The sequence below is a fragment of the Aurantimonas litoralis genome, assembly GCF_026153195.1.
GTDB lineage: Bacteria > Pseudomonadota > Alphaproteobacteria > Rhizobiales > Rhizobiaceae > Aurantimonas > Aurantimonas coralicida.
This window is the reverse complement of record NZ_JAPFBM010000003.1, coordinates 167939-505579: the sequence shown is the minus strand read 5'-3', so window position 1 is coordinate 505579 and position 337641 is coordinate 167939. Positions and strand designations below refer to the sequence as shown.

Sequence of the window (337641 nt, the reverse complement as noted above, 5' to 3'; positions counted from 1 at the left end):
CCGACACGAAGCTCCAGGCAAACAATCCGCCGCCCACGCTTCTCTTTCTTCTCAATCTTCAGTTTTCAAAGAGCACGCCGATCAGATCGGCGGTGGGACATCCGGACAAGTCCGGTCATACCCTGAGGAGGGTCGCTGCAAAGCGGCTCTCGATAGATGATGACGATGGCGGCGCAAAACCGAACCGGTCAGAACAATTTGCCCCGAACCAGTTCTCGGCGGACCGTCCGGCCCGCCCCGGCGCCACCGCCGTCGTCGATGAACGCGATATAGGCCACCCCATCCGGACCTGTCAACGACCACAGTCGCAAAAACTTCGCAAAGTTCGATCGGATCGGCCGCGGGCCTCGGCAAGTCCGGACTAAGTCTTTGTTCGGACTGCGTGTTTGGGAGATGCGGAAATCTCGCATGGTCGATGCCGACGGTGGCGGTCCTGCAAATCGGGCACTGGCCCGTCGGTCCGAACCCCTGCCTCAAAGGGGTGAGCAGCGTTCCGCGGAGCATATGGGTGCCCCACAAACTCTGATCAGAGTTCGGCCATCGGGTTCGGCGGTCTGATGGGTGCGTCACCGCAGGGGGCCGAATGGAATCGGACTGCGTCGCTCGGGAATTTGCCTCCCAGCATGCCGGACGAGCGGATTGGGGAGGCCATGGCACTCCCCCATTCAATCACGCGATTGCGCGGTAGCGCGGGGATGGGGTGTGTGCGGCGATGGCGCCGGGGGTGACGCCTGCGCCGGGGCGGCGAGGCACACGCGGCGGCAGCGGTCCGGGACGCGAAAAGTGAGCCCGCGACCGTTTGTGCAGCGGCAGCGGTTTGGCATGGGTCCTCGGGTCAAGCCCGAGGATGACACCTGAGTTGGGTGATGCAGATCCCCGTCATCCGCTGCACCGAGCCGCAATCGGTCCGACTATGGGCGCCACATTGTCCTCCGAGACAAGCGCTCACCCATCCACCGCGCGTCATCCTCGGGCTTGACCCGAGGCCCCATGCCTCGACCGCGCCAGCATCCTCTCCGCTGCAGAAGGCACACGGGCCGGACCGCGCGCCGAGATGGTCCGCGCAACGGCGGCGCCCCCCACCCGCACCACGCCCGCTAGGCGCCGCCGTGCCTCGCGAACCGGCGTTCTGCCATCCCGCCGACGTGCCTCCAATCGACGACAGCCCGGCCCCGCGACGCCAACGCCTTCGCACGCCCTTCTCCGGCATCGCGCCGTCTCGGGTACATGGATTCGCGCGCGTACGCGTAAGCGGCGGAAGATCGATCGAAGGACGGGCGATGACTTGAGACAGGCCGGCGGGCCCTGTATGCCCTATGGATCATGTCACCCGCGGCAGCTCGCCGGGGGATATGGTCGATATTTCGCCACCTTGTGCGCCGAAGGCGGAAGCGGGGATATCCAGAGGCGACGACGAGAGGGATGGTGCGCTTGCCGCAACACACGCCGGCATTCGGGGACGAGCCGCCGCTGATCAGCGACCGAAGGCGCAAGCCCGACCGTCGCCAGGTCTCGGCGCGCTGGCTGGCCGGCACGCTTCTCACCGGCCTGACCTCGACGGCGCTGATGGGCATCGCCCTGTCGGCAGCCCTCGACGGCCATCGCGGCGCCGCCCGGCCCGCCGGTCTCGCCGCCGCCTTCGCCCCCAGCGAGGATCTCAACGAAAAGGGCGAGCGCGTCGTTGCCACCGCCCTCCCCGTCGCCCGCAGCCGGCAGGTCGTCGAATTGTCGACCATGACCCGCGAGGGCGACCGCGAGGTCATCCGCACCCTGCCCTTCGGCTATGTCAACATGCTGCTCGGCGCCCGCCACCAGACCAGCATCGACTATCCGGCCTTCGATCCGCTCAACATCTTCGCCGACCCGGACGCCGACGAACCGGAATCCGGCGACGAAGGCCAGGCCGCGCAGCTCTACGGTGCGCGGGTCGAGGCCGAGGTGCGGCTGAAGGTCGAGCCCTTCGACTTCGATCCCGACAGCTACGAGCGCGTCGACGACATCGGCACCAGCGAGGCCGAGCGCCTGGTGCGGCAGGTCTCGCCGTCGCTCGCCTATGCGCCGGTGCAGGTCGCCTCGCTCAACACGGTCGATCCGCTGCGCTTCAACCTGACCAGCGACGCCGCCGAATACGAGCCGGGATCGGCCTTCCGCGTGATCGAGGAGAACGTCTCCCTCGCGCCGTCCGACACCGGCAGCGACCGGCCGGAATTCCACGAAGAGGTCATCCCGCTGCGCGAAGCCGCCAAGATCGCCGCCGTGCTCGATGCCAATGGCTATGACGAGAGCAAGAGCGGCAAGGCGGTCGAGGCGCTCGCGGCGCGGCTGGAAGCCGATGCCCTGAAGCCCGGCGATGCCCTGCGCGTCGGCGTCGAGACGATCGGCGAGGCCGCGACGGTGGTCCGCCTCTCTGCCTATCGCGGCACCCGCCACCTGGGCACCGTCGCCGAAACCGAGGACGGCCCGTTCGAGCCGGCGCAGGCCCCCGAAATGGGCGGCTCCGTCGCCGCCGCCTTCGACAGCAGCGAAAGCGAGGCGCCGCTGCGCGCCAAGATGCCGACCGTCTATGACGGGCTCTACCAGGCCGCGCTCGCCTATGGCCTCAACGACCGCCTCTGCCAGCAGCTGGTGCAGATGCTGGCCACCGAGGTCGATCTGCAGTCCCGCCTCAGCCCGACCGACCGCATCGCCGTCTTCTACTCCATGGAGGAAGGCAAGGAGGAGGCGACCGACGAATCCGAGATGCTGTTCGTCGATGTCCGCTTCGGCGAGACCTCCCGGCGCTTCTACCGCTTCCGGCCGAAAGACGCCGAAAGCGCCGACTATTTCGACGCCGACGGGCGCAGCGCCAAGCAGTTCCTGTTGCGCAAACCCGTCCCCAGGGGCCGCTTCAGCTCGGCCTTCTCGACCGGCCGCAAGCATCCCGTGCTCGGCTATGTCCGCCCGCACTGGGGCGTCGACTGGGCCGCCCCGGGCGGCACGCCGATCCTGGCGTCCGGCGACGGCGTCGTGAAGAAGGCCGGCTGGGTCAGCGGCTACGGACGGCAGACCATCGTGCGCCACGCCAATGGCTACGAGACCTCCTATTCGCACCAGAGCGGCATCGCCAAGGGCGTCAAGGTCGGCTCGCGCGTGCGCCAGGGCCAGGTGATCGGCTATGTCGGCTCGACCGGCCTGTCGACCGGCAACCACCTGCATTACGAACTCGCGGTGAACGGCCAGAAGGTCGACCCGATGCGCATCAAGCTGCCGTCGGGCCGGGTGCTGGAGGGCGAGGAACTCGCGACCTTCCAGCGCGAGCGCGACCGGATCGACGAATTGCTGCGCGAGCGGGTGGAAACGCCATTGCTGGCGGCCCGCTAGGCAGCGTTCGCGCGATCAGACTCGTGCTGCGGACAGGCCGCCGACCGAAGCCGGACGACGGCGAGGTGCCGGATTATTCGAAGGCGTTGAGGGAGCGGACGAACCGGCTTTCCTCGACCATCCGCCAGCGCAGGCTTTCGGACAGCGGGACGATCTCGTTCGGACGGCCCATGTCGCCGACATCGGCGCGGATATGGGCGTCGAGCAGGGACATCGACCGGTCCAGCCGTTCCGCCGATTTCATGGCCTGGCCAGCACGCTGCGAGCGCTTTGCGATCTTCAGTCCGAACATGTCGCCACCCCTTCGGCGGATCATCATCAATCCATGGGATGTGCGATAGTCGCGCTGGCATTTCCAGCGATAAGATCTAAACTGATCGGTGAGTTGCACTCATCGGTCCCGCGCATGTCCCGGCACAGCCAGCTTCCCCTGATCGAAACCGATCTCGCGCGCACCTTCGTCGCCATCTGCGACACGGGGAGTTTTTCGCGCGCCGCCGACCGCGTCGCCCGCACGCCCTCGGCGGTCAGCCTGCAGATGAAGAAGCTCGAAGAGATATTGCGCCGCGAATTGTTCGTGCGCGAGGGCCGCACCGTGCGCCTGACCAGCGATGGCGAGGCGTTCCTGGGCTACGCCCGCCGCCTGATGGATCTCAACGAAGAGACCGTGTCGCGCTTCCTGACGCAGGGCATCGAGGGGCGCGTCGTTTTCGGCGCCCCCGACGACATCGGCTATATCGCCGTGCCGCAGATCCTCAAGCGCTTCGCCTCGACCCATCCGCAGGTCGAGGTCGATGTGAAGCTGCGTTCGAGCGATGATCTGCGCCGGCTCTGCGATGCCGGCGAACTAGACCTGGCGGTGCTGGCCTGCGGCGAATACGGCCAGCGCAAGGTCACCATCGTGCACACGGAAAATCTCGTCTGGGCCGGCCTGAAGCACGGCGGCGCCATTTCCCGCGAGCCGCTTCCGCTGGCGCTCGCCAGCCGCGGCTGTGCCTGGCGGGCCATCGCGCTCGATGCGCTCGATGCCGCCAATGTGCGCTATCGCATCGCCTATTCCAGCGGTCATTCCCAAGGCCAGATCGCCGCGGTCCTGGCCGACCTCGCCATCGCGCCCCTGCCGGAAAGCCATGTCACGGCGCCGCTGCAGAAGCTCGGCGCGGCGGAAGGTCTGCCGCCCTTGCGGCAATACGAGGTGGCGCTGATGAAGCGGCGCGGCTGCAGCGCCGTCGCCGAGGCGCTGGCCGAGCATGTCGTGGCGAGTTTCGCCGACCTGCAGCCGACCCCGACGCTCGCCTTCGCCTGACCGCGTTCCGGCTACCGAAGAGCTTTCGGCCCCGTCCGCGGCACGGCCCGCGCGACCTCACTTGCAATAGGTCGCCCCGTTGCGACGGGCGGCAATGTCGAGATGGAAATGGGTCGCGTGGTCGGCGTCGGTGCCCGGCCCCAGCACCGTCTTGAACGGCCCGCAGGCGCCCTCGCGAATCTGGCGCTGGAACGCCTGCTCGGGCGAGCCGTCCGCCTGCTTTTCGACGCCCAGCCGGCGCCCGCTGGCAAAGCCGAAATCGGCGACGTCCACGGCGCTGCCGCGGGCATGTTCGGAAATGCGGCTGCCGGATGAGCGGCTGCGGCAGACATAGGTGGAGGCATGGCGAAACGCGGTGACCGCATCGCCGGGAAACTGCGCCTTTGCCGCGGGCAACACGCTGCTCGCCACCCAGATGTCCAGCGCCAGCGCCGAGCGGCAAAGAAGCTGCGTCGGCTGGGCGATCGTCACGCCCGACGACAGCCGGTCGAGATCGACCGGGCGCAGGACACCGCAATCGCCTTCGCTGATGCTGTCGCCCACTGTGAAGGTGACGCCGCGCCGGGTGAGTTCGTCCTCGCAGATCCTGGCGTCGGCGATGGCGGCGGCCGCCGCGACGGCGGCTTCCGGGGTAATGGCCGGGTCCCGGTCGCGCAGCTCCGCCGGCGTCGCCCGGTCGCTCTGTTCGGTGGGCGTGTCTGCTGCGGGCGATGCGGCCTGGCGACCGGCGGGACGCCGCTCCGGCAACGGAATCGCGGTGACAGGACGCTCGGCGGCTTCGTCGCCGGACAGCGGCGCGTTGGCGGTATCGTCGGCCGCCTCGGACGAAGCGCCGGTCCCCGCGTCTGGCAAGCCATCGTCGGAGCGTTGTGCAGTCGCGGGGGCAGCGGTCATCAGCAGCACAGCGACCAGGGCCGGCGCGACCAGGCAACGCCGTGGCAACGGGAAGAGACGGCTCTGGAAGTTCCCGGTCCTTGGCATGACGCGTCGCCTTCGATTTGCCGCCGACGCGATGCCGCGGCACCGTTGCTGGCCTGACGCCCGCAGCTAGTGGCACGGGCGACGCCCGCCAGTATCCGTAGGGGAAGCGCGTCGCCCCCCGCGTCCCGTCTGCAGCGGTCCCGGCGCGCGCCGCGCATCGCGCCTCTTGCGCCGCAGAGCGGGTTCGCGACACTGTGCGCCGCAAAGGCCGGGGCCTCATCGGGCCGAGGCGGCGAGAGGAACAGGATGAGCGTTCTCGTGACCGGCGGCGCCGGCTATATCGGCAGCCACATGACTCTCGGGCTCCTTGCCCGGGGTGAAGAGGTCGTGGTCGTGGACGATCTGAGCACCGGCTTCGACTGGGCCATCCCCGAAGGCGTGACATTCGCGAAGGGCGACATCGGCGATGCCGTCTTCCTCGAGGCGGTGTTTGCGGAGCACAGGCCGGAGACGGTGCTGCATCTCGCCGGCTCGCTTCTCGTCGAGGAATCGGTGGCCGATCCGCTGGGCTACTACGCCAACAACACGGTCGCCTCGCATCTCCTCATCGCGACGGCCGTCCGCCACGGCGTCCCGCATTTCGTTTTCTCCTCCAGCGCGGCCGTCTACGGCATGCCGGGCAGCGAGCCGGTGCGCGAAACCGCCGAACTGCGGCCGGTCTCGCCCTATGGGCGGTCCAAGCTGATGACCGAGATGATGCTGGAGGATGTCGCCCGTGCCCATCCGATGCGCTACGCCGCCCTGCGCTATTTCAACGTCGCCGGCGCCGATCCCGAGGGCCGCGCCGGGGAGTCCACCCATTCGTCGACGCATCTGGTGAAGGTCGCCTGCGAGACCGCCTTCGGCCTGCGCGATCACGTCAGCATCTTCGGCAGCGACTACCCGACGCCGGACGGCACGGCAGTGCGAGACTACATCCACGTGACCGACCTTGCGGCCGCCCATCTCGACGCCATCGCCTATCTGCGCCGGGGCGGCGAGAGCCTGGTCAGCAATGTCGGCTATGGCCGCGGCTTTTCGGTTCGCGAAGTGCTGGAGACCGTGCGCCGGGTGCACGGCCAGGATTTCGATATCCGCTCGGCCGGGCGCCGGGCGGGCGATCCGGCGATGATCGTCGCCGACGGCAGCACCGCCCGCGAGACGCTGGGCTGGACACCGAAATACGACGATCTGCCCACCATCGTCGCGCATGCCCTGCGCTGGGAGGACCGGCTGCGCTTTCGCAATCATCGCTAGGGCGACGTGAGCATGCGGGGCCGCAACCGATGGCGGGCCGCTCCTCTGACCCGCAGCCGGATATTGCGGAAATGCCGTCGTCATGGCGCAACCTTCGCCCGGCGATCTTGTTGCGGACAGTTGGATGCGAAGGACGAAACCGGGCATGGGTCCGTGAATGGTTGAGATGAGTTGCACCGACCCCGAGATTCCGCAGGCCATGCCCATCGCGCCCGTGCCCGCCGGGCCGTCGGAGTGGCAGATCTTCCATTACAACGAAACGATCTGGCCGGCGGTGCTGGAGCTGTGCGACGGCGCCCGCACGAGCCTTGCGATCGAGCAGTACATCTTCGCAGCGGACACGATCGGCACCCGGCTGATGGATGTCCTGACCAAGGCCGCCCGGCGCGGCGTCCATGTCCGCCTGCTCGTCGATGCCTTCGGCAGCGCCGAGCAGGCCCGGAGCCCGGCGGGCGCCGCGTTCCGGCAGGCCGGCGGTGAACTCGTCCGCTACAATCCGCTGAGCCGGCTTCTGCGCAATCCGATCAGCGGCATGCACCGCCTGCACCGCAAGTCGGTCATCGCCGACGGGCGGCGGATGATGGCCGGCGGCGCCTGCTATTCCGACCGCATGGCCGACTGGCGCGACACGATGGTGCGCATCGAGGGCCCCATCGTGCCGGCAGCCCTCGCCGCCTTCGAGACCGCCTGGGCCTATGCCAACGGCATCTCGGCCCGCCGGAGCCGCAGCCAGTCTGCCGAAGCGACCTGCGGCGCCGGCCACTGGAATTACCTGACCAGTGATCCGGTGCGGCCGGCCCGCCAGCAAATCTACCAGGCATTGCTGAGCCGGCTGCGCGACGCCGAAACGTCCATCGACCTGGCGACGCCCTATCTGTTCCCGGACCGGAAGATCTGGTCGGCGCTGACCGGCGCACGGCAGCGCGGCGTGCGCGTTCGCCTGCTGCTGCCGGCCGTCAGCGACCATCCGGCGATCGATCTCGTCTCACAGCGTTTCGCCGCCGCGCTCGCGCGCCGCGGGGTCGAGGTCCACGGCTACCTGCCGGGCATGATGCACGCCAAGCTGGCGATCATCGACGACTGGAGCATGGTCAGCAGCTTCAATCTCGACATGCTGAGCATCGGCCTGAATGTCGAGAACGGCCTCGCCACGACGTCGCCGGCCTTCCGCGCGGTCCTCGCCGATCAGTATGCGTGCGACATCGCCACGTCCCGCCGCTTCTGATCGCCGTCGGCGCCCATCAGCGACAGGTCGGCCCAGACCGGCAGATGGTCCGAGGCGAGCCGCGCCCGCTCCGAGCTGTGCACGGCCGCCGCATCCACATGGATGTCGAGGCTGGTGATGATCCGGTCGAAGGAGACGAAGGGCATCTGCGAGTGGAAGCTGAGACCCGGCGCGATGACGTGATGGTCCTCGGCGAAATGGGCCAGGCACCCGCCCTCGGTGTTCCACTGGTTGAGATCGCCCATCATCACCGTCGGCAGCGGTTCTTCCAGACTCGCCAACTGGTCGAGCACCGCCCGGGCCTGCCGCTTGCGCCACAGCCCGACAAGGCCGAGATGCATGCCGACGACCCGGATCTTCAGATCGCCGATCTGCAGATCCGCCAGCGCCGCGCCGCGCGGCTCCAGCGCCGGCAGCACCAGCCGCTTGCGGCGCAGCAATTCGACGTCCTTGCGCACCAGGATCGTATTGCCGTGCCAGCCGAGGCTGCCCGGCCGCACGCCGAAGCGGATCGGCCGGAAATGCGTCATCTCCGCGATCAGGCTCGGCGACAGGGACGACAGCCGGTCGCCGAGCCGGCGGTCGACCTCCTGCAGCGCGACGATATCGGCATCGAGTTCGGTGAGGACGTCGAGAATCTGCTTCGGCCGCCGGCGCCAGTCGGTGCCGACGCTCTTGCGGATATTGTAGGACGCGACACGAAACATGAGACCTCGTTCCCAAGCCGGAGCCGGGATCATTGCCCCTGTCCGCGCTCTCCGCAATGACCGCTCCTCAAGGAACGCGCCGGGATGCGGGATCATCCGGCCGCGGCAACGCCGCTGTCACGACCGTGAAAATGAACCAGCGGCGCGTTCGATCCATCGGCGGCGTAGCTTCCTGCCCGGCGCGAGGCGAACGCGCCTCACGCAGCGAGAGGCAGGATCACCAGTTCGAAGGTCACGCAGACCGGATTGTCGCCATGGACGAGCCGGCCCTCGAAGATCGTGCCGTCCATCGCCACCACGCTGACGTCGAGTTGCGGCTCGGACGTGCCGGCCCCGATCCGGCCGTCGCGGATCAGCAACTCCGACGCATAGGAATCCATCGCCGGGCCGTTCACAAAGCGCCCGCCGTTGAGGCTGCCGATGCCGCAGAGGCGCGCGTCGGTGATCCCGCGTTCCGCGCAGATCGCCGCGATGGCGGTGCCGACGTCCTGGTTGGGCCGCAGGGTGACGGCCAGCGCATGCGGACCGTTGCCAGGACCGGATCCAGACACGCCGGCGCGTGGCATCGTTTCTGCGGCGAACAGGGTGAAATTGGTCTCGTCGTCGTGCCGCGCGACAAAGCTGGCACCGACGAGTCCTGTGCCGCGGACATGCAGCGGCGCGGCCGTGCGGGTGTCGAGCGGCAGCATGTGCCCCATCGCCCGGTCGCCGGCCGGATCGGTCCAGATGCCGTGGCAGTGCAGGAAGGGTTCGCCGTCGCGCCAGCCGACGATGGCGCCGGCCGCCTCGACGGTGACGATGCCTTCCGGCGCGAAGGTCTCGCTGTACCAAGCCGCGTGGCTCGGGCCCGGCGAGCCTGCGGGCATCACGTAGCGAAACGGCGCGAAGCGACCGCCGGACAAATCGACCCAGGCGCCGTCGCAGCCTGCTGCCGCGAGACCCGCGGCGATCCCGGCATTGACGATCTCGCCGGCCGGCACGGTGAAGTCGAGCGGCACCGCGCGCGCCGGCGCGACGCAGGATCGCTCTCCCGCCTCCGGGCCCGGATGAACGATCCGCCGGGGCGCGGTCACGACAATTCCGTTCGCGAAGAGATCGACGGGCGGAGGACTGGCCCGGTGCTCACGCCGCGCGCTCGCCATCCAGCAGCCCGCGGTCTTCCAGTGCTTGGCGCACCAGCTTCTTGGTGATCTTCCCATAGGCCGATTTCGGCATTTCGTCGACGAAGACGAAGCGCTTGGGCAGCTTGTAGCGCGACATCTTCCCGTCGAGGAAAGCCCCGAGCTCGGCTTCGCCGACGCTTTCGCCGGCGACAGTCACGCAGACCGCGATGCCGACCTCGCCCCAGACCGGATCGGGCACGCCGAGGACCGCGACCTCGCTGATCTTCGGATGGGTGAGGATCTTCTCCTCGATCTCGCGCGGATAGACGTTGGAGCCGCCGGAAATGTACATGTCCGAGGCGCGGCCGGTGATCGACAGATAGCCCTCGGCATCGAGATGGCCGAGATCGCCAGTGCGGAACCACCCGTTGCGAAACGCCTTCGCATTGGCGTCCGGGTCGTCGTAATAGCCCGCAAAGACCGCCGGGCCGGTGACGCAGATCTCGCCGGTCTCGTTCGGTCCGAGTTCGGTGCCCGCCTCGTCCTGGATGGAGATCGCCATGCCGGTGCGCTCGTAGCCGCAGCTGCCGATGCGCGCCGCCGCGTCGTCGGCCGAATGCTCATGGGCCGGCAGGACGGTGATGTTGCCGGTCACCTCGCCCAGCCCGAAATACTGCACGATCACCGGGCCGAGCGTCTCCAGCGCCCGCTTCTGGTCGGCGCGGTACATGGGCGCGCCGGCATAGATCACGTGGCGCAGCGAGGAATGGTCGTATTCGGCCGCCGCCGGATGCTCGACCAGCATCTTCAGGATGGTCGGCACGGTGAACATGTTCGTCACGCGCCATTCCTGGACGAGGCGCCAGGCGGCGGCGATGTCGAAGCGCTCGGTCGGCATCAGGATGGTCTTCGCCCCCGCCGCGACCTGCGTCAGCTGATGGACGCCCGCGCCATGCGACAGCGGCGCGACCACCAGCGAGGCGTCGCGCGGCCCGGTGCCGGGCATCAGGTCGCAGAGATGGTTGGTCGCCACGAAGGACATCTGGCCGTGGGTCAGCACCGCCGCCTTCGGCCGGCCCGTGGTGCCCGAGGTGAAGAAGAACCAGCAGGGATCGTCGCGATCGACCGAAGCATTCGCCACCGCGACCCCGCGATGGGCGGCTACCAGCGTGTCGTAATCCTCGCCGAATGCGGCTGCACCAATGGCGACGCCGAAGCCGAGATCGGGACAGGCCGCCCGGCAGGCTTCGGCATGATCGGGAAAGGCGGCGTTGCAGATCATCCCCGTCGCGCCGCTGGCCCTGGCGAGATAGGCGACCTCGTCCGGCGTCTGGCGGAAATTCGTCGGCACCCAGACCGCGCCGAGGCGGAAGCAGGCGAACATGGATTCGAACATCTGGTTGCAGTTCTGCGACTGCACCAGGATCCGGTCGCCCTTGGACACGCCGTAGCGATCGCGCAGCGCCGCCGCCATCGCCGAGGCCCGCGCGTCGATCTCGGCCCAGCTCCATTCCGCCTCACCCCAGACGAGGCCGACCTCGCCGCCGAGGCGGCGGGCGGCCCGCGTCAGGAAATGCGCGAGATTGGCGACCCGCGTCGATTGCGGCGCGACGCCGCCCTTCGGGTCGCCCGTCAGGACGCCTGTCGTCACTTGGCGCGCTCCAGGATGGAGACGTAATTGGCGACCGCCGCGCCGCCCATGTTGAAGACGCCGGCCATCTTGGCCTCCGGCACCTGCATGTCGCCGGCCTCGCCCATCAGCTGCATCGCCGCCATCACATGCATCGAGACGCCGGTGGCACCGATCGGATGGCCCTTCGATTTCAGCCCGCCGGACGGGTTCACCGGCAGCCGGCCGTCCTTGGCCGACACGCCGTCGCGGATCACCCGGTAGCCCTGGCCGGGCTCGGCGAGGCCCATCGCCTCGTATTCGATCATCTCGGCGATGGTGAAGCAGTCATGGGTCTCGACGAAGTCGAGATCGTCCAGGGACACGCCGCCATCCTCCAGTGCCCGGGACCAGGCCCGGCGCGCGCCGGCGAACTCGGTCACGTCGCGGCGGCTGAGCGCCAGGACGTCGTTCATGTGACGGCGCGAGCGGAAGGCGATCGCCCGCTCGAGGCCGGCCGCCGTTTCCTCGTCGGCCAGAACGATCGCGGCCGCGCCGTCGGAGATCAGCGAACAGTCGGTGCGCCGCAGCGGCGCGGCGACATAGGGGTTCTTGTCGGAGATGGTGTTGCAGAACTCGAAGCCGAAATCCTTGCGCATGTGAGCGTAGGGATTGGCCATGCCGTTCTTGTGGTTCTTGGCGGCGATCATCGCCAGTTCCTCGGAGCGGTCGCCGTATTTCTGGAAATATTGCTGGGCGATCCGCCCGAACAGGCCGGCGAACCCGCCCTCGACCTCGGCCTCCTCCTCGCGGTAGCTCGCCCCCAGCAGGATGTCGCCGGTCTGGACGGTCGGGATCGCCGTCATCTTCTCGGCGCCGACCACCAGCGCGATCCGCCCGCGGCCGGATTCGATGAAGTCGATGGCGCTGTAGAGCGCCGCCGAGCCGGTGGCGCAGGCGTTTTCCATCCGCACCGCCGGCACCATGCCGAGCCCCTCATGGGCCATCCCGACGAGGGCGCCCTGGAAGTCCTGCTTGGAGAAACCGTTGTTCATGACGCCGACGAAGACGCCGTCGACGCTCTCGGCGCCGATCCCGGCATGCTCCAGCGCCGGGGCGACGACCTCGCCCATCAGCGCCTGGGTCGTCGGCGCCTCGGACTTGCCGAAATGGCTGTGCGACCAGCCGACCATCTGTGCCTTGCTCATTGCCTGATCCTTTCGAGTTCGAACTGCGCCGCAGCCTGCCCGCTTGCGGGGCCGCCGGGTGCGGCGCGCTTGTCCGCCGGTGGCGTCGTCTGCGGTCTCGTGTTGTCCTGTCGCGGGCCGTCGGGCGCGAACATCTGGCGCAACCGAGCTTCGACGGCCTTGACCTCGTGGTCGATGAGGGAGGCCAGCTCGCCTTGCCGGGTCTCGCCCATGCGGCTGTCGATCGCCGAGAGGCTGAGCGCGCCGGCGACCCGGCCGTCGGGATAATGCACCACCTTCGCGATGGCCCAGGAGTTCGGCAGCACCAGACCCGGATTGACGGCGAAGCCGCGCGCGCGGGTCAGCGCCACATGCTGGCGGATGATCTCCGGCGAATAGAGCGGATAGCCCGCCGCCATGATCTCACGATTGGCGGCCAGCACCCGCTCGATCTCCGCGTCCGGCAGCGTCGCCAGGATCGCCAGCGATCCGCCGCCGACGCCGAGCGGATGCCGGTCCCCGACCTCCAGCGCATGGGTGCGGATCGGATAGGCGCCCTCCTCGCGGTGCAGGCAGACCGCGAAGGCATCGCGCCGCACCGACAGGAAACTCGTGTCGCCGCTGCGGGCCGACAGGGCGATGAGGCTTTCCATCGCGACATCGAGCAGGCCGTAGCGGCGCGAGGCCAGAACGCCGAGGACGAACGCCTCCTCGCCGAGATGGTAGCGCCGGCTGACCGGTTCCTGCTCGACGAGACGCGAGCGCATCAGCGCCAGGAGAAGCCGCCGCGCGGTGGCGCGGTTGAGACCGCTTTCCTCGACCACGGTGGACAGCGACACGCCGCCGGCGTGCCGGCTGATCAGCGACAGGAGCGCCAGCGCCCGGTCGACGCTCTGGGCTCCGCCGATCTCGCGTGCGACGGGTTGATCTCCACCCAATCGCGCCTCCCCGATGTCCACATTATGGATGCCGTTTCTCACGGCACATTGTCGAGCAAAGGATATCCGGTTGCAAGCGGTCCGGCATGCTGGCAATGTTTGCCCCGCTTACAAGGTCGATAGTCCACCATGTGGATGCTCGGGAGGTTGAGCCGGCCTTTGACTTCATTCGATCGGGGAGGACCGACCTTGAAATTCGCCAGATTCGTGGCCGCAACGGCCATCGCCACCACGCTTGCCGCCCTGCAGCTGACGCCGGCCTTCGCCGAGACGCTGCGCCTGTCGCACAACACCAACGACACCACGACCTGGCAGAAGGGCGCCGAGAAGTTCAACGAGCTGCTCCAGGAAAAGAGCGGCGGCGAACTCGACATCCGCATCTTCCCGAACGCCCAGCTCACCGGCGGCGACCAGATGAAGCAGGCCGAGATGGTCGGCCGCGGCGCCCTCGACTTCGTCGTCACCTCGGCGATCAACGTCACCCCGCTGGTGCCCGAGATGGCGGTGTTCTCGCTGCCCTATCTCTACACCGACTATGACGACGTCGACGCCACCACGTCGGGCGCCCCCGGCGACCGCATGGAAGAGATCATGGCCGGCCACGGCATCGTGGTCCTCGCCTGGGGCGAGAACGGCTTCCGCGAGGTGACCAACAACGTCCATCCGATCAAGACGCCGGACGACCTCAAGGGCCTGAAGATGCGCGTCGCCGGCCCGATGTATATCGACGTCATGAACGCGCTGGGCGCCAATCCGCAGCAGATGCAGTGGACCGAGACCTTCTCGGCCCTGCAGCAGGGCGTCGTCGACGGCCAGGAGAACCCGATCGGCGCGGTGATCATTCCGCAGCGGGTCTACGAGGTGCAGAAGTACATCACCCCCTGGCACTATTCCTACGATCCGATCTTCGTCGGCGTCAGCCAGAAGCTCTGGGACAGCTGGGATGCCGAGCGCCAGGAGATGGTCCGCGCCGCCGCCGAGGAGGCGATGGCCTACCAGAAGAAGATCACCCGCGAGGACACCGCCTCGGGTATCGAGTTCCTGAAGGAAAAGGGCATGGAGGTCTACGAGGCGAACGCCGAGGAGATCGACGCTTTCCGCCAGGCGACCAAGTCGGCCTACGACACCTGGGCCGCCAAGGTCGGCCCGGAGCTGGTGGCGCTGTTCGAGGACACCGTCGCGAACTCCGGCGGCGACGCCGCCAAGCCCGCGAACTGATCGCCTGAAGGGCGGCGTTCTCCGGATCGCCGCCCGTCCCACCCTGCCGGCCAGCTGGATATGTCGATGCGCGCAGTTCTGGAGGATGCGGAGAAGATCGTCTGCGCGGTGATCTTCCTGGTGATGACCGGGATCGGCTTTCTCAACGTGGTCGTGCGCTACCTGACCAGCTATTCCTTCGCCGCCACCCAGGAAATCCTCCTCAACGGATTTCTTCTGCTGACCATCTTCGGGGCCGCCATCGCCGCCCGCCGCGGCGAGCATCTGGCCGTCACCCTGTTTGCCGACCTCCTGCCGCCGGCCGGCCGCCGCGTCGGCCTGTGGCTCTCCACCAGCCTCTCGGTCTTCCTGCTCTGCCTGTCGGCCTGGTACTGCTATGGCCTCGTCGCGCATCAATATGCCAGCGGCGTCACCTCGCCCGGCCTGCAGGTCCCGGCCTGGTACTACACGCTCGGACTGCCGCTGGGCTTCCTGCTGATCGCCCTGCGCCTCGTCCAGCACACGCTGGGCTTCGACCGCGCCCTGCGCGCCGGGGACGAGCGGCATGCCTGATCTCGATCCGGGCACCCAGATGGTGCTCCTGTTCTTCGTCCTTCTGTTCCTGCGCGTGCCGGTGGCCTTCGCGCTCGGCCTGTCCTCGCTCTACGCCATGTGGGCAATCGGCTTCGGCCTCGATCTCGTCGGCGATCTCCTGGCCAGCGGCATCTCGAAATTCTCGCTGCTGGCGATCCCCTTCTTCATCCTCGCCGGCACGCTGATGGGCACGGTCGGCATCGCCGAGCGGATGATCCGCTTCTTCCGCGTGCTGGTCGGCGCGCTGCCGGGCGGCATGGGCATCGTCGGCACAGTGGTCTGCCTGTTCTGGGGCGCCGTCAGCGGCTCCGGCCCCGCCTCGGTCGCCGCCATCGGTCCGCTGATCATCAAGGGCATGGCCGAGGACGGCTATCCGCGGCCCTTCGCGGCGGCGCTGGTGTGCACCGGCGCGGCCCTGTCGATCGTCATTCCGCCCTCGATCGGCCTCGTGATCTACGGCGTCATCGCCGAAACCTCGATCGCCGAACTCTTCATCGCAGCGATCGTCCCGGGCATGGTCATGGGCGCGCTGATGCTGCTGACCCTGCCCTTCGCCGACCGCGCCCGCACGGCCGCCCGGTCCGGCGCCGGCCTCGCGTCACTCGTCCCGCCGCCCTATGCCGACCGTCCCTATGGCGAGCGGCTGGCGCGCTCCTTCGTCGACGCCTTCTGGGGCCTGCTGACCCCGGTGGTCATTCTCGGCGGCATCTATGCCGGCATCTTCACCCCGACCGAGGCGGCGATCGTCGCCACGGTCTATGCGCTTCTCGTCGGCCTGTTCGTCTATCGCACCCTGACCTGGCGCACGCTCTACGCGGCGCTCGTCGAGGCCAGTTCCTCCTCGGCCGTGGTCATGCTGGTCGTCGCCTTCGCCAGCCTGTTCGGCTGGGTGGTCACGGTGGACGACCTCGTCGGCAAGTATTCCTCGGTGCTTTTGGGCCTCAGCGACAACCAGTGGGTGATCCTCTTCGTCATCATGGCGGTGGTGCTGGTTGCCGGCATGTTCATGGATGCCATCACCATCATGTTCATCACCCTGCCGATCTTCCTGCCGGTGGTGCGCGAGCTCGGCTGGGACCCGGTGTGGTTCGGCGTCCTCCTGATGGTCAATCTGGCGATCGGCCTGTTCACGCCGCCCGTCGGCATCAATCTCTTCGTCGCCGCCAACATCACCCGCCTGTCGCTGGAAAAGATCGCCATGGGCGCGATCCCCTTCCTGTTGACCAGCCTCGTCGGCCTTGCCCTCGTCGCCGCCTTCCCCGGCCTGTCGCGGATTCTCACGGCCTTCATGGGCTGAGCGCCGGGCAACGTGGGAACGGCGCGGCTGCCGATGACGGGCGCAGCGAAGATCGCTATCGTCGCGCGCGACGGTGCCCGCCTCCCAGCCGGCGCCCCTGAAGAGGAGCTTACCCTTGGCCGAGACCAACGCCCTGCACACGACGCCGCTCGACGCCCTGCATGTGGCGCTCGGCGCCCGGATGGTGCCCTTCGCCGGCTATTCCATGCCGGTGCAATATTCCGCCGGCGTCATGAAGGAACATCTCCACACCCGCACCGCCGCCGGCCTGTTCGACGTCTCGCATATGGGCCAGGTGGCGATCCGGCCGAAATCCGGCGATCTTGCCGACGCCGCGCTGGCCCTCGAAACGCTGGTGCCCGTCGATGTCGCCGGTCTGAAGGAAGGCCGCCAGCGCTATGCGGTCTTCACCGGTTCCGACGGTGGCATTCTCGACGATCTGATGATCGCCAATCGCGGCGACCATCTCTTCCTGGTGGTCAACGCCGCCTGCAAGGAGCAGGACATCGCCCATCTGCGCGCCGGGCTTGAGGATACATGCGAGGTCGAGGCCCTGACCGACCGCGCGCTTCTGGCCCTGCAGGGACCCGCTGCCGAGGCCGCGCTTGCCACGCTGAACCCGGCCGTCGCCGAGATGCGCTTCATGGACGTGCGGGCGCTCGACCTCCTCGGCACCGCCTGCATCGTCTCGCGCTCCGGCTATACCGGCGAGGACGGCTACGAGATCTCGGTTCCCGCCGACGCCGCCGAGAAGCTGGCGAAAGCGCTGCTGGCGCTGGAGACGGTGGAGCCGATCGGCCTTGGCGCCCGCGACTCGCTACGCCTGGAAGCCGGGCTCTGCCTCTATGGCAACGACATCGACACCACGACGACCCCGGTAGAGGGCGCGCTGGAATGGTCGATGCAGAAGATCCGCAAGGCCGGCGGCGACCGCGAGGGCGGTTTTCCCGGTGCCGATGTCATCCTGAAGCAGCTCGCCGAGGGTGCGACCCGGCGCCGCGTCGGCCTGTTGCCGGAGGGTCGCGCCCCCGTGCGCGGCGGCACCAGCCTGTTCGCCGAGGCCGAGGGCGGCGCCCCGGTCGGCGCCGTCACCTCCGGTGGTTTCGGTCCGACACTGGAGGCGCCGGTCGCCATGGGTTACGTTCCGGCCGAACTGGCCGGATCGGGCACCCGGCTTTTTGCGGAAGTCCGTGGCAAGCGGCTGGCCGTGACCGTCACCCCCCTGCCCTTCGTCACACCCGGCTACAAGCGCCGCTGAAGCGAGAGGACGTTTACATGTTGAAGTTCACCGAGGAACACGAGTGGCTGCAGATCGACGGCGACATCGCAACGGTCGGCATCACGGAACACGCCACCACCCAGCTCGGCGACCTCGTCTTCGTCGAATTGCCGGCGGTCGGCGCCAGCTTCGCCAAGGGTGACGACGCCGCCGTGGTGGAATCGGTCAAGGCGGCCTCCGAGATCTACGCGCCCCTCGACGGCGAGATCACCGAGGTCAACCAAGCGATCGCCGACGACCCCTCCATCGTCAACAACGACCCGCAGGAGGCCGGCTGGTTCTTCAAGATGAAGCTGTCCGATCCCTCCGCCGCCGAGGCGCTCATGGACGAGGCCGCCTACAAGGCGATGGTCGGGTAAGGACTGAACAGCATGGGCACCGAATTCACCGACTACGATCCGTATGACTTCGCCAATAGGCGCCATATCGGCCCGTCTCCCGCCGAGATGGACGAAATGCTCGCCCTGCTCGGCGTCGACAGCCTGGATGCGCTGATCGACCAGACCGTCCCGGCCTCGATCCGGCAGGCCGAGCCCCTGGACTGGGGCACGCCGATGACCGAGCGCCAGGCCCTCGACGCGCTGCGCGAGACCGCCGACATGAACGTCAAGCTCGTCTCGCTGATCGGCCAGGGCTATTACGGCACGATCACGCCGCCGGTCATCCAGCGCAACATCCTGGAGAACCCGGCCTGGTACACGGCCTATACGCCCTACCAGCCGGAGATCAGCCAGGGCCGGCTCGAGGCCCTGCTGAACTTCCAGACGATGATCTGCGACCTCACCGGCCTCGACATCGCCAGCAGCTCGCTGCTGGACGAGGCAACGGCGGCCGCCGAGGCGATGGCCATGGCCCACCGGGTCTCCAAGTCGAAGCGCGACGTCTTCTTCGTCGACGCCGACTGCCATCCCCAGACCATCGGCGTGATCCGCACCCGTGCCGAGCCGCTCGGACTGTCGGTGGTGGTCGGCGACCCGATGACGGATCTCGTCCCCTCCGACGTCTTCGGCGCCATCGTCCAGTATCCGGGCACCTACGGCCACGTCCACGACTTCACCGCGACCTTCTCCGCGCTCCATGCCGAGAACGCGCTCGCCATCGTCGCCGCGGATCCGCTGGCCCTGGCCCTCCTCAAGACGCCCGGCGACATGGGCGCCGACATCGCCGTCGGCTCCATGCAGCGCTTCGGCGTGCCGATGGGCTATGGCGGCCCGCATGCCGCCTACATGGCGGTCAAGGACGCCCACAAGCGCGCCATGCCCGGCCGCATCGTCGGCGTGTCGGTGGATTCGCGCGGCAACCGCGCCTACCGTCTGGCCCTGCAGACCCGCGAGCAGCACATCCGCCGCGAGAAGGCGACGTCGAACATCTGCACCGCCCAGGTGCTGCTCGCCGTCATGGCCTCCATGTACGGCGTCTTCCACGGCCCGACCGGCATCAAGGCGATCGCGCAGCGCGTGCATCAGCGCGCCGCACTCCTCGCCACCGGCCTGGAGAAACTCGGCTACACCATCGAGCCGGACGCCTTCTTCGATACGATGACTGTCGAGGTCGGGCGGCTGCAGCGGGTGATCCTCGACGCGGCGGTGGCCGGCGGCGTGAATTTGCGCAAGATCGGCGACGACCGCATTGGCATCAGCATTGACGAGCGCACCCGCCCGGGCAATCTGGAGGCGGTCTGGCGGGCCTTCGGCGGCGATTTCGCAGCCGATGATTTCGAGATGGGCTACCGGCTGCCGGACGGCATGCTGCGCACCAGCGACTACATGACCCATCCGGTCTTCCACATGAACCGGGCCGAGAGCGAGATGACCCGCTACATGCGCCGGCTCTCCGACCGGGATCTGGCGCTGGACCGCTCGATGATCCCGCTTGGCTCCTGCACGATGAAGCTCAATGCCACGGCGGAGATGCTGCCCATCACCTGGCCGGAATTCGCCGAGCTGCACCCCTTCGTGCCGCAGGACCAGGCGCTCGGCTACAAGGCGCTGATCGACGACCTGTCGGCCAAGCTCTGCGTCATCACCGGCTTCGACGCCGTGTCGATGCAGCCCAATTCCGGCGCGCAGGGCGAATATGCCGGGCTCCTGACCATCCGCGCCTATCACCACGGGCGCGGCGACACCCACCGCGACATCTGCCTGATCCCGACCTCGGCCCACGGCACCAATCCGGCCTCGGCGCAGATGGCCGGCATGAAGGTCGTGCCGGTGCGCTCGGCCGAGAACGGCGACATCGACGTCGAGGATTTCCGCGCCAAGGCGGAGAAGCATGCGGACAATCTCGCCGCCTGCATGATCACCTATCCCTCGACCCACGGCGTGTTCGAGGCGAGCGTCGCCGAGCTGTGCGACATCGTCCACGCCCATGGCGGCCAGGTCTATCTCGACGGTGCCAACATGAACGCCCTGGTCGGCCTCGCCCGACCCGGCGACATCGGCGCCGACGTCTGCCATCTCAACCTGCACAAGACCTTCTGCATTCCCCATGGCGGCGGCGGCCCGGGCATGGGGCCGATCGCAGTCAAGTCGCATCTGGCGCCGCACCTGCCGGGCCATCCGCAGACCGGCGGCGAGGCCGGCCCGGTCTCGGCGGCGCCCTTCGGCTCGCCCTCGATCCTGCCGATCTCCTGGAGCTACTGCCTGATGATGGGCGGCGCCGGCCTCACCCAGGCGACCAAGGTGGCGATCCTCAACGCCAACTACATCGCCCGCCGCCTGCAGGACGCCTATCCGGTGCTCTACAAGGCGAAGAACGGCCGGGTCGCGCATGAGTGCATCATCGACACCCGCATCCTGCAGGACAGCGCCGGGGTCACCGTCGACGACGTCGCCAAGCGGCTGGTCGATTGCGGTTTCCACGCCCCGACCATGAGCTGGCCGGTGTCCGGCACGCTGATGATCGAGCCGACCGAATCCGAGCCCAAGGCCGAACTCGACCGCTTCTGCGACGCCATGCTGGCGATCCGCGAGGAAGCGCGGGCCATCGAGGAAGGCCGGATCGACCGCGACAACAACCCGCTGAAGAACGCCCCGCACACGGTGGAGGATCTGGTCGGCGACTGGGATCGTCCCTACAGCCGCGAGCAGGCCTGCTTCCCGCCCGGAGCCTTCCGGGTCGACAAGTACTGGGCGCCGGTCAACCGGGTCGACAATGTCTATGGCGACCGCAACCTCGTCTGCTCCTGCCCGCCCATGGAGGCCTACCAGGAAGCCGCCGAATAGCGCGGGAGCGGCCGGCACAAGGGCGTAACGTATACATTGACATGGCGCGTTGCGGCACCGATAGTCGCAGCCGGAGTTGAGGCGTCGCCGCAAGGCGGCGCTTCGAGAAGGGGAGACGGGGCAGACATCCTGCCTCTGGCGGGCAGCCATCCGGTACTGCCGCGCAACTGATCTGGGAGGATCCATGTACAGACGCACCTTGATGACCCTCGCCGCGGCCCTGATGGGCACGACGCTGCTCGGCGCCGGCGCGGCGACCGCGCAGGAATATCCGGACCGGCCGATCCAGATGATCGTGCCGTGGGGCGCCGGCGGCGGCACCGATGCGGTGGGTCGCATCTTCGCCTCGCTGCTGCAGGAAGAGCTGGGCGTTCCGGTCAATGTGGTGAACCGCACCGGCGGTTCGGGCGTCGTCGGCCACAGCGCCATCGCCAATGCCGAGCCCGATGGCTACACGCTGGGCATCATGACGATCGAGATCGACATGATGCACTGGCAGGGCCTGACCGAGCTGACCTATGAGGACTTCGACATCCTCGCCATGGTCAATGCCGATCCGGGCGGCGTCATGGTCTCGGCCGATTCCGAGTATGATTCCCTCGAGAAGCTGCTTGCGGCGCTCAAGTCGGAGCCGAAGGGCACCTTCAAGGGCTCCGGCACCGGCCAGGGCGGCATCTGGCATCTCGGCCTCGCCGGCTGGCTGCTGTCGGAAGAGCTGGCACCCGATCAGGTGACCTGGGTTCCGAGCCAGGGCGCGGCACCGGGCATCACCGACATGGTCGCAGGCGGCGTGGACATCGTGCCGTCGTCGCTGGCCGAAGGCCGCTCGATGATCGACGCCGAGCGCGTGCGTCCGCTGGCCACCATGGCCGCCGAACGCCAGGAAGCCTTCCCGGACGTACCGACCCTGAAGGAAGCCACCGGCTCGGACTGGACCCTCGCGGTCTGGCGCACGGTCGTCGGCCCCGACGGCCTGCCGGACGACGTCAAGTCCAAGCTGACGGCGGCCATCGAGAAGGCCTACAACAGCGACGAGTACCAGACCTTCATGAATGACCGCGGCTTCGGCATGCGCTGGGCCGCCGGCGAGGAAGCGACGAAGATCGTCGCCGACGACGACGCCAGCCTCGGCGAAGTCATGAAGAAAGCCGGTCTGGCCAAGTAACGGGACGACAGCGGCGGCGCCTTCGGGCGTCGCCGTTGCTTTTCGGGCACCCGCGACCGGCAGATGCGTCTGCGCCGATGGGTTGCCATCCACCGCAGCCGTCCCGTCGCACCGCTCCGCATGCTGCCCTCTGCCCTGCCCTTCGCGGCGGGAGACGCTCTTCGAACCGGCGCCAGGCGCCGTCCGATTTCCCGAACGGCCCTGAGGCGAGGATGTCACCGCGTCCATGAAACTGAACGATCTTTCCCTCGGAATTCTCGCGCTTCTGTGCGGCGGCGGGATCTACCTCTCCGCGCTGCAGTTCTCGCCCATTCCGGGGCAGGCCTACGGGGCCGAGACCATGCCCACCACCATCGCCCTCGTCGCGATGGGCCTCGGCCTGTTCATGATCGGCAAGGCGGTGATCGCCGGGACCGACCAGCCGGCTTTCGCGCTGGCCGAATGGGCCCGTTCGCCGGTCTCGCTGATCGGCCTGTCGGTCGCGCTGGGCCTCATCCTCTTCTACATCCTGTTTTCCAAGGCGCTCGGCTTCGTGCCCACCGCCTTCGTGGTGATCCTCACTTTGATGCTCACCCTGCGCACCCGGCCGGTGACCGCGATCGTCGTGTCGCTCCTGGCGACCATCGTCATTCAGCAGGCCTTCGGCCGCCTGCTGCTCGTTCCGCTTCCGCGCAGCGCCCTCGGATTTCTCTGGTAGTCGATCATGTCCGTTATCGTGGAAGCCCTCGGGCTCGTCTTCCAGCCCTATGTCCTCCTGGTCATCCTGGGGTCCGCCTGCTTCGGCATGTTCGTCGGCGCCATTCCCGGCCTGACCGCGACCATGGCGACGGCGCTCCTGGTGCCGATCACCTTCTTCATGGATCCGGTGCCCGCCATCGCGGCAATCGTCACCGCGACGGCCATGGCGATCTTCGCCGGTGACATTCCCGGCGCCATGCTGCGCATGCCCGGTACGCCCGCCAGCGCCGCCTATGTGGAGGACGCCTACCGCATGACGCGGTCCGGCCGGTCCGAAGAAGCCCTCGGCGCGGCCCTGGTGTTCTCCTCGATCGGCGGCATCTTCGGCACCATCGTCCTCGTGACCGCCTCGCCGGCGCTTGCCGAAGTGGCGCTGAAATTCTCCTCCTTCGAGTATTTCTGGCTGGTTGTGCTGGGCCTGTCCTGCGCGATCTTCGTGTCGCCGGGCTCGGTGACCCGCGGCATCATCTCGCTGCTGATCGGCCTGTTCGCGGCCACCGTCGGCATCGACAATCCGGCCGGCGAGCCGCGCTACACCTTCGGCAATGTCGAGCTTCTGGCCGGCGTCCAGTTCATTCCCGCCATGATCGGCCTCTTCGCCGTCTCCGAGGTACTGCGCTCGGTCGTGGCGCGGGTCGCCCGGCCGGCCATCGCCCGGTCCAGCGGCGACGGCGTCTTCCTCAGCCAGTGGAAGAACTTCAAGCGCTATCCGGTCCAGGTGTTTCGTGGCAGCGCGTTCGGCACGGCCATCGGCGCGCTTCCGGGCGCCGGCGCCGACATCGCGGCATGGATCTCCTATGCCGTCAGCAAGCGCTTCTCCAAGACGCCGGAGAAGTTCGGCACCGGCCATGTGGAAGGCCTCGTGGAGTCCGGCGCATCCAACAACGGCGCCGTCAGCGGCGCCTGGATTCCCGCGCTGGTCTTCGGCATTCCCGGCGATTCCATCACCGCGATCGTCATCGGCGTCCTCTACATCAAGGGCATCAACCCGGGACCGACGGTGTTCATCAACGACCCGCAGCTCATCTACGCGGTGTTCATCGTCTTTTTCCTCGCCAACATCATCATGCTGCCGCTCGGCTGGGTGGCGATCAAGTCGGCCGGCACCATCCTGTCGATCCCCGAACGGGTCCTGATGCCGATCATCCTGATGTTCTGCATCGTCGGCTCCTTCGCCATCAACAACTCGATTTTCGGCGTCATCCTGATGCTGATCTTCGGCATCCTCGGCTTCCTGATGGACGAGAACGACATCCCGATCGCCCCGGCGATCCTCGGTCTCGTCCTCGGGCCGATGCTGGAGCAGAACTTCATCACCTCGATGATCAAGGCCGACGGCAGCTTCCTGGCCTTCTTCGAGCGGCCCATCGCCGCCGGGCTCGGCCTGTTCACCATCGCGATCTGGTGCCTGCCGCTGATCATGATGATGCTCATGCGACGCAAAAAGGGATCCGCGCGACCGGAACCAGCGGCCGGCGACTGACCCGCTGCCGGTCCAGGCTGGCGGCACGAAGACCCTTCATCATAAGACTTGCGTAACAATGCCGGCGGTGAATTCAGAGGATTCATCGCCGGCAAACGACTTTACGTGCAGTGCAGCAGAAGCTATGAGAACGATCGTTCGCTCTCAGATCCGGATGCTGCTCTTGCCTGCGACCACGCCCCTGCCCGACGGCCCCGCGATGACGGCCCAGGACCAGCGCCGCGTTCAGGTGCTGGCTGCGGCGCGGGCCTGCTTCGCCCGGGCCGGCTTTCATGGCGCGTCGATGCAGCAGATCTGCGCCGAAGCGAAGATGAGCCCCGGGGCGCTCTACCGTTATTTTCCGTCCAAGGACGCGATCATCGAGGCGATCGCCGAGGAAGAGCGGGGCAACGCCGCCAATTGCATGGCGCTGCTCGGCGCCCCCGGCAGCATCTTCGACCGCATCGTCGCCGTGGCGATGGAGTATCTGCGCCAGACGCTGGATCCCGACACCGGCGGGCTGATGGTCGAGATCTGCTCGGAAAGCATCCGCAACACCACCATCGGCAAGCGTTTCCACGAGATCGAGCTGGAGGTGCGCCGGGCCTTTCGCGAAGCCCTGCAGCAGGCCCATGACCGCGGGGAGATCGCCGCCGACATCGATCTGGGCGTCGTCCTCACCGTGCTCCTGTCGGTCGGCGACGGTCTGGTGATGCGGCTGCAGATCGAACAGGACTTCGACATCGAAACCATCGAGCCGTATCTGCGGCGCATCGTCGAGGGCCTTCTGGCCCCCCGGCCACCCGCCAGCGCTTGAATTCCGCGCCGCCCTGCGGCGCTCACCTGACCCGACATGGTCGGCGACGGACGTTCCATCAGGCGGGCCCGGCCCGCAAGAGATCGAGGCCTGCCATGTCCCTGCGTCCCCTCGCCCTTCTTCTGGCAGCCGCCGTCTCGGCCTTGCCGGCCAGCGCCATGGCCCAGGATGCGCCGGCCGCGACCGCCGCGCTGCAGGCGCCCAGCGTCTCCGTCGTCGAGGCGAAGCGGCGCGAGATCGTCTCCACCGTCACCGTCACCGGCACGTTGCGGCCGCGCGAGACCGTCGTCGTCGGCAGCGACGTCGAAGGCCTGCGGATCGAGGCCCTGCTGGCGGACGAGGGAGACATCGTTTCAGCCGGCGATGTCCTCGCCCGGCTCGACACCGACATGATCGAGATCGGCCTCGCCCGCAGCCAGTCCCAAACCGCCCGCGCCGATGCCGCGATCGCCCAGGCAAAGAGCCGCATCGCCGAAGCCGAGTCCATTGCGACCGAGGCGCAGTCCGCCCTTGCCCGCACGAGGCCGCTGGCCAAGAAGGGCATTGTCGGACAGGACGTCCTCGACCAGCGCATTTCGGCCGCCGCCTCCGCCGACGCCGCGCTCGCCAGCGCCCGCCAGGGCGTCGCCGTCGCAGAGGCCGACCGGGCGCTGACCCTTGCCGAGCGGCGCGAACTGGAACTGCGCAAGGCAAAGGCCGAGATCAAGGCCCCCACGGATGGTCTGATCCTGTCGCGGGCCGCCCGCCTCGGCAGCGTCGTTTCGGGGGCCAGCGGCGGCCTGTTCGAGATCGCCCGCGACGGCCAGATCGAGCTGGACGCCGAGGTCGGCGAGACCGTGCTGCGCCGCCTGGCCGAAGGGCAGGCGGTGACGGTCACCCTGGCCGGCGGCGGCGAACCGGTCACCGGCGAAATCCGCCTCGTTTCGCCCATGGTGGATGCGACGACGCGGCTCGGCCGCATCCGCGTCGCTTTGCCCGCCTCGTCCGAGCTTCGCACCGGCAGCTTTGCCCGCGGCGTGGTCGAGACGGACCGCTCCACCGGCGTCGTCGTTCCGCGCACCGCGATCATTGCCGATGCCGACACGGCCGTGGTGCAGGTGGTGCGCGACGGCACCATCGAGACCCGCGAGGTCACGCTGGGCATCACCACCGGCAGCGACGCCGAGATCCTCGAAGGGCTGAAGGCCGGCGACCAGGTCGTGGCGCTGGCCGGCACCTTCGTGCGCGACGGCGACGCGGTGACGGCCGTCGCCCTGAAGAGCGCGGAGGGCGAAGGATGAACTGGAACTTCTCCGCCTGGGCGATCCGCAACCCGGTCCCGCCGATCCTCCTGTTCTTCGTGCTGGTGGCGCTGGGCATCTCCAGCTTCATCAGCCTGCCGATCACGCGCTTTCCCAATATCGACGTGCCGGTCGTCGCCGTCACCATCACCGAATCCGGCGCCGCGCCGTCGGAGCTGGAGACCCAGGTCACCAAGAAGGTCGAGGATGCCATCGCCGGCATTTCCGGCGTCAAGCATGTCACCTCCACCATCACCGACGGCTCCTCGGTGACGGCCGCCGAATTCCGGCTGGAGATCGACACCGACCGCGCCACCAACGACGTCAAGGACGCGGTGGCCAAGATCCGCTCCGATCTGCCGCTGACGATCGACGAACCGGTCATCCAGCGCATCGAGGTCGAGAACCAGTCGATCGTCACCTATGCGGCGGCCTCGCCCGGCAAGACGCCGGAGCAATTGTCCTGGTTCGTCGACGACGTGGTCATCCGCGCCTTGCAGGGCCTCAACGGCGTCGGCCGGGTCGAGCGCATGGGCGGCGTCGAGCGCGAGATCCAGGTGCGGCTCGATCCCGACCGGCTGGCCGCCCTCGGCGTGACCGCCGGCGAGGTCAACCGGCAGCTGCGCTCAACCAATGTCGACCTGTCGGGCGGTCGCGGCGAATTCGGCGGCCAGGAACAGGCGATCCGGACCCTCTCCTCCGCCGACACGGTGCAGGGGCTCGCCGAGACGCGCATCTATCTGCGCGGCGGCCGGCAGGTGCGCCTCGCCGAACTCGGCGAGGTCGTCGACAATTGGGAAAAGCCGCGCTCCTTCGCCCGGCTCGACGGCCGGCCGGTCGTCGCCTTCTCGATCTACCGCTCCAAGGGCGCCAGCGACACGACCGTCGCCGACCGCGCCGCCGAGGCCGTGGCCAAGCTCGCCGCGGCCAACCCGGACGTCACCTTCTCCAAGATCGACGACAGCGTCACCTACACCTACGGCAATTTCGAATCTGCCATGGAGACCCTCGCCGAGGGCGCGCTCCTGGCGGTTATCGTGGTGCTGCTCTTCCTGCGCGACTGGCGCGCCACCGCTGTCGCGGCAATCACCCTGCCGCTTGCCGCCATCCCGACCTTCTGGGCGATGGATTTGATGGGCTTCTCGCTCAATCTGGTCAGCCTGCTCGCCATCACGCTGGTCACCGGCATTCTCGTCGACGACGCCATCGTCGAGATCGAGAACATCGAGCGCCATATCGGCATGGGCAAGAAGCCCTACCGCGCCGCCATGGAAGCAGCCGACGAGATCGGCCTCGCCGTCATCGCCATCACCATGACGATCATCGCCGTGTTCTCGCCTGTGAGCTTCATGGGCGGCATCGCCGGCCAGTACTTCAAGCAGTTCGGCCTGACGGTCGCGGTGGCGGTGTTCTTCTCGCTGCTCGTCGCCCGGCTCATCACCCCGATGCTCGCGGCCTATTTCTTCCATGCCCATGCGGTGGGCGGCCCGAGCTTCGGGCGGCTGCTGCGCCGCCGGCTGATGCTGCTGGCACCGCTGGCGGGCCTCGCCATCGGCATGCTCTTCGCCATCGCCTTCCTGCCTTCGGCCGGACCGGACAATCCGGTGGCCGGAGCGCTCGGCCCCTATGCCGCCATGGTGCCGGCGCTGAGCTTCGACCAGGCGACGGAGCTGTCGCTCTTCGTCATGGCCGGCGCAGTGGGTTTGGCGATCCTTCTCGCCTATCTCGGCATGCCGCACCCGACCGAGCAGAGCGACGGCCTGTTGATGCGGGCCTATACGCGCTTCCTGCGCGTGACCGTGCGCTGGCGCTGGATCACGCTGGCGGTCGGCATCGGCCTCTTCGCCCTGTCGATCGATGCGGTGAAATATCTGCCCACCGGCTTCATCCCCAAGGAAGACGCCTCGCGCATAGTCGTGTCGCTGGAACTGCCGCCCGGCTCGACGCTGGAAACCACCCGCGCCGTCACCGACGACGCCGTCGCCTCGATCCGCGAACTGCCGGAGGTGCGCAGCGTCCTGGTGATCGGCGGCGCCAGCCCGACCGGCACGCTGGAAGTGCGCCGCGCCGCGCTGACCATCAACCTGACGCGCAAGTTCGAGCGCACCCGCAGCCAGGCCCAGCTCGAGCCGATCATCGACGCCAAGCTGGCGGCGATCCCCGACATCCGCTCCTATTACGTCAACGACCGCGGCGAACGCGAACTTTCCGTCGGCATCCTGGGCGACGACGGCGCGAAGGTGTCCGCCGCCGCGGCCGATCTCGAAGCCCAGATGCGGCGCGATCCGATCTTCGCCAACCCGTCTGCCATGGCGTCCTTCGCCCGGCCCGAGATCCGCATCGTGCCGCGGCTCGACAAGGCCGCCGATCTCGCCATCGCGCCCGACGCGATCTCCGAGACGGTGCGCGTCGCCACCATCGGCGACGTCGGCGCCAATCTCGCCAAGTTCAATGTCGGCACGCGACAGGTGCCGATCCGGGTGGAACTGCGCGAAAGCGCCCGCCAGGACCTGTCGACCATCCGCAACCTGCGGGTGACCACCGGCACCGGCGCCTCGGTGCCGCTCGACAGCGTCGCCGATATCGGCTTCGGCCAGGGCCCCTCGACCATCGACCGCTACGACCGCGAGCGGCTGGTGAAGGTCGGCACCTCGATGGCGCCAGGCTTCGAGATCGGCCAGGGCAGCGAGAAGATCATGTCGCTGCCGGCGGTGAAGGACCTGCCGCCCGGCGTGCGCATCCAGGAAGTCGGCGACGCCGAAATCCAGGGCGAGGTCTTCGCCGGCTTCGCCTCGGCCATGAGCGCCGGCATCATGATGGTGCTGGTCGTGCTGATCCTGCTGTTCGGCAGCGTCTTCCTGCCGCTGACCATCCTCGCCTCGCTGCCGTTGTCGGTCGGCGGCGTGGTCGGCGCCCTGCTCATCACCCACACGGCGATCTCCATGCCGGTGGTCATCGGCATCCTGATGCTGATGGGCATCGTCACCAAGAACTCGATCATGCTGGTGGATTTCGCCGTCGAGCAGGAAAAGCACGGCATGCCCCAGACCGAGGCGATCATCGACGCCGGCCGCAAGCGGGCCCGGCCGATCATCATGACCACGCTGGCGATGGCGGCGGGCATGGTGCCGGCGGCCATGGCGACGGGCGAAGGCGGCGAGTTCCGGGCGCCCATGGCGATCGCGGTGATCGGCGGCCTGCTGGTGTCCACCGTCCTGTCGCTGATCTTCATCCCGTCGGTCTATACGTTGATGGACGATCTCAGCCACATGGTCGGGCGGCTGTTCCGCTGGCTGGTGCGGCCGAACGCCAGCGACGACGGCGACGCGACCGGCGAGCATCCGGTCGCCCCCGCGCGTGCTGCCGAAACGGACGCGGCAGAGGATCACCCCGACGCGCCGTCCTGGCGCCGGGTGACGGAATTCCCCCAGCGCGCCAAGGACGAACTGCCGGCACCGAAGATGCAGCCCGCCGCCGAATAGTCCCGGCGGCGGCAGGCGGTCGGTATCAGCCGGCCTTGCCGTCCGATCCGGTGAGGCCGAATTCGGCGAAGATTTTGTCGGTGTCCTCGCCGAGCGCCGGCACGCGGCCGAACTCCGGCAGCTTTCCGTCGACGAGGAAGCCCGGCGCCAGCATCGTCACCGGCCCGGTCGGCGTCTCCACCGTCACCGTCCGGTTCTGGGCATGGTGCTTGACGTCCTCCATGGTCGACAGGCGTCCATAGGCGATCTTCGCCGCTTCCAGCTTCTCGGCCATGGCGTCGCGGTCGAAGCGCGAGAACACCTCCTGGATGATCGCCTCCAGCGCCGGCCGGTTGGCAACCCGCGCATTGTTCGATGCGAAGCGCTCGTCGGTGGCAAGATCCGGCAGCTCCAGCGCCTTGGCGCAGAGATTGGCCCATTCCCGCTCATTCTGGATCGAGAACAGGATCGCTCGCTTGTCGGCGCATTCGAAGACGCCGTAGGGCGCGATGGTCGGATGCGAGAGGCCGTTGCGCGGCGGTGTCTTGCCGCCATAGACATATTGCAGATACGGCACGTTCATCCAGTCCGACAAGGCATGGAACAGCGACAGCGAGATGTGTCGGCCCTTGCCGGTGCGCTCGCGCACGAACAGCGCCTGCATGATCGACGACAGCGCCGTCATGCCGGCGGCGATGTCGCAGACCGAGACGCCGACGCGGGCCGGGCCTTCCGCATTGCCGGTTACCGAGGACAGGCCGGTCTCGGCCTGCACCAGCAGGTCGTAGGCCTTCAGATGCGCGAAGGGGCCGTCGTCGCCATAGCCGGAGATCGCGCAGGTGATCAGCCGGGGAAAGCGCTCCCGCAGTTCCGCCATGTCGAAGCCCAGCCGCGAGATGACGCCGGGGGCAAGGTTCTGGATGAACACGTCGGCCTCGCCGATCAGCACCGCCAGGCGCTCCCGGTCGGCCGGGTCCTTCAGGTCCAGCCGGACCGATTCCTTGCCCCGGTTCAGCCAGACGAAATAGGCGCTCTCGCCATGGACGAAACTGTCGTAGCCGCGGGCGAAATCGCCCTCCGGCCGCTCGATCTTCAGGACCCGCGCCCCGGCATCGGCCAGCCGCCCCGACACGTAGGGGGCGGCAACCGCCTGCTCGACGGAGACGACCAGGATGCCGGCAAGATCATCGTTCATGGGGCTCTCCGCAGGTTTCGAGCAGCAGACACGATGCGCTCGGATCAGGACGCGGGCCGCCTGGCGCGACCGTTCCCACGGCGGTGACATCGTAAGGCAGGAAATGCAATAACCGGCCGCCCCGCCATCGCCGCGACGCGACGCGGCCATAAGCGCCGGGTATGGGCGGGGACCGGCCGGGAGAGAACCGACATGCACGCAGCGCCGATTGCCGAAGCCGACTTCATCCGGTCCGTCGCCGACGCGCTGCAATACATCTCGGTCTATCATCCGCCGGACTTCGTCGCCCATCTCGCCCAGGCCTATGAGCGCGAGGAAAGCCCGACCGCGCGCAACGCCATGGCGCAGATCCTGGTCAATTCCCGCATGTCGGCGCTCGGCAAGCGGCCGATGTGCCAGGACACCGGCACCGTCAACGTCTTCGTCAAGATCGGCATGCAGGCCCGCATCGACAGTAGCCGCCCGCTGGCCGAACTCGTCGACGAGGCGGTGGCCCGCGCCTACACCGACCCGGCCAATCCGCTGCGCGCCTCGATCGTCGCCGATCCGATCTTCGAGCGCCGCAACACCGGCAACAACGCGCCGGCCGTCACCCATGTCGAGATGGTCGCCGGGGACAGCGTGAAGGTGACCGTCGCGGCCAAGGGCGGCGGCTCGGAGAACAAGGCGCGCTTCGCCGCGCTCAATCCCGGCGCCTCGATCGTCGACTGGGTACTGGAAACGGTCGAAGGGCTCGGGGCCGGCTGGTGCCCGCCGGGTCTTCTCGGCATCGGTGTCGGCGGCACGGCTGAAAAGGCGATGATCCTCGCCAAGGAATCGCTGCTCGCACCGATCGACATGACCGACCTTCTCGTCCGCGGGCCCGCCTCGAAGCTCGAGGAGCTGCGGATCGAAATCTATGAAGCCGTGAACGCCCTCGGCATCGGCGCCCAGGGCCTCGGCGGCCTGACCACGGTGCTCGACGTCAAGATCGCCACCCATCCGACCCATGCCGCCTCAAAGCCGGTCGGGCTGATCCCGCAATGCGTCGCCGACCGGCATATGAGCTTCGTCCTCGACGGGTCCGGGCCGGCGACCTTTGTCCCGCCGTCCATCGATCTGTGGCCGCAGATCGCGCTGGCCGGCGCTGGGGAGAGCCGACGCGTCGATCTCGACCGGATCACCCCGCAGGAGGTGGCAAGCTGGAAGGCCGGGGAGACGCTGCTCCTGTCGGGCCGGCTCCTGACCGGCCGCGACGCCGCCCACAAGCGCATGGCGGCGATGCTCGATCGCGGCGAGCCGCTGCCCGTCGATCTGAAGGGTCGAGCGATCTATTATGTCGGCCCGGTCGATCCGATCGGCGACGAGGTGGTCGGCCCGGCCGGCCCCACCACTTCCACACGTATGGACCCGTTCACGGACCAGATCCTCGCCGCGACGGGTCTTCTGGTGATGATCGGCAAGGCCGAGCGCGGTCCCGCCGCCATCGACGCCATCCGCCGGCACGGCGCCGCCTATCTGATTGCCGTCGGCGGCGCGGCCTATCTGGTGTCCAAGGCCATCCGCTCGTCCCGGCTCGTCGCCTTCGAGGATCTCGGCATGGAGGCGATCCGCGAATTCACCGTCGAGGACATGCCGGTCACCGTCGCGATCGACGCGACCGGCACCTCGGTCCACACAACGGGCCCGGCCGAATGGCGCCGCCCGCAGATCCGCGTCGGCGGTGCGCCGGTCTCCGCCTGATCCGCGCGCTCGCGTTCACGCAATGGCGATTGCAGCCCTGGCCGAACTGGCGATAACGTCGCGCGGACAGGGATGAGGGAGACCGCCGCATGAGTGACGCACCGACCGACGAGCCGCGCTGGAAGCACGACGGCGTGCGCGTCATCAAGGGCGACCGGCTGGATTCCAACACGGCGCAGACGCCGGGCATGTTCCGCCAGGCGGCGATCAACCATGCCCGCGTCGGCGCGCAGAAGATCTGGGCCGGCACGGTGACCATCGAGCCCGACGCCAAGACCGGCGTCCATCACCACGGCGCGCTGGAAAGCGTCATCTTCGTCCTGCGCGGCAAGGCGCGGATGCGCTGGGGCGAGCGGCTGGAATATGTCGCCGAGGCCGAGGCGGGCGACTTCATCTTCGTGCCGCCCTATGTGCCGCACCAAGAGATCAACGCCGATCCCGACGCGCCGCTCGAATGCGTCCTGGTGCGCTCAGACAACGAGGCGGTGGTGGTCAACATCACCGATGTCGAGCCGGTCGAGCGCCCCGAGGAAGTCTATTGGGTCGATCCGATCCACAGCCATCCCGACGCCGACAGTAACGCGTCTTGAGCCGGTGCCGCGGATCGGCGACAAGCGCGATCAGATGACGGCTGGCCTGGCCACTGACCGGCAGCCCACGCCCCGCAGAGGAGACCCCACCGATGGCCGACACTGACGAGACGACGCCGGCCGACGTCCTGGTCTTCGGCTCGCTGAATGTCGATCTCGTCTGCCGGGTGGCGAGCATCGCCCGGCCCGGCGAGACCGTGCTGGCGCCACGCTACGAGCAGTTGTTCGGCGGCAAGGGCGCCAACCAGGCGGTCGCGGCATCGCGCATGATCGGCGGCGGCAACAGGGTCGCCATGGTCGGCGCGGTGGGCGACGATGTTCTTGGCCAGGCGGTGGCCGACAATCTGCGCGGCGAGGGCATCGATGTCGGCGGGCTGCAGACCGCGCCCGAGCGCACCGGCTGCGCCTTCATCTCGATCGACGCGGCGGGCGAGAACGCCATCACCGTCGCCAGCGGCGCCAATGGCTGCGTGACCGCCGGGCCGCTGGCGCCCGGCCGGCTCGGCCCGCAGAGCATCCTCGTCCTGCAGATGGAGATCCCGCTGGCCGAATGCGTCGCGGCTGCAAGGGCCGCGCGGGATGCCGGCGCCCGCACGGTGGTCAACCTCGCCCCCGTGCCGCCGGATCTCGACGAGGCAGGCATGCTGCAGCTGATGGAACTGGCCGACGTGCTGGTCGTCAACGAGAGCGAATTGCGTTCGGCCGCCACGATCTGCGCGGTCGAGAGCGGCAACGCCTCCGAGCGTGCGCGCACCCTGTCCGAACGCCTGGACCTCGCCGTCATCGCGACCCGCGGATCGCGCGGGCTGATCATCGCCGACCGGAACCGGCCGGTGCGCTCCATCCCGGCGATGAGCGTCGAGATTGTGGACACCACCGGCGCCGGCGACACCTTCGTCGGCGTCTTCGCCGTGGGCCTGTCCGAAGGGCGCGCGCCGGACGATGCCGCCGAACGCGCCGCGGTCGCCGCCTCCCTCGCCTGCCGCAAGCTTGGCGCCCAGTCGGCCATGCCGACAGCGGCGGAGGTCGAGCGCGCACTGGCGGAGCTCAAGCCATAAGACCGCACCGGCCACGCCAGATGCCCTGTTACGGTAGCTTCGGGCTGAGCAACGCCCCACGTGCCGGCTGCGCGATCCGTCGCTTCGCGTGGCGTTGGCTTGCGCAGAGCGCGACATTGCTGACCGCACTGACTCTCGCGGTTTCTCCCTCCATGGCGGCCTCGACGCGGGTGGCTGTGGCCGCCAACTTCACCGAGGCCGCGCAGGAGATTGCCGCCGCCTTCACGGCCGCGACCGGCGACAAAGCCGAACTCAGTTTCGGCTCGACCGGCACGCTCTACACCCAGATCTCGCAGGGTGCGCCCTATGAGGTGTTCCTGGCCGCCGATGCCGAGCGGCCGGCGAAAGCCATCGCCGAAGGCCTCGCCGTCGCCGGCAGCCGCTTCACCTACGCCACCGGGCGCCTCGTCCTCTTCAGCAGCGAGCCGTCCCGCGTCACCGGCAAGGCAACGCTGACCGAGGGCGCCTTCGACCGGCTGGCCATCGCCAACCCCGCCACCGCTCCCTATGGCGCGGCGGCCGTGGCGGTGCTGCAGGCGCTCGGGGTTTACGAGGCGGTTCGGCCAAAGCTCGTGCAGGGCACCAGCATCGCCCAGGCCTACCAGTTCGTCGCGACCGGCAATGCCGAGCTCGGGCTCGTCGCGCTGGCGCAGGTCGCCGGCAAGCCGGGCGGTTCGCACTGGCAGGTTCCGGCAGAACTGCACACCGCGATCGACCAGGATGCCGTACTCCTCGAAACCGGGCGCGACAGCGCCGCGGCCAAGGCCTTTCTGGACTTCCTGAAGAGCCCGGAAGCGGCCGCCATCATCCGCCGCTACGGCTACGAGACCGGAGCCTGACGGCCGATGTTCGATGGCGGCGACATCTGGCCCCCGATCCTCCTGACCATCCAGCTCGCCGCGGCGACGACGCTGATCCTGCTCGTCCTCGGCACGCCGCTGGCCTGGTGGCTGGCGCGCTCGACGGCGCGGTGGAAGGAGATCGTCGGCACCCTCGTCGCCCTGCCGCTGGTGCTGCCGCCGACCGTCCTCGGCTTCTATCTGCTGATCGCGCTGGGGCCGGAGGGCCTCGGCGGCCTTCTCGGGCTGCGCACCCTCGCCTTCAGCTTCGAGGGGCTGGTGATCGGATCGGTGATCTATTCCATGCCCTTCGTCGTCCAGCCGATCCGCAACGCCTTCGAGGCGATCGGCGACCGGCCGCTGGAGGTCGCGGCCACCCTCAGGGCCTCGCCCCTTGATCGTTTCAGGACCATCGCCCTGCCCCTGGCGCTGCCCGGCTTTCTCACCGGCGCGGTGCTGGGCTTTGCCCATACGGTCGGCGAGTTCGGCGTCGTCCTGATGATCGGCGGCAGCATTCCGGGCGAGACCAAGGTGCTGTCGGTGGCGATCTACGACTATGTCGAGACCCTGCGCTGGGCCGAGGCCCATGTCCTCGCCGGCGGCATGCTGGTCTTCTCCTTCCTCGTCATCCTGGCGATGACCCTGTTCGGCCGCCGCATCGGCCAGCCCCAGCCGTGAGCGCCGAGGCCGAAACCGGGTCGGCCGGCCTCACCGTTGCTCTCGCGGGCCGTCTCGGCGCCTTTGCGCTCGACATCGCCTTCGCGGCGCCGGCGACCGGCGTGACGGCGCTGTTCGGGCCCTCCGGCTCCGGCAAGACCTCGGTGCTGCGCGGCGTTGCCGGGCTGGCTGCCTTTGACGGCCACGTCACCGTCGGCGACGAGATCTGGCAGGACGCCGCGAGCTTTCGCCCGCCCCACCGGCGGGCCGTCGGCTATGTCTTCCAGGAAGCCAGCCTGTTTCCGCATCTGACCGTGGCGAAGAACCTCGTCTATGGCGCCCGCCGCAGCCCCGGCGGCGTCGATGCCGCCCATCACGCCGAGATCGTCGAGTTCCTCGGGCTCGGACCGCTGCTCGACCGCGCGCCGGCCGGTCTGTCGGGCGGCGAACGCCAGCGGGTCGCGCTCGGCCGCGCCATCCTCTCCCGGCCGAAGCTCCTCCTCATGGACGAGCCGCTTTCGGCCCTCGACCGCTTCGCCAAGGACGAGATCCTTCCCTATTTCGAGGCGCTGCAGGCCGATCTCGCCATCCCCGTCCTCTATGTCAGCCACGACATCGCCGAGGTGGAACGGCTGGCCGACCGGATCGTGGTGATCGAAAAGGGCCGGGTCCGGGCCGCCGGCGCGCTCAATGCGGCGCTCACCGATTCCGGCCTCGGCTTCGTGCGCGATCCCCACGCCGCCGCGGTGCTGCCGGCCCGCGTCGTCGCCCACCACGCCGAAGACGCCCTCACCGAACTCGACCTCGGCGGCCAGCCGGTCTTCGTCGACGGCAGCGGCCCGCACGATGTCGGCGCGGCGCGGCGCCTGCGGATCGAGGCCCGCGACGTCAGCCTGTCGCGGGAGATCCCGACCCTGTCGACCATCTCCAACACGCTGAAGGTGCGCATCCTTGCGATCGAGCCGGCCAATGCCGCCGATTATTCGGTCTTCCTGGCGCTGGAGGGGGCCGAACAGCTGAGCTTCGTCGCCAAGGTGACCCGCCGCTCGGCGCGCCGCCTGTCGCTGGCGCCCGGCGACCGCGTCTTTGCCCAGATCAAGTCCGTCTCTCTCGCCACCGCCCGGGCGATCGGCGGCTGACGTCGCGCCGGCCGGTCGAACTTCTGAAAGTCACCGACCTGACCTAGGGTAGGGTCCCGAGCCGGAGGTCGAGCCAGAATGACTATGCAGGACAGGATCGCATCCCACCCCCTCGCCTATCCGGTCGCCTCGCGGCTGATGCACTGGGCCGTCGCGGTTCTCGTCCTGGCGGTATGGCCGCTCGGCGCGGTGATCAGCGTGGTCAAGGACGACGCCAAGACCGGCTTCTACTTCTTCCACGAATCGCTCGGCTTCCTGATCCTTTGGCTGATGCTGGCGCGAATGGCCCTGCGGCTGCTCTACCCGCCGCCGCCGCATCCGCCGATGCCGGTCTGGCAGGCGCGCATCGCCAACCTCGTCCACGGTCTTCTCTATGTCGTCCTGATCGTCCAGCCGATCGTCGGCTTCCTTGCCACCAACGCCTTCGGCTTTCCGCTCGACTGGTTCGGCCTCGGCACGGTCTGGAGCCCGGTCGGCAAGTCCGACGATCTGGCCCCGATCCTGATGCAGGTGCACGAAATCCTGGCCTGGTCGATCCTCGCTTTGTTCGTGCTGCATATGGGCGGCGTCCTGCACCACCACATCCTGCGCCGCGACGCGACCTTGCATCGGATGATCTGACAGGCGAGGCCTGCGCTAGCGCGGCAGCGCCAGTACGTCGAGATGGCCGACGCGGCAGGTGCCGCGCCCGGCATTTTCCATCCGCATCTGTCGCCAGTCGGCAAGGTCCGGCGTCGCGATCGCGCCGGTTTCCGCCACCGCATCCGCCATGCCGGCATCGAAGAGCCGCCGCAGCGAAGCCTCATCCGCGCCGAGACGCCATGGCGCGGACGCCGTGCGCACGGCGTATCCACGTGCGGTAAATGCATCGGCGAGGGCGGGTCCCGCATCGGGCCCGAGCGCCGTGCCCAGCCCCTTGTCGCCGCGCTGGTGGCCGTTGAACGCCGCCACCACCGTCGCGTCGAGGCGATGTTCCTCGCTCCAGGCAACGCTGCCGTCATAGCTGAGCGCGGCATAGAGCCCGGCCCCTTCGGCGACGAGCCGGTCGGCCAGCCGCTCGACGAAATCGCGCGAGGCGAGATCGAACAGGGCGGACGCCGTGACCAGCCGGACGCAGGAGAGATCGAGGGCATCGAGATCGGTCAGATCGGCCTGTACGGTCTCGACATTCTGCGTCGCAGCAAGCCGTCGCGCGGCCTCGGCGAGGAGCGCGGCATCATTGTCCACCAGCCGCCAGCGCAGGCGTGGCGCGTGGGGCGACACGGCGCGCAGGGTCGAGCCGGTGCCGCAGCCGAGATCGACGGCGAGCGGGGCGTCGCCCGCACCCTCCAGCCAGGCGACCGCGCCCTGCAGCAGGCCCGTGTCCCGCGCCGCCCCGTCGGCGGGCTCGCGAAGATCGAGCCAGTTGGTGTCGAAGCCGCTCATGCCATGGCCCTCGCCAGAATCCCTGAAAGTGTCTCGGCGCTCTCGCGCCACGACGGCAGCGCCCGTCCCGCCGCACAGGCCGCGTCGCCCATTGCGCGGCGCCGCTCCGGCCGGCTCAAGAGCAGGCGCAGCGCGTCGGCGATGCCGGCGACATCGCCCGGCGGCACCAGCATGCCGGCCGTCTCCGGCACGACCTCGGGCACCGCCCCGCCCGCACAGCCGACAATCGGCAGGCCGTGCGCCAGCGCCTCGGCGAACACCATGCCGTATCCCTCGTAGCGGCTGGCCAGGGCGAAGATGTCGGCCGCGGCATACTCACGGTCGATCGCGTCGCTTGCGCCGCACAGGGTGATGCGGTCGCCAAGCACCAGCTCGGCGATCTGTGCCCTCAAGGCCTCGGCCGTCGCCCGATCGGCAGTCTCGTCGCCGACGATCCGGCAGTGCCAGTCGAGATCGCGGATGCGGGCCAGCGCGTCCACCAGGGTCGCATGGTCCTTGCGGGCAATCAGGCTGCCGACAGACAGGATCATCGGAACGTCGCCGCTCCCTCGCGCCCGCGCGGCCGCCTCGGTGCCGGGCACCACGACGGCGAGCCGGTCGTCGGCGACGGCGAAGTTGGCGACGAGTTCCCGCGCCGTCGTCGGGCTGGTCGTCACCACCTCCCGCGCAAAACCGAGGGTGCGCCGCTCGCTCGCCGCCAGTGCCGCGGCCGTTGCGGCATCGAGCCCGGTTTCCAGCGCCAGCGGATGATGAACCAGCGCCACGAGACGCAGGCGTTCGGCCTCGGCCGCGGCGATCTCCGGCATCGCCCCGAAGGCCAGCCCGTCGACCAGCACCAGCGCCCCGTCCGGCAGTCCGGCCAGCCGGCGCGCCGTCCCGGCAAGGGCCGCGGCGTCCGGCTGCGGAAAGCCGTCCGGCAGCGGCAGATGCTCGACCTGCCAGCCAAGTGCGCCGAGTTCGGCGATCATCCGGCGGTCATAGCCATAGCCGCCGCTGCGGGTCTCCAGAGCGCCGGGAATCGCGAAATACAGCGTTCCGATCAAAGATCGGCCTCGTACCAGGCGCGCGCCACGTGGGATTCGTGGAGCTGGATCTTCAGGCGCTTCACCCGGGCTCCGCCGTCGCCGAGTTCCCCGGCGGCGATCTTCGCGGCAATCGCATCGAACAGATGCTTGGCCAGGAATTCCGTGGTCGTCACCTTGCCGGCGAAGATCTCGAGTTCGTCGAGGTTCTGGTAGTTCAACGGCTTGACGACGCCGGCGAGGATCTCGGTCGCCAGGCCGATATCGATGGCAAGGCCATCCTCGTCGAGGCTGTCGGTGAAGAATGCCGCGTCGACGACGAAGGTCGCGCCGTGCATCCCCTGCGCCGGCCCGAAGACCGGACGCGGCAGGCTGTGGGCGATCATCATGTGGTCGCGAACTTCGACGGCGAACATGGGCAGGTCCTTTCGGGAAGCGGTCGGATGGAAAATCAGTCGTAGCGGATGCGGTGGCACAGTGTCGCCGGGTCGGCGAGGATGCCGCCATAGCGCTCGGGCAGCTCAGTGAAGCGCGTTTCGCCGGAGACGAGCGCGTCGAGACGCGGGTCCGCGAGCAGCGAAAGGGCCGTGGCCATCCGGCGACCGAGGCTCCAGCGCGCCCGGCGATCGGGCGGCACATGGCCGACCTGCGAAGCGACGATCTGCAGGCGGCGACTGTGGAACGCCCCGCCCAGAGGCACGCTGACCGGACGGTCGCCATACCAGCTCAGCTCGACGATACGCGCCTCGAAGCCCGCCGCTTCGATCGCGGTCGCAAGCCCTGCCGAGCTGGCCGAGGCGTGGACGACCACGTCGCAATCGGCCGGCGCCTGCCCCGGAGAGGCGAAGCGACAGCCGAGCGTCTGCGCGGTGGCGGCGCGCTCGGGGTTCAGATCGATAAGGCAGGTGTCGGTGCCGGGAATGCGAGCAGCCAGCCAAGCGACCAGCAGGCCGACGAGGCCGCCGCCGACGATGGCGACCCGGTCGCCGGGCGCGATCCGCGCGTCCCAGACCACGTTGAGCGCGGTTTCCATGTTGGCGGCGAGCACCGCCCGTGCCGCCGGCACATCGTCCGGAACCGGAACGGCCATCGCGGCGGGCGCCTGGAACCGGTCCTGATGCGGGTGCAGGCAGAAGACCGTCTGGCCGAGCCGTTCGGGCGGGCCGGCAACGATCTCGCCGACGGTCGAATAGCCGTATTTCACCGGAAACGGAAAATCCCCCGCCTGGAGAGGCGCGCGCATCCGCTCATGCTCGCTCTCCGGCACGCGTCCCGCCGCCACCAGCGCCTCGGTGCCGCGGCTGATCGCCCCGAACCGGCTGGCGATCTCGACCGAGCCGGCGGCAAGCGGGCCGAGGTCTTCCACGCGCAAATCCGGTCGATCCGGCCCTTCGAGCCAGAGAGCGCGACATATGGTCGTCATGGGCACAGTCGCCTTTCGATCGATCGTGGCTCGCCGGAAGCAGCAATGCCGGCGTCCGCCGCGCTGCGCACACCGGCCTCGGCACGCGAGGTCGTCGCGCAAGTGGCTGAATTCAAAGCCGAGGCCGCGCAGCGTCGGCAGGACTGGTGAATGTGGAGAGAGGAACTAAATCCCCATGTGGTCCGGTCAACAGGACTGCGACGGCTCGGCCGTTTCGCAAGGGGTGACGATCTATCCCATATCGGGCGCTGGGGATTTTCCCCATCGACCCGACATAGGGTGCCAGCGATCGGGTTCCGGTCGAAGCAACGCGAACGGTCCGCGAAGGGGCCAGAACGGGCGGGTAGGATGACCATCCACACCAACGCGTCAGCAGCGGAACCGGCACAGGTGTCGCTGGCGTCCTTCGGTCCCGATGCGGCAATCCGCTGCGAGCGCGCCGCGGCGGAACTGCGCTTCGGGCGGCCGATCCGGATTGTCGGCGAAGACGGCCAGGCACTGGTCGCGCTGACGCTCGACACGGCGACGCCCACCGGCTTCCGCGACCTCTCCGACATCTCGGGCGACCATCTGCAGCTCTATCTGACGCCGCAGCGCGCCAGCGTCCTTGGCATCGACGCCCCGGATGGCGCCATGATCGGCATCGACGGCATGGACTTCGACACTGCCTGCCATCTGGGCTATCTGCGCGGCGCTGTTCCGCCCGAAGGCTGGCAACCGGCCAGCCCCCTGGCCGGCGAGGCTGCCGGCGTCGCCCGTCTGGCGCTGCTGCTGCCGGCCATCGTCTGTGCGTCGATCGCCGCCGACGATCCGATCTTCGCCGACTGTGCGACCATCGGGGTCGGCGACATCGCCGTGGCGCTCGCCGCGACGTCGCGCCGCTTCGAGGTGGTGGCCGAGACGGCCGTACCGCTGGCGGGAATCAAGGAGGCACGCTTCGTCGTGTTCCGCGGCGGCTTTGCCCAGCGCGACCAGATCGCCATCGTGGTCGGCCAGCCGGACCGCGCCTTTCCGGTCCCGGTGCGGGTCCATTCCTCCTGCATCACCGGCGACCTCTTCGGGTCGCTGAAATGCGATTGCGGCGACCAGCTGCGCAACGGCCTGAAGACGCTGGAAGCGCGCGGCGGCGGCGTGCTGCTGTATCTCGACCAGGAAGGACGCGGCACCGGCATCGCATCCAAGATGCGCGCCTACGGCCTGCAGGCCGAAGGCCTCGACACGATCGACGCCGATGCGGAGCTGGGCTTCGGGGCCGACGAACGCCGCTACGAGACCGCCGCCGCCATGCTCGACGGCCTCGACATCAAGCGCATCGACCTTCTGACCAACAACCCGCTCAAGGTGGCCTATCTGAAGGCCTGCGGGATCGACGTGGTCGACCGCACCCCGGTCACGGGGACGGTGACGGTCGAGAACCGCCGCTATCTGCGCACCAAGGCCGAACGCGGCGGCCATCTCCTCGCCGTCGACCGCCTGTTCGGCGGCTGACCGCGGGTCGAGCGCGCCATTTCAAGCGGGATCGAGGAAGCAGTAGACGTCGCCGGAATTCGCCGCTTCCGGCAGGCGCGACAGATGCGCGGCCATCGCCTCGGCGGTGTCACCCGCCGGCGTTTCCCAGGCATGGCTCTCGCCGATCGACAGGCGAAACCGGCGATAGCCCAGCGCGCTCGCCCGGGACAGCGCGGCCAGTGCAACGTCCTGCTGCAAGGTCGTAAACTCGAAGGAGAGGATCGGCACCGGGGCGCTCAGCCCGGCAAGCACCCGGTCCTCCAGTCCCTCCACATCGATCTTGATGAAGGCCGGCCGGCCATAGGCCGCAATCAGAGCGTCGAGCGTCACCGCTTGCACGGTGACCGCCCCGTCCCAGACCTGATCGCGCCAGCCCGTCCCGCTTGCCGCGGCCGCGATCAGCGCGTCAGACCCCGTGGTAACCGTTGGATTGGCGCTGTTCACATGCAGCCGGATCTCGCCCGGCGCATCGGAAACAGCTGCCTGCACGATGTCGATGCGGCGGCGCCAGCCGAAGGCCAGCCGCAGCAGCGCGGCGAGCCGTGGCTGGGGCTCGACCGCCACCACCCGCGCGCCCAGACCGTGCAGGACACGGGTCCGGTCACCAACATGGGCGCCGATGTCGAAGACCAGGTCGCCCGGCCGGACCAGACCGCCATAGAAGGCTGCAAGGCTGCGCAGATGCCGGCGGTCGCCGTGATAGATGGCAAGGCTGCGCAGGATGCCCGACCAGCCCCGGAAGCTGCCGACGCTCCGTGCGCCCATCAGCGGCGGCCGATGTCCGCATCGATCCGGATCGGCACCGGCGCGGCATAGGTGTTGCGGACGGCCTCGCCGGCTACGGGACGCCGCCAGCGCCGCGCCGTCGCCGGCACCAGATCCTTCAGCACCATCGGCAGGGCCGATTCCTCCGGCACGGCAAACAGGCCGGCCCGCGATAGGACGCGGCCGAGGACCGGCATGGCGGTGACCACGGTGAAGGGGATCGCCACGAGGAGGCCGGCAACGAAAGGCAGCGACCAGACCAGCGCAAGCGGCGCGGCGGCGAACAGCGTGACCGCCATCACGCCGCCGAACAGGGTCTGCGGCCACATCGCCCGGATCGCCGACCCCCATCCGACGCCCATCACGTCGCGGTTCTGGCCGCTCCAGGTCACCGAGCGCCCGAAGGGCAGCCCGGCCAGGAAGATCGTCACATAGACCGCGACGACCGGCGCCATCAGCATGGACATCAGGATCTCGGCAAGGGTCGAGACGGCGAAGCGCAGCGGTCCGCCATAGGAGCGCACGGCGCCGCGGGTCAGCACCACGTCGAGCGCGCCGGCCAGCTTGGGCGAGATGCTCAAAAAGAAGATCACCGCGAACAGCCCCAGACCCAGTTCCACGTAGCGGGCGTCGAAGGTCCCGGTCACGGCCTTGGCACAGGCCGCGATGGTCATCGCGAGCCAGGCCGGCGGCGCCATGTACATCAGGATCGCCTGCAGGATCTGGAAGCGGCTGAGCGGCGCAAGGCCGGGGGTGAACAGGAACCGCCAGTACTGCATGTTGCCCTGGCACCAGCGCAAATCCCGCTTGGCGAAGTCTGGCAGGGTTGGCGGGTTGGTCTCGTAGCTGCGGGTCTCGACCGGGATCACCCGGACCTCGTAGCCGGCGCGCCGCATGTAAGCCGCCTCGAGTTGGTCGTGGCTGAGCACCGGACCGCCGAGCGGCGGGCGTCCGGGCAGATCCGGCAGCCTGCAATGGGCCCGGAAGGCTGCCGTGCGGATGACGGCATTGTGCCCCCAATAGGGTCCGCAATCGGCGTTCCACCAGGCGGCGCCCATGGTGAAGGAGCGCATGCCGTGGCGCATGCCGAACTGGAAGATCCGCGCAAAACCGCTGTTCGCCGGCATGCCGACGACGAGGCTCTGCAGGATGCCGAGCCGCGGCTGCCGTTCCATCGCCGCCACCATGCGCACCATGACGTCGCCGGCCATGACGCTGTCGGAATCGAGCGGCAGGAAATAGTCGTACTCGGCCCCCTCGTCGGCGAGGAACGCGGCGATGTTGCCCGCCTTGTAGCCGGCATTGTCGCGGCGGCGGCGATAGACCGGCTCGCGGCCGGGCTCGAGGACGGCCGTAAAGCGCTCGAAAGCTGCCTCTTCGCGCAGCCCGATCTCGGCGTCGTCGGTGTCGCTGAGGATGAAGAAGTGGAAATGATCGTCAAGGCCCGTCTTGGCGAGGCTGCGGCGCATGGCCTCCAGCCGCTCGAAGCTCGGCTCCGGCGCCTCGTTGCGCAAGGTCATGACGATGGCGGTGCGGCTGGTCAGCCGCGCCGGCCGTCCCGCGGGCCCGGCCTCGAAGAACGGATAGACGCTGGCCGCCGGGTCGGCGGGCCCATGCAGCAGGACGAGACCGATCACCGCGTTCCAGAAGCCCAGCACCGTCCAGGGCGTCGCCAGCGCGAAACCGGCGAGGATGACGGCTTCGAGGGCGTCGATCCCGTCGCCGGACAGGATCAGCGTCACGCCCGCGGCGAGCCCGACGATCGTCGCCAGATTCAGCGCGGCGACGAACCAGCGACGCACTGCAACCGGCCAGCCGGCTGTCTCGATGGCCGGCAGCGCCGCTTCCGGCGCCGGCACGCGGTCGGTCTCGACCATCTCGCGGATGTCGCCGCCGCCTTGGGGTTCGCGCAGCACGTCTCGCACCTCGAATGACGATGAATGTCTCGGCCAACGGCCTTGCGGGCCACGCGCCGCCAGAAGCGTCCGCATGAAGGGCGGAAAACGCGACCGTTCGATGACCGTTGCATCACGAAACCGCGTCCGATCGCCTCAGGCCAAGGCGATCTAGGCAGCTATCGCTGCGCTGCCGCCGTGGTCGCCGGCGAGAAGGCGGGGCGGTCGGCGTCGGGATACCAGTACCGCGCTGCCGGCTTGTCGCGCTCGATCAGCACGAAATTGTTGGCGAAGACCCGGTAGGGATGGCTCCATTCGCCATCCGGCCATTGCACGCGGATCTCCGCCCGTTCGGCCGTGCCAAGCCCCAGATGCACGAAGCCGGAAGTGCCCGAGGCGTGGCCTCCGCCGACCTGGATCGTCCGGTTGAGCGAGACCGTGCCGATCTTCACCGACAGCTTGGCGCCGAGCGCCGCGCGGTTGCCGCTCTTCTGGCTGAGCGCGACCTGTAGGAAATTGCCCAAGGGCCGCGTGCCGAAATCGCTCTTTCCGCCGAGATTGCGGAACAGGCTGGCCGGCCCGCCGCGATTGACCACCAGAATGTCCTCGGCGCCGTCGAGATTGAAGTCGGTCAGCAGGGCGCCGCGCCCCTTGGTCGGCAGGGCCAGTCCCGCCGCCTCGCCGCGCTCGGTGAAGCGGCCGTCGAAGCCGCCCATCAGGAGATTGTCCGGATCGTAGGCGGCGAAATCCGGCATCGCCTCGACATTGCCCTTTGCGATGAAGAGATCGAGCGCCGTGTCGTTGTTGAAATCGGCAAAGCCCGCATGCCAGCCGGTCGAGGGCCGGCCCTGATCGCCGGTATAGGGCCGGTGCGCCGTCGCCCGCCGCTCGAAGGCCTCGTCGCGATAGGTCGGCGCGTCCTCGAACTCCCGGTCGAGAAATTGCAGCTTGGTGTCGCCCATCGAGGTCAGGGCATATTCGGGATAGCCGTCGCCATCCACATCGCCCTCGGCGATGCCCATGCCCCAGATGGTCAGATGCTGCCAGCCATCGGCCTTGCGATAGGGCCGCGGCGCCTGGCCCGGCTCGACCCGCCAGAGCTGCTCCTCGCCGCCACGGTAATATTGCCGGTCATTGGTGATCCGCAGCGACGGCTGGCCGGAGCGGTTCCAGTCGGTGAACAGCATCGACAGGGCGCAGAAACCGGGACTGAGCGCAGTCGGCTCGGAATAGTCCGGCTGCCCGTCGGCCCCTTCGCGGGGACGCAGCAGCACATTGTCGGCGCAGGTGCCCCAGGGCGAGCCCGGCGCGGCGCGGTCGACGTAATTGCCGAAGGCCAGGGTCGGATAGGTCGCCCCCGGCTCGACGATCGCCGAAAAGGCCGTCGTCCAGGCCCGTCCACCATCGAAACTCCAGTCGAAATTCGCCTTCTCGAAGCGGCATTCCGGCCCGCCTTTCAGAAGCAGGTTCGCGCCGACGCGCAACAGCACCAGATCCTCGTGACCGTCCTGATCGATATCCAGCGGATAGGCGCCGGTCACATTGGCAAGGTCCTTCGGGTCGATGTCCTGCGCCAGTTTCTCGAAGGCCAGCGGCCCGCCCGCCTGCGAGCGGTTGGCGTAGAAACCCGCCTCGCCCTTGCCGCCCGCCAGAAACAGGTCGGGAAAGCGGTCGCCATTGCAGTCGAAGGCCGCACCGCCTCCGCCGACGAAGAACTCCCACGGCCCGCCATAGCTGTGCGCAATGCCCGCCGCCTTGGCCTCCTCCTGGAAAAGCGGCGTGTCGCCGGCAAACGGCAAAGGCGCGTCCGCGGGCCCCGCGGCTTGGGCTAGGCCCGCCGAGGCCAGCAGCACAAGGGCGGCCCCCATGATGCCGAAGCTGCCGCCGCGAGCCGGGTTCCGGAGAGCGGTCATGGCGTGATCCTCAATGTCTTCAGCCAGGCGATCAGCGCCGAGCGGTCGGCCTCGGCCAGATCGCCATAGCCCGCTGCGCTGGCGCTCGCCGCGCCGCCATGGGCGCGGATCACCTCGTCCAGCGTGGTCATGTCGCCGCGATGGCCGTAGGGCGCCGTGTCGGCCAGCCCCCAGAGCTCGGCGGTCATGAACACGTCGCGCTCGACGAAGCGCTGGGCCAGCGTCTCGTTGCCGAGATCGGCGGTGCGGGTGTCGGCAATGCGGTGGCGCTTCAGATCGCCGAACAGCGGCACCAGTACCCGCCCCTCGGCGTCGCGCGGCAGGTGCCCGGCCCACTCGGTCAGGGCGAGGTCGTAGACGGCCGGCGTCTCGACATCGCCGGTGCGCAGCGTCCCGGCGGTGTCGACCGGACCGGGATCGGCGAAGGCGAGGCTGTCCAGCGGCAGCGACGGGCGATGGCAGCTCGTGCAGCTGAGTTCCGAGAAGACGTCGCGCCCCCGTGCGGCGGCCTTGCGCCACGCAGCATCCTGTGGCGCGATCTCGCGCGGCGCCGGCAATGTCGCCTGCCAGGCGACCAGGGCCGAGACCTCGCCTGCGCCGAGCTCGTCATCGTGCCCGTCGCCGTCGAAATCCGCCGTGCCGGTCCAGCGCGTGCCCCAGCGCTCGTCGGGCTGCATGCCGTGATGCTGGTTGAGCGCATTGACGGTGAACTGGCGCAGCGAGGTCATCACCCCCTTCTGGGTGAAGGGCCGCACCACCAGATCGTCGTCGACGCCGTCGAGTTCGCCGAGATCCACCGATCCGTCGGGCAGCGCGGTGATCCGTCCGAAATCGACGCCCTTCGAGGTCAGCCTCCGGCGGACTTCCCTGCCGCTCGCGCGGGCCTCCTTCAGCGCCTCGGCCCGCGCCGCCGTCAGATCGACGGTCATTTCGCGCGCCAAGAGCTCGATCAGCCCCGCGCCGAACAGATGGTTGGTGCCGCGCTCGTTGGAAAATTGCGGATCGAGGGTATCGAACTCGGCGCTCTCGAAGCCTTCCGACACGAAGGCGTTGGCGACGAAGCCACCGGCGCCGCCGGCGACCGGTTCGTTGTGGCAGGACGAGCAGGCATTGGCGTCGGGTCCGGCGAGGCGCTGGAAGGCGTGCTCGGACGGGCGCCGGCTGCGGGTCGGCACGATCGCCTGGGTCGCATTGGGGCGCCCTGCCCCATCGAGAATGGTGAAGCGCGCTGCAAACAGTGCGCGGCCCTGTTCGGTCAGCTCCGCGAGGGCCTTCGCGGACAGGGGCCCGGCCAGCCTCGCGGGGGCGATCCGCTGGCGAATGGTGCGCTCGCTCCAGGCCGGCTCCTCCGCCATCGCCGGTGCGAGCGGTCCGCCCAGCGAGCCGAGGAGGCATATCGCGAGGATCGCAGGACGATGTCGCATCAGGCCGCCTCCCTCGTCTCGGCGCCGCCGGCCCCGGCGAACTCCCCATCCACGGCCGCCAGTGCCTTGGCAGCGGCGGCCTCGAACACCAGCTCGTCCACATCCTCGACCCGCGAGAAGGGCGTGTCGACGCCGACGCCGTCGATGGCGCTGTCGCCGATGCCGGCGCGGATCGGCGGCTCCAGAAGGTCCATGGCGTGGGCCCCGGCGCCGGTGACCACGATCGGCAGCGGGTCGATCAGGGTGAACATGCGTCCGAGACTGTAGCCGATCGCCGTGCCCGCCTCCTCGAAGGCCGCCAGCGCGGCGGCATCGCCGGAGCGGGCGAGCGCCGCCAGCCGGTGCATGTCCTCGTCGGAAATCCGCCGTGTCGGGATTTCGTCGGTCCGCCCGAAAGCACGGCGCCAGATCGCATAGTCGCCGGCATAGGCTTCCACACAGCCGCGATTGCCGCAGCGGCAGAGCGCGCCGCCGGGAATGTGGTTGATATGGCCGAACTCCACCGCCGAGGAGCGTTGGCCCTGAAACGTGCTGCCCCCGAGCCGCAAGCCCATGCCGACACCGAAGCCGATGAACAGGGTGGCAAAGTCGCGCCCGACGAAATCGGGCTTCCAGCGGAATGCCTCGGGCATCAGGGAACAGTCGTTGAAGACGCCGACCTCGGCCCCGGTCAGCGTCGACAGCGGGCCGGCGATTTCGAGATTGCGCGCCTTCAGCGTCGGCGACCACAGGATGCGCCGGGCATTGCTGTCGGTCTTGCCCTGCACCGCCAGAACGATCTGCCGGAGCGGTGGCGCACCGGGGCATGCCGTCCCCGCCTCGCGCAGGAGGTCCACCAGCAGCGTCACCAGCCCGTTCTGGTCGAGATCGGCGATGTCGCGTTCGCAGGAGGCCGCACCGAGGGTCGCCCCGCGATAGTCGCACAGCCGCACCGACAATTCGCCGACGGCGATCTTGGCGGTGGCGACGGTGGCCGCCGTGCCCTGCAGGCCGAGGCTCTTGCCGGGCCGGCCGCGGCGCGAGGCGCGTTCGTCCTCGTCGACCTCGACGATGAGGTCGGCGCGCAGCATGCCGGTGGTGATCGCCGATGCCGCCGACACCGACAGGCCGGTGGCCGCGCTGATCGCCTTGCGGGTGGCGATCCCGGTGCGTCTGAGATGGTCGATGACCGCGCGGCGATTGTGTACGCGCACGGCATCCGCATCGGTCTTGGCGAGCATGATCCCTGGTTCCTCCCCCGGCCTAGGACGGCCGCCCTCCTCGGCGGATAGCCATAGCCCTATTGTCATGTTGACACGCCTGAAAATTGCTGTCACGATTTTTTCCGAGGCTTGGAAAAAGTCTCGACGGCCGGGATGTGGGCCGGGGACCGGAAAGCGGGCGCCATGGCGCCGGGAGGAAAATCATGAAGTTTCTGAAGCTCGCGCTGGCTGGCGCGGTGTTCTCGATGGCTGCCGCCGGATCGGCCGCCGCGCAGGACGGCAAGACCGTCGGCGTGTCCTGGTCCAACTTCCAGGAAGAGCGCTGGAAGACCGACGAGGCGGCCATCAAGGAGGCCCTCGAGGCCGCCGGCGCCACCTACATTTCGGCGGACGCCCAGTCGTCGGCCTCCAAGCAGCTCACCGACGTGGAATCGCTGATCTCGCAGGGCGCCGACGCGCTGATCATCCTGGCGCAGGATTCCGCCGCCATCGGCCCGGCCGTGCAGGCCGCCGTCAACAACGGCATCCCGGTGGTCGGCTATGACCGCCTGATCGAGAACCCGGACGCCTTCTACCTGACCTTCGACAACAAGGAAGTCGGCCGCATCCAGGCACGCGAAGTCCAGAAGGCCCAGCCGGAAGGCAATTATGCCTTCATCAAGGGCTCCTCGGCCGATCCGAACGCCGACTTCCTGTTCTCGGGCCAGATGGAAGTGCTCCAGGAAGCCATCGATTCCGGCAAGATCAAGAATGTCGGCGAGGCCTATACGGACGGCTGGCTGCCCGCCAACGCCCAGCAGAACATGGAACAGATCCTGACCGCCAACAACAACGAGGTCGACGCGGTCGTCGCCTCGAATGACGGCACCGCGGGCGGCGCCGTGGCGGCTCTGGAGTCCCAGGGTCTGGCCGGTTCCGTGCCGGTCTCCGGCCAGGATGCCGACTTCGCTGCGCTCAACCGCATCGCCCGCGGCACGCAGACTGTCTCGGTCTGGAAGGATTCCCGCGAGCTGGGCAAGCGCGCGGCCGAGATCGCCATCGATCTCGCCGACGGCACGGCCATGAACGAGGTCGAGGGCGTCGAATCCTGGTCCGGTGGCCCGAACGGCACCGAGATGCAGGCGATCTTCCTGAAGCCGGTGGCGATCACCAAGGACAATCTGGACACCATCATCGACGCCGGCTGGGTGTCGAAGGACGTGGTCTGCCAGGGCGTCGACGCCGGTTCGGTTCCGGCCTGCGACTAAGCCAGACGACAGGACGGCCGCTCCCCAACAGGGGGCGGCCTTTCACCCTCACGGCCTGCTCGAACGCCCGGTCCTCGGCCCGGCGCTTCCCCCACGGCCGGATCGGGTGCAACATTCCAACAGGACAGCGCTGAACGCCTTGCCCCGGGCCCTTTCGCCCGGCACCGCACCAGCGTGATTGCGCCAGGGAGGCGAGCATGAGCCAGTCGGCATCCGAACCCAGTGTCGGCGCCCGCGCGTCGACGGGAGGCGGCCTGTCCCGATTTGTCCGGGCCACCGAGGTCGACACCCGCATGCTGGGCATGGTCGGCGCGCTTCTGGTGATCTGGCTGGTCTTCCACGTCCTGTCCGGCGGCATCTTCCTGACCCCGCGCAATCTGTGGAACCTGACGGTCCAGACCTCGTCCATCGCGGTCATGGCAACCGGCATGGTGCTGGTCATCGTCACCCGCAACATCGACCTGTCGGTCGGCTCGATCCTCGGCTTCACCGGCATGGCCATGGCCGCGCTGCAGGCCAACATCCTGCCCGGCATGCTCGGCTTCGACAGCCCCTTCACCTGGCTTCTCACCCTTGCCGCCGGCATCCTCGTCGGTGTCGTGATCGGCGGTCTGCAGGGTTACATCATCGCCTTCATGGGCGTGCCGGCCTTCATCGTCACGCTGGGCGGCCTGCTGATCTGGCGCGGCGGCGCCTGGTGGCTGACCTCGGGTCGCACCGTCGCCCCGCTCGACGACACCTTCCGGCTGATGGGCGGCGGCGCCACCGGCTCGCTCGGCGAGACCTGGACGTGGATCCTCGCCATCCTCGCCTGCATCGCCGTCGTTGCCTCGCTGGTCTTCGCCCGCAAGCGCCGGGTGCGCTTCGGCTTCCCGCAGCGACCTGTCTGGGCGGAGGTGACCATCGCCGCCGTCACCACCATCATCATCCTGGGCGCCGCTCTGGTCCTCAACGCCTATGAATGGCCGTCCGCCATCGCCCGCCGCTACGCCGAGGCCGCCGGCATCGAGGTGCCGGAAGGCGGCCTGCATATCGGTTACGGCGTCGCCGTGCCGGTGCTGATCGCCATCGTCGTCGGCATCGTCATGACCTTCGTCACCCAGCGCACCCGCTTCGGCCGCTACGTCTTCGCCATCGGCGGCAATCCGGAGGCCGCCGAGCTTGCCGGCATCAACACCCGCTGGGTGGTGATGAAGGTGTTCATGCTGATGGGCGGCCTCGCCGCCCTCGGCGCGGCGATCTCCACCGCCCGCCTCAACGCCGCCACCAACGCGCTGGGCACGCTCGACGAGCTCTACGTCATCGCCGCCGCGGTCATCGGCGGCACGTCGCTCGCCGGCGGCGCCGGCACCATCATCGGCGCCATGCTCGGCGCGCTGGTCATGCAGTCGCTGCAGTCGGGCATGGTGCTTCTGGGCGTGGATTCGCCGCTGCAGTCGATCGTCGTCGGCGTGGTCCTGATCATCGCCGTGTGGATCGACACCGTCTACCGCAGGAGGGCCGCATGAGCGCCACCGAGCAGTCCATCCACGACCACGGCGCCGGTCACAGCGACCCCGTCGACCGCAGCGGTCCGCCGCTGGTCGACATGCGCGACATCTCGATCGCCTTCGGTGGCATCCATGCCGTCGACGGCGCGACCATCGATCTCTATCCCGGCGAAGTGGTCGCGGTGCTCGGCCATAACGGCGCCGGCAAGTCGACGCTGATCAAGATCCTGTCGGGCGCCTACAAGCGCGATTCCGGCGAGATCCATGTGCGCGGCGAGCCGGCGGCGATCGCCAATCCCCGCGATGCCAAGGCCTATGGCATCGAGACGATCTACCAGACGCTGGCGCTGGCCGACAATGTCGACGCCGCCGCCAACCTCTTCCTCGGGCGCGAGATGCTGACCCCCTGGGGCACGCTCGACGACGGCGCCATGGAGGCCGAGGCCCGCAAGGTGATGGGCCGGCTGAACCCGAACTTCCAGCGCTTCAAGGAGCCGGTGAAGGCGCTCTCCGGCGGTCAGCGCCAGTCGGTGGCCATCGCCCGGGCGATCCTGTTCAACGCCAAGATCCTGATCATGGACGAGCCCACCGCGGCGCTCGGGCCGCAGGAGACCGCGCAGGTCGGCGAACTGATCAAGGAGCTGAAGAAGGACGGGATCGGCATCTTCCTGATCAGCCACGACATCCACGACGTCTTCGACCTCGCCGACCGGGTGGTGGTGATGAAGAATGGCCAGATCGTCGGCGGCGCACGGACCGAGAACGTCACCAAGGACGAGGTCCTCGGCATGATCATCCTCGGCAAGTGCCCGCCCGGCGCAACGCCCGGCCCCGGCGCGATGCGCGAATAGCAGGTCGTTTGATCGGGCGCGGGAGCTTCTCGCGCCCGAATGCATCCCGCTTCAGTCCGCCATGGCGGCGCGCAGCGCCGGATAGAGCCGGCGATAGAACAGATAGGCATCGTCGAAGGCCCGACCGTGGGCGTTGTCCGGCCGCAAACGCCGGGCGATCGGCGGCTCGGTCATCACCGCTTTCGGATCGTCGCCGGTCGCCGCGCAGAGGCCGAGCCGGGCCGCCCCGAAGGCGGCGCCGAAATCGCCCGCCTCGGGCAGTGCGATCTCCGTGTCCAGCACATTCGCCAGCAATTGCAGCCAGTAGGCCGAGCGCGAACCGGCGCCTACGGCGATCAGCCGCTGCGGACGCGCCGCTTCGCCGCCGGCCTCCAGGCAATCGCGCATGGAAAAGGCGACACCCTCCAGCACGGCGCGCGTCATCGCCTCGCGGCCGGTATCGGCCTCCAGCCCGGCGAAGACGCCGCGGATTTCGGAATCATTGTGCGGCGTGCGCTCGCCCGACAGATACGGCAGGAAGGTCAGCCGGCCGGGCGCCTGCACCGTCTCGCCCAGGGCGCCCGTCAGCGCCGCCGGCTCCTCCTTCAGGAGCTTCGACAGCCACTCCACCGAGCCGGCCGCCGACAAGGTCACGCCCATCTGGTGCCAGAGGCCGGGAATGGCGTGGCAGAAGGTGTGCAGCGCCGTCTCCGGCGCGGGCTCGTAGCCGGCCGAGGCGGTGAACAGCACGCCCGAGGTGCCCAGCGACAGGAAGCCGGTGCCGGGTTCGGCAACGCCGACGCCGCAGGCCGAGGCGGCATTGTCGCCGCCGCCACCGGCGACGACCGTTCCCTCCTTCATGCCGAAGCGCACGGCGAGTTCGGGGCGCAGGCTGCCGGAAACTGCCGTGCCCTCGACCAGCCGCGGCATGTGGTCGATCGCCAGCCCGGTCTTTTCCAGCATCCGCGCCGACCAGTCGCGCGCACCGGTGTCAAGCCAGGCGGTGCCGGCGGCATCCGACATCTCCGACACCGCCTCGCCGGTCAGCCACAGCCGCAGATAGTCCTTCGGCAGCAGCACCCGGCGCAGCCGGGCGAAGACCTCCGGCTCGTTACGCGCGACCCAGACGATCTTCGGCGCGGTGAAGCCCGGAAACACGATATTGCCGGTGATCGCCCGCGATTCCTCGTCGTCGAGTTCGGCGGCCTCCTCGTGGCTGCGGGTGTCGTTCCACAGGATGCAGGGCCGCAGGACCGCGTCATCTGCGCCCAGCAGCGTCGCCCCGTGCATGTGACCCGACAGGCCGATGCCGGCCACCGCCGCGAGTTCGGCGCCATGGGTATCGGACAACTCGCCCAGCGCGGTCTCGCAGGCCGCGATCCAGCTCTGGGGGTCCTGCTCCGACCAGCCGAATTGCGGCCGCTCGACGCTGAGCGGCACCGAAGCGGACGCGATGACGCGCTGGTCGTCGCCGATCAGCAGTGCCTTCAGCGAGGAGGTGCCGAGATCGAGGCCGAGATAATTGCTCATGTCACGTCCTTCACTGGCCGCAGGTTCATGCGGATTCGTCGAGCTTGCGCCGGGCCGCCGCGGCAAGGAAGCCCGACCGGGTCAGACCATGCCGCGCGGCATAGGCATCGATTTCCGCCAGTTCGTCGGCAGCGATGGTCACATTGACCCGGACCGAGCGCGGGGCGCGACGCGGCGCCGACACGAGGATCGCGACGCCCTCGCGGTTGCCGCAATCAGCCATGACGGTTTCCAGCGACGAGGGAACGGGCAGCGCGCCTCCGTCCTCCAGCAACCCTTCGATATGAAGCACCAGGGCGTCCTGCGCCATCGTGCGGGCGTCGTCGAGCGTCCGCCCCGCCGTCACGCAGCCCGGAAAGTCGGGGAAGGACACGCCGAAATCGCTGTCCCCCTCCTTGTGGATGATCGCGATGTAATCGGTCATCTGGTTTTCCTCAGCACGAGTCCGGCCTGCTTCTCGATGCTTCGCAGGGTGCCGCTCGGCAGGTCCCGCTTCGGGTGGGGCAGCGTGACGAGGCCGGACTTTGTCGGATGCTTCAATTGCATATGGCTGCCCCGCCGACGGACCTCGCGCCATCCGTCGGCAAGAAGGGCAGCGAGGATGTCACGACTATCCATGTGTATGAATACACATCATTGCCCGACATCCTCAAGCCGTCAGACGTAGCGATTGACGACGCCTTCGAGATATTCCTGCCGGCCCGAGCGGGGCTGCGGGTCGAGGTCGAGCGCCCGTGCGGCGACCTGTTCCAGGCTGCGCTCGCCGGCAAGCACCGCCTTGCCCTCGCTGCCGTCCCAGCCGGCATAGCGGTCGCCGACAGGCTTGGTCAGCGCGCCGTCGGCCAGCATCTTCTCGGCCGCGAGCAGCCCACGGGCGCAGGCGTCCATCGAGGCGACATGGGCGATCAGCAGGTCGTCCGGGTCGATCGACTGGCGCCGGATCTTGGCGTCGAAATTGAGCCCGCCCGTGGTGAAGCCGCCATGCTGCAGCATCTCGTGGAAGACCAGCGCCAGTTCCTTCACATCCATGGCGAACTGGTCGGTGTCCCAGCCCAGGAGGTCGTCGCCGCGATTGACGTCGAGCGAGCCGAACAGGTCGTTGGCATAGGCGTAGCGGACCTCGTGGTCGAAGGAATGACCGGCGAGGATGGCGTGGTTCTGCTCGATGTTGAGCTTCACCTCGCCGAGGAGATCGTATTTCTGCAGGAAGGCGAAGACCGCTGCCGCGTCGAAATCATACTGGTGCTTGGTCGGCTCCTTCGGCTTCGGCTCGATCAGGATCGGACCCTCGAAGCCGATCTTGTGCTTGTAGTCGACGAGCATGGCGAAGAACCGGCCGAGCTGGTCGAGTTCGCGCTTCATGTCGGTGTTGAGCAGGGTCTCGTAGCCTTCGCGCCCGCCCCAGCAGACATAGTTCGCCCCGCCGAGGCGATGGGTGGCGTCGAGCGCCGCCTTCACCTGCCCGGCCGCATAGGCAAAGACGTCGGGATCGGGATTGGTCGCCGCGCCGGCCATGTAGCGCCGGTTGGAGAAGAGATTGGCCGTACCCCAGAGGAGGCGCACCTTCTGGCTCTCCATCTTCTGGGCGAAGATGTCGGTGATCGCCTTCAGATTGTCGTTGGATTCCTGCAGCGACGCGCCCTCGGGCGCCACGTCCACGTCGTGGAAGCTGAAGAACGGCACGTCCAGTAGCCGGAACATCTCGAAGGCCACATCGGCCTTCTGGCGGGCCAGCGCCAGCGGATCGTCGCCATGCATCCAGGGCCGCAGGAAGGTCTCGCCACCGAACGGGTCGCCGCCCGGCCAGGTGAAGGAATGCCAGTAGCAGGCGGCAAAGCGCAGATGGTCTTCCATCCGCTTGCCCATCACCTGCCGGTCCTTGTCGTAGAAGCGGAAGGCGAGCGGGTCGGTGGATTGTTCGCCGGCAAAGGCGACCGGCGTCGAGAGATCGAAGAAGGAGGTGTTGGACATGGGACAGCTTCCTGAAGGTCGGGCTTTGCGCCCACGGGAATGGCGGCGGTGTCAGGTGCGAGAGGAAGGCGACGGCCCGGAAGAACGCGGCGACAACCGCCCGAACGCCCGGCTTTCGCCGAGCGAATGGCGCGCCGCGTACGCGGCTTCTCCCGTCATCATGGCATCCTCCCGGATCGGCGCGGAGCAGTCGAGCGAGCCCCCACGCCGCGTCTTCCCGCACAGTATCGCGCAGGCTCGCCGCGTTTTGAAGTACGCACCTCAAAAATTCGCGGCGGGCGGGTTTTCGAAGGTCGGACCGGGCCGTTGACGATCCTCTGAGACAATCGTGAGCGGCAAGCGGTCGCGTCGTCGCAACCTCCGTGCTCTCCTCGGGTTGCACCTCGACATGCCCAGCCCGGAGGATCCCATGCCGCACTCGTTCGACCGCCGGACCATCCTGACCGGCGCCGCCGCCACCGGCCTTGCCGCGACGCTCGGCCTGCCCCGCGCCGTTGCGCAGCCGGCGGCAGGTGCGGGGTCCGGCGCCCTCACGACGAAGACCGTCCCGTCCAGCGGCGTCGCCATTCCGGTCGTCGGGCTCGGCACATGGATCACCTTCAATGTCGGTGACAATGCCGAAGCGCTGGCCGAGCGAACGGCCGTCATGCAGGCCTTCTTCGAGGCCGGCGGCGGCATGATCGATTCCTCGCCCATGTACGGTTCGTCCCAGGCAACCATCGGCCATGGCCTCAGCCAGCTCGGTATTCCCGACACCCTGTTTGCCGCAGACAAGGTCTGGACGGGTTCCCCCTCCGACGGCCCTGCGCAGATCGCCGAGACCGAGCGCCTGTGGGGCGTTCCGCGCCTCGCCCTCATGCAGGTGCACAATCTCGTCGGCTGGGAGGGGCATCTCGACACGCTGGCCGAGATGAAGGCGGAGGGGCGCATCGGCCATATCGGCATCACCACCTCCCATGGCCGCCGCCACGCGGAGGTCGCGGCGATCATGGAAAGCCGGCCGATCGACTTCGTCCAGCTCACCTACAATCTGGCCGACCGGGAGCCCGAAGAGCGGCTGCTGCCGCTGGCCGCCGAACGCGGCATCGCGGTGATCGCCAACCGGCCGTTTCGGCGCGGGGCGCTGATCGATGCCGTCGCGGGCCAGCCGCTGCCGGCCGTCGCCGGCGAGATCGGTGCGGAAACCTGGCCGCAATTCCTGTTGAAATACATCGTCTCGCATCCGGCGCTGACCGTCGCGATCCCGGCAACCCGCCGCGTCGACCATCTACGCGAGAACATGGCCGCCGCGACCGGGCCGATGCCCGATGCGGCGCAGCGCCGGCAGATGGCGCTCGCCTTCGACAATCTCTAAGACCGCTCCCATGCTGGCCGATCTGTCCACCTACAGCCTGCAGGACTTCCTGCTGTTCGACGCGACGATCTACCGGGATCTCTTCGCCCAGATCAACGCGCGTGCCTGGCCGATACCGGTTGTCGGCATAGCGGCAGCGCTGGCCTGCCTCGGGCTCGCGGCCGCACGGCATCGCTGGGCTTCACCGGCCAGCGCGCTCCTGCTTGCGGCGGCCTTTGCGGCGTCCGCCTGGCTGTTCTTCTTCGACGTCTATGCGACGATCAACTGGGCCGCGATCTATCCGGGCTGGGCCTTCGTTGCCGAGGCCGGCCTGCTTCTCGTGGCGTCGGTCGTCCTTGGCCGGTCAGCGCAGCCGCGCGTCACCCTTTCATCGCCCCGGCTCCTGGCGGGAACGGCCTTTGCTCTCCACGGCCTCTTCGTCCATCCGCTGGCCGGCTGGCTGTTCGGCCGTGCAGCAGACGGCCTCGAATGGTTCGCCCTGGCTCCGGACCCCACCGCCCTCGTTGCCATCGGCCTTCTCGCCGTCACCGTCCCGCATCGGCGGCTGGCCCTGCCACTCGCCGCGCTGCCACTGCTGTGGCTTGCGGCAAGCGCCATGACACTGTGGCTCCTCGAAACGCCGGGCGAGGCGCTGCTCCTGGCCGCTGCGACGATCGTCGGAATGGTCGTCCTGCTGCTGCCGGCGCGCCGTCCGCGCGACAACGCCGTCACCGATCCCCTTCCGGCGATCAGGCCAGCCGAGGCCGCAGCCATCCCGTGCGGCCTTGCGGCGACCTTCTTGCCCACCAGCCCGCATGAGCCCCGCACCCGGCGCCCTGCGCCAGGCCCCATGGCCGCCCGCGTCCGCGTCCGCGCCGAAAGGCGAATGTCCCTTCCCCTCACCCGCCGTTAGGTTACCCTCCTGCGACGCCGTGCCTGTCGTCAGGCGCGGCGGGGAGATCGCGGAATCCGGAGCGGCGGCAGCGCACCGGATCGGTACGAGGCGCAACGGGGAGGAACGACCATGGCCAGCCGCTATCACGAGGTCTACGACGCCAGCCGAAGCGACCCGGAGAAATTCTGGCTCGACGCGGCCGGCAAGCTGGTCTGGACGAAGAAGCCGACCCGCGCCCTCGACCCCGATGCCGGCGTCTATGGCCGCTGGTTTCCCGACGGCGAATGCAACACCTGTTTCAACGCCATCGACCGTCACGTCGAGGCCGGACGCGGCGACCAGGTCGCGATCATCCACGATTCCCCCGTCACCGGCGGCAAGCGCCGGCTGACCTATGGCGAATTGCTGGTCGAGGTGAAGGCGCTGGCCGCCAATCTCACCGATCTCGGTGTCGGCCGGGGCGACCGGGTGATCATCTACATGCCGATGGTGCCGGAAACCATGATCGGCATGCTGGCCTGCGCCCGCATCGGCGCCATCCATTCGGTGGTGTTCGGCGGCTTTGCCGCCCGCGAACTGGCCGCGCGCATCGACGACGCGGCGCCCAAGCTGATCCTCTCGGCCTCCTGCGGCATCGAGCCGACCCGCAAGGTCGAATACAAGCCGCTCCTCGACAAGGCGATCGAACTGGCCACCCACAAGCCGGCCGCCACCATCGTGCTGCGCCGTCCCGAGCTCGATTGCGACCTGATCGAGGGCCGCGACCACGACTGGGACGAACTGCGCCACAATGCGATGGCCGCCATCGCCGCCGGGCGCGAGGTGCCCTGCGCGTCCATGAAGGCCACCGACCCGCTCTACATCCTCTATACCTCCGGCACGACCGGCAAGCCGAAGGGCGTCGTGCGCGACACCGGCGGCCACATGGTGGTGCTGCACTGGTCGATGCAGGCGATCTTCGGCACCGACCAGGGCGAAGTGTTCTTCTGCGCCTCCGACGTCGGCTGGGTCGTCGGCCATTCCTACATCGTCTACGCGCCGCTGCTGCGCGGCTGCACCACCGTCCTGTTCGAGGGCAAGCCCATCGGCACGCCCGATGCCGGCACCTTCTGGCGCGTGGCCGCCGAACACGGGGTCAAGGTGCTGTTCACCGCCCCGACGGCGATCCGCGGCATCCGCAAGGAGGACCCCGACGGCAAGCTGCCGGGCGACTACGATCTGTCGCAATTCGAGGCGCTGTTTCTGGCCGGCGAGCGTGCCGATCCCGAAACCCTGATCTGGGCGGAAAACGCCCTGCAGCGGCCCGTCATCGACCATTGGTGGCAGACCGAATCCGGCTGGCCGATTGCCGCCAATCCGCTCGGGCTCGGCCTCCTGCCGATCAAGCGCGGCAGCCCCGGCGTCGCCATGCCCGGCTTCGACGTGCAGGTGCTGAATGCCATGGGCGAACAGGCGCCGCCCAACGAGATGGGCGCCATCGCCATCAAGCTGCCGCTGCCGCCGGGCGCCCTGCCGACCCTCTGGAACGCCGACGACCGTTTTCGGGACGCCTATCTGACGGCCTTTCCCGGCTATTACTCCACCTCCGACGCCGGCTTCATCGACGAGGAGGGCTATGTCTACGTCATGGGCCGCACCGACGACGTCATCAATGTCGCCGGCCACCGCCTGTCGACGGGCGAGATGGAGGAGGCCGTGGCCGGCCACCCGGCGGTGGCCGAATGCGCCGTCATCGGCATGCGCGACGCGCTGAAGGGCGAGCTGCCCTGTGGCTTCGTCGTCCTGAAGAACACCAGCCAGCTGGATCGCGGTCAGATCGAGGCGGAACTGATCACGCTGGTGCGCGAACGCATCGGGCCGGTCGCCGCCTTCAAGCGCGTGCTCGTGGTCGACAAGCTGCCCAAGACCCGCTCCGGCAAGGTCCTGCGGCGGACCATGAAGGCGATCGTCGACCGGGACGATTACGAGACCCCCGCGACGATCGAGGACGCGACCGCCCTCGACGACATCCGCCGCGCCGTCTCGGGCGACTGAGCCGCGCCGGTCAGTCGGTGCGGATACGCCCCTCGACGGTGACGTCGCCGTCTTCGCCGAGGGCGATCACCACGATCTCCCCGGAGGCCGGGTAGATACCGGTCAGCGCGGTGATGTTGACCTGATGGCTGACCAGCGCCGCCTTCCGGCCGGCGGCGTCGAGCTCCGCGAGCCGCGCTTTCAAGGCATCGGTCTGCGCCGCGCCCTTGCCGCGATCGGCGAAGAAGGAGTTCAGCTCCGGCGCGGCCATGACCGGACCGAAACCGAGGAGCTCGGCGGTCTCCGTAGAGCGGCACCATTGGCTCGCCAGAACCGTGTCGATGGCGACGCCGGCCTCGCGCAGCCGGTCGCCGATGCGCCGCGCCTGCGCCCGCCCCTCGTCGGACAGATTGCGCTGGGTCGAACAGTCGCCGAGCGTGAAACCGGCCGGATCGCCCGTGCCGGGCGCGATGGCATGGCGCATGAGGATGTGGGTGTCCGCGGCCTTCGCCACATCGAAGCCCTCCTGTGCCGACGCACTCCCGGCGGCGCCCAGAAGAAGGAGTAGGGAGACAAGGCAGGCGGTCACGGCATTTCGCATGGCGGGCAGCGCTCCGGTCTGTTGGGGGAGCCGCGGAATTTCGGGCATCGGGCCGGATCCGACAGGGCGCAGCGCCCCACGATCGCGTGAGGGGGACGTCATGCCGCAGCGACCGCCATGGACGAGCGAGCGCCATTTCTGTGCCACCCGGCAGTTTCTCTTGTCGCCAATTCCGGCTAGAAGCCGCCCGCGACGCATCAGCACGGGGTCCGGAGACCGCCCATGAACCATTCCGATCCGCAGCCGGACACCGGCGAGACCCAGGCCCGCCTCCTCGCCGAGGCGCTGCCGTTCATGCAGGCCTACGAGAACAAGACCGTCGTGGTGAAATATGGCGGCCACGCCATGGGCAATGCCGATCTCGGCCAGGCCTTCGCCCGCGACATAGCCCTGCTCAAGCAGTCCGGCGTCAATCCGATCGTCGTGCATGGCGGCGGCCCGCAGATCGGCCGCATGCTGTCCCAGATGGGCATCGAATCGCGCTTCGAGGGTGGGCTCAGGGTCACCGACGAGGAGACGGTGAAGATCGTCGAGATGGTCCTCGCCGGTTCGATCAACAAGGAGATCGTCGCGCTGATCAACGCCGAGGGCGAATGGGCGATCGGCCTGTGCGGCAAGGACGGCAACATGGTCTTCGCCGAGAAGGCCCGCAAGACGGTCGTCGATCCCGATTCCAACATCGAGCGGGTGCTCGATCTCGGCTTCGTCGGCGAACCGGTCGAGGTCGACCGCACCCTCCTCGACCTCCTCGCCCGCTCCGAGATGATCCCGGTGATCGCCCCGGTCGCGCCAGGCCGCGACGGCGCCACCTACAACATCAATGCCGATACCTTCGCGGGCGCCATCGCCGGCGCGCTCGAGGCTTCGCGCCTCCTGTTCCTGACCGACGTGCCCGGCGTTCTCGACAAGTCCGGCGAACTGATCAAGGAGCTCTCCGTCGCCGAGGCCCGCACCCTGATCCGCGACGGCACGATCTCCGGCGGCATGATCCCCAAGGTCGAGACCTGCATCGAGGCGATCGAGAATGGCGTCGAGGGCGTCGTGATCCTCAACGGCAAGAAGCGCCACGCGGTGCTGCTGGAACTCCTGACCGAGCACGGCGCCGGTACGCTGATCGTCCCCTAGGCGCTGCGGCGGCGCATGGCCCCGCCGCCAGCGCCCGCCTCGCGCGGCCAGCGTTCGCGGATCATCCGCGGCAGGATGCTCGCCGCCGTGACCGCGGCGATGCCGGCCGCGCCGAGGAACATCGCTTCCGGGCCGAAGGCGCTCGAGGCGAAACCGGCGACGAGCGGACCGACGACGCTGCCCACGGCGACCGCCAGCAGGGCCTCGGTGAAGCTCAGCGACGGCATGGAGGGAAACAGTTCCTCAGACCAGAACGCCATCACCGCGCTCATCATCATCACATAGGCGCCCTGCAGCCCGGCCGAGACGACCACGCCGGTCCAGGAATTCGGAGCCAGCGCGATCAGCGCCAGCGCGGCGGCCGCGGCAACATGCAGGAGCCGCAGGAGCCAGGGCAGCCCGATCAGCGTCTTGAGCCGCCCCGTCGTCAGGCCGACCAGCCCGAAGATGCCATAGGACAGGAAGACGATGGCCGGGGCGGCGCCTTCCGGAATGCCGGGCAGTCCGCCGGCCTGCTGGATCCGGTCGGCGGCGAAGGAGATGTAGATCGTCGTGGTGATGCCGAAGGACAGGGCGATCCACAGGAGCGGCCGCGCCGGTTCCGCGATCAGCGATTTCCAGCTTCCTTTCCCAGGAGGGCCGGGATCGCCGGCCAGCTCGCGCAGCGCCCCGATATTGCCGGCCAGCGCCAGTGCCGCCACGACCGCGAACCCGGCCCATCCGTAGCGCCACGACAATTCGCCATAGCTGACCATCAGGGCCGTCGCGCCGGCAGCCGCGACGCCGAGACTGGTTCCGGTGCTGACCATGGAGAGCGTCGCCGGGCGCCGGGCCTCGTCGACCAGCCGATGGACGGCGTTGTTGAACGGCGCCCAGGAGAAGCCGGCGCTGGAGGTGGCGAGGAACACGCCGACGGCCAGCACCCACGCGTTCGGCGCCGTTGCCACGATCCCCATGCCGACCAATGCCGCGAACAGGCCGGACACCACCGGCATGCGCGGCCCGGATCGCGCTGTCATCGCGTAGCTGATCAGCAGCCCCAGGAAGAAGCCGAAGAAGCCGATCCCCGAGATCACGCCGGCCATCCCGGTCGACAGGGAGAAGGTCGACTTGAACTCCGCCAGGAACAGGCCGAACCCCATGCGGGCAGGCCCGAAGGTGATGGCGGTCGCCGCGAAGCCTGCCGCGGAAAGCTTGATGAATGGCGTCATGACCTCGCTCCGATCCGGCGAGGAAAAGATCGTGGCCCCGTCACGGTTCCCTTGCGGCCGCCCCGGTTTGTTTCGCCCCGACTTGAACTGCCGCGGCGCTGGCCCTGCCTGAACGCGGTGTTAGGTCGTCGCGCCCAACAGCGTGACGATGCCGGCGACGATCAACAGGCAACCCGCCAACTCGAGCCGGGCGATCTTCTCGCGGAACCAGAACACCGACGAGGCGAAGGTGAAGATCAGTTCGATCTGGCCGAGCGCACGGACATAGGCGACCTTTTCCAGCGTCATGGCAGTGAACCAGCAGGCCGAGGCCGAGACGCCGACGAGCCCGACCAGCAGCGCCGGCCGCCATGCCCTGGCGACGGCGACGAGTTCGGCCCGGTCCTTCAGCGCCATCCAGACGAGCATCACGGCGGTCTGGATGCCGGTCGCCCAGACCAGCGTCGTGGCGGCCCGGGCGAGCACGCCGCCGTCCTCCAGCGACAGCGACGCGCCACGGAAGCAGACGGCCGAGATGCCGAAGAAGGCGCCCGAGGCGATGCCGATCCCCGCCTCGCGCGAGAAGAGCGCCCGGCGCAGGCTGGCGCCGCCCTTGCGCCCGGCGATCGAGATGAGGCCGACGCCGAAGGCGCCCGCCAGGATCGCACCGAAGGCGAGCCAGGAGATCGTCTCGCCGAGGATGATCAGGCCGAAAATCGCCGCCTGCACCGGCTCGGTCTTGGAATAGGCCGTGCCGACCATGAAATTGCGGAAGCCGAACAGATAGACCAGCAGGAAGGTCGCGAGGATCTGGGCGATGCCGCCCGCCGCCACGGCGACGAGAAAGGTCGCGTTCACCCCCGGCAGGGTGGCGCCTCCGACGAGGTCGAGCGCCACGATGTAAAGCACGGCGAAGGGAAAGCCGAAGCCGAAGCGCGCGAAGGTCGCGCCGGTCGAGCCCATCCGGCCCTTCAGCTGTCGCTGCAGCGACGAGCGGAGGTTTTGCAGGAAGGCGGCGGTGATGGTAATCGGAATCCAGAGCGGCACGGGCGATCCGTCAGTTTGTCTTACCGCCCTCGCTCCCCTATTCGGCGACGCTTGGCAAGGCGCCCGACGCTCGAACCTTCCGGACCCCATGACCGCTCACTCGCCGATCCGCCAGACCGCCGATGCCCGCCCGCAGGATTTCGCCCATGTGACGGAGTGGGTCTTCGATCTCGACAACACCCTGTATCCGCGCCACACGAACCTGTTCTCGCAGATCGACCAGCGGATGACGGCCTTCGTCTCGGATTTCCTGACGCTGCCGAAGGACGAGGCGCGGGTGGTGCAGAAGGATTTCTACCGGCGCTACGGCACGACCCTGCGCGGCCTGATGCAGGAGCATGACGTCGATCCCGACGCCTTCCTGCAGTATGTCCATGACATCGACTATTCCTGGCTCGCCCCCGACACCGCCCTGGGCGACGAGATCCGCGCATTGCCGGGTCGCAAGTTCATCTTCACCAATGGCGATCGCGGCCATGCCGAGCGCGCCGCACGCCAGCTCGGCATTCTCGACCATTTCGAGGATATCTTCGACCTCGTCGCGGCCGGGCTGGTGCCCAAGCCCGCCTCCCAGACCTACGACAAGTTCCTTGGCCTGCACCGGGTCGATGCGGAGCGCGCCGTGATGTTCGAGGATCTGGCGCGCAATCTGGAAGTGCCCAAGGCGCTGGGCATGCGCACGGTGCTGATCGTGCCGCGCAATCTGGAAGAGAGCTTCGGCGACGTCTGGGAACACGAAGGCCGCGACGGCGAGCATATCGACTTCGTCACCGACGACCTGACGACCTTCCTGCGCTCCATCCGCTAGGCGCGATGCAAGAAGGGCGACCGGATGAGATCCGATCGCCCTGTCTGCTCGTCGCGCGTCGTGGGTGTCAGTCGCCGAGAAGCGACCGGTTCGGGCGCGCCAGCCCTGCCTGCCCGTCGGTCGCCACATCCGCCATCAGGTCGGATTCGGCTTTCCCGCTCTTGGGGCCCTTCTGGTTGGCCTCGAAGATCGCTTCCATCTGTTCGGTGCCGTTGGGCGCCGTGCCGCCCTTCGCCTGCTCGCGCTCGGCCTTGCTCTGCGGATCGAGATCGCTGCGCTCCGCCGGGTGCTTCTCGCCGTCCTTGGCCATGTGCTGCGGCGTGTCGCGATCCTGCTGGTCGCGCATCATCTGAGAGTCCGTGTCGGTCTTCGTCATTGCAATCTCCTGTCCCGGGTCACGGCGCGTCGCGCCGGTGATCTTGCGGAAGCAACGCCGCGTCCGCGACGCGGGTTCCGGAACGGACGATCAGCACGCACCAATGCAAAATGCCGCCGCCGGCAGAGAACCGGCGACGGCATTCTTCATGGATTGCGCGGGAAAGGCCGCGAATTCAGCGACCGACGCAGATGATCGGCAGGACCGAATCCTTGACCGCCGCGGTGGCGTCGGGGACGCTTTCCAGCGGCAGCGAGGCGTCGGCGGTCTCGTAGGCGACGGCGTTGCGGTCGAGGAAGGCGACGGCCGCATCAGGGCGGACGGCGAAATTGATCGACTGCGGGATGTCGCCCGTCGCATCGGCGACCGCCACCGCATTCAGCTTGGCGGTGACCACGCCGACGACACGCCCTGCCAGATCGACGAGGGGGCCGCCGGAATTGCCCGGCTGCACCGGCGCCGAGATCTGCAGATAGCGCTCGTCATTGGCCAGACCCAGGAGCGACGAGACGTTGCCGCGGGTCACGTTGAGGGAATCGGCCAGGATCGAACGCAGCGGGTAGCCGAGCGCCAGGACGTCCTCGCCCAGACGCGGCTTCGTCACGGACATCGCCAGCGGTTCGCCGACCACACCGTCGACCTTGACCAGGGCCAGATCGTTGTCGGTGTCGAGGATCGTCTTCGTGGCGACCTGTTGCTCGCCGACGAGCACGCTGGTGCAGGCCCGCACCACATGGGCGTTGGTCAGGAGCCAGCCATCGCTCGAGACGACGAAGCCGCTGCCGGCCATGTCGAATTCCGGCTTCTGGGAAACCGGGGCCGGCGCGGTCTTGGCGGGTGCCGGGGACGGCATCTCGAAGAGGTTCGGCTGCTTCGGATCGACCGAGGCCATCGCATAGCGCGATTCGAAGGCACCGTTGGTGTGGCTGCGGGCCAGCAGCGCCGAGAAGGCGTTCGGCTCGCGCGAAGCAACCAGCGGCGCATGCGGCTCGCCGGCGAAAGGCTCGAACAGATTGCCGGCCACGGCCACATAGGGCCGCATCACCTTGGCCCGGTCCTTGGCGTAGGACACAGAGAAGCCGCGCAGATCGCCGCCCTTTGCCGAGAAGCGCATGACATAGTGATGATCGCCGGCATTGCCGTCGAGGGTGAACCACTCGCCACCGAACTCGGCATTGGCGACGCTGCGGTCGGGGGTCGGCGTGCTGAGCACGTCGAACAGGCCGCGCAGGGTCTGGCCGGTGCCGGCGATGCGGACGGTCTCGATCTCGACTGTCTTGTCGGCGGCGCGCCACAGATGGCCGACATCCGTCGGACCCAGGTCCTCAACGAGACGCATCGGCAGCGGCACGCGCTGGCCGGTGACCGCATCGTCGATCAGCGCCATGCCGGTTGCCGCTTCGGCGCCGTCGGACTTCTGGATCAGGAGACGCAGCATCGCCTCGTCGATGACGCCGTCCGCGACCATGCCGTGCCGGGCCTGGAAATCGCGGATGGCGCGCAGCGAGGACGCCGCGATGTGGCCGTCGAAGGCACCGGCGTAGTCACCGGTCCAGGACAGGCGGATCTGCAGGCCCTTGCGGAAATCGAGATCGGTCTGGTCGTTGTAGGCGACGGCCAGTTGCGAGCCCTGCGCGCCGAAAGACGGCGTCGCCATGGGCATGGCGCCCAGAGCCAGTACCGTCATCAAAACCCGCGCCGAGCGCCGCATGTCATCCCCCATCATCAACCGGTGACAGACAAGCAACGTAGGATGCGCGAAATCGATCCACGAGTCCTTTACTTTTTCTTAATATGGTTGCGAATGCAATTCTTCCTGCTACTGACGAAAGTTCCGCCAGTAGACATCCGGCCTATTGCTGTCGGCTTCAGATCGCGGTCAGCCGGCGCCCGGTGCCGTACGTGTCACCGGCCCGGAGGCCGTTCCGTCATCGCCGAGTTCGGCCGCCTCGATCCGCTCGCCGCGCCGCATCAGCTTGTCGGTCGACACCAGGATCTGGTCGATGTCGCGGCCCGCCTGGCCGAAATGCGTGCGCAGCGCCGACACCCGCGCGTCGAGCCGGACGAGATCCTCGCCCAGAAGCCGGACCTCCTTCTGGATGCGCCCCGCCTCGGCCCGCATCCGGGCATCCTTGAGGATCGCCTGCACCACCTGGATCGACAGGAGCAGCAGCGATGGCGAGACGATCACCACCCGCGCCCGGTAGGCCTTCTGGACGATGTCCTCGAAACGCTCGTGCAGTTCGGCGAAGACCGCTTCGGACGGCACGAACAGGAAGGCCGTGTCCTGGGTCTCGCCGGGGATCAGGTATTTGTCGGCGATGGCGCGCACATGCACGTCCATGTCGCGGCGCATCCGGCTGGCGGCGAAGGTCCGCGCCTCGTCGCTCTCGGCCTCGCGCAGGGCCGTGAAGGCCTCCAGCGGAAACTTGGCGTCGATCGCCAGCGACGGCGCGCCGTTCGGCATGCGGATCAGGCAGTCCGGCCGCTTGCCGTTCGAAAGGGTCGCCTGGAAGGAATAGGCGGCCGACGGCAGCGCGTCGGCAACGATCGCCTGCATCCGCCCCTCGCCGAAGGCGCCACGGCTCTGCTTGTTGGACAGGATGTCCTGCAGCCGCACGACCTCGCCGGCAAGCCCGCGGATCTCGCCCTGCGCCCGGTCGATCACCGCCAGCCGTTCGGTCAGGGCGGTCAGCGAGGCGCTGGTCGCCGTGCCGGTCTCGCGGATCGACTGGCCGACGCGGGTGGAGAGCCCGTCGAGCCGCTCGGCCAGCGTCCGGGTCAGGTCCGCCTGCCGCGAGCCGATGATCTCGGCCATGGTCTGCATGCGGCCGGTGATCTCGGCCTGGGAGCGCAGCACTGCGTCGAGCCGCTCCGATGCTTCGCTGTCGCTGCGGTCGGCATGATCGCCCGCCTCCCGCGCGGCACGGCTCGCCCGCCGCCACAGGATGAAGAACAGGGCTGCCAACCCCGCCAGCAACGCTTCGGCCAGCGTCAGCGGATGATCGCCGAGAAAGATGACGGGAGCCGAGAAGGCTGCGGCGAAGGCGGCGCTGTCCATGACCGAACTCTAGCGGGCGACCCTTAACGAATCGGGACCAAAACGCGAACATAGACCATCCCGCCACGCCTGACGACGGCGGGGCCATCATCCGGACCGGCGGAAAGCCGGCCGTGGCCTTCATCCGAGATTGACCGGCTTCGTGCCAGCCATTACCTGAACGCCATGACGATCAAGCCCCTCATCATCCTGCCAGACCCGGTTCTGCGCCAGACCTCCAAGCCTGTCGAAACGGTCGACGACCAGGTGCGTCGCCTCGCCGACGACATGCTGGAGACCATGTACGACGCCCCCGGCATCGGCCTTGCAGCCATCCAGATCGGCGAGCCGCTGCGCATGATGGTGATCGACGTCTCCAAGGAAGAGGAGGAGAACGCGCCGCGCATCTTCCTCAATCCGGAGATCCTGACGACCTCGGATACCGTGAGCGTCTACGAGGAAGGCTGCCTGTCGATTCCGGACTATTACGCCGAGGTCGAACGGCCGGCCGAGGTCACGGTGCGCTATCTCGGCCTCGACGGGAAGATGCACGAGGAGACCGCCGACGGCATCCTGGCGACCTGTGTGCAGCACGAGCTCGACCATCTGAACGGCGTCCTGTTCATCGATCATATCTCCAAGCTGAAGCGCGACATGGTGGTGAAGAAGTTCACCAAGGCCGCCCGCAGGACCGCCTGAGCGACGCGGAGGGGACCATGGCGCTGCGCGTCGTCTTCATGGGAACGCCGGCCTTCTCGGTGCCGACGCTCGCCGCCCTGGCGGCGGCCGGCCACGACATCGCCGCCGTCTACACCCAGCCGCCGCGCAAGGCCGGCCGCCGCGGCCTGACGCTGACGCCGTCGCCGGTTCAGCTCGAGGCCGAACGGCTCAGTCTGCCGGTGCGCGCGCCGCTGAACTTCAAGGACCCGGCCGATCGCGAGGCCTTCGCCGCCCTCGACTGCGACGTCGCCGTGGTGGTCGCCTACGGGCTGCTCCTGCCCCAGGCCGTGCTCGACATGCCCCGCCAGGGCTGCCTCAACGGCCACGGCTCGCTGTTGCCGCGCTGGCGCGGTGCGGCGCCGATCCAGCGCGCCATCGAGGCGGGCGATGCCGAAACCGGCATGATGGTCATGCGGATGGAAGCCGGCCTCGACACCGGCCCGGTCGCGCTGACCGCCGAAACCCCGATCGCCGCGACCGACACGACCGCCGAGCTGCACGACCGGCTGGCGGAAATCTGCGCGACACTGATGGTCGAGGCGCTGGAGAAGCTCGAAGCGGGCACCCTGACCTTCGAGGACCAGGATTCGATCGCCGCCCGCACCGGCCGTGCTCCGGTCTATGCCGCCAAGATCGACAAGGCCGAGGCGGCGCTCGACTTCGCCGGCGACGCGTCCGGCATTGCCCGCAGGATCAACGCCTTTTCGCCCTTCCCCGGCGCCTGGACGATGATGAGCTTCGGCGGCGCCCCCGAACGGGTGAAGTTTCTGCGCGCGACGGCCGAGCCCGGCGACGGCGCGCCCGGCACGCTTCTCGACGACCAGCTGCTGATCGCCTGCGGGGAAGGCGCGATCCGAATCATCGAACTGCAGCGGGCCGGCGGACGCCGCATGAGCGCCGAAGAGCTTCTCAAGGGAACGCCGGTTCCGGCGGGCGGCCGCGCCGGCGCGGCCTGATGCCTCGTTTCAAGCTGACCATCGAATATGACGGCACGCCCTATTGCGGCTGGCAGCGTCAGAAGACCGACTTGTCCGCGCAGGAGGTGATCGAGACGGCGGTGGCAGGTTTCACCGGCGAAGCCGCGACCCTCTTCGCGGCCGGACGCACCGATGCCGGCGTCCATGCGAGCGGCCAGGTCGCCCATGTCGATCTGCAGCGCGACTGGGAGCCGGACACGGTGCGCGACGCGCTCAATGCGCATCTGCGTGACGCGCCCATCGCGATCCTGTCGGCCGAGCGGGTGGCCGACGATTTCGACGCCCGCTTCTCGGCCCGCAAGCGCTTCTATCTCTACCGCATCTTCAACCGACGGGCGCCGACGGCGCTGCTGATCGGGCGGGTCTGGTGGGTGTCGAAGCCGCTCGATGTCGATGCCATGCACGCGGCGGCCCAGCGCCTCGTCGGCACCCATGATTTCGATACCTTCCGCTCCGCCCATTGCCAGGCGAAGAACCCGATCCGCACGCTGGAGCAGCTGGATGTCGTCCGCGGCCCGGGCGAGGAAATCCACATCCACGCCATGGCGCAGTCCTTCCTGCACAACCAGATCCGCTCCTTTGCCGGATCGCTGAAGCTGGTCGGCGAAGGCCGCTGGAGCGAGGCGGACCTCGTTGCCGCGCTGGAAGCCCGCGACCGCAAGCGCTGCGGCCCGGTGGCCCCGCCGGACGGGCTGTATCTGACCCGAGTGGAATACGGCACCGCGCCCAAGCGCACCCTGCCGCCCTATCCGGGCTGAATGCGCGTCAGATCAGCCGGATGCCGGTCAAATCCATCACCGCGCCATAGCTGATCAGCGAGATGACGATCATGCCAATGGTGATGATCGCCGCCCCGACCATGTCCTTGCCGGTGGCCATGTAGATCAGCCGCACCGTCAGCGCGATGGAGGCGATGGTCACCAAGAGGCCGAGCGCCGACAGGCCATTGCCGGGCCCGAAGGCGAGCATCAGCAGCCAGTAGGGCGCAAACACCCAGGCCAGCAGCGCCCCGCCCCAGTTGGTCGCCACCACCAGCGGCACGATCTTGCGCGAATAGCCGACGCGCTTGGCGACCAGCATCAGGATCAGGATCGGCAGTGTCCAGGCGAGGAAGTCCGCCAGCGCATGGGCGCCATAGACCGGCACCGCGCCGTAGCCGGCCGACGTTCCGGTGCGCGGCGCCGAGGTCTCGAACTCGATCCAGGACAGGGCCACGGGCGGCAGCGCCACGAGCATGGCCGAAAACGACTGCCAGAAGCCGTCCGCCGACAGGTCGAGGCGCTTCAGCCCTTCGGCGCGCCCGGCCATCAACAGGGCGACGCCGGAAAAGAAGTTCAGGACGTGGTCGAGACTCGGCACCAGATCAGGCGTGGGCGGCAAACCAGCGGGCGATGAAGGTTTCATAGATCCTCGTCAGCGTCTCGAGATCTTCGACGGGCACCCGTTCATTGGACATGTGCATGGTCTTGCCGACAAGCCCGAATTCCACAACCGGGCAAAAGTCCTTGATGAACCGGGCATCCGACGTGCCGCCGGAGGTCGACAATTGCGGCTGGCGGCCGGTGACCGCCTCCACCGCGCCGGACAGCGCCTGCGTCAACGCGTCATCCCGCGTCAGGAAGGATTCCGAGGGCCGTGCCCGCCAGACGATCTCGACATCGGCGGCGTTGCGGCCTTCCCGGAACCGGCCCGAAGCGGCCGCCGCCTCGATGCGCCGGGTCAGCTCGGCCTTCAGGCTGTCCGGCGTCCAGCGGTCGCTGAACCGCACGTTGAAGGACAGGCGCGCCCGTGCGGGAATGACATTGACCGACCCGTTGCCCGTGTCGATGGAGGTGATCTCCAGATTGGAGGCCGGAAATTCCGCCGACCCCGCGTCGAGCGGTTCGTCCATCAGCGCCTCGGCAATGGCCGTGAGGGAGCGCAGCGGACTGTCGGCGAGGTGCGGATAGGCGACGTGGCCCTGAACGCCGGTGACCCGCACTTCGGCCGACAGCGAACCGCGCCGGCCGATCTTGATCATGTCGCCCATGGCCACCGGATTGGTCGGCTCGCCGACGACGCAGGCGTCGAAGACTTCGCCACGCGCTCTCGCCCAGTCGAGGAGCTTTACCGTGCCATTGACCGCCGGGCCTTCCTCGTCGCCGGTGATCAGCAGCGAGACCTGCCCGGCCGGGCGCCCGGACCGCTCCACATGGCGGGCATAGGCGGCGACGAAGGCGGCAATGCCGCCCTTCATGTCGACGGCGCCCCGGCCATAGAGTTCGCCATCGACGATCGCCGCGGAGAACGGCCCCTCGCGCCAGTCGCTCTCGTCGCCCGGCGGCACCACGTCCGTGTGTCCGGCAAAGACCAGATGCGGCCCGGCCGCTCCGGCGCGGGCGAAGAGATTCTCGACGTCGGGCGTGTCGATGTCGGAAAATACCGGGCGCTCGACGGCAAAGCCCAGCGGCGCCAGCATCTCTTCCAGCGCGGCAAGCGCCCCGCCTTCGGCGGGCGTCACGGAGGGGCAGCGGATCAGCCGCGTCAGGATCGCGACCGGATCGGTCGCATCATCGCTGCGGGCGGCGGAAACGGGCGGGGAAACAGTGTCGGTCATGGCCCACCGGGATAGATCAGATGATGCCGCAACGCCACCAGCGGCAGCCGTCTTCCCCGATCCGGCTCCGTGCCACGTTTCCGCCGCCTTCGGGACGGACAGGCAGCACAGGGGACATTGCGCGAGGGAACTTCCATGACACTGCCGAGGACCGCCATTGCCGGCTCTGCGTGCGTCACACGGGCCGCATTGTTCGGCATGATCGCGTCGCTGGCGGCCCTTGCCGGCTGCATTGCCGACGGCCCGGGCGGATCGCCCATGGGGATTGCCGTCGCCGGCAAGGAAACGGCAGATGTGGCCGAGGATGCAGAGGCACCGGCGGAAGCCGATGTCGCCGTCGCCGCCAGGGAGGCGAAGGCCGCGGCCGAGACCGGCACCATCTCCGGCAGCGCCTCGCTCGACCGGCTGATCGAACGCCATGCCGCCGAGGCCGGCGTTCCCGCCCCCCTCGCCTATGCAGTCGTGCGGGTGGAAAGCCGCTACAATCCCAAGGCGCGCGGCAACGGGGTCTACGGCCTCAGCCAGATCAAGCCGGCCACGGCCCGGTCGCTGGGCTTTTCCGGCCCGACCAGCGCTCTCCTCGATGCCGACACCAACCTCACCTACGGCATGAAATATCTGAAGGGCGCCTGGGAAAAGGGCGGCCACGACGTCTGCCAGGCCTCGATGAAATACAAGGGCGGCCACCGCGCCACCCGCATGAGCGCCTCGGCCCAGCGCTATTGCTCCGCCGTCAAGGCGCATATGGCCGAAGTGTCGAAGCGCCGCCGGACACCTGGAACGGTCGCCGAGCCAGAAGCCGAACCGGGCCTGGTGGGCACGCTCGTCGCCGCCGTGACACCTGCACTCGAAAAGCCCGCCGCGACGCCGGCCAAGGCCGCACGGCCTGCCGCAGCCGCGCCGACAAAGGCCACCGAGGTCGCGACCGCTGCGCCGACCGAAGAACCGGCCGCAGCGCCACGCGGCGACACGCCCGTGGTCGCAGCCGCCTATGTCGCGGCACCGAAGCCTGCGGCGATCCCGCGGCCCGTTGCCCGCACCGAAGCAGGCGAGACGGCCCCGTCAGCGCCCCAGCCTGCGGCGGCACCGGCCCCTGAAAACGGCAAGGGCGGCCGCCTTGCCTCGCGCCCGGCCAGCGCACCCGCCGAGCCCGATTCTCTCGCCGCCCGCATGGCCGGCACCGACGATCCGGCGACGGAACTGCGCGGTAGCGGAGCGGACTGAGCGTCCGCTTCGGCGAGAGCCGGTCGGCTGGCCGCTAGTCCGCCCTGTCGGAGACCACCAGCATCGGCCCCAGCCGGTCGCGGCGATAGTCGATGCCGCCGTCCGGATAGGACAGGCTCGACACCTTGCCGTCGAAGAACAGCGCGTCGCGGCAGCCGAGCCGGTCGCGGAAGAAGACGGCGAAATCCCAGAAATTGACCGGGCTGCGCGACAGGACGAGACGCACGGTCCGCCCATCCGCGCTGGCGCAGACGCCGTTGCGCACATGCCGGCTGTCGGAACCGTCGATGAAGCGCGGATGCAGCTTGCCGTCGATGAGCAGCATCGGCCCGGACTGGGTCGCGAGCGTCGGCTGGCGAGGTGCGGCGAGATAGGCGTCGGTGGACATGACCGCGGCGCGGCCATCCTCAATGAAGAACACGCCATTCGGCTGCATCGAGTAATTGCCGCTGCCGGTGCCGCGCACCAGCGGGCTGACCTCGACGCCGTCCTGCACCGCAAGGCCGACCGGGCGGCGGTCCTCGTGATACATGCCGGCATTCATGATCAGGCGGACGCGGCCGTCGACGCTCGCCGCGGCGCGCTCGAAGGTCCGGTAGGGCGCGTTGCTCGCGTCGACGGCCCGCAGCGCCAGATCGGTGCGATCCAGCGGCACGTCGCAGACCAGATACTCCACCCCCGCCGCAACTTCGCTGCGGCAGAGGCCGTCATGGCCGGCCGGTAGCGAGGGCACGCTTTGCAGCCAGCCGAACAGGCCGCTCGCCGCGATCAGCGAGAGAGGCCAGAAGGTTCGCAGTCGCGCCATCGCGGATCGGCCTTGGGGCAAGGGTCGCGGCTTGGGGCCGCGACGCCGGCTCAGTTGCGCAGGAGCTCGTTGATCGAGGTCTTGGAGCGGGTGCGCTCGTCGACGCGCTTGACGATGACGGCGCAGTAGAGGCTCGGCCCCGGCTCGCCATTGCCCATCGGCTTGCCTGGCATCGAGCCCGCGACGACCACCGAATAGGGCGGCACTTCGCCATAGGAGATCGTGCCGGTGGTGCGGTCGACGATCTTGGTCGACTGGCCGAGGAAGACGCCCATGCCGAGCACCGAGCCTTCGCGCACGATGCAGCCCTCGACGACCTCGGAGCGGGCGCCGATGAAGCAGCCGTCCTCGATGATCGTCGGGCCGGCCTGCATCGGCTCCAGCACGCCGCCGATGCCGACGCCGCCCGACAGATGCACGTTCTTGCCGATCTGCGCGCAGGAGCCGACCGTCGCCCAGGTGTCGACCATCGTGCCCTCGTCGACGAAGGCGCCGAGATTGACGAAGGACGGCATCAGGACGACGCCCTTGCCGATATGGGCCGAGCGGCGCACCACCGCGTTCGGCACGGCGCGGAAGCCCATCTCGCGGAAGCGGTCGGCGTTCCAGCCCTCGAACTTCGACGGGACCTTGTCCCACCAGGTCGCCCCGCCCGGGCCGCCTTCGATGACGGTCATGTCGTTGAGGCGGAAGGAGAGCAGCACCGCCTTCTTCAGCCACTGGTGAACGGTCCAGCTGCCGTCGGCCTCGCGGCTGGCGACACGCGCCTCGCCGCGGTCGAGCATGTCCAGCGACGCCTCGACGGCATCGCGGACTTCGCCGGTCGTCGATGCCGAGATCGAGTCCCGGTCCTCGAAGGCCCGTTCAATGGTGGTTTCGAGGGCGGCGCGATCCGGCGCGGTCATCGGCGAACTCCTGCAGAATGGGGAAAATGCGGGCGCTGCGCACCCTGACCAAGTCGGCGCGGACCCTAGTTGAAGGCCCTGAGGCGGTCAATCGACGGCCCATGCAGGCGACGAGGCAGACACGATGAACGAAACACCCCGCAACCAGAACGGCTGGGATCCCTTTCCGAGCTCGCGGCGGGACAAGGAAGAGACGGCAGTACAGGTCGATACCCCGCAGACCCGCTCCCCCACCTATGCGCTGGCCTATGCCGACGACGACTTCCTGACCCGCGAAGAGACCCGCGGCATCCGGCTTCAACTCGAGCTGATGAAACCCGAACTGGCGCTGAACGAGGCGGGCATCCTGTCCACCGTCGTGCTGTTCGGCGGCGCCCGCATTCCCGAGCCGGGCACCGAGGCCTGGGCGGCGCGCAACGAGACCCAGCGCCGCAACCTCGAGGCCAATTCGAAATTTTACGAGGAAGCCCGCCGCTTCGCCGCCATCGCCTCGCAGCATTCGGCCAACAGCCATGGCGGCAAGGAATATGTCATTGTCACCGGCGGCGGCCCGGGCGTCATGGAAGCCGGCAATCGCGGTGCGGCCGATGTCGACGCCCTGTCGATCTCGCTCAACATCACCCTGCCCCACGAGCAGGCACCGAACCGCTTCGCCACGCCGGAACTGTGCTTCAACTTCCACTATTTCGCTGTCCGCAAGATGCACTTCCTGCTGCGGGCGAAGGCGATGGCGATCTTCCCCGGCGGCTTCGGCACCATGGACGAATTGTTCGAGGCGCTGACGCTGATCCAGACCCGGCGGATGCAGCGCATTCCGGTGCTTCTGTTCGGGGAGAGCTTCTGGCGCCGCGTGATCGACCTGGAGGCCCTCGCTGAGGAAGGCACGATCGCGCCGGAAGACCTCGATCTCGTGACCTATGTGGACACGGCCGAGGACGGCTGGGCGGCGATCCGGAAATTCTACGATTTCTGAGGGTACAGCGGCGGGACGTCCCACATCGCCGCACCGCCCCCTGGCGCCCGTCGTCTTATGGGGTGGACCCGTGGATCCACGCCTCTGCGCCTTAGCGACCATTCCGTCGGAGATCAGCGACGCGTCAACGGGTACGGTATGGGTCCTCGGGTCAAGCCCGAGGATGACGACCTTGCTTGATGGAGTGGTCTTCCGCTGAGATTGGGCTCGAAGCCCCGGCAGGCGGAACCTGCGGTGGTCGGACTTACTGGTCCGCCTGCCCCATCCGGGCGCGAAGCGCCTCGCAGGGGTCGGCAATGTCGTTGCGCGGCGTGAAGATCGTGTAGTCGTAGGGCGCCGGCGCATCGCTGGTGAGGCCGTAATCGGCGGCCTCGGCCTCGCCGTCGCTGACCTCGACCATCTGCACCGCGACCATGGCCGCGTCCGGATCGCGTTCCGCGAGGATGTTCGGCACGCCGCGATCCTTGCGGACATGGCCGGAGCCGGCGATCAGCACGGCGCTGCCGCTCTCTTTCGCCGCATCGACCAGCGCGTCGGCCAGTGCACCGTCACGGGCCCGCTGGACCGTCGCCATGGCGCCGATGGCGCCCTCGGGCATCAGCCCGCAATGGGCGGTCCTGATGGTTTCGGCCAGCGCGTCGGCCTGTTCCGCCGGCACTTCGAGGCGCAGCGACAGGCGTTCGATCTCGGCTTCGCTCAGGGCATCGAGACCGTTTTCGCCGATCGCACGGATCGTCTGGCGGTCGAGATCGCCGGCACGAAGCGTCAGGCCCTCGGCGACGGCCGCCTCGAAGACCGGCTGGTAGATCGAGAAGGCCGGCCAACCGCGTTCGGACCATTGCAGATGCTCGGAGAGCGACGCGACGTCGCGGTCACCGGTCTCGGCAAACTCTTCCAGAACGTCGGCAAAGCTTTCCGGGATCATCTCGAAGACCACGGTCGGCTCGTTGCCCAGCTTGGCCAGCCCGCCGATGATGTCGGCCTGCAGCTGGTGATGATCCGGATTGTCGTGGATTTCGCCGAGAAGCAGATAGCGGGCACCGCTGGCGGCCCCCATCAGCGTGTCGCGGCTGGAGCGCGCGCCGCGCGCATCGAAGACTTCGCCGACCAGCGGATTGTCGCGGAAATGCTCCGACTGCCAGGCGGTCGCCATCGTCGGCAGGTCGGCGGTCGAAGCACTTGTCGAGCTGCCGGTCGTCGCCGCCACCTTCAGCGACAGCGTGCGCGAACTGCCGGCCTGCGCGAGTTCGGCGAGCTTGGCCGACGCGGATGTCGCGGCGGGCTTCGATACCGCCGGCTCGGCCAGTTCCCGAACATCCGGCGTGCCGTCACCATCGGCGTCGAACGGTTCGACGGTCGCGACCGCGATTTCGGAAAAGGCGTTGTCGGCCGGGCGGACGAGGGAAACGTCGAGGGACAGATCGGACTTCGGCGCGACGAACTCGGCGACATCGGTGCCGGCGTCCATCTGCGGCATGACGAGGTCGGCCGTCTTGCCGACGGCGTAACCGAGCCCCGCAAGGAGCATGATGCTGGAAGGTATCCAGATCCGTCGTTTCAATCGGTTTCCCCAAAAACGATTGCAAAGCCCGGAGCGCGAATCGTGCGATCCGATCCGCAATCTATTGGGCTCAGGATGTGGCGAAACTATTGCAGCGACGGACGAAGGTCACGCAAGTCCTGTCAGGGGTGCAGGTTCGGGCAAGGGCCAGTCACGGGCCGGATGGTTAGGGCGGACGGTTCGAAGACCTGCTTCGAACCGTCCGCGTCGCCTCCCCAGGCAACTCCCGCCGCTTGGCAGGCGATCGTGCCGCCTGCTCTCCTCGGGTTCCGTCATCTTCGGTACAAGCCACGTCCCGCCGGCGAAAGGTCGTGACCGCAACAGGGGAAAGGTTTTGGCAGGGATCGTGTACGAGAGGTTAAATCAACTGTGGATAGCATCACAGCGCGCCGGCCAGCGCCCTTGTCGGCCAGCACGTCTCGCCCATTCCGGCCTTGAGCTGAAACGCCCCGATCGAGCGCCGCGTCTTGAAGCCGGCAAGCCCGTCCGCCCCGCCGACATCGTAGCCGCGCGCCTCCAGCTTCTGCTGCATGCGTGCGACGTCGCCCCGCGTCAGCCGGTCGGTGGCCTTCCAGTCTCCCGCCAGCGGTCCCGCCCCGAGCATCCGGTCGGCGACATGACCGACGAACAGGGCGTAGAGGTCGGAGTTGTTATAGGCCTTGATGACGTAGAAATTCGGGGTGGCGATGAAGGCGGGGCCGAAGCGGCCGGCCGGCATCATCAGGTGGCCTCGTGCCGCCAGTTCGTGACCCGGAAACGGCCGGCCCGAGACGCGCGTCACGCCGGCGGCGACGAATTCCGAGATCGGACGACCGAGATCCGGCCCCTCATTGGCGCAGAGACAGTGGCCGGTACCCGCGCCTCGAAGCCCCAGTCGCGGCCCGGCTGCCAGCCGGCCTGCTGCAGGTAATGGGCGATCGAGGCCAGGGTGTCGGGCACCGAGTTCCAGATGTCCTTCCGCCCGTCGCCGTCGAAATCCACGGCCAGCGCCAGGAATTTCGACGGCATGAATTGCGGCTGGCCGAGCGCGCCGGCCCAGGACGACTTCATCTCCGAGGTCTTCAGATGGCCGTCGGCGACGATCTGCAGGGCGGCGAGCAGTTCCTCGCGAAACATCGCCTTGCGGCGTGACAGATAGGCCTTGGTCCCCAGCACCTCGAAGGCGTCATGGGGGATCTTCGCCGCGCCGAAGGCCGATTCCCGCCCCCAGATGGCGACGATGATCGGGGCCGGCACGCCGTAGCGCGCCTCGATCCGGTCGAGAACGGCGCGGTATTTCGCGATCAGGGCGCGCCCCTGACGGGCATTGCCGGCCACCGCGCCTTCCGACAGATAGGCTGCACCGCTCTTGAACTCGGCCTGGAAGTTCGTCTCCGCAACGGTCGCCTTCGCGCCGGGAAGCTGCAGGTCGGGCAGCTTCAGATTGGGCGACACGCCTCTGAAGGCCGCGTCGAACACCGGACGCGGCACCCCGCGCGCTCTGGCAGCGGGCCAGATGTCGGCCTCGAGGAAATTGCGGAAACCGGCCGTCAGGTTCTGCGCGCTGGCCGGCGCGAACGTCGCGGCACACAGGAGAATGACGGCGATGAGGAAACGAAGCGATAGCTGCATCGCCTGAGGGTAGCCGGCTCTGCGAAGCGCGCCAAGACTGGCTGCGATGGATGGACGACGGGCGGCCGCCCGGCCTAGCCTTCGTGCCGCCAAACCGATGAAACGGACGCGGAGGATGCGGCATGGAGCAATATACCGGCGGCTGCCTGTGCGGTGACGTGCGCTTCGTGGCGACGGGCCGGCCCGATCGTGTCGGCCTTTGCCATTGCCTCGACTGCCGCAAGCATCACGGCGCCCTGTTCTACGCCGCTGCGATCTTCTGCCACGACGCCGTGACGGTCACCGGCGAAACGCGCGCCTATGCGGGGCGGCATTTCTGCCAGCGCTGCGGCGCGTCCGTCTTCGCCTGCACCGGCGACGAGACCGAAGTGCATCTCGGAGCGCTGGATGCGCCGGACCAGCTGACGCCCACCTATGAATGCTGGACGATCCGCCGCGAAGCCTGGCTGCCGCCCTTCCCGGTCGCAGCACGATACGCCCGCGATCGCGACGCCGCGGATGGCGACGAGCCGTAGATCACCGGTGCGAGCAGCCGGCGCCCTCAGAGCCCGGTGCGCGAGCGCATGGCGGCCGAGAGCGTGCCTTCGTCGAGATAGTCCAGCTCGCCGCCAACCGGGACACCGTGGGCGAGACGCGTGACCCGCACCTCGAAGCCTTCGAGCTGGTCCATCAGGTAATGCGCCGTCGTCTGGCCCTCGACCGTGGCGTTCACGGCCAGGATCAGCTCCTTCACCCCGCCCTTATGGACGCGTTCGACGAGCTGCCGGATGGTGAGGTCGTCGGGCCCGATCCCGTCGAGCGGCGACAGGACGCCGCCGAGCACGTGATAGGCCGCGTTCAGCGCCTTGGCCCGCTCCAGCGCCCAGAGGTCCGAGACGTCTTCCACGACGATCACGATCGACTGGTCGCGCGAGCCGTCGGTGCAGATCGTGCAGGGATCGAAGGTGTCGATATTGCCGCAGACCGAGCAGATCGTCACCTTGTCCAGCGCTTCGCCCATGGCAGCCGACAGCGGCGCCAGAAGCTGCTCGCGCCGCTTGACGAGATGAAGCGCCGCGCGGCGCGCCGAACGGGGACCGAGGCCGGGAAGCTTGGCGAGCAGCTGGATCAGCCGCTCGATCTCCGGGCCTGCAATGGGTTTGGCCATGAGGGTCTAGATGCCGCCGGGACGCCTCAGAACGGCAGGCTCATGCCGGGGGGCAGCTGCAGGCCGGCGGTCAGTTCCTGGGTCTTTTCCTGAATGGCCGCATCGAGCTTGCCCTTGGCGTCGTTATGGGCCGCCATGACGAGATCCTCGACGATGTCCTTCTCGTCTTCCTTCAGGAGCGACGGATCGATCGCGATGCCCTGCATCTCGCCCTTGCCGGTCAGCGTGACCGACACGACGCCGCCGCCGGCCTGGCCGGTCACGGTGATGGAAGCGATCTCTTCCTGGAGGCCGGCCATCTTGGCCTGCATCTCCTTGGCCTGCTTCATCATGCCCATCAGGTCTTTCATCGCGATCTCCTAGATGTCGTCGTCGTCGGACAGCTCCGACGGATCGACCAGAATGTCGTCCTCGACCACGTCCGAAACAAGCGCTGCCTCGTCGGCCGCCGCCTCGGCGTCGCCGCGCAGCCGCACATCGACGACCTTGGCGCCGGGAAACGAGGCGAGGATCGCCGCGACTTCCGGGTCGGATTCGGCGTCGAGCAGCAGCGTGTTGCGGCGCGCGGTCGCGACCTCGTCGAGGGTCGGCTTCGCCTCGCCGTTGGAAATGGTCACCACCCAGCGGCGCCCGGTCCAGTCGTGCAGCTTGCGGGTGAGATCGGTGATCAGCGTGCGCGGCGCCTCCGGCGTCAGCGCGACCTCGAGCCGTCCCGGCACCAGCTTCACCAGCCGCAGATAGCGCCGGATCGACACGGTCATCAGCGAATCGCGCTTGGATTCGGAGAGCGCGACGAGCTGTTCCAGCGTGGCGATCTCGACCTCCGGCCGGGCCTCTTCGACCGCCGGACGGATCTGCGGCCGCGAGCTCTGCCCGCCGCCCATGCGAGCACTCATCATCCCGGAGGATCGCTGGCCGCCCGCCGGTGCGGTGGAGCCTTGTGCCGACGGGGCGGCGATGGCCTGCGTCGGCGCAGGAGCCGAACCGCCGGAGTCGGACGCTCCCACACCGTTGCCGCCGCCATGCCCGTGCCCGGTCGCGCCGTTGCCGCCGGCCGGTGTCGGGGCCGGGGCCGGCAGATTGCCGAGCTCGCCGCTGCGGATCAGCCGCACCAGATCGTCGGGCGACGGCAGGTCGGCGGCATGGGCAATGCGGATCAGCGCCATTTCGGCGGCCTGTCGCGGCGCATTGGCGTTGCGCGTTTCCTCCAGCGCCTTCAGCAGCATCTGCCAGACCTGGCCGAGAGTGCGGATCGACAGGCTCTTGGAAAATTCCAGGCCGCGCTCGGCCTCCATCGGCGACAGCGCCGCGTCCTCTGCCGCATCGGGCACGAAGCGCAGGGTCGTAACGAGATGGGTGAAATCGGCAAGGTCGGCGAGAACCACCGCCGGATCGGCGCCGACGACATACTGGTCGCGCAGTTCCTTCAGCGCCGCCGCGGCGTCGCCCTTCATCAGATATTCGAAGAGATCGATGATCCGGACCCGGTCGGCGAGGCCCAGCATGTCGCGCACTGCCTGCGCGGTCACTGCGCCCGCCCCGTGGGCGATCGCCTGGTCGGTCAGGGACAGGGCGTCGCGCACAGAGCCCTCGGCGGCGCGGGCGATCAGCCGCAGCGCGTCCTCGTCGACCTCGACATGCTCGGCGGCCGCGATCTTCGTCAGATGCGCCATCAGCGTCGCCGATTCGACGCGCCGCAGGTCGAAGCGCTGGCAGCGCGACAGGACGGTGACCGGCACCTTGCGGATCTCGGTCGTCGCGAAGACGAACTTCACGTGCTCCGGCGGCTCCTCCAGCGTCTTCAGCAGGCCGTTGAAGGCCTGCGTCGACAGCATGTGGACCTCGTCGATGATGTAGACCTTGTAGCGCGCCGAAACCGGGCGGTAGCGCACCTGCGCGATGATCTCGCGCACGTCGTCGATGCCGGTATGGGAGGCCGCGTCCATCTCGACCACGTCGACATGCCGGCCTTCCATGATCGCCTGGCAGTGGATGCCCGGCTCGCCCATGTGGATCGTCGGCTGGTCGATCTCGTCGGTCTGGTAGTTCAGCGCCCGCGCCAGGATGCGGGCCGTGGTGGTCTTGCCGACACCGCGCACGCCGGTCAGCATCCAGGCCTGGGCGATGCGGCCGGTCTCGAAGGCGTTGGTCAGGGTGCGGACCATCGGCTCCTGGCCGATCAGATCGTCGAAGGAGCGCGGGCGATACTTGCGCGCCAGCACCCGATAGGGCGCGGCGTCGCCGGCCTCGGATGAAATCGCAGTGCCGCTTTCGATATCGCTCATCGCGCCCTGGGTCCGGAAATTCGCGTCGCGGGATGGCGGTCGCCTGCCACCTGTCGGCCGGCGCGGCGGCCCCGTGACCGATGCCGCGCTCGCGTCCGGTTCTGAAGCGAATGGGCGGGGGACGCAAGTCCTGCGTGGCCGATGGACACCCGTCGTGATTTCGCCTTGCATGGCGCCGATAGGCCAAGGGAAGATCGCGCAGGACGCGGCGGGTTCAGTCACGAACGGTCGCGCAAACGGAGCGGAACGATGGCACTGACGCAGTATCAGGAGCGGCGCAGGCTGGCGCTGTTCGTCCTGTTGATCGGCGCCTTCCTGGCGCTGCTCTTCGTCGGCTCGGCCTGGACCGAAGACGTCCACGAGACCATCGAGGTCGCCGGCCTCGCCCTCATCGTCGTCGGCATCGCCGGCCGGATCTGGTGCACGCTCTATATCGGCGGCCGCAAGGCTTCGGAAATCGTCGCCAGCGGGCCGTATTCGATCTCGCGCAATCCGCTCTACGTCTTTTCCAGCATCGCGGCGGGGGGCGCCGGCGCGGCCACCGGCAGCCTGCTGCTCGGCGCGATCTTCATGCTCGGCTGCGCCGTGGCCTTCCGGGTCGTGATCCTGCGCGAGGAGCGCTATCTGCGCGACGCCTTCGGGGCCGATTTCGACAGCTACGTCGCCCGCGTCCCGCGCTTCCTGCCCAATCCGGCGCTTTACCAGGACATCCGCTGCGTCACCGTCGACACAAGGCTGGTCTATCGCACGCTCACGGACGGGCTGGTGTTCTTCCTCGCCCTGCCGTTCTTCGAGACGGTCGAGCTCCTGCAGGGCAGCGGCTATCTGCCGGTGCTGCTGCGCCTCTACTGAGAAACGCAACGCGTCACGGGCGCGGCCTGAAGGCGGCACGCTCGCGCGCGGTCATGTCCTGATAAAGGGGAATGGGTGGGAGGCTGGCACGATGACCCGTGCCGGAGCTCGTTGGGGCTGCTTCCTTCCGGACCTGACCCGGTTGGCGAGTGGCGCGTCCACCACCAACCTCCCGCGCTCCATATCTGCGATCGCTGCCCTAATTGCAACCCGGGCACCCCAGATCGAGGACAGGAATTGATGCCAGCCTTCCAACTCGACCCCTGTCTTGTCAGGGACACAACGTCGATCAGCCGGCTCGGCCTCTGCGACCTGCGCCTGATGAATGACAGCCGCTGGCCGTGGCTCATCCTCGTGCCGCAGCGCAATGCCATTACCGAGTTTCACGAGCTGACGCCGCTCGACCAGACCATGCTGACCTTCGAGATGGGCCTAGTCTCCAAGGCCCTGCAGACGGCGGTGAAGGCCGACAAGATGAATATCGGCGCCCTCGGCAATATCGTGCCGATGTTCCACCTGCATGTGGTGGCACGGCGCAAGGGCGATCCCAACTGGCCGGGCCCGATTTGGGGACATGGCACCCCGGTGCCGTATGATGCCGCCGAGGCAGCGCGATTCGCCGACGAGATGCGGCGCGCCATCCTGCCGGCCTGACCCTGCGGACAAGCGAGAGGACGACCCTTGAAGGATAACAACCAGCGCGCCGCGATCGCCGATCTGGCGGAGGTGAGCGCCCGCACCGGCTTTGCCGGCAACACGCTGTGGCGCGACGGCGAACGGCGCAGCGACGACAGTCTCGCCGAGGCGCTGGGCCATGAAGGGGCACGGATCTTCCTGGCGACGCCGGGTGGCCGATGGCTGTACCGCACCGGTGGTCCGGCCCTCGATGTCGGCTTCGCCCGCGCCGACGCCGAGACGCTCGGAGCGGATTTTGCCACCTGCATCCTCCTCGGCTTCGAGCCGGACGGCCGCCCGGTGCTGGCAGCCAGCGCCCCGACGGTGACGCTGCCGGCCGAAGGGCTGGAGGACAACGATCTGCGCTCGCTCGCCATGCGGGCGAGTTTCGACCCCGACACCGAGGGCCAGCTCGGCCAGGCCGCCCATCTTCTCGGCTGGCATGCGCGCAACGGTTTCTGCGCCCGCTGCGGCGGGGAGACCCGGTCCGAAGCGGCCGGCTATCGCCGCCGCTGCACGCGCTGCGACGACGTGGTCTTCCCGCGCACCGATCCGGTGACGATCATGCTCGTCCATGACGGCAACGGCCGCTGCGTGCTGGGGCGGCAGCCGCATTTCCCGGAGAATTTCTGGTCCTGCCCCGCGGGCTTCGTGGAGGCCGGCGAGACGGTCGAGGCGGCGGTACGCCGCGAGACGCTGGAGGAATCGGGGCTGGCCGTCGCCTCCGTGCGCTATCTGGCGTCGCAGCCCTGGCCGTTCCCCGGCAGCCTGATGATCGGCTGCATCGCACGGGCCAGCACCTTCGAGATCGATTTCGACAGCGACGAACTGGAAGCCTGCCGCTGGTTCGACCGTGCGGAAGTGCAGGCGATGCTGGCCGAGGCCCATCCGGAGGGCCTCGCCCTGCCCCGCCGCTTCGCCATCGCCCATCATCTGATCAAGGCGTTCGCCGACGGCGAGGTCTGACGCGGCGCGGCCGGCCCTGGCGGGCTATTCGCCGGCCGGGCGGTCCGTGCCGGCGTTCAGCCGATCGGGCGCCGCCTCGTAGACACCGAGGATCGTCACCTTGCGGGTGAAGAAGGCCAGTTCCTCCAGCGCCAGCCGCACCGAATCGTCGTTCGGATGGCCTTCGACATCGGCATAGAACTGCGTGGCGATGAACTGGCCGCCGAGCTGGTAGCTCTCCAGCTTGGTCATGTTGACGCCATTGGTCGCGAACCCGCCCATCGCCTTGTAAAGCGCCGCCGGCAGGTTGCGCACCTCGAAGACGAAGGTGGTGACCGTGTTGCGACCGACCGGGGCCCACAAATCCGTCGGCTGGGCGCCGGGCCGCGACAGGACGACGAAGCGTGTGACGTTATTGGCCGAATCCTCGACGTCGCGCTCGATGATGTCGAGCCCGTAATGCGAGGCCGCCAGCTCCGGGGCGAGTGCCGCGCGGCTGCGGTCGCCGGCCTGCGAGACCTCCCGCGCAGCGCCCGCCGTGTCGCCGGCCACGACCGGCTTCCAGCCGTTGCCGCGGATGTAGCGGCGGCACTGGCCAAGCGCGTGGATGTGGCTCTGCACGGTGCGGATCTCGTCGCGGGCGACGCCCGGCAGCACCATCAGCTGGAAATGGATCGGCATGAAATATTCGCCGACGATCTGCAGGCCGGAATCGGGCATCAGATGGTGGATGTCGGCCACCCGGCCGGCCAGCGTGTTCTCGATCGGGATCATCGCCAGCGCCGCCTCGCCGGACCGCACCGCATCGAAGGCGTCGTCGAAGGACGGGCACGGCATCGGCTCGTGATCGGGCCGCACCGCCTGGCAGGCCATGTCGGAATTGGCACCGGGCTCGCCCTGGAAGGCGATCTTGGGTCGGATGTCGCTCATGGCTCGACCCCGTACATGATTCGCGCCCGTTCCAGGTCGGCGGGACCGTCGACGCCCAGCGGTACGGTGTCGATGATCTCGGCGTCGATGCGCATGCCGTCTTCCAGCGCCCGCAGTTGCTCCAGCTTCTCGCGATTCTCCAGCGTCGAGGGGCCGAGCGTCACGAAACGTTCAAGGCTCGCCCGCCGATAAGCGTAGAGGCCGACATGGTGGAACAGCGGCCCTTCGCCCCAGGGGGCCGTGGCGCGGGTGAAGTAGAGCGCCCGCAATCGCGACGGGCCGTTGGGCGAGCCGACGATCTTCACCACGTTGGGATTGGTCTTCTCCTCGGCGTCGGTGATCGCGACGCCGAGCGTCGCGATGTCGCAGCGCGGATCCTCGAAGGGGGCCAGCACCTGGCGGATCGCCTCGGGCTCGATGGTCGGCAGATCGCCCTGCACATTGACGATGGTCTCGACCGCCCCGTCGGGGTCAAGCCCCTGCAGCGCCTCGAAGATCCGGTCCGAGCCCGACTGGTGCTCGACCGAGGTCATCACCGCCTCGTAGCCCGCCGAGACCACCGCATCGAGGATCTCTTGCGAATCCGTGGCGATCACGACGCGGCCGATATCGGCCGCCGTGGCGCGCTCGGCGACGCGCACGATCATCGGCCGTCCGGCGATGTCGGCAAGGGCCTTCTGGGGCAGGCGCGTGGAGGCCAGCCGTGCGGGAATGAGAACGAGGATCGACATGAGCGTGCGAGGAACCGGAAATTGAAGCCGCAAAACGCTTGTCTGTAGCGGCGCGGGATGACAAAAGGCGCGGTGGAACCGCCTCTTACAGATATTGCCTTGAAACCGCAAAAGACCTAGGTTCCGCGCGTTTTTGTCAGACAGAAAGCGGCGGCGCCTGGTGCCCCTGCTTGCAGAGGGAGCCCTCCCGCCCATGAATTCGTTCGAGGCCAACAAGATCTTCGGAGCCGTGCTCGGGACCATCTTCGTCCTGTTCGGCGGCAGTCTGCTGGCGGAAGCGCTGTTCCATGCCGAAGCGCCGGAGCAGCCGGGCTACGTGATCGTGGCCGCCGAGCCGGGTGAAGGCGGCGATGCCGCGCCCGCCGCCGCGGAAGATCCGCCGGTCGCCGCGCTGCTGCAGACCGCCGACGTCGAGGCCGGCGCCTCGCAGTTCAAGAAGTGCGCCGCCTGCCACAGCATCGAGAAGGGCGGCCCGAACAAGGTCGGCCCGCATCTGTGGGACGCCGTCATGCGGCCGATCGCGTCGGTCCCCGACTTCGGCTACTCGACCGCCATGCAGGAATTTTCCGAGGGCGGCGAGGTCAAGTGGGACTATGAGCACCTCTACGGCTTCCTGAAGAACCCCAAGGGCTACATCCCCGGCACCGCCATGGGCTTCGCCGGCCTGAAGAAGCCGGAAGACCGCGCAAACCTGATCGCCTACATGCGCGAGCAGGCCGACAGCCCGGCGCCCCTGCCGGAAGCCCCGGCCGAGGCACCGGCTGAAGAGGCCGCTGCCGAAGAGACGACCGACGCCGCCACGACGACGCAGGGCGATCCGGCCGCAGGCGGCGAATCCGCGGCCCAGGCCGGCGGCACGGCCGATGCCGAGCCGGCACCCCAGCCGGGCGCCGAACAGGCTCCGACCATGAGCGAGGAAGAGCGCCCGACGCCGCCTGCCGCCGACGCGCCGCAGGATGCCGGCGCAGCGCAGGCCGAGGACCAGCAGGGCGCCGGAACCGGCACCGAGGCGGCTCCGGGCGCCGAGGAGAACGTTCCGGGCGAAGAGAACGCCGCGGACGAGGAAGCCGCAGCAGCACCGGCCGAAGGTGCGGCTGGCGAGACCCAGGTCGCCGCGGCCGAGCCGGCCGCCGTGTCCGGCGACCCGGAAGCCGGCAAGAAGGTCTTCCGCAAGTGCCAGGCCTGCCACGCCGTCGGCGAAGGCGCGAAGAACAAGGTCGGCCCCGAGCTGAACGGCATCGTCGGCGAGGCCATCGCCGCGGTCGAGGGCTACAGCTTCTCGCCGGCGCTGGTCGCCTATGCCGAGGAGCACCCGACCTGGAACGTCGAGGATCTGTCCGCTTGGCTGGCCGATCCGCGCGGTCTGGTGAAGGGCACCAAGATGGTCTTCCCCGGCCTGAAGAAGCCCGAGGATGTCGCCAACGTCATCGCCTATCTCGCCACCTTCGACGAGAACGGCGCGACCACCGGCAACTGAGCCGGCACGGCACCGACATCGAGAAACATCTGCAAAGCCCCGGCCCCTCGCCGGGGCTTTGTTCGTTTCGGCCTGCCGTTTGTCCCGTCAGCCGCTGGCCGAAGCCCTGTCCGGCCTCGATTACGCTTTCGTCACGTGACTTTACCCGCTCCCCTTCCCTAGATTGGGTCAAGACCCGATCGCGGGACCATCGCCCGCTCATTGCATGGAGGCCGCCCTTGTCGTTGCCGAACCGTCTCGTCCGTCTTGCCGTCGCGAGCAGCCTCGCCTTCGGCGTCATCGGCGCTCCGGCCCTTGCGCAGGACAATGCGACCAGCCAGCCGGACCAGCAGGTGGAAACCGGAACGGCAGAGGCCGAGAACGCGGCGGCCGCCGCCCCGAAGGCCGAGGGCGCCGGGGAATGGCATGAATCCTCATCGCTGATCGAGGGGTCGAAATATCCAGACGATTTCGCCCATTACGACTACGTCAATCCCGATGCGCCCAAGGGCGGCACGCTGAACCAGATCGCCATCGGCTCCTTCGACAGCTTCAACCCCTTCATCGTGCGTGGCACGCCGGCGGCGGGCCTTGCCACCTTCGGCGGCGGCCTCCTCTACGACACGCTGATGGACCAGTCGCCGGACGAGCCGGGCACGGCCCATGCGCTGATCGCCGAAGCCGTCCGCTACCCGGCGGACTTCTCCTCGGTGACCTACCGCCTCAACCCGGAGGCGCGCTGGCACGACGGCGAGCCGGTGACAGTCGAGGACGTGATCTGGAGCTTCGAGACGCTGACCGATCTGCACCCGCAATGGTCGGCCTATTACAAGAACATCGTGTCAGCAGAGAAGTCCGGCGACGGCGAGGTGACCTTCACCTTCGACCAGACCGGCAACCGCGAACTGCCCAACATCGTCGGCGACCTGACCATCCTGCCGAAGCACTGGTGGGAGGGCACCGACGCCAGCGGCAACAAGCGCGACATCACCCAGCCCACCTCCGAGGTGCCGCTGGGCTCCGGCCCCTACCGCATCAAGTCCTACGACATCGGCCAGTCCATTACCTGGGAGCGCGTCGCCGACTATTGGGGCATCGACAACCCGACCCGGGTCGGCCGCTACAATTACGGCGAGATCCGCTACGTCTATCTGCGCGACACCAACGCCGCCTGGGAAGCGTTCAAGAAGGGCGGCCTCGACGACTGGCGGCTGGAGAACATGTCGCGGCGCTGGGCCGAGGGCTACGACTTCCCCGCCGTGAAGGACGGCCGCGTCATCCGCAAGACCATCGACAGCGGCCAGGTCCAGTCGATGCAGGCCTATGTACTGAACAACCGGCTGGAGAAGTTCCAGGACCGGCGGGTGCGCAAGGCGCTGACGCTGGCCTACAATTTCGAGGAGATGAACCGCACGCTGTTCTTCGGCCTCTACGAGCGCATGCACTCCTATTTCGAGAACAGCGAACTGGCCGCCAAGGGGCTGCCGGACGAGCGCGAGCTCGCCTATCTGGAGCCGCTGCGCGGCCAGATCCCCGACGAGGTCTTCACCGAGGAGTTCGCGCTGCCGGCCTATAACGATCCCGGCGCGGCCCGAAACTATCTGCGCGAGGCGCTCGGCCTCCTGAAGGAAGCCGGCTACGAGCTGCGCGGCACGACGCTCGTGAACGCGCAGACCGGCGAGCCCTTCACCATCGAGTTCCTCGGCAACGATCCGATGGACAACCGCACCCTCGAGCCCTTCGCCCGCCAGCTCCAGCGTCTCGGCATCCAGACCGAGGTGCGGATCGTCGACACCAACCAGTATATCGAGCGCATGAACGGCTTCGAGTTCGAGGTGGTCGGGCTGCGCTATCCGGGCCAGTCGCTCTCCCCCGGCAACGAGCAGCGCGACTTCTGGAGCACCACCGCCGCCGACGCCCCGGGCAGCCGCAACTATTCCGGCATCAAGAACCCGGCGATCGACCAGCTCATCGACGACATCGTCTATGCGCCGGACCGCGAGAGCCTCGTCGCCGCCACGCGGGCCCTCGATCGCGTGCTGCTGTGGGAGTATTACGTCGTCCCGCAATGGTACAAGTCGGAAGACTGGCTGGCCTATTGGGACAAGCTGCAGATGCCGGAAAAAGGCCCGGCCTATAACGGCATCGATCCCTTCTCCTGGTGGACGAAGTCTGCCGAGGCCGAGAAGGCTGCAGCGAACTGATGGCGACGGCGCTCGGTCATTTCACCCGCCGCCATTTCGGTCAGATGATCCTGGGTGCCGGCATGGCGGCGATCCTGCCGGGGCGGCCCTTCGCACAGGTGGCGACGGATCAGCCGCTGCACGGCCTGTCGGCCTTCGGCGAACTGAAATATCCGCCGGATTTCGACCATTTCGACTATGCGACGCCCGACGCGCCGGCAGGCGGCCAGATGAACCTGGCCGTCGCCTACTGGGCGCTCAACCAGTCGCCCATGACCTTCGACACGCTGAACAGCTTCGTCCTGCAGGGCAACGCCCCGCCGCGCATCGAGAAGCTCTACGATTCCCTCGTCGTCGCCGCGATGGACGAGCCCGACGCGATCTATTGCGCCCTCGCCGAAACCGTCACCCTCTCGGCCGACCGCAACAGCTTCACCTTCCAGCTGCGGCCGCAGGCGCGGTTCTCCACCGGCGATCCGGTGACAGCCGACGACGTGGTCTTCTCCTACGAGACCTTGAAGGAGTTCGGCCATCCGAGCCTGCAGGTGGCGCTCCGCAACGTCGCCGAGGCCGTGGCCGAGGACGCGGCCACCGTCCGCATCACCTTCTCCGGTGCCCAGAGCTACCAGGATGCCCTCGACGCCCTCGGCATGCCGATCCTGCCGCGCGCCTTCTTTGCCGACCGGGACTTCGCCACCGTCAGTACCGAGGCGATCCCCGGCAGCGGCGCCTATGCCATCGGGCGCTACGAGTTCGGCCGCTACATCGAATATATCAAGCGCCCTGATTATTGGGCGAAAGACCTGAATTTTGCCCGCGGCCTCGGCCATTTTGACACGCTGCGGATCGATTTCTTTCGCGATCGCCAGCCGGCGCTGGAAGCCTTCAAGAAGGGATTGATCACCTTTCGTGAGGAATTCACCACCAAGGACTGGGCGACCGAATACGACTTCCCGGCAGTCCAGCGCGGCGAGGTGATCAAGCGGGAATTTGCCGCCGAGAAGCGTCCCCGCTTCCAGTGCTGGGCGCTCAACCAGCGGCGCGAACGTTTCGCCGATGCGCGGGTCCGGCGCGCGATCAACATGTGCTTCGACTTCGAATGGACCAACGCCAACCTCCTGTTCGGCCAGCGCGTCCATTCCGATTCGCCGTTTCAGGGTTCCGAATTCGTCGCCACCGGCAAGCCGTCCGAAGCCGAGCTTGCTCTGCTGGAACCTCTGCGCGGTACCGTCCCCGAAGAGGTGTTCGGCGAGGTCTGGGTGCAGCCGGTCAGTGACGGCTCGGGCCGCGACCGCCGGCTGCTGCGCGAGGCCTCGCAACTCTTCGCCGAGGCCGGCTGGCGCCGCGATGGCAACCGTCTGGTCAACGCCGCCGGCGAGCCGTTCCGGCTGGAATATCTGACCTATGGCCAGGAGCAGAAGCGGGTCTACGCCAAATTCGTCGACACGCTGCGCACCCTGGGCGTCGACGCCACCATGCGGCTCGTCGATCCCGCCCAGTATCAGGAGCGGATCAACCGCTACGATTTCGACATGGTGTTGGCCGCCTTCAGCCTTGGCGCCACGCCGACGCGCGAGGGCCTGTCGCTGTTCTTCGGCAGCGACGCGGTCGACCGTCCGGGCGCCTACAATTATCCCGGCATGGCCAGCGAGGCCGTCGACACGCTGATCGGCCACGCCGCCCGCGCAACCAGCCGTGCGGAACTGGTGACGGCGCTCCTCGCCCTCGACCGGGTGTTGCGCTGGCGGCTCGACTGGCTGCCCAACATCACGGCCGACGGCCATCGCGCCGCCTTCTGGGATATTTTCGGCTTTCGCGAGGACAAGCCGGACTATTCGTGGCCCGTCGAGACTCTATGGTGGTACGAAGCGGAGAAGGCCAAGGCGCTGGGCCGCGGCTGATCCGCGGCCGGGCACCACGCTGAAAACGGGACGGGTCGCGGCCGCGCTTTTGCGATCGCGCCACGCCCGCGTTATCACCGCAATCGGCCGGTAATGCCGGCTGCCGGTTCGCCGGCGCAATCTGCATCTCGGAGACGATCACCCGCCCATGGGCTCCTATATCCTCCGCCGCATCCTGCTGATGATCCCGACGCTCGTCGGCATCATGGCCATCTCGTTCCTGGTGATCCAGTTCGCGCCGGGCGGGCCGATCGAACAGGTCATCGCCAGCCTGCAGGGCGAAGCCGGCGGCGCCATGGACCGGGTGTCCGGTGGCGGCGGCGATTTCGGCTCGGGCTCGAGCGGCGGCAGCGACAATTCCGGCTATCGCGGCGCGCAGGGGCTCGACCCGGCCTTCATCGAGCGGCTCGAAAAGCAGTTCGGCTTCGACAAGCCGCCGCTGGAGCGCTTCGGCATGATGCTGTGGAATTATGTCCGCTTCGATTTCGGCGACAGCTATTTCCGCTCGGTCTCCGTCTGGGACCTGATCCTCGAAAAGATGCCGGTGTCGATCTCGCTCGGCCTGTGGATCACGCTCCTGTCCTATCTGATCTCGATCCCGCTCGGCATCCGCAAGGCGCTGACCGACGGCTCGCGCTTCGACGTGTGGACCTCCGGCGTCGTCATCGTCGCCTATGCGATCCCCGGCTTCCTCTTCGCCATCATTCTCATCGTGCTGTTTGCCGGCGGGTCCTTCTATGACTGGTTCCCGCTGCGCGGCCTGCTGTCGGACGGGGTGCGCGGCGACTGGTGCGCGGTCTGGTCGCCGGCCGGCGATCTCGGCCGCTGCGTGACGCAGACCATCCCGGACTATTTCTGGCACCTGACGCTGCCGCTGATCGCCCTGTCGCTGTCGGCCTTCGCCACGACGACGCTCCTGACCAAGAACTCCTTCCTCGACGAGATCCGCAAGCAATACGTCACGACGGCCCGCGCCAAGGGGCTGTCGGAGCGGCGGGTGCTCTACGGCCACGTCTTCCGCAACGCCATGCTGATCATCGTCGCCGGCTTCCCCGGCGCCTTCATCTCCGCCTTCTTCGCTGGCTCGCTGCTGATCGAGACGATCTTCTCGCTCGACGGGCTCGGCCTGCTCGGCTTCGAATCCATCTACCAGCGGGACTATCCGGTCGTGTTCGGCACCCTCTACATCTTCTCCCTGCTCGGCCTCGTGACGACCCTTCTCTCCGACCTCACCTATACCTGGATCGATCCGCGGATCGATTTCGAGAAGCGGGAGGTGTGACGATGGACGACGCACAGAAGGACCGCCTCGCCGCCGAAAAACGCGATTCGGCACTGCCCGACGAGCGCGCCGCCGACATTGCGCGCGAGCAGACCGCCGGCATCGCCCAGATGGCGCCGGAATCGGAGACGACGAAGCGGCCGCGCCTGTCGCCCCTGAACCGCCGCCGCTGGCAGAACTTCACCGCCAACCGGCGGGGCTTCTGGTCGCTGTGGATCTTCCTGGTCCTGTTCGTGATTACCGGGCTGGCCGAACTCGTCGCCAACGACCGGCCGCTGCTGGTCGAGTACAAGGGCGAGTTCTACTACCCCATCGTCGTCGACTATCCCGAGGAGGTCTTCGGCGGCTTCCTGCCGGTGACGAACTATCGCGACCCCTTCGTGCAGGACGAGATCGACGCCAATGGCTGGGCGATCTGGCCGCCGATCCGCTATTCCTACCAGACCGTCAACAACGCCATTCCGACGCCGGCGCCCTCCGCCCCCTCCTGGACCTTCACCAAGGAGGAGCGTTGCCAGCGCTATCCGCTCGGCGCCGAGGACCCGAACTGCACCTTCGGCAACATGAACTGGCTGGGCACCGACGACCAGGCCCGCGACGTCGCCGCGCGGCTGATCTACGGCTTCCGCATCTCGGTGATGTTCGGCCTGATCCTGACGGCGGCCTCGGCGGTGATCGGCGTTGCCGCCGGCGCGGTGCAGGGCTATTTCGGCGGCTGGCTCGATCTCCTGTTCCAGCGCTTCATCGAGATCTGGTCGTCGATCCCGGTCCTCTACCTGCTGCTGATCATCGCCGCGATCCTGCCTCCCGGCTTCTGGGTGCTGCTCGGCATCATGCTGCTGTTCTCCTGGGTCGCCTTCGTCGGCGTGGTGCGGGCCGAGTTCCTGCGCGCCCGCAACTTCGAATATGTCAACGCGGCCCGCGCCCTCGGCGTCGGCGACTGGACGATCATGACCCGCCACCTCCTGCCGAACGCGATGGTGGCGACGCTGACCTTCCTGCCCTTCATCCTGAACGGCTCGATCACCACCCTCACCTCGCTCGACTTCCTCGGTTTCGGGCTGCCGCCCGGCTCGCCGTCGCTCGGCGAACTGCTGGCCCAGGGCAAGAACAATCTGCAGGCGCCCTGGCTGGGCTTCTCGGGCTTCTTCGTGATCTCGCTGATGCTGTCGCTGCTGGTCTTCGTCGGCGAGGCGGTGCGCGACGCCTTCGACCCCCGCAAGAGCTTCGGGTGATGCGGGGATCGCAGGGTGCATGGCGTTCCGCCGGTGGAGGCCGCCGGGGCGGCTCCAGCCGCCGGCCGGGGCCTCGCGCATGAGCGATCATTCCCATCATCACCACGGCAGCCACGACCATGCGCACGGCTTTGCCGGCCATGCCGGGGGCGCCAACGAGACGCGGATCGCCATCGCGGCGGTGGCGACCGGCGCCTTCATGGTCGCCGAGGTGATCGGCGGTCTCGTCTCCGGCTCGCTCGCGCTCCTTGCCGATGCCGGGCACATGCTGACCGACTTCGCCGCCCTGGCACTCGGCTGGTTCGCCTTCCGGCTGGCCCGCAAGCCCAGCGATGCGCGCCGCACCTTCGGCTATGACCGCTTCCAGGTACTGGTCGCCTTCGTCAACGGCCTCGCCCTGTTCCTGATCGCCGCATTCATCATCTACGAGGCGTGGTACCGGCTGCAGGCGCCGAGCCCGATCCTCGGCGGCACCATGATGGCGGTCGCGGTCGCCGGCCTCGCGGTCAATATCGGCGTCTTCCTCGTCCTGCACGGCGCCGACCGCGACAATCTCAACATCCGTGGCACGGTGCTGCATGTTCTCGGCGACCTTCTCGGCTCGGTCGCCGCGATCCTCGCCGCGATCGTCATCCTGTGGACCGGATGGACGCCGATCGACCCGATCCTGTCGGTGCTGGTTTCGGTGATCATCCTCGTTTCGGCCTGGCGGCTGGTGCGCGACGCCGGCCATGTGCTGCTCGAAGGCGCGCCCGGCGACGTCGACATCGCTGAGATCGCGCCGCATCTGGTTGCCGCGGTGCCCGGCCTGCGCGAGGTCCATCACGTCCACGCCTGGTCGATCACGCCGGAACGCACGATGGCCACTTTACACGCCTGCATCGCGGAAGAGGCCGACGGCACCGCCGTCGTGCGCACGATCAAGGCCGAACTGCGCCAGCGCTTCGCCATCCACCATGCGACTGTCGAGATCGAGCGCGGCATCTGCGCCGACGACGGCCGCGACCATCATGGCGAAGCACCGGCCGCCGCCCCATGTCACATGCCCGCCCGAGGGGCGGCCGCCACGTCCCCGCGATGACGCCGGAACAAGGATTTCAACGCTTGAGCCCGACCGCCAAAATCGCCCAGCCCCCCGCACCGCAGGACACGCTGCTGTCCGTCGAGAATCTGTCGGTCGCCTTCACCCAGGGCGGCAAGACGCAGCTCGCCGTCGACAACGTCTCCTTCTCCATCGGCCGGGGCGAAACCGTCGCGCTGGTCGGTGAATCCGGCTCCGGCAAGTCGGTCTCAGCGCTGTCGATCCTGAAGCTGCTGCCCTATCCGGCGGCCAGCCATCCCGGCGAGGGCCGGGTGATGTTCGACGGACAGAACCTGATCGACGACGACGAGCGCGACCTGCGCAAGGTCCGCGGCAACCGCATCTCGATGATCTTCCAGGAGCCGATGTCGTCGCTCAATCCGCTGCACACGATCGAGCGGCAGATCGGCGAGGTCCTGAAGCTGCATCGCGGCATGCGCGACAAGCAGGCGCAGGAGCGCACGCTGGAGCTGATGCGGCAGGTCGGCATCCGCGATCCGGAGAAGCGGCTCGACGCCTATCCGCACCAGCTTTCCGGCGGCCAGCGCCAGCGCGTGATGATCGCCATGGCGCTCGCCAACGAGCCGGACTTGCTGATCGCCGACGAGCCCACCACCGCCCTCGACGTGACGGTGCAGGCGCAGATCCTCGAACTTCTGAAGGTCATGCAGACCCGCCAGAACATGGGGATGCTGTTCATCACCCACGATCTCGGCATCGTGCGCGCCATCGCCGACCGGGTCTGCGTGATGTACCGGGGCAAGATCGTCGAGGAAGGCCCCACCAAGCGCATCTTCGAGGCGCCCGAGCACCATTACACCAGGCATCTCCTCGCCGCCGAGCCCAAGGGCCAGCCGCCGGCGGCCAACGCCAATTCCCCGGCGGTCGTCGAAGCGAAAGACGTGAAGGTCTGGTTCCCGATCAAGACCGGCTTCTTCCGGCGCACCACCGACCATGTGAAGGCCGTGGACGGCATCGACCTCACCGTGCGCGCCGGCCAGACCGTCGGCGTCGTCGGCGAATCCGGCTCCGGCAAGACCACGCTGGGCCTGGCGCTCACCCGGATGATCGGCTCGACCGGCGAGATCCGCTTCGACGGCGAACGCATCGACGAACGCTCCTTCAAGGCGATGAAGCCGTTGCGCGAGCGCATGCAGATCGTCTTCCAGGACCCGTTCGGCTCGCTCTCGCCGCGCATGCCCATCGCCGACATCGTCGCCGAGGGGCTGGAGATCCATGAGCGCAAACTGTCGGCCAGCGAGCGCGACGCCCGCGTCGTCACCGCGCTGAACGAGGTCGGCATCGACCCGGCCACCCGCTTCCGCTTCCCGCACGAATTTTCCGGCGGCCAGCGCCAGCGCGTGGCGATCGCACGGGCCATGGTCCTCAATCCGCGCTTCGTCATGCTCGACGAGCCGACCTCGGCCCTCGACATGAGCGTGCAGGCCCAGGTGGTCGACCTGCTGCGCGATCTCCAGAAGAAGCACAATCTGGCCTATCTGTTCATCAGCCACGATCTGCGCGTCGTACGGGCGCTGGCCAACGAGGTCATCGTCATGCGCAATGGCCGCGTGGTGGAGCGGGGACCGTCCGACGAGATCTTCGACAACCCGAAGACCGATTACACCAAGGCGCTGATGGCGGCCGCCTTCGACATCAAGGCCGCACCGACGGGAATTGTATCGCAATGAGTACAGGTCACTACCGCGACAGGCTCGACGACCAGCCGATCGAGACGGAACTCGTCAGCGACGAGCTGCTGCATGGCGGCTTCCGCGACTTCAAGGTGGCGACCCTGCGCCATGCCCGTCTCGATGGCGAAGGGATGGTTGGCCCGGTGCGGCGCGAATATCTACACACCGGCTCGGTGGTCGTCGTCATCCCCTACGACCCGGTGCTGGATTCCATCGTCGTCATCCGCCAGTTCCGCCTGGCCGCCGCGCTGAAGACCGAATGCGGCGCGGCGCTCGAACTGCCGGCCGGTATGGTCGATGTGGGCGAAAGCATCGAGGCCGCCGCCCGGCGTGAGCTGACCGAGGAGACCGGCCTCGTCCCGCAGGCCGTCGAGGACTGCTTCCGGATGCTGGCCGCGCCCGGCCTCACCGACGAGCACGCGACGATCTTCCTGGCACTGGTCGACGCGTCGAACCTTGCGACCTCGGCCGGCAATGCCGAGGAGGACGAGGACATCCGGCCAATCCTCGCCAGGGTCGACGATCTCGTTGCCGCCGTCGACGACCGGCGGGTCGAGAACGGCTATCTCATCGCCTGTGCCCACTGGTTCGCGCGGCTCGGCCGCTCGCGGGCCCAGGCGCTGCTCGGAACGCTCGACGGCCCGGAGGACTGATCCATGACCATTCTCCTCTCCGTCACCGGCTTCGACCCGAAGCGCTGGCGCGCCGCGCTGGAAGCCGCCGATAGCGGGCGCGACATCGTTCTGGAGCCGGCCCATTCGACTGACCCCGCCATCGAATATGCCGTGGTGTGGAAGCAGCCGCCGGGTCTTCTGGAAGGCCTGCCGAACCTCAAGGCGATCTTCTCGCTCGGTGCGGGCGTCGATCACATCTTCGCCGACAAGGCCCTGCCCGACGTGCCGGTGGTCCGCATCGTCGCCGACGATCTCACCGCGCGGATGAGCGAATATGTCGTCTGGCGGGTGCTCGATCATTTCCGCCGCGGGCGCGCCTATCGCACCCAGCAGGCCCAGACGATCTGGCACGAGCGCCTGCAGCCGGCCGCAAGAGAGATCACCGTCGGCATCATGGGCTTCGGTGAACTGGGCCGCGACGCGGCCGGCAAGCTGCAGGCCCTCGGCTTCAACATCGCCGGCTGGAGCCGCACCGCCAAATCGGCCGAAGGCGTCGAGACCTTCGCCGGCGAGGACGGGCTGGATGGCTTCCTGGCGGTCTCGGACATCCTCGTCGTGCTGCTGCCGCTGACCGCCGAAACCCGCGGCATTATCGACGCCGGGTTCCTGTCGCGCCTGAAGCGCCGCACGCCGCTCGGCGGTCCGGCGCTGATCAATGCCGGGCGCGGCGGCCTGCAGAACGAGGCCGCGATCCTCGATGCGCTGGAGCAGGACACACTGATGGAAGCCTCGCTCGACGTCTTCAATGTCGAGCCGCTGCCGGCCGATCATCCGCTCTGGCGCCATCCGCGGGTCTTCGTCACGCCCCATGCGGCGGCGGTTTCCGACCCGGATGCGCTGGCCCCCGCCGTCATGCGCCAGATCGCGGCCCATGAGCGCGGCGAGCCGCTGCGCGGCGTCGTCGACCGCACCGCCGGCTACTGACCGGCAGCCGGGCGCAAACAGAAACGCCGGGCAAGGGAAAGCCCCTGCCCGGCGTTCGACTGCGCAACGGGGCGGCCCGAGCCGCCCGGTGACAAGGCTCAGAACTCTTCCCAGCCCTCGCTCTGCGGCGCGGTGTTGCGTGCAGCCGCAGCACCGCCGCGACCGGTCTGGCGCATCTGAACGACGGGCGCCTTGGGAGCCGCCGGGCGCGACCGCGACGGGCGTGCCTGCCGGCCGGTCTCCGCGCGGGTGCGGAAGCGGCCGGTGAGCTGATCCAGCGCATCGGCGTCCTTGGCCAGCGTCTGGCTGGCCGCCGTCGCCTCTTCCACCATCGCGGCGTTCTGCTGGGTCACCTTGTCCATCTGGTCGGCGGCACCCGAGACTTCGCGCAGGCTGGTCGCCTGTTCACGGGCGCTCGACGCAATGGTCGAGATGACCTCCGCCATGGCGCTGACTTCGGTGACGATCTCTTCCAGCGACTTGCCGGACGCCGTGACCAGTTCGACACCGGTGCCGACCTGCTCGCGGGACGTCGCGATCAGCGTCTTGATCTCCTTGGCAGCTTCCGCCGAGCGCTGGGCGAGGCCGCGCACTTCCTGGGCGACGACCGCAAAGCCCTTGCCCGCCTCGCCGGCCCGTGCCGCCTCGACGCCAGCATTCAGGGCCAGGAGATTGGTCTGGAAGGCGATCTCGTCGATGACGGAGATGATCGAATTGATCTTTTCCGAAGACTGCTCGATCTGGCCCATGGCCGCGACCGCCTTGCCGACCACCTCGCCGCCCTTCTGCGCCTTGCCCCGCGCGTCGGAGGCGACGCGCTGTGCCTTGCCGGCGCTCTCTGCCGTATCGTTGACCGCCTGCGTCACCACGCTGAGCGCCGCGACCGTCTGTTCGAGGCTGGCCGCCTGCTGCTCGGTGCGATGCGCCAGGTCGTTCGACGCGGTGGTGATTTCGCCCAGCCCCATGCGGATCGAACCGACCGCATTGACGACGCCCCCGACGGTCTCCTCCAGCGTGGCGACGGACTGGTTGTAGAGGTCGCAGATCTCCTCGAAGCCCGCCATGCGGGCCCGGTCGAGGCGGGCCGTGAGGTCACCCTCAGACAGCGCCCGGAAGGCCGGCGCGATGCCGGCGATGAACGCCTGGCGCGCCGTCTCCGCCGCATCGATCTCGGCGCTGCGGCGCTGTTCCAGGCCCAGACGCTCGGCTTCCTGGCGCTCGGCGATCATCGCACGCTTCTGCTCCTCCGAACGGCGGAACGACAGGAGGGCCTTCACCATGTCGCCGATCTCGTCCTTGCGGTCGCCGTCGGGCACGCGGGCGGTCATATCGCCGGCGGCGAAGTCGCGCATGGCGGCGGCGGTGACCGAGATCGGCGTGGCGATCGACCGGCCGACGACGAGGACGGTGGCCGCGATGATCAGCGTCAGCAAGGCCGCCAGGGCCAGAACGATCTTGAGGGCCAGGGACGAGGCGGCGGCACTGGCCGCCTCGGCGTCGACGCGCGTCGCCGCCACGCCCGACAGGATCGTCTGGAACAGCGGCTCGACCTCGGCGAAGACCGCGCTCAGTTCCTGACGCAGCGCCGCTTCAGCCGCCATCGCCTCGGCATAGCCGGCAAAATTGCCGGTGTAGATTGCAAGGTCGGCCAGCACCGCATTGCGCGTCTGCACCGAACCGAAGGCGGCCGGGCCGACGCTCGCCAGGTCGCTGGCCTGGGCGTTCAGCCGCTCGACATATTTGAGGTCGCCGCGAAGGATGAAATCCTTCTCGTGCCGGCGCAGCATCAGCATCATCACCTGCAGCGAGGGATTGCCCACCTCGCTCAGTTCGGCTTCGAGATCGTGGACCGCGGTCCGCAGCGCGCCCTGCAGGCCGGAATTCTCGTCGAGGCCGAGCGAGCGATTGACCGCCGCCGCCTGCTCGAACAGCTCGCCATAGCGGGTGAAACTGCGGCGCATGGCCTCCGCTTCGCCGGCCAGTCGGCTCAGACCGCCCGCCTGCAACCGGTCGGACAGGTTCTGGAACGCGTCCGCGAGACGGGCGCGGACGGCGGCGTGCTTGGCGATATCGGCCTCGGTCCGGCGCAGGAAGAAGTCCTTCTCGGCGCGCCGCGCCTGCAGGAAGTCCACCTCGATGCGCTGCGTCACCCGTTCGGCGTCCCGCGCGCTGTCGATCACCGCCGCATAATCCGACCGGATGCTCTGGTCGGTGACGAAAATGGCAGCGAGAGCCAGCATGCCGGCAATACTGACCACCGCGATCGCGGCGATACGGGTAGAAATCTTCAGGTCCGAAAGCTGCACGGCAGGGCATGTCCTATGGCATCAAAGGCGTTCGGGGAGGGCGAACGCGGCAATCCATGCGTCTAGGCTGCGCTGCTTAACAACGCCTTAACCATCCGGGTTTTCAGCGCTTCGTAAGCCGGCCAAACCATTGCAATTCCTGACGTCCTGCGGCCGCGGCGTGCCATGCCTCGCCGCGGCGCAGCCGGGTGCGGATCAGCCGTGGACCGCAGCGGCGGGCCGCAATCGCCTGACGCTGGTGACCGCAATGCCCCGCTCCTCGAAGCGCGCCATGGTCTCCATCAGCGGCTCGATCGCCGTCAGCATGTGATGCGCGTTGGCGTGCAGAAGCCGGGCGCCGTCGAGCATGATCCCGACATGCCCCTTCCAGAAGACCAGATCGCCGCGCTGCAGTGCCTCGACGCCGGCAACCCGCGTGCCGAGCGCGCGCTCCTGCATGTCGGTGTCGCGCGGGGCGTCGATCCCGGCCATCTGGCAGGCGATCTGGACGAGGCCCGAACAGTCGATGCCCGACGCGCTCTTGCCGCCCCACAGATAGGGCACGCCGAGGAAGCGCTCGGCGATGGCGACATAGTCGTCAGCGATGTCGGCGACCGGCTCCAGATGCTGGAGGACGACCGCTCCCGCCGGCTCGATCCGGGCATAGGCGGCGTTGTGGTCCTGCCCAGCACCGACCACCGCCAGGGCGGCGCCCATCGGCAGGTCGTGGAGCGGCGGCAGCTTGATGTCGTAGCCGGGAAAGACCAGCGTACGCGGGACGCAGACCCGGTGCGTCGGGGCGGCGCCGGGCCGGCCGAGCGCCGCGCTCGGCACATAGCCGACATAGCCGTCGTTCCGGAGCTGGACCCAGGCCCACCCTTCGTCGTCCTCGTCGAAGACGGTGACGGCCTCGCCGAACAGTGCCTCGGTATCGAGCGGGGCATTGCCGGCCGGATGCCGCCGGACCGGCGCCAGGGCGGCGATGATCCGGCGCGGGACCCCGTCGACGAAGCGATCGGCCGTGACCTGCCCCTCGAGCCGGCGGTCGGCGAGATCGGGGCGCACGGCGTTGAGGCGGGGATCGGGGGAGCCGGTCATGAACGCGTCTGCCTTGCTGTGCGAAACGAAGAAGATGCAACCGGCCCGCATAAGCCGATCGCCTGCGGTGCCAAGCCGTCAGCGCCGCGGAAAGCGTGCCTTCAGCACCCGGAAGAGCGCACGGGTGGCATGGGCCTCGCCGCCGACGGGGCCGATCGGGCTCGCCTTGGCGCGCCAGCCATAGACATCGAAATGCGACCAGCTTTCGGCCTTTTCGACGAAGCCCTGCAGAAACAGTGCGGCCGTCACCGCACCGGCGAAGCCGTCGCTGGTGACATTGTTGATGTCGGCGACCCGTGACGAGAGGTTGGCGGCATAGGGCGCCCAGAGCGGCATCCGCCAGACCGGGTCGGCCACCGCCATACTCGCCGCGGCGAGATCCCCGGCAAAGCCGTCATCGTCGGTGAAGAAGGGCGGCAGGTCGGGCCCGAGCGCCACGCGGGCCGCACCGGTCAAGGTCGCCATGTCGATCAGGAGCTGCGGCGCCTCCTCGTCGGCCAGCGCCAGGGCGTCGGCGAGCACCAGCCGGCCCTCGGCATCGGTGTTGCCGATCTCCACCGTCTTGCCCTTGCGGCTGTGCAGGATGTCGCCGGGACGGAAGGCGTTGGCCGAGATCGCGTTCTCCACCGCCGGGATCAGCACCCGCAGATGCAGATCGAGCCCACAGGCCATGATCATGTGGGCAAGGCCCAGCACGTTGGCGGCGCCGCCCATGTCCTTCTTCATCAGGAGCATGCCCGAGGCCGGCTTGATGTCGAGCCCGCCGGTGTCGAAGCAGACGCCCTTGCCGACGAGGGTCACCTTCGGGGCGCCCGCCCGCCCCCAGCGCATGTCGATCAGGCGCGGCGCCGAGGCGCTGGCCCGGCCGACGGCGTGGATCATCGGGAAATTCTCTTCAAGCAGCACGTCACCCTCGATCGTCGTCACGGCCGCGCCGAACGCATCGGCCAGCGCCCGGGCCGCCGCTTCCAGTTCGGCCGGTCCCATGTCGCTGGTCGGGGTGTTGATGAGGTCGCGGGTCAGCGACACGCCGGCCGCCAGCGCCTGCGCCTCGGCGGCATCGACGTTGCTGGGCGGTGCGAAGCGGATGTCGGCCGCCGCGTCCTCGTCCTTGCGTCCGGTGCGGTAGCGTTCGAAGCGGTAGCCGCCGAGAAGCACGGCCAGTGTCGCCAGCGATCCGTCGAGATCGGCGCCCTCGGCAAGCTGCCAGTCGCCCGCCGGCAGATGGGTCGCCAGCGCACCGGCCACGAGCGCCCGGCGCGCGGCCGCGCCCTCCCCCGTTCCGGCGGCCTTGCCGAGGCCGAGAATGGCGCCGGCAGTCGCCCCCTCGGCATCGGGCACCAGCAGCACCTGGCCGGCGCCGGCCTCGAACCGCGTCGCCTTGGCCCAGCGCCGCGCCGCCTCCGGCAGGTCGTCGAGCCCGTCACGGGTCGCCGTCCAGACAGGCAGGGCGGTTGCGGCATTGTCGCTGGCAAGGGTGATCGGCATGGGGCGTGTCCTGAGGTTTGCGTTCTGGGACCGGCATTAACCGGTCATTAGGGTTAACGAAATACTCTCACCGTCGAAGGCCATCTCGTTTTCGATGCGGCCGACATGCAGGCGGAACAGGAGCAGATCATGGTCGGGCGCGGAACTAGTTCGGGACGCCGTGCGAAACAGGGGCTGCTCCTGGGCGCATGCCTCGCCCTGATGGTAACCCAGGGCTGCGGCTCCGTGTCCAACGAGACCACCGGTTCGATCCAGCGCCCCGCGCAGCAGGGCCGCACGGTGGCCCAGATGAACACCACCGAATTGCAGTCGGCCGTGCGCACCTATGGCGCCGCCTATGACCGCGACCCCAAGAACAAGCCCACCGGCCTCTCCTATGCCGCCGCCCTGCAGATGGCCGGACGCAACGACCAGTCGCTGGCGGTGATGCAGCAGATGGCGATCGCCCATCCGGAAGATCGCGACGTCCTCGCGGCCTACGGCAAGGCGCTGGCCGCCGCCGGCGACCTGCCCAAGGCGCTGGAGACCATTCGCCGCGCCCAGACCCCGGACTATCCCGACTGGCGGCTCTATTCCGCCGAGGGTGCCATTCTCGACCAGATGGGCCAGCAGGTTCCGGCGCGCACGCTCTATCGCAAGGCACTGGACATGCAGCCGAACGAGCCGACGATCTTGTCCAATCTCGGCATGTCCTACCTTCTCGGCAACGATCTGAAGTCGGCCGAATCCTATCTGCGCTCCGCCGCCTCCCAGCCCGGCAGCGACAGCCGCGTGCGCCAGAACCTGGCGCTGGTCGTCGGCCTGCAGGGCCGCTTCGACGAGGCCGAGAAGATCGCCAGCAGCGAACTGCCGCCGGCCGAGGCGGAAGCCAATGTCGCCTTCCTCAAGGCGATGCTCGCCCAGCAGAACACCTGGGCGATGCTGAAGGACAAGGACAAGGCCGAGAACTGATCGGCCCGACCGCCTCACGCTGACGGTTCCAAGACATGAAAAGGGCGCATCCTCGGGGGGGCGCCCTTTTTGCATTGACGGCTGCTGCGTCCCCACCTCAAGCTTGTCCGCCGCGAACAGGGAAGCCGGACAGCCGTGGCCGAGCTTCATGTGTCCGGGCGTTGCGCCGTCCCTTCGCTATAAGGCTCTGAGATCGTCCCCCGCGGGGTCATGAAGGTCCTGTCGGCACCCTGCGAGGCGGGCTCCACGGCGCGGCCCGACACGGTCCGGCAGGCACCGGGCGCCCTGCTGGCGGTCTCGTTACTGGACGGCCATGACCTTGATGATCGCCGGGCCGATGATGACGGCGAACAGCACCGGCAGGAAGAACACGATCATCGGCACGGTGAGCTTCGGCGGCAGCGCGGCGGCCTTCTTCTCGGCGAGGTTCATCCGCTGGTCGCGGTTTTCCTGCGACAGCGTCCGCAGCGCGGTGCCCAGCGGCGTGCCGTAGCGCTCGGCCTGGACCAGCGCCGTACAGACCGTGCGCACGCCGTCGAGGCCGGTCCGGGTGGCCAGGTTGTCATAGGCCACCTTGCGGTCCGGCAGATAGGACAGCTCGGCGCAGACCAGCACCAGCTCCTCGGCCAGCGGGATCGACTGGATGCCGATCTCCTCGGCGACCCGGCGGAAGGCCGCCTCGATCGAATTGCCCGATTCCACGCAGATCAGCAGCAGATCCAGGGCATCCGGCCAGGCCCGGCTGATCGACAGCCGGCGCTTGGTGGCGCGGTTCTTCACGAAGAAGATCGGCGCGACAAAGCCGACATAGGCGACGCCGAGGCAGATCGCGATGCGCATCATCGTCGGGTGCGTGTCGAGGAGGCCGAGGCCGAAGACGTAGAACAGTGCCAGGGCGAACATCAGGAGCGGCAGGACGGCGCGCGCGAACAGGAACAGGGTCAGCGGTCGCTGGCCGCGATAGCCGGCATTGCGCAGGCTCGTCACGGTCTTGTCGTCGGCCAGCGCCGTGCGCAGGTTGAGCCGCTCGACGACGAGGCTGGCGACGCCCTTGCTGTCCTGCTGGCGCAGGCCCGAGCGACCGCGCTCGTTCTCGGCCGCCATGCGCGCCCGCTCGCGCGCCCGCATCTCGTCGCGCTCCAGCGCCACCGCCTTCATCCGGCTCTTCAGCTGGTTGCCGGCGAGCATCGGCATGGCGATGGCGATGAAGGTGGTGAACACCGCGATCGCCATGACCACGCTGGCGGCGACCGCCGGGGACACTCCGATGAGCGCGAACATATCCATACTCGTCTGCACCTTCCGCTTCGGCTGCGCCTTCTGAGCGGCGCCGGTCGGCCCTTAGAAATCGAAGCTGATCATCTTCTTCATTACGAAGACGCCGGTCGCCATCCACAGTCCCGAGATCGCCAGGATCAGATGGCCGGTGCCGGAGGTGAAGAGGACCGAGATGTAATCGGGCGTCGTGATGTAGACGAGGCTGGCGACGACCACCGGCAGCGCGCCGATGATGCCGCCGGAGGCCTTGGCTTCCATCGACATCGCCTGCACCTTGGCGCGCATCTTCTTGCGGTCGCGCAGCACGTTCGACAGGTTGCCGAGCGCTTCCGACAGATTGCCGCCGGCCTGCGACTGGATGGCGATGACGATGGCGAAGAAGTTCGCCTCGGGCGTCGGAATGTTGCGATAGAGCTTCTCGACCGCCTCGGAGATCGGCACGCCCATCTGCTGGCTCTCGATGATCTTGCGGAACTCGCTGCGCACCGGCTCCAGCGTCTCGCCGGAGACGATCCTGAGCGTGTCGTTCAGCGGCAGGCCGGATTTCACGCCGCGCACGATCAGATCGATGGCGTTGGGAAACTCCTCGCCGAATTTCTGGAAGCGCTTCTTGCGCGCCCGCGACAAAAGAAAGCGCGGCAGGCCGAGCCCGCCGACGACGACCGCACCGAGCAGCAGCAGCAACGGCGCGCCGAAGATCGCCGCCACGAACAGGCTGACGAAGCCCATGGCGATGCTGAGCAGCACGAACTGCTTGACGCTCATCGTCCAGCCGGCCTGTTCGAGCTGGCGCTGCAGGGTCAGCTTGCCGGTATGCTTGTCGCGCTCCTTCTGGCGCGACTCCAGCTCCTTCAGCGATGACTGAATCGTCTTGCGGCGCTTGTCCTGCTCCTTCAGCCGGTCGCGGGCGACCTTCAGCGAACGCCGCTCGGTGTCGTCGCGCGTATATTGCGCACGCCGGTTCTCCACCTTGCGTTCCTTGGCGATCCGCGGCTGCAGAAAGGCGAAGGCAAGCGCGCCGGCGGCGATCGTCGAGAACAGAATGAACAGGATGACGCCGGCCGGGCTCATTACAGCATCCCCGCCGGCTCGTCGGCGCCCGACGCGTCGAGGGCGGCGGCGAGGCGCTGCTCCTCGTTGTAGTAGCGCGCCCGGTCCCAGAAGGCCGGCCGGCCGATGCCGGTGGAGCGGTGCCGGCCGATGATCCGGCCCTGGGCGTCCTCGCCCGTCATGTCGTAGACGAACAGATCCTGCGTGGTGATCACGTCGCCCTCCATGCCGAGCACTTCGGTGATGTGGGTGATCCGGCGCGACCCGTCGCGCAGGCGCGCGGCCTGGACGATCACGTCGATGGAGCCGACGATGATCTCCTTGACGGTGCGCGAGGGCAGCGAGAAGCCGCCCATGGCGATCATCGATTCCATGCGGTTCAGGCACTCGCGCGGCGAGTTGGCGTGGATCGTGCCCATCGAGCCGTCATGGCCGGTGTTCATCGCCTGCAGGAGGTCGAAGACCTCCGGTCCGCGCACTTCGCCGACGATGATGCGTTCGGGCCGCATGCGCAGGCAGTTCTTGACCAGATCGCGCATGGTGATCTCGCCCTCGCCCTCGATGTTGGGCGGGCGGGTTTCCAGGCGCACGACATGGGGCTGCTGGAGCTGCAGCTCGGCCGAATCCTCGCAGGTGATGATCCGCTCGTCGGTGTCGATATAGCGGGTCAGGCAGTTCAGAAGCGTCGTCTTGCCCGAGCCGGTACCGCCGGAGATGACCACGTTGCAGCGGACCCGGCCGATGATCTGCAGGATCTGCGCGCCCTCCGGCGAGATCGCGCCGAACTGGACGAGCTGGTCGAGGGTGAGCTTGTCCTTCTTGAACTTACGAATGGTCAGCGTGGTGCCGTCGATGGACAGCGGCGGCGCGATGACGTTGACGCGGCTGCCGTCGGGCAGGCGCGCGTCGCAGATCGGCGAGGTCTCGTCGACGCGCCGGCCGACCTGGCTGACGATGCGCTGGCAGATATTCAGGAGCTGCTGGTTGTCGCGGAAGCGGACATTGGTCTCAAGCACCTTGCCGGCGACTTCGATGAAGGTCTGGCGGGCGCCGTTGACCATGATGTCGGCGATGTCGTCGCGCGCCAGCAACGGCTCCAGCGGCCCGTAGCCGAGGACGTCGTTGCAGATGTCGCTGAGCATGTCCTCCTGTTCGGAGATCGACATGGCGAAGCTCTTGATCGCGACGATGTCGTTGACGATGTCGCGGATTTCCTCGCGCGCGCTCTCGGCGTCGAGGCGGGCGAGCTGCGACAGGTCGATCGTGTCGATCAGCGCCGCGAAGACCTCGGCCTTGCGGGCGTAATAGCTGTCCGGCCGCACGGCCGCGGAATTGTCGCTCGCGGCGGCGGCTTCCCGCGGCGCCGCTGCCGCCGGCGGCGGCGTGACGGACGCCCGCGACACGGGCTCGCGCGGCTTGGGCGCCGGGACCGGCGCGGCCGACGGCTTCGGCAGGGTCGAGGTCAGACCCATGCCGGGATTGCTGCGAGGCTCGTTTCCGCGTTTGCCGAACATGCTGCCGCTACTCCCTGGTTGCTTTGCCGCTGTGGCGCAGCCGCTGGAGAAGGCCCTGCTTCTTCGGCTTCTTGGCCGTGCCGCGTCCGGTCAGGACGTGGGCGACGTGCTCGAAGGCCTCCACGGCCGGATGCTTGCCGTCGAGTTCGGCGAGCATCTGCCCGTTATTGGCCGCATTGCCGAAGGCCTGCGGGTCGAAATTGATCTGGGCGATCGGCTCGAGGCCGAGCGGATCGGCGAATTCCTCGGGCGAGATTTCCGGACGCCGCGGGATCGCCAGCTGGTTGAGGATCAGATGCGGCACCGGATCGTTGGGCCGCAGCTTTGCCAGCATGTCGACGAGGTTCTTGGCGTTGCGCAGATTGGCCAGATCCGGCGTCGCGGTGATGACGATCTGGTCGGCCGAGGCGAGAACGCTGCGGGTCCAGTCATTCCACACATGCGGAATGTCGAGCGCCACCACCGGCGCGCCGCGCTGGGCGGTCTCGATCAGCGCCGAGAAGGCCTCGGTCGAGAAGTCGTAAGTGCGGTCGAGCAGCGACGGCGCGGCCAGCAGCGACAGATGCTCGGCGCATTTCGACAGCAGCCGGTCGAGCATGGTGTCGTCCATGCGCTCGGCCGAGAACACCGCCTCGGCGATGCCCTGGGCCGGGTCCTGGTCGAAATTGATGTTGGCGGTGCCGAAGGGCAGATCGAGATCGGCGATCACCACGTCGCTGGAAAACAGCTTGGAGATCGACCAGGCCAGATTGTGGGCGATCGTCGAGGAGCCGACGCCGCCCTTGGCGCCGACAAAGGCGATCGAGCGGCCGAGCGGCTCGGAATCGGGCGCGGTGAACAACGAGCCGATGATGGTCATGATGTCGGCGATCGAGACCGGCGCGACGAGATATTCCGACACGCCGCGATGCATCAGGTCGCGATAGAGCGCCACGTCGTTGTAGTGACCGATGATGATCACCTTGGAGCCCGGGTCGCAGACCTCCGACAGGGATTCCAGCTCGCCGATGAGCTCGAGCGGCGGCAGCTTGGATTCCAGGATGACGAGGTTGGGCGTCGGCGCGCCGGAGAAATGCTCCACCGCGGCGCGGATGCCGCCGAGATTGACCCGCATGTGGGTCTTGGCCATGCGCCGGTCCGCCCCGGCATTCTCGATCGGCCGGGCCACGGCCTCGCTCTCGCAGAAGGCCTGGATGGAGATGCGGGGGATCGGCCGGACGTTCTCCAGACCGGCCGGATCGTCGAAGCTGGTGTCCGGCGCAGCGCGCGAAGCGGTAGACATGGTTTCCGCGGCTCCCATCAGTATTCGATTTCGCTGGAACCGGCCGCCGTCGTCGTCGGCTCGCCGCGCCGGTAATTGTCGAGCACCGTGGTGCGTCGGCCGGCATCGATGGAATCGACGCCGCGCGGCGACAGCAGATCACGCGGATCGGCAATCTGGGCGGCAAGGTTCTGCTGACTGGCGCAGCCGAAATTGAAGTAGTTCTTGTTCTCGGACGTGTCCGTCATGTCGTCGGGCCAGCGCCCGCACGGACCGGTCTTGGCGACCAGCGTCGCATAGGTCAGCCGGATCGGCGTCGGCCCTTCGGCGCCCACCGCCGAATAGGGCTGCACGAAGATCCGGTCGCGAGAGATGTAGCGGCCACGCAGCGCCTCGACGATCTCGTGCGAGACCCGGTCGGCGGCATACTGGTTGGCCGAGCCGGTCGGCAGCATCACCTGGATGGAATCGGCGCCCGAAGCCCGGAACCGGTCGCCGAAATGCTCGACGCGGCCGCGATTGGCGTAGGACAGGCGGGCGTCGGACATCACGATCGGAATGTCGATGGCTTCCTGGTCCTCCGACACGACGATCGGATGCCGGGTACGGTAGTCGTCGGGGATCGAGCCGACCTCGACATTGTGGACGTTGGCGCAACCGCCGGCGATCAGCATCGCGGCCAGCGGCAACAGGGCGGCCATGGACGTCCGGGGACGGCGGCGGCCGATGATCTGCGAACGGTCTTGCACCTGCGATCTCCCAGAACCGGTCATTTGTAGATGAAGCCGACGACGCCGTGATACCGGCCGGGTGGCAGCTTGGTTTCCATGTGGCCGTAGACGCGATTGACGCGGCCGAGGAAGTTGGCGGCACCGTCGCTGGACAGGGCGAAACCGTCGTCCGGGCGGGCCAGCGCCTGGCGCGGAACCGGGCGCACCAGATAGGGCGTGACGATGATCACCAGCTCGGTCTCGTAGCGCTGGAAGTCGCGCGAGCGGAACAGCGTGCCCAGCACCGGGATCTTCGACAGGCCGGGAAAGCCCGACATGACCTGGCGGGATTCGTCGCGCACGAGACCGGCGATGACCAGCGAGCCGCCCGACGGCAGCTCCACCGTCGTATCGGCCAGACGCTTGCGGATGCCGATGACGGCAGAACCCGACGCGGTCGAGCCACGGCCAAGATTGAACGGCGATTCGAAGGTCGGTTCGGAGACGCTGGTGCGCACCTTCAGGCTGATGCGGCCGGGCGACAGGACGACCGGCGTGAAGTCCAGGCCGATGCCGTACTCGACCAGCCGGCTGTCCAGCGTGACGACCTCGCCTTCGACCTCGGTGTCGACGATGCGGCCCGCATCGTCGCGGATGTTGGTGCGCTTTTCAGGCGTTATGGTGCGGCCGTCCGGGATGGAGAATTCGCCGCCGACCTTGAAGCTCGCCTTCTCGCCGCTGATCGCCGTCAGGCTGGGCTCGGCCAGGGTCCGCATGACGCCCGCCTGGTTCAGCGCCCGCAGCTGCGACTGGACGGTGTCGCCGCCCGAACTGTTGGTGATGCGGCCGAAGGTGTTGGACAGCGGATTGCCGAGACCGAACAGATTGTCGGTGGCGGCCGAATAGGCGACGCCGTCGATCGAGCCGCTGGCGATGGAATCGATGCCGAGCTGCTTGACCACCGAGCGCTGGACCTCGGCGACGGTGACCTTCAGCGTCACCTGGTCCTCGCCCTGGATCTGCAGGAGATTGACGATCTGGCTCTGGCGCCGGTCTTCCTGGGCAAAGCCGACATCACCATCACCGCCGCCGGCGCCGCCCGAGGCGGTCGCCTGCTGGATGTACTGGCCCGTGGTGCCCTCGCCGCCGGTCACAAACAGCCGCGCCAGACGCTCGACCTTGGCGGCGTCCTGGGGCGTCTGCACGGTGCCGTTCAGGACGACGTTGTCGTTCAGCATCTCGACCTGGACCACCGAGGACGGGACATATTTGCGGATCGTCGCCTCGAGCCCGTTGATGTCGCGCTCGATCTTCAGGTCGATGGACGCGATCTGGCGATTCTGCCGGTCGAAGACGACGATGTTGGTCTGGCCGATCTGCTTGCCGAAGATATAGATGCGCCGGGCGTCACGCGTGACCGCGTCGGCCACCGCGGGGTTCGCGACGAGGATGTCGTGGGCGTCGGCCTCGAGCACGATGACCTTGGTCTTGTTCAGACCGAGATTGATGGACTGGGAGCCCTGGCGGACGTTGACGACGGTCTGCTCGGCCTGGGCCGGCAGGGTCGTTGCCAGCGGCGCGAGTGCCGTGGACGCCGCGGCCATGACGACCACCAGTTTGCGAAGCCGGGCGCGTAGCATGTCGGATCCTCTCCAATCGTTCATCGGGTTGCCCGTCATTCCTTGGTGGTGATTTCGGAGGACTGGCCGTAGCGCACGACCCGGATCTTGCCGTTCCGGGCGTTCTCCTGAGCGAGAAGGAAGGCCGCATAGCCGGGCGAACCAGGCACGGAATCAGCGAGCGAGCGCAGCGACAGCACCAGACGGTCGGCGATCTGCTGGGCAGCGGTGAGGGCTTCGGCCTGGTCGGGATCGACTTCCAGCGTCGCGGTCGATCCGACCACGACCTTCTCGCCGTCCTTCTCCTGGATGGTCTGGTCGATGGCCAGGACCCGCAGATTGCGCAGGACGGTCTCGGTCAGGACCTGGTCGCCACGGTTCTCCGAGCTGGACACCCGGCGGGTCATGATGACGTCGACATGGTCGTTCGGCAGGACGAAGCCGCCGGCCGAGGTTTCGGCCGCGATCTGGACGGCGACCGCCCGCTTGCCGGCCGGCAACACGGCGGACATGAAGCCCTGGTCCGAGCGGATCAGCTTGGATTCGCGCACCGGTTCGCCGGCGAAGAAGGACTGGCGGGCCAGCGAGCCCTTGAGCGTCTCGATGGCGTCGGGCCGGTCGGATTTGCGGATCAGCGTCGGTCCGATGCCGTCCTCGGGCCAACTCTGCCAGTCGAGCGCCTCGTCCACCGCCTCGCCCATCGACAGGTCGCGGGACGTGACCAGCACTTCGGCCAACTTGATCGGCGGCTCGGCCGGCGCCGCGGTGATGATCACCGGTTCGGCCTTTTCGGGCTGCAGGTTCAAGGCGACGAATGCCGCACCCATGGCTGCGACCAATGCGACCGCCACAACTGCCATGCGGGCTAGATTCATCGGGCTACTCCTCGCAAACGAGGCCGCGACCATGCGGCTGTTCACGACGGTTATCGCCGACAAACCCTCAATGTATGGTTAACGAAACCTCTCCCGCCCGATCGGCAGGCCTCAGAACGGGGCGCTGCGGGCCGCGATGTCGATCCAGACACTGCCGGAATAGACGGTCAGGCCAGCAAGGCCGAGGGCAATTCCATAGGGAATGCCGGTCTCGCGCTCGAGCAGGCGATCGATGAAGGCGACTCCGGTTACGGGCTGCAGAAAGGCCCGGATGGTCAGGAGCCCGATCGTCAGGAGCCCGCCATAGATGCTGGCGAAGAGGATGTATTCGAGGAGCATGGGGGTGGGCCCGAACCACACTGCGGTGGCGGCCAGGAGCTTGGCGTCGCCGCCGCCCATCCAGCCCGCGGCGAACATGCCGAAGCAGACGGTCAGGCAGACGAGGCCGATGCCGAGATGGGCACCGATCGCACCGGGCGCCATGCCGGCCGCATAGGCGACGACGGGAAAGGCCAGGGCGAGAAGGATGGAGACGCGGTTGGCGATGGTCATCGTCACCAGATCCGACGCGGCCGCGCAGAGCATGGCGAAGGGGAAGATGACGAGGAGCGCAAGGGCCGTCACACGCCTACTCCAGTATCCAGGACCGGGCGAAGCATCTGCTCCGTCCCGGTCCTGATGATCTTGAAATCACGCGGCATCTCCACGCGATGCGTCGCAATTAGTTGATCGTGGAAGGCGTGGAGCCGAGCATCGTGCCGATGTTGGTGAAGGAGGTGGTCAGGCCGCCGGTCACGAACGGGAAAGCGGCGATCAGGGCGACAGCCATGATGGCGGCGATCAGGCCGTATTCGATGGCGGTCGCGCCGGACTCATCCTTGGCGAAGCGAGCGAAAAGCTTGGACATTGGGAACTCCTTGATATCCAGATACCCGTTTGAAGCAGTATCCCCGTCGACTGCCTTGTCGATCGGATTGAGCCATGTCTAAGGGTGGCCGGTTGCGATCGTCTTAAGCGGCGTGGTTTATTTTCCCTTCGCCTCTTGCGTCGAATTTTCATCTTTGCTTCACGACCGGGCTTAATCCTGCGTTTACCAAGACCGTTCTACCTAGAGTGAGGACTCCAGCAGCAGAACGGGATGAGCCACATGACCAGCACACTGCGCGCCGCACTGGCTGCGATCGCCGTTCTCGCCGCATGCGGGAATGCCGCCGCCTTCGACAGCCGCGATGTCCTGCCAGTCGAGGTGGATCACGCCCGGATCGTCCAGATCGACAACCCGGCCGCCACGGTGATCGTCGGCAATCCGGCGATCGTCGACGTGGAGGTGCTGTCCTCGAACCGCCTGGTCCTCACGGGCCGCAGCTACGGCATCACCAATCTCGTCATCCTCGACGCCAATGGCGACATCGTCATGGACCAGCAGGTCGCGGTGCAGAGCTTCGAGGACAACACGGTGCGGGTCTACCGCCAGGCCAGCCGCGTCACCTATGCCTGCGCCCCCAAATGCGAGCCGACCGTGACCATCGGCGACAATGTCGACAGCTTCGGCGAGGCCGCGCAGCAATATGCCCAGCGCCAGGGCATGGCGATGGATGCCGCCAAGCAGTAATCCTGCGCCCGCTCCTCGCGCGGAGCCACCCCACCTACCCTGTGAAACCGGCCCGGTCCGCCTATCTGCCTGACCACACGCCGCGTCGGCCCTGGCTGGCCGCCGGCGCCTGACAGGCCGGGACTCCGGTCGCGGCAAGGAGAGAATGTTGGCGCGCGCTGTTCTGATCGTTCTCGATTCCTTCGGGATCGGCCATGCAAGGGACGCCGAAGCTTTCGGCGACGCGGGAGCCGACACCTTCGGCCATATCCTCGAACGCGCCGAAGCCGGCGAGGCCGACCGTGCCGGCCTCAGACAGGGCCCGCTCTCCCTGCCCAACATGCGCCGGCTTGGCCTCTTCCATGCCGCGGGACTCGACGGCAAGGGATCGCCCGCGGGCCTCTGGGGCTCGGCCGGCGAAGTCTCCCATGGCAAGGACACCCCGTCCGGACATTGGGAAATCGCCGGCGTACCGGTGACCTTCGACTGGGGCTATTTCCCCCACACCGTGCCGACCTTCCCCGCCTCCCTGATCGCGCAGATCGGCGACGACGCCGACATTCCCGGCATTCTCGGCGACTGCCATGCCTCGGGCACCACGATCATCGCCGAACTCGGCGAGGAGAGCATCGCGTCCGGCAAGCCGATCTTCTACACCTCCTCCGACAGCGTCCTGCAGATCGCCGCCCACGAGACCCATTTCGGCCTGGAGCGGCTCTACGCGCTCTGCGCGGTCGCGCGGCGGCACGTCGATCCCTTGAATATCGGCCGGGTCATCGCGCGGCCCTTCACCGGCGAGACCGCGGCGACCTTCCGCCGGACCGCCAACCGCCGCGACTATTCGGTGCCGCCGCCCGAGCCCACCATCCTCGACCGCGCCGTCGCCGCCGGCCGCCGGGTCATCGCGATCGGCAAGATCGGCGACATCTTCGCCCATCAGGGCATCTCCAAGGTGCGCAAGGGCGACGGCAACATGGCGCTGTTCGACGCCATGCTGGGAGCGGTGGACGACGCGAGCGACGGCGACATCGTCTTCGCCAATTTCGTCGATTTCGACATGCTCTACGGCCACCGGCGCGATGTCGCCGGCTATGCGGCGGCGCTGGAATCTTTCGACGCCCGCCTGCCCGAGCTCGAAGCGCGCCTGCGGCCGGGCGATCTCGCCATCATCACCGCCGATCACGGCTGCGACCCGACCTTCCGCGGCACCGACCACACCCGCGAGAACGTGCCCGTGCTCGGCTTCGGGCCGGGCATCGCCGCCCGCGCCATCGGCCATCGCGAGACCTTCGCCGATATCGGCGAGAGCGTCGCCGCGCATCTGGGCCTGCCGAAAGGCCGCCACGGAACGAGCTTCCTGTGAAGGCCGACGCCGCCACGGCCCTCGCCCGCGCAAGGTCCGGCGGCGCCGTCCCCATGGCCGAACTCCATTGCCACATCGAGGGCGCGGCCCGCCCGGCACTGGTGCTGGAACTGGCGGAACGCCACGGCATCGATATCGGCGGTATCGTTCGCGACGGCGCCTATGTCTGGCACGACTTTACCAGCTTCCTCGCAGCCTATGATCGCGCCTCGCTGGTGTTCCGCGACGCGGCCGACTATGCCCGCCTCGCCGAGGACCATCTGACCGGCCTTGCGCGCGCCGGCGCGGTCTACGCCGAATTCTTCATCTCACCCGACCACGCGGCATCGGCCGGCGTGCCCGGCGAAGCCTATCTGGGCGGTCTCGCCGAAGGTGTCCGCCGCGCCAAGACCGCGACCGGCATCGAGGCGCGGATGATCGCTATCGGCGTCCGCCATCTCGGCGCGGACCGTGTCGAGGCCGCCGCACGCTTTGCCGCGACCCATGCGGTGCGCGAACCGCTTCTGACCGGCTTCGGCCTTGCCGGCGACGAGCGGATCGGCACGCCCCGGGACTTCGCCCCTGCCTTCGACATCGCCCGCGACGCCGGGCTCGGCCTGACCGCCCATGCCGGCGAATTCGAAGGCGCCGAGAATGTCCGCGAGACGGTCGAGATCCTTCGAACGAGCCGCATCGGCCATGGCGTGCGCGCGGTCGAGGCGCCGGACGTGGTGCGGATGCTGGCGGACAAGGGCATCATCCTCGAAGTCTGCCCCCACTCCAACCTCGCCCTCGGCGTCTATCCGGACGCGGCGTCGCATCCGCTGCGGCCGCTGATGGAGGCCGGCTGCCGGGTCACGCTGAACTCCGACGATCCGCCCTTTTTCGCCACCGATCTTGCGGCCGAATACGCCTTTGCCGCGTCTGCCGGCTTCGGGCCGGGCGACCGCCTCGGCTTCACCCGCAACGCCATCGAGGCCGCCTTCGTCGACGAAGCGACCCGGCAGCGTCTACTCCAGCAACTCGTTGTCTCGGCGATCGCCCTTGGCGCGCCGTCATCGTCCGGTTAAGCAGAAGCCAAATCAGCCAGAAAGCGAGGCCCCATGGACGGCGTCACCGTGATCGACCACCCGCTGGTCCAGCACAAGCTCACCATCATGCGCAACAAGGAGACCTCGACGGCGAGTTTCCGGCGGCTTTTGCGCGAGATCTCGACGCTCCTCTGCTACGAGGTCACGCGCAATCTCGACCTGACGACGATCCGGATCGAGACGCCGATGGAGGCGATGGATTCGCCCGTGCTGGAAGGCAAGAAGCTGGTCTTCGCCTCGATCCTGCGGGCCGGCAACGGCCTTCTGGAGGGCATGCTCGACCTCGTGCCGGCCGCCCGCGTCGCCCATATCGGGCTCTACCGCGACCACGAGACGCTGCAGCCGGTCGAATATTACTTCAAGGCGCCAGAGGATCTGGAAAACCGCCTCGTCATCGTCGTCGACCCGATGCTGGCTACGGCGAACTCGGCCATCGCGGCGATCGAGAAGCTGAAGGAGCGCGGCGCGAAGAACATCCGCTTCCTCTGCCTGCTGGCGGCCCCGGAAGGCATCGAGCGGTTCCGCACGGCCCATCCGGACGTCCCGGTCTTCACCGCCTCGATCGACCGGCATCTCAACGACAAGGGTTACATCGTGCCCGGCCTCGGCGACGCCGGCGACCGGATGTACGGCACCAAATAGCCGCCATGGCAGGCCGGTCTTAACCGATCGGCAACCGCGCCGGGCGATGGCCGCCCGGCATCGCCGGCTCTTCGCCTCCGGTTAACCCGGCCGCGCCCACACTGTCCGACCTAAGTCGCAACGGGTCGGACCGCCGGATGCAGAACTTCGTCATCATCCTTGCCGTGACCTCGCTGGTCGCGCTCGCCGTGCCCTCGGCCTTCGAGCACTACCGCGCCGGCATGCTGTCCGGCCAGGTGGAGACCGTCGAACGCGCCCCCGAGGTCATCGACGCGGCGGTGGAACGTCCCGCCAGCCTGTCCGGCCGCGTCGCGCGGCTCGCCGCCGATGCCAGCGGCCATTTCCGGACCGACACGCGGATGAACGGCCGCTCCGTGCCGGTCCTCGTGGACACCGGCGCAACCTACGTTTCCATCAACGACACCACCGCCCGCCGCCTCGGCGTCGCCCCGCAGCTCGATGAATATCGCTACACGGTGCAGACGGCGAATGGCGAGACCACGGCCGCCCTCGTCACGGTCGCGCGGATGCAGCTCGGCCCGATCGAACTGCGCGACGTCGACACGCTCGTCACCCGCGACGGCACCCTCCCCGTCGCCCTTCTCGGCATGAGCTTTCTCGGCCGCCTGTCGAAATTCGAGATCGCGAGCGATCAGCTGACGCTGAAGCAATAGGATGGGTCCGAGACGCTCAGCCGATGCGGTCGATGACCGCGGGCCGTGAGCCGCCTAGCCCCGCATCGCCGAAGCTGTAGGCTGCCCGGACCATCGCCGCTGCCGCCTCCGCCGCCGTGTTGTCTCGCGCATGGACCATCGCGATCGGATCGCCCTCGCCCAGCACCGTGCCGATCGGTGCGAGCTCCGTCAGGCCGACAGAATGGTCGACCGCATCCTGCGGCCGCGTGCGCCCACCGCCGAGTCCGACGACGCAAAGGCCGAGCTGCCGCGCATCGACGGCCGTGACGTTTCCCTGCCCCTTCGCCGCAATCGGTCGAACGACCGGCGCCCTGGGCAGATACGCATCCATCCGCTCGACGAAATCGACGGGTCCGCCGAGCGCGGCCACCATCCGGCCGAAGATCTCCGCGGCGCGCCCGTCATCGAGGGCGGCGCGGGCCTCGGCCTCTCCGGCGACGAGATCCGGCGCAAGCCCGGCCAGCACCAGCATCTCCGCCGCCAGCGCCAGCGTCACCTCTTCCAGAGCCGCGTCGCGGTGCTCGCCGGTCAGGAAGTGGACGGCGTTGCGCACTTCCACCGCGTTGCCGGCGGCCGATGCCAGCGCCTGGTCCATGCGGGTCATCAGCGCCGTGGTCTTCAGCCCCGCCCCGTTGGCGACATCGACGAGGCTCGCCGCCAGCGCTCTGGCGTCCGCCTCGCTGGCCATGAAGGCGCCGGAGCCGCATTTGACGTCGAGCACCAGGCCTTCGAGCCCGCCCGCCAGCTTCTTCGACAGGATCGAGGCGGTGATCAGCGGGATCGATTCCACCGTCGCCGTGACATCTCGCACACCGTAGAAACGCTTGTCCGCCGGGGCGAGTTGGCCGGTCTGGCCGATGATCGCGCAGCCGACCTCGCGCACGGTCCGCCGGAACGTCGCATTGTCGGGCATCACCGAATAGCCGGGGATCGATTCCATCTTGTCCAGCGTGCCGCCGGTATGGCCGAGACCGCGGCCCGAGATCATCGGCACGGCCGCGCCGCAGGCGGCAGCGATCGGCGCCAGCATCAGCGAGACATTGTCGCCGATGCCGCCGGTCGAATGCTTGTCGACGACCGGACGGCCGAGATCGGACCAGTCGAGCGTCTCGCCGCTGTCGCGCATCGCCTCCGTCAGCGCGACGGTCTCGTCCCGCGCCATGCTCCGGAAGAAGACGGCCATGGCGAAGGCCGCGACCTGCCCCTCGGTGACGCTGCCGTCGTCGAAGCCGGCGATGAAGGCCTTGATATCGGCCGGATCGAGGGTCTCCCCGTCGCGCTTGGCGCGGATGAACTCCTGCGGCAGGACCGCCATCAGTAGCCGGCCGCCCCGCCGGCCCGCGGCTTGCCGCCCGCCACGGCGAGAAGATCGCCGAGAACGCTGGACGCGCCGAGACGGAAGCGCTCCGGCGTCGCCCAGCCGGGGCCGCAGATCGCCTCGGCGAGTTCGAGATAGCCGCTGGCGTCCTCGAAAGTCTTGATGCCGCCGGCCGGCTTGAAACCGACGTCGCTGCCGGAATCGGCGATCGCGCCGAGCAGCAGCCGGGCGGAGACGGGCGTCGCGTTCTCCGCCACCTTGCCGGTCGAGGTCTTCAGGAAGTCGGCCCCGCCATCGAGCGCCGCCTGGCAGGCCATGCGGATCGCGTCCGGGTCTCCGATCTCGCCGGTCTCCAGGATCGTCTTCAGCCGCGCCGTGCGGCAGGCCGCCTTCACCTGGCGCACCTGGTTCTCGACGAAATCCGGATCGCCCGGAATCTTCCGATAGGCGATCACCAGATCGATCTCCTCGGCACCGTCGGCGACCGCCACGCGGGTCTCGGCGAGGGTGGCGTCCAGATCATCGCCGCCGGCGGGGAAATTCACCACCGTCGCGATGCGGATGGCCGGCGCCAGCTTTTCGCGCGCAAAGGCGACGAATTGCGGCCAGATGCAGATCGCCGCGACCGGCCCTTCCGGCGTCGCCGCCCGGTCGCATAGCGCCGCGACATCGGCCTCGGTGCAGTCGTCGTTGAGATTGGTCAGGTCGAGGCAGGCGATCAGTTGCCGTGCGCGGGCCTGCATGTCGGCATCAGTCATCGAAGCCTCCGTTCTCCAGCATGGCGCCGAGAATCCGCGCCAGCCGTGCGCCACCCTTCGGCGCCATGTCCTTGGTCTCCGCATGGGAGAGTTCGGCGCCGGTCATGCCGGCCCCGTAATTGGTGATCGCCGAGGCGGCGACGACCCTGAGGCCGAAGAACCGCGCCAGGATGGTTTCGGGCACCGTCGACATGCCGACCGCGTCGGCGCCCAGCGTGCGCGCCATGCGGATCTCGGCGGGCGTCTCGAAGGACGGGCCGGAGAACCACATGTAGACGCCGCCGAACAGCGTCTCGCCGGCCGTCTCCGCCGCGGCGGCCAGACGCTCACGCAGCTCGGCATCATAGGCCGCCGTCATGCCGACGAAGCGGGCGTCGGAGGCTTCGCCGATCAGCGGGTTAAGGCCGGAATAATTGATGTGATCCTCGATCATCATCACCGAGCCCGGCGGCATGTCCTCGCGCACCGAGCCGGCCGAATTGGTCAGGAGCAGCCGCTCGATTCCGAGGTCGGCCATCGCCGCGATCACCGGGCGCATCACCGCCGCATCGCCGGCCTCGTAATAATGGACGCGGCCGGACAGGACGAGAATGTCGCGTCCGCCGAGCCGGCCGACGACGATCTCGCCGGCATGGCCCGTCACCGCGCTCACCGGAAAGCCGGGGATCTCGGCGAAGGGGATCCGGATCGCATCCGCGATCGCATCGACCAGCAGCCCCAGTCCCGAGCCCAGCACCATCGCGGCGACCGGGCGGCGGTCGCCCAGCCGGTAGCGCAGATAGTCGGCCGCCGCGCTCATGCGAGGCTCTCGGTGTCGAAGGCGCGGGGCAGGAGTTCGCCCATGGTCACGGTTTCGCGGACGCCGCCCTCGGCGTCGCACAGATGCACCTTCGTCGCCGCATCGGCGAATTCGGCGATACGCTGCCGGCAGCCGCCGCAGGGCGTGCACAGCGGCAGCTTCTCGGCGACCACCGCGACTTCGGCAATCCGCCCGCCGCCATCCATCACCAGATGGCCGATCGCCGTCGTCTCGGCGCACCAGCCTTCGGGAAAGCTGACGATCTCGACATTGCAGCCGGAGAAGATGCGTCCGTCCGTGGTGCGCAGGGCTGCGCCGACCGGGAATTTCGAATAGGGCGCGTGGGCGCGCCGCATCGCGGACTTCGCCAGCGCGAAGAGATCGTCCGCCATTTCTATCTTTCTTTCACATAGGGAACGCCGCCGGCCTTGGGCGGAGTGGCCTTGCCGACGAAGCCGGCCAGCAGGATCACGGTCAGGATGTAGGGCAGCGCCTGCACGAACTGCACCGAGATCTCGCCGATCAGCGGAATCTCGACGCCCTGGACGCGGATCGAGATGGCGTCGAGAAAACCGAAGAGCAGGCAGGCCAGCATTACCGGCAGCGGCTTCCAGTTGGCGAAGATCAGCGCCGCCAGCGCGATGTAGCCCTTGCCGGCGGTCATGTCGCGGGTGAAGCCCGCCGCCTGGGCGACCGCGAGATAGGTTCCCGCAAAGCCGGTGAGGATGCCGCAGATGATCACCGCGCGGTAGCGCAGCCAGGTCACCGAGATGCCGGCCGTGTCGACCGCCGCCGGGTTCTCGCCGACGGCCCGCAGGCGCAGGCCGAACCGGGTGCGGAACATCACCCACCAGGTCAGCGGCACCATCAGGAAGGCGACATAGACGAGGATCGCGTGGCCGGAGAGGATGTCGGCATAGATCGGGCCGATCACCGGCACGTCGGCGATGGCGGCCGCCCCCGGTAGCTCGATGGCGCCGAAGCGGCTGTCGCCGGACAGGCTCGGCGTGCGCCCGCCCTGGGCGAACCAGGCCTGGCCGAGGATGATGGTCAGGCCCGCCGCGATGAAGTTGATGGCGACGCCCGAGACGATCTGGTTGCCGCGATAGGTGATCGAGGCAAGGCCGTGGATCAGCGAGAAGCCGGTTGCGGCGAGAACGCCGACCAGCAGCCCGAGCAGCGCCGAGCCCCAGACCGCCGCGGCCGAGGCCGAGGCGAAGGCGGCGATCAGCATCTTGCCTTCCAGCGAGATGTCGAAAATGCCGGAGCGTTCGGAATAGAGGCCCGCCAGCGCCGCGAAGAGCAGCGGCGTGGACAGCCGGATGGTCGAATCGATGACGTTGATCCAGGCGCCGGCATCCATCAGCGGGACTCCTCGACATCGGCGCCCGCCGGCTCCGCGGTGCGGAACCGCACCCATTGATAGGCCGCGCCGACGCCGGGCCGGAACATGTTCTCCATGGCCCCGGCAAACAGGATGACGAGGCCCTGAATGATGACGATCATGTCGCGCGAGATCGCCGGCATGTCGAAGGCGAGTTCCGCCCCGCCCTGGTAGAGGACGCCGAACAGGATGGCGGCGGGGATGATGCCGGCCGGATGGCCGCGCCCCATCAGCGCGACGGCGATGCCGACGAAGCCGGCGCCGCCGGGAAAGTCGATCAGCAGCCGGTACTGGTCGCCCATCACCGGGTTCAGTGCCATCATGCCGGCGAGCCCGCCGGACACCATCATGGTCACGACGATCAGCCGCGTATGCGACATGCCGGCATAGCGCGCGGCACGCGGCGAGAAGCCCAGCGTGCGGATCTCGTAGCCGAGCCGCGTGCGCCAGATCAGCACCCAGACGAAGAAGGCTGCGGCGAGCGCCACGAACAGCGAGACGTTGAGCGGGGCGCCGCCGAGATTGAAGCCGAACAGCGCGAAGAGCTCCTTCAGCTTCGGCAGCTGCCCGCCCGCCTCGAAGGTGCCGGTGCCGGGCGACATGGTGCCGGCGGGCTTCAGCGCGCCGACGAGGAGATAGACCATCACCGCGGCGGCGATGAAGTTGAACATGATCGTGGTGATGACGATATGGCTGCCACGTTTGGCCTGCAGGATCGCCGGGATGAAGGCCCAGGCCGCGCCGAAGGCGCAGGACAGGGCGACGGCCAGCGGCAGGTTCAGCCACCAGGGCAGGATGCCGCCCAGCGTCAGCGCAACCGCGGCGATGCCGAGGCCGCCGATATAGGCCTGCCCCTCCCCGCCGATATTGAACAGCCCGCCATGGAAGGCGACCGCCACGGCAAGGCCGGTGAAGATGAAGCTGGTGGCGTAATAGAGGGTGAAGCCGATGCCCTCGCCATAGCCGAAGGCGCCACGGATCATCAGCGCCGCGGCCTCGACCGGGCTTTCGCCGACGACGAGGACGACGAGACCGGCGACGGCGAAGGCCACGACGAGATTGATCAGCGGGATCAGACCGTAGTCGATCAGCGGCGGAAGCTTGGCGTAGGGGCGGCTCATGCGGCGGTCACTCGTCGCTCGCGAGAAGGTCGAGATGACCGTCGTCGGACAGCTTGAAGAACGGATTATGGGCATATTCCCACAGATGCCCGTCGAGATCGCGGAAATTGCCGGAGAACCCGCCCCAGAAAACCTTGGCCGGCGGCTTCACCGGCAGGGCACCGGCGGCGAGTGCCCGATCATAGGCCTCGGAGACCGCGTCCACGGAGGGGAAATTCACCGCGAGCGCCACCGATCCGGAGCCCACCGGCAATTCGCCCTCGCCGCCATCGGCGATCATCTCGTCGCGGTTCCACAGGCCGAGAACGATCGACGCGCCGACCATGAAGGCGGTCGATTCGACGCTCTGCGGCGCCTTCGTCCAGCCCAGCGCCTCGTAGAAGGCCACGGCCCGCGCGACATCTGCAACGCCGAGCGTGACGAGGGAGATGCGCGCCGCGCTCATTCCGCCGCCTCCTGGCCCTCGATTCCCGCCATCAGCAGGCCGAGCTCGCCTTCGTTGGCGTCCGGGCTGCGCTCGCCGACGATGCGGCCGGCGAACATGACGAGGATGCGATCCGACAGGGCACGGATCTCGTCGAGCTCGACCGAGACGAGCAGGATCGCCTTGCCGGCGTCGCGCATCTCGATGATGCGCCGGTGGATGAACTCGATCGCACCGACATCGACGCCGCGGGTCGGCTGGCCGATCAGCAGCACGTCCGGATCGCGCTCCATCTCGCGGGCCAGCACGATCTTCTGCTGGTTGCCGCCGGAGAAGTTCGAGGTCTTCAGCCGGCAGTCCGGCGGACGGATGTCATAGGCCTTGATCTTGGCCTCGGCGTCGCGGCGCATGGCGTCGCGGTCGAGCAGCGGCCCCTTGGCGAAGCGCGGATCGCCCTGGTAGCCGAGAATGGCGTTCTCGTTTTCCTCGAAGGGCAGGACGAGACCCATATGGTGGCGATCCTCCGGCACATGGGCGCAGCCCATGCGGCGGATCTCGGCCGGATCGACCTCCTGCGACGGGTCGATGTCGCGCCCCAGCATGGCGATGCGGCCGCTCTCGGCCCGGCGGATGCCGGCCAGCGCCTCCAGGAGTTCCGACTGGCCGTTGCCGGCAACACCGGCGATGCCGACGATCTCGCCGGCCTTCACGTCGAAGGAGACGTCCTCGACCATGACGACGCCGCGCCGGTCGCGCACCGTCAGGCCCGTGACGCTCAGCTTCACGTCGCGCGGCGCGGCCGGCGCCTTGTCGACGGTCAGGAGCACGCGGCGACCGACCATCAGCTCGGCAAGTTCGGCGACATCGGTGTCGGCGGTGCGGCGCGTCGCCACCATCTCGCCCTGCCGCATCACCGAGACATTGTCGGTGATCGCCATGATCTCGCGCAGCTTGTGGGTGATCAGGATGATCGTCTTGCCCTCGTCGCGCAGCTGCCGCAGCACCGCGAAGAGATGGTCCGCCTCGGCCGGGGTCAGGACGCCGGTCGGCTCGTCGAGGATCAGGATGTCGGCGCCGCGATACAGCGCCTTGAGGATCTCGACCCGCTGCTGGCGGCCCACGGGAAGCTCCTCGACGATGGCGTCGGGATCGACGTCGAGCGAATGGTCGCGCTCCAGCCGCTTCAGCTCGGCCCGCACCCTGGCGATGCCGGAAAACAGCAGCGGCGACTGCTCGGCGCCGAGCATGACGTTCTCGACCACGGTGAAGTTCTCGACCAGCATGAAATGCTGGTGGACCATGCCGATCCCGGCCGAGATGGCGGCGTTCGGATCGGAGATGTCCACCGTCTTGCCGCCGACTTTGATCGTGCCGGAATCGGCCTGGTAGAAGCCGTAGATGATCGACATCAGCGTCGACTTGCCGGCGCCGTTCTCGCCGATGATGCCGTGGATCGTGCCACGTTCCACCGCCAGATTGATGCGCTTGTTGGCCCGCACCACGCCGAAGCTCTTGTCGATGTCGATCAGTTCGATCGCCGGATCGGGCATGCAGATTCTCTGGCCTGTCGTCGTTCGCCGGAGCTTAGAGAGCGGGGGCCGTGAATGCCAGTCCATAAGCGGCCCGCACCGCATCGCCGGATCGGGCGTTGCGTTGGCGGCACGCATACGGGATGAGTCGGCAAACGCGGACGACGGACGAGAGCGGCGATGCCGGACGACAGACAACAGGACAGACCGGGGCCGGCACGGCGCGAGGCCTACCGGGCCTTCGTGCCGTTGACGACGCGCTGGTCGGACAACGACATCTATGGCCACATGAACAATGTCGTGCACTACGCCCTGTTCGACAGCGCGGTGAATGGCTGGCTGATCGCCAACGGTCTCCTGGACATCCATCGCGGCGACCGGATCGGGCTCGTGGTGGAGACCGGCTGCCGCTACTTTGCCGAACTCGCCTTCCCCGACCCGGTCACGGCCGGCATAAGGGTGGGCCGGCTGGGCACCTCATCGGTGCGCTACGAGGTCGGGCTGTTTCGCGGCGAGGCCGACACCGCGGCGGCGGAAGGGTTCTTCGTCCATGTCTATGTCGACCGTCACACCCGCCGCCCGGCCCCGCTGGGCGACCGGCTGCGCAACAGGCTTCTGGAGCTGACCCTATGAGCGAGACCGACGACGGCAACGAGAAGCGGATCGAGGATCTGGAGATCATGGCGGCCCACCAGGCCCAGATGATCGAGGATCTGTCGGAGGAATTGCAGCGGGCTTCCGCGGCGATCGAACGGATGCAGCGCAGCCTGCGCTCGCTGGGCGACCGCTTCGAAGCGCTGGAGGACGTGGCGATGCCGCGGCCGGAAAACACCAAGCCGCCGCACTACTAGGCGACGCCGCGCCGAGAGAATCGCACGGTCGATTCGCGCGATCCGCCCAACCTGAGCGGCCAATTTGGCGGCTGGCCGACAGCATGCAAACGGCCGCACAAAAAAATTTCGCAACGTAAGACTAGATTTTCAGCCACGTCGCGTGTACTGACCCACGTCAGTACACGCGCCGATGAAGTCGCTGATGGCCGTTCTACTTTTTCGGCTCGAAGTCGATCAAAGCAACTTGCGCAAACGCTTCGCCCTTCATACGAATAAGGGCGAGGCCGCAAAAGCGGTCTCGCCCTTGCTGCTTAAGGTCGCGAAACGGCGTTCGCTAGCTTGAGCAGCCGCTGTATGTGCTTGGTCTCAACAGCTATAGCGCTACAGCGTTCGAGAAACCTTTTCAATACCGCCGATTGAAGGGACACTCCATGCGCAGTAAGAGCCCACCTCTATCAGCCGAGCTTGCCGCAGAGATTAAGCTCCTCTGGAAGAGTACCGATCTGAACCAAGCCCAAATTGGAGCCCGCTTAGGAGGACTCAATCAAGGGCGGATCTCCGAAGTGATAAACGGGCATCGGTTTGCTGATGTTCCGGCGGCGGAGGAACAGCGCTTTGGCTCGTAAGACAACTACCTACAAACCAGGCCAAGTAGCTCCGCGTTCTGGGCAGTACGAACTCGAAGGACCGAGAGGCGGAAAGACCTCAGTTGAGCGGACCGTAGTTAAGGGGGAACCTTTGCCTCCTTCCGAAAAATCGGGGCAAAGATACCGGCTGGTTGATCCGACGAAACATCGGAGATGACATATATGCCGGGCGGGAAACCGCCCGGCATTGCCTAGTCACGGCAGCCGGGCGATCCGCTCGGTCAGAAGCGCGAAATAGGCATCGGCATCGCCCGAACGCACCCAATGGGCGTTCTGCGGCCGACCGGTGACGCCCCAGTAGTCGCAGACGGTCATGCCGCGGGTCAGAAGACTGCCGGTCTCGACCTCCACATTGACCGGCCGCGCCGTGAAGATGTCGGGGCGTAAGACGAAGGCGGTGACGCAGGGATCGTGCAGCGGTGCGCCCTCCCAGCCGTATTTCTCCAAGTCGAAGCGCTCGGAAAAGTTCAGCATCGCCGCGACCGCAGCGCCCGAGCGATTGCCCAGATCGCCGAAGCCGGCGATCCGGGCGCGCGTCGAGCGCATGAAATGGGTCACGTCGAGGGGCAGGACGGTGATCGCCGCGCCGCTGGCAAAGACGATCGCGGCGGCCTCGGGATCGACATAGATGTTGAACTCGGCCGCCGGCGTGATGTTGCCCCCCTCGAAGCAGCCGCCGCCCATCAGGACGATGTCCTTCAACCGCGCTGCAATGTCCGGCGCCTTGGTGAAGGCGACGCCGAGATTGGTCAGCGGCCCGAGCGCCATCAGCCGGATCGTCCCGGCCGGATGGGCGCGGATCGTCTCGATCAGGAAATCGACGCCATGGCCCTCGCGCGCCGTAAGCGTCGGCTCCGGCAGGTCCGGCCCGTCGAGGCCGGTCTGGCCATGCACATGCTCGGCGGTGACCAGCGGGCGCAGCATCGGCCGCTTGCAGCCGGCATGGACCGGGATCTCCGGCCGGCCGCCCAGCTCCAGCAGCTTCAGCGCGTTCTTCGTGGTCAGCGACAGCGGAATGTTGCCGGCCACGGTGACGATGCCGAGAATGTCGAGCTCCTCCGGCGAGGCGAGCGCCGTCAGAATCGCGACGGCGTCGTCCTGGCCGGGATCGGTGTCGAAGATCACTTTCTGGGTCATCGTGCCTGTCCTTCGCCGTTGTCCGCGGCCCGCCGATAGCACCGCACGCCGGACGGCGAAAGCGTGCAGGTACCGGGCCCCGTTACGAAAAAGGCGCCCCGCGAACGGGACGCCTTTCGATCACGCCGCGACGAAGCGCGGGATCAGTAGGGGCAGCTGGAATCGGTGCTGTAGTCGTGCACCTCGATCTTGCCGTCGATGATGTCCTGCCGCGCCTGGTCGACGGCGGCCTTCATCTCCTCGGTAATCAGATCGGCATTGTGCTCGTCGAGGGCATAGGCGACGCCGTCATTCTCAAGGCCGAGGGTCACGATACCGGGCTTCCACTCGCCCTTCGCCGCGTCCTCGAAGGTCGTGTAGACCGCCGTGTCGACGCGCTTGACCATCGAGGTCAGGACGTGGCCGGGAAACAGCATGTTCTGGTTGGAATCGACGCCGATGCCGTATTTGCCCGCATCGGCCGCGGCCTGCAGCACACCGATGCCGGTGCCGCCAGCCGCGTGGAAGACGACGTCCGCGCCCTGGTCCATCTGCGACTTGGTCAGTTCGCCGCCGCGCACCGGATCGTTCCAGGCCGCGCCGGTCGTGCCGGTCATGTTCTCCAGGACCTTGGCGTCCGCCTTCACCGACTTGACGCCGCCGGCATAGCCGCAGGCGAATTTCGAGATCAGCGGAATATCCATGCCACCGACGAAGCCGACCGTGCCGGTCTCCGACTTCATCGCCGCCAGGATGCCGACGAGGTAGGAGCCTTCCTCTTCCTTGAAGAGGATCGACTGGACGTTCGGCGCGTCGACGACCGCGTCGATGATGGCGAACTGGGTGTCGGGATATTCCTTGGCGACCGCTTCCAGCGCCGCGGCCTGGCTGAAGCCGACCGAGATGATCGGGTTTGCGCCGTCACGGGCGAAGCGGCGCAGCGCCTGCTCGCGCTGGGCGTCGTTGGTGATCTCGAACTCGCGATATTCGGTGCCGCTGTCGGCCTTGTACTTCTCGGCGCCGTTATAGGCGGCCTCGTTGAAGGATTTGTCGAATTTACCGCCGAGGTCGTAGAGCAGCGCCGGGGCGAAATCGGCGGCCGAGGCCGAGGAAGCCGAAAGGAGCGTGGCGGCCAGAAGTCCGGCCAGGAACTGTTTCATGTGATCCGATCCCTGTTGCAATGGGCTGGTGGCGACAGGCCCTAGAGACCCGTCTGGCTCGCGGCGCCGGCACAGCCCCGCGTCTGTCCCGAAGACTGGCATGGCCGCCGCCGGAAATCACGCGGAATCAGATCACTTGGTGTACGCCCACCACCCCGGGCGGATCGCCCTTCACCGCCACACGCGCCCACCCCGCTCAAATCCCCGGCGTCATCCTCGGGCTCGACCCGAGGACCATGCCAAAACGCCAGAACCGCCGCTCCGGCGACGAACTGGCTTCAGGGCAGCGCTTCGATGGCCGGAGCGCGCCCGCACCCCCGCCCTATCCTGCCGTCAGCGCTATTGCGCCGCTTCCGCCCCGAGGCCCACCGGGCAGGACACGCCGGTGCCGCCGACGCCGCAATAGCCGCTCGGATTCTTCGCCAGATATTGCTGGTGATAGCCCTCGGCATAGTAGAACTCGCCGGCCGGGCGAATCTCGGTGGTGATCGTCCCCTTGTGCCCCGCGGCCGTCAGCGCCTCCTGATAGGCGGCCTTCGACGCCTCGGCGGCGGCCCGCTGATCGTCCGAGGTCAGGTAGATCCCCGAGCGGTACTGGGTGCCCATGTCGTTGCCCTGGCGCATGCCCTGGGTCGGGTCGTGGCCCTCCCAGAAGGTCTTGAGCAGCGTCTCGTAGCTGATCCTTGCCGGATCGAAGACCACCAGCACGACCTCGTTGTGACCGGTCTGGCCGGTGCAGACCTCCTGGTAGGTCGGGTTCGGCGTCGTGCCGGCCGCATAGCCTGCAGCCGTCACCACCACGCCCGGCAACTGCCAGAACTTGCGCTCGACACCCCAGAAGCAGCCCATCCCGAAGATCGCCGTCTCCAGCCCGTCGGCGAACGGGCCCTTCAGCGCTTCACCGTTGACGAAATGGGTCTCGGCCGTCTCGATCGGCGCATCGCGGCCCGGCAGCGCGTCCTCGGCGCCCGGCAGCTTCATCTTCTTGGAAAACATGTCGAGAATATACATCGTCTGCTCCTAACTGTCGTTTCTGGCGGTCCGGTCAGCGCAGCGAAGGCCGGCGCCGGGACCATGGCTTGCGGCCGAGGACGAGGAAGACGAGGCCGGCAACGCCCGCCGTGATCGCCACGGACCAGCGGCCGATCTCGTGGGTCGCGGTGGCGAGCGTCGCGCTGTCGGTCGCCGGCGGCAGGCTGCTGCCGATAAGGGCTAGCGCCTCGGCGACGGTCAGAAGCCGCGCCGTTTCGGCCGCCAGGCTGCGGGCGATGTCGCCGACGGCGAACACCACGCAGACGCAGAGGAACAGCGTTCCGAACAGGCGCAGCAGCAATCGCATCGTCTCTCCCTCGCGTCGTTCCATGGCCCGCTTCGCGCTTCCGGCGGCCCGGCCCCGTCATCTCGCCCCGTCATGCCGACGGCCTGCGGCGAAGCAGCCATGACGGCGAGACTAGCACATTCGAATGGCCCACCGAGGATAGGTGGGGGCACTGCCGCGCCGGCACAATCGCCGCTGGCAGAAGGCCGCATCACGGTTTGGCGAAATCGGCTCTTGAACCGCGAAGCGTTCTGGCTATAGTCCGCGCCGTTCGAGAGGGCCGCGAACGCACTGATTTGGTGCGCTCCGGCCCGGTCGCCTTTCAGGCGTCACAGACGGCCAGACCGCCCGTTTGTAGCCTCGAACATCTGGTGAGGTGGCCGAGTGGTTGAAGGCGCACGCCTGGAACGCGTGTATACGGGAAACCGTATCGAGGGTTCGAATCCCTCTCTCACCGCCATTAAACGCCCGCCCGCGGCGTCGGCGACAAACCTCTGACAAATTTCGATATTCTGGAAACTGCGGCGTCGCAAAGCGTTCCGCACCATCATCCTGCGTCCTGTTCGCGCCTAGCGCGCCGGAACCTGGTGGCCGAACGCCTGCGCGGAGCCTCCATCGAATCCGTCGGATCGCAGCGGGTTTCGGGCCTTCTCGAACCGGAGCGGAAGGCTGCGGCGGGAGGCTTCCTGGATGATGCCGAGCTCGATGGCGGTTTCGTCGAGCGGGTCCTGCAGGGAATATGCTGCCAGGATGCTGGCCTTGATCTCGCCGAAGACGAGCGATCCTGCATCATGTGCGCGTTCCACCGCTTCGCCGATGGCCTCCCTCAACGACATCTGCATCGCCCGCTCCGATTCGATCTTCTCGATCGTCTCAGTCTGGCCGGTCCGGGCGAGCCGCTCGCTTAACTGGTATAAGCAGACCTTATTGTTTCGGCCCGGGGGCGCTGTTTGAAAGCCCCTCGATGACAGCGCGCTTCATGCCACGCAGGCAGCGGCGCTCATTCGTCCGTTTCCCTTGCTTCGGCGACCGCAAGTTCCAGCCCTTCGATGAGGATGAACACCAGGCTAGACAGCAATCCCGCGACGAACCAGCTCATCGCGCCCGATAGCCAGTGGCCGATCAGAGTGGTGACGCCCAGCGCCAGGCCGACGGAGACAAAGTTCATCATGCGGCCGAACAGCCGGGTGCTGGTGGATTCATCGTCCGGCTGGTGCTGCAGGAACAGGAGAGCCAGCCATTCGGCCACCATGAAGGCCAGAACGGTGCCGGCGGCCCCGGCGAATATCCGCACCGCCGAAGCGGGGGCGACGAGGTTCAGCAGCGCGAAAGAGCCCGTGATGGTCGTCGAGAAGGCGAAGGCCGACGAATTGTCCATCACGCTCAACCTGAGGTTCTTCAGGATCAGGCTCGATCGGCGCATCGCCTCCCCCAGTGCCTTGCAGTCGGCGATCGGCGAAACCGGCGCCCACCCGAGCCACGGCGCCACGGTCTCCGCCGGGGCCGCTGAAACACGGAAGCTCGCCGATTGGCCGGACGGTCCCCCGCCGCGTCGTGGAACGGCCGTTCGCCTATGCCTTGCCGAGCGGTATCGAAATCTCACATTCCATCTTGTGCCGATCAAGCCGGATCGTCGTGTGGGCGTCGATCTGGTAGCCGAGGGTGCGCTTCAGGAGTTCGAAGCCGAAGCCGTCGCGGATCGTCTCCGGCAGCGGATCGCGCAAACCCGTCTCGGCCCATTCGAAGTCCAGCCACCGCGTTCCGTCCCGATCGTCGAGCCGCCATGTGACGCGCACCGATCCGTCGGGCGTCATCAGCGGACCGTATTTGATGGCGTTCTGGGTCAGTTCGTGGACGGCGAGGGCCAGCGGTTCGGCGATGCGCGCCGGCAAACGGATCGGCGGCCCGTCGATGTGGACATTCTCGCCTTCGCGCAGTGCTCCGGCCAGGATTTCCTCGGCAACGATCTCGACCAGCGCGACGTCGCCGGCCGCACTGCGGGCGACATAGGTCTGGATACGGCCCAGTGCGTCGAGCCGCCCTTCCAGATGGCCCGCGAAATCGGTGACGCTGGCGCTCGTTTCGCCGGTGCGCCGTACGATCGACCGGATGTTCGCCAGATTGTTGCGGACGCGGTGCTGCAGTTCCGCCAGAAGCCGGCGCTGCTCGTTCCTCAGATTCTGCAGATCGTCGACATCGGTCGCGGTGACCAGCCACACCGGCGCGTCGGTATTGTCCGGATCGGGAACGGGAAGCGCAGACCCCATAATCTTGAACCACCGGTAGCTGCCGGTTCGCGCCTCGAGGATCCGAATATGGGCAGCGCGGCCCGGCTCGTCCGCAGGCACGCTGGCTGCGAGCGCGGTCTCGCGGTCCTCGGGATGAACTGCCTCGAGCCAGACGCGCCGGCGGTTCTCCGCCGGATCGAGGCCCGTGTAGCTCACCCATTGCGGGCTCGCCCAGGACCATCGTCCATCCGCGGCAAAGCCCCACAGGAGCGCCGGAACCGCCTCCACGATCGTCGACAGCCAGGCCTCCCTCGCCTCCCGGGAGCGCGATTGCGAACGGTCCGGCCCGGCCATCAAGCTGTCCTTTCGCGTGCGGATCCGGCCCCGCTTGCGGCCGTCATGGGGACGAAGAGAGCTCGCCCGGGCGACACCAATCATTCGTTCCCCGGCGGATCGCGTTCCGGGCCATGGCCTATCCGGGTCTTCAAATCTGTCTCCCGGCTCCACGAAACTCTCCCCGCAAACAGAAGCAAAGCGTCGATCGCGTAAGATGCCCTTCGGGCCTTTGCATCCTCGCGGCAGCCTTGCCCGATCATTGCGTTTTCCAGACACCCAACCGCCTCCGCTCCCGTTCGGTTCAGACGATTGTCGGCATTTTCTGCGCACGGCTAGGTATTTGCCGCCAGATGGCTGCCTTCCTGACCGAGGTGCAGATAGTTCGGATTGAACATGGCGGCCTGCTGCAGACCCGGCAGATCGAGAATGCGCAGGCGGGAATCGTGCAGGTGGATGAGGTTGGACCTGCGCAGATCCTGCAGCACGCGGTTGACGCTGACGGGTGTCAGGCCGGTCGCCTCGCCGAGCTCGCTCTGGGTCAGCGGAAACAGGCAGGCGCCATCGGTGACGAGCCCGACGCAATCGAGCCGCGTGTAGAGTTCGCAGATCAGATGGGCGATGCGCTCGCGCGCGTCGCGCTGGCCGACATTCATCGTCCATTCCCGCTGGACCGCCGCCGTGACCAGCGTGTCCCACCACAGCGCCTGCATCACGCGGGGGCTTCGGGCGATGGCGCGTTCGAAGGCATCGCGCGAGATCTCCAGCACCGTGACCGATGTCAGCGCCGCGATCGAATGGTCCATGTATTTGAGGATGAAGATGTTCAGGTCGCAGATGTCGCCGGGAACGAAGATCGACATGATCTGCCGCTTGCCGTTCTCCAAATCCTTGTAGCGGCAGGCCCATCCGTCGAGGAACAGATTGACGACCTCCGGCTTGTCGCCCTCGTTGATGATCGTTTCGCGGGCCCGGTAGAGGCGCTGCCGATGCTGTGCGAGCGCCTCGAGAGCGTCCCGATCGTCCGATGCCAGCCGCGTGAAATGCTCGAGCTTGCGGATCAGCTTGTGGGGCATTGCACTCCAGTCCGGACGATCGCCTGTCGAAGAGAATCCTCCTCGAAAGATCATGCCCGCGAGGGGGCCGCAGCGATCGACGCCGCTCAGCCCAATAACCTATCACTTCGCTGGATGGTGGCCTCAACTTTCTCTGTAAAGCACTGTTTCCGTAGGCATGACCCAAGCGGACCGATCCGCCTGCGGGCGCCGGCCGCTGCGCGCCGAAAGGCTACCGCCCCTGGCCGAACAGCTCGCGCATCAGCCTGGCGGCGTCGGTCGGCTTCTCGTAGAGCGGGACCTTGCTGTAGGATTGCGGAATGGCCCAGCGTTCATAGCCGCTAGAGAAGACATAGGGGACCTTGCGCGCGCCGAGGGCGTCGGCAAGCAGGAAGATCATCTCGCCGCGCAGATTGATGTCGAGAATCGCCGCGCTGACCTCCGTCTCGGTTTCCAGGCAACGCATGGCGCCGTTCACATCGGCAAAGGGCCCCAGCACCTCGGCGCCGGACGATCGCAGGCTGCGGCTCATGTCTTCCGCAAGAAAGTACTCGTCCTCGACGAGAAGCACGCGTTTGCCGGAAAGGTCGAGCCGGCGATCACTCTGCCTGTTCGCCACCATATTCATGGTTCGCTCCTCTCGTTACCGCCTTGCGATATCCGCCTGACCGGTAGGTCGATCGTGCATTCGACGCCATCGTCGGTCAGGCGATAGGTCGTACGCGCATCAAGCTGGAAAGGCAGCGCCTTCTCGATGAGTTCCCGGCCGAAGCCGCCGGCCGACATCGGACTCTTGCGTTCCAGGCTCATCTCCACGCCGGTTTCGATCCATTCGAGATGCAGGAATTCCACGCCGTTCGCGTCCGTCTGCCGGCGCCACGATACCGCCAGCCGGCCGTTCCCCACCAGCGCACCGTATTTGGTCGCATTCGTGGTCAGTTCATGGATCGCCAGTGCGAAGGTCTGGAGCGTCGCGGAGCGCAGCTCGACATCCGCCGGCCCGTCCAGCACCACCCGGTCGCCCAGCGTGTCCGGATCGCCGCCCTGGGCGGCCAGCTCGGCGTGGACGAGTTCCAGGAAGGTCACGCGCTGGCCGCTTTCCAGTCGCGACAACATGCCGTTGACCCGCGACAGGGCGTCGAGACGGGTGTGATATTTCGCCAGGAAGGACTGGGTGGATTCTGCCCCTTCGGCGGTCTTTTCGGCCAGCGAGCGGACCACGCCGAGAAGGTTGCGGGTGCGGTGCTGCAATTCGGCGACGAGAACCCGCTGGCGCTCCTGGAAATCCTTGCTCTCTGTAATGTCGCTGGCGATGCCGAACCATTCGGTCAGCGCGCCGGACCCGTCGAAGATCGGGACGGCCCGCGCCAGCGCCCAGGCGCCGGTGCCATCGGCGCGCCGGGTCCGGTATTCGATCTCGAAGGGGGCCTGACGGGCGACGGCCGCGGTGACCGTCTCCTCGACCTGCTGACGGTCTTCGGGCTGGATGAAGCGCGCGAACCAGTTGTCGCCGCCGCTGTCGTCATCGCCAAGGCCCGCCTCGCCGGACAGCTCGCGCATGCGCGACCAGTCCGAGTTCATCCGGTACATCACCTGCGCACTGGCCTGGACGAGCGCCCGCAGCCGGCGTTCCGACTCGGCCAACCGGCGCTCCATCTCGAGGCGCTCGGTGATGTCGACGAAGGTCATCACCGTGCCGTCGATCCGGTCCTCGATGGTGCGATAGGGGCGCACCCGCATCATGTACCAGCGTCCGTTGCGGCTGCAGACCTCGCTTTCCAGCGGCGCCAGATCGCGCAGCACCTTCTTCACCTCCCGCTCGATGCCGTCATGCTCGAGCTGATGGGTGAAGTCGGTGATCTGCCGGCCGACATCACTCTCGGCGATGTTGAACAATGCCGCGACCGGCGGCGTGAACATCTTGATGCGCAGCTGGGCGTCGAGGAAGAGCGTGCCGATCTCGGTCGCCGTGGTCAGGTTCTGCAGGTCGCTGTGCGCCGAGGAAATGCTCTGCAGCTTGACCTTCAGCTCGGCATTGACCGTCTGCAGTTCCTCGTTGATCGACTGCAGCTCCTCCTTGGAGGTTTCCAGTTCCTCGGAGGTGGACCGGTACTCCTCGTTGATGGATTGCAGTTCCTCGTTCGCCGCCCGCAGATCCTGGATCGAGGCCTCGTGCTCGTGGCGGCTGGCGACCAGGGCCTCCTGCGCGGCCTTCAGCTCGGCATGGAGGCGGCGCATCTCGCCGGGCTCGGCGAGGGCTTCGGGATCCGGGCCCTCGTCGATCTCGGCCGGCCCCCCGTCATTGAACAGGACCAGCGTCTGCACCGGCGCGGCCGACCCGTGGGTCACGGGGATCACGGACAGGGTGATCCTGCGGATCGCCCCTTCCATGTCCACCGCCACCGGATGGGTCACCGTCGGCAGCTTCTGATCGAACGCCTTGCCGAGCGCCATCTTCAGGTCGAGGCGCAGTTCCGGCCGCACGACCGCCGAGAGCCGGCTGGTGAACGGACCGGACGAGTGCAGGATGAACCGGCCTGCCGTCGGCGACATGTGCAGGATGTTGTAGCCGGCATCGACCAGCACGCTGGGCGGCGCGAAGCGTTCGAGGGCCGAAGCGTGGGTATCGGTCGGCGTCGCCGCCCGTCCGTCGCGCGCGGCCTGCGGCTCGGCGGCCTGCGCGTAGCCCGTGGCGCGATGGTCGGCGACCAGTTGCGGCAGTTCCGGCTGCATTCCGGGCGCCTTGGGCAGGCTGCGATAGATCCGCGCGTCCCGCTCGACGGTGGCGAACAGGTCCGGGCTGGAATCCGCGGTCTCGGCCGAGCCGAGGAACAGGTAGCGGTTGCCCCGCAGCCCGTAATGAAAGATCGAGCAGATCTGCTTCTGCAGCGAGCGCTCCAGATAGATCAGCAGGTTGCGGCAGGCGACGAGATCCAGCCGCAGGAAGGGCGGATCGCGCAGCACACTGTGCGACGCGAACAGGACGCAGTCGCGGACCTCCTGGTTGACGCGGTAATGGGTGCCGTCGTCGTGGAAGTAGCGGGCGAGGCGCTCGTCGCTGACATCGGCACGGATCGAATGGGGGTAGCGGCCCTGCCGGCCCGTCGCCAGGGCGCCCTCGTCGAGATCGCTGGCGAAGATCTGGATCGGCACCTGCACCTTGCGCCGCTCCGCTTCCTCCAGCATCAGGATGGCCAGGCTGTAGGCCTCCTCGCCGGTGGCGCAGCCGGCGACCCAGGCGCGGATGCCCTCTTCCTCCAGATTGTCGAAGATCGGCGCGATCGCGCAGCGCGCGAGCGAGGCGAAGGCGTCATTGTCCCGGAAGAACATGGTCACCGAGATCAGGAGGTCGCCGAACAGGTCCTGCGCCTCTTCCGGCGTGCTCTTCAGATAGTCGGCATATTCGGCGATGCTGGTGATGCGGTTGACCTGCATGCGGCGCAGCACGCGGCGCATCACCGTCGCGCGCTTGTAGCTGGAGAAATCGTGTCCGGTCCGGGCCCGCAGGAAGGTGGTGATGCGCCGCAAATCGTTGGCCGCGCCGCCCTCGTCGAGCGAGCGAACCGCCTCCTTGCTGCGCGCGACCTCGCCGATCCGCTCCACCAGCCGGGCGATGGGGCCGACGAAATCCGCCGCGCCGGTGGCGATGGCGCTGTGCGGCATCGACGGAAAGCCCGCCTCGGCCGGCTCCTGCACGAAGACGACGCCGCCCGCTTCCTTGATCGAGCGAATGCCGATCGCGCCGTCCGAGCCGGCCCCGGTCATGACCACCGCCAGACCATCGCCGCGCCCGGCCGCGATGGAGCGGAAGAACATGTCGATCGGCGCGCGATGCCCTCTGGGTTCGGTAAAGGGACGGGCGGCGATCGAATCCCCTTCGATGACCAGTTCGCGATCGGGCGAGATCACATAGACGCAGTCTGGCTTCAGGGCGGGCCCGTCATGGACCTCGTGGACCGGCATGGAGGTGCAGGCCGCCAGGATCTCGCTGAGAGCGCTCGGATGGTCGGGCGCCAGATGGACGATGACCACATAGGCCAGTCCGAGATCGTCGGGAATCTGCCGGAAGAAGCTGCGGAGCGCCGAGACGCCACCTGCGGACGCGCCGATGGCGCAGACCGGCGTGAAGCGTTCCATATTGGCGCCTGGACCAGCGCTCCCGTCGGACATGAAGCCTCATCGAATCTGCGTCATTCCCCCTTGGATATACGCCACGGTTGCACATTTGACAGCGCGACCCCGCCGGGACCGGCGTCGATCATGTGGCTGGCTTACGTTAGCGCGCGGATAGGGTCGCGAACGCAGCGCCTCGCCTGCATGGCGCTGCGGCATGACGGCCTGTTCCTGACCTTGGGTGAGTAGGCGCCTCTCGAAGTCGTGAGGAACCCGTCGCGCCGCGACCCGTTCGGCCAAAAAGCCCGCTGTAGGCGAGCCTACCGCATGACGTCCGGCCGATGCCCTGCAGGCAACAGGCGGGAGAGGCGACGAGCCAACACCGGCGGGACAAGGTGCCGCCCGTTTGCTGGTGAGGTTCGAACGGCGGCCGCATCGTCCGGTCCGTGCCCCGCAGGCCGATCAAGGAGAAGCCAGACCGATGTCCTATGTGCGATTTGGACTGATGATCCTCACCTCGACCGTGGTGATGTTCATCCTGATGTATCTCAACACCTACGCCCTGGAGCACGTCTTCTTCTCGGAGACGCGCACCTACATGGCGATCCTGATGGGCGCCACCATGGCCGTCATCATGCTGGCCTACATGCTGGGAATGTATGCCAACAAGGCGCTGAACATCGCGATCTTCGCGGGCGCCATCGTCGTCTTCGCGCTCTCCCTGTGGCTCGTGCGCAGCCAGGTCACTGTCTCCGGGTCGAGCTACATGCAGGCGATGATCCCGCACCATTCCATCGCCATCATGACCTCGGAGCGGGCGCAGATCAGCGATCCGCGGGTGCGGAAGATGGCGGACGAGATCATCGAGGCGCAGCGGCGCGAGATCGCCGAGATGCGCTACCTCATCGCCGAGGTGTCGGACGGCAACACGGTGGATTCCATCTATCAGGACCCGCCGGCCGAGGTCGGCACGGTGGAGGACGCCCTCGGCCAGGCCCTGGTCTCGACGCTCGACCCCTCCCCGATGCCGAAGGCCGAGGCAGACGAGATCCTTGCAGCCGGATCGCGCTGCGTCTTCCACCGCAGCCGCGAGACCGATCCCATCTTCTGGGCCGCGCAGGACGGCGCCGACGGAGCCATGAAGCTGAACGGCATCCTCGTGCCGCTGGAAGCGCAGGACCGGACGGAGACCGGCGTCGTCTACGGCGCGCCGGGCGTATCCGTCGCCGTCCGTCCCCTGGGGGAGGAGGCCGACTGGCGCTCCGATGCCGAACTGGTCTTCACCCTCGATCAGGGCCTGACGATCGGCTATCGCGGCTTCTACGGTTGTGACACCGCCTGAACGGGCAGCATCGCCGTGGTCCGCCATCATCGATCCTGCCAGGATCGCCCGGACCGCCGCCGCCCCTGTTCATAGGCAAAGCCGGCGAGCCAGATGGCATGGTCGGCGGTGCTGGTGCCGGCGAAGCGCGCATTAGGGCCCTCTTCCCGGCAGGCGCGGCGGCCCTCGGCCCACACGGCCCGTTCGCGTTCCGCCTCGCGCATGCTCGCCGCGAGGGCGCCGACCGACTGATCGACCGCACTCATCCGCGGGTCAGAGGGCCACGATCGTGCCGGCCCCGTCGTCCTTCAGACGCTCGACGGCCTCCCGCGATCCCGGTTCCATGGCCACGCCGAGCCGTCCGCCTTCGGCGATGATGAAGCGGGCGAGATCGTCGACCCGCTCCTCGTCGGTGATGCCGTTGGCCGCGGCGATGCGCCTCGCGGTCTGGCGGACGATCATCAGCGAGCCCGTGGCTGCTGCGCGTGCGACGGCTTCCACCGCCTGTTTCTGGGTCTGATCCATCGAATGTCTCCACGTTTTCTTCGTTCTGGCGAAGCCGCGGAAACGTGTCCCTAAAGTATGATAGCGCCCCACCGGCGCCGCTTGGTCCCTCGGGTCACAAGGCGCCGCCAGGGGCGCATGGAAATTTCCGTTGCCTGACAACGAAGCGCGTTCGGCTGGGCAATTCGCGACTTATGTGCCGCCACGTGATCGCCGCCGGCCGGACAGCGCTCCCGGAGCAATGCTCATCCCGTTCCCGGCGGAATATGCACGACTATATCCGTCGGTTGACGCTTCCCTCACGAACACGCGAGACGGAATGAGGCAGGACACGACCGAGGCCCCCACCATGTACGGACATGACGCGGCAGACGCGCCGGCACCCTGCGCCCTGTTGCAGGCGGGGCGGAACTGCCGAAGCGTCTCGCGTGCCGAGACGGCCACCGTGCTCGTCGATGGCGCGCGATATTTCGCGCGTCTGGACGAATGTCTCGAAGGGGCCCGGCACTCGATCGTCATCGTCGGATGGGACTTCGACGCCAGTGTCCGCCTGCGCCCCGATGCGGATGGCAGCGGCACGACACTCGGCGACCGTCTGCGCTCGCTGGTCGAGGCACATGAGACGCTCGAGATCCACATCCTGATCTGGAGCTTCGCGGTCGCGCATGCCCCCAGCCATGGCATGTCGCTGCTCTTCGGCGGCGACTGGCAGGATCATCCGCGGATCCATCTGAAGCTCGACCGCACGAACCGCTTCTACGCGTCCCATCACCAGAAGATCGTCCTCGTCGACGGGGTGCGCGCCTTCGTCGGCGGGATCGACCTGACCGTCGGCCGCTGGGATACGCAGGAGCATCGCCCCGCCGACAGAAGACGGGTCGAGGCCGACGGATCGAAGGCGCGGCCGGTGCATGACTGCCAGGTCGCCCTGACGGGCCAAGTCGTTGGCGACCTCCTGGCCATTGCGGCCGAGCGCTGGCAGCGGGCTACCGACGAGGCGCCGCGATTTGCCGGCCCGGCCACAGGACCGGTCGCCCGGCAACCCGAACGATCCCCCGATTTTCGGCATGTGCCGGCGGGCATCGCCGTCACCGATCCGGGCGGCGGCTGGCGCGGGCCACCGCCCGTGCGCCACGCAGCCTGGCTGACGGTCGACGCGCTGCGCAGCGCAGGGCGGACGATCTATATCGAGAACCAGTATTTCGCCGGCGCGCTTGCCCGCACCATCCTGCCCGAACTGCTCGAAGCCCCGGACGGCCCGGAGATCGTGGTCGTCACCACGCGCAGCATGAACGGCTTCGTCGAGCAGCTCTCGGAAGGCACGAACCGGGACCGGCTCCTGCGCCATCTGAAGCGGTTCGACCGCCACGACAGGCTGCGGGTATTCCACCCGATGCAGGGCCCGGTCTCCGACCCCGACGAGATCTTCATCCATTCGAAGATCCTCGTCGCCGACGACGGCTTCCTTCGGGTCGGGTCGACGAATTTCAACAACCGCTCCGTCGGCGTCGACACCGAATGCGACCTCGGCCTCGTCGCCGATACGCCGGAGCATCGGGCCGCGATCCGCTCAATCATGGCCCGGCTGGTCGGCGAACATCTCGGCGCCGATCCGGCGACGGTGCTGGAGACGCTTGCAGAGACCGGTTCGCTGATCCGCACCATCGACCGGCTGAACGGCGGCGACCGGCGCCTCGTCGGCTTTCCCGCCCTCGCCTCCTCAGGCCCGCGGCGGCCGCAACTCGGCACGCGTCTGCTCGATCCGATCGCCCCCTTCGGCACGGCGGCCTGGTGGCGCGGCCGCTTCAGCTGCTCCTGACCGAGGCGTCGGACGACGTCTTCGAGCGCCAGACGGTTTCGGTGACGGCCAGAACCAGGCCGCCGATGGCGAGCGGCACGAGGAAATAGGTAAAGCGGAAGACCAGCACCGCCGTCAGCAGGCCGCGACCGGACAGGAGCGTCACCACGACGGCTTCGAAGACACCGAGCCCGCCCGGCACGTGGGTCAGCATGACGCCGGCATTGGCGAGGACATAGACCGTGGCCGCCGACAGATACGGCACCTCGGCGATCCCGAGCAGCGCCTGGTGGAGGCAGGCCGCGACCAGGGCGAAATTGGTGGCGCCGAGCGCGACCTGCCCCAGCGCCAGGCGCAGGCTCGGCATTTCCAGAACGAAGGAGCGGAATGTCAGGGGACGGCGCAGGAAGGCGGCGAGAAGCAGATAGATGACGACCCCCAGCGCCGCGACGGCGCCGATGGCCAGGACCATGCCCTGGCCGAGACCCGTCACCTCCGCCGCGAGCCCCGGGCGCAGAAGGACGGCCAGTGCGCCGAGGGTGGCGAGGCCGACGGTCACCGTGAGCCCGGAAAACAGGATCAGCTTGGCCACGTCACCGGTCGACAGGCCCCAGCGCCGGTAGAAGCGGTAGCGGATGGCGCCGCTGCTCAGGCCGGCAAAGCCGATGGAATGGCCGAGCGACAGCGACACGAAGGAGGCCAGCGCCACCTTGGGATAGGCCAGCCGGTGGCCGACATAGCGGGTGCCGAGAAGGTCGAACAGCGTGAGCGTCGCGTAGCTTCCCGCCGCGAACATGCCGGACAGGGCCAGATGGTCGAGGGGAAACGCCCGCAGCGCCTGCATCAGTTCGGCCAGGCTGTAGTCCCGCAGCGTCCGCCAGATCAGATAGCCGGCCAGCGCCACGAAGCTGGCGATGCCGATGCGCCAGAGCCAGGTCAGCCATCGACCCTTCGCATCCGCATCCATGTTCGTCTCCGATCGCAAGAAGTCAGTGGCCGGCGAAGCCGGGCGCCGGCCTTGGCCCCGCGCCGCCGCCGAAGGCTGTCAGAAAATCGCCGCCCATCCGGCAGACGGGTGGCGACGCGGCGGCGCGCCCCACGCAGGCACGCACGCCGGCAGCTGAAATGCGGCGGACCGCACGATCATGCCCTACAGGGTCTCTTCGACCGCACCGGCGGGCGGTCCTCCGACCTCGACCCGGACCTGGGTGGGATCGAAGGCGATATGGTCGCGCACGGCGCTCAGTTCGTCGACCGGGTCCGTATAGGCCCAGGCCGCATCCTGGCCGGCGCGGTTCATCGCCGAGATCGTCCAGAACTGCGCCTGCCCCTTGGCTTCGGGCACGCCGCCGCGGTCGCTGTCGACGAAGAACGCCGTGTGAACGCGATCCCTAGGGATATAATAGATCGGCTCGGCACCCTCCTCGCGCACCAGAAGCGCATGGTCGGTGCTGGCGATGATGTCGTCGTGGAAATAGACCGTCACCGGCTTGCGGATGTGGTCGATGGCGTAACGGCCGGTCTGCAGGGTTCGGGCATCGGACATGACATTCTCCTTTCCTTCACATGTGAACCGCCGCGAGGCGGACGGCGCCGCGCCTCACGCGGCGGGGTTCAGTTCCACTTTCACCCAGCCCTTGTTCTGGGCGTCGAAGGTTTCATAGGCAGCGATGACGTCGGTCATCGGTTCCATCTGGGACAGGATATGTTCGGGCTTCAGCCCGCCGCGCCGCACCAGCTCCACCAGTTCCTGGACGTATTTCTTGTGGTTGGCGTTCCCCATCCGCATGGTGATGTTCTTGTTCATCGCCGTGCCGATCGGAAAGGCGTTGTGGCTCTGGGGATAGACGCCGATGATCGCCAGGGTTCCGGCCTTGGCCAGCGCCTCGGTCGCCCATTCGAGGGACAGCGATGGCGCGTCCCCGGCGGCAAAATGCGCCGCATTGGTGTCGGCGCCCGCCTCGGCCAGCCGTTCGACCTGTTCGGCATATTGCGCGGCGCGCTTTTCCAGAACCCGCATCGGCCCCTTGGTGGGCATGAAGGCATCGACCCCGACGACGTCGATCGCCCGGTCCGGACCGATGCCACCGGTGAGTTCGCGGATCGCCTCGATCGGGTTCTCTTCCTCGAAATTGATCGTCTCGGCGCCCAGTTCGCGCGCCTTGTCCAGCCGGTCCGGCAGGCGGTCGACGGCGATCACCCGCTGGGCGCCCTTGTGCCAAGCCCCCAATATGCTGAACAGGCCGACCGGGCCGCAGCCCATCACCAGCACCGTCTTGCCGCGGCCGGCCTCGATATCGGCGATGTCGGCGCCGAACCAGCCGGTGGAGGCGATGTCGGACAGGCAGATCGCCTGATGGTCGGTGATCTCCGGATGCAGCGGCACGAGATTGACGTTGGCATGGGGAATGCGGGCATATTCCGCCTGCAACCCGTCGAAGGGGCCGGTCGGCTGCGGGCCGCCATAGAAGGCCGTCCCGGCCAGATGCCCGTTCGGATTGGCGTCGTCGCACTGGGCGGTATAGCCGTCGCGGCAGTAGGAGCAGTGGCCGCAGGCGATGGTCGACGGGATCACCACCCGCTGGCCGGGACGCAGGTTGCGGACACTGCTGCCCACCTCCTCGATCACGCCGACACCCTCGTGCCCCATGACCGTGCCCTCGACCATCCCGGGCATCGACCCGCGGATCATGTGCAGGTCGGTGCCGCAGATGGCGCTCGACGTGATCCGCACGATGGCGTCGGTGGGGTTCTTGATGGTCGGATCGGGGACCGTGTCCAGGCGAATGTCGCGGATACCGTGAAAAACGACAGCTCTCATTTTGCTGGATCCTCGTAGCTATGCGTGGTGGCTCGCTTCGATGGAGCAAGCAACAGCGACAGCAGACGCGGCGGACTGTGCCACTGCATTGAAGATCAACTCAGACGGCCGGACCTTGATCCGTGGCTGTTTTGGTGGCCGGCTGCCGACCGCCGGTCGGTCCGCGTCGCCCTGCGCCAGCGTTCCCGGTCGCGTCGTTTGGCGTCGATGTCCGGTGTCTTACAGGAGACGGCATCGCCGGGCGCTCGCGGCGTGCGCCGACACACGAAGCGCATGCCTTCCCTTTCGTAAGCTCATGCGATGCGACATGCTGGGCTGGAGGCAGCCCTGATCCCGTTCCGGGTCGTCCGCTGCCGGGCCGACAAATGATCGACCGGTAGAACGGCCGCACCGGCGCGGCCCTGCGCGCGGCTCGGTGACGGCGATGCCGTTCCGGCTCGACCCTGTACGGGCAAAGCAAAGACTAGCGTGGCAATCCGAGGGGCTTCGCTCGTGCGGCGCGGATTTTCCTACGGCCCGCCGCTTGCCGGCTCCGTCGACGACGGCCGGGACCGCGGCCTTGTCGGCATCTTCGCCTGCGCCCGCATCAACGAACAGCTCTACACGATCATTCGCTGGATGCAGGAAACCGGCTTCAGCGATCGCTTCTATGATGTGAAACAGGGCTGGCGGCGCCAGGACAGCATGTTCGGACTACGGGACAAGCCGAAGGCATTCGCCTCGGCCCATATCCCCCTGACCGACGGCACGGCGCTGGACCTGCCCTTGCGGGATTTCATCCGTTACAAGGGGTTGTCGCTGTTCTTTGCCCGAGCCTCGCGAGCCTGAAGATCCTCGCCGGCGACGATCCCGGTCCGGCATAAGCGGCTTGGCCCGCAGGGCTGGCAACGCGTAGGTTCCCCCGCCCCGAACGGCCGCGCCGGACCATGGCAGCCGGAAATCTGACCTTTCCGTCAGACAATCGCGCATCTGCCCTGCTCTGGTAACCGTTTTTTCGTTCCCGGCTGGGATGTTAGCGGTCCCCAGGAGGCTTCATGGCGACTGCGCATCATATTCTCGTCGTTGACGACGACCCCATCTTCCTCGCAGTGGCCGAGAGCGTTGTACTGTCCCTGGGTGACCATACGGTGACGACGGCCTGCGACGGCGTCGAGGGACTGGCGGCGCTGCGGGCGGCACGCCATCCGATCGACGTCATCGTCCTCGACCTGAACATGCCGAAGATGGACGGTCTCGCCTATCTGCGCAGCCTCGGCGAGCAGGGCTATGGCGGTGCCGTGTTGCTGTCGAGCGGCGAATCCGAGGCCATTCTCGATGCGGCCCGCCGCATGGGCGAGATGCTCGGCGTGCGCATCTGCGGCTCCATGAAGAAGCCGATCCGGACAGCCGATTTCGTTGCGCTCCTGGAGGCCTGCGAAGCCTGCCCGCAACAGCAGAGATCCACCAGGAGGCCGGCCAGCGCCGCCGCGTCCACCACCGCGCGCGGAACGCTGCTGCCCTATTACCAGCCCCAGGTGGACCTCGTGTCGCTGGAAGTGACCGGCCTCGAGGCACTGATCCGGCTCGACACCGTCGGCGGCGAGATCCTCGGGCCGCAGGCGGTCTTCCATCCCGGCCTCAGCGAGGCCGACCTTCCGCCCCTGACCATCGAGATCGCAACGCGGGTCATGGACGATATCGCCGCATGGCGGGCCAAGGGCTTCGCGCGCCGCGTCTCGATCAATCTCGATGCGCGGATCATCGAGGTGCCCCATGTCATGCCGGCGCTGTTCGGCCTGGCGGCCGAGCGCGACCTCGACCCGTCCGGCATCACCTTCGAACTCACCGAAACCGCCCTGCCCAGCTCGATGACCGACATGATCGAGATCCTGACGCGGGCGCGCATGGCAGGCTTCGGCGTCTCGATCGACGATTACGGCACCGGCAGTGCCAATTTCGCGCTGCTGCGCCTGTGTCCGTTCAGCGAGCTGAAGGTCGACCGCTCCATCGTCCAGGCCTGCGTCCACGACCGCATCTCGCGGCGCTTCCTGGAGAACACGGCGACCACGGCAAAGGATCTCGGCATGGCGGTGGTGGCCGAGGGGGTCGAGACGACCGAGGAACTCGCCATCGTCCGCGAGGCCGGCATCCGCATCGTCCAGGGCTATCTCTACAGCAAGCCCCTGCCGGCCGCCGACGCCTTCGTCCTCACCGACATCGCGCATGCCGCGCGCCGGTTCGGCTCGGCCTGACCCGGTGGCCGGGCCACAAACGGATTTTGATTCCGCGCCGGCCCGTCCGGCCGTGACGGCGCCGCGGTCACGGTGGCGCAGAACCCTGCGGGCAGGATAGGCTCATGCCCGCATCACGACAGGCCCCCGCCCCGCGGGTCCGACTCTGGCGCTCCCTCGGGTTCCGCCTGTCGCTGGTGGTCGTGCTGGCGGTCATGGTCGGCGTCACCAGCACCGTCGGCTTCTTCGTCTACCAGGACTTCCGCCAGACGGTTACCGCCGAAGAGAACCGCCTGAAGAGCTCGGCCGCCGCTTTCGCCGCCGCCGCCTCCAACGCCATCGCCGAGAACGACCGCCGCGGCACGCTGGAGGTCCTGCGCGGGATCCGTGACCTGGCCCATGTGCGCTACGCCAGCGCAGCCGATTCCGAGGGCCGGACGGTGGCCGAGATCGGAACCTCGGAAGCCCTTGTCAGCACCGATCGCAGTCTCGGCGACGGGACACTGACGTCGGTGTTCTTCGCGGATACGATCACCGGGGCCGCCCCCGTCCGCAAGGGCGGCATCGTCGTCGGCACGATCGCCATTCATGCCGACATCGCCTGGCTGCGTGGCCTGTATCTCCACAATCTCCTGATCTCGCTCCTGGTCGGCGCCTCCGTCCTGGCGGTGACCGTGCTGGTTGCCTGGATGCGGATCGCTAGGATCATCGATCCGCTGCGTGCCCTGGCCGGCGAGTTCGCCGATATCGGCGCGCGTTCGGATCTGTCGAAGCGACTGCAGGTGACCTCGAACGACGAGGTCGGCGTTCTCTCCGGGGCCTTCAACGACATGTTCGCCCGCATCGACGAACGCGACCGGCTGCTGCAGCGCCACCGCGAAACGCTGGAGGACACCGTCGCCCTGCGCACCGCCGAAATGCGCAGCGCCAGGGACGAGGCCGAGCGGGCCAATGCCGCGAAGTCGGAATTCCTCGCCACGGTCAGCCACGAGATCCGCACCCCGATGAACGGCATGCTGGTCATGGCGGAGATGCTGTCGGCGGCGCCGATCCCGGGCCGCTATCTGCGCCACGCCGAGATCATCCTGCGCTCCGGGCGCGGGCTCCTGAACATCCTCAACGACATTCTGGACATGTCCAAGATCGAGGCCGGCCGCCTCGATCTTGAAGAAATCCCGCTGTCGGTCGACACCCTGGTCGAGGATGTCGCCAGCCTGTTTGCCGAAAAGGCCCGCGAGAAATCCCTGTCCATCGCCACGATGATCGATGCCGACGTGCCGGCCGAGGTGATCGGCGATCCGGTCCGCATTTCCCAGGTGCTGACGAACCTCGTCAACAACGCCCTGAAATTCACCGAGACCGGCGGCGTCACCATCGCGGTCGAGTGCCTTGCGCCCAGGGACGCCGGCGGGCCGCCGATGCTGGGCTTCACCATCCGCGACACCGGCATCGGCATTCCCGCCGACAAGCTGGGCAAGCTGTTCGGCCGCTTCACCCAGGCCGACCAGACGATCACCCGGAAGTTCGGCGGAACCGGCCTGGGTCTCGCGATCTCCAAGCAACTGGTGGAAGCCATGGGCGGCACCGTGCGGGTGACCAGCGAGGAAGGCGTCGGCTCCTGCTTCGGCTTCGAGGTCGCGCTGGAGATCCACCGCCCCGCCCCGCGGCCGCAGAGCCTTTCGGGCCGCACGATCCGGCTTCTCGATGCCGACCCGATCACCGCCGAAGCGACCGCCGGCTTGCTCACCCGGCGCGGCGCCACGGTTCTGCGCGGCGACGAAACCGGCCCCGCCCCGGCGCTGATCCTGGCGCGCGAGACGCATCTGGCCCGTCTGGCGTCCGGCTCGACCGCGCATCCGCCGATCGTTGTCCTGCGCGCCAGCGACGCCCGCGTCGCGGAGGGCGAGAGCGCCGACATCGCGGTCGCCGGCGCCATGGCGCTGCCGCTCCGCCGCAGCGAGATCGAGCATCTGGCGCAGGCGCTCGCGACCGGCGATTTCGCGGCCCTGCGCGACGACACCCCGGCCATGGAGACCGCGGCGGAACTGCCCGACATGTCCGGCCTGCGCGTCCTCGCGGTGGACGACGTCGCGGTCAATCGCGAGGTGCTGAAGGAAGCCCTGGCCACGCTCGGCGTCACCGCGGCGCTGGCCGACAGCGGCGAGACCGCCGTGGCGATGACCGAGCGCGACGCCTACGACATCATCTTCATGGACTGCTCCATGCCCGGCATGGACGGCTTCACCGCGACGCGCCACATCCGCGAGGGCGAGCGGCATGCCGGCCGCCAGCCCGCGACCATCGTCGCGCTGACCGCCCACAAGGACCCGGGCAGCGCCGGCGAGTGGCAGAGCGCGGGCATGAACGCCTATCTCACCAAGCCCTTCACGATCCCGCAGATCTCGCGCGTCCTCGGCGACTTTGCCGGCACCCGCCCGGCGAACGACCGGCCCGGGTCAAAGCCGGAGGGTCCGTCCACCGACGCCCCGTCGCCGGCCCCTGCGAGCGGCCCCCTCCTCGATCCGGCAACCTTGGACATGCTGGCATCGCTGGTCGCACGCAGCGGCCCGGCGGTTCTGCAGAAGATCGTCGGCCTGTTCGCGGCCAACGCACCGAAGGCGCTCGCCGACCTTCGGGAGGCCGTCGCAGCCGGCAGCGACGAGACGGCCCGGCTGGCCCACGCGCTGAAATCCATGTGCAACAGCGCCGGTGCCGCCCGTGCGGCCGGGCTCTGCGGCGCTGTCGAGGCGGCAGCCCAGGCGGGTGAGCCGATCGCGCCCGGCATGCTCGACGAGATCGCGGCCACGCTGGCCGGCAGCCACGACGCCCTCGCGGCACTCGCGACCGCGCCGGACGCCGATGCAGCCGAGCAGTCGGCATGAAGGCGGTCCGGGACACCACCACCCGGACCACGCCTCGGACACGCGAAAGCTCAAATGCGAAACGCCGGATTCACCTCGTCCTAAAGGCTTGTGAGCTAAGAAAAATTCGTCATCTCACCACGACCGGCACCCTGACAGAGGAGGCATGACATGACGCACCGTCTGAATGCCTTCGCAGCCTCGACCAGTGGCAATGTCGCCGCCATCGTGGCCTTGCTCACACCGCTTCTGATTTTCATCATGGGCAGCGTCGTCAATCTCTCGACCGCTCAATCCGCCCATTCCCGCCTGCAGAGCGCCGCCGACAGCGCAGCCCTGGCGGCCGCGCGCGAACTCTACATGGCCAACAGCCGGCCGGAGGTGCTGAAGAGCGTCGCCTATTCCTTCGCCATGACCAATCTCGGCAACCAGGCCGAAGGCGTCTCGATCGAGGTCAAGATCGGCGGCCGATCGGATGCGACGGCTGCGGAATCCGCCATTTCCACCGAGGTCACGGTCACGCTCAGCAAGGATTTCGGCAAGTCGCTGCCCATGCCCGACCTGACCGGCGTGATCGGCGAACTCACGGCCAGCGCCACGGCACGGATTGCCGGCGGCGGCCGCATCTGTGCGATCGCGCTGACCAAGGAGGGCAAGAAGGCCATCGACATCTCGGGCAATGCCCAGGTCCAGGCAGCCGATTGCGCGGTCTATTCCAACTCGATCGATCCCAGCGGCCTGTCTGTCACCAAGGTGGCGAAGCTCTCGAGCGAACTCGCCTGCTCCTCCGGCGGCTATGACGGGATCGAGTCGAACTACGAACCTTTGCCGCTGACCGATTGCCCGGCCGTCAGCGATCCCCTGACCTCGCGCATTCCGCCGGTCCCGACGAAATGCGATCACAAGAACCAGAATATCTCGAACAACAACCAGATCCTGTGGCCCGGCACCTATTGCGGCAATCTCCAGGTCAGCGGGTCGAAGATCACCCTGCGGCCCGGCACCTACATCTTCTGGGACGCCAAGGTGAAGCTCCACAAGGGGACCGAGATCACCGGCGACGATGTCAGCCTCGTCTTCATCGGCAAGAACTCCAGCCTCGATCTGAAGAACGATTCGTCGATTTCCCTGTCGGCAGCAAAGGACGGGCCGATGGCCGGCATCCTGATCTACGCCGACAGCGAGAAGGACAGCGGCCGCAGCTTCAAGATCGAAAGCGCCAACGCCCGGCGCATGATCGGCACGATCTACCTGCCCAATGACGAGCTCACCATCGGCGGCGACAAGAATGCCGACGGCAAATGCGACATCACCGCCGCCGACGATCCGGCCGAGACGGGCTCGCCCGGCTGCAAGTCCAATGTCGGCGAGTTCTCGGACTGGACGGCCCTCGTCGCGGACAAGATCACCATCACCTCGGGCGTGAAACTGGTCCTCAACGCCAATTACGCCGATTCCGACGTGCCGGTGCCGGCCGGCGTCGGCCCGGTCGGCGGCAATATCGCGCTCAGCAAGTAAGCACCCGCCACGACAGGAGCCTGTCTCAGGCGTCCGCGAACGCGCCGGGATTGCGGCGCCAGACCGAATAGTTGAGGCACGCGGCCAGCCCGGCCCAGGCGAGGTACGGCACCAGCAGCCAGGCCGCGATCGCATCGATCGGCGCGAACAGCGCGATGTTCACGGCGATCACGCCGGCCATCGCCACGACGTCGGCAAAGGCGAGACCCGGCCGGTGCAGGCCGAAGAACAGGCCCGACCAGGCGGCGTTGAGGACGAGCTGCAGGCCGTAGACTGCGAAGGGCAGCGCCACCAGGCCGGCGGTCTCGTAGACCCGCCAGCCGGCCACCGCGATCATCAGATAGAGAATTGTCCAGACGATCGGAAAGGCGAGGTTCGGCGGTGTCCAGCCCGGCTTCTCGAGGCGGGCGTACCAGGGCCCCGGCTTGAACACCACGCCGCTGATCGCGACGACCGCGACAATGGCGATGAAGACGAGAAGGCTGGCGATCGCCGCAAGGCTCATGATGATCTCCCGATCGGAATGGATCGTGGCGCCGTCCGCAGGGGCGGACGCTCACCGGATATAGGGTGGCGCGGATCACGAAAATCCGCGACGGATTGTCTAGAGAAACGGGCTCCGCCAGATCCAGATCGCCACCGCGGCAAGCACCGCGATGGGCACGCAGATCTGCAACGGCCGCAGCCGCTCGACCGGCAGCGGCCCGTCGTCGTTGGGTGCTGCGGCCCGGTCGAGGATTGCGAGACTGGCAAAGCCGGCGATCTGCAGAAGCGCCGCGACCAGCGGAAACGCCCAGATGGTCGCCACGAGGCTGGCGACGCCGGCAAGAAACAGCCCGAGCATGGCGACGATCTCGGCAATCGCCGCACTGCCCGTCTGGCTGAGGCTCGCCCCGCGCCGGACGCCGGCGATGAACAGCAGCACCGATGCGCCCCAGAACAGGGTGAGATTCAGCGCCAGGAAGGACTGGGCCTCCGGCGCGAACCAAAGCGCCAGCGCGCCGGCGATCAGCGGCAGCATCGCCCCATAGGCGAACAGCCGGTCGATCTGGGGCGACCCGGCCGGCTCCCCTCTCCTGCTTGTGCGGTTGTCCATGTCGGCCCTTCCCGTTGCGGGGGCCAAACGGCAACGACCCCGCCGGGTTCCGGCGGGGTCGTGGACGCGCGGTGTTCGGATCGCCGCTTGCGGGCGACGTGCCGCCTAGTTGCGGATCATCTTCGGCAGCCAGAGTGAGACTTCCGGGAACACCGTCAGGATGACCAGCGTCAGCACCAGCGGCACGTAGAGCGGCATCATCTTGATCAGGATCTGCCGCATTGACACCCGCGTGATGTCGCTGAGCAGGAACAGCGCCAGCCCCATCGGCGGGGTCAGGAGGCCCAGCATCAGGTTGAAGATCGTCACGATGCCCAGATGCACCGGATCGACGCCCGCCATGTGCAGCGGCTGGGCGATGATCGGCACGACCAGCAGCGTCGCCGTGGTCGAATCCAGGAACATGCCGACGATCAGCAGCAGCACGTTGACCACCAGGAGCAGCATCAGCGGGTCGGTGCTGACAGTCAGCAGCCAGCGCGCCGCCATCTGCGGGATCTGCTCGATCGCCAGGATCCAGCCGAAGATCGATGCCGCGGCGACGATGATCAGGATCGCCGAGCTGCTCTTCACCGTCTCATAGGCCGAACTGAGCAGATGCTCCACGGTGAGCGTGCGATAGACGAGACCGCTGATCAGGAGCACGTAGACCACCGTGACCGCCGCCGCTTCCGTCGGCGTGAAATAGCCGAGCAACATGCCGGCGACGAGCAGCACCGGGGTCATCAGGGCCGGCAGCGCCGGGACGAAATCGGCGCCGAGCTGGCGCAGGGTCGGCCAGCGGTCCGAGCGCGGGAAGTCGTTGCGATAGGCGAGGATCGCCACGGTGATCATCAAAAGGATCACGCACATGATGGCCGGGATGATGCCGGCGAGCAGCAGCTGCACGATCGAGACGCTGGTCACCGAGCCGTAGATGATCAGCGGGATCGACGGCGGGAAGATCGGCCCGACCACCGCCGACGCGCCGGTGAGCGCGCCGGCGAAGCCGCGGTCGAAGCCGCGCTCGGCCATCGCCTTGACCTCGATCTTGCCGAGGCCGCCGACATCGGCGAGCGCCGCGCCGCTCATGCCCGAAAAGATCAGGCTGGAGACGACATTGACCTGGCCGAGCCCGCCCGGCACCCGGCCGACCAGCGTGTCGGCGAACTTGAAGATGCGCTCGGTGATGCCGGCCTGGTTCATCAGATTGCCGACGAAGATGAAGATCGGCACCGCCACCAGCGGGAAGGAATCCAGCGCGTAGCTCATCCGCTGGCCGATCAGCTCGATCGGGATGTTGCCGAGAAGGACGTACAGCACCGACGGGATCAGGATGGCCAGCACCACCGGCCAGCCCAGAAGGAAGGACAGCGCGAAGCCGCCCAGGATTGCGAAACTGCTCATCGAATAGGCCTCGTGCGGGCGCGTGGCCCTAGATGTGCACCACGTCTTCGCTCGGCTGTTCCTGCGCGAAGGTCACGTAGAGGGGGTCATGGCGCCAGGCCTTCAGGGTCTGCAGCGCGCATTCGACGGCTGCCAGCGTCAGACCGAGGAAGCCGGACGCGAAGAAGATCCAGTAGGGAATGTTCAGCGTCGGCGTCGCATTGTCGAGATTGCGCAGCGTGGCGATGGCGACCGAGGTTGCGGCCACCGCGAAGGCGAGGCCGCCGGTAGCCGGGATCGCGACCCGCAGCACCCGGCGCAGCCGCTCGGGCAGGGCCGACAGCACCTCCTCCATGCGGATCGAGGCTCCGGACGAGACGACATAGGGCAGCGTCACGAACACCACGCAGATCAGCATGAACCGCGCCAGTTCCTCGGCGCCCATGAAGGGTCGCGAGAAGAACTGCCGCAGCACCACCTGCAGCACCGGCAGGCCGATCATCACCGCCAGAAGCAGCACCGAAACGGCGCGGAATACCCGCCGGACCGGTTCGAGAACGCGGTCGGCCGTGCCCACCCGGGCATCGGCATGGGTGACGTCGAGATAGTCGTCGGAATTGAGATCGCTCATGGCACAATCCACGGCAGGGAACCCCCGCCGGCAGGCGGCAGGGGTTCGCGGGTTGTCGATCGTGGCCTACTGGATGGCGCGGATGCGCTCCATGTACGGACCCCAGCTCGGGAAGTCCTTGGCGACCTGTGCGTCGACGCCGGCGCGGAAGGCTTCGATGTCGAGGCCGTCGGCTTCGGTGATGAAGGTCATGCCCTTGTCGGTGAGTTCGCCGACGAGGTCCTTCTCGGCCGTCATCGCCTGCTCGAGCGTTTCGTCGGCCAGCGTGTCGAGGGTTTCCAGGATCGCGGTCTGGTCCTTCTCGTCGATCGACTGCCAGACATCCTCGTTGATGAAGACCGGCAGCACGTTCTGCATGTGGCCGGTAAGCATGACGTGGGTCTGCACCTCGTAGAGGCCGTTGGCGTTGATCATGGTGAGCGGGTTTTCCTGACCGACGACCATGCCGGTCATCAGCGCGGTCGGCAGCTCGCTGACCTCGACCGGGGTCGGGATGGCGCCGAAGCCGGAGACCATGGTCGTCCAGAGCTGCAGCGGCACGCCGCGGAAGGGCTTGCCCTCGAGATCGGCCGGTGTCCTCACCGCCTGGTTGGCGGTCATCTGCCGGGCGCCGCGGAACAGCCGGCCGATGATGCGCATGCCGCCCTTCTCGACGAGCTGCTCGTTGAATTCCTGCATGACGTCGGAGGTCTGCGGATCGGTGGCGGCCAGAGCATGGGCGCCATCGCGATAGACGAAGGGTGCCGAGAACACCGCGATGTCGTCGACGAGCTGCGCCAGCGAGGCGAATTCATGGTGCCCCATGGAGATCGAGCCGCTGCGCACGCCGTCGATCAGTTCCTGCACGCCGCCGAGCTGCGAATTCGGGAAGACGGTGACGGTGACACGCTCCTCCGTCGCCTCCGGAATCCGCTCCTTCGCGCGTTCCGCATACCAATGCTGGATGTCACCTTCCGAGCCCACATGGGCGTAACGCAGATCCACGGCCTGTGCGCCGGCGGTGGCGCCAGCAAGCGAGAACCCACAGGCAGCAAGCCCCAGAGCGAGTTTCTTGATCAATGACACGTCGTTTCCTCCCGAATTGACGATTGTCCCCCGTCCGTTTGCCAAAGGCTCCTCCAACGGACTAGAGAATTCTGGCATACCAAATTACATTTGCCTAGCCCGGTGCGGAGGACGATCGGGCCGGCAGGTTTTCGCGCCGCGTCGAGAGGGCAAGGCGCACATGGGAGGACGGAACATGACGACGATCGGATTCATCGGCCTGGGCCTGATGGGCAGCGGCTTCACCAAGCGGCTGCGCCAACTGGACTATCGCGTGATCGGCCACGACCGCGAGGCGGAGAAGGTTTCGGCCGCCGCCGCCTGGGGCGTCGAGCCGGCCGGCTCGCTGGCAGCTCTCTGCGCCGAGGCCGACATCATCGCGCTGTGCCTGACCACCAGCGACGCGGTGGCGTCCGTGGTCACCGGCGCGGACGGCCTCGTCGCTTCGCGCAAGCTGTCGGGCCGGACCGTGGTCGACTTCTCGACCACCGAGATGGCGGTGACGCACCAGGTCGCCGCGGCGATCGAAGCGGTCGGCGGCCGGTTCGTCGATGCCCCGGTCTCCGGTGGGCCGAGTGCCGCAGAGACCGGCAATCTGGCGATCATGTTCGGCGGCTCCGAGCAGGCGGCGGAGGCGGTCACGCCGATGCTCGAGCAGCTTGGCCGCGCCACCCATATGGGCGCCATCGGCACCGGCCAGGCGACCAAGCTGGTCAACCAGGTGCTGTGCCTGACCAATTACTGCGTCGCCGCCGAAGCGCTGCGCCTGGCGCAGGCCTATGGCGTCGACGCCGCCAAGATCCCGCACGCGCTGGAGCCGGGCCTCGGCAATTCGGCCGTCCTGCAGGCGATCTATCCGCGCATGGTGGAGGAGGATTTCGCGCCGCGCGGCTATGCCCGCCAGATCCTGAAGGATTTCGAGATGCTGCATTCGGCCACCAAGGCCCAGCATCTTGCCTTGCCGATGAGCGCCCAGGCCATGACGATGTTCCGCATGCTGGTCGCGCAGGGTGATGGCGAGCTTGACGGCTCGGCCGTCGTCAAGCTCCTTCCGAAGGTCGGTCGCAAGGCCTGACGCCTCGCGGCGCCGGCGGCGCATCGGGGGTCCCGACCTTCGAGCGCCGGCGGCCCTGCTCTTCGCCAGCCTCACGGGAGACCGCCATGGACGCGCCCCTTCTCGACGACCTCGCCATCGTCGATGCCCACCACCATCTGTGGACGATCAGCGAGAACTACCTGCCCTGGCTGTGCGATGCGCCGCCGATCCCGTTTCGCTATGGCGACTACGGCGCCATCCGGCGCGACTACATGCCCGACGACTATCGCCGCGACACCGCCGGGCTGACCATCACCGGCAGCGTCTATATCGAGACCGAATGGGACCCGCGCGACCCGGTCGGCGAGACCGCCTGGATCCACGGCGTCGCCGAGGCGAACGGCTTTCCCGATGCCGTGGTCTGCCAGGCCTGGCTCGACGCCGATGACGTCGGCGACGTTCTGGCCCGCCAGAGCGCCTATGCCCGCGTGCGCGGCGTCCGTCACAAGCCGAAAGCCGCCGGTGCTCCGGGCGCGGTGGTGCGCGATGCACCCGGATCGATGGGCGCCACGGCCTGGCGACGCGGCTTTTCGCTGCTGGAACCGCAGGGCCTGTCCTTCGACCTGCAGACGCCCTGGTGGCATCTGGAGGAAGCCGCCGATCTGGCGGCGGCCTTCCCGCATACGCAGATCATCCTCAACCACACCGGCCTGCCCTCCGACCGCAGCCGCGAAGGCCTCGACGCCTGGGCGGCGGCGATGAGACGTTTCGCCGAAGCGCCGAATATCGCCGTGAAGATTTCCGGCCTCGGCGTGCCGGGCACGCCCTGGACCGCCGAGAGCAACCGCGAGATCGTGCTGACGACCATCGAGACCTTCGGCGTTGCGCGCTGCATGTTCGCCAGCAACTTCCCGGTCGACAGCCTCGTCGCCTCCTACCGCACGATCTTCGAGGGCTTCTCGCAGATCACGGCGGATTTCTCCCGCGACGAGCGCGCCGCCCTGTTCGCCGACAACGCCCGGCGGCTCTACCGCTTCGCCTGACCGCGCGCCCGGCGACGAACCGTGTCGCGAAGGCCTCGCAAAGACCGCCGGAAAGGGTTGCGCAGGCCACGCCCGATGTGATCCCTACCGGCCATCGCCGACGCGCATTCGCGCCGGCCCCCGCCGCCAACAGGAAGCCCGCCATGACACTGTCCGACTATCTTCCCGCCGACCATGGCGACGCCGTCCTCGTCGGCCGCATCCACGATCCCGAAGTCTCAGGCCCGACCGTCGCGGTCCTGAAGGGCGACCGTTTCGTCGATGTCTCGGCCATCGCCGCGACCATGTCCGAGCTTCTCGAGACCAACGATCCGGTCGCCCGCCTCGCCAGCGCGAGCGGCGGCAAGAGCTGGTCGGCCGAAGAGATCCTGTCGGCCTCGCCCTCGGATTCGACCCGCCCGCATCTGCTCGCGCCCTGCGACCTGCAGGCGGTGAAGGCCTGCGGCGTCACCTTTGCGCGTTCCATGGTCGAGCGGGTGATCGAGGAACGCGCCAAGGGCGATTTCGCCCGCGCCAAGGCGATCCGCGAGGAGATTGCCGCGGTCATCGGCGGTGCCCTCTCCGACATCAAGGCCGGTTCACCCGAGGCGAGCCACGCCAAGGAAGTCCTGCAGAAGGGCGGCTACTGGTCGCAATATCTCGAAGTCGGCATCGGCCCGGATGCCGAAGTCTTCACCAAGGCGCCGGTCCTGTCCTCGGTCGGCCATGCCGCCGAGATCGGCATCCTGCCCTCCTCGGCCTGGAACAACCCGGAGCCGGAAGTGGTGCTGGCCGCCAATTCGCGCGGCGAGGTCGTCGGTGCGACGCTGGGCAACGACGTCAATCTGCGCGACGTGGAAGGCCGCAGCGCGCTGCTCCTCGGCAAGGCCAAGGACAACAACGCCTCCTCGTCCATCGGACCGCTGATCCGGCTGTTCGACGACCGCTTCACCATGGACGACGTGCGCGCCGCCGAGCTCGACCTGACGGTCACCGGCACCGACGGCTACGTCCTGGAAGGGCGCAGCTCGATGCGCGAGATCAGCCGCGATCCGCTGGATCTCGTCGCCCAGACCTGCAGCCGCCATCACCAGTATCCCGACGGCTTCATGCTGTTCCTGGGCACGCTCTTCGCCCCGGTCGAGGATCGCGACGTCGCCGGCCAGGGCTTCACTCACAAGCTGGGCGACAAGGTCGAGATCGCCAGCCCGCGCCTCGGCCGGCTGGTCAACACGGTGACCCACACCGACAAGGCGCCCGAGTGGACCTTCGGCATCACGGAGCTGATGCGCAATCTGGCCGCCCGCGGCCTCATCGGCACCCAGCGCGGCTGACGATGCCTAGCGGCCGGTCCGGGCGACCCCGGGCCGGCGCGGTGTCGGGCTAGCTGGTCCTGATCAGCCCCGCCCCCCCCGCGGCCCGGCTATTTCGCCTTGGCGAAGTCGCCGGCTGCCTGCATCAGGTCGAAGGCCTTCAGGACGTGGGTTTCCAGGAGTTTCTCGATCGCCGCCTCGTCGCGCGCTTCCAGCGCGTCGAGGATCGCCTCGTGCTCCTTGATCGCCGCCTCCCAGCGGTTGGTCTTCAGATTGCACTCATAGCGGATGCGATAGAGCTGGGCGTTCACCACCCTGTGGTGCTCGGCCAGCACCGGGTTCATGGCGCAGCGCACCAGCGCCTGGTGGATCTGCTGGTTGCGGTCGAAATAGCCAATGCGATCACCGCGCAGATAGGACGCCAGCATCTCGTGATGCAGCGCCCGTAACTCCCGCAATTCCTCAGGCGTCGCATTGCGGCATGCCAGCTTGCCGGCAAAAGCCTCCAGCCCGCCGAGAAATTCCAGGAGATGTCGGACGTCGTTGGCGCCAAGCACCGCTACGGTGGCGCCGCGCCGCGGATGCAGCTTCACCAGCCCTTCCGAGGCGAGGATCTTCAGCGCCTCGCGCAGCGGCGTGCGCGACACCTGCAGGATTTCCGACAGGGCCCGCTCGCGCACCGGCTCGCCCGGCAGAAGCTGGCTTTCCAGGATCATTTCGCGAATGCGATTGGCGACGAGGGCGGGTTTCAGATCCTGCGACGGGGTCGCATCGACCCGGCGGGGAAACGCGGTCACCACCGCGGATTGCGTTTTGGTCATCGTCGCTCTGTTGCCGTTTGTCCGCCTGCGCCGCGTTCCCGCGGCTCGACCCCATCCGTGAATGCCCGATTGCCGGGGTCGGCCCCGTGCATTTGCCACCCAGCATAGCACGGTTCGCGGCGTTCACGTCGCCGCAGGCCGCGTTCCATACCAAAGTGGCAGACCGGATGGCACGCGAAGACGGTCCAGATGCGATTTTTTCAGGGGTACTAGCATCCGGGTCACGCCATCCCGCGCCCGATCGTCGTCGCACCAGCACCATTGTATGCCAGTCATGACCGTCGCATCGAGGTTTCGTGCATCACCTGCCGGCGATAAAGCCCGTTGACCTCCCGTTGCGCCATATTGCATACCAGATGCGGTGGGAGCGGCGGCGCCGGCCTGACGACAGGCACGACCGCCCGGCATCAGGGGGGAAAGCATGGACAATACGGCACCGGACGACCGCGCGGCGACGCAGGCGGCCCCGCGGCCCTTGCCGCTGGCAGGACTGCGGGTTCTCGATCTCAGCCAGGTGATGGCCGGACCGTTCGGCTGCATGCTGCTCGGCGACATGGGCGCCGACGTCATCAAGGTCGAGCCGCCGGCCGGCGGCGACCAGACCCGCCGCTCCATGGGCTTCCGCATGAAAGGCGAGGACAGCCCCGGCTTCCTGGCGCTGAACCGCAACAAGCGCAGCGTCACCATCAACCTGAAGACCGAGGCCGGGCGCGAGCTCTTCTACGCGCTGGTCGAGACCGCCGACATCGTCGTCGAGAACAGCCGGCCCGGCGTCGCCAAGCGGCTGGGCATCGACTACGAAACCCTGTCGAAGCGCAATCCGCGGCTGGTCTATGCCAGCATCTCCGGCTTCGGCCAGACCGGCCCGTGGTCGCAGCGCCCGGGCTTCGACCTGATCGCCCAGGCGATGTCCGGCGTCATCAGCGCGATGGGCATTCCCGGCGGCGAACCGATCAAGTCGGGCGTGCCGATCGGCGATCTGGGCGCCGGCCTCCTCGCCGTCTACGGCATCTTGAGCGCCATCATCGGTCGCCAGGCGACGGGCCGCGGGCAATATGTCGATGCCTCGCTCTTCGAGGCCGCGCTCGGTCTGTCGGTCTGGGAGAGCACCGAATTGTGGGCCACCGGCCGCTCGCCGCAGCCGCTGGGCACGGCCAACCGCATGAGCGCGCCCTACCAGGCCTTCGCCGCCGCCGACGGCCATTTCGTCGTCGGCGCCGCCAACCAGAAGATCTGGCTGACTTTCTGCCAGGTCATCGACCGCATGGACCTGACGGAAGACCCGCGCTTCCGCGACAACCGCGACCGGCTGCAGAACCTGCCGGCGCTGGTCGCCGAACTGAATGCGGTCTTCAAGACCGCGACCGTCGATCACTGGGTCGATGCCTTCATCGCCGCCGGCGTGCCGGCCGGGCCGATCAACGATTATGCGCAGGTGATGGCGAGCGACCATGTCGCGGCGCGCAACATGGTCATGAAGGTTCAACATCCGGTGGAAGGCGAGATCAACACGCTCGGCTTCCCGGTCAAGCTGTCCGGTACGCCGCAGGAAGTGCGCTATCCGCCGCCGCTGCTCGGCCAGCACACCCGTGACCTCGTCGACGAACTCGGCCTGTCAGAGCGCTACGACGAGCTGGCCGGCGGCGGAGCCTTCTCACAATGAGTGCCAACGACGCCGACGGCGCCGTCACGCTGGAGCGGCGCGGCGCGGTCGCCCATGTCACCTTCGACCGCCCGGCCGCTCGCAACGCCATGACGCGGCAGATGTACGGGCAGCTCCACGCCATCTGCGACGAGCTGCAGGCCGATGCGGCGCTGCGGGCCGTGGTCTTGCGCGGCGCCGGCGGCAAGGCCTTCGTCGCCGGCTCGGACGTGCGCATCTTCTCCGGCTTCGAAACTGGTGAGGACGGCATCGCCTATGAGCGCGAGATGGAGGAACACACGCTGGCGCTGGCCCGCATCCCCGTCCCGACCATCGCGGCGATCGACGGCTGGACCGTGGGCGGCGGGCTGAATCTCGCTGCCGCCTGCGATCTGCGCATCGCCACCGCCGGATCGCGCTTCGGCGTGCCCATCGCCAGGACCGTCGGCAATTGCCTGTCCATGGCGAACTATGCCCGGTTGGTCGCCGGCTTCGGCGCCGCCCGGGCCAAGCGCATGCTGCTCCTCGGCGAAATCCTCGATGCCGACGAAGCGCGCACCTGCGGCTTCCTCGCCGAGATCGTCGAGAAGGACGCGCTCGACGCCGCCGTCGCCCGCCTCTGCGACACCATCCTCGCCAACGCGCCGGTGACATTGCGGGTCAGCAAGGCCGCCATTGCGCGCCTCGCCGAGGATCCGGGCGCCGACGGCGACGATCTCATCGCGTCATGCTACGGCAGCCGTGACTTCAAGGCCGGGGTCGCCGGCTTCCTGAGCGGCGAGCCGCCGGCCTGGGAAGGCCGCTAGGCATCGGCCGGGACCAGCGAGGACCATCCATGACCGCATCCATCGCCGAGACGCATGCGAAGCCCGCCCCGGACGCCATTCTGGCCGAACTGCTTGCCGAATTCGGGCCGAAGACGGTGCTGTCGGACCCGGCCGACATGCAACGCTATTGCCGCGACTGGCATGGCGACGTCGAGGGCAGTGCCCTTGCCGTGCTGCGCCCTGCCGATACCGGGGAGGTCTCGCGGCTGGTGCGCGCCTGCGCGGCGGCCGGTCTGGCCATCGTGCCCCAGGGCGGCAATACCGGGCTGGTGCTGGGCGGCCTGCCGACCGACGCTGCCGGCCATGTCGTCCTGACGCTGGAGCGCATGAACCGCATCCGCACCATTGCCGCCGAGGATTTCTCCGCCGTGGTCGATGCCGGCTGCATCCTCGCCGCGATCAACGCGACGCTGGCCGAACAGGACCTGCTCTTCCCGCTGTCGCTGGCCGCCGAGGGCTCCTGCCAGATCGGCGGCAACATCGCCACCAATGCCGGCGGCATCAATGTCCTGCGCTACGGCATGACCCGCGAGATGATCCTCGGCCTGGAGGTGGTGCTGCCCGACGGCACGATCTGGAACGGCCTCTCCACCCTGCGCAAGAACAACAGCGGCGTCGACCTGAAGCAGCTCTTCATCGGCGCCGAGGGCTCGCTCGGCATCATCACCGCCGCGGCCCTGCGCCTCGTGCCGAAGCCAACGCGCAGCGAGACCGCCTTTCTGGCGCTGCGCTCCCTCGACGACGTCATGGCGCTCTATGCGCTGGCCCGGCGCGAATGCTGCGACCTGCTGTCGGCCTTCGAACTGGTGCCGCCCGAAGGCCTGACCTTCGCAAAGGAGGCGGATGCCGACTTCGTGCCGCCGCAGATCGCCGACGCTCCGGCCTATGCGCTGATCGACGTCGCCGCCACCGGCCCGATCGATCTGCGCGCCATGGTCGAGGCCTTCCTCGAAACCGCCATGACGCGGGATCTAGTGATCGACGGCGTGCTCGCCGCCTCCGAACGCCAGGCCGCCGGCCTGTGGCAGATCCGCGAGGGGATGATCGAGGGACAGGCGCTGCGTGGCCCGCATCTGCGCACCGACCTGTCGGTCTCGCCGTCGCAGGTCGCCGGCTTCATTACGCAATCCATCGAAGAGCTCGGCCGCAAACTGCCGGACTGCCTGCCCGTCGCCTACGGCCATGTCGGCGACGGCAACATCCACCTCAACGTCATTCCGCCGCGCGGCCTCGAACGCGAGGCGCGCGAGGCTATGCTCTACGAGGCGAAGACCATCCTCAACGCCGTGGTCGATCGCCATGGCGGCGGCATCAGCGCCGAACATGGCATCGGACGCCTGAAGCGCGGAGACTTCGAAGCGCGGCGCTCGCCGGTGCACGAGACCCTGCTGCGCGGGCTGAAGCAGCTGCTCGACCCGGCGGATCTGATGAATCCCGGCTGCCAGCTCACCTCGCCGCGCGACGGCGCGGATGTCAGAAGCCTCGGCTAGACCGGACAAAGCGGCTCGGCGGCCGCGCGATCAGCGATCGTTCTTCGCCCGCCATTCCTTGAAGCGGGCCTGGTGCTCGTCCTTGGTGCAGGGATAGAGGCCGATGATCGTCTCGCCCTCGCGCACCCGCTCGATGACGAAATCCTCGTAAGCCGTCATTTCCACCGCCTCGTCGGCGACCTCGTCGGCGATGTCCGCCGGAATGACGATCACGCAGTCGTCGTCGCCGACAATGACGTCACCCGGAAATACCGGCGAGTCGCCGCAGCCGATCGGGCCGTTGATCTCGATCGCCTCGTGCAGCGTCAGATTGGTCGGGCTCGACGGGCGCGTGTGATAGGCCGGCATGTCGAGGCCGCCGATCGTCGCCGCGTCGCGAAAGCCGCCGTCGGTCACGATGCCGGCGGCGCCGCGCACCATCAGCCGGGTGATCAGGATGTCGCCGGCGCTGGCCGCCCGCGGGTCCTTGCGGCTGTCGATGACCATGACATGGCCGGACGGGCAGGCCTCGATCGCGGCACGCTGCGGATGGTCGGGCTTGCGGAATTCGACGAGCTGGTTGCGGTCCTCGCGGGCCGGCATGTAGCGCAGGGTGAAGGCCGGGCCGACCATGTTGCGGCCCTTCGGCGCCACCGGATGCACCTCCTGGATCACCTGGCTGCGCAGCCCGCGCTTGTAGAGCGCCGTGGCGAGCGTCGCCACCGAGACGCCCATCAGTTTCTGCCGTGTCGCTTCGTTCATCGCCAAGGTCTCGCTCCAATGCGTCGGTCGGGCGCCGGGAACGGCGCCGGCTGGATCAGATCAGGCCGTTCGCCGTCAGGAAACCTGTCATGCGGGCCTGCTGCGCTTCGGTCAACGGCCAGGCCGAGGGCGGCCGGGTCGGCCCGCAATCGTCGCCCATTGCCGCGAGCGCCGCCTTCACGCCGGTGACGTTCGTGCCGTTCAGTTCCTCGGCCCGGATCTCCTCGAAGGCGCGCATGCCGGCGATGAGGTCGCGGGCGGTCGCATAGTCGGAGGCTTCCAGCGCCGCATGGATCGCCATGGAGCGTTCCGGCCAGACATTGATCAGCCCCGAGGTGAAGCCCCGCGCGCCGACGGCGTAGAAGGCCGGCGCCCAGACTTCCGCGAGGCCGCCGACCCAGGTGATCGACGGGTCGCAGGCGGCGATCGCCTCGGCGAGCTTCATCGGGTTGGGCGTTGCCCATTTCACGCCCTTGACGCCCGGCAGCGCGCACAGCGCGGCGATGCCCTTCGTGCCGATCGCGTCGTTGCGCAGATACAGCATCACCGGCAGGCCGCCGGAGGCATCGATGATGGCGCGGACATAGTCGACGGTGCCGCGCGGCGCGACGAACGGGTCCGGCGGTTGGTGGATCATCAGCGCGGTCGCGCCGGCCTCGGCCGACGCACGGGCCAGGCGGCAGGCATCGCGGATGCCGCGTCCGACGCCGGCGAGCAGCGGCGCACGTCCGTCCACCAGGGCGGCGACCTCTTGCACCATGGTCACCGCTTCGTCGGTGGTCAGGGCGTAGAACTCGCCGGTATTGCCGTTGACCACCGGCATGTGGACGCCCGCTGCCAGCGCCCGGTCGAGGATCGGCGCCAGCTTTGCCGGCGCGACGTCACCCGCCGCGTCATAGGGCGTGACCAGAATGCCGGAGATGCCCGCAAGGGCCGTGTCGAGATCGTGGCGCATTGCGGCCCTCTAGAAGATGTCGGGTTCGGGAACCGCCGGGCCGAAGCCCCGCTCGAGATAGTCGAAGTCGCAGCCCTTGTCGGCCTGGGTGACGTGGCGCGAGAACATCCAGCCATAGCCGCGGCCATAGCGGGGCTCGGGCGGCGTCCATGCGGTGCGGCGCGCTTCCAGCTCGGCCTCCTCCACCAGCATGTCGAGCCGCCGGTTCGGCAGGTCGAGCCGCACGATGTCACCGGTCTTCAGGAGCGCCAGCGGACCGCCGACGAAAGATTCCGGCGCCACATGCAGGACGCAGGCGCCGTAGGAGGTGCCCGACATGCGCGCGTCGGAAATCCGCAGCATGTCGCGATGGCCCTGCTTGATCAGCGCCTTGGGGATCGGCAGCATGCCCCATTCCGGCATGCCCGGCCCGCCCTGCGGCCCGGCATTGCGCAGCACCAGCACATGGTCGGGCGTCACGTCGAGGTTTTCGTCGTCGATCGCCTTCTTCATCTCCGGATAGGAATCGAAGACCAGCGCCGGCCCCTCATGCACATGGAAGCGCGGGTCGCAGGCCGCCGGCTTGATCACTGCCCCGTCCGGGCAGAGATTGCCGCGCAGCAGCGCCAGCGAGCCCTCGTGATAGACCGGGTTGGAGAGCGGCCGGATGACGTCGTCATTATAGACGACCGCGCCTTCCAGGCATGCGCCCAGCGTCTGGCCGGTGACGGTCAGGCAGGACGTGTCGAGCCGTTCCTCGAGCTGCTTCATCAGCGCGCGCAGGCCGCCCGCATAGAAGAAGTCCTCCATCAGATAGTCCTTGCCCGAGGGGCGGACATTGGCGATCAGCGGCGTCGTGCGGCCCAGCTCGTCGAGATCGTCCAGCGTCAGCTCGACCCCGGCGCGGCGCGCCATGGCGATGATGTGGACGACGGCATTGGTCGAGCAGCCGGTGGCCATGGCGACGATGGCGGCATTGCGCACCGCCGCCTCGGTGACGATCCGGTCCGGCGTCAGATCCTCCCAGACCATGTCGACGATCCGCCGGCCGCAGGCCGACGCCATGCGCTGGTGGCCGGAATCGGCCGCCGGGATCGACGACGCGCCCGGCAGGGTCAGCCCCATCGCGTCGGCGATCGCCGTCATGGTCGAGGCGGTGCCCATGGTCATGCAGGTGCCCACCGAACGGGCGATGCCGCCCTGGATGCCCAGCCATTCCTCGTCGGTGATGTTGCCGGCCCGGCGCTCGTCCCAGTATTTCCAGGCATCCGATCCCGAGCCGAGGATCTTGCCGGCATAATGGCCGCGCAACATCGGCCCCGCCGGCAGGTAGATCATCGGCACGCCGGCCGTCAGCGCCCCCATGACGAGGCCCGGCGTGGTCTTGTCGCAGCCGCCCATCAGCACCACGCCGTCGAGCGGGTGCGAGCGGATCATCTCCTCCGTCTCCATCGCCAGCATGTTGCGGTAGAGCATGGATGTCGGCTTGGTGAAGCTCTCGTCCACCGACAGCGAAGGCAGCTCGACTGCGAAGCCGCCGGCCTGGGCCACGCCGCGCTTCACGTCCTGCGCGCGCTCGCGAAAATGGCCGTGGCAGGAATTGAGCTCCGACCAGGTGTTGAGGACGCCGATGATCGGCTTGTCGCGAAAATCCTCTTCCGCATAGCCGAGCTGCATCATCCGCGAGCGATGGCCGAAGCTGCGCAGATCGTCGGGCGCGAACCAGCGCGCGCTGCGCAGCGTGTCCGGCGTCTTCCGGCGGGTTTCGGCCATGGTTTCCTCGTCCTCGGCAGCAGATTTCGGCGGCATGTATGCGCTTACATCGCCAGGCTGTCAACGAAACGGGCAGCGCAGCAGCGCGAACGATCCCAAGATGGAAAATGCGTCCGAATACGTATACATGGGGTTGCGCTGAAGCTCGGCGGATGCGGGCGCAAAGGCCCCGTCCGCAGCGAGCCAGCCGGGCTCGCGGAACCGGCAGGCGACCCGTGTCGGGACGAGAGGTGGAGACGAGGCGATTGACGGACGATCAGGCTCCACCGCCGAAAGGCGCGCCTCCCGCAGGCGGTCCGGTCACCATGGCGACGATCGGACGGCTCGCCGGCGTCTCGCAGGTCACCGTCTCCCGAGCCCTCAGCGATCCGTCCAAGGTCTCGCCGGCCACGCTGGAGAAGATCCGCGAGGCCATCGCGGTGACCGGCTTCGTCCCCAACGCCCTGGCCGGTGCCCTCGCCTCGCGGCGTAGCCGGCTGATCACCGCCCTGGTGCCGTCGATCACCAACATCGTCTACGCCGCGATGATCAAGGCCTTCAGCGAGCGGATCCGCGCCCATGGCTACCAGATCCTGCTGTCGGAGACCGGGCTCGATCCGGCCGACGAGGAAGTGCTGATCGAGACGCATCTGTCGCGCCGGCCGGACGCCATGCTCCTGACCGGCATTCATCACACGCCGCGGGCCCGCAGGATGCTGCTGGGCGCCGGCATTCCGGTGGTGGAGGTCTGGGATATCACCGACTCGCCCATCGATCTGTGCGTCGGCTTCTCCCATGCCGAGGCCGGGCGCGCGGCGGCCGACTATGCCATCGCAGGCGGCTACGTCCGGGCCGGCACGGTGTCGGCCGACGACGAGCGGGCGGCACGTCGCAAGGCGGCCTTCGTCGCGCGCTTCGCCCCTGCCGCGGAGACGCCGATCGAGACGGTCGATTTCGACGGCCCGGCCAGCCTGGAACGGGGCCGGCAGGGCCTTGCCGAACTCATCGACGCCCATGGTTTCGCCGGCGGGGTGGTCTTCTGCAGCTCCGATCTCCTGGCCCATGGCGTGCTGATCGAAGCCAGGGCCCGCGGGCTTGCCGTCCCGGCGGACATCGCCGTGATCGGCTTCGGCGATCAGGATTTTGCCGCCCATGTCGAGCCGGCGCTGACCACCGTGCGGGTCGACCGCCCGGCCTTCGGCCGGGCCGCGGCGGAAGCGATCCTCGCCCGTTTCGACGGCACCGGCCCGCAGGCAGCCGTCACCGATCTCGGATTCCGGATCGTGGCGCGTACATCCGCCTAGCCTGAAGAACCAACGGTTGCGCGGCGGCCGCTGGTAGAAACCGCGCGGCAGACGTCCAGCAGACAGTGCGGGCCGATAAGGAACGATTCACCGAACGTGAACTGTCATGAGGTCATGACAAACTGTTTACCCGGTCTTATGAGTTCGTCCTGCACAAAGTCGCAAATGCAACTGTCAGGGTAATGAATTGTCCGGTTTTCGCGACCCTCGCGCCATGATGCGGATCAGCCATTATTCGATGGTGGGTTGGCTTCTCGCCATCATCGGCCTGTCCGTCCTGGGCCTCACCGGCGCCGGCAGCGAGGATCTCTGGCATACCCGGATTCTCGCAGCGACGACTGCGGTCGCCGTCATCGCCCTGTTCTGGGCGTGCCGGCAGCATCGCCTCGAGACCGAGCTGGTTCGCCAGAAGGACGCCACGGACCGCCAGAATGCGCTGATCCACGAGCGCGACGGCGTCACCCGGACACTGACCCGCCGGGTCTTCATCACCCGCTGCGGAGCACAGCTCAAGATCGCGCCCGCATCCGGCGGCTACGCGCTGCTCCTCGTCGACATGGATTATCTCAAGCAGATCAACGACGCCTACGGACACGACATGGGCGATGCCGCCCTGCGTCATCTGGCGACGGTCGCCCGACGCATCTTCCCCCGCAGCCTCATCGGCCGGGTCGGCGGCGACGAATTTGCGGTTCTGACCGAATGTGCCTCGCCCGAGGCGGCGACCCGGCTGGCCGAGAGCTTCCTGATCGCGCTCGACCACACCGCCTATCATGCCGGCCGGCCGCTGAACCTCTCGGCCTCGATCGGCATCGCCTTCGGCCCGGGCGACACCGCCCTGTTCGACGAGCTGATGCAATATGCCGACCTCGCGCTCTACCAGAGCAAGCGGAACGGCCGTGCCCAGGCGACCCTGTTCGAAAACGAGATGCTTCGGGACCAGAAGCACACACGCTATATCGAGCGCGAGCTGCGCGCCGCGATCCTCCTGAACGAGCTGGAACTCGCCTATCAGCCGATCGTCACCGCCGAGGGCAAGCTGCATGGCTGCGAGGCGCTGGTGCGCTGGCGCCATCCATCGCGCGGCATCATTCCGCCGGTGGACTTCATCCCCATTGCCGAACAATCGCTGCTCATCGACCTGCTCGGCGAATGGGTGTTCCGCCGCGCCTGCCGGGATGGGGTGGAAGCCGACTCCCTCTCTATTGGCGTCAATTTCTCCGCCAGCCAGCTCAAGCGCGACGACGTCGTGACGATGGTCGAACGCGTGCTTGCGGAAACCGGCATGCCGGCAAAGCGCATCGTCATCGAAATCACCGAATCCGTCGCCATGAACGCCAATGACGGCGTCATTCGCCGTCTCGCCGCGCTGCGCGCCCTCGGCCTGCGCATTTCGCTCGATGATTTCGGCACCGGCTACAGCGGCTTTTCGTACCTCCGCGCCTTCCCGATCGATTCGATCAAGATCGACCGCAGCTTCGTGGTCAAGCTGGGGGACAGCGAGGCCGACAATGTCCTCATCACCGCCCTTGCCAGCGTCGCCAACGCCATGGGGCTCGCCATCGTCGCGGAAGGCGTGGAGACCGCCGAACAGATGCTGCTGGCCAGCACCGCCGGCTGCAAGCTCTTGCAGGGCTACTACTTCGCCCGGCCGCAGCCATGGTCCGATATCCAGGCGATGCTGGCCCGCGGCGGCCCCGTCAGAATCCGGGCGACCGAGGCGGCCTGACCGGGCGATCCCGCGTCGGGCGCCCGGTCAGGTCGGCCGCGGCGGCGTGCCGGCGTCGTCAGCTCCGCAGATATTTGACGAGGGCAAAGACTCCCAGCACCAGGACGGCGAGCACCAGCACCGCGCCGATCCCCATGCCGCCCATCATCCAGCCCATCGGCCCGGAATCCATCATCATCTCATTGTCCTGCATCATGATCGCAATCCTTGTGTCCGGTTGTGACGCAGATCAGGTGCCGGGCTGGATGTTGCAAGGGAGCGCCCATCTAGAAGGGATGCCGATCCGGTAAGGATCGGCGCCGACCAGGGAGCGTTCAGCCATGACCAGCCGGGTTCCACCGATCATCGTCTTCGACGTCAACGAGACGCTGCTCGACATCACCACGCTGGAGCCGTTGTTCGAGCGGGTCTTCGGCGATGCGGCGGTGATGCGCGAATGGTTCGCCCAGCTCGTTCTCTATTCCCAGACGCTGACCCTCTCGAGTCGCTACACGCCCTTCGGCGAGATCGCCGCGGGCGTCATCCGCATGGTCGGGGAGACCCGGAATGTCGCCGTCGGCGATGACGATGTCGCCGAACTGCGGCAGCGGATCGGCAGCATGCCGGCCCATCCCGACGTCACCCCGGCGCTGGCGAAGCTGCGCGACGCCGGCTTTCGCCTCGTCACCCTGACCAATTCGCCGCCCTCGTCCGCGCCGACCCCGCTGGACAAGGCCGGCATCGCAGAGTTCTTCGAGGCATCTCACAGCGTCGACAGCGTCGGCCGGTTCAAGCCGGCTCCCGAGACCTATCGCCTCGTCGCCGAGGCCCACGGCGTTGCCACCGGCGATCTCTGTCTCGTCGCCTGCCATGTCTGGGATACGATCGGCGCACAGGCCGCCGGCTGTCACGGTGCGCTCGTCACCCGGCCCGGCAACGCCGTGCTGCATGCGCCCGAAACACCAAGGCCCGACATCGTCGCCGCCGATCTCGGCGGGATCGCGGACGCCATCATCCAGCGCTTCGCACCCAACGGCTGAAGTTTAAAGGCTGAAGGCCCAGGGCCGCGCGCTGGCTGTCGCCGCAAGCCCATATCGCCCTGCCCCGCGGCAGGATCAGGCGCGCGCGCCGAGCACCTGCACCAGGAACCGTGTCGTGCGCTCGAAATGCGCCGCCACCAGATCGCTCGCCCGGTCGGCATCGCGCTCCAGAACCGCCGCGGCGATCTGCCGGTGTTCCTCGGCCAGATCGCGCTCGTGGCGCTTCAGATCGACCGAGGCCCGGCGGTAGCGCTCGCACTGGTCGTGCAGGAGGCTGCGCACATGCAGCAGCCATTTCGACCCGCAGGCCGACACCGTGGCGTAGTGGAAGTCCCGGTTGGCAGTCTCCCATTCCGACAGGGTTTCGTGATCGTCGGACATGATCCGGTCGTCCAGCTTGCCGAGCCGGTAGGCCGCCGCGACGACGCCCGATTCCCACATCGCGTCGCCCTTCTCGATCGCCATGCGCAGCATCTGCAGTTCGATGGCGGTGCGGGCGGTATTCAGATCCTCGAATTCGTCGGCGTCGAGCGGCGCGACCGCGAAGCCGCGATTGCCGGTGGCGATGACCAGCCCGTCGGCTGCCAGCCGCTGCAGCGCCTCGCGCAGCGGCGTCGGTCCGACTTCGTAGATCCGGCTCAGCCGCTCGATCCGCAGCCGCTCCGTCGGCGCCCGAACCCCGGCGATGATGTCGGTTCGTAGCTGCCGGTAGGCCGCGTCGGTCAGCGTCATGCCGGTGTCGGGTTTCAGGGGGCGCGTCGACACGTCCAGATCCATGAGTGTGGCAGCCTTTCCTTCGCTGGCGCCCCGCATGCCGGCTCCGCGCCGACTTGGCAATCCGCGGGGCTCCCGGCACAACGCCGCTTGACCCGTCACTTTCCATATGTTTGCATGTTTTATCGATAAAACAAGGAAGCATCGCGGAAATGAAGCTGCTGACATTCGAACGGGACGGTGTTCCGGGCGCCGGCCTGCTGGATGGGAACGAGATCGTGGTCTGCGAGACCGGCGCGGCGGCCCGCCTTGCGGTGCGGCGCATCGCCGAGGGCGACGCGGAGCTGCTGGATGCGTGGAAGACCAAGGCGGCCAATGGCGCCGAGCGCCTGGCGCAATCCGACGTGACCATTCTCGCGCCGCTGCCCGAGACGCGCCGCGACATCTTCTGCGTCGGCAAGAACTACCGCGAGCATGCTTCCGAATTTCACAACAGCGGCTTCGATTCCGGCGGCAAGCAGGCCATCCCGGTCGCGCCCGTCATCTTCACCAAGTCGCTGTCGGCGATCATCGGACCCGGCGCGACCATCGAGGCCGGCCTCGATCGCACCCGCACCGTCGATTACGAGGGCGAGCTCGGCGTGGTCATCGGCAAGCGCGCCTTCGGCGTCACCAAGGCCGACGCCATGGACTACGTCTTCGGCTATGTCGTCATCAACGACGTCACCTCGCGCGAGCTGCAGCGCCATCACAGCCAGTGGGTGATCGGCAAGGGCATCGACACCTTCGCGCCGATGGGCCCGGTGCTGGTCACCGCCGACGAGGTGCCGGACGTCACCAGGCTCACCGTGACCACCACGGTCAACGGCGAGACCCGCCAGAAGGCAAGCGTCGCCGATCTGATCTTCGACATTCCGACGCTGATCGAGACGATGACGACCACCATGACGCTGCTGCCGGGCGACATCATCGCCACCGGCACGCCCGCCGGCGTCGGCATCGGCTTCGACCCGCCGCGCTATCTCGCCGACGGCGACCGCGTGGCGGTCACCATCGACGGGCTCGGGACCTTGGAGAATCCCGTCCGCCAGTAACGACAACAATGGGGAGGAAGACAGGATGACACTCAGGACAATCGCCTGCACGCTCGCGGCAGGGCTCGCCGTCGCATCGCTCGCAACCGGCGCCGTGGCGCAGGACAAGACCAGCATCGCCTGGGGCGGCTCCAATCCGGGCGGCGTCATGTACTACATGGTCGGCGTCGCCGGCACCGAGCTCGGCAAGGACCTGCCGGACGTCAACATCACCCAGGTGACCACCGGCGGCTCCACCGAGAACGCCAAGCGGCTGATCAAGGGCGAGCTCGACATGGGCATCGTCTATGGCAGCCACGTCTTCATGGCGCAGGAGCCGACCGGCCCGTTCAAGGACGGGGAGAAGGGCGACATGCTGCGCGGCGTCGCCATGGCCTATGAGGGCCCGACCTATTTCGTCACCCTTGCCGACAGCGGCCTGTCGTCGATCGCCGATCTCGCCGGCAAGAAGGTGGCGCTCGGGCCGCCGGGATCGGGCACGGTCTTCAACTGCTCCAACATCCTGACGGCGCTCGGCATCCTCGATCAGGTCGAGCCGCAGATGATGACCTTCGCTGACGCCGGCCGGGCCCTGGGCAACGGCCAGATCGACGCCTTCTGCCAGTCGTCTTCGCCGGCCGCAGCCGTTACAGAACTCGCCGAAACGCGCGACGTGGTGGTGCTGCCCTATGAGGAGGACCAGCTCGCCAAGATCAGCGAGACCTATCCCTTCTACCATACGGGCACGATGCCGGAGACCACCTACAAGGGCGTTCCGGCCACCGACATGCCCTACACCACCGTCTACTGGGTCGCCCATGAGAGCGTGCCGGAGGACGTGGTCAAGCGGATGGTGGCCTCGGCCTACGACCGGCAGGACGCGCTGGCCAACGGCCACAAGGCCTGGGCCCAGATGAAGCCCGACGTCGAGAACTTCGAGGCGCTCGGCGCCCCGATGCATCCCGGCGCCGCCGCCTATTACGCCGAAAGCGGCGCGGCGAAGTAGCCACCCGCTGCAGACAACGCATTGCTGACGCCCCCGTTTTCCGGCTGACCGGAAGGCGGGGGCCTTTCAACCACGAAAAGACGAGACGATGGTGGACGCATCCTGGCTGTTGCGCGTCGATGGCGCACGCCGGTCCCTGACCGGTTTCTACGCCCTCGCCTTCAATCTGGTGGCGCTGGGCTTCACCGGCTTCTACCTCTACACCTCCGGCTTCGGCCTCGTCTCGACCCAGACCAATCGCGGCATCTATCTGATGCTGACCTCGGTGCTGGTGTTCCTGCTCTATCCGGCGCGCGCCGGCTCGCCGTCCCATCGTCCGAGCATCGTCGACCTCGTTCTCGTCGCCGCCACCGTCGCCAGCGTCTGGTACTGGATCGACCAGTATGTCAGCTACGCGATGTTCCGCGTCTCCTCGCCCAACACCGCCGATCTGGTGATGGGCGCCATCGCCATCGGCGTGATGCTGGAGACCAGCCGCCGGGCACTCGGTCCGATCATCTCGATCATCGCCATCGTCTTTCTCGGCCAGCTCTATTTCGGCGAATATCTGCCCGGTCGCCTCGCCAATCCCGGCATGTCGGTCGAGCGCATCCTGGAATTCACCTATTCTACGCAGGAAGCGCTGTTCGGCGTCGTCACCGCGACCTTCGCCACCTTCGTCTTCCCCTTCATGATCTTCGGCGCCTTTCTCGAGCGCTCGGGCGCCGGCGCCTTCTTCATGGATCTCGGCACGGCGCTGGCCGGCCGCTGGCGCGGTGGTCCGGCCAAGATCGCGGTGATGACCTCGGCACTGTTCGGCTCGATCTCCGGCTCCTCCGTCGCCAATGTCGTGACCACCGGCGCCTTCACCATTCCGCTGATGAAGCGCACCGGCTTCCGCAACCATGATGCCGGCGCCATCGAGGCGATCTCCTCCACCGGCGGCCAGTTCATGCCCCCGGTCATGGGCGCCGGCGTCTTCATTCTCGCGACGCTGACCGAGACCAGCTACCTGACCATCGCCCTGATGAACGTCATCCCGGCCGTGGTGTTCTTCGTCTTCCTCCTGTCCATGGTCGATCTGGAAGCCGTCCGCCTCGACCTGAAGGGCCTGCCGGCGGAAGAGATCCCCAGTCTGCGCTCGGTGCTGGCCAAGGGCTGGCAGTTCTTCGTGCCGCTGATCGCGGTGATCGGCCTGCTGTTCTCCGGCTATTCGGCCGATTTCTGCGCCTTCTGGGGCACAGTCTCGGCCGCCGCCCTGTCCTGGCTGCGCCGCGACACCCGTATGGGCCCCACCGCCATCGCCCAGGCCATGGTCGGCGGCGCCCGCAGCAATGCGGCGGCGGGCGCCGCCATCGGCACGCTCGGCATCATCATCGGCGGCATCGTCCTGGCCGGCCTGGGGCTGAAATTCTCCGCCGTCCTGATCGACTTTTCCGGTGGCAATCTGTTCGTCGCGCTCTGTCTCGTGACCGTCGTCTCGATCATCATCGGCATGGGGTCGAGCACCACCGGCTCCTACATCATCCTGTCGGTGGTCGCCGCGCCCGCCCTGATCAATCTCGGCGTTCCCGTGGTGGCGGCGCATCTGGCGGTGTTCTACGCAGCGTGCCTCTCCAACATCACGCCGCCGGTCTGCGTCGCCGCCTTCGCCGGTGCCGCCATCGCCGACGCGCCGCCGATGAAGACCGGTTTCGCAGCCCTCAAATTCGGCGCCACGCTGGTGCTGATGCCGTTCAGCTTCGTCTATGTCCCGCAGCTGCTCCTTGAAGGCACGCCGCTCGACATCGCCTACACGACGGCGCTCTACGCCCTTGGCTGCGTGCTCTTCGCCATCGCGCTTCAGGGCACCGAGCCGGTCGGCGGCGTGGTCACGCCGCTGCGCCGCGGGCTCTTCCTCGTTGCCGGCGGCCTCTTGATGTTCCCGACCAACATCTGGATCGACATGGCCGGCCTTGCACTGCTCGTCGTCGCCGCTGCCCCGACGGCCATCGCGCGCCGCAACCGGATCGCGGCCGGCTGACGGCGGCGCGGCGCCAGCCTCGCCGGGCGTCGTCCAGCGCCTGGCATGCCAGCTTGCGACCGGCCGGGTCTCGCGGCCGGACCCTTCCGCCCTGCGACAATCTGGCCTAGACCGACCGCGGGGGAATTCATTTCGGGAGGGGATTCATGAACCTGCATGCAGTTTTCGCACGGAGCGAGGAACGCGAAATCCGGGCCGGGCTGGTCGGTGCCGGCGAGTTCGGCGCCACCTTCGTGGCGCAGTCGCGGCATATTCCGGGGCTCGTCGTCCCGGCCATCTGCGACCGCGACATGGACCGTGCGCGCCGCTCGCTGCTGGCGGCAGGCGTCGCGGAGGAGGCCATCGTGCTCTGCGACACGCGCGCCGCCGCACTCGCCGCCATCGAAGCCGGCCGGACGGCGGTCGTCGACGATGCCCTGCTTCTGGCCGCACTGCCGCTCGACGTGGTGGTCGAGGCGACCGGCCATCCCGAAGGCGCCGCCGCAACGGCCGCCGCCGCCATCGACAATGGCCGCCACAGCGTCATCGCCACCAAGGAAGCCGAGATCATCGTCGGTCCGATCCTTGCCCGGCGCGCGGCCTCGGCCGGCGTGGTCCACACGCCGGTGGACGGCGACCAGCCCAGCCTGCTGATCGGCCTGATCGGCTGGGCGCGGCTTCTCGGCCTGAAGATCGTCGCCGCCGGCAAGGCCAGCGAATCCGACTTCGTCTGGAACCCGGCCGACGATACCGTCACCGCCTGGGGCCGGTCGGTTGCGGCGCCGCATTTTCGCGATCTCTTCGCGACCGGCGATCCGACCGCCGCGATCGCGCCCCGCGAACTGGCGGAATTTGCCCGCACCACCGTGCCCGATCTCTGCGAGATGGGCATCGTCGCCAATCACACCGATCTCGATCCGGACGTGGCGGAACTGCATGCCCCCATCGCCCGCACGGTGGAACTGCCGCATCTCCTGCGGCCCCGCGCCGCCGGTGGCCTTCTCGGCCGCTCCGGCGTCGTGGACATGTTCAACTGCCTGCGCCGGCCCGACGAGCTCAGCTTTGCCGGCGGCGTCTTCGTCATCGTCGAGGCGCCCGATGCGGCGACCGGCCGGCTGCTCGCCGGCAAGGGCATTCCGGCGAGCCCTGACGGCCGCCATCTCCTGATCCATAACCCGGTGCATCTTCTCGGCGTCGAGGCGCCAATGTCGGTGTTGTCGGCGGCCCGGCTCGGCAGCTCGACCGGCGGCACCGAGGTGAGGCCCCGCTACGACCTCGTCGCGCGTGCCCGGCGCGATCTCGCCGCCGGCGAGACGCTGGCCATCGGCGCGCGCCACCAGATCGAACCGCTGGATCACCTGCTGATGCCGGCCCGGCCGCTCGGGGCCGGCGCGCCCGCGCCCTATTATCTGATGGACGGGCGCACCCTTCGCGCCCCGGTCGCGGCCGGCGAGATCGTCACTTGCGACGCCGTCGCCTTCGATACGGAAAGCACGCTGCACCGGCTGCGCAGCGAGCAGGACGACGTCTTCTTCGCCAACCGCTGACGTCGCAAGGGGGGGCGACCGCGACCGGTCGTCCGCTCCCATGCTCCGCGCTTGCCGAATGGCGAAGATGGGAAGAACCAACTCCGATCCGGCGTCCCCGCGCCAATCCATTCCTTGATTGAAGCCCCGCGAATACCGAGTTTCCGGTCAATGCGCGACAGGCGCCTCCCAATCCAGGAATGACCCCATGAAGCTCACGCTCGCAACGCTTACCGCCGCCCTTCTCCTCGGCACCGCCGCCCATGCCGGCAGCCTCGAGGACATCAAGTCCGCCGGCACCCTGCGGATCGGCACCGAGGGCACCTATGCCCCCTTCACCTATCACGATGCCTCCGGCGCCCTCGTCGGCTTCGATGTCGAGATCGGCCGCGAGATCGCCGAGCGACTCGGCGTCGAGGTCGAGTTCGTCGAGGGCAAGTGGGACGGCCTGATCGCCGGCCTCGCCTCCGACCGCTACGACGCGGTGATCAACCAGGTCGGCATCACCGAGGAGCGGCAGGCCCGCTTCGACTTCTCCAAGCCGTACATCGTCTCCAAGGCGGTCCTCATCGTAAAGGACGACAATGAGGACATCGCCAGCTTCGCCGATCTCGACGGCAAGCGGGCGGCCCAGTCGCTGACCTCCAATTACGGCCGCATCGCCGAGGAAGCCGGCGCCAGCCTCGTCGGCACGGAAGGCTTCGACCAGTCGATCCAGCTCGTCCTCACCGGCCGCGCCGACGCGACGATCAACGACAACCTTTCCTATCTCGACTTCAAGAAGCAGAAGCCCGACGCGCCGGTGAAGATCGTCGCCTCGGAGGCCGAGGCCGCCGCTTCCGGCGTGGTCGTTCAGAAGGGCAATCCCGAGCTCGTCGCCGAGATCGACAAGGCGCTCGACGCGATCCGCGCCGACGGCACCTACGAGACCATCTCGCAGAAATATTTCGGCGCCGACGTCTCGCGCTGATCTTCGACGGCGGCGGCGGGATGCCCGCCGCTGCCGCTGCCCTACATCGTCGCCGAAGGGTGAGGTTCCGGCCGAGCACCGGAACCGGGGTACCCGCGCCCGCTTGCTGCGACAGGATCGGACCGTCCCTTGCCCCCCACCTTGCAATTGATGCTCGACTCGCTCTGGCCGCTGGTCCGGGCGGGTCTCGTCTTCACCGTGCCCCTGGCGATCCTGTCCTTCGCCTTCGGCCTGTCGCTCGGCTTCGTCACCGCCGTGGTGCGGCTGTTCGGGCCGAAGCCGCTGGCCGCCATCGCCCGCTTCTATGTCTGGTTCATCCGCGGCACGCCGCTGCTCGTCCAGCTCTTCGTCATCTTCTACGGCCTGCCCAGCGTCGGCATCCTGATCGACGCCTTTCCGGCGGCGCTGATCGGCTTCACCCTCAGCGTCGGCGCTTATACGTCGGAGATCATCCGCGCGGCCCTGTCCTCCATCAGCAAGGGCCAGTGGGAAGCCGCCTATGCGATCGGCATGACCCGGAACCAGGCGATGAAGCGCACCATCGTGCCCCAGGCGGTGCGCGTCGCCGTGCCGCCGCTGTCGAATTCCTTCATCTCGCTGGTCAAGGACACCTCGCTGGCCGCGGCGATCACCGTGCCGGAGCTGTTCCAGCAGGCCCAGCGCATCGTCGCCACGACCTACGAGCCGCTCATCCTCTATGTCGAGGCGGCGCTGCTCTATCTCGTCCTGTCCTCGGTCCTCTCCGCCCTGCAGAGCCGGCTGGAGGCGCGCTTCGGGCGTCAGGGCGGCTATCTGGAGTCCGGCGCATGATCCGCCTGTCCGGCATCGCCAAGAGTTTCGGCGACAACACCGTCCTGGACGGGGTGGATCTGACCATTGCCGAGGGCCGCGTCACCGCCCTGATCGGCCCGTCCGGCAGCGGCAAGAGCACGCTGCTGCGCACCGCCAACCTTCTGGAAATGCCCGAAGCCGGCACGCTGGAGATCGGCGATGCAAGGGTTGCCTTCGCGCCGGGCCAGCGCCCGTCGCAGGCCGAGATCCTGGCGCTGCGCCGCAGGACCGGCATGGTCTTCCAGAACTTCCAGCTGTTTCCGCATCGCTCGGTCGCCGACAATGTAACCGAAGGGCTCACCACCGTCTGGAAATGGCCGGCCGCCAAAGCGCGAAGCCATGCGATGACGCTTCTGGAAAAGGTCGGCATGGCCCACAAGGCCGATGCCTGGCCGGCGACCCTGTCGGGTGGTCAGCAGCAGCGCGTGGCCATCGCGCGGGCCATCGCCGCCTCGCCGACGCTGCTTCTGTGCGACGAGCCGACCTCGGCCCTCGATCCCGAACTCGCCATCGAGGTCGTCGACGTGCTGCGGACCCTCGCCGAGGAGGGCATGACCATGCTGATGGCCACCCACGATCTGCGGCTGGCCGCCCAGATCGCCGATCATGTCGCCTTTCTCGACGGCGGCCAGATCGTGGAGGAGGGACCGCCGGAAACGATCTTCCGCACCCCCAGCGATCCGAGGACGACCCGCTTCGTCGGCACGCTGCTGGGCGCCGCCGGCGGACACTGACCGCCCGCCGCAAACGCTGCCCGCCTGGCCCGCCTCAGCGGTCGAAGGCGACAGCGACGAAGCGGCCGGTCCGGGCGCGGTAGCCGACGCCAAAGCCCGCCGCGAAGGCGCGCTCGACGGCGTCGGCGACCAGCGCCGGCGGCGTCGCCGCATCGTCGAAATCGAGGAAATGGTGGAGGAACACGATCCGCCCGCCCGGCGCGACGGCCGCCCGCAAGCGGGCGAGCATCACCTGCAGATCGTTCGGCGCGAGATAATAGAGCAGTTCCGACACGACGATCAGGTCGAACGGCCCGCGAGGCATCCCGCCCGGCAGCACGGCCTCGGCGAAACGGATGCGCGGCGTCGCCCGGTTGCGGTCCCGCGCGATGGCGAGCGCCGTCGGCGAGCCGTCCAGCGCCAGGAGCCGCAGGCATTTGCGACCAAGCACCGCGCTGTTCTCGCCATTGGCGCAGGCCAGTTCCAGCCCGCGGCCATAGATCCGCGTGCCCACCGCCTCCATCAGGATACGGCGCTTGAACCGCTCGAAGGGCGAGGCGGCATAGCCCCAGGGATCGGGATCGGCGGCGAACATCGCCTCGAACCCTTCCAGATCAATCGGCTTCGCCATCCTGCCAGTAACTTTCGATCGGGCCCGTCAGCCGGGCAATGGTGGCCGCGTCGAGCATGAACCCGTCCGGGTCGTCGTCGATCAGCGCCGTGGTCTGGGACAGATGCGCGGCCACTGCCGCCCGCTTGGTCTCGACGACATCGGCGATGTCGAAGGAGACCCGGTGCATTTCCCCGGGGCGCGGATGATCCTCCGGCGCGCCGAGTTCGTCGAGCCAGATCGCATATTCCATCCGCGCCGGCGCCAGGCCCGCCTGCTCCAGCGCCTGGGTGACCAGATGCCAGGCGGCGCGATGGTCCGAATGCGGATCGCGCCGCCAGGGCAGCAGCACCAGATCGGGCGCGGTGTCGGCAAGGATCTCGACGACCCGGGCGCGGGCCGCGTCCCAGCCGGGCGAGCCTTCCGGCGGCAGATCGGCGTCGGGCAGGCCGAGAAAGCTGCGCGGCATGGTGCCGAGACCGAGAATGGCGAGCGCGTCCTCGGCCTCGCGGTGACGCTTGACAGCCAGCGCTGCCCGCGGCCATGTCGCCGAATTGCGATGCGACGCCCCGCCATCGGTGATGAACAGCGTATGGAACTGCCGGCCGTCCTTGGCGAGGATGGCCGCCAACCCGCCGCATCCAAGGGACTCGTCGTCGGCATGGGGCGCGACGATGAGGATGCTGCGGGCGGTCAGCGTGCGCGGATCGCGCGCCTCGCTCATGCGCCCTCTCCCGGCAGCCAGTCGCCGGCGGCGATCGCGTCGCCCAGATTGCGCAGCGCGCCATCCGGATTGGGCTGGCGCAGATAGGTGCGCAGGTCGCGGACGAGGCGCTCCAGCGGATGCGGCCGGTTGAAGCCGGCGGCGCCGACGGCCCGCTCCGCCTCTTCCAACACCGCTAGTGCCGCGGCCTCGACGGCCGAACGCACGGCATTGGCCGTCGCCACGAGGCGCCTGGCCTTTCCGGCATCGTCCGGATCGGCAGCGGCCGCGCTCCACGCCTCCGCGCCGCGCGCCAGCCAGCCATGGGCGGCCTCGACATGCAGGCCCATGCGGGCGAGCCGCTGTGCCTGATAGGGATCGCCGGCCCGGTCGGTGCGCAGCAGATGATCCCGCGCCACGTCGAAGACGGCGTGCAGGCCGCCGGTCTGCACGGCGGCAAAGCGGATCGCCCCGCCGCTGAACCAGGGCTCGCGCGTATAGTCGCCCGGCTGGCCCAGACGGTGGGCGTCCTCGATCTTCAGTCCGGTGAAGTCGACGACGTGGCTGCCGGAGCCGCGCATGCCCATCGGGTCCCACCACGACCGGTCGACCGGCGCATCGGCCAGCGGCATCAGCAGCATCTTCCGGCCCGCCTCGTCCGGCACCGTCACGATCGCGCGGGTCAGCCCGTCGACACCGGAGGCAAAGTTCTTGGCGCCGACAAGAACGCCGTCATTCTCGGTCAGCGGCTTGCCCGGCGCGTCGGTGTTCCAGACACCCAACCATGCGCCCTCGGCCGCCGCATTGCGGACGGCCGCGTTCTGGGCCTCGCTGCCATAGGCGCGGATCAGCAAGAGCGCGTTGACGTGCCCCTCATAGATGCGGCCGACGCCGAGATCGCCGCGCCCCACCTCGGCCAGAAGATGCAGAAGATCCCCGATGGCGGCGGGTTCCAGCGGCGGATCGGCGGCCAGCGACGAGCCCGACAGCAGCGCGAAACCCGCATGGGGGAACTCGGCCTCCGTCTCGTAGCTGCGCGGCAGCGCCACCAATGCGCGTCGCAGCGACGCCGCCTCGTCCTGTGGCCGGAGCTTATGCAGCATGTTCTCTCGCCTCATCCTCGCCGATCAACGCTCTCAATTCCGCAATCGCATCCAGCACCGGCACCGTGCCGGGGGCATCGGGCTCGTCCGGCGCATGGCGCTCGACCAGGAGGTGCGGCGGCAGGACCCGGCCGTCGCCATCATGGAGCTCGGCGGGCTTCAGCCCGAGCCGCGTGGCGATGGCCGCGAGCCCGTCCGGTTCGACATGGGCCGCATCGCGCAGCAGGCTGCGGCGGATGGCCCGCGCCAGAACGCGCTGCGGGGCCTCCACCAGATGCGGCCGCCCGGCTTCCGCCTCGGCCACCCATTGGGCCAGCGTATCGGCCATGCCGCCGGCCGCCCGGCCATGGGTGCGCGCCGACACCTCGACCCGCACCGCCGGGTCGTGGCGCAGCCTGAAGCCGGCCTGCCGGACGCGGGCGACGAAGGCGAGATCCTCGCGGAAGGACGCGGCCGGCAGGCCGGCAACGGCCTCATAGACGCTGGCCCGCACGGCAAGGCTCGCCCCGGTATGGTCGCGATGGCGCGGCCAGGGATCGTGAGCCAGCGGATCGACATGGCAGGCGAGCCGGTCGCACAATTCCGCATAGAGAAGGTAATTCCTGGCGCGCGCCGCAAAGGCCGGCCCGAGCAAGGCCTCTTCGCGCCGGTCGCCGATGATCAGTCCGCCGACCAGATCGGCACCGCGTTCGATCGCCGCAAGATTGGCCGCGATCCAGTCGGGTGCCGGCACCGCGTCGGCATCGGTGGTCAGCAGGATCGTGCGGCCGGTATCCGGCGACAGGGTGCAGGCGAGGTCCATGCCCAGCCGGCGCGCCGCACCGACATGGGCGAAGGGCGCCGGAAACAGGCACTCGACCAGATGCAGCCGCAGCATGGTGCCGGCCGCAGCCGCCTCCGCTGCCGCGCGCGACCGGTCGTCGGTGTTGTTGAGAACGATGACGACGTCGAGCTGCCGGCCGGTGCCGGCAAGCCAGGACTGTTCGGCAAGCGCGCGCAGAAGCGCCGGCAGGCGCTCCTCCTCGTTGCGGGCGGGAACCGCCACGATCGGCCGATAATCGAGGCCGCCTGACGGGGCGCGCAGGGCGCCCCGTCGAATGGTCGAACCGTCAGACCGCATTGACGTTCGGTTCGCGCTGCCAGTGGCGCAGCTTGCGGCACTGGACGATGAAGCCCTTCGCGTCCTCGGCACTGGCGAGTTTCACGCAGCCCTCGTCGAGATCACCGGCAACGCCGGCCTTCTCGAACAGCGGCATCGCCTCGGCCGAATAGGCAATGAACTTGCAATGGGCGAAGGCGTCGGTGACGAAGTCGCGGGCCGTCGCCTCCTTGGTCAGGGTGGACGCGCCGTCCGCGGAGGCGAGCACGGCCACCGCATCGTAGAGCAGCGATGGACCGCCATCGACCTTCTGCTTGGCCTCGATCCAGCTGCCGTCGCTGGCCTCGACGCCGCCGACCATCGGGGCGACGATTTCCATCATCGCGCCTTCCGCCTCGATGGCGGATTTCAGGCCGGACAGCAGCGCGGCATCGACACCGTCGGTGACGAGCACGCCGACCTTGCGGCCCTTGAAACTCTCCGGACCGTTGAGGATGATCGACAGCTTCGGCGAGGTCTTCAGATCCATGCGTGTCGGCATGGCGGCCTCGGCCGGAGCCGGCATCTCCTTCAGCCGCAGGCTCTTGGCGACCGTCTTGGCCAGATCCTCGTCGACATTGAGGAGATGCGAGACGATGCGCGCGCGGATCGCCACCGTCTCGACCTTGGACAGCTCGAAGGCGAAGGCGTCAGCGATGTGCTGCTGCTCGGTCTGGGTCTGCGACAGGTAGAACTGCCGTGCCTGGCTATAATGGTCGGCGAAGGTCTCCGAGCGGATGCGGCGCTTCTGGCCGACTTCCTCGGCGGGGAAGCTCTGATACATGCCCCGCGGTGCCTCGCGCGGGCCACCGGCCGCACCGCCCCAGGAGTTCGGCTCGTAATTGGCGCGCCCCTTCGGGTTGCGCATCGACATGTGGCCATCCTGCTGGAAGTGCCGGACCTCGGTGCGCGGCGCATTCACCGGGATATGGGTGAAGTTCGGGCCGCCGAGACGCTTCAGCTGGGTGTCCAGATAGGAGAAATTGCGGCCCTGCAGCAGCGGGTCGTTGGTGAAGTCGATGCCCGGCACGATGTTGCCCGTCTGGAACGCCACCTGCTCGGTCTCCTGGAAGAAATTGTCGACGACGCGGTTCAGCGTCATCTTGCCGACGACGCGGATCGGCACTTCCTCCTCGGGGATGATCTTGGTGGCGTCGAGGATGTCGAAGTCGAAGCGGTCGGCGAACTCGTCGTCGAAGATCTGCAGGCCGAGCTCCCACTCCGGATAGTCGCCCATCTGGATCGCGTCCCACAGGTCGCGGCGATGGAAGTCCGGATCGGCGCCGTTCAGCTTCAGCGCCTCGTTCCACACGACGGACTGCAGGCCCTGCTTGGGCTTCCAGTGGAACTTGACGTAGGTCGACTTGCCCTCGGCATTGATCATCCGGAAGGTGTGGACGCCGAAGCCTTCCATGAAGCGGAAGGACCGCGGGATGGTGCGGTCGGACATGATCCACATCGCCATGTGCATGGCTTCCGGCGTCAGCGACATGAAGTCCCAGAAATTGTCATGCGCCGTCTGGGCCTGCGGGAAGCCACGATCCGGCTCCTGCTTGGCGGCATGGATCAGGTCGGGGAACTTGATCGCGTCCTGGATGAAGAACACCGGGATGTTGTTGCCGACGAGGTCCCAGTTGCCTTCCTTGGTGTAGAAGCGGCAGGCGAAGCCGCGCACGTCGCGGGCAAGGTCGGCCGAGCCCTTGTTGCCGGCCACGGTCGAGAAGCGGACGAACATCTCGGTCTGTTCGCCGGCCCGCTGGAACATGTCCGCACGGGTGATGTCGGACAGGGATTCATAGGTCTCGAAGACGCCATGGACGCCGAAGCCGCGCGCATGGACGACGCGCTCGGGAATGCGCTCGTGGTCGAAGTGGAAGATCTTCTCGCGGAACGCCTGGTCCTCGATCAGCGTCGGGCCCCGCGGACCGACCTTCAGGGTGTTCTGATCGTCGCCGATCGGGGCGCCGCCCTGGGTCGTCATCTGGGGAACGTCGCCGCCGGCGACCTGGTGCAGCTCGCCGCCCTCGCCGCGATAGTCCTGCGTCGTACCGGCGTTCAGCGGCTTATCCGCGTTCGATTGCTGAGTCATGTCTGCTCCGGGTGAAGGGATGTTCACTCGGATAAGACTCGTAGCCCCCTAAAGGATGCGCCCGGATGTCGGAAAATTCGGCAGCCGCGACCACACTGGCGCGCGCATCGGCGCGCCGCCTGCCCCTGATCGGCCTCCCGGAGCGTTGCCGCTACTCCTTCACGGCCCCGGTCATCGACGAGACGTAGTAATCGACGAAGAAGGAGTAAAGGATCACCACCGGCAGCGAGCCCAGCAGCGCGCCGGACATCAGCGCTCCCCATTCGTAGATGTCGCCGCGCACGAGTTCGGTCAGGACGCCGACCGGCACCGTCTTGTTCTCCGAGGAGGAGATGAAGGTGAGCGCGTAGATGAACTCGTTCCAGGACAGGGTGAAGGCGAAGATGCCGGCCGAGATCAGCCCCGGCACGGCCAGCGGCAGCACCACCTTGGTCAGGATCTGCCAGCGCGTCGCCCCGTCGACCAGCGCCGATTCCTCCAGCTCGAAGGGGATGGTGCGGAAATAGCCCATCAGCAGCCATGTGCAGAACGGGATCAGGAAGGTCGGATAGGTCAGGATCAGCGCGAACATGGAATCGAAGATACCGACCTGGAAGACGATGAAGGCCAGCGGAATGAACAGGATCGACGGCGGCACCAGATAGGCGAGGAAGATCATCAGGCCGGTCACCCGCGCCCCCGTGAAGCGGATCCGCTCGATCGCATAGGCGGCGAAGACCGAGGCGGCCAGCGCCAGGAAGGTCGAGCAGACGGCGACCACCATCGTATTCCACAGCCAGCCCGGATAGGAGGTCTCGAACAGCAGATACTTGATGTGCTCCAGCGTCGGCCCGACCACCCAGAACGGGCTGTAGGTCTGGTAATCCGTGAGCTGGTTGTCCGGCTTCACCGCCGTGATCACCATCCAGTAGAACGGGAACAGCAGGACGAAGACGAAGACGAACAGCGGCAGGTAGAGCGTCAGGATCCGCCGCGGCAGCGTGTCGAACTGGCTGAGGCCGGAGGCTTCGGCCCGGTCATTCGCCGCCTTTGCGGCCGCCGATTGCTTGCTCATCGGATCGTTCCTCCCAGCATCTGAACGCCCATCATTCGCCGCCTCCCTGCTGCCATCTGCGCCGCTGCAGGCCGAAGAAGGAGAACAGGATCGCGGCGAGAAGGAACGGGATCATCGCCACCGCGATGGCCGCGCCCTCGCCGAGCTGGCCGCCGGGGATCGCCCGCTGGAACGACAGGGTCGCCATCAGGTGGGTGGCGTTGACCGGCCCGCCGCGGGTCAGGACGTAGATCAGCTGGAAATCGGTGAAGGTGAACAGCACCGAAAAGGTCATCACCACGGCGATGATCGGCGTCAGCAGCGGCAGGGTGATCTTGGTGAAGCGCTGCCAGGAGGTCGCGCCGTCCAGCGCCGCCGCCTCGTTCAGCGACTGCGGGATGGTCTGCAGGCCGGCGAGCAGCGAGATCGCCACGAAGGGAATGCCGCGCCACACATTGGCGGCGATCACCGAGGCCCGCGCATTGGTCGGGTCGCCCAGGAAGTTGATCGGCGCGTCGATCCAGCCCCATTTCATCAGGACGAAGGAGATGATCGAGAACTGGCTGTCGAAGATCCACCAGAAGGCCAGCGCCGACAGGACGGTCGGCACGACCCAGGGCAGAAGGATGATGGCGCGGAAGAAGTTCTTGAACGGCAGATGCTCGTTGAGGATCAGCGCCAGCCACAGGCCGAGCCCGAATTTCAGCACCGAGGCGACCGTCGTGTAGAGCATGGTGTTGTAGACCGACAGCCAGAACACCGGATCGTCGAACAGCCAGGCATAGTTTTCCAGGCCGATGAAGATGCCGGTCCGGCCGATGGTCGTGTCGGTGAAGCTCAGCCAGATGCCGAGACCGAGCGGATAGGTCAGAAAGCACAAGAGAAACGCCGCCGCCGGCAGCATGAACAACAGGCCGAGCCCGCCGCGGCTCTGCACGAACCGGCGGAATGCCGAGGGCCTGGCGGTCGCCTCTATGCTGGACATCGTCGATCGTCTCCGTTGCCGAAAGGGCGCGCGGCCGAAGCCGCCGCCGACAGGCGCCCGGGCAGCAACGCCCGCGCGCCCGCGTCTTGTGGCACCGGCCCTTCAGGCCGGTGCCGGCATCCTCAGCGGTAGTAGCGGGCGATGCGCCGCTCGGCGTTGGCGATGGCCTCGTCCGCGGTGCGCTGACCGGTCACCGCCTCGGCGAACATGTCGACGAGCACGTAATCGGCCATGACGGCGGCCGACGAGGGTCCGAGCGGCCCGGCAAAGCCGTTCGGCCGCAGGCTGGCCGAGGCCTTGGAATAGGGCTCGTGGATCGGGTTCGAGGTCCACACCGGATTGTCGGCATAGGCCTTGAGCGACTGGCAGCAATAGGCGCTGGCGCCCTCGATCCAGGCGTTCATCTGCTCCGGCTGGAACATGAACTCGATATAGGCCTTGGCCGCTTCCGGATACTTTGTGTGCTGGAAGATGTTGAGCGTCGAGGTCTGGTGCAGCTCCGCCGGCTGGCCGACCGGGCCGACCGGCATGGTGGTGGTGCGGATGTCCTCGGCGATCTCGGCCATCTCCGGGTCCTTGGTGGCCGCGTAATAGAGCGACACGCCATTCGCCGTCAGCGAGATCTGGCCGGCCAGGAAGGCGCGGTTGTTGTTGATGTCGAGCCAGCTCTCGGTGCCGGGGATGAAGGTGGCATAGAGCGCCTTGGCATATTCGATCGCCGCCCGGGTCTCGGGGCTGTCGATCGCCGGCTTGCCGGCCTCGTCGACGGTCTTGCCGCCATGGCTCCACAGCAGCCAGTGGGCGTAGTTGTTGCCGTCGCCCACCGCCTTGCCGTGCGGGAAGCCGGCCGGCGTGCCGTTGGCCTGCATCGCCTTGCACAGTTCCAGGAAGCCCGCCGTGTCGGTCGGGAATTCCTCGAAGCCTGCCGCCTTCATGTGGCTGTCGCGATAGCAGATGGCGTTGCCGATGGCGCAGAGCGGCACGGCGATGAACTTGTCGCCCTGCTTGGCGTAGCCTTCCAGGCCCTCGTACCAGCCGCCATGCTGCTCGCCGAGCGAGGTCGCAAGGTCGGTCACGTCGACGAGCTTGTCGGGATACTGGAACGGGTCGTCGAACCAGCTCATCACCATGTCGGGGCCCGAGCCGACATTGGCGGCCACGGCGGCTTTCGGGCGCACGTCCTCCCAGCTTTCCTGGTCGATCTGCACCTCGACGCCGGTCGCCTCGGTGAAGGCCTTGGTGTTGGCGTTCCAGGCTTCCTCCTCGCCGGCGACGAAGGGCACCCAGCGCAGAAGCCGCAGCGAGGCGCCTTCCTCCGGCTTGAATTTCGGCGCGGCCGCCTGGGCCAGCGCACCGCGCATGCCGAACGGCCCGATGAAGGCCGCGCTGGCGGCGAGGCCGGCCGTGCCGGCCAGAAGCGTCCTGCGATTGATGGTCATCGTGATCTCCTCCACTTGCGCGGGAGCGTGCGATTCTGTGCCCCGAAGTGACGGCGCTCCCGCTGCCGTCACGGCCGTCCTCCCTTGCCAGCCGGGCCCTCCAACCCGACCGGCCGCCCGAAGCCTTGCCGGCTTCAGGCCGAAACGCGTGCGCCCGTCGCCGCGTCGAACAGATGCACCGCCTCCGCGTCGATCGAGACCGGCAGCTCGTCGCCCGGCCCCGCCGAAATCCGCTCGCGGAACACGCACATCACGTCGCTGTCGCCCAGCTTGGCGATGACGTGGGTCTCCGAGCCCGTCGGCTCGACCACCTCGACCCGCAGCGGAATGTCGCCGCCGAGGCGGAAGGATTCCGGCCTGACGCCATAGATCGTCTCGCGACCCGGCTCGGCCTTGCCCGGCCGCGCGATCGGCAGCCGGTGGCCGTGGCCGGTGACGAAGGTCGCGCGGTCGTTCGGATCGACGGCGCCGGTCATCATGTTCATGGCGGGCGAGCCGATGAAGCCGGCCACGAAGAGATTGTCCGGCCGGTCGTAGAGCTCCAGCGGGCTGCCCACCTGCTCGACGATGCCGTCATGCATGACGACGATCTTGTCGGCCATGGTCATCGCCTCGATCTGGTCATGGGTGACGTAGACCGTGGTCGTCTGCAGCCGCTGGTGCAGGTTCTTCATCTCCGAGCGCATCGAGACGCGCAGCTTGGCGTCGAGATTGGACAGCGGCTCGTCGAACAGGAAGACCTGCGGCTCGCGCACGATCGCCCGCCCCATGGCGACGCGCTGGCGCTGGCCGCCCGACAGCTGCCGCGGATAGCGGTCGAGCAGATTGGTCAGGCCGAGGATCTCGGCCGCCGGGCGGACCCGCTCGGCGATCTCCGCCTTGGAGGCCTTCTTCAGCATCAGCGAGAAGCCCATGTTCTCGGCGACCGTGATGTGCGGATAGAGCGCGTAGTTCTGGAAGACCATCGCGATGTCGCGATCCTTGGGCGGCAGCGCGTTGACCACCCGGTCGCCGATCAGGATCTCGCCGGAGGTGATGTGCTCGAGACCGGCCAGCATCCGCAACAGGGTCGACTTGCCGCAACCGGACGGACCGACCAGAACGACGAACTGGCCTTCCTCGATATCAATGGATACGCCGTGCAGCACTTCGACCGGGCCAAACGCCTTGCGCACGTCCCGAAATGTCACAGATGCCATTGAAGCCCCACCCTCGCAGCAATTTCAGGCGGTATACTGTATTCGCAGGCTCCCCTGCGCAATGGCTGCCGGGCGCCGAACGCCGAAATCTTGTGCTGCACCGCAAGGTAACCGCGACCGTTACAGCGCGATTGCGGGCTTTTCGTATACGTTACGCTGGCCCGCCCTGCCGCTTCGCGTTACGCTTCGGTGCCGGCCGTTCCCCGCAACAGCAACACGGTCGTCCGGAGGGTCGGCATGCCGGTCGACGGGGAGGAACCCATGACCATTCATCGACGCGCATTGCTCACCGGCGGCGCGGCGCTCGGCGCCGCTCTCGCCATGCCGCATGTCGTACGGGCGCAGTCGCTCGCGCCGCAGCCCTCACGCTATCCCGACGACGCCTGGGAGGTGCTCGATCCCCGCTTCTCGCAATACATGATCGGCAACACCCCGCTGCAGCGCCAGTGGAGCGGCGCCCTGTGGGCCGAGGGGCCGGCCTGGAACGGCGTCGGCCGCTACGCCGTCTTCAGCGACATTCCCAACAATCGCCAGATGCGCTGGGACGAGGTCACCGGCGCGGTGACGCCGCTGCGCAACCACTCCAATCATTCCAACGGCAACACCTTCGACTTCGAAGGCCGGCAGATCAGCTGCGAACACTCGACCGCCCGCGTCGTGCGCTACGGTCACCAGGGCCCGGCCGAGGTGCTGGCCGAGACCTTCGAGGGCAAGCAGCTCAACGCGCCCAACGACGCGGTGGTCCACCCGGACGACGGCGGCATCATCTTCACCGATCCGGGCTATGGCAGCCACTGGTACTATGAAGGCACCGTGCGCGAGCTCGAACTGCCGACCAGCATCTACCATATCGACGCCGCGAGCGGCGCGCTGACCCGGCTGAGCGACGAGATCTTCAAGCCGAACGGCCTGTGCTTCTCGCCGGACTACCGCACGCTCTACGTCGCCGATTCTGCCGCAACGCATCATCCGGAGCCGGCCCGGATCATCGCCTGGAATGTCGAGGACAACGGCCGCCGGCTGACCGGCCGGCGCGAGTTCGCGACGCTCGAAAGCGGTTTCCACGACGGTCTGCGCGCCGATGTCGACGGCAATGTCTGGGCGGCGACGGGCTTTGCCGGCGAGGGTCAGGACGGCGTGCATGTCTACGCCCCGGACGGCACGAAGATCGGCCAGATCAAGACCCCCGAGGGCTGCGCCAACCTCACCTTTGTCGGCGAGCACCGGAACCGGCTGCTGATGACGGCGAGCCAGTCGATCTACTCGATCTACACCGCCGCCCAGGGCGCCCATATCGCCTGATCGGCGACAGCGACGCGGCGGCAGCGCGATCCATCGCTGCCGCCCGTCCCGCCGGCCATACCGCGCCGACACTGCATTGCCTTATAATGATGCAATCATAAGTCGTGTATATATTTTAGCCATGAAGCGCGACTTCTGCGCGCGGTTCTGCTGCACCTCCTCCGCGGAGCGCGGTCGAAAACCGGTGAAATCCGCCCTGCAGAAAGCGCAGGGCAGCCATGCAGGCAATCGCGACCCAGCGATTCCAGCGACTTGAACAGCCCCGCGCGTCGGGCAGCCCCGCCCGGGCGGCCCCACCGCCCCATCTGGCACACTCCATGCTGCGTCTGTCGCAATGCAGCATGAGGAGCCGATATGGGCGACAGACAGACGCAACTGGAAATCCGCGGCCTCGCCAAGACCTTCGCCACGCGCAGTGGCACGGTCCCGGTCGTCCGCGACCTGACCTTCGACATCTACGAACGGGACTTCGTCTCGATCATCGGCCCGTCGGGCTGCGGCAAGACGACGATCTTCAACATGATCGCCGGACTGCTCGAGGCCGATGGCGGCGTCATGCGCTATCGCGGCCAGCCGGTGGACGGCCTGCGCGGTCGCATCGGCTACATGATGCAGAAGGACCTTCTCTTTCCCTGGCGCACCGTCCTGCAGAACGCCCTGCTGGGCCTGGAAATGCGCAATGTCGACCGGCAGGAAGCCCGCGAGAAGGCCCTCGACTACCTCAACACCTTCGGTCTCAGCGGCTTCGAGAACGCCTATCCGAGCACCCTTTCGGGCGGCCAGCGCCAGCGCGTCGCGCTGATCCGCACCCTCGTCATGGACCCCGACATCCTGCTCCTCGACGAGCCGTTTTCGGCGCTGGATTACCAGACCCGTCTGCATCTGGAGGGCGTCCTCGTCGACGCGGTCGAGAAGTCCGGCAAGACGGTCATCCTGATCACCCACGACGTCGACGAGGCGGTCGCCCTGTCCAAGCGCGTCGTCGTCCTGTCCGGGCGTCCGTCCAAGGTGAAGGCCATCCACGAGATCGACATCGCCAGCCACTCCCCCGTGGAGTCCCGCAGCGATCCGCACTTCGCCCAGTACTTCCACCTGCTCTGCAACGAGCTCGATATCCAGACGCACTGAGGGCACCGAATGAGCATCACCACCACACGCAATCCTGCCGCGACCGGGGCCATGCCCCGTCGCCGCATCGACTGGCAGATCGCCAGTGACGGACTGGGCGGCGGCATCGCCCGGTCAGGGCTGCAGCTTCTCGCCGTGCTGAGCTTCTTCGCCTTGTGGGAACTTGGCGTGCGCTACGGCGGCGTCTCCGGCTTCCTGTTCGGCCAGCCGTCGGGGATCTTCGTCAATTTCGCCCGCTTCATCATGGACGGCTCGCTCTTCGTCGATGCCGGCTACACCACGCTGGAAGCGGTCGTGGGCTTCATCCTCGGCACCACCATCGGCACGTCGCTCGGACTGTCGCTGTGGTATTCGGTCGGCGTCGCCAGGCTCGTCGAGCCCTTCGTCATCGCGCTCAACAGCGTGCCGAAGATCGCCCTCGCACCGCTGATCATCCTGTGGTTCGGGACCGGCTACACCTCGAAGATCGCGCTGGTCATCGCCATGACCGCCATCGTGGCGCTGATCACCGCCTACCAGGCGGCCCGCGATTCCGACAAGGACCTGCAGCGCCTGCTCACTTCCATGGGCGCCGACAAGCACCGCATCTTCTTCAAGGCGGTGGTGCCATCCTCGCTGCCGGCGGTGATCGCCACCTTCCGCATCAATATCGGCTTCGCCCTCGTCGGCGCCGTCGTCGGGGAGTTCATCTCCTCCCAGCACGGGCTCGGCCACCTCGTCTTCACGGCGTCGAATCTCTACGACCTCAACACCGTCTGGGTCGGGCTGTTCTCGCTGATGCTCTTGGGCTTCGCCCTCTACCACATCGTCAATTTCATCGAGCGGCGCGTGCTGCCGTGGAAGCAGGACCAGTCCACGCGACAGGTCGCAGCCTGAGGCTTGCGCCTCCCATCACCAGCAGGGGTACCAACAATGAAGAAGTTTCTCGCCGTCGCGGCCACCGCCGCCCTCACCGCCTTTGCCAGCCCGGCGCTGGCCCAGGACAAGACCGAGGTGACGATCTCCCAGGCCTTCCAGTCGCTGCTCTACCTGCCGCTCTACGTCGCCATGGACAAGGGCATGTTCGAGGCCGAGGGCCTGACCGTCATCAAGGAAAGCGCCGGCTCCGGCCCGACGGCGCTCAACTCGGTCATCTCCGGCAGCGCCGACTTCTCGCTGCACGGTCCCGAATGGACCGCCATCGCCTTCGAGAAGGGCGCCCCGGTCAAGACCATCGCCAATGTCGTCAACGGCGCCGCCGTCTGGATCCTCGCCGACGAGGATTTCGACTACAAGGGTCCCGAGAGCTTCACCGACCAGACCGTGGTCGCCGGCATGATGCCGACCACCTCGACCTCGCTGTTCCTCAAGATGCTCGGCGAGAACGACGTGTCCGAGGACAGCGTGACCCTCACCCAGGTGCAGATCGGCGCCGAGCCGGCCCCCTTCATCGGCGGCCAGGCGCCGCTGGCGGTGATGTATGAGCCCGGCGTCGACCAGGCCGTCGCCGAGGGCAAGAAGGTCATCGTCTCCTTCCCGAAGGAATACGGCCCCTACGCCTTCTCCACCATCATGACCCGCACCGACATCGACACCGACAAGGCCCAGAGCTTCGTCAACGGCCTCGAAAAGGCACTGGCGATGATCCAGGCCTCGCCCGAAGATGCGGTCGCGGTCGCCCAGAAGGAGTTCCCGAACCTCGACGCCAAGGTGGTCGAGGCCGCCGTCAAGCGGATGATCACCGACGGCGTGTATGCTCCCAGCGTCGACATCACCGACGAGGCGATGACCACCAGCCTCGGCGTCCAGATCGCCCTCGGCAATCTCGACTCCCAGCCGGACTTCGCCAATTTCATCGACCGGCAGTTCATCGACAAGGCGATCGTCGACTGAGCGAGCGCATCATCGATGCCGCGGGGCGCCCAGCGTCCCGCGGCGAGGCATTCGAGGGGGATCTGACCATGGCAAACATCACCGCCACCGCGGCCGGCATCGGCGCTGCGGGCGACACGACGCTCGGCCCCGTCGGGGTCGCCTATGAAATGGCCGTCAGCAGCAATCCGGCCCTGCGCGCCTTCGCCCATCTGCCGGACACCGCGCCGGCCGCCGGCACCAGCGGCCCGCTTGCCGGCCTCGCCGTCGGCGTCAAGGACATCATCGACACGGCCGACATGCCCACCGGCTACGGTTCGCGCATCGACCCGGCGCATGTTCCGGCCGCGGACGCCTGGATCGTCGCGCGCATCCGCGAGCTTGGCGGCACGGTCCTCGGCAAGACGGTCACGACGGAGTTCGCCTGGCGCAGCCCCGGCGCGACGGTCAATCCGCACAATTCGCGCCACACGCCCGGCGGTTCGTCGAGCGGCTCGGCCGCCGCCGTTGCCGCCGGCATCGTGCCTCTGGCGCTCGGCACCCAGACCATCGGCTCGGTGATCCGCCCCGCCGCCTATTGCGGCGTCGTCGGCTACAAGCCGAGCTATGGGTCGATCCCGCGCACCGGCGTCCATCCGCTGTCCTGGTCGCTCGACCATGTCGGCCTGTTCGCCTGCGACGTCGCCACCATCGCCAGGGCCTATGGGCTGTTCGTCGCCGCCGACCCGTCCGATCCGCATGGCGACCTGCCGGCCGGTACCGCACCGGAGCCCGGCAGCGCGACTGTCGCCGCCGAACGGCCGCGGATCGCCGTCATCGAGCCGCCCGCCTGGGACCGCGTTGATCCGCATCAGCGCGCCCTGCGCGACCGGGCGGCCGCAGCGCTGACCGCCGCCGGCGCAACGCTCGAGCCGGTGGCGCTGGACGCGCTCTACGCCCAGACCCTCGACGACATCATGACCGTTCTGCGGGTCGAGGGCCGGCATATCTACGAGGAGCGCGTCGAGCGCTTCCCGGATCGCACCAGCGATCATCTGAAGGCGCTGGTCGCGGACGGCGCCGGCATTTCCGCCAAGGCCTATGTCGCCGCGCTGGAGAACCAGAAGCATCTGCGACGCGCGATGGCTGATCACTTCGCCGGCTACGACGCGATCCTCACCGTGCCGGCGACCGGCGAAGCGCCGGAGGGGCTCGACAACACCGGCGATCCGGCGCTCTGCGCGCCCTGGACCTTCATCGGCGCCCCGGCGATCAGCCTGCCCGCCGGCTTCGGACCCAACGGCCTGCCGCTCGGCATCCAGCTCGTCGCCCCCTGGAGCCAGGACCGGCAACTCCTGAGCGTCGCCGCCTTCGCCGAGGCGACCCTGGCGACGATGGGCTGATCAAGGCTCCAGACGGCCGTCTCCGCTTTGAGGCGGCCGTCCGGGTCAGGCGATCAAGCGTCCTTCTTGCGGAACGTCGTGCAGGCGGTGGGCATCATCTCGTCGCCATGGCCGGTCTCGACCAGCCAGTCCAGCGCGCCGCGTACGCCTTCGGCGACCTTGCGGGACGTGCCCGTCTCCTCGACGAGCTGGCTGTAATAGGTCAGGTCCTTGCGCGCGTTCGCATTGGAAAAGCGCATCGGGGTGACGTCGCCGTCGAGGATGTAGGGGGCGGTGCGGTCGAGACCGGCGCCATAGCCGCCGCCGCGCCGCAGGCAGTCCACCAGCACCTCCGGCGCGATGTCGTTCTCGGCGGCGCAGGCCGCCGCCTCGGCGATCAGCGTCACGCTGCCCAGCGAGACGAAATTGTGCAGCAGCTTCAGCGTCTGGCCCCGGCCGATGCCGCCCGCATGGAAGCGGTTTTCCGAGAACGCCTCGAACAGCGGGGTCAGCGCCGCGACCGTCGCCGCGTCACCACCGATCAACAGGTTGAGCCGTCCATCCTCGGCCTCCTTCGGCGTGCGGGTCATGGCCGCGTCGACGAAGTCGCAGCCGACCGCCTTCACCGCTTCGGCGGCCTTCATGGTGGCGCTGGGAATGCCGGTCGAGCAGTCGACGACGATGGTGCCCGGCCGCAGCGCAGCGGTGACGCTGTCCGGCCCCAGCAGCAGCGCCTCGATCTGCGGGCTGCCGGTGACGCACAGGATCAGGACGTCGCATGCCGCCGCCAGCGCCGACGCGTCATCGAAGCGCTTTGCCCCATCCGCGTCGAGATCGTCACTCGGCTGGTTGCCGGGATGGTCGAGATAGGCGAGCGGCCAACCCTTCTTCTGGATGTTGCGGGCGATGCCGTGGCCCATCATCCCGACGCCGATCACGCCGACCGTCTGCTTCGTCATGCACTTGTCCTCTTGTGAGAAAGGGTCAGGCCATCGCCCGCAGGATGGCGTCGGTCATCTCGCTGCAGCGCGCGCGTCCGCCGAGATCGGTGGGCACGAAGTCGCCCGCCTCCAGCGTCCGGTCAACCGCCGCCTCGACGCGTCCCGCCGCCGTGGCGAGCGCGGCGTCGTCGTGCTTGTCCGCCAGCCAGCGCAGCATCATCGCGCCCGACAGGATCGCCGCCACCGGGCTTGCCAGATCCTGGCCGGCAATGTCCGGCGCCGAACCGTGGGCGCCCTGGAACAGGCCGTGGCTGTCGCCGATCTCGCCCGAGGGCGAGATGCCCATGCCGCCGACGGTGGCGGCGCCGAGATCGGAGATGATGTCGCCGAACATGTTCTCGGCGACGATCACGTCGTAGAAATCCGGGCGTTTCAGCAGATGCACGGTGATCGCATCGGCATAGGCGTAGTCGATCTCGACATCGGGATAGTCGCCATGCACTTCATCGCAGATACTGCGGAAGAAAGCGTAGCTGCGCAGGATGTTGGCCTTGTCGCAGACCGTGACGCGGCGCTTGCCGTCGCGCAGCGCGCCCTTGCGCTGGCGGGCCAGCTCGAAGGCGAAGCGGGCGACCCGCTCGGTGCCCTTGCGGGTGATGACGAGGCTGTCGGAGGCCATCTCGCCGCGCAGCACCACGCCGGCGCCGCGGCTGGCGTAAAGCCCCTCGGTGTTCTCGCGCACGATGACATAGTCGATGCCGCCGCCCTCATAGGCGCGCAGCGGCGACGCGACACCCGTCAGGAGCTTGATCGGCCGCACATTGGCGTAGAGATCGAGCGCGAAGCGCAGCTTCAGATGCAGTTCGTTGCCGACCTCGGTGCCGTCCGGATAGACGACGCCCGGCAGGCCGGCGGCGCCGTGCAGGATCGCGTGATGCGTCCGGCAGGCCTCGGCGGTCTCGGCGGGCAGCACCTCGCCGGTCGCCACATGCGAGCCGGCGCCGCCTTCCAGCATGACGAAGTCGAGAACGCCTGCGCCGCAGGCCTCCGTCAGCACCCGCATGGCGCCCTGCGTCACCTCGGGGCCGATCCCGTCGCCCTCGATGGTCGCGATGCGGTACGGCGTCACTGCACTCATGCGGAAGTCCCTGGTCTGGCTGAAAGGATTGCGCCGGCCGGCCGGCTCACAGATGCGCCGCCGGCCACAGCGAGATCGCCGGCACGAAGGTGATCAGGAGAAGCGCGCCAAACACCACGAGCACCGGCACGATCAGCGAGCGGAACATGCTCTGCACCGGGATGCGGGCCACGGCGGCGGCGGCGAAGAGGTTCACGCCGAGCGGTGGCGTCACCATGCCGAGCGCCAGATTGACGATGACGATGATGCCGAAATGGACCGGATCGACGCCGAAGCCGATGGCGATGGGCGTCAGGATCGGCGCCAGGACGAGGATCGCCGCCGAGGTCTCCACGAACATGCCGACCAGGAGCAGCAGCACGTTGACAAAGAGCAGGAAGCCCACCGCCCCGCCGAAGGTCGCTTCCGCCCAGCTGCCGATGACATTGGGCAGGCCCGACAGGCTGACGAGGAAGGAGAACAGCCCCGCGGTGGCGATGATCAGCATGATCGCGCCGGTCGCCACGGCCGATGCTCGGAAGATCCGCGGCAGGTCGGAGAAGCTCATTTCCCGGTAGACGAACAGGCCGACGACCAGCGCATAGACCGCCGAGACCGCCGCCGCCTCGGTCGGCGTGAAGATGCCGCCATAGATGCCGCCGAGAATGATCACCGGCAGCATCAGCGCCCAGAAGGCGTCGACGGTGCTCTTGACGATGGGCAGCGCGTCGTCGCCGTCTTCCTTGCCGATGCCCTTCAGCCGGCACCAGACCTGGGTCATCACGATGAGCGCGCCGGCGATGAGCACGCCCGGCCCGATGCCGGCGATGAACAGCTTGGTCACCGAGGTCTCGGTGGAGACACCGAAGATGATCATCGGCACCGAGGGCGGAATGATCACGCCGAGTTCGGCCGAGGTCGCCTGGATCGTCGCGGCCATGGGCAGTGGATATTTGTGCCGCGCCATCGCCGGCACCAGGATCGCGCCGATGGCGAAGGCCGTGGCGACGGACGAGCCGGAGATCGCGGCGAAGATCATGCAGGTGACGACGCAGGTCGAGGCCAGCCCGCCCTGCACGCCGCCCACCAGCGACTTGGCGAAATCCACCAGCCGGCGCGAGACGCCGCCATGGGTCATCAGATTGCCGGCCAGGATGAAGAACGGCACCGCCAGCAGCGGGAAGCTGTCGATGGAGGTGAAGATCTTCTGCGGCACCACCAGCAGCGGCAGCGGCGAGAAGAAGGCGACCCCGACGATCGCGGCGAGACCGATGGCGACGGCGACCGGGATCGACAGCGAGAAGAAGACCAGAAGGGCGGCGACGAGGGCGGCGTTCATTCGAAGGACTCCCGGTCGCGCTGGACGTCATGCTCGGCCCGCGACGGCTCGATCGGGCGCAGGAATTCGAGGATCGCGCCCGGGATCGCCAGCACCGCGCCGACCGGGATCGCGGCATAGAGCCAGGAGATCGGGATGTTGAGCATCGCCACCTGCTGGGTCGAGACGCGGATCGTCATCAGGACGCCGAACCAGGTCAACACCCCGAGAAAGGCGAGGATGCCAAGAAGCACAATGAAGGAGACGCTGCGCTGCATGCGGTCGGGCAGAACGCTGCGCACGAATTCCAAGGGGATCATCGCGCTCAGCCGGAAGCCGGCGCCGGCGACGAGAAACACCATCCAGATCACCACGCCGCGGGCCAGCACCTCCGACCACGCCGCGGCATCGCCGAGAACGAAACGCGTCACCACCTGCCAGAACACCAGCGCCGTCGCCAGCGCCAGCAGCAGGGCGGAGAGATTATGAGTGAGAACGGTCAGCTTCTCGGCGGCGGTCAGGACGGCCTTGCGCATGGACGGCACCTTCGAGAGCTGGAGGGCGAGACGCGCGGCCTCCAGCGAAGCCGCGCGCGGGCGGTGGCCGCGAACCGCAGCCGGGCACCGCGAGGCCGGACGGTCCGGCCTCGCGATTCGTCGGATGGCTTACTTCTGGGCGTCGCGGATCCGCTGGATCATGGCCTCGCCATATTCCTTGCCGTAGCGGTCATAGGTCGGCTGGACGGCATCCTGGAACGCCTTCTTGTCGACATCCTCGATCACTTCCATGCCGTTCTCGCGCATGGTGGCGACACCGTTCTTCTCGGTCTCGGCAACGACCGCGCGGGTCGCCTCGACGCCGGCCTTGGCGGCTTCGCGGATCCAGCCCTGCTCTTCCTCGGAGAGCTGGTCCCAGTGGATCTTCGACATGGTGATGACCGCCGGCGAATAGACGTGGCCGGTCAGCGTCACGTATTTCTGCATGTCCCACATGTTGTTGGAGACGATGATCGGGATCGGGTTCTCCTGGCCGTCGATCGTGCCCTGCTGCAGCGAGGTCAGCACCTCGGTCCAACTCATCGGGGTCGGCGATGCGCCGAGTTCCTTGAAGGCGTCGATATGGACCTGGTTTTCCATGGTCCGCAGCTTCAGGCCGGCCACGTCCGCGGGCGTCTGCACCGGCTTCACCGAATTGGTGATGTGGCGGAAGCCGTTCTCCGACCAGGCAAGGCCGATCATGCCCTTGTCCTCGAACTTGGCCAAGAGCTCGTCGCCGATCTCGCCGTCGAGGATCTCGTGGGCGCTGGCGTAGTCGTTGAACAGGAACGGGAAGTCGAGGGCATAGATTTCCGGCACGAAGCTGCCGACCGGACCGGTCGAGGTCATCGCCAGCTCGATCGTGCCGATCTGCTCGCCTTCCAGGAGCTCGCGCTCGCCGCCCAGCGAACCGCCGGCCTTGACGTTGATGGTGATCTCGCCTTCGGAGAGCTCGTTCATCTTCTCGGCAAAGGCCTTGGCGCCCTGGCCGTAGTGGCCGTCCGGTGGCGTCACGATGGCGAAGTTCATTTCCTTGGCCGAAAGCGACGTCGCGGTCAGGGCGCTGGTCGCCAGAAGGGCGCCGGCGAGAATGCCTCTCAGGGTCATGCGTATTCCTCCCATTCGGTTCGGACCGTCTTGGTTGAAATTGCCCGCATCCTCCTGCGTCGGCAACCTCAAATCCGATGATGTTTACACCAGATATCCGATACGATATCCGTATGAGACTGAATGGCATTGGTCAAGGACGGGCTGTGGCCGACCGCAACACCGCCTTTCGCGGAGATCGCATGGGGGACTGGACCGCATCCGCGGACGACCTGATCGTGCAGGGTCCGTCGCTCGGCGACGCGGTCTACGAGCGACTGGTCGACGACCTGATCGGCCTGAAGATCCCGCCCGGCGAACGCCTCTCCGTCGACAAGCTGGCCCGCCGCTTCGGCGTTTCCCAGACCCCGACCCGCGCCGCCCTGATCCGGCTGGAAGCCGAGGGTCTCGTCGTCAAGAAGCACCTGACCGGCTACTCGGTCGCGCCGCTGCCCTCCGTCGCCCGGCTGGAGAGCATCTTCGAGATGCGCGCCCTGGTCGAGCCGCGCAGCGCCGCGCGCGCCGCCGAACATGCCACCCCCGGTCAGCTTGCCGTGCTGAAGGAGATCGCCGCCGAGATGCAGGCGTTGTCGCGCGATGATATCGACGCCCATTGCGCCCGGCTCGTGGTTCTCGACAGCCGGTTCCACACCGCCATCGCCGAGGCCTGCGGCAACGACCTCATTGCCGAGACGCTGGGCCGGCTGTTCACCCAGATGCACATCTTCCGGCTGCGCTATCACGCCAATGTCGGCCACGCCGTCATCGAGGAGCATGTCGGGATCCTCGAGGCGATCATCGACCGCGACCCGCCGCGGGCCGAAGCCGCCATGCTCGCCCACCTCGAAGCCGCCCGCGAGCGGCTCGAACCGCACGTCCGACACGCCGTCTGAACGACACCGGCCGCCGGCGGATCGTCCCGGCGTGCCCACCGCGCCGCATGCGCGGACATTTTCCTGGGAGGAACATCACATGACAATCCAGTCCGGTCTCTGGTTCGATCCGACGAAGCTCTTGATCGGCGGCGAATGGCGCTCCGGCGCCGGCGGCCGGACCATTGCCGTCGAAAACCCCTCGACCGGCGAGAACATCGGCCAGATCGCGGAGGGGACGGCCGCCGATGTCGAGGCCGCCGTCGCGGCGGCGGAAGCGGCCCTCGACGGCGAATGGGGCGCCATGACCGCCACCGAGCGCGGCCGCATCCTGGTCCGCCTGTCCCGCCTCGTCACCGAGCGCGCCGAGACGTTGGCCCATCTGGAATCGAGCGATGTCGGCAAGCCCCTCGGCCAGGCCCGCAACGACGCCGTGGCGCTCGCCCGCTATTTCGAGTTCTACGGCGGCGCCGCCGACAAGATCACCGGCGAGACCATCCCCTATCAGCAAGGCACGACGGTCCTGACCCTGCGCGAGCCGCACGGCGTGACCGCCCACATCATTCCCTGGAACTACCCCATGCAGATCATGGGGCGCTCGGTCGGCGCGGCGCTCGCCATGGGCAATGCCTGCGTCCTGAAGCCGGCCGAGGACGCCTCGCTCAGCGCGCTTGCCGTCGCGGCCCTGGCCGAGGAAGCCGGCCTGCCCGCCGGTGTCCTCAACATCGTCACCGGCTATGGCCACGAGGTCGGCGCGGCGCTGTCGGCGCATCCGCGCGTCCACCACGTCTCCTTCACCGGCTCGGTCGGCACCGGCCGGCGCATCCAGGCCGCCGCCAGCGAGAACGTCATCCCGGTGACGCTGGAGCTCGGGGGCAAGTCGCCGCACATCGTCTTCGACGATTGCGATCTCGACGCGGCTCTGCCGACCCTCGTCGGCGCCTGCGTCCAGGCCGCCGGCCAGACCTGCTCGGCCGCCTCGCGCGTGCTCGTGCAGCGCGGTATCTATGACGAGGTGAAGCGCCGCATGGCTGCGGTCTATGCCGGGCTCGTCGTCGGCCCCGCATCCGCCGACCACGATCTCGGGCCGCTGGTCTCGGGCAAGCAGAAGGCGATCGTCGCGGGCTACATCGCGCAGGGTAAGGCCGAGCTCACCATTGCCGGTGAAGGCACGATCCACGCCGATGCCCCGGCCGACGGCCACTACGTCGCGCCGATCCTCTTCGCCGACGTCGATCCCGACCACAGGCTCGCCCAGGAAGAGATCTTCGGCCCGGTGCAGGTGCTGATCCCGTTCGAGGACGAGGCCGACGCCATCCGCATCGCCAACGGCACCGATTACGGCCTCGTCGCGGGCGTCTGGACCGAAAACGGCGCCCGCCAGATGCGGCTCGCCCGCAAGCTGCATGTCGGGCAGGTCTTCATCAACAATTACGGCGCCGGCGGCGGCGTCGAACTGCCCTTCGGCGGCGTCGGCAAGTCCGGCCACGGCCGCGAGAAGGGCTTCGAGGCCCTCTACGGCTTCTCCCGCCTGAAGACCATCTCGATCAAGCACGGCTAGGCCAAGAGAAGGACGGTATCGCAGGGCGCATGACGCGCCCCGCGATACCGCTTCCCCCCTCGAACCTGTCCCCTGACCCGTCTGCCGTCAGTGGCTGATCATCCACGGCCGCTTGGCGGGAAAGGTCTTGGCGCCGGTCGGCATGGTCAGCGTCGCACCGGCTTTCGCCCGGCTGCCGGGGGCCGCGCAGCAGGAACAGCCGGCGCCGTGCTTCTTGCCGCCCGAGCGCGGCGCGTTGGCGCTGCGTTCGTTGGTGGCGAAGGCCGTGCGGCGACCGGCATCCATGGTCGACAACCGCGGCGCCGAGAGGATGACCCGGCGGGCGCTGTCGCCGCAGGACGGGCAATCGCAGGGCTCGCCAGCCTGCGCCATGGGGCGCAGGCTGGTGAAGGTGCCGCAATCGGCACAATCATAGTCGTAGAAGGGCATCGCCTTACAGGTCCTGCGCGATGGGCATGTCGATCGAACCGTCGAGGAACTTCGTCGGCCCGTCATTGCCCGGCATGATGTCGAACTCGAAGATGTCCGTCGGCAGCCACAGGGTCGCGCAGGCATTCGGCACGTCGACGACGCCCGAGATGTGACCCTGGACCGGCGCGGTGCCGAGGATCGAATAGGCCTGCGCACCGGAATAGCCGAACTTCTTCAGATATTCGATGGCGTTGAGGCAGGCCTGGCGATAGGCGATGTGGACGTCGAGGTAGTGCTGCTTGCCGGCCTCGTCGACGGAGATGCCCTCGAAGATGAGATAGTCGTCATATTTCGGCGTGATCGGCGAGGGCCGGAAGATCGGGTTCTTGACCCCGTATTTCTTCATGCCGCCCTTGATCAGGCTGACCTTGATGTGCAGCCAGCCGGCCATCTCGATGGCGCCGCAGAAGGTGATCTCGCCGTCGCCCTGGCTGAAGTGGAGATCGCCCATGGAAAGCCCCGCCCCGTCGACATAGACCGGGAAATAGACCTTCGAGCCGCGCGACAGATCCTTGATGTCGCAATTGCCGCCATGCTCGCGCGGCGGCACGGTGCGCGCGCCCTCGGCCGCCGCCTTGGCCTTCGCCTCGCCCGTCAGCTTGCCCATATGGGCCGACTGGGTGTTCGGCAGGGCCGCCAGGGTCGGCACCCGGTCCGGGTCGGTGTCGAACAGCGCCTTCTCGCGGGTGTTCCAGTCGTCCAGCATCGCCCGGTCCGGCAGGCAGCCGATCAGGCCCGGATGGATGAGGCCGGCATAGCGCACGCCCGGCACGTGGCGCGACTTGGTGAACATGCCCTCGAAATCCCAGATCGACTTCTGGGCCAGCGGGTAGTGCTCGGTCAGGAAGCCGCCGCCATTCTGCTTGGAGAAGAAGCCGTTGAAGCCCCACAGGCTCTCCTCGAAGGCGCCGATATCGAGGATGTCGACGACGAGAAGATCGCCGGGCTCGGCGCCCTTCACCCCGATCGGGCCGGACAGGTAGTGCACCTGCTCGAGCTCGACATCGCGCACGTCGGAAGCGTCGTCGTCGTTCTTGATCTGGCCGCCGGTCCAGTCATGGGTCTCGACCTTGAAGTCGTCGCCCGGATTGACCCAGCAGGCCATCGGGATGTCGGGATGCCAGCGATTGTGGACCATCTCGTTGTCATGCGGCGACTGGGTCAAATCGACCTTGATCAGGGTGTCGGTCATGCCGTTGCGCTCCTTCGTTTCGGCTTCGGGAATGGTTGCCGGTCAGACCGACAGATATTTCGCGATGCGCGCCTCGTCGGCGCCATCCACCGGCTCGTCATGGACAAGGTCGCCGTTCTCCAGCACCAGCACCCGGTCGGCGATGTCGAGGGCGAAGGACAGCACCTGTTCGGAGACGACGATGGACAGGCCCTTCTCGTCGCGGATGCGCTTCAGCGTGCGGCCCATTTCGCGGATGATCGAGGGCTGGATGCCTTCGGTCGGCTCGTCGAGGAGGAGGACCTTGGGCCGCGAGGCGAGCGCGCGGGCGATCGCCAGCTGCTGCTGCTGGCCGCCCGACAGATTGCCGCCGCGCCGCCCCTTCATTTCCAGCAGCACCGGAAACAGCTCGTAGATGTCCTCCGGCACCTGGCTTTCGCCGGTCACCGTCAGGCCGGTCTCGATGTTCTCGCGCACCGTCATGGTGGAAAAGATCATACGCCCTTGCGGAACGTAGCCAAGACCGCCCTTCACCCGCTGGTGGCTCTTCGCGCCCGACATGTCGGCACCGTCCACCATCACGGCGCCGGAGGACTGGGGCACGATCCCCATCAGCGACTTCATCAGCGTCGTCTTGCCCATGCCGTTGCGGCCCATGACAGCGACGATCTCGCCGGGCGCCACGTCGAAGGTCAGGCCGTGCAGCACCTCGCTCGAGCCATAGGCGACATGCAGGTCGGAAATGTTCAGCATCGGCGTGTTCCTCAGTGCCCGAGATAGACTTCGACGACCTTGGGATCGGCCTTCACATGGGCCATGTCGCCCTCGGAGATGACCTTGCCCTGGTGCAGCACGGTGACCCGCGTCGCGATGTCCTCGGCGAACTTCATGTCGTGCTCGATGACGATCACCGAGCGGCCCTTGATGATGCGGTTGAGGAGTTCGGCGGTCTTGACCCGCTCCGACACGCTCATCCCGGCGACGGGCTCGTCGAGCATCAGGAGTTCGGGGTCCTGGATCAGCAGCATGCCGATCTCCAGCCACTGCTTCTGGCCGTGGCTGAGGAACTCGGCGCGATCGTCCAGATGGTCGGCGAGGAAGATCATCTCGGCGATCTCCTCCACACGGTCCCGCACCTCCGCGTCGCGCTTGAACGCCAGCGCCCCGAACACCGTGCGTCCCCGCGGGAAGGAGATCTCCAGATTCTCGAAGACCGTCAGGTCGTCGTAGATCGACGGGTTCTGGAATTTCCGCCCGACGCCGGCATGGACGATCTGATGCTCCTTCATCTTCGTCAGCTCCTGGCCGCGAAAGCGGATCGAGCCGGAGGACGCCTTGGTGCGCCCGCAGATCAGGTCGAGGGCCGTCGTCTTGCCGGCGCCGTTCGGGCCGATGATGACGCGGATCTCGTCGGGATCGACGTAGAAGGAGAGATCGTCCACCGCCTTGAAGCCATCGAAGGAGACGGTGAGACCTTCCACGGCCAGGAGAAATTCTTTGGGTGTCGTCATGGCGTGGGTCCTTATTCGGCGGCGGCGGGAGCGACCGCTGCGTCGGGCGCCCGGCGGTCGGCGAGCGGCGCGGGCGAGCGGCGCAGGAACCGGTCGATCAGCGGCCGCACATGGCTGGTGAAGATGCCGGCCAGGCCGTTCGGGAAGGCCATGACGACGACGATGAACAGGGCGCCCATGGCGAAGAGCCACAGCTCCGGGAAGCTCTCGGAGAAGGAAGTCTTGGCCCAGTTGACCAGAAGCGTGCCGTAGACCGCGCCGATCAGCGACAGGCGACCGCCGACGGCGCAGAAGATCACCATCTCGATCGAGGGCACGATGCCGACGAAGGTCGGCGACATGAAGCCCACCTGCAGGGTGAACATCGCCCCGCCGACACCGGCAAGCGCCGCGGCAAAGCAGAACACGAAGGTCTTGAAGGCGGCGACGTCGTAGCCGGAGAAGCGGACCCGATCCTCTTTGTCGCGCAGCGCGACGAGGATGCGGCCGAGCTTGGAATTGCGCACGAGCATCGACAGGCCGATGGCACCGAGCAGCAGGAGCGCATTGACGAAATAGAGGATCGTCTTGGCGTCGTCGGTGCGGATGTCCCAGCCAAGCAGGGTGCGCAGGTCGGTGATGCCGTTGACGCCGCCCGTATAGCCCTGCTGGCCGATGATAAGGATGGTCAGGATCGCGGCGATGGCCTGGGTGATGATGGCGAAATAGACGCCGCCGACCCGCCGGGTGAACATCGCGAAGCCGATGACGAAGGCCAGGATCGCCGGCACCAGCACCACCGCCAGAAGGGTGAAGCCGAAGGAGTGGAACGGCTCCCAGAAGAAGGGCAGCTCGGTCAGCTGGTTCCAGTCCATGAAGTCCGGAATGCCCGGGGTCGACTGGATCGCCGTCGCCTCCGGCGTCGAGGCCTCCAGCTTCAGGAACATGGCCATGCAGTAGCCGCCGAGGCCGAAGAAGATGCCCTGCCCGAGGCTGAGAATGCCGGCCGAGCCCCAGCACAGGACGAGGCCCACGGCGACGAAGGCGTAGGTCAGGTACTTGCCGACGAGGTTGAGGCGGAAGGCGTCGGTCATCGCCGGGATCACGACGATCAGGAGGGCTGCAAGGAGGAGGAAGCCGATCGCCTCGTATCGGCCGTTGGAAGACAGGAACTTCGTCATAGTTTGATCCTCACCGGCGGACTTTGAGGGTGAACAGGCCCTGCGGTCGCAGCATCAGGATGCCGACGACGGTCAGGAGGGTCAGCACCTTGGCCATCGAACCGGACAGGAAGAATTCCATGGTCGACTGGGCCTGGGAGATGGTGAAGGCCGAGGCGATGGTGCCCAGAAGGCTTGCCGCGCCGCCGAAGACGACGACCAGGAAGGTGTCGACGATGTAAAGCTGGCCGGCGCTCGGCCCTGTCGAGCCGATCATGGTGAAGGCGCTGCCGGCGACGCCGGCGATGCCGCAGCCCAGTCCGAAGGTCATCCGGTCGACCTTTTCGGTGTCGATGCCGACGGCGCCCGCCATGGTGCGGTTCTGGACGACGGCGCGGGTCTGGGCGCCGAGCCGCGAGCGGAACATGACGAGATAGACGCCGAGCGTGATGAGCAGCGTGATCGCCATGACGATGAGCCCGTTGATCGGGATCTCGATGATGTCGGTCAGAGGCAGCGAGCCCATCATCCATCTCGGCAGGGTGACGCCCACCTCGCGCGCGCCGAAGATGGTGCGGTAGGTCTGCTGCAGGATCAGCGACAGGCCCCAGGTGGCCAGCAGCGTGTCGAGCGGGCGCTTGTAGAGAAAGCGGATCAGGCTCATCTCGACCGCGACGCCGAGGGCCCCGGAGGCGAAGAACGCCAGCACCACCGCCACGAAGAAGGAGATCGGCACCAGCGCCGGCAGGAACGCTTCGAAGAAGCCTGCGACCAGATAGGTCACATAGGCGCCCAGGATCATGAACTCGCCATGGGCCATGTTGATGACGCCCATCTGGCCGAAGATGATCGCGAGGCCGAGGGCCATGAGCACCAGGACCGAGAACAGCACCAGCCCGGCAAAGCCCTGCATGGCGAAGATCGATCCGAGTTCGCTCCAGGAATAGTCGGCAAACATCCGGGGCTCCTTGTTGGGCGGAAAGGGCTCGGCGCACGGGTCGCGGCAGGCGGAACGTGGCGCGGGCGGGAAGACGGCTGGGTCGGGCAAGGGCCGGCGGATCGGCCGATCGGCGGACCGTCCGCAAGGGACGGCCCGCCGGAGCGTTGCGGCTTACTGGTAGCCTTCCGGGAACGGATCGGGCTCCATCAGCTCCTCGGTCTCGTAGACCACCTCGTACTGGCCGTCGGCCTGGGCGTGGCCGATGCGCGTCTTGGACCAGAGATGATGGTTCTCGTGGATGCGCACATAGCCTTCCGGCGCGGTGGTCAGCTCGATGCCCGGAGACGCCTCGCGCACCGCGTCGATGTCGAAGCTGCCGGCCTTCTCGACCGCGGCCTTCCACAGCCAGGGGCCGAGATAGGCGGCCTGGGTCACGTCGCCGATGACGATGTCCTCGCCCCACATGTTCTTGAAGTCGGCGACGAACTTCTGGTTGTTCTCGTTCGGCAGGCTCTCGAAATACTTCATCGCGGCGTAGGCGCCCTCGATGTTCTCGCCGCCGATGCCGCGGATCTCGTCCTCGGTCACCGAGATCGTCAGGAGGACCGGATCCTCCTTGGTCATGTCGATGCCGGCGGCCTTGAGCTGCTTGTAGAAGGCGACGTTGGAGCCGCCGACGACGATGGCGTAGATGACGTCCGGCTTCTTCAGCTTGATCTTGTTGATGACCGAGTTGAACTGGGTGTGGCCGAGCGGATAATAATCCTCGCCGACCACTTCCAGGCCGAGCTTCTCGATGTGCTTGCGCGCGATCTTGTTGGAGGTGCGCGGCCAGATGTAATCCGAGCCGAGCAGGTAGAAGCTCTTGGCGTCCTTGTTCTTCACCACCCAGTCGATGCCCGACAGGATCTGCTGGGTCGCTTCCTGACCCGTGTAGATCACATTGGGCGACTCCTCGAGACCCTCGTAGAAGGTCGGATAGTAGAGCATGCCGTTATACTGCTCGAAGACGGGCAGAACCGCCTTGCGCGATGCCGAGGTCCAGCAGCCGAACACCGCCGCGACCTTGTCCTCGACGAGCAGCTTCTTGGCCTTCTCGGCGAAGGTCGGCCAGTCGGAGGCACCGTCTTCCTGGGTGTATTCGATCTTGCGGCCGAGGACGCCGCCCATGGCGTTGATCTGCTCGATGGCGAGCTTCTCGGCCTGGACGGAGCCGGTCTCTGAGATCGCCATGGTACCGGTGACCGAATGCAGGATGCCCACCTTCACGGTGTCCTCGGTGACCGCGAGGCCGGTGGTGTTCACCTCCTCGGTCGGCGGCGTCTGGGCGAAGGCGGCGCCCGCACCGGTCACGGCAAGCGTCAACGCCGCCGCGGTCCCCAGCAGAAGCTGGCGTCGCAGCCTGGAGCGCAGGCCGTCACCTCTGGTCGCGTCTGTCATCTGAAACCCCGTCTTTGGATGAATGAGCCCGGCGGTCCGGACTGACCACTCGGTTGACAGGGCGATCATCGCGACGAATGCTGCAGAGCAACAATACGCAGATTGACGTATTCCGGTGCTGACCGTCAGGCCCCATCATCCCGCCATGCGGACGGGCCTTTGCGACAGGACGGGCGGCAGATCCCTGCGTGCGGAAACGGGGACCGCGGGCCGGCGGTCGCTGTCATCCATCGACCACGCCACACGGCGCGGCGACAATGTGAGGACGCGAATGCAGGACGGCAGTCTGTGCCTCTCCCGGGACGCGGCGTGAACGACCCGCGCAGCGCGCCCCAGCGCATCCTCCGGGTGCGCCGCAGCTACAACCAGTTCGTCGCCGACGAGACGCTGGAAGACTACGCCCTCCGCTTCACCGCCAAGAGCGCCCGACGCTTCACGCCGATGCAGATCGCCATGACGGCGCTGGGCGGCATATCGTTCCTCGCGCTGGAAGCCATCGGCGGCACGGTGACGCTGAGCTACGGCGTCGCCAACGCCCTGCCCGCCATCGCCTGCGTCGCCATCCTGATCTTCCTGGCCGGCCTGCCGATCTCGTTCTACGCGGCCAAATATGGCGTCGACATCGACCTCCTGACCCGCGGTGCCGGCTTCGGCTATCTTGGCTCGACGGTGACCTCGCTGATCTATGCGAGCTTCACCTTCATCTTCCTCGCCATCGAGGCGGCGATCATGGCGATGGCGCTGAAGATGACCATCGGCCTGCCGCTATGGGCCGGCTACATCGTCTGCGCCGTCGCCGTCATCCCCATCGTGACCCACGGCATCGCCCTGATCAGTCGCTTCCAGACGATCACCCAGCCGATCTGGGTGCTGCTCAACGTCGCTCCCTTCGTCGCCCTCGCGCTGGCCGGCGGCCTGCCCGACGCCGAATGGGCGGCCTATACCGGCACCCGCGGCGACGGCAGCTTCGACATCCTGCTGTTCGGCGGCGCGACGGCGATCCTCTTCGCCCTGACCGCACAGCTCGGCGAACAGGTCGACTTCCTGCGCTTCATGCCGCGGCGCCGGGCCGGCCGGAGCGCCGCGTGGTGGACCGCGCTGATCGCCGGCGGCCCCGGCTGGATCATCGTCGGCACGCTGAAGATCCTCGCCGGGTCGATGCTGGCGGTCTTCGTGGTCGGGCAGGGCCTGTCGATCGCCGAGGCCCATCATCCCACCGTGATGTATCTGACCGCCTATGAGGCGATCATCCCGGACGCGACCGCGGCGCTGTGGATCACCGGCCTGTTCGTCGTCATCGCCCAGATGAAGATCAACGTCACCAACGCCTATGCCGGCTCGATCGCCTGGTCGAACTTCTTCTCCCGGCTTACCCACAGCCATCCGGGCCGCGTCGTCTGGGTGATCTTCAACGTCGCCATCGCCGTGCTGTTGATGGAGATGGGCATCCTGCAGGCGCTGGAGGAGATCCTGGCGCTCTACGCGATCCTCGCCGTCGCCTGGGTCGCGCCCCTCGTCGCCGATCTCGTCGTCAACAAGCCGCTCGGCCTGTCGCCGGCCCATATCGAGTTCAAGCGGGCGCATCTCTACGACATCAACCCGGTCGGCTTCGGCGCCATGGGCACCGGCATCATCCTCGGCGCCCTTGCCCATGTGGGCCTGTTCGGCGAGCTCCTGGCCGCCCTGTCGGTGTTCGTGACGCTGATAGCCGCCTTCGTCGCGGCTCCGGCCATCGCCTATGCCACCGACGGCCGCTATTATCTGGCCCGCAGGGCGCGCGACGACTGGGCCGGTCTGCCGACGCTGGCCTGCTGCATCTGCGAGCACGAATTCGAACGCGAGGACATGGCCTCCTGTCCGGCCTATGCCGGGCCGATCTGCTCGCTCTGCTGCACGCTAGACGCGCGCTGCAACGACCTGTGCAAGACCGGCAGCCGGGCCCGCGAACAGATCGTCGACGGGCTGGCGCGCAACGTCTCCACCCGCCTTGCCGCCTTCGCCGATTCCGCCCGCGGCCATTATCTGGCGATCTTCCTGACCCTGATCGGCTTCAGCGCCGCCGCCCTGTCGCTGATCTACCTGCAGGCGACCCTGACCCGCTCGGCCGATCCGTCCACCGCGGCCATGGTGCTGGCGCAGGTCTTCGTCATCCTGATCATCTTCATCGGCATTGCCTCCTGGGTCTTCGTCCTCGCCCACGAAAGCCGCCGCGTCGCGCTCGAGGAAACCCGGCACCAGACCGGGCTTCTGACCCGAGAGATCGAGGCGCATCGCATCACCGACGCCGAGCTGCAGCGGGCCAAGGAAAAGGCCGAGGCGGCGAGCCTCGCCAAGACGCGCTTCGTCGTCGGCATGAGCCACGAATTGCGCACGCCGCTCAATTCGCTGCTCGGCTTTGCCCAGATCCTCGACAAGGATACCGCCATCCCCGAAAAGCGCCGCGAGGGCGTGAAGGTGATCCGCCGCAGCGGCGAGCATCTGGCCGGGCTGATCGACGGCCTGCTCGACATTTCCCGCATCGAGGCCGGCAAGCTGGAGATCTACCGCGACGAATTCGCCCTCGGCCCGCTCCTGTCGCAGATCGTCGAGATGTTCCGGCTGCAGGCCGGCAATGCCGGCATCGGCTTCGTCTACAGGGTCGAGGGGGCCCTGCCGGACATCGTGCGCGGCGACGCCAAGCGCACCCGGCAGATCCTGATCAATCTCCTGTCGAATGCCATCAAGTTCACTCGCGAGGGCCAGGTGACCCTGACGGTGCGCTATCGCAGCCAGATCGCCGAATTCGCCATTTCCGACACCGGACCGGGGATCGCCGAGGAACATGTCGAGCGCGTCTTCGAGCCCTTCGAGCGCATCGAGGACGGCGCCGCGCGGCCGGTGCCCGGCATGGGGCTCGGGCTCACCATCACCAAGCTGCTCGCCGAGATCCTGGGCGGCGACGTCCGCCTGGCCTCGACGCTCGGGGTCGGCAGCACCTTCACGGTCCGCCTGATGCTGGCGACCGTCGTCGCCCCCGTCGGGGTCGTGGCCCAGCGCCGGGAGGTCACCGGCTATCGCGGCGAACGCCGGACCGTGCTGGTCGTCGACGACGAGCCGGTGCATCGGCAGCTGGTCGAGGAAATCCTGACACCGATCGGCTTCACCGTCCTCACGGCGGATGGCGGCGAGACCGGCCTGCGCATGGCCCGTCTCGCCGAGCCCGACCTCGTCATTCTCGATGTCAGCATGCCCGGCCAGAGCGGCTGGGAGGTTGCCGAGCGCATCGCCGCGGACGGGATCGCGAGCCGGATCGTCATGCTGTCGGCCGACGCCCGGCCCCAGTCGATCACCGGACCGATCGCAGACTGGGTGTCCAAGCCGCTGGTGATCGACACCCTGCTCGACACCATCGCCCGCACGCTGGGTCTCGAATGGCTGCATGACGACGAACCGGCAGGCGACGCGCCGGTCGCCCCGGCCCCTGTGTCCGGCGCAAGCGATGGCCGCGACGACCTCGGTGCCCTTGCGGAGATCGACCGCAGCGACCTGCAGGCGCTGGTGGAGATCGGCCATGTGCGGGGGATCAACGCCAAGCTGGACGAGATCGCCCGCCGCGACCCGGGCGCCGCGGCCGGCGTCGCGCAACTCCGCCTCGCCGTCGAGCGCATGGATTTCGATGCCGTCGAAACGCTTCTGGCGGGAGGCGGGCGATGAACGCGGAGCGCGGCGGCCACCGCACCACCGTCCTCGTGGTCGACGATTCGCCCGACACGATCAGCCTGTTGCGCACGGCGCTGGAGGACGAGGGCATGACCGTGCTCGTGGCCGCCAGCGGGTCGCGGGCACTCGCCATCGCCCGCCGGGCGATCCCCGACATCATCCTCATGGATGCCGTCATGCCCGGCACCGACGGGTTCGAGACCACCCGCCAGATCAAGGCCGACAGCCGCCTGGCCGACATTCCGGTGATCTTCATGACCGGGCTCAGCGAGACCGAGCACGTGCTGGAGGCCTTCGAGGCCGGCGGGGTCGACTACGTCACCAAGCCCGTCATCATCGAGCAGGTCTTCGCCCGCATGCGCGTCCACCAGGCGAATGCCCGCAAGACCCGCTCGGCCCGGCTCGCCCTCGACAGCGCCGGCCGCCATCTCTTCGCCATCGACGCGTCGGGCGAGGTTCTCTGGACGACGCCCTGGGCCCGGCGCCACATTCTGGAAGCCGCCGAGGGGCCGATCCCCGCAAGCGTCCTGAAGACCATTCTCGCCAGCCTGCGCGAAGGCCGCGCGACCGCAACGGAGATCGGCACCGGCCTGAGCTTCGCCTTCCTCGGCGAGGGAGGGGATGGCGAATTCCTGCTGCGGGTCTCGCAGATCGCCAGCGACGCGACGCTGATCGCGTCCCTCAATGCGAAATTGCCGATCTCGCCGCGCGAGGCCGAGGTGCTGCTGTGGCTGTCGCGCGGCAAGTCGAACCAGGATATCGCCGACATTCTCAAATTGAGCGTGCGGACGGTGAACAAGCATCTGGAGACGGTTTTCCGCAAGCTCGGCGTCGAGAACCGCTCGGCCGCCACCGCGATCGCCATGGAGCAGATCCGCGAATTCGTCTGATCGCCGGCCGGCAAGAGCGGCCGGTACCGCAGGCACCCCCTTCCTTCACCCGTTCCCAGGCGAGATTCCGGCAGGTCCTGCATCCGGCGCGGTCCGTGCGGGAACTTCTGCGCTCGCAACTCCTTGGCCAAGAGGCAACGGCAAGGTGGCGCGCGGGACGCCGCAGGAAGGACGATGGAGCATGAGCAACGCCGCAGCGAACGACAGTAACCCGTCGGCCGTCCTCTACCGGATGGTCATGGACGAGCATGTCTGCCCCTACGGGCTGAAGTCGAAGGACCTTCTCGAGCGCGAAGGGTTCGCGGTCGACGACAACTGGCTGACCACCCGCGAGGAGACCGACGCCTTCAAGGCGAAGCATGGCGTCGAGACGACGCCGCAAGCCTTCATCGGCGGCGATCGCGTCGGCGGCTACACCGATCTGCGCGAACATTTCGGCAAGTCGGTCCAGTCGGAGGACGAGACCACCTACCAGCCGGTGATCGCCATCTTCTCGGTCGCCTTCCTGATGGCGCTGGCGGTCTCCTTCGCCGCCTATGAGACGATCTTCACCTTGCGGGCGATCGAGTGGTTCTTCGCCATCTCCATGTGCCTGCTCGGCATCCAGAAGCTGCAGGACGTCGAGAGCTTCTCGACCATGTTCCTGAACTACGACCTCCTGGCCAAGCGATGGGTGCGCTACGGCAAGATCTACCCGTTCGGCGAGACGCTGGCCGGCCTGCTGATGATCGCCGGCACCCTCACTTGGCTGTCGGCGCCGATCGCGCTGATCATCGGGACGATCGGCGCCGTCTCGGTCTCCTATGCGGTCTATGTGCAGAAGCGCGAACTCAACTGCGCCTGCGTCGGCGGCGGCTCGAACGTGCCTTTGGGCTTCGTGTCGCTGACCGAGAACCTCGTCATGATCGGCATGGGCCTGTGGATGCCCCTTCGCATGGTGCTGTGGGGCTGACATCTAGGGCACTGCCATCCGGGGGCGGCAAGGCCGGAACCTCGCCGCCCGGGATCTGATCGTTCAGGCGGCTTTGCTCACCATTGTTCCTGCGCGGCGCGCAGCATCAGCGTGTCGTAGCTGTAGTCGGAGATCCGCCACCACTGGTAGGTCCGGTCGCGATATTCCATCTGGTGGTCGAGCAGCTTCTTGAAGGCCGGGCTCTTCTCGCCGAGTTCCGCATAGACTTCCCTCGCCGCCGCGTAGCTCTTCTGCAGGACGTCCTGCGGGAAGGCGCGTAGCTGCGTGCCCTCGGACAGCAGACGGGCAAGGGCGATCGGGTTCTGGACGTCGTATTTCGCCGTCATCTCGGTGCCGGCGGCCATCGCCGCGGTCCGCACGATCGACTGGTAGCTGGCCGGCAGCGCCTTCCACTTCTCCAGATTGATGAAGAAGCTGAGCGACGCGGCGCCCTCCCAGAAGCCCGGGAAGTAATAGAAGGGCGCGATCTTCGACAGGCCAAGATTCTGGTCGTCCTGCGGGCCGACGAATTCGGCGGCGTCGATCGTGCCGCGCTCCAGCGAGGGATAGATGTCGCCCGCCGCGATCTGCGTCGGCACGAGGCCGAGCCGCTGCAGGACGTTTCCGGCGAGGCCGCCGATCCGCATCTTCAGCCCCTTCAGATCCTCGGCGCTGTTGATCTCCTTGCGGAACCAGCCGCCCATCTGGGTGCCGGTGTTGCCGCCGGGGAAATGGATCAGATCGTAGGTTGCGCAGAACTCGTTGAAGAGGTCGTTTCCGCCGCCCTCGTAGAACCAGCCATTCTGCTGGCGGGCATTCGGTCCGAACGGAATGCAGGTGCCGAAGGCGAAGGCCGGGTCTTGGCCGATATAGAAATAGGAGCCGGTCTGGCCCATCTCGACGGTGCCGCGCTGGACGCCGTCGACGATGCTCAGCGGCGGAATGATCTCGCCGGCGGCAAAGACCTGGATCTGGAAGCGACCGTCCGTCGCCTCGGTCACGGCCTTGGCAAAGGAATCGGCCGCGCCGTAGATCGTGTTCAGCGATTTCGGATAGCTCGATTGCAGGCGCCAGATCACCTCCGGCTGCGACTGCGCCAGCGCCGGTGCGGCCAGCGTACTGCCGACGGCGCCCAGTCCGGCCGTCGCCATGAAGTTTCTGCGGTCCATTACTCTTCCCCCGTTTCGGTGGCCCGGATGGGTCCGGGCGCCTCCCCGGCGCGTGCACTTGGCGCTGCGCCGCATGTTCACATCGCCGTCGTCAGGCCCCCGTCCACCACGAGGACATGCCCCGTGACGTAGGATGCTGCGGGCGAGGCGAGGAACACCGCCGCGCCGGCGATCTCCCGCGGCTGTCCCCAGCGCCCGACCAGCGACCGGCCGGCGAAATGCTCCGCGGCCTTCGGATCGGCGATCAGATCGGCATTGGCTTCCGTCGCGAAACCGCCCGGCGCGATGGCGTTGCCGGTGATGCCGTGCCGGCCGTATTCGGCCGCCAGCGCCCGCACCAGACCGGTGAGCCCGTGTTTGGAGGCCGTATAGACCGCGTCGTTGGCGCGGGCGACATGGCCGGCGATCGACGTCATCATGATCAGCCGGCCATGGCCCTGCGGCACCATCAGCGCCGCCGCCTCGCGGGCAAGGACGATGCCGGCGGTCAGATTGGTGTCGATGAGCGCGCGGATGTCGGCATCGGAAAACTGCGCCAGCGGCTTCCGGTCGCGGGCCCCGGCATTGTGCAGGAGAATGTCGAGCCGGCCGGCCTCTTCGCGGATTCGGCGCAGCGCCGCGCGCGTCGCATCGGGATCGGTGAAATCGAAATCGGCGATAACCGGCTCATGCGCGGTGCCCCGGATGCTGCCGGCTGCAGCTTCCAGGCGCGACCGGTGGCGGCCGGCCAGAACGACCCGGGCCCCCGCCTCGGCCATGGCCCGCGCGACCTCCAGCCCGAGCCCGCGGCTTGCGCCGGTGACCAGCGCCACCTGCCCGTCGAGCGAAAACAGGCCCGGCACAAGGCTTGATCCGGCTTGCAGCGTCACGCGATCGGCCATGGCACGGCATGTCCGACTGTCGCCCCGTTCGTCATCGATCCCCCCGAACCGCCGCCGCATGCGCCGCCGGTCATGGCGCGCGTCGTGCCCCGCAGCGCAGCGCATACGATACGATTCGTCCCGGACTGTCATGCGGTATTACGACAGCACTTGGAGGCGGAGGACATGCGCGCCATCCGCAAATGACGGCAAAGTTTCCGGGCCTGGCGAAGATCGCACTGGTTTGTGCGCCGCACTCTGTGATTACCTTCCCGAGGCGCCGGTTCATCGGTGCTTTGCCGCATCGGGAGAGTGCGGCTGATCACCGTCTGGGAGGACAACATGACGAGGCTTCTCAAAGCTGCCGTATCGGCAGCCACCATCATGCTTGCGACCGGCGCCCATGCCGAGACCGCCGACAAGCGCATTGCCCTGTCCAACAATTACGCCGGCAATTCCTGGCGCCAGGCCATGCTGGAAAGCTGGAAGACCGTGACCGACAAGGCCGTGGCCGACGGCATCGTCGCCGAAGCGGACGCCTTCACCACCGCCGAGAACCAGGCCACCGAGCAGGCCGCGCAGATCCAGAACATGATCCTGCAGGGCTACGACGCCATCGTCATCAATGCGGCGTCGCCGACCGCGCTCAACGGCGCCATCAAGGAAGCCTGCGATGCCGGCATCACCGTCGTGTCCTTCGACGGCATCGTGGAGGAGCCCTGTGCCTGGCGGATCGCCGTCGACTTCAAGCAGATGGGCGCCGACCAGATCGAATATCTGAAGGGCCGCCTGCCCGACGGCGGCAATCTGCTCGAGATCCGCGGACTGGCCGGCGTCTTCGTCGACGACGCCATCTCGTCCGGCATCCATGCCGGCGTCGAGGCCAATCCGCAGTTCAAGATCGTCGGCTCGGTGCATGGCGACTGGGCCCAGGACGTGGCGCAGAAGGCCGTCGCCGGCGTGCTGCCGTCCCTGCCGGAAGTGGTCGGCGTCGCGACCCAGGGCGGTGACGGCTACGGCGCGGCCCAGGCCTTCGAGGCCGCTGGCCGGCCGACGCCGATTATCGTCATGGGCAACCGCCAGGACGAGCTGACCTGGTGGGCCGAGCAGCGCGATGCCAATGGCTACGAGACCATGTCGGTCTCGATCGCGCCGGGCGTGTCCACCCTCGCCTTCTGGGTTGCCCAGCAGATCCTCGACGGCAAGGAGGTGCCGAAGGATCTCACCGTGCCGTTCCTGCGGATCGACCAGGACGGGCTCGACGAGGCCCTGAAGACGACGCCCGAGGGCGGCGTCGCCAATGTCGAGTACACGCTGGAAGACGCCCAGGGCGTGATCGCCGGCACCAACTGAGTTCGAACCCGATGACGACAGGCAGTGACGCTCCGGGGGCAGCCGGCCCCCGGGGAAACATTCTGGTCGCGCTGGAGAACGCGCGCAAATCCTTCGGGCCTGTCCGGGCTCTCGATACGGTCGACCTGACGGTGACCGGCGGCGAATGCCTCGCCCTCGTCGGCCATAACGGCGCCGGCAAGTCGACCCTGGTCAATCTGATCAACGGCAATCTGGAGCCGAGCGACGGCGCGGTCCGATACGGCCTGGCCGACGGCACCGACGGTTCGGGCCAGATCGCGCGGCGCCGGGCCGGCGTGCGCGCCGTGCATCAGGAGCTGTCGCTCTGCCCCAATCTGACCGTCGCCGAGAATGTCCGCATTTCCCAGCGCGACCTCACCGGTCGCGGCTGGCGCGGCCGGGCGGCGCAACGCGTCATGGCGGCGCTCGACGAGATCTTTGCCGGCCACCGCATTCAGCCCGAGGCGATCGTCGGCGACCTGACGCTGACCGAGCGCCAGATGGTCGAGGTGGCGATCGGCTTTGCCGACGGCGCCGAACCGGCGCGGCTCGTCATTCTGGATGAACCGACCTCCTCGCTGGACGGCTCGATCGCCGGGCAGCTCCTCGGTCATGTCCGCCGCTTCTGCGCCGGGGGCGGCTCGGTGATCTTCATCTCCCACATGCTGGGCGAGGTCTTCGACGTGGCGACCCGGATCGCCGTGATGAAGGACGGCCGCGTCATCGCCGATCGCGAGGCCGGGCACTTCACCCGGCAATCGCTGGTCTCGGCGATGGGCCATGTCGCCTCCGAAAAAGCCGCGCAGCGTGTACGGCCGCAGGGCGACGACATCCTGTCCACAGCCGAAGGGCTGAAGGCGCGGCGCGGCGAGATCGTCGGCCTCGCCGGGCTGGCCGGCCACGGCCAGGCCGAAGCGCTGGCGGCCTTCTACCTGTCGCAGACCTCGAACTGGCGGGCCCGGGCGCCGCAGGCGGTCTTCGTCGCCGGCGACCGCGGCCGCGACGGCATCTTCCCGCTGTGGTCGATCCTGCGCAATGCCACGCTGGCCGCCCTGCCGCGACTGACGTGCCGGGGCATGGTCGACCGCGACGGCGAACGGACCCTCGCCGAGGACTGGCGCGAGAAGATCGGCATTCGCACCGACGACATCGACAACCCGATCCTGTCCCTGTCCGGCGGCAACCAGCAGAAGGTGCTGTTCGCCCGGGCGCTGGCGACCGAGGCCCCGATCGTCGTCATGGACGACCCGATGCGCGGCGTCGACATCGGCACCAAGACCCAGGTCTACGAGATGATCCGCCACGAGGCCGACGCCGGCCGCACCTTCCTCTGGTATTCGACCGAGATCGACGAGACGTGCCTGTGCGACCGCGTCTTCGTCTATCGCAACGGTGCCATCGCCTCCGAGCTGACCGGCGCGGCGATCACCGAGGAGCAGATCCTGTCGAACAGCTTCGAGATGCAGGGTCAGGCCGCATGAAGCCGAATCTGCGCATTCTCCTGCCGGTGCTCTCGCTGGCGCTCCTGCTCGGCGCGGTCTTCGTCATCCAGCCCCGCACCATGAGCTATCTCGGGCTGAACCTGCTGTTCAACCTGGCGGTCCCCATCGCGCTCGCCACCGTCGCCCAGATGATCATCATCATGGTCAACGACATCGACCTGTCGGTCGGCACCTTCGTCAGCTTCGTCGCCTGCGTCACCGCCACCTGGCTGAACGACGCGCCGCTGATCGGCGCCGCGATCCTGGCGGCCTCGGTTCTCGCCTATGCCGGGCTGGGCGCGCTGATCCAGGCCCGCGGCCTGCCGGCCATCGTCGTCACCCTCGGCATGTCCTTCGTCTGGGCCGGGCTGGCGCTGATGATCCTGCCCTCGCCGGGCGGTGCCTCGCCGGGCTGGCTACGCTGGCTGATGACGGCCAAGCCACCGATCGCGCCGATGGCGATCGTCGCCAGCGTGCTGATTGCCGGGCTCGCCCATCTCCTGATCATGCGCTCCTCCTTCGGCACCGTGCTGCGCGGCTTCGGCGGCAACGAGCGGACGCTGGCCCGGGCTGGCTGGTCGCTGATCCGCCTGCGCGCCAGCGCCTATGCCCTATCGGCAATCTTCGGCATCCTGTCGGGCATGACCCTCGTTGGCCTGTCGACCGCCGCCGACGCCAATATCGCGCTGCGCTACACGCTGCTGTCGATCGCTGGCGTGATTCTGGGCGGCGGCGAGTTCACGGGCGGCCGCATCTCGCCGGTCGGCGCGGTGATCGGCGCCCTGACGCTGGCCCTGGCCGGCAGCTTCCTGTCCTTCATCCGCCTGTCGCCCGACTGGCAGATCGGCGCCCAGGGGTTCATCCTGATCATCGTGCTCGCGGCGCGGCTGCTCCTGTCGGTCCGGCGGCGCAACCGGGGCGTGGCGGCATGATCGCGACGCTCTTCTCGCGCGCCTGGATCTGGGCCTTCGTCGCGGCGGGCATCACCTTCGCCTTCACCGCCGCCATCGGGCAGACCGCCGGCGGCACCGGCCTTCTGGTCGCGGCGCTGACCTTCTCGGCCTTTTCGGTCATTGTCGGTCTCGGCCAGATGTTCGTCATCACGCTGGGCCCGGGCAATGTCGACCTGTCGATCCCGGCGACCATGACGCTCGCCGGCACCGTGTCGCTGAAATATATGGGCGGCGCGGCCGGGGCCGATGTCGCGCTTGTCGGGCTCCTGGTGGCGCTGGGCATCGGCCTTGGTGCCGGCATCGCCAATTTCGCGCTGATCAAGCTCCTGCGCATCCCGCCGATCATCGCGACCCTCGCCTCGTCCTTCGTCTATCTGTCACTGGCGATCTGGTCGAACCGCGGCATCCGCATCAAGCCGCCCGAGGCGCTGTCCGATTTCGCCATCGGTCGCAGTCTCGGCGTGCCCAACGTCGCCTGGCTGGCGCTCGTCATCGCCGTCATTGCCTGGGTGGCGCTCAATCGCGCCGCCTATGGGCGCAACCTGTCCGCCACCGGCCAGAACCCGCGCGCAGCGCGGCTCGCCGGCGTGCCCGTCGATGCGGTGCGGGCCATCACCTACGTTCTTTGCGCGGGGCTCGCAGGGCTCACCGGCTTCCTGCTGTCGTGCTTTTCCGGCGGCGCCGCGCTCAACATGGGCACGGAATATCTCCTGACCTCGATCGCCGTCGTGGTCATCGGCGGCTCCTCCATCGGCGGCGGCCGCTCCAACGTCCCCGGCATCTGGGCCGGCGCGCTGTTCCTGTTCCTCATCGTCTCGATGCTGAATTCCTACGGCCTCGGCGCCGGCGTCCGCCTCCTGATGACCGGCCTCATCATCATCGCCATCGTCGCCGCCGGCAGCCGGCCGGTCAGGGGCTGAGGCCTGGTAACATCTGGCACGCCTGGATCTCCGCCGGTCAAATGTCCCGGCGGGCGCGTACGGCCGGCTGCTCCGACCCGCCTGACGCCATCCCTCCGTCGCCGCTGTTCCCCTCGTCGCGGAAGAGACGATGGGCGAGACGGGGCGCCCCGTCCCACGATGGCGGCCCTTGCGGATGACCTCGACCTGATCCGCAGAGGGCGCCGCACCAGCAATCGCTTGCAGACGACACCAGCCGTATAATACCCCTGCATACAGACGAATACGAATGCGGGAATTCGCGAGGGGAGTGGGACCATGCCGGAGACGGAACGGATCATTCAGGTGGAGGCGCTGACCGGCGTCGCGGCGGCCATTCTCGCCGCAAACGGCCTGCCGGCGGAGGATGCGCGCTATTGCGCCGAATGTCTGGTCGAGGCGGATCTGCGCGGCGTGTCCTCCCATGGCGTCGCCCGCCTGCCGGTCTACGCCCGCCGCCTGAAGGAGGGCGTCCTCAACCCCGCCCCGAAGCTCACCGTGACCGAGCGCATGCCTGTCGCCGCGCATGTTGACGGCGACAACGGCATCGGCTTCGTCGTGGCGCGCAAGGCGATGGACGTCGCCATCGAGAAGGCCGCGATCTACGGCGTTGGCTTGGCCGCCGCCTCCCGCTCCAACCATTACGGCATGTCGTCGCTCTACGTGAACCGGGCGCTCGAGGCCGGACTGGCCTCCTTCGTCTTCACCAATGCGGCGCCGACCATGCCCGTGTGGGGCGGGCGCGACCCGTTTCTCGGCACCAATCCGCTGGCGATGGGCGCGCCGGGCCCCACTCCCTTCGTCCTCGACATGGCAACCTCGGTCGCCGCCAAGGGCAAGGTGCGCCGCGCGCTCGCAAAGGGCGAGGCGATCCCCGAGGGCTGGGCGCTGGATGGCGAGGGCCGGCCGACCACCGATCCCGCCGCCGCACTCGAGGGCGTGGTGCTGCCGCTGGGCGGTCCGAAGGGCTCGGGCGTCGCGGTGATGATCGACGTCCTGGCCGGCATCATGTCGGGCGCCGCCTCCGGCGACGGCGTGGTCAACCAGAATAACGACTTCACCCGCGGCCAGGATGTCGGCCATTTCTTCCTGGCGATGCGGCCGGATCTGTTCATGCCGCCAGACGCCTATGCCGAGCGCGCACGCGATTACGCGGAGCGGCTGAAGGGCGGCAGGAAAGCCGCCGGCTTCGAAGAGATTCTCTTGCCGGGCGAGCCGGAAGCCCGCCGCGCCGAACAGGCCCGCCTGACGGGCCTGTCCCTCTCCGCCCAGGACATCGCCGCGATCGATGCGGCGGCGAAGGATGCCGGCGTTCCGGGCCTTGGCTGAATGGGCCGCCCGCCGGCCCCGGTGTCGGGGCGGGGGCCGGAATTCAGGCCCGGTCGACAGAAGCGATCCGGGCCTTTTCGATCAGGCCTGTTCCGTCTCGGCCAATGGCGCCATGGTGAATTTGGCGGCGATGGCGTTGAGGTCGGCGACGACATTGTCCGGCAGGTCGATGCCCTCGGCGCTGTTGCTGCGCGCCCGCTCCATCTCGACTTCTCCCGGCATCTTGATCTCGGAGAAGCCTTCGGCGGTGGCGCTGTCCTTCAGTTCGAGGACGAGGTCGCGCACCCGCGCCGCATAGCCGCTCGACGCATGAATGCGCGAGACGTCGATCAGCAGCATGAAATGGCCGATATCCTGCGGCGTCTCGAAATCGCTGTAGAGATTGCCGAGCGAGCCGGCGAAGCGGCCGCCCGACAGGACGCCGCACAGCACCTCGACCATGATCGCAAGGGCCGAGCCCTTCGGGCCGGACAGCGGCAGGACGACGCCGCGTTCGGCCGCACGACCGTCGCAGGTCGGCTTGCCGTCGGCATCGAGCGCCCAGCCTTCCGGGATCGCCTCGCCGCGCTTGGCTGCCTCGACCACCTTGCCGCGCGCGACCACCGAGGTCGCCATGTCCATCATGATCGGCGTGCCGCCGTCCACCGGCGTGCCGAAGGTCACCGGATTGGTGCCGATCACCGCCTGCCGTCCGCCGAAGACCGCCATGGAGGGCGGCGCATTGGTCATCGCCAGCGCGATGCAGCCGGCAGCCACCGCCTTCTCGACATAGAAGGAACCGGAGCCGTTGTGGTTGCTGCGGGCGACGGCCGCCACGCAGACGCCCTGCTCCTTCGCCGTGGCGATGGCCGCCTCGACGGCGGCGTCGCTGACCACCGGCCCGGGTCCGTTGTCGCCATCGACCTGCAGGAAGGCCGGCGCCGGCCGCTCGAAGCGGATGTCGGGCCGGGCGTTGACGGCGCCGGCGGCGATGCGTTCGGCATAGATCGGAATGCGCGTCAGCCCGTGCGAGCCATGGCCGCGCAGATCGGCATGGATCAGGACGTCGGTGACCAGCGCCGCATGATCCGGGCTCAGTCCGCTCGCCTCGAAGAGCGCGTTGGAGAACGGCCGGAGCGTCGCAAGGGAAAAGCGGGTCATCGGGTCGGCCTTTCGTCGTCGGTGCCGTTCATCTGATCGTAGAGGAGCCCCAGAGCGGCGCTATCGAGCTTGGCAAAGCCGCTGTTGCAGGCCGCGACCAGGAGCTGGTGGGCAAGGCCCGTCGCCGGCTGGGCGCGCCGGTAATGGGCGCCGACGGCCGCGGCGATGCCGAGGTCCTTGCGCATCAGCTCGGCCCGGAAGCCGGGCTCCAGATTGCCCTCGATGTAGCGCAGGGCATGGGCTTCGAGGACGCCGCTGCGGGCCGCGCCGGAGGACAGCACCTCGCGCATCACCTTCGGGTCGACACCCGCCGCGCGGGCGAGCGCCACCGCCTCGAAGGCGCCCATCATGTTCACAGCGACCATCAGCTGGTTGCAGGTCTTGACCGCCTGTCCGGCGCCGAGCGGGCCGACATGGTGGATGTTGGTGCCCATGGCGTCGAGAACCGGCCGCGCGCGCGCGACATCGGCGTCACTGCCGCCGCACATGATCGTCAGCTTGCCCTCTTCGGCGCCCTTGCGACCGCCGCTGACCGGCGCATCGACCAGCGCCGCGCCGACATCCGCCAGGACGGCCGCCATCTCCTCGGCCTCGAAGGGCGCGATGGTGGAGCAGTCGACGAGCAGCCCGCCCTCCCACGACGCCGAGGCGAGGCCGTTGTCGCCGGACAGCGTCTGGCGCAAAGCCGCCGCATCCGGCACGCAGGTGACGATCAGTGTCGTGCGGCCTGCGATCGCGGCCGGCGTGTCGACGATCTCGGCCCCGAGCGCCCGGAAGGCGTCGGCCTTCTCCGCCGATGAGGTCGTCGCCACCAGCTGGAAGCCGGCCTTCAGGATGTTCTTCGCCATGCCGGCGCCCATCACGCCGAGCCCGATGAATCCGATGGTGTCCGTCATGGTGTCTGTGTCCTTTCGACTGGCTGCGCCCTGCCCTGCCGCCGGCTGCGGTGGGCGGCGAGGACGAACAGGGCGAGCGCCGCCACGCCGAGGGTCAGCGAGACGGGATTGGTCAGGAACGGCTCGAACGATCCCTGGGACCGGGTGAGCGCCTGCCGCAGGGCCTGCTCGAAGGGCGGCGTGATGATGAAGGTGATGAGCAGCGGCGCGACGGGGATGTCGGTCCGGTTGAAGATGAAGCCGAGCACGCCCGCGCCCAGCATCACGTAGATGTCCATGACGTTGTTGCGGGTGACGTAGCTGCCGGCGACGCACACCAGCGCGACGCAGGGCATCAGGTAGATCTTCGGGATGCGCAGCGTCATCGCCAGCGGCCGCACGGCGAAATAGCCGATCGCGACCATCAGCAGCGTGGCGAACAGAAGCGCGAAATAGATCGTGTAGACGATGTCCGGCGAAGTGATGAAGATCAGCGGTCCGGGCGTCACCCCCTGCAGGACGAGCGCGCCGAGCAGGATCGCGGTGACCGCGTCGCCTGGCACGCCCAGCGCCAGGGTCGGGATGAAGGTCGCGCCGACGACGGCATTGTTGGCGCTTTCCGAGACGGCGACGCCGCGCGGGTCACCCTTGCCGAAGGCGTTGTCCCTGTTGAGCGACCGCTTGGCGTCGGCATAGGACATGAACGACGCGATCGTCGCGCCGATGCCGGGCATGATGCCGATGGCCGAGCCGATCGCCGAGGCGCGGGTCATCGGCATGAGCATGCCCTTGATCTCGCTCCAGCGCAGGCGATTGGCCGCGAGGTCCTCGTCGCCGAGATCGAACTTGCGTTCGCCCTGGGAGAAGCGGCGTGTGGCTTCCTCTATGATTTCCGCGACGGCGAACAGGCCGACCAGCAGCGGCACATAGGTCAGCCCGTCCATCAGCGCCGTCGAGCCGAAGGTGAAGCGCGGCGTGCCGACCATCGGATCGGTGCCGACGGTGGCCAGCAGCATGCCGATCGCGCCGGACAGAAGCCCCTTCATCAGCGAGTTGCCGGACAGGATGCCGATGATCAGGAAGGTGAAGAACAGCAGCGAGGCGATCTCGACCGGCCCGAAGCGCAGGGCGAAATTCGCCAGTTGCGGGGCCAGCAGCACTAGCAGGACGATGCTGAAGATCGAGCCGAAGGCGGACGCGACCAGCGAGATCCGCAGCGCCTTGGTCGCCAGTCCCTGCTGGGCCATGGGATAGCCGTCGAAGATGGTCGCCGCGGATGCCGGGGTGCCCGGCGCATTGAGCAGGATCGCCGAGATCGAGCCGCCGAAGATGCCGGCGCCGTAAAGGCCGATCAGCGTCACCAGCGCCTGGTCCGTGGGCATGAAGATGGTCAGCGGCACGGCCAGCGCCACCGCGATATTGACCGAGAGGCCGGGAATGGCGCCGATGATCAAGCCCACCGCCACCGAGACGAACAGGGTGAGCAGGGTGACCGGCTCCATCAAGCCCCAGAAGGCCTGCAACAACGGGTCCATTGATACCCCTTCGGGTGGTTAGAACCACGCCCCGGACGGCAGCGGGATCAGGAAGAGCTTGCGCAGCACCTGGTCCACCAGCACCGGAACGGCGAGCGTCAGGATCAGGGCGATGAGCCCGCTGGCGGGGCGGTAGACGAGGAACACCGCCACCATGAACAGAACCGAGGCGGCCAGGAAGCCGATCGACGGCATGGCGAGGGCGTAGACCACCAGCATGACGGTGAAGACGAGGCCGGCGCCGAGCCCGCGGCCGAAGCGGCGGTCGCCGTCGCCCGCGGCCGGGCCGCTGGTGGCGAAGACGCCGACGCTCAGAAGCAGCGTCACCGCCCCGGCGAAGTTCGGCAGGGCCGTCGGCCCCACCGAATAGAAATCGCCGGTGCCCATCGCCGCGGCGCTGGCTCCGACTTCCGGGACGAGGATCGCCAGGAAGTAGACCGAGGCCAGGCCGCAGACGATGGCGACAACCCGCGTGGCTGTCATTGCGCGGTCTTCGGCGTGTCGCCCATGGCGTTGGCGATGGAATCCGACATGTCGCGCATCGCCTTTTCGAAATCGGCGCCGCTGAGATAGCCCGGGGTGATGTTGCCGCGCTCGGCCAAGGTCTTGAAGGTCTCGGATTCGATCGCCTTGGTGAAGCGGTCCTGCAGATATTCGGCCACCTCGTCCGGAATGCCGGCCGGCGCGACGAGCCCCTTCATGTTCTCCAGATCGACGTCGTAGCCGAGTTCGGTCAGCGACGGCACGTCGGGCAGCTGCTCGGCCCGGTCCGAGGTCGTGGCGATGGCGTTGACATTGCCGGCCTCGACCTGCGCCGCGGCATCGCCCGGCGTGATGATCGCCATGTCGACATGACCGCCGAGCAGGGCCGCAAGAGCCGGTGCGCCGCCCTGATAGGGCACGTGCTGGATCTGGATGCCGGCTTCCTTCTCGAACACCAGGAAGGCCGAATGCAGGATGCCGGCAGGACCGGAGGAGGCATAGGCGAGCTTGCCCGGATCGGCCTTGGCCGCCTCGACCACCGCCTCGACGCTGTCGAGGCCGCTGCCCTGCTTGGTGACGATCACCATGTGCTCGCGATTGACCCGCAGGATGCCGCGGAAATCATCGAGGCTGTAGGAAATCTCGCGATGGTTGGGCACCGAGGTGCTCTCGCTGCCGCCGGCGACGAGCAGCGTGTGGCCGTCGGGCTCGGCCTTGGCGACCGTCTCGGCGGCCAGCGTGCCGGATGCGCCCGGGCGGTTCACCACCACTAACGGCACGGGGAAGAATTCCTGCGCGGCCGAGGCGATCAGGCGGGCCGTCTGGTCGGTGCCGCCGCCGGGCGCGAAGCCGACGATGATCTCGATCGGGCGCTCCGGCTTCCATTCGGCGCTGGCCGGCGACGCCACCGCGGCGGCGACGAGCCCCATGGTGACGGCAATCGTCTTGACGAATTTCATGATGTCCTCCCTCTTGTGTTGACTGGTCTTCCGACGGGCCGCCGCGGACGGCGCCCCATCCCTCCTCACACGCCTTCGCAGCCCTTGGCCTTCAGGATCTCGTCCACCCAGGCGCGATCCCATCCGGCGCCCGCAATGGCCGCCTGGATGCCGGCTTCCTTTTCCTGCTGCGCCCGCGACGCCGCCAGTACGCTCTCCGCCTCCTCGCGGGGAATGCACACGACGCCGTCGAGATCGCCGATGACGATGTCGCCCGGCGCGATCACCATGCCGTCCAGCGAGATCGGCACGTTCACCTCGCCCGGGCCGTCCTTGTAGGGACCGCGATGGCTGACGCCGGCGCCATAGACGGGATAGTCGTCGACCGCGATCACGTCCATGTCGCGCACCGCGCCGTTGACGACGAAGCCGACGACCCCGCGCGAGCGGGCATGGCTGATGATCAGCTCGCCGATCAGCGCGTTGGTGAGGTCACCGCCCGCATCGACGACGATCACGTCGCCGGGCTGGGCGATGTCGGCGGCCTTGTGGATCATCAGATTGTCGCCGGGCCGGGTCTTCACGGTCAGCGCCGTGCCGGCCAGCGTGCCACCCTTGTGCATCGGACGCACCGACGGTCCGGCGGCGACCATGCGGTTCAGATTGTCACTGATGATAGCTGACGGAATCTGCGCGAACGCCTCCACCAGCGATCGGTCACTGCGCACGTGCCCGTCCAGCACACGAAATCCTGCTGCCACTCCGGCCTCCCTGCCGCTCTTCATCACGGGGAGCTTGACCGAGGCCGGTCATTCCGTCCAATACATTGTTGGCACTTCAATGATAGCGACAGGGCATCACTGATGGTCGAGACGCGCCTGCTCCGATCCTTCGTCTGCGTCGCCGAGGAGCTGCATTTCGGCCGGGCCGCCCGCCGCCTGCACATCGCCCAGCCGGCCCTGACCCGGCAGATCCAGCAGCTCGAAGAGCGGCTGCAGGCGACCTTGCTCAATCGCAACCAGCGCATCGTGACCCTGACCCCGGCCGGCCGGATGTTCCTGGAGCGCTCCTACCGGATCCTGACGGATCTCGAGCAGGCGGCCAAGGAAGTGCGGCGGGTCGAGGCGGGGCAGGAAGGCCGCCTGTCCGTGGGGTTCATTCACTCTTCCACCTATGGCGTCACGCCGCTCGTCCTGCGCCGGTTCCGCCTGGCGTTTCCACGGGTCGATCTCGAACTGTTCGAGATGACCATTCAGGAGCAGCTGGCGGCGCTGCGCGACGGCCAGATCGACGTCGGCATCCTGCGCCCGCCGATCTCGGATCCCAGCCTGCGCGCCCGCCCCTTGCGCGAGGAGCGCTTCGTGGTGGCGCTGCCGCACGACCATCGCCTCGCCTCAACCGACCGGCTGCATCTGCGCGACCTGTCGGAGGACGGGTTCATCCTGTTTACCCAGCGCAAGAGCCCGCTCTTCTACGCCCGGATCATCGGCATGTGCGAAAAGGCCGGCTTCGTCCCGCGGGTCGAGCAATATGCCACCCAGATCCACACGATGATCGGCCTCGTCAGCGCCGGCATGGGCGCGGCGATCGTGCCGGAGGTCGCGCGCAGCCTGAACATTCCGGGCGTCGCTTACGTGGAGATCGCCGATACACCGCCCACCGTGCAGGTCTGCCTCGGCTGGCGGGCCAGCGACACCTCCCCCATCCTCGCCGCCTTCTGCGATCACGCCGAAACCAGCGCCCGCCTCGCTGCCGAAACCACGGGTGGATGAGGAGCTGCGTTGGGCTCTTCCGGCCAAAACACGCATCGCGACCGCGCTACTAACCGCGGGGTCTCCTGAGCAGAGCCGCGCGACCTGAGCGACGCCGAGTTCGTTCTGCAACGAGATCTCGACGCTCATGCCGCAGAACGATCCTGCCACTCGATACACGGCTCAACGCGCCACCCTGCTAGGCGCGCTGGTGGTCAGAATGCCGGGAAAACAGGGGTCTGGAAATTGGCGGGGTGTGATGTCCGAATGGCGGAGAGGGGGGGATTCTACCCCGATTTTCGACCAAGACACTGATTCGACTATACCTTCGCCAGAAATCTTCTCCCGACTGTGACAGCGCGGTGTGACGGCAACGCAGATCGCCGCGTGCCAATAATTCTAGCGCAAAAACACGGAAGCGCCAGCGGATCGGCTCCAGAACGGACGCGTGCTCCGTCTTGGTCGGCAGGACAATTGCCAATCAGCAAGCCATAGCCTCGCCCGTAAAGCGTGCTGCTACCGGTTGGCCAATGGGCTCCAGCCCCCGCCTATCGGCTTCACATCTGCACCTTTTCGTAGGTCGAACCCGCCCGGATGAGAAAGCCGTCCGTTGGCGACGGCTCGCGGAGATAATCGAGCATTGGCCGGGAAATCTCCTGGGCGTCCTCCTCGTAGAGTCCGCAACCTCGGATCGCCTGTCGGTGATCGACGCGGCGGCCGAGATATTCCATGTGGCGCGCTACCGATGCCCGCGTATCCGGGCCCTCATGAACGCGTGTTCAGATCATGTAACGGTTCGATACTTTCCGCTCGGCAGCACATCGGTTGCTCGACGGCCCACCGGATGCGCAATCACATCGAATACAATTCGGCCATCTCTTCGGGCGAACTGCTGCTGCATCTAAGGGAGGGTTATCGTACGGTAGTGGAGAATCACGCGCCACAACCGATTCCCGGTGATCAATGCCCGTTGCTACGCAGAAATTCTTCGAACAACCAATCCTGAATTCTCCCTACGAGAAGCCAGCACGACACTGGGAGCTGGATCTACAGGGTCGGCCGACGGACCTTATTCTCGATTTGCGTCGCCGAGCGGAACTGATCTCCGCAATTCCCGCCCCCCGGAAACGCTCCCGCGCCGAGCAGGCCGAGATGGTCTACGATACGGGGCACGGACTCTCCACCGACACCCAGGAGTTCAATCCGACACCGATCATCAACGAGTTGCGGCAGGAGATCGAGACCTGGCGGAACCTGCCAAACCCTGAGCAGTGGCAGGTCACGCCGGTTACCGCCAACCTTCTTCGCCACTGGCGCGCGCTGCAGCAGGACACCAGCCGGCCGATCCGTCCTTTCTTCTGCCAGCTCGAGGCAGTCGAGACGGCGATCTGGCTCGCCGAGGTCGCGCCAAAGGCCGGCCGGCGCGGTCGCCGCTATCTCGACTGGCTGAACGATGCCAATGCCAGCGCGACCACGCCCGGTGCGCCCGATCTCTTCCGCATCGCCTTGAAGCTCGCCACTGGGGCCGGGAAGACGACCGTCATGGCCATGCTGATCGCATGGCAAGCGATCAACGCCGCACGCAGCCGCAATTCCAGGCTCTTCTCCCGCGGCTTCCTCCTGATCGCCCCCGGCATCACAATCAGGGACAGGCTGCGCGTGCTCCTGCCAAACGACCCGGAGAACTACTACCGCCGCCTCGATCTCGTGCCGACGGACCTGATGCCCGATCTCGGCGTCGCGAAGATCGTCATCACCAACTATCACGCGTTCCAGCTCCGCGAACGCCTTTCGCTGGCCAAGGGGACTCGTTCGGCACTTCGGGGTCACGGCGACGAAATCGTCACCGTCGAGACCGAAGGCCAGATGCTCCAGCGCGTCATGGCCGAACTCATGGGCCTCGGCCCGATCGTCGTCATCAACGACGAGGCGCATCACTGCTATCGCGAACGCCCGGCCGAGGAGCAAGTCAAGCTCACCAAGGAAGAGAAGGCGGATGCCAAGGAAAACGAGGAGGCGGCGCGTCTCTGGATTACGGGCATCGAAGCGGTCAAGAGCCACCTCGGCGTGGCGGCCGTCTACGATCTCTCCGCGACACCTTTCTTCCTTGCCGGCTCCGGCTGGCCGGAGGGCACGTTGTTTCCCTGGGTGGTCAGCGATTTCTCGCTGATGGATGCGATCGAATCCGGCATCGTGAAGCTGCCACGCGTGCCGGTGGCGGACAATCTGGCGTCGGGCCGTGAACCGCTCTACCGCAATCTCTGGCCAACGATTCGCGACAAAATGCCGAAGAAGGGCCGCGGTGCTGCTAAGCCCGACCCGCACAAGCTGCCGATCGAACTGCAGACCGCCCTCGAAGCTCTCTACGGCCATTACAAGAAGACCTACGATGCCTGGAAGGCGAAGAGCATCGGCGTGCCGCCGGTCTTCATTGTGGTCTGCAACGACACCGTCAACTCCGAGCTCGTCGCCGACTACATCGGCGGCTTCGAGCGCGAGACCAAAGACGGCGAGCTGCATTTCCACCAGGGCCGGCTCGAACTCTTCCGCAATTACACCGATGACGGCGAACGTCTGTCGCGGCCGCGCACGCTCCTCATCGACAGCCAGCGGATCGATTCCGGGGAGGCGATCGACGCCAGGTTCCGCGATGCCTACGCCGCCGAGATCGATGCCTTTCGGGCCGAGAAGGCCCAACGCGACGGGGCAGTCGAAGCCCAGAAGCTCACCGACGAGGACATCCTGCGGGAGGTCCTCAATACCGTCGGCAAGCCTGGGCGGCTCGGCGCCGAGATCCGCTGCGTTGTCTCCGTCTCGATGCTGACCGAGGGATGGGATGCCAACACCGTTACCCACATTCTCGGCTTACGCGCCTTCTCGACCAAGCTGATCTGCGAACAGGTCATCGGGCGCGCACTGCGCCGCTTGTCCTACGAGGCCGAGCCGGAGACCGGCCTGTTCGGTGTCGAATATGCCGACATCATGGGCATCGATGATCTGAATTTCTCCGCCCAGGCGATCGCGGCCCCGGTAAAGGCGCCGCGCGAGATCATCCATGTCCACGCCGTCAGCCCCGAGCGCGACCATCTTGAGATCGAGTTCCCGCGGGTCGAAGGCTTCCGCATTGAGCTACCTGACGAGAAGTTGATGGCCGACTTCTCTAAGCTCGAACCCTATGTCCTCGATCCCGACAAGGTCGGCTCCACCGAGGTGACGATGCAGGGCATCGTCGGCATGCCTGAAAAATTGACGCTCGACCACATGAAGGCGATGCGGCCATCGGAGATAGTTTTCAGACTCGCCACGCACCTTCTCACCGAAAAGCTGCGTGACGTTGACGAGGAACCAAAACTCCATCTCTTCCCCCAGTGCCAGCGGCTGGTGAAGCAGTGGCTCGACGCAGGCCTCCTCGTCTGCAAGGGCGGTACGGTCTCGGCACAGATCACCTACAAGCAGCTCGCCGACGAGGTGACCGAGCAGATCGCGGCGTCGATCAATGTCGGCGCCACCGGCGAGCGCGCGGTGCGGGCCATCCTCGATCCCTATGCGCCGGCCGGCTCAACGATGGACGTCTCCTTCAACGTTTCGAAGGCCGACCTGTACTCGCCCAACCCAGACAGAAGCCACGTCAACTGGGTGGTGCTTGATTCCGACTGGGAAGGCCAGTGCGCCCAGGTGATCGAAGACCATCCGCGGGTCCTCGCCTATGCCAAGAACCACAATCTCGGTTTCGAGGTGCCCTATCTCGCAAAGGGAGAACCCCGCCGTTACCGGCCGGATTTCCTTGCGCGGATCGACGATGGACACGACACCCCCCTCACCCTGATCCTTGAGGTAAAAGGCTTTCGCGGCCATGACGTGCCGCTGAAAACAGCCGCGGTCCGCGACCGCTGGATTCCGGCGGTCGAGCGGATCGGTCGCTTTGGCCGATGGGACTTCGGCGAACTCCGCGACCCTTACCGGATGAAAGAAGAGCTGGACGACCTCGTGATGAAGCATGTGAAGGAAGAAGCCCGTTGAACGAGTTGCTGGGATTGGCTGCCGTAGATGCCGTGCGGTGGTGGCTGACCGTGGACGGGCCCCACCTGGTGATCGTTGATAGCCGAAGGAGAAAGAATGGGCCGGCCGGGCAATTGCTCGATGCGAAGACCGTCGAGCGGCTATCCAAGCTCTACGGCGTCAGACGCAACATGGTAGCGACCGGTCCCGCCGATGAATTGATGGCCGAGACCTTCGGCACGTTGAGGAGATCCGCCGGCGCGACCCTTCACGCCCAAGCTCAAGAGCTGACGACAGCATATGGAACCATCAAGAGTAGGCTCGCGAATTTGAGGCCATCTGGAACCAAGGATGGCCAGCCGTACTCGCCGATGAACCTCGACTCGGGACTGAGCAAATTGTCCTGGTTCGTTCAGCCCGAGAGATGGACGCCTTTCGACAATTTGGCGAGCACGGGCGTGGGCATTCGCACCGCGACTACCAGAATGACGCGGATGGAGCGCTTCTACACGCGCCTTGACGAATTGAAGTTCCTCGATGTCGCCGCAGCCGTCGATGCCCTCATCGAGCGCTACGAGTTGAACTGCCGTGTAACGGAGCAAAACCGGGTGCACGGCGAGCGGGCTCTCGACCGCTTCCTGATGTTCAACGGAATGAAGGACGGGCAGCGACAGAGCGAGTGCGCCGTCGCCCAAGGCTTCCTTGAGTGCGCGCCGGAGCCGCTCGGCAACCGTCTGCAGAACTTCTTCGACGCCATCCAGCGAGACCAGACCGTGATGGATTTCGTGAAGGCGATCGAACTCCTAACCGCTCGGACGCCGAAAAGGCTAGATTCATGACCCCCATCACCTTCGGCCGTCTGCAGGATCTCCCCCCACGCGAGGCCTGGGCACGCGAGGATCACGTTTTCACGCCTTGGCTCGCCGAGAACATCGATCACCTGTCCGAAGTGATCGGCATCCCGCTGGAGCTTACCGGCCAGGAGGTGCGGGTGGAGCGATTTGCCGCCGACATCCTCGCCCGCAATCCGCAGGACGACAGCGTCGTCCTGATCGAAAACCAGCTGGAAACAACCGATCACAGCCATCTCGGACAGATCATGACCTATCTGGCGGGACTGGAAGCCAAGACCGTGGTCTGGATCGCGCCGAGCTTTCGCGAACCACATCTGTCCGCCATACGCTGGTTAAACGAGCACACCGCCGACGGCTTTTCGTTCTTCGCGGTCCGACTTCGCGTGGTCAGGATTGCCGACAGCCCGTTCGCCCCGGTCTTCGAGGTCGTCGAGAAGCCGAATGACTGGGACAAGCAGCTCGCGGACAAGCGGCAGGACGTGACAGGTGCCGCGAGTGACCTCGGCGACCGACGGCAGCGCTTCTGGCGCGCCTATGCCGATCGCCATCCGAACGCCTCCCCAGAGCGGTTCAAGGACACGCGCCAGTCCTTTGCCTGGGCGAACATCATCGCCGACGCGATCGTGATCGTCCTGTGGGTCGGATCCCCGAGATCCGGCCTGTTCGTTCGCGGTCGGCGGAATACCGCCGAAGACGCGGTCGCACAGCTCCTCGAGCCACACGCCAAAACGATTTCGGGGCGCCTTGGCATCGACTTTACCGGTGACCCCGCCGAGTTGTCGCAAAGGGCCGACATTCCGCTGGCCGATGAAGCCCGATGGCCCGAGCTGATCGACTGGATGGAAGAACGCCGCAGCGCCTATGTGCGCACACTCACAGAGACACTGGAAGAATTCGTGTAATGGCCGATCCCAAATCCACCCCCGTCGATGCGATCACCCATCCCGAAACCCGCGCCAACATCCCGCCGGCCGAGCTGGAAAGCGTCCTGCCGGAGGATGACCGGCGGCCGATCAAGGTGGCCTATGAGCGGCGCAACGCGGATCTCGATCCGCAGCTCGTCTGGCGAGGCAAGGACGTCTCCGACTGGTCGGACCTCGTCGTCGATGCGCCGCCGATCTATCTGCAGGAGCAGGTCCACCCCAAGGCGCTTATCGAGGATCTGCGCGCCCATGTGGCGAACGGCCGGCCGCGCTCGGGGTCGAACGGCGCCGGGCCGAGCCTGTTCGATCATTTCGGCCTTGCCGATGAGGACCGCGAGGCGGAGATCGAGTTCTACCGCCACACCCGCAAATGGTCGAACCGGATGATCCTGGGCGACTCCATGCAGGTCATGGCCTCGCTGGCGGAAAGGGAGGGGCTGCGCGGAAAAGTCCAGTGCATCTATATCGACCCGCCCTACGGCATCCGCTTCAACTCGAATTTCCAGTGGAGCACCACGAGCCGCGACGTGAAGGACGGCAATCTCGCGCATCTCACCCGTGAGCCCGAGCAGGTGAAGGCCTTTCGCGACACCTGGCGCGACGGCATCCACTCCTACCTCACCTATCTGCGCGACCGGCTCACCGTCGCCCGCGACCTCCTCACCGACAGCGGCTCCTGCTTCGTCCAGATTGGCGACGAGAACGTCCACCGCGTGCGGGCGCTGATGGACGAAGTGTTCGGGGAGGAGAATTTCCAGTCTTTGATCACCTTCGTGAAGACGACTGGTCAGACGGACAATTATCTAGCGTCGGTTGCGGATTATGTCGTTTGGTACAGTAGAGATGCATCACGTTCAAAATTTCGGCGGCCTCTTCGAGAAAAGTCTCTCGGTGCGGAAGGCGCCTTAGCCTACAGATCCGCTATTGACGACACCGGTACCGAATTAACTTTCTCCGAGGCCCAGAAACGGACCGATGTTCGTTTCTACACGACCAGTGACCTAACGAGCCAAAGTCCGGGTACGCGCTATGACGTAAATTTTCAAGGAGAGGGCTTCTATCCAAAGGGCTATTGGAAAACCGAGCAAGCATCGTTTCCAAAGCTTCTTTCCGCCGGGCGAATTCGAAAAATTGGGCGCAATCTTCGCTATCTTCGCTATCTTGAAGATTACAACGTTTTTCCACTTAGTAACAATTGGTCCGATACAGGTGTTGCGGGTTTCGCTTCTGATAAAATTTACATAGTGCAGACTTCTCTTAAAATTGTTGAACGATGTATCCTTATGACAACCGACCCCGGTGATCTGGTCCTAGACCCAACCTGCGGTTCGGGAACCACCGCCTCTGTCGCCGAACAGTGGGGCCGGCGCTGGATCACCGCCGACACCTCCCGCGTCGCTTTGGCGCTGGCCCGCGCCCGCATTATGGGCGCGAAATATCCCTATTACCTCCTCGCCGATACGCCGGAGGGCCTCGCCAAGGAGGCTGCGCTCTCCCGCTCCGCCCCATCGACGAGGGCGACCGCCGGCGACATCCGCCAGGGCTTCGTCTATGAGCGCGTGCCGCATATCACGCTGAAGTCGATCGCCAACAACACCGAGATCGACGTCATCTGGGATCGGATGCAGCCCGCCGTGGAGGATGCGCGGGCCGCGTTGAACGCCGCCCTGAAGGGGTTCGGCACGCCATATAAGGTCGAGACCGGCGGCCGCGCCGGCCAGACGATCGACTTCACCGCCTCCGGCACGGTGACACTGCCTTCCGGCGAGGACGCGCCGGCGAACGGCTTCATGGAATGGGAAATGCCGCGCGAGGCGCCCGACGCGTGGCCGCAAGCTGCCAAGACCGCACTCGCCGGCTTTTGGGAGGCGCGGATCGCCAGGCAGCGGGAAATCGACGCTTCGATCGCGGCCAGGGCCGAATTCGAAACCCTTTACGACAAGCCGATCGAGGACAGGAAGCGCGTCCGCGTCGCCGGACCTTTCACGGTCGAAAGCCTCTCGCCCCACCGCTCGGTCGGGATTGACGAGGATGGCGAGCTGATCGACACGCTCGATGCTGCCGAGGGATCGCGCCGTCGCGAGGTACAGGAGTCGGAGAATTATTACGAGGCGATCCTCGACAATCTGAAGAAAGCCGGCGTCCAGCAGCGCGACAAGGCCGATCGCATCAGTTTCACGACCCTGAAGCCCTGGCCCGGCGAGTTCATCTCCGCCGACGGGCGCTACCAGGAGGGTGAAGGAGAAAGCGAAAAGGAAAGGCGCGCGGCGATCTTCGTCGGCCCGGAATACGGCACCGTCCAACGCGCCGACCTCGTTGCCGCGGCCCGCGAGGCGGCCGAGGCCGGCTTCGACGTCCTCGTCGCCTGCGCCTTCAACTTCGACGCCCATGCCGGCGAGATGCAGAAGCTGGGCGCCGTGCCGGTGCTGCGCACCCGGATGAACGCCGACCTGCACATGGCCGGCGACCTGAAAGCCGGCGGCGGCAACCTCTTCGTCGTCTTCGGCGAGCCGGACATCGAAGTGAAGGCGGACGGCGACAGGGTGCGGGTGGAACTCAGGGGCCTTGACGTCTTCCGGCCCCAGACCGGCGAGGTCGTCTCATCCGATGCCGCCGACATCGCCTGCTGGTTCATCGACACCGACTACGACATGGAGTCTTTCTTCGTCCGCCACGCCTACTTCCCCGGCGCCGACGTCCCCTACAAGGCGCTGAAGAACACGCTGAAGGCAGAGATCGACGAAGACGCCTGGGACAGCCTGAAACGCACCGTCTCCCGGGCGTTCCCGAAACCGAAGACCGGTCGGATCGCAGTGAAGGTGATCAACCACCTCGGGGACGAGGTCATGAAGATATTGAGGGTGTGATGCATACTGTTATGAAACCGATCGTCTGGAACGACGCAGGATATCGGCATCCGACTGGTGGTCCGTTTCAAGGCGGGTATCCCGCAGACAACGGATATGGCCATGAGGAGTGGAATCATCGACCCGATCTTATCGTGGAACACGATGGTCGTCCGATGAAGATCTTCCATTCAGAACGGGTTTCCAAGCCCGATATAGTTTTCGATGGTCAGCCAATCACACTGCATCTCTACGCATCGCGTGGTGGAAGACAGGCCATCATGTCCACAGCCCGAAACTGTATCTCCCTCCATGAAGATCTGGCTGGAAGACTTGCTATCGTAGAGAAGTTACCGGCTATACGCGAGCTCTGGGAGGATGCTTGGCGCCTACCATTTGTTCAAAAAGGCTCCGACAAGCGTACGTTCAGAAATAAATGGTTCGAAAAAGACGCTTCGTGGATCCCAACATGGCTCTGTCCGATCGAGGATTTTTTTGCTTGGGAGAGACCGATCATTGTCGACGGCCACGCGATCAAGGGTCGGCGGTTCGGGACGCGCTACAAGACATCGGAGCTGTTGAACGCCGATCAGGCATCAGCTCTTGATGATTTTCTGCCTTTTTCAGATCAGTCGGAAAGAAGCGAAGAGGCCGATGTCGAGGTCATCAATGCGAGGGATCTCCCGGCGACTACCAGAAAGAGCCTCATCGACGCTCGGCGGGGACAAGGTAAGTTTCGGTCGGACTTGATGAGGCGCTGGAACGGTAAGTGTGCGGTCACTGGTTGTGGCCTGAGTGAAGTTCTTCGAGCATCTCACATCAAGGCATGGCACGAATCGAGTGATCGAGAACGGCTCAGTCCCGAGAACGGATTATTACTAATCGCTACGCTGGACGCGCTCTTCGACCGACATCTCATCTCTTTTAGCGACGACGGCAAAATGCTGATCTCACCACGGATCGGCAGCGAAGAGCGACAGCTCCTGTCTCTGACTCCTGATGTGCAGATTGAGGTGCCATCGAAAATGAAACGATACCTGAAGCAGCATAGGTTGCAATTCGATGACGTCGGGCAACGAAAAAGCGTGCATTCATCTAGTACGACGCCATTCTAAGCTCATGACCCTGCGCATCGCCAACAGCTTCACCAGTTCGCTCGCCAAACTCACCGCCCAGGAGCAGGCCGTCGCCAAGCAGACGGCCTTCGACTTGCAGATGGACCTGTCGCGGCCCGGCCTGTCGCTGCACCGGGTGGACAGGGCCCGCGACAAGGGCTTCTGGACGGCCCGCGTCAATGCCGACATCCGCATCGTCCTGCACCGTAAGGGTGAGGAGGCGACACTCGCCTTCGTCGCTCATCACGATACGGCCTATCGCTGGGCGGAGACCCACCGACTCGATACGCATCCGGTGACCGGCGCGGCGCAACTCGTCGAGATCCGCGAGACGATCGAGGAGATCGTCGTTCCGGTTTACGTGGCCGAGGAGCAGTCGAAGCCCCGACTGTTCGCGAAGACGCCGGAGGCAACGCTGATGCTCTGCGGCGTGCCGGAGGACTGGATCGGCGACGTTCGCGATGTCGACGAGGACTCCATCTTCTCCTTGGCTGAGCACCTCCCGTCGGAGGCAATGGAGGCGCTTCTCAACCTCGCCACCGGCATCGAACCCTCGCCGGCAGCCCCGACCACCGATCCCTTCGCCCATCCGGATGCACAGCGCCACTTCCGGCTGCTGACCGACGAGGCGGACCTGCGGCGCGCACTCGATGCGCCATGGGAAACCTGGGCCGTTTTCCTGCATCCGGCACAGCGCGAATTCGTCGAGCGCGAATTCGCCGGTCCCGCCCGTGTCATCGGCAGCGCCGGGACGGGAAAGACCGTCGTGGCACTGCATCGTGCCGTCCGTCTGGCTCGCGAAAATCCGGGCGCGAATGTCCTGCTGACGACGTTCAACAGTATTCTCGCAGCATCGCTGAAGCAGAAGGTCGAAACACTGACAGGCGGCGATCATGATCTGACCCGCCGGATCACCATCACAGATCTGCCTGCCGCGACACGGACACTGCATGAAAAGCTGATTGGTCCGGTCACGCTGGCCAGCGAGGCGGAGGTCGCCGCGGCTCTTCTTGCCGCCAAGTCGGAGGCCGGACTCGAGGTTGACGACCGCTTCCTCATCGACGAGTGGCGGCTGATCGTCGACGGGCGCCAGATCGAGGACCGCGAGACCTATCAAGACCTGCCGCGCCTGGGCCGCAAGCGGCGCCTGACAGGCGAACGCCGCGAAGCACTCTGGACGGCTTTCGAGATCGCACGAACGCGGTTGGACGCAGCTGGTGTCACGACCTACGCGACGATGCTGAACCGGCTGGCGCGACACATGGAGGGTGTTGAAGCACCGTTCGACTTCATCGTCGTCGACGAGGCGCAGGACATTCTGGCGGCGGAGCTCCGCATCCTTGGCAGGATCGCGGGCGGGACACCGAATGGGCTGTTCTTCGCCGGCGACATCGGACAGCGCATTTTTCGCCCGGCCTTTTCCTGGCGCTCAGAGGGTGTCGAGATCCAGGGACGGTCACGGTCCCTACGCGTGAACTACAGAACTTCCCAGCAGATCCGACAGCAGGCCGACGGCCTCCTGCCTTCGTCCCTGGTCGAAGCGGACGGTTCGGAAGACCTTCGCACCGGCGTCCAGTCCCTGTTCACGGGCCCCGAACCCACGGTGCATGTATTCGAGACGACCGATGCAGAACGAGACGCGGTCGCGGTGTGGATTACGGCACGACTGTCGCAGGGTATGGAACCGCGTTCGATTGCGCTCGTCGTCCGGTCTGAGCTCCAGTTCGAACGCGCCAAGGCCGCGATCGATGCGGCCGGACTTCCGGCACCAACGAGTGCGGATGATGCATCGGCCATCCAGCTCGCGATCATGCATGACATCAAAGGCCTGGAGTTTCGCGCCGTCGCGATTGTGGCCTGCGACGAAGGCGTCATCCCTTCGCAGGAGCGGATGATCGAGGCAGCCGACGCAAGTAGTCTCTCAGACGTCTACGCGACCGAGCGCCACCTCCTCTACGTCGCGTGTACACGGGCGCGCGAGAGCCTGCTGGTAACCGCTGTCGAACCAGCATCAGAGTTTCTTGATGATCTTTCCCTGAACCAATCTAGATTGTAAACAGATCGGCCAGCAGATCCGGGTTGGTTCCGGTTCCCTCCAGCTCATCGCCAATATCGCGAAGCAATTTCAGGATCTTCTTCGAACTCTTGATTTCTTCTGACCGTCGGGAGATATCGTCGATCGCCGTATCGACGGAGGATTTGAGCTTCGTGGCGACCGGATCCTGCCCGGCAATCAGAGCGTAAGGTTCTTTCAATCGCCACCGGAGGAGACCCGCGAGTAGCAGCGGGGCGTAATTGAAGCGCGTGTATTGCTTGCCGAACTCCGCGCGGAATTCGCCGCGAACCCGCTTGGCAAGGCGTTCGACATCGGGCCTCTCCAGATGCTTGGGGGCAGTGTCCGAACGCGACAGGAGGAAGGCAACACAGGCTGTCTCCCTACGCCAGTTCCAATCTGGAATGGCCTTGCGCATGGCAAGACGTAGCACTTCCCGTTCGTCTTCGCGTTCACGAACACTGCGGCCCAGTCCCTGCCAGATCAGGATCCAGTGGGGCGACGCCGAAACGAGTGGCGTCTCTTCGTTTTTAATGGCCTCAATCAAATGAGGCACCAGGTCCTGCGGACAGCGACGAAATTGCCAGGTCAGGAATTTCAGCGGCGCAGTATCGAGTGGCCGACGGCCGCGTAGCATCGCCTCGATCTCACCCATTGCCACAGCCGAGATCCGATCCAGGCGGCGAATGTCTGCCTCCGTGACACCGGCTGGCGCATCCCCATCAGACGACAGACAGTAGCGGCCTTGCGACCGCTGCACTAAGCGGCCGGAAAGGCTGTCCCACTCCTTGCTGGAAGGCACCAGTGAGGTTTCCAGCAGCAGTTTGCCGAGGCCTGAGCGATAACCGTCACCTGCCCATGCCTCTTCGCCGCAAGGCAGCACCATCCGTTCCGGAATGGAAGGGGGCGGGTGCTGGAGGCTGTCGATGATCGTCTGCCAGGGTCGATCGACTGGCTCTGCCTGATCGAAGTCGATGCTTTCCTGAGAAGGAAGTGCCGACGATTCCAGAACGATGCGGGCTCGGCCCGCGGCCGGCATCTGTTCGACGGAAAGCGCGATGGGTGTAGTCTGGGCAACTGGATTGTCCAGTTTGATCCGGGCCTTGCGCGGCAGTTCCGCCGTTTCCTTGCGGAGCCAAATGTCGAAACCGGACTGGCCGGCAATGATGGCCAGTTGAGCTGGTGCGGGACTGCGGTAGAGCCGTCCGGCCGGTAGCGTCTCCTCCGGATCGATAAGGGGAAAGGATTGTGCACCCTCCCGACCACTGACGATCGTATCGATACCGGGAAGAAAGTCGAAGAAGACTGTCTGACGCGCATCCACGCGGCGCGCAGCGAGAAGCGCGCCGGAAGCAACACTGTCCGAAGGCAGGTGGATCAGCGGAACGGGCAGCGCGTCGGCTAGCGCGCCGGCCACAGTGCGTGCGAAGCTGCCCTCACCCACTGTCTCGAAGAGAACGAGATCGCAGCTCGACAGGAAACTAGGCAAGTTTGTCGACAGGAAAGGGGCGGTATCTGGCAAGGGCTCGTCTGTTTCCAGCCTGTGCCAGCCACCGTTCGCCAGGCGGACGAGTTCCGCAAACGGATCCATGCCAAGCGCCAGCGCTGCAGGCAGACTCGCATTCGCCAGCACCGCTTCTGGGGCTATGGTCACGCGATCGAGCTGCGGACGAAGAATTGCGCGGGCGGCAGCCAATCGGTTCTCGAAGCCAGCATCTGATGCCACTTCACAGCCGACGCTCCGTCGCTCGGGTGCTATGATGCCGTCGCCATCCTCTCGGCGAATCCGAAGCTGCTGGATTTTGAAGCCCTTGGCGCTCTGGCATATCACGCCGACCCGCATTCCCTCCTCGATGCTCCCAGTCCCCATGGCGGCAAGGGTTGCCAGGACCGGACGCCAGACGAGATGGCGGATCTCGACCTTCGCCGCGCGCATTGCCTGCAGCCAGCATTCGCGGGTCAGATCGTCCGTCTTCGCATCGTCATTTATGGACAGAACACCGACGCGGGAACGATCGGCAAGACCTGTCATCAGCGCCGCCAGCAAGACGGATCTGTCTTCGTCCCGACGAAGGAGGATCGCATCCATCCGGTCGCGCCGGTCCATCGCGCCGATCTGTCCCCATCCGTCCCCCCGGCCGTGCGGCGCCAGATCCGCCTGCACGCCGCCGATCCAACGGACTGTCCCGTTGGCTGCGGACCGGACGATTGCGGGGTTCGGCCCCGTCTCCAGAACCGTGTCCGTTTCGAAGTCCTCGTCCTCGCCAGACTGAATGATCCAATTGCGCGCAGCCCGATCGCGCCAGCCATTGATGTCGTAACCGCAGAGCCTGCGCGGGCCGTTCATCGCACGGCTCCGGACACGAATTTCGCAACAGCGGCCATGCCCGAAAGAAGCGGGGCACCAGAACCGTCGAATGCAATACTATCCACCGTCACCGCCCCCGCGGTGCAAGTTGCGTGATCGAAGCGGCCATGCCCCGGGGTAAGGATCAGACCCTCGCGAAGGATCTCGTTGTCATTGATCGACTGGAGCGATGCGAGAAGCGCCTTCGCCTCACGAGCGGCGCCCGCCGGTTCAATCGGCTGCATTGCATGCGGTGTCCAGACGAGGACGCGCCGCGGCGCATCAAGCCCGCTCAGCGCACTGATCTTGAGCGAGACGGTCGCACGGGCTCTTTTCTGGCGCGTCGAGGGATTTGCAGGCCGGGCTAGCACTTCAACGACGAGATCGGCTTCCCGCAGCCAAAACACTGCAATTGGCCGGTCCTGCCGAAACCAACGTCCGGTGACGGCTTCGTCCTGCCAGGCGATAGGCGATTGGGCAATGCAGATGCTGTCCGGCAGCGCCTCCAGCGCCAGAACGATCGCAAGCACGCAAAAATCGGTCCACGTTTCCGCTTGCCAGGCCCAGAGATCGTCCAGCACGCGCTCGCGCTCGATTAGCCGGCGCCAAGCTTCAAAAACAGCCCGGTAATCCGCGTTCTGCATCAGAACATAGTTCGGCGTTGCCGCCCTATCGGCGATGCCGACTCCTAATCCGTCGAGATAGTGCGAGAGCGCCTTGCAGGCACTGCGGAAGGCCGCGACACGCTGGTAGCGCTGGCTGGTCTGAGCCTTTTCATGGGCTGCGAGCCATTCGCGCGCCACATCGGCTGCGAGGCGGCTATAGGCGTTCAGGACACGGTTCTCCAGCGTGTCATAGTTCTCACGCCGGACCGTCGCCATGATCCGCTGATCGGAACCTGCGCGCTCAGCGACGGTCCGGCCGGGCTGACGGGCGAGCCACAGCATAGCGCCGCGATCCATTTCCTGCACACGATCCAGCACGACCTTCTCTCGACTGCGTCGCAAGATGCGTCGCAAGGTGCGCGGAAAATCCCGAATAAGATGGGACAGCTCGCGCGCCTGTCGCACGATTTCCGCCATTCGTGGGTCATCGCCTTTGCCTGCACGCTCCCATGCGTTCCGAAGCCGGGGCCAGACTTGCGCGGGGTTATCCAGGGCCTCGCCGAGTTCCTGAACGCGAGCCAGCACTTCGTTCATCCGGTGCAGCGCGAGATGAGCGGCCTCTTCCTCGGACGTGCGGATCGGCTGCCCGCTTCTCGGGCGAACAGGGAAGCCGCAACGGTCGGGCCGAGATCCGACCGAACGACGCGACGGGTAGGGGTGAATGACAAGCATGCCGCTTTTGGCCTGCACGAGCGCAGGCATGAGCTCGACACAGTCACGTGCGCCCTCAGATCCGAGCGAGAGGAGGCAGTCTGCGGGGCCGAACGACGTTGCGTCGGCGATCCCCTCGTTGGCCCATGGACGCGACAAGCGCACCGATCAGCGCTCCACACCCAGCCAGGTGAATTGACCTGAACCTTCCTGCGCGGCCTCAACCGACTGGCCGATTGCTTCAGCAAGGGCCTGATCCTTGAAGTCATGATCGGCCAGGCGGCGAAGCTCGTCGAACTCGTCGCCGAACGTATCGACCTCAATACCGCGCAGTTTCGGCAGGAGGCGCATTTCCATCTGATCAGCCATCGCCCGGTGCCAGATTTGGCCGCCGCTGGCGGTCGGGTAATTGGCCGCGTAGGCGAGGATCGCACGGCCGAGCCGGTGACCAAACGGCCGATGGAAGCCTTTCATGACATTCATCATAGAGTTGAGCCCAACGGCAACGAGCGGCGGTGTCTCCGCTCCGCTAATGGGCTTCACCCAGCTGCGCCAGCGGCTGTGCGGCAACGCCTCTTCAGAAGCCAGATCACCAAGACTTTTCTGCTGCTGGATCTGGCGCGGCGCCGTAAAGCGCATGACATTGGCGCGATCGATCACCTTGTCGGACAGCGACTGAGTGCTCTCATCTTCGTTCATCGTCCCGGCGAACAGAAGATTGTAGCCCGGGAAGATACGCGGCGCGCGCTCACCCTTCGCCATCGGGATTTCCAATTCTATTTCGGCATCCTTGCGAGCGTTGCTATTCGTCACGCGATCATGGGGCGGACGGCTTTCCAGCCGACTGAGAAAGTCCGAGAAATAATATTCGACGCGGGCGAGGTTCATTTCATCGAGCAATACCATCATCATCCGGTCCTTTAGCGCATCCGGATTGTTTGCTGAGTCTAGCTTGAAGAGGGCACGGGCCATGTCGGTCGGACGGAATCGGCCCTCAATGTAGTTGTAAAACCCCATGAGATCCTGGGGGCTGTCCCAACGCGGCTGCACCGGCGCCTGCAGGAAGCCGATCCCCATGCCTGCGGCGTAAACCCGCGGAAGCTGACTTTTGCCGGTACCCGAGATGCCGGCAAGGACTGTCATCTGCGACGTCTCGTTGACCTTCATGGCCGTGTGGAAGGCATGGACGATGCGTTGCGGGAACGAAAGCCCCGTGGCTTGCAACCTTTCCTCCACGCGCGAGAGCGCATCTGCCTCTTCCATCAAGGCAGATTTCGGCCAAGTCGTCAGAGACTCGATGACCATCGGTACAATTTTCAGTTCCGCAAGCGGATCAATCGCAGGCGATCCGTTGGACCTACCTGGCTGAGGCTGATGCGCCTCGATTTCTGCCTCAAGAATAGTAATCTTCATCTGCAACGCATTACGGCGCTCTTCGAGATGCTCATGCTCTGCGCGTGCATTAATCAGCTGTTGGCGTGACTCATCCCGCGCGGACTGCACCTCCCGCAGATCGCCCCGACAATCTGCGAGACCGGCGGCGGCCTCAGTCGTTGCCGTCTCAAGGTCCACGCGACGACGCTCGATCTCCTGTAGCTGCTGCTGAGCTTCGCGAAGGCGCTCCCCGGCCTGCCGGGCCTGCCCCACTGCCTCGGCCAACCGAGCCTTTTCGGTCCGCAGCGCATCGGCTTCGGCAGTCAATGACGCGAACTGGGCCCGAAGGTCGGCGATACGCTGATCGAGATTCTCGGCCTGGGCAATTCGGTCGTTCGCCGCTTCGAGTTCCTCCCGCGCATTTCGCAGATCTCCATCAACCGCCAGCTTCTCGTTCAGCGCCTGTTCCGTCTCTTCGCGGAGAGCTCTGACCTCTTCACGCTGCTCCGCTCGGGAGTTCCATTCCGCGATGAGGTCGTCCCGCTGACGTATCAGCGCATCTACCTCTGCCTGGAAAGACGCAACATTTTCGAGTGCTTCGCTCCGTTTGCGGAGTGTCTCTTCGACTTCGGCCAGATCGCTGCGCTTGGCGGCGATGCGCTCCTCCAGAAGCGTGAGACTCTCAACCGGCCCTCGCGCCGTCACAACCTGATCGTGACGAATCGCGAGGAAAATCTGGAAGACGGCGATGGCCGCAAGAAAGCCGGCTACGATGGTAAAGATTTCGAAAGTCGTCATGATCAGTTCCGGTCGATCTCGGCGCTATCGCCGGGGCTCGCCGAGGCGGGCAGCTGTGGCGTTGGCTCAGCAATAGCCCCGTCGGGGAGCCGAGCCTCCAACGCCGTGATTTCCTGCTGCAGGGCTTCGCGCCACGCTGTCAGGTTCTCTATGTCCTGAGCGACGGAACCGCGCCGACCGTTGAGATCGGCGAGTGTCTCTCGGATGCGTTGCAGTTCGCTTGCCTCGCGGCTGCTCTCTTGGGCACTTTTCGCAGCCTCCGCTCGCAGTGCCGCCACCTGACTTTCGAGTGCGCTTTTCTGCGCATCGGCATCGGCCATGGCAGTCTTCGCTTCGGCTAGAGACGAGAGGACACCGCGCTGCTTTTCGATCGATGCGGCAAGCGCCGCAAGAACGCCTTGTGCCTTTTCCTTCTCCTGCCGCGCCGCTTCAACATCCGTTCTCACCTCGCCCAGGACGACACGCTGCTCGGCAAGATTCGCTTCCAGACCCGCGAGTTCCTCTCTGGCGACGGATGCTGCGTCCTCCGCCGCCTTCTGCCGCGCATCGGCAGCGGCGCGTTGCTCGTTCGATAAAGCCAAGGCCTGTCGTCCCTTATGAGCCTCTTCCTCCAGCGTCGACTGGCGGGACTGCAGGCCGTCGACCGTGGTCCTCAATTGCTCTATCTGCGCCTGCATGCCTGCTCGTTGCCTAGTCGTCTCGTCGAGCTCTTCTTGTGCGTCGCCGATCGAAGCGCGCGTCGCAGCCAGACGCTCCGTCGCAGCGCTGATTTGGTTCGGCAGCGCGCTGGCGCGAGCCTGCAGGGGTGCGATCTCATCGGCTAGCGCCTTGCGGCGAGCTTCCAGAGCCTCGACCTCAGACTTCGTACGCTGCAGGTCGCTGACATCCTGAGATAAGGAGTCCCTCTGGCTTGTAAGACTTTCGCGTTGACGGCGAAGATCTTCGATCTCTTGTGCGACTCGATCGCGCTCGGCGCCGGAAGCGCCGACTTCGTCGGCCAGCGCCGCCTTTTGCCGTTCGAGCGAACCGACCGCCGTCCGAGCTGTTCGAGTTGCCTCGGTCAATCGCTCCAGTTCGGCACGAGTATCTTGGCTCTGCTCGATTAGGTTCTGCGCTTCGGTCGCGCGCTTCTCGAGTTGCGCGATCGCCGCTGCGCGGCTCTTCAGCGCTTCCTCCTCAGCTTGGCGGCGTCTGTCAGCCTGAGCGAGCTCGGATTTGAGCGCTTCCACGCGGATATTCAGTCGATCGATTTCTTCAGACTTCTCTAGGGAAGAAGTATTGAGTGCATTGCGTTCGTTTAGCAGCCGGTCACGCTCGGACGTATACCGCTCGATCTCTGCCCTGATCGGCCCGTAATTCTCCTCCAGATCCTTCATTTTGATGAAAAGAACGCTGATGGCTGCACCGACTACGAGCAAAAGCAGCAGGGCAAGAAGAGTCGATGTGCGGACCTTACGAAAGGTCGTGATGGACCCAGTCAAGGCATCCCTCCATGTCTTTGGCAAGTTCGTCTACCCAGAAGCGACGCACGCGCCACCCCAGGGACCTAAGCTGATGGTCGCGCCAGAGATCACCCATCTTTCTGTTCCCGTCGATGTCTGCGTGCCATTGGCGCCCGTCGATCTCAAGATCGAGCCGGACGCCGTTTTGCCCAAACAACGCAAAATCAAGAAAGCGTCCGGCGATTTCGTATTGGGGTTTCGGATCGAGTCCGCGCGCCTTCAGTTCATGGAAAACCCGTTCTTCCCAGGAACTGTCGAACTTGCCTTCAACCGAACGCTTTCGCTGCTCCGTCGCATACGCGGCAAGCTTGGCAAGCGATTTGATCGCTCCACTTCTTGCATAGGTGAGATCGCCAAAGACATGGGTCAGCGCACGCCCACGACTGACGGCGACGTTGAGACGCCGCCATTCACGGTCGAAAAAAGTTATGCCGGTTGACGGACTGGCCGGCCCGACCGTCGGAGAGAAGATGATGACATCCCGCTCCTGCCCCTGAAAGGAGTCGATCGTCGCGATGCGCAACTCTGACCGCTCGCGCACATCTTGCGGCAGCGCCGCTTCGAGTTCGACCTGCAGAAGCGCCGCTTGCGAACGAAAAGGCGTCGTTACGCCGATCGTACCGTCATAGCCTTGCTCAACCAGGAGACCGTGCAGGTGACGTACGATGGCCGCCACTTCGTTGCAGTTGATGTTACCCGCGGTGCCGCTCGCGGGTGCGCGAACGTCTTCCCAGGCGAGGCCTGACCGAAAATTGGGCGGCGACCGCAGCGAACCCGGTACATGGGCCGCGCGCAAACGCCCCCCGTAAAACTGATTGATGTAATCGACGATCTGCGACGCCGAGCGATACTGGTCGCGCAGCATGGTCCGCTCCGCGCTTGCACAGTCGAAAGCAAAACTGAAGAGGGATTTCTGGCTCTGCGAGAAGCGCGCCATCGTTCCCAATGGCAGGTCATGGGCCTGCATGAGATTGCGGTCCTGCGCCAGACCGATCTGGCGGATGAAGGAAAGCTGCCGGTCATCACCGACGATCACCGCGCGCTTCGCCCGGGCCAGAAGGGGCAGCGAAGAGGCAATGTCGCACTGCGTGGCCTCGTCGAAGATCACCAGGTCGAAGAGGCCTCCATGCAGCGGCAGGCGCGAAGGCGCGCCGAGCACTGAAGCCAACCAGAGCGGACGGTGCCCCACGACAAGATCAGACAGCGTGCGCGGCACCGCCGCATGTTCGCCTGACAGCGCATGGCTATCGCTCTCGTCGGCCAGCAACTTGCGGTTTTCGCCCGCAAGCACGGACCGCGCAGCAAGATGACGCGGCAGCCAGTTTGCGACGAGGCCCGCGATGCTGTCTGTCAATGCGACCGGATCGTCCCCCGTTTCGGGAATAGCGATGAGCCGCCGTTCAATCTCCGAGATGCGCCGCTGACTCGAAACGAGCGGATCCGCCCAGGCGACCTGAATGCCCCCGCCACGCAGCCATCTCTCAACTGCGGAAGTCAGTCGCTGCCAGAATGAGCGGGACGGCGGCGCCGCAATTTCCCCAGCGGTTTTGTCCAGCGCCCGTTCCACGGTCCTCAGCGCCTCTACCTCTTCGCAAAGGGCCGAAAGCTGCAGATGCAGCTGTGTGCGCTCTCCGATCCGGTCGAGGACGGCATCACGGCGCGCGGCGGCCTCGACAAGTTGATCCCAGACACTCCGGTCCGGCCGAACCGCGAAGGCTGGAACCTCCGACAACATTTCCTGCACAGCCTTGTTGAAGGAAAGATCAACCTGACGCGCCGGATCAAGCGTGCGCACCATGAACGGCGCGTCGGGCGCAATGGCGCGCAGCCGTCCTTCGACAGCATCAAGCGCCTGATGATTCTTCGAGGCGACAAGCACGCTGCCATTCGCAGCGATGACGGAAGCCGCCATCGCCACGATCACTTGGCTCTTGCCAGTGCCGGGAGGGCCTGTGACAACAGAGAGCGGCGCTGTGCAAGCGGCGCGCAGCGCGACGATCTGTTCGCTATTCACCGACCCAATATTGATCGCGGGCGGCACTTCGAAACCGTTTGCCTCGACCGCAGGCCGCGGCATCCCCAGCAGCGATCCGAGCGCTGTAGCCGCAATTTTCGCATCCGGCCAGCCGGACAGCGTGTCGAGATCGCGCGCCGCAGCAGCCGTGAAGGTGTTGTCAGTCGACAGGAAGAGCGCCGCCATATCGAAGATGCGAGCGGCCGCTTGACCATCCAGTCGCAGCGTCAGTTCACCAACCATGTTGCGGCCAGTCAATCTACCGGCGGTTCGGCTCGCCATCGCTTCGCCTAGTCGATCGGCGAAGACTGACTGCGGCAAGCCACTACCGTCGGCTCCTGCGAAAAGCTTCGACAAATCGCTCCTGCTCCAAGCGGTGCCGCGTCCCGCCGCAGCCAGCCAGTCGGGATTGACGAGAACGTCGTCGCTGTCGACTTCAACGACCAGCAGCCCCTCATCCCGCTCCAGGCGGGCCGCGATCAGTCCAACCGGCCAGACGGCAGGGACCCCCTGATGAGCGCCGAGCGCAAGCGGCCAGCCGATCGCGAGCGTGTTTTCATGGCCTTCGCGCCGCAGCAACGCCTCGCGGAATTCGCTCGCCAGCGCGTCGAGTCGGATCTCCAGCCGCTGAACATGTCCGTTTTCCGGACAAAGCGGGCCGCGCCCCGCAACCAGATGCCATGATACGCCGTGGCGATCAGGCGTCTGGGTGATCGCCCCGCGCGGATCAGCCCGCAACGCGGCGCGATAATATTGCAGGAGCGCTCGTGGCTGCACTGTCTGCACGGGCTGCGTACTACTCGTAGGAGTGTCGGCCTGCTCAATCGCTTCAAAGCGCGCTCCGGCCGCGCGAAGCACCAATGGCTCGACGAGCGCGCCCGTCGAATCGGCACTGTCTTTTACGTCGGGGCTGCGAGGCAGGAACTTTCGGACTGGCCGCCAGCGTCCACCACGATCGCGGCGAATAAGCCCCTCGGCGAGGAGGTTTTCGATTTCCCCCTGCACGGCGAGACGCTTGGGAGGATCAAAGTCGACATCGAGCAAGGTCAGGATCTGCTGCGTGGTCCGTCCCCGCGGAAAAGCTTCGATGGTACGCAGAACGAACGACATGTTTCTGGGCCAGTATGCAATGATAGACTGCAACTTCCGGTCTACGCTAAAAGCTATATCGTTCAAGGGTATAATGTGGCGAAATGGTGGAAAGACGTTCTGGTGATAGCCCCTCACGCCCGATCTTACGGCCATCAGGCTAGATCTTGAGACGTTCAATCCAAGCCATCTCCTCCGAAGACGGCAGAGGCGAGCCGTACCGGCGCTTAAGTTTTCTCCGCGAGCTACGGGTTCGGTCCGGGACGCCCTCTTCCTCGATTGCGTGGCCCATGAACTTTTCACGGACAGATTCGGGGACGCCGGCCGCGTCGCAAGCCGCTGCGAAATTGTGCCGCGTCGAATGCGCGACGTGGCGCGGGTCGGTCGTGACATCGTCGATCTGCCGTGCGAGGCGTTTCGACAACGCGGCGGAGTAACAGCCGTACTTGTCTGGTTTGCACTGAGGAAACAGCATCACGCGGTCCCCTCCACGTTCTCGGCGCTTCTCGACGAATTCAAGAAAGCCGTCCGCGATCAGGGCTGGGTGGATCGGGACCACCCGACGAGAACTCGGCGTCTTCAGGTCAAGCTCCCTGCGGCGCTCGCGATGAACCGGATCGCCATTGTCGAGATAAAGCAGATCGATGCACCACCGGCCGTTTATCTGTCGGATGTCGAGCGGTGAAAGGACCGCAAATTCATCAAGCCGCAGCCTCGTGCGTGGCAGCACGCGGATCCACCAATAATCTGGAGTGTTCTTGGGCTTCCGGTCCGCGATGGCGCGAAGCGCAGGCATATGGTGGGATTCAAAGGGGAGGCGTTCCTCGGACTCACCCATCGCCAGACCGTCGTCACCCTTTACCCGCTTCGAGGAGACGCCAAGCAGCGGGTTCCTTTCGATCAGACCGAGCGTGACGAAATGGGAAAACAGGGTCTTGATCGGCGACAGGTACTTCGCATCGACGGTGATCGGGTCGATCTTCGGCACGGGCATCGCGAGTTCCGCGTTCTTTCGTATCTGAAGAAGCGGATCATCCGTCTTGAAACGCTGCTTCGCCTTGACCGGTATCTGGTCCACAACATCACGGAATCGGTGCATGTCTTCGATACTGTAGCTCCCGATCGGCTTGTCCCCTACGATGGCCACCAAGACCGCGATGCGGCCAGGATAATCGGCGAGGTGCTTGGCCTTGGGGCCCAGCTCTTCTCGCTTTTTCTCGAGGAAGGCGGGAACCCGCGACGATAGCAAATCTTCCGATCCCGGGCGTGCCAAGGCTCGCTTGATTGCCGCCTCGATGCCGTTCTCGATGAGCGCTGCGACATCGGCAGCGGAGATCGGAGAGCGAGCAGGAATGGAGATGCCCTCCTCCGTCAGGCTGGCGCCCATTCCCTCTGCAGAGTGGGCAATCTCCAACTCGCTCGTAAGGGATGAGGGAGGGTTCAGAGCCTCTTCAAGCAGTGGACATTTAGCGACCGGCATCGAAGGAGGAACTAGCGGCTGATCTCCGACGAGGCGATCGACGAGGTAACGGTACTTTGCCCGTTCCACCCAACGCTCCTGCCGGGCGTCGAATTCATTCATGACGTGGTCGAGAATAGCACCGAACGCCAAGCGAGCGTCGGGGCCAAGCCCCGCGCTCCTCAACGTCTCGAATGCTTCCTCTACCGCACGCACCAGCGCCCAACCCCGTCTTGTCGCGGTCCGACGATCGCAGGTTCGCAGCGATCGCCGGATGTCCGACTTGCCGAGGCGCGCGATCAGATCGACCGGGACCGGTTTGCGGAACCAGAAGACTGATCCGCGCCTGCCGACGAAGGGTGTGAGGGAATCTTGCAAGTAACAACGCCCGAAAAAAACGTGACAGGGCGCTGTGACAGGAAGGCGGAGAATCCGGACGTTTCAGATAGGTAAAATCAATGGCTTAGGCATGGCGGAGAGGGGGGGATTCGAACCCCCGATACGCTTGCACGTATGCCGCATTTCGAGTGCGGTGCATTCGACCACTCTGCCACCTCTCCGGCCGTTGCCCCGTCGGTCGGGACCATCCTGTTCGAAGGTGTCGCGCCGGGTGGGGACGACGGGCGTCCGGACGGTGCGGCTTCAAATCAACCGAGGCATTGGTCGGCGCCTTGCGAGCGCGCCGGTCTCTTATCAAAGCCGGGGCCGCGTGCACAAGGGCCCCGCGACACGATTTTCACCGCGGGGCCGCATTCGGGGCGCGTGAAGAGCCTCGCGGTCCTTCGCTGAGACTGCGCGCGAAGGAACGTCGTCGTTCCTCGTGCTGCGGCGCGATGGCCGGTCGCGCTCGCCCGGCTCACGGCACAATTGCCCTGCCAGGTCTCCAAGGCCGCCGCGCATTCCCGCTTCCAAGGCACATCCTGCGGCATCCGCTGCCGGACGACACGTCGGCCACTCCGGAACGGCGCCACGGGTGAGCCGCGCTCGGCCCTCAGCCGTCAGGTGCGGGGTCTTGTCACCGGTTGCAGGGCGAACAGGTCGGGCAGCTTTGGCCAGACGACGCCCGGGCGTGGCGCAAGCAGTGTGAGCAGCGCCGCGAGGCGCTCCCACGCCGCCGCGTCATGCTGGAGGTGATGGGTCAGAAGGCCGATCGGCTGCGTCTCTGAGGGCGGCCACCCAACGGGCCCAGGACCACCGACAAGCGTACCGATCGGCGCCGCGGCAGGCGTGTCCCGGCGTATTGGGGCAGAGGGACTAGCGGCAGATGTTCCACCCGCCATGGGGTCAGCACCGCCGGCAGGTGTGCGCGCCGGCGTCTCCGCTGGCATGCCCAGGTGCATCCGCGCCGCGGACGGAACAGTGGCCGATGTTTCGCCCGCCACGGGGTCAGCGCCACCGGCAGGCGTACGGGCCGACGCCTCCGTTGGCGTATCTGGATGCATCGGCGCGGCGGACGGAATACTGGCCGGCGTTTCCCCCTCACCTGTCAGCCGCACGGCGATCTGCGCGGCCAGCAGCCTGTCGAGCGTCGCGGCGTCCTGCGCCCGGCCTGCACGCCAGTCCATCAGGTCGAGATGGGTGTGGACGCGATGCCGGGATGCCGGCTTGGCGAAAATGGAGAGGCCCGGCAGGCCGGCTTCGCCGAGCCGGGCGGCCATGCCGGGGTCGATCCGGTTCCAGGGCGGCACGAAGACCGGCAGGAACCGCTCGTCGGCGAGCGCGGCAAGCCGGTGGCGCCCACGCCTGATCTCCTCCAGCATGGCCGCCACCGGGCGATGATCGCCGAACTCGGCGCGCTTCTCGCCGGCCGGCGCGTGGTTGGCATGGGACCAGCCGTGCAGGAACAGACGAATGTCGTCCTCCGGCGTCATGCCATCGAGGAGATCCGGCCGGGCTCCGTCGGGGATCACCGCCAGCGCCAGCGGCACGCCGGTCTCCCGGCGCTGCGCCAGAAGGCGCGCGAGCTCCGGCGTTGCGCCCCGGGCGTCGTCGTCGCGCCACCAGAAGGCAAGCTCGACACCGGCAGCGGCGGCCGCGTCCAGCTGCCGGCGCGTCAGTGGGTAGTCGGCAGGGCTCACGCGGCGTTCCGGGCGGGCGTCGCTTTCAGGAGCGCGGCCACCCGGTCGATGCCGGGCTTCGGCGAGAAGCGTTCGCGCACCCGGCGCTCGCCGGCCGCCGCCAGCCGCGCGGCCAGCTCCGGATCGTCCATCAGCCGCGCCATGGCCTCGGCCAGCGCCCTGGGGTCGCGCGGCGCGACGAGCAGGCCGGTGCGTTCGTCCTCGACCAGTTCCGGGATCGCCGAAACCTTCGTGGAGACCACCGGCAGGCGGTGCGCCTGCGCCTCCATCAGGACGTTCGGCAGGCCGTCGCGGTCGCCGCTGCGGGCAATGCGCGAGGGCAGGACGAACAGGTCCGAACGCCCCAGCAGTCCGAAGACATGCTCGCGCTCGCGGCTTCCGTGCCAGGTGATCCGGTCGCCGATCCCGGCCTTGTCGGCCTGTTGCTGCAGCCTGGCGGTCATCGCGCCGCCGCCGACATGATCGAAGGTCCAGTCGCGATCCTTCAGCCGGGCGAGCGCGCGGATCAGATCGCCGAACCCCTTCTTCTCCACCGTGCGGCCGACCGACACGATGCGGAACGGGCGCTCGCCGCGCGCCCCCCGCTCCGGCGGCTCGATGCCGGACAGGTCGAGCCCGTGATAGACCAGCTCGACCCGCCCGGGCTCGGGAGCCAGCGACTGCAGATAGTCGAGATTGACCTGCGTGCAGGTCACTCCGAAGGCGGCCGAGCCCAGCTTCTCGGTGAGCTCCCAGGCCTGCGAGGTCCAGATGTCCTTGGCGTGAGCAGAGAACGACCAGCCGATCCCACGGATTGTCGCGGCATAGCGGGTCACCGAGGCCGGCGTGTGCAGATAATGGGTGTGCAGCCAGTTGATGTCGTCGGGCAGCTCACGGGCGAGGACGCAGGCCTGGCCGAAGCGCCGGTGGCGGTTGGCGGTCGGGTCGCGCTTCAGATCGGCCTCGAACATCGCCCGCGCCGCCTGATAACCCGGCTGACGCTCGGCAAAGGCGCGGCCGGCCCGCACCCGCGCCGGATCGTCCTTCAGATATTCCGGCAGATAGAGGATCTCGGCATTGATCCGCTGATGCACCGGATGCACCCGCTTCTCGGCCGGCTGGCGCAGCGACACGATGAGCTGGGCGACGCCGCGATCCTCGAGCCCGGCGATTTCCTGGGCGATGAAGGTCTCCGACAGCCGCGGATAGCCCTTGACGATCGTGGCGATGCGTCCTGCCATGGTGGTCGGTCCTTGCGACAGCGTCCGGCACTGGCCGAGGATGACCGGCAGGTGCCCGTTCCCCGCCGGAAGGCGGGCCGGATGCCGGCCATCTAGTCACATGGCCGGCGGCTCGCAACCCGCGAGAGGCCGGGCCGGGTCGCCGCATCCCCGCAATGTCGTGGGGGCGCAGTGAGATGCCCACGCTTTCCCGCCGCCAGCGGTTTGACAAGCCGGCGGGCGCACAGCTTACTGACGCGGCAGACAAGGGCCCGTCCATGCATCGATCCACACGGCAGCAGCGAGCAATTCGGCAGGGAGCGCTCGCCGGCATGGCCCTCCTCTGGACCGCGATCCTCTGGGCGCCGGCTCTGGCCGCACAGGCCGTCGCGGACACATCCGGCGCCTCCTTCGGCGAGCCCGCCGCGCTGCAGGCGGCGGTAACCGCCGGGGACCTGCCTCCGGTGTCTGAGCGCCTGCCCGAGCGCCCGCTGGTCATGCCCGTCGATGCCGCCTGCCCGGCCGACCGGCTCGGCGGCACGCTGCGGATGATCGGCGGCAGCGCCAAGGACACCCGCACCCTGTCGGTCTTCGGCTATGCCCGCCTCGTCGGCTATGACCAGGACTACGCCTTCGTGCCCGACATCGCCGAGCGTTTCGAGGTCGAGGAGGGGCGCATCTTCACCTTCCACCTGCGGCCCGGCATGAAATGGTCCGATGGCGCGCCGTTCACCGCCGAGGATTTCCGCTATTTCTGGGAGGACATGGCGCAGAACCCGCAGATCGCGCGGTTCGGCATTCCCGGCGAATTGCTGGTGGAGGGCAAGCCACCCCGCGTCACCTTCCCGGGGCCCTACGAAATTCGCTACGAATGGGCCAAGCCGAACCCGAACTTCCTGGCGACCCAGGCCGCCGCCCTGCCCTTCGAGCTCTACCGCCCGGCCCATTACCTCAAGCAGTTCCACGAGGCCTATGCCGACCCGGACGAACTGGCGGCGCGGGTCGAGGCGGAAGGCCAGCGCAACTGGGCGGCGCTGCATTTCAAGATGGACCGCGGCCACCGCAACGACAATCCGGACCTGCCGACGCTGCAGCCGTGGAAGCTGGTCACCGAGCCGCCCTCCGAACGACTGATGTTCACCCGCAACCCCTATTTCCACCGCGTCGATGCGCAGGGGCGCCAGCTGCCCTATATCGACACCGTCGCCCTGACGATCGCCAATGCCGACCTGATCCCGGCCAAGGTGGCCAATGGCGAGGCCGATCTGCAGGCCGCCTATCTCAGCTTTCCCAATTACCCCTTCCTGAAGCGGGCCGAGGCGCGCGGCGGCTTCGAGGTTCGCCGATGGGAATCCGGCCGCGGTTCCCACGTCACGCTCTACCCCAATCTCAACGTCAAGGACCCGGCCTGGCGCCGGCTGGTCCAGGACGCCAATTTCCGGCGGGCGCTGTCCCTGGCGATCAACCGCGACGACATCAACAAGGCGATCTTCTACGGCCTTGCCGTGCCCGGCGGAAACACCGTCCTGCCCCGCTCGACCCTGTTCGACCCGGAGCTGCCGACGATGTGGGCCGGCTACGACCCGGACACGGCCAATGCTCTGCTCGACGAACTCGGGCTGGAACGCGAGAGCCGGGGCGGCCTGCGCCTGTTGCCCGACGGGCGCCAGATGCGCATCGTCGTCGAGACCGCCGGCGAAAGCCGCGAGCAGAGCGACGTCCTGCAGCTGATCCACGACGACTGGCGCCGGCTCGGCATCGATCTCCTGATCCGCGAATCCCAGCGCGAGGTCTTCCGCAACCGCATCAAGGCGGGCTCGACGCTGATGTCGGTCTGGACCGGTCTCGACAATGGCGTGCCGACCCCTGCCACCGACCCGGCCGAGCTCGCCCCCTCGACGGCCGAGCAGCTGCAATGGCCGTCCTTCGGCATGCAGACCGAGACCGGCGGCGAAGGCGGCGAGGCGATCGGCGGCAGCGAGGCGCTGGCGCCGCTGCGCGAACTCGCCGAGCTGCGCAAGCGCTGGATGCGAACCGACGACGACGCCGAGCGCGCCGACATCTGGGGCCGGATGCTGCGGATTTCCGCCGATCAGGTCTATACGATCGGCATCGTTGCCGGCGTCGACCAGATCGTCGCCGTGGCGGACACGCTCAACAACGTGCCCGAGCGCGGCGTCTACAATTACGAGCCCGGCGCCTATTTCGGCATCTACCATCCGGACGGGTTCTGGTTCGATTGCGGCGCGTCCGCCCTGGCAGGAAAACACGGATGATCCGCTATCTCGCCGGCCGCCTCGTCACCATGGCCTGGACGCTGCTGGCGATCAGCGTGCTGGTCTTCGTCATCATCCAGCTGCCGCCGGGCGACTACCTGACCAGCTACATCGCCGAGATCCGCGCCCAGGGCGAGAACGTCACCGTCGATAAGATCGCCTTCCTGCGCGAGCAATACGGCTTGGACAAGCCCTTGTGGGAGCAGTATCTCGTCTGGGTGACCGGGCTGATGCAGGGCGATCTCGGCTATTCCTTCGAGTACAACCAGCCCGTCGCCGACATCGTCGGGGAGCGCATGCCGCTGACGCTGCTGCTCAACGTGGCGACGGTCATCTTCGTCTATCTGGTCGCCTTCCCGATCGGCATCTATTCCGCCACCCACCAATACAGCTGGGGCGACCATGGCCTGAGCTTCCTCGGCTTTCTCGGCCTCGCCACGCCGAACTTTCTGCTGGCGCTGATCCTGCTCTATCTCGCCAATGTCTGGTTTGGCACCTCGATCGGCGGGCTGATGGATCCCCGTTTCATCGACGCGCCTTGGTCGCTGGAGAAGGCCGCCTCGGTGCTGTCGCATCTGTGGGTGCCGGTGCTGGTCATCGGCACGGCCGGCACCGCGGGCATGATCCGCCGCCTGCGCGCCAATCTCCTGGACGAGCTGAACCGGCAATATGTCGTCACCGCCCGCGCCAAGGGCCTGCCGGAACACCGGGTGCTGCTGAAATACCCGCTGCGGATGGCGCTCAATCCATTCATTGCCGACCTCGGCAGCCTCTTGCCGCAGATCGTCTCCGGTTCGGTGATCATCTCGGCGGTCATGTCGCTGCCCACCACCGGGCCAATGCTCCTGTCCTCGCTGCGCAGTCAGGACATGTTCCTCGCCGGCTCCTTCCTGATGTTCCTGGCCCTTTTGACGGTGGTCGGCATGTTCGTCTCCGACGTGCTGCTGGCCATTCTCGACCCGCGCATCCGGCTTGGAAAGACCACCATCCGATGAGCGAGACGCCGCATTTCGTCTCGCGCGAGCCCTTCGATTCCGAAGCCACCGTCGCGGCCGGCTCGACCGTGTCGCTGGCCTATATGGAGGCCTCCCAGACGCGGCTTATCTGGTGGCGCTTCCTGCGCCACCGCGTGGCGGTGGTGTCGCTGGCGTTCCTCGTCGTCAGCTATCTCTCGATCCTCGTGGTCGAGTTCCTGGCGCCCTACGACATGCAGAGCCGGCACACCGACTTCATCTTCGCCCCGCCGCAGGCCGTGCATCTGTTCCATGAAGGCAGCTTCGTCGGCCCCTTCGTCTATCCGCTCGATTTCAATCTCGACCTCGACACCCTGCAGCGCGAATACACGCCCGACACCAGCCGGCCGCTGCCGCTGCGCTTCTTCTGTCAGGGCGACCCTTACGAATTCTGGGGGCTGGTCTCCGGCGACCGGCATCTGGTCTGCCCGCCCGAGGGCGGCAGCCTGTTCCTTCTGGGCACCGACCGGCTCGGTCGCGACATGCTCTCGCGCATTCTCAGCGGCGCTCGCATCTCGCTCACCGTCGGTCTTGTCGGGGTGACCCTCAGCTTCATCCTCGGCATCACCATCGGCGGCCTCGCCGGCTATTTCGGCGGCTGGATCGATTCCGTCGTGCAGCGGGTGACCGAGATCCTGCGCTCGCTGCCCGAACTGCCGCTATGGCTGGCTTTGTCGGCCGCCCTGCCGGTCACCTGGAGCCCGCTGCTGATCTATTTCGGCATCACGCTGATCCTCGCCCTCCTCGACTGGCCGGGCCTTGCCCGCGCCGTGCGCTCCAAGCTCTTTGCCCTGCGCGAGGAGGATTTCGTCGTCGCGGCCGAAATGCTCGGCGCCCGTCCGCGCCGGATCATCTTCCGCCATCTGCTGCCAAACTTCATGAGCCACCTCATCGCCTCGGCGTCGCTGTCGATCCCGACGATGATCCTGGCGGAGACGGCTTTGTCCTTCCTCGGTCTCGGTCTCAGGCCGCCGATCACCAGCTGGGGCGTCCTCTTGTCGGAAGCCCAGAACATCGAGGCGGTGGCGCTCTATCCTTGGCTTCTCCTGCCGATGGTGCCGGTCATCCTGACGGTGCTGGCCTTCAGCTTCGTCGGCGACGGGCTGCGCGACGCCGTCGATCCGCACCACCACCATTGACCGCCAGCGCACCCAACGCGGCTCCGACAGGGCTCAGGAGACTGCGCGCACCGGCGCGTCAGCGGCTGCGGCAGCGTTCCGGCGCGGCGTGAACAGCTCCATGCGGCGCTCCACCCCGTTCAGCGCATGAGCGCCGACCGAGACCCAGTCCTCCGGCGACAGGGCCGCGACTTCGGCGCTGGCCAGAACGTTGGTCTCGACCGTCTTGGTCAGCTTCTCGATGCGCTCGACCTCGGTCACCGTCGAGCCGATCACCGTGAAGGCCAGCCGCTCGGGCACGCCGATATTGCCGAAGACGACGCTGCCGACATTCAGGCCGACGCCGAACTCGATGAGATCGAGGCCACGCTCGCGGCGCGCCGCGTTGGTCGCGTCGCGCAGGGCGAAGGATTGAGCGACCGCCTGCTGCACCTCGGCCGTGATGCCCGGCCCGTCGATCGGCCCGTCGCCGAGCGGAAAGATCACCAGCACAGCGTCGCCGATGAAGGCCAGCACCTCGCCGCCTGCCTCGATCGCCGGCCGGGTCGCGCATTCGAAATAGTCGTTCAGGAGCTTCAGGAAGGAATCGCTGTCGAGCGTGCCGGTCAGCCGCGTGGAATCGCGCAAATCCGAATACCAGACCAGCGCTTTCGTCGTGGCGCCGTCGCCGAGCCGGATGTTGCCGTCGAGCACGCTGCGACCGGCCTTTCGGCCCAGATAGGTCTCGACGATGTTGGTCATGATCTGGGACTGGATGATCGTCTTGCAGACCAGCGCGAAGGTGAGCTGGATTTCCTGCAGGATGTCGAGATCCTCGTCGGTGAAGCCGCTGGCCCGGTCGCTGGCCCAGATCACGATGACGCCCCGCGCCTGCAGCTCGCTGTAGGCGCCCGGTTGCGAGAATTCGGTCTTCAGGGCGATGTAGTCGGTGTAGCCGGCCGCCGCGAGTTCCTCCAGAATGGCGAAGTCCAGAAGCTTGCCGGGGCCCGAAAGGCGCCGCCGCAGCACTGGAATGTCGGCCTCCACCATGTAGCGCAGCGGACTGCGCTGCCACGCGTCGGTATTGGCGTCCTGATGGTGGAAATGCTCGATCCCGACATCCTCGTCGCGATGCCACTTGACCATTTCGGCGCGAAACAGCGGATGCAGGGTCGGCCAGTTCAGCCGCGCCCGCGCGATGGGCACGCCGATGCCGGTGAGCCGCAGACAGAGATCGCGAAAGATCGTCTGGATGTCGCGCTTGCCCAGCGACTGCTTCAGCAGCCAGTCGTCAACCTGCTTGGCCAGACCCATCGTCGTGACTTTCCGTTACCGTTCCGTCGTCGCCGATCGCCAGCGTCAGGCCGGTCGCGCCGATGCGCGCGCCGGCGAAACGCGCCTGCGCCTCATCTGCCAGCTTTGCCAGCGAAGCATCGGTCCGCAGGACGTCGTGGTGGAAGATGACCAGCCTGTCGATGCCGCCGGCCTGGCACAGGCGCACCCCCTCCTGCCAGGTGGAATGGCCGAAGCCGCGGTACTTCGCCATGTCCTCGTCGCTGTAGGTGGAATCGTAGATCATCACCTCGGCCCCGGCGACGAAGGCGGCGACGGCCTCGTCGCGCGTGCCCGGCTCGTGCTCGGTATCGGTGATGTAGCAGATCGAGCGGCCCTCGAAGTCGACCCGGTAGCCGACCGCCCCGTTCGGATGGTTGAGCCGGACCGTGCGCACGACGATGCCGTCACCAAGGTCGAGGACGGCGGGCGGGCGGAAGTCGCGATAGTCGATATGGGCGGCGAACTGCTTCGGCGTCACCGGGAAATAGGGCGGCCGCATGAACCGCTCGACCATGTCCCGACAGGTCGTGTCGTCGAGGAAATGGCCGGCATGAATGCGCACCGCCGCGTGGTTCTTGTAGAGCGGGATCACGAAGGGCAGGCCGATGATGTGGTCGAAATGGCAATGGGTGAGCAGGATGTCGATCTCGCCGACCTGCTCCTCGTAGAGCTTGCGCCCGCAGCCCACGATGCCGGTGCCCGCGTCGAAGACCAGCACACGGTCACCGCAGCGCACTTCGACGCAGCTGGTGTCGCTGCCGTAGCGGGTATTGGCCGCCGCCGGGGCCGGTATGCTGCCGCGTGCGCCCCAGATGGTGAGCTCGAACCGGCTCAATCTGCGGTGTCCGGAGCGATGGCGGCCCGGTTGCGCGCCGCCACCAGTTCCTGGTTCATGTGGGTCAGGCGCTCAGCCAGTCCGCGCATCACCTCGGCGGCGATCTCCGGGAACTGTCGCAGCAATTGCAGGAAGCACTCCTTGCGCACCCGCAGAGCCGAGACGTCGCTCTTCGCCGTGACGGTCGCGGTGCGCGGCGTGTCGCACAGGATGGCGATCTCGCCGACCACGTCGCCGGGTCCGAGCGTCGCCACCACGAAGTCGCCGTCTTCCGTCTCGATCGAGACATCGGCTGTGCCGGCGACGATGACATAGGCGGAATCGCCGCGCTCGCCCTGCCGGCACATGACCTGCCCCTGGCGATAGGCGATCGAATCCGAGGTGAAGGCGATGAGCTTCAGCCGGCTGGGTTCCATGCCGGCAAAGATCGGGACCGAACGAAGCAGGTCCATTTCAGATTTCAGCAGTGTCACGTCGTCCTCTCGGTCATCCGGCCACTTCGGTGTCGTCGCGCGCCGCATCCGACCCGTGCGGACGCGTTTCGGCCCCCGTCGCGTTCGTGATCATGCGCCCGTCCTTGAATTCCAGTCTCCGGTCGAAGAGCTCCGCATGTTCGGCGTGGCTCAGGACCCAGAAGATCGTCTGCCGTTCGATGCCGAGTGCCGCACGGGATGCGAGGACACGCACAATAGTCTCCCGCTGGCTCTCCCCGTCAAGTGACGACAGCGGCCGGTTGAGAACCAGGAGATCGGCGCGCTTGAGCAGCGCCCGAGCCAGGGCGAGCTTCTGCTGCTGGCCCGACGACAGTCGCTTGGCGCCGCTGCCCACGTCGAAGTCCAGTCCGATCTCGAACACTGTCTGCGACAGGCCGGTCTCGCGCAGGGTCGCCACCAGCACCTCGTTGATGCGCGCCGAGGCTTCGGCGTAGCGGTCGACGACGCGGCCGAAGAGGATGTTGTCCTGGAAGCTGGCGGCCGGGTTGATCGCCCCCGGCACATGCATCGACACCGCCTGCGCAAGCTCGGGGTCCATGCGCTCCAGAAGCCGCGCACGGGCCGACAGGACCGCGGCCTTGATGTCGTCGTCGAGCAGTCCGAGCCGATGGCGGGGCTCGATATAGCCGAAGGCCAGCTCCTGGAAGGCGCGCCGGTCGCGGCGGCGCTCGCTGGCGCTGCCGTCGGACGAGGCGCGCCGCAGCGCCGCCTTGTAGCCGTCGACCTCTTCCGGCGTCATCAGGTCGACATTGTCCATCAGCGGACTGTCCGGCGCCAGGTCGCCGAAGATCTCGATCACCGTCTCGGCGATCTGCCGGCCCATCGCGTGCAAGAGGTCGTCGAGCCCCGCCTCTTCCAGCACGGCGACCATCTGCGGCCGGGCGGCCAGCGGCATCTCCTCGGCAGCTTCCGGCAACGCGATGCCGAAGACGATGTTCTCCAGGACCGTCGCATAGTCGGAATAGCGCGCGGGATCGAAGGATTCGAAATAGACCTCGTCGCCGCCTTCCGCGAGCCGCTCGCGGAAGCGCCCGCGCGCCTTCAGGACATGCGCGCAGGTCTCCTCGGGCAGGTCCGCTGGCACCCGATTGCGCAGCCCGAGCCGGGCGATGTCGATGCGGAAATCGGCGACGTCCAGCACCTGCGCAAGGCGGCCGTGCAGTTCGTGCGGCCCGGCGATGCCCGCCGCCTCGTAGTCGATCCAGTCGCCATCGACGTCGAGGTCGCTGTTGCCCGACGCCCGCGCTTCGAGCCGGCGTGCCTCGCTGGCGGCGCGGTCCCCGCCCGCCGGGACCAGCGGCGCGTGGCGCAGGCCGTAGACCAGCGCGTCGCGGATCGACATTTGCGGGAAATACAGCCCCGAAGTGGCATAGGCGATGCGGCGCCCGACAAAGGCGTCGGGCAGCCCGTCCAGCGCGTGTCCGTCGATGCTGATGCGCCCCGACGCGGCCTCGGACAGCCGCACCAGGGCCTCGGCCAGATACTCCGCCCCGCCGCCGATCGGCCCCGACGCGGCGATCGCTTCGCCCGGCCCCAGCCGCAGGCTGGTCGGCTCGAGGAGATCGTTGCCGGAATCGTCGGCAATGCGCAGGCCCGAAATGGCGATCTCCCGCTCGATCCGCGGCGGCGTCTCGTAGGACAGCTTCTGGACATCGGGGGAGATCAGGTTGCCCATCACGAACTGCTCGCGGATCTGGGCGTATTTCGACTGCACATCGACCCGGAACTGGTCCCAGGCGATGAGCTCCTTCAGCGGCCCAGGCAGCTCCTTGTAGGCGGCGATGACCGCCACGAGCTGGCCGATGTCGAGCCGCCCGGCGATCACCAGATAGCCGCCGGCCAGATAGAAGATGAAGGGGGTGATCTGGGCCAGCAGGTTGTTGATGAAATTGACGAAGAACTTCCAGCGGAAGAAGTCGTAGCGGATCGACAGGATGCGGCCGAGCCGGCTGCCGAGCTCGGCGCGCTCCCAGTTGGAGGTGTCGTTGGTGCGGATCGAGGGAATGCTCTCGACGATCTCGCCGATCCGGCCCGACAGGAGCCGAGCGGTGATCTGCCGGGCCCGGGCGAGCCTGACCAGCCGCCGGCGCATCTGCGGGATCAGGATGAGCTGCAGGAGCACGACGCCGCCGGCCACCGCGCCGAGCCAGACATTCTGCAGGAAGATGAAGAAGAGACCGGTGCCGGCCTGGCTGAGCAGCAGGGCCGGGTCGGCGAAGGCACTGCCGCCGAAGCCGCCCACCGGCTCGGTCTCGTCCTTGATCATCGACGAGATCTCGGGGCCGCGCACCTGCTTGAAGCGGGCGGTCGGGAACCGCAGCACCAGGTCGACGAGCTGGAACCGCAGCCGCCGCAGAAGCTGCTCGCCGAGCCGGCCCTTGTAGTTCGACAGATAGAATTTGAAGAGCCCGTTGACGATCACGAAGAACAGGAAGGTCAGGCTCAGCCACAGGAGCACGCCGAGCCGATCCAGTTCGACGCCGTCGAACAGCGCCAGTTCGCCGCCACCCAGAAAGCCCGGCAGCGGCAGCGAGACCGCGAACAGCGTCTCGGTCTGGCCCGGCGCCCAGTCGCCCTGGATCGGCCCGTTGACGATCCGCTTCGGCAGGTCGAGCGTCAGATACAGGAATGGCAGCGAGACCAGGAGGACGGCGAACAGCCAGATCTGCTGGGGCCGCGAATGGCGCCAGACATAGCGGAAGATGCTCTCGTCGAGTTCGTCCGCTGCCGCCATGTCAGCGCCGCTCCGTCGCCGGCGATGGCGCTGGCCGTTTGGCGAGGAAGTCGAGATTGGCGGCCCGCACGAAATGTCCGGGCCGGGCCTCCAGCAGCGGCCGGGCGACGCCGGGCTCGGCCGTGAACGGCGCCGGCCAGTTGCGCTGGCCGATCTCGCCCACCGGCGGCAGATGGGCAAAATCCAGCGGCCGCTGCGGATCGGCGTGCGGCACCGCCTGCATCAGCATCTGCGTATAGGGATGCAAAGCGTCCTCGAAGAACGCCGCGCGCGGCGCCAGTTCCACGATCTCGCCGTCGCACATCACCGCGATGCGGTCGGCGACATAGTTCACCACCGCCAGATTGTGCGAGATGAACAGATAGGTCAGACCGCACAGGCGCTGCAGATCCTTGAGCAGATTGAGGATCTGCGCCTGCACCGACACGTCGAGCGCGGCCACCGGCTCGTCGCAGATCAGGAATTCCGGCTCCAGCGCGAGGGCGCGGGCAATGCCGATCCGCTGGCGCTGGCCACCGGAAAAGCTGTGCGGATAGCGGCCGGCATGCTGCGGCTCCAGCCCGACCGCGGCCAGCAGCCGCTCGATGCGCACGCGGCGCTCCGCCCGGTCGCAGACCGCGTGGATCTCGAACGGTTCGGCGAGGATCGCCCCGACCGTCATGCGCGGATCGAGGGACGAGAACGGGTCCTGGAAGACATATTGCAGCCGGTTGCGGACGGCAAAGAGCTGGCTGCGGTCGGCCGTGACCAGGTCGAGAGGCCCGTCGGGCGTGTCGAACAGCATGGCGCCCCTGTCGACCTGCACCGCCTGCATGATTGCGCGGGCGAGCGTCGTCTTGCCGGAGCCGGATTCGCCGACAAGCCCGAGGCACTCGCCGCGGCGGATGGTCAGCGAGACGTCTTTCAGCGCATGGATGCTGGGCGCCGGCGCGCTGGAAAACAGCCGCCGGTCGCCGCGCCGGGAAAAGCTCTTGGCGACCCCCTTCAGTTCCAGCAACGGCGCGCCGACAGCGCCCGATGGCTCGCGCCGCATCAGCGCGCCGGCATCGACCTTGATCTCGCGGATCGGCTTCAGCCGGGGCGATTCCGCTTGATCGAGATCGGGCACCGCCTTCATCAGCGAGATCAGGTAAGGGTGCTGCGGATTGGCGAAGATCGTCCCGGACGATCCGGACTCCACCACCTTGCCGTGGTGCATCACCACGACGTCCTCGGCCAGGTTGGCGACGACGCCGAGATCGTGGGTGATCAGCAGGACGGCCATGCCGAGTTCGCCCTGCATCTCGCGCAGCAGCTTGATGATCTGCGCCTGCAGCGTCACGTCGAGGGCCGTCGTCGGCTCGTCGGCGATCAGCAGCGCCGGCTTGCAGATCAGCGCCATGGCGATCATCGCCCGCTGGCGCAGCCCGCCCGACAGTTCGAACGGATAGGATTTCAGCGCCCGCTCGGGCTCGGGAAACCTGACCAGCCGCAAGGTCTCGATGGTCCGCTCGCGCGCTTCGGCGCCGGAGGCGCGACCGTGCACCTCCAGCACCTCGCCGATCTGGTCGCCGAGCGTGTGCAGCGGCGAAAAGGAGGTCATCGGCTCCTGGAAGACGATCGAGATCGACTGCCCGCGCACCGCCCGGAAGCGCGGGCTGCGCGGCGACAGGGCGGCGAGGTCGACCGGGCCCCGCAACGGATCGTCGAAATGAATGCTGCCGCCGGTGATCACCGCGCTCTTCGGCAGAAGGCCGAGAATGGCCTGGGACGTCACCGTCTTGCCGGAGCCCGATTCCCCGACCAGCGCCACGGTGCGGCCTGCTCCGACGCTGAGCGACAGGCCGCTGACGGCCTTCACCGTCCCGGCCATCGACTGGAACTCGACGGACAGGTTCTCGATCGCAAGCAATGGCCGCGCGGCGACCGATGCGGGCCGGTCCGGCGTGTCTATCGGCCGGTCCAGCACCGAGGCACCGCTTCCCCCTGGCATCCGCTCATTCCACCTCTTCGGCTCCGCGGCATCGTCCTTCGCGCACGGGCGTTGCGATTGCAGCACGGAACCGCGCGGCAAGTCATGCAGATTTTGCGATCCATTGCCCGCCGCGGCTCACTTGTTCGCACCGCCTGCCATGGCGGCGATCGTCGCCGCGGCGTTGGCCGCGCCCTCCAGATCGATCGTGGGGCGCGTCCCCGCCTCGCGCTGCCAGGCCTCGGTCACCGCCGCTGCCATGGTCTTCGCCGACAGGCGCGAGGTCGGCACCACCGACAGGAGCCCCATCTTCCCCATGCGCTCGGAGCGGAACCATTGCTCGGTCTCCTCGCCCTCGTCATAGGGCACGACGACGGCCCGCGCTTCGGCGCGCAGGAGGTTCATTACCGTGTTGTAGCCGGCCTGCGAGATCGACAGGGCGCAGCCGTCGAGCCGCTCCTGGAAGTTGGTCTCGAAGCGCTTCACGATGGTCGTCTCGTCGGCCAGCGCCGCCAGCGCCTGGAATTCGTCCTCGGCCATGCGCGGCCCGGTCAGGAAGCGCCAGACACGATCGGCAAGCGGCGTATGCGGCCGCGCGGCCATGACCGTGCGCATCAAAGCGCCGGCGGCCGCGCCGCCGCCGGCCGACACGATTACCTCGCCATTGCCCGGCGCTGCGCCGCGCTCGGCCGGCTCGGTGACATAGCCGGTATAGCGGATGAGATCGTCGATCTCGCCGGCATGGGGATAGGTCTCGGCGAAGGTGAAGAGCGACGGATCGGAATGGACGAGCACGGCGTCGAGATGCTCGCGCGCCAGCGCGGCGCCCCTGGCGGCCCGCTCGGCATGCTTGGTCTCCACCAGGATGTCCCGCACCGAGGTCACGCATTTGACCCGCGGCTTGTCGCGCGAGGCCCGCTCCAGGAGCGGCACCAGCTCGAAATTGAAGCGCCAGCGCCCGAAGGGGAACATCTCCAGGAGCACGACGTCCGGCCGGACCTTCTCATAGAGCGCCAGCAGTGCGTCGCGCCGGGCCGCACGCCAGGCGTCGGTGATCGGCTGGCCCTCGGCATCGTAGAGCGTCTTGAAGTTGGCGCCGTCGATATGGGTCGGCGGCAACTGCACCACCTCGGCATTGGCGAAGGGCATTTCCGCGACCGGCATGCCGCCGAGCGCCACCGTCACCTCCATGCCGCGCCGGGCCATGGCATTGGTGAGGAGTTCGCCGCGCCGCAGATGGCCGACGCCCAGCAGATGCTGGACATGAAAGAGAACGCGCATCAGGCCGTCTTCGCCTTTCCTGTTGGTGTGGGCCGCCCAAGCGTGTCGGACAGCGCCGCGTCGAGCGCCGCAGAGGCCGCCGCCAGCGAATGGTGCCGCTCCGCCCGTCTGGACGCCGCTATGCCCATGCGGGTTCGCAGCTCCGGATCGAGCATCCGGCCCACCGCCGCGGCGAAGGCCTCCGCATCGCCCTCCGGCGTGAGCAGTCCGGTGACGTTGTCCTCGACAATGCCGGAGACGCCGCCGCTGTTACCGGCCACCGCCGGAAGCCCCGCCGCCTGCGCCTCGAGCAGCGCCATGCTCCAGGATTCCTTGATCGCCGGCCAGACCGTGAGATCGGCCGCGGCGAAAAGGTCGGGCATCTCATGGGGCGCCGCGGCACCATGGAACGCCACCCGGCAGGACAGGCCGGCGAAGGCGGCGCGCACCTGCGGCTCGGCCGGACCGGCACCGACGATGAGGCCGTCAAAGGCCGCGCCGTCGAGCCGGCCCAGAGCCTCCGCCAGCAGGCGGTAGGAGGTGAGCTTCTGGTCCTCGCGCATCATCGCCGCGGCGATCAGCCAGGGCCGCTCCGGCGACAGGCCATGGCGTGCGGCCAGGGCCGCGCGGGTGTCGGTGCGCCGCGCGGCAGCCGCCCGCCAGGGTTGGGTATCGACGAAGGGCGGCAGCGCCCGATAGGCCGTTTCATCCCCGAGCCAGGGCATGACGCCTGCCTTGTCCGCCGGGTTGAGGCCGATGACGAGGTCGGCGCGCGACAGGGCCGCGAGGCTGGCGTCGAACCCCTGCGCCCAGCGCCCGCCGCGCTGCTTGCCGGCGACCGAGGCTTCGGCGACGACATAGGGAATGCCGAGCGCCGTGGCGACGCGCGGTCCCAGCCAGTCCGGCGCCTTGTGGTAGAGATGGTAGGTGAACCAGAGGTCGATCCGGGGCTTCGCCACCCTGCCCTGCCGCAGCAGCCGCTCGGCCAGCCGGCCGCCGATCGCCTGCAGCCGCGCCTGCCGCGCCGGATCGCCGCGGTCGTGGCTGCGAAAGCGCGACGGCACCAGGACCCCGTGGCCGGCCAGCCGCAGGGCGTCGATGAGGCCACGCGCCACGGTGCGGTCGCCGGATGGCCGCGGATCGTCGGGAGATTTCATCGGCGCGTAGAACGCGATGTTCATGCAGTGCCGGTCTTGGGCAGGGTCCGGGCGGGCGCCCATTTTTCGTCGCCGGCGGCGTTGCGGCTGGCGCTGCCCGAATGGCGCCCGGCCGCGATGTAGCCGTCGGCCAGCTCGCAGATCGTCTTGAGGCCATCGAGAATGCCGTCCACCGCCACCGAACGCGGTCGCGCCTGACCCGGCAGCGCGCGGATGGCATCGGCCATGGCGCCGGGATTGTCGATCTCGTCGTCCAGCAGCATGGCGATCAGGCCGAGCTCCTGGGCCTGGGAGGCGCGGATATACTGCTCCAGCCGGGGCTGGCGGCGCGGCACGACCACGGCCGGCTTGTCGAAGGAGAGGATCTCGCAGAACGTGTTGTAGCCGCCCATCGCGACCATGCCGGCAGCACGCTCGATCAACGGCTCGATGCTGGCGGCGAAGGTGATCAGGTCGACGCTGTCGAGCCGGGCCGCGCGGCGCTGGAAATCCGTCTGGTAGCCGGTCTCCATGAAGGGGCCGAGAACGATCTTGGCCCGCACGCCGATCGACGGATCGGTCTCGTAGGCCCGCAGCACCCAGTCCACCAGCTGGGCGCCATCGCCGCCGCCGCCGGTGGTGACCAGCACATAGGGTCGCTCGCCGATCCGGATGCGATCCGGCAGCGCGCCCGAGGGCTCGTCCGCGCGCTGCAGATAACCCGTGAAGGTCGCCTTGCGCCGCACCGCGTCCGAAACGCCGATATCGGCCAGAGGATCGCAGATTTCCGGCAGCCCGTAGATCCAGATGTCGTCGTAATAATTCTCGACCGCGCCGAAGGCCTCCTTGCGGGTCCATTCCTCGATCAGCCGCGACGGCTCGTCCATGATGTCGCGCAGCCCCAGCACCAGCCGGGCGCCGGTGGTCTTGAGGTGATGCAGCGTCGCCTCGACCTCGCCGCGCATGCCGAGCGGCTCCTTGTCGACGATGAAGATGTCGGGATCGAAGATTTCGGCGGTCGAGCGGATGATCGCGCTGCGGATCTCGGTCAGATCCTCCAGCGACAGGCCCGGATTGGACGGCGCGTAGGTGTCGGCGCCGAGCTTGACGACGCCGGGCACGCGGATGAAATCCACCTGTGGCGGAAAACTGAACGAGCCGACGACGGGCGAGCCTGCTACGATGAGGATCGAGATGTCGGGCCGGTGCGCCACAAGGGCCTGCGCGATCACCCGGCAGCGGCGCAGATGGCCGAGACCGTAGGTGTCGTGACTGTAGATGAGAACGCGCGGAGGCCGGGCTTTCATCAGATACTCCTGCCGCTCCGACCCTGCTCGACCGGGACACACTGGCCATTTTCCGGCCCTGACGCAAGCGCGCGTGTCCCCGGGGAAACCGCGCCCGTCTACCGCCGCGACGGATCGACCGCAATGACCACAGCCGGGGACGGAGCGTTCATGAGGGCCAGTTACCGGGCGAAACCGACGTGAGCAACCGAAACAAGCTGCTGGCGCCCTTCGCCCGGCGCGAATCCAGTCGCGCCATTCCCGAGCGCGTGCGCGAGGTCGTAGATCGCTTCGAAATCCGCAGCGAACGGTTGATCGGTTGGGTCCAGCTCGGCATCGGCCTGTTCATCACCGCGCTCTATCTGGTCTCGCCGCGTCCGGTGGACAGCGAGATGCAGCATCCGGTGCCGATCAGCCTCGCGGTCTATCTCTGCTTCACCGCCCTGCGCCTGTTCCTGTCCTACCGGATCCGCCTGCCGGCCTGGTTTCTCGGCCTGTCGGTCCTGGTCGACATCGCGCTGCTCTACGGTCTCGTCTGGTATTTCCATGTCCAGTACGGCCAGGGCGCCAGCTTCTCCCTGAAGGCGCCGACGGTGATGTATGTCTTCGTCTTCATCGCCATTCGCGCCTTCCGCTTCGATCCGGCCTGGGTTCTGGCCACCGGCGCGGCCGCGGCGCTCGGCTGGGTCGGCCTGACGCTCTATGCCATCGACGCCGAGGGCACCGACGCCATCACCCGCAGCTTCGTCGCCTATATCCACGGCGACGGCATTCTGGTCGGCGCCGAGATCGACAAGATCGTCGCGATCCTCGTCCTGACCACGGTCCTGGCGCTCGCCCTCGTGCGGGCCAAGCGGCTTCTGGCGGCGGCGACGCTGGAGCATATCGAGCGCGAGGAGATCCGCCGCTTCCTGCCGGCCGATGTGGAGCGCGCCATCGTCACCTCGCCGGAATCGGTGGTGGCCGGCGACGCCGAGGAGCGCGAGGCCGCCATCGTCATCCTCGACATTCGCGGCTTCACCGGCTTCATGGCCCGGCACGACCCGCGGCAGGTTGTCGAGGTGCTGGTCGGCCTGCATGCCCGCATCGTGCCGGTGATCGAGCGCCATGGCGGCATCGTCGACAAATATCTCGGCGACGGCCTCTTGGCGACCTTCGGCGCGACGAGGCCGTCGCGGACAGCCGCGGCCGAGGCCCTCGCGGCCCTCTGCGAAATCCTCGCTCTGTCCCGGGAGTGGGCGCGGGAGATGGAGACGCGTTTCGGTCCGATCGGCCTGCGCGTCAACGGCGCGGCGACCGCCGGGACCGTCGTCTTCACCGCGCTCGGCGACGAGCACCGGCTTGAATACACCGTGATCGGCGATCCGGTGAACCTCGCCGCCAAGCTGGAGAAGCACAACAAGGTCGAGCAGACCCTTGGCCTGACCACCCAGGCCAGCCTCGACATGGCGCAGGCGCAGGGGTTTCGCCCGCCCGCTGCCGCCAGCCTGACCCGCCTCGACCGCCGGCAGGTGCAGGGTGTGGACGCCCCGCTCGACCTCGTCGCCTTCGCCTGAGTGCTCAGGGCAGCTTCTGGTCGAGGAGGATCACCTCCGAATGCAGATGGTCGACGTCGCGGGGCGCGACATCCGCCGGGCGATACCAGCGCGGCAGCCTGATCGTTTCCACCGTGCCTTGATCGTTGCCGGGCGTCATGAAGCGGGTGTCGATGGCGAGGACGCCGCGCTCGCCGGTCACGATGCTGTCGGCAATATCCTGCGCATGCGCCGACAGGAACGCCGGATCGCTGGCATGCAGGATCTCGTGATAGGCGATCGCCTCGCCCTTCAGCTTGCGCTGCCAGACCAGCCACGTATCGCCGACGAAGGCATGGTGCAGGTCGAAGCCGGCATGGGCGTCGAGGACCGTCCGCTGCGCCGGATCGAGCCGGTCGCGGATCGCCGTATCCCGCAGGACCGGCAGACGCCCCGGCGCCCCGCTCGGCCGGAACAGGCTGCGGCTGTCGTCGAGCACCGAAAAGCCCAGTGCCCGGATCTTGCGGCCGGTGGCCCGGCGGGCGGTCATGGTCTGGTAGGTGACGCCGGGCTGCGCCATGCCCGAGCGCAGCAGATCGTCGCCGGTGCCGTCGCCGCGATAATCGGCGAGGAGATACCAGGAGGACAGATCGCAGAAGCGCCGCAACTGGCCGCCGATCATGCGGTCGCTGTAGATCGTGCCCATGAAGCCGACGATATGCCCGCCATCCTCCACCAGCCAGCCGCGCTCGACGCCCTCCGGCCGCCAGGGATAGTCGAGCAGCCGGGCCCAGCGCTCGCGCGGGATCCTGGCGTTCATGTGGGTGTGCAGGAGTTCGACCACCGCGGCGATGTCGCCGGCTCGTGCGGGTCGCACGATCGCGCTCATCGGACCAGTTCGTCCGTCGGTGCGCCGGCGAACAGTGCCCCCGCGTCACGCCATCGGACCGCCGGATGAGCGGCGAAAAGGGCCAGCAATTCGTCGAGAAACGCCCAGGTCTCGGCGTCGTGGTCGAGATGGTGGGTGAGGATGCCGAAGGGCTCGGCCGGATCGCTGCGCCCGAGCCGCCGGTCGGCAAGGCGCTCGGCGGCCAGCCGGACCAGCTTGTCATGCCCGGCGAAACGGGCGCCGCCCTTCCAGGTGAGAAGATCGAGATGGGCGTTCACATGGCGGCAAGCCACGTGTGGCGAGACGGTCTGCCGCGGCCCGAACACCGAGATGCCGGCATAGCCCATGGCCGGCAATGCCTCGGCCACCGCCGGCTCGATCCGATTCCAGGGCGGCACCATCACCGGCACGAAACGGTCGCCGAATGCCGCCGCCAGGCGGCTGCGCCCCTCGTCGAACTCCGTCAGCACCTCGGCCAAAGGCCGGTCGCCGCCGCATTCCACGGCGCGTCCGCCGGGCGCGGCATGGTTCCTGTGGGCGTGGCCATGCTGGAGGACGGTCAGGAGCGGATCGCCGCGATGGGCGACCAGGCTGTCCGCCAGACCGGCCGGAATGACCGCCAGCGCCAGCGGTGCGGCATGGCGGTGCGCGGCGGCGACCAGCGCCTCGAGCGCCGGCGTCGCGGCAATCGCATCGTCGTCCCGCCACCACATGTCGATCCGCCGGTCGGCATCGTGCCAGGCGTCGAGTTCGCTCAGAAGGTCGTCAGCGTTCCGCATGGCGCGGCTTTAGCGGCGATCGGGCGTCCGGGCAATTGCTGCGCGGCGCGACCGATCGGCCAGAGCAGGAGACGGTCAGTCTCTTTCTTCGTCTTCCTCGGCGTCCTGTTCGTCGTCCGGAACATCGGTGCCGATCAGCCGCTCGTCGGGCTCTTTGCCGGCAAAGGAATTGTCGGTGCGCTGCAGCGCATTGTCGAGGACGCCGCCATCGGCGGGCTTTTGATCGTGTCTGGGGGCCTTCGGATCGGCCATGGTGCGTTCTCCTGATGCAGTCGAACGCCTAACCACCCGAAGGCCCGCCCCGTTCCACCTTGGGGACACGGGAGGCGGCAGCGCGCCGCCGCCTCCGTTTCGCTGCGCCCTACTCGGCCGGCACGTCGCCGGCGGGCATGTAGAGATCGCCGCCTTCGCGATATTTCTGCGCCATCTTCTCCATGCCCTCCTTCTGCGCCTCGGCGCGGATGTCGTGGGAGATCTTCATGGAGCAGAATTTCGGACCGCACATGGAGCAGAAATGCGCCACCTTGTGCGCCTCCTTGGGCAGCGTCTGGTCGTGGAAGGAGCGCGCCGTCTCCGGGTCGAGGGAAAGGTTGAACTGGTCCTCCCAGCGAAACTCGAAGCGCGCCCGGCTCAGCGCGTCGTCACGCAGCTGCGCCGCCGGATGGCCCTTGGCGAGATCGGCGGCATGGGCCGCGATCTTGTAGGTGACGACGCCGACCTTCACGTCGTCGCGGTCCGGCAGGCCCAGATGCTCCTTCGGGGTGACGTAGCAGAGCATCGCCGTGCCGAACCAGCCGATCATCGCCGCCCCGATGCCCGAGGTGATGTGGTCGTAGCCCGGCGCGATATCGGTGACCAAGGGTCCGAGCGTGTAGAACGGCGCCTCGCCGCAGACCCGCATCTGGCGGTCGACATTCTCCTTCACCTTGTGCATCGGCACATGGCCCGGCCCCTCGATCATCACCTGGCAGCCCTTGGCCCAGGCGATCTTCGTGAGCTCGCCCAGCGTGTCGAGCTCGGCGAACTGCGCTGCGTCGTTGGCATCGGCGATCGAGCCGGGGCGCAGGCCGTCGCCCATGGAGAAGGACACGTCATAGGCCCGGCAGATATCGGCGATCTCCTCGAAATGCTCGTAGAGAAAGCTCTCGCGATGGTGGTGCAGGCACCACTTCGCCATGATCGAGCCGCCGCGCGACACGATGCCCGTAGTGCGGTCCACCGTCAGCGGAATATGGGACAGCCGCACCCCGGCATGGATGGTGAAATAGTCGACGCCCTGCTCGGCCTGCTCGATCAGCGTGTCGCGGAAGACCTCCCAGGTCAGGTCCTCGGCGATGCCGTTCACCTTCTCCAGCGCCTGGTAGATCGGCACCGTGCCGATCGGCACCGGCGCATTGCGGATGATCCAGTCGCGGATGTTGTGGATGTTGCGGCCGGTGGACAGGTCCATCACCGTGTCGGCGCCCCAGCGGATCGCCCAGACCATCTTCTCCACTTCCTCGGCCATCGAGGAGGTGACGGCGGAGTTGCCGATATTGGCGTTGATCTTGACCAGGAAGTTGCGGCCGATCGCCATCGGCTCGACTTCCGGATGGTTGATGTTGGCCGGGATGATGGCGCGGCCGGAGGCGACCTCGTCGCGCACCCATTCCGGGGTGATGAAATCCGGGATCGCCGCCGAATACGGCTCGCCGTCGCGCTCCAGCGCGCGCTTGGCCTCGGCACGCCCGAGATTTTCGCGGATCGCGACGAATTCCATCTCGGCGGTGACGATGCCGGCGCGGGCATATTCGTACTGGGTCACGGCGCGCCCGCCCGTCGCCCGGCGCGGTGCGTTGCGAACCGGAAATTCCGGCGTCAGCTTCTCGGCCGGCAGATTGCCGTTGTCCTCGGGCTGCACCGCGCGGCCCTCGTAGAATTCGGTGTCGCCGCGGGCCGCGATCCAGCTCTCGCGGATGCGCGGCAGGCCCTTGGCGATGTCGGTCTCGACCTGGCTGTCGGTATAGGGGCCGGACGGATCGTAGACGATGACGTCGGGCTCGCCCGCGGTCGGGTGCACGGTGATCGCGCGCATCGGCACGCGGATGTCGGGAAAGGCCGTTCCGGCCAGGTAGATCTTGCGGGAGGCCGGCAGCGGGCCGGCGGTGACGGTGGGTGTCACGGCATTCATCTTGGTTCTCCAGTCGCGCTCGCGTCGGAGATCCAGTTCTGCTTTCGGTGATCGAAAACTCTCGTCGGCCTGTCGGATCGCCCCTGTTGTCGGGGGCTTGGCCCGCATTGCGGGCCGGAGAGGTCGGCGGCTTTCCCATCCCTACGCCAGTATGAACTGGATCAGGTTCGTAGGGTCGCCGCGCGCTTCGCCGATGATCGGCAGCCGTCGGCCTCTCAGTTCCTTGCCGGAACTCCCCTTGGACGAGCGGACGGTAGCAGTCCCCGTGGGGGTGTCAACAGCGGTTGCAGCGGTCGTTACCGAACACCGGCGCGAGACACGAAGAGGCAGAGAGAAGGAAGACGGGAAGCAGGATCGGCAGCGGCCGATCGGGACATCGCGGCGGCGATGCAGGCGATGCGCCGCGGGCCGGGACGACCGGGAGGTGGTCAGGGGTAAAGCCCGAGCCAGAGCCCGCGATGCGTGTCGCGGGCGGTCCGCGGCGCAAGCGGCGCCGTCGGACGAGATGTGTCACATGCGGGCGGCCAGCGCCCCGTCATGCGGCGGCAAAGCCGAGACCCTAGAGGATGTCGAGGCTGACCTTGGCGGTGCCCGAATGGATCATGCCGATCTTCGATGCCGCGGCGCGCGACAGGTCGATGATCCGGCCGCCATGATACGGGCCGCGGTCGTTGATGCGCACGACGACGGACTTGCCGTTGCGACGGTTGGTGACGCGCACCTTGGTGCCGAAGGGCAGCGTCTTGTGAGCCGCCGTCATGGAATTCATGTTGAAGCTTTCGCCGTTCGCCGTGCGGCGACCATGAAAGCGCTTTCCGTAATAAGAGGCGGAACCCGAGGCCGCGGACTTCGTTTCGGCTACGACCGGAGTGATTGCGGCGGAGTACGAACCGACCATCGTTCCGGCGAAAAGCGCGGCCGCGAGAGCGGCCTTCGGCAGAAACTTCATTCTTGGCATGTCCTTGAGATGCGACGTTTGCGACGCCGCTTCCTTCGTCAATTCCTGTGACGAGAAAAAGGACGGACTCTGGCAGCAATAGGGTCTTTCTACGACAGCGGAACTTTTCGGGCCCTGGCGTATCGTCCTGAGCCCAAACGAGGAATTTCCGTCCGAGCCCTGTACTGAATGCGACAGCGATGTCGCATTCGCGCCGATGTCGCCTTAACCGGTCAGACTGCCAGCTTCGGGGTCCGGCCGCTGTCTTCGAGTTCCCATTCGGCCTGCCAGTCCATGCCGTCCTGCGACAGGACGAGGTAGTTGCGCTCGCTCGTATAGGTCGCGCGGCGCGAGGGCAGCGGCCGCAAGCGGATTTTCCGGCCGCGCAGCGGGCTCTCGCCGACCCGCGCGAGAAGGCCGAGCGCAAACGGATAGGCCGGCCCGGGCGCCGGATGGGAAATGCCGGACGCGACGAGCTGGTGCATCACACTCCCGTTCAGAAGCCGCATCTCGCCGCGCGTCGCCAGGTGGATTTCGCCGGAGACGACCACGAGCCCGCCAACGGCCCGCTCGGCGCGATCGGCCAGGCATTGCAGACAGCGGATCCATTCGCGCCGATGTGCCCGGCTCTGCCACTGGTCGCGCAGATCGTCGGACAGCTTGGCGACCCGCGGCACGATGCCGGCGACCAGCTCCGCCCAGCTCAGGCGCGGCCCGAGCACCGGCACGCTGGACATGAGCACGATCCGGTCCGGCTCCGGCGTCGTTTCCAGCGCCGTTTCGAAGCTCTTCCATCCGACCGGCCCCATCACCCTGTCGGGACGGCGTTCGCTGCGCAGGTCCGGCGCGAGGATCGTCAGGCCCGGATAGCGCACCGCAACGCCCAGGCTGCGCGCCTGCCGGTCCAGCGCGATCGCCGGCAGATCGGCCTCGTCCGCCGCCAGCTGGAAGATCAGGAACATTTCGCGCGCCGCCTCGAACAGACCGCGCCCGACGGGACTGTCCAGCAGCGCTGTCGGATGGCTGCCCCAGCCGTCGATGATGTCGTGGTCGTCCCACATCGACACGGACGGCACATGGGCCGACATCGCGCCCATGGCGGGCCGGGCAAAGCTGATCAGATAGCGCTCGAAATAGAAGCGCCGGATCGCCGCGCGCGCCTCCTCGGTCAGCGGGACGGTCCCGCGCTCGTCGGGCTTCAGCGTGGTCCAGCGGCGCACATCCGGATGACAGGCCAGGACGTCGTCGGCATAGAGCTGGTCGCCGCCCTGCAGCATCAGGGAGAACGGCGCGCGGTCGTGCTCGGCGGTGAGCCGGGTCCACATGGCGTCGCGCTCGGCGATGTCGCGCGTGAGATCCCCGTTCTCCTGGCCATTGCAGGAGACATAGGCGATGCGCGCCGCGCCGCCGTCGGGGCTGACGACGGCATAGTCGGTCTCGTCGATGCGGTAGGAGCTGGCGGTGCCGGCTGGCAGCGAGAAATCGTAGCGCCAGACCGTGCGGCCGAACCTTGTGGCCAGCGCAATCGGCTGCGTCGCCTCGCCCGCAGCAAACAGGTCGGGCGCCGCGGCCGCCTCGTCCAGGACGAGGATCGCGGCAAGATGGTCGCGCCGGCCATCGCCGCCGCGTGCATAGAGGATCGGGCCGATCCGGTCCGGGAGCGGATCGGCGGCGGAAACGGTCTCGGTCATCGGCTCCTGCCGGCTTGGCTGTGACCGATGCCCGTCCCGGCTTCGGTCTCGCCCGCCATATAGGAAGCCATGGTTGCCATGCCGACCGCAATGCCGCCATCACGCGGGCCGGACGATCGCATGCCAGCGGAATCGAGGGGGATTGCGGCCTCCGCAGAGCCCCGCGCCGGCCGAACTCAGTCGGTGGTGGCCGTCTGGACGCCGGGCAAGGCCTGCATGCGGGCGTCGAGCGTGGCCGTATCGGCGGCATCCGGCGTCGGCGCGGCGGCTTCCGCCGCACGAACGCGCCCGCCCTTGCCGCTGTCGGCGCGGGCCGGTTGTTCGGTCAGGCCCTGCCAGAGCGTCAGGAACGGATTGGCCTCGTCACCGGTGGTCTTGCGCGGCGCCATGGCGGTGGCCGTCGCCAGACCGGCCGGCGCGGACGTGTCCTGTTTCGGGCTCGGCGCGACGGCGGCGGTGCGGACCTCGTCGATGGCCGCAGCGGCGCCCTTCTTGCGGACCTCCGCCTGGGACGCCATGCGGAAGCCGGCGCTGCGCTGGTCGCGCGAAACCTTCTGGTAGAAGGCGTTGCCGCCGGCAATCACCTTGTAGTGCATGTTGCCGTAGCGGAAGCTCAGGCCCGCCGTGTGGAAGAACTTGGCATCGCCGACAGCAGCGTGGCGCTTGCCCGACAGGACCTCATGGGCGGTCTGCATCGCCAGTTCCTTGCCGGCCCCCATGTCGCGGGTCATCACGCCGGGCGCGAACTGCTTGGGCTGGGCAACCACGTCGCAAACGGAATCGGGATAGCTCGGCGAGCCGACGCGGTTCATCACCACGGTGCCGACGGCGAGCATGCCCTCGCGGCTGGAGCGGTTGGATTCGAAGAACATCGCCCGGGCGAGGCATTCCTGGCTCGGACCGTAGCTGAGGGGCGACACCACCTCCTCGATCTCCGGTGCGCCGACACAGCCGGACAGGACGGCGACGGACAGAAGGGTGGCAAGGGCCGGCAAACGGCCGCGGATCGACAACGTGCTCATGGCGCTGTCGTGGTCACGAAATGTGTCGGCAAACGGGGCGGCGTGTGCGGGAATGACACCGGCAGGCGATTCCGCCAGCCGGTGTTGCCGAATCGCCGCGCCTGCCGCCGGGTCAGACCCGGCGTTCGATCATCATCTTGCGGATCTCGGCGATCGCCTTGGCCGGGTTCAGTCCCTTCGGGCAGGACTGGGTGCAGTTCATGATGGTGTGGCAGCGATAGAGCTTGAACGGATCTTCCAGGTCGTCGAGCCGCTCGCCGGTCGCCTCGTCACGGGAATCGATCAGCCAGCGATAGGCCTGCAACAGCACGGCCGGGCCGAGATAGCGGTCGCCATTCCACCAATAGGACGGGCACGAGGTCTGGCAGCAGAAGCACAGGATGCACTCGTAGAGGCCGTCGAGCTTCTCGCGGTCCTCATGGCTCTGGCGCCATTCGCGCTCGGGCTCGGGCGTATCGGTCTTCAGCCACGGCTCGATCGAGCGCAGCTGGGTGTAGGGCACCGTCAGATCGGGGATCAGGTCCTTGATCACCGGCATGTGCGGCAGCGGATAGACCTTCACGGCGCCGCGGATCTCGTCCATGCCCTTGGTGCAGGCCAGCGTGTTGGAGCCGTCGATGTTCATGGCGCAGGAGCCGCAGATGCCCTCGCGGCAGGAGCGGCGCAGCGACAGCGTCGAGTCGACCTTGTTCTTGATCCACAACAGCGCGTCGAGAACCATCGGGCCGCAATCGTCGGTGTCGACGTAATAGGTGTCGGTCCGCGGGTTTTCCTCGTCGTCCGGCGACCAGCGATAGATCTTGAACTCGCGCACATTCGTCGCGCCCGCCGGCTTGTCCCACACCTTGCCGGGATTGATGGTGGAGTTCTTCGGGAGGGCAAGTTCGACCATGAGGATGTATCCGGTGCCTTTCTGGAATCGTTCGCAACATAAAGCGTGCGCTGCAAAACACCAGAGACGAAACGGCGCGGAAAGGCTTCAAATCGTTTGAAGTCCGGCCGTTTTCCGGTGTCTGCGACGTTGTCTCGCGGCCGCTGCCGGGTGACGCCTGCCTCAGCGATAGATCAGCGTCGGCAGCCACATGGTCAGGGCCGGGATGAAGGTGATCAGGAACAGCACCACGAAGAGCGGCACCAGGAAGGGCGCCGTCGCCGACATGCAGCGCTCGAACGGAATGCCCGACACCCGCGACAGGACGTAGAGCACCATGCCGATCGGCGGGGTCAACAGGCCGATCATCAGGTTGAGCACCATGATCACCCCGAAATGCACCGGATCGACGCCCATCTGCATGGCGATCGGCAGCAGCACCGGCGTCAGGATGGTGATCGCCGCCACCGTCTCCATGAAGCAGCCGACGATCAGCAGGATCAAATTGATCAAAAGCAGGACGACCCACGGATTGTCCGAGATCGTCAGGATCAGCGCGGCGAACTGCTCCGGCGCCCGGTTGGAGGTCAGGATCCAGGCGAAGATCGAGGCCGCGGCGACGATGAACAGGACGACGGCGGTGGTCTCGATCGTGTCGAAGGAGACCCGCAGGAACCGCTTCAGCGTCAGCGTGCGATAGACCACGAGGCCGAGGATCAGCGCCCAGGCGCAGGCCGCGATCGCCGCTTCCGTCGGCGTGAAGGCGCCGGTCAGGATGCCGCCGACGATGATCACCGGGGTCATCAGCGACAGGAAGGCGCGCTTGAAGGTGAAGCCGAGGATCGACAGCTTGAACGGCTGGTCGACCGGATAATTGCGGCGGCGGGCATAGATAGCGATCATCGCCATCAGCGAGACCGCCATCAGCAGGCCCGGAATGAAGCCCGCGGCGAAGAGCTGGCCGATCGAGGCGCCGGCGACGACGCCGTAGATCACCATCGGCAGGGATGGCGGAATGATCGGCCCGATGGTCGAGGACGCGGCGGTGATGCCGACCGCGAAGCCCGGCTCGTAATTGGCGTCGCGCATCGCCTTGATCTCGATGGCGCCGAGGCCGCCGGCATCGGCCACCGCTGCGCCCGACATGCCGGCGAAGATCACCGAGGCGCCGACATTCACATGGCCGAGGCCGCCGCGCATCCAGCCGAAGATCGCCTTGGCGAAGTCGAAGATCCGCTCGGTGATGCCCGCGGCATTCATCAGGTTGCCGGCGAGGATGAAGAACGGGATCGCCAGCAGCGGGAAGGAATCGACGCCGTTGATCATGCGATGGATGACCACGACGTCGGGCACCCGGCCCTCGACCAGGATGAAGATCGCCGAGGAGCCCGCCAGCGCGATGGCGACCGGCACGCCGAGGATGATCATCCCCAGAAGCAGCACGAACAGCATCGTCAGCAGCATGGAAACCCCGAACAACAGGTAAGGCCGCGACCGGCCGGGCGCACCGGCCCGGTGTCGCATGCGAAGGAATGGGAGGCAGCGGCGCGCCTGGGCATCAAAGGCCGGTGCCCGTCAGCGCGAAGCGTTCCGGGTCGATCAGCCGGCTGGTGCCGCTGCGCCAATGGCGGATCAGGGCGACGAGCGCATAGACGGTCATCAGCGCGAAGCAGACCGAAACGCCCCAGTAGACGGAGGATTTCGGCACGTCGATCGAGACCATCTTCTGATGCGTGCGGCCGGCAAGCTGGACGCAGAACCAGCCCATGGCGCCGTAAAAGACCAGCGTGATGACATCGACGGTGATCTGCGCCACGAAGCGGCCCCGCCGCGGCAGGTAGCGATAGAACAGCTCGACCGCGATGTGGCTTTCCTTGCGGGCCGCCATGATCGCGCCGATGAAGGTGACCGCGATCAGAAGGAAGCGCGCGATCTCCTCGGTCCAGCCGAGGGAATTGTTGAGCACGTAGCGCGTGAAGAACTGCAGGAAGACCACGAAGGCTAGGAGCCAGAAGACGCCGAAGACGACGCCGTCGCTCCAGCGCAGATCGGACAGATCGACGGGCTGGTCGGCGAAGGGGTTCGGCTCCAGCGGCTGCACGCCCGCTTCCGGGCCGGGTTCGATTTCAGGTGACGCCATGACCGCATCCGGAACGAGGAGACAGGCCGGGCGCGCTGAGCGCGCCCGGCGAGACTTCCGAGGGGAAGGAGACTATTCGATCGCCTGGAGGCGGTCGTAGGTCTCCTGGTCCCAGGTCGCGTCGGGACCGTTATGCAGCTTCATCGTCGCCTCGCGGAACGGCGTGATGTCGACCTCGTGGACGTTGACGCCCTGCTCGCGGAACCACTCGGCGAGCTTGGCCTCGTTCTCGCGCACCTGCGTGGTGGCGCAATCGGCGGTTTCCTTGAGCACGTCGGAGAGCGCCGTCCGGTCGGCCTCGTCCATCTGGTCCCAGGTCGGGCCGCCGACGATGGTCAGGAGCGCGTCGTTGATGTGAGCGGTCAGCGAGATGTCCGTCTGCACCTCGTAGAACTTCTTGGCCTGGATGGTCGGAAGCGGGTTCTCCTGGCCGTCCACCGTGCCCTGCTGCAGGGCCAGATAGACCTCGGCGAAGGCGATCGGGGTCGGATTGGCGTTCACCGCCTTCGGGAACATCATGTAGAGCGGGGCATTCGGCACCCGGATCTTCATGCCCTCCATGTCAGCCGGCGTGTTGATCGGCTTGTTCGCCGTCACGTGCCGCTGGCCGTAATAGGTGGTGGCGACGACGTGGTTGCCGGTCGCCTCGTTGTAGCCGGCCGCCAGTTCCTTGAAGAGATCGGAGTTGCGGAACGCGTCCCAGTGGTCGTAGCCGCGGAACATGAAGGGCGCTCCGCCGATGGCGATCGGGCCGTAGGCGCGGCCGGCGAAGAGCTGGCCGGTATAGATCACGTCGACGGTGCCGAGGCCGAGGCCTTCGTTGATGTCGACTTCCTTGCCGAGCGAGGACGCCGGGAACACCTCGAAGGAATAGCGATCCTCCGTCGCCGCCTTCAGCTTGTCCGACGCCTCCACCGCGCAGGTATGATACGGCTCGCTGGACTCGTAGACATGGGCGAATTTCAGCGCCGTCTGGGCGAAGGCCGGCTGCGCGGTGAGCGCAATGGCAGTCGCGGCCGAAAGGGCCAGTACATGCTGTGTGTATTTCATCTTGTTCCTCCCCAATGTATACACTGTTTTCAGGCGATCATATTGATTGCATCCCACAGCGCAATGGCCCCATCGTCGTTCTTGACGATCGCTGCCGCAAGGGCGGCGACGCAAAATGAGGCGGGCAGCGGCGCGGCGAGGTATCCGGTCGGTGCGATCGGTCGAGACAGAGGATAGTTCAGACATGTCGACGAATACGGTGCGCCTCGACCCTTCGGACAACGTGGTCACGGCGCTGAAGGCGCTGGAAACCGGCGCCGCGGTCGAGGAGACGACGACGCTCGGACTGGTCCCGCGCGGCCACAAGATCGCCACCCGGGCCATTCCCGCCGGAACGCCGGTGATCAAATATGCGCAGATCATCGGCTACGCCGCCGAGGACATCGCGCCCGGAAGCCACGTCCACACCCAGAATGTCGAGTTCCGCGGCACCGCCCACAATTACGATTTCTCGACCGACCTGCGCCCGGTCGCCATGGTGCCCGAGGACCAGCGCGACACCTTCATGGGCTATCGCCGCAAGGACGGCCGCGTCGGCACCCGCAACACCATCGCGGTGATCACCTCCGTCAACTGCTCGGCGACGGCGGCCCGCAAGATCGCCGAGGCCTTCGGGCCGGAGGAGCTGGCGGCCTATCCCAATGTCGACGGCGTCACCGCCTTCGTCCACGGCACCGGCTGCGGCATGGGCGGCGATGGCGAGGGCTTCGAGGCGCTGCAGCGGATCATGTGGGGCTATGCCCGCCATCCCAACGTAGCCGGCGTGCTGATGGTCGGCCTCGGCTGCGAGGTGAACCAGATCGACTGGCTGCTGGAAGCCTTCGGGATCGAGAAGGGCCCGATGTTCCACGCCATGAACATCCAGGACGTGGCGGGCCTGCGCCGCACGGTCGAGATCGGCGTCGAGCGGGTCCGCGCCATGCTGCCCATCGCCAACGAGGCGCGCCGCGAGCCCTGCCCCGCCTCCGAACTGATGGTGGCGCTCCAGTGCGGCGGCTCCGATGCCTGGTCGGGCATCACCGCCAATCCGGCGCTCGGCTATGCCTGCGACCTGCTGGTCGCCCAGGGCGGCACGGGCGTCCTTGCCGAAACGCCGGAGATCTACGGGGCCGAACATCTTCTGACCCGCCGCGCGAAGGACGAGAAGACCGGCCGCAAGCTGGTCAAGCTGATCGAGTGGTGGGAGGACTACACCGCCCGCAACAAGGGCTCGATGGACAACAACCCGTCGCCCGGCAACAAGAAGGGTGGCCTGACCACCATCCTGGAAAAGTCGCTGGGCGCGGCGGCCAAGGGCGGCACGACGCCGCTCAACGGGGTCTTCCGCTACGGCGAGCCGGTCAATACGCGCGGCTTCGTCTTCATGGATTCGCCCGGCTACGACCCGGCTTCGGTGACCGGCCAGATCGCCTCGGGCTGCAACCTCGTGGCCTTCACCACCGGTCGCGGTTCGGCCGCCGGCTTCAAGCCCTCGCCCTCGATCAAGATCGCCACCAACACCGAGATGTATCGCAAGATGTCCGAGGACATGGACGTCGATTGCGGTCGGATCGTCTCCGAGGGGTTGTCGATCGAGGCCGCCGGCCGCGAGATCTACGAATTGCTGCTGCGCGTCGCCTCGGGAGAGATGTCGAAATCCGAGGCGCAGGGTCTCGGCGACTACGAATTCGTGCCCTGGCAGATCGGCGCGACCATGTAGGCAGGACCGTTTGCGGGCGGCCGCTACGGCGCCGCCGCCCCTACGCGATCCTCGATCCGCGGCGCAGAGCATGAGCGCCGCGCATCCACCGGCTCAGTCCAGGATGAAGGTCCCCAGACCCGCCCGGTCGTAGTAATCCAGCGTGACGTCCACGACGCGGCCATCGTCGCCCGTGCGGAACCGCGCGAGCGACGGCCCGGTGGCGTTCTCGCCGATCGTCTCGAAGGTGAAGACGTCGCCGTCATAGGCGTCGAGGGCGAAACGCGTCGGCGCCTGCGTGGGGCCAAGCGTCATCGACAGGGCGTCGCCCTCCGCCTCGACACGCAGCGCGCCGAAATAGCTGTTCTCGTAGCTGCCGGCATAGGTCGCAAGATCGCGGGGCGCGGCCGCATTGGCAGGTGCCGGCGGCACCTCCGCCGCCTCGAGCTCGCCAGCGCGCTGCTGCGCGAAGATGCCGCCGATGAAGCCCAGCCAGTCGACGGTCTGCTCGCCGTTCTGAACGATATCCATGAAGCTCGCGCAGATCGTTTCCGGCACGCCGATCGGCTCGCCATTGGTGAGGACGACGATGCCGAGTTCCTCGCCGGGAAGCAGCGAGATCGCCGTCGCGGTGCCGAGGTTGAAGGCGCCGGAATGGCCGAGCGTCACCCGGCCCTGATCGTCGGTACCGACGTTCCAGCCCAGCCCGTAGAAGCCGGCGCGGATGGCCGGATCGGCCGGCAGGCGATTGGGCATATACGGCTGATGGGTCGTCGCCAGGGCGCTTTCATTGATCAGGGTGGTGCCCTCGAAACGCCCCTTGCCGAGCTGCAGGCGCAGGAAGCGGGCCATATCCGAGACCGAGGCGCTCGCGCCGCCGGCCGGTGCCTCGGCGTCCGCCACGCGTTCGTAGCGTGCCTCCCAGCGCCCCTCGTCCGGCGCGCCGGCCCGCACATGGATCTTCGCCCGGTTGTCATGGCCGGCATAGTCCGCGTTGCGATAGCTCGTGCGGGTCATGCCGAGCGGCTGAAACAGCCGCTCCGTGGCGAGCGCCTCGAAGGGTTGGCCGGCGGCTTTCGCCGCGGCGACCGCACCGGCGGTATAGCCGAGATTGGAGTAGTGATAGGTCGAGCGGAACGGGTCCAGGGGCTGCTGATCGATCCGCGTCAGGATCGTCTCCCGGTCGAAACCGAGATCTTCGAGAAGGTCCCCCGCCCCCGTCGCCAGCCCCGAACGATGCGACATCAGATCGGCGAAGGTCGCATGGTCGCTGACATAAGGATCGGAGAGAGCGAAGGACGGATCGTAGCCGCGCACCGGCTGGTCCCATTTCAACCGGCCGTCACCGACGAGCCCGGCGACGAGGGTCGAGGCGATCGGCTTCGACAGCGAGGCAAGCAGGAAGACCGTGTCGGTATCCACCGGCTCAGGCTGGCCGACTTCGCGCAGGCCGAAGCCCTTGGCGAAGAGGACCTCGTCCCGGTAGACCACCGCGACCGCGACGCCCGGCACGCCGGTCGTCTCCATCACGCCCTCGACGACCGCGTCGAGGCGATCGACCGCCCGGTCCACCTGCTGCCTGTCCAGAAGCGGCGGGACCGGCATGACGGGTGCCGGCAGAAGATTGGCAGGCGAAGGCGCCGCGGCATCCTGCGCCATCGCGGGGACCGCCAGAACGCCGAGAAGCAGACTGAGGGTCAGCGCCGGCAGGGTGGAGGTTCTGATCGAACGGACAAGGCGGATCATCGCAAGGCTCCCTTCGCCCGAACCGGCCGACGGAGCGGGTCCAGGCACCTTACGATGCGTCAGATGCGGGTGGAAACCCCATTCGCCGACAGGGTTTCGGCCGCGTTAACGGATCAGGGCGCCGTAGTGGCGAACGACCTCGCCGGCCAGCGCGTGACCGCGCTCGGCCGCCTGCCGCGGTTCGGCACCGTCGAGGCGCGCGGCGAGATAGCCGGCATTGAAGCTGTCGCCCGCCCCCGTCGTGTCGATGACGTCGGCGACCTTGCGCGCGGCTACGGTTTCGAAGCCGCCCTCCGTCGCCACCAGCGCCGGGTCGGAGCCGTCCTTGACCACCACTTCGCCGGTGCCGCAGGCCAGATACCGCCTGGCGGTCGCCTCGGGCGAGGCGTCGCCGAAGGCCGCGACCTCGTCGGGGAAGCTCGGCAGGCAGAGGCTGGCGACGGCTGCGCCCGCCTCCATCGCCGCCCGCATCACATCCGGCTCCGGCCACAGGCGCGGCCGGATATTCGGGTCGAAGGCGACCAGCTTGCCGGCAGCGCGGGCCGCGCCGAGCATGTCGAGCAGGCGCTGGCGATCGTCGGCCGACAGGATGGCCAGGGTGATGCCGGAGAAATAGAAGGCATCACCGCTCGAAGCGGCCGCGTCCAGCTGCGCCGGGTCGGCCGCCAGCAGCTTCGCCGCGGCGCTGTCGCGCCAGTAGGAAAAGCTGCGTTCGGCGCCGTCCAGATGGATCATGTAAAGGCCGGGCATCCGCTCGGGGATCCGGCGGACGAGATCGGTCGCAAGCCCCGCCTCGGTGAAGAAGGCCAGCATCTCGTCCGATGTCGTGTCGGTGCCGAGCGTCGTGTGATAGGCGACGTCCCAGCCCTCGCCGAGCCCGCGCCGCAGATACCAGGCGGTGTTGAAGGTGTCGCCGGCAAAGCCCTTGCGATAGAGCCCCTCGCCGGCCGAGGACAGCTCCACCATGCATTCGCCGATGGAGACGATGCGCCTGCGGGTCGCCGCGCTCATGCCGGCACCCGATGGGGGGCCGCATCGCCGTCGAGGGTCGCCACCGCCGCCATGACGCCGCGCAGTTCTGCCAGGCCGCGCATGCGGCCGATGACCGGATAGCCCGGATGGGTGCCGCGGCCGATGTCGGACAGAAGCTCGTGGCCGTGATCGGGTCGCATCGGGATTTCCGCGTCGGCCCGGCCCTCGGCCCGGCGACGGCGCTCCTCGGCCATCAGAACACGCACGAGCGCCACCATGTCGGTGTCGCCGGCCAGATGATCGGCCTCCTCGAAGGAGCCGTCGGCATCCTTGGCGACGTTTCTGAGATGGGCGAAACGGATCTTGTCGGCAAAGCGCGCGGCGATGGCCGGCACGTCGTTGGCCGGATTGGCGCCGAGCGAGCCCGAGCACAGCGTCAGGCCGTTGGCCGGCGACGGCACGGCCTCGAGCACGAAGGCGATGTCCTCGGCGTTGGAGACCACCCGCGGCAGGCCGAAGAGCGGTCGCGGCGGATCGTCGGGATGGACGCAAAGCCGCATGCCGGCCTCTTCGGCCACCGGCACCACCGCCTCGAGGAAACGCCGGTAATTGGCTCGCACGTCGTCGCGCGTGATGCCGGCATAGCGGCCGAGAATCTCGCGCAGGCCGGCGACGTCGTAGCGCGCATAGGCGCCCGGCAAGCCGGCATTGATGGCGGTCAGCAGCCGCTCGCGATCGGCCGGCGTGGAGGCCTCGTACCAGGCTTTCGCGCGCGCCAGCGTCTCCGGCGCGACGTCGTCGGCCGCGCCCTCGCGCTCCAGCATGAACACGTCGAAGGCGACATATTCGTGCATGTTGAAGCGCAGGCTGGTGCCGCCGCCCACCACCGGGGCGGCCAGTTCGGTGCGCGTCCAGTCGAGCAGCGGCATGAAATTGTAGCAGACGGTGTGGATCCCGCAGGCGGCGAGATTGCGCAGCGAATGGCGATAGGTCTCGAACAGCGGCTCCAGATCGCCGTCGCCCAGCTTGATGCGTTCGTGCACCGGCAGGCTTTCCACGACCCGCCACTCCAGGCCAAGTGCCGGATCTTCGGCAATCAGCGCCTTTCGCGCGGTGATCGCCTCGACCGTCCAGACCTCGCCATAGGGGATCTCGTGCAGCGCATTGACGATGCCCCGGGCGCCGGTCTGGCGGATTTCCGATAGCTGGATGCGATCCTGCGGCCCGAACCAGCGCCACGTTTCCTGCATGTTGCGTCCCCACCCCGGTCGCGTGTCGGACGCCTCGCGACGCCCCTGTCCTGGCTGACGGCGCGCTGGCTCAGCCCGCGTCGCTGTCGTCGAAATACTGGTCGAACTCGACCCTCAGGCGGACCAGATGGTCGTTGATCCGGCCGAGATGCGTGCGCATCGCAAGGTCGGCCGCCTCGCCATCCCGGGCCTTGATGGCCTCGAAGATCGCCACATGGTCCTCGTAGACCGCCGGCTGGCCGAAGGCCAGTGACAGGAATCGCAACCGATCCATCTGCGCCTTCTGCTCGTCGATGAGTTGCCAGGCAAAACCGCATCCGGCGCCCTGCGCAATCAGGCGGTGAAACTCGTCGTCCTCCAGATGGAAAGTGTGGCGATCGTCCTTCAGCTGGGCCGCACGCTGCAGCTCCAGATTGGCTTCCAGCCGGCCGACCAGTTCGCCGACATCGCGCTGGCAGGCCTCACGCACCACCGCGACCTCAAGGGCTTCGCGGATGAAGCGGGCATTGCGCACCTCCTGCACCGAAATCTTCACCACCTCGGTCCGGCGCTGCGGCTGCACGCGCAGATAGCCGGTGCGGGCGAGCCGCCCGAAGGCCTCGCGCACCGGTTGGCGCGACACCCCCAGATGCTTGGCCACCTCGGCCTCCGAAATGCCGACGCCGGGCAGGAGGCGCAGCTCCAGGATGGCCGTGCGCAACTGGGCGAAGACGGCATCGGCCATCGTGCCCCGGGGCGGGGTCGCGGCGTCCGGGTTGAGGGCTTCAAGTGACATGGCGGACCTTTGTTGACGACGTTCGGATACTAGGATACCAGTTTGTTCGCAAGCAATGAAATTCGTGGGTGAGGAACGGATGGCGCTACTGGACGAGGATCGGCTGTTCCCGGCGACGCCGAGGGTGCGCGACATCGCCCGCGCGCTCTATCAGACGGTCGCCGACCTGCCGATCATCAGCCCGCACGGCCATACCGATCCGCGCTGGTACGCCGAGAACCAGCCCTTCCCGGACCCCGCCCAGTTCTTCGTCACGCCCGACCACTACATCTTCCGCATGCTGGTCTCGCAGGGGATCAGCCTGGAGGAGCTCGGCGTGCCCGACGCCAACGGCGTCGCGACCGAGACCGACGGCCGCGCCATCTGGCACCGCTTCGCCAGCCATTATCACCTGTTCCGGGGCACCCCGACGCGGCTGTGGCTCGACCATTCCTTCCAGACCCTGTTCGACATCGAGCAGCGCCTGTCGGCCGAGACCGCCGACTTCTACTACGACCGCATCTCCGAGCGCCTCGCCCAGGATTCCTATCGCCCGCGGGCACTGTTCGAGCGCTTCAACATCGAGGCGATCGCCACCACCGAGAGCGCGCTGGACGATCTCGGCCATCACCGCACGATCCGCGACAGCGGTTGGGGCGGACGGGTGATCACCACCTACCGGCCCGATGCGGTCATCGATCCCGACTTCCCCGGTTTTGCCGCCAATCTTGCGCGTCTCAGCGATATCACCGGCTGCGACGTCGCCAGCTATGCCGGCTATCTCGACGCCCACCGCGCCCGCCGCGCCTATTTCCGGGAATTCGGCGCGACCGCGACCGATCACGGCCATCCGACGGCGCGCACCGCCGATCTGCCCCGCGCCGAGGCTGAGGCGCTGTTTGCCCGCGTCAGCGACGGATCGGCCTCCGCCGACGACCGCGAGACCTTCCGCGGCCAGATGCTGACCGAGATGGCCAGGCTGTCGGTCGAGGACGGCATGGTCATGCAGATCCATGCCGGCTCCTTCCGCAGCCATTCGGACCGGATCGCCGCCGGCTTCGGCCGCGACAAGGGTTTCGACATCCCGCAGCCGACCAATTACGTCACTGCGCTCAAGCCGCTGCTCGACGCAGTCGGGCTGGAGCCCGGCCTGACGATCATCCTCTTCACCCTCGACGAGACCGTCTATTCGCGCGAACTGGCGCCGCTCGCCGGCGTCTATCCGTGCCTGAAGCTCGGCCCGCCCTGGTGGTTCTTCGACGCGCCGGAGGGGATGAAGCGGTTCCGCGAGCAGGTCACCGAGACCGCCGGCTTCTACAACACCGTCGGCTTCAACGACGACACCCGCGCCTTCTGCTCGATCCCCGCCCGGCACGACGTCGCGCGGCGGGTGGACTGCGCCTATCTGGCCGATCTCGTGGTCACCGGACGCCTCGCGGAGGACGAAGCGTTCGAGGTCGCCCACGATCTTGCCTATCGCCTGGCCAAGGAGGCCTACAGGCTTTGACCGGCGGCTGACGTCGCCATTTCTGGGAGGAAGCAGGCATGAGCATATTCAGGAGATTCACCGCCTCGATCGCGCTGGCGACGATGCTGGCGGGGGCGGCCACGGCCGTGTCGGCGCAGGAGACGCTGCTGCGCTCGTCGGACACCCATCCCGACGGCTACCCGACCGTCGAGGCGGTCAAGTACATGGGCGAGCTCGTCAAGGAGCGCACCGACGGCCGCATCGGGATCGAGGTCTATCACTCGGCCCAGCTCGGCGAGGAGAAGGACACGATCGAGCAGACCCAGTTCGGCGTCATCGACCTGAACCGCGTCTCCATGGGTCCCTTCAACAACATCGTCGAGGAGACCCAGGTCGTCTCGCTGCCCTACATCTTCCGGTCCATCGACCACATGCACAAGGTGATGGACGGCCCGATCGGCGACGAGATCCTGGCGGCTTTCGAGCCCCATGACTTGATCGGCCTCGCCTATTACGACGGCGGCGCGCGCTCCTTCTACAACAGCGAGAAGCCGATCAAGTCGATGGACGACCTGAAGGGCCTGAAGTTCCGGGTCATGCAGTCGGACATCTTCGTCGACATGGTCAATGCGCTCGGCGGCAACGCCACCCCGATGCCCTATGGCGAGGTCTATTCCTCGATCCAGACCGGCGTCATCGAGGGCGCCGAGAACAACTGGCCGAGCTTCGAATCCTCCAAGCATTTCGAGGTCGCCAAGCACTACACGCTCGACGAGCACCTGATCGTGCCGGAAGTCCTCGTCATGTCCAAGAAGAGCTGGGAGAAGCTCTCGCCGGAGGACCAGGAGATCGTCCGCGCCGCCGCCAAGGAGAGCGTCACCAAGATGCGCGAGCTGTGGCAGGCCCGCGAGGCGGAATCGGAGAAGATGGTCCGCGAGGCCGGCGTCGAGGTCGTCAAGGACATCGACAAGCAGCCCTTCATCGACGCGATGAAGCCGGTCTACGAGAAATACGTGACCAACGACAAGCTGAAGGACCTCGTCGCCCGCATCCAGGCGACCGAGTAGCAGCCTTCCCGGGACCGGTGGCGCAAGGCCGCCGCCGGTCCCGATCCTGTCTTCGCTGCGTCCCGCCGAAACGGCAGCGGGCGAGCGTCCCGCCGGCTCGCCCCGGCCGTTCCCGTCGCAGGTTGACCCCGCTCCATGCGTCACTTTCTCCTGACGATCGAACCGTTCGTGCGCCGGCTGGCGCGGACCGCGCTCTGGGGCGCGGGCATCGGTCTCGTCACCATGACCCTGATCATCTTCTGGCAGGTCTTCGCCCGCTACGTGCTGAACGACAGCCCGAGCTGGACCGAATCCACCTCCGTGCAGCTCATGGGCTGGTTCATCTTCCTCGGCGCCAGCGTCGGCATCCACGAGGGCTACCATCTCGGCTTCGACGTCCTCGTCTATGTCGTGCCGGACAACGGCAAGAAGGCCCTGCGCACCATCTCGGACCTCGCCGTCCTCGGCTTCTCGCTGGCGATGATGGTCTACGGCACCGAGCTGATGGCCGGCACCTGGAACACCACGATCCCGACCCTCGGCCTTCCCGGCGGCACCACCTTCATGCCGCTGATCGTCGGGGCCGTCCTGTCCATCCTCTTCACGGCCAACCGCATCCTGCGCCGCTTCTGCGGGCTCGAGAATGCCAACGCCTTCGCGATTTCGGACTGAGCCCGACCATGGATCTCTTCATCCTCTTCGGAAGCTTCGTCTTCCTCCTCCTGATCGGCACGCCGATCGCCTTCTGCCTCGGCATCGCGTCGCTGGCGACGGTGATCTACATGGGCATCCCGCCGCTGATCGTCTTCCAGCGGCTCAATTCCGGCCTCAGCGTCTACGCGCTGCTCGCCATTCCCTTCTTCATCTATGCCGGCGACCTGATGGTGCGCGGCGGCATCGCCTCGCGGCTGGTGGCCTTTGCCGGCTCGCTGGTCGGCCATGCCCGCGGCGGCCTCGGCCAGGTCAATGTCGCCGCCTCGACCCTGTTCGGCGGCGTTTCCGGCTCGGCCGTCGCCGACGCCTCGGCGATCGGCGGCCTGATGGTCCCGCAGATGGAAAAGCGCGGCTACAGCGCCGACTACGCGGTCAACATCACCGTCGTCTCGTCGATCATCGCGCTTCTGATGCCGCCGTCCCACAACATGATCATCTATTCGATCTCGGCCGGCGGCTCGATCTCCATCGCCGACCTGTTTACCGCCGGCATTGTTCCCGGTGTCCTCCTGGCCGGCGTCCTGATGTTCGTCGCCTGGCGCGTCGCCATCAGGCAGGGCTATCCGACCGAGACCTTCCAGGGCTTTCGCACCGTCGGCGTCCTGTTCCTCACCGCCATTCCGGGCCTCCTGCTCATCGCCATCATCTTCGGCGGCGTGCGCTCGGGCATCTTCACCGCCACCGAGAGCTCCTGCGTCGCCGTGGTCTACGCGGTGCTCGCCACCATCGTGTGCTACCGCACGCTGAGCTTCGCCTCCTTCGTCGAGGCGACGCTGGGCGCCGTGCGCACCACCGCCATGGTGCTGCTGATCATCGGCGCCGCCGCCGCCTTCGGCTGGCTTCTGGCCTATCTGCGCGTGCCGGCCGAACTCGTCGCCTTCATGAAGAGCGTGTCCGACAACCCGATCGTCATTCTCCTGATGGTCAACATCATGCTGCTCGGCCTCGGCACCTTCATGGACATGTCGCCGCTGATCATCATCACGACGCCGATCTTCCTGCCGGTCGTGACCGCCTATGGGGTCGACCCGGTGCAGTTCGGTGTGATCATGGTGCTCAATCTCGGCATCGGCCTGTGCACCCCGCCAGTCGGCGCCGTCCTCTTCGTCGGCTGCGCCATCGGCCGGATCTCGGTCTGGCAGGCGATGCGCACCATCTGGCCCTTCTACGGCGCCGCGCTCCTCGTGCTCGGCCTCGTGACCTACGTCCCGGCGGTGTCGCTCTGGCTGCCGTCGCTGTTCAAGTGAGCATGATGCAAAGACTGTCGCTTTCGACCCTCCCGTCCCTGCCCGAGGCCGTCCGCCGGCCGGCCTACGATCCCCGGCGGACCACCACCGGCATCGTCCATCTCGGCGTCGGCGCGTTCCACCGCGCCCACCAGGCCGTCTATCTTGACGACATCCTGGCCACCGATCCGCAATGGGCGATCGCCGGCGCGTCGCTGCGCCGGGCCGACATGCGCGATGCGCTGGCGCCGCAGGACAATCTCTTCACCGTCGCCTTCCGCTCCGGCGAGGGCGCGCAGCTGCGGGTCATCGGGTCGCTGAAGGCGATCCATGTCGCGCCGCAGGACACCGAAGCCCTGCTGGCGCAGATGTGCGATCCGGCGGTGCGCATCGTGTCGCTGACCATCACCGAGAAGGGCTATTGCCACGACCCGGCGACCGGCGACCTCAATGCCGCCCATCCCGACATCGTTGCGGATCTGGCGAACCCGCGCGCGCCGACCACGGCGCCGGGTCTGATTGCCGAGGCGCTGCGACGCCGGCGCGCGGCGAACATCGTGCCCTTCACGGTGATGCCCTGCGACAATCTTCCGTCCAACGGCGAGACCACCCATCGCATCGTCTCGCAATATGCCGCCCTGATCCGCGGTGACCTCGCGCGCTTCGTCGAGAACGACGTCGCCTTCGCCGGCACCATGGTCGACCGCATCGTGCCGGCCACGAGTGACGGCGACATCGCCGAGATCACCGCGGCGCTGGGCGTCGAGGATGCCTGGCCGGTGGTCAGCGAACCCTTCGGCCAATGGGTGATCGAGGACCGCTTCCCGACCGGCCGGCCCGACTTCGCCGCCGTCGGCGCCGAGATGGTGTCCGATGTCGAGGGCCACGAGCGCATGAAGCTGCGCATGCTCAACGGCTCCCATTCGACGCTGGCCTATCTCGGCTATCTCGGCGGCTACCAGACGGTGGCGCAGGCGATGGCGGACCCGGCCTATGAGGCGCTGGTGCGCGGCCTGATGACCGAGGAGGTGATGCCGACGCTGCAAATGCCCGGCACCGATCTCGGCGGCTACCGCGAGGCGCTGCTGGCGCGCTTCCACAATCCGGCCCTGCAGCACCGCACCTGGCAGATCGCCATGGACGGCTCGCAGAAGCTGCCCCAGCGCCTGCTCGGCACGGTCCGCGATCGCATTGCCGCCGGGGCGCCCTTCGAGCGCTTGGCGCTCGGCGTTGCGGCCTGGATGCGCTACGTCACCGGCACCGACGAGGCCGGCGCGCCGATCGACGTCAGGGACCCGCTGGCCGACCGGCTGCGGACCATCGGCGAGGAGGCCGGCCGCGATCCGGAGCGGCTGGCCGCGGCCTATCTCGGCATCGGCGACGTCTTCGGCGCCGATCTGCGCGACCATCCCGAATTCCGGCGCGCCGTGACCGCGGCCCTCGCCGCATTGCTCACCGACGGCGCCGCGGCCACCGTGGCACGTACCGCCCATTCGCCCCGCTAGGCGCCTGCGCTTGAGGCACCGCAAGGAGACAGACCATGAGCACGATCGTTGAGACACCGGGCGACTGGACCCAGGTCGACGCCAGTACGCGGCGCCGGATCCTGACCCATTCGCCGGAGATGATGGTCGTCGAGGTGGAGTTCCAGCCGGGCGGCTGCGGCCCCGCCCATTCCCATCCGCATCTCCAGGCGACCTATGTCCGGCAGGGCGTCTTCGACTTCACCATCGCCGGCAGGACCCGGCGCGTGACCGCGGGCGACAGCCTCGTGGTCCCGTCCAACGCCGTGCATTCCTGCTTGTCGGCGACTGGCGGCACGCTGATCGACATCTTCACCCCGGCTCGCGAAGACTTCCTCTAAGCCGGCTAAGACACCACCGTTTCTGTCCCGTGCCGGGCTCGCGTCCGGGGCGACGGCGGAGCCATGTCCAGAACGGAGACATCCCATGACGATCGAGACACGACAGGCGATCGACCCGCGTCACGCCCGCACCTTCGACACCGCGCAACTGCGCGCCGAATTCCTGATCGAGCAGCCCTTCGTGCCGGGCGAGATCAACCTGGTCTACAGCCATTACGACCGGATGATCGTCGGCGGCGCCGTGCCGTCCGCCGGCGACCTCGTGCTCGACAGTGCCAAGGAGACCGGCACGCCCAGCTTTCTCGACCGCCGCGAGGCGGTGATCGTCAATATCGGCGAGACCGGCACGGTGCGCACCGGCAGCGGTAGCCATGAACTCAACCATCGCGACATGCTCTATGTCGGCCTTGGCGACGGCCCGCTGACCTTCTCCGGTGCGGCGGCGCGCTTCTACATCCTCAGCGCGCCGGCCCACCGCCATTTCGACACCAAGCTGGTGACCATCGATGCCGCCAAGCGCGTCGATCTCGGCGCCGCGGCCACCTCCAACGACCGCTCGATCTTCCAGTTCGTCCATCCCGACGTCATGGAGAGCTGCCAGCTCGTCGCCGGCATGACGACGCTGCACGGCGGCTCGGTCTGGAACACGATGCCGGCCCATGTCCACGACCGCCGCTCCGAGGCCTATCTGTATTTTGACCTGCCCGAGGATGCCCGCGTCTTCCACATGATGGGCGAGCCGTCCGAGACCCGGCACCTGGTGGTGAAGAACGAACAGGCGGTCCTGTCGCCGCCCTGGTCGATCCACAGCGGCGCGGGCACGGCGTCCTACACCTTCATCTGGGCGATGGCCGGCGACAATGTCGACTACAAGGACGTGGACATGGTGGAGATGGGAGACCTGCGATGAGCTCGGGCTTCGACCTGACCGGCAAGCGCGCCTTCGTCACCGGCGCCAATACCGGCATCGGCCAGGGCATCGCCGTGGCGCTGGCGGGGGCCGGCGCGACGGTCGCCTGCGCCGGGCGCTCGGCCATGACCGAGACGCTGGAGATGATCACGGCCGCCGGCGGCAGCGGCAGCGAACATCTCGCCGACCTGTCCGACAAGACGGCCGCCGTGGCGCTCTACGAGGCCGCGGCGCGTCAGGACGGCCCCTTCGACATCCTCGTCAACAATGCCGGCATCATCCGGCGGGCCGACGCGGTCGATTTCAGCGAGGCCGACTGGGACGACGTCCTCGACCTCAACCTGAAGACCGCCTTCTTCCTCTCCCAGGCCTTCGGCAAGGCGGCCATGGCCGACGACCGCCACGCGGCGATCGTCAACATCGCCTCCGTCCTGTCCTTCCAGGGCGGCATCCGGGTGGCGAGCTATACCGCCTCCAAGCACGGCATTTGCGGCCTGACCCGGCTGCTCGCCTGCGAATGGGCCGCGCGCAACGTCAACGTCAACGCCATCGCACCCGGCTACATCGTCAGCAACAACACCGAGGCGCTGCGCGAGGACCCGGACCGCTCCGCCGCGATCCTCGGGCGAATTCCGGCAGGGCGCTGGGGCGAAGCCTCCGACATCGGCGGCGCGGCGGTGTTCCTTGCCTCCGACGCCGCACGCTACGTGCACGGCGCCGTGCTGCCGGTGGATGGCGGCTGGCTGGCACGCTGACGCGCCGCGCCTGCCCGAAACGACAAAGGGCGGCGCCGACATGGCACCGCCCTTTCTTCATCACCTGACAGAGTGACTTACTTCGCCGGCTTGGCCGCATCGTCTTCGGCGCCGGGCATTGCCTCGGCCGGAGCCGTCTTGGGTACGGCAGCATTGTTATCCTGGCCGGCCGCACCGGTCTCGGCGGCGCAGCTCTCCGACGTCGCCTGCAGGAAGGCGAAGATTTCCTTCTGGTCCGGCTCGCCGACGCGGCCGTCGCCCAGCATGCGCTCGGCCACGGGCGGGGCCACGACGCTGGCGATCAGATAGTCGCGCTGCGGCGCCGACAGATCCTCCATCGCGGCCTCGCCGAGGCAGGTGCAGGCGGCCGGGCTCATCTGCTTCATCTGGACGCCGCAGAGACCGGCGATCATCTCGATCTGGTTGTCGTCCGACACCCGCGGCAGCTCGAACTTCTCGCCGACCTCGTTGCTCGGTGCGACAGGCGCGCGCTTTGCGTCCTCGTCGGTGACGGCAGAGCCACCCGGCGCACCGGACGCGGTCGCGTCGCTCGCCTCGCCACCCGAGGCGGCCGGTGCTTCGGGCGTTTCGGTCGCCGCCGGCTCGGTCGGCGTCGGCGCGCCGGCCGTCGATTCCACAGCCGGCTTCGCGTCGCTGCCCTCGGCCGTCGTCCCGTCCTGGGACTGGGCAAGGGCCGGCGCCGCCGTCAGTGCAAGGAAGGCGATGCCGGCAAGGGCGACGCGTGTCGTTCTGATCATGTAGTCCTCCGAATTTGGTCGTACCGGCCGTTCTGTCGGGCCGTTCAGCGGTGTCCCGTGGGACAAGCTAGGGCCTTTGACCCCGCCTGTCAGGATGGCGAATCGCCCCCTCCCCGGAGCGATCCGTCTCAGCCGATCCAGAAATAATAGCCGGCGAGAATCAGGCCGATGGCGATGACGAAGAGCCGCACCGCGATCTGCGGCACCCGCTTGGCTGCCCAGACGCCCGCGTAACCGCCCAAAGCCACGCCCGGTATCATGGCCAGCGCGCCGGGCCAGTCGACGACGCCGCCCGAGACGAAGACGATGATCGCGGTGATGGCGATGACGTTGGCGAGAAGGTTCTTGATGGCGTTCAGCCGGTGATAGTCGCCGCCCTCGGTCAGCCCCAGCGTCGCCAGCATCATGATGCCCATGCCGGCGCCGAAGAAGCCGCCATAGATCGAGGTGAAGAACTGGACGATCGGGCTGGCAAGATTGCGCCCCTCGGCCGCCGCGTCCTGGTGCTTCGGCTTCGGCTTCAGCCAGGGACCGGCCGCAAACAGCGCCGTCGCGCCGAGCAGCAGCCAGGGCACCACCGCCGAGAACTGCGCGTTGTTGAGGTAGAGCAGGAACAGCGCGCCGCCGAGCGAACCGATGGCCGAGACCACCGCCAGGACGAGGACGCCGCGCCACATCTTGGCGAAGTCCTTGCGATAGGCCAGCGTCGAGGTGATGTAGCCCGGCAACTGGGCGATCGACGACGTCGCGTTGGCCACGATCGACGGCACGCCGATCAGCGTCAGCGCCCCGAAGGAGATGAAGGTGCCGCCGCCGGCGACCGCATTGATGGCACCGGACACGAAGCCTGCGAGAAACAGGAGGGCAATGACGAGGACGGACATGCGAGAAGACCTTGGAGCGCCGGCCGCATGCCGGCATGGCGAGCGGTGGCCTGAAGCGGGAACGACGCGCGCGCGGCCGCGCGGCATCGTCACAAGGGCTTCGCACGATCCCCGCGGAGCGACAAGGCAGAGGCGACTTGCGCGGCTTCGCACACGGATCGGGACGGATTCCGACCGGTTCTTCGCTCGCAGCTAGTGACAAGCCGGCCAAAGCGTTGTATGGGCACCACCGATTTCCTCAGAATAACTTGACCGTCCCGGCGGCCATGTCGGCTGAGACAAACTCATCCGGCATGAAACGAATTGAGGCTATGCCATGAACATCATCTCTGAACTCGAGGCCGCCGAGGCCGAACGGATCAACGCGATCCGCACCATTCCCGAATTCTCCGCCGGCGACACGCTGCGGGTGAACGTCAAGGTGACCGAAGGCACGCGCACCCGTGTGCAGGCCTATGAAGGCGTCTGCATCGCGCGCTCGGGCGCCGGCATCCAGGAGAACTTCACCGTTCGCAAGATCTCCTATGGCGAGGGCGTCGAGCGCGTCTTCCCGGTGTATTCGCCGATGCTCGATTCGGTCGAGGTCGTGCGCCGCGGCAAGGTGCGTCGCGCCAAGCTGTATTACCTGCGCGATCGTCGCGGCAAGTCGGCCCGTATCGTCGAGGCCACCAACGTCCGTGCGCGCAAGCTGAACGACGAGGCCCGTCAGGTCGCCGTCGCCGAGCGCGACCGCGCCAAGGCCGAGAAGCAGGCTGCCAAGGACGCAGCCGCCGAGTAATCGGCAGCAGACAGTTTCATCAGAATTTCAAAGCGGCCTCCGGGCCGCTTTTTTTGTGCGCGGATTTGAAGGCAGGCGGTGCAACGTGGCGGGTCAGGCGCGGCCGCGGCCAAGCCCGTCGTCACGGTCGTCGCCACCCGGGTCCCAGCCCCATTGGACCCGCGCCCACAGGCGCTCATGCACGAGATAGACGCAGAAGCCGACGCCGCCGGAGGTGACGGCCAGGATGCCGCCCGATGTCAGTGATCCGGTGAAGAGATAGCCAAGGGCCGACATGGTCACCAGACCGAGCCCTTGCCAGGAGGCGGCTTTGGTCAGGCTGCGCATGCGGGTTTCCATGGCTGGGATCTCTCCTGTGCGGGCGGGGGCTGCGCGACGGGCAGCGTCGCCGGTTGTGATGGGCGGGACACGAACGGCTTCGAGCGAGGCTCCACCGTCCCTGCGGCCCCCTTTCCATAGCCGGCTCACACGGTCCGGGGTATTCCGTGAATTCTCATGGCTGAAGTCACGTTCGCAGATTTTATCCGCAAGACGTGATAATCTTCACGGATGATGGACAAGCGCCACCGCTCCCGGCTGTTTCGCGAACGCCTCGCCAGCGCAATGACCGCGACCGGCATGACCAAGAGCGCGCTTGCCCGGGCCAGCGGCGCCGACAGGTCCACCGTGTCGCTGCTGCTGTCGTCCGACGACGGCCGTCTGCCCAATGCCCAGTTCGCCGCCGAAGCGGCCTCGGCTCTCGGCGTCTCGTCCGACTGGCTGCTCGGCTTGACCGATCGACCGGAGCGGGCGGCCGAGATGCTGCAGGCCTCGATGCGGATCGAGGAAGCCGCGCGGGCGCCCTCCGACGAACTGATCTTCCGCTGGCACGAGGAAGCGCGCGGCTACAAGATCCGCCACGTGCCGGCGACCCTGCCCGACATGCTGAAATCGGAAGAGGTGCTGCGGTTCGAATATGGCGACTTCCTCGGCCGCACCTCCGACCAGGCGATTGCCGACATGCGCGACCGGCTGGACTATCTGCGGGCCCCCGACACCGACTACGAGATCGCCATGCCGATCGACGCGCTGGAGGGTTTTGCCGCGGGCGAAGGCTATTGGCGCGGCCTGCCGGCGGCCGAGCGCCGCGCCCAGCTCGAGCGTCTGCGGCAGCTGACCGAGGAGCTCTACCCGTCGCTCAGGCTCTATCTCTTCGATCGGAAGAAGGTGTTCTCGGCGCCCGTCACCGTGTTCGGCCCGCTGCAGGCGATCATCTATGTCGGGCAGTTCTACCTCGCCTTCCGCGAGCGGCGGCAGGTGCTGGAACTGACCCGCCACATTGACGGCCTGATCCGCGAATCGGAGTTCGAGGCCCGGCACACCCCGGCCTTCATCCGCAAGCTGGCCGTCCCGGACTGACGCGGGTCAGCCGTTGGCGGTCAGCTCCGAGGCGTTGGTGCGGTCATTGACCGTGCGCAACGTGTCCGCCGGCGCCGAACCCTTGCCCAGGACGCTGAACGAGCCGTCGGTCTCCAGCACCACCGCTTCCACATTGGCCATGGCGGCATGGCCGCTCGAGCGCATCGCGGCGATCACCTCGTCCTCGGTCACCCGCTCGTGGCGGAGAGCCGGCGCCAGAAACCGGCCACGGAAGAACAGCAGCGTCGGCTCGGCCTTGATCATGTCGCGAAACCGCGCCGAATAGAGCGATGCGCTGGCCACGCCGTATTGCAGCGCGCACAGGAGCAGGAATGCCACCAGCCCTTCTGTCAGGGTCACGTCCTTGCTGAGGAGCACCGTGGCCAGCGTCGAACCGAGCGCCACCGTCACCACCAGGTCGAAGGCGTTCATCTTCGACAGGGTGCGCTTGCCGGTGATCCGCAGCAGGAAGACGAGGCCGGCATAGGCCAGCGCCCCGACGATCACGATGCGGAAAAGGTCGTACCAACTGTCGAAGAACATGATCGCTCGGCTTTGTCCGGGTTCGGTTCTGGCAGCGGGGATCGCGGAGCGTCCCGACATGCCGCTTGCAAGAGCCAATCGCCGAAGCGCGCGACGGTTCCCGCCGCCATTGCAGGAAAGCGCAGGCGCCGGCATCGCGCCCCGATTGTCACCTGCCGTCGCAATCGCTATTTTGTGCCCATGCATCGGATCCGGGACATGAAGGCGCGTCGACGCCTGCCGACCAGCGAGGGCTTCGCCAAGCTCTCCGACCACGCGCGGCTGCCGGGACGTTTCTTCTATCGCCTGTTCGCCGCCGACGGCCTCTAGGCGCCAGGATGCGAGGGCCGCGAGCCCCCCGCCCATCGTTTTATCCATGCACAGACCGGCCGGAGCGTAACGCCCGCCGGAGAAGGACCGACCCATGAGCCAGGCCAAACCGCGCACCCTCTACGACAAGATCTGGGACGAGCATCTCGTCGCCCAGCAGGAGGACGGCTCCTGCCTCCTCTATATCGACCGCCATCTCGTCCACGAGGTCACCAGCCCGCAGGCCTTCGAGGGCCTGCGCCTGACCGACCGCAAGGTCCGCCAGCCCGAGCGCACCCTCGCCGTCGTCGACCACAACGTGCCGACGACCGCCGATCGGGTGAACGGCATCAAGAACGAGGAAAGCCGCATCCAGGTCGAGGCGCTGGCCAGGAACGCCGCCGATTTCGGCATCGAATATTACGACGCCGCCGATCGCCGCCAGGGCATCGTCCACATCATCGGCCCCGAGCAGGGCTTCACCCTGCCCGGCATGACCATCGTGTGCGGTGACAGCCACACCTCGACCCATGGCGCCTTCGGCGCGCTCGCCCACGGCATCGGCACCTCCGAGGTCGAGCACGTGCTCGCCACCCAGACGCTGATCCAGTCCAAGGCGAAGAACATGCTCGTCCAGGTCGACGGCGCGCTGCCGGAGGGCGTGACGTCGAAGGACATCATCCTCGCCATCATCGGCCAGATCGGCACCGCCGGCGGCACCGGCCATGTCATCGAATATGCCGGCGAGGCGATCCGCCGCCTGTCGATGGAAGGCCGCATGACCATCTGCAACATGTCGGTCGAGGCCGGCGCCCGGGCCGGCCTGATCGCGCCCGACGAGACCACCTATCGCTACATCGAGGGCCGTCCGCGCGCCCCCAAGGGCGAAGCCTTCCAGATGGCCGTCGACTACTGGCGCAGCCTCGCCTCCGACGAGGGCGCCCATTACGACAAGATCGTGCATCTGGACGCGGCGAACCTGCCGCCGATCGTCTCCTGGGGCTCCTCGCCCGAGGACGTCGTCTCGATCGACGGCGTCGTGCCGGATCCGGCCGCCATCGAGAACGAGAACAAGCGCAAGTCCAAGGAGCGCGCGCTGGAATATATGGGCCTGACGCCGGGCACGAAGATGACCGACATCAAGGTCGACAAGATCTTCATCGGCTCCTGCACCAACGGTCGCATCGAGGATCTGCGGGAAGCCGCCAAGGTCGTCGAGGGTCGCCGCATCGCCGAGGGCGTGTCGGGCATGATCGTGCCGGGCTCGGGCCTGGTGAAGGCGCAGGCCGAGGAAGAAGGCCTCGACGTCATCTTCAAGGATGCCGGCTTCGAATGGCGCGAGGCGGGCTGCTCCATGTGCCTCGGCATGAACGAGGACCGGCTCGAGGCCGGCGAGCGCTGCGCTTCGACCTCGAACCGCAATTTCGAGGGCCGGCAGGGCTACAAGGGGCGGACCCACCTGGTCTCCCCGTCCATGGCGGCGGCCGCCGGCATCGCCGGTCACTTCGTCGACATCCGCGACTGGCGCTAGGCACGAGCCGCGTCGCCGCCGAGCGGCGGCGCATCGCCTTCGATCACAGACCTGCAAGGGGCGGCACTGGCGACGGGCCGCCCCTTTCGCGTGTATCCGACCCTGCGTCACAGGCTTGACGCCCGCCGCGTTCCGGTCGACACAGACCGGATGGAAATTCCGGCCCCCGATATCGACATTGAGCGCCTGCGGCTGGGCGATGCGCGCGATCTGGCGCCGCTGATCTCGGCCTATAACCAGTCGCTGTTTCGCGGGCCGCCGGGCGCGCCCGACACTTACTATGCCGAGCAATTGCTGCAGGACCGCACCGCCGAGGTGCTGGGCGCGCGGCTGAACGGCCGGCTCGTCGCCTTCGTGATCTTCTACGATCTGCCGGATGTGTGGACCGGCATGCGCTCCGGCCTTGCCGATCACATCTATGTCGACCACCAGCATCGCCGGAAGGGCATCGCCAAGGCGATGATCGATCTCCTCGCCGAGGAAGCCGACGGTCGCGGCTGGTCGAAGCTGGTGCTGCACGCCCCGCGCACGCCGGGCACCGGACGCGGCCTCTACGAGAAGGTCGCCGATCCGGCCGACTGGGCGAGCTACGTCATCCGCTTCCGCGACCGCGATCCGTCCGAGCGCTGATTCGCCGCGCGCATCGGCTCTAGCGGCGACCCGCCCGTCGCGCGCCTTCTTGCCGCGCCTAATCGATTAAGCCGAACCGCCCCCAGCGATCCCACGCCCAAAGGGTTGCTTTCGCAATTGCGATAAGCCTTTTAGAAGCGTTCCGATCGCTGTAGGGGAAGGGCAACCCGGCCCCCGCGCACAGCGCCTGGCCAATGCGAGGACAAGAAGGCACCCATGTCCGACCTCAAGACTGCGCGGCCGCTGTCGCCGCATCTTTCGATCTACCGATTCCGCCCGACCATGGCGATGTCGATCCTGCACCGCATCACCGGTTCGGCGCTCTATGTCGGCACGCTGCTCTTCGTCTGGTGGCTGGTCGCCGCCGCGAGCGGCCCGGAGGCCTTCTCCTACGCCTCGGCCTTCTTCGGCTCGATCATCGGCCGGATCATCCTGTTCGGCTACACCTGGGCGCTGCTCCACCACATGTTCGGCGGCATCCGCCATCTGATCTGGGACACCGGCATCGGGCTCAGCAAGGAGACGTCGACGAAGCTGGCCCAGGCCACCCTCGTCGCCTCGCTTGCGCTGACGCTGATCCTGTGGGTCGGCATCGTGGTCTTCGGCTGAGGGATATTTCCATGACTGAGATGAGAACCTCGCTTCGCCGCGTCCGCGGCCTCGGCTCCGCCCATGAGGGCACCGGCCATTTCTGGCAGCAGCGCCTGTCGGCGATCTCCAATCTGGTGCTGATCACCGGCTTCGTGATCCTGCTGATCGTCCTGCACGACCAGCCCTATGCCGAGGTCCGCGCGGCCCTCGCGCATCCGCTGGTGGGACTGCTGGTCGCACTGACCGTGATCTCCTTCACCTACCATATGCGTCTCGGCATGCAGGTGATCATCGAGGACTACATTCACGGCACGACCAAGCTGCCGCTGCTGATCCTCAACAATTTCTTCGCCATCGCCATCGCCGTCGCGAGCCTGTTCGCGATCGCCCGGATGAGCTTCGGAGTCTGACCATGGCCACGAACGGCACCAACGCAAACGGCCAGCCGCACCGCACGGCGCCGTCCCAGAACGGCAAGGCCTACGAATTCACCGACCACACCTTCGACGTGGTCGTGGTGGGCGCCGGCGGCGCCGGCCTGCGCGCCACCCTCGGCGCGGCCCAGGCCGGCCTGAAGACCGCCTGCATCACCAAGGTCTTCCCGACCCGCTCGCATACGGTCGCGGCCCAGGGCGGCGTCGCCGCCTCGCTCGGCAACATGGGCAAGGACGACTGGCGCTGGCACATGTACGACACCGTCAAGGGGTCGGACTGGCTGGGCGACCAGGACGCCATCGAATATCTGGTCCGCAACGCGCCGGCCGCCGTCTACGAGTTGGAGCATTTCGGCGTGCCCTTCTCGCGCACCGAGGATGGCCGCATCTACCAGCGCCCCTTCGGCGGCATGACCACCGAATTCGGCCAGGGCCCGGCCGCGCAGCGCACATGCGCCGCCGCCGACCGCACCGGCCATGCCATCCTGCACACGCTCTATGGCCAGTCGCTGCGGCACTCCTCCGAGTTCTTCATCGAGTATTTCGCCATCGATCTGATCATGGACGAAGAGGGTGTGTGCCGCGGCGTCGTGGCGCTCTGCCTCGATGACGGCACCATTCACCGCTTCCGCGCCAAGAAGACGATCCTGGCCACCGGCGGCTACGGCCGCGCCTATTTCTCCGCCACCTCGGCCCATACCTGCACCGGCGACGGCGGCGGCATGGTGCTGCGCGCCGGCCTGCCCTTGCAGGACATGGAATTTGTGCAGTTCCACCCGACCGGCATCTACGGCGCCGGCTGCCTGATCACCGAGGGCTCGCGCGGCGAAGGCGGCTATCTGACCAATTCCGAGGGCGAGCGCTTCATGGAGCGCTATGCCCCCTCGGCCAAGGATCTGGCCTCGCGCGACGTCGTCTCGCGCTCGATGACCATGGAGATCCGCGAGGGCCGCGGCGTCGGCAAGAACAAGGACCACATCCACCTGCACCTCGATCATCTCGATCCGGCGGTGCTGGCCGAGCGGCTTCCGGGCATTTCGGAATCGGCGCGGATCTTTGCCGGTGTCGACGTCACCAAGGAGCCGATCCCGGTGCTGCCGACCGTCCACTACAACATGGGCGGCATCCCGACGAACTTCCACGGCGAGGTCCTGACCAAGAAGGACGGCAATGCCGATACGGTCGTGCCGGGCCTGATGGCCGTCGGCGAGGCCGGCTGCGTGTCGGTCCACGGCGCCAACCGCCTCGGCTCCAACTCGCTGATCGATCTGGTCGTCTTCGGCCGGGCCGCCGGCCTTCGCTGCGCCGAGACCGTCAGCGCGTCGGAAGAGCAGCCCGACCTGCCGGCCGGCGCCGGCGACAACGCGCTCGCCCGCCTCGACCGCTTCCGCTACGCCAATGGCGCGACGCCGACGGCGGAACTGCGCGCCGACATGCAGAACACCATGCAGTCCAACTGCGCCGTGTTCCGCACCGGCGAGATCCTCGACGAAGGCCACACCAAGATCCACGAGGTCTGGAAGGCGTCGGACGATATCCGCGTCACCGACCGCTCGCTGATCTGGAACACCGACCTGATCGAGACGCTGGAATACGACAATCTCATCGCCCAGGCGGTGGTGACGATGGATTCGGCGCGCAACCGCACCGAGTCGCGCGGCGCCCATGCCCGCGAGGATTTCCCCGATCGCGACGACGCCAACTGGATGAAGCACACCCTGTCCTTCTGCGACACGGTCGCCAAGACCGTCACGCTCGAGGATCGGCCGGTGCACACCTACACGCTGTCGAATCAGATCGACTACATCGAGCCGAAGAAGCGGGTCTACTAGGACCCGTCGGCGGGCTTCGGTCCGCCGGCTTTCGCCTCGACTAGCGGGACTTGCCCGGCAAAAGGTCGGGCCGCCGTTCGCGGGTCAGCCGCTCGGCCTCGGCGTGGCGCCAGCGCGCCACCGCCCCATGATCGCCCGAGGTCAGCACCGGCGGGATCGTCCGGCCTTCCCATTCGGCCGGCCGGGTATAGTGCGGATGCTCCAGCAGCCCGCCCTCGAAGCTCTCCGCATCGCCCGACACCGCATTGCCCATGACGCCCGGCAGAAGCCGCACCACCGCGTCGAGCAGCACCAGCGCGCCGACCTCGCCGCCCGACAGGATGTAGTCGCCGATCGATATCTCCTCGAGGCCGCGTCCCGCGATCACCCGCTCGTCGACGCCTTCGAAGCGGCCACAGACGATCACCGCCCCCTCGCCCGCCGCCAGTTCGCGGACCCGTTCCTGGGTCAGCGGCCGGCCGCGCGGGCTCATCAGGATGCGCGGCCGGGTGTCGGCCTCCGGCGCGGCGTGGTCGAGCGCGGCCGCCACCACGTCGCTGCGCATGACCATGCCCGCGCCCCCGCCCGACGGCGTGTCGTCCACCATGCGATGCCGGCCGACGCCGAAGTCGCGGATCTGCACCGTCTCCAGCGAGAAGTCCCCGCGCTCCAGCGCGCGGCCCGCCAGCGATACGCCGAGCGGGCCGGGAAACATCTCCGGATAGAGCGTCAGGATGGAGGCGCGGAAGCTCATGGGCGGATCAGCCGAGCGGCTGGACGGCGCCGGCTTCGATGATCTTCAGGTCGCGGTGCAGCACCTCGACCGAAGCCAGCGCGGCGCGCCAGGCGGCAACATGGTCGGACTTGGCGTGCCGCTCCAGGTCCTCGCGGGTCTCCCATTCCTCGTAGACGCGCAGAAGGCCGGGCTCGACCATGTCCTCGGCGAAGGAATAGACGATGCAGCCCTGCTCCTCGCGGGTCGCGGCGATGACAGCGCGGGCCGCCTCGCGCACGCGGTCGAGATCGGCCGGGTCGAGACGCTGGATGCCGGAAACGATGATCATGTGTGTCCTCCCTCGAAAAAGCGGCAGCCGGCCCCCTCGCCGGCGTGCCTACCGGCAGGTGGTTACGCAATCGGACCGTGCGAGTAAACTGCGCGCCGGGGCGGCCGTCCTAGCCGGCGTCGCGATCGGCGCCGCCTTGGGCCTCTCCGCCGTCCTCCGGCTCGTCGTCGGGCGTCGCCAGTCCGGCCGGGCCCGGCTCGACCACCATCAGCCGCCGCTCCGCGTCGATCACCGGGATCGCCGCCTCGGAGAAGGGGATCATCAGGGTCTGCCCCTTGGTCGGGCGGATTTCGACGATGTCGCCGGCGTTGAAATCGTGGAAGGCGATGACCGTGCCGACGGTCTCGCCCGCGACGGTCTCGACCGTGTAGCCGACGAGGTCCTCCAGATAGAACTCGTCATCGTCCTCCGGCTCGGGCAGCACCGAACGATCGACGAACAGTTCGCGCCCGTTCAGCCGTTCGGCGTGGTTGCGGTCGGCGACCTCCTTGAAGCGGACCACGACGACGTTCTTGGCGACCCGCGCCGACAGGACCGTGTAGCGATTGCCCGAGGCGTCGACGAGCGGCCCGTAGGCGCCGAGATCGGTCGGGTCGGCGGTGAAGGAGCGCACGCGGCACTCGCCCTTGATGCCCTGGGCCCCGCCGACGACGCCGAGGAGGACGGGGTTTTCAAGTTTGCCGGTCTCAGACATGGGCGATCTCGCCATGGGACGGATCGCGCTGTGCGCTCGGGACCGCTTGCTGCATCGGGAACGACTCATTCATTCGGGGGTGGGACGCGGCGGCGACAATAGCCCGCCCCGCCCGCCTTGGCGACAGCGGGCATGCACCAGGGGCGTGACACCCGCCTCAGTTCATCAGCGACTGCCCGTCGCGGCGGCGATCGCGCTTCTCGTCGGCATAGTGCTTGCGCTTGGCCTCGTACATGCGGGCGTCGGCGCGCTTGACCGTCGCCTCCAGCCGCTCGCCGGCCTCGGCCGTCGCCACGCCCAGCGAGAAGGACAGCTCCGCGCCGGTGTAGAACTGGTTGTTGACCTCGACCAGCTCGACGATGTTCTGGGCCATCTGCAGGCCGTCCTCCTCGCTGCTGGCCGGCATCATCACCACGAATTCATCGCCGCCGATCCTCGCCACGTGGCAGGGCTCGCGCACCGCCTCGTTCAGCACCTCGCCGGCCCGGCGCAGCAGCGCGTCGCCGGCCGCGTGGCCCATCACATCGTTGACCGTCTTCAGGCCATTGAGGTCGGCAACGATGATCGTCACCGGCGTCGGGCCCTTGCGCTCCAGCCGGTTCAGCTCGTCGACGAAGAACGAGCGGTTGTAGAGCTTGGTCAGGATGTCGTGCTTGCCGAGATATTCCAGATAGGCCTCGGCCTTCTTGCGGGCGGTGATGTCGGTCAGGGCGACCTGCACCAGCGACCAGTCGCTCTCGCGCCCGGGAAACACCGAGAACTGCATGTGGACATGGAGCTGGTCGCCGCTGAGGCTGTAATTGACCACCTCGCGCTGCTGGAACAGCTTGCCCTCCCACAGATCGACCAGCTGCTCGCGGAAATGCTGCTCCATGGCGTCGCGGAACACCTCGCCCAGCCGGCTGAACAGATCGTCGCGGCTCTCCGCGCCGAACAGCTGCAGCGTGTGCTCGTTCACATCGATGACGCGGATCTCGGACAGGCACCGGCTGACGAAGTCGGGATGGACGTCGACGAAGGTCCGGAAATCGGTGATGCCGCGCTCCCGGACATCGTCGATCAGCGCCTTCACCTCGGAGAAATCCTCGACCCAGAGGGAAACGGGCGAATATTCGAACAGGCCGCGGGCAAAGCTTTCGCTGACCGCCAGTTCCCGGCGCTGGTCCTCGCGCTCGGTGACGTCCTCGGTGGAAATCAGCAGCCGTTCCCAGTCGCCCTCATGGCCGGGCAGAAGCCGCGCCTTGAGCTGCACGTCGAGGCGCTTGCCGGTCAGCGTGTAGTTGACCGCATAGCTTTCGAACTCGGTCCGCCCCTCCCAGAGCTGGATCAGCTCTTCCTTGTGGCTGTCGAGCATGTCGCCCGAAAAGACCTTGTCGAGATTGTCGCAGATGCTCTGGAAATTGTCCGCCTCGAACAGATCGAGGGTGCACTGGTTCACGGCGATCAGCCGGATCCGCTGTGCCGCGGCGGCGACGCGCGACGGATCGGCGTCGAGATGCTCGCGGATCGAGATGATTCCCGCGGCGCGCCATTCCTCGAACAGCGCCTTCACCCCGCTGTAATCCTCGATCCACAGCGGCACGGGGGCCAGATCGAAGATCGCGGTCTCGGCCCAGCCATCGGGGCCGTTTCCGAGGCCATCGGCCGGGTCCAGTCTTGCATCGGGCATGTGAAGCAGTATCCCTCCTGAGGACGACCGCTCCCGGAACATTCCGATGCCGTCCCTGCTCAAACGGCGCCCAGAGGCGCCGTTTGCACAAGGATGATGCTACGCCAAGCTTACTTGACGCTTTACTCGGCGGAAGCGGCTTCCTCGGCCGGAGCCTCTTCGGCCGGCGCGTTCTTGGCGGCCTCGGCCTCGGCTGCGGCGGCCGCGGCGTCTTCCTCACGCTGCTTGCGCTCGGCCTCGCGCTCCTGGGCCTTCTTGCCCGGCAGGCCCTTGGTCGGGTTGGCGCGGGTCGGACGGCTCATGATGCCGGCCTGATCGAGGAAGCGCAGGACGCGGTCGGTCGGCTGTGCGCCCTCGGCGAGCCAATGCTTGATCCGCTCCTCGTTCAGCGTGACGCGCTGGGCGTCCTTCGGCAGCATCGGGTTCCACGAGCCGAGCTGCTCGACGAAGCGGCCGTCGCGCGGCGAGCGGGCGTCGGCAACGACGACGTGGTAGTAGGGCCGCTTCTTGGAGCCGGCACGGGCGAGGCGCATCTTCAGGGGCATGGGTCTTGTCCTTTGGTTCGAGATCGGCGGCGCGCCGATCGGTTCGATAGTGCGTGTTCAGGTCGTTCGGTCGGGCCGGATGGCCGTCACTTCTTCTTTGCCGGCAGTCCCGGCAGCCCCGGGAAACCGCCGCCGGGCATGCCGCCCGGTCCGCCGATGCCGGGGGGAAGTCCCTTGGGAAGGCCGGGCATGCCGCCGCTCTGCGCGGCCTTGGCCATGGCTTCCAGTTCCTTGGGGTCCATCTTCGACAGGTCGGGCATGCCGCCGGGCATTCCGCCCATGCCGCCGAGGCCCATCTTGCCGGCCAGGCCGCCCATCATCTTGCCCATCATGCCGCCCTTGCCCTTGCCCATGGACTTCATCATGTCGGCCATCTGGCGGTGCATCTTGAGCAGCTTGTTGATCTCGGCGGACGAGGTACCCGAGCCGGCGGCAATGCGCTTCTTGCGGCTGTGCTTGAGGATGTCGGGATTGCCCCGTTCCTTGGCGGTCATCGAGGAGATGATGGCGAGCTGCCGCTTCAGCATCTTGTCGTCGAGGCCGGCGGCGGACATCTGGTCCTTCATCTTCCCCATGCCGGGCATCAGGCCCATCATGCCGCCCATGCCGCCCATCTTCTGCATCTGGCCGATCTGATCGGCGAGGTCGTTCAGGTCGAACTTCCCCGACTGCATCTTCTTGGCCATCGCCGCGGCCTTTTCCGCGTCGATGTTCTCGGCGGCCTTCTCGACGAGGCTGACGATGTCGCCCATGCCGAGAATGCGGTCGGCGATGCGCGAGGGATGGAAATCCTCCAGCGCATCCATCTTCTCGCCGGTACCGATCAGCTTGATCGGCTTGCCGGTGACGGCGCGCATGGACAGCGCCGCACCGCCGCGGCCGTCGCCGTCGACGCGGGTCAGGACGATGCCGGTGATGCCGACGCGCTCGTCGAAGGAGCGGGCGAGATTCACCGCGTCCTGGCCGGTCAGGGAATCGGCGACGAGCAGGATCTCGTGGGGCTCGGTCGTCCGCTTGATGTCGGCCATCTCGACCATCAGCGGCTCGTCGATATGGGTCCGGCCGGCGGTATCGAGAATGACGAGGTCGTAGCCGCCGAGCTTGGCCGCCTGCTTGGCGCGGGCGGCGATCTCCACCGGGCCCTGGCCGGCGATGATCGGCAGGGTGGCGACGCCGGTCTGCTCGCCGAGGACGCGCAGCTGCTCCTGGGCCGCCGGACGCCGCGTATCGAGCGAGGCCATCAGCACCTTCTTGCGCTGACGCTCGGTGAGACGCTTGGCGAGCTTGCCGGTGGTCGTCGTCTTGCCCGAGCCCTGCAGGCCGACCATCATCAGGACGACCGGCGCCGGCGCGTTGAGGTCGATGGCGACCTGCTCGCTGCCGAGCGTGGCGATCAGCTCGTCATGGACGATCTTGACGACCATCTGGCCGGGCCTGATCGACTTCAGGATTTCCGCGCCGACGGCCTTGGCGCGCACGCGGTCGGTGAAGTCCCGGACCACTTCCAGCGCGACGTCGGCCTCCAGCAGCGCCCGACGGACCTCGCGCAGCGCAGCCGCCACATCCTTGTCGGACAGGGCGCCGCGGCCGGTGAGGCCGTTCAGGATGGACCCGAGGCGGTCCTGGAGTGAATCGAACATGCGTGCTTCCTTCCCGGCCTTCCGAACAGAGCCGGAAGGTGGTTCGCTTCGATCCGAACTGCAAACCCGCCTGCGCTCAAGCCACTGCCGGATGGGCAATGCTCAAAGCAGGATCGCATCCGCGGGCGAAACTCGCTGGCGGATGTTGACCTCCGTGCGGCTCTTGCGAGAGGGGCACGGTCGGCGGGTCGCGGACAGATGTCGCGGATTTGGGTCTGCAGAAACACCGACCGGCCGCCAATGTCAAGTTTCGCGGCCCCTGCGGAACGTCGGGACGATCGAAGCCGGCCCTGCGGCGGACCCTCAGGCGGTGCCGCTCATCCGATCATCGCCGGCCGGAGCGACGACGCCACCGTCACTCGCCCGCCTGTCGATAGCCGGGCACGGAACGAATGCCCCCCTGCGGCATTCTGTGGCGGAACGACGCATGGCGATCCTCGCCGTTGCCGATCCTCCTGCGAGGCTTCGGCCGGGACCGACGCGTAGCCCGGCAGCCCTTGGCTGCCCTTTGTTGGAAGTGGAGTCCCCCTGTGAGCGACCTTCGTGAACCAGAACGCGAGCGCACCGTCATCGTCAACAACGACCGCGGCGGAAACGGCGGCGGCGGTGGTAGCTGGCTGATCGCCGGTATCCTGATCGTCGTGGTCGTGATCGGCGCCTTCTTCATCTTCGGCGACGGCCTGCTCGGCGGCGGCGCCGGCGGTGGTGCCGACACCAATGTCTCGATCGACACGCCGGACGTGAATGTCGAGGCCCCGGATGTCGGCGGTGGCGGCGACGCACCGGCTCCGGCCAACTGATCCAGTTCCACCGGCGGCCGGGCGATCGGCCGCCGGTTTTCGTTCAGGGCCGGTCGACCGGCGCGCCACGGCCCTCCTGCTGCGCTCGCCGTGCGCCGAAGACGCAGCGTCCTCGTCGCAGGGCTTGAACATCGCGGCGTACCGGCGCATTCGGAGAGCCTCACGCTTCACGGAAGGCCGCCTGAATGGACACGCAGACCCCGGATTCGGACATCTCGCAGACGCTCAGCCCGCTGTTCACCCCGCTCGACCTCGGTGCATTGCGGCTGGAAAACCGCATCATCATCGCGCCCATGTGCCAGTATTCCGCCGATGACGGATCGGCCACCGACTGGCACATGATGCATCTCGGCCAGCTCGCCATGTCCGGCGCCGGCCTGCTGATCCTCGAAGCCACGGCCGTCTCCCCCGAAGCCCGCATCACCCACAAGGATCTCGGGCTCTATTCCGATTACAACGAGGCAGCGCTCGCCCGCGTCCTCGATGCGATCGCCGTCCATTCCCAGATGCCCGTCGCCATCCAGCTCGGCCATGCCGGCCGCAAGGCGTCGAGCGCCGAACCCTGGGCCGGCGGCCAGCAGATCGCCCCGACCGATCCGACCGGCTGGCAGTGCGTCGCGCCCTCCGCCCTTCCCCATTCACCCGGTGAAGTGGCGCCGACCGCCCTCGACGCTGAAGGCTTGCAGAAGATCAAGGACGACTTCGTCGCCACCGCCCTGCGCGCCGTGCGCCTCGGCATCGTCGGCATCGAGCTGCATTCGGCGCATGGCTATCTCCTGCACCAGTTCTTGTCCCCGATCTCGAACCGGCGCGACGACGAATATGGCGGCAGCGTCGAGAACCGCATGCGCTTCCCGCTCGAGGTCTTCGACGCGGTCAAGGCGGCCGTGCCGGCCGACATCCCGGTCTGGGTCCGCCTGTCGGCCAGCGACTGGGTCGAGGGCGGCTGGGACATCGAGGGCTCGATCGCCTATTCGAAGGCGCTGGAGGCGCGCGGCGCGGCAGCGATCCATGTCTCCTCCGGCGGCGTCTCGCCCGACCAGAAGATCCCGCTCGGACCCGGCTACCAGGTGCATTTCGCCGAGGCCGTGAAGGCCGCGGTGTCGATCCCGGTGATCGGCGTCGGCCTGATCACCGAGGCGCGCCAGGCCGAGACCATCATCGCCGAGAACAAGGCCGATGCCATCGCCATCGCCCGCGCCATTCTCTACGAGCCGCACTGGCCGTGGCATGCGGCGGCCGAGCTCGGCGCCTCGGTGCGCGCGCCCAAGCAGTACTGGCGTTCCCAGCCGCGCGAGTTCAAGGCGCTGTTCAAGGACGCCGCCTTCGGCCAGCGCTGATCGCGCGATCCTTTCAATCGCGCCGCGCATCGGCCATATAACCGGCATGACCGACAGCGCCGCACGAGATACGGATTTGAGCGTGGCCTTTGCCCGGATGAACGGGCTGGGCAACGAGATCGTCGTCGCCGATCTTCGCGGATCGGCGACGCGGATTTCGGCCGCGGCCGCACGCGCCCTCGCCGAGGACCCGGCCACCCGCTTCGACCAGATCATGGCGATCCACGATCCGCGGCTCGACGGCACCGACGCCTATGTGCGGATCATCAACCGCGACGGCTCGGAGGCCGAGGCCTGCGGCAACGGCACGCGCTGCGTGGTGCAGGCACTCGCCGCCGAGACCGGCCGCCGCGACTTCACCTTCGAGACCCGCGCCGGCATCCTGACCGCCTTTGAACGCGACGACGGGCTGATCGCCGTCGACATGGGCCGGCCACGCTTCGGCTGGTCCGAGATTCCCCTGTCGGAGGAGTTCAGCGACACAAGGGCGATCGAGCTGCAGATCGGGCCCATCGACGCGCCGATCCTGCATTCGCCCTCGGTCGCCTCCATGGGCAATCCGCACGCCATCTTCTGGGTCGACCGGGACGTGTGGAGCTACGAACTCGACCGCTTCGGCCCGGTGCTGGAGAACCATCCGCTGTTTCCCGAGCGCGCCAACATCTCGATCGCGCAGGTGACGGGGCCGGACGCCCTCACCCTGCGGACCTGGGAACGCGGCGTCGGCCTGACCCGCGCTTGCGGCTCGGCCGCCTGCGCCGCCGCCGTCTCGGCGACCCGCACCCGGCGCACCGGCCGCATCGTCACGGTGACCGTGCCCGGCGGCGACCTTCTGATCGACTGGCGCGACGACGACCACGTCATCATGACCGGGCCGGCCGAATGGAACTGGTCCGGCCGCCTCGATCCCGCGACCGGCGCCTATCTGCGCGACGAGACGGCGACGCACGAGCCGGCCTGATGGGTGTCGAGATCGTCTCCTTCGGCTGCCGGCTCAACACCTACGAGGCCGAGATCATGAAGCGCGAGGCCGTGGCGGCCGGCCTCGACGCCGATCCGCGCGGCGCCATCGTCTTCAACACCTGCGCCGTCACTTCGGAAGCCGTGCGCCAGGCCCGCAAGCAGATCCGCCGGGCCCGCCGCGAGAATCCCGATGCGCGGATCGTCGTCACGGGCTGCGCCGCCCAGACCGAGCCCGGCCGCTTTGCCGAGATGGGCGAGGTCGACGCCGTCCTCGGCAATGACGAGAAGCTGACGGCCCGCGCCTATCGCGCCCTGCCCGATTTCGGCGTCGCCGCCGAGGAGAAGGTCCGCGTCAACGACATCATGAGCGTCACCGAGACCGCCGGCCACATGGTCGACGCGATCGAGGGCCGTGCCCGCGCCATCGTCCAGGTGCAGAATGGCTGCGACCATCGCTGCACCTTCTGCATCATCCCCTTCGGGCGCGGCAATTCCCGCTCGGTGCCGATGGGCGCGGCGGTCGACCAGGTGAAGCGGCTTGTCGCCGCCGGCTACAATGAAGTGGTGCTGTCGGGCGTCGACATGACCTCCTGGGGGGCGGACCTGCCCGGCGCGCCGAAGCTCGGCCAGCTTGTCCAGGCAATCCTCAGACACGTGCCGGACCTTGCCCGCCTGCGGCTGTCATCCATTGATTCCGTCGAGGCCGACCCGGCGCTGATCGAGGCGATCGGCTCCGAGACCCGGCTGATGCCGCATCTGCACCTGTCGCTGCAGGCCGGCGACGACATGATCCTGAAGCGCATGAAGCGGCGCCATTCGCGCGACGACGCCATCCGCTTCTGCACCGACATCCGCGCCGCGCGGCCCGACATCGTCTACGGCGCCGACATCATCGCCGGCTTTCCCACCGAGACCGACGCGATGTTCGAGAACTCCATGAAGCTCGTCGAGGATTGCGGCCTGACGCATCTTCACGTGTTTCCGTTCTCGCCGCGCGAGGGCACGCCGGCCGCCCGCATGCCGCAATTGCCGCGCGACATCGTCAAGGACCGGGCGACGGCCCTGCGCGCCCGTGGCGAAACCGCCCATCGCGCCCATCTGGCCAGCCTCGTCGGCACGCGGCAATCGGTGCTGGTGGAGCGCAACCAGCGCGGCCGCTGCGCCGATTTTACCCTGTGCGAGATCGAGGAGGGCCTCCCCGGCTCCATCCTCGACGCTATCATTGTGGGCGAACGCGGTGGCAGACTGGTCGCCCGCCCCGATATCCTTCGTTCCGGCCCGGCCGGAACATCCTCCGACCATCTGAGAGAACTGACGTAAGCCATGGCTGAGCAAAAAGGCTTCTTCCGCCGCATCTTCTCCTTCGGGTCGGACAGCGAAACCGATCGCACGCCCGAGCATGGTGATACGCCGCGGCCGTCCGATACCGAATTCGGCGCGCCCGGCTCGCCCGATCCGGACGTCCGCCCGAAGGCGGCGGCCAGTTCGGTTGCCGATTCGGAGGCCGGTGCCGACGTCAACGACGGCGGCGGCATCACCCCCCTGGCCGAAATGGCCGAGGATTCCGATGCGGACCAGGCTCAAAAAAAAACGCTGAACTCGGGCCAGAACTAGAGCCGGACACCGAGACGGCGGACTTTTCCTGGCTCGAGGAACCGACGCCGGCCGAGCCCGCCGACGAGAGCGAATTCGCCTTCCTGGGCGCCGACCCCGCCGAGCGGCTGGGCGAACATGCCGAGCCGGAGGTTGCGGCGCCCGTCGAGCCGCTCGCGGGCGAAACCCGCGAAACCTCCGAGATCGCCGATGCGGTGGCGCCCGGCATCCCGCCGGCCTCCGACGCCGATCATCTCGACGGGCACAATGACGACGCCCTGCCGTCCGGCGACGAGGATGCCGACTTCTCCTGGCTGGACGCGGATCTGCCGCCGGAGGACGAGGAAGACGGCGAGGCGCCGGTCGCCGAGCGGGTCGAACCGTCCTTCGACACCGCCGATACGCCCGAGCCCGACATCGCGGCGCCGCCGGCCTCCGCGCCCGAAGGCGACCAGGCACCCCTGCCTGTCCCGGCGAACGCGCCGCGCCCCGCACCCGATGCCGCCGCCGGCTTCCGCCTGCGCGAACAGGCCCCGGCGGCTCCCGAACCGGCGCCCGCGCCCCGCGTGCCCTGGCTGCAGCGCCTGCGCGAAGGGCTGGCGCGTTCCTCCACCCAGCTCACCGGATCGATCGGTGCGATTTTCACCAAGCGGCGGCTGGACGAGGACACGCTGCAGGATTTCGAGGACGTGCTGATCCAGGCCGATCTCGGCGTCGAGACCGCCCTGAAGATCACCGACCGCCTGTCGGAAGGCCGCTTCGGCCGCGAGATCAGCGGCCAGGAAGTGCGCACCATCCTTGCCGAGGAAATCGAGAAGGCGCTGGACCCCGTCGCCCTGCCGCTGGAGCTCGACCTGGCCAAGAAGCCGCATGTCATCCTGGTGGTCGGGGTCAACGGCACCGGCAAGACCACGACCATCGGCAAGCTGGCCGCCAAGCTGACCCGCGGCGGGCTCAAGGTCACGCTCTGCGCCGGCGACACCTTCCGCGCGGCCGCCGTCGAACAGCTGAAGATCTGGGGCGAGCGCACCCAGTCCGAGGTTGTCGCCAAGGCGATCGGCGCCGATGCGGCAGGCCTTGCCTATGAAGCCTACGACCGGGCCGTCGAGAACGATTCCGACGTCCTGATCATCGACACTGCCGGTCGCCTGCAGAACAAGACCGAGCTGATGGCCGAGCTGGAGAAGATCGTCCGCGTGCTGCAGAAGCGCGAGCCGGACGCGCCGCATACGGTGCTTCTCACCCTCGACGCCACCACCGGCCAGAACGCCATGAACCAGGTCGAGATCTTCCGCAACGTGGCCGGGGTCAACGGCCTCGTCATGACCAAGCTCGACGGCTCGGCGCGCGGCGGCATCCTCGTCGCCATCGCCGCCAAGTTCCGCCTGCCGGTCTATTTCGTCGGCGTCGGCGAAGGCATCGACGATCTCGAGCCCTTCAAGGCGAAGGATTTCGCCGCCGCGATCGCCGGCACCACCACGTCGGCCTGACCGGCGAAAAATCGCCGCGATCGACGGCCACGCCTCGCATTCGTCGCGATCAGTTCCGATATGGACCGGGAACAGGGAGTCCGCATGTCGCACCACATTCTCGAGGAAGAGCCGAACAGCCCGGCGCGCAAGGAGATGAACCCGCTCCTGAAATTCGCGCTGGAGCTGGGCCCGCTGATGGTCTTCTTCTTCGCCAATTCGCGTGGCGAGCAGCTGGCGGCGACGTTCCCCATCCTGAAGGAGTTCGGCGGGCCGCTGTTCATCGCGACCGGCCTGTTCATGGCCGCGATGGCGATCTCGCTGGCGGTCTCCTGGGCGATCACCAGATCGCTGCCGATCATGCCGCTGGTCACCGGCGCCGTGGTGCTGGTGTTCGGCTCGCTGACCCTGTGGCTGCAGGACGAGACCTTCATCAAGATGAAGCCCACCATCGTCAACGGCCTCTTCGCCGCGGTGCTGCTCGGCGGGCTGCTCTTCGGCAAGTCGCTGCTCGGCTACGTCTTCGACCAGGCCTTCAAGCTGGACGCCGAGGGCTGGCGCAAGATGACCCTGCGCTGGGGCCTGTTCTTCATCTTCCTGGCGGTCGTCAACGAAGTCATCTGGCGCAATTTCTCGACGGATTTCTGGGTCGCCTTCAAGGTCTGGGCGACGATGCCGATCACCATCGTCTTCATGCTGACCCAGATCCCGCTGATCAAGCAGCATTCGACCGAGCGACTGGCCGGCGCGGAAGACAGCGGCCGCTAGGCCGTCCCGTACCGACATCTTCACAACCAAGAGGCCGACCGACATGGACATGCAGAAGCTTCTCGGAGAATTCCTCGGCGCCGGAAACCAGGGCACCCGCCATCCCGGCGGCCAGCGGTCCGGCCAGGGCCAGGGCGGCTCGATCGTCGACCAGCTCGGCGGCATGCTGCAGGGGCGCGGCGGCTCCGGCTCGGGGCTCGGCGGCATGCTCCAGGGCGGCGCCGGCTCGGCCATCGGCGGCGCGCTGCTCGGCGGCCTCGCCTCCAGCCTGTTTGGCGGCAAGGGCGTGCGCAAGCTCGGCGGCACGGCGCTGAAACTCGGCGGCGCGGCCGTCGTCGCGGGCCTTGCCTACAAGGCCTACCAGAACTACCAGGCCAGCCAGGGCACCGCGCTGCCCAACGCCCAGCCGACCCCGCGCCTCCCCGACGCGGCCCGCGCCCCGGCCGAGATTCCCGCCCCCGAAGGCACCGCCTTCCTGCCGGCCGGCGACGAGGAGGCCCATGCCCGCCTGATGCTGTCGGCGATGATCGCCGCGGCCAAGGCCGATGGTTATATCGACGCCGAGGAGCAGCAGGCGATCTTCGGGCGGATCGACGAGATCGATCTCGACGCCGAGGAAAAGGGCTTCGTCATGGACGAGATGCGCCAGCCGATGAGCATCGACGCGCTCGCCGCCAGCGCCACCACGCCGGAACTGGCGATGGAGATCTACACCGCCTCGGTGCTGGCGATCGATCCCGACCATCCCGCCGAGCGGGCCTATCTCGACCTTCTCGGCGCACGGCTGAACCTGCCGGCCGAACTGACCGCCGAAATCCGCCGCACCGCCGGCGAAGTCCAGGGCTAAGGCCAGCAGGCGGCTGTTCTCGGCCGATCTCCGGCCTGATCAGAACTCGCCGACCGGCAGCGCCCGTCCATCGGGCATCGTGTTGCCGGTCGCACCGTCCGGATTGGTGAAGGGCACCGGCGGCGCGCCCTCCTGCGCCGCCCGGTCGTGGTTCAGCGCCCAGTGGACCGAGGGAAACGCCAGCTCGTCCCAGGGAATGTCGTCCCAGCCGAAGAGGTCCACCGCCTGGCTTTCGATGCCCGGCGCGATCGTCGGCTCGGCAAGGCTTGCCCGGTAGATCAGCTGCACCTGGCTGATCCGCGGCACCGAATAGACCGCCAGCAGCCGCTCGATGGCGAGCTGCGCCGTCGCCTCTTCCCGCGCCTCGCGCCGCGCCCCGTCCTCGGGCGTCTCGTTCAGCTCCAGATAGCCGGCCGGAATGGTCCAGAAGCCCTGTCGCGGTGCGATCGCGCGCCGGCACAGCAGGATCCGGCCGTCATGGCGGACCACCGAGCCGACCACGATCTTCGGGTTCTCATAGGCGACGAAGCCGCAAGTGTCGCAGATCTTGCGGGCGACGTCGTCGCCCTCGGGCGTACGCAGGGAAAAGGATGTCTCGCTCATGCGCCCCATATGGCTCGGCGCGGCCGCCCGGGAATATCCACGCGGGCTTGAACGGCCGCGACCGAACGTCCGGGCGCCGACCCGGTCAACTCGTCGGCGCGGTGCCCTTCGAAGAACCGGTAAGGACGCGCTCCACCGCCGGCAGGAGGCCGGTCTTCACCGCCTCGGGCGTGAACGGTCCCGTCTGCTTGAAGACGATTTCGCCATCCGGCGCGACGAGGAAGCTCTCCGGCACGCCATAGACGCCCCAGTCGATCGTCGCCGAGCCCTTCTGATCCACGCCGATCGCGGCATAGGGATTGCCCAGCGACTCCAGGAACTTGCGGGCGTTCTCCGGCTTGTCCTTGTAGTTGATGGCGACCAGCTTGAAGCGCTCGTCCTGGGCCAGATCCATCAGCAGCGGATGCTCGTCCCGGCACGGCCCGCACCAGGACGCGAAGACATTGACCAGCACCGGACGGCCATCGCCGAAGCCGGTAAGATCCAGCGCCGGCATCGGCCCGCCGTCGGGGCCGGAAACGCCGTCCAGCGCCGGCAGCACGGTCTGCGGCGCTGTCTTGCCGATCAGCACCGAGGGAATCTGCTGCGGATCGTGGCCAGAGACGAGCTGGTAGAGGAAGATCGCCGCAAGACCGCCGAACAGCACCAGCGGCAGTGCCACCAGCCAGTTGCGGCGGGGTTTCGCGGCCTTCGTCACGGTCTCGGCCGCCGGCGCCGTCGGCAGCGTTGTCGGATCGTCCGTCATCGCGTGGCCTCCGCGCCGGTGGCGGGCGCGGCCGAGGCCGAGCGGCGACGAATGCCCCGCGCCTCGAGGTCCTTCAGCGCCCGCTTCTGGGCGCGGGCATCGAGAAACACCCAGGCCGCGATCCCGACCAGCGCCAGCACGGAGATGGCATAGGCCGAGCCGATGAAGCCGATATAGTCGTTCTGCATGATGGTATCCTCAGGCCTCGGCGCGGCGGGCCGCCAGCCGCGACAGCGCCGCCACGCGCCGGCGCAGCACTTCCGTGCGCATCGCCGTCAGATGCAGGGCGAAGAACAGGAGCGTGAAGCCGGCCGCCGAGACCAGCAACGGGATCAGAAAGACCGGCGGCATGGCCGGCCCGTCGACCCGGATGACGCTGGCGCTCTGATGCAGCGTGTTCCACCAGTCGACGGAAAACTTGATGATCGGGATGTTGACGAAGCCGACGAGAACGAGGATCGCCGCGGCCTTCGCGCTGCGGCCCGGCTCGTCCAGCGCCCGGGTCAGGGCGATCAGCCCGAGATACATCAGGAACAGGATGAACACCGAGGTCAGCCGGGCATCCCAGACCCACCATGTGCCCCACATCGGGCGGCCCCAGATCGAGCCGGTGATCAGCGCCAGCGCCGTGAACACCGCGCCGATGGGGGCTGCCGCCTTGACCGCGACGTCGGCCAGCGGATGCCGCCAGACCAGCGTGCCCAGCGCCGACACGCTCATCACCGTCCAGATCATCATCGACAGCCAGGCGAAGGGCACGTGGATGAACATGATCTGCACCGTCGCGCCCTGCTGATAGTCCGGCGGGGCGCGAAAGCCGAGGGTCAGGCCGACCGCCAGCGCGATGAGCGCCAGGGCGTAGAGCCATGGCTGCAGCTTGCCCGACAGCTCCAGGAAGCGGGTCGGATTGGCCAGGATCGTGAAGCGCGACGGCTTGGCGGCGGACATGTCGGTCATGGGTCCAGTCTAGAAGGTCTCCAGCCAGCCGGCAAACATACGATTTCGTCAGGATTGCGCCGGCGAACCGCCTGCCGGAGGCGCGGTCTCAATCCGCCCCCGCCCGCAGCGCCGCGCCGGCGGCGATCGGGCCAAGCGCGCCGAAGAGCAGTGTCAGGGCGCTCAGGATCAGGAAGGGCGGCAGGAACGGGTCGGGCTCGTTGACCGCGCCGTAGGTCGCCGAGACGCCGAAGATCAGCACCGGGATCGCCAGCGGCAGGACCAGCACCGAGACCAGGAGCCCGCCGCGCGGCAGCGCCACCGCGACCGAGGCTCCGACGGCGCCGATGCAGATGATCGCCGGCGTGCCGACCAGCAGGGTCAGCATGACCGCGCCGATCGCCGGAGGCTCCAGTGCCAGGAACAGGCCGAGCACCGGCGCCGCGAGCACCAGCGGCAGACCCGAGGCGACCCAGAGGGCGGCGCATTTGGCCAGCACCACCAGCGCCATCGGCGTCGGGCCGGTCAGAAGCAGGTCCAGCGTCCCGTCCTCCCGGTCGGCCTGGAACAGCCGGTCGAGGGTGAGCAGCGCCGACAGGAGTGCGCCGATCCACAGGATGGCCGGTCCGATCCGCGACAGGAGATTGAGGTCGGGGCCGACGCCGAAGGGGATCGTCGCGACCACGGCGAGAAAGAAGATGACCGCGGTCATGGCGCCGCCACCGCCCGACAGGGCCAGCCGCAGGTCGCGGCGGAAGAGTGCGATCACAGCCAGCCCTCCGCAGCAGCCAGTTCCGCCGCATCGATGGAAGGCGCCGCGTGGTCGGCTTTGCGCGCGGCATGGGCGGACGGCGTCAGATCCAGCGTCAGCGTGCGGGACAGGCCGAGCGGCTGGTGGGTGGCGGCGATCACCAGCCCGCCCGCCGCCACATGCGCCTCGACGATCTCGGCGAATTTCAGTTGCGATGCGGCATCGAGTGCCGAGGTCGGCTCGTCGAGGATCCAGACCGGCCGGGGCACGAGGAGCAGCCGGGCAAGGCTCGCCCGCCGCTGCTGGCCGGCCGACAGATAGCCCTGCGGCAGATGCGACAGATCGGGTAGCCCCAGCGCATCGAGGCAGTCGGCGATTGACCGCCCGCCATCCCGGCTGCCGCCGAGATAGCGCCGCCAGAAGGCAAGGTTCTCGCCGACGCTGATATTCGGCTTCATCGCATTGCGGTGACCGACATAATGGGCGATCTCGGCCAGCGTGCGGGCCGCCTCACCGTCCGGTGCCGTCGCGCCCGTCACGTCTATACGCCCGGCGACCGGCGGCAGCAGGCCGGCCAGCGTGCGTAGCAGCGTCGACTTGCCGGCGCCGTTCGCGCCGGTGACGACCAGCGCTTCGCCTGCCGCAATGCGGAAATCCAGCGGCCCCGCGGCGGCCGCTCCGCCGCGTCCGACAACCAGCCCCGAGGCGGTCGCGATCGGCCCGCTCATGCCCGGTCCGCGGCGAAAATTGCGTGACATTGCACCGGCCTGGAGAGGCAAGGCGCGACGCGCGGCGGCTGGTGGGCGCCGGTCCGGCGCGGCCAAGTCCTTGTCATGTCCGCCTTTTTCTGCACTGCAATGGATTTTCCGCCCCAAGGCCATCTGGCCCTTTATAGCCGTTACAAACTTGCCTATAACGACCGCAACCACACCAGCGACCGGCGTGGCAACAATTCAGCGCCGATCTCAGGGTCCCCGTCCGGCACCGGCGGGCACCGGGGCGGACAAGCGGAAATGGTCGCACCCGCATCTTCGAGCGCTTTTCCGCAGCGCTCAAGGCCGTTCGCCCTTCGGACTTATACTGGTCGAGAAGGAACGAAGCCAATTGTCCCACGCACCCGACAGTTTCAATAGCCGCAGGACGCTCTCCGTGGGCGGCAAGGACTATGTCTATTACGACCTGAAGGAAGCCGAGAAGAACGGCCTTCAGGGCGTTGCCCGCCTGCCCTTCTCCCTGAAGGTCCTGCTCGAGAACCTGCTGCGCAACGAGGACGACCGGACGGTCAAGGCGGACGACATCCGCGCCCTCGCCCGCTGGATCGAGGACAAGGGTTCGGCCGGCCACGAGATCGCCTATCGCCCGGCCCGCGTGCTGATGCAGGACTTCACCGGCGTTCCCGCCGTGGTCGACCTCGCCGCCATGCGCGACGCGACCCGGAATCTCGGCGCCGACCCCAAGAAGGTGAACCCGCTGGTTCCGGTCGATCTGGTCATCGACCATTCGGTCATGGTCGACTTTTTCGGCCAGAAGGATTCCTTCACCAAGAACGTCGACGCCGAATACGGCCGCAACGGCGAGCGCTACACCTTCCTGCGCTGGGGCTCCGAGGCCTTCGAGAACTTCCGCGTCGTGCCTCCCGGCACCGGCATCTGCCACCAGGTCAATCTGGAATATCTCGCCCAGACCGTCTGGACCCGTGACGAGAACGGCGAGACCGTCGCCTATCCCGACACGCTGGTCGGCACCGATTCCCACACCACCATGGTCAACGGCCTGTCGGTCCTGGGCTGGGGCGTCGGCGGCATCGAAGCGGAAGCGGCCATGCTCGGCCAGCCGATCTCCATGCTGATCCCGGAGGTCATCGGCTTCCGCATGGACGGCAAGCTGCCGGAAGGCACCACCGCCACCGACCTCGTCCTGACCGTTACCGAGATGCTGCGTCGCCGCGGCGTCGTCGGCAAGTTCGTCGAGTTCTTCGGCCCCGGCCTGTCGAACCTGACCCTCGAGGACCAGGCGACCATCGCCAACATGGCCCCCGAATACGGTGCCACCTGCGGCTTCTTCCCGATCGACAAGGACACGATCGCCTATCTGGAGGCGACCGGTCGCGACAAGGACCGCATCGCGCTGGTCGAGGCCTATGCCAAGGCGCAGGGCATGTACCGCGAGGACGGCACGCCGGACCCGGTCTTCACCGACACGCTGGAGCTCGACCTGTCGACGGTCGTCCCGTCGCTGGCTGGCCCGAAGCGCCCGCAGGACCGCGTCGCGCTGACCGAGGCGGCGACCAAGTTCGTCGACGCCCTGGCCGAGATCAAGGGCGGTCGCAAGAAGAGCGAGACCCCGCAGTCGAACGCCGATTCGCGCTACATGGACGAAGGCGCGGTGCCGCCGAACACGACCCCCGGCGACGTGCGCCATCCGGTCGAGGGCGCCGAGCACGGCCTGGCCGACGGCGACGTGGTGATCGCCGCGATCACCTCCTGCACCAACACCTCCAACCCGAACGTGCTGGTTGCCGCCGGTCTCGTCGCCCGCAAGGCGCATGAGAAGGGCCTGAAGGTGAAGCCCTGGGTGAAGACCTCGCTGGCCCCCGGCTCGCAGGTGGTCACCGAATATCTCGACAAGGCCGATCTGCAGAAGGATCTGGACGCGCTGGGCTTCAACCTCGTCGGCTATGGCTGCACGACCTGCATCGGCAATTCCGGGCCGCTGCCCGAGCCGATCTCCGAGGCGATCACCCAGAACGACCTCGTCGCCTGCTCGGTGCTGTCGGGCAACCGCAACTTCGAGGGCCGGGTGAATCCGGACGTGCGGGCGAACTATCTCGCCTCGCCGCCGCTGGTCGTCGCCTATGCGCTGGCCGGCTCGATGTTCGTCGACATCACCAAGGAGCCGCTCGGTCAGGACCAGGACGGCAACGACGTCTATCTGAAGGACATCTGGCCGACCACGCAGGAGATCGCCGAGATCGTCCGCAAGACGGTCACCCGCGACATGTTCGAGAACCGCTATGCCGACGTCTTCAAGGGCGACGAGCACTGGCAGAAGATCGAGGTGTCCGGCGGCCTGACCTACGACTGGGACGACCGCTCCACCTACGTGCAGAACCCGCCCTATTTCGAGGGCATGAAGCAGGAGCCGGAAGCCGTTCAGGACGTCAAGGATGCGCGCATCCTCGGCCTGTTCAAGGATTCCATCACGACCGACCACATCTCCCCGGCCGGTTCGATCAAGAAGGACGGCCCGGCCGGCGACTATCTCGTCAGCCATCAGGTCCGCCCGGTGGACTTCAACTCCTACGGCGCGCGCCGCGGCAACCACGAAGTCATGATGCGCGGCACCTTCGCCAATATCCGCATCAAGAACGAGATGGTGCCCGGCGTCGAAGGCGGCGTGACCTGCCATCAGCCGTCCGGCGCGCAGATGCCGATCTACGACGCGGCGATGAAGTACAAGGACGAGGGCGTGCCGCTCGTCATCTTCGCCGGCAAGGAATACGGCACCGGTTCGTCGCGTGACTGGGCGGCCAAGGGCACCGTGCTCCTCGGCGTGCGTGCGGTCATCGCCGAGAGCTTCGAGCGCATCCACCGCTCCAACCTCGTCGGCATGGGCGTCGTGCCCTTCGTCTTCGCGGAGGAAGGCACATCCTGGCAGTCGCTCGGCATCAAGGGCGACGAGAAGGTGACCATCGACGGCCTGACCGAACTGAAGCCGCGCCAGATCCTGGAAGCCCGGATCGAGGCATCCGACGGTTCGGTGCAGTCGGTGAAGATCCAGGCCCGCATCGATACGCTGGACGAGCTGGAATATTACCGCAACGGCGGCATCCTGCAGTACGTCCTGCGCCGCCTCGCCGCCTGATGGGCGATCCCGGCAGGTCCCTGCGGCCCGCCTGACAATCGAAGCCGCCGGTTCCAGGACCGGCGGCTTTGCCATGTCGGCGACCCGGCACCCTCCGTCACCGGCAAGTGACTAGCGGGTGTTCGTCCCGACCTCTAGGTTCGCATCATGAACACAGCCCCCGACAGATCCCTGCGGCCCTGCGCCGTCACGCCGAGCATGGACCTGCCGCTCGTGCGCAGCGTCTCTCCATGAGGCGGATGCTTGCGGGTCTGTGCGCGCTCCTCGCCGCGTCGCTGCCGGTCGCGCAGGCCGCCGGCGCCGGGCAGATCGAGATCCGGCCTGTCGAACAGGTCGTCGAGCTCTTCACCAGCCAGGGCTGCTCGTCCTGCCCGCCGGCCGACCGGATTCTCAGCCGGCTCGCCGTCGAACCCGGCATCCTCGCCCTCGCCTATCACGTCGACTACTGGGACTATATCGGCTGGCGCGACACCCATGGCTCCAGCGAGAACACCGAGCGCCAGCGCGCCTATGCCGCGGCCTTCGGCACCACCACCATCTACACCCCGCAGGTCGTTGTGAACGGCGTTGCCGATGCCATCGGCTCGCATGAGGGCAAGGTCCGCGCCCTGATGGACAATCATCCGCTGAAGGCGGCCGGCAAGGGCGCGAGCGTCACCATGCGCGTCGACGACGACCGGCTGCATATCACCGCCGATGTCGCCGGCGCCAAGGCCGGCGGCCGTCAGCCGGTGCTGATGCTCGTGACCTATGACGACGAAACCCGGACGGCGATCGACCGCGGCGAGAACCGCGGCACCACCATCGTCAACAGCCATGCGGTGCAGGACTGGCGCATTCTCGGCATGTGGTCCGGCGAACCGCTTGAGGTCGACCTGCCGCTGGAGATGCTGACGCGCCCCGAAGGCGAGAGCCGGGGCTGGGCGGCGCTGCTGCAGTCGGTGACCGACGAGGGCAAGCCCGGCCCGATCCTGGCGGCGGCGCAGGTCGAGTTCCACCAGCGCTGAGCGGCAATGCCCGCATCGACCGGCCGAAAGGGTCTCGCGGCGATCGGTTGAATCGCTTTGGCGCGACCCCATTTCCGTGTCACCATATGGTCACGAGCCAGAGCGCGCCCCGCCGAGCGGCGCATGATCGCACGAGGGGCTGACTTGGATTTTTCCGGATCGAACGGCGACAGCGCGTCCAATCTCCTGCCGTTTCCCGGCTCCCGCCCGTCGGACATGCCGATCGTGTCCTTCGACCGGCACGAACTCTCCCAGATCCTGCGCATTTACGGCCGCATGGTCGCCGCCGGCGAGTGGCGCGACTACGCCATCGACATGCTGAAGGACCGGGCGGTCTTCTCCGTCTTCCGCCGGACCAGCGAGATGCCGATGTACCGGGTCGAGAAGAACCCCAAGCTCGCCCGCAAGCAGGGCGCCTATCAGGTGGTCGCCGCCGGCGGGCTGATCCTCAAGCGCGGCCACGATCTGGCGACCGTGCTGGGCGTCTTCGACAAGACTCTGAAGCGCACCGAGATCGGCTGATCCGCCAAGCTCAGCCCGGGTGACGCGTCTCGTCGGGCAGGCTGTCGCCGCCGTCGCCGAGGGGCAGCTGCATCAGCACCGTGTCGATCCAGCGGCCGAACTTGAAGCCGGAATTCTCGAACACGCCGATCATCCTGAAGCCCGCCCGCTCGTGCAGGCGGATCGAGGGCGTGTGGTCGGAGCCGCCGATGACGGCGATCATCTGGCGAAAGCCGCGTTCCGCCGACAGTTCCACCAGCCGCGACAGGAGATCGGTGCCGATCCGCCGGCCTTTGGCTTCGGGTGCCAGATAGACCGAATCCTCCACCGCGAAGCGATAGGCCGGCCGGGTGCGGAAGGCGTTGGCATAGGCGTAGCCGAGCACCGTCCCGTCCGCATCCTCGGCGACGATATAGGGAAAGCCCTGCCCGGTGATGGCGGCAAAGCGCGCTTCCATCTCGGCCTGGTCCGGCGGCACCAGCTCGAAGGACGCCGTGCCGTGGAGGACCGCATCCTCGTAGATCGCGGTCAGGGCGGGCACGTCCGCAAGGACGGCGAGACGGATCGTGTGGGCACTCATGGACGCTGCGGCTCTTCGCTTGTTTGGTCCCGCTTCTGATGCACCGCGCAGCGCAGCGGATCAATGCCGCCCGGCAGGGCCGGCCGGGGAATTTCACCGGCTTGCGCACCAAACACGACGGTCGCGCCGGAATGCCGCGCCCAAGAAAAAGGGCGGCCCGCAGGCCGCCCTCGTCAACTCACATCCCTGGTCGGGCAGACTATTCGCGGTTGCCGAACAGCTGCAGCAGGAACAGGAACATGTTCAGGAAGTCGAGATAGAGGCGCAGGGCGCCCATCACGGCCTTGCGGCCCATGACGGTCGAGCCGTCACCCTCGTAGTACATTTCCTTGATCTGCTGCGTGTCGTAGGCGGTGAGGCCCGCGAAGACGAGCACGCCGATCACCGAGATGGCGAACTGCAGCGCCGGCGAGGCAAGGAAGATGTTCACGACCATCGCGATCACGATGCCGATCACGCCCATGAACAGGAACGAGCCCCAGCCCGAGATGTCCCGCTTGGTGGTGTAGCCCCAGAGCGACAGCGCGCCGAAGGAGGCTGCGGTGATGAAGAACACCTGGGTGATGGATTCGCCGGTATAGACCGCGAAGATCGATGCCAGCGAGACGCCGACCATCGCCGAATAGATCCAGAAGGTCGTCTGGGCAGCCGCGACGCTCATCTTGTGAACCCGGAACGACAGGAAGAAGACCATGCCGAGCGGGGCCAGCATCACCACCCATTTGAGGGGCGTGTTGAAGAGCGTGTTGCCGAGCTGCGTGAGACCGACGACATCACCGGCGTCGTTCGTCACGAAGGACAGCATGTACAGGGCGTAGGCCGCGACGCCGGTCAGCGCCACACCGCCTGCCATCAGGTTGTAGACCTTGAGCATGTAGGAGCGGAGGCCCTGGTCGATGTCCGCTCTGGTACCGGCGGCTGGCACAGTGCGAGCGCCGGCGTTCCGATATTCCGCCATGGAAGAATTCCTTTCTGCGTGTCCCGTCCGGTGTCCATATCCGGCACGAAATGGCCGGCACATGGAGGCGCCGCTGGCGGGACGCCCAGCGATCCTGACGATAATATGCGGATGGGCCGCGCGGCACACAAGAGTACCCCGCCGCGCGGTGACTAAATCGCGCGGATTCAGGATTAATTCTGCGTTATCCGCGGCCTGAACCAGCTTCGTCAGGCGCCGACGGGCGCCTCAGCTGCGCGCGCGCCCGTCAGAGATTGCGCAGGACCGGCGCGGCCTTCTGCCCGAGAACGCGCCAGGTGCCGGCGAGGCCGATCCCCACCGTCAGCACCAGCGAGACGCCGAGCGTCGTCAGCGCCACCGTCCAGTCGAAGACGAAGGGCAGCTGCATGATCTGGTCGACCACGAACCACGCCGCCGCCGCGCCCGCGCCGATGGCGAAGATGCCGGTGGCCAGCCCCAGAAGCAGATATTCCGTGGTGAAGGCGCGAATCAGCACCATGCGCGTCGCGCCCAGCGTCTTCAGCACCACCGCATCATGGATCCGGCCGCGATTGCCGGCCGCCAGCGCCCCGGCCAGCACCAGCACCGAGGCGACGAGCGCCACCGCCGCGGCGACGCGGATCGCCAGAGCGAGTTGGGCGATCAGGCCGTTGATGGCATCGAGCGCATCCTTGACCCGGACGCTGGTGACGGCCGGATAGGCATTGGTGACGCGGTTGAGGATCGCCTCTTCCGTCACGGCCGCGTCCTGCGGCACCGACAGGGTGGCAAGCCAGGCATGCGGCGCCCCGGCAAAGGTGTTGGGCGAGTAGACCATGATGAAGTTGATCGCCAGCGTCTCCCACTCGACCGCCCGGAAGCTGGCGATGCGTGCGGTGATGTCGCGGCCGAGCACGTTCACCGTCAGCGTGTCGCCGATCGACAGGCCGAGCTCGCGCCCCTCCTCCGCGGCGAAGGAGACCAGCGGCTCGCCGTCGTAATCCTCGGGCCACCATTCGCCCTCGGTGAGCGAGGAGTTTTCCGGCACGGTGGGCGAATAGGTCAGGCCCCGGTCCCCGCGCAGCACCCAGCCGCCCTCTTCCGGCGGCTCCATGGAGGCGACGTCCTGGCCGTCGAGGGCGGTGATCCGGCCCCGCAGCATCGGCACGGCGTTCAGTTCCGCCCCCGGCGCCAGCTCGCCGACGGTCTGGCGGAAGCCGTCGATCTCGCTGCTCTGGATGTCGACGAAGAAGAAGTTCGGGGCCCGCGAGGCGAGCCCGGTGCCGATCTCGCGGCGCAGATCGTAGTCGATGGTCGCCAGGGTCACCAGCAGGGTCAGGCCGAGGCCAAGCGACAGGACGACCGAGCCGGTCAGCGCGCCAGGGCGGTGAATGTTGCCGATCGCCAGCCGCAGCGGTGTCGAGCGCACCCGCGGCGCGCGGGACGCCAGCCATTCGATACCGATGGCGACAGCCCGCAGGATGACGAAGGCCGCCGCCGTACCGCCCAGGAAGATCAGCGCGACGCGCCGGTCGCCGGCCATGGCGAGCGCCAGGAGCGCGATGACCAGCGCCAGGCCCAGCGCCGAGCCGAGATAGGCCCAGCGCATGCGATAGCCGCCGGTGGCGCCCGCCTCGCGGAACAGGGCGGTCGCCGCGATGTCGCGGGTGCGGCCGAGCGGCAGAAGCGCGAAGGCCAATGCCGTCAGCGCGCCGAAGACCGCCGCGGTCAGCAGCGCGACCGGATAGATCGACGCGCTGGCCGCGACCGGGATCACGCTTTCCAGGAACCGCGCCGTCACGAAGGGCGCGATCGCCGCCAGGACGAGGCCGAGCGCGATGCCGACCGACGCCAGAAGCATGATCTGGATCAGATAGACCATGACGACGAAGCTGCCGCCGGCGCCCAGGCTCTTGAAGGTGGCGATCACCGCCCGCTTGGAATCCAGATAGGCGTTCACCGCATTGGCCACGCCGACGCCGCCGACGATCAGCGCGGTCAGCCCGACCAGGGTGAGGAACTGCGAGAACCGCTCGATATTGCGCTGGAGCGATGGCGCCGCCTCCGCGGCCGTGCGGATCTGGAAGCCCGACTGCGGAAACCGTTCGTTGGCGGCCTTCGACAGGGCCTCGGCATCGCGGTTGTTGCCGGTCAGGCGGACCTTGTAGTCGTATTCGACGAGGCTGCCCGGCTGGATCAGGCCGGTGGCGTCGAGTGCCGCCCGGGCGATCATCAGGCGCGGCGCGAAGTTGAAGCCGTCCGACAGGACGTCCGGCTCGCGGTCGATCACGCCGCGCAGTTCGATGTCGGAATCGCCGAGACGGATGGTCTGGCCCGGCTCCAGCCCGAGCCGGTCGTAGAGTTCGGAGGCCGCCAGCGCGCCGAAGCGGCCGTCCCGCTCGGCCAGGAGGTCG

The 337641-nt window shown here is 67.5% G+C and carries 296 protein-coding genes, 2 tRNA genes, 1 other RNA gene, 3 pseudogenes and 1 riboswitch (1 of these 303 running past the window's edge); of the genes and pseudogenes, 136 read left to right on the top strand and 166 right to left on the bottom strand.

Going from position 1 to position 337641, the window contains the following annotated elements:
* Positions 1-365 (top strand): hypothetical protein (locus tag N7I30_RS09795; protein ID WP_498638461.1); only part of this gene is annotated, 365 nt, incomplete at its 5' end.
* Positions 366-1422: 1057 nt separating this feature from the next.
* Positions 1423-3360: a M23 family metallopeptidase gene (locus N7I30_RS09790; protein WP_370194453.1), complete on the top strand. Its 1938-nt coding sequence runs from the start codon at positions 1423-1425 to the stop codon at positions 3358-3360.
* A 73-nt stretch (positions 3361-3433) separates the two neighbouring features.
* On the opposite strand, the gene N7I30_RS09785 is transcribed toward N7I30_RS09790, so the two are convergent.
* Positions 3434-3652 (bottom strand): hypothetical protein, encoded by a 219-nt coding sequence (locus tag N7I30_RS09785; RefSeq protein ID WP_024351690.1) that lies wholly within the window; start codon positions 3650-3652, stop codon positions 3434-3436.
* Positions 3653-3766: 114 nt separating this feature from the next.
* Between N7I30_RS09785 and N7I30_RS09780 the strand changes: the two genes are divergently transcribed.
* Positions 3767-4666, top strand: coding sequence for a LysR substrate-binding domain-containing protein (locus N7I30_RS09780; RefSeq protein WP_498638458.1), 900 nt, complete (start codon positions 3767-3769; stop codon positions 4664-4666).
* 57 nt (positions 4667-4723) lie between these two features.
* Here N7I30_RS09780 and N7I30_RS09775 read toward each other — a convergent pair whose 3' ends face one another.
* Complete coding sequence (locus tag N7I30_RS09775) at positions 4724-5647, bottom strand: extensin-like domain-containing protein (RefSeq protein WP_498638456.1); 924 nt, start codon at positions 5645-5647, stop codon at positions 4724-4726.
* Between the two features lie 246 nt (positions 5648-5893).
* Here N7I30_RS09775 and galE point away from each other — a divergent pair, with 246 nt between their 5' ends.
* Entirely contained in the window at positions 5894-6883 is a 990-nt protein-coding gene (galE, locus tag N7I30_RS09770; RefSeq protein ID WP_498638455.1) for a UDP-glucose 4-epimerase GalE, read from the top strand.
* 166 nt (positions 6884-7049) lie between these two features.
* On the top strand, positions 7050-8108 hold the full coding sequence (locus tag N7I30_RS09765; RefSeq protein WP_498638453.1) for a phospholipase D-like domain-containing protein: 1059 nt from the start codon (positions 7050-7052) through the stop codon (positions 8106-8108).
* On the opposite strand, the gene N7I30_RS09760 is transcribed toward N7I30_RS09765, so the two are convergent.
* From N7I30_RS09760 to N7I30_RS09740, 5 genes are all read right to left on the bottom strand, one after another.
* On the bottom strand, positions 8069-8815 hold the full coding sequence (locus N7I30_RS09760; RefSeq protein ID WP_187391988.1) for an endonuclease/exonuclease/phosphatase family protein: 747 nt from the start codon (positions 8813-8815) through the stop codon (positions 8069-8071). The genes N7I30_RS09765 and N7I30_RS09760 overlap by 40 nt on opposite strands.
* Before the next feature lie 197 nt (positions 8816-9012).
* Positions 9013-9888, bottom strand: a complete 876-nt coding sequence (locus tag N7I30_RS09755; RefSeq protein ID WP_498638451.1) for a PCC domain-containing protein — start codon at positions 9886-9888, stop codon at positions 9013-9015.
* Between the two features lie 49 nt (positions 9889-9937).
* Complete coding sequence (locus N7I30_RS09750; protein WP_498638449.1) at positions 9938-11569, bottom strand: acyl-CoA synthetase; 1632 nt, start codon at positions 11567-11569, stop codon at positions 9938-9940.
* Positions 11566-12735: an acetyl-CoA acetyltransferase gene (locus N7I30_RS09745; protein WP_228239890.1), complete on the bottom strand. Its 1170-nt coding sequence runs from the start codon at positions 12733-12735 to the stop codon at positions 11566-11568. Before N7I30_RS09745 ends, N7I30_RS09750 begins: the two co-directional genes overlap by 4 nt.
* Positions 12732-13652: an IclR family transcriptional regulator gene (locus tag N7I30_RS09740; protein WP_498638446.1), complete on the bottom strand. Its 921-nt coding sequence runs from the start codon at positions 13650-13652 to the stop codon at positions 12732-12734. Before N7I30_RS09740 ends, N7I30_RS09745 begins: the two co-directional genes overlap by 4 nt.
* A 189-nt stretch (positions 13653-13841) precedes the next feature.
* Here N7I30_RS09740 and N7I30_RS09735 point away from each other — a divergent pair, with 189 nt between their 5' ends.
* The 12 genes from N7I30_RS09735 (at position 13842) to N7I30_RS09680 (ending at position 30187) form a co-directional block, all read left to right on the top strand.
* Positions 13842-14870 (top strand): DctP family TRAP transporter solute-binding subunit, encoded by a 1029-nt coding sequence (locus N7I30_RS09735; protein WP_498638444.1) that lies wholly within the window; start codon positions 13842-13844, stop codon positions 14868-14870.
* 66 nt (positions 14871-14936) lie between these two features.
* Positions 14937-15422: a TRAP transporter small permease gene (locus tag N7I30_RS09730; RefSeq protein ID WP_024351679.1), complete on the top strand. Its 486-nt coding sequence runs from the start codon at positions 14937-14939 to the stop codon at positions 15420-15422.
* Entirely contained in the window at positions 15415-16740 is a 1326-nt protein-coding gene (locus N7I30_RS09725) for a TRAP transporter large permease (RefSeq protein WP_188076936.1), read from the top strand. Before N7I30_RS09730 ends, N7I30_RS09725 begins: the two co-directional genes overlap by 8 nt.
* A gap of 115 nt (positions 16741-16855) precedes the next feature.
* Positions 16856-17998: a glycine cleavage system aminomethyltransferase GcvT gene (gcvT, locus tag N7I30_RS09720; protein WP_498638441.1), complete on the top strand. Its 1143-nt coding sequence runs from the start codon at positions 16856-16858 to the stop codon at positions 17996-17998.
* A 17-nt stretch (positions 17999-18015) separates the two neighbouring features.
* On the top strand, positions 18016-18378 hold the full coding sequence (gcvH, locus tag N7I30_RS09715; RefSeq protein ID WP_187391980.1) for a glycine cleavage system protein GcvH: 363 nt from the start codon (positions 18016-18018) through the stop codon (positions 18376-18378).
* A gap of 12 nt (positions 18379-18390) precedes the next feature.
* On the top strand, positions 18391-21243 hold the full coding sequence (gcvP, locus tag N7I30_RS09710; protein ID WP_498638439.1) for an aminomethyl-transferring glycine dehydrogenase: 2853 nt from the start codon (positions 18391-18393) through the stop codon (positions 21241-21243).
* A 184-nt stretch (positions 21244-21427) separates the two neighbouring features.
* On the top strand, positions 21428-22408 hold the full coding sequence (locus tag N7I30_RS09705) for a Bug family tripartite tricarboxylate transporter substrate binding protein (protein WP_277023382.1): 981 nt from the start codon (positions 21428-21430) through the stop codon (positions 22406-22408).
* Between the two features lie 226 nt (positions 22409-22634).
* Entirely contained in the window at positions 22635-23105 is a 471-nt protein-coding gene (locus N7I30_RS09700) for a tripartite tricarboxylate transporter TctB family protein (RefSeq protein ID WP_188076939.1), read from the top strand.
* A 6-nt stretch (positions 23106-23111) separates the two neighbouring features.
* Positions 23112-24629, top strand: coding sequence for a tripartite tricarboxylate transporter permease (locus N7I30_RS09695; protein WP_024351672.1), 1518 nt, complete (start codon positions 23112-23114; stop codon positions 24627-24629).
* Positions 24630-24753: 124 nt separating this feature from the next.
* Positions 24754-25425 (top strand): TetR/AcrR family transcriptional regulator, encoded by a 672-nt coding sequence (locus tag N7I30_RS09690; protein ID WP_498638436.1) that lies wholly within the window; start codon positions 24754-24756, stop codon positions 25423-25425.
* A 95-nt stretch (positions 25426-25520) separates the two neighbouring features.
* Positions 25521-26705 carry an efflux RND transporter periplasmic adaptor subunit gene (locus N7I30_RS09685; RefSeq protein WP_498638434.1) on the top strand — a complete coding sequence of 395 codons (1185 nt, stop codon included), beginning with the start codon at positions 25521-25523 and terminating at the stop codon, positions 26703-26705.
* Complete coding sequence (locus N7I30_RS09680; protein ID WP_498638432.1) at positions 26702-30187, top strand: efflux RND transporter permease subunit; 3486 nt, start codon at positions 26702-26704, stop codon at positions 30185-30187. Before N7I30_RS09685 ends, N7I30_RS09680 begins: the two co-directional genes overlap by 4 nt.
* A gap of 25 nt (positions 30188-30212) precedes the next feature.
* Here N7I30_RS09680 and N7I30_RS09675 read toward each other — a convergent pair whose 3' ends face one another.
* On the bottom strand, positions 30213-31361 hold the full coding sequence (locus tag N7I30_RS09675) for a CaiB/BaiF CoA transferase family protein (protein ID WP_498638430.1): 1149 nt from the start codon (positions 31359-31361) through the stop codon (positions 30213-30215).
* Positions 31362-31553: 192 nt separating this feature from the next.
* Between N7I30_RS09675 and N7I30_RS09670 the strand changes: the two genes are divergently transcribed.
* The 7 genes from N7I30_RS09670 to N7I30_RS09640 all read left to right on the top strand — a co-directional run bounded on the left by N7I30_RS09670 (position 31554) and on the right by N7I30_RS09640 (position 37987).
* Positions 31554-33083: a fumarate hydratase gene (locus N7I30_RS09670; protein ID WP_498638428.1), complete on the top strand. Its 1530-nt coding sequence runs from the start codon at positions 31554-31556 to the stop codon at positions 33081-33083.
* An 89-nt stretch (positions 33084-33172) separates the two neighbouring features.
* Positions 33173-33673 carry a cupin domain-containing protein gene (locus N7I30_RS09665; RefSeq protein WP_024351666.1) on the top strand — a complete coding sequence of 167 codons (501 nt, stop codon included), beginning with the start codon at positions 33173-33175 and terminating at the stop codon, positions 33671-33673.
* A 92-nt stretch (positions 33674-33765) separates the two neighbouring features.
* The gene (locus N7I30_RS09660) at positions 33766-34731 is read left to right on the top strand and encodes a ribokinase (protein WP_498638426.1); all 966 of its coding nucleotides are present in this window, start codon (positions 33766-33768) and stop codon (positions 34729-34731) included.
* A 20-nt stretch (positions 34732-34751) separates the two neighbouring features.
* Positions 34752-35570, top strand: coding sequence for a molybdate ABC transporter substrate-binding protein (gene modA / locus N7I30_RS09655; protein WP_498638424.1), 819 nt, complete (start codon positions 34752-34754; stop codon positions 35568-35570).
* A gap of 6 nt (positions 35571-35576) precedes the next feature.
* Entirely contained in the window at positions 35577-36248 is a 672-nt protein-coding gene (modB, locus tag N7I30_RS09650) for a molybdate ABC transporter permease subunit (protein ID WP_498638422.1), read from the top strand.
* Positions 36245-37366: a molybdenum ABC transporter ATP-binding protein gene (gene modC / locus N7I30_RS09645; protein ID WP_498638420.1), complete on the top strand. Its 1122-nt coding sequence runs from the start codon at positions 36245-36247 to the stop codon at positions 37364-37366. The genes modB and modC overlap by 4 nt, the downstream gene beginning before the upstream one ends.
* A 78-nt stretch (positions 37367-37444) precedes the next feature.
* The gene (locus N7I30_RS09640) at positions 37445-37987 is read left to right on the top strand and encodes a cytochrome b (RefSeq protein WP_009208151.1); all 543 of its coding nucleotides are present in this window, start codon (positions 37445-37447) and stop codon (positions 37985-37987) included.
* Positions 37988-38002: 15 nt separating this feature from the next.
* On the opposite strand, the gene N7I30_RS09635 is transcribed toward N7I30_RS09640, so the two are convergent.
* Genes N7I30_RS09635 through N7I30_RS09620 form a run of 4 tightly spaced genes read right to left on the bottom strand, consistent with a single transcriptional unit; the run spans position 38003 to position 41185 of the window.
* On the bottom strand, positions 38003-38791 hold the full coding sequence (locus N7I30_RS09635) for a methyltransferase domain-containing protein (RefSeq protein ID WP_498638417.1): 789 nt from the start codon (positions 38789-38791) through the stop codon (positions 38003-38005).
* Positions 38788-39834 carry a glycosyltransferase family 4 protein gene (locus N7I30_RS09630; RefSeq protein WP_498638415.1) on the bottom strand — a complete coding sequence of 349 codons (1047 nt, stop codon included), beginning with the start codon at positions 39832-39834 and terminating at the stop codon, positions 38788-38790. The genes N7I30_RS09635 and N7I30_RS09630 overlap by 4 nt, the downstream gene beginning before the upstream one ends.
* A complete protein-coding gene (locus N7I30_RS09625) occupies positions 39831-40229 on the bottom strand; it encodes a 6-pyruvoyl trahydropterin synthase family protein (protein ID WP_498638414.1) in 399 nt (132 codons plus the stop codon). The genes N7I30_RS09630 and N7I30_RS09625 overlap by 4 nt, the downstream gene beginning before the upstream one ends.
* 35 nt (positions 40230-40264) lie before the next feature.
* Positions 40265-41185, bottom strand: coding sequence for a zinc-dependent alcohol dehydrogenase (locus N7I30_RS09620; RefSeq protein WP_498638412.1), 921 nt, complete (start codon positions 41183-41185; stop codon positions 40265-40267).
* 399 nt (positions 41186-41584) lie between these two features.
* On the opposite strand from N7I30_RS09620, the gene ribA reads away from it, so the two are divergent.
* A complete protein-coding gene (gene ribA, locus N7I30_RS09615) occupies positions 41585-42724 on the top strand; it encodes a GTP cyclohydrolase II RibA (RefSeq protein WP_498638410.1) in 1140 nt (379 codons plus the stop codon).
* Between the two features lie 21 nt (positions 42725-42745).
* On the opposite strand, the pseudogene N7I30_RS09610 reads toward ribA, so the two are convergent.
* The 5 genes and pseudogenes from N7I30_RS09610 to N7I30_RS09590 all read right to left on the bottom strand — a co-directional run.
* Positions 42746-43393, bottom strand: a pseudogene (locus N7I30_RS09610) (FkbM family methyltransferase); the annotation flags it as partial.
* A gap of 116 nt (positions 43394-43509) precedes the next feature.
* Positions 43510-45426: a glucans biosynthesis glucosyltransferase MdoH gene (gene mdoH / locus N7I30_RS09605; RefSeq protein WP_498638408.1), complete on the bottom strand. Its 1917-nt coding sequence runs from the start codon at positions 45424-45426 to the stop codon at positions 43510-43512.
* Between the two features lie 158 nt (positions 45427-45584).
* Entirely contained in the window at positions 45585-47318 is a 1734-nt protein-coding gene (locus N7I30_RS09600) for an ASPIC/UnbV domain-containing protein (RefSeq protein WP_498638406.1), read from the bottom strand.
* Complete coding sequence (locus tag N7I30_RS09595; protein WP_498638404.1) at positions 47315-48742, bottom strand: cytochrome c family protein; 1428 nt, start codon at positions 48740-48742, stop codon at positions 47315-47317. Before N7I30_RS09595 ends, N7I30_RS09600 begins: the two co-directional genes overlap by 4 nt.
* Positions 48742-49962: an ROK family protein gene (locus N7I30_RS09590; RefSeq protein WP_498638402.1), complete on the bottom strand. Its 1221-nt coding sequence runs from the start codon at positions 49960-49962 to the stop codon at positions 48742-48744. Before N7I30_RS09590 ends, N7I30_RS09595 begins: the two co-directional genes overlap by 1 nt.
* 185 nt (positions 49963-50147) lie before the next feature.
* On the opposite strand from N7I30_RS09590, the gene xylF reads away from it, so the two are divergent.
* The 3 genes from xylF to N7I30_RS09575 all read left to right on the top strand — a co-directional run bounded on the left by xylF (position 50148) and on the right by N7I30_RS09575 (position 53532).
* On the top strand, positions 50148-51191 hold the full coding sequence (xylF, locus tag N7I30_RS09585; protein WP_498638400.1) for a D-xylose ABC transporter substrate-binding protein: 1044 nt from the start codon (positions 50148-50150) through the stop codon (positions 51189-51191).
* 197 nt (positions 51192-51388) lie between these two features.
* Positions 51389-52699, top strand: coding sequence for a sugar ABC transporter permease (locus N7I30_RS09580; RefSeq protein ID WP_188076959.1), 1311 nt, complete (start codon positions 51389-51391; stop codon positions 52697-52699).
* A gap of 80 nt (positions 52700-52779) precedes the next feature.
* Positions 52780-53532, top strand: a complete 753-nt coding sequence (locus tag N7I30_RS09575; RefSeq protein ID WP_498638489.1) for an ATP-binding cassette domain-containing protein — start codon at positions 52780-52782, stop codon at positions 53530-53532.
* A gap of 51 nt (positions 53533-53583) precedes the next feature.
* On the opposite strand, the gene xylB is transcribed toward N7I30_RS09575, so the two are convergent.
* From xylB to xylA, 4 genes are read right to left on the bottom strand one after another with little or no spacing between them, the layout of a single operon-like run.
* Positions 53584-55041: a xylulokinase gene (gene xylB / locus N7I30_RS09570; protein WP_498638398.1), complete on the bottom strand. Its 1458-nt coding sequence runs from the start codon at positions 55039-55041 to the stop codon at positions 53584-53586.
* A 25-nt stretch (positions 55042-55066) separates the two neighbouring features.
* A complete protein-coding gene (locus tag N7I30_RS09565) occupies positions 55067-55465 on the bottom strand; it encodes a type II toxin-antitoxin system HicB family antitoxin (protein ID WP_498638396.1) in 399 nt (132 codons plus the stop codon).
* A complete protein-coding gene (locus N7I30_RS09560) occupies positions 55462-55659 on the bottom strand; it encodes a type II toxin-antitoxin system HicA family toxin (RefSeq protein ID WP_498638394.1) in 198 nt (65 codons plus the stop codon). The genes N7I30_RS09565 and N7I30_RS09560 overlap by 4 nt, the downstream gene beginning before the upstream one ends.
* A gap of 39 nt (positions 55660-55698) precedes the next feature.
* On the bottom strand, positions 55699-57012 hold the full coding sequence (xylA, locus tag N7I30_RS09555) for a xylose isomerase (RefSeq protein WP_498638392.1): 1314 nt from the start codon (positions 57010-57012) through the stop codon (positions 55699-55701).
* Between xylA and N7I30_RS09550 the strand changes: the two genes are divergently transcribed.
* From N7I30_RS09550 to N7I30_RS09535, 4 genes are all read left to right on the top strand, one after another.
* Positions 57011-57322, top strand: coding sequence for a hypothetical protein (locus N7I30_RS09550; RefSeq protein WP_498638390.1), 312 nt, complete (start codon positions 57011-57013; stop codon positions 57320-57322). The two genes, xylA and N7I30_RS09550, sit on opposite strands and share 2 nt — an antisense overlap.
* Before the next feature lie 99 nt (positions 57323-57421).
* A complete protein-coding gene (locus tag N7I30_RS09545) occupies positions 57422-58366 on the top strand; it encodes an aldo/keto reductase (RefSeq protein ID WP_498638388.1) in 945 nt (314 codons plus the stop codon).
* Between the two features lie 10 nt (positions 58367-58376).
* A complete protein-coding gene (locus N7I30_RS09540) occupies positions 58377-59258 on the top strand; it encodes a DUF6064 family protein (RefSeq protein WP_498638385.1) in 882 nt (293 codons plus the stop codon).
* Positions 59259-59369: 111 nt separating this feature from the next.
* Complete coding sequence (locus N7I30_RS09535) at positions 59370-61274, top strand: propionyl-CoA synthetase (RefSeq protein WP_498638382.1); 1905 nt, start codon at positions 59370-59372, stop codon at positions 61272-61274.
* A 10-nt stretch (positions 61275-61284) separates the two neighbouring features.
* Here the strand turns inward: N7I30_RS09535 and N7I30_RS09530 are convergent, their stop codons facing one another.
* Positions 61285-61767, bottom strand: coding sequence for a histidine phosphatase family protein (locus N7I30_RS09530; RefSeq protein ID WP_498638380.1), 483 nt, complete (start codon positions 61765-61767; stop codon positions 61285-61287).
* A 309-nt stretch (positions 61768-62076) separates the two neighbouring features.
* On the opposite strand from N7I30_RS09530, the gene argB reads away from it, so the two are divergent.
* Positions 62077-62979, top strand: coding sequence for an acetylglutamate kinase (argB, locus tag N7I30_RS09525; RefSeq protein WP_024351641.1), 903 nt, complete (start codon positions 62077-62079; stop codon positions 62977-62979).
* Here argB and N7I30_RS09520 read toward each other — a convergent pair.
* Positions 62976-64190 (bottom strand): MFS transporter, encoded by a 1215-nt coding sequence (locus N7I30_RS09520; protein ID WP_498638378.1) that lies wholly within the window; start codon positions 64188-64190, stop codon positions 62976-62978. The two genes, argB and N7I30_RS09520, sit on opposite strands and share 4 nt — an antisense overlap.
* A gap of 120 nt (positions 64191-64310) precedes the next feature.
* On the bottom strand, positions 64311-65216 hold the full coding sequence (locus N7I30_RS09515; protein WP_498638377.1) for an EamA family transporter: 906 nt from the start codon (positions 65214-65216) through the stop codon (positions 64311-64313).
* A gap of 88 nt (positions 65217-65304) precedes the next feature.
* On the opposite strand from N7I30_RS09515, the gene N7I30_RS09510 reads away from it, so the two are divergent.
* Positions 65305-66024, top strand: a complete 720-nt coding sequence (locus N7I30_RS09510; RefSeq protein WP_029703511.1) for a pyrimidine 5'-nucleotidase — start codon at positions 65305-65307, stop codon at positions 66022-66024.
* A gap of 67 nt (positions 66025-66091) precedes the next feature.
* Here the strand turns inward: N7I30_RS09510 and N7I30_RS09505 are convergent, their stop codons facing one another.
* The 3 genes from N7I30_RS09505 to N7I30_RS09495 form a co-directional block, all read right to left on the bottom strand.
* The gene (locus N7I30_RS09505; RefSeq protein ID WP_498638375.1) at positions 66092-66400 is read right to left on the bottom strand and encodes a hypothetical protein; all 309 of its coding nucleotides are present in this window, start codon (positions 66398-66400) and stop codon (positions 66092-66094) included.
* A 175-nt stretch (positions 66401-66575) separates the two neighbouring features.
* Positions 66576-68087 (bottom strand): trypsin-like peptidase domain-containing protein, encoded by a 1512-nt coding sequence (locus N7I30_RS09500; RefSeq protein WP_498638374.1) that lies wholly within the window; start codon positions 68085-68087, stop codon positions 66576-66578.
* A gap of 192 nt (positions 68088-68279) precedes the next feature.
* A complete protein-coding gene (locus N7I30_RS09495) occupies positions 68280-69461 on the bottom strand; it encodes a DNA recombination protein RmuC (protein WP_498638372.1) in 1182 nt (393 codons plus the stop codon).
* A 165-nt stretch (positions 69462-69626) separates the two neighbouring features.
* Between N7I30_RS09495 and def the strand changes: the two genes are divergently transcribed.
* The 3 genes from def to truA are packed head-to-tail and all read left to right on the top strand — an operon-like array spanning position 69627 to position 71895.
* Positions 69627-70139 carry a peptide deformylase gene (def, locus tag N7I30_RS09490; RefSeq protein ID WP_277023821.1) on the top strand — a complete coding sequence of 171 codons (513 nt, stop codon included), beginning with the start codon at positions 69627-69629 and terminating at the stop codon, positions 70137-70139.
* A gap of 17 nt (positions 70140-70156) precedes the next feature.
* Positions 70157-71116, top strand: a complete 960-nt coding sequence (gene fmt / locus N7I30_RS09485; protein WP_498638370.1) for a methionyl-tRNA formyltransferase — start codon at positions 70157-70159, stop codon at positions 71114-71116.
* Entirely contained in the window at positions 71116-71895 is a 780-nt protein-coding gene (truA, locus tag N7I30_RS09480) for a tRNA pseudouridine(38-40) synthase TruA (RefSeq protein ID WP_188076975.1), read from the top strand. The genes fmt and truA overlap by 1 nt, the downstream gene beginning before the upstream one ends.
* A 7-nt stretch (positions 71896-71902) precedes the next feature.
* On the opposite strand, the gene N7I30_RS09475 is transcribed toward truA, so the two are convergent.
* Positions 71903-72496, bottom strand: a complete 594-nt coding sequence (locus tag N7I30_RS09475) for a hypothetical protein (RefSeq protein WP_498638367.1) — start codon at positions 72494-72496, stop codon at positions 71903-71905.
* A 4-nt stretch (positions 72497-72500) separates the two neighbouring features.
* Entirely contained in the window at positions 72501-73733 is a 1233-nt protein-coding gene (gene dapE, locus N7I30_RS09470) for a succinyl-diaminopimelate desuccinylase (RefSeq protein WP_498638365.1), read from the bottom strand.
* A 135-nt stretch (positions 73734-73868) separates the two neighbouring features.
* Here dapE and N7I30_RS09465 point away from each other — a divergent pair, with 135 nt between their 5' ends.
* The gene (locus N7I30_RS09465; protein WP_498638363.1) at positions 73869-74957 is read left to right on the top strand and encodes a transglycosylase SLT domain-containing protein; all 1089 of its coding nucleotides are present in this window, start codon (positions 73869-73871) and stop codon (positions 74955-74957) included.
* 34 nt (positions 74958-74991) lie between these two features.
* Here the strand turns inward: N7I30_RS09465 and N7I30_RS09460 are convergent, their stop codons facing one another.
* Together N7I30_RS09460 and dapD are read right to left on the bottom strand one after the other, a co-directional pair.
* Positions 74992-75762 (bottom strand): phosphodiester glycosidase family protein, encoded by a 771-nt coding sequence (locus tag N7I30_RS09460; RefSeq protein ID WP_498638361.1) that lies wholly within the window; start codon positions 75760-75762, stop codon positions 74992-74994.
* 50 nt (positions 75763-75812) lie between these two features.
* A complete protein-coding gene (gene dapD / locus N7I30_RS09455) occupies positions 75813-76667 on the bottom strand; it encodes a 2,3,4,5-tetrahydropyridine-2,6-dicarboxylate N-succinyltransferase (protein ID WP_187391937.1) in 855 nt (284 codons plus the stop codon).
* 124 nt (positions 76668-76791) lie between these two features.
* On the opposite strand from dapD, the gene N7I30_RS09450 reads away from it, so the two are divergent.
* Positions 76792-77640, top strand: coding sequence for an LOG family protein (locus N7I30_RS09450; RefSeq protein WP_024351626.1), 849 nt, complete (start codon positions 76792-76794; stop codon positions 77638-77640).
* A 244-nt stretch (positions 77641-77884) separates the two neighbouring features.
* Here N7I30_RS09450 and N7I30_RS09445 read toward each other — a convergent pair whose 3' ends face one another.
* Together N7I30_RS09445 and N7I30_RS09440 are read right to left on the bottom strand one after the other, a co-directional pair.
* On the bottom strand, positions 77885-79201 hold the full coding sequence (locus N7I30_RS09445; RefSeq protein ID WP_498638358.1) for a ChaN family lipoprotein: 1317 nt from the start codon (positions 79199-79201) through the stop codon (positions 77885-77887).
* Between the two features lie 379 nt (positions 79202-79580).
* A pseudogene (locus tag N7I30_RS09440) lies at positions 79581-80812 on the bottom strand (lytic murein transglycosylase).
* 122 nt (positions 80813-80934) lie between these two features.
* On the opposite strand from N7I30_RS09440, the gene N7I30_RS09435 reads away from it, so the two are divergent.
* Positions 80935-81327 (top strand): GFA family protein, encoded by a 393-nt coding sequence (locus tag N7I30_RS09435; RefSeq protein ID WP_498638356.1) that lies wholly within the window; start codon positions 80935-80937, stop codon positions 81325-81327.
* A 26-nt stretch (positions 81328-81353) separates the two neighbouring features.
* On the opposite strand, the gene recR is transcribed toward N7I30_RS09435, so the two are convergent.
* The 3 genes from recR to N7I30_RS09420 are packed head-to-tail and all read right to left on the bottom strand — an operon-like array spanning position 81354 to position 84217.
* A complete protein-coding gene (gene recR, locus N7I30_RS09430; RefSeq protein ID WP_009208116.1) occupies positions 81354-81959 on the bottom strand; it encodes a recombination mediator RecR in 606 nt (201 codons plus the stop codon).
* 26 nt (positions 81960-81985) lie between these two features.
* Positions 81986-82309, bottom strand: coding sequence for a YbaB/EbfC family nucleoid-associated protein (locus N7I30_RS09425; RefSeq protein WP_009208115.1), 324 nt, complete (start codon positions 82307-82309; stop codon positions 81986-81988).
* A gap of 9 nt (positions 82310-82318) precedes the next feature.
* A complete protein-coding gene (locus N7I30_RS09420) occupies positions 82319-84217 on the bottom strand; it encodes a DNA polymerase III subunit gamma/tau (RefSeq protein WP_498638487.1) in 1899 nt (632 codons plus the stop codon).
* Between the two features lie 276 nt (positions 84218-84493).
* Here N7I30_RS09420 and N7I30_RS09415 point away from each other — a divergent pair, with 276 nt between their 5' ends.
* Positions 84494-85096: a methyltransferase family protein gene (locus tag N7I30_RS09415; protein WP_498638353.1), complete on the top strand. Its 603-nt coding sequence runs from the start codon at positions 84494-84496 to the stop codon at positions 85094-85096.
* A gap of 75 nt (positions 85097-85171) precedes the next feature.
* Here N7I30_RS09415 and ffs read toward each other — a convergent pair.
* Positions 85172-85269: signal recognition particle sRNA small type (gene ffs, locus N7I30_RS09410), an RNA gene on the bottom strand.
* A 67-nt stretch (positions 85270-85336) separates the two neighbouring features.
* Between ffs and N7I30_RS09405 the strand changes: the two genes are divergently transcribed.
* Entirely contained in the window at positions 85337-85750 is a 414-nt protein-coding gene (locus N7I30_RS09405; protein ID WP_498638351.1) for an HIT domain-containing protein, read from the top strand.
* Between the two features lie 27 nt (positions 85751-85777).
* Entirely contained in the window at positions 85778-86737 is a 960-nt protein-coding gene (gene nudC / locus N7I30_RS09400; RefSeq protein ID WP_498638350.1) for an NAD(+) diphosphatase, read from the top strand.
* A 24-nt stretch (positions 86738-86761) separates the two neighbouring features.
* Here the strand turns inward: nudC and N7I30_RS09395 are convergent, their stop codons facing one another.
* Together N7I30_RS09395 and N7I30_RS09390 are read right to left on the bottom strand one after the other, a co-directional pair.
* Complete coding sequence (locus tag N7I30_RS09395; RefSeq protein WP_009208110.1) at positions 86762-87646, bottom strand: prephenate dehydratase; 885 nt, start codon at positions 87644-87646, stop codon at positions 86762-86764.
* Positions 87643-88377 (bottom strand): 3-deoxy-manno-octulosonate cytidylyltransferase, encoded by a 735-nt coding sequence (locus N7I30_RS09390; protein WP_187391927.1) that lies wholly within the window; start codon positions 88375-88377, stop codon positions 87643-87645. The genes N7I30_RS09395 and N7I30_RS09390 overlap by 4 nt, the downstream gene beginning before the upstream one ends.
* Before the next feature lie 193 nt (positions 88378-88570).
* Here N7I30_RS09390 and N7I30_RS09385 point away from each other — a divergent pair, with 193 nt between their 5' ends.
* The 9 genes from N7I30_RS09385 (at position 88571) to N7I30_RS09345 (ending at position 100807) form a co-directional block, all read left to right on the top strand.
* Positions 88571-89854 (top strand): c-type cytochrome, encoded by a 1284-nt coding sequence (locus N7I30_RS09385; RefSeq protein WP_498638348.1) that lies wholly within the window; start codon positions 88571-88573, stop codon positions 89852-89854.
* Between the two features lie 332 nt (positions 89855-90186).
* The gene (locus N7I30_RS09380) at positions 90187-92037 is read left to right on the top strand and encodes an extracellular solute-binding protein (protein WP_498638485.1); all 1851 of its coding nucleotides are present in this window, start codon (positions 90187-90189) and stop codon (positions 92035-92037) included.
* Positions 92037-93917, top strand: coding sequence for an extracellular solute-binding protein (locus N7I30_RS09375; RefSeq protein WP_498638346.1), 1881 nt, complete (start codon positions 92037-92039; stop codon positions 93915-93917). The genes N7I30_RS09380 and N7I30_RS09375 overlap by 1 nt, the downstream gene beginning before the upstream one ends.
* A 148-nt stretch (positions 93918-94065) precedes the next feature.
* On the top strand, positions 94066-95199 hold the full coding sequence (locus N7I30_RS09370) for a microcin C ABC transporter permease YejB (RefSeq protein ID WP_024351614.1): 1134 nt from the start codon (positions 94066-94068) through the stop codon (positions 95197-95199).
* A 110-nt stretch (positions 95200-95309) separates the two neighbouring features.
* On the top strand, positions 95310-96434 hold the full coding sequence (locus tag N7I30_RS09365) for an ABC transporter permease (protein WP_188077088.1): 1125 nt from the start codon (positions 95310-95312) through the stop codon (positions 96432-96434).
* Between the two features lie 79 nt (positions 96435-96513).
* Positions 96514-97515, top strand: a complete 1002-nt coding sequence (locus N7I30_RS09360) for a cation diffusion facilitator family transporter (protein ID WP_498638344.1) — start codon at positions 96514-96516, stop codon at positions 97513-97515.
* 23 nt (positions 97516-97538) lie between these two features.
* On the top strand, positions 97539-99206 hold the full coding sequence (locus tag N7I30_RS09355; RefSeq protein ID WP_491373879.1) for an ABC transporter ATP-binding protein: 1668 nt from the start codon (positions 97539-97541) through the stop codon (positions 99204-99206).
* Positions 99203-99862, top strand: coding sequence for an NUDIX domain-containing protein (locus N7I30_RS09350; protein ID WP_498638343.1), 660 nt, complete (start codon positions 99203-99205; stop codon positions 99860-99862). The genes N7I30_RS09355 and N7I30_RS09350 overlap by 4 nt, the downstream gene beginning before the upstream one ends.
* A gap of 3 nt (positions 99863-99865) precedes the next feature.
* Positions 99866-100807 carry a 2-hydroxyacid dehydrogenase gene (locus tag N7I30_RS09345; RefSeq protein ID WP_498638341.1) on the top strand — a complete coding sequence of 314 codons (942 nt, stop codon included), beginning with the start codon at positions 99866-99868 and terminating at the stop codon, positions 100805-100807.
* 98 nt (positions 100808-100905) lie between these two features.
* Here N7I30_RS09345 and N7I30_RS09340 read toward each other — a convergent pair whose 3' ends face one another.
* From N7I30_RS09340 to N7I30_RS09330, 3 genes are all read right to left on the bottom strand, one after another.
* Positions 100906-103113 carry a methyl-accepting chemotaxis protein gene (locus N7I30_RS09340; protein ID WP_498638339.1) on the bottom strand — a complete coding sequence of 736 codons (2208 nt, stop codon included), beginning with the start codon at positions 103111-103113 and terminating at the stop codon, positions 100906-100908.
* Positions 103114-103308: 195 nt separating this feature from the next.
* A complete protein-coding gene (locus tag N7I30_RS09335; protein WP_498638337.1) occupies positions 103309-104190 on the bottom strand; it encodes a C40 family peptidase in 882 nt (293 codons plus the stop codon).
* Between the two features lie 78 nt (positions 104191-104268).
* A complete protein-coding gene (locus N7I30_RS09330) occupies positions 104269-105678 on the bottom strand; it encodes a leucyl aminopeptidase family protein (RefSeq protein WP_498638334.1) in 1410 nt (469 codons plus the stop codon).
* A gap of 105 nt (positions 105679-105783) precedes the next feature.
* Between N7I30_RS09330 and N7I30_RS09325 the strand changes: the two genes are divergently transcribed.
* Positions 105784-106629, top strand: a complete 846-nt coding sequence (locus N7I30_RS09325) for a tetratricopeptide repeat protein (protein ID WP_024351605.1) — start codon at positions 105784-105786, stop codon at positions 106627-106629.
* 300 nt (positions 106630-106929) lie between these two features.
* Here the strand turns inward: N7I30_RS09325 and N7I30_RS09320 are convergent, their stop codons facing one another.
* The 9 genes from N7I30_RS09320 to N7I30_RS09280 form a co-directional block, all read right to left on the bottom strand.
* A complete protein-coding gene (locus N7I30_RS09320; RefSeq protein ID WP_370194676.1) occupies positions 106930-107916 on the bottom strand; it encodes a type II secretion system F family protein in 987 nt (328 codons plus the stop codon).
* Positions 107917-107970: 54 nt separating this feature from the next.
* On the bottom strand, positions 107971-108978 hold the full coding sequence (locus N7I30_RS09315) for a type II secretion system F family protein (RefSeq protein WP_230788712.1): 1008 nt from the start codon (positions 108976-108978) through the stop codon (positions 107971-107973).
* Positions 108978-110471, bottom strand: coding sequence for a TadA family conjugal transfer-associated ATPase (locus tag N7I30_RS09310; protein ID WP_498638331.1), 1494 nt, complete (start codon positions 110469-110471; stop codon positions 108978-108980). Before N7I30_RS09310 ends, N7I30_RS09315 begins: the two co-directional genes overlap by 1 nt.
* Before the next feature lie 7 nt (positions 110472-110478).
* Complete coding sequence (locus tag N7I30_RS09305; protein ID WP_228239950.1) at positions 110479-111753, bottom strand: CpaE/TadZ family protein; 1275 nt, start codon at positions 111751-111753, stop codon at positions 110479-110481.
* Positions 111754-111770: 17 nt separating this feature from the next.
* Positions 111771-112481 (bottom strand): CpaD family pilus assembly protein, encoded by a 711-nt coding sequence (locus N7I30_RS09300; RefSeq protein WP_228239951.1) that lies wholly within the window; start codon positions 112479-112481, stop codon positions 111771-111773.
* Positions 112482-112501: 20 nt separating this feature from the next.
* Positions 112502-114082 (bottom strand): type II and III secretion system protein family protein, encoded by a 1581-nt coding sequence (locus N7I30_RS09295; RefSeq protein WP_244495461.1) that lies wholly within the window; start codon positions 114080-114082, stop codon positions 112502-112504.
* A gap of 35 nt (positions 114083-114117) precedes the next feature.
* Positions 114118-114936 carry a Flp pilus assembly protein CpaB gene (gene cpaB / locus N7I30_RS09290; RefSeq protein ID WP_024351598.1) on the bottom strand — a complete coding sequence of 273 codons (819 nt, stop codon included), beginning with the start codon at positions 114934-114936 and terminating at the stop codon, positions 114118-114120.
* Positions 114937-115047: 111 nt separating this feature from the next.
* On the bottom strand, positions 115048-115560 hold the full coding sequence (locus N7I30_RS09285) for an A24 family peptidase (RefSeq protein ID WP_498638328.1): 513 nt from the start codon (positions 115558-115560) through the stop codon (positions 115048-115050).
* 97 nt (positions 115561-115657) lie between these two features.
* Complete coding sequence (locus N7I30_RS09280) at positions 115658-115843, bottom strand: Flp family type IVb pilin (protein WP_024351596.1); 186 nt, start codon at positions 115841-115843, stop codon at positions 115658-115660.
* Positions 115844-116083: 240 nt separating this feature from the next.
* Between N7I30_RS09280 and N7I30_RS09275 the strand changes: the two genes are divergently transcribed.
* The 5 genes from N7I30_RS09275 to N7I30_RS09255 all read left to right on the top strand — a co-directional run bounded on the left by N7I30_RS09275 (position 116084) and on the right by N7I30_RS09255 (position 120276).
* Entirely contained in the window at positions 116084-116548 is a 465-nt protein-coding gene (locus N7I30_RS09275; RefSeq protein WP_244495462.1) for a pilus assembly protein N-terminal domain-containing protein, read from the top strand.
* Between the two features lie 148 nt (positions 116549-116696).
* Entirely contained in the window at positions 116697-117890 is a 1194-nt protein-coding gene (locus N7I30_RS09270; RefSeq protein ID WP_498638326.1) for a phosphopentomutase, read from the top strand.
* A 53-nt stretch (positions 117891-117943) separates the two neighbouring features.
* Complete coding sequence (locus N7I30_RS09265; protein ID WP_498638483.1) at positions 117944-118939, top strand: adenosine deaminase; 996 nt, start codon at positions 117944-117946, stop codon at positions 118937-118939.
* Between the two features lie 33 nt (positions 118940-118972).
* Complete coding sequence (gene upp / locus N7I30_RS09260; RefSeq protein WP_009208086.1) at positions 118973-119602, top strand: uracil phosphoribosyltransferase; 630 nt, start codon at positions 118973-118975, stop codon at positions 119600-119602.
* Positions 119603-119739: 137 nt separating this feature from the next.
* Positions 119740-120276, top strand: a complete 537-nt coding sequence (locus N7I30_RS09255; protein WP_498638323.1) for a retropepsin-like aspartic protease family protein — start codon at positions 119740-119742, stop codon at positions 120274-120276.
* A gap of 16 nt (positions 120277-120292) precedes the next feature.
* Here the strand turns inward: N7I30_RS09255 and deoA are convergent, their stop codons facing one another.
* From deoA to N7I30_RS09215, 8 genes are read right to left on the bottom strand one after another with little or no spacing between them, the layout of a single operon-like run.
* On the bottom strand, positions 120293-121612 hold the full coding sequence (gene deoA, locus N7I30_RS09250; RefSeq protein ID WP_498638321.1) for a thymidine phosphorylase: 1320 nt from the start codon (positions 121610-121612) through the stop codon (positions 120293-120295).
* Positions 121612-122373 carry a deoxyribose-phosphate aldolase gene (gene deoC / locus N7I30_RS09245; RefSeq protein ID WP_498638320.1) on the bottom strand — a complete coding sequence of 254 codons (762 nt, stop codon included), beginning with the start codon at positions 122371-122373 and terminating at the stop codon, positions 121612-121614. The genes deoA and deoC overlap by 1 nt, the downstream gene beginning before the upstream one ends.
* A complete protein-coding gene (locus tag N7I30_RS09240; RefSeq protein WP_498638319.1) occupies positions 122366-123172 on the bottom strand; it encodes a purine-nucleoside phosphorylase in 807 nt (268 codons plus the stop codon). The genes deoC and N7I30_RS09240 overlap by 8 nt, the downstream gene beginning before the upstream one ends.
* Positions 123169-123564, bottom strand: coding sequence for a cytidine deaminase (locus N7I30_RS09235; RefSeq protein WP_323133097.1), 396 nt, complete (start codon positions 123562-123564; stop codon positions 123169-123171). Before N7I30_RS09235 ends, N7I30_RS09240 begins: the two co-directional genes overlap by 4 nt.
* A 2-nt stretch (positions 123565-123566) precedes the next feature.
* A complete protein-coding gene (locus N7I30_RS09230) occupies positions 123567-124535 on the bottom strand; it encodes an ABC transporter permease (protein WP_024351587.1) in 969 nt (322 codons plus the stop codon).
* A complete protein-coding gene (locus tag N7I30_RS09225) occupies positions 124535-125677 on the bottom strand; it encodes an ABC transporter permease (RefSeq protein ID WP_370196784.1) in 1143 nt (380 codons plus the stop codon). The genes N7I30_RS09230 and N7I30_RS09225 overlap by 1 nt, the downstream gene beginning before the upstream one ends.
* 7 nt (positions 125678-125684) lie before the next feature.
* Entirely contained in the window at positions 125685-126122 is a 438-nt protein-coding gene (locus N7I30_RS09220) for a VOC family protein (RefSeq protein WP_498638316.1), read from the bottom strand.
* Complete coding sequence (locus tag N7I30_RS09215) at positions 126119-127651, bottom strand: ABC transporter ATP-binding protein (protein ID WP_498638314.1); 1533 nt, start codon at positions 127649-127651, stop codon at positions 126119-126121. Before N7I30_RS09215 ends, N7I30_RS09220 begins: the two co-directional genes overlap by 4 nt.
* Before the next feature lie 159 nt (positions 127652-127810).
* On the opposite strand from N7I30_RS09215, the gene N7I30_RS09210 reads away from it, so the two are divergent.
* Positions 127811-128263, top strand: a complete 453-nt coding sequence (locus N7I30_RS09210; protein WP_498638312.1) for an acyl-CoA thioesterase — start codon at positions 127811-127813, stop codon at positions 128261-128263.
* A complete protein-coding gene (locus N7I30_RS09205; protein WP_024351583.1) occupies positions 128260-128481 on the top strand; it encodes a SlyX family protein in 222 nt (73 codons plus the stop codon). The genes N7I30_RS09210 and N7I30_RS09205 overlap by 4 nt, the downstream gene beginning before the upstream one ends.
* Before the next feature lie 824 nt (positions 128482-129305).
* Here the strand turns inward: N7I30_RS09205 and N7I30_RS09200 are convergent.
* The 4 genes from N7I30_RS09200 to N7I30_RS09185 all read right to left on the bottom strand — a co-directional run bounded on the left by N7I30_RS09200 (position 129306) and on the right by N7I30_RS09185 (position 132749).
* Entirely contained in the window at positions 129306-130247 is a 942-nt protein-coding gene (locus N7I30_RS09200) for a nucleoside hydrolase (protein WP_498638310.1), read from the bottom strand.
* A gap of 143 nt (positions 130248-130390) precedes the next feature.
* Positions 130391-131386, bottom strand: a complete 996-nt coding sequence (locus N7I30_RS09195) for a BMP family lipoprotein (protein WP_498638308.1) — start codon at positions 131384-131386, stop codon at positions 130391-130393.
* A 339-nt stretch (positions 131387-131725) separates the two neighbouring features.
* Entirely contained in the window at positions 131726-132397 is a 672-nt protein-coding gene (msrA, locus tag N7I30_RS09190) for a peptide-methionine (S)-S-oxide reductase MsrA (RefSeq protein ID WP_210310267.1), read from the bottom strand.
* 34 nt (positions 132398-132431) lie between these two features.
* Positions 132432-132749 carry a hypothetical protein gene (locus N7I30_RS09185; RefSeq protein ID WP_475364952.1) on the bottom strand — a complete coding sequence of 106 codons (318 nt, stop codon included), beginning with the start codon at positions 132747-132749 and terminating at the stop codon, positions 132432-132434.
* 325 nt (positions 132750-133074) lie between these two features.
* On the opposite strand from N7I30_RS09185, the gene N7I30_RS09180 reads away from it, so the two are divergent.
* Positions 133075-133164 (top strand) — tRNA-Ser (locus N7I30_RS09180).
* A 109-nt stretch (positions 133165-133273) separates the two neighbouring features.
* On the opposite strand, the gene N7I30_RS09175 is transcribed toward N7I30_RS09180, so the two are convergent.
* The 6 genes from N7I30_RS09175 to N7I30_RS09150 all read right to left on the bottom strand — a co-directional run bounded on the left by N7I30_RS09175 (position 133274) and on the right by N7I30_RS09150 (position 140457).
* Positions 133274-133546, bottom strand: coding sequence for a hypothetical protein (locus N7I30_RS09175; RefSeq protein WP_498638306.1), 273 nt, complete (start codon positions 133544-133546; stop codon positions 133274-133276).
* Positions 133547-133704: 158 nt separating this feature from the next.
* Positions 133705-134127, bottom strand: coding sequence for a hypothetical protein (locus N7I30_RS09170; RefSeq protein ID WP_498638304.1), 423 nt, complete (start codon positions 134125-134127; stop codon positions 133705-133707).
* Positions 134128-134275: 148 nt separating this feature from the next.
* Positions 134276-135286, bottom strand: a complete 1011-nt coding sequence (locus tag N7I30_RS09165) for a sensor histidine kinase (protein WP_498638301.1) — start codon at positions 135284-135286, stop codon at positions 134276-134278.
* Between the two features lie 314 nt (positions 135287-135600).
* Positions 135601-136341, bottom strand: a complete 741-nt coding sequence (locus N7I30_RS09160; protein ID WP_498638299.1) for a Crp/Fnr family transcriptional regulator — start codon at positions 136339-136341, stop codon at positions 135601-135603.
* Positions 136342-136552: 211 nt separating this feature from the next.
* Complete coding sequence (locus tag N7I30_RS09155; protein ID WP_187392259.1) at positions 136553-136948, bottom strand: response regulator; 396 nt, start codon at positions 136946-136948, stop codon at positions 136553-136555.
* A complete protein-coding gene (locus N7I30_RS09150) occupies positions 136945-140457 on the bottom strand; it encodes a chemotaxis protein CheB (protein WP_498638296.1) in 3513 nt (1170 codons plus the stop codon). The genes N7I30_RS09155 and N7I30_RS09150 overlap by 4 nt, the downstream gene beginning before the upstream one ends.
* A 457-nt stretch (positions 140458-140914) precedes the next feature.
* Here N7I30_RS09150 and N7I30_RS09145 point away from each other — a divergent pair, with 457 nt between their 5' ends.
* Entirely contained in the window at positions 140915-141775 is an 861-nt protein-coding gene (locus N7I30_RS09145; RefSeq protein WP_498638294.1) for a DUF6692 family protein, read from the top strand.
* A gap of 26 nt (positions 141776-141801) precedes the next feature.
* On the opposite strand, the gene N7I30_RS09140 is transcribed toward N7I30_RS09145, so the two are convergent.
* Both N7I30_RS09140 and N7I30_RS09135 read right to left on the bottom strand, forming a co-directional pair.
* A complete protein-coding gene (locus N7I30_RS09140) occupies positions 141802-142020 on the bottom strand; it encodes a hypothetical protein (RefSeq protein WP_498638292.1) in 219 nt (72 codons plus the stop codon).
* Positions 142021-142027: 7 nt separating this feature from the next.
* On the bottom strand, positions 142028-142279 hold the full coding sequence (locus N7I30_RS09135) for a hypothetical protein (protein ID WP_024351565.1): 252 nt from the start codon (positions 142277-142279) through the stop codon (positions 142028-142030).
* Positions 142280-142577: 298 nt separating this feature from the next.
* On the opposite strand from N7I30_RS09135, the gene N7I30_RS09130 reads away from it, so the two are divergent.
* Positions 142578-144077, top strand: a complete 1500-nt coding sequence (locus N7I30_RS09130; RefSeq protein WP_498638290.1) for a phospholipase D-like domain-containing protein — start codon at positions 142578-142580, stop codon at positions 144075-144077.
* On the opposite strand, the gene N7I30_RS09125 is transcribed toward N7I30_RS09130, so the two are convergent.
* From N7I30_RS09125 to N7I30_RS09115, 3 genes and pseudogenes are all read right to left on the bottom strand, one after another.
* On the bottom strand, positions 144064-145023 hold the full coding sequence (locus N7I30_RS09125) for a lysylphosphatidylglycerol synthase domain-containing protein (RefSeq protein ID WP_498638288.1): 960 nt from the start codon (positions 145021-145023) through the stop codon (positions 144064-144066). The two genes, N7I30_RS09130 and N7I30_RS09125, sit on opposite strands and share 14 nt — an antisense overlap.
* Positions 145024-145206: 183 nt before the next feature.
* Complete coding sequence (locus N7I30_RS09120; protein ID WP_498638286.1) at positions 145207-145602, bottom strand: DUF427 domain-containing protein; 396 nt, start codon at positions 145600-145602, stop codon at positions 145207-145209.
* 549 nt (positions 145603-146151) lie between these two features.
* Positions 146152-146748 (bottom strand): annotated as a pseudogene (locus tag N7I30_RS09115) (alcohol dehydrogenase catalytic domain-containing protein); the annotation flags it as partial.
* A gap of 621 nt (positions 146749-147369) precedes the next feature.
* Here N7I30_RS09115 and N7I30_RS09110 point away from each other — a divergent pair.
* From N7I30_RS09110 to N7I30_RS09095, 4 genes are all read left to right on the top strand, one after another.
* On the top strand, positions 147370-147705 hold the full coding sequence (locus N7I30_RS09110) for a hypothetical protein (RefSeq protein WP_498638284.1): 336 nt from the start codon (positions 147370-147372) through the stop codon (positions 147703-147705).
* A 206-nt stretch (positions 147706-147911) separates the two neighbouring features.
* Positions 147912-149108, top strand: coding sequence for an EAL domain-containing response regulator (locus tag N7I30_RS09105; RefSeq protein ID WP_498638281.1), 1197 nt, complete (start codon positions 147912-147914; stop codon positions 149106-149108).
* 104 nt (positions 149109-149212) lie between these two features.
* On the top strand, positions 149213-151969 hold the full coding sequence (locus tag N7I30_RS09100) for an ATP-binding protein (protein ID WP_498638278.1): 2757 nt from the start codon (positions 149213-149215) through the stop codon (positions 151967-151969).
* Positions 151970-152119: 150 nt separating this feature from the next.
* A complete protein-coding gene (locus N7I30_RS09095) occupies positions 152120-153466 on the top strand; it encodes a pilus assembly protein TadG-related protein (protein WP_498638276.1) in 1347 nt (448 codons plus the stop codon).
* 25 nt (positions 153467-153491) lie between these two features.
* Here N7I30_RS09095 and N7I30_RS09090 read toward each other — a convergent pair whose 3' ends face one another.
* From N7I30_RS09090 to N7I30_RS09070, 5 genes are all read right to left on the bottom strand, one after another.
* Positions 153492-153971 (bottom strand): TspO/MBR family protein, encoded by a 480-nt coding sequence (locus tag N7I30_RS09090; RefSeq protein ID WP_483212634.1) that lies wholly within the window; start codon positions 153969-153971, stop codon positions 153492-153494.
* 99 nt (positions 153972-154070) lie between these two features.
* Positions 154071-154562 (bottom strand): DUF3429 domain-containing protein, encoded by a 492-nt coding sequence (locus tag N7I30_RS09085; RefSeq protein WP_498638273.1) that lies wholly within the window; start codon positions 154560-154562, stop codon positions 154071-154073.
* 105 nt (positions 154563-154667) lie between these two features.
* Complete coding sequence (locus N7I30_RS09080; protein WP_498638271.1) at positions 154668-155948, bottom strand: TRAP transporter large permease; 1281 nt, start codon at positions 155946-155948, stop codon at positions 154668-154670.
* A gap of 28 nt (positions 155949-155976) precedes the next feature.
* Positions 155977-156558, bottom strand: a complete 582-nt coding sequence (locus N7I30_RS09075; RefSeq protein WP_024351552.1) for a TRAP transporter small permease — start codon at positions 156556-156558, stop codon at positions 155977-155979.
* Positions 156559-156624: 66 nt separating this feature from the next.
* Positions 156625-157623 carry a TRAP transporter substrate-binding protein gene (locus N7I30_RS09070; RefSeq protein ID WP_498638269.1) on the bottom strand — a complete coding sequence of 333 codons (999 nt, stop codon included), beginning with the start codon at positions 157621-157623 and terminating at the stop codon, positions 156625-156627.
* A 175-nt stretch (positions 157624-157798) separates the two neighbouring features.
* Here N7I30_RS09070 and N7I30_RS09065 point away from each other — a divergent pair, with 175 nt between their 5' ends.
* From N7I30_RS09065 to N7I30_RS09055, 3 genes are all read left to right on the top strand, one after another.
* Positions 157799-158677, top strand: a complete 879-nt coding sequence (locus tag N7I30_RS09065; RefSeq protein ID WP_498638266.1) for an NAD(P)-dependent oxidoreductase — start codon at positions 157799-157801, stop codon at positions 158675-158677.
* 86 nt (positions 158678-158763) lie between these two features.
* Positions 158764-159681, top strand: a complete 918-nt coding sequence (locus N7I30_RS09060) for an amidohydrolase family protein (RefSeq protein WP_498638264.1) — start codon at positions 158764-158766, stop codon at positions 159679-159681.
* Positions 159682-159824: 143 nt separating this feature from the next.
* Entirely contained in the window at positions 159825-160994 is a 1170-nt protein-coding gene (locus tag N7I30_RS09055; protein ID WP_498638262.1) for a fumarylacetoacetate hydrolase family protein, read from the top strand.
* 89 nt (positions 160995-161083) lie between these two features.
* Here N7I30_RS09055 and N7I30_RS09050 read toward each other — a convergent pair whose 3' ends face one another.
* Positions 161084-161794: a GntR family transcriptional regulator gene (locus N7I30_RS09050; protein ID WP_009208061.1), complete on the bottom strand. Its 711-nt coding sequence runs from the start codon at positions 161792-161794 to the stop codon at positions 161084-161086.
* Positions 161795-162215: 421 nt separating this feature from the next.
* On the opposite strand from N7I30_RS09050, the gene N7I30_RS09045 reads away from it, so the two are divergent.
* Genes N7I30_RS09045 through N7I30_RS09035 form a run of 3 tightly spaced genes read left to right on the top strand, consistent with a single transcriptional unit; the run spans position 162216 to position 165753 of the window.
* On the top strand, positions 162216-163457 hold the full coding sequence (locus N7I30_RS09045; protein ID WP_498638259.1) for a CaiB/BaiF CoA transferase family protein: 1242 nt from the start codon (positions 162216-162218) through the stop codon (positions 163455-163457).
* Positions 163454-164242 (top strand): enoyl-CoA hydratase/isomerase family protein, encoded by a 789-nt coding sequence (locus N7I30_RS09040; protein ID WP_498638257.1) that lies wholly within the window; start codon positions 163454-163456, stop codon positions 164240-164242. The genes N7I30_RS09045 and N7I30_RS09040 overlap by 4 nt, the downstream gene beginning before the upstream one ends.
* Positions 164243-164271: 29 nt before the next feature.
* On the top strand, positions 164272-165753 hold the full coding sequence (locus tag N7I30_RS09035) for an FAD-binding oxidoreductase (RefSeq protein WP_498638255.1): 1482 nt from the start codon (positions 164272-164274) through the stop codon (positions 165751-165753).
* 30 nt (positions 165754-165783) lie between these two features.
* On the opposite strand, the gene N7I30_RS09030 is transcribed toward N7I30_RS09035, so the two are convergent.
* From N7I30_RS09030 to araD, 3 genes are read right to left on the bottom strand one after another with little or no spacing between them, the layout of a single operon-like run.
* Positions 165784-166494 carry a ribonuclease activity regulator RraA gene (locus N7I30_RS09030; protein ID WP_498638253.1) on the bottom strand — a complete coding sequence of 237 codons (711 nt, stop codon included), beginning with the start codon at positions 166492-166494 and terminating at the stop codon, positions 165784-165786.
* 55 nt (positions 166495-166549) lie between these two features.
* Positions 166550-167449, bottom strand: coding sequence for a dihydrodipicolinate synthase family protein (locus tag N7I30_RS09025; protein WP_498638251.1), 900 nt, complete (start codon positions 167447-167449; stop codon positions 166550-166552).
* Positions 167450-167458: 9 nt separating this feature from the next.
* Positions 167459-169201 carry an L-arabinonate dehydratase gene (gene araD, locus N7I30_RS09020; RefSeq protein WP_498638248.1) on the bottom strand — a complete coding sequence of 581 codons (1743 nt, stop codon included), beginning with the start codon at positions 169199-169201 and terminating at the stop codon, positions 167459-167461.
* Between the two features lie 305 nt (positions 169202-169506).
* Between araD and N7I30_RS09015 the strand changes: the two genes are divergently transcribed.
* Positions 169507-170484, top strand: a complete 978-nt coding sequence (locus tag N7I30_RS09015; RefSeq protein WP_498638246.1) for a LacI family DNA-binding transcriptional regulator — start codon at positions 169507-169509, stop codon at positions 170482-170484.
* A gap of 214 nt (positions 170485-170698) precedes the next feature.
* Positions 170699-172213 carry a putative bifunctional diguanylate cyclase/phosphodiesterase gene (locus N7I30_RS09010; protein WP_498638244.1) on the top strand — a complete coding sequence of 505 codons (1515 nt, stop codon included), beginning with the start codon at positions 170699-170701 and terminating at the stop codon, positions 172211-172213.
* A 58-nt stretch (positions 172214-172271) separates the two neighbouring features.
* Here N7I30_RS09010 and N7I30_RS09005 read toward each other — a convergent pair whose 3' ends face one another.
* Complete coding sequence (locus tag N7I30_RS09005; RefSeq protein WP_155898572.1) at positions 172272-172409, bottom strand: hypothetical protein; 138 nt, start codon at positions 172407-172409, stop codon at positions 172272-172274.
* 124 nt (positions 172410-172533) lie between these two features.
* On the opposite strand from N7I30_RS09005, the gene N7I30_RS09000 reads away from it, so the two are divergent.
* Positions 172534-173232, top strand: coding sequence for a haloacid dehalogenase type II (locus tag N7I30_RS09000; protein ID WP_498638243.1), 699 nt, complete (start codon positions 172534-172536; stop codon positions 173230-173232).
* Between the two features lie 75 nt (positions 173233-173307).
* On the opposite strand, the gene N7I30_RS08995 is transcribed toward N7I30_RS09000, so the two are convergent.
* Positions 173308-173997 (bottom strand): GntR family transcriptional regulator, encoded by a 690-nt coding sequence (locus tag N7I30_RS08995; RefSeq protein ID WP_230788450.1) that lies wholly within the window; start codon positions 173995-173997, stop codon positions 173308-173310.
* A 161-nt stretch (positions 173998-174158) separates the two neighbouring features.
* Between N7I30_RS08995 and N7I30_RS08990 the strand changes: the two genes are divergently transcribed.
* The 7 genes from N7I30_RS08990 to N7I30_RS08960 all read left to right on the top strand — a co-directional run bounded on the left by N7I30_RS08990 (position 174159) and on the right by N7I30_RS08960 (position 182067).
* A complete protein-coding gene (locus N7I30_RS08990; protein WP_498638241.1) occupies positions 174159-175040 on the top strand; it encodes a fumarylacetoacetate hydrolase family protein in 882 nt (293 codons plus the stop codon).
* Positions 175041-175065: 25 nt separating this feature from the next.
* A complete protein-coding gene (locus tag N7I30_RS08985) occupies positions 175066-176025 on the top strand; it encodes a TAXI family TRAP transporter solute-binding subunit (RefSeq protein WP_498638239.1) in 960 nt (319 codons plus the stop codon).
* Positions 176026-176113: 88 nt separating this feature from the next.
* Entirely contained in the window at positions 176114-178027 is a 1914-nt protein-coding gene (locus N7I30_RS08980; protein ID WP_498638237.1) for a TRAP transporter permease, read from the top strand.
* Between the two features lie 146 nt (positions 178028-178173).
* Positions 178174-179553, top strand: coding sequence for a flagellar biosynthesis protein FlgA (locus tag N7I30_RS08975; protein ID WP_498638235.1), 1380 nt, complete (start codon positions 178174-178176; stop codon positions 179551-179553).
* A gap of 187 nt (positions 179554-179740) precedes the next feature.
* A complete protein-coding gene (locus N7I30_RS08970) occupies positions 179741-180502 on the top strand; it encodes an amino acid ABC transporter substrate-binding protein (RefSeq protein ID WP_024352160.1) in 762 nt (253 codons plus the stop codon).
* 129 nt (positions 180503-180631) lie between these two features.
* The gene (locus N7I30_RS08965; protein ID WP_498638232.1) at positions 180632-181312 is read left to right on the top strand and encodes an ABC transporter permease subunit; all 681 of its coding nucleotides are present in this window, start codon (positions 180632-180634) and stop codon (positions 181310-181312) included.
* A complete protein-coding gene (locus N7I30_RS08960) occupies positions 181309-182067 on the top strand; it encodes an amino acid ABC transporter ATP-binding protein (protein WP_498638230.1) in 759 nt (252 codons plus the stop codon). The genes N7I30_RS08965 and N7I30_RS08960 overlap by 4 nt, the downstream gene beginning before the upstream one ends.
* A 34-nt stretch (positions 182068-182101) precedes the next feature.
* On the opposite strand, the gene N7I30_RS08955 is transcribed toward N7I30_RS08960, so the two are convergent.
* The 9 genes from N7I30_RS08955 to N7I30_RS08915 form a co-directional block, all read right to left on the bottom strand.
* Entirely contained in the window at positions 182102-182677 is a 576-nt protein-coding gene (locus N7I30_RS08955; RefSeq protein WP_498638227.1) for a class I SAM-dependent methyltransferase, read from the bottom strand.
* The gene (locus N7I30_RS08950) at positions 182661-183380 is read right to left on the bottom strand and encodes a PIG-L deacetylase family protein (protein WP_498638225.1); all 720 of its coding nucleotides are present in this window, start codon (positions 183378-183380) and stop codon (positions 182661-182663) included. The genes N7I30_RS08955 and N7I30_RS08950 overlap by 17 nt, the downstream gene beginning before the upstream one ends.
* Positions 183377-184462: an acyl-CoA dehydrogenase family protein gene (locus N7I30_RS08945; RefSeq protein ID WP_498638223.1), complete on the bottom strand. Its 1086-nt coding sequence runs from the start codon at positions 184460-184462 to the stop codon at positions 183377-183379. The genes N7I30_RS08950 and N7I30_RS08945 overlap by 4 nt, the downstream gene beginning before the upstream one ends.
* Complete coding sequence (locus tag N7I30_RS08940; RefSeq protein ID WP_498638221.1) at positions 184452-185507, bottom strand: glycosyltransferase family 2 protein; 1056 nt, start codon at positions 185505-185507, stop codon at positions 184452-184454. Before N7I30_RS08940 ends, N7I30_RS08945 begins: the two co-directional genes overlap by 11 nt.
* A gap of 64 nt (positions 185508-185571) precedes the next feature.
* A complete protein-coding gene (locus N7I30_RS08935) occupies positions 185572-187689 on the bottom strand; it encodes a catalase (RefSeq protein WP_498638220.1) in 2118 nt (705 codons plus the stop codon).
* 151 nt (positions 187690-187840) lie between these two features.
* Positions 187841-188743: a carbohydrate ABC transporter permease gene (locus N7I30_RS08930; protein ID WP_024352152.1), complete on the bottom strand. Its 903-nt coding sequence runs from the start codon at positions 188741-188743 to the stop codon at positions 187841-187843.
* 31 nt (positions 188744-188774) lie between these two features.
* The gene (locus tag N7I30_RS08925; protein WP_187392301.1) at positions 188775-189707 is read right to left on the bottom strand and encodes a carbohydrate ABC transporter permease; all 933 of its coding nucleotides are present in this window, start codon (positions 189705-189707) and stop codon (positions 188775-188777) included.
* 122 nt (positions 189708-189829) lie between these two features.
* Positions 189830-191146, bottom strand: coding sequence for an ABC transporter substrate-binding protein (locus tag N7I30_RS08920; RefSeq protein ID WP_498638217.1), 1317 nt, complete (start codon positions 191144-191146; stop codon positions 189830-189832).
* A gap of 134 nt (positions 191147-191280) precedes the next feature.
* Positions 191281-192345, bottom strand: coding sequence for an ABC transporter ATP-binding protein (locus N7I30_RS08915; RefSeq protein ID WP_024352149.1), 1065 nt, complete (start codon positions 192343-192345; stop codon positions 191281-191283).
* A 261-nt stretch (positions 192346-192606) separates the two neighbouring features.
* Between N7I30_RS08915 and N7I30_RS08910 the strand changes: the two genes are divergently transcribed.
* The 5 genes from N7I30_RS08910 to N7I30_RS08890 all read left to right on the top strand — a co-directional run bounded on the left by N7I30_RS08910 (position 192607) and on the right by N7I30_RS08890 (position 198008).
* On the top strand, positions 192607-193647 hold the full coding sequence (locus N7I30_RS08910; protein ID WP_498638215.1) for an SMP-30/gluconolactonase/LRE family protein: 1041 nt from the start codon (positions 192607-192609) through the stop codon (positions 193645-193647).
* Positions 193648-194001: 354 nt separating this feature from the next.
* Positions 194002-194775 (top strand): ABC transporter ATP-binding protein, encoded by a 774-nt coding sequence (locus N7I30_RS08905; RefSeq protein ID WP_024352147.1) that lies wholly within the window; start codon positions 194002-194004, stop codon positions 194773-194775.
* A gap of 9 nt (positions 194776-194784) precedes the next feature.
* Complete coding sequence (locus tag N7I30_RS08900; RefSeq protein ID WP_187392304.1) at positions 194785-195651, top strand: ABC transporter permease; 867 nt, start codon at positions 194785-194787, stop codon at positions 195649-195651.
* Positions 195652-195687: 36 nt separating this feature from the next.
* Positions 195688-196647 carry an ABC transporter substrate-binding protein gene (locus tag N7I30_RS08895; RefSeq protein ID WP_024352145.1) on the top strand — a complete coding sequence of 320 codons (960 nt, stop codon included), beginning with the start codon at positions 195688-195690 and terminating at the stop codon, positions 196645-196647.
* A gap of 68 nt (positions 196648-196715) precedes the next feature.
* Positions 196716-198008, top strand: coding sequence for an amidase (locus tag N7I30_RS08890; protein ID WP_498638213.1), 1293 nt, complete (start codon positions 196716-196718; stop codon positions 198006-198008).
* Between the two features lie 53 nt (positions 198009-198061).
* Here the strand turns inward: N7I30_RS08890 and N7I30_RS08885 are convergent, their stop codons facing one another.
* The 5 genes from N7I30_RS08885 to N7I30_RS08865 form a co-directional block, all read right to left on the bottom strand.
* Positions 198062-198946, bottom strand: a complete 885-nt coding sequence (locus tag N7I30_RS08885; protein WP_498638211.1) for an NAD(P)-dependent oxidoreductase — start codon at positions 198944-198946, stop codon at positions 198062-198064.
* A gap of 25 nt (positions 198947-198971) precedes the next feature.
* A complete protein-coding gene (locus N7I30_RS08880; protein WP_498638209.1) occupies positions 198972-200066 on the bottom strand; it encodes an isocitrate/isopropylmalate dehydrogenase family protein in 1095 nt (364 codons plus the stop codon).
* A gap of 46 nt (positions 200067-200112) precedes the next feature.
* Positions 200113-201384 (bottom strand): TRAP transporter large permease, encoded by a 1272-nt coding sequence (locus N7I30_RS08875; protein WP_498638207.1) that lies wholly within the window; start codon positions 201382-201384, stop codon positions 200113-200115.
* A complete protein-coding gene (locus N7I30_RS08870) occupies positions 201381-201899 on the bottom strand; it encodes a TRAP transporter small permease (RefSeq protein ID WP_024352140.1) in 519 nt (172 codons plus the stop codon). The genes N7I30_RS08875 and N7I30_RS08870 overlap by 4 nt, the downstream gene beginning before the upstream one ends.
* 129 nt (positions 201900-202028) lie before the next feature.
* Complete coding sequence (locus N7I30_RS08865; RefSeq protein WP_029703759.1) at positions 202029-203006, bottom strand: TRAP transporter substrate-binding protein; 978 nt, start codon at positions 203004-203006, stop codon at positions 202029-202031.
* 182 nt (positions 203007-203188) lie between these two features.
* Here N7I30_RS08865 and N7I30_RS08860 point away from each other — a divergent pair, with 182 nt between their 5' ends.
* Both N7I30_RS08860 and N7I30_RS08855 read left to right on the top strand, forming a co-directional pair.
* Entirely contained in the window at positions 203189-203878 is a 690-nt protein-coding gene (locus N7I30_RS08860; protein WP_498638202.1) for a GntR family transcriptional regulator, read from the top strand.
* Positions 203879-203957: 79 nt separating this feature from the next.
* Entirely contained in the window at positions 203958-205418 is a 1461-nt protein-coding gene (locus tag N7I30_RS08855; protein ID WP_498638200.1) for an aldehyde dehydrogenase family protein, read from the top strand.
* A gap of 87 nt (positions 205419-205505) precedes the next feature.
* Here the strand turns inward: N7I30_RS08855 and N7I30_RS08850 are convergent, their stop codons facing one another.
* The 7 genes from N7I30_RS08850 to urtA all read right to left on the bottom strand — a co-directional run bounded on the left by N7I30_RS08850 (position 205506) and on the right by urtA (position 212090).
* Positions 205506-205847 carry an FmdB family zinc ribbon protein gene (locus tag N7I30_RS08850; RefSeq protein ID WP_498638198.1) on the bottom strand — a complete coding sequence of 114 codons (342 nt, stop codon included), beginning with the start codon at positions 205845-205847 and terminating at the stop codon, positions 205506-205508.
* 4 nt (positions 205848-205851) lie between these two features.
* The gene (gene fmdA / locus N7I30_RS08845) at positions 205852-207081 is read right to left on the bottom strand and encodes a formamidase (RefSeq protein WP_024352136.1); all 1230 of its coding nucleotides are present in this window, start codon (positions 207079-207081) and stop codon (positions 205852-205854) included.
* A 42-nt stretch (positions 207082-207123) separates the two neighbouring features.
* Entirely contained in the window at positions 207124-207813 is a 690-nt protein-coding gene (gene urtE, locus N7I30_RS08840) for an urea ABC transporter ATP-binding subunit UrtE (protein WP_024352135.1), read from the bottom strand.
* Positions 207814-207824: 11 nt separating this feature from the next.
* Positions 207825-208571, bottom strand: coding sequence for an urea ABC transporter ATP-binding protein UrtD (gene urtD / locus N7I30_RS08835; protein ID WP_009208017.1), 747 nt, complete (start codon positions 208569-208571; stop codon positions 207825-207827).
* An 11-nt stretch (positions 208572-208582) separates the two neighbouring features.
* Positions 208583-209731: an urea ABC transporter permease subunit UrtC gene (urtC, locus tag N7I30_RS08830; RefSeq protein ID WP_187392313.1), complete on the bottom strand. Its 1149-nt coding sequence runs from the start codon at positions 209729-209731 to the stop codon at positions 208583-208585.
* Positions 209732-209741: 10 nt separating this feature from the next.
* Positions 209742-210668, bottom strand: coding sequence for an urea ABC transporter permease subunit UrtB (urtB, locus tag N7I30_RS08825; protein WP_498638194.1), 927 nt, complete (start codon positions 210666-210668; stop codon positions 209742-209744).
* Positions 210669-210821: 153 nt separating this feature from the next.
* A complete protein-coding gene (urtA, locus tag N7I30_RS08820; protein ID WP_024352131.1) occupies positions 210822-212090 on the bottom strand; it encodes an urea ABC transporter substrate-binding protein in 1269 nt (422 codons plus the stop codon).
* A 309-nt stretch (positions 212091-212399) separates the two neighbouring features.
* On the opposite strand from urtA, the gene N7I30_RS08815 reads away from it, so the two are divergent.
* The 3 genes from N7I30_RS08815 (at position 212400) to N7I30_RS08805 (ending at position 217631) form a co-directional block, all read left to right on the top strand.
* Entirely contained in the window at positions 212400-215783 is a 3384-nt protein-coding gene (locus N7I30_RS08815; RefSeq protein WP_498638192.1) for a hybrid sensor histidine kinase/response regulator, read from the top strand.
* Complete coding sequence (locus N7I30_RS08810) at positions 215780-216679, top strand: response regulator (protein ID WP_498638190.1); 900 nt, start codon at positions 215780-215782, stop codon at positions 216677-216679. The genes N7I30_RS08815 and N7I30_RS08810 overlap by 4 nt, the downstream gene beginning before the upstream one ends.
* A 181-nt stretch (positions 216680-216860) precedes the next feature.
* The gene (locus tag N7I30_RS08805) at positions 216861-217631 is read left to right on the top strand and encodes a MauE/DoxX family redox-associated membrane protein (protein WP_498638188.1); all 771 of its coding nucleotides are present in this window, start codon (positions 216861-216863) and stop codon (positions 217629-217631) included.
* A gap of 77 nt (positions 217632-217708) precedes the next feature.
* Here N7I30_RS08805 and N7I30_RS08800 read toward each other — a convergent pair whose 3' ends face one another.
* Both N7I30_RS08800 and N7I30_RS08795 read right to left on the bottom strand, forming a co-directional pair.
* Positions 217709-218800, bottom strand: coding sequence for a TRAP transporter substrate-binding protein (locus N7I30_RS08800; RefSeq protein ID WP_498638186.1), 1092 nt, complete (start codon positions 218798-218800; stop codon positions 217709-217711).
* A 77-nt stretch (positions 218801-218877) separates the two neighbouring features.
* Positions 218878-219681, bottom strand: coding sequence for an SDR family oxidoreductase (locus tag N7I30_RS08795; RefSeq protein ID WP_498638184.1), 804 nt, complete (start codon positions 219679-219681; stop codon positions 218878-218880).
* A gap of 321 nt (positions 219682-220002) precedes the next feature.
* Here N7I30_RS08795 and N7I30_RS08790 point away from each other — a divergent pair, with 321 nt between their 5' ends.
* The 5 genes from N7I30_RS08790 (at position 220003) to N7I30_RS08770 (ending at position 225714) form a co-directional block, all read left to right on the top strand.
* Positions 220003-221013 (top strand): ABC transporter substrate-binding protein, encoded by a 1011-nt coding sequence (locus N7I30_RS08790; RefSeq protein ID WP_228240679.1) that lies wholly within the window; start codon positions 220003-220005, stop codon positions 221011-221013.
* A gap of 11 nt (positions 221014-221024) precedes the next feature.
* Positions 221025-222494, top strand: coding sequence for a sugar ABC transporter ATP-binding protein (locus N7I30_RS08785; protein ID WP_498638181.1), 1470 nt, complete (start codon positions 221025-221027; stop codon positions 222492-222494).
* The gene (locus N7I30_RS08780) at positions 222491-223426 is read left to right on the top strand and encodes an ABC transporter permease (protein ID WP_498638179.1); all 936 of its coding nucleotides are present in this window, start codon (positions 222491-222493) and stop codon (positions 223424-223426) included. Before N7I30_RS08785 ends, N7I30_RS08780 begins: the two co-directional genes overlap by 4 nt.
* Complete coding sequence (locus N7I30_RS08775; protein WP_498638177.1) at positions 223423-224367, top strand: ABC transporter permease; 945 nt, start codon at positions 223423-223425, stop codon at positions 224365-224367. The genes N7I30_RS08780 and N7I30_RS08775 overlap by 4 nt, the downstream gene beginning before the upstream one ends.
* A 297-nt stretch (positions 224368-224664) precedes the next feature.
* Complete coding sequence (locus tag N7I30_RS08770; RefSeq protein ID WP_498638175.1) at positions 224665-225714, top strand: Ldh family oxidoreductase; 1050 nt, start codon at positions 224665-224667, stop codon at positions 225712-225714.
* Between the two features lie 81 nt (positions 225715-225795).
* Here N7I30_RS08770 and N7I30_RS08765 read toward each other — a convergent pair whose 3' ends face one another.
* The 6 genes from N7I30_RS08765 to N7I30_RS08740 all read right to left on the bottom strand — a co-directional run bounded on the left by N7I30_RS08765 (position 225796) and on the right by N7I30_RS08740 (position 231446).
* Complete coding sequence (locus N7I30_RS08765) at positions 225796-226854, bottom strand: Ldh family oxidoreductase (RefSeq protein ID WP_498638173.1); 1059 nt, start codon at positions 226852-226854, stop codon at positions 225796-225798.
* Positions 226851-227750: an NAD(P)-dependent oxidoreductase gene (locus N7I30_RS08760; RefSeq protein WP_498638171.1), complete on the bottom strand. Its 900-nt coding sequence runs from the start codon at positions 227748-227750 to the stop codon at positions 226851-226853. The genes N7I30_RS08765 and N7I30_RS08760 overlap by 4 nt, the downstream gene beginning before the upstream one ends.
* Entirely contained in the window at positions 227747-229264 is a 1518-nt protein-coding gene (locus tag N7I30_RS08755) for a tripartite tricarboxylate transporter permease (protein ID WP_498638169.1), read from the bottom strand. The genes N7I30_RS08760 and N7I30_RS08755 overlap by 4 nt, the downstream gene beginning before the upstream one ends.
* An 18-nt stretch (positions 229265-229282) precedes the next feature.
* On the bottom strand, positions 229283-229747 hold the full coding sequence (locus tag N7I30_RS08750; RefSeq protein ID WP_498638167.1) for a tripartite tricarboxylate transporter TctB family protein: 465 nt from the start codon (positions 229745-229747) through the stop codon (positions 229283-229285).
* Positions 229744-230706 carry a tripartite tricarboxylate transporter substrate binding protein gene (locus tag N7I30_RS08745; protein WP_498638165.1) on the bottom strand — a complete coding sequence of 321 codons (963 nt, stop codon included), beginning with the start codon at positions 230704-230706 and terminating at the stop codon, positions 229744-229746. Before N7I30_RS08745 ends, N7I30_RS08750 begins: the two co-directional genes overlap by 4 nt.
* Before the next feature lie 65 nt (positions 230707-230771).
* Positions 230772-231446 (bottom strand): RraA family protein, encoded by a 675-nt coding sequence (locus tag N7I30_RS08740; RefSeq protein ID WP_228240688.1) that lies wholly within the window; start codon positions 231444-231446, stop codon positions 230772-230774.
* A 102-nt stretch (positions 231447-231548) separates the two neighbouring features.
* On the opposite strand from N7I30_RS08740, the gene N7I30_RS08735 reads away from it, so the two are divergent.
* Positions 231549-232457, top strand: a complete 909-nt coding sequence (locus N7I30_RS08735; RefSeq protein WP_498638164.1) for a LysR family transcriptional regulator — start codon at positions 231549-231551, stop codon at positions 232455-232457.
* Between the two features lie 536 nt (positions 232458-232993).
* On the opposite strand, the gene N7I30_RS08730 is transcribed toward N7I30_RS08735, so the two are convergent.
* Entirely contained in the window at positions 232994-233167 is a 174-nt protein-coding gene (locus tag N7I30_RS08730; protein ID WP_498638162.1) for a hypothetical protein, read from the bottom strand.
* A gap of 232 nt (positions 233168-233399) precedes the next feature.
* Between N7I30_RS08730 and N7I30_RS08725 the strand changes: the two genes are divergently transcribed.
* The 6 genes from N7I30_RS08725 to N7I30_RS08700 are packed head-to-tail and all read left to right on the top strand — an operon-like array spanning position 233400 to position 244229.
* Positions 233400-236456, top strand: coding sequence for a BPTD_3080 family restriction endonuclease (locus N7I30_RS08725; RefSeq protein ID WP_498638160.1), 3057 nt, complete (start codon positions 233400-233402; stop codon positions 236454-236456).
* Positions 236453-237274: a hypothetical protein gene (locus tag N7I30_RS08720; RefSeq protein WP_498638158.1), complete on the top strand. Its 822-nt coding sequence runs from the start codon at positions 236453-236455 to the stop codon at positions 237272-237274. The genes N7I30_RS08725 and N7I30_RS08720 overlap by 4 nt, the downstream gene beginning before the upstream one ends.
* Positions 237271-238191: a hypothetical protein gene (locus tag N7I30_RS08715; protein WP_498638156.1), complete on the top strand. Its 921-nt coding sequence runs from the start codon at positions 237271-237273 to the stop codon at positions 238189-238191. The genes N7I30_RS08720 and N7I30_RS08715 overlap by 4 nt, the downstream gene beginning before the upstream one ends.
* Positions 238107-241079 carry a site-specific DNA-methyltransferase gene (locus N7I30_RS08710; protein ID WP_498638155.1) on the top strand — a complete coding sequence of 991 codons (2973 nt, stop codon included), beginning with the start codon at positions 238107-238109 and terminating at the stop codon, positions 241077-241079. Before N7I30_RS08715 ends, N7I30_RS08710 begins: the two co-directional genes overlap by 85 nt.
* Positions 241080-241090: 11 nt before the next feature.
* The gene (locus N7I30_RS08705) at positions 241091-242173 is read left to right on the top strand and encodes an HNH endonuclease (protein ID WP_498638153.1); all 1083 of its coding nucleotides are present in this window, start codon (positions 241091-241093) and stop codon (positions 242171-242173) included.
* Positions 242174-242177: 4 nt separating this feature from the next.
* Positions 242178-244229 carry a UvrD-helicase domain-containing protein gene (locus N7I30_RS08700; protein ID WP_498638150.1) on the top strand — a complete coding sequence of 684 codons (2052 nt, stop codon included), beginning with the start codon at positions 242178-242180 and terminating at the stop codon, positions 244227-244229.
* On the opposite strand, the gene N7I30_RS08695 is transcribed toward N7I30_RS08700, so the two are convergent.
* The 9 genes from N7I30_RS08695 to N7I30_RS08655 form a co-directional block, all read right to left on the bottom strand.
* A complete protein-coding gene (locus N7I30_RS08695) occupies positions 244219-246573 on the bottom strand; it encodes a hypothetical protein (protein ID WP_498638148.1) in 2355 nt (784 codons plus the stop codon). The two genes, N7I30_RS08700 and N7I30_RS08695, sit on opposite strands and share 11 nt — an antisense overlap.
* Positions 246570-247940: a DUF2357 domain-containing protein gene (locus N7I30_RS08690; protein WP_498638146.1), complete on the bottom strand. Its 1371-nt coding sequence runs from the start codon at positions 247938-247940 to the stop codon at positions 246570-246572. Before N7I30_RS08690 ends, N7I30_RS08695 begins: the two co-directional genes overlap by 4 nt.
* Before the next feature lie 117 nt (positions 247941-248057).
* Positions 248058-250061: an McrB family protein gene (locus N7I30_RS08685; protein WP_498638144.1), complete on the bottom strand. Its 2004-nt coding sequence runs from the start codon at positions 250059-250061 to the stop codon at positions 248058-248060.
* 2 nt (positions 250062-250063) lie between these two features.
* Positions 250064-251542, bottom strand: a complete 1479-nt coding sequence (locus tag N7I30_RS08680; protein ID WP_498638142.1) for a hypothetical protein — start codon at positions 251540-251542, stop codon at positions 250064-250066.
* The gene (locus N7I30_RS08675) at positions 251514-254687 is read right to left on the bottom strand and encodes an AAA domain-containing protein (RefSeq protein WP_498638140.1); all 3174 of its coding nucleotides are present in this window, start codon (positions 254685-254687) and stop codon (positions 251514-251516) included. The genes N7I30_RS08680 and N7I30_RS08675 overlap by 29 nt, the downstream gene beginning before the upstream one ends.
* 139 nt (positions 254688-254826) lie before the next feature.
* Positions 254827-256503: a DUF6538 domain-containing protein gene (locus N7I30_RS08670; protein WP_498638138.1), complete on the bottom strand. Its 1677-nt coding sequence runs from the start codon at positions 256501-256503 to the stop codon at positions 254827-254829.
* Positions 256504-256595: 92 nt separating this feature from the next.
* Positions 256596-256685 (bottom strand) — tRNA-Ser (locus tag N7I30_RS08665).
* A 438-nt stretch (positions 256686-257123) separates the two neighbouring features.
* A complete protein-coding gene (locus N7I30_RS08660) occupies positions 257124-258203 on the bottom strand; it encodes a polysaccharide deacetylase family protein (protein WP_498638136.1) in 1080 nt (359 codons plus the stop codon).
* Positions 258200-259423 carry a glycosyltransferase family 4 protein gene (locus tag N7I30_RS08655; RefSeq protein WP_498638134.1) on the bottom strand — a complete coding sequence of 408 codons (1224 nt, stop codon included), beginning with the start codon at positions 259421-259423 and terminating at the stop codon, positions 258200-258202. The genes N7I30_RS08660 and N7I30_RS08655 overlap by 4 nt, the downstream gene beginning before the upstream one ends.
* 311 nt (positions 259424-259734) lie before the next feature.
* On the opposite strand from N7I30_RS08655, the gene N7I30_RS08650 reads away from it, so the two are divergent.
* The 3 genes from N7I30_RS08650 to N7I30_RS08640 are packed head-to-tail and all read left to right on the top strand — an operon-like array spanning position 259735 to position 263830.
* Positions 259735-261678 (top strand): ABC transporter substrate-binding protein, encoded by a 1944-nt coding sequence (locus N7I30_RS08650; protein WP_498638132.1) that lies wholly within the window; start codon positions 259735-259737, stop codon positions 261676-261678.
* Complete coding sequence (locus N7I30_RS08645) at positions 261675-262673, top strand: ABC transporter permease (protein ID WP_491373476.1); 999 nt, start codon at positions 261675-261677, stop codon at positions 262671-262673. Before N7I30_RS08650 ends, N7I30_RS08645 begins: the two co-directional genes overlap by 4 nt.
* Complete coding sequence (locus N7I30_RS08640) at positions 262670-263830, top strand: ABC transporter permease (protein WP_498638129.1); 1161 nt, start codon at positions 262670-262672, stop codon at positions 263828-263830. The genes N7I30_RS08645 and N7I30_RS08640 overlap by 4 nt, the downstream gene beginning before the upstream one ends.
* A 33-nt stretch (positions 263831-263863) precedes the next feature.
* On the opposite strand, the gene N7I30_RS08635 is transcribed toward N7I30_RS08640, so the two are convergent.
* The 8 genes from N7I30_RS08635 to N7I30_RS08600 form a co-directional block, all read right to left on the bottom strand.
* Positions 263864-265102, bottom strand: coding sequence for an adenylate/guanylate cyclase domain-containing protein (locus tag N7I30_RS08635; RefSeq protein ID WP_498638127.1), 1239 nt, complete (start codon positions 265100-265102; stop codon positions 263864-263866).
* Positions 265080-265958 carry an MBL fold metallo-hydrolase gene (locus tag N7I30_RS08630; RefSeq protein WP_498638126.1) on the bottom strand — a complete coding sequence of 293 codons (879 nt, stop codon included), beginning with the start codon at positions 265956-265958 and terminating at the stop codon, positions 265080-265082. The genes N7I30_RS08635 and N7I30_RS08630 overlap by 23 nt, the downstream gene beginning before the upstream one ends.
* On the bottom strand, positions 265955-266431 hold the full coding sequence (locus N7I30_RS08625; protein WP_498638124.1) for a cyclic nucleotide-binding domain-containing protein: 477 nt from the start codon (positions 266429-266431) through the stop codon (positions 265955-265957). Before N7I30_RS08625 ends, N7I30_RS08630 begins: the two co-directional genes overlap by 4 nt.
* 13 nt (positions 266432-266444) lie before the next feature.
* Positions 266445-269186, bottom strand: a complete 2742-nt coding sequence (locus N7I30_RS08620; protein ID WP_498638122.1) for an ABC transporter transmembrane domain-containing protein — start codon at positions 269184-269186, stop codon at positions 266445-266447.
* Position 269187: 1 nt separating this feature from the next.
* The gene (locus N7I30_RS08615; protein ID WP_498638481.1) at positions 269188-271038 is read right to left on the bottom strand and encodes an ABC transporter ATP-binding protein; all 1851 of its coding nucleotides are present in this window, start codon (positions 271036-271038) and stop codon (positions 269188-269190) included.
* Between the two features lie 237 nt (positions 271039-271275).
* Positions 271276-272418, bottom strand: a complete 1143-nt coding sequence (locus tag N7I30_RS08610; RefSeq protein WP_498638120.1) for a glycosyltransferase family protein — start codon at positions 272416-272418, stop codon at positions 271276-271278.
* Positions 272418-273578 carry a glycosyltransferase family 4 protein gene (locus N7I30_RS08605; RefSeq protein WP_498638118.1) on the bottom strand — a complete coding sequence of 387 codons (1161 nt, stop codon included), beginning with the start codon at positions 273576-273578 and terminating at the stop codon, positions 272418-272420. The genes N7I30_RS08610 and N7I30_RS08605 overlap by 1 nt, the downstream gene beginning before the upstream one ends.
* Positions 273575-274840 (bottom strand): glycosyltransferase family protein, encoded by a 1266-nt coding sequence (locus N7I30_RS08600; RefSeq protein ID WP_230788031.1) that lies wholly within the window; start codon positions 274838-274840, stop codon positions 273575-273577. Before N7I30_RS08600 ends, N7I30_RS08605 begins: the two co-directional genes overlap by 4 nt.
* 179 nt (positions 274841-275019) lie before the next feature.
* Here N7I30_RS08600 and N7I30_RS08595 point away from each other — a divergent pair, with 179 nt between their 5' ends.
* Positions 275020-276375 carry an adenylate/guanylate cyclase domain-containing protein gene (locus N7I30_RS08595; RefSeq protein WP_498638116.1) on the top strand — a complete coding sequence of 452 codons (1356 nt, stop codon included), beginning with the start codon at positions 275020-275022 and terminating at the stop codon, positions 276373-276375.
* A 4-nt stretch (positions 276376-276379) separates the two neighbouring features.
* On the opposite strand, the gene N7I30_RS08590 is transcribed toward N7I30_RS08595, so the two are convergent.
* From N7I30_RS08590 to N7I30_RS08540, 11 genes are all read right to left on the bottom strand, one after another.
* Entirely contained in the window at positions 276380-277222 is an 843-nt protein-coding gene (locus tag N7I30_RS08590) for a GNAT family N-acetyltransferase (protein WP_498638114.1), read from the bottom strand.
* Positions 277219-278001 carry a polysaccharide deacetylase family protein gene (locus N7I30_RS08585; protein ID WP_498638112.1) on the bottom strand — a complete coding sequence of 261 codons (783 nt, stop codon included), beginning with the start codon at positions 277999-278001 and terminating at the stop codon, positions 277219-277221. The genes N7I30_RS08590 and N7I30_RS08585 overlap by 4 nt, the downstream gene beginning before the upstream one ends.
* 75 nt (positions 278002-278076) lie before the next feature.
* A complete protein-coding gene (locus tag N7I30_RS08580; protein WP_155898546.1) occupies positions 278077-278253 on the bottom strand; it encodes a hypothetical protein in 177 nt (58 codons plus the stop codon).
* A 109-nt stretch (positions 278254-278362) separates the two neighbouring features.
* Entirely contained in the window at positions 278363-280171 is a 1809-nt protein-coding gene (thiC, locus tag N7I30_RS08575) for a phosphomethylpyrimidine synthase ThiC (protein WP_498638110.1), read from the bottom strand.
* Positions 280172-280292: 121 nt separating this feature from the next.
* Positions 280293-280420, bottom strand: a riboswitch (TPP riboswitch).
* 310 nt (positions 280421-280730) lie between these two features.
* On the bottom strand, positions 280731-281120 hold the full coding sequence (locus tag N7I30_RS08570) for a septal ring lytic transglycosylase RlpA family protein (RefSeq protein WP_050767383.1): 390 nt from the start codon (positions 281118-281120) through the stop codon (positions 280731-280733).
* A 221-nt stretch (positions 281121-281341) separates the two neighbouring features.
* On the bottom strand, positions 281342-282799 hold the full coding sequence (locus tag N7I30_RS08565; RefSeq protein ID WP_498638107.1) for an alkaline phosphatase D family protein: 1458 nt from the start codon (positions 282797-282799) through the stop codon (positions 281342-281344).
* A 176-nt stretch (positions 282800-282975) separates the two neighbouring features.
* Positions 282976-283821, bottom strand: coding sequence for a cell wall hydrolase (locus N7I30_RS08560; protein WP_498638106.1), 846 nt, complete (start codon positions 283819-283821; stop codon positions 282976-282978).
* Between the two features lie 112 nt (positions 283822-283933).
* On the bottom strand, positions 283934-284713 hold the full coding sequence (locus tag N7I30_RS08555; protein ID WP_009207956.1) for a succinate dehydrogenase iron-sulfur subunit: 780 nt from the start codon (positions 284711-284713) through the stop codon (positions 283934-283936).
* Positions 284714-284875: 162 nt separating this feature from the next.
* Positions 284876-286156 carry a TRAP transporter large permease gene (locus N7I30_RS08550; RefSeq protein WP_024351837.1) on the bottom strand — a complete coding sequence of 427 codons (1281 nt, stop codon included), beginning with the start codon at positions 286154-286156 and terminating at the stop codon, positions 284876-284878.
* Between the two features lie 94 nt (positions 286157-286250).
* Positions 286251-286832, bottom strand: a complete 582-nt coding sequence (locus N7I30_RS08545; RefSeq protein ID WP_228240709.1) for a TRAP transporter small permease — start codon at positions 286830-286832, stop codon at positions 286251-286253.
* Positions 286833-286904: 72 nt separating this feature from the next.
* Positions 286905-287882 (bottom strand): sialic acid TRAP transporter substrate-binding protein SiaP, encoded by a 978-nt coding sequence (locus N7I30_RS08540; RefSeq protein WP_187391655.1) that lies wholly within the window; start codon positions 287880-287882, stop codon positions 286905-286907.
* 184 nt (positions 287883-288066) lie between these two features.
* Between N7I30_RS08540 and N7I30_RS08535 the strand changes: the two genes are divergently transcribed.
* Positions 288067-289581: a UxaA family hydrolase gene (locus N7I30_RS08535; RefSeq protein WP_498638103.1), complete on the top strand. Its 1515-nt coding sequence runs from the start codon at positions 288067-288069 to the stop codon at positions 289579-289581.
* Between the two features lie 93 nt (positions 289582-289674).
* Here the strand turns inward: N7I30_RS08535 and N7I30_RS08530 are convergent, their stop codons facing one another.
* From N7I30_RS08530 to N7I30_RS08515, 4 genes are all read right to left on the bottom strand, one after another.
* On the bottom strand, positions 289675-291306 hold the full coding sequence (locus N7I30_RS08530; RefSeq protein WP_498638101.1) for a serine hydrolase: 1632 nt from the start codon (positions 291304-291306) through the stop codon (positions 289675-289677).
* A gap of 105 nt (positions 291307-291411) precedes the next feature.
* Entirely contained in the window at positions 291412-292317 is a 906-nt protein-coding gene (locus N7I30_RS08525) for a sugar kinase (RefSeq protein WP_498638099.1), read from the bottom strand.
* Positions 292314-293528, bottom strand: coding sequence for a mannonate dehydratase (gene uxuA / locus N7I30_RS08520; RefSeq protein ID WP_498638098.1), 1215 nt, complete (start codon positions 293526-293528; stop codon positions 292314-292316). The genes N7I30_RS08525 and uxuA overlap by 4 nt, the downstream gene beginning before the upstream one ends.
* A 70-nt stretch (positions 293529-293598) precedes the next feature.
* Entirely contained in the window at positions 293599-294303 is a 705-nt protein-coding gene (locus N7I30_RS08515) for a GntR family transcriptional regulator (RefSeq protein ID WP_498638096.1), read from the bottom strand.
* 79 nt (positions 294304-294382) lie between these two features.
* On the opposite strand from N7I30_RS08515, the gene uxaC reads away from it, so the two are divergent.
* The 8 genes from uxaC (at position 294383) to kduD (ending at position 302265) form a co-directional block, all read left to right on the top strand.
* Entirely contained in the window at positions 294383-295789 is a 1407-nt protein-coding gene (gene uxaC / locus N7I30_RS08510) for a glucuronate isomerase (RefSeq protein ID WP_498638093.1), read from the top strand.
* A 38-nt stretch (positions 295790-295827) separates the two neighbouring features.
* Positions 295828-296817 carry a TRAP transporter substrate-binding protein gene (locus N7I30_RS08505; RefSeq protein ID WP_498638091.1) on the top strand — a complete coding sequence of 330 codons (990 nt, stop codon included), beginning with the start codon at positions 295828-295830 and terminating at the stop codon, positions 296815-296817.
* A gap of 135 nt (positions 296818-296952) precedes the next feature.
* Positions 296953-297468, top strand: coding sequence for a TRAP transporter small permease (locus N7I30_RS08500; RefSeq protein WP_228240716.1), 516 nt, complete (start codon positions 296953-296955; stop codon positions 297466-297468).
* Positions 297469-297476: 8 nt separating this feature from the next.
* Positions 297477-298757: a TRAP transporter large permease gene (locus tag N7I30_RS08495; RefSeq protein WP_187391648.1), complete on the top strand. Its 1281-nt coding sequence runs from the start codon at positions 297477-297479 to the stop codon at positions 298755-298757.
* A 2-nt stretch (positions 298758-298759) separates the two neighbouring features.
* Positions 298760-300241, top strand: a complete 1482-nt coding sequence (locus N7I30_RS08490; RefSeq protein ID WP_498638088.1) for a mannitol dehydrogenase family protein — start codon at positions 298760-298762, stop codon at positions 300239-300241.
* A gap of 35 nt (positions 300242-300276) precedes the next feature.
* Positions 300277-300600 (top strand): cupin domain-containing protein, encoded by a 324-nt coding sequence (locus N7I30_RS08485; protein WP_370196192.1) that lies wholly within the window; start codon positions 300277-300279, stop codon positions 300598-300600.
* An 85-nt stretch (positions 300601-300685) separates the two neighbouring features.
* Positions 300686-301510, top strand: coding sequence for a 5-dehydro-4-deoxy-D-glucuronate isomerase (kduI, locus tag N7I30_RS08480; RefSeq protein WP_498638085.1), 825 nt, complete (start codon positions 300686-300688; stop codon positions 301508-301510).
* Complete coding sequence (kduD, locus tag N7I30_RS08475; RefSeq protein ID WP_187391644.1) at positions 301507-302265, top strand: 2-dehydro-3-deoxy-D-gluconate 5-dehydrogenase KduD; 759 nt, start codon at positions 301507-301509, stop codon at positions 302263-302265. The genes kduI and kduD overlap by 4 nt, the downstream gene beginning before the upstream one ends.
* Positions 302266-302342: 77 nt before the next feature.
* On the opposite strand, the gene N7I30_RS08470 is transcribed toward kduD, so the two are convergent.
* A complete protein-coding gene (locus tag N7I30_RS08470; RefSeq protein ID WP_498638082.1) occupies positions 302343-303023 on the bottom strand; it encodes a hypothetical protein in 681 nt (226 codons plus the stop codon).
* 128 nt (positions 303024-303151) lie between these two features.
* Complete coding sequence (locus N7I30_RS08465; protein ID WP_475364097.1) at positions 303152-303907, bottom strand: sulfite exporter TauE/SafE family protein; 756 nt, start codon at positions 303905-303907, stop codon at positions 303152-303154.
* A 316-nt stretch (positions 303908-304223) separates the two neighbouring features.
* Between N7I30_RS08465 and rplS the strand changes: the two genes are divergently transcribed.
* Entirely contained in the window at positions 304224-304685 is a 462-nt protein-coding gene (gene rplS, locus N7I30_RS08460; RefSeq protein ID WP_024351854.1) for a 50S ribosomal protein L19, read from the top strand.
* 93 nt (positions 304686-304778) lie between these two features.
* Here the strand turns inward: rplS and N7I30_RS08455 are convergent, their stop codons facing one another.
* On the bottom strand, positions 304779-305024 hold the full coding sequence (locus tag N7I30_RS08455; protein ID WP_498638080.1) for a DUF2061 domain-containing protein: 246 nt from the start codon (positions 305022-305024) through the stop codon (positions 304779-304781).
* A 210-nt stretch (positions 305025-305234) separates the two neighbouring features.
* Here N7I30_RS08455 and N7I30_RS08450 point away from each other — a divergent pair, with 210 nt between their 5' ends.
* Positions 305235-306083, top strand: a complete 849-nt coding sequence (locus N7I30_RS08450; RefSeq protein WP_188076456.1) for a transcriptional regulator — start codon at positions 305235-305237, stop codon at positions 306081-306083.
* A gap of 6 nt (positions 306084-306089) precedes the next feature.
* On the opposite strand, the gene N7I30_RS08445 is transcribed toward N7I30_RS08450, so the two are convergent.
* On the bottom strand, positions 306090-306626 hold the full coding sequence (locus N7I30_RS08445) for a DUF421 domain-containing protein (RefSeq protein ID WP_475364098.1): 537 nt from the start codon (positions 306624-306626) through the stop codon (positions 306090-306092).
* Positions 306627-307029: 403 nt separating this feature from the next.
* On the opposite strand from N7I30_RS08445, the gene leuC reads away from it, so the two are divergent.
* The 5 genes from leuC (at position 307030) to sdhA (ending at position 311932) form a co-directional block, all read left to right on the top strand.
* The gene (gene leuC / locus N7I30_RS08440; RefSeq protein ID WP_498638077.1) at positions 307030-308445 is read left to right on the top strand and encodes a 3-isopropylmalate dehydratase large subunit; all 1416 of its coding nucleotides are present in this window, start codon (positions 307030-307032) and stop codon (positions 308443-308445) included.
* A gap of 150 nt (positions 308446-308595) precedes the next feature.
* Complete coding sequence (locus tag N7I30_RS08435; protein WP_024351858.1) at positions 308596-309075, top strand: GNAT family N-acetyltransferase; 480 nt, start codon at positions 308596-308598, stop codon at positions 309073-309075.
* A 216-nt stretch (positions 309076-309291) separates the two neighbouring features.
* Positions 309292-309684 carry a succinate dehydrogenase, cytochrome b556 subunit gene (gene sdhC, locus N7I30_RS08430; RefSeq protein WP_024351859.1) on the top strand — a complete coding sequence of 131 codons (393 nt, stop codon included), beginning with the start codon at positions 309292-309294 and terminating at the stop codon, positions 309682-309684.
* 11 nt (positions 309685-309695) lie between these two features.
* Positions 309696-310076 carry a succinate dehydrogenase, hydrophobic membrane anchor protein gene (gene sdhD, locus N7I30_RS08425; protein WP_024351860.1) on the top strand — a complete coding sequence of 127 codons (381 nt, stop codon included), beginning with the start codon at positions 309696-309698 and terminating at the stop codon, positions 310074-310076.
* Between the two features lie 2 nt (positions 310077-310078).
* Positions 310079-311932 (top strand): succinate dehydrogenase flavoprotein subunit, encoded by a 1854-nt coding sequence (gene sdhA / locus N7I30_RS08420; protein ID WP_187391637.1) that lies wholly within the window; start codon positions 310079-310081, stop codon positions 311930-311932.
* A gap of 40 nt (positions 311933-311972) precedes the next feature.
* On the opposite strand, the gene trmD is transcribed toward sdhA, so the two are convergent.
* The 6 genes from trmD to ffh form a co-directional block, all read right to left on the bottom strand.
* Complete coding sequence (gene trmD / locus N7I30_RS08415; RefSeq protein WP_187391636.1) at positions 311973-312665, bottom strand: tRNA (guanosine(37)-N1)-methyltransferase TrmD; 693 nt, start codon at positions 312663-312665, stop codon at positions 311973-311975.
* Between the two features lie 7 nt (positions 312666-312672).
* Positions 312673-312975, bottom strand: a complete 303-nt coding sequence (locus tag N7I30_RS08410) for a putative quinol monooxygenase (RefSeq protein WP_024351863.1) — start codon at positions 312973-312975, stop codon at positions 312673-312675.
* A 109-nt stretch (positions 312976-313084) separates the two neighbouring features.
* Positions 313085-313669 carry a ribosome maturation factor RimM gene (gene rimM / locus N7I30_RS08405; protein ID WP_187391635.1) on the bottom strand — a complete coding sequence of 195 codons (585 nt, stop codon included), beginning with the start codon at positions 313667-313669 and terminating at the stop codon, positions 313085-313087.
* A 157-nt stretch (positions 313670-313826) separates the two neighbouring features.
* The gene (locus tag N7I30_RS08400) at positions 313827-315338 is read right to left on the bottom strand and encodes a sensor domain-containing diguanylate cyclase (RefSeq protein WP_498638072.1); all 1512 of its coding nucleotides are present in this window, start codon (positions 315336-315338) and stop codon (positions 313827-313829) included.
* 122 nt (positions 315339-315460) lie between these two features.
* Complete coding sequence (rpsP, locus tag N7I30_RS08395; RefSeq protein WP_187391633.1) at positions 315461-315883, bottom strand: 30S ribosomal protein S16; 423 nt, start codon at positions 315881-315883, stop codon at positions 315461-315463.
* A gap of 86 nt (positions 315884-315969) precedes the next feature.
* Positions 315970-317523, bottom strand: a complete 1554-nt coding sequence (gene ffh, locus N7I30_RS08390; RefSeq protein WP_009207925.1) for a signal recognition particle protein — start codon at positions 317521-317523, stop codon at positions 315970-315972.
* A 530-nt stretch (positions 317524-318053) separates the two neighbouring features.
* Here ffh and N7I30_RS08385 point away from each other — a divergent pair.
* From N7I30_RS08385 to N7I30_RS08350, 8 genes are all read left to right on the top strand, one after another.
* Complete coding sequence (locus N7I30_RS08385; RefSeq protein ID WP_498638069.1) at positions 318054-318323, top strand: hypothetical protein; 270 nt, start codon at positions 318054-318056, stop codon at positions 318321-318323.
* A gap of 185 nt (positions 318324-318508) precedes the next feature.
* Positions 318509-319663, top strand: coding sequence for an NADH:flavin oxidoreductase/NADH oxidase (locus N7I30_RS08380; RefSeq protein WP_498638067.1), 1155 nt, complete (start codon positions 318509-318511; stop codon positions 319661-319663).
* A 46-nt stretch (positions 319664-319709) separates the two neighbouring features.
* Positions 319710-320624, top strand: coding sequence for a diaminopimelate epimerase (dapF, locus tag N7I30_RS08375; protein WP_498638065.1), 915 nt, complete (start codon positions 319710-319712; stop codon positions 320622-320624).
* The gene (mtaB, locus tag N7I30_RS08370; protein WP_498638063.1) at positions 320624-321946 is read left to right on the top strand and encodes a tRNA (N(6)-L-threonylcarbamoyladenosine(37)-C(2))-methylthiotransferase MtaB; all 1323 of its coding nucleotides are present in this window, start codon (positions 320624-320626) and stop codon (positions 321944-321946) included. The genes dapF and mtaB overlap by 1 nt, the downstream gene beginning before the upstream one ends.
* A 3-nt stretch (positions 321947-321949) precedes the next feature.
* Positions 321950-322240: a hypothetical protein gene (locus N7I30_RS08365; RefSeq protein WP_498638062.1), complete on the top strand. Its 291-nt coding sequence runs from the start codon at positions 321950-321952 to the stop codon at positions 322238-322240.
* An 83-nt stretch (positions 322241-322323) separates the two neighbouring features.
* The gene (ftsY, locus tag N7I30_RS08360) at positions 322324-323709 is read left to right on the top strand and encodes a signal recognition particle-docking protein FtsY (protein ID WP_498638479.1); all 1386 of its coding nucleotides are present in this window, start codon (positions 322324-322326) and stop codon (positions 323707-323709) included.
* 84 nt (positions 323710-323793) lie between these two features.
* On the top strand, positions 323794-324456 hold the full coding sequence (locus tag N7I30_RS08355) for a septation protein A (protein ID WP_498638060.1): 663 nt from the start codon (positions 323794-323796) through the stop codon (positions 324454-324456).
* 49 nt (positions 324457-324505) lie between these two features.
* Positions 324506-325303: a tellurite resistance TerB family protein gene (locus N7I30_RS08350; protein WP_498638056.1), complete on the top strand. Its 798-nt coding sequence runs from the start codon at positions 324506-324508 to the stop codon at positions 325301-325303.
* 39 nt (positions 325304-325342) lie between these two features.
* Here N7I30_RS08350 and N7I30_RS08345 read toward each other — a convergent pair whose 3' ends face one another.
* The 6 genes from N7I30_RS08345 to ccmA form a co-directional block, all read right to left on the bottom strand.
* The gene (locus N7I30_RS08345; RefSeq protein ID WP_498638054.1) at positions 325343-325906 is read right to left on the bottom strand and encodes an NUDIX hydrolase; all 564 of its coding nucleotides are present in this window, start codon (positions 325904-325906) and stop codon (positions 325343-325345) included.
* An 85-nt stretch (positions 325907-325991) separates the two neighbouring features.
* Positions 325992-326651 carry a DsbE family thiol:disulfide interchange protein gene (locus N7I30_RS08340; RefSeq protein ID WP_498638052.1) on the bottom strand — a complete coding sequence of 220 codons (660 nt, stop codon included), beginning with the start codon at positions 326649-326651 and terminating at the stop codon, positions 325992-325994.
* On the bottom strand, positions 326648-326839 hold the full coding sequence (gene ccmD / locus N7I30_RS08335; RefSeq protein WP_228240732.1) for a heme exporter protein CcmD: 192 nt from the start codon (positions 326837-326839) through the stop codon (positions 326648-326650). The genes N7I30_RS08340 and ccmD overlap by 4 nt, the downstream gene beginning before the upstream one ends.
* Before the next feature lie 10 nt (positions 326840-326849).
* Entirely contained in the window at positions 326850-327608 is a 759-nt protein-coding gene (locus tag N7I30_RS08330; RefSeq protein WP_498638050.1) for a heme ABC transporter permease, read from the bottom strand.
* A gap of 88 nt (positions 327609-327696) precedes the next feature.
* On the bottom strand, positions 327697-328356 hold the full coding sequence (gene ccmB, locus N7I30_RS08325; protein WP_024351878.1) for a heme exporter protein CcmB: 660 nt from the start codon (positions 328354-328356) through the stop codon (positions 327697-327699).
* Positions 328353-329066 carry a heme ABC exporter ATP-binding protein CcmA gene (ccmA, locus tag N7I30_RS08320; protein WP_498638048.1) on the bottom strand — a complete coding sequence of 238 codons (714 nt, stop codon included), beginning with the start codon at positions 329064-329066 and terminating at the stop codon, positions 328353-328355. Before ccmA ends, ccmB begins: the two co-directional genes overlap by 4 nt.
* 376 nt (positions 329067-329442) lie before the next feature.
* Here ccmA and acnA point away from each other — a divergent pair, with 376 nt between their 5' ends.
* The 3 genes from acnA to N7I30_RS08305 all read left to right on the top strand — a co-directional run bounded on the left by acnA (position 329443) and on the right by N7I30_RS08305 (position 333731).
* Entirely contained in the window at positions 329443-332202 is a 2760-nt protein-coding gene (gene acnA, locus N7I30_RS08315) for an aconitate hydratase AcnA (RefSeq protein WP_498638046.1), read from the top strand.
* Between the two features lie 230 nt (positions 332203-332432).
* Positions 332433-333209, top strand: a complete 777-nt coding sequence (locus N7I30_RS08310; protein ID WP_498638044.1) for a DUF1223 domain-containing protein — start codon at positions 332433-332435, stop codon at positions 333207-333209.
* 57 nt (positions 333210-333266) lie between these two features.
* A complete protein-coding gene (locus N7I30_RS08305; protein ID WP_370196155.1) occupies positions 333267-333731 on the top strand; it encodes a DUF2794 domain-containing protein in 465 nt (154 codons plus the stop codon).
* A 10-nt stretch (positions 333732-333741) separates the two neighbouring features.
* Here N7I30_RS08305 and N7I30_RS08300 read toward each other — a convergent pair whose 3' ends face one another.
* The 3 genes from N7I30_RS08300 to N7I30_RS08290 form a co-directional block, all read right to left on the bottom strand.
* On the bottom strand, positions 333742-334290 hold the full coding sequence (locus N7I30_RS08300; protein ID WP_498638041.1) for a GNAT family N-acetyltransferase: 549 nt from the start codon (positions 334288-334290) through the stop codon (positions 333742-333744).
* Positions 334291-334489: 199 nt separating this feature from the next.
* The gene (locus N7I30_RS08295) at positions 334490-335248 is read right to left on the bottom strand and encodes a Bax inhibitor-1/YccA family protein (protein WP_024351884.1); all 759 of its coding nucleotides are present in this window, start codon (positions 335246-335248) and stop codon (positions 334490-334492) included.
* Between the two features lie 247 nt (positions 335249-335495).
* On the bottom strand, positions 335496-337641 hold the 3' portion of the coding sequence (locus N7I30_RS08290) for an ABC transporter permease (RefSeq protein WP_498638038.1). The gene runs 452 nt beyond the window's last position; only the last 2146 of its 2598 coding nucleotides appear in the window; its start codon lies off the right edge, out of view; the stop codon is at positions 335496-335498.

Excerpts from the sequence above, each read along its gene's own strand:
- N7I30_RS09790 (WP_370194453.1), top strand. The coding sequence starts at position 1,423 with ATGGTGCGCTTGCCGCAACACACGCCGGCATTCGGGGACGAGCCGCCG.
- N7I30_RS09785 (WP_024351690.1), bottom strand. The coding sequence starts at position 3,652 with ATGTTCGGACTGAAGATCGCAAAGCGCTCGCAGCGTGCTGGCCAGGCC.
- N7I30_RS09780 (WP_498638458.1), top strand. The coding sequence starts at position 3,767 with ATGTCCCGGCACAGCCAGCTTCCCCTGATCGAAACCGATCTCGCGCGC.
- N7I30_RS09775 (WP_498638456.1), bottom strand. The coding sequence starts at position 5,647 with ATGCCAAGGACCGGGAACTTCCAGAGCCGTCTCTTCCCGTTGCCACGG.
- galE (WP_498638455.1), top strand. The coding sequence starts at position 5,894 with ATGAGCGTTCTCGTGACCGGCGGCGCCGGCTATATCGGCAGCCACATG.
- N7I30_RS09765 (WP_498638453.1), top strand. The coding sequence starts at position 7,050 with ATGAGTTGCACCGACCCCGAGATTCCGCAGGCCATGCCCATCGCGCCC.
- N7I30_RS09760 (WP_187391988.1), bottom strand. The coding sequence starts at position 8,815 with ATGTTTCGTGTCGCGTCCTACAATATCCGCAAGAGCGTCGGCACCGAC.
- N7I30_RS09745 (WP_228239890.1), bottom strand. The coding sequence starts at position 12,735 with ATGAGCAAGGCACAGATGGTCGGCTGGTCGCACAGCCATTTCGGCAAG.
- N7I30_RS09730 (WP_024351679.1), top strand. The coding sequence starts at position 14,937 with ATGCGCGCAGTTCTGGAGGATGCGGAGAAGATCGTCTGCGCGGTGATC.
- N7I30_RS09725 (WP_188076936.1), top strand. The coding sequence starts at position 15,415 with ATGCCTGATCTCGATCCGGGCACCCAGATGGTGCTCCTGTTCTTCGTC.
- gcvH (WP_187391980.1), top strand. The coding sequence starts at position 18,016 with ATGTTGAAGTTCACCGAGGAACACGAGTGGCTGCAGATCGACGGCGAC.
- gcvP (WP_498638439.1), top strand. The coding sequence starts at position 18,391 with ATGGGCACCGAATTCACCGACTACGATCCGTATGACTTCGCCAATAGG.
- N7I30_RS09705 (WP_277023382.1), top strand. The coding sequence starts at position 21,428 with ATGTACAGACGCACCTTGATGACCCTCGCCGCGGCCCTGATGGGCACG.
- N7I30_RS09700 (WP_188076939.1), top strand. The coding sequence starts at position 22,635 with ATGAAACTGAACGATCTTTCCCTCGGAATTCTCGCGCTTCTGTGCGGC.
- N7I30_RS09695 (WP_024351672.1), top strand. The coding sequence starts at position 23,112 with ATGTCCGTTATCGTGGAAGCCCTCGGGCTCGTCTTCCAGCCCTATGTC.
- N7I30_RS09690 (WP_498638436.1), top strand. The coding sequence starts at position 24,754 with ATGAGAACGATCGTTCGCTCTCAGATCCGGATGCTGCTCTTGCCTGCG.
- N7I30_RS09685 (WP_498638434.1), top strand. The coding sequence starts at position 25,521 with ATGTCCCTGCGTCCCCTCGCCCTTCTTCTGGCAGCCGCCGTCTCGGCC.
- N7I30_RS09680 (WP_498638432.1), top strand. The coding sequence starts at position 26,702 with ATGAACTGGAACTTCTCCGCCTGGGCGATCCGCAACCCGGTCCCGCCG.
- N7I30_RS09675 (WP_498638430.1), bottom strand. The coding sequence starts at position 31,361 with ATGAACGATGATCTTGCCGGCATCCTGGTCGTCTCCGTCGAGCAGGCG.
- N7I30_RS09670 (WP_498638428.1), top strand. The coding sequence starts at position 31,554 with ATGCACGCAGCGCCGATTGCCGAAGCCGACTTCATCCGGTCCGTCGCC.
- N7I30_RS09665 (WP_024351666.1), top strand. The coding sequence starts at position 33,173 with ATGAGTGACGCACCGACCGACGAGCCGCGCTGGAAGCACGACGGCGTG.
- N7I30_RS09660 (WP_498638426.1), top strand. The coding sequence starts at position 33,766 with ATGGCCGACACTGACGAGACGACGCCGGCCGACGTCCTGGTCTTCGGC.
- modA (WP_498638424.1), top strand. The coding sequence starts at position 34,752 with ATGCCCTGTTACGGTAGCTTCGGGCTGAGCAACGCCCCACGTGCCGGC.
- modB (WP_498638422.1), top strand. The coding sequence starts at position 35,577 with ATGTTCGATGGCGGCGACATCTGGCCCCCGATCCTCCTGACCATCCAG.
- N7I30_RS09640 (WP_009208151.1), top strand. The coding sequence starts at position 37,445 with ATGACTATGCAGGACAGGATCGCATCCCACCCCCTCGCCTATCCGGTC.
- N7I30_RS09635 (WP_498638417.1), bottom strand. The coding sequence starts at position 38,791 with ATGAGCGGCTTCGACACCAACTGGCTCGATCTTCGCGAGCCCGCCGAC.
- N7I30_RS09625 (WP_498638414.1), bottom strand. The coding sequence starts at position 40,229 with ATGTTCGCCGTCGAAGTTCGCGACCACATGATGATCGCCCACAGCCTG.
- ribA (WP_498638410.1), top strand. The coding sequence starts at position 41,585 with ATGACCATCCACACCAACGCGTCAGCAGCGGAACCGGCACAGGTGTCG.
- N7I30_RS09600 (WP_498638406.1), bottom strand. The coding sequence starts at position 47,318 with ATGACCGCTCTCCGGAACCCGGCTCGCGGCGGCAGCTTCGGCATCATG.
- N7I30_RS09595 (WP_498638404.1), bottom strand. The coding sequence starts at position 48,742 with ATGCGACATCGTCCTGCGATCCTCGCGATATGCCTCCTCGGCTCGCTG.
- N7I30_RS09590 (WP_498638402.1), bottom strand. The coding sequence starts at position 49,962 with ATGCTCGCCAAGACCGATGCGGATGCCGTGCGCGTACACAATCGCCGC.
- xylF (WP_498638400.1), top strand. The coding sequence starts at position 50,148 with ATGAAGTTTCTGAAGCTCGCGCTGGCTGGCGCGGTGTTCTCGATGGCT.
- N7I30_RS09580 (WP_188076959.1), top strand. The coding sequence starts at position 51,389 with ATGAGCCAGTCGGCATCCGAACCCAGTGTCGGCGCCCGCGCGTCGACG.
- N7I30_RS09575 (WP_498638489.1), top strand. The coding sequence starts at position 52,780 with ATGCGCGACATCTCGATCGCCTTCGGTGGCATCCATGCCGTCGACGGC.
- xylB (WP_498638398.1), bottom strand. The coding sequence starts at position 55,041 with ATGAGCAATTATCTCGGCCTCGATCTCGGCACCTCCTCGCTGAAGGCA.
- N7I30_RS09565 (WP_498638396.1), bottom strand. The coding sequence starts at position 55,465 with ATGACCGATTACATCGCGATCATCCACAAGGAGGGGGACAGCGATTTC.
- N7I30_RS09560 (WP_498638394.1), bottom strand. The coding sequence starts at position 55,659 with ATGGATAGTCGTGACATCCTCGCTGCCCTTCTTGCCGACGGATGGCGC.
- N7I30_RS09550 (WP_498638390.1), top strand. The coding sequence starts at position 57,011 with ATGGGACAGCTTCCTGAAGGTCGGGCTTTGCGCCCACGGGAATGGCGG.
- xylA (WP_498638392.1), bottom strand. The coding sequence starts at position 57,012 with ATGTCCAACACCTCCTTCTTCGATCTCTCGACGCCGGTCGCCTTTGCC.
- N7I30_RS09545 (WP_498638388.1), top strand. The coding sequence starts at position 57,422 with ATGCCGCACTCGTTCGACCGCCGGACCATCCTGACCGGCGCCGCCGCC.
- N7I30_RS09540 (WP_498638385.1), top strand. The coding sequence starts at position 58,377 with ATGCTGGCCGATCTGTCCACCTACAGCCTGCAGGACTTCCTGCTGTTC.
- N7I30_RS09535 (WP_498638382.1), top strand. The coding sequence starts at position 59,370 with ATGGCCAGCCGCTATCACGAGGTCTACGACGCCAGCCGAAGCGACCCG.
- argB (WP_024351641.1), top strand. The coding sequence starts at position 62,077 with ATGAACCATTCCGATCCGCAGCCGGACACCGGCGAGACCCAGGCCCGC.
- N7I30_RS09520 (WP_498638378.1), bottom strand. The coding sequence starts at position 64,190 with ATGACGCCATTCATCAAGCTTTCCGCGGCAGGCTTCGCGGCGACCGCC.
- N7I30_RS09510 (WP_029703511.1), top strand. The coding sequence starts at position 65,305 with ATGACCGCTCACTCGCCGATCCGCCAGACCGCCGATGCCCGCCCGCAG.
- N7I30_RS09505 (WP_498638375.1), bottom strand. The coding sequence starts at position 66,400 with ATGACGAAGACCGACACGGACTCTCAGATGATGCGCGACCAGCAGGAT.
- N7I30_RS09500 (WP_498638374.1), bottom strand. The coding sequence starts at position 68,087 with ATGACGGTACTGGCTCTGGGCGCCATGCCCATGGCGACGCCGTCTTTC.
- N7I30_RS09495 (WP_498638372.1), bottom strand. The coding sequence starts at position 69,461 with ATGGACAGCGCCGCCTTCGCCGCAGCCTTCTCGGCTCCCGTCATCTTT.
- def (WP_277023821.1), top strand. The coding sequence starts at position 69,627 with ATGACGATCAAGCCCCTCATCATCCTGCCAGACCCGGTTCTGCGCCAG.
- fmt (WP_498638370.1), top strand. The coding sequence starts at position 70,157 with ATGGCGCTGCGCGTCGTCTTCATGGGAACGCCGGCCTTCTCGGTGCCG.
- truA (WP_188076975.1), top strand. The coding sequence starts at position 71,116 with ATGCCTCGTTTCAAGCTGACCATCGAATATGACGGCACGCCCTATTGC.
- dapE (WP_498638365.1), bottom strand. The coding sequence starts at position 73,733 with ATGACCGACACTGTTTCCCCGCCCGTTTCCGCCGCCCGCAGCGATGAT.
- N7I30_RS09465 (WP_498638363.1), top strand. The coding sequence starts at position 73,869 with ATGACACTGCCGAGGACCGCCATTGCCGGCTCTGCGTGCGTCACACGG.
- N7I30_RS09460 (WP_498638361.1), bottom strand. The coding sequence starts at position 75,762 with ATGGCGCGACTGCGAACCTTCTGGCCTCTCTCGCTGATCGCGGCGAGC.
- dapD (WP_187391937.1), bottom strand. The coding sequence starts at position 76,667 with ATGACCGCGCCGGATCGCGCCGCCCTCGAAACCACCATTGAACGGGCC.
- N7I30_RS09450 (WP_024351626.1), top strand. The coding sequence starts at position 76,792 with ATGAACGAAACACCCCGCAACCAGAACGGCTGGGATCCCTTTCCGAGC.
- N7I30_RS09435 (WP_498638356.1), top strand. The coding sequence starts at position 80,935 with ATGGAGCAATATACCGGCGGCTGCCTGTGCGGTGACGTGCGCTTCGTG.
- recR (WP_009208116.1), bottom strand. The coding sequence starts at position 81,959 with ATGGCCAAACCCATTGCAGGCCCGGAGATCGAGCGGCTGATCCAGCTG.
- N7I30_RS09425 (WP_009208115.1), bottom strand. The coding sequence starts at position 82,309 with ATGAAAGACCTGATGGGCATGATGAAGCAGGCCAAGGAGATGCAGGCC.
- N7I30_RS09415 (WP_498638353.1), top strand. The coding sequence starts at position 84,494 with ATGGCACTGACGCAGTATCAGGAGCGGCGCAGGCTGGCGCTGTTCGTC.
- N7I30_RS09405 (WP_498638351.1), top strand. The coding sequence starts at position 85,337 with ATGCCAGCCTTCCAACTCGACCCCTGTCTTGTCAGGGACACAACGTCG.
- N7I30_RS09395 (WP_009208110.1), bottom strand. The coding sequence starts at position 87,646 with ATGAGCGACATCCGACCCAAGATCGCCTTCCAGGGCGAGCCCGGTGCC.
- N7I30_RS09390 (WP_187391927.1), bottom strand. The coding sequence starts at position 88,377 with ATGTCGATCCTCGTTCTCATTCCCGCACGGCTGGCCTCCACGCGCCTG.
- N7I30_RS09385 (WP_498638348.1), top strand. The coding sequence starts at position 88,571 with ATGAATTCGTTCGAGGCCAACAAGATCTTCGGAGCCGTGCTCGGGACC.
- N7I30_RS09375 (WP_498638346.1), top strand. The coding sequence starts at position 92,037 with ATGGCGACGGCGCTCGGTCATTTCACCCGCCGCCATTTCGGTCAGATG.
- N7I30_RS09370 (WP_024351614.1), top strand. The coding sequence starts at position 94,066 with ATGGGCTCCTATATCCTCCGCCGCATCCTGCTGATGATCCCGACGCTC.
- N7I30_RS09365 (WP_188077088.1), top strand. The coding sequence starts at position 95,310 with ATGGCGCCGGAATCGGAGACGACGAAGCGGCCGCGCCTGTCGCCCCTG.
- N7I30_RS09360 (WP_498638344.1), top strand. The coding sequence starts at position 96,514 with ATGAGCGATCATTCCCATCATCACCACGGCAGCCACGACCATGCGCAC.
- N7I30_RS09350 (WP_498638343.1), top strand. The coding sequence starts at position 99,203 with ATGAGTACAGGTCACTACCGCGACAGGCTCGACGACCAGCCGATCGAG.
- N7I30_RS09345 (WP_498638341.1), top strand. The coding sequence starts at position 99,866 with ATGACCATTCTCCTCTCCGTCACCGGCTTCGACCCGAAGCGCTGGCGC.
- N7I30_RS09335 (WP_498638337.1), bottom strand. The coding sequence starts at position 104,190 with ATGACCGGCTCCCCCGATCCCCGCCTCAACGCCGTGCGCCCCGATCTC.
- N7I30_RS09330 (WP_498638334.1), bottom strand. The coding sequence starts at position 105,678 with ATGCCGATCACCCTTGCCAGCGACAATGCCGCAACCGCCCTGCCTGTC.
- N7I30_RS09325 (WP_024351605.1), top strand. The coding sequence starts at position 105,784 with ATGCAGGCGGAACAGGAGCAGATCATGGTCGGGCGCGGAACTAGTTCG.
- N7I30_RS09320 (WP_370194676.1), bottom strand. The coding sequence starts at position 107,916 with ATGGATATGTTCGCGCTCATCGGAGTGTCCCCGGCGGTCGCCGCCAGC.
- N7I30_RS09315 (WP_230788712.1), bottom strand. The coding sequence starts at position 108,978 with ATGAGCCCGGCCGGCGTCATCCTGTTCATTCTGTTCTCGACGATCGCC.
- N7I30_RS09310 (WP_498638331.1), bottom strand. The coding sequence starts at position 110,471 with ATGTTCGGCAAACGCGGAAACGAGCCTCGCAGCAATCCCGGCATGGGT.
- N7I30_RS09305 (WP_228239950.1), bottom strand. The coding sequence starts at position 111,753 with ATGTCTACCGCTTCGCGCGCTGCGCCGGACACCAGCTTCGACGATCCG.
- N7I30_RS09295 (WP_244495461.1), bottom strand. The coding sequence starts at position 114,082 with ATGCTACGCGCCCGGCTTCGCAAACTGGTGGTCGTCATGGCCGCGGCG.
- cpaB (WP_024351598.1), bottom strand. The coding sequence starts at position 114,936 with ATGAATCTAGCCCGCATGGCAGTTGTGGCGGTCGCATTGGTCGCAGCC.
- N7I30_RS09280 (WP_024351596.1), bottom strand. The coding sequence starts at position 115,843 with ATGTCCAAGCTTTTCGCTCGCTTCGCCAAGGATGAGTCCGGCGCGACC.
- N7I30_RS09275 (WP_244495462.1), top strand. The coding sequence starts at position 116,084 with ATGACCAGCACACTGCGCGCCGCACTGGCTGCGATCGCCGTTCTCGCC.
- N7I30_RS09265 (WP_498638483.1), top strand. The coding sequence starts at position 117,944 with ATGGCCGAACTCCATTGCCACATCGAGGGCGCGGCCCGCCCGGCACTG.
- upp (WP_009208086.1), top strand. The coding sequence starts at position 118,973 with ATGGACGGCGTCACCGTGATCGACCACCCGCTGGTCCAGCACAAGCTC.
- N7I30_RS09255 (WP_498638323.1), top strand. The coding sequence starts at position 119,740 with ATGCAGAACTTCGTCATCATCCTTGCCGTGACCTCGCTGGTCGCGCTC.
- deoA (WP_498638321.1), bottom strand. The coding sequence starts at position 121,612 with ATGGCGGTCCTGCCGCAGGAGTTCATCCGCGCCAAGCGCGACGGGGAG.
- deoC (WP_498638320.1), bottom strand. The coding sequence starts at position 122,373 with ATGACTGATGCCGACATGCAGGCCCGCGCACGGCAACTGATCGCCTGC.
- N7I30_RS09240 (WP_498638319.1), bottom strand. The coding sequence starts at position 123,172 with ATGAGCGCGGCGGCCGACTATCTGCGCTACCGGCTGGGCGACCGCCGC.
- N7I30_RS09235 (WP_323133097.1), bottom strand. The coding sequence starts at position 123,564 with ATGGCGGACGATCTCTTCGCGCTGGCGAAGTCCGCGATGCGGCGCGCC.
- N7I30_RS09230 (WP_024351587.1), bottom strand. The coding sequence starts at position 124,535 with ATGGATGCCGGCGCCTGGATCAACGTCATCGATTCGACCATCCGGCTG.
- N7I30_RS09225 (WP_370196784.1), bottom strand. The coding sequence starts at position 125,677 with ATGAGCCGCCCCTACGCCAAGCTTCCGCCGCTGATCGACTACGGTCTG.
- N7I30_RS09220 (WP_498638316.1), bottom strand. The coding sequence starts at position 126,122 with ATGAGCGCGGCGCGCATCTCCCTCGTCACGCTCGGCGTTGCAGATGTC.
- N7I30_RS09215 (WP_498638314.1), bottom strand. The coding sequence starts at position 127,651 with ATGCCCGATCCGGCGATCGAACTGATCGACATCGACAAGAGCTTCGGC.
- N7I30_RS09210 (WP_498638312.1), top strand. The coding sequence starts at position 127,811 with ATGCCGGACGACAGACAACAGGACAGACCGGGGCCGGCACGGCGCGAG.
- N7I30_RS09205 (WP_024351583.1), top strand. The coding sequence starts at position 128,260 with ATGAGCGAGACCGACGACGGCAACGAGAAGCGGATCGAGGATCTGGAG.
- N7I30_RS09200 (WP_498638310.1), bottom strand. The coding sequence starts at position 130,247 with ATGACCCAGAAAGTGATCTTCGACACCGATCCCGGCCAGGACGACGCC.
- N7I30_RS09195 (WP_498638308.1), bottom strand. The coding sequence starts at position 131,386 with ATGAAACAGTTCCTGGCCGGACTTCTGGCCGCCACGCTCCTTTCGGCT.
- msrA (WP_210310267.1), bottom strand. The coding sequence starts at position 132,397 with ATGTATATTCTCGACATGTTTTCCAAGAAGATGAAGCTGCCGGGCGCC.
- N7I30_RS09185 (WP_475364952.1), bottom strand. The coding sequence starts at position 132,749 with ATGGAACGACGCGAGGGAGAGACGATGCGATTGCTGCTGCGCCTGTTC.
- N7I30_RS09175 (WP_498638306.1), bottom strand. The coding sequence starts at position 133,546 with ATGCAGATGTCGTTGAGGGAGGCCATCGGCGAAGCGGTGGAACGCGCA.
- N7I30_RS09170 (WP_498638304.1), bottom strand. The coding sequence starts at position 134,127 with ATGCGCCGATCGAGCCTGATCCTGAAGAACCTCAGGTTGAGCGTGATG.
- N7I30_RS09165 (WP_498638301.1), bottom strand. The coding sequence starts at position 135,286 with ATGGCCGGGCCGGACCGTTCGCAATCGCGCTCCCGGGAGGCGAGGGAG.
- N7I30_RS09160 (WP_498638299.1), bottom strand. The coding sequence starts at position 136,341 with ATGCCCCACAAGCTGATCCGCAAGCTCGAGCATTTCACGCGGCTGGCA.
- N7I30_RS09155 (WP_187392259.1), bottom strand. The coding sequence starts at position 136,948 with ATGAATATGGTGGCGAACAGGCAGAGTGATCGCCGGCTCGACCTTTCC.
- N7I30_RS09150 (WP_498638296.1), bottom strand. The coding sequence starts at position 140,457 with ATGGAACGCTTCACGCCGGTCTGCGCCATCGGCGCGTCCGCAGGTGGC.
- N7I30_RS09145 (WP_498638294.1), top strand. The coding sequence starts at position 140,915 with ATGTCCTATGTGCGATTTGGACTGATGATCCTCACCTCGACCGTGGTG.
- N7I30_RS09140 (WP_498638292.1), bottom strand. The coding sequence starts at position 142,020 with ATGAGTGCGGTCGATCAGTCGGTCGGCGCCCTCGCGGCGAGCATGCGC.
- N7I30_RS09135 (WP_024351565.1), bottom strand. The coding sequence starts at position 142,279 with ATGGATCAGACCCAGAAACAGGCGGTGGAAGCCGTCGCACGCGCAGCA.
- N7I30_RS09130 (WP_498638290.1), top strand. The coding sequence starts at position 142,578 with ATGAGGCAGGACACGACCGAGGCCCCCACCATGTACGGACATGACGCG.
- N7I30_RS09125 (WP_498638288.1), bottom strand. The coding sequence starts at position 145,023 with ATGGATGCGGATGCGAAGGGTCGATGGCTGACCTGGCTCTGGCGCATC.
- N7I30_RS09120 (WP_498638286.1), bottom strand. The coding sequence starts at position 145,602 with ATGTCCGATGCCCGAACCCTGCAGACCGGCCGTTACGCCATCGACCAC.
- N7I30_RS09105 (WP_498638281.1), top strand. The coding sequence starts at position 147,912 with ATGGCGACTGCGCATCATATTCTCGTCGTTGACGACGACCCCATCTTC.
- N7I30_RS09100 (WP_498638278.1), top strand. The coding sequence starts at position 149,213 with ATGCCCGCATCACGACAGGCCCCCGCCCCGCGGGTCCGACTCTGGCGC.
- N7I30_RS09095 (WP_498638276.1), top strand. The coding sequence starts at position 152,120 with ATGACGCACCGTCTGAATGCCTTCGCAGCCTCGACCAGTGGCAATGTC.
- N7I30_RS09090 (WP_483212634.1), bottom strand. The coding sequence starts at position 153,971 with ATGAGCCTTGCGGCGATCGCCAGCCTTCTCGTCTTCATCGCCATTGTC.
- N7I30_RS09085 (WP_498638273.1), bottom strand. The coding sequence starts at position 154,562 with ATGGACAACCGCACAAGCAGGAGAGGGGAGCCGGCCGGGTCGCCCCAG.
- N7I30_RS09080 (WP_498638271.1), bottom strand. The coding sequence starts at position 155,948 with ATGAGCAGTTTCGCAATCCTGGGCGGCTTCGCGCTGTCCTTCCTTCTG.
- N7I30_RS09075 (WP_024351552.1), bottom strand. The coding sequence starts at position 156,558 with ATGAGCGATCTCAATTCCGACGACTATCTCGACGTCACCCATGCCGAT.
- N7I30_RS09065 (WP_498638266.1), top strand. The coding sequence starts at position 157,799 with ATGACGACGATCGGATTCATCGGCCTGGGCCTGATGGGCAGCGGCTTC.
- N7I30_RS09060 (WP_498638264.1), top strand. The coding sequence starts at position 158,764 with ATGGACGCGCCCCTTCTCGACGACCTCGCCATCGTCGATGCCCACCAC.
- N7I30_RS09055 (WP_498638262.1), top strand. The coding sequence starts at position 159,825 with ATGACACTGTCCGACTATCTTCCCGCCGACCATGGCGACGCCGTCCTC.
- N7I30_RS09050 (WP_009208061.1), bottom strand. The coding sequence starts at position 161,794 with ATGACCAAAACGCAATCCGCGGTGGTGACCGCGTTTCCCCGCCGGGTC.
- N7I30_RS09045 (WP_498638259.1), top strand. The coding sequence starts at position 162,216 with ATGGACAATACGGCACCGGACGACCGCGCGGCGACGCAGGCGGCCCCG.
- N7I30_RS09040 (WP_498638257.1), top strand. The coding sequence starts at position 163,454 with ATGAGTGCCAACGACGCCGACGGCGCCGTCACGCTGGAGCGGCGCGGC.
- N7I30_RS09035 (WP_498638255.1), top strand. The coding sequence starts at position 164,272 with ATGACCGCATCCATCGCCGAGACGCATGCGAAGCCCGCCCCGGACGCC.
- N7I30_RS09030 (WP_498638253.1), bottom strand. The coding sequence starts at position 166,494 with ATGAACGAAGCGACACGGCAGAAACTGATGGGCGTCTCGGTGGCGACG.
- N7I30_RS09025 (WP_498638251.1), bottom strand. The coding sequence starts at position 167,449 with ATGCGCCACGATCTCGACACGGCCCTTGCGGGCATCTCCGGCATTCTG.
- araD (WP_498638248.1), bottom strand. The coding sequence starts at position 169,201 with ATGGCCGAAACCCGCCGGAAGACGCCGGACACGCTGCGCAGCGCGCGC.
- N7I30_RS09015 (WP_498638246.1), top strand. The coding sequence starts at position 169,507 with ATGGCGACGATCGGACGGCTCGCCGGCGTCTCGCAGGTCACCGTCTCC.
- N7I30_RS09010 (WP_498638244.1), top strand. The coding sequence starts at position 170,699 with ATGATGCGGATCAGCCATTATTCGATGGTGGGTTGGCTTCTCGCCATC.
- N7I30_RS09005 (WP_155898572.1), bottom strand. The coding sequence starts at position 172,409 with ATGATGCAGGACAATGAGATGATGATGGATTCCGGGCCGATGGGCTGG.
- N7I30_RS09000 (WP_498638243.1), top strand. The coding sequence starts at position 172,534 with ATGACCAGCCGGGTTCCACCGATCATCGTCTTCGACGTCAACGAGACG.
- N7I30_RS08990 (WP_498638241.1), top strand. The coding sequence starts at position 174,159 with ATGAAGCTGCTGACATTCGAACGGGACGGTGTTCCGGGCGCCGGCCTG.
- N7I30_RS08985 (WP_498638239.1), top strand. The coding sequence starts at position 175,066 with ATGACACTCAGGACAATCGCCTGCACGCTCGCGGCAGGGCTCGCCGTC.
- N7I30_RS08980 (WP_498638237.1), top strand. The coding sequence starts at position 176,114 with ATGGTGGACGCATCCTGGCTGTTGCGCGTCGATGGCGCACGCCGGTCC.
- N7I30_RS08975 (WP_498638235.1), top strand. The coding sequence starts at position 178,174 with ATGAACCTGCATGCAGTTTTCGCACGGAGCGAGGAACGCGAAATCCGG.
- N7I30_RS08970 (WP_024352160.1), top strand. The coding sequence starts at position 179,741 with ATGAAGCTCACGCTCGCAACGCTTACCGCCGCCCTTCTCCTCGGCACC.
- N7I30_RS08960 (WP_498638230.1), top strand. The coding sequence starts at position 181,309 with ATGATCCGCCTGTCCGGCATCGCCAAGAGTTTCGGCGACAACACCGTC.
- N7I30_RS08955 (WP_498638227.1), bottom strand. The coding sequence starts at position 182,677 with ATGGCGAAGCCGATTGATCTGGAAGGGTTCGAGGCGATGTTCGCCGCC.
- N7I30_RS08950 (WP_498638225.1), bottom strand. The coding sequence starts at position 183,380 with ATGAGCGAGGCGCGCGATCCGCGCACGCTGACCGCCCGCAGCATCCTC.
- N7I30_RS08945 (WP_498638223.1), bottom strand. The coding sequence starts at position 184,462 with ATGCTGCATAAGCTCCGGCCACAGGACGAGGCGGCGTCGCTGCGACGC.
- N7I30_RS08935 (WP_498638220.1), bottom strand. The coding sequence starts at position 187,689 with ATGACTCAGCAATCGAACGCGGATAAGCCGCTGAACGCCGGTACGACG.
- N7I30_RS08930 (WP_024352152.1), bottom strand. The coding sequence starts at position 188,743 with ATGAGCAAGCAATCGGCGGCCGCAAAGGCGGCGAATGACCGGGCCGAA.
- N7I30_RS08925 (WP_187392301.1), bottom strand. The coding sequence starts at position 189,707 with ATGTCCAGCATAGAGGCGACCGCCAGGCCCTCGGCATTCCGCCGGTTC.
- N7I30_RS08920 (WP_498638217.1), bottom strand. The coding sequence starts at position 191,146 with ATGACCATCAATCGCAGGACGCTTCTGGCCGGCACGGCCGGCCTCGCC.
- N7I30_RS08915 (WP_024352149.1), bottom strand. The coding sequence starts at position 192,345 with ATGGCATCTGTGACATTTCGGGACGTGCGCAAGGCGTTTGGCCCGGTC.
- N7I30_RS08910 (WP_498638215.1), top strand. The coding sequence starts at position 192,607 with ATGACCATTCATCGACGCGCATTGCTCACCGGCGGCGCGGCGCTCGGC.
- N7I30_RS08905 (WP_024352147.1), top strand. The coding sequence starts at position 194,002 with ATGGGCGACAGACAGACGCAACTGGAAATCCGCGGCCTCGCCAAGACC.
- N7I30_RS08900 (WP_187392304.1), top strand. The coding sequence starts at position 194,785 with ATGAGCATCACCACCACACGCAATCCTGCCGCGACCGGGGCCATGCCC.
- N7I30_RS08895 (WP_024352145.1), top strand. The coding sequence starts at position 195,688 with ATGAAGAAGTTTCTCGCCGTCGCGGCCACCGCCGCCCTCACCGCCTTT.
- N7I30_RS08890 (WP_498638213.1), top strand. The coding sequence starts at position 196,716 with ATGGCAAACATCACCGCCACCGCGGCCGGCATCGGCGCTGCGGGCGAC.
- N7I30_RS08885 (WP_498638211.1), bottom strand. The coding sequence starts at position 198,946 with ATGACGAAGCAGACGGTCGGCGTGATCGGCGTCGGGATGATGGGCCAC.
- N7I30_RS08880 (WP_498638209.1), bottom strand. The coding sequence starts at position 200,066 with ATGAGTGCAGTGACGCCGTACCGCATCGCGACCATCGAGGGCGACGGG.
- N7I30_RS08875 (WP_498638207.1), bottom strand. The coding sequence starts at position 201,384 with ATGAACGCCGCCCTCGTCGCCGCCCTTCTGGTCTTCTTCTCGCTGTCG.
- N7I30_RS08870 (WP_024352140.1), bottom strand. The coding sequence starts at position 201,899 with ATGCGCAAGGCCGTCCTGACCGCCGCCGAGAAGCTGACCGTTCTCACT.
- N7I30_RS08865 (WP_029703759.1), bottom strand. The coding sequence starts at position 203,006 with ATGACCCTGAGAGGCATTCTCGCCGGCGCCCTTCTGGCGACCAGCGCC.
- N7I30_RS08860 (WP_498638202.1), top strand. The coding sequence starts at position 203,189 with ATGGGGGACTGGACCGCATCCGCGGACGACCTGATCGTGCAGGGTCCG.
- N7I30_RS08855 (WP_498638200.1), top strand. The coding sequence starts at position 203,958 with ATGACAATCCAGTCCGGTCTCTGGTTCGATCCGACGAAGCTCTTGATC.
- N7I30_RS08850 (WP_498638198.1), bottom strand. The coding sequence starts at position 205,847 with ATGCCCTTCTACGACTATGATTGTGCCGATTGCGGCACCTTCACCAGC.
- fmdA (WP_024352136.1), bottom strand. The coding sequence starts at position 207,081 with ATGACCGACACCCTGATCAAGGTCGATTTGACCCAGTCGCCGCATGAC.
- urtE (WP_024352135.1), bottom strand. The coding sequence starts at position 207,813 with ATGCTGAACATTTCCGACCTGCATGTCGCCTATGGCTCGAGCGAGGTG.
- urtD (WP_009208017.1), bottom strand. The coding sequence starts at position 208,571 with ATGACGACACCCAAAGAATTTCTCCTGGCCGTGGAAGGTCTCACCGTC.
- urtC (WP_187392313.1), bottom strand. The coding sequence starts at position 209,731 with ATGACGAAGTTCCTGTCTTCCAACGGCCGATACGAGGCGATCGGCTTC.
- urtB (WP_498638194.1), bottom strand. The coding sequence starts at position 210,668 with ATGTTTGCCGACTATTCCTGGAGCGAACTCGGATCGATCTTCGCCATG.
- urtA (WP_024352131.1), bottom strand. The coding sequence starts at position 212,090 with ATGACAGACGCGACCAGAGGTGACGGCCTGCGCTCCAGGCTGCGACGC.
- N7I30_RS08810 (WP_498638190.1), top strand. The coding sequence starts at position 215,780 with ATGAACGCGGAGCGCGGCGGCCACCGCACCACCGTCCTCGTGGTCGAC.
- N7I30_RS08805 (WP_498638188.1), top strand. The coding sequence starts at position 216,861 with ATGAGCAACGCCGCAGCGAACGACAGTAACCCGTCGGCCGTCCTCTAC.
- N7I30_RS08800 (WP_498638186.1), bottom strand. The coding sequence starts at position 218,800 with ATGGACCGCAGAAACTTCATGGCGACGGCCGGACTGGGCGCCGTCGGC.
- N7I30_RS08795 (WP_498638184.1), bottom strand. The coding sequence starts at position 219,681 with ATGGCCGATCGCGTGACGCTGCAAGCCGGATCAAGCCTTGTGCCGGGC.
- N7I30_RS08790 (WP_228240679.1), top strand. The coding sequence starts at position 220,003 with ATGACGAGGCTTCTCAAAGCTGCCGTATCGGCAGCCACCATCATGCTT.
- N7I30_RS08785 (WP_498638181.1), top strand. The coding sequence starts at position 221,025 with ATGACGACAGGCAGTGACGCTCCGGGGGCAGCCGGCCCCCGGGGAAAC.
- N7I30_RS08780 (WP_498638179.1), top strand. The coding sequence starts at position 222,491 with ATGAAGCCGAATCTGCGCATTCTCCTGCCGGTGCTCTCGCTGGCGCTC.
- N7I30_RS08775 (WP_498638177.1), top strand. The coding sequence starts at position 223,423 with ATGATCGCGACGCTCTTCTCGCGCGCCTGGATCTGGGCCTTCGTCGCG.
- N7I30_RS08770 (WP_498638175.1), top strand. The coding sequence starts at position 224,665 with ATGCCGGAGACGGAACGGATCATTCAGGTGGAGGCGCTGACCGGCGTC.
- N7I30_RS08765 (WP_498638173.1), bottom strand. The coding sequence starts at position 226,854 with ATGACCCGCTTTTCCCTTGCGACGCTCCGGCCGTTCTCCAACGCGCTC.
- N7I30_RS08760 (WP_498638171.1), bottom strand. The coding sequence starts at position 227,750 with ATGACGGACACCATCGGATTCATCGGGCTCGGCGTGATGGGCGCCGGC.
- N7I30_RS08755 (WP_498638169.1), bottom strand. The coding sequence starts at position 229,264 with ATGGACCCGTTGTTGCAGGCCTTCTGGGGCTTGATGGAGCCGGTCACC.
- N7I30_RS08750 (WP_498638167.1), bottom strand. The coding sequence starts at position 229,747 with ATGACAGCCACGCGGGTTGTCGCCATCGTCTGCGGCCTGGCCTCGGTC.
- N7I30_RS08745 (WP_498638165.1), bottom strand. The coding sequence starts at position 230,706 with ATGAAATTCGTCAAGACGATTGCCGTCACCATGGGGCTCGTCGCCGCC.
- N7I30_RS08735 (WP_498638164.1), top strand. The coding sequence starts at position 231,549 with ATGGTCGAGACGCGCCTGCTCCGATCCTTCGTCTGCGTCGCCGAGGAG.
- N7I30_RS08730 (WP_498638162.1), bottom strand. The coding sequence starts at position 233,167 with ATGGAATATCTCGGCCGCCGCGTCGATCACCGACAGGCGATCCGAGGT.
- N7I30_RS08725 (WP_498638160.1), top strand. The coding sequence starts at position 233,400 with ATGCCCGTTGCTACGCAGAAATTCTTCGAACAACCAATCCTGAATTCT.
- N7I30_RS08715 (WP_498638156.1), top strand. The coding sequence starts at position 237,271 with ATGACCCCCATCACCTTCGGCCGTCTGCAGGATCTCCCCCCACGCGAG.
- N7I30_RS08710 (WP_498638155.1), top strand. The coding sequence starts at position 238,107 with ATGGCCCGAGCTGATCGACTGGATGGAAGAACGCCGCAGCGCCTATGT.
- N7I30_RS08705 (WP_498638153.1), top strand. The coding sequence starts at position 241,091 with ATGAAACCGATCGTCTGGAACGACGCAGGATATCGGCATCCGACTGGT.
- N7I30_RS08700 (WP_498638150.1), top strand. The coding sequence starts at position 242,178 with ATGACCCTGCGCATCGCCAACAGCTTCACCAGTTCGCTCGCCAAACTC.
- N7I30_RS08695 (WP_498638148.1), bottom strand. The coding sequence starts at position 246,573 with ATGAACGGCCCGCGCAGGCTCTGCGGTTACGACATCAATGGCTGGCGC.
- N7I30_RS08690 (WP_498638146.1), bottom strand. The coding sequence starts at position 247,940 with ATGCCTGCGCTCGTGCAGGCCAAAAGCGGCATGCTTGTCATTCACCCC.
- N7I30_RS08685 (WP_498638144.1), bottom strand. The coding sequence starts at position 250,061 with ATGACGACTTTCGAAATCTTTACCATCGTAGCCGGCTTTCTTGCGGCC.
- N7I30_RS08675 (WP_498638140.1), bottom strand. The coding sequence starts at position 254,687 with ATGTCGTTCGTTCTGCGTACCATCGAAGCTTTTCCGCGGGGACGGACC.
- N7I30_RS08655 (WP_498638134.1), bottom strand. The coding sequence starts at position 259,423 with ATGGCAGGACGCATCGCCACGATCGTCAAGGGCTATCCGCGGCTGTCG.
- N7I30_RS08650 (WP_498638132.1), top strand. The coding sequence starts at position 259,735 with ATGGCCCTCCTCTGGACCGCGATCCTCTGGGCGCCGGCTCTGGCCGCA.
- N7I30_RS08645 (WP_491373476.1), top strand. The coding sequence starts at position 261,675 with ATGATCCGCTATCTCGCCGGCCGCCTCGTCACCATGGCCTGGACGCTG.
- N7I30_RS08640 (WP_498638129.1), top strand. The coding sequence starts at position 262,670 with ATGAGCGAGACGCCGCATTTCGTCTCGCGCGAGCCCTTCGATTCCGAA.
- N7I30_RS08635 (WP_498638127.1), bottom strand. The coding sequence starts at position 265,102 with ATGGGTCTGGCCAAGCAGGTTGACGACTGGCTGCTGAAGCAGTCGCTG.
- N7I30_RS08620 (WP_498638122.1), bottom strand. The coding sequence starts at position 269,186 with ATGGCGGCAGCGGACGAACTCGACGAGAGCATCTTCCGCTATGTCTGG.
- N7I30_RS08615 (WP_498638481.1), bottom strand. The coding sequence starts at position 271,038 with ATGGCCGGGACGGTGAAGGCCGTCAGCGGCCTGTCGCTCAGCGTCGGA.
- N7I30_RS08610 (WP_498638120.1), bottom strand. The coding sequence starts at position 272,418 with ATGCGCGTTCTCTTTCATGTCCAGCATCTGCTGGGCGTCGGCCATCTG.
- N7I30_RS08605 (WP_498638118.1), bottom strand. The coding sequence starts at position 273,578 with ATGAACATCGCGTTCTACGCGCCGATGAAATCTCCCGACGATCCGCGG.
- N7I30_RS08600 (WP_230788031.1), bottom strand. The coding sequence starts at position 274,840 with ATGAAAGCCCGGCCTCCGCGCGTTCTCATCTACAGTCACGACACCTAC.
- N7I30_RS08590 (WP_498638114.1), bottom strand. The coding sequence starts at position 277,222 with ATGAGCGCGATCGTGCGACCCGCACGAGCCGGCGACATCGCCGCGGTG.
- N7I30_RS08585 (WP_498638112.1), bottom strand. The coding sequence starts at position 278,001 with ATGCGGAACGCTGACGACCTTCTGAGCGAACTCGACGCCTGGCACGAT.
- N7I30_RS08580 (WP_155898546.1), bottom strand. The coding sequence starts at position 278,253 with ATGGCCGATCCGAAGGCCCCCAGACACGATCAAAAGCCCGCCGATGGC.
- thiC (WP_498638110.1), bottom strand. The coding sequence starts at position 280,171 with ATGAATGCCGTGACACCCACCGTCACCGCCGGCCCGCTGCCGGCCTCC.
- N7I30_RS08570 (WP_050767383.1), bottom strand. The coding sequence starts at position 281,120 with ATGAAGTTTCTGCCGAAGGCCGCTCTCGCGGCCGCGCTTTTCGCCGGA.
- N7I30_RS08565 (WP_498638107.1), bottom strand. The coding sequence starts at position 282,799 with ATGACCGAGACCGTTTCCGCCGCCGATCCGCTCCCGGACCGGATCGGC.
- N7I30_RS08560 (WP_498638106.1), bottom strand. The coding sequence starts at position 283,821 with ATGAGCACGTTGTCGATCCGCGGCCGTTTGCCGGCCCTTGCCACCCTT.
- N7I30_RS08555 (WP_009207956.1), bottom strand. The coding sequence starts at position 284,713 with ATGGTCGAACTTGCCCTCCCGAAGAACTCCACCATCAATCCCGGCAAG.
- N7I30_RS08550 (WP_024351837.1), bottom strand. The coding sequence starts at position 286,156 with ATGCTGCTGACGATGCTGTTCGTGCTGCTTCTGGGGATGATCATCCTC.
- N7I30_RS08545 (WP_228240709.1), bottom strand. The coding sequence starts at position 286,832 with ATGGCGTCACCTGAAATCGAACCCGGCCCGGAAGCGGGCGTGCAGCCG.
- N7I30_RS08540 (WP_187391655.1), bottom strand. The coding sequence starts at position 287,882 with ATGAAATACACACAGCATGTACTGGCCCTTTCGGCCGCGACTGCCATT.
- N7I30_RS08535 (WP_498638103.1), top strand. The coding sequence starts at position 288,067 with ATGTCGACGAATACGGTGCGCCTCGACCCTTCGGACAACGTGGTCACG.
- N7I30_RS08530 (WP_498638101.1), bottom strand. The coding sequence starts at position 291,306 with ATGATCCGCCTTGTCCGTTCGATCAGAACCTCCACCCTGCCGGCGCTG.
- N7I30_RS08525 (WP_498638099.1), bottom strand. The coding sequence starts at position 292,317 with ATGAGCGCGGCGACCCGCAGGCGCATCGTCTCCATCGGCGAATGCATG.
- uxuA (WP_498638098.1), bottom strand. The coding sequence starts at position 293,528 with ATGCAGGAAACGTGGCGCTGGTTCGGGCCGCAGGATCGCATCCAGCTA.
- N7I30_RS08515 (WP_498638096.1), bottom strand. The coding sequence starts at position 294,303 with ATGTCACTTGAAGCCCTCAACCCGGACGCCGCGACCCCGCCCCGGGGC.
- uxaC (WP_498638093.1), top strand. The coding sequence starts at position 294,383 with ATGGCGCTACTGGACGAGGATCGGCTGTTCCCGGCGACGCCGAGGGTG.
- N7I30_RS08505 (WP_498638091.1), top strand. The coding sequence starts at position 295,828 with ATGAGCATATTCAGGAGATTCACCGCCTCGATCGCGCTGGCGACGATG.
- N7I30_RS08500 (WP_228240716.1), top strand. The coding sequence starts at position 296,953 with ATGCGTCACTTTCTCCTGACGATCGAACCGTTCGTGCGCCGGCTGGCG.
- N7I30_RS08495 (WP_187391648.1), top strand. The coding sequence starts at position 297,477 with ATGGATCTCTTCATCCTCTTCGGAAGCTTCGTCTTCCTCCTCCTGATC.
- N7I30_RS08490 (WP_498638088.1), top strand. The coding sequence starts at position 298,760 with ATGATGCAAAGACTGTCGCTTTCGACCCTCCCGTCCCTGCCCGAGGCC.
- N7I30_RS08485 (WP_370196192.1), top strand. The coding sequence starts at position 300,277 with ATGAGCACGATCGTTGAGACACCGGGCGACTGGACCCAGGTCGACGCC.
- kduI (WP_498638085.1), top strand. The coding sequence starts at position 300,686 with ATGACGATCGAGACACGACAGGCGATCGACCCGCGTCACGCCCGCACC.
- kduD (WP_187391644.1), top strand. The coding sequence starts at position 301,507 with ATGAGCTCGGGCTTCGACCTGACCGGCAAGCGCGCCTTCGTCACCGGC.
- N7I30_RS08470 (WP_498638082.1), bottom strand. The coding sequence starts at position 303,023 with ATGATCAGAACGACACGCGTCGCCCTTGCCGGCATCGCCTTCCTTGCA.
- N7I30_RS08465 (WP_475364097.1), bottom strand. The coding sequence starts at position 303,907 with ATGTCCGTCCTCGTCATTGCCCTCCTGTTTCTCGCAGGCTTCGTGTCC.
- rplS (WP_024351854.1), top strand. The coding sequence starts at position 304,224 with ATGAACATCATCTCTGAACTCGAGGCCGCCGAGGCCGAACGGATCAAC.
- N7I30_RS08455 (WP_498638080.1), bottom strand. The coding sequence starts at position 305,024 with ATGGAAACCCGCATGCGCAGCCTGACCAAAGCCGCCTCCTGGCAAGGG.
- N7I30_RS08450 (WP_188076456.1), top strand. The coding sequence starts at position 305,235 with ATGATGGACAAGCGCCACCGCTCCCGGCTGTTTCGCGAACGCCTCGCC.
- N7I30_RS08445 (WP_475364098.1), bottom strand. The coding sequence starts at position 306,626 with ATGTTCTTCGACAGTTGGTACGACCTTTTCCGCATCGTGATCGTCGGG.
- leuC (WP_498638077.1), top strand. The coding sequence starts at position 307,030 with ATGAGCCAGGCCAAACCGCGCACCCTCTACGACAAGATCTGGGACGAG.
- N7I30_RS08435 (WP_024351858.1), top strand. The coding sequence starts at position 308,596 with ATGGAAATTCCGGCCCCCGATATCGACATTGAGCGCCTGCGGCTGGGC.
- sdhC (WP_024351859.1), top strand. The coding sequence starts at position 309,292 with ATGTCCGACCTCAAGACTGCGCGGCCGCTGTCGCCGCATCTTTCGATC.
- sdhD (WP_024351860.1), top strand. The coding sequence starts at position 309,696 with ATGACTGAGATGAGAACCTCGCTTCGCCGCGTCCGCGGCCTCGGCTCC.
- sdhA (WP_187391637.1), top strand. The coding sequence starts at position 310,079 with ATGGCCACGAACGGCACCAACGCAAACGGCCAGCCGCACCGCACGGCG.
- trmD (WP_187391636.1), bottom strand. The coding sequence starts at position 312,665 with ATGAGCTTCCGCGCCTCCATCCTGACGCTCTATCCGGAGATGTTTCCC.
- N7I30_RS08410 (WP_024351863.1), bottom strand. The coding sequence starts at position 312,975 with ATGATCATCGTTTCCGGCATCCAGCGTCTCGACCCGGCCGATCTCGAC.
- rimM (WP_187391635.1), bottom strand. The coding sequence starts at position 313,669 with ATGTCTGAGACCGGCAAACTTGAAAACCCCGTCCTCCTCGGCGTCGTC.
- N7I30_RS08400 (WP_498638072.1), bottom strand. The coding sequence starts at position 315,338 with ATGCCCGATGCAAGACTGGACCCGGCCGATGGCCTCGGAAACGGCCCC.
- rpsP (WP_187391633.1), bottom strand. The coding sequence starts at position 315,883 with ATGCCCCTGAAGATGCGCCTCGCCCGTGCCGGCTCCAAGAAGCGGCCC.
- ffh (WP_009207925.1), bottom strand. The coding sequence starts at position 317,523 with ATGTTCGATTCACTCCAGGACCGCCTCGGGTCCATCCTGAACGGCCTC.
- N7I30_RS08380 (WP_498638067.1), top strand. The coding sequence starts at position 318,509 with ATGGACACGCAGACCCCGGATTCGGACATCTCGCAGACGCTCAGCCCG.
- dapF (WP_498638065.1), top strand. The coding sequence starts at position 319,710 with ATGACCGACAGCGCCGCACGAGATACGGATTTGAGCGTGGCCTTTGCC.
- mtaB (WP_498638063.1), top strand. The coding sequence starts at position 320,624 with ATGGGTGTCGAGATCGTCTCCTTCGGCTGCCGGCTCAACACCTACGAG.
- N7I30_RS08365 (WP_498638062.1), top strand. The coding sequence starts at position 321,950 with ATGGCTGAGCAAAAAGGCTTCTTCCGCCGCATCTTCTCCTTCGGGTCG.
- N7I30_RS08355 (WP_498638060.1), top strand. The coding sequence starts at position 323,794 with ATGTCGCACCACATTCTCGAGGAAGAGCCGAACAGCCCGGCGCGCAAG.
- N7I30_RS08350 (WP_498638056.1), top strand. The coding sequence starts at position 324,506 with ATGCAGAAGCTTCTCGGAGAATTCCTCGGCGCCGGAAACCAGGGCACC.
- N7I30_RS08345 (WP_498638054.1), bottom strand. The coding sequence starts at position 325,906 with ATGAGCGAGACATCCTTTTCCCTGCGTACGCCCGAGGGCGACGACGTC.
- N7I30_RS08340 (WP_498638052.1), bottom strand. The coding sequence starts at position 326,651 with ATGACGGACGATCCGACAACGCTGCCGACGGCGCCGGCGGCCGAGACC.
- ccmD (WP_228240732.1), bottom strand. The coding sequence starts at position 326,839 with ATGCAGAACGACTATATCGGCTTCATCGGCTCGGCCTATGCCATCTCC.
- N7I30_RS08330 (WP_498638050.1), bottom strand. The coding sequence starts at position 327,608 with ATGACCGACATGTCCGCCGCCAAGCCGTCGCGCTTCACGATCCTGGCC.
- ccmA (WP_498638048.1), bottom strand. The coding sequence starts at position 329,066 with ATGAGCGGGCCGATCGCGACCGCCTCGGGGCTGGTTGTCGGACGCGGC.
- N7I30_RS08310 (WP_498638044.1), top strand. The coding sequence starts at position 332,433 with ATGAGGCGGATGCTTGCGGGTCTGTGCGCGCTCCTCGCCGCGTCGCTG.
- N7I30_RS08300 (WP_498638041.1), bottom strand. The coding sequence starts at position 334,290 with ATGAGTGCCCACACGATCCGTCTCGCCGTCCTTGCGGACGTGCCCGCC.
- N7I30_RS08295 (WP_024351884.1), bottom strand. The coding sequence starts at position 335,248 with ATGGCGGAATATCGGAACGCCGGCGCTCGCACTGTGCCAGCCGCCGGT.